At 60.8% G+C, this 453,264-nt stretch carries 413 protein-coding genes, 3 tRNA genes, 6 rRNA genes, 2 other RNA genes and 8 pseudogenes (2 of these 432 only partly in view); 226 read left to right on the top strand and 206 right to left on the bottom strand.

What is annotated here, in order from left to right; genetic code table 11:
- The 9 genes from AACH39_RS04905 to nagZ form a co-directional block, all read left to right on the top strand.
- Positions 1–806: the 3' portion of a DegQ family serine endoprotease gene (locus AACH39_RS04905; protein WP_215782162.1), read on the top strand. Its footprint begins 607 nt before the window's first position; only the last 806 of its 1,413 coding nucleotides appear in the window; its start codon lies off the left edge, out of view; it ends in the stop codon at positions 804–806.
- The gene (locus AACH39_RS04900; protein ID WP_215782163.1) at positions 803–1,042 is read left to right on the top strand and encodes a glutaredoxin family protein; all 240 of its coding nucleotides are present in this window, start codon (positions 803–805) and stop codon (positions 1,040–1,042) included. The genes AACH39_RS04905 and AACH39_RS04900 overlap by 4 nt, the downstream gene beginning before the upstream one ends.
- Positions 1,043–1,149: 107 nt before the next feature.
- Positions 1,150–2,943 (top strand): translation elongation factor 4, encoded by a 1,794-nt coding sequence (gene lepA, locus AACH39_RS04895; protein ID WP_215782164.1) that lies wholly within the window; start codon positions 1,150–1,152, stop codon positions 2,941–2,943.
- Positions 2,944–3,915, top strand: a complete 972-nt coding sequence (gene lepB / locus AACH39_RS04890; protein WP_305798424.1) for a signal peptidase I — start codon at positions 2,944–2,946, stop codon at positions 3,913–3,915.
- A gap of 113 nt (positions 3,916–4,028) precedes the next feature.
- Positions 4,029–4,742 (top strand): ribonuclease III, encoded by a 714-nt coding sequence (gene rnc, locus AACH39_RS04885; protein ID WP_215782165.1) that lies wholly within the window; start codon positions 4,029–4,031, stop codon positions 4,740–4,742.
- Positions 4,739–5,632 carry a GTPase Era gene (gene era / locus AACH39_RS04880; protein WP_215782166.1) on the top strand — a complete coding sequence of 298 codons (894 nt, stop codon included), beginning with the start codon at positions 4,739–4,741 and terminating at the stop codon, positions 5,630–5,632. The genes rnc and era overlap by 4 nt, the downstream gene beginning before the upstream one ends.
- Positions 5,633–5,635: 3 nt before the next feature.
- Positions 5,636–6,394, top strand: a complete 759-nt coding sequence (recO, locus tag AACH39_RS04875) for a DNA repair protein RecO (protein WP_215782167.1) — start codon at positions 5,636–5,638, stop codon at positions 6,392–6,394.
- A complete protein-coding gene (gene acpS, locus AACH39_RS04870; RefSeq protein ID WP_215782168.1) occupies positions 6,391–6,801 on the top strand; it encodes a holo-ACP synthase in 411 nt (136 codons plus the stop codon). Before recO ends, acpS begins: the two co-directional genes overlap by 4 nt.
- Positions 6,798–7,883 (top strand): beta-N-acetylhexosaminidase, encoded by a 1,086-nt coding sequence (nagZ, locus tag AACH39_RS04865; RefSeq protein ID WP_215782169.1) that lies wholly within the window; start codon positions 6,798–6,800, stop codon positions 7,881–7,883. Before acpS ends, nagZ begins: the two co-directional genes overlap by 4 nt.
- Before the next feature lie 3 nt (positions 7,884–7,886).
- Here the strand turns inward: nagZ and AACH39_RS04860 are convergent, their stop codons facing one another.
- The 5 genes from AACH39_RS04860 to pta all read right to left on the bottom strand — a co-directional run bounded on the left by AACH39_RS04860 (position 7,887) and on the right by pta (position 18,459).
- Positions 7,887–9,194, bottom strand: coding sequence for a S8 family serine peptidase (locus AACH39_RS04860; RefSeq protein WP_338621028.1), 1,308 nt, complete (start codon positions 9,192–9,194; stop codon positions 7,887–7,889).
- Between the two features lie 226 nt (positions 9,195–9,420).
- Positions 9,421–10,578: an HD domain-containing phosphohydrolase gene (locus AACH39_RS04855; protein ID WP_215782171.1), complete on the bottom strand. Its 1,158-nt coding sequence runs from the start codon at positions 10,576–10,578 to the stop codon at positions 9,421–9,423.
- Between the two features lie 79 nt (positions 10,579–10,657).
- Entirely contained in the window at positions 10,658–14,569 is a 3,912-nt protein-coding gene (hrpA, locus tag AACH39_RS04850; RefSeq protein ID WP_215782172.1) for an ATP-dependent RNA helicase HrpA, read from the bottom strand.
- Positions 14,570–14,720: 151 nt separating this feature from the next.
- Positions 14,721–16,202: a methyl-accepting chemotaxis protein gene (locus AACH39_RS04845; RefSeq protein ID WP_215782173.1), complete on the bottom strand. Its 1,482-nt coding sequence runs from the start codon at positions 16,200–16,202 to the stop codon at positions 14,721–14,723.
- Between the two features lie 172 nt (positions 16,203–16,374).
- Entirely contained in the window at positions 16,375–18,459 is a 2,085-nt protein-coding gene (pta, locus tag AACH39_RS04840) for a phosphate acetyltransferase (RefSeq protein WP_215782174.1), read from the bottom strand.
- Positions 18,460–19,181: 722 nt separating this feature from the next.
- Here pta and AACH39_RS04835 point away from each other — a divergent pair.
- The 7 genes from AACH39_RS04835 (at position 19,182) to rrf (AACH39_RS04805) (ending at position 28,877) form a co-directional block, all read left to right on the top strand.
- Positions 19,182–20,291, top strand: a complete 1,110-nt coding sequence (locus tag AACH39_RS04835) for an aromatic ring-hydroxylating dioxygenase subunit alpha (RefSeq protein ID WP_215782175.1) — start codon at positions 19,182–19,184, stop codon at positions 20,289–20,291.
- A gap of 95 nt (positions 20,292–20,386) precedes the next feature.
- The gene (locus tag AACH39_RS04830; protein WP_338621027.1) at positions 20,387–20,923 is read left to right on the top strand and encodes a hypothetical protein; all 537 of its coding nucleotides are present in this window, start codon (positions 20,387–20,389) and stop codon (positions 20,921–20,923) included.
- Positions 20,924–20,974: 51 nt separating this feature from the next.
- Positions 20,975–21,322 (top strand): STAS/SEC14 domain-containing protein, encoded by a 348-nt coding sequence (locus tag AACH39_RS04825; RefSeq protein ID WP_215782177.1) that lies wholly within the window; start codon positions 20,975–20,977, stop codon positions 21,320–21,322.
- Positions 21,323–21,448: 126 nt separating this feature from the next.
- On the top strand, positions 21,449–23,749 hold the full coding sequence (locus tag AACH39_RS04820) for a Tex family protein (RefSeq protein ID WP_338621026.1): 2,301 nt from the start codon (positions 21,449–21,451) through the stop codon (positions 23,747–23,749).
- A gap of 250 nt (positions 23,750–23,999) precedes the next feature.
- Positions 24,000–25,537, top strand: a 16S ribosomal RNA gene (locus AACH39_RS04815).
- A gap of 259 nt (positions 25,538–25,796) precedes the next feature.
- Positions 25,797–28,687, top strand: a 23S ribosomal RNA gene (locus AACH39_RS04810).
- Between the two features lie 75 nt (positions 28,688–28,762).
- Positions 28,763–28,877: ribosomal RNA gene (rrf, locus tag AACH39_RS04805) — 5S ribosomal RNA — on the top strand.
- The 16S, 23S and 5S rRNA genes sit together here, the layout of an rRNA operon.
- Positions 28,878–29,000: 123 nt before the next feature.
- Here rrf (AACH39_RS04805) and AACH39_RS04800 read toward each other — a convergent pair.
- Together AACH39_RS04800 and AACH39_RS04795 are read right to left on the bottom strand one after the other, a co-directional pair.
- Positions 29,001–29,945: a GlxA family transcriptional regulator gene (locus AACH39_RS04800; protein WP_252346204.1), complete on the bottom strand. Its 945-nt coding sequence runs from the start codon at positions 29,943–29,945 to the stop codon at positions 29,001–29,003.
- A 167-nt stretch (positions 29,946–30,112) separates the two neighbouring features.
- Positions 30,113–30,877 (bottom strand): transporter substrate-binding domain-containing protein, encoded by a 765-nt coding sequence (locus AACH39_RS04795; protein ID WP_252346205.1) that lies wholly within the window; start codon positions 30,875–30,877, stop codon positions 30,113–30,115.
- Between the two features lie 290 nt (positions 30,878–31,167).
- On the opposite strand from AACH39_RS04795, the gene AACH39_RS04790 reads away from it, so the two are divergent.
- The 5 genes from AACH39_RS04790 (at position 31,168) to AACH39_RS04770 (ending at position 40,533) form a co-directional block, all read left to right on the top strand.
- The gene (locus AACH39_RS04790; RefSeq protein ID WP_338621025.1) at positions 31,168–35,979 is read left to right on the top strand and encodes an NAD-glutamate dehydrogenase; all 4,812 of its coding nucleotides are present in this window, start codon (positions 31,168–31,170) and stop codon (positions 35,977–35,979) included.
- Between the two features lie 392 nt (positions 35,980–36,371).
- Positions 36,372–36,782 carry a biopolymer transporter ExbD gene (locus AACH39_RS04785; RefSeq protein ID WP_215782182.1) on the top strand — a complete coding sequence of 137 codons (411 nt, stop codon included), beginning with the start codon at positions 36,372–36,374 and terminating at the stop codon, positions 36,780–36,782.
- Positions 36,779–37,477, top strand: a complete 699-nt coding sequence (locus AACH39_RS04780; protein ID WP_338621024.1) for a TonB family protein — start codon at positions 36,779–36,781, stop codon at positions 37,475–37,477. Before AACH39_RS04785 ends, AACH39_RS04780 begins: the two co-directional genes overlap by 4 nt.
- Before the next feature lie 33 nt (positions 37,478–37,510).
- Positions 37,511–39,877 carry a TonB-dependent receptor gene (locus tag AACH39_RS04775; protein ID WP_338621023.1) on the top strand — a complete coding sequence of 789 codons (2,367 nt, stop codon included), beginning with the start codon at positions 37,511–37,513 and terminating at the stop codon, positions 39,875–39,877.
- Between the two features lie 50 nt (positions 39,878–39,927).
- Positions 39,928–40,533 carry a MotA/TolQ/ExbB proton channel family protein gene (locus AACH39_RS04770; RefSeq protein ID WP_215782185.1) on the top strand — a complete coding sequence of 202 codons (606 nt, stop codon included), beginning with the start codon at positions 39,928–39,930 and terminating at the stop codon, positions 40,531–40,533.
- Between the two features lie 236 nt (positions 40,534–40,769).
- Here AACH39_RS04770 and AACH39_RS04765 read toward each other — a convergent pair whose 3' ends face one another.
- From AACH39_RS04765 to coaBC, 3 genes are read right to left on the bottom strand one after another with little or no spacing between them, the layout of a single operon-like run.
- Positions 40,770–41,255 (bottom strand): prolyl-tRNA synthetase associated domain-containing protein, encoded by a 486-nt coding sequence (locus AACH39_RS04765; protein ID WP_215782186.1) that lies wholly within the window; start codon positions 41,253–41,255, stop codon positions 40,770–40,772.
- Position 41,256: 1 nt separating this feature from the next.
- Positions 41,257–41,709 (bottom strand): dUTP diphosphatase, encoded by a 453-nt coding sequence (dut, locus tag AACH39_RS04760; protein WP_215782187.1) that lies wholly within the window; start codon positions 41,707–41,709, stop codon positions 41,257–41,259.
- Positions 41,710–41,721: 12 nt separating this feature from the next.
- Positions 41,722–42,912, bottom strand: coding sequence for a bifunctional phosphopantothenoylcysteine decarboxylase/phosphopantothenate--cysteine ligase CoaBC (gene coaBC, locus AACH39_RS04755; protein ID WP_338621022.1), 1,191 nt, complete (start codon positions 42,910–42,912; stop codon positions 41,722–41,724).
- A gap of 138 nt (positions 42,913–43,050) precedes the next feature.
- Here coaBC and radC point away from each other — a divergent pair, with 138 nt between their 5' ends.
- Positions 43,051–43,725 (top strand): DNA repair protein RadC, encoded by a 675-nt coding sequence (radC, locus tag AACH39_RS04750; RefSeq protein WP_215782189.1) that lies wholly within the window; start codon positions 43,051–43,053, stop codon positions 43,723–43,725.
- A gap of 99 nt (positions 43,726–43,824) precedes the next feature.
- Positions 43,825–44,076, top strand: coding sequence for a hypothetical protein (locus AACH39_RS04745; protein ID WP_215782190.1), 252 nt, complete (start codon positions 43,825–43,827; stop codon positions 44,074–44,076).
- A 62-nt stretch (positions 44,077–44,138) separates the two neighbouring features.
- Here the strand turns inward: AACH39_RS04745 and rbsD are convergent, their stop codons facing one another.
- Genes rbsD through AACH39_RS04715 form a run of 6 tightly spaced genes read right to left on the bottom strand, consistent with a single transcriptional unit; the run spans position 44,139 to position 50,012 of the window.
- Positions 44,139–44,534 carry a D-ribose pyranase gene (gene rbsD / locus AACH39_RS04740; RefSeq protein WP_215782191.1) on the bottom strand — a complete coding sequence of 132 codons (396 nt, stop codon included), beginning with the start codon at positions 44,532–44,534 and terminating at the stop codon, positions 44,139–44,141.
- 14 nt (positions 44,535–44,548) lie between these two features.
- A complete protein-coding gene (gene rbsK, locus AACH39_RS04735) occupies positions 44,549–45,490 on the bottom strand; it encodes a ribokinase (protein WP_338621021.1) in 942 nt (313 codons plus the stop codon).
- Position 45,491: 1 nt separating this feature from the next.
- A complete protein-coding gene (locus tag AACH39_RS04730; protein WP_215782193.1) occupies positions 45,492–46,502 on the bottom strand; it encodes a LacI family DNA-binding transcriptional regulator in 1,011 nt (336 codons plus the stop codon).
- Positions 46,503–46,504: 2 nt separating this feature from the next.
- Complete coding sequence (locus tag AACH39_RS04725) at positions 46,505–47,482, bottom strand: ABC transporter permease (protein WP_215782194.1); 978 nt, start codon at positions 47,480–47,482, stop codon at positions 46,505–46,507.
- 2 nt (positions 47,483–47,484) lie between these two features.
- Positions 47,485–49,014, bottom strand: coding sequence for a sugar ABC transporter ATP-binding protein (locus AACH39_RS04720; RefSeq protein ID WP_338621020.1), 1,530 nt, complete (start codon positions 49,012–49,014; stop codon positions 47,485–47,487).
- A gap of 56 nt (positions 49,015–49,070) precedes the next feature.
- On the bottom strand, positions 49,071–50,012 hold the full coding sequence (locus AACH39_RS04715; protein WP_215782196.1) for a sugar ABC transporter substrate-binding protein: 942 nt from the start codon (positions 50,010–50,012) through the stop codon (positions 49,071–49,073).
- Between the two features lie 330 nt (positions 50,013–50,342).
- Here AACH39_RS04715 and AACH39_RS04710 point away from each other — a divergent pair, with 330 nt between their 5' ends.
- Positions 50,343–51,278, top strand: coding sequence for a substrate-binding domain-containing protein (locus tag AACH39_RS04710; protein WP_215782197.1), 936 nt, complete (start codon positions 50,343–50,345; stop codon positions 51,276–51,278).
- Between the two features lie 95 nt (positions 51,279–51,373).
- Positions 51,374–51,748, top strand: coding sequence for an oxidoreductase (locus AACH39_RS04705; RefSeq protein ID WP_215782198.1), 375 nt, complete (start codon positions 51,374–51,376; stop codon positions 51,746–51,748).
- Positions 51,749–51,824: 76 nt separating this feature from the next.
- Here AACH39_RS04705 and AACH39_RS04700 read toward each other — a convergent pair whose 3' ends face one another.
- Both AACH39_RS04700 and AACH39_RS04695 read right to left on the bottom strand, forming a co-directional pair.
- Positions 51,825–52,622, bottom strand: a complete 798-nt coding sequence (locus tag AACH39_RS04700; protein ID WP_215782199.1) for a class II glutamine amidotransferase — start codon at positions 52,620–52,622, stop codon at positions 51,825–51,827.
- Positions 52,623–52,664: 42 nt separating this feature from the next.
- Positions 52,665–53,597 carry a LysR family transcriptional regulator gene (locus tag AACH39_RS04695; RefSeq protein WP_215782200.1) on the bottom strand — a complete coding sequence of 311 codons (933 nt, stop codon included), beginning with the start codon at positions 53,595–53,597 and terminating at the stop codon, positions 52,665–52,667.
- 99 nt (positions 53,598–53,696) lie between these two features.
- Here AACH39_RS04695 and AACH39_RS04690 point away from each other — a divergent pair, with 99 nt between their 5' ends.
- From AACH39_RS04690 to hslO, 3 genes are all read left to right on the top strand, one after another.
- The gene (locus AACH39_RS04690; RefSeq protein ID WP_338621019.1) at positions 53,697–55,175 is read left to right on the top strand and encodes an MFS transporter; all 1,479 of its coding nucleotides are present in this window, start codon (positions 53,697–53,699) and stop codon (positions 55,173–55,175) included.
- Between the two features lie 88 nt (positions 55,176–55,263).
- The gene (locus AACH39_RS04685) at positions 55,264–55,860 is read left to right on the top strand and encodes an MFS transporter (protein ID WP_215782202.1); all 597 of its coding nucleotides are present in this window, start codon (positions 55,264–55,266) and stop codon (positions 55,858–55,860) included.
- Positions 55,847–56,725: an Hsp33 family molecular chaperone HslO gene (hslO, locus tag AACH39_RS04680; RefSeq protein WP_215782203.1), complete on the top strand. Its 879-nt coding sequence runs from the start codon at positions 55,847–55,849 to the stop codon at positions 56,723–56,725. The genes AACH39_RS04685 and hslO overlap by 14 nt, the downstream gene beginning before the upstream one ends.
- Here the strand turns inward: hslO and AACH39_RS04675 are convergent.
- Positions 56,719–57,804 carry a patatin-like phospholipase family protein gene (locus AACH39_RS04675; protein WP_338621018.1) on the bottom strand — a complete coding sequence of 362 codons (1,086 nt, stop codon included), beginning with the start codon at positions 57,802–57,804 and terminating at the stop codon, positions 56,719–56,721. The genes hslO and AACH39_RS04675 overlap by 7 nt on opposite strands.
- A gap of 85 nt (positions 57,805–57,889) precedes the next feature.
- Here AACH39_RS04675 and AACH39_RS04670 point away from each other — a divergent pair, with 85 nt between their 5' ends.
- Together AACH39_RS04670 and ribA are read left to right on the top strand one after the other, a co-directional pair.
- The gene (locus tag AACH39_RS04670) at positions 57,890–58,597 is read left to right on the top strand and encodes a hypothetical protein (RefSeq protein WP_215782205.1); all 708 of its coding nucleotides are present in this window, start codon (positions 57,890–57,892) and stop codon (positions 58,595–58,597) included.
- Positions 58,598–58,679: 82 nt separating this feature from the next.
- Positions 58,680–59,285 (top strand): GTP cyclohydrolase II, encoded by a 606-nt coding sequence (ribA, locus tag AACH39_RS04665; protein ID WP_215782206.1) that lies wholly within the window; start codon positions 58,680–58,682, stop codon positions 59,283–59,285.
- Positions 59,286–59,434: 149 nt separating this feature from the next.
- On the opposite strand, the gene AACH39_RS04660 is transcribed toward ribA, so the two are convergent.
- The 10 genes from AACH39_RS04660 to AACH39_RS04615 form a co-directional block, all read right to left on the bottom strand.
- A tRNA-Ala gene (locus AACH39_RS04660) sits at positions 59,435–59,510 on the bottom strand.
- A gap of 255 nt (positions 59,511–59,765) precedes the next feature.
- Complete coding sequence (locus tag AACH39_RS04655; RefSeq protein WP_338621017.1) at positions 59,766–60,470, bottom strand: glycine zipper 2TM domain-containing protein; 705 nt, start codon at positions 60,468–60,470, stop codon at positions 59,766–59,768.
- Positions 60,471–60,605: 135 nt separating this feature from the next.
- Positions 60,606–60,980, bottom strand: coding sequence for a VOC family protein (locus tag AACH39_RS04650; protein WP_338621016.1), 375 nt, complete (start codon positions 60,978–60,980; stop codon positions 60,606–60,608).
- 88 nt (positions 60,981–61,068) lie between these two features.
- Positions 61,069–61,761: a YafY family protein gene (locus AACH39_RS04645; RefSeq protein ID WP_215782209.1), complete on the bottom strand. Its 693-nt coding sequence runs from the start codon at positions 61,759–61,761 to the stop codon at positions 61,069–61,071.
- A gap of 81 nt (positions 61,762–61,842) precedes the next feature.
- On the bottom strand, positions 61,843–63,216 hold the full coding sequence (fliD, locus tag AACH39_RS04640; protein ID WP_215782210.1) for a flagellar filament capping protein FliD: 1,374 nt from the start codon (positions 63,214–63,216) through the stop codon (positions 61,843–61,845).
- Positions 63,217–63,438: 222 nt separating this feature from the next.
- On the bottom strand, positions 63,439–66,492 hold the full coding sequence (locus AACH39_RS04635) for an efflux RND transporter permease subunit (RefSeq protein ID WP_215782211.1): 3,054 nt from the start codon (positions 66,490–66,492) through the stop codon (positions 63,439–63,441).
- Between the two features lie 8 nt (positions 66,493–66,500).
- On the bottom strand, positions 66,501–67,622 hold the full coding sequence (locus tag AACH39_RS04630) for an efflux RND transporter periplasmic adaptor subunit (RefSeq protein ID WP_215782212.1): 1,122 nt from the start codon (positions 67,620–67,622) through the stop codon (positions 66,501–66,503).
- Positions 67,623–67,636: 14 nt separating this feature from the next.
- Positions 67,637–69,190 (bottom strand): efflux transporter outer membrane subunit, encoded by a 1,554-nt coding sequence (locus AACH39_RS04625; protein WP_338621015.1) that lies wholly within the window; start codon positions 69,188–69,190, stop codon positions 67,637–67,639.
- Positions 69,191–69,347: 157 nt separating this feature from the next.
- On the bottom strand, positions 69,348–69,848 hold the full coding sequence (locus tag AACH39_RS04620; protein ID WP_338621014.1) for a ferritin-like domain-containing protein: 501 nt from the start codon (positions 69,846–69,848) through the stop codon (positions 69,348–69,350).
- A 62-nt stretch (positions 69,849–69,910) separates the two neighbouring features.
- Positions 69,911–70,588, bottom strand: a complete 678-nt coding sequence (locus AACH39_RS04615) for a type 1 glutamine amidotransferase domain-containing protein (protein WP_252346206.1) — start codon at positions 70,586–70,588, stop codon at positions 69,911–69,913.
- A gap of 298 nt (positions 70,589–70,886) precedes the next feature.
- Between AACH39_RS04615 and AACH39_RS04610 the strand changes: the two genes are divergently transcribed.
- A complete protein-coding gene (locus tag AACH39_RS04610) occupies positions 70,887–71,678 on the top strand; it encodes an EAL domain-containing protein (protein WP_338621013.1) in 792 nt (263 codons plus the stop codon).
- A 117-nt stretch (positions 71,679–71,795) separates the two neighbouring features.
- Here the strand turns inward: AACH39_RS04610 and AACH39_RS04605 are convergent, their stop codons facing one another.
- Positions 71,796–72,788 (bottom strand): aldo/keto reductase, encoded by a 993-nt coding sequence (locus AACH39_RS04605; RefSeq protein WP_338621012.1) that lies wholly within the window; start codon positions 72,786–72,788, stop codon positions 71,796–71,798.
- 104 nt (positions 72,789–72,892) lie between these two features.
- On the opposite strand from AACH39_RS04605, the gene AACH39_RS04600 reads away from it, so the two are divergent.
- Positions 72,893–73,774, top strand: coding sequence for a LysR family transcriptional regulator (locus AACH39_RS04600; RefSeq protein ID WP_338621011.1), 882 nt, complete (start codon positions 72,893–72,895; stop codon positions 73,772–73,774).
- A gap of 270 nt (positions 73,775–74,044) precedes the next feature.
- Entirely contained in the window at positions 74,045–74,248 is a 204-nt protein-coding gene (locus tag AACH39_RS04595) for a cold-shock protein (protein ID WP_338621010.1), read from the top strand.
- A gap of 115 nt (positions 74,249–74,363) precedes the next feature.
- Here AACH39_RS04595 and infA read toward each other — a convergent pair whose 3' ends face one another.
- The 3 genes from infA to AACH39_RS04580 form a co-directional block, all read right to left on the bottom strand.
- Positions 74,364–74,624, bottom strand: a complete 261-nt coding sequence (gene infA / locus AACH39_RS04590) for a translation initiation factor IF-1 (RefSeq protein ID WP_215782219.1) — start codon at positions 74,622–74,624, stop codon at positions 74,364–74,366.
- 416 nt (positions 74,625–75,040) lie between these two features.
- Positions 75,041–76,759: an NAD-dependent malic enzyme gene (locus AACH39_RS04585; RefSeq protein WP_338621009.1), complete on the bottom strand. Its 1,719-nt coding sequence runs from the start codon at positions 76,757–76,759 to the stop codon at positions 75,041–75,043.
- 12 nt (positions 76,760–76,771) lie between these two features.
- Positions 76,772–76,999, bottom strand: a complete 228-nt coding sequence (locus tag AACH39_RS04580) for a hypothetical protein (protein ID WP_338621008.1) — start codon at positions 76,997–76,999, stop codon at positions 76,772–76,774.
- 567 nt (positions 77,000–77,566) lie between these two features.
- On the opposite strand from AACH39_RS04580, the gene hydE reads away from it, so the two are divergent.
- The 6 genes from hydE to hydF all read left to right on the top strand — a co-directional run bounded on the left by hydE (position 77,567) and on the right by hydF (position 86,797).
- The gene (gene hydE, locus AACH39_RS04575) at positions 77,567–78,751 is read left to right on the top strand and encodes a [FeFe] hydrogenase H-cluster radical SAM maturase HydE (protein WP_338621007.1); all 1,185 of its coding nucleotides are present in this window, start codon (positions 77,567–77,569) and stop codon (positions 78,749–78,751) included.
- Positions 78,752–78,833: 82 nt separating this feature from the next.
- Positions 78,834–80,831, top strand: coding sequence for an FAD-dependent oxidoreductase (locus tag AACH39_RS04570; protein ID WP_338621270.1), 1,998 nt, complete (start codon positions 78,834–78,836; stop codon positions 80,829–80,831).
- Between the two features lie 12 nt (positions 80,832–80,843).
- Positions 80,844–82,601, top strand: coding sequence for a 2Fe-2S iron-sulfur cluster binding domain-containing protein (locus AACH39_RS04565; RefSeq protein ID WP_215782224.1), 1,758 nt, complete (start codon positions 80,844–80,846; stop codon positions 82,599–82,601).
- A 120-nt stretch (positions 82,602–82,721) separates the two neighbouring features.
- The gene (hydG, locus tag AACH39_RS04560; protein ID WP_338621006.1) at positions 82,722–84,125 is read left to right on the top strand and encodes a [FeFe] hydrogenase H-cluster radical SAM maturase HydG; all 1,404 of its coding nucleotides are present in this window, start codon (positions 82,722–82,724) and stop codon (positions 84,123–84,125) included.
- Positions 84,126–84,132: 7 nt separating this feature from the next.
- Positions 84,133–85,554, top strand: coding sequence for an aspartate ammonia-lyase (locus AACH39_RS04555; protein ID WP_338621005.1), 1,422 nt, complete (start codon positions 84,133–84,135; stop codon positions 85,552–85,554).
- Position 85,555: 1 nt separating this feature from the next.
- Positions 85,556–86,797, top strand: coding sequence for a [FeFe] hydrogenase H-cluster maturation GTPase HydF (hydF, locus tag AACH39_RS04550; protein ID WP_338621004.1), 1,242 nt, complete (start codon positions 85,556–85,558; stop codon positions 86,795–86,797).
- Positions 86,798–86,862: 65 nt separating this feature from the next.
- Here hydF and AACH39_RS04545 read toward each other — a convergent pair whose 3' ends face one another.
- Together AACH39_RS04545 and nadB are read right to left on the bottom strand one after the other, a co-directional pair.
- On the bottom strand, positions 86,863–89,139 hold the full coding sequence (locus AACH39_RS04545) for an NADP-dependent malic enzyme (protein WP_215782228.1): 2,277 nt from the start codon (positions 89,137–89,139) through the stop codon (positions 86,863–86,865).
- Between the two features lie 119 nt (positions 89,140–89,258).
- The gene (gene nadB, locus AACH39_RS04540) at positions 89,259–90,872 is read right to left on the bottom strand and encodes an L-aspartate oxidase (protein ID WP_338621003.1); all 1,614 of its coding nucleotides are present in this window, start codon (positions 90,870–90,872) and stop codon (positions 89,259–89,261) included.
- A gap of 356 nt (positions 90,873–91,228) precedes the next feature.
- Between nadB and AACH39_RS04535 the strand changes: the two genes are divergently transcribed.
- The 6 genes from AACH39_RS04535 to cysN all read left to right on the top strand — a co-directional run bounded on the left by AACH39_RS04535 (position 91,229) and on the right by cysN (position 99,857).
- Positions 91,229–92,766, top strand: a 16S ribosomal RNA gene (locus AACH39_RS04535).
- A gap of 259 nt (positions 92,767–93,025) precedes the next feature.
- Positions 93,026–95,916, top strand: a 23S ribosomal RNA gene (locus AACH39_RS04530).
- 75 nt (positions 95,917–95,991) lie between these two features.
- Positions 95,992–96,106 (top strand): 5S ribosomal RNA (gene rrf / locus AACH39_RS04525).
- Positions 96,107–96,535: 429 nt separating this feature from the next.
- On the top strand, positions 96,536–97,339 hold the full coding sequence (locus tag AACH39_RS04520) for a helix-turn-helix transcriptional regulator (protein ID WP_215782229.1): 804 nt from the start codon (positions 96,536–96,538) through the stop codon (positions 97,337–97,339).
- A 124-nt stretch (positions 97,340–97,463) separates the two neighbouring features.
- Positions 97,464–98,375: a sulfate adenylyltransferase subunit CysD gene (cysD, locus tag AACH39_RS04515; protein ID WP_215782230.1), complete on the top strand. Its 912-nt coding sequence runs from the start codon at positions 97,464–97,466 to the stop codon at positions 98,373–98,375.
- A 27-nt stretch (positions 98,376–98,402) separates the two neighbouring features.
- Positions 98,403–99,857 (top strand): sulfate adenylyltransferase subunit CysN, encoded by a 1,455-nt coding sequence (gene cysN / locus AACH39_RS04510; RefSeq protein WP_338621002.1) that lies wholly within the window; start codon positions 98,403–98,405, stop codon positions 99,855–99,857.
- On the opposite strand, the gene rlmJ is transcribed toward cysN, so the two are convergent.
- Positions 99,845–100,690: a 23S rRNA (adenine(2030)-N(6))-methyltransferase RlmJ gene (gene rlmJ / locus AACH39_RS04505; protein ID WP_215782232.1), complete on the bottom strand. Its 846-nt coding sequence runs from the start codon at positions 100,688–100,690 to the stop codon at positions 99,845–99,847. The genes cysN and rlmJ overlap by 13 nt on opposite strands.
- Before the next feature lie 588 nt (positions 100,691–101,278).
- Here rlmJ and AACH39_RS04500 point away from each other — a divergent pair.
- From AACH39_RS04500 to AACH39_RS04460, 9 genes are all read left to right on the top strand, one after another.
- Positions 101,279–102,238, top strand: coding sequence for a BMP family ABC transporter substrate-binding protein (locus AACH39_RS04500; protein ID WP_338621001.1), 960 nt, complete (start codon positions 101,279–101,281; stop codon positions 102,236–102,238).
- Positions 102,239–102,360: 122 nt separating this feature from the next.
- Positions 102,361–103,890 (top strand): ABC transporter ATP-binding protein, encoded by a 1,530-nt coding sequence (locus AACH39_RS04495; protein ID WP_215782234.1) that lies wholly within the window; start codon positions 102,361–102,363, stop codon positions 103,888–103,890.
- Positions 103,887–104,987 carry an ABC transporter permease gene (locus AACH39_RS04490; RefSeq protein ID WP_215782235.1) on the top strand — a complete coding sequence of 367 codons (1,101 nt, stop codon included), beginning with the start codon at positions 103,887–103,889 and terminating at the stop codon, positions 104,985–104,987. The genes AACH39_RS04495 and AACH39_RS04490 overlap by 4 nt, the downstream gene beginning before the upstream one ends.
- Position 104,988: 1 nt before the next feature.
- Positions 104,989–105,954, top strand: a complete 966-nt coding sequence (locus tag AACH39_RS04485) for an ABC transporter permease (protein WP_215782236.1) — start codon at positions 104,989–104,991, stop codon at positions 105,952–105,954.
- 169 nt (positions 105,955–106,123) lie between these two features.
- Positions 106,124–107,356 carry an MFS transporter gene (locus AACH39_RS04480; RefSeq protein WP_215782237.1) on the top strand — a complete coding sequence of 411 codons (1,233 nt, stop codon included), beginning with the start codon at positions 106,124–106,126 and terminating at the stop codon, positions 107,354–107,356.
- A gap of 145 nt (positions 107,357–107,501) precedes the next feature.
- Complete coding sequence (locus AACH39_RS04475) at positions 107,502–107,717, top strand: hypothetical protein (protein ID WP_215782238.1); 216 nt, start codon at positions 107,502–107,504, stop codon at positions 107,715–107,717.
- A 215-nt stretch (positions 107,718–107,932) separates the two neighbouring features.
- A complete protein-coding gene (locus AACH39_RS04470) occupies positions 107,933–108,148 on the top strand; it encodes a hypothetical protein (RefSeq protein ID WP_338621000.1) in 216 nt (71 codons plus the stop codon).
- A 215-nt stretch (positions 108,149–108,363) separates the two neighbouring features.
- Positions 108,364–108,579, top strand: coding sequence for a hypothetical protein (locus tag AACH39_RS04465; RefSeq protein ID WP_215782240.1), 216 nt, complete (start codon positions 108,364–108,366; stop codon positions 108,577–108,579).
- A 357-nt stretch (positions 108,580–108,936) separates the two neighbouring features.
- A complete protein-coding gene (locus AACH39_RS04460; RefSeq protein ID WP_215782241.1) occupies positions 108,937–109,152 on the top strand; it encodes a hypothetical protein in 216 nt (71 codons plus the stop codon).
- A gap of 53 nt (positions 109,153–109,205) precedes the next feature.
- Here AACH39_RS04460 and AACH39_RS04455 read toward each other — a convergent pair whose 3' ends face one another.
- The 6 genes from AACH39_RS04455 to AACH39_RS04430 form a co-directional block, all read right to left on the bottom strand.
- Positions 109,206–110,123: a hypothetical protein gene (locus AACH39_RS04455; protein ID WP_338620999.1), complete on the bottom strand. Its 918-nt coding sequence runs from the start codon at positions 110,121–110,123 to the stop codon at positions 109,206–109,208.
- A 155-nt stretch (positions 110,124–110,278) separates the two neighbouring features.
- Entirely contained in the window at positions 110,279–110,527 is a 249-nt protein-coding gene (locus tag AACH39_RS04450; RefSeq protein WP_215782243.1) for a hypothetical protein, read from the bottom strand.
- Between the two features lie 149 nt (positions 110,528–110,676).
- Positions 110,677–111,087 (bottom strand): hypothetical protein, encoded by a 411-nt coding sequence (locus tag AACH39_RS04445; RefSeq protein WP_338620998.1) that lies wholly within the window; start codon positions 111,085–111,087, stop codon positions 110,677–110,679.
- Between the two features lie 49 nt (positions 111,088–111,136).
- On the bottom strand, positions 111,137–112,840 hold the full coding sequence (betA, locus tag AACH39_RS04440; RefSeq protein ID WP_338620997.1) for a choline dehydrogenase: 1,704 nt from the start codon (positions 112,838–112,840) through the stop codon (positions 111,137–111,139).
- 170 nt (positions 112,841–113,010) lie between these two features.
- Positions 113,011–113,817, bottom strand: coding sequence for a transporter substrate-binding domain-containing protein (locus AACH39_RS04435; RefSeq protein WP_215782246.1), 807 nt, complete (start codon positions 113,815–113,817; stop codon positions 113,011–113,013).
- A 77-nt stretch (positions 113,818–113,894) separates the two neighbouring features.
- On the bottom strand, positions 113,895–114,458 hold the full coding sequence (locus tag AACH39_RS04430; protein ID WP_215782247.1) for a flavin reductase family protein: 564 nt from the start codon (positions 114,456–114,458) through the stop codon (positions 113,895–113,897).
- Between the two features lie 227 nt (positions 114,459–114,685).
- Between AACH39_RS04430 and pepT the strand changes: the two genes are divergently transcribed.
- The gene (gene pepT, locus AACH39_RS04425; protein WP_215782248.1) at positions 114,686–115,915 is read left to right on the top strand and encodes a peptidase T; all 1,230 of its coding nucleotides are present in this window, start codon (positions 114,686–114,688) and stop codon (positions 115,913–115,915) included.
- 82 nt (positions 115,916–115,997) lie between these two features.
- Here pepT and AACH39_RS04420 read toward each other — a convergent pair whose 3' ends face one another.
- The 3 genes from AACH39_RS04420 to AACH39_RS04410 all read right to left on the bottom strand — a co-directional run bounded on the left by AACH39_RS04420 (position 115,998) and on the right by AACH39_RS04410 (position 117,688).
- Positions 115,998–116,600: a hypothetical protein gene (locus AACH39_RS04420; protein ID WP_215782249.1), complete on the bottom strand. Its 603-nt coding sequence runs from the start codon at positions 116,598–116,600 to the stop codon at positions 115,998–116,000.
- 65 nt (positions 116,601–116,665) lie between these two features.
- Complete coding sequence (locus AACH39_RS04415) at positions 116,666–116,902, bottom strand: hypothetical protein (RefSeq protein ID WP_215782250.1); 237 nt, start codon at positions 116,900–116,902, stop codon at positions 116,666–116,668.
- Between the two features lie 279 nt (positions 116,903–117,181).
- Complete coding sequence (locus AACH39_RS04410) at positions 117,182–117,688, bottom strand: VOC family protein (protein WP_338620996.1); 507 nt, start codon at positions 117,686–117,688, stop codon at positions 117,182–117,184.
- 127 nt (positions 117,689–117,815) lie between these two features.
- Between AACH39_RS04410 and AACH39_RS04405 the strand changes: the two genes are divergently transcribed.
- The gene (locus AACH39_RS04405) at positions 117,816–119,237 is read left to right on the top strand and encodes an amidase (protein WP_338620995.1); all 1,422 of its coding nucleotides are present in this window, start codon (positions 117,816–117,818) and stop codon (positions 119,235–119,237) included.
- Here AACH39_RS04405 and AACH39_RS04400 read toward each other — a convergent pair.
- Entirely contained in the window at positions 119,221–121,194 is a 1,974-nt protein-coding gene (locus AACH39_RS04400) for a U32 family peptidase (RefSeq protein ID WP_215782254.1), read from the bottom strand. The genes AACH39_RS04405 and AACH39_RS04400 overlap by 17 nt on opposite strands.
- An 86-nt stretch (positions 121,195–121,280) precedes the next feature.
- Entirely contained in the window at positions 121,281–121,553 is a 273-nt protein-coding gene (locus AACH39_RS04395) for a metal/formaldehyde-sensitive transcriptional repressor (protein WP_215782255.1), read from the bottom strand.
- A 118-nt stretch (positions 121,554–121,671) separates the two neighbouring features.
- Here AACH39_RS04395 and AACH39_RS04390 point away from each other — a divergent pair, with 118 nt between their 5' ends.
- Positions 121,672–122,562 carry a nickel/cobalt efflux transporter gene (locus AACH39_RS04390; protein ID WP_338620994.1) on the top strand — a complete coding sequence of 297 codons (891 nt, stop codon included), beginning with the start codon at positions 121,672–121,674 and terminating at the stop codon, positions 122,560–122,562.
- Position 122,563: 1 nt separating this feature from the next.
- Here the strand turns inward: AACH39_RS04390 and AACH39_RS04385 are convergent, their stop codons facing one another.
- On the bottom strand, positions 122,564–122,821 hold the full coding sequence (locus tag AACH39_RS04385; RefSeq protein ID WP_215782257.1) for a type II toxin-antitoxin system RelB/DinJ family antitoxin: 258 nt from the start codon (positions 122,819–122,821) through the stop codon (positions 122,564–122,566).
- A 168-nt stretch (positions 122,822–122,989) separates the two neighbouring features.
- Positions 122,990–123,154 (bottom strand): hypothetical protein, encoded by a 165-nt coding sequence (locus AACH39_RS04380; protein WP_215782258.1) that lies wholly within the window; start codon positions 123,152–123,154, stop codon positions 122,990–122,992.
- Positions 123,155–123,358: 204 nt separating this feature from the next.
- On the opposite strand from AACH39_RS04380, the gene ssrA reads away from it, so the two are divergent.
- The 4 genes and pseudogenes from ssrA to AACH39_RS04360 form a co-directional block, all read left to right on the top strand.
- Positions 123,359–123,716: a transfer-messenger RNA gene (ssrA, locus tag AACH39_RS04375) on the top strand.
- A gap of 232 nt (positions 123,717–123,948) precedes the next feature.
- A pseudogene (locus AACH39_RS04370) lies at positions 123,949–124,755 on the top strand (IS256 family transposase); the annotation flags it as partial.
- Positions 124,756–124,882: 127 nt separating this feature from the next.
- Entirely contained in the window at positions 124,883–125,317 is a 435-nt protein-coding gene (locus tag AACH39_RS04365) for a tetratricopeptide repeat protein (protein ID WP_338620993.1), read from the top strand.
- Positions 125,318–125,487: 170 nt separating this feature from the next.
- Positions 125,488–125,721: pseudogene (locus AACH39_RS04360) on the top strand (IS5/IS1182 family transposase); the annotation flags it as partial.
- A gap of 96 nt (positions 125,722–125,817) precedes the next feature.
- On the opposite strand, the gene AACH39_RS04355 reads toward AACH39_RS04360, so the two are convergent.
- Positions 125,818–126,252 carry a hypothetical protein gene (locus tag AACH39_RS04355; protein WP_338620992.1) on the bottom strand — a complete coding sequence of 145 codons (435 nt, stop codon included), beginning with the start codon at positions 126,250–126,252 and terminating at the stop codon, positions 125,818–125,820.
- Positions 126,253–126,418: 166 nt separating this feature from the next.
- On the opposite strand from AACH39_RS04355, the gene AACH39_RS04350 reads away from it, so the two are divergent.
- Together AACH39_RS04350 and AACH39_RS04345 are read left to right on the top strand one after the other, a co-directional pair.
- Entirely contained in the window at positions 126,419–126,799 is a 381-nt protein-coding gene (locus AACH39_RS04350; protein WP_338620991.1) for a hypothetical protein, read from the top strand.
- A 10-nt stretch (positions 126,800–126,809) separates the two neighbouring features.
- Positions 126,810–127,241 carry a hypothetical protein gene (locus tag AACH39_RS04345; protein WP_338620990.1) on the top strand — a complete coding sequence of 144 codons (432 nt, stop codon included), beginning with the start codon at positions 126,810–126,812 and terminating at the stop codon, positions 127,239–127,241.
- A gap of 87 nt (positions 127,242–127,328) precedes the next feature.
- Here the strand turns inward: AACH39_RS04345 and AACH39_RS04340 are convergent.
- From AACH39_RS04340 to AACH39_RS04320, 5 genes and pseudogenes are all read right to left on the bottom strand, one after another.
- Positions 127,329–127,671 (bottom strand): annotated as a pseudogene (locus AACH39_RS04340) (DDE-type integrase/transposase/recombinase); the annotation flags it as partial.
- A 770-nt stretch (positions 127,672–128,441) separates the two neighbouring features.
- Positions 128,442–128,702, bottom strand: coding sequence for a hypothetical protein (locus AACH39_RS04335; protein ID WP_338620989.1), 261 nt, complete (start codon positions 128,700–128,702; stop codon positions 128,442–128,444).
- 239 nt (positions 128,703–128,941) lie between these two features.
- Positions 128,942–129,658, bottom strand: a complete 717-nt coding sequence (locus AACH39_RS04330) for a dihydrofolate reductase family protein (RefSeq protein WP_338620988.1) — start codon at positions 129,656–129,658, stop codon at positions 128,942–128,944.
- 216 nt (positions 129,659–129,874) lie between these two features.
- The gene (locus AACH39_RS04325) at positions 129,875–130,618 is read right to left on the bottom strand and encodes an SDR family oxidoreductase (RefSeq protein ID WP_338620987.1); all 744 of its coding nucleotides are present in this window, start codon (positions 130,616–130,618) and stop codon (positions 129,875–129,877) included.
- Between the two features lie 27 nt (positions 130,619–130,645).
- Entirely contained in the window at positions 130,646–131,908 is a 1,263-nt protein-coding gene (locus AACH39_RS04320; protein ID WP_338620986.1) for an arabinose transporter, read from the bottom strand.
- 100 nt (positions 131,909–132,008) lie between these two features.
- Between AACH39_RS04320 and AACH39_RS04315 the strand changes: the two genes are divergently transcribed.
- Positions 132,009–132,908 carry a LysR family transcriptional regulator gene (locus AACH39_RS04315; RefSeq protein WP_338620985.1) on the top strand — a complete coding sequence of 300 codons (900 nt, stop codon included), beginning with the start codon at positions 132,009–132,011 and terminating at the stop codon, positions 132,906–132,908.
- Positions 132,909–133,653: 745 nt separating this feature from the next.
- On the opposite strand, the gene AACH39_RS04310 is transcribed toward AACH39_RS04315, so the two are convergent.
- The 8 genes from AACH39_RS04310 to AACH39_RS04275 all read right to left on the bottom strand — a co-directional run bounded on the left by AACH39_RS04310 (position 133,654) and on the right by AACH39_RS04275 (position 141,342).
- Positions 133,654–133,836, bottom strand: a complete 183-nt coding sequence (locus AACH39_RS04310) for an Rpn family recombination-promoting nuclease/putative transposase (RefSeq protein WP_215782259.1) — start codon at positions 133,834–133,836, stop codon at positions 133,654–133,656.
- A gap of 95 nt (positions 133,837–133,931) precedes the next feature.
- Entirely contained in the window at positions 133,932–134,195 is a 264-nt protein-coding gene (locus tag AACH39_RS04305) for a hypothetical protein (protein WP_215782260.1), read from the bottom strand.
- 818 nt (positions 134,196–135,013) lie between these two features.
- On the bottom strand, positions 135,014–135,847 hold the full coding sequence (locus tag AACH39_RS04300) for an alpha/beta hydrolase (protein ID WP_338620984.1): 834 nt from the start codon (positions 135,845–135,847) through the stop codon (positions 135,014–135,016).
- A gap of 195 nt (positions 135,848–136,042) precedes the next feature.
- Positions 136,043–136,840: a hypothetical protein gene (locus tag AACH39_RS04295; RefSeq protein WP_338620983.1), complete on the bottom strand. Its 798-nt coding sequence runs from the start codon at positions 136,838–136,840 to the stop codon at positions 136,043–136,045.
- Positions 136,841–136,987: 147 nt separating this feature from the next.
- Positions 136,988–138,289, bottom strand: a complete 1,302-nt coding sequence (locus AACH39_RS04290; protein WP_338620982.1) for an anion transporter — start codon at positions 138,287–138,289, stop codon at positions 136,988–136,990.
- A 78-nt stretch (positions 138,290–138,367) separates the two neighbouring features.
- Positions 138,368–138,949: a hypothetical protein gene (locus AACH39_RS04285; protein ID WP_215782266.1), complete on the bottom strand. Its 582-nt coding sequence runs from the start codon at positions 138,947–138,949 to the stop codon at positions 138,368–138,370.
- Positions 138,950–139,110: 161 nt separating this feature from the next.
- Positions 139,111–140,301 carry an NnrS family protein gene (locus tag AACH39_RS04280; protein WP_338620981.1) on the bottom strand — a complete coding sequence of 397 codons (1,191 nt, stop codon included), beginning with the start codon at positions 140,299–140,301 and terminating at the stop codon, positions 139,111–139,113.
- Between the two features lie 36 nt (positions 140,302–140,337).
- Positions 140,338–141,342 carry a 2Fe-2S iron-sulfur cluster-binding protein gene (locus AACH39_RS04275; RefSeq protein WP_338620979.1) on the bottom strand — a complete coding sequence of 335 codons (1,005 nt, stop codon included), beginning with the start codon at positions 141,340–141,342 and terminating at the stop codon, positions 140,338–140,340.
- A 312-nt stretch (positions 141,343–141,654) separates the two neighbouring features.
- On the opposite strand from AACH39_RS04275, the gene moaA reads away from it, so the two are divergent.
- The 10 genes from moaA (at position 141,655) to narI (ending at position 156,453) form a co-directional block, all read left to right on the top strand.
- A complete protein-coding gene (gene moaA / locus AACH39_RS04270; protein ID WP_338620978.1) occupies positions 141,655–142,650 on the top strand; it encodes a GTP 3',8-cyclase MoaA in 996 nt (331 codons plus the stop codon).
- 6 nt (positions 142,651–142,656) lie between these two features.
- Positions 142,657–144,594, top strand: coding sequence for a type IV pili methyl-accepting chemotaxis transducer N-terminal domain-containing protein (locus AACH39_RS04265; protein WP_338620977.1), 1,938 nt, complete (start codon positions 142,657–142,659; stop codon positions 144,592–144,594).
- Entirely contained in the window at positions 144,591–145,241 is a 651-nt protein-coding gene (locus AACH39_RS04260) for a response regulator transcription factor (protein ID WP_215782272.1), read from the top strand. The genes AACH39_RS04265 and AACH39_RS04260 overlap by 4 nt, the downstream gene beginning before the upstream one ends.
- Positions 145,242–145,376: 135 nt before the next feature.
- On the top strand, positions 145,377–146,765 hold the full coding sequence (locus AACH39_RS04255; RefSeq protein ID WP_215782273.1) for an MFS transporter: 1,389 nt from the start codon (positions 145,377–145,379) through the stop codon (positions 146,763–146,765).
- Between the two features lie 118 nt (positions 146,766–146,883).
- The gene (nirB, locus tag AACH39_RS04250; protein WP_338620976.1) at positions 146,884–149,418 is read left to right on the top strand and encodes a nitrite reductase large subunit NirB; all 2,535 of its coding nucleotides are present in this window, start codon (positions 146,884–146,886) and stop codon (positions 149,416–149,418) included.
- 2 nt (positions 149,419–149,420) lie between these two features.
- Complete coding sequence (gene nirD / locus AACH39_RS04245) at positions 149,421–149,753, top strand: nitrite reductase small subunit NirD (RefSeq protein ID WP_215782275.1); 333 nt, start codon at positions 149,421–149,423, stop codon at positions 149,751–149,753.
- 106 nt (positions 149,754–149,859) lie between these two features.
- On the top strand, positions 149,860–153,546 hold the full coding sequence (locus tag AACH39_RS04240; RefSeq protein ID WP_338620975.1) for a nitrate reductase subunit alpha: 3,687 nt from the start codon (positions 149,860–149,862) through the stop codon (positions 153,544–153,546).
- A gap of 8 nt (positions 153,547–153,554) precedes the next feature.
- Positions 153,555–155,102: a nitrate reductase subunit beta gene (gene narH / locus AACH39_RS04235; RefSeq protein WP_338620974.1), complete on the top strand. Its 1,548-nt coding sequence runs from the start codon at positions 153,555–153,557 to the stop codon at positions 155,100–155,102.
- An 11-nt stretch (positions 155,103–155,113) separates the two neighbouring features.
- Complete coding sequence (gene narJ, locus AACH39_RS04230; protein WP_215782278.1) at positions 155,114–155,767, top strand: nitrate reductase molybdenum cofactor assembly chaperone; 654 nt, start codon at positions 155,114–155,116, stop codon at positions 155,765–155,767.
- Positions 155,768–155,769: 2 nt separating this feature from the next.
- Positions 155,770–156,453: a respiratory nitrate reductase subunit gamma gene (narI, locus tag AACH39_RS04225; RefSeq protein WP_338620973.1), complete on the top strand. Its 684-nt coding sequence runs from the start codon at positions 155,770–155,772 to the stop codon at positions 156,451–156,453.
- Here narI and AACH39_RS04220 read toward each other — a convergent pair.
- Positions 156,450–156,818 (bottom strand): tautomerase family protein, encoded by a 369-nt coding sequence (locus AACH39_RS04220; RefSeq protein WP_338620972.1) that lies wholly within the window; start codon positions 156,816–156,818, stop codon positions 156,450–156,452. The two genes, narI and AACH39_RS04220, sit on opposite strands and share 4 nt — an antisense overlap.
- A gap of 9 nt (positions 156,819–156,827) precedes the next feature.
- Positions 156,828–157,145 carry a carboxymuconolactone decarboxylase family protein gene (locus AACH39_RS04215; RefSeq protein WP_215782281.1) on the bottom strand — a complete coding sequence of 106 codons (318 nt, stop codon included), beginning with the start codon at positions 157,143–157,145 and terminating at the stop codon, positions 156,828–156,830.
- A 105-nt stretch (positions 157,146–157,250) separates the two neighbouring features.
- On the opposite strand from AACH39_RS04215, the gene AACH39_RS04210 reads away from it, so the two are divergent.
- Complete coding sequence (locus AACH39_RS04210; protein ID WP_215782282.1) at positions 157,251–158,144, top strand: LysR substrate-binding domain-containing protein; 894 nt, start codon at positions 157,251–157,253, stop codon at positions 158,142–158,144.
- A gap of 34 nt (positions 158,145–158,178) precedes the next feature.
- Here AACH39_RS04210 and AACH39_RS04205 read toward each other — a convergent pair whose 3' ends face one another.
- The gene (locus tag AACH39_RS04205) at positions 158,179–158,475 is read right to left on the bottom strand and encodes a hypothetical protein (protein ID WP_215782283.1); all 297 of its coding nucleotides are present in this window, start codon (positions 158,473–158,475) and stop codon (positions 158,179–158,181) included.
- A gap of 901 nt (positions 158,476–159,376) precedes the next feature.
- Between AACH39_RS04205 and AACH39_RS04200 the strand changes: the two genes are divergently transcribed.
- Both AACH39_RS04200 and AACH39_RS04195 read left to right on the top strand, forming a co-directional pair.
- Positions 159,377–160,648, top strand: coding sequence for a Rid family detoxifying hydrolase (locus AACH39_RS04200; protein WP_215782284.1), 1,272 nt, complete (start codon positions 159,377–159,379; stop codon positions 160,646–160,648).
- A gap of 378 nt (positions 160,649–161,026) precedes the next feature.
- Positions 161,027–162,076 carry a 3-deoxy-7-phosphoheptulonate synthase gene (locus tag AACH39_RS04195; protein ID WP_338620970.1) on the top strand — a complete coding sequence of 350 codons (1,050 nt, stop codon included), beginning with the start codon at positions 161,027–161,029 and terminating at the stop codon, positions 162,074–162,076.
- A gap of 13 nt (positions 162,077–162,089) precedes the next feature.
- Here AACH39_RS04195 and AACH39_RS04190 read toward each other — a convergent pair whose 3' ends face one another.
- Positions 162,090–163,625 (bottom strand): diguanylate cyclase, encoded by a 1,536-nt coding sequence (locus AACH39_RS04190; protein WP_338620969.1) that lies wholly within the window; start codon positions 163,623–163,625, stop codon positions 162,090–162,092.
- 255 nt (positions 163,626–163,880) lie between these two features.
- Between AACH39_RS04190 and AACH39_RS04185 the strand changes: the two genes are divergently transcribed.
- Positions 163,881–164,534, top strand: coding sequence for a hypothetical protein (locus AACH39_RS04185; RefSeq protein WP_338620968.1), 654 nt, complete (start codon positions 163,881–163,883; stop codon positions 164,532–164,534).
- A gap of 56 nt (positions 164,535–164,590) precedes the next feature.
- Here AACH39_RS04185 and AACH39_RS04180 read toward each other — a convergent pair whose 3' ends face one another.
- The gene (locus AACH39_RS04180; RefSeq protein ID WP_215782290.1) at positions 164,591–164,842 is read right to left on the bottom strand and encodes a hypothetical protein; all 252 of its coding nucleotides are present in this window, start codon (positions 164,840–164,842) and stop codon (positions 164,591–164,593) included.
- A 304-nt stretch (positions 164,843–165,146) separates the two neighbouring features.
- Here AACH39_RS04180 and AACH39_RS04175 point away from each other — a divergent pair, with 304 nt between their 5' ends.
- On the top strand, positions 165,147–165,863 hold the full coding sequence (locus AACH39_RS04175) for a hypothetical protein (RefSeq protein WP_338620967.1): 717 nt from the start codon (positions 165,147–165,149) through the stop codon (positions 165,861–165,863).
- Positions 165,864–165,941: 78 nt separating this feature from the next.
- On the opposite strand, the gene AACH39_RS04170 is transcribed toward AACH39_RS04175, so the two are convergent.
- The 8 genes and pseudogenes from AACH39_RS04170 to ilvA all read right to left on the bottom strand — a co-directional run.
- Positions 165,942–166,271 carry a hypothetical protein gene (locus AACH39_RS04170; RefSeq protein WP_215782292.1) on the bottom strand — a complete coding sequence of 110 codons (330 nt, stop codon included), beginning with the start codon at positions 166,269–166,271 and terminating at the stop codon, positions 165,942–165,944.
- A 90-nt stretch (positions 166,272–166,361) separates the two neighbouring features.
- Positions 166,362–166,556, bottom strand: coding sequence for a hypothetical protein (locus tag AACH39_RS04165; protein WP_215782293.1), 195 nt, complete (start codon positions 166,554–166,556; stop codon positions 166,362–166,364).
- A 174-nt stretch (positions 166,557–166,730) separates the two neighbouring features.
- Positions 166,731–166,982, bottom strand: a complete 252-nt coding sequence (locus AACH39_RS04160; protein WP_215782294.1) for a hypothetical protein — start codon at positions 166,980–166,982, stop codon at positions 166,731–166,733.
- A gap of 113 nt (positions 166,983–167,095) precedes the next feature.
- Positions 167,096–168,805, bottom strand: coding sequence for a 30S ribosomal protein S12 methylthiotransferase accessory factor YcaO (gene ycaO, locus AACH39_RS04155; protein ID WP_338620966.1), 1,710 nt, complete (start codon positions 168,803–168,805; stop codon positions 167,096–167,098).
- A 22-nt stretch (positions 168,806–168,827) separates the two neighbouring features.
- A complete protein-coding gene (locus AACH39_RS04150; RefSeq protein ID WP_215782296.1) occupies positions 168,828–170,993 on the bottom strand; it encodes a YgiQ family radical SAM protein in 2,166 nt (721 codons plus the stop codon).
- 187 nt (positions 170,994–171,180) lie between these two features.
- Entirely contained in the window at positions 171,181–172,194 is a 1,014-nt protein-coding gene (locus tag AACH39_RS04145; RefSeq protein ID WP_215782297.1) for a hypothetical protein, read from the bottom strand.
- A gap of 77 nt (positions 172,195–172,271) precedes the next feature.
- Positions 172,272–172,919, bottom strand: coding sequence for an HAD-IA family hydrolase (locus AACH39_RS04140; protein WP_215782298.1), 648 nt, complete (start codon positions 172,917–172,919; stop codon positions 172,272–172,274).
- A 132-nt stretch (positions 172,920–173,051) separates the two neighbouring features.
- Positions 173,052–174,590: pseudogene (gene ilvA, locus AACH39_RS04135) on the bottom strand (threonine ammonia-lyase, biosynthetic); the annotation flags it as partial.
- A 198-nt stretch (positions 174,591–174,788) separates the two neighbouring features.
- On the opposite strand from ilvA, the gene AACH39_RS04130 reads away from it, so the two are divergent.
- The 11 genes from AACH39_RS04130 (at position 174,789) to AACH39_RS04080 (ending at position 187,091) form a co-directional block, all read left to right on the top strand.
- Positions 174,789–175,058 (top strand): DUF493 domain-containing protein, encoded by a 270-nt coding sequence (locus AACH39_RS04130; RefSeq protein WP_215782300.1) that lies wholly within the window; start codon positions 174,789–174,791, stop codon positions 175,056–175,058.
- A complete protein-coding gene (gene lipB / locus AACH39_RS04125) occupies positions 175,059–175,670 on the top strand; it encodes a lipoyl(octanoyl) transferase LipB (RefSeq protein WP_338620965.1) in 612 nt (203 codons plus the stop codon).
- A 13-nt stretch (positions 175,671–175,683) separates the two neighbouring features.
- On the top strand, positions 175,684–176,631 hold the full coding sequence (lipA, locus tag AACH39_RS04120; RefSeq protein WP_215782301.1) for a lipoyl synthase: 948 nt from the start codon (positions 175,684–175,686) through the stop codon (positions 176,629–176,631).
- A gap of 174 nt (positions 176,632–176,805) precedes the next feature.
- On the top strand, positions 176,806–177,291 hold the full coding sequence (locus AACH39_RS04115) for a hypothetical protein (protein ID WP_338620964.1): 486 nt from the start codon (positions 176,806–176,808) through the stop codon (positions 177,289–177,291).
- Positions 177,292–177,475: 184 nt separating this feature from the next.
- Positions 177,476–177,883 carry a hemerythrin family protein gene (locus tag AACH39_RS04110; protein WP_338620963.1) on the top strand — a complete coding sequence of 136 codons (408 nt, stop codon included), beginning with the start codon at positions 177,476–177,478 and terminating at the stop codon, positions 177,881–177,883.
- Between the two features lie 105 nt (positions 177,884–177,988).
- The gene (locus AACH39_RS04105; RefSeq protein WP_252346230.1) at positions 177,989–178,735 is read left to right on the top strand and encodes a response regulator; all 747 of its coding nucleotides are present in this window, start codon (positions 177,989–177,991) and stop codon (positions 178,733–178,735) included.
- An 11-nt stretch (positions 178,736–178,746) separates the two neighbouring features.
- Positions 178,747–182,952 carry an ATP-binding protein gene (locus AACH39_RS04100; protein WP_338620962.1) on the top strand — a complete coding sequence of 1,402 codons (4,206 nt, stop codon included), beginning with the start codon at positions 178,747–178,749 and terminating at the stop codon, positions 182,950–182,952.
- Positions 182,953–183,019: 67 nt separating this feature from the next.
- Positions 183,020–183,820, top strand: a complete 801-nt coding sequence (locus AACH39_RS04095) for a hypothetical protein (RefSeq protein WP_338620961.1) — start codon at positions 183,020–183,022, stop codon at positions 183,818–183,820.
- Positions 183,821–183,930: 110 nt separating this feature from the next.
- On the top strand, positions 183,931–184,665 hold the full coding sequence (locus AACH39_RS04090; RefSeq protein ID WP_338620960.1) for a transporter substrate-binding domain-containing protein: 735 nt from the start codon (positions 183,931–183,933) through the stop codon (positions 184,663–184,665).
- A 69-nt stretch (positions 184,666–184,734) separates the two neighbouring features.
- A complete protein-coding gene (locus AACH39_RS04085; protein ID WP_215782308.1) occupies positions 184,735–185,895 on the top strand; it encodes a response regulator in 1,161 nt (386 codons plus the stop codon).
- Between the two features lie 365 nt (positions 185,896–186,260).
- Positions 186,261–187,091: a hypothetical protein gene (locus tag AACH39_RS04080; protein WP_338620959.1), complete on the top strand. Its 831-nt coding sequence runs from the start codon at positions 186,261–186,263 to the stop codon at positions 187,089–187,091.
- Here the strand turns inward: AACH39_RS04080 and AACH39_RS04075 are convergent.
- The 4 genes from AACH39_RS04075 to AACH39_RS04060 all read right to left on the bottom strand — a co-directional run bounded on the left by AACH39_RS04075 (position 187,049) and on the right by AACH39_RS04060 (position 193,604).
- The gene (locus tag AACH39_RS04075; RefSeq protein ID WP_338620958.1) at positions 187,049–187,666 is read right to left on the bottom strand and encodes a biliverdin-producing heme oxygenase; all 618 of its coding nucleotides are present in this window, start codon (positions 187,664–187,666) and stop codon (positions 187,049–187,051) included. The genes AACH39_RS04080 and AACH39_RS04075 overlap by 43 nt on opposite strands.
- A gap of 11 nt (positions 187,667–187,677) precedes the next feature.
- Positions 187,678–191,145, bottom strand: coding sequence for a response regulator (locus AACH39_RS04070; RefSeq protein ID WP_338620957.1), 3,468 nt, complete (start codon positions 191,143–191,145; stop codon positions 187,678–187,680).
- A 181-nt stretch (positions 191,146–191,326) separates the two neighbouring features.
- A complete protein-coding gene (locus tag AACH39_RS04065; protein ID WP_338620956.1) occupies positions 191,327–192,352 on the bottom strand; it encodes a BMP family ABC transporter substrate-binding protein in 1,026 nt (341 codons plus the stop codon).
- A gap of 94 nt (positions 192,353–192,446) precedes the next feature.
- Positions 192,447–193,604, bottom strand: a complete 1,158-nt coding sequence (locus tag AACH39_RS04060) for a SpoIIE family protein phosphatase (RefSeq protein WP_215782313.1) — start codon at positions 193,602–193,604, stop codon at positions 192,447–192,449.
- 210 nt (positions 193,605–193,814) lie between these two features.
- On the opposite strand from AACH39_RS04060, the gene AACH39_RS04055 reads away from it, so the two are divergent.
- A complete protein-coding gene (locus tag AACH39_RS04055; RefSeq protein WP_338620955.1) occupies positions 193,815–195,134 on the top strand; it encodes a tetratricopeptide repeat protein in 1,320 nt (439 codons plus the stop codon).
- Between the two features lie 14 nt (positions 195,135–195,148).
- Here AACH39_RS04055 and AACH39_RS04050 read toward each other — a convergent pair whose 3' ends face one another.
- On the bottom strand, positions 195,149–197,848 hold the full coding sequence (locus AACH39_RS04050) for an EAL domain-containing protein (protein WP_338620954.1): 2,700 nt from the start codon (positions 197,846–197,848) through the stop codon (positions 195,149–195,151).
- 124 nt (positions 197,849–197,972) lie between these two features.
- Between AACH39_RS04050 and AACH39_RS04045 the strand changes: the two genes are divergently transcribed.
- A complete protein-coding gene (locus AACH39_RS04045; RefSeq protein ID WP_338620953.1) occupies positions 197,973–198,641 on the top strand; it encodes a cytochrome b/b6 domain-containing protein in 669 nt (222 codons plus the stop codon).
- An 80-nt stretch (positions 198,642–198,721) separates the two neighbouring features.
- Here AACH39_RS04045 and AACH39_RS04040 read toward each other — a convergent pair whose 3' ends face one another.
- Complete coding sequence (locus AACH39_RS04040) at positions 198,722–199,159, bottom strand: cytochrome c (RefSeq protein WP_215782317.1); 438 nt, start codon at positions 199,157–199,159, stop codon at positions 198,722–198,724.
- 134 nt (positions 199,160–199,293) lie between these two features.
- Here AACH39_RS04040 and AACH39_RS04035 point away from each other — a divergent pair, with 134 nt between their 5' ends.
- Together AACH39_RS04035 and AACH39_RS04030 are read left to right on the top strand one after the other, a co-directional pair.
- Positions 199,294–199,731, top strand: coding sequence for a Fur family transcriptional regulator (locus tag AACH39_RS04035; RefSeq protein WP_215782318.1), 438 nt, complete (start codon positions 199,294–199,296; stop codon positions 199,729–199,731).
- A complete protein-coding gene (locus AACH39_RS04030; RefSeq protein WP_338620952.1) occupies positions 199,719–200,648 on the top strand; it encodes a GTP-binding protein in 930 nt (309 codons plus the stop codon). The genes AACH39_RS04035 and AACH39_RS04030 overlap by 13 nt, the downstream gene beginning before the upstream one ends.
- A gap of 4 nt (positions 200,649–200,652) precedes the next feature.
- On the opposite strand, the gene AACH39_RS04025 is transcribed toward AACH39_RS04030, so the two are convergent.
- Complete coding sequence (locus tag AACH39_RS04025) at positions 200,653–201,315, bottom strand: sulfite exporter TauE/SafE family protein (RefSeq protein WP_338620951.1); 663 nt, start codon at positions 201,313–201,315, stop codon at positions 200,653–200,655.
- A 193-nt stretch (positions 201,316–201,508) separates the two neighbouring features.
- Between AACH39_RS04025 and AACH39_RS04020 the strand changes: the two genes are divergently transcribed.
- Entirely contained in the window at positions 201,509–202,294 is a 786-nt protein-coding gene (locus tag AACH39_RS04020; protein ID WP_338620950.1) for an enoyl-CoA hydratase-related protein, read from the top strand.
- A 26-nt stretch (positions 202,295–202,320) separates the two neighbouring features.
- Here AACH39_RS04020 and AACH39_RS04015 read toward each other — a convergent pair whose 3' ends face one another.
- Positions 202,321–202,704 (bottom strand): nuclear transport factor 2 family protein, encoded by a 384-nt coding sequence (locus AACH39_RS04015; protein ID WP_215782322.1) that lies wholly within the window; start codon positions 202,702–202,704, stop codon positions 202,321–202,323.
- A gap of 89 nt (positions 202,705–202,793) precedes the next feature.
- Here AACH39_RS04015 and AACH39_RS04010 point away from each other — a divergent pair, with 89 nt between their 5' ends.
- Entirely contained in the window at positions 202,794–203,525 is a 732-nt protein-coding gene (locus tag AACH39_RS04010; protein ID WP_338620949.1) for an AraC family transcriptional regulator, read from the top strand.
- Between the two features lie 48 nt (positions 203,526–203,573).
- Here the strand turns inward: AACH39_RS04010 and AACH39_RS04005 are convergent, their stop codons facing one another.
- The 8 genes from AACH39_RS04005 to AACH39_RS03970 form a co-directional block, all read right to left on the bottom strand.
- Positions 203,574–204,365 (bottom strand): peptidylprolyl isomerase, encoded by a 792-nt coding sequence (locus AACH39_RS04005; RefSeq protein ID WP_215782324.1) that lies wholly within the window; start codon positions 204,363–204,365, stop codon positions 203,574–203,576.
- Between the two features lie 24 nt (positions 204,366–204,389).
- Positions 204,390–205,178 (bottom strand): peptidyl-prolyl cis-trans isomerase, encoded by a 789-nt coding sequence (locus tag AACH39_RS04000; RefSeq protein ID WP_215782325.1) that lies wholly within the window; start codon positions 205,176–205,178, stop codon positions 204,390–204,392.
- Between the two features lie 21 nt (positions 205,179–205,199).
- Positions 205,200–205,466, bottom strand: coding sequence for a BolA family protein (locus tag AACH39_RS03995; RefSeq protein ID WP_215782326.1), 267 nt, complete (start codon positions 205,464–205,466; stop codon positions 205,200–205,202).
- Positions 205,463–205,765 carry a YciI family protein gene (locus tag AACH39_RS03990; protein WP_215782327.1) on the bottom strand — a complete coding sequence of 101 codons (303 nt, stop codon included), beginning with the start codon at positions 205,763–205,765 and terminating at the stop codon, positions 205,463–205,465. The genes AACH39_RS03995 and AACH39_RS03990 overlap by 4 nt, the downstream gene beginning before the upstream one ends.
- A 3-nt stretch (positions 205,766–205,768) precedes the next feature.
- Complete coding sequence (locus AACH39_RS03985) at positions 205,769–206,299, bottom strand: septation protein A (RefSeq protein WP_215782328.1); 531 nt, start codon at positions 206,297–206,299, stop codon at positions 205,769–205,771.
- A 79-nt stretch (positions 206,300–206,378) separates the two neighbouring features.
- Positions 206,379–207,287, bottom strand: coding sequence for a stomatin-like protein (locus tag AACH39_RS03980; RefSeq protein ID WP_215782329.1), 909 nt, complete (start codon positions 207,285–207,287; stop codon positions 206,379–206,381).
- Positions 207,288–207,291: 4 nt separating this feature from the next.
- On the bottom strand, positions 207,292–207,750 hold the full coding sequence (locus tag AACH39_RS03975; RefSeq protein ID WP_215782330.1) for an NfeD family protein: 459 nt from the start codon (positions 207,748–207,750) through the stop codon (positions 207,292–207,294).
- Positions 207,751–207,953: 203 nt separating this feature from the next.
- Positions 207,954–208,841: an HD-GYP domain-containing protein gene (locus AACH39_RS03970; protein ID WP_338620947.1), complete on the bottom strand. Its 888-nt coding sequence runs from the start codon at positions 208,839–208,841 to the stop codon at positions 207,954–207,956.
- Between the two features lie 204 nt (positions 208,842–209,045).
- Here AACH39_RS03970 and AACH39_RS03965 point away from each other — a divergent pair, with 204 nt between their 5' ends.
- Entirely contained in the window at positions 209,046–209,699 is a 654-nt protein-coding gene (locus AACH39_RS03965) for a ParA family protein (RefSeq protein ID WP_215782332.1), read from the top strand.
- 214 nt (positions 209,700–209,913) lie between these two features.
- On the top strand, positions 209,914–210,861 hold the full coding sequence (locus AACH39_RS03960; RefSeq protein WP_215782333.1) for a GMP reductase: 948 nt from the start codon (positions 209,914–209,916) through the stop codon (positions 210,859–210,861).
- Positions 210,862–210,925: 64 nt separating this feature from the next.
- On the opposite strand, the gene AACH39_RS03955 is transcribed toward AACH39_RS03960, so the two are convergent.
- Complete coding sequence (locus tag AACH39_RS03955) at positions 210,926–211,411, bottom strand: GAF domain-containing protein (RefSeq protein ID WP_215782334.1); 486 nt, start codon at positions 211,409–211,411, stop codon at positions 210,926–210,928.
- Between the two features lie 109 nt (positions 211,412–211,520).
- Between AACH39_RS03955 and AACH39_RS03950 the strand changes: the two genes are divergently transcribed.
- Entirely contained in the window at positions 211,521–212,063 is a 543-nt protein-coding gene (locus tag AACH39_RS03950; RefSeq protein WP_215782335.1) for a MarR family transcriptional regulator, read from the top strand.
- 60 nt (positions 212,064–212,123) lie between these two features.
- On the opposite strand, the gene phbB is transcribed toward AACH39_RS03950, so the two are convergent.
- From phbB to AACH39_RS03930, 4 genes are all read right to left on the bottom strand, one after another.
- Positions 212,124–212,861, bottom strand: coding sequence for an acetoacetyl-CoA reductase (gene phbB, locus AACH39_RS03945; protein ID WP_215782336.1), 738 nt, complete (start codon positions 212,859–212,861; stop codon positions 212,124–212,126).
- 143 nt (positions 212,862–213,004) lie between these two features.
- Positions 213,005–213,871, bottom strand: coding sequence for a ribosome small subunit-dependent GTPase A (rsgA, locus tag AACH39_RS03940; protein WP_338620946.1), 867 nt, complete (start codon positions 213,869–213,871; stop codon positions 213,005–213,007).
- Entirely contained in the window at positions 213,868–214,197 is a 330-nt protein-coding gene (locus AACH39_RS03935) for a 4a-hydroxytetrahydrobiopterin dehydratase (protein ID WP_215782338.1), read from the bottom strand. Before AACH39_RS03935 ends, rsgA begins: the two co-directional genes overlap by 4 nt.
- Entirely contained in the window at positions 214,194–215,441 is a 1,248-nt protein-coding gene (locus tag AACH39_RS03930) for a M48 family metallopeptidase (protein WP_215782339.1), read from the bottom strand. The genes AACH39_RS03935 and AACH39_RS03930 overlap by 4 nt, the downstream gene beginning before the upstream one ends.
- Before the next feature lie 78 nt (positions 215,442–215,519).
- On the opposite strand from AACH39_RS03930, the gene orn reads away from it, so the two are divergent.
- Genes orn through AACH39_RS03915 form a run of 3 tightly spaced genes read left to right on the top strand, consistent with a single transcriptional unit; the run spans position 215,520 to position 218,312 of the window.
- The gene (gene orn / locus AACH39_RS03925) at positions 215,520–216,065 is read left to right on the top strand and encodes an oligoribonuclease (RefSeq protein WP_338620945.1); all 546 of its coding nucleotides are present in this window, start codon (positions 215,520–215,522) and stop codon (positions 216,063–216,065) included.
- A 50-nt stretch (positions 216,066–216,115) separates the two neighbouring features.
- Complete coding sequence (pgi, locus tag AACH39_RS03920) at positions 216,116–217,765, top strand: glucose-6-phosphate isomerase (RefSeq protein ID WP_338620944.1); 1,650 nt, start codon at positions 216,116–216,118, stop codon at positions 217,763–217,765.
- Positions 217,766–217,790: 25 nt separating this feature from the next.
- Positions 217,791–218,312, top strand: a complete 522-nt coding sequence (locus tag AACH39_RS03915; RefSeq protein WP_215782342.1) for a CinA family protein — start codon at positions 217,791–217,793, stop codon at positions 218,310–218,312.
- On the opposite strand, the gene xerC is transcribed toward AACH39_RS03915, so the two are convergent.
- From xerC to AACH39_RS03900, 3 genes are read right to left on the bottom strand one after another with little or no spacing between them, the layout of a single operon-like run.
- On the bottom strand, positions 218,301–219,194 hold the full coding sequence (gene xerC / locus AACH39_RS03910) for a tyrosine recombinase XerC (protein WP_215782343.1): 894 nt from the start codon (positions 219,192–219,194) through the stop codon (positions 218,301–218,303). The two genes, AACH39_RS03915 and xerC, sit on opposite strands and share 12 nt — an antisense overlap.
- On the bottom strand, positions 219,181–219,639 hold the full coding sequence (locus AACH39_RS03905; protein WP_215782344.1) for a TerB family tellurite resistance protein: 459 nt from the start codon (positions 219,637–219,639) through the stop codon (positions 219,181–219,183). The genes xerC and AACH39_RS03905 overlap by 14 nt, the downstream gene beginning before the upstream one ends.
- Complete coding sequence (locus AACH39_RS03900; RefSeq protein ID WP_215782345.1) at positions 219,636–220,082, bottom strand: thioesterase family protein; 447 nt, start codon at positions 220,080–220,082, stop codon at positions 219,636–219,638. The genes AACH39_RS03905 and AACH39_RS03900 overlap by 4 nt, the downstream gene beginning before the upstream one ends.
- A gap of 124 nt (positions 220,083–220,206) precedes the next feature.
- On the opposite strand from AACH39_RS03900, the gene AACH39_RS03895 reads away from it, so the two are divergent.
- Positions 220,207–220,656 (top strand): universal stress protein, encoded by a 450-nt coding sequence (locus AACH39_RS03895; RefSeq protein WP_215782346.1) that lies wholly within the window; start codon positions 220,207–220,209, stop codon positions 220,654–220,656.
- A gap of 82 nt (positions 220,657–220,738) precedes the next feature.
- Here the strand turns inward: AACH39_RS03895 and AACH39_RS03890 are convergent, their stop codons facing one another.
- Complete coding sequence (locus AACH39_RS03890; protein ID WP_215782347.1) at positions 220,739–221,062, bottom strand: helix-turn-helix domain-containing protein; 324 nt, start codon at positions 221,060–221,062, stop codon at positions 220,739–220,741.
- A 249-nt stretch (positions 221,063–221,311) separates the two neighbouring features.
- Positions 221,312–221,410: signal recognition particle sRNA small type (ffs, locus tag AACH39_RS03885), an RNA gene on the bottom strand.
- Positions 221,411–221,558: 148 nt separating this feature from the next.
- Here ffs and argE point away from each other — a divergent pair.
- On the top strand, positions 221,559–222,740 hold the full coding sequence (argE, locus tag AACH39_RS03880) for an acetylornithine deacetylase (RefSeq protein ID WP_338620943.1): 1,182 nt from the start codon (positions 221,559–221,561) through the stop codon (positions 222,738–222,740).
- 119 nt (positions 222,741–222,859) lie between these two features.
- On the top strand, positions 222,860–224,236 hold the full coding sequence (locus AACH39_RS03875) for a sodium-dependent transporter (RefSeq protein ID WP_215782349.1): 1,377 nt from the start codon (positions 222,860–222,862) through the stop codon (positions 224,234–224,236).
- A gap of 60 nt (positions 224,237–224,296) precedes the next feature.
- Here the strand turns inward: AACH39_RS03875 and AACH39_RS03870 are convergent, their stop codons facing one another.
- From AACH39_RS03870 to AACH39_RS03855, 4 genes are all read right to left on the bottom strand, one after another.
- A complete protein-coding gene (locus tag AACH39_RS03870) occupies positions 224,297–224,581 on the bottom strand; it encodes a hypothetical protein (RefSeq protein ID WP_215782350.1) in 285 nt (94 codons plus the stop codon).
- 127 nt (positions 224,582–224,708) lie between these two features.
- Positions 224,709–225,902: a pyridoxal phosphate-dependent aminotransferase gene (locus AACH39_RS03865; RefSeq protein ID WP_215782351.1), complete on the bottom strand. Its 1,194-nt coding sequence runs from the start codon at positions 225,900–225,902 to the stop codon at positions 224,709–224,711.
- Between the two features lie 102 nt (positions 225,903–226,004).
- Entirely contained in the window at positions 226,005–226,520 is a 516-nt protein-coding gene (locus AACH39_RS03860) for a C40 family peptidase (protein ID WP_215782352.1), read from the bottom strand.
- Positions 226,517–228,430: an ATP-binding cassette domain-containing protein gene (locus tag AACH39_RS03855; RefSeq protein ID WP_215782353.1), complete on the bottom strand. Its 1,914-nt coding sequence runs from the start codon at positions 228,428–228,430 to the stop codon at positions 226,517–226,519. Before AACH39_RS03855 ends, AACH39_RS03860 begins: the two co-directional genes overlap by 4 nt.
- A gap of 154 nt (positions 228,431–228,584) precedes the next feature.
- Here AACH39_RS03855 and AACH39_RS03850 point away from each other — a divergent pair, with 154 nt between their 5' ends.
- From AACH39_RS03850 to AACH39_RS03775, 16 genes are all read left to right on the top strand, one after another.
- A complete protein-coding gene (locus AACH39_RS03850; RefSeq protein WP_215782354.1) occupies positions 228,585–228,941 on the top strand; it encodes a hypothetical protein in 357 nt (118 codons plus the stop codon).
- A complete protein-coding gene (locus AACH39_RS03845; protein ID WP_215782355.1) occupies positions 228,938–229,378 on the top strand; it encodes a protein YgfX in 441 nt (146 codons plus the stop codon). Before AACH39_RS03850 ends, AACH39_RS03845 begins: the two co-directional genes overlap by 4 nt.
- On the top strand, positions 229,375–230,640 hold the full coding sequence (gene folC / locus AACH39_RS03840) for a bifunctional tetrahydrofolate synthase/dihydrofolate synthase (protein WP_338620942.1): 1,266 nt from the start codon (positions 229,375–229,377) through the stop codon (positions 230,638–230,640). The genes AACH39_RS03845 and folC overlap by 4 nt, the downstream gene beginning before the upstream one ends.
- Positions 230,641–230,647: 7 nt before the next feature.
- Entirely contained in the window at positions 230,648–231,424 is a 777-nt protein-coding gene (locus AACH39_RS03835) for an SPOR domain-containing protein (protein ID WP_338620941.1), read from the top strand.
- 4 nt (positions 231,425–231,428) lie between these two features.
- The gene (locus AACH39_RS03830; RefSeq protein WP_338620940.1) at positions 231,429–231,929 is read left to right on the top strand and encodes a CvpA family protein; all 501 of its coding nucleotides are present in this window, start codon (positions 231,429–231,431) and stop codon (positions 231,927–231,929) included.
- Positions 231,930–232,012: 83 nt separating this feature from the next.
- On the top strand, positions 232,013–233,548 hold the full coding sequence (purF, locus tag AACH39_RS03825) for an amidophosphoribosyltransferase (RefSeq protein ID WP_215782359.1): 1,536 nt from the start codon (positions 232,013–232,015) through the stop codon (positions 233,546–233,548).
- A 112-nt stretch (positions 233,549–233,660) separates the two neighbouring features.
- A complete protein-coding gene (locus AACH39_RS03820) occupies positions 233,661–234,836 on the top strand; it encodes an O-succinylhomoserine sulfhydrylase (RefSeq protein WP_215782360.1) in 1,176 nt (391 codons plus the stop codon).
- Between the two features lie 220 nt (positions 234,837–235,056).
- Complete coding sequence (locus AACH39_RS03815; RefSeq protein ID WP_215782361.1) at positions 235,057–235,698, top strand: TetR/AcrR family transcriptional regulator; 642 nt, start codon at positions 235,057–235,059, stop codon at positions 235,696–235,698.
- A gap of 104 nt (positions 235,699–235,802) precedes the next feature.
- Positions 235,803–238,262: an acyl-CoA dehydrogenase gene (locus AACH39_RS03810; protein ID WP_252346208.1), complete on the top strand. Its 2,460-nt coding sequence runs from the start codon at positions 235,803–235,805 to the stop codon at positions 238,260–238,262.
- A gap of 64 nt (positions 238,263–238,326) precedes the next feature.
- Positions 238,327–238,698 (top strand): acyl-CoA thioesterase, encoded by a 372-nt coding sequence (locus AACH39_RS03805; protein WP_338620939.1) that lies wholly within the window; start codon positions 238,327–238,329, stop codon positions 238,696–238,698.
- Between the two features lie 186 nt (positions 238,699–238,884).
- Complete coding sequence (locus tag AACH39_RS03800) at positions 238,885–240,267, top strand: OmpP1/FadL family transporter (protein ID WP_338620938.1); 1,383 nt, start codon at positions 238,885–238,887, stop codon at positions 240,265–240,267.
- Between the two features lie 166 nt (positions 240,268–240,433).
- A complete protein-coding gene (locus AACH39_RS03795; RefSeq protein WP_338620937.1) occupies positions 240,434–242,812 on the top strand; it encodes a 3-hydroxyacyl-CoA dehydrogenase/enoyl-CoA hydratase family protein in 2,379 nt (792 codons plus the stop codon).
- A gap of 15 nt (positions 242,813–242,827) precedes the next feature.
- Positions 242,828–244,030: an acetyl-CoA C-acyltransferase gene (locus AACH39_RS03790; RefSeq protein WP_338620936.1), complete on the top strand. Its 1,203-nt coding sequence runs from the start codon at positions 242,828–242,830 to the stop codon at positions 244,028–244,030.
- A gap of 236 nt (positions 244,031–244,266) precedes the next feature.
- A complete protein-coding gene (locus AACH39_RS03785) occupies positions 244,267–245,700 on the top strand; it encodes a coniferyl aldehyde dehydrogenase (RefSeq protein ID WP_338620934.1) in 1,434 nt (477 codons plus the stop codon).
- Positions 245,700–246,215, top strand: coding sequence for a hypothetical protein (locus tag AACH39_RS03780; protein ID WP_215782367.1), 516 nt, complete (start codon positions 245,700–245,702; stop codon positions 246,213–246,215). The genes AACH39_RS03785 and AACH39_RS03780 overlap by 1 nt, the downstream gene beginning before the upstream one ends.
- Positions 246,212–247,825, top strand: a complete 1,614-nt coding sequence (locus AACH39_RS03775; RefSeq protein ID WP_215782368.1) for a GMC family oxidoreductase — start codon at positions 246,212–246,214, stop codon at positions 247,823–247,825. The genes AACH39_RS03780 and AACH39_RS03775 overlap by 4 nt, the downstream gene beginning before the upstream one ends.
- A gap of 52 nt (positions 247,826–247,877) precedes the next feature.
- Here AACH39_RS03775 and AACH39_RS03770 read toward each other — a convergent pair whose 3' ends face one another.
- The 4 genes from AACH39_RS03770 to rluD form a co-directional block, all read right to left on the bottom strand.
- On the bottom strand, positions 247,878–248,522 hold the full coding sequence (locus AACH39_RS03770) for a TetR/AcrR family transcriptional regulator (RefSeq protein WP_215782369.1): 645 nt from the start codon (positions 248,520–248,522) through the stop codon (positions 247,878–247,880).
- Positions 248,523–248,622: 100 nt separating this feature from the next.
- The gene (locus AACH39_RS03765; RefSeq protein ID WP_215782370.1) at positions 248,623–250,233 is read right to left on the bottom strand and encodes a peptide chain release factor 3; all 1,611 of its coding nucleotides are present in this window, start codon (positions 250,231–250,233) and stop codon (positions 248,623–248,625) included.
- Between the two features lie 128 nt (positions 250,234–250,361).
- Entirely contained in the window at positions 250,362–251,108 is a 747-nt protein-coding gene (pgeF, locus tag AACH39_RS03760; RefSeq protein WP_338620933.1) for a peptidoglycan editing factor PgeF, read from the bottom strand.
- Positions 251,095–252,183, bottom strand: coding sequence for a 23S rRNA pseudouridine(1911/1915/1917) synthase RluD (gene rluD / locus AACH39_RS03755; protein WP_215782372.1), 1,089 nt, complete (start codon positions 252,181–252,183; stop codon positions 251,095–251,097). Before rluD ends, pgeF begins: the two co-directional genes overlap by 14 nt.
- Between rluD and AACH39_RS03750 the strand changes: the two genes are divergently transcribed.
- Positions 252,182–252,973: an outer membrane protein assembly factor BamD gene (locus AACH39_RS03750; protein WP_215782373.1), complete on the top strand. Its 792-nt coding sequence runs from the start codon at positions 252,182–252,184 to the stop codon at positions 252,971–252,973. The two genes, rluD and AACH39_RS03750, sit on opposite strands and share 2 nt — an antisense overlap.
- Positions 252,974–253,092: 119 nt before the next feature.
- On the opposite strand, the gene AACH39_RS03745 is transcribed toward AACH39_RS03750, so the two are convergent.
- Complete coding sequence (locus tag AACH39_RS03745; RefSeq protein WP_215782374.1) at positions 253,093–253,431, bottom strand: P-II family nitrogen regulator; 339 nt, start codon at positions 253,429–253,431, stop codon at positions 253,093–253,095.
- Between the two features lie 140 nt (positions 253,432–253,571).
- Between AACH39_RS03745 and purL the strand changes: the two genes are divergently transcribed.
- Complete coding sequence (gene purL, locus AACH39_RS03740; RefSeq protein ID WP_215782375.1) at positions 253,572–257,528, top strand: phosphoribosylformylglycinamidine synthase; 3,957 nt, start codon at positions 253,572–253,574, stop codon at positions 257,526–257,528.
- Positions 257,529–257,600: 72 nt separating this feature from the next.
- Here purL and AACH39_RS03735 read toward each other — a convergent pair whose 3' ends face one another.
- Positions 257,601–258,059, bottom strand: coding sequence for a cytidine deaminase (locus tag AACH39_RS03735; RefSeq protein ID WP_338621269.1), 459 nt, complete (start codon positions 258,057–258,059; stop codon positions 257,601–257,603).
- A gap of 224 nt (positions 258,060–258,283) precedes the next feature.
- Between AACH39_RS03735 and AACH39_RS03730 the strand changes: the two genes are divergently transcribed.
- The gene (locus AACH39_RS03730) at positions 258,284–260,581 is read left to right on the top strand and encodes a GGDEF domain-containing protein (RefSeq protein WP_215782377.1); all 2,298 of its coding nucleotides are present in this window, start codon (positions 258,284–258,286) and stop codon (positions 260,579–260,581) included.
- Between the two features lie 57 nt (positions 260,582–260,638).
- On the opposite strand, the gene prmB is transcribed toward AACH39_RS03730, so the two are convergent.
- The 14 genes from prmB to moaC all read right to left on the bottom strand — a co-directional run bounded on the left by prmB (position 260,639) and on the right by moaC (position 273,745).
- Entirely contained in the window at positions 260,639–261,562 is a 924-nt protein-coding gene (prmB, locus tag AACH39_RS03725) for a 50S ribosomal protein L3 N(5)-glutamine methyltransferase (RefSeq protein WP_215782378.1), read from the bottom strand.
- Positions 261,563–261,564: 2 nt separating this feature from the next.
- Positions 261,565–262,938 carry a phosphomannomutase/phosphoglucomutase gene (locus AACH39_RS03720; protein WP_215782379.1) on the bottom strand — a complete coding sequence of 458 codons (1,374 nt, stop codon included), beginning with the start codon at positions 262,936–262,938 and terminating at the stop codon, positions 261,565–261,567.
- Positions 262,939–263,005: 67 nt separating this feature from the next.
- Positions 263,006–264,034, bottom strand: a complete 1,029-nt coding sequence (gene trpD, locus AACH39_RS03715; RefSeq protein WP_215782380.1) for an anthranilate phosphoribosyltransferase — start codon at positions 264,032–264,034, stop codon at positions 263,006–263,008.
- Positions 264,031–264,630 carry an aminodeoxychorismate/anthranilate synthase component II gene (gene pabA, locus AACH39_RS03710; RefSeq protein ID WP_215782381.1) on the bottom strand — a complete coding sequence of 200 codons (600 nt, stop codon included), beginning with the start codon at positions 264,628–264,630 and terminating at the stop codon, positions 264,031–264,033. The genes trpD and pabA overlap by 4 nt, the downstream gene beginning before the upstream one ends.
- 287 nt (positions 264,631–264,917) lie before the next feature.
- The gene (locus tag AACH39_RS03705) at positions 264,918–265,739 is read right to left on the bottom strand and encodes a transporter substrate-binding domain-containing protein (RefSeq protein WP_338620932.1); all 822 of its coding nucleotides are present in this window, start codon (positions 265,737–265,739) and stop codon (positions 264,918–264,920) included.
- On the bottom strand, positions 265,711–266,469 hold the full coding sequence (gene modA / locus AACH39_RS03700; RefSeq protein WP_338620931.1) for a molybdate ABC transporter substrate-binding protein: 759 nt from the start codon (positions 266,467–266,469) through the stop codon (positions 265,711–265,713). The genes AACH39_RS03705 and modA (AACH39_RS03700) overlap by 29 nt, the downstream gene beginning before the upstream one ends.
- 93 nt (positions 266,470–266,562) lie before the next feature.
- On the bottom strand, positions 266,563–267,429 hold the full coding sequence (locus AACH39_RS03695) for an ATP-binding cassette domain-containing protein (protein WP_338620930.1): 867 nt from the start codon (positions 267,427–267,429) through the stop codon (positions 266,563–266,565).
- A complete protein-coding gene (modB, locus tag AACH39_RS03690) occupies positions 267,429–268,106 on the bottom strand; it encodes a molybdate ABC transporter permease subunit (RefSeq protein WP_338620929.1) in 678 nt (225 codons plus the stop codon). Before modB ends, AACH39_RS03695 begins: the two co-directional genes overlap by 1 nt.
- The gene (locus tag AACH39_RS03685) at positions 268,106–268,513 is read right to left on the bottom strand and encodes a TOBE domain-containing protein (protein ID WP_338620928.1); all 408 of its coding nucleotides are present in this window, start codon (positions 268,511–268,513) and stop codon (positions 268,106–268,108) included. The genes modB and AACH39_RS03685 overlap by 1 nt, the downstream gene beginning before the upstream one ends.
- Complete coding sequence (modA, locus tag AACH39_RS03680) at positions 268,510–269,253, bottom strand: molybdate ABC transporter substrate-binding protein (RefSeq protein WP_215782387.1); 744 nt, start codon at positions 269,251–269,253, stop codon at positions 268,510–268,512. Before modA (AACH39_RS03680) ends, AACH39_RS03685 begins: the two co-directional genes overlap by 4 nt.
- Positions 269,254–269,270: 17 nt before the next feature.
- Complete coding sequence (locus tag AACH39_RS03675; RefSeq protein WP_215782388.1) at positions 269,271–270,032, bottom strand: TOBE domain-containing protein; 762 nt, start codon at positions 270,030–270,032, stop codon at positions 269,271–269,273.
- A 60-nt stretch (positions 270,033–270,092) separates the two neighbouring features.
- Entirely contained in the window at positions 270,093–271,322 is a 1,230-nt protein-coding gene (locus AACH39_RS03670; RefSeq protein ID WP_215782389.1) for an MFS transporter, read from the bottom strand.
- A gap of 107 nt (positions 271,323–271,429) precedes the next feature.
- Positions 271,430–273,046 carry a methyl-accepting chemotaxis protein gene (locus AACH39_RS03665; protein WP_215782390.1) on the bottom strand — a complete coding sequence of 539 codons (1,617 nt, stop codon included), beginning with the start codon at positions 273,044–273,046 and terminating at the stop codon, positions 271,430–271,432.
- Between the two features lie 204 nt (positions 273,047–273,250).
- A complete protein-coding gene (moaC, locus tag AACH39_RS03660) occupies positions 273,251–273,745 on the bottom strand; it encodes a cyclic pyranopterin monophosphate synthase MoaC (protein ID WP_215782391.1) in 495 nt (164 codons plus the stop codon).
- An 87-nt stretch (positions 273,746–273,832) separates the two neighbouring features.
- On the opposite strand from moaC, the gene mobB reads away from it, so the two are divergent.
- The 5 genes from mobB to glp are packed head-to-tail and all read left to right on the top strand — an operon-like array spanning position 273,833 to position 276,862.
- Positions 273,833–274,324 carry a molybdopterin-guanine dinucleotide biosynthesis protein B gene (gene mobB / locus AACH39_RS03655; RefSeq protein ID WP_338620927.1) on the top strand — a complete coding sequence of 164 codons (492 nt, stop codon included), beginning with the start codon at positions 273,833–273,835 and terminating at the stop codon, positions 274,322–274,324.
- A 2-nt stretch (positions 274,325–274,326) separates the two neighbouring features.
- Positions 274,327–274,575 carry a MoaD/ThiS family protein gene (locus AACH39_RS03650; protein WP_215782393.1) on the top strand — a complete coding sequence of 83 codons (249 nt, stop codon included), beginning with the start codon at positions 274,327–274,329 and terminating at the stop codon, positions 274,573–274,575.
- A 1-nt stretch (position 274,576) separates the two neighbouring features.
- Complete coding sequence (locus AACH39_RS03645; protein ID WP_215782394.1) at positions 274,577–275,035, top strand: molybdenum cofactor biosynthesis protein MoaE; 459 nt, start codon at positions 274,577–274,579, stop codon at positions 275,033–275,035.
- A complete protein-coding gene (gene mobA, locus AACH39_RS03640) occupies positions 275,007–275,669 on the top strand; it encodes a molybdenum cofactor guanylyltransferase MobA (RefSeq protein WP_338620926.1) in 663 nt (220 codons plus the stop codon). The genes AACH39_RS03645 and mobA overlap by 29 nt, the downstream gene beginning before the upstream one ends.
- Positions 275,666–276,862, top strand: a complete 1,197-nt coding sequence (gene glp / locus AACH39_RS03635) for a gephyrin-like molybdotransferase Glp (RefSeq protein ID WP_215782396.1) — start codon at positions 275,666–275,668, stop codon at positions 276,860–276,862. The genes mobA and glp overlap by 4 nt, the downstream gene beginning before the upstream one ends.
- Here the strand turns inward: glp and AACH39_RS03630 are convergent, their stop codons facing one another.
- The 4 genes from AACH39_RS03630 to AACH39_RS03615 all read right to left on the bottom strand — a co-directional run bounded on the left by AACH39_RS03630 (position 276,863) and on the right by AACH39_RS03615 (position 279,089).
- Positions 276,863–277,393, bottom strand: coding sequence for a hypothetical protein (locus AACH39_RS03630; RefSeq protein WP_215782397.1), 531 nt, complete (start codon positions 277,391–277,393; stop codon positions 276,863–276,865). It lies immediately after the preceding gene.
- A complete protein-coding gene (locus tag AACH39_RS03625; RefSeq protein WP_215782398.1) occupies positions 277,378–277,665 on the bottom strand; it encodes a DUF2325 domain-containing protein in 288 nt (95 codons plus the stop codon). Before AACH39_RS03625 ends, AACH39_RS03630 begins: the two co-directional genes overlap by 16 nt.
- 22 nt (positions 277,666–277,687) lie before the next feature.
- Positions 277,688–278,683, bottom strand: coding sequence for a sulfate ABC transporter substrate-binding protein (locus tag AACH39_RS03620; protein ID WP_215782399.1), 996 nt, complete (start codon positions 278,681–278,683; stop codon positions 277,688–277,690).
- Positions 278,684–278,783: 100 nt separating this feature from the next.
- On the bottom strand, positions 278,784–279,089 hold the full coding sequence (locus tag AACH39_RS03615) for a hypothetical protein (RefSeq protein ID WP_215782400.1): 306 nt from the start codon (positions 279,087–279,089) through the stop codon (positions 278,784–278,786).
- A gap of 365 nt (positions 279,090–279,454) precedes the next feature.
- Between AACH39_RS03615 and AACH39_RS03610 the strand changes: the two genes are divergently transcribed.
- Positions 279,455–280,474: a GAF domain-containing protein gene (locus AACH39_RS03610; RefSeq protein ID WP_338620925.1), complete on the top strand. Its 1,020-nt coding sequence runs from the start codon at positions 279,455–279,457 to the stop codon at positions 280,472–280,474.
- 6 nt (positions 280,475–280,480) lie between these two features.
- On the opposite strand, the gene trpE is transcribed toward AACH39_RS03610, so the two are convergent.
- The 5 genes from trpE to rpe form a co-directional block, all read right to left on the bottom strand.
- Positions 280,481–281,944, bottom strand: a complete 1,464-nt coding sequence (trpE, locus tag AACH39_RS03605) for an anthranilate synthase component I (RefSeq protein ID WP_338620924.1) — start codon at positions 281,942–281,944, stop codon at positions 280,481–280,483.
- Between the two features lie 160 nt (positions 281,945–282,104).
- A complete protein-coding gene (locus AACH39_RS03600) occupies positions 282,105–283,490 on the bottom strand; it encodes a hypothetical protein (RefSeq protein WP_338620923.1) in 1,386 nt (461 codons plus the stop codon).
- 223 nt (positions 283,491–283,713) lie between these two features.
- A complete protein-coding gene (locus AACH39_RS03595) occupies positions 283,714–284,394 on the bottom strand; it encodes a phosphoglycolate phosphatase (RefSeq protein WP_215782404.1) in 681 nt (226 codons plus the stop codon).
- Positions 284,391–285,146, bottom strand: coding sequence for an SDR family NAD(P)-dependent oxidoreductase (locus AACH39_RS03590; protein ID WP_215782405.1), 756 nt, complete (start codon positions 285,144–285,146; stop codon positions 284,391–284,393). Before AACH39_RS03590 ends, AACH39_RS03595 begins: the two co-directional genes overlap by 4 nt.
- On the bottom strand, positions 285,146–285,829 hold the full coding sequence (gene rpe / locus AACH39_RS03585; protein ID WP_215782406.1) for a ribulose-phosphate 3-epimerase: 684 nt from the start codon (positions 285,827–285,829) through the stop codon (positions 285,146–285,148). The genes AACH39_RS03590 and rpe overlap by 1 nt, the downstream gene beginning before the upstream one ends.
- A gap of 157 nt (positions 285,830–285,986) precedes the next feature.
- Between rpe and apaG the strand changes: the two genes are divergently transcribed.
- The 8 genes from apaG (at position 285,987) to AACH39_RS03545 (ending at position 293,972) form a co-directional block, all read left to right on the top strand.
- Positions 285,987–286,367, top strand: a complete 381-nt coding sequence (gene apaG, locus AACH39_RS03580) for a Co2+/Mg2+ efflux protein ApaG (protein WP_215782407.1) — start codon at positions 285,987–285,989, stop codon at positions 286,365–286,367.
- A 20-nt stretch (positions 286,368–286,387) separates the two neighbouring features.
- Positions 286,388–288,193 carry an ABC transporter ATP-binding protein/permease gene (locus AACH39_RS03575; protein ID WP_338620921.1) on the top strand — a complete coding sequence of 602 codons (1,806 nt, stop codon included), beginning with the start codon at positions 286,388–286,390 and terminating at the stop codon, positions 288,191–288,193.
- A 190-nt stretch (positions 288,194–288,383) separates the two neighbouring features.
- Entirely contained in the window at positions 288,384–289,835 is a 1,452-nt protein-coding gene (locus AACH39_RS03570; protein ID WP_215782409.1) for an aminoacyl-histidine dipeptidase, read from the top strand.
- 150 nt (positions 289,836–289,985) lie between these two features.
- Entirely contained in the window at positions 289,986–290,624 is a 639-nt protein-coding gene (locus AACH39_RS03565) for a hypothetical protein (protein WP_338620920.1), read from the top strand.
- 128 nt (positions 290,625–290,752) lie between these two features.
- Positions 290,753–291,247, top strand: coding sequence for a metal-dependent hydrolase (locus AACH39_RS03560; RefSeq protein WP_338620919.1), 495 nt, complete (start codon positions 290,753–290,755; stop codon positions 291,245–291,247).
- A gap of 31 nt (positions 291,248–291,278) precedes the next feature.
- Positions 291,279–291,848: a nucleotidyltransferase family protein gene (locus AACH39_RS03555; protein ID WP_338620918.1), complete on the top strand. Its 570-nt coding sequence runs from the start codon at positions 291,279–291,281 to the stop codon at positions 291,846–291,848.
- Between the two features lie 100 nt (positions 291,849–291,948).
- On the top strand, positions 291,949–293,046 hold the full coding sequence (locus AACH39_RS03550; RefSeq protein ID WP_215782413.1) for a PfkB family carbohydrate kinase: 1,098 nt from the start codon (positions 291,949–291,951) through the stop codon (positions 293,044–293,046).
- Between the two features lie 5 nt (positions 293,047–293,051).
- A complete protein-coding gene (locus AACH39_RS03545) occupies positions 293,052–293,972 on the top strand; it encodes a pseudouridine-5'-phosphate glycosidase (protein ID WP_215782414.1) in 921 nt (306 codons plus the stop codon).
- 87 nt (positions 293,973–294,059) lie between these two features.
- On the opposite strand, the gene AACH39_RS03540 is transcribed toward AACH39_RS03545, so the two are convergent.
- The 3 genes from AACH39_RS03540 to AACH39_RS03530 all read right to left on the bottom strand — a co-directional run bounded on the left by AACH39_RS03540 (position 294,060) and on the right by AACH39_RS03530 (position 296,181).
- Entirely contained in the window at positions 294,060–294,632 is a 573-nt protein-coding gene (locus AACH39_RS03540) for a DNA-3-methyladenine glycosylase I (protein ID WP_338620917.1), read from the bottom strand.
- 25 nt (positions 294,633–294,657) lie between these two features.
- On the bottom strand, positions 294,658–295,500 hold the full coding sequence (locus tag AACH39_RS03535; RefSeq protein WP_338620916.1) for a 2OG-Fe(II) oxygenase family protein: 843 nt from the start codon (positions 295,498–295,500) through the stop codon (positions 294,658–294,660).
- Between the two features lie 144 nt (positions 295,501–295,644).
- Positions 295,645–296,181: an NADPH-dependent FMN reductase gene (locus tag AACH39_RS03530; RefSeq protein WP_338620915.1), complete on the bottom strand. Its 537-nt coding sequence runs from the start codon at positions 296,179–296,181 to the stop codon at positions 295,645–295,647.
- 484 nt (positions 296,182–296,665) lie between these two features.
- Here AACH39_RS03530 and AACH39_RS03525 point away from each other — a divergent pair, with 484 nt between their 5' ends.
- The 3 genes from AACH39_RS03525 (at position 296,666) to AACH39_RS03515 (ending at position 299,061) form a co-directional block, all read left to right on the top strand.
- Positions 296,666–296,995: a hypothetical protein gene (locus AACH39_RS03525; RefSeq protein WP_338620914.1), complete on the top strand. Its 330-nt coding sequence runs from the start codon at positions 296,666–296,668 to the stop codon at positions 296,993–296,995.
- A 942-nt stretch (positions 296,996–297,937) separates the two neighbouring features.
- Positions 297,938–298,252, top strand: coding sequence for a DUF1153 domain-containing protein (locus AACH39_RS03520; protein ID WP_338620913.1), 315 nt, complete (start codon positions 297,938–297,940; stop codon positions 298,250–298,252).
- The gene (locus AACH39_RS03515; protein ID WP_338621268.1) at positions 298,219–299,061 is read left to right on the top strand and encodes an IS3 family transposase; all 843 of its coding nucleotides are present in this window, start codon (positions 298,219–298,221) and stop codon (positions 299,059–299,061) included. The genes AACH39_RS03520 and AACH39_RS03515 overlap by 34 nt, the downstream gene beginning before the upstream one ends.
- Before the next feature lie 27 nt (positions 299,062–299,088).
- Here the strand turns inward: AACH39_RS03515 and AACH39_RS03510 are convergent.
- Positions 299,089–299,703 (bottom strand): annotated as a pseudogene (locus tag AACH39_RS03510) (IS5 family transposase); the annotation flags it as partial.
- A gap of 420 nt (positions 299,704–300,123) precedes the next feature.
- Between AACH39_RS03510 and AACH39_RS03505 the strand changes: the two are divergent.
- The 6 genes and pseudogenes from AACH39_RS03505 to AACH39_RS03480 all read left to right on the top strand — a co-directional run bounded on the left by AACH39_RS03505 (position 300,124) and on the right by AACH39_RS03480 (position 304,484).
- Positions 300,124–300,723: a hypothetical protein gene (locus tag AACH39_RS03505; protein WP_338620912.1), complete on the top strand. Its 600-nt coding sequence runs from the start codon at positions 300,124–300,126 to the stop codon at positions 300,721–300,723.
- A gap of 337 nt (positions 300,724–301,060) precedes the next feature.
- Positions 301,061–301,402 carry a hypothetical protein gene (locus AACH39_RS03500; protein ID WP_338620911.1) on the top strand — a complete coding sequence of 114 codons (342 nt, stop codon included), beginning with the start codon at positions 301,061–301,063 and terminating at the stop codon, positions 301,400–301,402.
- Positions 301,403–301,638: 236 nt separating this feature from the next.
- Positions 301,639–301,824: pseudogene (locus AACH39_RS03495) on the top strand (integrase core domain-containing protein); the annotation flags it as partial.
- Between the two features lie 330 nt (positions 301,825–302,154).
- Positions 302,155–302,448, top strand: a pseudogene (locus AACH39_RS03490) (transposase); the annotation flags it as partial.
- Positions 302,449–302,638: 190 nt separating this feature from the next.
- Positions 302,639–303,436, top strand: a complete 798-nt coding sequence (locus tag AACH39_RS03485) for a VENN motif pre-toxin domain-containing protein (RefSeq protein ID WP_338620910.1) — start codon at positions 302,639–302,641, stop codon at positions 303,434–303,436.
- A gap of 790 nt (positions 303,437–304,226) precedes the next feature.
- Entirely contained in the window at positions 304,227–304,484 is a 258-nt protein-coding gene (locus tag AACH39_RS03480; protein ID WP_338620909.1) for a hypothetical protein, read from the top strand.
- Between the two features lie 126 nt (positions 304,485–304,610).
- Here the strand turns inward: AACH39_RS03480 and AACH39_RS03475 are convergent, their stop codons facing one another.
- On the bottom strand, positions 304,611–305,045 hold the full coding sequence (locus tag AACH39_RS03475) for an FAD-dependent oxidoreductase (RefSeq protein WP_338620908.1): 435 nt from the start codon (positions 305,043–305,045) through the stop codon (positions 304,611–304,613).
- On the opposite strand from AACH39_RS03475, the gene AACH39_RS03470 reads away from it, so the two are divergent.
- The 6 genes from AACH39_RS03470 to AACH39_RS03445 all read left to right on the top strand — a co-directional run bounded on the left by AACH39_RS03470 (position 305,037) and on the right by AACH39_RS03445 (position 309,995).
- Positions 305,037–306,644, top strand: a complete 1,608-nt coding sequence (locus tag AACH39_RS03470) for a VENN motif pre-toxin domain-containing protein (RefSeq protein WP_338620907.1) — start codon at positions 305,037–305,039, stop codon at positions 306,642–306,644. The genes AACH39_RS03475 and AACH39_RS03470 overlap by 9 nt on opposite strands.
- Positions 306,645–307,105: 461 nt before the next feature.
- Positions 307,106–307,441: a hypothetical protein gene (locus AACH39_RS03465; RefSeq protein WP_338620906.1), complete on the top strand. Its 336-nt coding sequence runs from the start codon at positions 307,106–307,108 to the stop codon at positions 307,439–307,441.
- A complete protein-coding gene (locus tag AACH39_RS03460) occupies positions 307,438–307,779 on the top strand; it encodes a hypothetical protein (RefSeq protein WP_338620905.1) in 342 nt (113 codons plus the stop codon). The genes AACH39_RS03465 and AACH39_RS03460 overlap by 4 nt, the downstream gene beginning before the upstream one ends.
- Entirely contained in the window at positions 307,779–308,210 is a 432-nt protein-coding gene (locus AACH39_RS03455) for a hypothetical protein (RefSeq protein ID WP_338620904.1), read from the top strand. The genes AACH39_RS03460 and AACH39_RS03455 overlap by 1 nt, the downstream gene beginning before the upstream one ends.
- Positions 308,211–308,421: 211 nt before the next feature.
- Positions 308,422–308,679: a helix-turn-helix transcriptional regulator gene (locus tag AACH39_RS03450; protein ID WP_338620903.1), complete on the top strand. Its 258-nt coding sequence runs from the start codon at positions 308,422–308,424 to the stop codon at positions 308,677–308,679.
- Positions 308,679–309,995: a type II toxin-antitoxin system HipA family toxin gene (locus tag AACH39_RS03445; protein ID WP_338620902.1), complete on the top strand. Its 1,317-nt coding sequence runs from the start codon at positions 308,679–308,681 to the stop codon at positions 309,993–309,995. Before AACH39_RS03450 ends, AACH39_RS03445 begins: the two co-directional genes overlap by 1 nt.
- Before the next feature lie 69 nt (positions 309,996–310,064).
- On the opposite strand, the gene AACH39_RS03440 is transcribed toward AACH39_RS03445, so the two are convergent.
- Positions 310,065–310,499, bottom strand: a complete 435-nt coding sequence (locus AACH39_RS03440) for an FAD-dependent oxidoreductase (protein WP_338620901.1) — start codon at positions 310,497–310,499, stop codon at positions 310,065–310,067.
- Between AACH39_RS03440 and AACH39_RS03435 the strand changes: the two genes are divergently transcribed.
- The 3 genes and pseudogenes from AACH39_RS03435 to AACH39_RS03425 all read left to right on the top strand — a co-directional run.
- Entirely contained in the window at positions 310,491–311,651 is a 1,161-nt protein-coding gene (locus AACH39_RS03435) for a VENN motif pre-toxin domain-containing protein (protein ID WP_338620900.1), read from the top strand. The two genes, AACH39_RS03440 and AACH39_RS03435, sit on opposite strands and share 9 nt — an antisense overlap.
- Complete coding sequence (locus AACH39_RS03430; RefSeq protein WP_338620899.1) at positions 311,652–311,981, top strand: DUF6572 domain-containing protein; 330 nt, start codon at positions 311,652–311,654, stop codon at positions 311,979–311,981.
- Positions 311,982–312,096: 115 nt separating this feature from the next.
- Positions 312,097–313,026, top strand: a pseudogene (locus AACH39_RS03425) (IS5 family transposase); the annotation flags it as partial.
- A 290-nt stretch (positions 313,027–313,316) separates the two neighbouring features.
- On the opposite strand, the gene ahpF reads toward AACH39_RS03425, so the two are convergent.
- From ahpF to AACH39_RS03410, 3 genes are all read right to left on the bottom strand, one after another.
- Positions 313,317–314,879 (bottom strand): alkyl hydroperoxide reductase subunit F, encoded by a 1,563-nt coding sequence (gene ahpF / locus AACH39_RS03420; RefSeq protein ID WP_338620898.1) that lies wholly within the window; start codon positions 314,877–314,879, stop codon positions 313,317–313,319.
- A gap of 106 nt (positions 314,880–314,985) precedes the next feature.
- Positions 314,986–315,555, bottom strand: a complete 570-nt coding sequence (gene ahpC / locus AACH39_RS03415) for an alkyl hydroperoxide reductase subunit C (RefSeq protein ID WP_215782425.1) — start codon at positions 315,553–315,555, stop codon at positions 314,986–314,988.
- Positions 315,556–315,805: 250 nt separating this feature from the next.
- The gene (locus AACH39_RS03410; protein ID WP_215782426.1) at positions 315,806–316,837 is read right to left on the bottom strand and encodes an FUSC family protein; all 1,032 of its coding nucleotides are present in this window, start codon (positions 316,835–316,837) and stop codon (positions 315,806–315,808) included.
- A gap of 299 nt (positions 316,838–317,136) precedes the next feature.
- Here AACH39_RS03410 and AACH39_RS03405 point away from each other — a divergent pair, with 299 nt between their 5' ends.
- Positions 317,137–319,128: an FAD-dependent oxidoreductase gene (locus AACH39_RS03405; RefSeq protein ID WP_338620897.1), complete on the top strand. Its 1,992-nt coding sequence runs from the start codon at positions 317,137–317,139 to the stop codon at positions 319,126–319,128.
- Positions 319,129–319,138: 10 nt separating this feature from the next.
- Entirely contained in the window at positions 319,139–320,938 is a 1,800-nt protein-coding gene (locus AACH39_RS03400; RefSeq protein WP_338620896.1) for a [FeFe] hydrogenase, group A, read from the top strand.
- A gap of 96 nt (positions 320,939–321,034) precedes the next feature.
- Here the strand turns inward: AACH39_RS03400 and AACH39_RS03395 are convergent, their stop codons facing one another.
- The 4 genes from AACH39_RS03395 to AACH39_RS03380 all read right to left on the bottom strand — a co-directional run bounded on the left by AACH39_RS03395 (position 321,035) and on the right by AACH39_RS03380 (position 326,293).
- The gene (locus tag AACH39_RS03395) at positions 321,035–321,214 is read right to left on the bottom strand and encodes a hypothetical protein (RefSeq protein WP_215782429.1); all 180 of its coding nucleotides are present in this window, start codon (positions 321,212–321,214) and stop codon (positions 321,035–321,037) included.
- 339 nt (positions 321,215–321,553) lie between these two features.
- Positions 321,554–323,485: a penicillin-binding protein 2 gene (gene mrdA, locus AACH39_RS03390; RefSeq protein WP_338620895.1), complete on the bottom strand. Its 1,932-nt coding sequence runs from the start codon at positions 323,483–323,485 to the stop codon at positions 321,554–321,556.
- Positions 323,482–325,194 (bottom strand): penicillin-binding transpeptidase domain-containing protein, encoded by a 1,713-nt coding sequence (locus tag AACH39_RS03385; protein WP_338620894.1) that lies wholly within the window; start codon positions 325,192–325,194, stop codon positions 323,482–323,484. The genes mrdA and AACH39_RS03385 overlap by 4 nt, the downstream gene beginning before the upstream one ends.
- Before the next feature lie 172 nt (positions 325,195–325,366).
- Positions 325,367–326,293 carry a patatin family protein gene (locus AACH39_RS03380; protein ID WP_338620893.1) on the bottom strand — a complete coding sequence of 309 codons (927 nt, stop codon included), beginning with the start codon at positions 326,291–326,293 and terminating at the stop codon, positions 325,367–325,369.
- 476 nt (positions 326,294–326,769) lie between these two features.
- On the opposite strand from AACH39_RS03380, the gene AACH39_RS03375 reads away from it, so the two are divergent.
- Positions 326,770–327,396 (top strand): protein phosphatase CheZ, encoded by a 627-nt coding sequence (locus AACH39_RS03375; RefSeq protein WP_215782433.1) that lies wholly within the window; start codon positions 326,770–326,772, stop codon positions 327,394–327,396.
- Positions 327,397–327,406: 10 nt separating this feature from the next.
- Here the strand turns inward: AACH39_RS03375 and AACH39_RS03370 are convergent, their stop codons facing one another.
- Together AACH39_RS03370 and AACH39_RS03365 are read right to left on the bottom strand one after the other, a co-directional pair.
- Positions 327,407–327,778 (bottom strand): hypothetical protein, encoded by a 372-nt coding sequence (locus tag AACH39_RS03370; RefSeq protein WP_215782434.1) that lies wholly within the window; start codon positions 327,776–327,778, stop codon positions 327,407–327,409.
- A 106-nt stretch (positions 327,779–327,884) separates the two neighbouring features.
- Positions 327,885–328,784, bottom strand: a complete 900-nt coding sequence (locus AACH39_RS03365; protein WP_215782435.1) for a LysR family transcriptional regulator — start codon at positions 328,782–328,784, stop codon at positions 327,885–327,887.
- 115 nt (positions 328,785–328,899) lie between these two features.
- Between AACH39_RS03365 and AACH39_RS03360 the strand changes: the two genes are divergently transcribed.
- Together AACH39_RS03360 and AACH39_RS03355 are read left to right on the top strand one after the other, a co-directional pair.
- Positions 328,900–329,778, top strand: coding sequence for an MBL fold metallo-hydrolase (locus AACH39_RS03360; protein WP_338620892.1), 879 nt, complete (start codon positions 328,900–328,902; stop codon positions 329,776–329,778).
- Between the two features lie 13 nt (positions 329,779–329,791).
- Complete coding sequence (locus AACH39_RS03355) at positions 329,792–330,469, top strand: DsbA family protein (protein WP_338620891.1); 678 nt, start codon at positions 329,792–329,794, stop codon at positions 330,467–330,469.
- On the opposite strand, the gene AACH39_RS03350 is transcribed toward AACH39_RS03355, so the two are convergent.
- Both AACH39_RS03350 and AACH39_RS03345 read right to left on the bottom strand, forming a co-directional pair.
- Positions 330,454–331,245: a transporter substrate-binding domain-containing protein gene (locus AACH39_RS03350; protein ID WP_215782438.1), complete on the bottom strand. Its 792-nt coding sequence runs from the start codon at positions 331,243–331,245 to the stop codon at positions 330,454–330,456. The genes AACH39_RS03355 and AACH39_RS03350 overlap by 16 nt on opposite strands.
- Positions 331,242–331,898 (bottom strand): hypothetical protein, encoded by a 657-nt coding sequence (locus tag AACH39_RS03345; RefSeq protein ID WP_215782439.1) that lies wholly within the window; start codon positions 331,896–331,898, stop codon positions 331,242–331,244. Before AACH39_RS03345 ends, AACH39_RS03350 begins: the two co-directional genes overlap by 4 nt.
- A gap of 199 nt (positions 331,899–332,097) precedes the next feature.
- Between AACH39_RS03345 and AACH39_RS03340 the strand changes: the two genes are divergently transcribed.
- Positions 332,098–333,963, top strand: coding sequence for a DUF3857 domain-containing protein (locus AACH39_RS03340; RefSeq protein WP_338620890.1), 1,866 nt, complete (start codon positions 332,098–332,100; stop codon positions 333,961–333,963).
- A 12-nt stretch (positions 333,964–333,975) separates the two neighbouring features.
- On the top strand, positions 333,976–335,862 hold the full coding sequence (locus AACH39_RS03335; protein ID WP_338620889.1) for a DUF3857 and transglutaminase domain-containing protein: 1,887 nt from the start codon (positions 333,976–333,978) through the stop codon (positions 335,860–335,862).
- Here the strand turns inward: AACH39_RS03335 and AACH39_RS03330 are convergent.
- Positions 335,855–336,517, bottom strand: coding sequence for a M15 family metallopeptidase (locus tag AACH39_RS03330; protein ID WP_215782442.1), 663 nt, complete (start codon positions 336,515–336,517; stop codon positions 335,855–335,857). The genes AACH39_RS03335 and AACH39_RS03330 overlap by 8 nt on opposite strands.
- A gap of 124 nt (positions 336,518–336,641) precedes the next feature.
- Here AACH39_RS03330 and fumC point away from each other — a divergent pair, with 124 nt between their 5' ends.
- Positions 336,642–338,048, top strand: coding sequence for a class II fumarate hydratase (gene fumC / locus AACH39_RS03325; protein WP_338621267.1), 1,407 nt, complete (start codon positions 336,642–336,644; stop codon positions 338,046–338,048).
- Between the two features lie 41 nt (positions 338,049–338,089).
- Here the strand turns inward: fumC and AACH39_RS03320 are convergent.
- Together AACH39_RS03320 and AACH39_RS03315 are read right to left on the bottom strand one after the other, a co-directional pair.
- Positions 338,090–338,165, bottom strand: a tRNA-Thr gene (locus AACH39_RS03320).
- Between the two features lie 49 nt (positions 338,166–338,214).
- Positions 338,215–338,778 (bottom strand): hypothetical protein, encoded by a 564-nt coding sequence (locus AACH39_RS03315; RefSeq protein WP_215782443.1) that lies wholly within the window; start codon positions 338,776–338,778, stop codon positions 338,215–338,217.
- 134 nt (positions 338,779–338,912) lie between these two features.
- Between AACH39_RS03315 and AACH39_RS03310 the strand changes: the two genes are divergently transcribed.
- The 12 genes from AACH39_RS03310 (at position 338,913) to AACH39_RS03255 (ending at position 350,236) form a co-directional block, all read left to right on the top strand.
- A complete protein-coding gene (locus AACH39_RS03310; protein ID WP_338620888.1) occupies positions 338,913–339,704 on the top strand; it encodes a basic amino acid ABC transporter substrate-binding protein in 792 nt (263 codons plus the stop codon).
- 125 nt (positions 339,705–339,829) lie between these two features.
- Positions 339,830–342,421, top strand: coding sequence for a DNA gyrase subunit A (gene gyrA, locus AACH39_RS03305; RefSeq protein ID WP_338620887.1), 2,592 nt, complete (start codon positions 339,830–339,832; stop codon positions 342,419–342,421).
- Positions 342,418–342,891 carry a PaaI family thioesterase gene (locus AACH39_RS03300; protein ID WP_338620886.1) on the top strand — a complete coding sequence of 158 codons (474 nt, stop codon included), beginning with the start codon at positions 342,418–342,420 and terminating at the stop codon, positions 342,889–342,891. The genes gyrA and AACH39_RS03300 overlap by 4 nt, the downstream gene beginning before the upstream one ends.
- Complete coding sequence (locus AACH39_RS03295) at positions 342,888–343,340, top strand: PaaI family thioesterase (RefSeq protein ID WP_215782447.1); 453 nt, start codon at positions 342,888–342,890, stop codon at positions 343,338–343,340. The genes AACH39_RS03300 and AACH39_RS03295 overlap by 4 nt, the downstream gene beginning before the upstream one ends.
- Before the next feature lie 53 nt (positions 343,341–343,393).
- Entirely contained in the window at positions 343,394–344,482 is a 1,089-nt protein-coding gene (gene serC, locus AACH39_RS03290; RefSeq protein ID WP_215782448.1) for a 3-phosphoserine/phosphohydroxythreonine transaminase, read from the top strand.
- Between the two features lie 93 nt (positions 344,483–344,575).
- A complete protein-coding gene (locus AACH39_RS03285) occupies positions 344,576–345,166 on the top strand; it encodes a class I SAM-dependent methyltransferase (protein ID WP_338620885.1) in 591 nt (196 codons plus the stop codon).
- 2 nt (positions 345,167–345,168) lie between these two features.
- Positions 345,169–346,242: a prephenate dehydratase gene (gene pheA / locus AACH39_RS03280; protein ID WP_215782450.1), complete on the top strand. Its 1,074-nt coding sequence runs from the start codon at positions 345,169–345,171 to the stop codon at positions 346,240–346,242.
- A 4-nt stretch (positions 346,243–346,246) separates the two neighbouring features.
- Complete coding sequence (locus tag AACH39_RS03275; RefSeq protein WP_338620884.1) at positions 346,247–346,834, top strand: TIGR00730 family Rossman fold protein; 588 nt, start codon at positions 346,247–346,249, stop codon at positions 346,832–346,834.
- Positions 346,835–346,841: 7 nt separating this feature from the next.
- Complete coding sequence (locus tag AACH39_RS03270) at positions 346,842–347,546, top strand: isoprenoid biosynthesis protein ElbB (protein WP_338620883.1); 705 nt, start codon at positions 346,842–346,844, stop codon at positions 347,544–347,546.
- A complete protein-coding gene (locus tag AACH39_RS03265; RefSeq protein WP_338620882.1) occupies positions 347,543–348,583 on the top strand; it encodes a 3-deoxy-7-phosphoheptulonate synthase in 1,041 nt (346 codons plus the stop codon). The genes AACH39_RS03270 and AACH39_RS03265 overlap by 4 nt, the downstream gene beginning before the upstream one ends.
- Positions 348,580–349,008 carry a TOBE domain-containing protein gene (locus AACH39_RS03260; protein ID WP_338620881.1) on the top strand — a complete coding sequence of 143 codons (429 nt, stop codon included), beginning with the start codon at positions 348,580–348,582 and terminating at the stop codon, positions 349,006–349,008. Before AACH39_RS03265 ends, AACH39_RS03260 begins: the two co-directional genes overlap by 4 nt.
- Positions 349,009–349,024: 16 nt before the next feature.
- Positions 349,025–350,236 carry a PrpF domain-containing protein gene (locus tag AACH39_RS03255; protein ID WP_338620880.1) on the top strand — a complete coding sequence of 404 codons (1,212 nt, stop codon included), beginning with the start codon at positions 349,025–349,027 and terminating at the stop codon, positions 350,234–350,236.
- Here AACH39_RS03255 and AACH39_RS03250 read toward each other — a convergent pair.
- From AACH39_RS03250 to dapF, 3 genes are read right to left on the bottom strand one after another with little or no spacing between them, the layout of a single operon-like run.
- Entirely contained in the window at positions 350,227–350,796 is a 570-nt protein-coding gene (locus tag AACH39_RS03250) for a hypothetical protein (protein WP_338620879.1), read from the bottom strand. The genes AACH39_RS03255 and AACH39_RS03250 overlap by 10 nt on opposite strands.
- On the bottom strand, positions 350,793–351,458 hold the full coding sequence (locus AACH39_RS03245; RefSeq protein WP_338620878.1) for a DUF484 family protein: 666 nt from the start codon (positions 351,456–351,458) through the stop codon (positions 350,793–350,795). The genes AACH39_RS03250 and AACH39_RS03245 overlap by 4 nt, the downstream gene beginning before the upstream one ends.
- Entirely contained in the window at positions 351,451–352,281 is an 831-nt protein-coding gene (gene dapF, locus AACH39_RS03240) for a diaminopimelate epimerase (RefSeq protein WP_338620877.1), read from the bottom strand. The genes AACH39_RS03245 and dapF overlap by 8 nt, the downstream gene beginning before the upstream one ends.
- Positions 352,282–352,395: 114 nt before the next feature.
- Here dapF and AACH39_RS03235 point away from each other — a divergent pair, with 114 nt between their 5' ends.
- The 4 genes from AACH39_RS03235 (at position 352,396) to AACH39_RS03220 (ending at position 354,931) form a co-directional block, all read left to right on the top strand.
- On the top strand, positions 352,396–352,971 hold the full coding sequence (locus tag AACH39_RS03235; protein ID WP_215782458.1) for a TetR/AcrR family transcriptional regulator: 576 nt from the start codon (positions 352,396–352,398) through the stop codon (positions 352,969–352,971).
- A gap of 32 nt (positions 352,972–353,003) precedes the next feature.
- Complete coding sequence (locus AACH39_RS03230; RefSeq protein ID WP_215782459.1) at positions 353,004–353,498, top strand: DUF4442 domain-containing protein; 495 nt, start codon at positions 353,004–353,006, stop codon at positions 353,496–353,498.
- Positions 353,499–353,508: 10 nt separating this feature from the next.
- Positions 353,509–354,321, top strand: coding sequence for a crotonase/enoyl-CoA hydratase family protein (locus AACH39_RS03225; protein ID WP_215782460.1), 813 nt, complete (start codon positions 353,509–353,511; stop codon positions 354,319–354,321).
- A gap of 172 nt (positions 354,322–354,493) precedes the next feature.
- On the top strand, positions 354,494–354,931 hold the full coding sequence (locus AACH39_RS03220) for a hypothetical protein (protein WP_338620876.1): 438 nt from the start codon (positions 354,494–354,496) through the stop codon (positions 354,929–354,931).
- A gap of 75 nt (positions 354,932–355,006) precedes the next feature.
- Here AACH39_RS03220 and AACH39_RS03215 read toward each other — a convergent pair whose 3' ends face one another.
- The 5 genes from AACH39_RS03215 to AACH39_RS03195 all read right to left on the bottom strand — a co-directional run bounded on the left by AACH39_RS03215 (position 355,007) and on the right by AACH39_RS03195 (position 361,999).
- Positions 355,007–356,227 (bottom strand): branched-chain amino acid ABC transporter substrate-binding protein, encoded by a 1,221-nt coding sequence (locus tag AACH39_RS03215; protein ID WP_338620875.1) that lies wholly within the window; start codon positions 356,225–356,227, stop codon positions 355,007–355,009.
- 158 nt (positions 356,228–356,385) lie between these two features.
- Entirely contained in the window at positions 356,386–357,465 is a 1,080-nt protein-coding gene (hemH, locus tag AACH39_RS03210) for a ferrochelatase (RefSeq protein ID WP_338620874.1), read from the bottom strand.
- A 16-nt stretch (positions 357,466–357,481) separates the two neighbouring features.
- Positions 357,482–359,779 carry a DNA translocase FtsK gene (locus tag AACH39_RS03205; RefSeq protein WP_252346211.1) on the bottom strand — a complete coding sequence of 766 codons (2,298 nt, stop codon included), beginning with the start codon at positions 359,777–359,779 and terminating at the stop codon, positions 357,482–357,484.
- A 158-nt stretch (positions 359,780–359,937) separates the two neighbouring features.
- A complete protein-coding gene (locus AACH39_RS03200) occupies positions 359,938–360,804 on the bottom strand; it encodes a bifunctional methylenetetrahydrofolate dehydrogenase/methenyltetrahydrofolate cyclohydrolase (protein ID WP_215782464.1) in 867 nt (288 codons plus the stop codon).
- A 94-nt stretch (positions 360,805–360,898) separates the two neighbouring features.
- The gene (locus tag AACH39_RS03195; protein ID WP_215782465.1) at positions 360,899–361,999 is read right to left on the bottom strand and encodes an anhydro-N-acetylmuramic acid kinase; all 1,101 of its coding nucleotides are present in this window, start codon (positions 361,997–361,999) and stop codon (positions 360,899–360,901) included.
- A 163-nt stretch (positions 362,000–362,162) separates the two neighbouring features.
- Here AACH39_RS03195 and AACH39_RS03190 point away from each other — a divergent pair, with 163 nt between their 5' ends.
- Genes AACH39_RS03190 through rmuC form a run of 3 tightly spaced genes read left to right on the top strand, consistent with a single transcriptional unit; the run spans position 362,163 to position 366,242 of the window.
- Positions 362,163–363,170 (top strand): hypothetical protein, encoded by a 1,008-nt coding sequence (locus AACH39_RS03190; protein WP_215782466.1) that lies wholly within the window; start codon positions 362,163–362,165, stop codon positions 363,168–363,170.
- 3 nt (positions 363,171–363,173) lie between these two features.
- A complete protein-coding gene (gene recJ / locus AACH39_RS03185; RefSeq protein WP_215782467.1) occupies positions 363,174–364,883 on the top strand; it encodes a single-stranded-DNA-specific exonuclease RecJ in 1,710 nt (569 codons plus the stop codon).
- On the top strand, positions 364,884–366,242 hold the full coding sequence (gene rmuC, locus AACH39_RS03180; protein ID WP_338620873.1) for a DNA recombination protein RmuC: 1,359 nt from the start codon (positions 364,884–364,886) through the stop codon (positions 366,240–366,242).
- Positions 366,243–366,299: 57 nt separating this feature from the next.
- Here the strand turns inward: rmuC and AACH39_RS03175 are convergent, their stop codons facing one another.
- The 3 genes from AACH39_RS03175 to AACH39_RS03165 form a co-directional block, all read right to left on the bottom strand.
- Positions 366,300–367,076: a hypothetical protein gene (locus tag AACH39_RS03175; RefSeq protein WP_338620872.1), complete on the bottom strand. Its 777-nt coding sequence runs from the start codon at positions 367,074–367,076 to the stop codon at positions 366,300–366,302.
- A 307-nt stretch (positions 367,077–367,383) separates the two neighbouring features.
- Complete coding sequence (locus AACH39_RS03170) at positions 367,384–368,745, bottom strand: ATP-binding protein (protein WP_338620871.1); 1,362 nt, start codon at positions 368,743–368,745, stop codon at positions 367,384–367,386.
- On the bottom strand, positions 368,742–369,449 hold the full coding sequence (locus AACH39_RS03165; RefSeq protein WP_215782473.1) for a response regulator transcription factor: 708 nt from the start codon (positions 369,447–369,449) through the stop codon (positions 368,742–368,744). The genes AACH39_RS03170 and AACH39_RS03165 overlap by 4 nt, the downstream gene beginning before the upstream one ends.
- A gap of 179 nt (positions 369,450–369,628) precedes the next feature.
- Between AACH39_RS03165 and AACH39_RS03160 the strand changes: the two genes are divergently transcribed.
- The 3 genes from AACH39_RS03160 (at position 369,629) to AACH39_RS03150 (ending at position 371,439) form a co-directional block, all read left to right on the top strand.
- Entirely contained in the window at positions 369,629–370,114 is a 486-nt protein-coding gene (locus AACH39_RS03160) for a Spy/CpxP family protein refolding chaperone (RefSeq protein ID WP_215782474.1), read from the top strand.
- Positions 370,115–370,182: 68 nt separating this feature from the next.
- On the top strand, positions 370,183–370,647 hold the full coding sequence (locus AACH39_RS03155; RefSeq protein ID WP_338620870.1) for a hypothetical protein: 465 nt from the start codon (positions 370,183–370,185) through the stop codon (positions 370,645–370,647).
- Between the two features lie 66 nt (positions 370,648–370,713).
- Positions 370,714–371,439: a pyridoxine 5'-phosphate synthase gene (locus tag AACH39_RS03150; RefSeq protein ID WP_215782476.1), complete on the top strand. Its 726-nt coding sequence runs from the start codon at positions 370,714–370,716 to the stop codon at positions 371,437–371,439.
- On the opposite strand, the gene AACH39_RS03145 is transcribed toward AACH39_RS03150, so the two are convergent.
- The 9 genes from AACH39_RS03145 to AACH39_RS03105 all read right to left on the bottom strand — a co-directional run bounded on the left by AACH39_RS03145 (position 371,440) and on the right by AACH39_RS03105 (position 384,204).
- Entirely contained in the window at positions 371,440–373,911 is a 2,472-nt protein-coding gene (locus AACH39_RS03145; RefSeq protein ID WP_338620869.1) for an EAL domain-containing protein, read from the bottom strand.
- 221 nt (positions 373,912–374,132) lie between these two features.
- Entirely contained in the window at positions 374,133–375,482 is a 1,350-nt protein-coding gene (locus AACH39_RS03140; protein WP_215782478.1) for a HipA domain-containing protein, read from the bottom strand.
- Between the two features lies 1 nt (position 375,483).
- A complete protein-coding gene (locus AACH39_RS03135) occupies positions 375,484–375,732 on the bottom strand; it encodes a helix-turn-helix domain-containing protein (RefSeq protein WP_215782479.1) in 249 nt (82 codons plus the stop codon).
- A gap of 186 nt (positions 375,733–375,918) precedes the next feature.
- Positions 375,919–377,496 carry a murein biosynthesis integral membrane protein MurJ gene (gene murJ, locus AACH39_RS03130; RefSeq protein ID WP_338620868.1) on the bottom strand — a complete coding sequence of 526 codons (1,578 nt, stop codon included), beginning with the start codon at positions 377,494–377,496 and terminating at the stop codon, positions 375,919–375,921.
- A gap of 96 nt (positions 377,497–377,592) precedes the next feature.
- Positions 377,593–377,967 carry a hypothetical protein gene (locus AACH39_RS03125; protein ID WP_338620867.1) on the bottom strand — a complete coding sequence of 125 codons (375 nt, stop codon included), beginning with the start codon at positions 377,965–377,967 and terminating at the stop codon, positions 377,593–377,595.
- 68 nt (positions 377,968–378,035) lie between these two features.
- Positions 378,036–378,302 carry a hypothetical protein gene (locus AACH39_RS03120; protein WP_215782482.1) on the bottom strand — a complete coding sequence of 89 codons (267 nt, stop codon included), beginning with the start codon at positions 378,300–378,302 and terminating at the stop codon, positions 378,036–378,038.
- Positions 378,303–378,389: 87 nt separating this feature from the next.
- Complete coding sequence (locus AACH39_RS03115) at positions 378,390–381,518, bottom strand: efflux RND transporter permease subunit (RefSeq protein WP_338620866.1); 3,129 nt, start codon at positions 381,516–381,518, stop codon at positions 378,390–378,392.
- Between the two features lie 26 nt (positions 381,519–381,544).
- Positions 381,545–382,648: an efflux RND transporter periplasmic adaptor subunit gene (locus AACH39_RS03110; RefSeq protein ID WP_215782484.1), complete on the bottom strand. Its 1,104-nt coding sequence runs from the start codon at positions 382,646–382,648 to the stop codon at positions 381,545–381,547.
- Positions 382,645–384,204: an efflux transporter outer membrane subunit gene (locus tag AACH39_RS03105; protein WP_215782485.1), complete on the bottom strand. Its 1,560-nt coding sequence runs from the start codon at positions 384,202–384,204 to the stop codon at positions 382,645–382,647. The genes AACH39_RS03110 and AACH39_RS03105 overlap by 4 nt, the downstream gene beginning before the upstream one ends.
- Before the next feature lie 133 nt (positions 384,205–384,337).
- Here AACH39_RS03105 and AACH39_RS03100 point away from each other — a divergent pair, with 133 nt between their 5' ends.
- Positions 384,338–384,982 (top strand): TetR/AcrR family transcriptional regulator, encoded by a 645-nt coding sequence (locus AACH39_RS03100; RefSeq protein ID WP_338620865.1) that lies wholly within the window; start codon positions 384,338–384,340, stop codon positions 384,980–384,982.
- A 2-nt stretch (positions 384,983–384,984) separates the two neighbouring features.
- On the opposite strand, the gene AACH39_RS03095 is transcribed toward AACH39_RS03100, so the two are convergent.
- The gene (locus tag AACH39_RS03095) at positions 384,985–385,377 is read right to left on the bottom strand and encodes a hypothetical protein (RefSeq protein ID WP_338620864.1); all 393 of its coding nucleotides are present in this window, start codon (positions 385,375–385,377) and stop codon (positions 384,985–384,987) included.
- Positions 385,378–385,397: 20 nt separating this feature from the next.
- Entirely contained in the window at positions 385,398–385,631 is a 234-nt protein-coding gene (locus tag AACH39_RS03090) for a hypothetical protein (protein WP_338620863.1), read from the bottom strand.
- Between the two features lie 585 nt (positions 385,632–386,216).
- Between AACH39_RS03090 and AACH39_RS03085 the strand changes: the two genes are divergently transcribed.
- Positions 386,217–386,378, top strand: a complete 162-nt coding sequence (locus tag AACH39_RS03085) for a hypothetical protein (protein ID WP_338620862.1) — start codon at positions 386,217–386,219, stop codon at positions 386,376–386,378.
- 43 nt (positions 386,379–386,421) lie between these two features.
- Here AACH39_RS03085 and AACH39_RS03080 read toward each other — a convergent pair whose 3' ends face one another.
- Positions 386,422–386,997 (bottom strand): GNAT family N-acetyltransferase, encoded by a 576-nt coding sequence (locus AACH39_RS03080; RefSeq protein WP_215782490.1) that lies wholly within the window; start codon positions 386,995–386,997, stop codon positions 386,422–386,424.
- 87 nt (positions 386,998–387,084) lie between these two features.
- Here AACH39_RS03080 and AACH39_RS03075 point away from each other — a divergent pair, with 87 nt between their 5' ends.
- Positions 387,085–389,391: an FdhF/YdeP family oxidoreductase gene (locus AACH39_RS03075; RefSeq protein WP_252346212.1), complete on the top strand. Its 2,307-nt coding sequence runs from the start codon at positions 387,085–387,087 to the stop codon at positions 389,389–389,391.
- Positions 389,392–389,420: 29 nt separating this feature from the next.
- Here the strand turns inward: AACH39_RS03075 and AACH39_RS03070 are convergent, their stop codons facing one another.
- Together AACH39_RS03070 and AACH39_RS03065 are read right to left on the bottom strand one after the other, a co-directional pair.
- The gene (locus AACH39_RS03070) at positions 389,421–390,386 is read right to left on the bottom strand and encodes an alpha/beta fold hydrolase (protein ID WP_338620861.1); all 966 of its coding nucleotides are present in this window, start codon (positions 390,384–390,386) and stop codon (positions 389,421–389,423) included.
- A gap of 70 nt (positions 390,387–390,456) precedes the next feature.
- Positions 390,457–391,392, bottom strand: a complete 936-nt coding sequence (locus AACH39_RS03065; protein ID WP_215782493.1) for an alpha/beta fold hydrolase — start codon at positions 391,390–391,392, stop codon at positions 390,457–390,459.
- 277 nt (positions 391,393–391,669) lie between these two features.
- Here AACH39_RS03065 and AACH39_RS03060 point away from each other — a divergent pair, with 277 nt between their 5' ends.
- The gene (locus tag AACH39_RS03060; RefSeq protein WP_215782494.1) at positions 391,670–392,917 is read left to right on the top strand and encodes a DUF1615 domain-containing protein; all 1,248 of its coding nucleotides are present in this window, start codon (positions 391,670–391,672) and stop codon (positions 392,915–392,917) included.
- A 57-nt stretch (positions 392,918–392,974) separates the two neighbouring features.
- The gene (locus tag AACH39_RS03055; RefSeq protein ID WP_338620860.1) at positions 392,975–394,249 is read left to right on the top strand and encodes a hypothetical protein; all 1,275 of its coding nucleotides are present in this window, start codon (positions 392,975–392,977) and stop codon (positions 394,247–394,249) included.
- Here the strand turns inward: AACH39_RS03055 and AACH39_RS03050 are convergent.
- Positions 394,234–394,833 carry a short chain dehydrogenase gene (locus tag AACH39_RS03050; RefSeq protein ID WP_338620858.1) on the bottom strand — a complete coding sequence of 200 codons (600 nt, stop codon included), beginning with the start codon at positions 394,831–394,833 and terminating at the stop codon, positions 394,234–394,236. The two genes, AACH39_RS03055 and AACH39_RS03050, sit on opposite strands and share 16 nt — an antisense overlap.
- A 129-nt stretch (positions 394,834–394,962) precedes the next feature.
- Between AACH39_RS03050 and AACH39_RS03045 the strand changes: the two genes are divergently transcribed.
- On the top strand, positions 394,963–395,838 hold the full coding sequence (locus AACH39_RS03045) for a LysR family transcriptional regulator (RefSeq protein ID WP_338620857.1): 876 nt from the start codon (positions 394,963–394,965) through the stop codon (positions 395,836–395,838).
- A 42-nt stretch (positions 395,839–395,880) separates the two neighbouring features.
- Here the strand turns inward: AACH39_RS03045 and typA are convergent, their stop codons facing one another.
- Positions 395,881–397,701 (bottom strand): translational GTPase TypA, encoded by a 1,821-nt coding sequence (gene typA / locus AACH39_RS03040; RefSeq protein ID WP_215782679.1) that lies wholly within the window; start codon positions 397,699–397,701, stop codon positions 395,881–395,883.
- A gap of 130 nt (positions 397,702–397,831) precedes the next feature.
- Between typA and AACH39_RS03035 the strand changes: the two genes are divergently transcribed.
- Positions 397,832–398,623 carry a hypothetical protein gene (locus AACH39_RS03035; protein ID WP_215782498.1) on the top strand — a complete coding sequence of 264 codons (792 nt, stop codon included), beginning with the start codon at positions 397,832–397,834 and terminating at the stop codon, positions 398,621–398,623.
- Positions 398,624–398,745: 122 nt separating this feature from the next.
- On the opposite strand, the gene AACH39_RS03030 is transcribed toward AACH39_RS03035, so the two are convergent.
- Entirely contained in the window at positions 398,746–399,723 is a 978-nt protein-coding gene (locus AACH39_RS03030) for an NAD(P)H-quinone oxidoreductase (protein WP_338620856.1), read from the bottom strand.
- A 71-nt stretch (positions 399,724–399,794) separates the two neighbouring features.
- Here AACH39_RS03030 and AACH39_RS03025 point away from each other — a divergent pair, with 71 nt between their 5' ends.
- From AACH39_RS03025 to AACH39_RS03015, 3 genes are read left to right on the top strand one after another with little or no spacing between them, the layout of a single operon-like run.
- On the top strand, positions 399,795–402,224 hold the full coding sequence (locus AACH39_RS03025; RefSeq protein WP_338620855.1) for a heavy metal translocating P-type ATPase: 2,430 nt from the start codon (positions 399,795–399,797) through the stop codon (positions 402,222–402,224).
- Positions 402,224–402,394, top strand: coding sequence for a cbb3-type cytochrome oxidase assembly protein CcoS (gene ccoS / locus AACH39_RS03020; RefSeq protein ID WP_338620854.1), 171 nt, complete (start codon positions 402,224–402,226; stop codon positions 402,392–402,394). The genes AACH39_RS03025 and ccoS overlap by 1 nt, the downstream gene beginning before the upstream one ends.
- A 31-nt stretch (positions 402,395–402,425) precedes the next feature.
- Positions 402,426–403,724 carry an MFS transporter gene (locus tag AACH39_RS03015; protein WP_338620853.1) on the top strand — a complete coding sequence of 433 codons (1,299 nt, stop codon included), beginning with the start codon at positions 402,426–402,428 and terminating at the stop codon, positions 403,722–403,724.
- A gap of 117 nt (positions 403,725–403,841) precedes the next feature.
- Here AACH39_RS03015 and AACH39_RS03010 read toward each other — a convergent pair whose 3' ends face one another.
- On the bottom strand, positions 403,842–404,798 hold the full coding sequence (locus AACH39_RS03010) for a tRNA-dihydrouridine synthase family protein (RefSeq protein ID WP_215782502.1): 957 nt from the start codon (positions 404,796–404,798) through the stop codon (positions 403,842–403,844).
- A 160-nt stretch (positions 404,799–404,958) separates the two neighbouring features.
- Here AACH39_RS03010 and AACH39_RS03005 point away from each other — a divergent pair, with 160 nt between their 5' ends.
- The 9 genes from AACH39_RS03005 to AACH39_RS02965 all read left to right on the top strand — a co-directional run bounded on the left by AACH39_RS03005 (position 404,959) and on the right by AACH39_RS02965 (position 413,469).
- Positions 404,959–405,981, top strand: a complete 1,023-nt coding sequence (locus tag AACH39_RS03005; RefSeq protein ID WP_215782503.1) for an HD domain-containing phosphohydrolase — start codon at positions 404,959–404,961, stop codon at positions 405,979–405,981.
- A 6-nt stretch (positions 405,982–405,987) separates the two neighbouring features.
- On the top strand, positions 405,988–406,203 hold the full coding sequence (locus AACH39_RS03000) for a DUF1653 domain-containing protein (RefSeq protein WP_215782504.1): 216 nt from the start codon (positions 405,988–405,990) through the stop codon (positions 406,201–406,203).
- A 9-nt stretch (positions 406,204–406,212) separates the two neighbouring features.
- Positions 406,213–406,743, top strand: a complete 531-nt coding sequence (gene msrA, locus AACH39_RS02995) for a peptide-methionine (S)-S-oxide reductase MsrA (RefSeq protein ID WP_215782505.1) — start codon at positions 406,213–406,215, stop codon at positions 406,741–406,743.
- 59 nt (positions 406,744–406,802) lie between these two features.
- Positions 406,803–407,765, top strand: coding sequence for a potassium channel family protein (locus tag AACH39_RS02990; RefSeq protein WP_215782506.1), 963 nt, complete (start codon positions 406,803–406,805; stop codon positions 407,763–407,765).
- A gap of 1 nt (position 407,766) precedes the next feature.
- Entirely contained in the window at positions 407,767–410,058 is a 2,292-nt protein-coding gene (locus AACH39_RS02985; RefSeq protein ID WP_338620852.1) for an ATP-binding protein, read from the top strand.
- Between the two features lie 10 nt (positions 410,059–410,068).
- Positions 410,069–410,716 (top strand): response regulator, encoded by a 648-nt coding sequence (locus AACH39_RS02980; protein ID WP_338620851.1) that lies wholly within the window; start codon positions 410,069–410,071, stop codon positions 410,714–410,716.
- A 9-nt stretch (positions 410,717–410,725) separates the two neighbouring features.
- The gene (locus tag AACH39_RS02975) at positions 410,726–411,601 is read left to right on the top strand and encodes an NAD kinase (RefSeq protein ID WP_338620850.1); all 876 of its coding nucleotides are present in this window, start codon (positions 410,726–410,728) and stop codon (positions 411,599–411,601) included.
- 18 nt (positions 411,602–411,619) lie between these two features.
- On the top strand, positions 411,620–413,302 hold the full coding sequence (recN, locus tag AACH39_RS02970) for a DNA repair protein RecN (protein WP_338620849.1): 1,683 nt from the start codon (positions 411,620–411,622) through the stop codon (positions 413,300–413,302).
- A gap of 77 nt (positions 413,303–413,379) precedes the next feature.
- Positions 413,380–413,469 (top strand) — tRNA-Ser (locus AACH39_RS02965).
- A 3-nt stretch (positions 413,470–413,472) separates the two neighbouring features.
- On the opposite strand, the gene AACH39_RS02960 is transcribed toward AACH39_RS02965, so the two are convergent.
- On the bottom strand, positions 413,473–413,640 hold the full coding sequence (locus AACH39_RS02960; protein ID WP_338620848.1) for a hypothetical protein: 168 nt from the start codon (positions 413,638–413,640) through the stop codon (positions 413,473–413,475).
- A 92-nt stretch (positions 413,641–413,732) separates the two neighbouring features.
- Here AACH39_RS02960 and AACH39_RS02955 point away from each other — a divergent pair, with 92 nt between their 5' ends.
- The 3 genes from AACH39_RS02955 to AACH39_RS02945 are packed head-to-tail and all read left to right on the top strand — an operon-like array spanning position 413,733 to position 415,548.
- Positions 413,733–414,476 carry a hypothetical protein gene (locus AACH39_RS02955; protein WP_215782512.1) on the top strand — a complete coding sequence of 248 codons (744 nt, stop codon included), beginning with the start codon at positions 413,733–413,735 and terminating at the stop codon, positions 414,474–414,476.
- Positions 414,473–414,925, top strand: a complete 453-nt coding sequence (locus tag AACH39_RS02950; protein WP_215782513.1) for a hypothetical protein — start codon at positions 414,473–414,475, stop codon at positions 414,923–414,925. Before AACH39_RS02955 ends, AACH39_RS02950 begins: the two co-directional genes overlap by 4 nt.
- A 32-nt stretch (positions 414,926–414,957) precedes the next feature.
- On the top strand, positions 414,958–415,548 hold the full coding sequence (locus AACH39_RS02945; RefSeq protein WP_215782514.1) for a TetR/AcrR family transcriptional regulator: 591 nt from the start codon (positions 414,958–414,960) through the stop codon (positions 415,546–415,548).
- Between the two features lies 1 nt (position 415,549).
- Here AACH39_RS02945 and AACH39_RS02940 read toward each other — a convergent pair whose 3' ends face one another.
- Complete coding sequence (locus tag AACH39_RS02940) at positions 415,550–415,903, bottom strand: tRNA-binding protein (RefSeq protein WP_215782515.1); 354 nt, start codon at positions 415,901–415,903, stop codon at positions 415,550–415,552.
- A gap of 116 nt (positions 415,904–416,019) precedes the next feature.
- Between AACH39_RS02940 and AACH39_RS02935 the strand changes: the two genes are divergently transcribed.
- The gene (locus tag AACH39_RS02935; protein ID WP_338620847.1) at positions 416,020–416,811 is read left to right on the top strand and encodes an enoyl-CoA hydratase-related protein; all 792 of its coding nucleotides are present in this window, start codon (positions 416,020–416,022) and stop codon (positions 416,809–416,811) included.
- A 126-nt stretch (positions 416,812–416,937) separates the two neighbouring features.
- On the top strand, positions 416,938–417,291 hold the full coding sequence (locus AACH39_RS02930) for an MliC family protein (protein ID WP_338620846.1): 354 nt from the start codon (positions 416,938–416,940) through the stop codon (positions 417,289–417,291).
- A 13-nt stretch (positions 417,292–417,304) separates the two neighbouring features.
- Here the strand turns inward: AACH39_RS02930 and AACH39_RS02925 are convergent, their stop codons facing one another.
- Genes AACH39_RS02925 through AACH39_RS02905 form a run of 5 tightly spaced genes read right to left on the bottom strand, consistent with a single transcriptional unit; the run spans position 417,305 to position 422,731 of the window.
- Entirely contained in the window at positions 417,305–418,078 is a 774-nt protein-coding gene (locus tag AACH39_RS02925; protein WP_338620845.1) for a ferredoxin--NADP reductase, read from the bottom strand.
- Positions 418,079–418,103: 25 nt separating this feature from the next.
- Complete coding sequence (locus AACH39_RS02920; RefSeq protein ID WP_215782519.1) at positions 418,104–418,655, bottom strand: cob(I)yrinic acid a,c-diamide adenosyltransferase; 552 nt, start codon at positions 418,653–418,655, stop codon at positions 418,104–418,106.
- A complete protein-coding gene (locus tag AACH39_RS02915; RefSeq protein WP_338620844.1) occupies positions 418,655–420,751 on the bottom strand; it encodes a hypothetical protein in 2,097 nt (698 codons plus the stop codon). Before AACH39_RS02915 ends, AACH39_RS02920 begins: the two co-directional genes overlap by 1 nt.
- Positions 420,752–420,753: 2 nt before the next feature.
- The gene (locus tag AACH39_RS02910) at positions 420,754–421,179 is read right to left on the bottom strand and encodes a DNA polymerase III subunit chi (RefSeq protein ID WP_215782521.1); all 426 of its coding nucleotides are present in this window, start codon (positions 421,177–421,179) and stop codon (positions 420,754–420,756) included.
- Complete coding sequence (locus AACH39_RS02905) at positions 421,166–422,731, bottom strand: leucyl aminopeptidase (RefSeq protein ID WP_215782522.1); 1,566 nt, start codon at positions 422,729–422,731, stop codon at positions 421,166–421,168. Before AACH39_RS02905 ends, AACH39_RS02910 begins: the two co-directional genes overlap by 14 nt.
- A gap of 179 nt (positions 422,732–422,910) precedes the next feature.
- Here AACH39_RS02905 and lptF point away from each other — a divergent pair, with 179 nt between their 5' ends.
- Genes lptF through AACH39_RS02885 form a run of 4 tightly spaced genes read left to right on the top strand, consistent with a single transcriptional unit; the run spans position 422,911 to position 428,283 of the window.
- Positions 422,911–424,020, top strand: a complete 1,110-nt coding sequence (gene lptF, locus AACH39_RS02900; protein ID WP_215782523.1) for an LPS export ABC transporter permease LptF — start codon at positions 422,911–422,913, stop codon at positions 424,018–424,020.
- Between the two features lie 3 nt (positions 424,021–424,023).
- A complete protein-coding gene (gene lptG, locus AACH39_RS02895; protein ID WP_215782524.1) occupies positions 424,024–425,100 on the top strand; it encodes an LPS export ABC transporter permease LptG in 1,077 nt (358 codons plus the stop codon).
- A gap of 1 nt (position 425,101) precedes the next feature.
- Entirely contained in the window at positions 425,102–427,669 is a 2,568-nt protein-coding gene (locus AACH39_RS02890; RefSeq protein WP_338620843.1) for a [protein-PII] uridylyltransferase, read from the top strand.
- A 2-nt stretch (positions 427,670–427,671) separates the two neighbouring features.
- On the top strand, positions 427,672–428,283 hold the full coding sequence (locus tag AACH39_RS02885) for a histidine phosphatase family protein (protein ID WP_215782526.1): 612 nt from the start codon (positions 427,672–427,674) through the stop codon (positions 428,281–428,283).
- Between the two features lies 1 nt (position 428,284).
- On the opposite strand, the gene AACH39_RS02880 is transcribed toward AACH39_RS02885, so the two are convergent.
- The 8 genes from AACH39_RS02880 to AACH39_RS02845 all read right to left on the bottom strand — a co-directional run bounded on the left by AACH39_RS02880 (position 428,285) and on the right by AACH39_RS02845 (position 434,802).
- The gene (locus tag AACH39_RS02880) at positions 428,285–428,593 is read right to left on the bottom strand and encodes a hypothetical protein (protein WP_215782527.1); all 309 of its coding nucleotides are present in this window, start codon (positions 428,591–428,593) and stop codon (positions 428,285–428,287) included.
- A gap of 93 nt (positions 428,594–428,686) precedes the next feature.
- Entirely contained in the window at positions 428,687–430,468 is a 1,782-nt protein-coding gene (locus AACH39_RS02875) for a GGDEF domain-containing protein (RefSeq protein ID WP_338620842.1), read from the bottom strand.
- An 83-nt stretch (positions 430,469–430,551) separates the two neighbouring features.
- Positions 430,552–431,052 carry a phosphatidylglycerophosphatase A gene (locus tag AACH39_RS02870; RefSeq protein ID WP_215782529.1) on the bottom strand — a complete coding sequence of 167 codons (501 nt, stop codon included), beginning with the start codon at positions 431,050–431,052 and terminating at the stop codon, positions 430,552–430,554.
- Positions 431,027–431,989, bottom strand: a complete 963-nt coding sequence (gene thiL / locus AACH39_RS02865) for a thiamine-phosphate kinase (protein WP_215782530.1) — start codon at positions 431,987–431,989, stop codon at positions 431,027–431,029. Before thiL ends, AACH39_RS02870 begins: the two co-directional genes overlap by 26 nt.
- A 61-nt stretch (positions 431,990–432,050) precedes the next feature.
- Positions 432,051–432,485 carry a transcription antitermination factor NusB gene (gene nusB, locus AACH39_RS02860; RefSeq protein ID WP_215782531.1) on the bottom strand — a complete coding sequence of 145 codons (435 nt, stop codon included), beginning with the start codon at positions 432,483–432,485 and terminating at the stop codon, positions 432,051–432,053.
- Positions 432,486–432,552: 67 nt separating this feature from the next.
- Positions 432,553–433,017 carry a 6,7-dimethyl-8-ribityllumazine synthase gene (ribH, locus tag AACH39_RS02855; RefSeq protein ID WP_215782532.1) on the bottom strand — a complete coding sequence of 155 codons (465 nt, stop codon included), beginning with the start codon at positions 433,015–433,017 and terminating at the stop codon, positions 432,553–432,555.
- A gap of 38 nt (positions 433,018–433,055) precedes the next feature.
- Positions 433,056–434,165 carry a bifunctional 3,4-dihydroxy-2-butanone-4-phosphate synthase/GTP cyclohydrolase II gene (ribBA, locus tag AACH39_RS02850; protein WP_338620841.1) on the bottom strand — a complete coding sequence of 370 codons (1,110 nt, stop codon included), beginning with the start codon at positions 434,163–434,165 and terminating at the stop codon, positions 433,056–433,058.
- A 31-nt stretch (positions 434,166–434,196) separates the two neighbouring features.
- On the bottom strand, positions 434,197–434,802 hold the full coding sequence (locus AACH39_RS02845) for a riboflavin synthase subunit alpha (protein ID WP_338620840.1): 606 nt from the start codon (positions 434,800–434,802) through the stop codon (positions 434,197–434,199).
- Positions 434,803–435,062: 260 nt separating this feature from the next.
- Between AACH39_RS02845 and nrdD the strand changes: the two genes are divergently transcribed.
- From nrdD to AACH39_RS02825, 4 genes are all read left to right on the top strand, one after another.
- Positions 435,063–437,210 (top strand): anaerobic ribonucleoside-triphosphate reductase, encoded by a 2,148-nt coding sequence (gene nrdD / locus AACH39_RS02840; RefSeq protein ID WP_215782535.1) that lies wholly within the window; start codon positions 435,063–435,065, stop codon positions 437,208–437,210.
- On the top strand, positions 437,200–437,673 hold the full coding sequence (gene nrdG, locus AACH39_RS02835) for an anaerobic ribonucleoside-triphosphate reductase activating protein (RefSeq protein WP_338620839.1): 474 nt from the start codon (positions 437,200–437,202) through the stop codon (positions 437,671–437,673). The genes nrdD and nrdG overlap by 11 nt, the downstream gene beginning before the upstream one ends.
- Positions 437,674–438,443: 770 nt before the next feature.
- Positions 438,444–440,081: an Nramp family divalent metal transporter gene (locus tag AACH39_RS02830; RefSeq protein ID WP_338620838.1), complete on the top strand. Its 1,638-nt coding sequence runs from the start codon at positions 438,444–438,446 to the stop codon at positions 440,079–440,081.
- A 59-nt stretch (positions 440,082–440,140) separates the two neighbouring features.
- On the top strand, positions 440,141–440,827 hold the full coding sequence (locus tag AACH39_RS02825; RefSeq protein ID WP_215782538.1) for a hypothetical protein: 687 nt from the start codon (positions 440,141–440,143) through the stop codon (positions 440,825–440,827).
- Between the two features lie 36 nt (positions 440,828–440,863).
- On the opposite strand, the gene AACH39_RS02820 is transcribed toward AACH39_RS02825, so the two are convergent.
- Positions 440,864–441,193 carry a DUF190 domain-containing protein gene (locus AACH39_RS02820; RefSeq protein ID WP_338620837.1) on the bottom strand — a complete coding sequence of 110 codons (330 nt, stop codon included), beginning with the start codon at positions 441,191–441,193 and terminating at the stop codon, positions 440,864–440,866.
- Between the two features lie 46 nt (positions 441,194–441,239).
- Positions 441,240–442,202 carry a helix-turn-helix domain-containing protein gene (locus AACH39_RS02815; RefSeq protein ID WP_338620836.1) on the bottom strand — a complete coding sequence of 321 codons (963 nt, stop codon included), beginning with the start codon at positions 442,200–442,202 and terminating at the stop codon, positions 441,240–441,242.
- A 118-nt stretch (positions 442,203–442,320) separates the two neighbouring features.
- On the opposite strand from AACH39_RS02815, the gene AACH39_RS02810 reads away from it, so the two are divergent.
- The 4 genes from AACH39_RS02810 to AACH39_RS02795 all read left to right on the top strand — a co-directional run bounded on the left by AACH39_RS02810 (position 442,321) and on the right by AACH39_RS02795 (position 445,239).
- The gene (locus tag AACH39_RS02810) at positions 442,321–442,854 is read left to right on the top strand and encodes a cysteine hydrolase family protein (RefSeq protein ID WP_215782541.1); all 534 of its coding nucleotides are present in this window, start codon (positions 442,321–442,323) and stop codon (positions 442,852–442,854) included.
- A 67-nt stretch (positions 442,855–442,921) separates the two neighbouring features.
- Positions 442,922–443,641: a 5'-methylthioadenosine/S-adenosylhomocysteine nucleosidase gene (locus AACH39_RS02805; protein WP_338620835.1), complete on the top strand. Its 720-nt coding sequence runs from the start codon at positions 442,922–442,924 to the stop codon at positions 443,639–443,641.
- 133 nt (positions 443,642–443,774) lie between these two features.
- Positions 443,775–444,704: a LysR family transcriptional regulator gene (locus AACH39_RS02800; protein WP_338620834.1), complete on the top strand. Its 930-nt coding sequence runs from the start codon at positions 443,775–443,777 to the stop codon at positions 444,702–444,704.
- A gap of 73 nt (positions 444,705–444,777) precedes the next feature.
- On the top strand, positions 444,778–445,239 hold the full coding sequence (locus AACH39_RS02795) for a BLUF domain-containing protein (protein WP_215782544.1): 462 nt from the start codon (positions 444,778–444,780) through the stop codon (positions 445,237–445,239).
- 3 nt (positions 445,240–445,242) lie between these two features.
- Here the strand turns inward: AACH39_RS02795 and AACH39_RS02790 are convergent, their stop codons facing one another.
- Positions 445,243–446,643 (bottom strand): CoA transferase, encoded by a 1,401-nt coding sequence (locus AACH39_RS02790; protein ID WP_338620833.1) that lies wholly within the window; start codon positions 446,641–446,643, stop codon positions 445,243–445,245.
- A 94-nt stretch (positions 446,644–446,737) separates the two neighbouring features.
- On the opposite strand from AACH39_RS02790, the gene AACH39_RS02785 reads away from it, so the two are divergent.
- A complete protein-coding gene (locus AACH39_RS02785) occupies positions 446,738–447,904 on the top strand; it encodes a citrate synthase family protein (protein ID WP_338620832.1) in 1,167 nt (388 codons plus the stop codon).
- Here AACH39_RS02785 and mscL read toward each other — a convergent pair.
- The 3 genes from mscL to AACH39_RS02770 all read right to left on the bottom strand — a co-directional run bounded on the left by mscL (position 447,892) and on the right by AACH39_RS02770 (position 449,501).
- Complete coding sequence (gene mscL, locus AACH39_RS02780; RefSeq protein ID WP_215782547.1) at positions 447,892–448,353, bottom strand: large-conductance mechanosensitive channel protein MscL; 462 nt, start codon at positions 448,351–448,353, stop codon at positions 447,892–447,894. The two genes, AACH39_RS02785 and mscL, sit on opposite strands and share 13 nt — an antisense overlap.
- A 63-nt stretch (positions 448,354–448,416) precedes the next feature.
- Entirely contained in the window at positions 448,417–449,166 is a 750-nt protein-coding gene (locus AACH39_RS02775) for a GGDEF domain-containing protein (protein ID WP_215782548.1), read from the bottom strand.
- A 143-nt stretch (positions 449,167–449,309) separates the two neighbouring features.
- Positions 449,310–449,501, bottom strand: a complete 192-nt coding sequence (locus AACH39_RS02770) for a DUF2892 domain-containing protein (protein ID WP_215782549.1) — start codon at positions 449,499–449,501, stop codon at positions 449,310–449,312.
- 92 nt (positions 449,502–449,593) lie between these two features.
- Here AACH39_RS02770 and AACH39_RS02765 point away from each other — a divergent pair, with 92 nt between their 5' ends.
- The 3 genes from AACH39_RS02765 to AACH39_RS02755 all read left to right on the top strand — a co-directional run bounded on the left by AACH39_RS02765 (position 449,594) and on the right by AACH39_RS02755 (position 452,715).
- A complete protein-coding gene (locus AACH39_RS02765) occupies positions 449,594–449,938 on the top strand; it encodes a metalloregulator ArsR/SmtB family transcription factor (RefSeq protein WP_215782550.1) in 345 nt (114 codons plus the stop codon).
- Positions 449,939–450,052: 114 nt separating this feature from the next.
- Positions 450,053–450,502 (top strand): universal stress protein, encoded by a 450-nt coding sequence (locus tag AACH39_RS02760; protein WP_215782551.1) that lies wholly within the window; start codon positions 450,053–450,055, stop codon positions 450,500–450,502.
- A 41-nt stretch (positions 450,503–450,543) separates the two neighbouring features.
- Positions 450,544–452,715 (top strand): FUSC family protein, encoded by a 2,172-nt coding sequence (locus AACH39_RS02755; RefSeq protein WP_338620831.1) that lies wholly within the window; start codon positions 450,544–450,546, stop codon positions 452,713–452,715.
- On the opposite strand, the gene cysK is transcribed toward AACH39_RS02755, so the two are convergent.
- On the bottom strand, positions 452,649–453,264 hold the 3' portion of the coding sequence (gene cysK / locus AACH39_RS02750) for a cysteine synthase A (RefSeq protein ID WP_215782553.1). The gene runs 371 nt beyond the window's last position; 616 of the gene's 987 nt are visible here — the last part of the coding sequence; its start codon lies beyond the right edge, outside the window; its stop codon occupies positions 452,649–452,651. The genes AACH39_RS02755 and cysK overlap by 67 nt on opposite strands.

Below are 453,264 nucleotides of genomic sequence, written 5' to 3'. Positions count from 1 at the left end.
TGAACCCGGGCAACTCCGGCGGTCCGCTGTTCAACATGAAGGGCGAGGTTGTCGGGATCAACTCGCAGATTCTCAGCCGCTCGGGTGGCTTCATGGGCATCTCGCTGGCCATTCCGATTGACGTGGCGCTGGAAGTGGCGGATCAGCTCAAGGCCAACGGCAAGGTGTCGCGTGGCCGCATCGGTGTTCAGCTGCAGCCGCTGAGCAAGGAACTGGCTCAGTCGTTTGGTCTGTCCCGCGCCGATGGCGTGCTGATTGCCCGTATCGAGCCGGACAGCCCGGCCGCGCGAGCCGGTCTGCGTGTCGGCGACATCATCACCGGGGTCAATCAGCAGGCGATCACCAATACCGGCGATCTGCAGCGCGTGATCGGCATGGCCAAGCCGGGCAGCCGCTTCAATCTGCAGGTGTGGCGTGACAAGGCGAGCCGGCAAATCACGGTGGTCAGCGAAGAGCTGAAGGACCAGCCGGATCAGGATGATCAGTCCGGCAACGACAACAATGCGAAACCGAATGGCAGCGACCGCAATCTGGGTCAGATCGGCCTGGTGGTCAGCCCGCTGAACGCCGCGCAGCGCCAGCAGCTGGGCGTCGGCTTTGCCGTGGTGGTGCGCGCCGTCAGCGCCGGCAGCGCCCGTGCCGGGCTGGTGCCGGGTGATGTGATCGTTGGTATCGGCGGCGAGAAACTGTCCTCGGTCAAGCAGCTCGAGGCGGCGATCAAGTCCGGCAAGGGCAGCATTGCCCTGCAGGTGCTGCGCGAGGGCAATCTGATGTTCATCGCCATTGCGCTTGGCAGCGGCGAATGACGCTGACCCTGTACTTTCGCGAGTACTGCAGCCTGTGCCATCAGATGCTGGCTGAACTCGCGCCCTGGCGCGCGCAATATGGCTTCGGGCTGGAGGTTGTCGATGTGGATGAGGATCCGCAGCTGACCGAACGCTTCGACGAGCTGGTGCCGGTATTGATGGATGGTGAGACGGAAATCTGTCATTACCACCTCGATACCGAGCGTCTGGCTGCACATCTGCGGGAAATCAGCTAAAATCCGCGCCAGTGTATGCTGTTTTCGTGGCCGGGCATGTCCCGGCCGCGTGTCGTTTTTGGCTGCTGGGGGCAGGCATTACCTGCTCTTATTTTTTCCGGACTCCGATGAAACATATTCGCAATTTCTCGATTATCGCCCACATTGACCATGGCAAGTCCACGCTCGCCGACCGCTTTATCCAGTATTGTGGCGGGCTGGACGCGCGTGAAATGAGCGCGCAGGTGCTCGACTCGATGGATATCGAGAAAGAGCGCGGCATCACCATCAAGGCTCAGACGGCCGCCCTGCATTACAAGGCGCGCGACGGGCAGGTCTACAATCTGAACCTGATCGACACCCCGGGGCACGTTGACTTCTCCTACGAAGTGAGCCGCTCACTGTCCGCCTGCGAGGGGGCACTGCTGGTGGTCGATGCCTCGCAGGGCGTCGAGGCCCAGACCGTGGCCAACTGCTACACCGCCATCGACCTGGGCGTCGAAGTCGTGCCGGTGCTGAACAAGATCGACCTGCCATCCGCCGAGCCGGAACGCGTCAGCCAGGAAATCGAGGACATCATCGGCATCGAGGCGATCGATGCGGTGCGCGCCTCTGCCAAGTCCGGCATCGGCATCGAAGACATTCTCGAAACCGTGGTCAGCAAGATTCCGGCCCCGGTAGGCGATCCCGATGCGCCGCTCAAGGCGCTGATCATCGATTCCTGGTTCGACAACTACGTCGGCGTCGTGATGCTGGTGCGCGTGGTCGATGGCACCCTGCGTCCGAAGGACAAGATCAAGTTCATGGCCACCGGTGCCGAGCACCTGTGCGAACAGGTCGGTGTCTTCACGCCGAAGTCGGTGCAGCGCGAGACGCTGTCGGCCGGCCAGGTGGGCTTCATCATCGCCGGCATCAAGGAACTCAAGTCGGCCAAGGTCGGCGATACCATCACGCATGTCTCGCGCCAGGCCGAAGCGGCCCTGCCGGGCTTCAAGGAAGTCAAGCCGCAGGTGTTTGCCGGTCTCTATCCGGTGGAAAGCCACGACTACGACTCGCTGCGCGATGCGCTGGAAAAACTGCAACTCAACGATGCCTCGCTGCAGTTCGAGCCGGAAGTGTCGCAGGCACTGGGCTTCGGCTTCCGCTGCGGCTTCCTCGGGCTGCTGCACCTGGAAATCGTGCAGGAACGTCTGGAGCGCGAATTCGACATGGATCTGATCACCACGGCACCGACCGTGGTCTATCAGGTGCTGATGAAGGATGGTGAGCTGATCGAGGTGGAAAACCCCTCGCGCCTGCCGGAATTGTCGAAAATTGAAGAAATTCGCGAGCCCATCATTACTTCCACCATCCTGGTGCCGCAAGATTATGTCGGCGCGGTGATGACGCTCTGCAACCAGAAGCGTGGCGTGCAGCGCAATATGCAATACATGGGTCGTCAGGTGATGCTCACCTACGACATGCCGATGAACGAAGTGGTGATGGACTTCTTTGACAAGCTCAAGTCGACCAGCCGTGGCTACGCCTCGCTCGATTATGAATTCAAGGAATTCCAGACCGCCGATCTGGTCAAGCTGGATATCCTGGTCAACAGCGAGAAGGTGGATGCCCTGTCGCTGATCGTGCATCGCTCGACCTCGATGTATCGTGGCCGCGAACTGGCGTCGAAGATGCGCGAGCTGATTCCGCGCCAGATGTTCGACATTGCCATCCAGGCCGCCATCGGCAGTCACATCATTGCCCGTGAAACCGTCAAGGCCCTGCGCAAGAACGTGCTGGCCAAGTGTTATGGCGGCGACATCACCCGCAAGAAAAAGCTGCTGGAAAAGCAAAAGGCCGGCAAGAAGCGCATGAAGCAGGTCGGCAACGTGGAAATTCCGCAGGCAGCATTCCTTGCCATCCTTCAAGTAGGGGACAAATAAGTGTCGGGTAACTATTTTTGGGTATTTGTCGCACTGGCCGTCATCGGCCTGATGCTGACCCTGTTCGGCGGCAAGAAGCAGCCGGGCGCCAAGGACTTTCCGCCTTCCGTGCAGTGGGGCGCGCTGTTTGTCGTCATCGGCATTTTCGGTGTGCTGTCCGAGTACATCAGCCTGACGGCCGTGCTGCTGCTGTTCGTGGTGATTACCGGTGTGGTCTGGGCGCTGGATAAATGGCTGCTGGCGAAAAAGCGTCAGGCCAGCCAGCAAGAGGCCTCCCTGGTGGTCGATTATGCCAGGGGCTTCTTTCCGGTCATTCTGGTGGTGTTCGTGCTGCGTTCCTTCCTGGTCGAGCCGTTCACCATTCCGTCCAGCTCCATGCGCCCCGGTCTGGTGGTCGGCGACTTTATCCTGGTCAACAAATTTATCTACGGCATTCGCGTGCCGGTGCTCAACAACGTGCTGATTCCGGTTGGCAAGGTCGAGCGCGGTGATGTCATGGTGTTCAACTTCCCGATGAACCCCAAGGTCAACTACATCAAGCGCGTCATCGGCCTGCCGGGCGATACCGTCGAATACCGCAACAAGCGCCTGACCATCAACGGTCAGCCGGTGGCGGACGTCAAGGACGGCACCTACGACTACCTGGAGCAGCGCGTGGCCATGATTCACAACGACCGCTTCCAGGAAGATCTGCTGGGCAAGAAGGTGGAAGTGCTGAACATTCCGGATGCACCGACGCTGGTGCCGGCGCAGGTGATGGATTTCCCCGATCGCGACCAGTGCCGCTACGACGACAACGGCTTTGTCTGCAAGGTGCCGGCCGGCAAGTACTTCATGATGGGCGACAACCGCGACAACAGTCTCGACGGTCGCTACTGGGGGTTTGTCGATGATCGTCTGGTGGTGGGCAAGGCCTTCTTCATCTGGATGAACTTCTCCCAGCCCGGACGTATCGGCAGCCGGGTCAACTAATCTCCAGCTTCATATCCCATGCCTGCATCGCACTGTATTATCATTGCGTATGCAGGCATGACTTTTTTCCGGCCCGAGCCCGGCTCGGGCCGGCAACCCATTGAACAGAATCCATGGTGACGTCCCCAGAATCCCGTTTCCGCCGCCTCAGCGAGGCGCTCCAATATGTGTTCCGCCAGCCGGCCCTGCTGCGACAGGCATTGACCCACCGCAGCTTCGGCTCGCCCAATAACGAGCGTTTCGAATTCATCGGCGACAGCATCCTCAACTACACCGTGGCGCGCATGCTGTATGACCATTTTCCGGCGCAGACCGAGGGCGAGCTGTCGCGCCTGCGCGCCAACCTGGTCAACCAGAACACCCTGGCCGAAATCGCTCATGAGCTGAAGCTGGGCGAGTATCTGTACCTCGGCGAAGGTGAGTTGAAGAGCGGCGGGTTCAACCGGCCGTCCATCCTGGCGGATGCGCTGGAGGCCACCTTTGCCGCCGTCAGCTTCGATGCCGACTTTGCGGCCGCCGAGCAGGTGGTACGCGGGCTGTACGCCGAGCGCATTCGCAGCATCGACCCGACCAAGCATGCCAAGGACGCCAAGACGCGCCTGCAGGAAGCTTTGCAGGCACAGAAGCTGGCCTTGCCGAAATACCGTATTCTCGAACAGAACGGCGAGGCCCACGAACAGTGGTTCCGCGTGGTCTGCGATCTGGGCGAGCTAGCCATAGAATCCACCGGCGAGGGCGGCAGCCGCCGCGCCGCCGAACAGCAGGCCGCCGAAGTGGCGCTCGACCTGCTGGCCCAGCACATTGCCAAAGGCAAGAAAACCCGATGACTGAAGAAATCCAATACCACTGTGGCTTTGTCGCCATCGTGGGCCGCCCCAATGTCGGCAAGTCGACGCTGATGAACCATCTCATCGGCCAGAAGATCAGCATCACCTCGAAAAAGGCCCAGACCACGCGCCATCGCGTCACCGGCATCCGCACCGAGGCCGATGCCCAGTTTGTCTTTGTCGACACCCCGGGCTTCCAGACGCACCATCGCAGCGCCCTCAATGACGTGCTCAACCAGAGCGTGCGCGACACCCTGTCCGACGTCGATTGCGTGCTGTTCCTGGTGGAAGCCATGCGCTGGACTGCGGCAGACCGCGAATTGTTGCCGCTGCTGCCGAAAAACACCCCTGTGATCCTGGTGGTCAACAAGCTGGACAAGGCCAAGGACAAACTGGCGCTGGCACAATTCATCGACACTGTGCAGCAGGACTTTGCCTTTGCCGCCGTCGAGGCCGTCAGTGCCAAACATGGCCAGCGCCTGGCCGAACTGCTGCTGCAAGTCCGTCCCTATCTGCCCGAATCGGTGCCGCTGTATCCGGAAGACATGGTCACCGACAAGAGCGAACGCTTCCTGGCTGCGGAGATCGTGCGCGAAAAGCTGTTCCGCTATCTGGGCGAAGAGCTGCCTTACTCGATGAATGTCGAAGTCGAGATGTTCGAGATGGATGGCAATCTGCGCCGCATTCATGTTGCCGTGCTGGTCGACCGTGAAAACCAGAAGAGCATCGTCATCGGCAAGGGAGGCGAAAAGCTGAAAAAGATTTCCACCGAAGCGCGGCTGGATATGGAAACCCTGTTCGACGGCAAGGTGTTCCTGCAAGTCTGGGTCAAGGTCAAGACCGGCTGGGCCGACGACGTGCGCTTCCTCAAGGAATTCGGTCTCGACTAAGCCATGGCTGCCTCGCAACCCGGCAAAATTGACCGCCAGCCGGCCTATATCCTGCATGCGCGGCCCTATCGCGAAACCAGCCTGCTGCTGGAGGTCCTGACGCCGGATCACGGCCGTCTGGGTCTGGTGGCGCGCGGTGCGCGCCGCCCGCGCGCCGAATTGCGGGGGCTGCTGCTGCCGTTTCAGCCGCTGACCCTGTCCTGGTTCGGCAAGAATGAAGTGCGCACCCTGCACAGTGCCGACTGGCAGGGCGGGGTACGACAGCTGTCAGGCCTGCCGCTGATCTGCGGGTTTTACCTCAACGAGCTGCTGATGCACCTGCTGGTGCGGGAAGACCCGCATGGCGAGACCTGGCGCATCTATGACCGCGCCGTGCGTGGCCTGGCGGCAGGAGAAAACCCCGGTGCCCTGCTGCGCCGCTTTGAACTGGCCCTCATCGGCTGCCTTGGCTATGCCCCCTTGCTGACCGAAGATGAAGAGGGGGCCGCGGTTCAGCCGGATCGTCTGTATGTGTGCAGCCCTGGCCAGGCACCGGCGCTGGATCGCGGGTTTGAGCCCCGCCACCACCAGGCCATGGTCTCCGGCGCCACCTTGCTCGCCATGGCGGCGGATGACTTCTCTGCCGAACTGACCCGGCGCGAAGCGCGCGGCCTGCTGCGCCTGATGCTGGAAGAGCTGATGGGGCCGGAGGCGCGCCTCACCACCAGAGAGCTGCTGCAGTCCCTGACGCTGCCAGCCGAACAGGAGCCTGAGCCATCATGATCGCGGGAATTGGCACCGACCTGGTCGACATCAGCCGTATGCAGGGGCTGATCGAACGTCATCACGACGGCGTGGTGCGGCGCATTCTGGCGCCGCAGGAGCTGGCAGACTGGCAGGCCAGCCGCGATCAGGCCCGTTTTCTTGCCAAGCGCTTCGCCGCCAAAGAGGCCCTGGCCAAGGCGCTGGGCACCGGCGTGCGCGCCCCGGTCCTGCTGACCGCCATCCATGTCGAACACGATGCCGCCGGCAAGCCACAGCTGGCCTTTGCCGCTGAACTGGCCGAGTACCTCCGCCAGCGCGGCATCACCGCCCACCATCTATCCATCAGTGACGAGCGCACCCACGCGCTTGCCTTTGTCGTGCTTGAGTGCGCCGATGCGGCGCCCACCCGTGAGAGGACATCATGACCCCAGCCCTCAACCTGCCACGCGGCCCCCTGACCGTCGGCATCGCCGGCCTGACCCTGACTGAGGAAGAGCGCCAGACCCTGCGCCAGCCGATGGTCGGTGCCGTGATCCTGTTCCGGCGCAACTTCAGTGATGTGGCCCAGTTGCGTGCCCTGACCGCCGAAATCCGCGCACTGCGCTCCCCCGCGCTGCTGATCGCCGTCGACCACGAAGGCGGCCGCGTCCAGCGCTTTCTGCCGGGCTTTACCCGCCTGCCGCCGATGCGCCGTCTGGGCGAGCTGTGGCAGCAAGACCCGGGCAAGGCGCGCCAGTTGGCGGAAACCGTCGGCTATGTGCTGGCCGCCGAGCTGCGCGCCTGCGATATCGACCTGTCATTCACCCCGGTGCTTGACCTTGACTGGTCGCGCTGTGCGGTCATCGGTGACCGCGCCTTCGCCGCAGACCCGGATGTGGTCAGCGAACTGGCCCTGGCCCTGCAACGCGGCCTGGCGCGCGGTGGCATGAACAGCTGTGGCAAACATTTCCCCGGCCACGGCTGGGTCGAGGGCGACTCGCACCATGTCATCCCGCACGACGAACGCAGCCTGGCCCAGATCCGTCAGGATGATCTGGTGCCCTTTGCCCGCATGACGGTCGCCGGCATGGGCTCGGTGATGCCGGCCCATGTGGTCTATCCGGCGGTGGATAGTCAGCCGGCCGGCTTCTCTCGCATCTGGCTGCAGGACATCCTGCGTGGTGAGCTGCAGTTCGACGGGGTGATTTTCTCCGACGACCTGTGCATGGAAGGGGCGGCCGGTGTCGGCGGCATCGTCGAACGCGCCCGTGCCGCATTTGATGCCGGCTGCGACATGGCGCTGGTCTGCAACCGCCCGGATCTGGCGGCTCAGCTGATGGCCGAATTGCCGATGCCGCAGATTGCCGGCCTGGCCGAGCGGTTGGCTCGCATGGAGGGTCGTGGCGCCGCCGAAGACTGGCGTGCGTTGATCGCCACGCCGGACTTTGCGGATTGCCAGCGTCAGGTTGCCGCCCTGGTCCCGTCCGAAACCACCCTCAAGGGTCCGGCCGTCGGCGAAGCCCACTGAGCCTCAGCGGCGTCCCGGGATGCCGGGGCGCTGTCCGCTGGCCTCGCGCACACCGCCGGGCAGCAAGGCGGCCTGCAGTACGGCATGGCCGGCATCCAGTACACCGCTGCCGCACAGATCCGTGCGGTGGTAACAAAAGGAAGACGGTGCATAAGGGCGTGCTGTACGCTGCAGGATCTGCCTGATGCCGCCGGATGTCAGCGAGGGATTGGCCGCCAGCATCAGCGCGATGGTGCCTGACACGATCGGGGCCGAGTAGCTGGTGCCGGCACCCGGCGTCATGACCCAGGGCGCCCCAGGGGCGGCTGGATCCGGGCAGTGCCGGGCGTCGCTGACAGGGTGTTGCAGGGCACAGTGGCTGGCGACCGGATAGTCGCTGTAGCCGCCATCCTGATCATCCAGCGCGCTGGCCGGCGCTGCCAGCGTGATCGCCCGCCCGTAATCGGCATAATCGGCCAGGTGACCATTTCGGGTCACGGCGGTCACCGTGATGACGCCGCGGCAATTGGCCGGTGCCCGCGCACCATCCAGCTTGCCGTCATTGCCGGCGCTGGCCACAATGGCGCGGGCCGAGCCCCGCTGCAGCGCTTCGTCGATGGCTTGCTGGATATCAGCCGGGCAAACCCTGCCAACATCCTCATCCTCTGCACTCAAACTTATGTTCAACACCTGTGCCGGAAAGCGATTGTGCGGTACCCCGGCGACCGGCAAGCCAGCTGCCCAGCGGATGCTGTCCACCAGATCCTGTCGGTTGTAGCCCCGCCCCCCGGCCCGTACCGGCAAAATGCGGCTGTGACGGCTAATCCCGCTCAGTCCCCAGCTGGCATGTCCCTGTGCCGCAATGATGCTGGCCACGCTCGTGCCATGCCAGCTGCTGTCGGACGCCTTGGTTTCCGGCTCCCCATAGGCACGGAGCAGTGCTACCGAATAGGCATCACCGGGGTCGCTGGCATCGCTGTCGCGGCCGTCGCCATCACCGGCATAAATGAATGGGCAGCCATACTGATGTGCGACCCGGTCGGGGGGGCAGGGCATCGGATCCTGAGACACCATGTCGTAGCCGGGCAGGATGCGCCCCTTGAGCAGGGGGTGGTCAAACAAGATACCGCTATCAATGACGGCGACGATCACGCGCGGTGATCCCTGGGTAATCTGCCAGGCCGGTCCGATATTGATGCCGCTGAGCGGCTCATCCAGATACCACTGGGTGGCGTGGTCATACAGTGGACTGCTGCGCTGCGGCTGAGCTGCAATCTGTGGCGCCAGCAGGCAGGCGCCGAACAATGGGAAAAAAAGCCGTTTCGAGAACATGACATGCTCCTGGTTGACGAGGGGCGCCATGCGCCAGGCCCGGACACCCGCCTGTTGCACATGGCATGGCATTGGGTTCGTATTGGCTTGACGTGTTTCCCGACTACCAGAAAAACAGTCCGTACTGACAGGGGGTGTTCAGCAGAACGCAGAACGGGGTCAGGTCTTTCATATCGCATCCAAATGCAATATGAAAGACCTGACCCCGTTCGTTAGCGCTTTCCGTTCAGCCAGTCTTCCACAAATTGCCGAGATAGCCTGGGCGCACGCCGCTGAGCGAGGCCGCGCAGGGTTCGACCACCTGGTAGGATGGATTACGGGTTTCGCGGATCAGCGGCTCGCCATAGGCCGGGCCGTCGGCCTTGCGCAGCGCCGCCACTTGCGGCGTGCTGGGCTTGGCGCCGCGGTAGGTGACCACGCCGATTTCATTGCTGGCCAGGCGCACGAAGCTGCCGGGCGGGTAGATGCCCAGTTCCTTGATCAGCAGGGTGGTGAAGGCCTCGTCGAATTCGGCGTCTTTCTTCTGGAAAATCTGACCCAGCGCGGTGGCCGGCAGCAGGGCCGAGCGGTAGCGGCGCGGGGTGAGTTTGGCGCAGACGATGTCGGCCAGGTGCAGGATGTGGGCCGGCGGCAGGATCTCGGTCTTTTGCAGCGCGAAGGGGTAGCCGCGACCGGTCCAGGATTCGTGATGGGTCTGTACCAGGGTGTGCCACAGCTCGTCCTGTACGCCGACTTCACGCAGGATGGCCGAGCTCATCAGCGGATGCGCCTTGATCTCGTGCTTTTGATCCGGCGTCAGGGCGTCTTGCTGCGAGAACAGTTCGTTCTGCAGCTCGACCTGGGAGATGTTCATGGTCAGCGCGGCGCACAGCAGGGTTTCACGGTGGTTGGCCGGCAGGGCCATGCGCCGCGTCAGCAGTGCCAGCAGCGCCGTGGTGTGCACGGCGTGCGCCGGGGCGTATTCGCGGAACGGGGCCAGCAGGATCGAGGCGATGACGGCATCCGGCTGCTCTTCACTCAGGCGCAGAATGCTCTGGGCCACGCCTTCGACCGATTGCTGGAAGCCGCGAATCTTGAAGGCCTGGCGCAGCAAGGCGCGGGTGCGCAGGTACAGGTGCGCCATTTCGTCAAACGGTCCGGGCTGCAGCCGCTTGTCTTCGATCTCGAAATCGACTTCGGCTGGTTCTTCGCGTTCTTCGGCCTTGCGCGGCGTGAAGCCGAGCGTTTCCAGTTTGGACTTCTGCTCATCGGTCAGGACGTAATAGCCCTTCTTCATCAGCAGAAAGCCGTTGTTGGCGAATACATCGAACGGCAACTCCTTGCCGACCTCAATCAGGTCAGCAGGCGGTTTGCCTTGGCGAGTCTTGGTCGAACCTGAAGTCATTCCCTGAACCTGAGATTTCATGCTAATCGTATAAACGATTTTAACGCTTTACTATAAAAACGCATAGTACAGCGGCGGGCTATTTGATGTCGCCCCAGATTTTCTGCAGGCGCTTGAGCGATACCGGGTAGGGGGTCTTCAGCTCCTGGGCAAACAGTGAGACGCGCAGTTCCTCGATTTGCCAGCGGAAATCGGCCAGGGCGGGTGAAACCTCGCCTTGCGCCATCTTTTCGTCAACGCGACTGCGCCACATCTCCCACATCTGTCGGATTTCCGCTGCACGCTGGCCATCGCGCTGCGGGTTGGCCGCCTGCTTGTCCATACGCAGGCCCATGGCCTTCATGTAGCGCGGCAAATGTTGTAGTTGCGGCCAGGGGGTGGCAGTCAGAAAACCGCGATAGACCAGGGCATCCAGTTGCGTGCGCAGTTCGTGGCCCAGGCGATGTTTGGCCAGCCGCAGCGACAGTGCCTGATACTCCTGGGCGATTTGCCCCAGATATTGCATGACGGCCTGTGTCACCGCCGGCAGGCGGGTGCGTGCACGCGATTTTTGCTCGTTGAACTGCTTTTCGCTGCGTGGCAGCGGGTCTTCACCGATGAAGGCCCGGTCGCAGATGGCGGCGATGGCATCGGCCAGCAGCTCGTCGGCATTGCATACCGCGCGCAGTTGCAGGGCGATCTGGGTCAGGCCGGGCAGACCCTTGCCCATTTGTTTCATCTGTTCTTTGAGTTGTAGCTGCAGCAGGCGAATCACCCCCTGGCGATGAGCCTGCTCGCTGGCGGCCTCGGTGTCGTACAGGCGCAGGGCGATCTGGTTTTGCTCCACGGTCAGTGCCGGGTAGCCGGTCAGTTGCTGCCGGCCGCGGGCAAACTGGATCGAGGCCGGCAGGTCGCCGAAGTCCCAGCTCAGCACATTGTCACGTTCGAATTCAGCCGAGGTGTCGCGGAAGGTCAGCTGGGCCGCCTGGCCAAACTGGCGCTGCAGGGCTGTCAGGTCGCGACCGCAGCCGATTTCCTGCTTGCCGTCGTCGATCACGCGGAAGTTGAACAGCAAATGCGCCGGCAGTTCGGCCTGGGCAAAAGCTTCGTCGCCCGGGTGCTGGCGGGTTTCCTTGCCGACAAAGGCGGCCAGCTGCGGGGCCAGGGCCTGTTGCTGGTCTGGCTGGCTGTCGAGGAAGCGGGTGACGAAGTCGGGCACCGGTACGCAGTTGCGGCGGATTTGCTTGGGCAGGGCCTTGATCATCATCTGCAGCTTTTCGCGGATCATGCCGGGCACCAGCCAGTCGAAATGGGCGGGCTGCAGACGGTTGAGGATGGCCAGCGGTACGTCGACGGTCACACCGTCGAGCGGGTGGTTGGGCTCGAAACGGTATTTCAGCCGCAGCTTGCCGTCGGCGGTCTCCAGCCATTCCGGGAACTGGTTTTCGGTGACGTGCTGGGCCGCATGGCGCATCAGCTCGTCACGCGTCAGGAACAGTTTTTTCGGTTCGTCGCGTTCGATTTCCTTGCGCCAGGCCTCGAAGCTGGCGGCATCGACCACGTCGGTGCCGATGCGCTCGCTGTAGAAGCTGAACAGCGCTTCTTCATCGACCAGCACGTCCTGGCGCCGGGATTTGTGCTCCAGCTGTTCCACTTCGCGGATCAGCCGCTGGTTGTGCTGGAAGAACGGGGCCTGGCTGGCATACTCCATCGCCACCAGGGCGCCGCGAATGAACAGCTCGCGCGCTTCCTGCGGCGCGATGCGGCCGTAGCTGACCGGGCGGCGTGCCACCAGGGTCAGGTTGAACAGGGTGACACGTTCGCTGGCCACCACCTCCCCGCGCGCTTTTTCCCAGTGCGGGTCGAAGTAGTGGTACTTGACCAGGTGCGGAGCCAGTTTCTCGATCCACTCCGGCTCGATCTTGGCTACCGAACGGGCGTAGAGGCGTGAGGTTTCGACCAGCTCGGCCGCCACCAGCCATTTCGGTTTGGCTTTTTTCAGGCCGGAGCCGGGGAAGATCAGAAAATGGCTGCCCCGGGCGCCGAGATAGTCGTCTCCCTCGGTGGATTTCATGCCGACATTGCCGATCAGGCCGGTCAGCAGCGCCTTGTGCAGGTTTTCGTAGGCGACGGCATCCAGTTTCTGTTTCGCCTTGTCCGATTGCGGCTGGTTGACCGGTACGGCTTCGGCGCGGAAGCCCAGCTCGGCGGCAATTTCGGCCAGCTGGCCGTGCAGTTCACGCCATTCGCGCATGCGCATCCACGACAGGAAGTGGTCGTGGCACAGGTTGATCAGCTGGCGGGTGGATTTCTTGTGCTTCTGTGCCTCGTCGTAGAACTCCCACAGGTGCAGGAAGGACAGGAAATCGGACTTGTCGTCGACGAAGCGCTGCTGAGCGCGTTCGGCGGCATCGCGGGCATCGAAGGGCCGTTCGCGCGGATCCTGGATCGACAGCGCCGAGGCGATGATCAGCATTTCGCGCACACAATGGAAGTCGCGCGCCGCCAGCAGCATGCGGCCCAGGCGCGGGTCGGTCGGGATGCGCGCCAGCTCCTCGCCGACCTTGGACAATTCCCCGCTGTCATTGAGGGCGCCCAGCTCGGTCAGCACCTGATAGCCGTCGGCAATCTGGCGCGAGGAGGGGGCTTCGATGAACGGGAAGGCATCGACCCGTCCCAGGCGCAACGAAGCCATGCGCAGGATCACCGCCGCCAGGTTGGCGCGCAGGATTTCCGGGTCGGTAAAGGCCGGGCGGGCATTGAAGTCGTCTTCGCCATACAGGCGGATGCAGACGCCGGCCTCGACCCGGCCGCAACGGCCGGCACGCTGCCGTGCCGCCGCCTGCGAGATCTTTTCCACCAGCAGTTGTTCGATCTTGGCGCGCGGGCTGTAGCGCTTGATGCGCGCCAGCCCGGTGTCGATCACGTAGCGGATCCCCGGAACGGTGAGCGAGGTTTCCGCCACGTTGGTGGCCAGTACGATGCGACGGCCACCGTTGGGCTTGAAAATGCGTTGTTGCTCTTCATTGCTCAGACGGGCGAACAGCGGCAGGATCTCCAGCCCGCGCAGGCCGGCCTTGCGCAGCTTCTCGGCGGTTTCGCGGATTTCGCGTTCGCCGGGCAGGAACACCAGAATGTCGCCGCTGCCCAGCCGCATCAGCTCCTGGGCGGCCTCCACCACGGCGTCTTCCATCTCCATTTCGCGTTCGTCTTCGTCGCGTTCCTTGAGCGGGCGATAGCGCATTTCCACCGGAAACAGCCGGCCGGAGACTTCGATCACCGGCGCGTTGTCGAAGTGGCGCGAGAAGCGGTCGGCGTCAATGGTGGCGGAGGTGATGATGATTTTCAGATCGGGGCGACGCGGCAGCAGTTGTCGGAGGTAACCCAGCATGAAGTCGATGTTCAGGCTGCGTTCGTGCGCTTCGTCGATAATGATGGTGTCGTAGGCTTCCAGCCAGCGGTCGGTCTGGGTTTCGGCCAGCAGGATACCGTCGGTCATCAGCTTGATGACGCTCTTTTCCGACAGTTGGTCGGTAAAGCGTACCTTGAAGCCGACGTGCTCGCCCAGCGGCGAGCCGAGCTCCTGGGCGATGCGGGTGGCGACCGAGCGCGCCGCCAGCCGGCGCGGCTGGGTGTGGCCGATCAGGCCATGCACCCCGCGTCCGAGTGTCAGGCAGATCTTCGGGATCTGAGTGGTTTTGCCTGAGCCGGTTTCACCGCAGATGATCACCACCTGGTGCTGCTCGATGGCGCTGCGGATGTCGTCCAGCTTCTGGTTGACCGGCAGACTGTCATCGAAGGTGGGGGTCGGCAGGTGGGCGCGCCGCGCCGCCACGCGGGCTTGCGAACGCGCCATCTGCGCCTCGATCTGCCCTTGCAGCTTGTCACCCGGTTGCCCCTTGCGCAGCCTGGCCTCCAGCTCGCGCAGCTTGCCCAGCAGCGGCCGCCGGTCACGAATCAGGCAATCGGCCAGAGCGGTTTTCAGGGCATGGGAGGGCATATCGGATTTCATGATGCAGCCGGTCAGAACAAAGGAAGGCTGCGATTATACCAAACCTGGGGTCAGGTCTTTCATTTTGCATTTGTACGGAGAAACAGCGGGGTCAGGTCTTGTATTTTGCATCAGGACGCAAAATACAAGACCTGACCCCGTCTTGGGGCCTTTAGGCGGGGTTGCCGGAGAACTGTCGCATGGATTGTCCCAGCTCGGCCATCAGGGCATCCAGTTTGTGGATGGCTTCGGCGATGGTGTGTACTTCCTGGGTCAGCGTGCGGGTCGATTCGCCGACGGCGGTGATGTCGCCGGCAAACTGGGTGAATCCCTGGTTCTGGCGTGCTTCGGCGGCCGAGACTTCGCTCAGGATGCTGGCCAGGTGGCGGGTGTCGCGGATGATGTCACCCAGTTGCTGCTGGGCCGAGGCACTGTTGCTCTGGCCGGCCTGCATTTGCTGGCTGCCGTTGCGCATGGCTTCGATGGCCTGGGTGGTACCGTCGACGATGACGCGGATTTTCTGCTCGACGCCTTCGGTGGCGTGCTGGGTTCGTTCGGCCAGCTTGCGTACCTCATCGGCCACGACGGCGAAGCCACGTCCGGTTTCGCCAGCGCGGGCAGCTTCGATGGCGGCGTTGAGCGCCAGCAGGTTGGTCTGATCGGCAATGTCGCGGATCAATTGCACGATGCCGCTGATTTCGGCGCTGCGCTGCCCGAGCTCTTCCAGCCGCATGGCGGCATCGCGGATGACGTGGTTGGCCTGGTTGAGCTGATCGACGGCCTGGTCCATGGCCTGGCCGCCTTTGCTGGCCTGGGCGCCGGCATTCTGTGCCATGCTGGTGGCGGAATGGGATTGCTCGGTGTTCTGGCTGGTGACCACGGCCATTTGCTGGGCGATCACCACCATGTCTTCAGCCCGTTCACGCTGTTCCGACATGGTCTGGGCCATCTTGCGCGTGGCCTGTGCGATGTCGCGGCTGGCGCTGGAGGCATCCTGAATCGAGCGGGTGACCTGCTCGAGCATGGCCTTGACCGCGCGGCTGGCTTCTTCCGCTTCGTTGCGGGCGATGTCCAGCTTGGCAAAGCTCTGTACCTTGGCTTTGTCGTAGGACATGGCCAGCACCAGTACCATCAGGGTCAGGCCGGACAGTGATTTGGCCTGCAGGGTGGGAATGACGTGGTGGTCGATCGGGACTGGCGGCAGCATGCCGGGTTCGCCGCTGAGCAAAAAGAAGCTGCCGATGGCCAGCAGGGCCAGCAGGGTCCAGACCACGCCGGAGGCGCGGCCGCTGACAAAGATGGCGGTGAAGGGGATGGCAGCAAACCAGACGATGCTGGTCGACATGATGCCGCCGTTGACATACACCATCCAGCAAACCATGCAGTACATGGCGGCGATGATGAATTCGGCGCTGAAGCGCAGGGCGCCGGTCAGTTTGAGGATCAGCGGGCCGGAGAGCAGGCCCAGGCCACCGCAGACAATGCCCCAGCCCATGGCCGGATGGTTGAGCTGGAAATACTCGATGGCGAAGAGTGGGGCGATGATGCCGGCCAGCAGAGCCACCCCCACCACGGTTCTTGCCTTGATCGATTGCTCGGGAGATAGCCGGATCGATTCCGGTATGAACCATGTCGTGAGATTGGCTGCTGCCATTGATCATTGCCTCCTGTTGCTGGCTGTGGGTTGCAAATATCCCGAATGAATATATTTTTTTTCGGACTTTAAAACAATTGTTTGCTTGAATCAATGGCACTGCCGGTGAGGAAAGAGAAAAACAAAAGCCCCTGCCGTTGCGGGCAGGGGCTGTGGGCCGGGGAGGGCAGGCTTATTTCTGGCCGGCTTGCAGCGCGGTCAGGGCGATGGTGTAGACGATGTCGTCCACCAGGGCGCCGCGCGACAGGTCGTTGACCGGCTTGCGCAGGCCTTGCAGCATCGGGCCGACACTGACGACGTTGGCCGAGCGCTGTACCGCCTTGTAGGTGGTGTTGCCGGTGTTCAGGTCCGGGAAGATGAACACGGTGGCGCGACCGGCGACGGCGCTGCCTGGGGCCTTTTGCTGGCCGACGCTTTCCACCGAGGCGGCGTCGTATTGCATCGGGCCGTCGATGATCAGGTCTGGACGCTTTTCGCGGGCGATGCGTGTGGCTTCGCGTACCTTCTCCACATCACTGCCGCTGCCGGAGCTGCCGGTGGAGTAGGAGATCATGGCGACACGCGGCTCGATGCCGAAGGCCTTGGCCGAATCGGCCGACTGGATGGCGATGTCGGCCAGTTCTTCCGGGTTCGGATCCGGGTTGACGGCGCAGTCGCCATAGACCAGGACCTGTTCCGGCATCAGCATGAAGAACACGCTGGACACCAGGCGGGCCTCCGGAGCGGTCTTGATCAGTTGCAGGGCCGGACGGATGGTGTTGGCGGTGGTGTGAACCGCACCGGATACCAGGCCGTCGACTTCGTCCAGTGCCAGCATCATGGTGCCGAGCACGACGTTGTCTTCCAGTTGCTGTTCGGCCAGGGTGGCGTTCAGGCCCTTGCCCTTGCGCAGTTCGACCATCGGCTCAATGTATTTGCCGCGAATCTTGTTCGGGTCGAGGATTTCCAGCGACGCCGGCAGGGTGACGCCCTGGTTGTCGGCAATGCGCTGGATTTCCAGCGGATCACCCAGCAGCACGCAGCGGGCGATGTTCTTTTCGTGGCAGATGGCGGCTGCCATGATGGTGCGCGGCTCGTTGCCTTCCGGCAGTACGATGCGCTTGTTGGCCTTGCGGGCCTTCTCGCGCAGCAGGTAGCGGAAGGCGGGCGGCGGCAGGCGCGGCTCGTGCGGTTCGCCGACAAATTGCTTGAGCTTGTCGGCATCCAGGTGTTCGGCGATGTGGTCGATGACCCGTTCCATGCGCTCGGTATCATCTTCCGGCACTTCCTTGCCCATCTGGGTCAGGATGCTGCTGGTCTCGAAGGTGTTCATGGCGCTGATCATCACCGGCAGGTTGCTGGTGAAGGCGTGGTGGCACAGCTGCTGGATGCGCGGATCCGGCTGGGAATCGCAGGTGAACAGCAGGCCGGCCAGCGGTACGCCGTTCATGCTGGCCATGGCGGTGGCCAGAATGACGTCTTCGCGGTCGCCGCTGGTGACGACCAGGGCGCCCGGCTTGAGCAGGTGAATGAAGTTCGGTGCGGTACGCAGCGTGACCACGATGGAGTTCACGCGGCGTTCGCGGATCTGACCGGGGTGCATGATGGTGGCGTCGAGGTGGCGCGCCACGTCCAGCGTGCGCGGTGCCAGCAGATCGGTCTGCTCCGGAATCAGGCCCAGCAGGGGCAGATTGACGTCCTGGGCCCATTTGCTTTCGGCCTGGATTTGCTGGCAGATGGTCTTGGCGTCGCGCTTGCTGTTCTCGCGGTTGAGAATGATGCCGGCGATCTGGCCGCTGTGACCACCGAAGGACTGGACGCTCAGGTCGATCTGTTCGGCCAGTTCGTGGTCGCTCAATTGGCCGACCGAGCCCACCAGAATGGTCTGGGCTTCCAGGTTGCGGGCAATCTTGGTGTTCAGGAAAGTCGAGAAGACATGCTTCTGATCCGGCACCAGGCCTTCCACCACGACTACGTCTACTTTCTGGTTGGCGACCTTGCGATACAGGCTGACGATTTCTTCCATCAGTTGGTCGACCTGGCCCTGACCCAGCAGTTTTTCCACGTGCTCCATCGGGATGGGCTGCGGGGCGTCCGCACGGCAGATGGCACGGGCGAAATGGGTGGACAGTTCGGTTTCCTGGGTGTTGTTGCCCTGGGCAATCGGTTTGACGAAGCCCACCGACAGACCGGCTTGTTCGAGCGAGCGGATCATGCCCAGGGAGACGGAGGTCAGGCCGACATCGAAGCCGATCGGCGCCAGAAAGAATGTATGCATTGTTCAATTCCTTGAAGCCGGCTCATCTTGACGTGAGCCGGTACGATCATCAACGCTTTGCCAACATGGGCAGACCTGGCTGACAAGGGGTGATTTTCTGATTGCCGGGTTGTCCGATGCCAATTCGTCAACTCCGGTTGTATCTCAAAAAACCATTCCGTTATCAAGGTCAATCACCAGCTTCGCCGGCGATGGCTTGAACGTGCGCTGCCGATCTTGTGTATAGCACGATGCTGCTGTGCAGCAAAAGATCCTTGCCGAGCGCGTCCGGCAGCAGGGTTTGGCTGCCTGTCATCGCTGAACGAGTGCACTATTTACGCTAAAGCGGGCCTGCTGTGCAGGGGGTTTGGCGGGTGTTTCTCCTGCGATTGACGCATATCAATAGCCTGCCTATGTTGTGTTGCACAAAAGTTTCAGCTCGAATTATTGCAGATTCACTAATATTGTGTGGATTTGTGTGTGTAATTGATCGCTAACACATTGATGCTGAAAGGGTTATTTCTGCCTGTTTGTCGGCTGATTTGCTTTTTTGCCGATTTTTTTACTGTGGGGGTGGGTTTTTCTTGTTTTTTGCATGAAAGCACTTGCCCTTTTGCGGGGGGCAGGCCAGAATTCAACCCCGGTCCCTATGCCGGGCCTTTTTTGTTTTATAGCGTTCCGTAAACTCGTTTTAGGGCGAGATTCGGCTGGTCTTATACTTCTAACCAGGAGGTGTGGGAATAATGTCTGATCTGGCTTCTTCGCAGCTGTTGCAACCGGCTGCTGTCCAGCTTCCCATCAATACTTACTTCGACTCCGCCATTTACCAGCTGGAGCAGGAGCGTCTGTTTGCCGATGCCCCGGTGTACTACGGGCATGAACTGATGGTGCCGAACGAGGGTGACTATCACACCATCGAATGGCTCCAGCACGGCAAGATGCTCAAGCGTGCCGGTGGCGAGGTCCTGCTGTTGTCCAATGTCTGTCGCCATCGCCAGGCGCGCATCTACGAAGGTCGCGGCAACGGCAATCATGTGGTGTGCAATCTGCACGGCTGGACCTATGACAATCATGGTCAGCTGATCGGCGCGCCCCTGTTTCCGGAGACGCCCTGCCTGAACCTGGGTCAGACACCGCTGGTGTCCTGGCACGGCATGCTGTTCGATGCCCGCCGCAACGTGCGCCAGGATCTGGAACGACTGGGTGTGGCCAGCTATATGGATTTCGAAGGCTTCGGCTATCACAGCACCCATGTCACCGAGTATGACTTCAACTGGAAAACCTTCATTGAAGTGTATTCGGAGGACTACCACGTTGATCCGTTCCACCCCGGGCTGGGCAATTTCGTCAATTGTGCCGATCTCAAGTGGGAGTGGGGCAGTCAGTACCATGTGCAGTCGGTGGGTATCAAGAATTCGCTGTCCCGTCCGGGCTCCAAGGTTTATGGCGAGTGGCACAAGGAAGTGCTGCGCCGCTATGCGGACAAGTGCCCGGAATTCGGCGCACTCTGGCTGACTTACTATCCGAACATTATGGTCGAATGGTATCCGCACTCGCTGGTGATCAGCGTGGTGATTCCGCGTGGCCCGGAAAAATGCACGGTTGTGACCGAGTTCTTCTATCCGGAAGAGGTGCTGTACTTCGAACCGGAGTTCATCGAAGCCGAGCAGGCCGCCTACTTCGAGACGGCCAAGGAAGACGACGAGATTTGCTATCGCATGCATCAGGGACGCCGTGCCCTGTGGCTGGATGGCAAGAACGAAACCGGTCCCTATCAGTCGCCGACCGAAGAGGGCATGCAGCATTTCCACGAGTTCTATCGCCGCACCATGGGCGACTTGCTGCTGGCCTGATTCCGCGATTGCGTGCACAATGAAAAGGCGTGGGTTTCCACGCCTTTTTTGTTGATCCAATGACCCGGTTTCTACGCTTTCTTCCTGTGCTGTTTTTGTCCGCAGCCCTGGCTGCGCCTCCCCTGACCCAGGCGGTACGGCCGGCGAATGTTGTCCAGGCTGTCACGACCTATACCGACCCTGTCAGTGCCATTCAGATGCAAGTTCCTGCTGGCTGGCGCGTCCGGGCCGAGACCTTCAACGGGGTGCGCCAGTTGCGTGTGGTGCCGCCCAAGGCCGACCAGCGGGAACGGGCGGCTATTGATGTGGTTGTGCGCCTGCGCCCCTGGCGACGTGGGGAGTCGCTCAGCGGCCTGGCTGCGTCATTCCGCAATCAGCGTGGCGACCGCGAGGCAGCACAGGTGGTGCGCTATCTGCCCAAGGCCGGCCGGCTGGTGCTGGACTACCGGGAAGGACGCTATGTGTCGGGCCGTTTGTGGATCGTCCGGCGCAATCTGCATTTGTTCCAGCGCAAGGACCGTACCCGGGTGCTGGAGGCGCGCTGCGCCGCCAATGCGTCTGAATATAAAACCTATCGCAAGAGTCTGGAGCTGATCTGTTATTCGGCTCAGCTGACGCACGGCAAGTCATGATAAATTGCGACTAAAATGTAATTGCCGGATTGATTTTTGAGGAGCTGACTGATGATCTCTATTCGTGAACAGTCTTACGGACTGGATGTGGCGTTGTTCAACGAGTTCACCCTGGCCGATTTCAAGCTGTTCGAGGACGCGCTGCTCAAGCGCGCGGCGGAAATCGGTCATCCGCATGTCTTGCTCGACCTGTCCGAGCTGAAGGATTTCACCCTGGACATGGCGCTGGAAGAACTGCGCTTCGTGCGTGCCCATGAAAAGGACTTCGGCAAGGTGGCCGTGGTGGTCAGTGACGTCTGGATCAAGCTGGCGGCCCATCTGGCCGGCCTGGTTACCCGTGGTCATTCCGAGTACTTCGACAGTATCGAAGTGGCGCAAGCCTGGCTGAATGCCGCCTGATTCTTCGTCCGCTCATCCTGTCAGGGCCGGTTGCACCGGCCCTTTTGCTTTCTGCTGCCCGGCGGCTTGATTTTGTGCCGGAACCGGCTACAGTAACGCCTTCCCGTCAAACACAAGATATTGCCGATGTTGCCAAGTATCGCCAGCCGGATCGCGGCTGAACTGCAGGTTCGTGAACAACAGGTGGCCGCTACGGTCGAGCTGCTCGACGGCGGGGCCACCGTGCCGTTTATTGCCCGTTACCGCAAGGAAGTGACCGGCGGGCTTGATGATACCCAGTTGCGCAAGCTCGACGAGCGGCTGACCTATCTGCGCGAACTGGATGAGCGGCGCGAGGCCATCCTGCGCTCGATCAGCGAGCAGGAAAAGCTCACCCCCGCGCTGCAGCAGGCCATCCTGGCTGCCGACAACAAGACCACACTGGAAGATTTGTATCTGCCCTACAAGCCGAAACGGCGAACCAAGGCGCAGATAGCGCGCGAGGCCGGGCTGCAGCCGCTGGCCGACGCTTTGCTGTCCGACCCCGGTCTGGTGCCGGAAGAGGTGGCGCAGTCCTATGTCGATGACGCCCGGGGCGTGGCAGATGGCAAGGCGGCGCTGGACGGTGCGCGCGCCATTCTGATTGAAACCTTCGCCGAGGATGCCGGCCTGCTGGGCTCCCTGCGTGAAAAGCTATGGCGTGAGGGGGAGCTGGCGGCCGTGGTGGTGCCCGGCAAGGAGAGCGAGGGCGCCAAGTTCTCGGATTACTTCAATCACCGCGAAGCCTTGCATGCCATGCCCTCGCATCGCGCCCTGGCGCTGCTGCGCGGTCGCAATGAGGGCGTTCTGCAATTGGCGCTCAAATATCAGCCGGACGATGTGCCGCTGACCGAGCGCAGTGCCTACGAACGCCAGATGGCTGAGCATTTCGGCATCGCCGACAAGGGGCGCCCTGCCGACAAGTGGCTGCTGGATTCGGTGCGGCTCTGCTGGCGTGCCAGAGTGTTGCTGTCGCTGGAGCTTGAGCTGATGGCACGTGTCAAGGAAGCGGCCGAGTCGGAGGCCATCAGGGTGTTTGCCGGCAATCTGCGCGATCTGTTGCTGGCGGCGCCGGCAGGACGGCGGACCACCATCGGGCTGGACCCCGGTTTGCGCACCGGTGTGAAGGTTGCCGTGGTCGACGATACCGGCAAGTTGCTCGAGACCGCGACAATTTATCCGCATGCGCCGCGCAATGACTGGGATCGTTCCGTTGCCACGCTGGCACAGCTGGCACAGCGACACCGGGCCGAGCTGGTTGCCATCGGCAACGGTACCGCCAGCCGGGAAACCGACAAGCTGGCGCAGGACCTGATTCGCCTGCATCCGCAACTGGGCCTTACCCGGGTGATGGTCTCCGAGGCGGGGGCGTCGGTGTATTCCGCCTCCGAGCTGGCAGCCAACGAATTTCCGGATCTTGACGTCAGTCTGCGTGGCGCGGTGTCGATTGCCCGTCGTCTGCAGGATCCGCTGGCCGAGCTGGTCAAGATTGATCCGAAGTCGATCGGGGTGGGGCAGTATCAGCACGACGTCCATCAGGGCCAGCTGGCGCGTTCGCTGGATGGTGTGGTGGAAGACTGCGTCAACGCCGTCGGCGTGGATGTGAACACCGCTTCGGTGCCGCTGCTGACCCGCGTGTCCGGTCTGAACCAGACGCTGGCCGGCAATATCGTCGCCTATCGCAACCAGTACGGTGCCTTCCGTTCGCGTAGCGAGTTGCGCAAGGTGCCCCGCCTGGGAGACAAGACCTTTGAACAGGCCGCCGGCTTCCTGCGCGTCATGGATGGCGATAATCCGCTGGATCGCTCTGCCGTTCACCCGGAGGCTTATCCGGTGGTCGAGAAAATCGTCGCGCGCTGCGGGCGTGAGGTGCGTGGCCTGATTGGCGACAGCGCCTTCCTGCGTTCCGTCCGGCCGATGGACTATGTGGACGAGCGTTTCGGTCTGCCGACGGTGGTGGATATTCTGAAGGAGCTGGACAAGCCGGGGCGCGATCCGCGTCCTGAGTTCCGCACTGCCACCTTCCAGGACGGCGTGGAGTCTCTGTCCGATCTGCTGCCGGGCATGCTGCTGGAAGGCGTGGTGACCAACGTCACCAATTTCGGTGCTTTTGTGGATATCGGTGTTCATCAGGACGGGCTGGTGCATATCTCGGCGCTGTCGTCGCGCTACGTTGAGGACCCGCGTACGGTGGTCAAGGCCGGCGATGTGGTCAAGGTGAAGGTGCTGGAGGTGGATGTGCCGCGCAAGCGCATCGCCCTGACCATGCGTCTGGATGATCCGGCCGGTGCCGGCCGCAGCGCTGGGCGCAGTACGGCAGAGCCGAAGGCCCGGTCGCGCCAGGCGCCGTCAGCCGCGGCAGCGGGTGATACCGCCATGGCGGCTGCGTTTGCACGTCTGAAGAAATAGCATTCACGCGACTGTACAGAGGCGGATTCTGAAAATAATGCGGGAAAGGGCTTGACCTGTGTTTCCCGTCTCTGTATAGTTCGCCTCCTCGCTGCAGCAACAACGCAGCACCGCTCTTTAACAAAACGAACAACCGATAGGTGTGAGTGCCGGGAGAGACCGACACTTGCACTGCAAGAGACAGAAAAAAAACCTTACGGGGTTCTTTTGAAGTCCTTGCGTGCCAGATAGTACGAAAAGCATAGAGATTGAACTGAAGAGTTTGATCCTGGCTCAGATTGAACGCTGGCGGCATGCTTTACACATGCAAGTCGAACGGCAGCACGGGAGCTTGCTCCTGGTGGCGAGTGGCGAACGGGTGAGTAATGCGTCGGAACGTGCCGAGTAATGGGGGATAACGCAGCGAAAGTTGTGCTAATACCGCATACGCTCTGAGGAGGAAAGCGGGGGACCTTTGGGCCTCGCGTTATTCGAGCGGCCGACGTCTGATTAGCTAGTTGGTGGGGTAAAGGCCCACCAAGGCGACGATCAGTAGCGGGTCTGAGAGGATGATCCGCCACACTGGGACTGAGACACGGCCCAGACTCCTACGGGAGGCAGCAGTGGGGAATTTTGGACAATGGGGGCAACCCTGATCCAGCCATGCCGCGTGTCTGAAGAAGGCCTTCGGGTTGTAAAGGACTTTTGTCAGGGAGCAAATCCTGCTTGTGAATAATGAGCGGGGATGAGAGTACCTGAAGAATAAGCACCGGCTAACTACGTGCCAGCAGCCGCGGTAATACGTAGGGTGCAAGCGTTAATCGGAATTACTGGGCGTAAAGCGTGCGCAGGCGGTTTTGCAAGTCTGATGTGAAAGCCCCGGGCTTAACCTGGGAACGGCATTGGAGACTGCAAGGCTAGAGTGCGTCAGAGGGGGGTAGAATTCCACGTGTAGCAGTGAAATGCGTAGAGATGTGGAGGAATACCGATGGCGAAGGCAGCCCCCTGGGATGACACTGACGCTCATGCACGAAAGCGTGGGGAGCAAACAGGATTAGATACCCTGGTAGTCCACGCCCTAAACGATGTCAACTAGCTGTTGGGGGTTTGAATCCTTGGTAGCGTAGCTAACGCGAGAAGTTGACCGCCTGGGGAGTACGGCCGCAAGGTTAAAACTCAAAGGAATTGACGGGGACCCGCACAAGCGGTGGATGATGTGGATTAATTCGATGCAACGCGAAAAACCTTACCTGCTCTTGACATGTACCGAAGCCCGAAGAGATTTGGGTGTGCCCGAAAGGGAGCGGTAACACAGGTGCTGCATGGCTGTCGTCAGCTCGTGTCGTGAGATGTTGGGTTAAGTCCCGCAACGAGCGCAACCCTTGTCATTAGTTGCCATCATTAAGTTGGGCACTCTAATGAGACTGCCGGTGACAAACCGGAGGAAGGTGGGGATGACGTCAAGTCCTCATGGCCCTTATGAGCAGGGCTTCACACGTCATACAATGGTCGGTACAGAGGGTCGCGAAGCCGCGAGGTGGAGCCAATCTCAAAAAACCGATCGTAGTCCGGATCGCACTCTGCAACTCGAGTGCGTGAAGTCGGAATCGCTAGTAATCGCAGATCAGCATGCTGCGGTGAATACGTTCCCGGGTCTTGTACACACCGCCCGTCACACCATGGGAGTGGGGGATACCAGAAGTGGGTAGGCTAACCGCAAGGAGGCCGCTTACCACGGTATGCTTCATGACTGGGGTGAAGTCGTAACAAGGTAGCCGTAGGGGAACCTGCGGCTGGATCACCTCCTTTCTAGAGAAAGTCGATCCTGGTACTCACAGCCTATCGGTTGTTCAGCGAGTGGAATGGTAATCAGAGGGCCTGAGGGGTCTTGTGATTAGCGTTTCAAACGCATTGATCTTTAACAAACTGAAGAAGCCGAATACAAAATTGATTCTGAGCCAGGATGGTTTCATCCTCGTTTGGATTCAACTTTGGGTAATTGTATGTATCGACGTTTTGCCGGTAGAGGTACCGGCAAGGCGAGTGCGCAAGGCCCTTGAAATGATAGGGTCAAGCGAGTAAGTGCATCTGGTGGATGCCTTGGCGATCATAGGCGATGAAGGACGTGTAAGCCTGCGAAAAGCGCGGGGGAGCTGGCAATAGAGCTTTGATCCCGCGATGTCCGAATGGGGAAACCCGGCCCTTAGGGGTCACTCCCACCTGAACACATAGGGTGGGTAGAGCGAACGCGGAGAACTGAAACATCTAAGTACCCGCAGGAAAAGAAATCAACCGAGATTCCGTGAGTAGTGGTGAGCGAAAATGGAAGAGCCTGTACGTTTTAGCCGTTGAGTTAGTGGAAGAGTCTGGAAAGGCTCGCCGTAGTGGGTGATAGCCCCGTACACGAAAACTGAATGGTGGCACTGAGCGTACGACAAGTAGGGCGGGACACGAGAAATCCTGTCTGAAGATGGGGGGACCATCCTCCAAGGCTAAATACTCATGATCGACCGATAGTGAACCAGTACCGTGAGGGAAAGGCGAAAAGAACCCCGGGAGGGGAGTGAAATAGAACCTGAAACCGGATGCATACAAACAGTGGGAGCCTCGCAAGGGGTGACTGCGTACCTTTTGTATAATGGGTCAGCGACTTACGTTCAGTAGCGAGCTTAACCGAATAGGGGAGGCGTAGCGAAAGCGAGTCCGAATAGGGCGCTTCAGTTGCTGGGCGTAGACCCGAAACCGAGTGATCTATCCATGGCCAGGATGAAGGTGCGGTAACACGCACTGGAGGTCCGAACCCACTAATGTTGCAAAATTAGGGGATGAGCTGTGGATAGGGGTGAAAGGCTAAACAAACTCGGAGATAGCTGGTTCTCCCCGAAAACTATTTAGGTAGTGCCTCATGTATCACTTCCGGGGGTAAAGCACTGTTATGGCTAGGGGGTCATTGCGACTTACCAACCCATGGCAAACTCTGAATACCGGAAAGTGCGAGCATGGGAGACAGACGGTGGGTGCTAACGTCCATCGTCAAGAGGGAAACAACCCAGACCGCCAGCTAAGGTCCCAAATGATCAGTTAAGTGGTAAACGAAGTGGGAAGGCCCAGACAGCCAGGATGTTGGCTTAGAAGCAGCCATCATTTAAAGAAAGCGTAATAGCTCACTGGTCGAGTCGTCCTGCGCGGAAGATGTAACGGGGCTCAAACTGATAACCGAAGCTGCGGATTTGCACGCGAGTGCAAGTGGTAGGGGAGCGTTCTGTAGGTCTGTGAAGGTGTGTCGAAAGGCATGCTGGAGATATCAGAAGTGCGAATGCTGACATGAGTAGCGATAAAGCGGGTGAAAAGCCCGCTCACCGAAAGCCCAAGGTTTCCTACGCAACGTTCATCGGCGTAGGGTGAGTCGGCCCCTAAGGCGAGGCAGAAATGCGTAGTCGATGGGAAACTGGTTAACATTCCAGTACTTTCATACAGTGCGATGGGGGGACGGAGAAGGTTAGGTCAGCCAACTGTTGGAATAGTTGGTTCAAGCTGGTAGGCGGGACACGCAGGCAAATCCACGTGTTCGTTAACGCCGAGAAGTGATAACGAGGGTCTACGGACCTGAAGTGACTGATACCCTGCTTCCAGGAAAAGCCTCTAAGCTTCAGCTGTATGAGAACCGTACCGCAAACCGACACAGGTGGGCAGGAAGAAAATTCTAAGGTGCTTGAGAGAACTCAGGAGAAGGAACTCGGCAAATTGATACCGTAACTTCGGGAGAAGGTATGCCTCTTAGGGTGTAGGACTTCGCGTCCGAAGCTTTGAGAGGTCGCAGAGAATCGGTGGCTGCGACTGTTTATCAAAAACACAGCACTGTGCCAACACGAAAGTGGACGTATACGGTGTGACGCCTGCCCGGTGCCGGAAGGTTAAGTGATGGGGTGCAAGCTCTTGATCGAAGCCCCGGTAAACGGCGGCCGTAACTATAACGGTCCTAAGGTAGCGAAATTCCTTGTCGGGTAAGTTCCGACCCGCACGAATGGCGTAACGATGGCCACACTGTCTCCTCCTGAGACTCAGCGAAGTTGAAATGTTTGTGAAGATGCAATCTACCCGCTGCTAGACGGAAAGACCCCGTGAACCTTTACTGTAGCTTTGCATGGGACTTTGAACAGACTTGTGTAGGATAGGTGGGAGGCTATGAAGCGTGAACGCTAGTTTGCGTGGAGCCGTCCTTGAAATACCACCCTGGTGTGTTTGAGGTTCTAACCTAGGTCCGTGATCCGGATCGGGGACAGTGCATGGTAGGCAGTTTGACTGGGGCGGTCTCCTCCCAAAGTGTAACGGAGGAGTTCGAAGGTCACCTAGGTACGGTCGGAAATCGTGCTGATAGTGCAATGGCAAAAGGTGGCTTAACTGCGAGACCGACAAGTCGAGCAGGTGCGAAAGCAGGACATAGTGATCCGGTGGTTCTGAATGGAAGGGCCATCGCTCAACGGATAAAAGGTACTCCGGGGATAACAGGCTGATTCCGCCCAAGAGTTCACATCGACGGCGGAGTTTGGCACCTCGATGTCGGCTCATCACATCCTGGGGCTGTAGCCGGTCCCAAGGGTATGGCTGTTCGCCATTTAAAGTGGTACGCGAGCTGGGTTCAAAACGTCGTGAGACAGTTTGGTCCCTATCTGCAGTGGGCGTTGGAAGTTTGACGGGGGCTGCTCCTAGTACGAGAGGACCGGAGTGGACGAACCTCTGGTGTACCGGTTGTCACGCCAGTGGCATCGCCGGGTAGCTAAGTTCGGAAGAGATAACCGCTGAAAGCATCTAAGCGGGAAACTCGCCTGAAGATGAGACTTCCCTGAGGGCTAGACCCTCCTGAAGAGTCGTTCGAGACCAGGACGTTGATAGGTCGGGTGTGGAAGCGCTGTGAGGCGTGAAGCTAACCGATACTAATGGCTCGTGAGGCTTGATCCTATCATTTGATGGGCTTTGTGCCCGATACATACGAATTCAAACCAAACGGCTTCTGCAGTTTGTAGACAGTTTATGTCTGGCGGCCATAGCGAGGTGGTCCCACGCCTTCCCATCCCGAACAGGACCGTGAAACGCCTTAGCGCCGATGATAGTGCGGCATTCGCCGTGTGAAAGTAGGACACTGCCAGACTCCCCATGCAAAGCCCAGACCTCAGGTCTGGGCTTTTTGCTTTGTGGTGCCGCAGGAGGCGCGATGAGCAAAAGCCCGGATCGATGATCCGGGCTTTGTGGTGTGTCGCTTCCCGCCGCGGCGTCAGGACTGGGCTTGCGGCTGAGTGCGCTGGGCGCGCTCTTCACGCGGCGTGATGCCGAAATGGTTGCGATAGGTGCTGGAGAAGTGCGGGCCGCTGGAGAAGCCGCAGGCCAGGCTGATCTGTACGATGGACTTGGAGGTCTGCTGCAACAATTGCCGCGCACGATTCAGCCGCAATTCCAGATAGTACTTGGACGGGACGGTGCTGAGGTACTGTTTGAACAGCCGCTCGAGCTGTCGGCGTGATACCCCGACGTAATAGGCGATGTCATCGGTGGACAGCGGCTCTTCGATATTCGCTTCCATCAGGCTGACCGCCTCGGTCAGCTTGGGCTGGCTGCCGCCGATGCGGGTGGCCAGCGGGATGCGCTGACGCTCGTTCCCTGGCCGGGTGCGCTCCATGATGAAGACTTCAGACAGGCGAGAGCCAAACTCGTGGCCTTGCTGGGCTTCGATCAGCGACAGGGTGAAATCCATGGTGGCTACCCCGCCCGCGCAGGTCATGACCGCGCCGTCTGCTTCGTAGAGGTTGGACGAGACCACGACCTCGGGGAAGTCTTCGGTGAACTGATTCACTTCCTGCCAGTGAATCGTGGCACGCTGCTGGTTCAGCATGCCGGCGCGGGCCAGCCAGTAACTGGCGCAACCGATGCCGGCCAGTTGCATCTTTTCCAGGTTCTGGGCGTGAATGCCGCGCGAGAGCTCGTCAACGTTGACGTCGCTGGAGATGTCGCCGCCGAAGATCAGCAGGCCATCCAGGCGCGGGCTGTAGCCAAGCGGCAGATCGACGGCGTATTGCAGTCCGTTGCTCAGGGCCACCGGCGTGCCGTCCAGTGACAAGGTCAGAAACTCGTAGATCTTCTTCTCTGCCAATTGATTGGCACGCGTCAGGACTTCGCAGGCCATGGCAAAGTCAGCCATCGAGGCATGTGGCAGCAGAAGCATGCCATATCTGAGTGGTTTAACTGCTTGCGGTTGGAGACCCATATCTTCCGTAAGTAAGTAAACGGCCCGCTGTCTCAATGACAAAAAGCTGGTATGCCGCATTAATAACGCTAGATGTGTATTGTACGATCATTTGACACTTTACGAGCAAGATTAGTACCGCCGCGTCAGCGCTCGTTGCCGTAAATGTCAAAGTGAAAGTATTTGCTGGCAATCCGCTGGTATTCCCCGCTGGCGCGCAGATCGGTGATGGCCTGATTCAGACGCTGCTGCAGCGGGACATCGCCCTTGCGCACCGCGATACCGGCCCCCTCGCCAAAGTAGCGCGGATCATCATACTGCGGCCCGGCAAAGGCAAAGCCGCGCCCTTGCGCGGTCGAGAGGAAAGACTGTTCGCCGACCACATTGTCGACGAAGACGGCCGCCAGTTTGCCGCGCACCAGATCATTGAAGGCCGCCGTAATCTTGTCATAGGCGGTGATGCGTGCACCGGCCTTGCCCCAGTAGTCCTGGGCGAAGGCGGCCTGGGTGGATCCGCGCAGCACCCCGATGGCCTGGCCCTGGAAGCTGTGCTGCGACACCTTGCTGCCCGCGCGCGTAATGATGCGGCTGGCAATGTGATAGTAGCGGCGGCTGAAGCTGAGGGACTGACGCCGTTCCGGCGTGATCTGCATCGACGACAGAATGGCATCGAATTTGCCGAGGTAGAGCGCCTTGGTCAGGCCGTCCCAGTCCTGTGGCACGATGCGGCAGTCCGTCTGCAGGTCGCGGCAAATGGCGCGTGCCATGTCGGCATCAAAGCCCTGTGGCTGACCATCGCTGTCCTGCCATGAGAAAGGCGGGTAATTGAGATCCATGCCGAAACGCAAGGTTTCTGCATGGAGCAGGGTGGGCAGGCTCAGGGTGATGAGCCACAAGACTTTCCATCGCATGTTCATGAGCCCTGGAGCGCCGCCTGGCAGCTATTGCAGGATGCCGACAGTTTATCAGCTTGCTCCACCCTTAGGAAAAGGTATTAAATGCGCAGGGCAACTGCTGTTTTTTCCAGACGAATGTTTCTGCATGGTTGTGTGTTTTTTCTGACGCAGCAGCAGCTATATTGGTCTGGTGACAAACGACAGTTCAGGTGATGCCTCCCTTTCCACCTGCGGTGACGACAGGACTCCGGCAGAGAGCCGTCGCATCGTTTCGGGCATCAGAGTGCTAACAACAAGAGAAACCTATGTCCCTGACCAATAAAACCGAATTGGCAAGTCTGATTGCGGATATTCAGTCCGTGGCCAAAAGCAAGTTGTCGGCCAAAGAAGCCGACCGGCATGTCTCCTTTTTCCCGGTCTATTTCGAAGGCGCCGAGCATGGCGACCTGAGTCGTTTTTCTTCGCTGGATCTGTTCGGCGCCGCGATGGCACATCACGATTTCGCCCGCAAGCGGGCGGTCGGCCAGCACAAGATCCGCATCTATAACCCGGAATTCGAGCGGGATGGCTGGCAGTCCACGCACTCGGTCATCGAGATGGTGACGGATGACATGCCGTTCCTGATTGATTCGCTGGCACTGTTTCTCGCCCGCAACAATCTGAACCTGCACCTGCTGGTTCACCCCGTGCTGGCCGTACGCCGCGATCAGGCGGGCAGCCTGCAGGAAGTGCAGCGCACCGGCGAGGGCGATGCCCTGCGTGAGTCCTATATTCATGTGCAGATCGACCGCGTGAGCGACCATGCGGTGATGCAGGCCTTGCAGGATGAGCTGTACCGGGTCATTGCCGATATTCGCCTGGTGGTCAGCGACGAGCCGAAAATGCGCGCCGCGCTGGCAGAAATCGGCAAGGACCTGGCCAAAATCAAGGGCGCCCGGGCCACCGAGGCGCGCGAAGCCATCGAATTCCTGCAGTGGACGGCCGACAATCACTTCCTGTTCATGGGGTACTGCGACTATGACCTGGTCAAGCGCGGCGGCAAGGACAGCCTGAAGATCGTCAAGGGCAGCGGGCTCGGTATCCTGCAGGATCAGGGGGACAAAGAGTATTCCGCCAGTTTCGAGCAATTGCCGCAGGAGTTGCGCGAGCTGGCACATTTGCCGCAGCTGATCATTCTCAACAAGTCCCAGACCCGCTCCATCATCCACCGCTCGGCCTATGTCGACTTCATCGGCATCAAGCGCTTTGACAGCAAGGGGGCGGTGATCGGCGAGCGGCGTTTCCTGGGGCTGTATACCGCGCGTGCCTACCAGGTGTCGCCGAAGAACATCCCCATCCTGCGGCAGAAGGTTGAGGCTGTGATCCGCAATTGCGATTACGTTGAGAATAGCTACAAGGCCAAGACGCTGAATTTCGTGCTGGAAAGCTATCCGCGAGACGAGCTGTTCGAAATTCCGGCCGAGACCCTGGCGCCGATTGCCGAGGGCATCGTCAATCTGCAGGAGCGGCCGCGGGTGCGCCTGTTCGTGCGAACCGATCGCTACCATCGCTACGTCAGCTGCCTGGTCTATGTGCCGCGCGACAGCTTCAGCACGGAAGTGCGTCTGAAGATCGAGCGGGTGCTGCTCAATGCCTTCCACGGCAATTCGACCGAATTCAGTGTGCAGATCGGTGATGCCATGCTGGCGCGGGTGCATTACATCATCCGTACCAATGCCGCGCATTTGCCGGCTTTCCGCGAGGCCGAGATCGAGGCCGAAATCGAGCGCCTGGTAAGAGGCTGGACTGAGGAGCTGCATCAGCAACTGATCGAGGCGCATGGCGAGGAAGAGGGCAATCGCCTGTTCAATGGCTACAAGCAGGCCTTCCCCCTGTCGTACCGCGAAGAGTTTGCCGTGCGCAATGCGGTGCTGGATATCCAGTACCTGGAAGGCGTTTCCGCGGAACAGCCTCTGGCCATGAAGCTATACCGGCCTTTCCATCGCAATGCCGAAGATTTCAACCTCAAGCTGTTCAGCTACGGAGAGGCGCTGGGGCTGTCCGCCAGCCTGCCGATTCTGGAAAACATGGGCGTGCGCGTGCGTGACGAGCACCCCTATGGCGTGCGCCGCGCCGATGGCACCACGGTCTGGATCAGTGACTTCGGCCTCGATCTGGGCGGGGCTTTTGAGCAACTGCTGCGTGAAGAGGTGCAGCAGGATTTTCAGGAGTTACTCAGCCAGGTGTTTGCCCGTCGCTGCGAAAACGACGGTTTCAATCGTCTGACCCTGGTGGCCGGGCTCAACTGGCGCGAAATTTCGCTGGTACGCGCGCTGGCCAAGTATCTGCGTCAGGCTGGTCTGACCTTCAGCCAGGCCTATATCGAGCAGTGTGTCACCAATTATCCGGAGATCAGCCGTGAGCTGGTGCAGCTGTTTGCCGCCCGTCTCGACCCGCAGCATGCCGATCTCAAGCGTGCCGCCGAGCTGGAGGAGCGCCTGCACGAGCGCCTGGACCTGGTGGCCAACCTGGATGAGGATCGTATTCTCAATGGTCTGCTGACCGTGGTGCTGGCGACGCGCCGGACCAATTTCTGGCAGCTCGACAGCGAGGGGCAGCCCAAGTCCTATATCTCGTTCAAGCTGCAGTCCGGTGCCATCGCTTTCCTGCCGCAACCCCGTCCGATGTTCGAGATCTGGGTCTACAGTCCGCGCGTAGAAGGCGTACACCTGCGTGGTTCGCGCGTCGCACGTGGCGGTCTGCGCTGGTCGGACCGCATGGAAGACTTCCGCACCGAGGTGCTGGGGCTGGTCAAGGCGCAGCAGGTGAAGAACTCGGTGATTGTGCCGATGGGCTCGAAGGGCGGTTTCGTCTGCAAGCAGCTTCCCCCGCCTTCCGACCGCGAGGCCTGGATGGCCGAGGGCATTGCCTGCTACCGCATCTTCATTTCGGCGTTGCTGGATCTGACAGACAATCTGGTCAATGGCGCCATCGTGCCGCCGCCTTCGGTACGACGTCTGGATGAAGATGATCCCTATCTGGTGGTCGCCGCCGACAAGGGCACGGCCACCTTCTCGGACATTGCCAACAGTGTTTCCCAGGCCTATGGCTTCTGGCTGGGCGATGCCTTTGCTTCCGGCGGCTCGGCCGGTTATGACCACAAGAAGATGGGCATTACCGCGCGGGGTGCCTGGGAGTCGGTCAAGCGACATTTCCGCCATCTCGGCCTGAATACTCAGGAGCAGGACTTTACCGTCATCGGGATCGGTGACATGGCGGGTGACGTCTTCGGCAACGGCATGCTGCTGTCGAAGCATATCCGGCTCAAGGCGGCATTCAACCACCTGCATATTTTCCTCGACCCCAATCCGGACGCCGCCAAGAGCTTTGCCGAGCGGCAGCGTCTGTTTGATCTGCCGCGTTCCAGCTGGGCCGATTACGATGCCAAGCTGATTTCCAGGGGAGGCGGCGTGTTCGAGCGCTCGGCCAAGTCCATCCCGCTGTCGCCGGAGGTGCGTGCCTGGCTGGGGGTGGAGGAGGAGCATCTGGCGCCCAACGAGCTGATCCGCGCCATCCTGACGGCAGAGGCCGATCTGCTCTATAACGGCGGCATTGGTACTTACTTCAAGGCGAGCAGTGAAAGCCATGCCGATGCGCATGACCGCGCCAACGACGGCCTGCGCGTCAACGCCTGCGACCTCAAGGTCAAGGTGCTGGCGGAGGGCGGTAATCTGGGCTGCACCCAGAAGGGGCGGATCGAGTTTGCCCTGAAGGGCGGGCTCAATTGCTCTGATGCCATCGACAACTCGGCCGGGGTGGACTGCTCGGACCATGAGGTGAACATCAAGATTCTGCTGGGCGCTGTCATGCAGGCCGGTGACATGACGCTCAAACAGCGCAATGCGCTGCTGGCCGAGATGACCGAGGAGGTCGGCGAGCTGGTGCTGCGCAACAACTATCTGCAGACCGAGCTGCTGGCCATTAAGCGTCAGGAAGCGGCCTCGATGCTGTCGACCCACGCCCGCCTGATCCACCATCTGGAAAAAACCGGTGAGCTCAATCGCGAGCTGGAGTTCCTGCCGAACGACACCCAGATCAATGAGCGCCGTCTGGCCCGTCAGGGGCTGACCATGCCGGAGGTTGGTGTGTTGCTGGCCTATAGCAAGATCTCGCTGGATCAGGCCTTGCTGGCCAGTGATCTGCCGGATGATCCTGACTTTCTGCCGGTGCTGGTGAATTACTTCCCCAAGGCGCTGCAGAAGAAATTCCGCACCCAGATGGAGCGTCATCACCTCAAGCGCGAGATCATTGCCAATCAATTGGCCAACCAGATCGTCAACCGCATGGGGACCACCTTCGTGTTCCGTCTGCAGGAAGAGTCACCGTTCTCTGCAGCCGAAATCGCCCGTGCCTGGTGGGTTGCCAGTCGGGTCTTCGATGCCGAGTCGCTGTGGCAGCGTATCGAGTCGCTGGATAACCGTGTGCCGGCCGATCGTCAGATGACGATGATGGTGCTGGTGCGTACGCTGGTCGAGCGGGTGACGCGCTGGGTGCTGCGCAATCTGCGCCCGGTCGGCTCGGTCGAAAAACAGGTGGCCCGCTATGCCGACAAGGTCGGTGCTCTGCTTGCCCTGCTGCCGGACTTGATCGGCTCCATGCAGTATCCGGTGGTGGCAGACTGGGAGGCGCGACTGAACCTGCCGAATGTGCCGCAGGATCTGGCGCGGGTGCTGGCTCGGCTCGAGTTCGCCGTGTCGCTGATGGATATCCTCGAGCTGGCAGAAACGGCCAAGGTGAGCCCGGAGGTGGTGGCACGCAATTACTATCGCCTGGCGGCCGATCTGCAGCTCGACTGGCTGCGTGATGCCATTACCGGCCTGCCGCGAGATAACCGCTGGCAGTCGCTGGCACGCTCGGCCTTGCGCGATGATCTGTATCGCATGCAGCGTTCTCTGACCAGCCAGGCACTGGCCGATGCCGGAGACAATCAGGCCTTTGCCGGGCAGTGGCTGGCCAAGCGGGCTCAGCACGTGGAGATCTGCCAGCAGATGTTTGCCGAACTGCAGGCCTTCGAGACGCTGGATCTGGCGATGTTGTCTGCCGGCATGCGGGAGTTGAGCAATCACATGTTGGCCTGAGTTTTTTGGTCCGTGGAAACGCGCACTTCGGTGCGCGTTTTTTTGCCACAACAGTGACAATGTCATTGAAAATTTGGAAATGCCCGCTTATTGAAATGAATTAAAGATGACGGTTTCTAGAAAAATTAACAAAGTAATGAGTTTGTGTGTGCCCATGACGCTGGCGTGCCGGTTGTTTGCGGGGGTGTGGCTTTCTGGAAAAGCCATGAATAATCAGTGACCTGATGCGCGGTGCTGTCAGGATGTACCTGGGCGCGCGGCTCTGGCGGCGGGCTTTTTTTCATTCTGACATCCATTGTGAATGGAAATGCCTTATTAATATATATTTCTCATAAGTGTAAGTTGCGGCATGTATCTTCGCCTCGAGCCAATATTGTTTGAGGTGAAAGTGCATGTACTTCCTCGATGAAGAGCCGCGCAAAAAGGCGCGGATCGAAATCATTCCCATGATCGATGTCATGATGTTCCTGCTGGTCTTTTTCGTCCTGATCAGCCTGAATGTCATTCCGTCGACCGGCCTGACGACCCAGTTGCCTTCTTCGCGCAATGCCGCCCAGTCCACGGCCATCAAGCCTGCTGTCGTCACCGTCTCCGCCACGGGCGCAGTACAGCTCAATGGCAAGGATATTGCGCCGGGGGCCCTGTCCGCCGGACTGAAGGCCCTGCAGCAGCCGGGTCAGTCCCTGTCCGTGGTCCTCAAGAGCGATGACGCCGCCCGTGTGCAGCAGATGGTCGATGTCATGGACCTGGTGCGTGACAGCGGTGTCAGCCAGATTTCCATCGCAGCAAAGAAAAAGTCATGAGCAGCCAGCTGGTCTACGACAGCGCGGCCGACCAGCGCCGTGAGGCGCTGGCCGCCCTGGTTGCGGCCCTGGTCATGGCGGGCCTGTATGGCCTGGCGCATCTGGCACCGCTGCCGCATTTCCATCAGGAAAAGCAGGCGATTGCCATTGAGCTGCAGCCTGCGCCGCCCGAGCCACAACCTGCGCCGCCGATTCCGCAAGCTCAGGCACCTGCGCCCGTTGCCCAGCCACAGCCTGTGCTGCGGCAGGCGGTCAGCAAGCCGCAGCCTGCACCCAGCCCGATCCCGCAACCCAGTGCCGTGCCCGCGGCACCCAGCCGCACTGTGACCACACCGAGCCCGGTACCGAGTCCGGTGCGGGCGGCCGAGCCGGCCCCCAAAGCCAATGTCAGCGCTGATCGTGAGTTCGAAGCCAAGGTGCGTGCCTATATCGAGCGGCAGAAGAGCTATCCGACTGGGCGTGAAGTGGCCATCGAGAAGCCCGAGGGCACCGTGCACGCCTGTGTCGAACTGGGGCGTGACGGGGGGGTACGCAATGTGTCCGTTCAGCAGGGATCCGGTTTTGCCTCGCTGGACAAGGCAGCGCAGCGTCTGCTCAACACGATTTCCTATCCGGCCTTTCCGGAAGGGACCTTCAGTGGCGATACCAGCCATGTGTTTTGTACCCGGCTCAAGTACGAGCCGCCAACCAACTGATCCACCGCTTGATTTGTGCAGAGACATAATCCAATGAAACAGACTAATTTGCGGCCCGTTGTGCTGGCCGTACTTGCTGCGCTGGCCAGCCCGCTGGCGCATGCCGACAATACGTCGGAACTGGGGACGGTCACCATCACCGGCGAAGGGGACAAGCTGGGAGCGGGTTATCTCCAGCAGGATGATGGCGTCAAGGCGCGCAGCAATGTCAGCCGTTCGTCGATCGAGAAGTCCAGCCCGACCGGCAACCTGTATCAAAACATCAACATGCTGGCCGGGGTGAATGCCTCCAGTTTCGACAGCACCGGCATGTTCGGTGGCGCGCTGACCATGCGTGGCTTCAACTCCGACCAGATCGGCGTGACCGTCAATGGTGTGCCGGTCAATGACTCGGGCAGCTTTGCGGTGTATCCGTCCGAATACATGGATAACGAGAACCTCTGTGATGCCTTCGTCACTCAGGGCTCGACCGATACCGATGCACCGCATGTCGGCGCCACCGGTGGCAACCTGGGGTTTAACTCCTGCTCGCCGGAGAAGCAGCGTCGTTTCCGCCTGGCGCAGACGCTCGGCAGCAATGCCCTGAGCCGTACCTATGGCCGTGTCGACAGTGGTGACTTTGCCGACGGCAAGGCACGTGCCTATTTGTCGATGTCGCACTCCCAAGTCGACAAGTGGAAGGGTGAGGGTGATGCCACCCGTGATCACGTGGATATGGGCGGGCGTTACGATCTGTCGCCGGGCAGCTATATCGACGCCTCGCTGCTCTACAATCGCATGTTCAACTACAACCTTTACCAGCCGAAGCTCTCTGAGCTGCAGCAGAACGGTTATAACGCCGACTATGCCGCCAGCTTCCAGCCCGGCGCGGCGCACACCAACCCCGGCCCGGGGGCCCAGGTCGAGACGGCTCAGAGCCCTGCCTATTACAAACAGTCGATCAATCCCTTCGAGAATGTCATTTTCTCGGCCAATGGCGTGTTCAAGCTGGATGACACGACCACGCTGAAGGTTCAGCCCTACTATTGGTATGGCTACGGCGCCGGTGGCACGGGGGCCAAGATCCAGAACGAAAACCGCTTCTACAACGCGGCGACGGGCACTCTGACCGGCACGGTCAACCTCAACGGCGGCAGCGGTGTCGACACCGATACCCTGGACAAGGTGCTGATTTTCAGCGAGTCGGTGACCAAGACCAATCGCCCGGGGATCACCCTGTCCTTGTCCAAGACATGGGGCATGCATCAATTGCTGGGCGGGGTGTGGTACGAGCGTGCGGAGCATCGCCAGACCTCGCCGATGTCGCTGGTCAACAATGACGGTACGCCCGTCAGTTCCTGGCTGAACGGTTCGCTGGTGACCCGTGCCGATGGCTCGCTGGCGCAGCTGCGTGACTGGGATACCATCAGTACCGCCTATCAGTTCTTCGCCCAGGATTCGATCAGCCTGCTGAAGGATGATCTGAATATCAATGCGGGGGTACGTGCACCGACCGTCAAACGCGACTTCACGCATCATGCCGATGACTACTATTCCACTGCGCCGAATGCCCAGGTTAACCAGACCAATTACAACATCACGCAGACCTATAGCGATGTTCTGCCGAGTCTGGGGTTCCGCTACAACCTGACACCATCGCAGCAGGTGTTCATGAATGTGGCGAAAAACTTCAAGGCGCCGCCGAACTTTGCCTATGCCCCCAGCAACAGCTATGTCCAGCTGGTGGGCGGGAAAGTGACGCTGAACGGCAATATTGCCCCGGAAACCTCCATCAACACCGATCTGGGGTATCGCTACCAGGGTAGCCTGCTGACCTTCAGCGGCTCGCTGTTCAACGTCGATTTCCGCAATCGCATGGCCAACTCCACCGATCCGGTGACCGGCAAGAGCACTTATATCAATGCCGGGGATGTGCATGTCTGGGGGGCCGAGATGGAGCTGGGTTCTGCGCCGGTCAATGGCTGGAGTGCCTACACCTCGCTGACGCTGAACCGCAGCCGGATTCTGAGCAATATTCCGGCGCAGGGCGGCACCCTGCCGACCTCGGGCAAGTATTTCCCGATGACACCGAACTGGATGGCGGCCCTGTCGCTGCAGTATGCACAAGGCCCGTTCTTCGCCCGGACCAATATCAAGCACACCGGCAAGCAATACGCCACGCTGGTCAATGATGAGGCAGTGCCGGAATACACCACGGTGGACTTTGATGCGGGCTACCGCTTCAACAGCGTCGGCCTGGTCAAGAACCCGACCATCAAGCTGAATCTGAGCAATGTGTTCAATACCAGCTACCGTGTGCCCTCGCTCAGCTCCGGCGTCAAGTCGCAGTCCAGCGATGGCGTGTATTACAACCTTGGCGCCCCGCGTGCCATTGCCGTCACCCTGTCGGCAGACCTGTAACCTGAAGGATCGCCGGGGCCTGGGGCCCCGGCAGATGGAGAAAAAGAATCATGCATATTGACTATACCAGCCTGCACACGGCGACTTTCTACCTGATGTATGTTTGCCTGGCGCTGGCCATTTTCGTCTGCGTCGAGCGGCTGGTTTATTACGTCCAGACCCAGCGACATGCCCGAGAACTGGAAGTGGCCGTGACCGGGCACGCCGGCGAACTGCATCTGCTGCCGAAATCGCTGATCGAGCGTGACAGCCTGCCGGCTCAGGCCCTGCGTACCATGATGGCCGACATGAAACAGGCGCGTTCGGCGGAAGATATCCAGCACTTGTCCAGTGCCGTGTTCCTGAGTACCAAGTCGCGCATGCAGAAAAACCTGTGGATCCTCGACACCATCGTGACCGCCGCACCGCTGCTCGGGCTGCTGGGCACCATTCTCGGCATCATTGAAACCTTCACCACCCTGGCCGAGCATGGCATTTCTGATCCGAAGGGGGTGTCTGCCGGAATTGGTACCGCCTTGCTGGCGACGGCCATGGGGATTACCGTGGCCCTGATCGGGCTGGTATTCCTGAATCATTTCCATGACCGTGTCGATCGTATCAGCGAGCACCTGAAAGTCTTGCTGCTGCGCAGCGCCGTGCGCCACGAGGTCGCCTGATCCGAGATAAAAAACAGCCCGGGAAACCGGGCTGTCAGCTTGCTGACAAACCCATGTCCGCGCAGCGGACGCCCCCTTGCAGGGCAAGGGTGAGGGGGTTGGGATTCGATGGACAGGCTGGAAAATCAGTCAGTTGGTGACAAGGCCCGGCTTTGCCGGGTCCTCCTGCCTGATCGCAGACCACCTTTGTCAACAGCCTGACAGCCCGGGAAACCGGGCTGTTTGCATTGGCAGATTCAGACCTGAACCTGTACCGGTTCGTGGCCGGTGTGGCGCAGGAAGCGCAAGAAGTCCGGCACGCTCAGGCAGATGGTCGAGTCGTTGCTCATCGGATGGAAACCGATCAGCTGATCCGGGTCGATGTCGCTGTCGAGCAGCAGCGTGATGCGGTGCTCGACATCGTTGGCCAGGCCGAACGGCGTCACCGAGCCGGCGGTGAGCTGCATCAGTTCCTGCAGGCGATCTTCCGAGGCAAAGGAGAGGCGGGCCTCGTCCACCTGGCTGGCGAGTGCCGCCAGGTCGGCGGTCTTCAGCTCATCCAGCACCAGCAGATAAAAGCGGTTGCCCTTGCGGTTCTTCAGGAACAGGTTTTTCACGCACTGACCGGGAAAGGTGATGCCGTCGCGGTGATAGTCCTCCACCGAGCCATAGGCAGGGTGGTCGACCTTGACGTACTGGATGCCCATCTCGGCCAGCAGGGCGAAGAGTTCCGCCTGTTGCATCTCAGGCGCGCCCGGTACTGCCGAAACCGCCGGCGCCACGCTCGGAGGCGGCGAAGTCGTCAACGATATTGAAGTCGACCTGGGCTACCGGTACCACGATCAGCTGGGCAATGCGTTCGAGCGGCGTCAGGCGGAAGGGCTCGCTGCCACGGTTCCATACCGAGACAAATAGCTGGCCCTGGTAGTCGGAGTCGATCAGCCCGACCAGATTGCCGAGCACGATGCCGTGTTTGTGCCCCAGCCCGGAGCGCGGCAGGATCATGGCGGCAAAGCCCGGATCGCCAATATGGATGGCCATGCCGGTCGGTACCAGATGGGTCTCGCCGGGGTTGATCTGGATGTCCTGCTCGATGGCGGCGCGCAGATCCAGGCCGGCAGAGCCCGGGGTGGCATAGCCAGGCAGGTTGTCGTGCAGTCGCTGGTCGAGAATTTTGACGTCGATAACGGGTTTCATGCGGTCCTCGCGCTATAGGGGTTGAGGGGCGGCCAGCAGGGTGGCCAGATGGTCGACGATGGCTTCGGCCACCGCCTGTTTGTTCATGGCCGGCAAGGCGTGACTGCCCTGATCGTCCAGAATCACGACCTGATTGTCGTCTGCGCCCATGGCAGTCTGCGCCAGATTGGCCACCAGCATCGGCAGGCGCTTGCTGCGCCGCTTCTGTTCGGCAAAGGTCAGCAGCTCGCGGCTTTCCGCGGCAAAGCCGACGCAGAAGGGGGCCGCAGGCAGGGCGGCCACACTGCGCAGGATGTCCGGGTTTTCCGCCAGCCGGATTTCCAGCGGCGCCTCGCCCTTCTTGTGCTTGTGCTCGGCGCGGTTGCTGACATGATAGTCGGCGACGGCGGCGACGCTGATGAAAATGTCGCTCTGACCGACGTGGGTCAGCACGGCCTGCTGCATGTCCCGGGCGCTGGCGACATCGATGCGCGGGACGGCAATCGGCGCGGCCAGGGCGGTGGGGCCGGAGATCAGCGTGACCTCGGCGCCGGCATCGCGGCAGGCGCGTGCCAGGGCATAGCCCATCTTGCCGGAGCTGATGTTGGTAATGCCGCGCACCGGGTCGATGGCTTCATAGGTCGGGCCGGCGGTCAGCAAAACACGCCTGCCGGCCAGCGACTTGGGCCGGAAGAAGCCATGCACCAGTTCCGCGATGGCTTCGGGCTCCATCATGCGTCCCTCGCCAACCTCGCCACAGGCCTGTTCGCCGCTGTCCGGACCAAACACGGTGACGCCGTCGGCGCGCAGGGTGGCCAGATTGCGCTGGTTGGCGGGGTTTTCCCACATCTGCCGGTTCATGGCCGGTGCCACGGCCAGCGGGCAGGTGCGCGCGGCGATCAGCGTGGACAGCAGGTCGTCGCACGCGCCATGGGCAATCTTGTACAGGGTGTTGGCCGTGGCCGGCGCGATCAGAAACAGGTCGGCGCGGCGCGACAGATCGATATGCGCCATGCCGTTGGTCGGACGGTCGTCCCACTGGCTGGTGTAGACCGGGTTGCCGGACAGTGCCTGGAAGGTCAGTGGCGCGATGAAGCGGGTGGCGTTCTCGGTCATGACGACTTCGACATGATGGCCGGCCTTGATCAGCAGACGGGTCAGTTCGGCGGCCTTGTAGGCGGCGATGCCGCCGGTCACGCCGAGAAGAATGCGTTTTGAGGACATGAGCTCGGTTACTTTGCCTGATGACATCCCGGCAGTGTAACGGATTTTGCCGAGGCTCGCGCGCTCGAACCGGGCTGACGGGTGTCTCTGGCGTTGCGGTGGTAAAAAGGGGCATTTCAACCTGACCGGAGGAACAAGATGGCGATCTCTCATTGGCCCGTGCTCGAGCGTCCGCGGGAAAAACTGTTGGCCAGAGGGCCTGCTGCGCTGAGTGATGCGGAATTGCTGGCTATTTTCCTGCGCAGCGGTGCGCGTGGCCGCAGCGCGGTGGATCTGGGTCGCGAGCTGCTCAACCGCTTCGGCTCCCTGTCCGGTCTGCTGTTTGCCCGGGTGAGCGAGGTGACGGCGCTGGGCGGCCTCGGCCCGGTCAAGGCCGCGGGGCTGCTGGCAGTGCGCGAGCTGGCGCAGCGGGCCTTGCGTGAGGAAATGGCGCAAGACGATGTGCTCGACACGCCGCAGCGGGTATCCGATTATCTGCGCCTGCGTCTTGGGGCGAGCGACATTGAAATTTTTATGGTTATTTTCCTCTCCGTGCGCAATCATGTAATAACGGCTCAGGAGTTGTTTCGTGGCTCGCTGACCGAAACCCGGGTCTATCCGCGCGAGGTGGTTCGTCTGGCCCTGCAACACAATGCCGCCGGGCTGATTCTGGCCCACAATCATCCGATGGGCGATCCGGAGCCGTCATTGCCGGATTATCTGGTGACCGACACGCTCAAGAAACTGCTGCGCGAGGTCGATATCAAGTTGCTCGACCATGTGGTGGTGACAAGGCAAAAGACGTTTTCCATGGCAGAGAGAGGGTATCTGTAAACAAGGCGTGCAGATGGGGTGCGTGTGAAGACAGGGCGCATCCACGACTGGTTGGACACTGTCGAGTTCGATTCTTTCATGCATCACAAGGAGCTCATCATGAACATCCTGCGCTTGCTCAACGAGTCGGAATATATTCAGGTCAATAACCAGTTCATTAAACCGGAGCGTCAGCCGGTGTCCGAAGAGTTTGCCGATGATGACGATGTGGCCCTGGAGGCCCGGGTGGATGGCCATGACCTGGTGCTGACGGTGGCCGAGCTGGAAGAGGCGACCCCGCTGGCCGATGGTGGTTTCTGGCTGGAGGGCTTGGGGTATTTGCGCTTTCTGTCGCGTGACAGCCTGCACTGACCCCGAATGGCATTGATTCTGTTGCACGCCAAGGCGCGGGAAACCCCCGCGCCTTGTTCATGTCAGAACGCCACGCCGGCGCGCAGAATGATATTGGCGTACGGAGTGCATTCGCCGGTGCGTACCATGGCGACGGCCCGGGCGGTGAGTTGCTTGAAATCCTCGTGGCTGAGCGTCTCGACCGGCGTCGGGCTGATCCGGCCCTGGATCGAGGCATGCATGGCCGGACTGACCTTGGCCAGTTCTTGCGCCACGATGGTCGATTCGACCTGCATTTCGCTCAGCACGGCATCCAGTACCGCAAGGAAATCCGGCACCCCCTGGCTGACCGCCAGATCGATGCGTTGAGGGCCGGGGGGGATGGGCAGGCCGGCATCACCGATCACCAGCAAGTCACCATGCCCCATGCGGGCGATCACTTCAGACAGTGCACTGTTCAACAGGAATGTTTTTTTCATGAGATTCGGAAGGCTTACACACCGGAAGCCGCTGTGTCTTGGCCTGAGAGTTCGTGACGGAAAGGGATGGAGGGCTGGGCGCCGGGGCGGCTGACGGTGATGGCCGCCGCCTGCATGCCCAGCTGTACGGCGCTGTCGATCGACATGCCTTCTTGCAGCCCGGCGACAACGCCGCCGATGAAGGTGTCGCCGGCAGCGGTCGTGTCCACGACCCTGGTCGGGCAGGCAGGGTAGTGACGAGTCCCGGCGGCGTCGACGATCAGGGCGCCATCGGCACCCAGGGTCAGCAGTACCGTGGCGGCGCCGGCCTGGCGCAATTCTTCTGCCGCGGCGATGGCCTGCGGGCGGTCATTGACCGGCAGACCGGCAATCAGGGCCGCCTCGGTTTCGTTGACCACCAGATAATCGACCGACAGCAGTTCCGGTGTCAGCGGCATGGCCGGCGCCGGGTTGAACAGAATCGGTACACCGGCCTGGCGGGCCACTTCAAAGGCGCTTTGCATGCATTCGGTCGGCACTTCGAGCTGGCAGACCAGCAGGGCGGCACCGGCAATCTCGCCGGCGGCATTCTGCACGTCTGCCGCGCTCAGGCTGCCGTTGGCGCCCGGCGCCAGCATGATGCGGTTTTGGCCGTTATCTTCGACCACAATCATGGCAATGCCACTCGGACCATTGGCCGTGCGGACGTGATCATGGTTGACCCCGGCGGCGCCCAGGGTTTCGCGCAGCTGGATGGCAAAGACATCGTCGCCCAGTTTGCCGATCATTTTGACCGTCGCGCCCAGGCGGGCACAGGCCACGGCCTGGTTGGCGCCCTTGCCGCCCGGGTGCAGTGCAAAGTCATGGCCCAGCAGGGTTTCGCCGGCCTGTGGGCTGCGTGGTACACGCAGCACCAGATCCATGTTCAGGCTGCCAACGACAGCCACATGGCGTGGAGAAAGCGGGGAATGGCTCATTTCAGTGTTTATCCTTGGCGCGGGGTGGTGCCGATGAGGCGCGCAGGCAAAGTGTCGGCTGCAGAGCGATCTTGCAGGGCTCCGTGCGGTCATGGTGCAGCCGTTCGAACAGCAGTTCGGTGGCGACCTCGCCGATGCGTTGCTTGGGCTGAGCCACCGTCGTCAGCGGGGGGCAGGTAAAAGCCGCCAGCTCGATGTCATCGAAGCCGACCACCGACAGATCATGCGGGACCACCAGGCCGGTTTCATGTGCGGCACACAGGGCACCAATGGCCATGAGGTCGTTGCAGGCAAAAATGGCCTGCGGCCGGTAGGGAGACTGCAACAGGCGTCGGGTGGCATCATAGCCGCCGTGGCTGGTGAAGTCGGCAAAGACCAGCGGCCCGGGCTCGAGACCGGCCTCGGCCAGCGCCTCGCGCCAGCCGGCGGTGCGCAGCTTGCTCGGCGCCAGATGCTCCGGACCGGCGATGCAGGCGATTTCCCGGTGTCCCAGTTCAATCAGATGCCGGGTGGCCAGGTAGGCCCCCATGCGATGGTCGCTGGTGACGGTGTCGCAGTCGAGCGAGGCCCACTGGCGATCAACCAGTACCAGCGGGACCTTCAGCCGGGAGAGCAGTTCCGGCAGGTCCGGCGAGTCGCCGGAAGACATGACAATCAGACCGTCGACCCGTTTTTCCATCAATACCCGCAGATACACGCTCTGCTTGACCGGGTCGTCGTCCGAGTTGCACAACACCACGTTGTAATCCGCCTTGTAGCAACGATCCTCAATGCTGTGGATCAGCTCGGCGAAATACGGGTTGCTGTTGTTGGGCAGCATGATGCCCAGCGTCCGCGTGACATTGTGCTTCAGGCTGCGTGCCACCGCGCTGGGCACATAAGACAGTGCCTGCATGGCGTCTTCGATGCGCCGTCTGACTTCATCGCTGACGTGACGCGTGCCGTTGAGCACATGCGATACGCTGCTGATGGAGACGCCGGCCCGCTCGGCAACCTGTTTCATTGTGGCCATGATTAACCTGCCTGGCGCCCCTGCTTGCGCCGATCGCGATATTTATCCAGCATCACCGCTGCGATGATGACCAGGCCGGTGATGATCCGTTTGGTGGGGTCCGAAGCCCCGATCTGCGCCATGCCTGCCTCGAGGACGGCGATGATCAGTACCCCGAAGAAGGTGCTGATGACCGATCCGCGGCCGCCCATCAGGCTGGTGCCGCCGATGACCACCGCCGCAATCACCTGCAGCTCCATGCCAATCCCGGTGTTGGGGTCGGCAGCTTCCAGGCGTGAAGTCTGCATCAGACCGGCCACGCTGGCCAGCAAACCCATCAGCGCAAACACGGCCACCTTGATGGGGCGCGGGTCGACGCCGGCCAGGCGCATGGCTTCTTCGTTGGTACCAATGCCAATCATATATCGTCCGAACACGCTGCGTGTCAGAACTGTCTGGCCGATCACGATGACCGCCAGGGCGATCAGGAAGGCTGGCGAGATCCCGCCGATCAGGTTGGAACTGAGCCAGTCGACATCACTGCCGATGTACTGGGTGCGCGAATCGGTCACCACATAGGCTGCGCCCCGGGCGACTTCCAGCATGCCGAGCGACACGATGAACGATGGCAATTGCCACTGTACCGAAACCAGTCCGTTGAGCGAGCCGCAGGCGGCGCCGCACAGCAGGCCGAGCAGCAGGGCAGGGGTCAGGCTCCAGCCCCAGCGCAGCATCGCCAGCGAGCACAGCGCACTGGACAGTGCCATCACCGAGCCGACCGACAGGTCGATACCGGCGATGATCAGCACATAGGTCATGCCGACGGCCATGACCGTCAGGGCGGGAATGTCATTGGCGATGGTGATGAAGGTATTGGCGCTGAGGAAGTATTCGCTCATTGCGCCGAAAAACAGCACCATGGCCAACAGGGCGATCGCCAGTCCGAGGTAGGTGCCGGCAACGCCGCTAAACCAGCGGCGGGTAGGGTTTTGCGTTGTCATGATTATCCTTGTCGTCCATCCTGGCTCAATGTGCTGTAGCCGCTGAAAGCCGCTTCCAGCAAAGTCTGCTGATCCCATTCGTCCCGGGCAAAGCTGCCTGCCCATTGCCCGGCGCTCATCACGCCGATACGGTCACAGATTTCCATCAATTCGCGCAGATCGCTGGAGACCACCAGCAGGGCCTTGCCCTCATCGGCCATCTTGCGCATCTGGGCATAAATGTCGGCACGGGCGCCGATATCCACGCCGCGGGTCGGCTCATCCAGCAGCAAGACCGGGCAGTCGCGCAAGATCCAGCGCGCAAACACCACCTTCTGCTGATTGCCGCCGGACAATTCGCCGGTTGCCTGCGCGTCCGAATGACAGCGGATGCCCAGCAACTTGACGAAATCGCGCGCCGAGCGCTGCTCGTCGCTCAGGTTCAGCCAGCCGCGCCGGGCAAAATGTCCAAGTCGGGCCAGCGAGGTATTGAGGGTGATTGATTTGTCCAGCAACAGCCCCTGCGACTTGCGGTCTTCCGGAATCAGACCGATCCCGTGGCGGACCGCGCTGACCGGCGAATCAATCTTGATGGGCTGTTCGGCGCCATGCAAAAAGATATCCCCCTTGTCCTTGCGGTCGGCACCGAAGATCAGGCGCAACAATTCGGTACGGCCGGAGCCGACCAGGCCGGCGATACCGTAGATCTGCCCCGGATACACGTCCAGACTGACGTCGCGCACGCGCTGACCGCGGGTCAGACCGCGCACGCTCAGCGCCGGCTTCACGGTCTTGACCGGCGCCCGCACCTCACTGGCGGCAACCTGATGGCCGACCATCAGGCTGACAATGGCTTCCTGATTGAGCGCAGACATCGGCTGGGTCGCGACATGACGTCCGTCGCGCAGGACGGTGACCCGGTCGGCAATCTGCTCGACCTCATCCAGACGATGCGAAATATAGATGATGCTGACGCCTTCGGACTTCAGACGTGCAATTTGCTGGAACAGGTGGTCGATCTCGTGACGGGTCAGCATGGCGCTGGGCTCGTCCAGGATCAGCAGTCTGCAGGGGCCCAGCAGACTGCGGGCGATCTCCACCATCTGCTGGTGGCCGATGCCCAGTTCGCCCACCAGCTGACGCGGATCGATACGCGTCAGGCCGATCGACTGCATATGGGCGGCCGCCTGCTCATACAGCGAGTGCTGGCGGATGAAACCGGCACGCTGCGGCAGTTGGCCAAGAAACAGGTTTTCCGCCACGGACAGTGTCGGGACCAGGCTGAGCTCCTGCATCACCATGCGGATGCCGAGTGCTTCTGCCTCGGTGCGAGACTGCGGCTGATAGGGCTTGTCACCCAGCAGCATTGTGCCGGCGGAGGCCGGAATCAATCCGGCAATAATCTTGCTGAGCGTACTCTTGCCTGCACCGTTCTCACCGGTCAGCGCCAGGGTTTCACCCGGGTAGAGCGCCAGATCGACATCGGCCAGCACAGGTGTGGCATAGGTCTTGCCGATGCCTTGCAGGCGCAGGATCGGGGCTGGTTCTGTCATGCGACATCTCCGATAAACCGCCGGCCGCAATGCGGCCGGCGTCGGGGGGAGGGTGATTAACGGGTGATCAGCGAAACCTTGGTTTCAAACACGGCCGGCAGGGCGCTTTGCGGCGTCTTGGCCTTGAGCGCCTTCAGCGCGGTTTCGATACCGAATACAGCTTGCTGAGCGGCATACTGGTCGGCGGTCGCCAGAACACGGCCATCGGCCAGCATCGGCTTGATGGCAGCAATATTGTCATAGCCAACGACCTTTACCTTGCCGGCCTTGCCTGCAGTCTTGACCGCAGCAACGGCACCCAGGGCCATATTGTCGTTACCACACAGCAGGGCCTTCAGGTCCGGATGTTCGCGCAGCATGGCCGAAGCGACGGTATTCCCCTTGTCGATTTCCCAGTCACCGGACTGAACACCGACCACATTGACACCCTTGGCCTTCATGGCGTCCTGGAAGCCGGCGGTACGTTGCTGGGCGTTGGTCGTGGTGGACACGCCTTCCAGAATGCCGACCTTGTCACCGCTCTTCAGTTGCTTGGCCAGGTAGTCACCGACCAGACGGGCACCCTTGCGGTTGTCCGGGCCGACGAACGGCACGTTGAGGCCCTTGCTCTTCAGCGTGGCCGGATCGAGACGGTTATCGATGTTCACCACCAGAATGCCGGCATCGACTGCCTTCTTGACGACCGGCACCAGCGCCTTGGAGTCAGCCGGTGCCAGGACGATGGCGTTGGCGTGCTCGACGATCATTTGTTCAACGATACGGATCTGGTTGGCGGTGTCGGTTTCATCCTTGATGCCGTTGGTCAGCAGGTCATACTGGGCGGCATGCTGCTTGTGATGGTCTTTGGCGCCGTCTTCCATGGTGCGGAAGAACTCATTGGCCAGTGATTTCATCACCAGCGCAACCTTCGGTTTTTCAGCGGCAGAAGCGTATTGCATCGGAATGGCGGCCATGACCAGCGCCAGGGTCAGGGATTTGAAAATACGACTGGTTTTCATCGTTGTTCTTCTCCATCGTTAACGAGGTTGGTTGCGCGGTGCGGCATCTAGAAAACGATTGCGCAATCGTTTGCGGCTATTTTTTTGCCCGAGTGGCAGGCGTGTCAAACATTTGTTGCAAAAAAATTACCTTCAAATGAAGCAAGTTGCTTGATGATGCTCCTGCATTAAGCGTAAAAGGCTGTCTGGCAGGGTATTTTCTTCACGTCGATGTAGTGCGCCAATTTCACGACACTCGAAAATGATCATAGGATATTTCGCCTAAAATCCATTCATTTGTTATGGACTATAAGTGTATAAATACCTACCAACATGGGGCGGAGAGGTGAGATGCGATTCTGTGCGGGATGGCTGCGTTTCGGTGTGGTGCTGACTCTGATCGGGCTGACGTCCTGCTCCGGAGGGGGCAGTGGCCAGGAAGCCAGTGCGCCGGCCCACAGCAGTACGGACATGCCGGTCATCGGCCTGGCGATCTCCAATGTCTCCAATCCATTTTTCAAGGCCCTGAAGCAGGGAGCCGAGCAAGCGGCGCGCGAAAGCGGGTTTCGTCTGATCGTGCTCGATGCACATGATGATACCGCCAGGCAGCAGGCCGATATCCAGTCGCTGATTGCCAGGAAAGTTCGGGTTCTGCTGCTCAATCCCACTGATTCTCAGCAAGTGGCTGCCAGTGTCGCCGCAGCCAACCGCGCCGGCATTCCGGTGGTCACGCTGGATCGTTCGGTCAGCGCCGGCAATGTCGTGGCGCATATCTCTTCCGACAATATGGCCGGTGGCCGGATGGCCGGGGAGTACATCAAGGATCGTCTGCGTGGCAAGGGGCGCGTTGTCGAGCTGCTTGGCCTGGCGGGGGCCTCGGCTTCCATTGAGCGTGACCAGGGCTTTAACCTGGTCTTGCATGAAGCCAAGGGCTTGCATCTGCTGGCGCGGGTGAGTGCAGATTTCGATCGGCAGAAAGCCGAGCAGCAGATGAAGGCCATCATTGAGCAGTACGGCAAGATTGATGCCGTGTTTGCCCTGAACGACGAAATGGCGCTCGGTGCACTGAAAGCCTTGCAGGCAGCCGGGCAGGACCGGGTGCTGGTGGTGGGGTTTGATGCCACTTCCGACGCGCTGGCGGCCATTCGTGCCGGCAAAATGGCGGCCACCATTGCCCAGCGACCGGACATGATAGGTCGGCAGGGCGTGCTGACGGCCAGGCAGTTGCTGGAGAAGGCACCGATCGAAAGCTACATCCCGATTCCGCTCGAATTGGTCAAGATTTGATATGTCAATCAGTTGATCTGGCTCAAATCCTGGCAAAGACCCTTCTTGTTACAGTGTTTTTGTCATAATTAATACACTGTAAAAGGAATAAGCCGATGGCATCATTCAAAATCGGTATTATCGGTGCCGGCGAAACCGGTACCCCATTGCTCAAGCAACTGTTGAATGCGCCGTTTGTTGAAGTGGTCGGCGTGGCCGATCTGAATACCGACACGCCCGGCATGAAGCTGGCCAAGGAGCGTGGCGTGCTGGTGACCCACAACGGGCTGGATATTGCCGAACTGGGCGGCGGTGTCGACATCATCATCGACATGACCGGTTCGCCCAAGGTGCGTGAAGATCTGCGTCGCTACATGCAGTTTTCCGGCAACCACCACACTGTGATCGTGCACGAAAGGGTGGCGCTGCTGATGCTGTCCCTGTGTACCGGCAGTCTGGTCGAACCGGTGCACGGCGAGCAGTCTTACTGAGAAGATTGTAATAGGTCGACAGGCAGCCGCCTGTCGTCAACGAGGATTCCGGGAAGCCCAGGCTTCCCGGTTTTTTTTATGTCTTGCAGTCGCCCGGGCCGCAGTGGGTCTGCAGCACCGGCGTGCCATCGCGGAACAGCATCAGCTGTCCGCTGGCGAACGCCGTCCAGCTTTCGTTGTCGGTCAGCGGCTGTGTGGCTATCACCGCCACACGGTCGTGCGGCGTGGTGACCTGGGCAAAATCGATGGTCAAGTCGTCGTCAACCAGATGGGCCTTGTTGAACGGCGATTGCCGCACGATGTAATGCAGATGGGTCGAGCAGTGGGCGACCAGAAACTCGCCGCAGGACAACATGAAATTGAATACCCCGTGCGTGGCCATCTCGCGGCTCAGTTCGGCCAGCGCCGAGAACAGCGCCTGCTCGTCCGGCATCTCGTCCCAGCGCTGGCGCAGGGCTTCCAGAATGGCGCAGAAAGCACGCTCGGAATCCGTACTGCCCACCGGCCGGTAGTACTGACCGGGCTCGGGGCGGAAGGATTTGAGATCCCCGTTGTGGGCGAAAATCCAGTAGCGGCCCCATAGCTCGCGCATGAAGGGGTGCGAGTTGGACAGCTTGACCTCGCCTTGCGTTGCCTTGCGGATGTGCGCAATCACATTGGTGGACTTGAGCGGGTAGTCGCGCACCAGTTTGGCCAGCGGCGAATCGACCGAGGGCCGGTCATCCAGAAACAGACGGCAACCACGTTCTTCGAAAAAGGCAATCCCCCAGCCATCGGCATGATGGTCGGTCAGGCCGCCACGGCGGTGGAAGCCTTCGAAGGAAAAAACGATGTCGGTCGGAACATTGCAGTTCATGCCCAATAACTGGCACATGGCGAGAATCCTGTAAAAATGTGCCGGACACCGGCATGAGAATCAGTTTGATTGTTCCATGGAATTTACTGATTGTGCCAGACCCTCTTGATCCCAGGGCGCCATGGCCTCGCTGAGCAGCTCCAGAAAGGCACGGACGCGTGCCGGCTTCAGGCGCCGGCCGGGCAGCAGCGCATAGACCCGGGTCGGTGCCACGCGGTACGCCGGCAGCAGGGGGACGATGTCTCCGTTTTGCAAGGCTGCCTGGCAAAAATGCGTGGACAGCAGGCTCATGCCCAGACCGGCGATGGTGCCATGCAGGCGCATGCCGACGTTGGGCGCGCGCAGCCGTCCCGCAGGACGCAAAACATGTTGAGTGCCATCCGGTGCACTGAGCGGCCATTCCGGATCCTCCGGGCTGATGATGGCCGGCCAGCCGGCCAGATCGTCAGGCGTTTGCGGCATGCCCATGCGTGCAATCAGTGCCGGTGCGGCATACAGACCGCGGGCCACACTATAGATACGGCGCGCCACCTGACCGGAGTCGGGCAGGCCGCTGCCCTGCAAGCGGAACACGATATCGTAATGCTGGTCGCGCGGATCGGGGCTGGCCGAGGTCAGATCGACTTCCGCTTCCAGTGTGGGGTGTGCCAGCAACAGCTCGGTCAGCACGTCCCCCAGACGGAAAATCCCCAATTCATAAGGTGCCGCAATGCGCAGGGTGCCGCGCGGACGATCATCATGCTCGGCGGCCTGTTGCAACAGGTCTTCCAGCCGATCGGTCAGCGGTGCCCCCTGGGCCACCAGCCGGGTACCGGTTTCCGTCAGTCGCAGTCTTCGGGTGCTGCGCTCCAACAGGCGTGTGCCCAGCATGTGTTCAAGGCGCGCCACCGCGCGGCTGACATTGGCTTTGGGCAGATTCAGCGCCTCGGCGGCCTGGGTGAAACTCAGGCGTTCGGCCACGGCGAAAAAGACCCTGAGGTCGTCGAGGTGCATGGATTGTTCCAATAATGAAATACTGAAAGCCAGTTTGACGGATTATTGTATCAATAATGATCTGTAAGATGGTGTTTTGTCTTGTATTGATGAATCGCCATGTCTTCTTTTGCGCGTTGGCGTCGCGAAGTGCTGGGCTGGATGGCCGGACTGATCGCCGGGGTCGACTACTTTGCCAATGGTACCGTGAGCTTTTCCAGCGCCCAGATTCGCGCCGGTATTGGCGTCACGCCGGACCAATTCCTCTGGGTGCTGACCGGTTATGCCGCTGCCGGCGCCCTGATGATTCTTTGCCTGGAACGGCTGTTGCGTCTGTATCACATCCGCACGCTGCTGCTGGCCGGTCTGACGCTGTTTGTGCTCGGGGCTGTGATGGCCGCCAGCAGCCAGACGCTGCCGCAGCTGATTGTTGCCCGGGTGGTGCAGGGACTCGGGGGTGGCCCGCTGATGACCTGCGCCCGGGTGATGTTGCAGCTGACGATCCCCGCCGAGCGTCGGCCAGGCCAGCTGCGCGGCTTCATCTACGGTATTTTTCTGGCGGCGGCGCCGGGACCCTGGCTGGCGGCCACCCTGATGCAGGCCGGTGACTGGCATGCCTTGTTCTGGCTGCAGGCCGTGCTGGGGGCTGTCGTGGCGCTGCTGGCCTGGCGCATGTTGCCGGGCGGGGTGCATGTGACCCGCCCGGTAGGACGGCTGGATGGCTGGGCGGTGCTGGCTCTGTGTCTGGGCGTGTTGCTGTCGCTGCATGCCCTGGAGGATCTGGCTTATCAGCGTGCCGATGCCGGCTGGTGGTTGCGCATCCTGCTGGCCGGGGCGCTGCTGCTCGTTTTGTTTTGGCGCATGTGGCAACACCCGGACCCCTGGCTGCAGCTGTCGACGCTGGCCAGCCGCCGCTTCGTGCTCGGTCTGCTGTTCTATGTTGCCTACTATCTGATCAACGGTGCCGTCTCCATCACGGTGCCCCAGTATCTGGCGCAGGGGCAGGGCATTAATCTCACCACCACCGGTGCGCTGATCAGTCTGGGCGGACTGGGGACGCTGCTGTGTCTGCCCGGTTATTTCCGCCTGTCCCCCTTTCTGCCCTCGCGCCGGCTGTTGATGGCGGCCGGCTGTGTGCTGCTGGCATGGATCCTGTGGGGGCTGGCCAGCGGGGCGGCACCCGATGTGTCATGGACCCGGCTGTGGCCATGGCTGCTGCTCAAGGGGCTGTTCCCGGTGTTGGTGGTGGTGCAGCTGGCGGGGCTGACTTTCCGCGAGTTTCGGCATCTGGACTTTGTGCATGCCTATGCCCTCAAAAACCTGTTGCGCCTGCTGGCCATGGCAGCTGGCTCCGGTCTGGCGGATGTCTGCTGGCAGAACGTCACGGCACGGGCGCGCACCGCCCTGGCCGCAGGCTACGACAGCCAGCTGGCAACCCAGCTCGGCCTGGTACCTGGCAATCCCGAGGGCTGGTCGCAACTGAGCCGGATGGTCGAGCAACAGGCCGCGCTGCTGGCCGCCTCGCAGACTTTTGCCATGGTGGCCTGTGCCTGCCTGCTGACCGCTGTGCTGCTTTTGCTGCAGAAGACCTTTGTCTGAACATGGGCTGGATATCGGTCTACCATATGAGTTGAGAATAGATAAACTGCCCCCATTTGCTTTTTTTGAATCAGACGGATGTCCGGCCATGACGACCATCGTGGTGGTTAAAAAAGACAATCAGATCGCCATTGCGGCGGACAGTCAGACAACTTTTGGCGATGACCACAAGTTGCTGGCTGCCTATGATTGTTATCACAACAAGATTTTCCAGCGTGGCGACAGCTATTTCGCCATTTCCGGCTCGGCAGCCCATGACCTGGTGTTGCAGTCCGCTCTGGACGGCCTGAAGAAAAAAGACTTTACCAGCCGTGCCGGGCTGTTCGACACCTTCCGCAAACTGCATCCCAAGTTGAAGGACCAGTTCTTCCTGCGCCCGGAAGAGGATGAGGAAGATCCCTACGAATCGAGCCAGATGATGGTGCTGGTTGCCAATGCGCACGGCATCTTCGGCGTTTATCCGATGCGTGAGGTCTATGAGTTTGCCCGCTTCTGGGCCATTGGCTCTGGTCGCAAGTTCGCCATGGGCGCCATGCAGGTGGCCTATGAACAAAACCTCGATGCCCGAGCCATCGCCGAGATCGGCGTGCGCGCAGGCTGCGAGTTCGATGTCAATTCGTCCATGCCGATGACGGTGTACACGCTGGACAGTATCAAGGATCAAAAAAAGCATGAGTCAGACTGATTGCCTGCAACGTTTTCTGTTTGATGGCGCGCCGGTGCGCGGCGCCGTGGTGTCGCTGGAAGATACCTGGCAGCAGGTGTTGTCGCGTCACAGCTACCCGCCGGCCGTACGCAAGGTGCTGGGTGAAATGATGGCTGCCGCTGCCCTGCTGGGTGCCAACCTGAAGTTCGACGGCACGCTGGTGTTGCAGATGCACGGCACCGGTGCCCTGCGCCTGGCCGTGGTCGAGTGCACCCATGAACGGACCCTGCGCGCGACCGCCAAGTGGGACGGCGAGCCGGATCAACTGCCGCTGCCGGCGTTGCTGGGGCAGGGCGGACGCTTTGTCATGACCCTGGAGCCGCGTACCGACAAGTCGCAGACCTGGCAGGGGATCGTGGCGCTGGAGGGCGACAGCGTCGGCGCCATGCTGGAAAACTACATGCTGCGCTCCGAACAGCTGGATACCCGTCTGATCCTGGCCGCCGATGCCGGGCGCGCCTCCGGCATGCTGCTGCAACGCCTGCCGGACGGCCATGGTGATGCCGATGGCTGGCCTCGTGCCCGTTCGCTGGCGGATACGCTGAAGAGTGAGGAGTTGCTGACCCTGCCGCCACTCGACATCCTGTACCGCCTTTATCACGAGGAAACCGTGCGGGTATTCGATGAGGAGCGCCTGTCTTTTGCCTGCACCTGCAGCCGTGAGCGGGTCGCCGACATGCTCAAGATGGTGGGCGGCCAGGAAGCCGCCTCCATTCTGCAGGAGCAGGGCAGTGTCGAAATCGGCTGTGACTTCTGCAATCAGCGCTATGTCTTCGACGAAGAAGAAGTCAACCAGCTGTTCCAGATGGATGTGATGGCCGCAGCGCGCGAAGCGCGTCACTGATCCGGAAACAGCGGCCGGGCGATGTCGGCGATGCGACCACTGTCGCACAGCGCCAGGAAGGCATCGCCCAGTTGCCGGCTCTGTGCGGCCGCCGTGCGCCATTGTTGCTGGCGCAGGGCATCCTGGCCGGCAAATCGTTTGAAATCACGGCGATCCGGCAACTTGCCGCCAGGCAGGCTGGCCAGATAGCGTGCCGAAGGGGCGATGAGGATGGTGTGCTGGTGGTGCGCGCTGTGCGCCTGGCGCCAGGGCAGAAACTTGTCGAACCAGCCCGGCACAATGCGGTCGGTAAAGTGCGGGTAGAGCGTTAATCCGCGGCTGCCGTCAAACGGCAGATCCAGGTGGTAGTCAATCAGGCCCCCGTCACGCAGCAGTCTTCCCGGCAAATCATCCAGACGAACCCCTTCTATGACCCCGGGAATGGCCGCACTGGCCAGCAACAGTGGCAGCAGGTTGCCGCGATCCAGTGCCCGCAGGCGGGTCGGGATGCCGTCTGCGGGCAGAAACGACAGCGAGCTGCGAACATCGTGGCAAACCATCCGGGTAAAGGCATAGCGCAGCAGCGGACGCGACAGCAGATTGAGTCCGGCGCTGAAGGCCAGACCGGCCAGCAGCGGCGTGCGCCCGCTGCGGTTGAGCAGGCCGTGAGATTGTGCCACCAGGATGCTGAGCCGGTGCTGCGGGTGGTTCAGGATTTGCTCGATGCCCTCGGCGTCAAACAGGGCGTGCAACATCTCGGCCGACTGGCGGGTAATGGTGTGCACCGTGGGGTCGGGATAGGTGGTGTCGATATAGCGTTCGCTCAGATGCGCGAGCTGGCTGACGGGGTCTGCCTGCAGGGCGCAGGCCAGACGCCAGCTGCCGATCGAGGCGCCGATGAACTCCCGCGGGCGGGGCGCCGCATTCAGCCAGGGAAAGACCGCCTGGTCGAGACCCAGCAGGCCGATGGCCTTGGGGCCGCCCGCAGCGCCGGGCACCACGGCGACGTCGGCTGCCTTCAGCCCGTGCGCTTGCAGGTGTTGCCGTGCCAGCTTGCCGGCACGAATGCTCAGTACATCCTCATCATTTAGTATTGTCATTTCTGAATCAGACCCAATATCAGATCATCAAGTGTAAAAGATTTTTGCCGTCGGGAGCGTCCCGACGTTTCAAGGAGTGTTGCCCATGATCGCTGCCCACACCCTGCGGGATTACCTCAGGGAGCAATCGCTCGATCTGGATCTGACCCAGGTGCAAGTTGCGGCGATCACGCTGGCGGCTGTGCTGGCCGTGCCGAAGGCACCGGTCGATCGAGATCTGTTCCGTTTCCCCGTTCCGCCGCTGGGAGAGAATGGCGCATGTTCCCTGGTGGATGAACTGGCCGATGAGCCTTACGATCTTTCGCCGTGGTTTGGCGGCGAAACGGAAGCGGCGCGTGCAGCCCTGACCGATCTGTCTGCCCTGATCGATTCGACCAATCGCCAGGTGGGAGCCGACTGGCTGGGGATTTATGCCGTACGCGGCGAGGGCGAGGAGGCACGTCTGGTCAAGATGGCCTATCACGGCCGTCCGAGCCGGGCCGAATTTCCCCTGACGGAATCCTTTGCCGAAATCAGCAATAACAGCCGGGTCGGTCTCAGCGGCTGGGGGGCAGTGATTGATGATGTGGCCGAATGGTCGCAAATGGGCGGGGGCTATTATCAGTGCGATGCCGCTGTGCAAAGCGAGGTCTGCCTGCCGGTGCTGGACCATGAAGGCCGCGTGCTGGGCATTATTGATGCCGAGGCTAGTGAGCGGGCATTTTTTGATCCGGCTCGCCAGGTCTGGCTGGCCGCGCTGGCCATCGTGCTGGCCAAGCCGCTGGCCGAGTTGCCGTTTGTCGCCGATGAGTAAATGATCTGTTGCCCGGGCAGGGCTGTTTCCTGGCCGGGCAATGGCGTACGCTGTGCGCCAGAAAAGAAAAGCGGGAGTTTGCATGTCTCAAGAGGTCGGGGAGGTCACGGTGAGTCTGGTGGCGTCCTGTCAATTACCCACGCAATGGGGGGTGTTCACCTTGCATGGCTTTGCCGGCGATGGTGACAAGGAGCATGTCATGCTCACCATGGGGACGTTCGGCGATGACGAACCGGTATTGATTCGTCTGCATTCTGAGTGCCTGACGGGGGATGCCCTGTTTTCCCTCAAGTGTGATTGCGGTTTTCAACTGGAAGCGGCGCTGGCGGCGATCGCCGAGGCCGGGCGCGGTGCCTTGCTGTACCTGCGACAGGAAGGTCGCGGCATCGGTCTGATCAACAAGATCCGGGCTTACCGCCTGCAGGATCAGGGGGCGGACACGGTCGAAGCGAATGAGCAGCTGGGGTTCCCGGCGGACATGCGTGACTTCAGCCTGGTACGCGACATGCTGGCCGCGCTGGATATCCGGCGGGTACGGGTCATGACCAACAACCCGCAGAAGGTCGAAACCCTGGAGGCCCTGGGCGTGGATGTGGTGGAGCGCGTGCCGCTGCTGGTCGGGCAGAACCCGCACAATGATCGCTACATGAAAACCAAGGCCGACAAGATGGGGCATCTGCTGCCCTGAGCGTCCGGCAAAGCCGGCCGGCAGAACGGGGTCAGGTCTTGTCTTTTGCATTGCACGCAAAAGACAAGACCTGACCCCGTTTTGATGGATTTTTCGCCAGGACGCAGAAATGATAAAGGCCGACTCGAAGAGTCGGCCTTTGAATTTTGTGGTGGAGATAAGCGGGATCGAACCGCTGACCTCTTGCATGCCATGCAAGCGCTCTCCCAGCTGAGCTATACCCCCACATGAGGTCCGGTGGCGTTGGTCACTGCCATCCGAGAACCGAACTATACCTATACGAAATTTCCGAGTCAAGCCTCAGACCGGGAAAAATGGAAAAAAATACGCGCCATGTCTGTCGTCTCAGTGTTTCCGCATGGCGATGTCCTGATCCGGGATATTCGCAGAAAGAATTGGCCGGAGAGAGGGTTTCGAAGGAAATATTTCAATGTCATTAAGTGATGCCGCGCCCGGAGGCGAGCGCGGCGAGGGCGCTGATCAATTGGCCGAACCTGGCAGCAGCAGTTCGCCATTGCGGGCCGGAATGCGCTTGCCGGGCTTGTGCGCCATGCGCACCGTGCCGGTTTTGCCGTCCAGCGAGTAACGAACCTGATAGCCCACTACCTTCTGTGTCGTCACCGGCACTTCCATGCAGCGGTTTTCAGTATCGGTGTAGGTGTCACGCTTCTGCATCTGGTCTTGCGCCTGATTGCCGGCGTAGCCACCTGCCAGGGCGCCGGCCACGGTGGCCAGTTTCTTGCCATTGCCGCCGCCCACCTGATTGCCCAGCAGGCCGCCGACCACGCTGCCCAGCAAGGTCCCGGTCACCCGGTGCTGATCCTGAACGGGCGCCTGACGCTCGACCTGCACCTGATGACACTCGGTTTTGGTGCTTTGCACTTCTTCCGTGATCGGGGTGCTACCCAAGACTCTGGCGAAGCTGGCATGTTTCGGCGCAGCCGGTTTGGCTGCCGCCACCGGTGCGGTGGCGGCGGCAACCGGTTTGCTGGCGGTTACCGCGGCCGGCGCGGCGGCCTGGGTTGCGGCCGCGGCGCTGGCCTGCGCCACCACCGCGACGGGCTGCGATGCCGCGACCTGTGCCGGCGCCGACTTGTGGCTCAAGGCCTGGATACCGGCGACGCCAATGGCCCCCAGGGCCACACCCCCGCCCAGTACACTGGCGATCAATAGCGATTGCTTCATCGTCTTCTCCCTGATGGCTGAGGTTATATCAGCTCTGAAAATGAATCAGACCGGCTGAAACGGGACTGGTTTCATGATAATCGGGTAAGAAGGTAAGCAAGCGTGAAATTGTGTAAGCAAGTGTACGTTGCTGTCTTACTGTCCGTTTGAGGCAAACACCCTCAGGCGATGCCCATCCGGATCCTGTGCCACGAAAGTCCTGCCAAAGTCCATCTCGCACGGTGCCTGCAGCATCGGCACGGCCATGGTCAGCCATTGCGCATGGCAGGCATCGACGGCGTCGTTGCTCTCCAGGCAAAAGGTCAGCTCGCTCATGCCGGCATGACCGGTCGGCGCCGGCTCGGCCGTGTGACGTGACCACAGTCCAAGCTTGAGCGTGTCACTCAGCAGGAACAGGGCAAAGGTGGGGGATTGTTCGACCGGTTGCAGACCCAGAAGCGGTTGATAGAAAGCGGCGCTGCGCTCCGGGCTGTCGACAAACAGCAAAACGTAATGGCTGAGGGTTTTCATCGTGATCATCCTGTATCGGGGTGAGTCGGAGATCACAGCATGGCATCGGGTGCTGACAGTTTTTGTCAGTAGTGTTTTGTGAGAGGGCTCAAGGTTGCTGGCGCAGACCTTCCCGTTGCTTCCACGCTTTCAGCAGGGCCTGACGCGGACGAGGATAGCGTTCGCCGGTCTGGCTGAGGGACAGGATGCGATCGGTGCGGAAGTGGCGGAAGTCCTGCCGTGTTTCACACCAGGCCGCCAGCATGCGCACATGCTCGAAGTAACCCAGCGCAAAAGGCCAGATACGGCGTTGCGAGGTTTGGCCATTCAGATCCCGGTAGTGGATGGCCAGTACCTGACCGCGGCGGATGGCCTGGCGCACCAGTGCCAGATCGACGGGCTGTACCGGCAGCCGGTCGGTCGCGGGGACCAGCAGGCCATGGCCATCCAGATCGCGGCGCAGGTCCGCCGGCAGTACGGCGGCAATTTTGGCCAGCGCCCCCCGCGCCGCCTGACTCAGTCGTTCGTCTCCGCGCTGCGCCACCCATTGGCTGCCCAGCATCAGAGCTTCCAGCTCCTCTTCATCCAGCATGAGCGGCGGCAGCATGAATCCCGGGCGCAACACATAGCCCAGCCCGGCCTCTCCCTCGATATGGGCCCCTTGAGCCTGCAAGGTGGCGATGTCGCGATAGAGCGTGCGCAGGCTGATGCCAAGCTGCTGTGCCAGGGTGGCACCACTGACGGGATAGCGGTATTGGCGCAATTGTTGCAGCAGATCCAGCAGACGTGCGGCGCGCGACATGGCGAAGTCTCCGGAAGAGGAAAAAACAATGCTGCCATAATTTGGCAGCATATGTCAGGAGAGCCGGGCCGGATCGCCGGCTTAACTCGAGCTGGAACTCAGCATCTTGGTCAGCGAAGAGCTGGTCTGCTCCATCTCCATCAGCGCCGAATTCAGATTGGAATACAGGGTCAGATAGCCCGCCTGGACGGTACTGAGGCGGTTCTGCTCCTGGGCAATCTGATCTTTCTGCGTGGCCACCATTTGATTGAGCGAGGTGATGCGGGTGGTAATCAGCCCCTGCGGCCCCAGCATATTGTTGATGCTGTTGTTGAAGCGCTGGGCGAAGCCATCATTGTTGTCGTTGCCGAACAGATTGGCCACCGCCTTCGGGTCCTTGCTGATGGCGGTATTCAGGGCTGCGGTGTCCAGACTCAGCGAGCCGTCCTTCTGGATGCTGATGCCGATCTGTGCCAGGTAGGCGACCTGGGAGGTGCCATCAGCACCGGAGATCGGGGTTTGCAGGATGCTGTCAAAGCTCTGCTGCAACTGAACCAGGTTGAAGTCGCCCTGCAGGTCTCCCTGATACAGGCTGGTGCTGTCTGACTGCACCTTGTTATAGGCGGTGACGAAACTCTGGAGCTGCTTCTGGATCGCCGCCGAGTCGCGCGCCACCGTCAGGACGGTGGTACCGGTCTGGGTCAGGTTCATGCTGACGCCGAGCACCGCATTGGTGACGGTGTTGCTGCTGCTGGTCATGGTCAGTCCGTTGACGGTCAGGCTGGCATCCTGTGCCTGGGCGGTCAGGCGGCTGTCGGTGATCTTGCCGCTGCTGTCGACAGCCGATGAGGCATCGAAATTGAGAAAGGACAGGGCGCTCTGGCCGCCTGTGGTGCTGGTGCTGAAGCTCTGGCCGGCGCCCACCGTATTGCCGGTCAGGACCAGGCGATAGGGGGTGGTGGTGCTGTCGGCCTTGACCACACTGGCCGCCACGCCGATGCCGGCCGAGTTGATGCTGGCGGCGATCTGATCCAGCGTGGCATCGGCCGCAATGCTCACCGACTGGGTCGAGCCATCACCGAAGGTGAACTTCATGGTGTCTGCGGTATTGCCCAGGCTGGTGCTTTCGCTCGCCTGTCCGGTCAGGGCCAGGTTCTGTGATGACGCCAGCGTGTTGACCGTGATGTTGTAGTTGCCGGCGTTGGCGGTGTTGTCTGCCGTGGCCGACAGGATGCTGGTGTTGCTGCTGGTGGCCTGCAGGGTATTGATGAAGGCCCCGGAGGCCAGGCCGGTCAGACTCGATTGCAGACTGGTCAGATCCGAGCTCAGATTGCCGTAATCCGAGATCTGGCTGTTTTCGGTCTGCATGGTGCTGTTCATGCGGTTAAGCGGTTGCTGCGCCACAGTCATCAGTTGCGATACCAGACCCTGGACATCCAGCGGGCCGGTGGAGGAAGAAATCGATGATGTGGACATGGCGCACTCCCGGCAGGTTGATGACAGATTTATCGTCGTTGGGGCGCAGCGACTTGAGCGTATCTTAGGGACGAATCAGTCCGTCCATCTGATCAGTCTGTTAAAGATTGTTTTAACCGTGACTGTCTGTGACCAAAGGGTAAAGTTGCGCAAAGAAGCAGCATGAAACGTAAAAAACCCGATGCCGGAGCATCGGGTTTCAGGGGAGGACATCGGGTGACGTCAGGCGATATCGCCGCCGTCGTTGACCGAGACCGGCTCGACCTTGTGGTTCGAGGCCAGCAGCATATACATCGCCGGCACCACGAACAGGGTGAACAGCGTGCCGATCGACAGGCCGGTGAAAATCACCAGACCGATGGCGTGGCGGCCACCGGCACCGGCGCCGGACGCGATCACCAGCGGGAAGACACCGAACACCATGGCGGCCGTGGTCATCAGAATCGGACGCAACCGGGTGGCGGCGGCACGCTGGATGGCCTCCAGCTTGCCAACGCCCTTGGCGCGCTCTTCATTGGCCACTTCGACGATCAGAATGCCGTGCTTGCTGATCAGACCCATCAGCGTCACCAGACCGACCTCGGTATAAATGTTGAGCGAAGCGAAGCCGAGGAAGATGAAGATCATCGCCCCGAACAGCGCCAGCGGCACCGATACCAGAATGATCAGCGGATCGCGGAAGCTTTCGAACAGCGCCGCCAGGGTCAGGAACACGATGATCACCGCAAACAGCATGGTCACCACAAATCCCCCCGACTCCTGCATGAACTGCCGCGACGGGCCGGCATAGTCGACGCTGTAACCGGTCGGGGCAATCTCCTGCACGGTATCGCGCAGGAATTGCAGCGCATCACCCTGCGCCACACCCGGCACGCCGGAAATGGTGGCCGAGTTCTGCTGCTGGAAGCGGGTGATCGACTCCGGCTCGACGGTGTACTTCAGGTGCGCGATGGTGCTGACCGGAATGACGCCGTTCGGGCTGCGGATGTAGAAGTCCAGCAGTTGATCCGGATTCAGGCGATCTTTCTGCTGCACCTGCGGGATGACCTTGTACGAGCGGCCGTCAATGGCGAAGTAATTGACATAGCCGCCGCCCATCGCCGCACTGAGGGCCGTGCCCACGTCCTGCTGGGTCATGCCCAGGGCCGCGACCTTGTCACGATCCACTACCACCGTGGCCTGCGGCTTGTCGACCTTCAGGTCGACGTCGGCAAAGTAGAACTTGCCGGAGCTGCGAGCCTTGTCGAGCACCTGTTGCGCCACCTGATTCAGGTTCTGGAACGGTTCGGTGGTCTTGATGACAAACTGCAGCGGCAGGCCGGAAGAGCCTGGCAGCGGCGGGAACTGGAAGGCGGCCACGCGGGCACCGGCAATCTTGTTCCACTTCTGCTGCAGATCCAGCTGGATCTGATGCGCACTGCGCGTGCGGTCGCCCCAGTCTTTCACCAGGACACCACCGATACCGGCATTGACCGTCGGCGTGCCGGTAATCTGGAACATCTGCTTGTATTCCGGCATTGCCTTGCTGGCCTGGAACATCAGGTTGGCATAGGTCTGCATCTGGTTGGCGGTGGCATTCGGCGCCCCGACCACCTGACCCAGCACGATGCCCTGATCTTCTTCCGGCGCCAGTTCGGACTGCGACATCTTGGCCATGCCCAGCAACAGCAGCATCAGGATGCCGCCCAGCACGACCAGTACCGGCCAGCTCGACAGCAGGTTGGCCAGCAGGCGCTTGTAGCCATTGAGCAGGCGTTCAAAGGTGTGGTCGATCCACTGGACGAAGCGACCGCTATCCTGGTCATGGTTGAAGAAGCGCGAGCACATCATCGGCGACAGGGTCAGCGCCACCACCCCCGAAACCGTGACGGAAGCCGCCAGGGTAAAGGCAAACTCCGTGAACAGTGCCCCGGTCAGGCCGCCCTGGAAGCCGATCGGCACGTAAACGGCCACCAGCACCACGGTCATGGCCAGAATCGGGCTGCCCAGCTGGCGCGCAGCATCGATGGCGGCATCCAGCGGTGACATGCCTTCCCGCATGTGCCGGTCGACGCTCTCGACCACGATAATCGCGTCGTCGACCACCAGGCCGATGGCCAGCACCAGGGCCAGCAGGGTCAGCAGATTGATCGAGTAGCCCAGCATCAGCATCATGAAGAAGGTGCCGATCAGCGACAGCGGCATGGCAATGACCGGCACCAGTACCGCGCGCAGACTGCCGAGGAACAGGAAGATCACCACCGTCACGATGACCAGTGCCTCGACCAGCGTCTTCACTACCTCGTCGATCGAGGTGTTGATGAAGTCGGTCGAGTCGTAAACGATCTTGCCAGTCAGGCCAGAGGGCAGCTGTTTCTGCAGTTCCGGGAAGGCGGTGCGTACCCGCTTGGCGACATCCAGAATATTGGCTTCCGGTGCCACCTTGATGCCGATGAATACCGAACGCTCGCCACTGAACGCCACGTTGAAGTCGTAGTTTTCCGAGCCCAGCGTCACGTTGGCCACATCTTCCAGCCGCACGATGGCATCACCGTTCTGCTTGACGGCCAGGTGCTTGAACTCGTCCACCGTATGCAGGTCGGTCGCCGCCGTCAGCGGGATCGAGACCATCTGACCCTTGGTGTTGCCCACCGCCGCCAGCGAGTTGTTGCTGCCCAGCGCGGCATACACATCGGCAGCGGTCACGCCATGGGCGGCCATCTTGTCGGCGTCCAGCCAGGCACGCAGGGCAAACAGGCGCGCCCCGAGGATTTCTGCCGTCTGAATCCCCTCGATGGCATCCAGCTTCGGTTTGATCACCCGGTTCAGATAGTCGGTGACGTTGTTGGTCGGCAGCGTGCTGCTATAGAAGCCGAGGTACATGGCGTCGGTGGTCTGGCCGCTCTGTACCGTCAGCACCGGTTGCTGTGCCTGCGACGGCAGCTGGTTCTTGACCGAGTTGACCTGGTTGTTGATCTCGGTCAGCGCCCGGTTGCCGTCATAGTTCAGGCGCAGGGTCGCGGTAATGGTCGAGACCCCGCTGCTGCTGGTGGACGACAGATAGTCGATCCCCTGAGCCTGGGAGATGGCCGCTTCCAGTGGCTGGGTGATGAAGCCCGCCACCGTCTTGGCATCGGCACCGTAATAGGTGGTGGAGATGGTCACCACCGCGTTTTGTGTCCGCGGGTATTGCTCGACCGGCAGACTGAACAGCGAGCGCAGGCCCAGCACCACCAGCAACAGGCTGATGGTGGTGGCCAGCACCGGCCGCCGGATGAAAATATCGGTAAATTTCATGGCCTGTCTCAGTGTTCCTGCGGCGTCGGCGCGGCATCATTGGCCGGCTGAACCGAGTTGTCGATCACCACCGGGGCACCATTCTTCAGCTTGAGCTGCCCGCTGGTCACCACTTCCTGACCTTCCTTCAGCCCGGACAGAACGGCAACCTGGTCGCCACGGGTTTCACCGGTGGTGACGAAGAGCTGATGGACAATGCGGTTGCTGCCGGCGACCGGCTTGTCGGTGGTTTCCACCACATACACGGTCGAGCCATAGGCGTTGTAGGTGATCGCGGTTTGTGGCAGGGTCAGGTAACGCTGCTTCTGACCGACCGACACATGGGCATTGGCAAACATGCCCGGCAACAGTTTGCGCTGCGGGTTGTCGATCAGTGCCTCGACCTGGACGTTGCGCGTGGTGTTATCCACCTTGGGGTTGATGGCATTGATGCGACCGCTGAAGGTCTGACCCGGGAAGGCGTCCGTCAGTGCGGTGACCGTCTGCCCCACGGCCAGGCGAGCCAGCCGGCTTTGCGGGATGTAGAAATCCAGGTGAATCGGGTTGATTTCCTGCAGGGTGACGATCTTGTCACCCGGGTTGACGTACTGACCCGGCACGAAGGCGCTGATACCCAGACGGCCGGCGAACGGCGCGCGGATCACCTTCTTGGCCACCAGGGCGGCCTGTTGTTCGACCTGAGCGGTTTTGGCGCGCAGATCGGCCGCATCGTTATCTACCTGTGCCTGGCTGACGCCCTGCACGGCCAGTTGCGCCTGGTCACGCTTCAGCGTGATGGCGGCCAGCTCGGCGCTGGCCTGCAGCGCGTGCAGCTGGGCGATGTCTGAGTCGGCGTTCAGCTCCAGCAGGACTTCGCCGGCCTTGACGTCCTGACCCGACTTGAAGTGGACGGCCTTGACCTTGCCGGCGACTTCACTGCTGATGTCGACGCCGCTGACGGCCGACAGCGTACCCACCGAATTGAGCTGCAGCTGCCATTCCTGCGATTTGACGACGGTCGAGGTGACGGTCTGCGGACTCGGTTTCGGGGCGTTGGCCATCAGGCTGCGGATATGCAGGAAGAAGCCGAAGCCCAGCAGAATGATCAGCAGCAGCACGCCACCCAGCATGATCAACATGCGTTTGGTCATGATTGCGATTCCTTTTATTGAATGTTGTTATCGTTGTGGGCAGCAGCCGTCTTTTGGCTGTTGCCTGCTTGTTCTTGTCCGGTGCGGTTCCACCAGCCACCACCCAGTGCCATATACAGCATGGCGCTGTCGCTGAAGCGTGCCGCCTGGGCCGTGGCCAGATTGGTGCGCGCCTGCTGGTAGCTGCGCTCGGCGTCCAGCACATTGAGGTAGCTCACCGCCCCCAGCCGATAGCGCTGCTGCATGATGTCGCGCAGCTGCCGGCTCTGCGCCGTCAGCGTAGCCTGGGCATCCAGCGTGCCGGCGTCGGCTTCGATGGTGCGCAGGGTGTTGGCGACATTCTGGAAGGCCCCGAGGACGGTTTGCTGATATTGCGCCGCCGCCTGGTCGTAGGCCGCGACAGCCGCACGGCGCTTGGCGCGCAAGGCACCGCCGTCGACGATCGGCAGTACCAGCCCGGCCCCCAGATTCCACAGCGAGGCATAGCTGTTCACACCACCCATCTCTGTGCGCTGACGGGTGTAGCTGCCGCTCAGCGTGATTTGCGGGTACAGATTGGCCGTGGCGACACCGACCTGGGCGCTGGCCTGATGCAGCAAGGCTTCGCTGGCCTGGATGTCGGGACGTTGCCGTACCAGGGCCGAGGGCAGGGACAGCGGCAGCGCCTGCGGCAGACGCAGGGTGTCGAGGTTGACCTGCGGCAGATCCGGATCATTGGGGTAGCGCCCCAGATAGAAGGCCAACTGATTGCGGGTCTGGGCCAGCGATTTTTCCAGCGCCGGCAGGGCCGCCTGACTTTGTGCCACCAGCTGTTGCTGACTCATCACCGCGGTGAGCGGCTGGGCACCCAGCTGATTCTGCTTGCCAATGATCTCCAGCTGCGCCAGCTGTGTGGCCAGTGCCGCGCGACTGGCATCCAGCTGCACCTGCAGTGCCGCAGCCTGGACGGCGGTGTTGACCACATTGAAGATCAGCGTCTGACGCGCGGCTTCCAGCTGGTAACGCTGATAGTCGACTTGTGCCGCCAGGGTTTCCAGCTCGCGCCGGCCGCCGCCGAATACGTCCAGAGTGTAGGAAACACTCAGACCTCCGCTGTAGACGGTGAAGTCCTTGGCCGGTGGTGTGCCCTGAACCTGGCGCTGGCGGCTGGCATTGCCAGTGGCATTGATGGTGGGAAATTCCAGCGTACCGGCTTCGGCATTGTAGTTCTCTTGCGCCTGACGCACGGCCGCCTGGGCAGCCGCCAGTGTCGGACTGTGCTGCAGGGCCTCGCTAATCATGGCGTTGAGTTCGGGCGAATGGAACAACGACCACCATTCGGCGGGCAGGTCTTTGTCACTGCTGACCGACTGGCTGGCACCAGCCTGGCCGGCATCAGGCGCTTTGGCGCCGCTGACCTGCAGGACAGTCTTGGCCTGTCCCGGCAGATAGCCGGTCGGCGTACTGACGGTGGGCGACTTGAAGTCGGGGCCGACTGCGCAGCCAAGCAGCAACATGCTGAGCGCCAGGCTGGTCAGGCACGACAAACGGCCCGGCATCAGGCCGGGCCGAGCGGGTTTTTCCTGCATTTCACGCTCCTCGTCGAGCTCGTGGCTCGGCGTTTATCACTCAAATATTTTAGAGCGTTACTTTACATGGTTATTGCATACATTTGTCTTGATAATTGTTGCTGTTTTCAAAGGCCCGTGACGTCAGCGTACCGCCCGTTCTCGGCTGCCCCGATACTCAGGCGGCAGCGCTGGCATTGACACGCACTGACAGATACAGCGCCTCGCCCATGCGATCGAGCAGGCTCATTTCGTTTCTCAGCCAGGAAAGATGGGCTTCTTCGCCTGCCAGCACGTCTTCGATCAAACGGCGTGTGGTGGCGTCACCCAGCTTGGCCAGCGTTTCGATGGCCTGATTGAGCACCGGCAGGCCGGCCTCCTGAATCTGCAGGTCCGCCTGCAGAATCTCCCTCAATGTCAGGCCAATGCGTGGCTGTGCCACGGTGAAATCCGGACTGCCGCCGATGTCCAGTAAGCGGTCTGTCAATGCTTTCAGGGTCAGGGGCTCGTCACTGATATGCCCCTGCATCTGGATGCTCAGGCTGGTCAGCCCCAGGGCGCTGATCTGTGCCAGATGGGTCTGGTGCTGCACGCTCGCCCCCCAGAATGCGCCAATCAACTGGTTTAGCAGTGCAGGGACCGGGCTGGGAGTGGGGCTTGCCGTCGGGATGTGGCTCATGGCTGTCTCTCTATCGATTCAATGGGGAAGGGGGCATTGTCGCCAGGCCCCCTGTTGTCTGGTCAGGCGAAGAAGGTCAGCAGTGCCCGGGCGACGCCTTCCGAGCTGGCCGGGTTCTGGCCGGTGATCAGCTTGCCGTCTTCGACGATGAACGGTGCCCAGTCCGGACCCTTCAGGTAGATGCCCTGTTGACGCTTGAATTCGTCTTCGATCAGGAACGGTACGACGTCGGTGAGTTCGACCGCGGCTTCTTCGCCATTGGTGAAACCGGTGACGCGACGGCCGGCGACCAGCGGGCGGCCGTCAGCGGCCTTGACGTGGCGCAGTACACCCGGTGCGTGGCAGACGAAGCCGATCGGTTTGCCGGCGCGTTCGAAGGCTTCGATCAGGTCGATGGAGGTCTGCGAGACGGTCAGATCCCACAGCGGGCCATGGCCGCCCGGGTAGAACACGGTATCGAAGTCCTGCTGCTGCACGCTGTCCAGGCGTACGGTGTTGGCCAGGGCTTGCTGGGCGGCCGGGTCGGCCTTGAAGCGATGGGTCAGTTCGGTCTGGAATTCGGCCAGGTCGCTTTTCGGGTCGAGCGGCGGCTGGCCGCCGAGCGGCGAGGCCAGCACGATGTCGGCGCCGGCATCCTTGAAGACGTAGTAGGGCGCGGCGAATTCTTCCAGCCAGAAGCCGGTTTTCTTGCCGGTGTTGCCCAGTTGGTCGTGCGAGGTGAGTACCATCAAGACTTTCATGATTGTTCCTTTGTTGTGCGGCCGCCGGCAGGCGGCCTGTGTCGTGTTGAAGCGTGCTTCAGCCATTGGTATCGGTGCGCTGAGTGGGGCACGAAGAGGATGGACACATGGTAGGCGTGATGGTCGGATGAACGCCAATAGGGGTATTTAGTCTGGGGTATAAATAAATTTATGGTGAGTGGTGGTGGGGGGCAGAAGGGCAATGGATGTTCTCATCTACCTATGATTGCCATCATTGATGGTTTATGATTTCTGCATTGTGCCGGACGGGCGTTGCATTGTCTGGAGAGGGGGAAAGATGAATCATGCCTGCCATCAGAATCCTGCTGCACACCAGGCCGATGAGGCGGTTTGTTCGATCTGCCGCGATGGCGATGCGCTGGATTTCTCGTTCAGCTTTGCCTTTCAGCCCATTATCGATATCCAGGCCAGGCGGGTGTTTGCCCATGAGGCTCTGGTCCGTGGCCCCCAGGGGGAGTCTGCGCTGTCGGTGCTGGAGCGGGTGAATGCGGCCAACCGCTATCAGTTCGATCAGGCCTGCCGGGTGCAGGCCATTCGCATGGCAGCGAGTCTGGGCATGCAGAGCAAGCTTTCCATCAACTTCCTGCCAAATGCCATCTATCGGCCGGAGGTGTGTATCAGTACCACCCTCAAGGCGGCTGAGACTTACCACTTTCCGGTGGAAAACATCATTTTTGAAACGGTCGAAGGCGAGCGCATCGAAGATGGCCGGTGGCTGGAGGAAGTGTTTCGCGCCTATCGGCGCATCGGCTTCCTGACCGCGATCGATGATTTTGGCGCGGGTTATGCCGGTCTGAACCTGCTGGCCGATTTCCAGCCGGACATTATCAAGCTGGACATGGGGCTGATCCGTGGCATTGACCAGCACAAGAATCGCCGAGTCATCGTCAGTGCCGTCGCCGGCCTCTGTGCCGAACTCGGTATCAAGCTGATCGCAGAGGGGGTGGAGACCCGGGGGGAGCTGGCCTGCCTGCGTGATCTGGGAATTGAACTGATTCAGGGCTATCTGTTGTCCCGGCCGATTTTCGAAGGCTTCCTGCCAGACGGCGCAATCGACTTGCCGGGGTGAAAGAGGCAAAACGGTTTGCCGATCCCGTTGAGCAGTGCTCCAGACGGGGTCAGGTCTTGTATTTTGCATTCCAATGCAAAATACAAGACCTGACCCCGTCTGATGCGTCTGATGGCGTTACAGTCCGGTCATTTTTTCCATTTCTGCCGGGTAGCGGGTGCCCTGGATGGTGATGCGGGACGCGGCCAGGGTGATTTGCGCCAACTCGCTATCAGTCAGCACCAGGTCGATGGCCGCCAGGTTTTCGTCCAGTCGGGTTAACTGGCGTGTTCCGGGAATCGGTACGATCCAGGGTTTTTGTGCCAGCAGCCAGGCCAGGGCGATCTGTGCCGGTGTGGCCCCTTTCTGTTGAGCTGTCGCTTGCAGCAACTGGATCATGGTCTGATTGGCCTGACGCGCTTCGGGGGTGAAGCGCGGGCTGCTTGCCCTGAAATCGTTGGCGGCGAACTGGGTGGTTTCGTCGATTTTGCCGCTGAGAAAGCCCCGGCCCAGCGGGCTGAACGGCACCAGGCCAATACCCAGTGCTTCCAGCGTCGGCAGAATCTCTGTCTCAATTTCCCGGGTCCACAGTGAGTACTCGCTTTGCAGTGCGGTTACCGGCTGAACGGCATGGGCGCGACGAATGGTCTGTGCGCCGGCCTCCGAAAGTCCGAAATGCTTGACCTTGCCTGCCTGAATCAGCTGCTGGACGGTACCGGCTACGTCTTCAATCGGCACCTGCGGATCTACCCGATGTTGGTAGAGCAGGTCGATGACCTCGGTATTCAGACGCTTGAGCGATTGTTCCACCACCTGGCGGATATGCTCGGGGCGACTGTTGACCTGTTGCAGTGAGGCGGATCCGGCCTGGATGTCGAAGCCGAATTTGGTGGCAATCACCACATGCTCGCGCACGGGGGCCAGGGCTTCGCCCAGCAGTTCCTCGTTGACGTAAGGGCCATACACTTCGGCGGTATCAAAGAAGTTGACCCCGCGATCGACGGCGCTGCGCAGCAGACTGATCATTTGCTGACGATCCGCCGCAGGGCCATAGGTCGAGCTCATGCCCATGCATCCCAGGCCCAGTGCGGACACCTTGAGACCACTGTTGCCTAATTGACGATATTGCATCTTTGACTCCTTTTGTTTGGCGGATGGACAGGAGGAGTCTAGGCATTGGTTGAATGTATAACTAGACTGAATAAATGGCATGAACTGGTGAGAATTAATCAACAATGAGCTATATGGATGATCTGGCCACGTTTGTGGCGGTGGTACAGGCAGGCAGTTTTACCCGTGCTGCGGCACGACTGGGCGTGTCCAAGTCGGCAATCAGTCATGCCATGCGGACGCTGGAAACCCGGCTGGGTATCAAGCTGTTGCAGCGGACCACGCGCAGTGTCTCGACCACCGAGGCCGGGCAGCGCCTGTATCTGGCGGTGGCGCCGCGTTTTGCCGACATCGAGCAAGAGCTGTCCGTTCTGAGCGAGCTGCGCGACAAGCCGGCCGGCACGGTGCGGATCACGGCCAGCGATCATGCGGTGGATGCCCTGATCTGGCCGCGCCTGGCGCACTGGTTGACGCAATATCCGGATATCTCGGTGGAAATCACCAGCGACAATCGTTTTACCGACATTGTCGCCAATCGCTACGATATTGGTGTGCGAATTGGAGAAGATCTCGCCAAGGACATGATTGCCGTGCGCATGTCACCGGATTTGCACATGGCCGTGGTGGGTAGCCCGGGATACTTCCAGTCGCGCACCCGTCCCCGGGCCCCGCAGGATCTGCTGGAGCACAACTGCATCAATCTGCGCCTGCCGACTCATGGCGGTCTGATGCCCTGGGAGTTCAAACAGCAGGGACAGCACATCAAGATCAATGTGCGCGGGCAGTTGGTCTTCAGCAATATGCTCATGACTTTGCAGGCAGCACTGGATGACGGGGGGCTGGCCTGGCTGCCCAGAGACAGAGTGGCACCGCATCTGGCCAGCGGCCGGCTGGAGATGGTGCTGGAAGATTGCGCGGCAAGTTTTAGCGGCTATCACCTGTATTACGCCAGTCGTCAGGTGTCACCTGCCGTCGCGCTGGTGTTGGCGCGTTTACGTTCGGCATGAGGTCATGGCCCTGATTTCAGGGGGGTATGCGCCGGGCGCCATGTCCTTCATGATGCGCACATCGAAGGGTGTCGAGCGTCCGGATTGGGGGCCTCATGCCAAAAAATAGATTGACCTGCGCGGCTTTGTCGCGTACAAAGGGCAAGCAGGATGTTCAAGCGTCATGTCTGTCGATACCTCGTAGCCCTCCAAGCAGGTCTTCTTCGTTTCCTTATCTGTCTCTTGATTATCATGTTTTTCTGCAATCCAAATTGATTCAAGGAGTAGGTTATGGAAACGGGTACCGTTAAGTTCTTCAATGATGCAAAAGGTTTTGGTTTCATCACGCCTGATAATGGCGGCGGTGATCTTTTCGCGCATTTTTCTGAAATTCGTGCAGATGGTTTTAAATCCCTGCAAGAAGGTCAGAAAGTCAGCTATTCCCGCGCAATGGGCCAGAAGGGCCCGGCAGCAACGGCCATTCAGCCGCTGTAAGCCTTGCTGAAAAAAAAGCCCCGTTCGGGGCTTTTTTTATTTGTGCTGCCAGAATGAAAAACCTGCCATAAGGCAGGTTTTTTTATTCATGAAACCGGTCTGGTTTGCCGAAACCTTAGTGTCTTGGCCTTGTTTGCGGTTGATGGGCCGGCCTGGCTGTCGGGTGACGAAAATTGATTCGCCCTTTGCTGAGGTCGTAGGGTGACATTTCGACAGTCACTCGGTCGCCCTGCAGTACGCGGATGCGGTGTAGTTTCATTTTCCCCGAGCCATACGCCAGAATTTCGACGTTATTATCGAGCCGAACACGAAAGCGTGATTCCGGCAGCATCTCGATGACAATACCTTCGAGTTCAATCATGTCTTCTTTGGGCATGGTATTTCCAATCTAAAAATTTACCTGTCGGGCAGGCAAGGTGCCTGGGCGACATCAGGATTGGCTTCGTGGACCTGGGCGGAAATTGCTGTAGCTAAACGGCAGCAGTTAAGGCAAGGCAGGTGATGAAGTTCATCACCTTAGGAAGAGTTGTTGAAATATTATTCCTATCTTGTTGATTTGTCAATGTTTGTTTAAATTTGGTGCTTCTGGTGGTGTGGGGCATTGCATCGGTGCATGGCATTGGTGCATTGCATTGGTGCATTGCCTCCGGCGAATGCACCCTACGCGAATGCACCCTACGTTAATGCGTTCTACGTGAATGCGTTATGTGCGGATGTGGTTTGCTTGTGTTAATGAAAAAACGCCCCGCCAATTCTGGCGGGGCGTTTTTGACTTGCTTTGCCGCTGGCGGCTTACTTGGCCAGGAAGACGTGCGGGTATACCGGTTCCCACATCTTGCAGTCGATCTTGGCGGCCATGTCGGCTTCGCTCATCGGAGCGATCTGTCCATCGGCGATGGCCTGTTTGCCGACGCCGAGGGCGACGGCACGGGCGGCCTTGCGCAGGTCGGCAACCGGCGGCAGCAGGTTGGCCTGCGGGTCCAGACGGGCCGGCGACAGCTCAGCCAGTGCCTTGGCAGCGGCCATGAACAACTGGTCGGTGATGCGCGGGATCTTCAGTGCCAGGGCGGCCACACCCACACCCGGGAAGATGTAGGAGTTGTTGGTCTGGTCGACCTTGAACTGGCGGCCATGGCGTTCGATCGGCGGGAAGGGGCTGCCGGTGCCGATGATGACGCGGCCTTCGGTCCAGGTCATCAGGTCCTCCGGACGGGCTTCGCTGTTGGCGGTCGGGTTGGACAGCGGGAAGATCACCGGACGCTCAACATGCTTGGCCATTTCGCGCACCATGGCTTCGGTGAACGAACCGGCCTGGCCGGAGACGCCGATCAGTACGGTCGGCTTGGCGTTGCGGATCACGTCCATCATCGACGGCTGTTCGTTGTCGCACACCCAGCCGGCGGTGGCGCTGGCTTTTTGCACATAACGGCGCTGGAACGGTTCCAGCTTGGCCATGTCGGTCTTGCCTTCGATCATCAGGCCGGCGCGACCGACCACATAGAAGTGACTGGCGGCTTCTTCGGCGCTCAGGCCGGCTTCCACCATGATGTTCTGGATCAGCGAGGCGATACCGCAACCGGCCGAGCCACCGCCGAGAATCACCACGCGCTGCTCGGTCACCGGGACGCCGGTGACGTTGATGGCGGCCAGCAAGGTACCGCTGGCGACGGCGGCGGTGCCCTGTACGTCATCATTGAAGGTGCACAGCTGGTCACGATACTTCTCCAGCAGGCGACTGGCGTTGTTCTTGGCAAAGTCTTCCCACTGCAGCAGTACGTGCGGCCAGCGTTCCTTGACGGCGGCGACGAATTCGTCGACGAACTCATCATATTCTTCGCCGCGAATGCGGGCGTGGCGCCAGCCAATATACAGCGGATCTGCCAGCAGCTCCTGGTTGTCGGTGCCGACGTCCAGGGTGATCGGCAGGGTGGTGGCAGGGTGCAGGCCGCCGCAGGCGGAGTACAGGGCCATCTTGCCGATCGGAATGCCCATGCCGCCCGCGCCCTGGTCGCCCAGGCCGAGGATGCGTTCGCCGTCGGTGACGACGATGGCTTCGATATTGTCGAAGCGCGGATTGGCCAGGATCTTGCGGATCAGGCCCTTGTGCGGGTAGCTGAGGAACAGACCGCGAGGCTTGCGGTAGATGTGGCTGAAGCGCTGGCAGCCGGCGCCGACGGTCGGGGTGTAGATGACCGGCAGCATTTCTTCGATGTGTTGGGTGATGACCGCGTAGTAGAGGGTTTCATTGCTGTCCTGCAGTTCGCGCAGCATCACGTAGCGATCGAAATCGGTCGGCAGGGCGCGCAGGGCTTCCATGCGGCGAGCCACCTGTTCCTCCAGCGTCATCACGTTCGGCGGCAGCAGGCCATGCAGGCCCAGTTCGTCGCGCTCGGCTTCGGTAAAGGCGGTGCCCTTGTTCAGCAGCGGGTCGGCCAGGACGTCCTGTTCGGTCAGACGTGTCTTGACTTGCGCATCGATCGGGATGTCGGCACAGGGGAATTTGGAACCCATTTCAATCTCCGGTTAATTGATGTGTGAATGCTTGTAGAGGTTGGCCACGTCAGGCAGCGGTCCGGCCTGGCGGGGTTCGCTTTTGCGGATGGCCGGTGCGGCGAACAGCAGCACCGGCGGGGTGTCGCTGTCCAGCAGGCTGGCGGTGTGCCAAAGCGGTTGTTGTTCTGGCCGGATCGCCGGCTGGTATTGCCGTGCCGGACGAGGGGTCCGGGCGGTCTGCTTGTCGGTCTGGATCATGATGGGTCGTTCGGTTGACTTGCCCAGGGCAAGGCACCAAACCATGACGTGTTTTCGATGGCAGTAGGCTACCCCAATTCAATTGCTGAGCTGATGCTTTGTATGCATGGATTCATGTTTTAGCCGGTGGTTATATTCCAATGGCAATATGGCCTGGAGGGCGGTTCGAATACGCTGCCATCAGGTATTGGGCCATTCCATTTCGGCATCAAATGTCATGAATTGCCATACAAGGGATGACGAGGATCAAAGAGTTGCCATAAGTGCTGTTCGATAATGAAGTCCAACAAGCCGGATTGTTCGTCAATGTTCGTTTGTGAACTTCCGGTGAGGGTCAGCGGCAGTCTTGCGTGTCTCGTCCTTCCTGTCATCGCCTGCTTCGGGCGCTCTGTCGGTTTCTGCGGGTGTCACGTCAGGGTTGGTTTTTGGCGGTCTGGCGCCGTGTTGCCTGCGGTGTTGGCCGCATCGGGCTGCATCTGATCATTGGTGTGCGAAAACGAACATGTCGCGCTTGTTGTGCGGGCATTTCCAATTTTCAGACAGGGAAGGGCGGTCAGGGTGGCAGCAATGAAGGATGACATCACGCGCATCATCGAGCACGGCGACTGGACCCGGGACAATCTGGTCCGGGTGCTCGGCATGCAGGACGACGCTGCGCTGGAGGTCTTGCGTGCTGCCGCCGAGGCGATGCTGCTGGACAAGGTGGGGGCCGGTGTCAGCCTGCGCGGCCTGATCGAGTTTTCCAATGTCTGCATTTCCGATTGCCTGTACTGCGGTATCCGCATGCATAACCGCCAGGTCGATCGCTATACGCTGAGTGACGACGAGATTGTCGAGTCGGCGCGCTGGTGTGCCGAGAAGGGCTATGGCTCGGTGGTGCTGCAGTCCGGTGAGCGGCGCGATGCGCGCTTTGTGGACCGCCTGGTGGCCAATGTGCGCGCCATCAAGCAGGCCACGCGTTCCGAACGCCAGCCGGAGGGCGTGGGCATTACCCTGTGTGTCGGCGAACAGTCGCGTGAAGACTATCAGCGCCTGTTCGAAGCCGGTGCGCACCGTTATCTGCTGCGTATGGAAACCTTCTCGCCCGCGCTGTTCGCGCGGATCCATCCGGCTCACCAACATTATGAAACGCGGCGTGCCTGTCTGAAGACGCTGCGCGAGGTCGGCTTTCAGGTCGGCACCGGGGTCATGATCGGCATTCCCGGGCAGACGCTGGAAGACCTGGCCGATGATCTGCTGGCTTTCCGGACGCTGGATATCGACATGATCGGCATGGGGCCTTACATCCCGCATGCCCAGGCGGCCATGCCGGCCGAGTGGCCGGTGGCGCCGGTCGAGGCGCGGCTGGATCTGGCCTTCAAGATGATCGGTCTGGCGCGACTGATGCTGGGCGATGTGAATATCGCCGCGACCACGGCGCTGCAGGCGCTGGATCCGGTCGGGCGCGAGCGTGGCCTGCGCTTTGGCGCCAATGTGATCATGCCGCAGGTCACGCCGCTCTCGGTACGCAAGCAATACACCCTTTATGACGGCAAGCCATGCCTGGAAGACAGTGCCGGCCAGTGTGCCACCTGTCTGGAAGGCCGCATTGCCTCGGTCAATCGTTTTATCCGCTACCACAGCTGGGGCGACTCGGTGCACTTTGCCCAGCGCAACGGTCTGGCCGTCGAGCCGGCCGAGCCGCCGTCCGGCCTGCGTCATCTGGCGCTGCGCGCCGACAAGATTATCAAGCTGCATCTGCAACAGGATTGATGCAGCCAGTACAGATTTTGGTCATTGAGAATCGCCCGCTGACGGGCAAAGCAATTCCGGGTTGGAGGAAAAATTGAAGACAATGCTGTATGGGGTATGGGATGGCAAGGTATACGACTTCCGCAAGCAGGCGGCGTCGGACGAGGCCGTCATTCCGGGGCTGAGTGGTCTGGAAGTCTTTGCGCCGGAGAATCCGGTCAAGGTGTTTGTCGCCGATCGCGGTTTCATGGTGTTCGATGCCTCGGCCAATCTGGCCGGTGCCTTCTGGCAATACCTGGCCCGCGCGGCGGACGAGTCCTGTGGCAAGTGCACGCCCTGTCGTGTCGGCACGGTGGAATTGCGTGATCAGCTGGATCTGCTGCGTCGCGGTGACGAGCCGGCCGGTGGTCTGCACAACCTGCGCATGTTGGCGCATTTGCTGGCGACGACCTCGCTGTGCGGCCTGGGGCAGTCTTCGGGCAAGGCGCTGATGGATGCGCTGACGCACTTCCCCAGCGAGTTCAGCGGCAAGGCGCCGGTGGCCGAGCAAAATGGCGTGATCTACACCACGGCCCCGTGTATCGAGGCTTGCCCGTCGCGTCTGGATGTGCCGCGCTATATCGATTCGATCCGCGAGGGGCGTAATACCCAGGCGATGGAAGTCATCCTCGACAAGTACCCGATGGCGGCCTCCTGTGGCCGGGTCTGTGTGCGTTTCTGCGAGTCGGCCTGTCGTCGTACCAAGGCCGAAGGGGCGCTGGCGATCAAGATGCTCAAGCGTTTTGCTTCCGACAAGGCCTACGCCAGCAGCAAGTCGTTCTTCAACAAGGAACGGGTGCGCCCGGTACTGCCTGCCCGGAAGAAGGTGGCGGTGGTGGGGGCCGGTCCGGCCGGTGTGACCTGTGCTTATCAGTTGCTCAAGCAGGGCATTGATGTCGATGTGATCGACATGCAGCACAAGGCGGGGGGCATGGCGTCGGTGGGGATTCCCAGTTATCGCCTGCCCAAGGACGTACTCAAGGCCGAGACCGAAGACGCGATTGTCAGTCTGGGCGGCAAGATGGTGTACGGCCGCAAGCTGGGCGAGGACTTTTCCGTCAATGATCTGTTCGCCGAGGGCTATGACAGCGTGTTCCTCGGTTATGGCGCCAGCCGTGGCACCCTGCTCGGGGTCAAGGATGAGGACCCGTCGCTCAAGGGCTATTTCTCGGGTATCGACTTTCTCAAGGCGGTGCATGACCGGGTAGAAGACGGTGTGCCGTTCGAGGTGAATGGCGAGGTCATCGTGGTCGGCGGCGGCAACGTGGCCATGGACTGCGTGCGTTCGGCGCTGCGCCTGGGGGCGCGCAAGGTGCATCTGGTGTATCGCCGTACTGTGGCCGACATGCCGGCAGATCACGAGGAGATCGAGGCTTCCGAGAAGGAGGGCATCGTGTTCCATTGCCTGACCAATCCGTCGCGGCTGATTGCCGATAACGGCCGGGTGGTCGGGGTGGAAGTGGTCGACATGCGCCAGACCGAGGTCGATGCCCGCGGTCGCCGCAATGTCGAGGCGGTGGAAGGTTCCGAGCATGTGCTCAAGTGCGATGTGGTGATTGCCGCCATCGGTCAGCAGGTGGATCGTGCCACGCTGGGCGAGGCTGACGGCATCGAGACCGATCGCTGGGGCTGCGTGGTGGCCGACAAGGACACCATGACCACCTCGCGCGAGGGGGTGTTTGCCGGCGGTGACTGTGTGCTGGGGCCGCAGACGCTGATTCAGGCCATGGCGCACGGCGAGCGTGCCGCACTGAGCATCGTGCAGTATCTGCAGGGGCAGCAGCCGAGCGTGTTGCCGGAACAGCGCATGCAGGCGCTGATTGCCGCCAACAAGCTGCTCAAGGGCGATTGCCTGCAGCGCGAGCCGATGCCGAAGCCGCGCCAGGCTGTCCCGGAACAGCCGGTCGAAGACCGGGTGGGTAACTTTACCGAGGTCGAGCTGGCGCTGACGCAGCGTGATGCCTACCTGGAGTCGGAACGTTGCCTGCGTTGCTACCGCCATTATCTGGTGGTGACCGAAAACCCGCTGGCGCACACTGCCCGCGCCGCTGAATTCGCATGATTGGGTTGGAAAATGAAAGCACAGATCAATAACAAGGAATGTTCGTTCGAGGCGCAGGAGTCGATTCTGCAAGTGGCGCGTCGTCATGGCGTGTTCATCCCGACCTTGTGCGAGTTGCACGATCAGGGGCATGCCCCGGGAACTTGCCGGGTCTGCCTGGTGGAAGTGAAGCGCGAGGGCGCGGCCAGTTCCGAGTTTGTCACGGCCTGTGATACGCCGATGCAGGAAGGGTTGCAGGTCATGACCCGTACCCAGGCGGTGCAGGATCTGCGTCGGGTGCAGGTCGAGCTGATCATGGCCGAGCACAATCAGGATTGTGCCGCCTGTTCGCGTCATGGCGATTGCGAACTGCTGGACGTGGCCGAAGCGGTCGGTGTGCGTCAGTCGTCCTGCAGTATCGCCCGTCCGGGCGTGAGCAAGGTGTGCGAAGGCACGGACAATGCCATTCGTTTTGATCCCAGCCGTTGTATCCGCTGCATGCGCTGCGTGGCGATGTGCCGCGACATTCAGGGGGTGGATGCCCTGAGTCTGGTGGGGCGTGGTGCCGAGTCGGCCATCGAGCTCAATGGGGGGGATGAGCGCCGTCAGTCTGACTGTGTGTCCTGTGGTCAGTGTGTGATGGTGTGCCCGACCGGTGCGCTGTCGGAGAACGATCAGACGCAGACGGTGATGAATTATCTGGTGGATCCGGAGATTGTCACGGTGTTCCAGATCGCCCCGGCAATCCGCGTCGGCTTCGGTCAGGAGTTCGGTCTGCCGGCCGGGACCAATGTCGAGGGTCAGGTGGTGGCGGCGCTGCGCCAGATCGGTGCCGACGTGATTCTGGATACCAATTTTGCCGCCGACCTGGTGATCATGGAGGAAGGGAACGAGGTGCTGGGCCGTGTCCTGGAGGGCCGCGGCACGACCTTTACCTCCTGTTGCCCGGGCTGGGTGGATTTTGCCGAGAAGCATTTCCCGGACATCCTGCCCATGGTGTCGTCGACGCGTTCGCCGCAGCAATGTCTGGGTTCGCTGGCCAAGACCTATCTGGCCAAAAAGATGGACATCGAGGCCGCGCATATCCGCGTGGTATCGATCATGCCGTGTACTGCCAAGAAGCAGGAAGCGGCGCGGCCTGAGCTGGCCAAGGACGGCATTCCGGATGTGGATGTGGTGCTGACCATCCGCGAGTTTGCCCGACTGCTGCGGCGCGAAGGGGTCGATCTGGCGGCGCTGGAACCGTCGGCTTTCGATAACCCGCTGATGAGTGAGTACACCGGTGCCGGGGTGATCTTCGGTACCACCGGCGGGGTGATGGAAGCGGCGATCCGTACGCTGTATTTCGTGGCCAACGGCAAGGAGCTGGAGGGCATTGAGGTGCATGAGGTGCGCGGTTTCGATCATGTGCGCGAGGCCAGCATCGAAGTGGGTGGTCAGGTCGGTACGCTGAATGTGGCCATGGTGCATGGTCTCAAGGGGGCGGCCCAGATGGCCCAGGCGGTGCTGGACGGTGCGGTGAAGTATGACTTCATCGAGGTGATGGCCTGCCCGGGGGGCTGTATCGATGGCGGCGGTCATCTGCGCAGCAAGAAGGGCTATCTCAAGCATGCCGAGGCGCGGCGCAAGGGGCTGTATGCCATTGACCGCAAGACCGGTGCGCGCCAGTCGCACCGTAACCAGCAGGTACAGAAGCTGTATCAGGATTTCCTCGGCGAACCGTTATCGCATGTGTCGCACGAGCTGCTGCATACGCATTACCACGCCAAGCCGCGCCAGGAAGAAGTCTGAGCGCGAGGGGTGCCGCCCGCGGCGCCCTGATGCAAGAAGCCTGCACCGCCGTCTTCCCGGCGGCGGTGCCGAAGGGCTCGGCAGGATAGGGATGAACGGATTTTTACATTGGAGAAAAGCATGAGTCACATTCACGATACCCAGGCCACCTGGCTGAACCCGGAAGTTGTCGAAACCGCGCTGGCCAATGCCAACAAGGATCCGGCACATATCCGCACCGTGCTGGCGAAGGCGCGCGAACTGAAGGGGCTGGATTTTGACGATGTGGCCGCCCTGGCCAGCATCGACAACGACGCGCTGCGTGACGAGCTGTTTGCCACGGCGCGCTACGTCAAGGAAGAAATCTACGGCAAGCGCATGGTGCTGTTTGCACCGCTGTACATTTCGAATGTGTGCGGCAATGAGTGTACTTATTGCGCATTCCGTGCCTCGAACAAGGAGATTCAGCGTCATGCGCTGAATATGGACGATATCAAGCAGGAAGCGCTGTGCCTGATCGATCAGGGGCAGAAGCGTGTACTGCTGGTGGCCGGTGAGGGCTACTCGGCGGCCAATGGCGGATTCAACTATGTGCTGGACGCGATCGATGCGGTGTACTCGGTCGAGCACAAGAACGGCAATATCCGCCGCCTGAATGTCAATGTGGCGCCGCTGAGCATTGAAGAGTTCCAGGCCCTGAAGGCCCGTGAAATCGGCACTTATCAGCTGTTCCAGGAAACGTATCATCGTCCGACTTATGCCGAGGTGCATGTGCGCGGCAAGAAGGCGGATTTCGACTGGCGTGCCAGTGCGATGGACCGGGCCATGCAGGCGGGCATCGACGATGTTGGTCTGGGCGCGCTGTTCGGTTTGTATGACTGGCGTTTCGAGCTGATGAGCGTGATGCAGCATATCGCCCATCTGGAGGCGCGTTTCGGGGTAGGCGCCCACACCATCAGCGTGCCGCGTATCGAACCGGCCGAAGGTTCCGATTACGCCAGCGCCCCGCCTTATGCCGTCAATGACGACGATTTCAAGAAGCTGATCGCCATTTTGCGTCTGGCGGTGCCGTATACCGGTCTGATTCTGTCGACGCGCGAATCGGCCGAGATGCGCCGTGAGGCGATTGCGCTGGGGATTTCGCAGATTTCCGCCGGCAGCCGGACCAATCCGGGTGGCTATGGCGCCGACGAAGGCTCGACCGAGCAGTTCCAGCTGGGTGATCACCGCTCGCTGGAAGAGGTGGTGCGCGAGTTGTCGCAGGCCGGCTTCGTGCCGTCGTTCTGCACGGCCTGCTACCGCATGGGGCGTACCGGCAAGGATTTCATGGATCTGGCCAAGCCGGGTCTGATCAAGCGCAAGTGCGATCCGAATGCGGTGACCACGCTGCAGGAGTACTTGTGTGATTATGCCGAGCCGGAAACGCAGGCTGCCGGCGAGACCGCCATCATGCAGTCGCTGGACAAGATGGATGCCAAGACCCGTCGCAACGCCGAGAAGATGTTGAACATGATCCGCTCGGGTCGCCGCGACATTTACTGCTGAGGCGATCATGGCCTTGCGTCTGGAAAGCGATTCGCTCGGTCAGGTCGAGCTGCCGCAGGATGCCTGGTACGGCGCGCACACCGCCCGGGCGCGCGACAACTTCCTGCTCAGCGGGCAGGGGGTGGCGCCCGAGCTGGTGTCGGCCTTTGCCCGGGTCAAGATTGCCTGCGCACGCACCAATGCGGCGTTGGGTTATCTGCCGGCCGAGCTGGCGGAGGCCATTGTGTGCGCCGCGCGCGAGATGGCGGCCGGCGAGTTTGCCAGCTCGATGGTGGTGGACGCGCTGCAGGGCGGGGCAGGGACCTCGCTCAATATGAATGTCAATGAGGTGCTGGCCAACCGGGCCGAGGAGCTGCTCGGCGGCCAGCGCGGCCAGTACCGGCTGGTGCATCCGATTGATCATGTCAATCTGCATCAGTCGACCAACGATACTTATCCGACGGCGTTGAAGGTGGCGGCCATCGGCCTGCTGCGGCAGTTGCATATCGATATCTCGGAACTGCAGATGGCCTTCCAGCGCAAGGAAGGTGAGTTTGCCCATGTGGTGAAGATCGGCCGCACGCAGCTGCAGGATGCCTGTCCGATGAGCATGGCGGCGAGTTTTTCGGCCTGGGCCGAGGGGCTGTCGCGTGACCGCTGGCGGGTGTCCAAGTGCGAGGAGCGGTTGCGGGTGGTCAATCTTGGCGGCACGGCGATCGGCACCGGCATCACGGCGCCGCGCGAGTATATCTTTGCCGTGACCGAGCGCCTGCGCGAAGAAACCGGCTTTGGGCTGGCGCGGGCAGAGAATCTGGTCGATGCCACGCAGAATGCGGATGTGTTTGTCGAAGTGTCCGGCATTCTCAAGGCGCATGCGGTCAATCTGCTGAAGTGTTCGTCGGATCTGCGTCTGCTGGCTTCGGGGCCGCGTGCCGGTCTGGGTGAGCTGCGTCTGCCGCCGATGCAGGTTGGCTCGAGTATCATGCCCGGCAAGGTGAATCCGGTGATCTGCGAGGCAGTGGCTCAGGCGGCGATGCAGGTGATTGCCAATGATGCCGCCATCACGATGGCGGCGCAGTCCGGCCAGCTGGAGCTGAATGCCTTCCTGCCGCTGGTGGCGCATGCGCTGCTTGGGTCGCTGACCTTGTTGTGTCGCGCCAACCGCATGTTCCGTCTGCGCTGCGTCGAGGGGATTGAGGTGAATGAGGCGGCCTGCCGCGAGCATGTCGCGCAGTCGCTGTCGACGGTGACGGCGCTGGTGCCGCTGATCGGTTATGAGGCGGCGGCCGGACTGGCCAAGCAGGCGCTGGCACAGGGTTGTACCATTGCCGAGCTGGTGCGCGCCGAGGGACGGTTGAGCGAGGCGGCACTGGCCGAGGCCCTGTCGCCGGCGGCGATGACGGCGCTGGGTTTCCGTGGTGGTCCGCGTCAGCCGAATGGAGGAAATTGACATGATGGATACCCCGAAGGGATTGCGGCTGCATATCGGCCTGTTTGGCCGGCGCAATGTCGGCAAGTCCTCCCTGATGAATGCGCTGGTTGGTCAGTCGGTGTCGATTGTGTCTGATCTGGCCGGGACGACCACCGACCCGGTGGAGAAGACGCTGGAAATGGCGCCGCTGGGGCCGATCGTGTTTGTCGATACCGCCGGTCTGGACGATGTCGGCGCGGTGGGCGAGATGCGCAAGCAGAAGTCGCTGCAGGTGCTGGATCGGGTCGATCTGGCTATTGTGGTGGCGACGCCGGAGGGACTGACTGACTTCGATCAGGAGGTCATGTCGCTGTTGCGCGAGCGCAAGACGCCGTTTGTGGTGGTGTTCAACAAGTGCGATCTGGGACAGCCGCCGGCCGGTGATCTGGCGCGGCTGGATCAGGACAGGATCATGTATGTGCTGGCCAGCGCCACGGCTGCGCAGTCGATGGATCAGGTCAAGGAGGCCTTGTTCCATCTGGCGCCGGAAAATCCGCTGGACGAGCCAAGGCTGATCGGAGACTTGCTGTCGCCGGGCGACCTGGTGTTGCTGGTGGTGCCGATTGATCTGGGCGCGCCCAAGGGGCGCCTGATTCTGCCGCAGGTGCAGACGATCCGCGATGTGCTGGACAGTGATGCCAGCTGTGTGGTGGTCAAGGAGCGCGAACTGGCGGATACCCTGGCCAAGCTGACCGTGCCGCCACGCATCGTGGTGTGTGACTCTCAGGTGGTGCTCAAGGCCTCGGCCGATACCCCGAACGAGATTCCCCTGACCACGTTCTCGATTCTGATGTCCCGTTTCAAGGGCGACATGATCCGTCTGGCGCATGGCGCCGGCGCCATCAATGCGCTCAAGCCGGGGGATCGGGTATTGATTACCGAATCCTGCTCGCATCATTCGCTGGCGGATGATATCGGTCGGGTGAAGATTCCGCGCTGGTTGCGGCAGTTTGCCGGTGGCGACTTGCAGACCGATGTGGTGGCCGGCAAGGACTTTCCGAGTGATCTGTCTCCGTATTCGCTGGTGGTGCAGTGTGGTGGCTGCATGGTGACGCGCAAGATGATTCTGCACCGGCAGTATCTGGCTGAGCGTCAGCAGGTGCCGATGACCAATTACGGCATGGCGATCTCGCAGGTGCAGGGGGTGCTGGAGCGCACTTTGCAGTGTTTCCCGGCGGCGCTGGAGGCCTTCCGCCAGGGGGCGCAGGGGCGCCCGCGATAACGCAGTCTGTCAGGAAAGCAAAAGGCCACCATGACGGTGGCCTTTTGCTTGTGCCGGGCGTCGGGTTAACCGGCGGTTTGTGCGTCCACGCACGCCAGCGCCACCATGTTGATGATGCGGCGTGCCGAGGAGATCGGCGTCAGGATGTGTGCCGGCTTGGCAATGCCCATCAGGATCGGACCGATGGTCACGCCGTCGGAGGCCGAGACGCGCAGCAGGTTGTAGGTGATGTTGGCCGCTTCGATGTTCGGCATGACCAGCAGATTGGCCGAGCCCTTGAGGGTGCTGTCCGGCATGGCTTGCTGACGGATGCTTTCCACCAGGGCGGCATCGCCCTGCATTTCCCCGTCGACTTCCAGCGTCGGCTGATTGCTCTGGATCAGAGCCAGTGCATCGCGCATTTTCTGCGCCGACGGGCAGTTGACCGAGCCAAAGCTGGAGTTGGACAGCAAGGCGACCTTGGGCACGATACCGAAGCGCTTCATCGACTTGGACGCCATCTCGGTAATGCCGGCCAGTTGCTCGGCATCCGGCGCCGGATTGACATAGGTGTCGGTGACGAAGATGTTGCCGTTGGGCAGCATCAGCGCGTTCATGGCGCAGGCCAGTTTTTGCGGGTTGTTGTAGCCCAGCACGTCCTGGATGATCTCGAAGTGGTGACGGTAGGCGCCGAAGGTGCCGCAGATCAGGGCGTCGGCATCACCGCGTCTGACCATCATGGCGCCGATCAGCGTGGTCTGGCCGATCATGCGGCGACGAGCCTGCTCCTGCGAGATGCCGCGGCGCTGCATCAGCTGGTAGTACTCTTTCCAGTAGTCGTTGAAGCGCGGGTCGGAGGCGTTGTCCACCAGCTGGAAGTCTTTGTCGATCTCCAGCTTCAGCCCCAGCTTCTCGATGCGCTTTTCCACTACGTTGCGGCGGCCGATCAGGATTGGCTTGGCCAGACCCTGGGCGACGATCTCCTGCGTGGCATGCAGCACCCGCTCGTCCTCCCCCTCGGCCAGCACCACGCGTTTCTGGTCTTTGCGCGCCTGGGTGAATACCGGCTTCATGAACAGGTTGGTCTTGTAGACGAACTGTGCCAGCTTGTCGATGTAGGCTTCCATGTCGGCGATCGGCCGGGTGGCCACACCGGACTCCATGGCGGCACGCGCCACCGCCGGCGCGATCTTGACGATCAGGCGCGGGTCGAAGGGCTTGGGAATCAGGTATTCCGGGCCGAAGGTCAGCTCCTGGTCGACATAGGCCGATGCCACGACATCGGACTGCTCGGCCATCGCCAGATCGGCAATGGCGCGCACGCAGGCCAGTTTCATCGGTTCGTTGATGGTGGTGGCGCCCACGTCCAGCGCCCCGCGGAAGATGAACGGGAAGCACAGGACGTTGTTGACCTGGTTGGGGAAGTCGGAGCGGCCGGTACAGATGATCGCATCCGGGCGAGCCTCCTTGGCCAGCGGCGGCAGGATTTCCGGCTCGGGGTTGGCCAGCGCCAGGATCAGCGGATGGGCTGCCATCGAGCGCACCATGTCCTGGCTGACCAGGTTCGGGCCGGACAGCCCGAGGAAGATGTCGGCGCCGACGATGGCGTCCTTCAGGGTGCGCAGGCCCTTGTCGTCGATGGCGTAGCGCTTCTTCGACTCGTCCATCTTCTCGTCACGGCCGTGGTAGATCACGCCCTTGGAGTCGCACACCACCACGTTTTTCTGCTGGATGCCCAGGGCCACCAGCAGGTCCAGGCAGGCAATGGCCGCCGCACCGGCTCCGGAAGTGACCAGGCGCACGTCGGCCATCTGCTTGCCGACCACGCGCAGGCCGTTGAGGACGGCGGCAGCGGTGATGATGGCGGTGCCGTGCTGGTCGTCGTGGAAGACCGGAATCTTCATCTTCTCGCGCAGCTTCTTTTCGATATAGAAGCACTCGGGCGCCTTGATGTCTTCCAGATTGATGCCGCCGAAAGTCGGCTCGAGGGCGGCAATGATGTCGACCAGCTTGTCCGGGTCGTTCTCGTCCACCTCGATGTCGAAGACGTCAATGCCGGCAAACTTCTTGAACAGTACGCCCTTGCCTTCCATCACCGGCTTGCCGGCCAGTGCCCCGATATTGCCCAGGCCGAGCACAGCCGTGCCGTTGGAGATGACCGCCACCAGGTTGCCGCGGGCAGTGTATTTGTAGGCGTTCAGCGGGTCTTCGACGATGGCGTCGCAGGCCGCGGCCACCCCGGGCGAGTAGGCCAGGGCCAGATCGCGCTGAGTGGCCAGCGGCTTGGTCGGCGCCACCTGAATCTTGCCCGGGTTGGGGTATTGGTGATACTCGAGTGCGCTTTGGCGCAGTTGCTCATCCATTTCTCTGTGCGCTCCTGTAGGTGAGGACGTCTTTAATTATTTTGGTGGGTCATTATAGGCAGCACGGCCGCATTCGAGCCATATGGCCGACTGCGAGCCGTGCGGCGAATGGTGTCATGTCAGGGTTGCTTCTCTGGCGTCGTACGCCGGATATGGTCGGGCTGCAGAATCGTGTCGCAAGGCTCGGTCAGCATCTCCGGGTAGTCGCGGCTGAAGTGCAGCCCTCGGCTTTCCTTGCGTGCCAGTGCCGAGCGGATGATCAACTCCGCTGTCTGCACCAGGTTGCGCAGTTCGATCAGGTCATTGCTGACATGGAAGTGGCTGTAGTACTCGTCGATTTCGCCTTCTAGCAGTCTGACCCGGTTCAGTGCCCGCTCCAGGCGCTTGCTGGTGCGCACGATGCCGACATAGTCCCACATGGCCCGGCGCAGCTCGTCCCAGTTATGCGAGATGACGACCGATTCATCGGCATCCGTGACACGGCTGTCATCCCAGTCCGGGATGGCGGGCAGGGCGAGCTTGCCCTGCGACAGGATGTCTTCGGCGGCTGCCTTGCCAATGACCAGACACTCGAGCAGCGAATTGCTGGCCAGACGGTTTGCGCCGTGCAGGCCGGTGCAGGCGGACTCGCCGACGGCATACAGTCCGTCGACATCCGTGCGCCCGCGCAGATCGGTCAGCAGGCCGCCGCAGGTGTAGTGAGCTGCCGGCACCACCGGAATCGGCTCCTTGGTAATGTCAATGCCCAATTCCAGGCAGTGGTTGTAAATGTTGGGAAAATGCTCGCGGACAAATTCCGCCGGTTTATAGGAAATATCCAGGTAAACGCAATCCAGACCGTGCCGCTTCATCTCGAAGTCGATGGCGCGTGCGACGATGTCGCGCGGCGCCAGTTCGGCGCGCGGATCGTGATCCGGCATGAAGCGTGTGCCGTCAGGCAGTCGCAAGATGCCGCCCTCACCACGAACCGCCTCGGAGATCAGGAAAGATTCGCTGTGCGAATGATAGAGGCAGGTCGGGTGAAACTGGATGAACTCCATGTTGCCAACCCGGCAGCCTGCCCGCCAGCCCATGGCAATCCCATCGCCCGTGGCGGTATAGGGGTTGGTGCTGTACAGGTAGACCTTGCCGGCGCCGCCGCAGGCCAGGATGGTGTGCTTGGCGGCGATGGTCTTGACCTCGTCGCCCTTCTTGTCCAGCACATAGGCGCCGTAGCAGCGATGCCCCTCCAGGCCGAGCTTGGCCGATGTGATCAGATCGATGGCAATGTGCTCTTCCAGCAGCGTGATGTTCGGGTGAGCCTTGATTTTCTGCCCCAGCGTGCTGGTGACGGCAGCACCGGTGGCATCGGCGGCATGGATGATGCGGCGGTGACTGTGGCCGCCTTCGCGTGTCAGGTGGTATCCCGTGCGATGGGTTTCATCCTTGGTGAAGGGCACGCCCAGCGAGATCAGCCAGCGGATGGCCTCTTCGGAATGCTCGACAATAAAACGCGTGGCATCGGCGTTGCACAGGCCCGCACCGGCAATCAGCGTGTCACGGATGTGCTCTTCGACCGAGTCTTCGGTATCCAGAACGGCAGCAATGCCGCCTTGTGCGTAACTGGAGCTGCCCTCCAGCAGGTCTTTCTTGGTGACCAGTGCCACCTTGCGGGTTTCGGCCAGATGCAGGGCCAGCGTCATGCCGGCCAGCCCGCTGCCAATAATCAGAATATCGTACTTGAGCATGGTCATTGGATGTCCGTTCCGCTTATCAGAGCGATGACATCAGAGTATGTCGAAAAGATTTAGACTACCAGATTCAGCGCGGCGATTGGGGGTGGCTTGTCTGTTGCCGGGCGAGGAGAGGCGTGTGCGTCGCCTGTCTTTGAAATGATTGTTGCGGGAGGGGTTGACGGGTGGCAGGGCGGGGCGTATAGTTCGGCTTCTTCGCTGCAGCAACAACGCAGCACTGCTCTTTAACAAAACGAACAACCGATAGGTGTGAGTGCCGGGAGAGACCGACACTTGCACTGCAAGAGACAGAAAAAAACCTTACGGGGTTCTTTTGAAGTCCTTGCGTGCCAGATAGTACGAAAAGCATAGAGATTGAACTGAAGAGTTTGATCCTGGCTCAGATTGAACGCTGGCGGCATGCTTTACACATGCAAGTCGAACGGCAGCACGGGAGCTTGCTCCTGGTGGCGAGTGGCGAACGGGTGAGTAATGCGTCGGAACGTGCCGAGTAATGGGGGATAACGCAGCGAAAGTTGTGCTAATACCGCATACGCTCTGAGGAGGAAAGCGGGGGACCTTTGGGCCTCGCGTTATTCGAGCGGCCGACGTCTGATTAGCTAGTTGGTGGGGTAAAGGCCCACCAAGGCGACGATCAGTAGCGGGTCTGAGAGGATGATCCGCCACACTGGGACTGAGACACGGCCCAGACTCCTACGGGAGGCAGCAGTGGGGAATTTTGGACAATGGGGGCAACCCTGATCCAGCCATGCCGCGTGTCTGAAGAAGGCCTTCGGGTTGTAAAGGACTTTTGTCAGGGAGCAAATCCTGCTTGTGAATAATGAGCGGGGATGAGAGTACCTGAAGAATAAGCACCGGCTAACTACGTGCCAGCAGCCGCGGTAATACGTAGGGTGCAAGCGTTAATCGGAATTACTGGGCGTAAAGCGTGCGCAGGCGGTTTTGCAAGTCTGATGTGAAAGCCCCGGGCTCAACCTGGGAACGGCATTGGAGACTGCAAGGCTAGAGTGCGTCAGAGGGGGGTAGAATTCCACGTGTAGCAGTGAAATGCGTAGAGATGTGGAGGAATACCGATGGCGAAGGCAGCCCCCTGGGATGACACTGACGCTCATGCACGAAAGCGTGGGGAGCAAACAGGATTAGATACCCTGGTAGTCCACGCCCTAAACGATGTCAACTAGCTGTTGGGGGTTTGAATCCTTGGTAGCGTAGCTAACGCGAGAAGTTGACCGCCTGGGGAGTACGGCCGCAAGGTTAAAACTCAAAGGAATTGACGGGGACCCGCACAAGCGGTGGATGATGTGGATTAATTCGATGCAACGCGAAAAACCTTACCTGCTCTTGACATGTACCGAAGCCCGAAGAGATTTGGGTGTGCCCGAAAGGGAGCGGTAACACAGGTGCTGCATGGCTGTCGTCAGCTCGTGTCGTGAGATGTTGGGTTAAGTCCCGCAACGAGCGCAACCCTTGTCATTAGTTGCCATCATTAAGTTGGGCACTCTAATGAGACTGCCGGTGACAAACCGGAGGAAGGTGGGGATGACGTCAAGTCCTCATGGCCCTTATGAGCAGGGCTTCACACGTCATACAATGGTCGGTACAGAGGGTCGCGAAGCCGCGAGGTGGAGCCAATCTCAAAAAACCGATCGTAGTCCGGATCGCACTCTGCAACTCGAGTGCGTGAAGTCGGAATCGCTAGTAATCGCAGATCAGCATGCTGCGGTGAATACGTTCCCGGGTCTTGTACACACCGCCCGTCACACCATGGGAGTGGGGGATACCAGAAGTGGGTAGGCTAACCGCAAGGAGGCCGCTTACCACGGTATGCTTCATGACTGGGGTGAAGTCGTAACAAGGTAGCCGTAGGGGAACCTGCGGCTGGATCACCTCCTTTCTAGAGAAAGTCGATCCTGGTACTCACAGCCTATCGGTTGTTCAGCGAGTGGAATGGTAATCAGAGGGCCTGAGGGGTCTTGTGATTAGCGTTTCAAACGCATTGATCTTTAACAAACTGAAGAAGCCGAATACAAAATTGATTCTGAGCCAGGATGGTTTCATCCTCGTTTGGATTCAACTTTGGGTAATTGTATGTATCGACGTTTTGCCGGTAGAGGTACCGGCAAGGCGAGTGCGCAAGGCCCTTGAAATGATAGGGTCAAGCGAGTAAGTGCATCTGGTGGATGCCTTGGCGATCATAGGCGATGAAGGACGTGTAAGCCTGCGAAAAGCGCGGGGGAGCTGGCAATAGAGCTTTGATCCCGCGATGTCCGAATGGGGAAACCCGGCCCTTAGGGGTCACTCCCACCTGAACACATAGGGTGGGTAGAGCGAACGCGGAGAACTGAAACATCTAAGTACCCGCAGGAAAAGAAATCAACCGAGATTCCGTGAGTAGTGGTGAGCGAAAATGGAAGAGCCTGTACGTTTTAGCCGTTGAGTTAGTGGAAGAGTCTGGAAAGGCTCGCCGTAGTGGGTGATAGCCCCGTACACGAAAACTGAATGGTGGCACTGAGCGTACGACAAGTAGGGCGGGACACGAGAAATCCTGTCTGAAGATGGGGGGACCATCCTCCAAGGCTAAATACTCATGATCGACCGATAGTGAACCAGTACCGTGAGGGAAAGGCGAAAAGAACCCCGGGAGGGGAGTGAAATAGAACCTGAAACCGGATGCATACAAACAGTGGGAGCCTCGCAAGGGGTGACTGCGTACCTTTTGTATAATGGGTCAGCGACTTACGTTCAGTAGCGAGCTTAACCGAATAGGGGAGGCGTAGCGAAAGCGAGTCCGAATAGGGCGCTTCAGTTGCTGGGCGTAGACCCGAAACCGAGTGATCTATCCATGGCCAGGATGAAGGTGCGGTAACACGCACTGGAGGTCCGAACCCACTAATGTTGCAAAATTAGGGGATGAGCTGTGGATAGGGGTGAAAGGCTAAACAAACTCGGAGATAGCTGGTTCTCCCCGAAAACTATTTAGGTAGTGCCTCATGTATCACTTCCGGGGGTAAAGCACTGTTATGGCTAGGGGGTCATTGCGACTTACCAACCCATGGCAAACTCTGAATACCGGAAAGTGCGAGCATGGGAGACAGACGGTGGGTGCTAACGTCCATCGTCAAGAGGGAAACAACCCAGACCGCCAGCTAAGGTCCCAAATGATCAGTTAAGTGGTAAACGAAGTGGGAAGGCCCAGACAGCCAGGATGTTGGCTTAGAAGCAGCCATCATTTAAAGAAAGCGTAATAGCTCACTGGTCGAGTCGTCCTGCGCGGAAGATGTAACGGGGCTCAAACTGATAACCGAAGCTGCGGATTTGCACGCGAGTGCAAGTGGTAGGGGAGCGTTCTGTAGGTCTGTGAAGGTGTGTCGAAAGGCATGCTGGAGATATCAGAAGTGCGAATGCTGACATGAGTAGCGATAAAGCGGGTGAAAAGCCCGCTCACCGAAAGCCCAAGGTTTCCTACGCAACGTTCATCGGCGTAGGGTGAGTCGGCCCCTAAGGCGAGGCAGAAATGCGTAGTCGATGGGAAACTGGTTAACATTCCAGTACTTTCATACAGTGCGATGGGGGGACGGAGAAGGTTAGGTCAGCCAACTGTTGGAATAGTTGGTTCAAGCTGGTAGGCGGGACACGCAGGCAAATCCACGTGTTCGTTAACGCCGAGAAGTGATAACGAGGGTCTACGGACCTGAAGTGACTGATACCCTGCTTCCAGGAAAAGCCTCTAAGCTTCAGCTGTATGAGAACCGTACCGCAAACCGACACAGGTGGGCAGGAAGAAAATTCTAAGGTGCTTGAGAGAACTCAGGAGAAGGAACTCGGCAAATTGATACCGTAACTTCGGGAGAAGGTATGCCTCTTAGGGTGTAGGACTTCGCGTCCGAAGCTTTGAGAGGTCGCAGAGAATCGGTGGCTGCGACTGTTTATCAAAAACACAGCACTGTGCCAACACGAAAGTGGACGTATACGGTGTGACGCCTGCCCGGTGCCGGAAGGTTAAGTGATGGGGTGCAAGCTCTTGATCGAAGCCCCGGTAAACGGCGGCCGTAACTATAACGGTCCTAAGGTAGCGAAATTCCTTGTCGGGTAAGTTCCGACCCGCACGAATGGCGTAACGATGGCCACACTGTCTCCTCCTGAGACTCAGCGAAGTTGAAATGTTTGTGAAGATGCAATCTACCCGCTGCTAGACGGAAAGACCCCGTGAACCTTTACTGTAGCTTTGCATGGGACTTTGAACAGACTTGTGTAGGATAGGTGGGAGGCTATGAAGCGTGAACGCTAGTTTGCGTGGAGCCGTCCTTGAAATACCACCCTGGTGTGTTTGAGGTTCTAACCTAGGTCCGTGATCCGGATCGGGGACAGTGCATGGTAGGCAGTTTGACTGGGGCGGTCTCCTCCCAAAGTGTAACGGAGGAGTTCGAAGGTCACCTAGGTACGGTCGGAAATCGTGCTGATAGTGCAATGGCAAAAGGTGGCTTAACTGCGAGACCGACAAGTCGAGCAGGTGCGAAAGCAGGACATAGTGATCCGGTGGTTCTGAATGGAAGGGCCATCGCTCAACGGATAAAAGGTACTCCGGGGATAACAGGCTGATTCCGCCCAAGAGTTCACATCGACGGCGGAGTTTGGCACCTCGATGTCGGCTCATCACATCCTGGGGCTGTAGCCGGTCCCAAGGGTATGGCTGTTCGCCATTTAAAGTGGTACGCGAGCTGGGTTCAAAACGTCGTGAGACAGTTTGGTCCCTATCTGCAGTGGGCGTTGGAAGTTTGACGGGGGCTGCTCCTAGTACGAGAGGACCGGAGTGGACGAACCTCTGGTGTACCGGTTGTCACGCCAGTGGCATCGCCGGGTAGCTAAGTTCGGAAGAGATAACCGCTGAAAGCATCTAAGCGGGAAACTCGCCTGAAGATGAGACTTCCCTGAGGGCTAGACCCTCCTGAAGAGTCGTTCGAGACCAGGACGTTGATAGGTCGGGTGTGGAAGCGCTGTGAGGCGTGAAGCTAACCGATACTAATGGCTCGTGAGGCTTGATCCTATCATTTGATGGGCTTTGTGCCCGATACATACGAATTCAAACCAAACGGCTTCTGCAGTTTGTAGACAGTTTATGTCTGGCGGCCATAGCGAGGTGGTCCCACGCCTTCCCATCCCGAACAGGACCGTGAAACGCCTTAGCGCCGATGATAGTGCGGCATTCGCCGTGTGAAAGTAGGACACTGCCAGACTCCCCATGCAAAGCCCAGACCTCAGGTCTGGGCTTTTTGCTTTGTGGTGCCGCAGGAGGCGCGATGAGCAAAAGCCCGGATCGATGATCCGGGCTTTGTGGTGTGTCGCTTCCCGCCGCGGCGTCAGGACTGGGCTTGCGGCTGAGTGCGCTGGGCGCGCTCTTCACGCGGCGTGATGCCGAAATGGTTGCGATAGGTGCTGGAGAAGTGCAGGCCAGGTGTTGAATATCGATGGCTTACAGGCTGATTGAGACAAGACAACGAAGGATTTCTGTTTTACCGCTATGGAGCCATGGCTACTTGCCTAGCTCATTGATTTAAAATGAAAAGGTAATTGCGTTTGGGTAGGTAAATGCTGACGTAATAATGGACAGGTGTATTATATTGGTGATGGTGCTACGATCATTTACCTTTTGACATCGATGCCTCATGAATCAAAACGACCTGATCGAACTCAGTCTGCCCGCTTTGGTGACCTTGCCCCGCCCGGTGCTGATGCGCATTGAGCATCGACCAGGCCACTCCTATGTCCGCCCCCATCGACACCCCTGGGCCCAGTTCATGTACTGCAGCAGTGGCGTGATGTCGGTGACCACCGAAATCGGCAGCTATGTCATGACACCGGACATGGGGCTGTGGATCCCCCCGAATATCGAACACTCGGTCGAAATGGTTCAGGCCATTGAGCAAGAGAGCTTGTACCTGGATGGGGAACTCGGCGCACGTCTGGCTGGTCAGGGAGGCGTCGTTCACATGAACGCGCTGGTCAGGGAGCTGATTCACGAAGCGGGTACCTATCCGGTCGAGTATGACGAGCAGGGAGAGCAGGGCAGGCTGATTGCCGTGCTGATCGACCAGCTGTCCCGGCTGAGCCTGCGCGATGTGCTCTTGCCATTCCCGCGCGATGGGCGGCTCCAGTCGATTTGTCGCCAGCTGATCGCCCAACCGGCGTGCGATCACAGTCTGGAGGACTGGGCCGGCCAGGCCGCCGCCTCCAGTCGTACCCTGAGCCGTCTGTTCGAGTCCGAGACCGGGATGGGGTTTCGTGCCTGGCGCCAGCGCCTGCGTCTGCAGCGTGCCATGCTCAGGCTGGGGGAAGGCGCTGCGGTATCCCGCGTGGCGGCAGAAGTTGGTTATACCTCCGCTTCGGCCTTCATTGTTGCCTTCAAGCGCTTCTTTGGCTTTCCGCCCGGGAGTGTCGGCAACCGCCACGAGACCACGAACCCGCGATAAGGTTTGGCACAACCGCTCTTCATATTCATATAGCAAAACGGTTTTGCGTTGATCTCCTGTCTGCTTTAGATTCCTTGCATGAAGCGCCTCTGACAGAAGGCCGGGAATCACAGACAGGTTACGCATGCTAGACGCACATCGACAGACACATCTCAAGCAGCTGGAAGCCGAATCGATTCATATCATTCGCGAAGTGGCTGCCGAATTCGACAATCCGGTCATGTTGTATTCGATCGGCAAAGACTCGGCGGTCATGTTGCATCTGGCACTCAAGGCCTTCTACCCTGGCAAGCTGCCTTTCCCCCTGCTGCACGTGGATACCACCTGGAAATTCCGCGAGATGATCACGTTTCGAGATCAGCTGGCGGCGCGGCTTGGCCTGAAACTGCTGGTGCATACCAATCCGGAAGGCCTGGCGGCCGGGATCAATCCCTTCCTCCATGGCAGTGCCCTGCATACCGATGTGATGAAGACCCAGGCCCTGAAACAGGCCCTGGACAAATACGGCTTCGATGCCGCCTTTGGCGGCGCCCGGCGTGACGAAGAAAAATCGCGCGCCAAGGAGCGCGTGTACTCCTTCCGTGATCGCCAGCACCGCTGGGATCCGAAGAACCAGCGTCCCGAGCTGTGGAATCTGTATAACGCCCGCATCAACAAAGGGGAGAGCATCCGCGTCTTCCCACTGTCCAACTGGACCGAACTGGATATCTGGCAATACATCTATCTGGAAAACATCGACATCGTGCCGCTGTACTTTGCCGCCGAGCGTCCTGTTGTCGAGCGTGACGGCATGCTGTTGATGGTGGACGACGAGCGTATGCCGCTGAGACCGGGCGAGGTGCCGCAAATGCGCAAGGTGCGCTTCCGTACGCTCGGCTGTTATCCGCTGACCGGCGCCGTCGAATCCGACGCCACCACCCTGCCGGAGATCATCCAGGAGATGCTGTTGACCAAGACCTCCGAGCGCCAGGGACGCCTCATCGACCACGATCAGTCCGGCTCGATGGAAAAGAAAAAAATAGCCGGCTATTTCTAGCCTGTCTGCGACAGAAGCGAGTAACCCATGTCACACCAATCCGGGCTGATTGCCGACAACATTCACGAATACCTGAAACAGCATGAACAGAAGGACCTGCTGCGTTTCATCACCTGTGGCAACGTTGATGACGGCAAATCCACGCTGATCGGCCGCCTGCTGCACGACTCAAAGCTGATTTTCGAGGACCAGCTGGCCGCCATCCAGCGCGATTCACAGCGCTACAACACCACCGATGACGATATCGATCTGGCGCTGCTGGTGGACGGACTGCAGGCCGAGCGCGAGCAGGGCATCACCATTGACGTGGCCTACCGCTACTTCTCCACCGACAAGCGCAAATTCATCATTGCCGATTGCCCGGGGCACGAGCAGTACACCCGCAATATGGCCACCGGCGCGTCAACCTGTGATCTGGCGGTGATTCTGGTGGACGCCCGTCACGGTATCCAGACGCAGACACGGCGCCATAGCTATATCGTCAGCCTGCTCGGCATTCGTCACGTGATCGTCGCCATCAACAAGATGGACCTGCGTGACTACGATCAGGCGGCGTTCGATGCCATCCGTGACCAGTACCTCAGCCTGGCCGTCGGCATGGGCTTCGAATCACTGCACTTCGTGCCGATCTCTGCCCTGCGTGGCGACAATGTGGTCGAGGCCAGTGCCCATATGCCCTGGTATCACGGTCAGACCCTGATGCAGTTGCTGGAGTCGGTAGAGCTGACGGCGGCGCAGGGCCTGGGCGCCTTCCGGCTGCCAGTGCAGTGGGTCAACCGGCCGCATGCTGATTTTCGCGGTTTCAGTGGCACGATCGCCGCCGGAGAGATCCATCCGGGAGATCGCATCGTGGCCTTGCCATCCGGGCGGGAAAGCCGCGTCAGGGCCATCGTCACGGCAGATGGTGATCTGGCCCGTGCCGGCGCCGGTCAGGCCATCACCCTGACCCTGGAGGATGAAATCGATATCTCGCGCGGCGACATGCTGGTACGGGCCGGCGAGGCTGCGCCTGCCGTGTCCGCGGCCTTTGAGGCACATATCGTCTGGATGGCTGAAGCACCGCTGCAGCCTGGGCGCGAGTATCTGTTCAAGCTGGCGGGGCGCCAGGTGCCGGGACGGGTGGTGCGCATTCTGCAGCGCATCGACGTCAATACCCATGCGGCGGAGCAGGCCGAGCAGCTGGCGCTGAACGAGATTGGCCTGTGCCGGGTACAACTCGATGCACCGGTCATCTTTGACCCCTACCGCCAATGCCGCCACACCGGCAATTTCATCGTCATCGATCGTTTCAACCATGCCACCGCCGCCGGCGGCATGATCCAGCAAGCGGTCGAATCGGCGGGGGTGGTGCTGGATGCCACGGCGCAACAGACGGCCTTCAAAGCCGAGCTGGAGGCCTTGCTGCACAAATACTATCCGCAACATCGACTGGCAGATCTGCCGCAGCTGCTGTCACGTCTTGGGATCGGTCAGGACGACTGATGTTGTAGCGAGAAGCAGGCGCCCTGGTCTTGAGCCAGGGTGCTGCACAGCCAGGGCATGATCTCCTGTAGCGTCGAGGCCAGCGTCCAGGGCGGATTGAGAATGAACATCCCGCTGCCATGCATGCCGAACCCATCGGCAGAAGGCGTTTGTACCGTCAGGGTGACATTCAGCCAGCTCTGGACCGGCAGCTTTTTCAGCGCGTCCGGCAATTCACGCATCTCGGCCCGCTGCAGCAGGGGATACCACACGGCATAGACACCGGTGGCAAAGCGCTTCAACCCCTCGCGCAGCGCCTGAGGCACGCGCTGATAATCCTTCTTGTCCTCGTACGGCGGGTCAATCAGTACCAGCGCCCGTCTGGGCGGCGGCGGCAGAATCGCCTTGATGCCTTCGAAACCATCGGCGCACTGAATCTGGCAGCGGCGGTGGCGACCGGCGAAATTCTCCTGCAGGATGCGGTGGTCGCTCGGGTGCAGCTCGAACAGACGCAGCTTGCCCTCGGCGGCCATGACCCGATCTGCCACCAGCGGTGAGCCCGGGTAAAACGCCAGCTTGCCATCGGGATTGCAGCCGCGGATCAGGGCCACATAATCCTGCACCGCCGGGGGCAGATCCTGGCGTTGCCACAGTCGCGCAATGCCGCTTTCATACTCGGCATTCTTGGCGGCAAAACCTTCCTCCAGCGCATACAGGCCTGCACCGGCATGCGTATCGACATACCAGAACGGCTTGTCCTTTTGCCCAAGGTGTTGCAAAAGCAGCACTTGAATCAGGTGTTTCAGGACATCGGCGTGATTTCCGGCATGAAAGGCGTGGCGATAGCTCAACATGAGGGTTTTTCTTCAATCTGGAGGGGGTAATTGTAGCGGAAATGCCGTCAAATTCCGATTGCCAGTCAAAATATCTTCATTAAAAGTGAAATGTGTCATTCGCATGTCATGGATTGGCTGATCCGCGTCAAATAAATCCCTCTTAGCCTAGTCAAAACATGTCAATCATGTTGCATAGATATCTTCATCGGAAGAGAATATTGCAACGGTAAGCGTTGGCCAGCCGTTCTCAGGACAGATGAAAGAACCGTGTGACAGTATTTACTGATAAGCTACTCGGTGTTTACAGGTTTGCATGGTGAATCTACAATCTGCGCCCTCAGAATGTGCTGATGTTTCGGCCAATTCGTCCCGGATTCCGCACAAATGCGGCGTTGTCTGGGGTCGATGTGGCGCCATGTTGCCAGCAAGGGCAACCTGAAACACAAGACCCTGGCTCGAGGCGCAACGCTGCTTCGGGCTTGCTCTTTTGAGAGTGTGTCATCCAGGCCGGCTGGCGGTCGGGAGCACATTTCCTATCACCAACGATGCGAGTTGATAAAGATGAAGATCGAACTGAAACGTGTGAGCCTTGCTGTTGCGGCTGCCATGATGGCTACCTCCGCCTTCGCTGCAACCTTTGCTCCCGCCGTGGTGTACGACCAGGCCGGTAAATTCGACAAGAGCTTCAACGAGGCCGCTTACAAGGGCGCCGAGAGCTTCAAGAAGGAAACCGGTGTCGCCTACCGCGATGCACAGATTTCTTCCGACGCACAAAAAGAGCAGGTTCTGCGCGATATGGCGCGCAAGAACATGGATCCGATCATCGCCGTAGGTTTCTCCTACACCCAGGCGATCGAATCCGTGGCCAAGGAATTCCCGAAGACCCGTTTCGTCATCATCGACTCCGTCGCCAAGGGCCCGAACATTGAAAGCATCCTGTTCAAGGAACAGGAAGGCTCCTTCCTGGTCGGCATGGCTGCTGCCATGAAGTCCAAGACCCACACCGTCGGCTTCATCGGCGGCATGGACGTTCCGCTGATCCGCGCCTTTGCCTGCGGTTACGTTCAGGGCGTCAAGTACGTTGACAAGAGCGGCAAGGTTATCCAGAACATGACCGGCACCACCCCGGCCGCCTTCAATGACCCGGCTCGTGGTACCGAGCTGGCCAAGAGCCAGTTTGACCGTGGCGTTGACGTCGTCTTCGCCGCTGCCGGCGGTACCGGCCTGGGCGTACTGCAATCGGCCAAGTCGGCCGGCAAGTACTCCATCGGCGTAGACAGCAACCAGAACTACCTGCACCCGGGTTCCGTGCTGACCTCCATGGTCAAGCGCGTTGACATCGCCGTGTACAACACCTTCAAGGAAGCTCAGAAGGGCACCTGGAAGCCGGGCGTCAAGATCCTGGGCCTGAAGGAAAACGGTATTGACTGGGCGCTGGACAGCAACAACCGCAGCCTGATCACCCCGGATATGGAAAAGCGCATCAACACCGCACGCTCTGCCATCATCGCCGGCAAGATCAAGGTCGCCGACTACCGCACCAACAACAGCTGCCCGGTGCAATAAGGCAGCAACGTCCTCATCAGGATCAGAGCAATCCCGTGACGGTCACGCCAGCCAGTGGCGGCGTGGCCGTTTGATTTGTGCGGGAAGGTCTCAGGGTAATCAGCATTCAGGGAAATACAAGAATGACCGACTTAGCCATCGAGTTGATCGGCATCTGCAAGAGTTTTGGCGCCGTCGCGGCCAACCGCGATATCGAAATGAAGGTTGCCAAGGGCTCCATCCACGGCATCATCGGCGAGAACGGGGCAGGCAAATCCACCCTGATGAGTATCCTGTACGGCTACTATCAGGCGGATGCCGGCACCATTCGCGTCAATGGCAAGGAAACGCAAATCCGCAATAGCCAGGAGGCGATTCGCCTCGGTATCGGCATGGTGCATCAGCACTTCATGCTGGTCGACACGTTCACCGTGCTGGAAAACATCATTCTGGGCGCCGAAGGCGGCCTCGTGCTCAAGCACGGTGTCAAGCAGGCGCGTGCCCACCTCAAGGAACTCAACAAGGAATACGGCCTCGAGGTCGATCCGGATGCCGTCGTCGGCAAGCTCGGCGTCGGCCTGCAACAGCGCGTCGAAATCCTCAAGGCGCTGTATCGCGGCGCCGACGTGCTGATTCTGGACGAACCGACCGCCGTACTGACCCCGCAGGAAGCCGACCATCTGTTCCGCATCCTGCGCACCCTGAAAGAGCAGGGCAAGACCGTCATCCTGATCACCCACAAGCTGCGCGAAGTGCTGGACATCACCGATGCCGTCAGCGTAATGCGTGGCGGCATGATGGTTGGCAACGTGCGCACCGCTGATGTCAGCAAGGCCGATCTTGCCGACCTGATGGTCGGTCGCAAGGTCAACCTGCAAGTCGACAAGGCCCAGCGCGAGCCGGGTGAAGTCGTGCTGTCGGTCAAGGGACTGAACCTGGTCGATACCCGTGGCGTCGGTCTGCTGAAAGACATCAACCTGCAGGTACGAGCCGGCGAAATCGTCGGCATCGCCGGGGTGGCCGGCAATGGCCAGTCCGAACTGCTGGAAGTGCTGGCAGGCATGCAGACCAGCACCTCGGGTGAAATCATCTACAAGGGCCAGAACCTCGGCACGCTCAAGTATCGCCAGCCCAAGGCTGCCGTGCTGCGTCAGCTCGGTATTGCCCACGTGCCGGAAGACCGTTCGCGCGAGGGGCTGGTCAAGGCCTTCCCGAATTACGAGAACGCCATCCTCGGCTACCAGTGCGACAAGTCGGTCTGCCGTGGCCCGCTCTACAGCCGCAAGGCGCTGATCGAGCGCATGAACCACCTGATCCAGCAATTCGACATCCGTCCGGACAATCCCATGCTGCGTGTTGGTCTGCTGTCCGGCGGCAACCAGCAGAAGGTGGTGCTGGCACGGGAGATCCATGCCAATCCGGATCTGCTGCTGATCGGTCAGCCGACCCGTGGCGTGGATATCGGTGCCATCGAATTCATCCACCGCCGGCTGGTCGAGCTGCGCGATGCCGGCAAGGCCATCCTGCTGGTCTCGGTGGAACTGGAAGAAATCATGTCGTTGTCTGACCGCATCCTGGTGATGGCTGGTGGACAGATTACTGGCGAAATGGCCGGCAAGGACGCAACCGCCCCGGCCCTTGGCCTGTTGATGGGCGGAGGAGACAAGCATTGAAGTTCGGTCAACCATCCACTTTGCCGCGTTGGGCACAGCTGACGATTCTGCCGGCGCTCAACCTGTTGGCGGCACTTCTGGTCACCGGTCTGGTGACCTGGGTCATCGGCGAAAGCCCGCTCGAATGCCTGAAAATCCTGGTGCATGGTGCGTTCGGCTATGGTGAAGGGCTGGGTTACACCCTGTTCTACACCACCGACTTCATCTTCACCGGCCTGGCGGTCGCGGCAGCGTTCCATGCCGGCCTGTTCAACATCGGTGGTGAAGGTCAGGCCTATCTGGCCGGCCTGGGGATCACCCTGACGGTATTTGCCTTCGACAAGGTCCTGCCGTTCTGGATCCTGATGCCGCTGTGCATGATCGCCGCGATGGCCTTCGGTGCCGCCTGGGCCTATATCCCGGCCTGGCTGCAAGCCAAGCGTGGCAGCCACATCGTGGTCACCACCATCATGTTCAACTTCATCTCCTACTCGCTGATGCTGTATCTGATCGGCCACCACCTGATCGAGCCGGGTTCGCAGAATCCGACCACCCGCGAATTCGGTCAGAACTCGTGGATGCCGTCGATGCAGAACATCCTGGGTGGCCTGGGTATCCATATTTCCAATACCCCGCTCAACGGCACCTTCTTCCTGGCCCTGATCGCCTCCGTGCTGTTCTATCTGGTGGTCTGGCACAGCCGCTGGGGCTACGAACTGCGGACCGTGGGGACCAATGAACATGCGGCACGCTATGCCGGCATGAACGTCACCAAGGTCATCATCCTGGCCATGTGCGCTTCCGGTGCCCTGTCCGGTCTGGCCTCGGTCAACGAGCTGCTGGGCTCGACCCACCGCATGAACGTCCTGTTCACCAACGGCATCGGCTTCGTCGGTGTGGCCGTGGCGCTGATGGGCCGCAACCACCCGGTCGGCATCATCCTGTCGGCACTGCTGTTCGGCGGCCTGACCCAGGGCGGGCTGGAACTGTCGTTTGCCAAGCCGCTGATCACCCGTGAAATGGTGCTGCTGATCGAAGGTCTGGTGATCCTGTTCTGCGGCGGTCTGGAAAATCTGTTCGAGCCGATTCTGGCTTCGTTCTTCAAGCGGGGGAAATGACATGGATCAGTACATCAGCCTGCTGGCGTCGACCATTCGCGTGGCCACGCCCCTGGTGCTGGCCGCACTGGCCGGCCTGTTCTCCGAACGCTCCGGTGTCGTCGACATCGGCCTGGAAGGCAAGATGCTCACCGCCGCCTTTGCCAGTGCCGCGGTCGCCTTCTACACCGGCAACCCCTGGCTGGGCCTGCTGGCCGGCATGATCGCCGCCACGCTGCTGTCCATGCTGCACGCACTGGTCTCCGTGACCTACAACGGCAACCAGCTGATTTCCGGCATGGCCGTCAACACCATTGCCTCCGGGATCACGCCGGTACTGGGACTCGCCATGTTCCAGCAGGGCGGCAACTCGCCGCAGCTGGACGACGTGGCGCGCTTCCACGAAATCACGCTGCCGTTCGCCGACTCGGTGGCCAATGTGCCGGTACTGGGGCCGATCTACAGTGGCCTGATTTCCGGGCATTGCATCCTGGTCTATCTGACCTTCCTGATCGTGCTGCCCCTGGTGACCTGGACCGTCTACCAGAGCCGCTTCGGCCTGCGTCTGCGCGCCGTGGGGGAAAACCCGCATGCGGCCGACACCGCCGGTATTTCCGTGGCACGCATCCGCTATCTGGCGCTGCTGTGCAACGGCATGCTGTGTGGCATGGCCGGTGCCTTCCTGTCGGTCTATCAGACAGGTTCCTTCATCAAGGAAATGACCGCCGGCAAGGGCTTCCTGGCACTGGCGGCACTGATCTTCGGCAAATGGCGTCCGACCTACGCCGTACTCGGCTGTCTGCTGTTCGCCTTTGCCGATGCGGTACAGATTCGTCTGGAAGGCGTGCCCCTGCCGATCATCGGCGAGATTCCGTCGCAGTTCATCCAGGTGATTCCGTACGTGCTGACGGTATTGCTGCTGGCCGGCTTCGTCGGTCGCGCCGTGGCCCCCAAGGCGATTGGCATTCCGTTCGTCAAGTCGCGCTAAGCCGCACTTCGACTCCCAGGACAAAACGCCGGCTGGATTCAGCCGGCGTTTTTTTATCTTCGCCAGCCGGAGAAGATTGGCAGATTGGCGATATTGCTTGTCAGGATTTGTTTTCCCTGCCGCTCTAGAATGAGAACGTGATTCATTTACCTGCAAGCGATTGATTTTCATGAAAACCCTGACACCTGCCCTGGATGGCCAGACTGCCGGCAAAGCCGCTGGTGGCCTGGCGGTGGCCGTACTGGCGGCCATCAGCTTCTCCCACTTGCTCAACGACATGATGCAGTCGCTGATCTTTGCGCTCTACCCGATGCTCAAGACCGCGCATCAACTGAGCTTTGCACAGATCGGCCTGATCACGCTGACCTACCAGATCACTGCCTCCCTGCTGCAGCCACTGGTCGGGCTCTATACCGACAAACACCCCCAGCCCTATTCACTGGCCATCGGCATGGGCAGCACCCTCTGCGGACTGATGCTGCTGTCGTCGGCGCAGAGCATGCCTTCGCTGCTGCTGGCCTCCGCCATGGTCGGCATGGGGTCGTCCATCTTCCACCCCGAGTCCTCGCGCGTGGCGCGCATGGCCTCCGGCGGCCGTCACGGCCTGGCGCAATCCGTGTTCCAGGTCGGCGGTAACCTGGGTTCTTCGCTTGGTCCCCTGCTGGCCGCCTGGATCATCCTGCCGCGCGGGCAGGGCAGCGTTGCCTGGTTCGGACTGGCCGCCCTGATCGGTATGGTGGTGCTCTCCGGCGTAGGCAACTGGTACCGCCATCATCAGCGCACCCAGGCCAAAAAGGCGGCCAGTGCCGCGCTGTATGGCGAAGGCCTGTCGCGCGGACGCGTACTGTTCTCGCTGTTCATTCTGGCGATGCTGATCTTCTCCAAGTACTTCTACCTGTCCAGTCTGACCAGCTATTACACCTTCTACCTGATCAGCAAGTTCCAGCTCAGCGTACAGTCGGCGCAGATGCATCTTTTCCTGTTCCTGTTTGCCGTTGCCGCCGGCACCCTGATCGGCGGACCGATCGGAGACCGCATCGGACGCAAACGCGTCATCTGGGTCTCCATCCTGGGCGTGGCCCCCTTCACCCTGTTGATGCCCTATGCCAACCTGTTCTGGACGGAAGTGCTGTCCGTGGTGATTGGCCTGGTACTGGCCTCGGCCTTCTCCGCCATCCTGATCTATGCCCAGGAACTGGTCCCAGGCAAGGTCGGGGCCATTTCCGGCCTGTTCTTCGGCTTTGCCTTTGGCATGGGCGGGCTCGGTGCCGCTGCACTGGGTATGCTGGCAGATCGCACCGATATTTTCTTCGTGTACCACGTCTGTGCCTTCTTGCCCCTGCTGGGTTTGCTGACCATGTTCCTGCCGGATTTGCATCGCATGCGCCAACAAAAGGCGTGATCAGCGTCGGTATTTTGTTTCTTTTTGGTAAACTATAAGGTTAATATATTGGTGTTTATTGTCTTTTCCGATGCATGTATAGTTTGACTCATGCCACACCGCACTGATGGTGCCGCAATCCAAACAACAGATAAGGAACAAGACCATGAAAACCCTGACCATGATGATCGCCACGATGACCCTCTCCGCCGCAGCCTTTGCCGGTGGCCAGGTGACCGAGTCTACTGTCCAGGTTCGCCTGGGCAAGCCGGTGCAAGACACCGTGCAAATGACCACGGTGTCGGGCAGCAATGACACCGCTGCCAGTGACAAGGCGCAAGACGTACGCGGCTGGCGCCAGGACTACAGCGGCCGTCATTAATATGCCGCTGATCCCAAAAAAACCCGGTGCGACCGGGTTTTTTTATGCCTGTTACGCCAGGGGGTCGTCAGCATGTCGAGAGTATTGTTTCGCATTGGTAAATAAGTAATAAAATAAAGTGATGTTTATTGCCTTAATTGATGCATGTATAGTTTGACTCATGCCACACCGCACTGATGGTGCCGCAATCCAAACAACAGATAAGGAACAAGACCATGAAAACCCTGACCATGATGATCGCCACGATGACCCTCTCCGCCGCAGCCTTTGCCGGTGGCCAGGTGACCGAGTCCACTGTCCAGGTCCGCCTGGGCAAGCCGGTGCAAGACACCGTGCAAATGACCTCGGTGTCGGGCAGCAATGACACCGCTGCCAGTGACAAGGCGCAAGACGTACGCGGCTGGCGCCAGGACTACAGCGGCCGTCATTAATATGCCGCTGATCCCAAAAAAACCCGGTGCGACCGGGTTTTTTTATGCCTGTTACGCCAGGGTGTCGTCAGCATGTCGAGATTATTGTTTCGCATTGGTAAACAAGTAATAAAATAAAGTGATGTTTATTGCCTTAATTGATGCATGTATAGTTTGACTCATGCCACACCGCACTGATGGTGCCGCAATCCAAACAATTGATAAGGAACAAAACCATGAAAACCCTGACCATGATGATCGCCACGATGACCCTCTCCGCCGCTGCGCTTGCCGGTGGCCTGGATAATGATTCCGCTGTTCACCAGCAAATGAGCAAATCGTCCCCGCATGCTGCACAGGCCTCGAACGATGTGAGTACCTTTGGCAACCCGGTCAGTGACCAAGCGGAAGCAGCGATGGCAGGCCATCCTGCACATAACAGCCGTCGCTAAGATGGCCCGCCTAAAAAAACCCGGTGCGACCGGGTTTTTTAATGCCTGCCAGTCTTGAAGGGGGTGAAGAGGATGTCGCGGGTCTGGTCTCCGGGCTCGGTAGCCTGAACAAGGTACATGGGGCAGATCCATGCTGTGCCATCAGGTTGATGCGGTTGTCATGGGGTGTGTTTGCTGCAGAGACCAGAAACAATGAGGGCAAGCAGCTGGCTTTTCAACCGTGATATTGTTTCTCTGAAAGAAATAAAGAAGTGAATAAATTGATATTTATTGCCATAAACACAGCATGTATAGTTTGACCCATGCCTCACCGCACTGATGGTGCCGCAATCCAAACAACTGATAAGGAACAAGACCATGAAAACCCTGACCCTGATGATCGCAACGTTGTCCCTCTCTGCCGCAGCCTTTGCCGGTGGCCAAGTGACCGAGTCCACTGTCCAGGTCCGCCTGGGCAAGCCGGTGCAAGATACCGTGCAAACCACGACGGTTTCCAGCAGCAAAGAAACCATGGCCAATGACAAGGCAGGCGATGTACGCGGCTGGCGCCAGGACTTCAGCGGCCGTCACTGAGACAAAGCAAAAAAAACCCGGGATTCCCGGGTTTTTTTTCGTCTGAAGAATCCTCAGGGGGTATTTTTGCCGGAGGTCGTGACGGTTGGCGTCAGCAGACACTGCCCGCTGACCTGGCCGGTACGCACCCCGGCAATCGACATATTGGCATTCAGCGTGCCGGCGGGCAGGTCGATCTGATAGTCATTGTTGGACTGATCCAGCGTCAGACTGAAGCGGACCAGCTGTGGATTGACTGTCACCTGATGCACCCGGATCGGCACCAGATCCGGACGGCGGATCGAGCCGTTATTTTCGTCAATGATGAAGACGATATCCGACATCTTCAGCGGGATATCGCTCGAATCATTCAGTCGCAGCGAGCGGGAGCACTTGGCGCTGATCAGGGGATGAATCACGTGCCCGGCACTGAGCGCGCTGAAACGCAGCGAGGCAGCGGCAAAAATGGTGCTGCCATCCTCACCGTTGTGCCCCTGGCACTCCTGGATGATGCGCGTGGTACCGAGATCCCATTGATAGTGCAGATCCGTATAGCTGTGCGCCCCCTTGCCGGCCGCGCTCGCCAGACGATAGCTGCCATCCACCGTGATGGTGGGCGGGCCGAAATGATGCATGGCCCAATTGAACAAATTGCCGCAATGATCCGCCTGACTGTCTTCGCCGGGTGAATAAATGGTGAGTTGCTGCGCGGGTTGGCCATCGACCTTGTTATCCAGTGTCGCCTGCCAGTCGATCCCGTCGAGCTTGAACGCCTGAATCCGGTCATGCGATGTGTTGCCGCTCTGCTTGCCCAGATAGCTGACCCAGCCACGATCCTGCCAGACCGCCGAAGACGGGGCCTGATACCAGTCGAGTTGTTGCCAAAACAGCGCATCGCCCAGCCACTCGGGCAAGGTGCGCCCGGCCGCCAGGCTGCTGCCTGTCCAGACGCTGATGACCAGCAGCGCCAGTGTTGTCCATTTATTCTTCATGTTTTCAAATGGTTGCGGTTCCGTCCTGACCCGTGACTGCCTCGCAGCCAGCGGACGGAGCGTTGAAAAGATCGTGAGTGTAGCAGGGCGTCAATCGCCTCACCATGACAAAAATCGACCCCGGTGTCCGGGGCCGATGGGGGGCGGTCAGTGGCTCAGCGTTCAGAGGGCGATGCCTGTACCTGCGCCTGACGCCGCTGCCAGGCGCAGTCGGCGATTTGATGCAGGATGGCGGAGGCGACGGCGGTCTTTTCATTACTGAGCGCCACCCGCATGGCCTGACCCAGTTGCCTGATCCTGGCCTCGGAACAGTCCGGTGTCGGGTGGCAATCAGACGCCAGTACCGGCGGGCTGGCGAAGACCAGCAGCCACAGGCTGGCAAGGGGGAAATGCAATCGGGACATGATCATCCTTTCATTGGGTTGTCGGCAACGTGTCCGTTCAGGGACGCGTGAAAGCATGGCATGGCGCCGGCCGACAGGATGTCAGTCAATGAGTGTATTGCTTGTAGGGGGAAACGAAGTTCAGGATGAGGATCTGGCCCGCGGTCGCATCAGGCCACGGTGTTGATCATGGCGGCGATGCGCGCGGCATCGGGGCGAGCCCCCAGGACCGTGACGTGATGATCGACAGGATCCACCTTCAGCATGAAGGCGGGTTGTTGCGGAATGCCGGCGGCACGCAGCTGAGCCATGAGTGCGGCATCCGGAAATTGCAGCTGCGTCGAACTGCTCGCCTGCGCATTGGCCGACTGAGCCACCGTGGCCTCTTGCTGCAACAGGGCACGCGCCTGTGGCGACAAGGTCACCCGTGTCGAGTCCGTGCCCGGCTCGGGCAGTGCTTCGTCCGGACTGAGCGACGCGCTACGGGCAGGGTTTGCCGCTGTCGCGGCAAATTCTGCCTGTCCGGCAAAAGTCGTCTGGCTGGCATAGGCGGTCTGAACGGTAGCAAGCGTCGCGCTCATGGCTGACTAGGGGTCCATTGGGTGGTCATTGTCCTGTCAGAAATAGCAATTAGCGTGCCAGTGACGTATCAAAGTGCGGCTGTATGACCGGGATCGTTCGCTCCTGAGCCACCGCGGCCCATTGTGGCGGGAGCGGCGGCAAACCGCGCACATGATCCGCGATCTTTTCCGCCAGCATGATGGTGGCGGCATTCAGATTGCCGCTGAGAATCCGCGGCATGATCGACGCATCAACTACCCGCAAGCCGGCGATGCCATGCACACGACCTTGGCCGTCCACCACGGCCATGGCATCGGCACTACTGCCCATCTTGCAACTGCCGCAGGGCTGCAGGGCCGACTCGGCATGGCGCAAGATGAAATAATCCAGATCACTGTCACGCCAGGCCGCGCTGCCGGGCTGCTGCTCCTCCAGCCGAAAACGCGCCAGGGCGCTTTGCGACATGATGTCACGCGTGATGCGGATCGCCTGGCGAAATTCGACCCAGTCATCCTCATGCGCCATATAGTTGAACTGAAGCCGGGGCGGGTCCAGCGGATGGCGTGTCCGCAGCCGGACCTGACCGCGACTGGGGGAGCGCATGGGACCGACATGGCATTGCAGACCATGCGCGGGCGGGGCGCCGTCGCCCTCATCGTGGCCGGCCAGCGGCTGAAAATGGAACTGCAGATTGGGATAGGCGCAATCCTGATGCGAGCGCAGGAACCCGCCCGCTTCAAACTGATTCGAAGCCCCCAGTCCGCCACCCGTCAGCAACCATTGCGCTCCGATTTGCCACTGCTTCCACCAGCGGGTCGCCGGCGTGAGCGAGACCGCGTCATGGCAGGTGAACTGGAGCGTGGCGGCCAGATGATCCTGCAGGTTGTGCCCGACCCCCGGCAGATGCGCGATGACCGCGATGCCCATGGCGGCCAGCTCGGCCGCCGGACCGATCCCGGAGCGCAGCAGCAATAGCGGGCTGCCGATGGCGCCGTTGCAGACAATCACCTCGCGACGCGCATACGCCGCCTCATGACCATCGCCACTGAGCACCCGGACACCGCGCACCTGACGACCCGTCAACAGCAGACAATCCGCCACACTGTGGGTGCGGATGGTCAGGTTGGGGCGCTTGCGAGCCCGGTCCAGATAGGCATAGGCACTGCTGCAGCGGCGCCCGCCGGTCGTGGTCGTCCGTGCCAGCGGACCAAAGCCCTCCTGGCGGAAACCATTCAGATCACTGCTGTGCATGTGCCCGGCCTGAATGGCTGCCTGAATAAAGGCCTGATAGAGCGGACTGTGCTGCCAGTCGGGCTGCGTGACCTGCAACGGACCGCTGCCGCCGTGATAGGCATTGATGCCGCCATGATGGCACTCCGCCTTGCGGAAATAGGGCAGACAATCCGCGTAACGCCAGTCGGCCAGGCCGGGCAGGCTGGCCCAATGCTCATAGTCCCGGGCATTGCCACGGCTGTAGACCATGCTGTTGATCAGCGAAGACCCGCCCAGGCCCTTGCCACGATGCTGGCGCATGCGGCGCATGCCAAGATGCGGTTCCGGCTCGGTCTGATAAGCCCAGTTGTAGCGAGTGCCGCGCAACGGCCATGACAGTGCAGCCGGCATTTGCGTGCGCCAGTCGGCCCGCCAGTCCGGCCCGCCGGCCTCCAGCAACAACACACTCACCGCCGCATCCTCGCTCAGGCGTGCGGCCATGACACATCCGGCTGAGCCGGCACCGACAATGATGTAATCAAACTCTTCGCAACGGGACATGCTTTGCCTCCGACGACTCACAGAATGGTCCTGTTCTAGCGTGCCGGATTGGTAATGACAAATGCATTGAGTATGTGATATGGAAGTACGAAACGGCTGCGAGCCCGACGCCATCTGCACCTGACCCGCTCGGCAAGCCCGCGCCGGGGCGGGCATGACTGACCGGAATGTCAGGGAGACAGCGCCTGATCCACCAGGTGCTTCATGGTATCGGACTGGTTGAAATGCTCAATTTGCTGATTCAGCTGGGGCAGCAGCCAGTCCGTATTCGGTCCGCGGCGTCCCAGCAGGAAATGCAGACTATTCGGCGCGACGTCATCCAGCTTGCCAATGATCACCCCGTTGATGTCCAGCTGGTTCGGGCCGGGCAGGGCATTGCCGAGAATGATTTCCTGCTCGCCGAGAAAGTAGTCGCACAAACCGCTGCGCAGCATGCGGACCAGCTCCTGATAACTGTTGGCGTGGGTGTTCAGCTTGCCGACAGGCAGGCCATAGCGCGCATAGGAATACCCGAACAGACCGCAGCCCTGATAAGGCAGCAGCTCCCGGGCATGTCTGACCGGCATGCCGTTGGGAAAACGACTGCGCAGATAAAAGAAAGTCGAAGCCGTCTGGTAATAGGCCTGACTGAGGCGGAAGTCCTGCAACCGCGCCGGATCATAGGTGACATCCGGCGCCATGTCATAACTCCCTTCCTTCAGATAGGCCTTGCAGCGTTGCCAGGGCATGATGGTGATGCGATAGCGCAGCCCGAGCCGGAGAAACATCTGGCGCATTAATTCCGCGGTCGCACCATGTGTCTCACCATTAATGGACATCAGGAAGGGGGCAAAATTATTGTCGTCACAGACACGGATGACGTCCCTGTCCGCGGCCAGACACGGACGAGCCAGTGCCAGCATGCCAATGAGCAGCAGAAACCCCAGGCTTGTCCTTCGCCTGGAGGAAGCAGGGCTGAAACCGCCGTAGCGAAGCATGGCTGGCTCTCCGGAACAATGCAGCTCTCATTATTCTAGCCCATGAGCCTGTCACCGGCAGCCCTTGTCCCGCATGCTCACACTTCGAAATAGTCACCCGAGGCAAAGAAGGCGCCGCCGGAAATGTAATGCAGTGTCTGGCTGTCGCTGTCCGGGAAATGCCAGCGTCCGTCGCTGTACAGTGCCGGGTCCGCCCAGGCGGCCGTCACTTCCCCCAGAAACAGATCATAGCGCTCGGCCATGGCCGGCTCCGGCAGGATCCGGCACTCCAGCCAGGCCGCACAGCCCTGAACCAGCGGCAGATCGCTCTGACCGAGAAAAGTCTCGATGCCCTGTTCGGCAAACTTGTCGCCATCGCGCCCGGAACGAGAGCCCACTGCGACCACTTGCGCCGCCAGCGCCCGGGTCGGAATGTTCAGCGCAAAGCGGCCGGATGCCTCAATCAATTCCCGGCTGCGGGTTTGCCGGTCGATCACGACCGCCACCTTGGGCGGGTCGAAATCCAGCGGCATGGCCCAGGCGGCCGCCATGATGTTGCGCTCACCCTGATGGGCGCTGGTGACCAGGGTCACCGGCCCATGGTTGAGCAGGCGGTAAGCCTTGGCCAGTTCGACGGCAACAAAAGAGGGAAGCTTGCTCATGGACAGTACCAATTCGGCATGAATAAAGCGCCGATGGTAACGCTGAATGCCCGGGGCAGCCAAGGCTTCACCGGCCAGCGCGCCCGCCCGGCGGGGCTCACTGCCGACCGTGGCCGGATCGTCGCATCGCGGCTATGCCGTGTGATTGCCGGCTTTATGATGTACCGCAAGATTTCTGCCTCATATTGCATGCACAATGACAAAAAACGCTCATCATTGAGGACAAAATGGATAATATTCTCGAACGGTTCTTCCGCTACGTCGCAGTCGATACCCAATCTGATCCCGAGGCCGATCGCGTGCCCAGCACCGATGGCCAGCTGAATCTGGCTCGTGCACTTTTCAAGGAACTGACCGAACTCGGTTTCGAAGAAGTGTCACTGAATGAAAAAGGCTGTGTCATGGCCACCCTGCCATCCAACGTCAACTGGCCCGTGCCGGTGATCGGCTTCATCGCGCACCTGGATACCGCGCCGGATTGCAGTGGCAAGAACGTCAAGCCGCAAATCGTGGAAAACTACCAGGGTGGCGAGATCAAACTCGGCACCAGCGGCGAAGTGCTGTCCCCGGCGCGTTTCCCGGTACTCAACCAGCTGATCGGCCAGACGCTGATCACCACCGACGGCACCACGCTGCTGGGTTCCGACGACAAGTCCGGTGTGACCGAGATCATCACCGCCATGCTGCGCCTGCGCGAACAGAACCGCCCGCACGGCTCCATCCGCTTTGCCTTCACCCCGGATGAAGAAATCGGCAAGGGCGCCCAACATTTCGATGTGCCGGCCTTTGGTGCCGAGTGGGCCTATACCGTGGATGGCGGCGGTGTCGGCGAACTGGAAGCGGAAAACTTCAATGCGGCTTCGGCCAACATCAAGATCTACGGCAACAATGTGCACCCCGGCAGCGCCAAGGATGTGATGGTCAACGCCATGACCCTGGCCACCCGGATTCACCAGATGCTGCCGGCAGAAGAAACCCCGGAACACACCGAGGGCTATCAGGGCTTCTTCCACCTGATCTCGCTCAACGGCACGGTGGAGAAGGCCGAGATGAACTACATCATCCGCGACTTCGACCGAGACAACTTTGCCGCCCGCAAAACCCGCATCCAGGACATTTGCGCCCAGGTGGCCCAGGGCCTGCCAAGCGACTGCCATATCGATGTCACGCTGAAAGACTCCTACGCCAATATGCGCGATGAAGTGGCCAAGTTCCCGCATGTGGTGGACATTGCCCGCCAGGCCATGATCGACCTCGCGATCGAACCGGAAATGTGCCCGATCCGCGGTGGTACCGACGGTGCCCAGCTGTCCTTCCGTGGCCTGCCGTGCCCCAATCTGTTCACCGGCGGCTACAACTTCCACGGCAAGCACGAGTTTGTCACCCTGCAAGGCATGGAGAAGGCAGTCGCCGTCATCATGCGCATTGCCGAGCTGACCGCCGACCGCGCGCGCTAAGCGGGCTGGTGTCGCGTGCAAAAAGGGTGCCTCGGGCACCCTTTTTTGTTGGGGAGGACCGCAGCGGCCTGCCCCCTGGACCTCAGTCGTCGTAGCAGCCCTTGCTGGCCAGCATGGAGCAGGTGAGGGGACGATCCGGGCTCAGCCACGGCTGCTTCTTTTCCTTGCGCAAGGCCGCCAGATCACGATCCTTGGCCACCCACTCCGCATTGGCACGCAGGTACTGCTGGCAGGCATGACGGTACTGATCGGCCTGCGACTGAACGTACTCATCCAGCGGCGTGGCAAAGTTGTAATTGTTCTTGCGATAGGTCTGCATGCTGTCGTTGATGGCGGCCAGATTGTCCTGCATGCGGCGCTTCCAGTTGTCGGCAGCGTACTGATCCTGATTGAAGTATTGCGCGGCAGACTGCCAGGAACCCTGCGTCTCGCGCCGTTTCAGCTCGACATACGATCGCGCCAGCGCCTGGCGTTTGACGTCATCCGCCCCGATATTGTGCAGCGGTGTAAAGGCACGCATGCCGGCAGGCAGCGGACAGGACAAGGATTGCAGGATGGCCTGCGCCTTGAAGTAGGTGGTGTCGGTCACGTCTTGCTGGTCGTGCTCGGAGGTGCCGCCCGATGCATTGCACCCCGTCAGCAGGATGGCTGGCAGCAGGGCCAGAACCATGCATATTTTTTTCATGAGAATGCCCGCCCTTTTTCCCGGATATCATAGCAGAGCGGGGCGTCTGCGGCACCAGGTCGGCGTCAGCGTCCGGTCGGCGGTGTATAGGGCGTCGGGTCGTGCAATTGCAGGCCATGGACATCCTCCGGATACAGCGAGCGCAGGCGATCGATCTCCTGCTCCAGAATATCGATATAGGCCAGCAGGATGCATGACACGATGCGATGCTGCTCGATGTCGACATCCGATGGCTCGAAGTCGGTCCAGAATCGGGTCAGCTCGATGGCTTCCTGCAAGTCCGGCATCAGTCGCGGTTTCATCGCTTCCTCTTTGAAATCACCAGCACAATGGATGGCCTGCCCGATCGTCGGGGGGATGAGCACGCCGATGACCGTCAGTCATTGTTGGTTATATCACAGCGTTTGTGACATGCAGGATAAGTATTGATTTAAAATAAGATCTGAAAGCGCCCGAACAGCAGCTTGCCGTTCAATGATTAACAATAATTGAAAGTGTTGTTAGTTGGCGCGGGCCTGGGTGGTTTTTTTACAACAACGTCATGGTGCTGACCGGCAGGGCAGTGCTGCCGGTCCCTGGCCTCAGTCCTGGCTGGCAAACCGGGCCAGCTCACGATCCCAGTCCAGTGTGCCATCGCTGTGCCGGTCCGCCTCGGTCAACCGGTCTGCCGGCACAAACCAGGTGACTTCGAACAGCAAACCATCCGGGTCATGGCCGTACACACTCTTGTGCACCCCATGGTCTTCTTCCAGGCCCAGCTTGCCGATGGCTGCCAGCTGGTCACGAATCCGCTTGAGTTCCTGCAGTGTGTCCACTTCCCAGGCCAGGTGATACAGACCCGCCGGCGGCTCGTGCGCGCCCGGCGTTTCGCCGCGCGGGCTGAACACCCCGGCACGCTGCTGGCCCAGATTGCGGGCAAACAGCGCCAGATCATGGTCATTATCCGAATCGGCTGCCTGGGCAAACACCGCCCGGTCCGGCTGGCCGCCCGGTTTGGCACGAAAGCCCAGCACCTCGCGGTAGAAATCACTGCTGCGGCTGACGTCACTGACGTAGAGCACCGCATGGTTGAGTCGCTTGATACCCATGGTTCACCTGATCTGACGAAAAAGGGCCTCAGTCTAGCGTGAGCGCGACATTTGTTCAGCCCTCTACTGGTTATGGTTATGCCAATGTGGTATCAGTGACGTGGAGAAACCTTGCCGAGAATCCGCCATGTCTACCCTCCAGCCCTATGCCTTGCCGGATGCCACCGCGTTGTTGCAGCAACGTCAGCAGGACGATTTTTGCCTCGAAAAACAGTTGAACCGCCACCTGGGTCTGCTGGACGACATCCAGCCCCGGCTCAATCCCGCCAGCCACGTCCTGCGCCAGGAGGCCATGGATCAGCTGGCAACGCTGCCCGACGGCGTACTGCACGGTTTGCCCTGTTCCGTGAAAGAAACCCTCGGCATCGCCGGGCAGGCGATCACCGCAGGTTCGAACTACATGCGGCCGATCGTGCCTGGCGAGGATTCGCCGGTGGTGGCGCGACTCAAGGCCGCCGGCGCCGTGATCATGGCGCGCGGTAATGTGCCGGAATTCGCCATGACCGCCGAAAGCAGCAATCCGCGCTATGGCCTGACCCGCAACCCGCTCGACCCGTCGCGGGTCGCCGGTGGCTCTTCGGGCGGCGATGCCGTGATGGTCGCCAGTGGCGCCGTGGCGTTTGGGGTGGGATCCGACATCCTGGGCTCGATCCGCATCCCGGCAGCCTTTTGTGGCGTGGTCGGCTTCAAGCCGGCCTCTGCGGCCGTGCCCAAGCAGGGCTGCTGGCCGACCATAGCCGGCTTTACCGACAGCTGGCTGGCCGTCGGCCCGATCACCCGCTCGGTCCGTGATGCCCGGCTGGTATATCAGGTGCTGAGTGGCCAGACCCTGCCCGAAGCGCCGCCGCTCAGGACACTGCGGCTGATTGACGCCGATGCCTTCCCCTGGCGTCCCGAGTCTGCCTGCATCGAACAGGCCCTGGCCGCGGCCCGCACGGCCTTGCTGGCGGACGGCATGCAGGCAGAGCAACAGCGCTTTGACGAAGTGGCGGCCCTGTATGACCTGATGGCCCCGATGTTGCTGCACGACTTGCAGGACGACTGGTACGGGCTGTTGCGCAGTGGCGGGCGCTCCTTCCATCTGCTGGCAGAGGCCTGGCGCCAGCTCACCGGACGACCGGGCATTGATCGCGGCATGTTCATGTGGCTGGTGTACGCCGCGACCAGCGGGCGACTGACCCGGCCGCGCAGCGCGGCCCAGGCCGAGCGGCTGATCGGTCGTTTCCAGACCGTGCGCGAACTCTACCGCAGCATTCTGGGAGAAGATGGCATCCTGCTGTTGCCGACCATGGGGCTGCTGGCGCCGCCGCACGGCGAAATGAATCGCCGCAGCCTGCGCCCTGGCCTGAATCGCCAGCTCAGCCCGCTGGCGCTGTGCAACTACGCCGATCTGCCGGCCATCGCCGTGCCGGGCTGGCGCTTTGCCGACCCGGCAACCGGCCTGCCGCCCAGCGTGATGCTGGTGTGCGCACCGGGTAACGAGTCAGCGCTGCTGGCAGCCGCCGAGCGGGTGCAGGCTGCCCTGACGCCGCTCAGGGGCGCTGCTTGAAGAAGGTGAGGGGAGCCACCGCCGGAATCTCGCTCGGCGGTGGTGACTTCAGGACATGCTTTTTCATCTTGCCCATCACGTGCATCTCGCACGGACGGCATTCAAACTTGAGGGTATAGGTCTCGCTGCCCGACTTCAGCACCAGCGGATCGGCGCGCACCTGACCCATCACCCCCTTGACGCCCTTGGCCTGCTTCGGACACAGATTGAAGCTGAAACGCAGGCAATGCTTGGTGATCATCAGGCTCACCTCGCCGGCTTCCTCGTGCGCCTCGTAGGCCGGCTCAATCACTTCAACACCATGCTTGCGGTAAAACTGCCAGGCCAGCTCGTTATAGACATTGGCCAGATAGCTCAGGGTGTTTTCCGGATAGACCGGGGCAGGCGAGGCCGCCGCCTTGCGCGGCGGACGCTGCCAGGCAGCCAGACGCGCCGCCTCCAGCGCGGCCACGGCATCCCGGCGCAGGCCGTTGATGACCGACGCCGGGACAAACCAGGGCTGAGACAACTCAAGCTGGATGTCATGAGCGATAAAGCAGCTGTTGCCCAGCTTGCCCAGACCATCCAGCAATGACTGGCGAGCACGCCCGGCATCCTTGGCGGGCTCCAGGGCGATGGCGACGCTGGCCTCGGCCATGCAGCCATCGGCATCGGTCAGGCTGAGCGTCAGCCCGTCGGCCTGCTCGCGCAGCCTTGCCCACAGTCCGATGCGGCGCTCGGCCGACGGCTTGAGCAGCGCCAGCTCCCAGGCATGATCACGGTTGCGGCTCAGCTCGATACCGGGGCGCAGGCCCGCCAGCAGGGCCGGGTCGTTCGGCTGGCAGCGCCACACCGGCACGCCCTCGCTGTCATGGCCAACCGCCTTGACGGTGTTGAGCTGCATGCCGATCACTTCGCGCTTGTGCAGATAACTGATGCCATCACCGTTGCTCATGGCCTCCTGCGTGGCGATCTCCAGCCAGTTCGGTCCGACCTGATGCACCGTGCCCAGCGCCACGCCGACAAACTTCGGCGAGTCAAACGCACCGATATCGATCTGCCGGCCGCTGGCAAAGTAATCCGTGCTGCCGCGGTGGAAGGTCTTGTCCGGGTCCGGGGTAAAAAAGATCTCGCTGCTGCCACTGGAGGCCGGCGCCAGTTCCGGGCGGCGCTCGAAAATTTCATCCAGCAACAGACGGTAATGCGCGGTGATGTTCTTGACGTAGCTGACGTCCTTGTAGCGGCCCTCGATCTTCAGCGAGCGCACACCGGCGTCCAGCAGGGCTTCCAGATTGCGACTCTGGTTATTGTCCTTCATCGACAGCAGATGCTTGTCGAAAGCGATCACCCCGCCTTTCTGGTCGGTCAGGGTATAGGGCAGGCGACAGGCCTGCGAACAATCGCCACGGTTGGCGCTGCGGCCGGTTTCGGCGTGGCTGATATAGCACTGACCGGAAAACGCCACACACAAGGCCCCGTGGATGAAGTATTCCAGCGTGGTTTCGCCGTCCAGCCGGGCGGCAATCTCGCGAATTTGCGCAATCGACAGCTCGCGCGCCAGCACCAGCTGCGAGAAACCCGCATCCGCCAGGAAGCGGGCCTTGGCTGCGTCACGAATATCGCACTGCGTCGAGGCATGCAGCTGGATCGGCGGCAGATCCATTTCCACAATCCCCATGTCCTGAATGATCAGGGCATCCACCCCGGCATCGTACAACTGCCAGATCAGCTTGCGTGCGGCCTCCAGCTCGGCGTCGTGCAGGATGGTATTGAGCGTGGCAAAAATGCGCGCATGGTACTGATGGGCAAAGCGGGTCAGCCCGGCAATGTCGCTCACGCTGTTGCAGGCATTGTGGCGCGCGCCAAAGCTCGGACCGCCGATATACACGGCGTCGGCGCCATGCAAAATGGCCTCGCGGCCGATTTCGACGGTTTTGGCCGGCGCGAGCAGCTCGACCTGATGCGACAACAGACTCATGGGACATTCCTGCAAAGACAAGCGAGGGGCGGAATTATAACGGAATCATGGGCTTGGGTGTGACAGGATTCTGCCGCACCCGGCCATTATTTCAGATAGGACTTGATGACCTGCAGCACCACATCGAGATCCTGCTCACGCTGAGTCTGATCCGGCTGATTGACCAGATGCTCGCTCAGATGACCCTCGATGACCGCCCCCATCAGACCGTTCACCGCGCCGCGAATCGCGGCAATCTGCTGCAACACCGCACCACACTCGGTGCCGTTGGTCAGCAACTTCTCCAGGGCGGCCGTCTGGCCATGCAGGCGGCGCACGCGCGCCAGCAACTTGGCCTGATCGCGGATGGTGTGCGACATACGACAATGCTCCAGTCTTAATGAGTATCAGAATTTAGCATAAAAATACAGGGGGGTAGTATTTTTATACTCAGGGGGAGTATGATGGGCCGCATGATTTTACTCATCGAGGCGTGTCATGCCGAGCTTCATTGCTTTACTGCAGCAGGGTAATGCCTGGCTGTTCGTCCCCAGCGCTATCTTGCTGGGCGCCCTGCATGGCCTGGAACCAGGCCACTCCAAAACCATGATGGCCGCGTTCATCGTGGCCATTCGCGGCACCGTGGCACAGGCCGTGCTGCTCGGCCTGTCCGCCACCCTGTCCCATACCGCCGTGGTCTGGGCCGTGGCCATGGCCGGCCTGTCCTTCGGCGGGCGCTGGAGCGCCGAAACCAGCGAGCCGTATTTTCAGCTGATCTCCGGCCTGTTGATCCTCGGTGTGGCGCTATGGATGCTGTGGCGCACCTGGCGCGACCAGCACGGCCATCACCATCATGACCATGAGCATCACCACCATGAGCATCACCACCATGATCATCACCACCATGACCACGCACCCCATGCCACACCCCGCGTGGCGGGTGCGGTCCGCTACCGTCCCGTCCCGGCGGCCGCGGTGGCCCAGCCCGGCCTGCTGCACATCACGCACGAGGCGCAGGACGCCCATGAGCGGGCGCATGCCGAGGAGATCCGGCGCCGCTTTGCTCACCGTCAGGTGACGACCGGGCAGATCGTGCTGTTCGGCCTGACCGGCGGGTTGATTCCCTGCCCGGCCTCCATCACGGTGCTGTTGCTGTGCCTGCAGCTCAAGCAACTGGCACTGGGGGCAGTCCTGGTATTGTGTTTCAGTGTCGGCCTGGCCCTGACCCTGGTGGCCTCAGGGGTGCTGGCCGCGTTGAGTCTCAAGCACCTTGCCGGGCGCTGGCAGGGCTTCGGGCAATTCGCCCGCAAGGCGCCCTATCTGTCGGGCAGCCTGATTGTGCTGGTGGGGTTCTATGTGGCGGGAAGCGGTCTGTGGCAGCTGGTCTGAGTCAGGGCTCGCCGGTAATGGCGCGCATCAGTTCGGCAAAACTGGCGTAGGTTTCGATCGGCCCTTCCTGGTCTTCGCCGACCGAGGGCAGGCTGTCCAGCCCGAAAAAGGGCAGCCCCTGCGGCAACTGACCTTCACGGGCAATATAGCCGAGCAGGGCACGGATGGCCTGCGACAAGGTCAGTCCTTCACGAGAGAGAATCGCGACGGCCTGTTCCTTGATGGCCGCGTCAATGGCGGCGCTGACGGTCGTTTGCATGAGGGTGCCCTTTGGCTGTAGATGGGCCATTATGCGTGGCCGGAATTTGATGGTGTGTTGATCTGCCTCTAGTTTCTGTCCGGTGTGGCAGGGTGGCGCGCAGCAGGGTTGCGACAAAACAAATGCCCGGCTTCAGCCGGGCATTGTGGTGGAGTCTGACGCTGAATATCAGCCGCGCAGCAACAACATGCACAGCGTGTAGAGCAGGGCCATCAGCGGCAGCGACAGCAGTGCCACCTTCATCTGTTGACGGCGCAGCTGCATCCCGCGGGCTGAAGACGATTGTGGCACATGGCCACGGGAGGATTGTCCGTTATGGAAGGTCTTCATCATGTGCCTCTCTTTCATGGGCAGGTGCGGGGTGATTTCAGTATAAGCAATTTTTTTATCTAATTGCATCATGTGAATTGCAAAATATTCGTTAAGTTGTTTGGCGGCAGGCATTCGTCATAAAAAATGCCGGAAACGGCCTGCGCTAATCCGTCTGGCCGGCCGATGGACGTGCGGCGCTGCAAGCGGTATACTGGCGGATCATCTGGGGGCGACCTGGTTTCGACGAGGGTTGCGAAGCGGATGAGGGCATACCGGGATTTCAGTTACCCCGTAAAACGCTGAAACTGTAATAACCGCAAACGACAACGTTTACGCTCTGGCCGCCTAAGGCCGGACTCTGCAGCGGCTCGCTGATGGGCCGTGGAGGCAACTCCCGCAGAGTCATTCCACATCAGCTCGCCTTGGTTCGGGTTACTTGATCCAGGGTTAAATTTAGGTGACTCGCCTCAAACCAGCCTGCCCGTCGGCGGGGGAGAGGTTAAATCCAAATGACACGGCTAAGTATGTAGAACTCACTGCAGAGGGCTTTCGGACGCGGGTTCGATTCCCGCCGCCTCCACCACATTCACTTCCCGGCAGTTTCGGGAAGTACCTGTGGCGTTAAGCATAATGTGTCGCAAATGACAGGTTATGCTTTATTTTCCGATGCGACACATTTTGCTTTATTGCTGAATTGTGTTACGGGCCACAACCATCCTTTGATGGCTTTAGTTACATTTGCCTTTTTAAGGCGCAAAAAAGCCGGCGAAAGCCGGCTTTTTCTTTTCGAGATGGCATCAACTCACGCCTAGCTCATCAGTTCCGTCACCGAAGAGGTGATGGCCGAGGTCATTGCCTGGCAATCACGTCCGCTCGATGCCCTCTATCCCGTCGTGTTCTTCGATGCGCTGCGGGTCAAGATTCGCGAAGATGCCGTTGTGCGCAACAAAGCCGTTTATTTGGCGCTGGGCGTACGGACCGATGGTTCCCGTGACATTCTCGGTCTCTGGATCGAAGGCACCGAGGGTGCCAAATTTTGGATGAAGGTCTTCAATGATCTCAGGACGCGCGGCGTCAACGACATCCTGATTGCCGTCACCGACGGTCTCAAGGGCATGCCGGAGGCGCTGGCCGCCGTGTTTCCCGCGACTACGCTGCAGACCTGCATCGTCCATCTAATCCGTAACAGTCTCGACTACGCGAGCTGGAAAGACCGGAAAGCCTTGGCCGCCGCCATTCGCCCGATCTACACCGCAGCGAGCGCGGAAGCGGCCGAGGCGGCGCTGGAGGCCTTCAGTGAAAGCGAGTGGGGGCAGAAATTTCCAACGGTCAGTCGCGCGTGGAGAACCGCGTGGGATCGTGTCATCCCGTTCTACGCGTTCCCGCCGGCAGTACGCAAGGTGATTTACACGACCAACGCAATCGAGAAAGTCAACTCGCAATTACGCAAGATCATCAAAACCCGGGGACACTTCCCGAACGATGATGCAGCCACGAAGCTCATCTGGCTGGCGCTGCGCAACATCACCGCCAACTGGAGTCGTGCAGCGCATGATTGGAAGACAGCCATGAATCAATTCGCTATTCTTTACGGCGACCGCTTCATTCAGCATCACGTGTGAAATTTAATTCGCCTTAAACACGGAAATGCTGACCCCCCTTCTGTGAATCGATCTGTGGGTGCGAAGCTCGGACAAACGTATCAACCGCCCGTACCAACATTCTCAACGTTGAAGTAACGGCAATTAAATGACAAATCAATTCGAACTTGATGTAAAAAAATATGAAACAATCAAGTCTCTATGTGCAGAAGGAGATCGATTGGCTGATCTCCGTCGCTATGAGGAGGCTGTCGCCGAGTACAACAAAGCATGGACACTTGTTCCGAGCCCACAAAATGATTGGGAAGCATCAACTTGGATTCTTGCTGCCATAGCGGATGCCTGTTTCCTTGGCGGTTACAGAACTTCGGCTCGCGAGGCTTTAGAGTATGCACTTACTTGTCCTGGAGGCTTGGGTAATCCGTTTCTTCATATGCGATATGGGCAGGTGCTTTATGACTCAGGGGAACATGACGGGGCCGCTGAAGAATTGATGTGTGCCTATATGGGGGCCGGAGACGAAATTTTTGCAGGAGAAGAACCTAAATACCTAGAGTTTTTGAAAATGAGAGCACATTTGTAAAAATTGGCGTTGTTGCACAAATCCGCCCTGGTTCAGGCCTGGTAGAATGATGGCATGACCAAGCCCGTCCCCACGAAATACAAAACCACCAATTGGTCAGCCTACAACCGCGCCCTGATCCAGCGCGGTTCCTTGTCTGTTTGGCTGGAGGGACATCACCGGGCGTGTTGGCGCGCAATGAGATTCTCCGAGCCACGAAACGGCTGGGCCGGGCGATCTGGAAGCGCTGGAGCGGCTACCACCGCCGCAGCCTGGTGGAAACCAAGATGCGCTGTTTCAAACGGCTGGGTGAACGAGTGATGGCCAGAGACTTCGACCGCCAGGTGGCGGAGCTGCAAGTGCGCGCCGCCATTCTGAACCGCTTCAGCGTGCTTGGCCGACCGCAAACGGTGGCTATGGCATAAATCCGCCTGGGGAAAGGGGAAGCTCAATCCTCGGCCGATTTATGCAACAAAGCCTGACACCCCCCACGCCGCCTTGCAAAAATCAAATTTCCATTGTTACGAAGGAAGTTTAAATGGCTTCATCTCACCTAGAAACATATCCCAATCACCATGCCTAAATGCATGGATAGCCTTTTGAGATTCGTCCCCATCATGAAATCCAGTAACTGCCAGTCCTAGCTTCAGAGACAGAACAAATCCGTAAACTTCTTTTAGATCACCATCCTCTAACGCAAGCCAGTTCAGGAATCCATCGAACCACTCAACTGAATAACCATTGACTTTAGCGTTGCAACCAGGAAGCAATGTGCACTCTCGCAAACCTCCGGAATTGGCATCAAATCTCAATATAAAATCGCGAAAATGAAATTTAACTTCTTTCTCCCGATTAATGCTCCTACAATCAGGCGCTCCAAACAAGGAAATTACATAAGTCTGCTCGCTATCAAAATCGATACAATTAATACTCTGATAGGACTTCACCTCAATCATCTTCCCCTCCCATGGCTCATAGGAAGCTGGCCGCTCAAGCGAGAATAATCCAATATTTCTCTAATTGCCTCATTGTACTTACGGTCGTAATATCATCGAACCAGAGAGGGTGAATATTGGTGCCTCCCTACTCTATGATACGGTCCAGACCGGTACCATTGATCTAATGAATACGACGATCCCATCACAAGTTCAGCAGACCTTGCATCTGACCGCGGCCAATGAATACAGAACGTTTTTCCCGCTGACGAGTGCGCTGAACTCTGCTGCTGACCGCAATGGCTCTGTCGTTGAATGGTCTCTTCCCGGTGCGCACACCAATCTTGGTGGAGGTAGCTATGACACGAACGGTATCGGTGCAGCCAATCTCGAAATCGGTTACACCTATTTGCAACGAGCTGGCGTGCCGTTGGAACCTCTTCCAGGCAATCGACTTCCGGACCCTTCGCAATTCACCATCTACGACTCTCGCTGGACGGATGGGGCCCCACTTGATCAACTGGTGAATAACCCGGACGTACATCGTGTTATCAAGTACCACCAGTAAGGGGGCACGAATGTCAATGAATTTGCGCAGAAGTATCGTGGGGCTGATAGGAGCAGGAATGATGTGTGCAATTATGGGGTGTGCAGCGGGGCCGAATGACAAGGTACGGCACGGTCTAGAAATTGAGGTGGATAAGAGCGTAGGCAAGGCGACTAACATCCGTTACACCTATGGTGACGAACTTGTTGATGAGACAAGGCCCGTGGCGATTGCGATTGGTTCATTCACGACTTACATCGCGAGGATGCACATCCCGGAAGAATTCCATATCAGTTGGGAAACCTCGGATGGAACAAAGCATGATGCGAAAGTGCCTGTCCGCAGTCGTCTATCGGGTTCAATAGAGAACAAGGATATCGTTTTCGTCATCATGGCTGATCACGTTGAAGGTTATGTTGGCGTTTGGACTCCCTACGGTCAGAAACGGGAGCGTTTTTACTAAGCAGAACAAATACCGGTAGAACCGCATGAGGGGGCCTGTTGTGTAGAAGTTCAGACTTGATCTGACAGTCAGTGAATCGCCCCGGCATCAGTAGACGGTTACCAGCCGGTTGAAATATCGCCGTTCAAACTCTAGCGGTGAAACACCGCCAGCATAACCATGCCGGTGCTTCGGGTCGTAAAACATCTCGATGTAATCGAACACATCGCGTCGGGCCTGCTCGCGATCCAGATAGAGTTTCCGCCACGGCATTGTCGTAGCAGTTGCCTCGTCGACTCATGCCCGGGATCAAGGTGTGTGCGGCCAAGAAAGCTTACCAGTCATGAATGCTGAACTGACTGCCCTGATCCGATCGCACCACGACCGGTTGCGATGGCTGCCGACGCCACAACGCCATCATCAGGGTGTTGATCGCCAGTTCGCGAGAAACAGATCTAGGATCTGCAGGAGCATGGCGACTCGGTCTCCGTTTAATGAGTTTATAAAGCGCACCATGCCGGGGTACAACTGGATTGAATCTTGAATGGGGTGGGGTGACTCATTAACAAGACAAGAATGGTTCTGTTGACTTGTTAATGAGTCAGCGACGCCCTTCGGTTTTGAGTAGCATAAAGGCATGATCGCCCGCTCCGGCCGACCACCGGTCACCTAGCGAATTATGGCTGTCAGTGGCGGCAGCTCGGCCTTTGCAGTCGTTGGCGTGGTGGACTCGGAGAGTCTGCTCGGATAACAAAACCGGACATTCACCCATCTGTTGGGCAAATGTCCGGTTTTATCTTTACCAACGACCGGAATCGACCCGGAGCGGCCTGGGGCATTATGACTTGGCGGATAGCGTAACCAGAAAAAAACAGGCATCTAGTTAAAGACGCCTGCTTAACTCGTGAGATAACCGTCCGTACGCTAAATGCTAGCGGGTCAATGCCGCGTACTGACTCATAAAGCGTAGACAATCCAGCCGAAAATCCAACTTCGATTTGGATTGAATCGAAGAACGCAAAACCTGTTTGCGCACAAGTATCTGTGAGAGCGACCAGCCTGCCGGGAGGTTCGTTATCCACCGGGTTTCGAAAAGGTACGGCGCCAGTCAGTCATCTTCACGAGTGAGATAGCAGTAACAGAGCACGACAAAGGCAACGACCAGGAAAACAGCAAGTGGTGAGAGTGTCATGACATTCCCTTATGCCCTTAATCACTCCTCTAAGACTCAAGTTGAGTCGGTTGAAATTCCGGCAAGAGTCGGTCAACAAGCTTGCTTCTTGATGCGATGTGATGATCCAACCGCCAGTCATTCAGAAGCTCGATGGCTGTTTCAAAATACTTCATGTCAATTTCATACAGTGCCTTGAGATCAAAGGGCAGGTTTAGCTCAAGGGAGGCAGCAAGCGCTTTTAGCACTTGAACTTGCTCAGGATTTTCACCTGATTCAATGAATAGTCGGATTTTCTTGGCAGCATTCATGACAGCTAGGTTAGCCTGAGGAGGTAAGTCAAAAGCTTACTCCTCCAGCCAGACATGAATTATGACTTTTTTGTTTCAGTGGTGGACCCGGCTGTCACATGTTGTCAGCGTCAGAACAGCAAAGCTAGTGTGCCAGCAAGATCGCCATAGACAGTAACCGCATCGTGACGCGCATAAACCATGTGGCATCTGTTCCTGAGTAACCGATGACGCCACATGGTGATGTCAGGAGCCTACAACTAGTCGAAGTAGTCCTCAAAGCGATAGCGCAACCAGACAACGCCATTGGCAAGCGTCTCGGTGGCAAAGTGACGTAAGGAACGGCCCGCTGCGGGCCTCTCATCCGCTGCACCCTGATACTCGAAAATACTGGATACGCCGGCCAAGCCATCGATCCCGGGATAAATGAGCAGACTGAGTTCGTCAATCAAGCCAGCCTTGAGGAAAGCGCCATTGGTCAGTCCTCCCCCTTCCAGCAGCAAGGTGTCAACTCCAAACTCGCTGCCAAGGCTCTCAAGAGCCTTGGTGAGATCGTGACCATCCTGGCCGGCGAACACATAGGACACGCCGTCTGCCCGCAGTTCCGCCAAGTAAGCATCTGACACCTGCTCGCCCAGGATAGCAACAAAGTGCTCGCTGCTTATACCGTCTGCTCCATAGTGCAACTTGCCATGGGGATCAATCGCTGCGGCAATGGTCCGGCCAGCGCGATTACCGATGTGGGTCGTGCGCGGAAAGGTCTCGGCAGTTGCTACCGGTTTATCGCCCCCCAGAGTCATCGGCTCCATACTCTTTCGACCGACGATCCATCCCTGGCCATTCAGGCGACCTGCTACCTCATCGTAGATCGGTGTCACAAAACCTGTGGCGAGGCCTTTCGCCGGGGGCGACCAACGCTCCACCTGTAATCGTCCATCGACAGAACTGATCATATGGCAAATTATTTTCGGGCGCATAATTCATTCCTTTCTTGCCACAGGGGCAATCAAATCTCCTACGGGCGCACCTTGATTATCCAGCCAGATAGACTGCAGCCCGATATTGAAAGAGCAAGGCTGCCTTGATTAGATTCGGCAATCTTCGTCTCGTACAGATTGTATTCAACACTTCAGATACATATCGGAGACCAGCACGCCCATCCTTTGGCGCATGGAGTGCTGGCTCGCGGGAACTCAGAACTCCTGGTTTGTCGGTCTGAACAGGATTTCGTTGATATCGACGTTCTCCGGCTGGTTCATGATGAACGCCACCATCTCGGCGAACGATTCGGCAGGCACCGCCCCCTGATAGGCCCGACGCATATTCTCGGCCACATCTGCCTCGGTGATGCTGTCCGTCAACTCTGTAGCCACCATGCCAGGGGAAATGATGGCGGTCCGGATGTTGTAGGGCTTCACTTCTTGACGCAGCCCCTCCGAGATCACACGAACGGCTGCTTTGGTCGCGGCATAGACGGCTCCGCCAGCACGGACTTTATGGCCTGCAACTGACGAGACGTTAATGATCAGCCCCCCCTTTTGCGCCTTCATATAAGGCAGGGCAGCCGCGATACCGTACAAGACACCTTTTACGTTCACATCGATCATGCGATCCCAGTCATCGATCTTGAGACGTTCCAGTGGCGAGCTGGGCATAAGGCCAGCATTATTCAGCATCACATCGATACGGCCATATGTTTGCACCGCGCTATCCACCAAATGCCGGACCTGATCACATTGCGTCACGTCCGTTGCCATGGCCAGCGCCTTGCCCCCGAGGGCGTTTAATTTGTCAGCCAAGGCCTGGATACGATCCTTCCGGCGGGCGCCCAGCACCACGACTGCCCCCTGAGCGGACAATAACCTTGCGGTGGCTTCCCCAAGACCGCTACTGGCACCGGTAAGCACCACCACTTTGCCCTGAATTCGGTTACTCATTTGACACCTCACTGTTCATCGATTGACCTACTGATTGGACTGATCCTCGATTCTTGGATCAAACCATTCAATCGTATTGCTCTCCACATACTCCTCCCAATCATTGACCTCGCTACCTAGAGATTGCCTGCCAAGGTGATAGGCGATGGGTGCGCCACAGACAACCAGAAGGGCACTGACCAGAAAAATCGAAGGCACCCCTGCCCACCCGCCGACCAGCCCCAGCAATGGTGAGGAAACCCCCAAAGCCACATCCAGGAAAGCCGTGAAGCCCCCCATGGCCATGCCGTGGTTTTCTGCAGGCACACTTCGCACTGCTTCCACCCCCAACCCTGGATAAACCAGCGAATACCCCAAGCCACAAACCACGACACCGGTTAAAGCAATGACCGACGAGGGCGCAAATCTGACCATGGTCAGGCCGGCGGCTTCGATCACGATGCTAATCAGGGCAACCCTGGCACCCCCGGCCTTGTCGGTAAGGTGGCCAAGAAACGTGCGCGGAGCCATGAATGCGATGGCGAAGGCAGTAAAAGGTAACCACAACGGCCCCCAACCATGATCAACAAATAGCAGCACAATGAAGGTCGTGATCGCAGCAAATCCGATACTGCTGAAAGCCAGTCCCAAACCAGGCAACCAGATAGACTTCATCACCTTCGCGACGGATGACGGCTTGCGAGGCTGAGGCTCGGACGCATGAAGAAATACCACCATGAGTATGGCTGCCAATGGAAACAGGATCGTGACACCGGCCACCGCTGCAAAACCCATTCGTTGATAGACCACCGTCCCCAGGGGAGCGCCTGCCGCGAATGCCGCATACATGGCCGTTCCCACCCAGGAAATCACTTTGCCGGCATGAGCTGCACCAACCCGAGCAAGGCCCCAGCCCAAAGCGCCGGTAATGATGAAACTCGCCGCCCCACCAAGTAGCCCACGCCCCAGAATCAGTATCACAGCAGACAAGATTGGCTGCGCGAGGAAATGCAGCGAGAGCAGATAAATCAGGCCAGAGACAACCGCGGCAATCAATCCCACCATGACAGCCTGTTTCGGCCCACGAGTATCGGAGTAATTCCCCGCCCAAACCCGAGTCAGGAGTGATGCGGCAAATTGGCTGCTGCTAACCAGACCAACGACAAAAGTACCGAAACCCAATTCATGATTGATAAAGATGGGCAGCACCGGGAGCGCGAGACCCACCACGAGGTAACCGACCAGGACGACCGTCATGATGGGCACGATGGCCATCAGCACTGACGACATTTTCGAGTGTTTGTTTTTCATAGTAGTGCTCGGGAAAACAATGAATGAACGCAATTTATCAAACTGACATTCATGAGAGTAGTAGCTATAATTTTTATTCTGATATGAATTGGAATCATGAATGGCCAGAGAGAACTTCAGTGAGTTGCTCGCCTTCTTGGCAGTTGCGCATGAGCGAAGCTTCACCCGTGCGGCGGCACAGCTTGGGGTATCCCAATCGGCATTGAGCCACACTATTCGGTCTTTTGAAGCCAAATTAGGTGTGCGATTACTGACGCGAACCACGCGGGGCGTTTCTCCAACGTCGGCAGGAGAGCAACTGTTTCAGGCAGTCAGCCCCCGGATTGAGGAGGTTCGGGCAGAAATCGCGGCGGTTGGCGAACTCCGGGACAAGCCCGCTGGCACCATTCGCATCACGGCAACCGACTACGCTATCCGAGGTATTTTGTGGCCCAAGCTCGTGCCTTTTCTGCAGCAGTACCCGGATATCAAGGTCGAGTGTGTCGCAGACTATGCTCTGGTCGATATCGTGGCGGAACGCTATGACCTTGGAGTTCGACCTGGAGACTCGGTCGCCAAGGACATGATCGCCGTGCGGATCGCCCCAGATCTGCGGATGGCCATTGTCGGGGCACCCGCCTATTTGGAAAGAAGTCCTCCACCGCTTGTCCCCCATGATTTGACTGCCCACGACTGCATCAATCTTCGGACACCAACCCATGGCGGGCTGTATGCCTGGGAGTTGCGCAAAGATGGGCAGGACGTTCAGGTGCGCGTCGAAGGGCAGCTCAATTTCAGTGGGATCTACGAAATATTGGACGCAGCACTGGCAGGGTTTGGCTTGGCCTATATGCCAGAGGATCTGGCGCGACCTCATGTTGAGCAAGGCCGTCTTGCATGGGTACTAGAAGACTGGTTCCCAACCTTTACCGGTTACCATATCTATTTCCCTAGTCGGCGCCAATCTTCGCGGGCCTTGCGGCTGTTGGTTGATGCACTTCGCTACAACTCCACTACGTAACAAACCCACACTGCTCGCCTAGTGGATACATCTATGGCCGCTTTGGCTAAATAAGCTGCAATGCTTTTATCCGCGCGCGGCGGTCTGCTACGGCCGACAACCGGTCACCTGGCGATTTGTTGCAGTCAGTGGCGAAATCTGGACCGGAGTGGCCTTTTGCCCGCGGAGTGGGAAACGACCGGTTTACACCTTATTTCAGACACGGCCAGGTCAAAACGGTCCTAAGAAAATCTGCAGGTCACCTTTGTTTAACAGAATGTTGGACTGTCGGTGAAGAGGCTGATTAACGTATCTGGTTTCTATGGCTTTCTGTAAGTTTTTGTAAAGCAAGTAATTTTTAATGCATGTAAAGTAACTTTTTTACGTGTAAACCAACTTGGTTTACACGTAAAAAAGTTACTTTACATGAGACATGAGATTGCGCGTCTCGAAACGGGCTGGCGATGTATAAAAATATCGGACTCCATTTCAGGTGTTTTGAATGTTGGTTTTGGTGTAAGTTCATGAATATAAATAGGAAATAGTTTTGACGGGTTATGCTTTGATTTTTGACGTTGCGTCATGATATGGTTCGCTTGCTCAAAAGAATGCCCTCGGATTCGTCCCCCTGGTGACAAGATATGGTTGAAATCAGGGCATGTTATGCTTAACGGTTAAGTACCAGAAAACCCAGACAGCTCAAGGCTCTCTGGGTTTTTTGTTGTCTGTGATCGGCTGTTGGTGCATTGCCGTTGGCGAATGCACCCTACGCGAATGCATCCCCGTGGTTCGGGGCGAGCCGCAGGCTGTCGAGATCGCGCAGCCGCTGCAGGTCGGGCGGCAGGTGAAAGCGCAGGCGGTTGCGGGCGGTATCCGGGTTGTGCCGGGCGGGGGAGGCCATGCGGTTGCGCCCCTGAGTGATGGCGGAGGCAGACAACGCTAAGGGCACGGCGGTGACATAGGGAAGAGGGCGTGGCAGAGGGCATGCAATCCATCCAGCAACCCCTCCGGGGAGCTTTCGCCCCCCGGCCTCCAGTTGAATGCCTACTCCGCCAGCAACACCGTGCAACCCGCCAATTGCCGCATCGGTACCGCACGCGGCAGATACAGCCAGCTCTGGCCATTGACCCTGGCCAGCGACCAGTCGAGCCGGCCATCGACGATCAGGCGGCACAAGCCGGGCTCGGCCAGTGCCTCACGCGGTGGACACAGCTCGGAAACCAGCTCAAACAGCGGTAACAAAGGGCGATGCGGTAGACGGCGATTTGTGAAGTGGGACAGGGGTGAATTACCATACTTGGCAGCCATACTGACTCCTCTCGAGAGTTGGTTTGGTTAGCGGGCTCGGGGGTGCTGATGACACCTCCGGGCCCGCGCCCGTTTCAGCGGCACCATGCCGCGCCACATACCCTAGCGAAAGCGATGACAGATCCGCAAGTTTGCGCGGTAGGACGCCATGTTTCATGGCGGCGGATTGTATTGGTGCATTGCCATTCGGCGAATGCATCATTGGCGCATTGCTGCGGTGCATTGCCTTCGGCGAATGCACCCTACGCGAATGCACCCTACGCGAATGTGTCCTCCGTCCACATTGCATCGGCGTATGAAGCCCCCATGTTCCCGTTGCATTCAGGCTCGGGAACGCGGTGTACCCGACTGAAACCCTTGCCAGACAAGGCTGTTCCCGTGATTCCCGTTGTTCCCGTCCTGTTTGAGCAAGTAAGTAGATAGGGATAGGAGAGGGTTGATTTGATCTGTGATGTAGGTAATCAGTATTTGTATTTATGCTCTTATATATTTATATGTATTTGTCATCCTTAAACATCTCTCCCGTAGCATTCCACGTGATCACGGTATCTATTCCCCTCTTTGCCATAAAAAGGACGGGAACAACGGGAATTACGGGAACACCTTTATTTTTCAATGGCTTGGATTGCATTGGTCGGTTCCCGCTCTTGTCGCAAACGGGAACCGGAGGGCGTGCTGCGTGTGATCGTGCCATTCAGGATGATATTGACGCCGATCCGGCCGCGTTTCAGTCTGATCCGCAGCGAGGCCGCCGCCATTTTTGGGGCGGAGGAGAATGACTGGGGCCTCGGGGCGTCGTGAACGAGGCGGGTGTCTGGCTACGGCGATGTCGCCGGATCCTGAGCCAGGTAGGCCTGCATGGCAGTGACCACCGCCTGTGGCGCGGTGACATGCGGCAAGTGGCCTTCGGCGTCGATGGCTGACAGCTGGCTTTGCGGCAGGTGCGCATGCAAGTAGTGGCTGACGGACTGCGGCACAAAAAAATCCTGTGAAGCGTGGATGATGAGCGAAGGCACGCTCACTCTGGCCAACAGCTGCCGCTGGTCCCCCTGCAAGACTGCGCACAGTACGGTCAGCATGATTTCCTGCGGGATACGCGCCAGCGATTTGGCAAAGGCTTCTACCAGCGCCGGTTTGCTGCGGTTGCCCATGGCTACCCGCGCCAGTTGTCGCGACCAGACGATCTGGTCCTGGGTCACGGCATCATAGACGCCATCGATGTCTTGTTTGGAAAAGCCCCCGTGGTAGTCGCGGTCGTTGGCATAACAGGGCGAAGCCCCCAGCAGGATGAGTTTGCTAAACCGTGCCGGCTGCTCGATGGCGGCCAGCATACCGACCATGGCCCCCAGGGAGTGGCCAACCAGAATCATCTCGCCAGGCAAGGCCAGCTCGGCGCAGATTTCCAGCAGGTCGGTGGCATAGCCGCTGATATTCAGATAGCGCGCCTGCTGGATGCGATATTGCTCCAGCGTCGCCGGTGTGGCGCCGACATGATCAAACAGGATCAGGCGGTAGTCCCGGGCAAAGGCTGGCGTGACTTGCTGCCAGAAGTGCTGGTCATAGCCGAGTCCATTGACGAACAGCATGGAGGTCGTTGCCGCCGTGTTGCCGGTGACGGTCACGTTGTTGCGTATCAGGGGGTTCGTCTGCATGGCGTCTCTCCAGGGGCGTGGTCTGCCGTGTGGCCAGTGCTGGCTGAGGGTGCCGTTGTATTATGCGATATGAGTTGCGGTGATGCCAGAAAGTTGCATGCGGGGTAGTGTGTGCCCAAAGAAACGGGGTCAGGTCTTTCATTTTGCACGGAAGGCGCAAAATGAAAGACCTGACCCCGGTTCTAGCGTCGTGGCTCAGGCGCTTGGCGCAGCAGAGGGGGTGTCCAATCCTTCTTCCACGAGGATGGCCTGGTAGAGCAAATCGAATGTGGCGCTGGAGACCTTGAACAAGCCCTGATAGGGGTGGGTCAGTTCCAGGATGAGAAAATCGGCGCTGGCAATGGCGATCGAGCCCAGGAACAAGAAAAAAATCTCGAATCCGCTGGCGCTGCCGAGTATGCCGTAGATAAAAAACAGCAGGCATGCCCAGCCAAACACAATGGCCAGCAGTAGTGACGGCACCTGATTGGAGATGTTTCTGATGATGTTGGTGTGGGTGGCCAGGTATTGATTGGTGTATTGCCGCATGGCATTGACGTCATCCTGGCTGACGCCTTCAAGTCGGTGGAAAGCACTGCCGATATTGATCATGGCCTCTGCATCTTCTTGCAGAATGTCGTAACTGATGTCTTTCGGGCCGGCCTGGCTGCGCTCCGGCCAGTAGGTTTTCAACACCCGGTCGATGGACGCCAATAATTGTTTGCGCAGGTGCCGGGTATCGTCCTGGTAGAGCTTCAGGATCAGATCCATATTGGCCACGGCCACGGCCATGCTGTTGAAGTCGGACTGCTGATTGTTGAATGTGGAATATGAAGATGAAATCAGCAGACCAAGCACAATGGCGAATAATGTCCCGATGAGAGAGGAGATCATCTTGATCAACTCTCCCGAGTGGCTGACATAAAACGGGTAGCTGTCATGGATGAACTCGCCGGCCATCGCCAGGGTGAACGTTAAGATGGCGATCAACCCGCAGTGGACAAATATTTTCATTTTCGTGATGGCCTTGCCATGGTGTGGATTCGGTCGCGTGCCGGTTCGGACAGGCCTGCCGGCGGAAGCGCTTACGATAGCCAGAATCTTTGCTGCATGCTAGTGGTATACCCATTGTCTTTGAGGCCTGGTCCGGCGCAAACCACCCTAGTCAATCCAGATCAGGTAGGCACCCGAGATGATCAGGGTGATCAGGGTGACCGGTATGCCGATGCGGGCATGGCGCTTCCAGTCGATGTCGATGCCACGTCGGGCGGCGGCATCGACGACGATGATGTTGGCGATGCTGCCGACAATCAGCAGATTGCCGGAGAGCGTGCTGACCAGGGCGAGCAGCAGGCCGGCTGTCTCATGGTGGGCAACGGGGAGCAGCAGCATCACGGCGGGCACGTTGGAAACGATATTGGACAGCAGGAAGGTGACGGCAAACAGGTGGGCGGGCAGGTCCAGCTGTACCCCGATGGCGGCGAGATGGGCGATGGCGCGCGAGGTGATGCCGGTGCTTTGCAGTGCATGATTGACCACGAAAAGGCTCATGAACAGGACGAGCAGCTCCCAGTCCACCAGGCCCAGCATCTTGCGTGAGTGCAGCTTGCGGCTCATCAGCAGCAGGCCCGCGCCGATGAGTGCCATGTGCTCCCGCGGGCCGGGCACAAACAGAAACGCCAGCAGCAGTGCGCCGGCCACCAGCAGTCCCTTGCCGGTCTGCCAGGCGCTGAATGGCGTGGCCTCGTCGGTGGTCGTCCGCGCGGCGGCGGGCTGTGTCTCGTGCCAGCGCCCGTGGGTTTGCCAGACGATCAGTCCCCAGCAGGCGAGCAGCCCCAGTGCGACCGGCATGATGGCGCCGAGGAAATACCCTGAGAAGGAAAGACGCAGTGTTTGGCCCACCAGCATGTTTTGCGGGTTGCCAATCAAGGTGGCGGAGGAGCCGATGTTGGCGGCACAGGCCAGCGCCAGCAGGAAGGGAATCGGTGCCAGCCGGCGTTTTCTGCAGGCGTCTATCAGGACCGGTGCGACGGCCAGGCAGACGATATCGTTGCTGAAGACGGCGGACAGGGCGGCGGTGACCACAATCAGCATGGCCAGCAGCCGCGGCGGGGAGAGTGACAGGCCCGCCAGCTTGTGCGGTATCCAGTCATAGAAGCCGCCCAGGCGCATCTGTGCCGAAATCACCATGAAGGAAAACAGCAAAATCATGGTGGGGAGGTGAATGGATTGCACCGCCTGCTCCGGGCTCAGCGCATCGACACCGATCAGCGCGACTGCCCCAAGCAGCGCCACCCCGGTTCGGTCGAGCTGCAAAAAGGGCAGGCCGCCCAGGATCATGCCGAGGTAGACGATAAAGAAAATGATGAGGATGGTGGTGGTCATGGTGGGCTGGCCGTTCGCGCCCTGCCTGTGGTGCGGCAAGCGGGGGCTGTCTCTGGCGCTGCAATGAAGTTGCGCCATTTTAACCAATCCGGACGGTCTCCGGGCCAGACATCGCCCTCAGAAAACAAAGCCCGCATTGGCGGGCTTTGTCGTGTCTCAGGCCGGGTTGGCGTTCATGCGTTCGCGCAGGCGCTTGCGGTGTTCCGGGTACCAGGTGCTCATCACCATGGCCAGTACCAGCAGGGTGTAGTTCAGGGTGGAGTAGGCCCAGGATGGCATCATCGGATGCACGCTCTGTTGCCATGACAACAAGGCGCACAGGGTAAAGACCACCCCCCACATGCTGCTGAGCAGGTAATTGATACGCAGGAACTGCGGGTTCTGCCACATTTCCGGGCTGGTGCCCTCGCGCGCATAGGCCAGGGTGAATGGGTTTTTGCAGGCAATGCCGATCCAGGTGCCCAGCGCCAGTGAGCCATTGGCCAGGGCGCCCATGTAGCGCACGCTCCAGAAGTCATTCAGGAACACCACAAACACCACGCAATAGCAGAAGAAGGCAATGCTCACCCACATGATCACCCCGCGGTTCAGGCGCAGCAGTGCCATGAGCACAGTCAGCACTGCCGCGACGATGATCCCGGCCTTCAGCCGGAACAGCGAGTCCTGGGCGATCAGCAGGAAGGCGATCCAGGGGGCAAAGCTGAACAACATTTTCAGAAAGGACTTGAGGGCTGTCATAGGGCGTTGATTTCCGTATGAAATATACGAAGATCATAAAATATATTTTTTACAAATACACGGCTGACAGTCTTTCTGCCGTGGCAGGACATGTCCTTGTTGTGAATATGGTCAAAACGGCGCAGATGGCGCAAGCCGTCTGGCCTGCGCCAGGCTGAGGGTTAGCCCGCTTTGCCATCCACGCGTGCGCTGCCGAGTATCGGGACGTATTTGATCAGGTAGAGCAAAAAGCCGCCGCTCCAGAACAGGCCCGCGAGCCAGATTTCTGCCTGATAGGCGCCAGGCAGGACAGGCAGGGTGGCCAGCAGGCGGCATGCTGCGGCGAGGAAAATGCACAGGTAGGCGAGGTGCTCCAGGGGGCCGGCGCGCAGGGGGCGTCCGGTATGGCCGAGTGCCGTGCGGGTCAGCATGGCGATGGTCAGTCCGCCGGTGGCGCCGATGGCCAGCAGGTGAAGGCCGGCCAGTCGGGGCAGGATGTCTGGCGGGGCCAGCGCCAGCAGCGCGATCCCGGCCGGGATGCACCAATACCCCCCGTGCAGTACCCACAGCAACGGCGACTTGCGGCAGGCCCAGCTGCCCCAGCCACTGACGCGGTAAGCATGCATCAGCGCCAGCAGCGCATCGGCCGACGTGATCAGCCATGCCGGCAAGGGCAACAGGTTGCCGAGCAGGATGGTGGCGGTGAACAGGGGCAGATGATGTTCGAGGGCGGGGGTATGGCGTTGTGTGATGCCCGGCAGGGCGTTCTTGGTAAAGGACGGAATGATGCGTCCGCCAATCACCACCTCCAGCGTGACAATCAGCATCAAGGCGGCTTCCATCGGGGTGAATTCGTTGAGTGGCAACCAGCCCAGGTGCGCCAGATAGAAGCCGAGGTTCAACAGCGCCAGTGCGCCCAGCAGCCGCGGGATGAATCGGTTGCGGGTGTTGTTGGCGGCGCGCAGGCGGGTGCGGATGACCCAGGCCAGGATGGGTAAAAACAGCAGGTCGGCCAGGGCGGTGAGCACGACCGGGGCGAACGGCAGCAGCAGGCGTGGTAACAGCCACAGCAGGCAAAGCCCGGCCAGCGCCCGGCCCGTGGGCGTCTCGGCCCCGGTCCAGTTGCGCACCGCGGTCAGCAGGAAGCCGGCGATCACGGCCACGACGTAGCCGAAGATCATTTCATGCGCATGCCAGGCCATGCCGTTCAGCCCCTGACCGGGGTAGGTGCCGGTAAAGCGTTGCCACAACCACCAGGGCATGGCGACGGCGGCGAAGAGCGCTGCCAGCAGATAAAAGGGGCGGAAGCCAAGCCGCAGCAGCGGCAGGCGGGTGTCCGGCGTACCGGGTTCGTCCAGGTGAATTAACATCATGCCTCGCAAATTGGGGGGTACGTGTCCGTCGGTGGCTTAAAGCAAGCTGATTTCCAGGTCGCCATCGACCGTGCAGCAGCAGGCCAGAAGCCAGCCCGCGTCGAGTTCTGCCTGACCCAGGGCGGTCTGGCTGCCCATCTGCCCCTTGCCTGACAGGGCCTTGACCTTGCAGCTGCCGCAATCGCCCTGACGGCAGGCGGCCATCAGGGGGATGCCGGCCGTTTCCAGTGCCGACATCAGGTTGCCCCCTTTGGGCGTGGTCACCAGGTCGCCCCAGGGTTGAATGCGGATCTGGCAGGTCTCTGCCGCCGCCTCGTTCGGGGCGGCGGCCTGCGGGACAAAAAAGGCTTCCTGATGGATTTGCCTGTCCGCGACGCCCAGTGTCCGCAGCAGGCTTCGGGCGGTGTCCATATAGCTTGTCGAGGCGCAGGTCATCACGGTGCGGCGTGTCAGGTCCGGCACCAGCGTTTGCAGCAGTTCGGTGCTGAGGGCGGTGCCGGCCCGGTTGTCCTCCCGGACCAGGATGTGCAGCGACAGCTGCGCCGGATAGCGCTCGGCCAGCGCCTGCCACTCTTCTCTGAAGATCACGTCACTGGCGCGCCGCACATGGTAGATCACCACCAGATGGCAGTCTGGTGAATGTTTCAGCAGCCAGCGCGTCATGGACATGATGGGGGTGACGCCGCTGCCGGCGGCGAGAAACAGATAGGCCTGGCCCTTGGCGTGTTGCGGGGTAAAGCGCCCTTGTGCGCCGGAAACAGAGAGTGCGTCCCCCGGGCGCAGTGACTGGGTCAGCCAGGTGGAGCCCCGCCCCTCAGGCAGGTGGCGGATGGTCAGTTGCAGGTGCGCCGAGATGCCGGGGGACGAGGAGAGGGTATAGGCTCTGAGTTGCTGGTGAGGTACCTCAACCAGTACGTATTGCCCGGGCAGGTAATCAAATGGGGTGCTGCTGTGGCAGTTCAGTGTCCAGACGTCCGGCGTTTCCTGGCGCAGGCTGTGCAGGGTGAGTTGATGCGCAAGTTGCTGGGTGGTGCTTGTCATGGTGAAGATCGGTCTGGTGGCGGCGCAACCGTGAGTCAGGCGCGCTTTGGGGTTGTCAGAACGCGCAAAGTGTACGAGGAATTACCCATTGAAAATCCGTCAGCGCCTGGTGTTTTTTAAATCCTTGACTGCCGTCAAGCCCCCCGGCGGCACACGGATATGGCGGCAAACCCGCACCTAGTTCTTTCGAACTATCTGTGTCTTCTCCTCTTGTCTGCGCCTTTGCTGCCGCAAAACACTTACACTAGCGCTAAAGAATGTATCGCGCCGGTGTTGTGCATGCTGGTCGCGTACCAGTATCAGGAGATGGGTATGTCCTCTACCGCGATCCCGTCGCTGCTCGATGCTCACGGGCGTCGCATCGACTATGTGCGGCTTTCCGTGACGGATCGGTGCGACTTGCGTTGCCAGTACTGCCTGCCTAAAGGCTTCGATGGCTATGCCGAACCAGCCGAATGGCTGAGCTTTGAGGAGATCGGCCGTCTGGTCGCCGCCTTTGCGGCGCTGGGGGTTCGTCGTTTCCGCCTGACAGGGGGCGAGCCGCTGATGCGGGCGCGGCTGGTGTCGCTGGTGTCACAGTTGTCGGTCATTCCCGGTGTGGATGATTTATCTTTGTCCACCAATGGCACGCGCCTGGCGGCGCAGGCCGCTGCCTTGCGTCAGGCCGGGCTGTCCCGCCTCAATGTCAGTCTGGATACGCTGGACAAGCAATGCATGGAACAAGTGACGGGCCGTGACTCGCTGGAGAGTGTCATGGCCGGTTTGCAGGCGGCCAGGCAGGCGGGTTTTGCGCTGATCAAGCTGAATATGGTGCTGATGCGTTCAGTCAATGCCCATGAAGTCGAGCGCATGGCGGCTTTTTGTTTTGAGCAGGGGTTTGTGCTGCGGGTGATCGAAACCATGCCGATGGGGGATACGGGGCGGCAGTCCGGTTATATGTCGGTCGAGGAGATTCTGCCGTCACTGGTGCAGCGCTTCGATCTGAAGCCTTCTGCCGTGACGCTGGGCGGCGGGCCGGCGCGTTACTGGCAAACGGCTGACGGCCGCGGGCAGATCGGCTTCATTACGCCCATCAGTCAGCATTTCTGTGCCACCTGTAACCGTGTGCGTCTCTCGGTCGATGGCCAGCTGCATCTTTGCCTTGGGCAGGAAGATCGGGTGGATTTGCGCCAGCCGCTGCGCGACGGCGCCAGTCAGGAGGCGTTGATGACGCTGATCCGCGAGGCCATGCAGCGCAAGCCGGAACGACATGTTTTCCGCGAGGCGCCGGAGCAGCTGGTGCGTTTCATGTCGCAGACCGGGGGCTAGCATCGCATGTCGGCCGATCTGCAACGATTTCCTGCCCGTCGTCTGAGTAGCCGCGTGGTTGGCGCTTTACTCGCTTCGCTGTTGCTGGGGCTGTTGGCTATTGGTGCCACGTTGTATCTCTCCTGGCAGCTGGAGGGCGGAGCGGCGGCCATCAATGCGGCCGGCAGTCTGCGTAAACAGACCTATCGCCTGGCTCTGTCTCTGGAGGAGTATGCCGCCAGTCCCTCTGCCGAGTTGGATGCACGGGTGAGGGGAGATCTGGCGGTGTTTGACCAGACCCTGACCGTGCTCCGTACGGGGGATCCGGCCAGACCGCTCTACCTGCCGCATGATGAGGCAGTCCGTGCCAGCTATCTGCGAGTGGTTGACGAGTACCGACAGACGATTCTGCCTCCTGCACAGAAGGTTCTGGCCGGGCTTCCTGTTAACCGGGGCGCCCTGCGCCAGGCTTCTGACGATTTTGTTGCGCGTCTGAATGATCTGGTGACGCTGGTGGAGCAATACAACGAGCAGCGTACGCTGTTGTTGCAGAGTTCCCAGGTCATCCTGATCGTCATGGCCGTCATGGGTTGTTCGGCCCAAATCATTTTGATGTTCTTGCTGGTGTTTCGTCCGCTGGAGCGTCTGCAGTTCGGCATGCAGCGTATGGCCACCCACGATCTGAGCGTACGTCTGCCGGTTGAAACACGGGACGAATTCGGCGCGCTGGCCGAAGGCTTTAATCATATGGCAGACAGGCTCTCCGAGTCGTATGCCACTCTGGAGGCGCGGGTCGAAGATAAAACGGCTTTGCTCAATGCACAAAATCGCGAGCTGTCCCTGCTGTATGGCACGACTGCCTGGCTAAATGAGAAGTTTTCGGCGCAAGAGCTCAGTCAGGGATTCGCCGAGCACTTGCGTGCCTGGTTCCAGGCGGATGCCTGCAGTGTCCGGGTGACGGATCCGAGCGGCAAGCAGGCGCATCTGATCGCAGCGGACGGGCTTCCTGCCGAATTGATGGAGGCAGAGGTTTGTCGCCAGCTGGCAGATTGCTACTGTGGCCAGACTGTCCGGCAGGCGTCTGTGGCCATGCAGGATTGCCGCTCTGGGATGCCGGAGCCAGTGCCTGCGCTCTGTGCCCGGCTGGGGTTTGCTCAGGTTTCCGCTTTCCCGGTTCGTTCGAGGCAGCAGCATGTCGGGCTGCTGACGCTGTTTTTTTCGACGCCTCATCAGTTCGGGCCTCAGGAAATGCAGTTGCTTGACAGTCTGGGCCATCACTTGGGCAATGCACTGGAAAATCAGCGCCTGGCAGCCAGTGAGCGTGAGCTGGCGGTCACCCAGGAGCGCAATCTGTTGGCTCAAGGTTTGCATGACAGCATTGCGCAGGGTTTGTCATTTCTGAATCTGCAGGTGCAAATGCTGGAGGATGCGCTGCGACGCGGACAGCTGGACGAGGCGCGCGAGGTGGTGCCTTTATTGCATGCTGGTGTTCAGGAAAGCTACGACGATGTCCGTGATTTGCTGCACAACTTTCGCTCCCGTCTGGGGGAGCAGGACCTGCGCAGTGCGCTGGGTGCCACCCTGGATAAGTTCCGTCGTCAGACGGGTATGGCGACCTCTTTTCGTGTGAGTGGTCACGGTATGCCCTTGCCGGCAGATCTGCAGATTCAGGTGTTGTTCATTTTGCAGGAGGCGCTCTCGAATGTTCGCAAACATGCACATGGCGCCGATCGGGTCGAGGTGAGTTTCTCAGAGGGTCCCGAGTTATCGCTGGTCGTGGCCGACAATGGCCCGGGGTTTGATCCCGATCAGCTGCAGCATCAGGGGGACGGGCATGTCGGCCTGCGCATCATGCGTGAGCGGGCCGGGCGGCTGGGGGCTCGACTGGAGTTTGAAACGCAGCGTGGGGTGATTGTGCGACTGGTCATGCCTGCACAGACTGCGCAGGCAGAGGAGACGACATGAGCAGTGATATCCGCGTTTTGCTGATTGATGACCATACGCTGTTTCGTAGCGGGGTTCGCATGCTGCTTTCCCGACAGGCAGACATTCAGGTGGTCGGCGAGGCCGCAGATGGCGCTGAGGGGGTCAAGCAGGTGCGTGCCCTGAGTCCGGACGTGGTGTTGCTGGATCTGAACATGCCCGGGCTGTCGGGGCTGGAGGTGCTGCAGTTGCTGCTGCAGGACATGCCGACACTGGCCGTGCTCATGCTCACGGTTTCCGAGGAAGCCGATGATCTGGGGGCGGCCCTGCGGGTCGGAGCGCGAGGCTATTTGCTGAAAAATATCGATGCGGATTATCTGGTCGCGGCAATCCGTCGTGCCCATGCCGGAGAGGCGGTCATTGCCGAGGGCATGACGGCCAAGCTGGTGCAGCAATTTCGCCAGGCGGGTCATGCACCGGTGGCCGAAGGGGAGAAGGCCAGGTTGACACCGCGCGAAACGGAAATTCTGACTTGTCTGGCGCATGGCGACAGTAACAAGGTGATTGCACGCAAGCTGGATGTGGCCGAGAGTACGGTCAAGATTCATGTGCAGAGTATTTTGAAAAAGCTGGGGCTGAGTAGCCGGGTTCAGGCGGCGGTCTATGCTGTCGAGCATGGCCTGAGCTGAGCATCGCCCAATCGGGCTAGTTCTCCTGCCGCCCCGGCACTGTGCTTGCGGCGAATAGTCTGTCTTCTCCCGACATCCTACTCTCTGTGTTGAATCCTGGCAGATCGCTGCCGGGCCATAACCAGGGAGCCTTTCATGTCTTCTTCCTCATCTGCGTTGAAACGCTGGGAGCCGGAAAACGCTGCATTCTGGCGTGATACGGGTCGCAGCGTCGCGATGCGAAACCTGTCTATTTCCATTCCCTGCCTGATGTTGGGTTTCATTGTGTCGGTGCTCTGGTCCATGGTGACACTGAACCTCAATAATGCCGGATTCTCCTTCAGCAAAGACGAGCTGTTCATGCTGACGGCGCTGCCGCAGCTTTCCGGCGCTACGCTGCGCATCTTTTATGCCTTCATGCCCGGCCGTTTCGGCGGTCGTCGCTGGACTACCTTTTCGACTGCCTTGCTTCTGATCCCTGCGTTGTGGCTGGGGTTTGCTGTTCAAGACCCGCACACCCCTTATTCGGTCATGCTGACCATTGCGCTGCTGTGTGGCCTGGGCAGTGGCAACTTTGCCAGCTCGATGGCGAATATCGCCCACTTTTTTCCGGCCGCAGAAAAGGGCAAGGCCAATGGCCTGAATGCCGGCTTTGGCAATCTGGGGGTGTCGGTGGCCCAGTTCCTGATCCCGCTGGCAGTGACGCTGCCGCTGTTCGGCGGGTTTGCCGGTGATGCCCAGCACTTCCTCAAGGATGGCGTGGAAAAGAGTCTGTGGTTGCAGAATGCCGGGTTTATGTGGGTACCGCTGATTGGGCTGGCGACATTGGCTGCCTGGTTCGGTATGAATGACATGGATGGGGCGCGATCGACCTTTGCCGAGCAGGCCTCCATTTTCCGCCGCCGTCACAACTGGCTGATGTGCTACCTCTATCTGGGGACCTTCGGCAGTTTTATCGGTTTTGCCGGCGCCTTTGCCCTGCTGACCAAGACGTTGTTCCCGCTGGTTCCTATCGCCAAAATCGCGTTTGTCGGGCCGCTGCTCGGCGCCCTGATCCGTCCGGTGGGTGGGATGATCGCCGACCGCATCGGTGGCGCCCGGGTCACGCTCGCAGTGTTCTTTGCCATGGGGCTGGCTGTGCTGGGCGTGCTGTCGGCCTTGCCTTCGGCGGGAGCCGCCGGCAACTGGCCGATGTTTTTTGGCAGCTTCCTGGCTTTGTTCCTGTTTGCCGGGGTGGGCAATGGCTCAACCTACAAGATGATACCGACCCTGTTCGTTTCGCATTGTTTGGCGGAAGCGGCGGCGAGTGGTGGTGAGCCGGGGGCTGCCCGACAGCGCGGGGTCAAGGAGTCGGCGGCTGCCGCCGGCTTTATCAGCGCCATCGGGGCCTATGGCGGGTATTTCATCCCGCAGACTTTCGGCCTGTCGATGAAACTGGCCGCTGGCCCGCAAGATGCGCTGTATTGCTTCCTGCTCTTTTATTGCACTTGCATGATGGTCACCTGGCTGTTTTTTGCCCGCAGAAACGCCCCCATGCCTTGCTGATCAGGTGTTGTAGTCAATAAGGACTAGTTCCACCGCAGGGGTAGTGTGAGCTGACAGGCTGGCTCAGACTACCCCTTTGTCGTAGCTGGCCGGCGCATTGTCCGGAATCGGGGTCAAAATGTCTGCATTGCATGTAGTGGTGGTCGGAAACGGGATGGTCGGGCAGCGCTTTCTGGAAGAGTTGGTCGATAAGCGCTGGCCGGGTGAGTTCAAAATCACCGTATTGGGGGCCGAACCGAGAGCGGCCTATGACCGGGTTCACCTGTCCTCGTATTTTGCGCACCACACGGATGAAGATCTGGCCTTGGCCAAACCGGATTTCTACCAGAAGCATGGCATCAGGCTTTGCCTGGGCGAAGCAGTCCGACGGATTGATCGGGCCGGCCAGTTTGTGGAAACCAACCTCGGGCAACACATCCCTTACGACAAGTTGATTCTGGCAACCGGTTCCTATCCCTGGGTACCGCCGATTGAAGGTGCAGGGCAGGCGGATTGTTTCGTTTATCGCACCATTGATGATCTTCAGGCGATCGAGCGTCGTGCACGGCAGGCACGACGCGGCGTGGTCATCGGCGGTGGGCTGCTCGGCCTGGAGGCTGCAGGAGCCCTCAAAGCGCTGGGACTGGAAACCCATGTGGTCGAATTTGCGCCGGTACTGATGGCTGAACAGCTGGATCGACGCGGTGGCGAGGTCCTGCGCGACAAGATTGTCCAGATGGGGGTCCACGTGCACACCGGGAAAAATACCCGTGAGATCGTGCGCAAAGGGACGGGGCTGAGCCTGCTGTTTGCCGGTGATGACTCGCTGGATACGGATCTGGTGGTGTTCTCTACCGGGATTCGCCCGCAGGACACGCTGGCCCGATACGGAGATCTGGCGGTTGCCGAGCGCGGCGGGATTGTGGTGAACGATCATTGCCAGACCGATGACCCGGCCATCTACGCGATTGGTGAGTGTGCCTCCTGGCAAGGTCAGTACTTCGGACTGGTCGCGCCGGGCTATCGCATGGCCCAGGTGGTGGCGGATCATCTGATGGGGGTCGAGAGCCAGTTTGCCGGCGCCGACATGAGCGCCAAACTTAAACTGCTCGGGGTGTCTGTGGGGAGTATCGGTGATGCTCACGGTCGCACGCCCGGCGCAAGAAGTTATGTTTATCAGGACGACCATCACGGCATTTACAAGAAACTGGTGGTGTCTGCCAATGGGCAGCACTTGCTGGGGGCGGTGCTGGTCGGTGATGTGGATGACTATGGTGAATTGCTGCAGCTGAAACAGAATGCCATCACGTTGCCCGAGCATCCGGATGTGCTGATTTTGCCCGCCTGGGCGGGCAAGAAGGATATGGGGGGCGCCCTGGCCCTCCCTGCTTCGGCGGTGATCTGCTCCTGCTTTGATGTCAGCAAGGCCCGCATTGCCGCGGCGGTTGCGGACGGCTGCCGCAGCGTCGAGGACATCAAGAAGCAGACCCGGGCCGGTACCGGTTGTGGCGGCTGTGTGCCGCTGATCCATCAAGTCTTGCAGGCGGAGTTGGCGACGCTTGGCATCCAGTCCAGTCGTCAGCTGTGCGAGCACTTTCCTCATTCGAGGCAGGATCTCTTTCATCTCATCAAGGCTCATCACGTTCGTCACTGGGCCGAAGCACTAAGCCGCTTCGGTCAGGGGTATGGTTGCGAAATCTGCAAACCTGCCGTGGCTTCGATTTTGGCGGGGGTTTGGAATGATCCTGTCCTACGTGCCGATCTGGCCCCTTTGCAGGACACGAATGACGCCTGGCTGGGCAATCTGCAGAAAGATGGTTCCTACTCGGTGATTCCGCGCATGCCGGGTGGCGAGGTCACGCCGGCTCAGTTGGCAGCGCTGGCCGTCGTGGCGGAGCGTTACCAGTTGTATACCAAGGTCACCGGAGCACAGCGTATTGGTTTGTTTGGTGCCAGGAAAGGCGATTTACCGGCGATTTGGGCGGTACTGATTGCCGCCGGATTCGAAAGCGGTCAGGCCTATGCAAAATCGCTGCGGATGGTCAAAACCTGTGTCGGCAGTACCTGGTGTCGTTTCGGTGTGCAGGACAGCGTTGGCCTGGGCGTGATGCTGGAACATCGCTACAAGGGCTTGCGTACCCCGCACAAACTGAAATTTGGGGTGTCTGGCTGTACGCGTGAGTGCGCCGAGGCGCAGGGCAAGGACGTCGGGGTGATTGCGACGGATCGCGGCTGGAATCTCTATGTCGGCGGCAATGGCGGGATGAAGCCGCGTCATGCTGAATTGCTGGCTGCAGACCTCGATCAGGCGACACTGATCCGCTATATCGACCGCTTCGTCATGTGGTATGTACAAAACGCTGACAAGCTGCAGCGTACCGCCAGCTGGATCGAGAGCCTGGATCATGGCATCGAGGATGTGAGGCGGGTGGTGGTGGCGGATGCGCTGGGCCTGGGCGAGCGGCTGGAGGCGGAACTGGCGGCGCTGCGAGCCGCCTATGCCTGCGAGTGGCAGCGAACCCTGCAGGACCCGGGTAGCGTCAGACGCTTTGCCGATTTTATTAATAGCGATCAGGCCGATCCGATGCTGCAGTATGTCGCTGTTCGCGATCAGCATCGTCCTGCGACGCCTGACGAACGGCGGATCATCCCGCTGGTTCCTGTGGAGTCATGAGCATGTCGTGGATCAATATCTGTCCTTTATCGATGATCTTGCCGGGTACCGGGGTGTGTGCTCTGGTGGGCAATCAACAGGTGGCCATTTTTCGTCCGGATGATTCAGCCGTCTTGTATGCGCTGGATAATCTGGATCCGTTCTCCGGCGCGAATGTGCTGTCAAGGGGGCTGATCGTCGAGCACGATCATTTGCTTTGGGTGGCGAGTCCTCTGAAAAAACAGCATTTTTGTCTGCAGGATGGGCGATGCATGGAGGACAGCGTTCGGTCTGTCCGTGCCTGGCCAGTCAAGGTCGAGCAGGACTGTGTCTGGCTGCCTGTACGAAATGACTAGGTGAACTAGTTCTTCTCGCCACCGCCTGCCATGCCAATGGCGAATGGGTGACCTCCCGGCAGGCGCGTAGGCTCATAACGTACACCATTGTTGCCGTGGAGACGTCATGAGTCATTTTCTGGATCGCCTGAAGTTCCTGACCCGAACCAGCAAGCCCTTTGCCGATGGCCATGGCGCTGTCGTACAAGAAGATCGTCAGTGGGAGAACGCCTATCGCAGTCGCTGGCAGCAGGATAAGGTCGTGCGCTCCACGCATGGCGTGAATTGCACCGGTTCCTGTAGCTGGCGGGTGTTTGTCAAAAACGGTCTGATTACCTGGGAACTGCAGCAGACCGATTATCCGCGCACCCGTCCCGATTTGCCCAATCATGAGCCGCGTGGCTGCCCGCGCGGTGCCTCCTACTCCTGGTATGTCTACTCAGCCCAGCGCGTGAAGTATCCGATGGTGCGGGCCGAACTGATGGCTCTGTGGCGCGAAGCGCGCCAGACGATGGCTCCGGTCGATGCCTGGGCCGCCATCACGAATGATCCGGAAAAGGCTCTCCGCTACAAGCAGGCACGTGGTCTGGGCGGCTTTGTGCGTGCAGACTGGGATACGGCCACCGAGATCATTGTGGCCGCCAATGCGCATACCATTCAGGCGTACGGGCCTGACCGCATTATCGGCTTTTCGCCGATTCCAGCCATGTCCATGGTGTCCTATGCCGCCGGCAGCCGCTATTTGAGCCTGATTGGCGGCGTCTGTATGTCCTTCTATGACTGGTATTGTGATTTGCCACCGGCTTCGCCGCAGGTCTGGGGTGAACAAACTGACGTACCCGAGTCGGCTGACTGGTACAACTCGACCTATTTAATGGTCTGGGGTTCCAATGTTCCGATGACCCGGACCCCTGACGCGCATTTCTATACCGAAGTCCGTTACAAGGGCACCAAGACAGTGGCGGTCTCCAGCGATTTTGGCGAAATGGCCAAGTTCGGTGATATCTGGCTGGCCCCAAAGCAGGGTACCGATGCGGCCCTGGCCCTGGCGATGGGGCATGTGGTGCTCAACGAATTTCACAAGACCGGGAAGAGCGACTATTTCCGCCAATATGGCAAGCAGTACACCGACTTCCCCATGCTGGTGACCTTGCGCGAGAGCGAGCAGGGCCTGGTAGCGGATCACTATCTGCGTGCTTCACAACTCAGCGACCATGCCGAGGTGAATAACCCTGACTGGAAGACCCTGCTGATTGACGGTCACAGCGGCGATCTGGTCGTACCGAACGGAACGATTGGTCTGCGCTGGGGAGAGCAGGGTGCGCAGGTCGGCAAATGGAATTTGTCGCTGCATGCCACCGATGGCCGGGAGATCGATCCGCTGCTGTCTCTGAAGGATCAGCATGACCACATTGTGCCGGTGAGCTTTCCGTATTTCGGGGCAGATCAGGATGCCGTGCTGGCGCGCCATGTTCCCGTCAGGCAGCTGACCCTCGGCAATGGCAAGACGGTGTATGTGGCCACTGTCTATGACCTGATGCTGGCCAATTATGGCGTGGATAACGGACTGGGCGGGCCGAATGTGGCTGCTGATTACCAGGATGATGTGGCCTACACCCCTGCCTGGCAGGAAAAGCATACCGGTGTGGCTGCCCTTGATGTGATCACCGTGGCCAGAGAGTTTGCCGACAATGCTCATCGAACCCAGGGCAAGAGCATGGTCATCGTCGGTGCCGCGCTGAATCACTGGTATCACATGGACATGACCTATCGCGCCATCATCAATCTGCTGATGATGTGCGGCTGTATCGGCCAAAGTGGCGGGGGCTGGGCTCACTACGTCGGGCAGGAAAAGCTGAGGCCTCAGCAGGGTTGGGCGCCGCTGGCGTTCGCCACCGACTGGCAGCGTCCGCCGCGCCAGATGAATTCCACCAGTTTCTTCTATGCGCATACCAGTCAGTGGCGTCATGAGAAGCTGGGCGTGGACGAAATTCTCAGCCCGACAGCCAGTCAGCGCTATGCCGGTTTGAGTCTGATCGACTTCAATGCCAGGGCCGAGCGCATGGGCTGGTTGCCTTCTGCACCGCAACTTGAGACTAACCCGCTGCAACTGACCCGCGATGCGGCAAAGGCCGGAAAGGACCCGGTGGCCTATACCGTGGAAGGTTTGCAGAACAGCAGTTTGCGCATGTCATGCGAAGACCCGGACAATCCGAAAAACTTCCCGCGCAATATGTTTGTCTGGCGCTCGAATATCCTCGGATCGAGCGGCAAGGGGCATGAATACTTCCTCAAGTATTTGCTGGGTACGCAGAATGCCTTGTTTGACGATGAAAGCCAGGGCATCAAGCCGACAGAAGTTCAGGTGCGCGAAGCCGCCGAGGGCAAGCTGGATCTGCTGACGGTACTGGATTTTCGTATGAGCACCACCTGTCTGTATGCCGACATTGTTCTGCCGACGGCAACCTGGTACGAAAAGGATGACCTGAATACCTCAGACATGCATCCATTCATCCACCCTTTGTCCGAAGCCGTCCAACCACTGTGGCAGTCCAAAACAGACTGGGAAATCTACAAGCTTCTGGCTGAGCGTCTGTCTGAAATCGGCGGGCCGGTTCTGGGGGTTCAGCAAGATCTGGTTATGACACCGCTGATGCACGATACCCCCGGTGAACTGGGGCAGCCGTTCGAACCGAAGGACTGGAAGAAGGGCGAGTGCGATCTGATTCCGGGTAAGACTGCGCCGCAGATGACGGTGATCGAGCGGGACTATCGCCTGATTGGCGAGAAGTTTGTCAGTGTTGGCCCGCTGCTGAGCAAGGTCGGCAATGGCGGCAAGGGGATTGCCTGGTCCACGGCCAGTGAGGTGAAGGAACTGGGGCAACTCAACGGGCTGGCTGCCAATGGTCAGCCGCGTATTGAAACAGCGATTGACGCCGCGGAAGTGGTGCTGACGCTGGCGCCCGAGACCAATGGTCATGTGGCGGTCAAGGCCTGGGCGGCACTGTCGAAAATCACCGGGCGTGATCACACGCATCTGGCCCTGGGGCGTGAACACGACAAAATTCGCTTCCGTGATATCCAGGCACAGCCGCGCAAAATCATTTCCAGCCCGACGTGGTCAGGACTGGAGAGCGAAGAGGTCAGTTACAACGCTGGCTATACCAATGTGCACGAGCTGATTCCCTGGCGCACCCTGACCGGCCGTCAGCAGTTTTATCAGGATCACCGATGGATGCTGGATTTTGGTGAGGGGTTGACGGTCTACAAGCCGCCGGTGGACCTGAAGACCACCGCCAGCATGCTGGGGCGCCATGCCAATGGTCAGCCGGAGATTGTGCTGAATTTCATTACGCCGCATCAGAAGTGGGGCATTCACTCGACCTATTCCGACAATCTGCGCCTGTTGACGCTTAGCCGCGGTGGACCGCATGTGTGGCTGTCCGAAGTCGATGCCGCCAAGGCCGGTATTGTCGACAACGACTGGATTGAGGTGTTCAACGTCAATGGCACGCTGACCGCCCGGGCAGTCGTCAGCCAGCGGGTGCCCGAAGGGATGACCCTGATGTACCACGCACAGGAAAAGATTGTGAATGTGCCGGGGGCGGAGACCAGTGGCAAGCGCGGCGGGATTCATAACTCGGTGACGCGTACTGTGACCAAACCGACGCACATGGTCGGTGGCTATGCTCAGCAGGCTTATGGCTTCAATTACTACGGTACGGTCGGCAGTAATCGGGACGAGTTCGTCATTGTGCGCAAGATGCAGCGGGTGGATTGGCTGGATCAGGCAGATGAACAAGGGAAGGTGTGAGGAAAATCATGAAGATTCGTGCACAAGTAGCCATGGTGTTGAACCTCGACAAATGCATTGGTTGTCATACCTGTTCCGTCACCTGCAAGAACGTCTGGACCAGCCGCGATGGTGTCGAATATGCCTGGTTCAATAATGTCGAGACCAAGCCAGGCACCGGTTACCCGACCGAGTGGGAGAATCAGGAAAAATGGCAGGGAGGCTGGCGTCTGCGCGCGGATGGGCAGCTGGAGCCGCGGCAGGGCAGCCGGATGAAAATTCTGGCCAATATCTTTGCCAACCCCAACCTGCCTGAGGTGGATGACTATTACGAGCCCTTCACCTACGACTATGATCATCTGCAGTCGGCGGGCCGCATGCAGACGCCGCCGACAGCACGGCCAGTCTCGATTCTGACTCGTCAAAAGATGGACAAAATCACTTCAGGACCGAACTGGGAGGACGACCTGGGCGGAGAGTTTGCCAAGCGCAGCCGGGACCAGTTGTTCAAGGATATCGAGAAAGAGGCATATGCCGAATTTGAAAACACCTTCATGATGTATCTGCCGCGCTTGTGCGAGCACTGTTTGAATCCGTCCTGCGTGGCATCCTGCCCGTCCGGTTCGGTGTACAAGCGTGAGGATGACGGCATTGTGCTGGTCGATCAGGACAAGTGCCGCGGCTGGCGCATGTGCATTTCGGGCTGCCCGTACAAGAAGATGTATTTCAACTGGGAGTCCGGCAAGGCGGAGAAATGCACCTTCTGCTATCCACGGCTGGAGGCTGGGCAACCCACCGTGTGCTCCGAATCCTGTGTTGGTCGTATTCGTTATCTTGGTGTCATGCTATATGACGCCGACAAGATCGCCGCTGCGGCCTCGATGCGCGATGAGCAGGATCTGTATCAAAGTCAGCTGGAAATCTTCCTCGATCCGCACGATCCCGAGGTGCAGGCAGAAGCTCGCCGCCAGGGCATCGCGGAAAGCTGGCTGGCGGCGGCAAGGCAGTCGCCGGTTTACAAGATGGCAGTGACCTGGAAAGTCGCTTTCCCGCTGCATCCTGAATACCGGACCTTGCCGATGGTGTGGTACATCCCGCCGCTCTCGCCGATCCAGAAGGCGGTTCAAAGCGGGGTGCTGGGCAAGCAGGGCATATTGCCGGATGTTAGCGAGATGCGTATTCCCCTGCGCTATCTGGCCAACCTGCTGACGGCTGGCAAGGAGGAGCCCGTGCGGCAGGCGCTGGAGCGGATGTTGGCGATGCGTGCTTTTATGCGCGGCCGCCATGTCGATCAGCAGGATGATGTCGCCGTACTCGATCAGGTCGGCCTGACGCTGGCCGAGGTTGAGGATATGTACCGCATTATGGCGATTGCCAATTACGAAGACCGCTTTGTGATCCCGTCCAGCCACAAGGAGATGGTCGAGGATAGCTTCAACGATAAGGGAAGCTGCGGTTTCAGCTTTGGAAATGGCTGTTCTGGTGGCGTATCGGATGGCACTTTGTTCGGCAAGAAAAAGCAGGGCTCGGTGTTTTTTGCTTCCATGCCCAAGTCGCGTAAGCGCGCTGCGGAATAAGGGAGGCCAAGATGCGAGTATTTGCGCTGATTTCAGTCTTGCTGCAATACCCCGAACCTGCCTTGCAGGCGGCGAGTGCCGAACTGTATCAGGCACTGGATGCGTTGCCCGCCGAGCAGCAGGGGCGGCTGCGGCCGCTGCTGGATTATCTGATGTCGCAGCCCTTGCTCGAACTGCAGGCTGATTATGTGGCGATGTTCGACCGGCAGCGCTCGCTCAGTCTGCATTTGTTCGAGCATGTCTATGGCGAAAGCCGCGATCGTGGTGGCGCGATGGTCAGCCTGATGGCGGCCTATGCCGAGCATGGGTTGGCCATGCAGGCTGATGAACTGCCGGATTATCTGCCCTTGTTTCTGGAGTGTCTCGGCCAGATCGAACCGGACGCTGCCCTGTGCATGCTGGGCGATGCTGTCCATGTGATTGAGCTGCTGGCCGGGCGTCTGCTGGCGCGCCAAAGTCCGTATGCTGGGGCGATGTCAGCGCTGGTGTCGCTCAGCCCTGTGGCGCCGTTGCCGATCAGTGAACCGCCGGTACGAGACATGGACGAGGCCATGGAACGGTTTGGCCCGGCTCCGGATGGCATCGAGCCGCTGCTGACCCCCGCCCCCGCCATGTCTGTTGAGCCCGTCCGTTTTTATCCGCGCCCGGCGCGGCAAGGAGCCTGATCATGTCTTACTTCCATCAATTTCTGTTTGGCATCTACCCTTATCTGGCTCTGGTGGTGTTTTTGTTGGGCAGCCTGGTGCGGTTCGAGCGCGAACAATATACCTGGCGGGCGGAGTCGACCCAGTTCTTGCATCGCGGCAATCTGCGCCTGGGGTCCAATCTGTTCCACATCGGCATCATCGGCGTGTTCCTGGGGCATCTGGGGGGGCTGTTGACGCCGCTTGCCGTCTGGGAGTGGCTGGGCGTCCCCCTGACCGCCAAGCAGCTGCTGGCCATGATGGCCGGCGGCACGCTGGGCGGTGTGGGGCTGATTGGCCTGGTGTTGCTGTTGTTGCGTCGTCTGGCTCATCGACGCCTGGCGGTTCAGACGCCGCTGCGCGACAAGGTGCTGCTGCTATGGTTGTTGCTGACACTGTGCCTGGGGCTGGCTACCATTCCGGAGTCTGCCGGTCATCTGGATGGTCAGACCATGTTGCGCTTCATGCTCTGGGCGCAACATATTCTAACCTTCCGTGGCGATGCCGCGCAGTTGGTGGCAGATGCGCCCATGGTGTTTCGTCTGCATATTTTCTGCGGTCTGACCTTTTTTATGCTGTTTCCATTTACTCGCATGGTGCATACCTGGAGCGGATTCGCCAGTGTGGGTTATCTGACGCGTGCCTGGCAGCTGGTCCGCCCGCGCTAACGTCCGCCGCCAAACGACCAGTCCTCCAGCCCGGTGGTGGTGATGACGACCATGATGTCTTCCACCGCAATGCCCGGGCTGGCCGCCAGACGTTCGGCCAGCCTGGCGTAGAAGGCTTTTTTGCACTCAGCGCTGCGCGGCCGGCCGGCTGTCAACTGGATCAGTAGGAAGTTGTCGCTGCGCGGACCGCCCAGGTAGTGGCGGTCGTATACCAGTTCGCCGGGTTGGCATGGCTGGAATATCTGGAAACAATCTCCTGGCGGGACCTCGAAACTTTCTTCCAGTGCCTGCTGCAGGCTGGTGGAAATGGCGTTTAGCCAGTGTGCCGGCTTGCCGGCGTTCAGGGCGATGCGTGCATAGGGCATGGATGGGTCTCACTTTGCTTCTGGAAGGGTTGCCAGGATATCGATCGCGGAGACCGCCGCCGGCCAGCCGGCATAAAACGCCAGATGGGTCATCAGTTCACCCAGTTCGCTGCGACTGACGCCGTGGTCGAGGGCTTTTTGCAGGTGGAACGGCAGTTGCTGTGGTCGGTAGAGCGCCAGCAGGGCGGAGACCGTAGCGATGCTACGTTCGCGCGGACTGAGTCCGGCGCGCTGCCAGATGTCGTCAAACAGCAGGCTTTGGCTCAGTTCGGCCAGTTTCGGCGCCAGTCGGCCCAGATTGTCGAGGCTGGAGGGGGTGGTCTGCATGATGGATTCCGTGGCAGGTTTTGACAGGGTTCAGCTTAGCGACCGATAATTGTTTTGAAAATTGAGATTTTTTAAACAAATCGTCCTTTTATTTGGAATGGTAGCATGGGCCGAGTCAGTCTGGATCTGGAGGTGTTGCGCAGCTTTGTGGCGGGTGTCGAGCTGGGCAGCTTTGCGCAGGCAGCAGAGCGAGTCAGTCGCTCCACGTCGGCTGTCAGTGCGCAATTGAAGAAGCTGGAAGAGCAGGCGGGGCAGCCGCTGTTGCGCAAGGCTGGCCGTGGCCTGGTGCTCACACCGGCGGGTGAGGTGATGCTTGCCTATGCGCGGCGGCTGCTGGCTTTGAATGACGAGGCGGTACAGGCGGTGCAGGGGAGTGGGGTGCAGGGGGGCTGGCTGCGTTTCGGGATGCAGGAAGATTTTGCCGAGACGCTGCTGCCGACGATTCTGGGGCGGTTTTCCCGTGCGCATCCGCAGTTTGGCCTGGACGTGAAGGTGGCGCGTAACCAGCCTTTGCTGGATGGTTTGACGCGCGGGGAGCTGGATCTGGCCCTGGTCTGGGATGGTGGTGAGTCCTGGCCGCACCGACAGGCAATGGGGACGCTGCCATTGCACTGGATCGACAGCCGGGAAAGTCCCTGTGCGTGGCCGGGCGCTGCGCCCGTGCCGCTGGTGTTGTTCGAGGCGCCCTGCCTGATACGTGCCGCGGCCTGTACGGCGCTGGAGCAGGCTGGTCATGCCTGGCGCCAGGCGTTTAGCAGTGGCAGTCTGAGTAGTCTCTGGGCGGCAGTGGCTGCCGGGCTGGGGGTGACAGTGCGCACCCCTGCGGGCTTGCCGGAGACGCTGATGATCCGTCACGATCTGCCGCCCTTGCCGGCGATTCGTTGTCTGCTTTGCCGCGCCGAGGACGTCCCGTCTCCCGGGGTCGGCCGTCTGGCTGACACCGTCACCCGGGCCTTGCAGGATTATCTGCGGCCCTTGCCGGGCGTGGCGCTGGCGTAGGGCCGGCCCGTCTGGCGCACGCCCGGCCCCGGGTTTACTGCCCGGAGAAGATCAGCTTGATCTTGGTGCCGACATCGGCCGGGTCGAATTGCAACAGTGCCTTGTTCTTGCCCAGTTTGAGCACTTTGACGTTGCCGCCGATCGGTTGCACCGAGGTGACGACGCACGGGAAGGTGGCCGGGAAGACGATTTCCTTTTCGATGCTGGTCACGGTGATCTGGATGGTCTGAACCAGCAGGCCGCTGGAGTACAAGGTATATCCATTGTGCTCGCCGCCACCCTGGTTGAGGATTTGCCTGGCTTTGGCCACTTCTTGGACTGAATCGCTCATCTTGTTTCCCGGTGCAGTGTGAGTGTGTGTGAGACCATTGTATCCAACTGTCACGTTTGTCGGAATAAAAGCATTCGCAAGGCGTATCACCGTAGGGCGCACAACCGTAGGACGCACAACCGTAGGGCGCACAACCGTAGGACGCACAACCGTAGGACGCACAACCGTAGGGCGCACTCTTCAAGTGCGCCATCCCATCCCATCCCCCCACACCCCTGTCGTATCGCTGGTCGCAAGCCCCTCCGTCAACGCGCGCTTCAGGCGCAATCCGGCGACAAATCTCCCGGTCGCCTCAGTCACACTTCATGATTTTTGCCCTGCGTCTGGTGCTGGAAAATGACCATCGTGCATCTTGGGGCGTGGCGTGTCAGGCGGGGGTATTTGTTCGGGTGGATGAGGGCATGAATTGAGTGGTCGTTCGCCGATTGGCCGGTGTTTGCGAAGGTGGAAAGGTGTTTTTCGGGTGGAATGTTCTTTGTGGCGCTGATTTTTTCATTACTCAATCTAAATATAAATCCGGAAATGCATTAAAAGTAAAATCAGTGCACTATTTTGAGAGGATATAAAAATGATGTGCGAATAAAGCGTTGGCGGATTTGAGCGGGGAGGGGGATTTAAATGAGCTGAATGGATTTTGATGAGATGCCGCAGCTTATTTGATTTGTGTGGCATTGCATCTCCGTATGCCGATGTATTGTCGCCAAAGCTACAAATACCGGCGTTCCCTTATATTGACCGTCTATTGGGCTTAACGTAGCCTCCACTCCTGCATTTACTGACATGCATCAACGCTGGTTCATGACCCTTTCCCCGGTCAAAAAACCGGGGCGGCCGATAAAAATAGTGGGGCTCGTGCAAGCCACGTAGCCCGCTGAATTCGAACTAATAAGTGAGTCTATTTATGAGTGGCTACAACGCAGTCCTGGCACGTAATACGGAAAACGCACACAAGGCAATCGGTCCTTATTCCCAGACCGTCGCTTTTTCGCATTACAACCATCTGGCGGCTCAACTGCCGATCGATCCGAAAACCGGCGCTTTTGTTGCTGGCGGTGTGAAAGAGCAGGCCGAGCAGTGCTTCAAGAATATCAAGGCCATCGTGGAAAGCATCGATCATTCGATGACTGATATCGTGCGCATCACGATTTTCCTCAAGAATATTGCTGACATCGATGCCGTTCACGCTGTTCACAAGTCTTTCTTCCAGAGCTATGTCCCGGCACTGACCACCGTGGCCGTGGCCGCACTGCCGATGAATGCACTGGTGCAAGTGGAAGCGCTGGTGTCCAATGGCGTGGGCACCATCCCGAATGCACCGCAAGCCGGCGACCTGATCAAGATCGCCAAGAATGTGGAAACCGCGCCGATCAGCGCGCTGTCGACGCAAACCGTGGCTTTCTCGCACTACAACAACCTGTCGGCACAGCTGCCGATCGACGTGAAGACCGGCAAGCTGGTGGCCGGTGGCGTCAAGGAGCAGGCTGCTCAGTGTCTGAAGAACGTCAAGGCGATTCTGGAAGGGATCGATGTGCCGTTTGACGATATCGTCAAGGTCAACATCTTCCTGAAGAATCTGTCGGATATCGACGCCGTCAACGAGGTGTACACCACCTTCTTCCCGGATTCGGCCATCGCCCGTGCCGTGGCTTACTTCCCGGCTCGTACCGTGGTTGCCGCTGCCGCGCTGCCGATGGATGCTCTGGTGCAAATCGAAGTCGTGGTTTCGCATGGCGACGGCACCCCGCCGCAAGCCGTTGAAGACCGTCACGGCATCGTGATCAAGGCCAACAATACCGACAATGCACCGAAGAGCCCGCTGCACACGCAAACCGTGGCCTTCTCGCATTACAACAACCTGTCGGCACAGCTGCCGATCGATGCCAAGACCGGCAAGCTCGTGGCTGGTGGTGTCAAGGAGCAGGTTGCTCAGTGCCTGAAGAACGTCAAGGCGATTGTCGAGAGCATCAACCACAGCATGGCTGACGTGGTGAAGGTGAATGTGTTCCTGAAGCAGATCGACGATATGGCTGCAGTGGACGAAGTGTATGGCGAGTTCTTCCCGGGTGGGGTACCGGCTCGTCGCACGGTGGGTGTTTCGGCACTGCCGCACGATGCCCTGGTGCAAATCGACGTCGTGGTTTCGAACGCCGAAGGCACGCCGCCGGCGCAGTAAGCGGGTCATGATGCGCTGACATGGCGCAGAGAAAAGGGAGCTGAGGTCAGCTCCCTTTTTTATTTGTTTCCGGCCGTGCCGGTGAAGGGCACGATCTTGCCTGGCTGAGTGCGTCAGTCTGGTTGTTGACGGCTGGGGAGGCGAAGGTGGTGCTGGTCAGCAGCAGTGTGGAGAGAAACAAGGGTGCAGAGCGAAACATGTTCAAGCTTCCTCTTGGTCAGTCGGCGGGTTGCCGACGGCTGCAGGGTAGGACGATGGGCGCTTGCGGTCTTGATGCGACTCTCGCTCAGAGATGAGTAAGCGTGTGCCGTAAGAAAGGATCATGGTCGCAGGGGGACTTCTGGTACACTGTACTGAAATAATTTCCCTAATATTCTTATGCTGCGAACAGAAAACCTCAATATTGAATCGTTCGATGCCATGCCGACACCGGACGATATTCACCAACGCTTGCCGCTCAGTGATGAGCTGGCCGCCCGGGTACTGGCCGGCCGTCAGACGCTGCAGGCCATTCTTGACCGGCAGGATGCGCGCAAGTTTGTCATTGTCGGGCCGTGCTCGATTCACGATCCGGTGGCGGGTCTTGACTATGCTCGCCGTTTGCGTGAGCTGGCGGATGAGTTGTCGGATGTGTTGTACCTGGTGATGCGCGTGTATTTCGAGAAGCCGCGCACGACAACCGGCTGGAAGGGGTTCATCAACGATCCGCATATGGATGACTCGTTCAAGATCGATGAAGGGGTGTTCCGGGCGCGTGAGTTTCTGCTGGAGATCAGCCGCCTCGGGCTGGCGACGGCCACCGAGGCGCTGGATCCGATTGCGCCGCAGTATATCGGGGATCTGATTGCCTGGACGGCGATCGGCGCCCGCACCTCCGAGTCGCAGACGCATCGCGAGATGTCCTCCGGGCTGTCGACGCCGGTCGGCTTCAAGAATGGTACGGATGGTTCGGTGGCCACGGCGGTGAATGCCATCATGTCGGCCTCGTATCCGCACAGCTTCCTCGGTATCAACGGTCAGGGGCGCTCGGCAATTATCCGCACGCGCGGTAATCGCTATGGTCATCTGGTGATGCGCGGCGGTGGCGGGCGGCCGAACTATGACAGCGTCAGTGTTTCCATGGCGGAGGCGGCGCTGCAAAAGGCCGGCCTGCCCAGCAATATTGTCATCGACTGTTCGCATGCCAACTGTGGCAAGCAGGCGTCGCTGCAGCCGCTGGTGGTGAAGGATGTGTTGCGGCAGATCGAACACGGCAATCAAAGCATTGTCGGTCTGATGCTGGAGAGCTTCATCGAGGCAGGTAACCAGCCGCTGACGGATGATCTGTCGTCCTTGCGCTATGGTTGTTCGGTCACGGATCCCTGTCTGGATTGGGAGACCACGGCGGCAACGCTGCGTGAGGCGGCGGCGGTATTGCGCCGGCGCTAGACCGCTTTTCTGCTCATTCGCTCAGGACGCGATTGCGTCCCTGAGTCTTGGCCTGGTACAGCGCCTGGTCTGCGCGTTGCATCAGGCTGGCGGTGCTGTCGCCCGGGCGCACCAGGCTGACGCCTGCGCTGAAGGTGATGTGCAGGGCGCCGGCGCTGCTGTCGAAGGTGTGGGCGCCGAGTGCCTGGCGGATCCGCTCCATGGCGCTCACGGCCTGTGGAATCGATGTCTCCGGTAAGAGCAGGCCAAACTCCTCCCCGCCGATGCGGGCGACCAGATCGCCCGGCCGGATCTGTGTTTGCAGCAGGCTGGCGACCTTGATCAGCACTTCGTCACCGATGGCATGTCCATGCTGGTCGTTGATGGCCTTGAAGTGATCGATATCCAGATACACCATGCAGAAAGTCTGGCCATCTCCGGCATATCGCCGCAGCCATTGCGCCAGTACATCCATAAAATGTCGCCGGTTATACAGCGAGGTCAGCGGGTCGGTCTGCGACAGGCGCTCCAGGGTGGATTTGGCCGATTCCAGCTGCGCGGCGTGGCGATCCAGGGCCGTGACATGTTCGATCTTGTCGACCAGTTCGGATTCCAGTCGTTGCTGGCGCTGGCGCAGTTTGCCCAGCAGTTGGTTGATCCAGCCGATCGCCGCAACTTCGGTCAGGATGAAGATGGTGACCGCCAGGATGATGCGCTGTCTTTCGTCGGCGATCGGTTCTTCTACCGCCTGTCTGGGGGTCGATACCGACAGGATCAGCGGATGGTTGGGGTCGTGCATGAAGCTGGTAAAGGTCTCGCCTTCGGTGTCTTCTAGGTTGCTGATCTGGCCTGCGCTTTGTTGACTGGCGGCTTGCATCAGCAGGCTGTTCTTGATGTTTTTGCCTATCAGGCCGGGTGAGGCCGGCCAGTGTGCCAGTACGGTGCCATCGGTTCCCGTGAGCTGTATGGCCATGTCGGGGCCGGGGCCGGTCAGGCCGAGGGCGTTGGTCATGCTGTTCATGTCAAAGGCGACGTAGACAATGTCGATGCCGTGACTCTGGTGTTGCAGGAGGCGGCCGGCAATGACGTTCCATTGCCGGGTCTCGCTGTTGAATACCGGGTTGCTGAACGACACGCTGCCTACTGGTTTTTTTCTCAGCCACTGGAAGAATGCTGTCGGTGGCCCCGGGTGCAGGGGGCCGTTGATTTTTTCGCGCGGGAAGGTGATCTGGTTTTGCCGGTCCAGCACGCGCAGCGTGATCATGCCGTTGGTTTCATCATGGAATTGTCTGGCCATGGACTGGATCAGCGGATCGGTGCGCGGGTCGTGGTCAGGGTGGTGTGCCATGATGCTGTCGGCCAGACCAAGTGCCAGTTTGACCTCGCGGGCCAGCTGGTTGACCTGCTGACTGGTTTTTTGCAGGATGCGCTGCTGATCGATGGCGTTGTCTTGTTCGCTGAAGGTGCGGAACTGATGGACCCATACCCAGCCGGCCAAAATGGCCGCGACCGCCAGGGTGATGGCCAGGAGGTGCAGCAGGCGTTCCGTCAGATGGCGTTTTGCGGCCATGGCAACCTTTGCGGCGGCGTAGTGATTCTGATCTTAACTTTAGTCTGATGAGGCCTTGCACGAAAAGACATTTCTGAGTCTTTCTGTCGTCCTTACCCACAGATATTGTGGATAAGGCTGTGGGAAAGTGCAGCAAGTGCTTGTCGCATCGTTGTGCGGATATGACGATCAAAAAATGCGCATTAAGCGCTGCGTCATTGATATACAGTATAAATTGTTTATACTGTTATGCACGTTCATGCACAAGGGTCCGCCATGAAAGATACCAAAGCTGTTGTCGCTGTTGCCAAACCTGTTGCCGCCAAGCCTGTTGCCGCCAAGCCTGCTGCCGCCAAGCCTGCCGTTGCCAAGCCTGCTGCCGCCAAGCCTGCCGTTGCCAAGCCTGCTGCCGCCAAGCCTGCTGCCGCCAAGCCTGCTGTTGCCAAGCCTGCCGTAGCCAAGCCTGCCGTTGCCAAGCCTGCCGTAGCCAAGCCTGCCGTTGCCAAGCCTGCCGTAGCCAAGCCTGCCGTTGCCAAGCCTGTTGTTGCCAAGCCTGCTGTTGCCAAGCCTGCTGTTGCCAAGCCTGCTGCCGCCAAGCCTGTTGCTGCCAAACCCGCTGTAGCCCAGCCAGTGAGCGCTCCGCAGGTGGTGGCTGCCAAGGTCGTGGCGCCGTTTGAGGACGCCGCTCGCGGCAAGAAGAAAGCCGGCGGCAAGAAGGCAAAGCTGGTGCGAGACAGCTTTACCATGCCGGAAGGCGAGTACCAGCAGATTCCGCAGTTGAAGCAGCGTGTCTTGTCGCTGGGTCAGGAAGTGAAGAAAAGCGAGTTGCTGCGTGCCGGGCTGGCAGCGTTGACGGCCTTGTCGGATGCGCAGCTGCTGCAGGCTTTGTCGCGGCTGGAAAAAATCAAGACGGGTCGTCCGGCCAAGTAGTCGGTGTCGGCCATGCCGGTGGCGGGCAGTGCCGCAAGGTGCTGCCCGTTTGTCTTTCAGACGGGGGTGTTGCCGGGGTTCATCAGGGACTTGAGGAGCTGGTCGGTGGCGGCCTGGGCGACGATCTCTTTGCTGCTGTGATCATAGAGCACCGAGCCGATGGCGATCATGCTGAACAGCTCTTCTTCACTCAGTTTGGGGGCGATCTGTGCCAGGGTGACTGCGTAGAGGGCAGGGATGGCGGCCCATTTGATTTGCTGGCCGGTTTTGGCCTGGATCATGAAGCTGAGGATCTGAGAGGCGTTCATGGCGTACTCGGGAAATCAGTCTGGCTAGACTATCATAATTTTGCCGATCAGTCGGCAGCATTGTGGCCGCCACGAAGCGATCGTCCTGAGGCAATATGTCGCAGCCAGACCGCCCGGCTTTGCTCTATGCTGTCCTCAGTAGGGGCCTCCCTGCGCCAAGGTTGTGACCCGTGAGCGTTCGCGGGTTTTTTTTTTGCCTGTCCAATTAGTTTAATGTCTTGCCGGTATCCTTTATCCGTTTGGAATATACTGACGCGATGTGATGATCCTCGGCGTCTGATGACAATTGGAATAGGGGCTTGATATGAAGTGCAGTATGTTTGCCGTGTCGCTGGGGGCGGTGCTGGCACTGAGCTCGGCGGTGGCTGTGGCGGAGGATGTGCCGTCCGGAGACGGGTTTGATTATTATCTGTTGTCCACGCAGTGGGTGCCGGGCTGGTGCCAGGCGGGGAGTGCGGGCAAGAGCAGTGCCACGCTGGATCAGGCCCAGGCCTGCCGGGCCGATGTGTCGCCCCTGATGTTCCATGGCTTGTGGCCTGAACGCATGGATGGCAGTTATCCGCATGATTGCCATGTCGTCCCGCCGCTCGATCCGCAACGTCTGACGTTTGCCAATCCGTTCAAGCCCTATCTGGCCAATGCGGTCGAGTTTGTCGATCACGAATGGGGCAAGCATGCGACCTGTACGCCGTTCTATCAGCCGGGGTCGGAGCAGCGCGATCCTGCCGGTTACTATCGCAAGGTGAATCAGTATTTTGGTGATGCGCTGGCGCGCTTCCGGCAGATTAAGGTGCCGCAGCTGGATACGGTCAGTGATATCGTGGCCATCAAGCAGAAGTTTGCCGAGCTGAATCCGCAGTATCCGGCGGCCAGTCAGTTTGCGACCTGCGATAAGGATGCGCAGCAGAATAAATATCTGAGTGGTGTCTGGCTGTGTGTCGACAAGGGGCTCAATGCCATGGCTTGTCCGGCCGGGTTGACCCGCTACGAGAATTGCCAGGGTGCGGTGATGACGCGCTGACCTGGCCGCGGTGGCGCAGTTCAGTGCGCACATGAAAAACGGCAGCCTGGGCTGCCGTTTTGTTTGTTGTGGGATGTGTCAGGACGTTCGCTCCAGGCCGAGAAAGCGCAGGCGTTCGTAGCCGGCGTCCGTCAGGACCAGGAAGCGGGCATTGTGGGTTTCGATCCAGCCCTTTTCGAACAGTGAGCTCATGGCTTGTTCCATGTGCTGAACCTGCGGGCTCAGGCGGCGCAGGCGCGGCGAGAACATGACGGCGCCGACCGGCTGCCAGGCTTTGGCGTTTTGCTGGGCAAAGATTTCGAACAGAAAGTGCTCGGCGGCGGCCAGTTCTTCCGGTGACAAAGTGGGCAGGGGTTCGGGGTCGGGACCGAAAATCCTGTCCGAAAGGCGTTTCAACAGAGCGCGCATGGGCTGCTATCCAGGGGGTAGTTCAGTATCGTCTCACTATGGCACAAAGCGCCTGCGGACGGTTTGATGCATCTCAGCCGGGGCCGCAACTCAGAACTGCAGTTTCTTGCAGGACGGGCAGCGAAACATCTGGCCGGCAATGGTGGTTTCGCCGCGCAGGCCACGGTGCGAGCAGTGGCTGCAGGTGCGCTGTTCGGCATCCAGGTGTTGCTGTCGCGGATCTTTTTTGCCCCACGAGGCCGGGGTGATCAGTCTTCTCTGGACGCTGCTGCGTTGGGTGCTCATGTTGTCTCCGATTGCCTGAGCCAGGAGGTCGACCGGCAGGTGGTCGGTCGGCGTGGCGGGAAGTGCGTCAAGTTAGCAGGGGCAGGCGGAATTGACAACGGGATATTGCGAATAAAATCGATTATTTTTAATGACAAATAAAAAGCCCGCCATGTCGGGCATGGCGGGCCGTATTCAGGCCTTCTGATGTTGCAGCAAGCCGATCTGGAGCAGGAAGGCTTCCGCCTGGCGGTAGGTCTCCATGTCCAGGTCTTCCAGAATCGTATGGGCCAGGCTCAGGTAGATGGCCTGGCGTTCAGCACTGCTTTTGCCGGCATAGTGGCTGGTCAGTTTGTCCATGGCCGTTCTGGCCAGGGCCAGGTCCTGCTGCAGCGTGGCTTTGCGGACTGTAGCCGGAAACTCGAGCAGCCAGCGTTCCATTTGCATGTTGCGGCCCTCCTCTTGTTGCGGTCGTGCGCCATCCATTCGTCATGGATCTGGATTCACTATAGCGCAAAGAGGCAGGGCCGGGTTCGTCACGCGCTCCCGGCCAGCGATTTTTACGGCCAGAGTTTGCGGTATTCGTTCAGCAAGCTCTGGTGCAGGCGGCTGTGTTCCACGTTGGCGCCCAGTTCCTGCAGGCCGAAGAAGCGGGTCTCGCCGTTCAGCAGTTGTTTCGCCTGCGCCACAGTGTCGTGGCCGTACAGCAGGGTCAGGCTGTGTTCGGCATCGCCCTGCAGGTCGAGCAGCGCCGCCAGGGCGCGGTAAACCTTGTGACGGGCCGGCGTCATGTGGCCGAGGTGGCGGATCCAGTCGCAGCCTTCGCGGATGCCGTCTTCGTCGCCCAGCGCCAGGGCCAGCAGGGTTTTCAGCTCGCCGACGCGCAGTTCCTTCCAGGGGCTGTCGGCATCGGCGGCCACGCCGATCAGCGCCGGCACGGGGCGCAGGTCGTCCAGGCCATGCTCTTCCAGCAGCTCGAGCAGTGTCCGGCATTCGTCATTGTCGAGCGACGGCAGGCGCAGCAGGTAGGGGCGCAGCTGGTTGCCGACGCTGTTGTTTTCCCATTCCAGCTCTTCCAGCGGGTAGATCTCGGACATGCCCGGCACCAGGATGCGGCAGGCGTAGACACCGAGATGCTCGAAATCGGCGACGTAGATGTCGAAGCCGGCCTGCTGGATGCAGTTGCAGATCCAGGCATAGTCGTCGGCGGTGGTCTGGCTGAAGTTCCAGTCGCAGAAGGTGAAGTCCGGCGTGTCACTGAAATAGCGCCAGGCGATCACGCCGCTGGAATCGACAAAGTGGATTTCCAGGTTTTGCGGGTCGGCGACTTCGTCCATGTCGAAGCCCGGCTCGGGGAAGCCGTCCAGTTGTGCCAGGGCACGTCCTTGCAGCAGTTCGGTCAGCGCCCGCTCCAGGGCGATCTCGAAGCGCGGGTGGGCGCCGAAGCTGGCGAAGACGCCCTGGTCGCGCGGGTTGAGCATGGTGACGCACATGACCGGGAATTCGCCGCCCAGCGAGGCATCCTTGACCAGGATGCCAAAGCCGGCATCACGCAGCCCCTGAATGCCGGCCGCGATCTTCGGGTAGCGGTCGATGACGGCCTGCGGCACGTCCGGCAGGCACAGGCCTTCGCGCAGGACCTTGAATTTGACATGGCGTTCGAGAATTTCCGACAGCGCCTGGGTGCGGGCTTCCGGCGCGGTGTTGCCGGCGGCCATGCCGTTGCTGACATACAGGTTGCCGATGATGTTGATCGGGAACCAGGTGGTTTCACCATCGCGCAGGCGCACATAGGGCAGGGTGCAGATGCCGCGCTCGTGGTTGCCGGAGTTCAGCTCCACCAGTGCGGAGGCCGGAATGCTGCCTTCCGGGTTGTACAGCGCCTGCAGGGTCTCGTTGAGCAACCCCTGCGGCCAGGTATCGCCGTCGTCGAGGGCAAACCAGCGTTCCTGCGGGAAGAAGACATGTGGCCGGTTGGCGATCTCCCTGCCCAGGTAGTAGTGCGACCAGAAGTAATTGTTGCTGACGCGCTCGAAGAACTCGCCCAGGGCGCTGGCTCGGGCGGCCAGTTCGCTGGCGCCCTTGCCGTTGACGTAGATCAGCGGGCAGTGCTTGTTGGCCAGATGCACCGACCAGACGTTTTCTACCGAGTTGAGCCAGAGTTGCTCTTCCACCTCCAGCCCGAGCGCTGCCAGCTGGCCTTGCAGGCGCGCGATCGTGGTTTCGAGTGCGGCGTCCTTGCCCGGGATGAAGTGTTCGCTTTGTGACATGTCAGGTTCTTTGCTGAGTAAGTTAACGACGGCCCTTGCCTTGCGGTTTGCGTGCCGGTACGCGCGGCTCGCCGCTGTGTTTGGTGTGCGCCGGATTGAAGCGCCCGTTGCGCTCGTTGCGGCCTTCGGCCGGCTGACGCGGCGGAATCAGGTGTTGCTTGCTGTAGCCGATCAGGTCTTCGCGCCCCATGTTGTACAGCGCCTCGCGCAGCATCGGCCAGTTGTTCGGGTCGTGATAGCGCAAGAAGGCCTTGTGCAGTTTGCGGCGGTAGGCGTCGCGCACCACGTCGACCTTTTCCGAGCTGCGGCCGAGTTTTTTCAGCGGATTGCGGCCGGTGTGCCACATGGTGGTGGCCAGCGCCATCGGCGTCGGCACGAAGGCCTGCACCTGGTCGAGGCGGAAGTTGTGCCGCTTGAGCCACAGCGCCAGGTTGACCATGTCTTCATCGGTGGTGCCCGGGTGGGCGGCGATGAAGTAGGGGATCAGGTACTGCTCCTTGCCTGCCTGACGCGAGAAGCGCTCGAACAGTTCCTTGAACTTCTCGTAGGCGCCCATGCCCGGCTTCATCATTTTCGACAGCGGGCCTTCCTCGGTGTGTTCCGGGGCAATCTTCAGGTAGCCGCCGACATGGTGGGTGACCAGTTCCTTGATGTACTCGGGCGAGCGGACCGCCAGGTCATAGCGCAGGCCGGAGCCGATGCTGATTTTCTTGACCCCGGGCAGGGCACGCGCCTTGCGGTAGAGCTCGATCAGCGAGCTGTGGTCGGTGTTGAGGTTGTCGCAGATGTCCGGATAGACGCAACTGAGCCGGCGACAGGAGGTCTCGATTTTCTTGTCCTTGCAGGCCAGCCGGTACATGTTGGCGGTCGGCCCGCCCAGGTCGGTGATATGGCCGGTAAAGCCGTCGGTCTTGTCGCGGATCTCCTCGATCTCGCGCAGGATCGATTCATGCGAGCGGCTCTGGATGATGCGGCCCTCGTGTTCGGTGATGGAGCAGAAGCTGCAACCGCCGAAACAGCCGCGCATGATGTTGACCGAGAAGCGGATCATCTCCCAGGCGGGAATGCGGGCGCCCTGATAAGCCGGATGCGGGTTGCGTGCATAGTGCAGCCCGTAGACGTAGTCCATTTCTTCGGTGGTGAGCGGAATCGGCGGCGGGTTGAGCCAGACGTCGCGTTCGCCATGCAACTGCACCAGGGCACGGGCGTTGCCGGGGTTGGACTCCAGGTGCAGGGTGCGGCTGGCGTGGGCATACAGTACCGGGTCATAGGCCACGGCCTCATAGGCAGGCAGGCGCACCACGGTACGGCTGCGGGCTTCGCGGCGCGCGGCGACCCGTTCCTGCAGATTCATGAAACGGACCGGCTGTACGCCGCTGGCGGCGGCTTCGCCGGCTTCCGGCTTGGCCGGTTCCATCTCGTACGGGTTCTTGTGGGCATCGATCACGCCGGGGACGTCGACGGTGGTGGAGTCGATCTCCTGCCACGCCTCGTCCGGACGCCAGCCGTGCGGCACCATGAAGGCAGTGCCACGGATATCCCGCATTTCCGACAGCTTTTCGCCACGTCCGGCACGGTGGGCGATCTCGACAATGGCGCGCTCGGCGTTGCCGTAGACCAGCAGGTCGGCCTTGGAGGTGACCAGCACCGACTGGCGCACCTTGTCGCTCCAGTAGTCGAAGTGGGCGATGCGGCGCAGGCTGGCTTCGATGCTGCCGATCAGCACGCCGATGCCGGGATAGGCTTCACGGCAGCGCTGGGCGTAGACGCTGACGGCCCGGTCCGGTCGCTTGTCCGGGGCGCCGTGCGGCGTGTAGGCATCGTCCGAGCGCGGTTTGCGGTCGGCGGTGTAGCGGTTGATCATCGAGTCCATATTGCCCGAGGTGACGCCGAAGAACAGGTTCGGCTTGCCGAGCTGGCGGAAATCGCTGGCGCTGTGCCAGTCCGGCTGGGCAATGATGCCGACACGGAAACCCTGGGCCTCCAGCAGGCGGCCAATCAGGGCGGCACCAAAGCTGGGGTGGTCGATATAGGCATCACCGGATACCAGGATGATGTCGCAACTGTCCCAGCCGAGCTGGTCCATTTCGGCACGGCTCATCGGCAGGAACGGGGCGGTGCCGAAGCGCTCGGCCCAGTATTTGCGATAGGAAAAAATCGGCTTGGGGGTGGCTTGTACTTGCGTCATGACAACTCGGGTTTTCAGGCAGACGCGCATTGTGCCAGAAATGACGTCTTGCGGTAAGCAATATAGTCTTTTTTTTCAATGTGCTAGCCGAGGAAAGTCCATGTTGTTCCTGTGGTTGTCGCCGGACGGGAGGCGCCGGCTGTTGCCTTTGACCTCCCGCAGGGCATGTCGCCGTCTGGTGCGCCGGCTAGTCGCTGCCCGTGCCTTGCAGCAGCTGGTCAAAGATCGTCAGCAACTGGGCGGTAGACGGATCGGCGTGGTGCTGCTGGCGAAATAGCTGCATGGTTCGGCGAGCCTGCTGGGCGTTGCTGACCGGGTTGTGAAACTGCAGCAGGCTCTCGCTCAGGGCCAGCTGCAGGCTGGCAGGCTGATCCTGGCGCAGCGGCTGCAGCCTGGACAGTGCCTGCTGGAAGATCTGCTGATTCTGTCGCGTGGTTTGCAGCAAATCTTCGATCAGGGGGAGGGCCGCATGGGGCGGGCGGTGTTGTGCCAGCCAGATCAGGCCGTGGCTCAGGGTGTTGCTGGCGATCAGTTGGTGGTAGTAGTGCGCCAGTGCGGTCACCAGTATGGCCGGTGAGGCCTGCTGCAGCGCCTGCCGCAGGGGCGACGGATCGACCGCGGGCGGTGCCTGACTGATCGGCCGGTCATGGGCCTGGCGGATGGCGATCAGGCCGCCGGGGTCAAAGCCACTGCCCCAGGCCGTGCGCAGTGCATCGATCAAATCGTCCTTGTTGTGTCGGGCGTCCGTCAGCAGCCTGGGCAAGGCCAGTTCGTAGAGGGCCAGCAGGTGTACCGACAGCAGGGGTTGTCCGGTGTCGGCCAGCATGCGCAGGGCAAAGGCTTCATTCAGGCGTGCCGACTGCGCCAGCGTGTCACTGACCAGGGCGGCGCCGCGTACCCATGCGGTCGGGTGGCGCTGGCTCAGGCGCTGTAAAAAGCGCGCCGCACGTTGTTGTTCGCCATGCTGCATGACGACGGTCAGGTAGCGCAGCCAGCTGTGGGTGAAGGCGCGCTCCTGATGGGCACTGTTGAGCATGAGTTGTTCGAGTTGTCGCAACAGTCTGGGGTTGGCGCTGTCCGGCGGGGTGCCGAGCAGTTGTGCCGGGGAGGCGGGTCGGGTGCTCTCCTGCATCGGCGCGGCGATGGCGGGAGGCAGCAGCAAGGTGAGTAGCAGGCAAAGGCGGCGCAGGGCAGGGAGCATGACAGGTCCTCCGGGTGAGTATGCCGGTTAGACAGAACCTGTCAGGCGGGATTCGGGCGTGGCCGCCGGTCGAAAGGTCAGAGGAATGGCAGCAATTCGAGGGGGGAGTCGATGACGATGTCCGCCCCCCACTCAAGTGGCCGGTCGCTGTCGGCGATGTAGCCCCAGCTGGCCAGTGCGGTGCGCATGCCGACATTGCGCCCGGCCTGTATGTCGCGTTCGGCATCCCCGACATACAGGCAGTGCTGCGGGTCGATGCGGATCTGTTGCGTCGCATGATGCATCGGGCGCGGATCCGGCTTGGCGACGCCCACCGTGTCGCCGCTGACGACCACCGCCGGCGGGACCGGGAATGGCAGGGAGGGCAGCAGGCGGTCGGTAAAGCGCATCGGTTTGTTGGTGATGATGCCCCACTTCAGCCCACGTTCATCCAGCGCCGCGACCAGCTCGACCACCCCGTCATACAGACGCGTGCGATCGGTCAGGTGGAGGTCGTAATGAGCCAGGAAACGCTGGCGCAGCGGCTCGAAAGCCGGGTCTTCCGGCTGCACGTCAAAACCGAGCCGGATCAGGGCACGGGCACCATGCGAGGCAATCGGCCGGATCTGTTCATCCGGCCGCGGCGGCAAGCCCTCTTCCGCAAGCAGATGGTTCAGGGCGGCGCCCAGGTCGAGTGCGGTATCGGCGAGCGTACCATCCAGGTCAAACAAAACGGCTTTGATCATGATGCGGTTTGAGACGGTGTTTCGAACGGTGTCAGACAGTCGGGGTCAGGTCTTTCTTTTTGCCTCTGGATGCAAAAAGAAAGACCTGACCCCGGGTTTGCTGATTCGGTTCTGTCCGTCATCTTCCTTGAGTTAGCGGGTTTGGCCGAGGAACAGCTTGTAGGCCGGGTTGTCGGTTTCGTCGACATACGGGTAGCCAAGCTGGTCCAGGAATTGCTGAAAGGCCACATTGTCGCTGACCGGCACCTGGATGCCAACCAGCACCCGGCCATAATCGGCACCATGGTTGCGGTAGTGGAACAGGCTGATGTTCCAGTCGGTGCGCATGGCCTCGAGGAAGCGCATCAGGGCGCCGGGGCGTTCGGGGAATTCGAAGTGCACCACGCGCTCGTCGCGCAGCGAGGGGGCATGCCCCCCGACCAGGTGGCGAATATGCAGCTTGGCCAGTTCATTGTCGGTCAGATCCAGCCCTTCGAGGCCGGCCGCGGACAGCTCCCCCAGCAGTTGCGTCACGTCTTCGCGCTTGCTGATCTGGATGCCGACAAACACATGCGCCAGCTGGGTATCGGCATAGCGGTAGTTGAACTCGGTGATGTTGCGCGTGCCAACCAGGCTGCAGAACTGTTTGAAGCTGCCGGGTTTTTCCGGGATGGCGACGGCCAGGATGGCTTCGCGTCGCTCGCCCAGTTCCGAGCGCTCGGAGACGTGGCGCAGCCGGTCGAAGTTCATGTTGGCGCCACAGTTGATGGCCACCAGCGTTTGATTGCTGACTCCCTCGCGTTCGATATAGGCCTTGGCACCGGCGACGGCCAGGGCGCCGGCCGGTTCGGCGATCGAGCGGGTGTCTTCGAAAATGTCCTTGATGGCGGCACAGATGGCATCGGTGTCGACCAGGATGATTTCATCCAGCAGCTCACGGCACAGGCGGAAGGTTTCCTGCCCCACCAGCTTGACGGCCACGCCATCGGCAAACAGGCCGACATCCTTGAGTTCGACGCGTTCGCCCTGGCGAATCGACTGATTCATGGCATCGGAATCGACCGGCTGCACCCCGATAACACGGATTTCCGGCTTGAGTCGCTTGATGTAGGACGCCACGCCGGCCGCCAGGCCGCCGCCGCCGATGGCGACAAAGACGGCATCAATGTGGCCGGGGTGCTGGCGCAGGATCTCCATGCCGACCGTGCCCTGACCGGCAATCACGTCCGGGTCGTCAAACGGCGGGATATAGGTGGCGCCGGTCTGTTTTTCCAGTTGTACCGCGTGCTGATAGGCGTCGGAGAAGGAGTCGCCGTGCAGCACTACCTGACCGCCGCGGCGCAGGACCGAGTCGATCTTGATCTGCGGTGTGGTGACCGGCATGACGATGGTGGCCTTGCAGCCCAGGCGCTGAGCCGACAGGGCGACGCCCTGGGCATGGTTGCCGGCCGAGGCGGTAATCACCCCGCGAGCCAGTTCTTCCGCTGTCAGGCGCGACATCTTGTTGTAGGCGCCGCGAATCTTGAAGGAGAACACGGGCTGCAGGTCTTCGCGCTTGAGCAGAATGCGGTTGCCGCAGCGACGCGACAGATTGGGGGCTTCTTCCAGCGGGGTCTCAACCGCCACGTCATAGACGCGGGCGGTAAGGATGCGCTCCAGATAGTCTTGCTTCATATCTCTTTGTCCTGATTGATTTCTTTGATTTGTCTGAGCAGATTATCAGCATCGTGCGCGGGCCGAAAGGCGCTTGTTGCGTTGCGTCATGTGTTGGCTGTCGGTCTGAGCGTACACGGGTGTATAATGCTTGCCGCATTAACGGTTGTACTGCGCAAAAATGCCCGCATCTGCTGGGGATTGACGCACGCTGCGCCTGAAGTGAAAGAACAAGCCATGACCCAGCCCAGCAAGGAACTCCTTGAATTCCCCTGCCGTTTTCCGCTCAAGATCATGGGCGAACGGCATGACGCCTTTGCCGCAACCATCTTCGAGGTGGTGCGGGTGCATGCTCCCGATCTGGCCGAGCATGATGTCGTGCTGCGCGAAAGCAGCAGCGGCCGCTACCTGTCGGCAACGGTGACGGTGACCGCCACCTCGCGCCAGCAGCTCGACACCATTTACCTGGCCCTGACCAGTCACCACATGGTGAAGGTGGTGCTGTAAGTGAGCCGCGCCATCCATTTCCTTGGCCAGGTCGAGTACGCGCCGACGCTGGAAGCCATGAAGGCCTTTACCGATGCGCGTGATGACCGTACCCCGGACGAGATCTGGGTGCTGGAGCATCCGCCGGTGTACACCCTCGGCCTGGCCGGCAAGACCGAGCACCTGCTGCGCAGTGATCTGCCGATTCCGGTCGTGCGCACTGATCGCGGCGGACAGGTCACCTATCACGGGCCGGGTCAGCTGGTGGTGTATCCGCTGATCGATTTCAAGCGCATGCACATTGGCGTGCGCGAACTGGTGCGCCGGCTGGAGCAGACCGTCATCGACACCCTGGCCGAATACGATATCCGTGCCAATGGCGACGTGGATGCCCCCGGGGTGTATGTGGCGGGTGCCAAGGTGGCCTCGCTGGGCCTGCGCATCAAAAACGGTGCGGTCTATCACGGCCTGTCACTGAATGTGGACATGGATCTGACGCCATTTGGCTGGATCAACCCCTGCGGTTATCCCAACCTGCGGGTGACGCAACTGAAAGACCTCGGTGTGAGCGATTCTGTGCAGCAGGTGGCCGACAGGCTGCTGCCGCATCTGGAACGCCAGCTGACGGTGTAACGAGGAGAGCAGTTTGAAGCCGGAAAACAGCACGGGCGTCAAGCACAAGGGCGCTGCCAAGACCGCACGCATTCCGATCAAGGTCGTGCCGCTGGAACAGAAACTGAAGAAGCCGGAATGGATTCGCGCCAAGCTGCCGACCGGCGAACGTTTCCACGAAATCAAGGCCATCCTGCGCTCGCAGAAGCTGCATACCGTCTGCGAGGAAGCGACCTGTCCGAATATTGGCGAGTGCTTCAGCAAGGGCACGGCAACCTTCATGATCATGGGCGATATCTGCACCCGTCGCTGCCCGTTCTGCGACGTGGGCCACGGCCGTCCTAATCCGCTGGACACCAATGAGCCGCTGCATCTGGCTGAGTCGGTGCTGGCGATGCGTCTGCGCTATGTGGTGGTGACCTCGGTCGATCGCGATGACCTGCGCGATGGCGGTGCCGAGCATTTTGCCGAATGCATCCGTGAAGTGCGTCGTTTGTCGCCCGATACCCAGATCGAAGTGCTGGTGCCGGATTTCCGCGGCCGGCTGGAGATTGCCATCGACATCCTGGGCCAGACGCCGCCGGATGTGATGAACCACAACCTGGAAACCGTGCCGCGTCTGTACAAGCAGGCCCGTCCGGGTGCCGATTACGCGCATTCGCTGCAACTGCTGCGCGACTACAAGGCCAAGCGCCCCGACGTGCTGACCAAGTCCGGCCTGATGGTCGGTCTGGGCGAGACGGACGAGGAAATTCTCGAGGTGATGCGTGATCTGCGCGCCCACAACGTCGACATGCTGACCATCGGCCAGTACCTGCAGCCGTCTGACGGCCATTTGCCGGTGTTGCGCTATGTGCACCCGGACACCTTCGCCATGTTCGAGCGCGAGGCCTATGCCATGGGCTTCAAGCATGCCGCGGTGGGTGCCATGGTGCGCTCCAGCTACCATGCCGATGTGCAGGCGCACGGGGCGGGAGCCTGAGCACGTCCCGCTCTCCGCGCTCAGTATTCGCCTGATCCGGTCCAGCCAGCCTTGGCTGGACTTTTTTATGCCGGATGCCGCTGCCTGCATTACCGCGCGAAAGGGGTTACACTCTGCGCTCCTGCATGCCAGTCTCCCTGTCTGGCAGCCATTGCCCCCGATGATGAGGATTCCATGTCTGAAGCCCTGGAACAGATTCAAGCAAGACTGATCTCGCTGGAAACGGAAATGGGTAGTCTGCGTGAGGGCTATCTGGTGGTGAATGCCCGCTATGGCGAGACCTTGCGCTCGCTGAGCGAACTGACTCAGCATGCCAGGGAGGCTGCCGAGCGTGCGGCGGTGGCAGCGGAGATGTCGGCGCTGGCGGCACGCTGGGCGGCCAATGCCGCGCGCGAGGCCTCGCTCAGTGCCGTCATTCCCATTGCCGAGGCGGCAGCCAGGGCGGCGCAGATGGCCGCCGAAGCGGCGGCCGAAGCCGCTGCATCGGCCTCTGCCGCGGCGGCGGCCGCGGCAGAGGCGGCCGCCCAGCAAGCCGAAGAAACCGCCCTGCAGGCCTCGGCCCTGGCGGCCAGTGCCTCGCAGCGCGCCGCCCAGGCGGTAGCCGAGGCGGTCAAGCTGGCCAATGAGGCCCAGGCTTGCGTGCAGCGGGTCAAACCCTGATCGCCCGTCCGTCCGGTGCCCGCCGTGGCCGGACATCCTTTCTCCCGCCTGACGTTCCCGCCAATTGCCCTGCCGGCTGATCTGCATCAGAGACTGTGCGGAAGGTGATTGCCTTGTCCGCCGCAGCGATTACAAATAGGAAGAAAACTGACGGCTTTCTCATGGCCGTGCGGAGGAACTTCCGATGCCCATCAGCTGGGATGCCCGTTTCGCCATCGGCCATCAAACCATCGACCTGCAGCACCAGGCGCTGTTTGCCATTCTCGATGATCTGCAGCGCTGGCGTGAGCAGGCCGGCGATCTGGCCGCGCTGAAGCTGATTGTCCGGCGGCTGGAGCACTACGTCCTTTTCCACTTCGAGACGGAAGAGTCGCTGATGCGCGTTGCCGCACTGGATCCAGACTATCTGGCACGGCATCTCGCGGCACATCGTGCCTTCAGCGAAAGGGTGCATCTCTATGCGGCGCAACTGGCCGCGCTGTCGCCCGCCGAGCTGGATGGCCTGCTGGCCTTTCTGACCGACTGGCTGCAGCAGCATATCCTCGTCACGGATGCCGAGTTGGCCAAGGTGTTGAACGCGCCGACCGGCTGAGTATCTTTATTGCATGGCAATAAAAAACAATTAATGACATATAGTATATGCATGGCCTGGCATGCTGCCTGAGGCATCAGGCGACACGAGGGGACGGCGATGAGTGTGGACTTGCCACACGCAAGAATTCTGGTGGTCGATGACCAGTTGCTGGTCCGTACACTGGTTGGCCAGGTTCTGCGCAGTTTCGGTGTCGTGCCGGACAATATTCTGCAAGCCACGGATGGCAACCATGCCTTGCATGTGCTGGCGGTGCGCAAGGCCGATCTGGTGCTGTGCGACATGCAGATGTCGCCGGTCAACGGCATGGATCTGCTGAAGATGCTGCGCTGTGCAGCGACCCCCCAGTCTCCCGATTTGCCTTTCGTGTTTCTGTCTGCGCATCCCGATCGCAGCAATATCCTGCTGGCTGCGAAGCTGCATGCCGACGGTTTCATTATCAAGCCGCCCAAACCCAACGATATTGAAAAGAATCTGCAGGCGGCGCTGTCGCGGCCGCGGCCTGCCATTGACCCGTTTTCCTACTTTGCGATCGCTACCGGCAGTGAATATGACAGCCTGACCTTCGAGCGGCCAATGGTGCCGAAGCAGAGTCAGGACCTGACTCAGTTGCTGGAGCGCTACCTGCGACCGTGTGCGCTGGCAGAGGCAAGGCCCGGCGACATGCTGGCGCGTCCCTTGCTGGACCAGGCCGGGCGCGAACTACTGGATCGCGGGGTGCGTTTGTCCGCCCAACATCTGGATGTGCTGCAACGGTTTCAGTCGGTGTATGGCATCGCCAGTCTGGCGATTGCCGATCTGCCGCAGGAACAGATGGCGCAGGTTCAGGCCCTGTTCGGCACCGCCCTTTGACGAGCCTGCACATGGACAAGCCGGTCCGCGACGAAAGTGCCATCCGCAAGATCAAGCGCAGTCTGTTGCTGATCATGCTGGTCATCACGCTGATTCAGCTGGTCGGCTACGGCCTGCTGATCTCCCGTGCCATCGAAGCCTATCGCCATGTGCAGCTGACGGATACGGTCGACCAGATCAATCGCCTGCTGATGCAGTCTGCCGATGGCGTCGCGCTCGAGTCGCAGCAGTACCAGGCCTGGCTGACCGGCCGTGTCCTGCCGGCGCCGGCACAACGATTGTCGTGGCAGCGCCAGGCCGCGCTAGCCGAGGCAGGCTATGGTCAGGCTTTGAGTTTGTGGCTGGCCCGGCCGGCACTGGCCGACCGGGCCAGGCTGTTGCGCCTGCAGACCAGTCTGGCGCATATGCAGAGCTTGCGTCTGACGATCTGGCAGCGGTTGGCGGGTGCGGCGCCGCTGCCGGATGAAACCCTGTCGTTCGAATTGATGCTGGCCTCCGAACGCCTGCTGTCTCCCTCCTGGCAAATCGCCAACCAGTTGCGGCGCAAGATGAGTGGTGATGTCGATGAGGAGACCGCCCGGCTGCAGTCGCTGCAATTGTCACTTTGGCAAATTCATCAGCGGGTGCAGTCCGATCAGACGGCGCGTCTGGCGCGTCATCAGCTGGGCCATCCCCTGAATGACACGATGGAGGCGGGACAGGAAATCAATCGTCAACTGGCCGCCAATGTGCTCAGTCAGTTGCAGGAGGATCTCCCGTCCTTGCCGCCGGTGGCCGGCGGCTGGCAGGGCGGTGAACTGGCGCAAGCGTTTCAGGTCTTCATGACGCGGAGTCATGACATGCCGCCCTCGGGGGTGGCCGATACCGGCTATGTGCAGTCGGTTGTCGCGCTAACCAACGTGTTGCAGCATCTTCGCCAGCAGGCCGATCGTCTGCTGCAACAGCATATTGCGCGTCAGTCGGCCGGCGCGGTGAATGCCCTGATGGGGCATCTGCTGATTCTGCTGCTGGCCATCTTGCTGAATGCGGTACTGTTTCTCTGGCTGCTGCGCCGGGTGCTGCGCCCTCTCGATTTGTTCAGTGCGGTTCAGGATGCGGCGCGCGAAGCCATCATGCTGGTCAATCCGGCCGGTCGGCTGTTCATGGCCAATCGGGGGGCACAAAGCCTGTTCGCCTTGAGTGAAGCGCAATTGACCGCCTGTTATCTGCAGGAGTTGATCTCCGAACCCGGGCTGGATCACCGGCGCTTGCTGCAACTGGCCGAGAGCGGGCAGGAGATCGAAACCCAGGCGAGAGGCGGGAATGCGCAGCCCTTGCACATCAGTCTGATTGCCAGCCGGATCCGTCTGGGGGGCTTGCTGCAGGGGGTGCTGGTCATTGTGCGCGATGACCAGCAGCGCTTTCATGCCGAGCAGGCACGGCAATACAGCCTGCGGCTGTTGTCTGATGTTTCGCGGCTGCAAAACCTGCTGTTTACCCCGATTTTGCGCGAAGCGATCTTCGATGAGTTGCTGGCGGTCTTGCAGCGCTATGCCGGCAGCGAAGGCGGGGTTTTGCTGGAAACCCGGGGACTGCATCAGGCCGTCATGTATCGATGCCGTGCCAGTGCCGGCCCGACGGGGGTGACGCGCGATCAGCGCGGGCCACTGAGTGAGCTGCAGGCCGGGTGGCGCGCGGATGCGCGCTGGCATGTCTATCCGGTCTCCCTGCAGCAGGGAACGGGGGGCATCATTGCCCTGTGGGGGCCTGACGTCAAAGCGCTGCATGGCAGCGATGATGCCCTGTTGGCCCTGTATGTCAGCCTGCTGGGCTTCGTGCTGGAGGAGGAGGCGCGCAAGCAGTCGAGCGAGCGCCTGGGGCAGGTTATGCGCGAACTCGACGGCATTTTCAAGGCGTCGCCGGCCGGGTTGATTTTGCTCGACGATCGCAACCGTCTCCTCAAGGTCAATCATCCGGTGTGCCAGATGCTGGGTGTGGAGGCGTCGGCGCTGGTGCTGGGGGATCTGGCGCTCTTGCTGGGCGAGAGCGAGCAATGGCCGGCACTGCAGCAGCAAATCGAGCATGTCCGGTCAGGGGTGCCGGCTCAGCGCTGTGAGCTGGCCTGCCGTGCCCGCTCGCACGATGAGGTCTGGCTGTTGTTCGAGTCGCGGCTGCTGCATGATGGCCATCCGGCCGATGGTGTGATTTTGTCTTGTACCGACATCACCACCATCAAGCGCAATGAGCTGGCCTTGCGCGAGGCGCGCGACAGCGCGGCTCAGGCCCGGCATCGCCTGGGCGCGGCCATCGAGGCCTTGCCGGAGGCCTTTGCCTTCTACGACGTCGAGGACTTGCTGATTATCTGTAATCAGCAATACACCGATCTGTTTTTCGACGGCATCGCGGCAGATCAGGTGGTGGGTGAAAGCTTTGAGTCGCTGGTGCGCCTGTCGATGATGCGGGCAGACGAGCAGACCGAGCCGGGCTATACCCCGGAGGGCTGGCTGGCCGAACGGGTCAGGCGCCACCGTTTGCCGGAAGCCTCCTTTGTGCTGCAGATCGGGACTCGTTGGTATATGGCCAATGACCGGCAGATTCCGGGGCTGGGCACGGTGTGCCTGCGTGCGGATATCACCGAGCTGAAGAGCCAGCAGCAGGCACTGGAAGTCGCGCGCGAGCAGGCGGATCAGGCCAATGCCGCCAAGAGTGCCTTTCTGGCGACCATCAGCCACGAGATCCGGACGCCGCTGAATGGCATTCTCGGGCTGCTGGAATTACTGCGGCTGGGCGAAAGCGATGCTCAGCGTCTCGATTCGCTGACGTCGGTCCAGACTTCGGCCCACACCTTGCTGCGGTTGATCGACGATATTCTCGATTTCTCCAAGATCGAGGCCGGACGCATGCAGCTGAGTCCGGAGGCGGTCGATCTCGTCGCCCTGTTGCGCAGCGTGCATGCGCTGTATCGCGAAACGGCTGAGCGCAAGTCGTTGCAGTACCGGCTTGAGCTGCCGGCTACCCTGGCACCGGCTTATGAGGTGGATCCACTGCGCCTGCGGCAGATTCTGCAGAATTTCCTCAGCAATGCGGTCAAGTTTACCGAGCAGGGGCAGGTGTTGTTGTGTCTGGAGGTGCTGGCAGGTGACGACCACAGCCAGACGCTGCGCTTCTCCTGCCGCGACAGCGGGATCGGCATCGCGCCGGAACAGCAGGCGCAGCTGTTTCAGCCCTTTACTCAGGCAGAAAGCAGTACTACCCGGCGTTTTGGCGGCACCGGGCTGGGCCTGGCGATCTGTCGTCGTCTGGCGGGGCTGATGGCGGGTGAAGTCGCCATGCAAAGCCGGCCGGGCGAGGGGACCGCGATCAGCCTGACCTTGCGTCTGCGGCTGGCCGATGCCGCCCGGATTCATTCGATGGCTGTCGCACCGGCCATCGATACCGCACTGGCTTTCGACCTCCCCGCACCGCTGCTGGTGGTGGAGGATAACCCGGTCAACCGCAAATTGATCGCCATGCAGCTCGAGCGCCTCGGCATTCCCTGCTTGCTGGCCGAGGACGGTCGCCAGGCGCTGGATTGCTGGCTGGCACAGCGCGTCTCGCTGATCCTCACCGATTGCCATATGCCGGTGATGGATGGATTGCAGCTGGCACGCGAGGTTCGTCAGGTGGAGGCGATGCGGGCGAGCCCGTCACGGATTCCGATTCTGGCCTGTACGGCGGATGTCGCCAGTGATGCCTTGCCGCAGGCGCTGGCCAGCGGCATTGATGAAGTATTGGGCAAGCCGCTCGGTTTGCAGGTGCTGCAGCAGGCACTGGCGCGCTGGTTGCCGACCCGGCAACTGGCGATGGCGGACGGCGTGGCAGCGTCTGTGGTGCCGCCGCCTGAAGGCGCTGCCGGCGGGGTGATCGATCGTCAGGTGCTGGCCATGTACAGCCAGGGGGATGCGGCGATCGAGGCCGACCTGATTCGGGATTTTCTCGACAGTGAAGCCGATGACTGGCAAGCCTTGCAGCAGGCCGTGCACGAGCAGCTGCCGGAGCGGGTCCGCTGGTATGCCCATCGGCTGAAGGGTGCTGCCCGCATGGTGGGTGCCATGGCGCTGGGGGAGGCGGCGCAGAGGCTGGAGCAGGAGAGCGAGCGGCCGGCGCAGCTGGCCGGGGCGCTGGTGCCGGTTGCCCAGGCCTGGCAGGCGGTGGCCGCCTGGCTGGGGGCGCAGGCACCCGCTCCCGAAGGCCGCTGATCCCTACGTTGACTGTGCGGTGGCAGCGCTTATACCTCAATCAGAACACTTAACATCGGAGTGGCTCATGCGCCTCAGGTCCTGTCTGTCTGGCATGTTGCTGTGGTTCAGTGCCATGAGTGTCCTGGCCTCCCCGCTGGTCTTGCATGTCTCGCCGCTCGGGGACTATCAGCGGGTGCTCGGGCCGTCGCTGAATGATCTGCGCGGTCTGACGCTGGAAATTGCCGCAGGGACATTGCGGCTGGCCAATCTGCCGGTGCAGCTGGCACGACCCGCTCCCTGGCTCCGAGCGCAGAAAGAGGCCGAGGAAAGCCCCGGCGCCCTGCTGGTCGGGCTGGCGCGCGTACCGGAACGTGAGGCGCACTGGCAGTGGGTGGGGGTGATGGTGGAAGACAGGGTGCTGGCCTTTACCTTGCAGGGCCGTCCGGTCTATCGCGACTGGGCGGCCATTCAGCGCGCCAGGGTCAAGGTCGTGACCCGGCTGGGCAGTGCCTCTGCCGCCATGGCGCGCGCCGCCGGTCTGCCGCTGCAGACGGCAGATGACATGAGCAGCAATTACCTGGCCCTGATCAATGGTCAGGCCGGGGTGTTGCTGACGCAGGAAATGGATGTCTATGCCAGCTGGCAGCAAATGATGCAAAGCCCCTATCGGCAACAATTTCGTACCGGTCTGCATGGCGTGCAGCGTACGGCCTTGCAGGCCATCTCGCTGTGGATGGTGGTGTCGCGCGGGACGCCCGCTGCGGAGGTCGAACGTCTGCGCCGTGCCTTGCAGGCGTTTCGTCAGACGGCGGACTATCACAATATCGTGGCGCAGTACCGGCAACGTGCAGCCATGATGGAACAGGGTAAGTTGCCTACGTCCTGAAATATCTATTGTGAGTTGCTAAATGTCATAATGAGCGGATGCCGCTGCGCTTATAGTCGATGCTGGATTAAACAGATAAAGGTGGTCAGCGTGTTTTTCAGGAGAACCGGATGAAACGTGGCTGCTTATGGCTGCTGGGCGCCTGGCTGGCGCCTGTGGCAGCGCATCCGCTGCTGCTCTGTGCCGAGCCCTGGTATCCCTTTGTGTATCAGGAAGAGGGTCAGGTGCGTGGTTTGTTGGCCAATGCGCTGCAACGTCTGCCGGATGTCTCGGTTCACTACCGTTTCATGTCTTTGTCCGGTTGTCAGAAACTGATGAAGCAGGACAAGGTGGACATGGTGGCTTTTGCCGCCGGCAAGCATGCGCCGGCCGGATGGCTGACCACGCGTCAGACGCTGGTGAGCTGGGTGTTGTATGCCTGGGTGCCCGCCACCAGTCAGGACTCGCATTTCGATGCGGCACAATTTGGCAACCGGCGCCTTGCCTGGGTCAATGCCTATGATTATCCCTTCAGTGTGCAAAACGATCATCGCTATCAGCGGGTCGAGGCGCTGGACGCGGACGAGGCGGTCAGCCTGCTGGCCCGCGGCCGGGTCGACCTGATCCTGGATGACCCTTTCCTGACCCAGGGCATTGACCCGGATCTGGCCAATGGCATCCGCCGCCTGCCGGAGGTGGTGGCCATGCGTCCCCAGCCCCTGGCCCTGCGCCCGGGGCTGGCGGCGCTGCGTGACCGGATTGATCGTGAAATACAGAAAATGCGCAGCGACGGCAGCCTCGATGCCTTCTACCAGTTTCATTTTGGCAGCAGCCTGACTACCCTCATGGGCAAATTGCCTTCCTAGCAGGTGCCTCACTATATTTCATATAGACGAGGTGATTTTTACATCGCTCAACCGCGACAGGAGGCGTGCATGACAGAACGGCCAACGATTCTCGTTGTGGACGATGAAGCCCTGCCGCGGGCCTTTGTCAGCGCCGCCTTGCAGCAGGACTACCAGGTGCTGGAGGCTGAAAACGGCGAGATGGCCCTGAGCATGGCCCAGCAGCATCTGCCGCAATTGGTGCTGCTGGATATCCTGATGCCGGGGCAGGATGGCTTCAGTGTCTGCCGCGCTCTGCGTGCCGATGGCCAGACCAGTGAAATCCCGGTGCTGTTCGTCTCGGCCGGCGTGTCGGAAGAAGATCGTCTGGCGGCCTATGAGGCCGGTGGTGATGATTTTGTCAGCAAGCCGGTCAACCCTGCCGAATTGCTGGCCAAGGTCGGGGTGGTGCTCAAGCATGCCAGCGAACGGGTGCGCCTGAGTGACAACTCGCGCGAAGCCTTCCAGACCGCCATGACCGCCATGTCATCGGTGGCCGAGCTTGGCGTGGTTTTGCAAAGCCTGCGTCAGGGATTTTCCTGCCATGGCCTGGCGGAACTGGCCGAGGTGCTGTTGCAGGCCTGCAGCGAATATCAGCTGGATGCCTGTGTCGCTCTGCGCAGCATGGATGACTGCCTGTTTCGCAGCCAGCGCGGTGCCGTGTCTGCCGTGGAAGAAGGGGTGTTGACCCATCTGGCCGGTACAGACCGTATTCGCAGCCTCGGTCGCCAGACCGTCTTCAACGATCATGGTATTACGCTGCTGATCAAGAACATGCCGGTGGAGGATGGTGAGCGTGCCGGACGCCTGCGCGACAATCTGGCCCTGATCGTTGAAGGTTGCCAGGCGCGGCTCGAGGCCCTGGGCGCCGAGGCACTGTTGCGTGAACGCGAACTGGCCGCCGGTCTGCAACAGGAAAAGGATGCCGCGGCCGCCAGACAGTCACAGCTGTTGCAGGCCGCGATGACCGCGCTGGCCGAGATTGATGCACGCCACCAGACCAATCGGGCACAGACCGAGCAGATTCTGGACAGCATGCTGATCGAGATGGAAAACACCTTTATCCGGCTGAGCCTGACGCAGCAACAGGAGGCGGCGGTGGCGCAGATGCTGCGTCAGACGGCCGAACAGATTTCCGGTCTGTATCTGAATGGTCTGGATGTGGCCGGGCATTTGCGTGCACTGCGGGCCTTGCAGGGCGGGCCTCGCTGAACAGGGAGTCGGCGCATGGGCAAGAAAATTTTGCTGGTGGATGACCATGATCTGATTGCCATTCAGCTGGAGGCCATTCTTGGCGAGGATTTCGTGCTTGCCCACGCGGCGACGGCCAGTGATGGGCTGGTGCAGGCACGCACGATGCAGCCGGATATGATTTTGCTCGACGTGCAACTGGCTGACCTGGATGGCTACAGCGTCTGCCGGCGCTTCAAGGCAGAAGAGGGCGTGGCCCACATTCCGGTAATCTTCGTGTCGGCCCGCACCGGGCTGGAAGATCGTCTCAGGGGCTATGAGGCCGGGGGCAGGACTATATCACCAAGCCGTTTTCCGCCGAAGAGCTGCGGGAAAAGCTCAAGGCCATGCAGCAATACATTCGTCAGCAGAGAGCCTTGCGGTCCCTGGCGCAGGCGGCGGCAAAGACCGCCAATGTGGCGCTGGAAAGTGCCGGCGATGCCGGCCGCATACTGGGTTTTCTGCGACGTGCCGCCACCTTGCACGCCTATCCCGCGCTGGCCGAGGCCGCGCTGTCGGCGCTGTCGGATGATCAGCTCACCGCCAGCATCCAGCTGCGCAGCCGAGAGGCCTCATGGTCCTTTAGCCATCATGGCCCCTGTTCGCCACTGGAAGTCTCCGTGCTGAGCAATATGGCCAATCAGGATCGCATCGTCGATCTTGGTTCCCGCTCGGCGTTCAACTACCCGGCCGTGACGCTGATCATCGACAATATGCCAACGGATGAGCCGGAACGTTACGCTCGCATCAAGGACGTGGCGGCCATGCTGGCGGAGTCGGTCGATATTCGCATGAGTACGCTGGGTCTGTATCTGGCCACGCGCGAGCGCAGCGAACGGCTGCTGCAGATCCTCGAGCACAATAGCCAGGTGATGACCGGGATCGAGCAGCACCATGGCCAGCAGCGCCATGCCAGCGAGCAGATTCTCGGCAAGCTGGTCAAGGATATCGAGGACGCCTTCCTGCATCTGGGGCTGAGTGAGCGACAGGAGTTCGAGTTGCAGCGCATGACGCGCGATGCGGTGCAGTCTGCCCAGGATCTGTATCAGGACAAGGTCGACACGGCGGCCATTCTGCATGACCTGCAGCAGGCCATTGCCCAGGTCAAGGCCGATCTGGCCAGTGATGTCCTGCCTCAGCCGGTGGCGCCCAAAGCCGACGACATCGAGTTGTTCTGAGTGTGTTGTCCGGTCAGCTGGTCGAGATGTGCGGCGAACAGCCGGAAGACCCTGTCGGCACCGCGCGCCGCTGCCGGGTATTGAGCGGGCGGGCAGGTCGCCTCGGCATAATGCAGGAAGTCCTGCCACAGCGCCTCGGTCTGTCTGCCGCGACCATGAAAAAACCTCAGGGGAATGGTCTCCCCCAGTGTTTCTCTCACCTTGCGGGCAATGAACTGCCCGCCCAGTGCCGAGCCTTCCAGGGTGTACAGATAACCGATCCATTCCGCCGTGTCGCCCGGCGTCTGAAGGGCTTGCCGCAGTGCCCAGGGTTGCCGCTGCAGTGCCTGCAGGTCTTGCTGCAGGGAGGGCAGCCGGCGTCGGGGCCGGTAGTCGAAACCGTTGGCCATGAGGGCCTGGCTGGCGAGAATCACGCGTTCGCTTTCGGCATAGAGGCCATGCAGGGCTGCCAGCGCATCGCCATAACTTTGCCGGCTCAGCGCCTTGTGCAGCAGGGGGCGCAGCAAGGCATGCTGGTCGAGATGCTGGTGTGCCGCCCGGGTGGCCTGCTGCAGGTACTGCTGCAAGGAAGACATGGACGTATCCCTCATGATTTGGGTGCCTGTTCGGCCAGGGTCTGGTCAATCTGCTGCAAGACCTGCTGCATTTCGACGCGCATGGTCTCCAGCTGGGCGCTGAAGCGCTCGTCCTGCGGCAGGGATTCCAGCGTGGCCGCCTGTTGAAACAGCTGCATGGCCCCGATGGTGCCGGCCGCCCCCTTCAGCTTGTGAATCAGCTGGCGCATGGCATCGATCTTGCGCTGGCGGATCGCCTCCTCGATGAGTGGGATGGCATTGCCATGCTGGATACGGAACACGGTCAGCATTTTGTGATAGGCGATGGTGTTGTTGCTGACATGTGCCAGACCCGCTTGCAGATCCAGTCCCGGGCTGCTTGCCTGTGCGGCGTCCTCTTGTGGCTTCGCCTTGACTGATGGGTGTTTGCCCGCACACAGGTACTGCAGCAGCATCTGCTGCAGCAGGGGCGGCGAGACGGGTTTGGTGATCAGATCGTTCATGCCGGCTGCCAGGCAGCGGGCATGTTCCTCCGGCATGGCATGCGCGGTCATGGCGATGACCGGCAGGGAGGCCAGGGCGGGCTGACCACGCAGGGCTCTTGTGGCCGTGATACCGTCCATATTCGGCATCTGGATGTCCATCAGCACCAGATCAACAGTCTGCTGTTGCAGGCGTTGCAGCGCTTCCACCCCGTCCGAGGCCAGCGTGACCACGATGCCGACCTCTTCCAGCAGGCCCTTGCCCACCAGGCGATTGACCTCGTTATCCTCGACCAGCAATACCCGCTTGCCGCGCAGCGCGCTGACAGGGGGTGCCTGGGGTGGCTTGTCGGCGCGCCGCAGCGGCGTGACCAGCAGGCGATCCAGTGCCTCGCACAGTGCGCTGCGCTCCAGCGGACGCGGCAAGATGCCCTGGATGTCTTTGGCAGCCACGGCTGATTGCAGGGCAGCGGGGTCGTCGCTCAGCAACAGAATGGGCTGTGACTGAAACCGGGCGTGCTGGCGCAGTTGACGGATCAGGGCCAGATCCTGATCGGGCTCGGCGCCATCGATCAGCAACAGCCGGTAGAGGTCGTCCTGCTGTTCAGGATCAATATGGCACTGATGTGCCTGGCGTTCGGCATAGCTGAAGGGGTAACTCAGTTCCTGCAGCAGGTGGGCCAGCATGGAGCGTGTAAAACCGGCGTCGGCCACCACCAGGATTTTCTCGTGGCGCAAGGCGGCTTTGCCGCGTGCGTTGGCGACCTTGCCGGGGGTCTGTTCGAACCACAGCTGCACGCTGAAGCGCGTGCCGGCGTCGGGCTGGCTGTCCAGTTGCAGGCTGCCGCCCAGCAGCGCGACCAGGCGGCGCACGATCGCCAGACCGAGCCCTGAGCCGCCATAGCGACGGGTTGTCGAGGTATCGGCCTGCTCGAACGCTTCGAAGATCCTGGCCTGCTGGGCCGGCGTCATGCCGATGCCGGTATCCTGGACCTCGAAGCGCAGCCGCAGCCGGCGCGCGACGGATTCCATGACCTTGATGCGCAGGGTGATCGAGCCCCGCTCGGTGAACTTCACTGCATTGCTCAGCAGGTTGAGCAGAATCTGCTGCAAGCGCAGCGGGTCACCGGACAGCTCGACTTCGCTGCCCTTGTCCGATTCGACCTGGAAAGCCAGCCCCTTGCCTTCGGCGGCCAGGCGGATCATCGGCTCAATCTTGTCCAGGGTGTCGCTCAGGCGGAAGGGGACCGTCTCGATCTTCAGCTTGCCGGCCTCGATGCGCGAGAAATCCAGAATGTCATTGATGACCTGCAGCAGGGTCTGCGAGGTATCCATCACTTTGCCCAGGTAATCTCGCTGGTGCGGGTCGAGTGGTGTTTGCAGGCAAAGATGGGTCAAGCCGATGATGCCGTTGAGCGGCGTGCGGATTTCATGGCTCATATTGGCCAGAAAATCACTTTTGGCCCGGCTGGCGGCTTCGGCCGCATCGCTGTGCTGGCGAGCCTGCTCGACCAGAAGCTGCATCAGGGACAGGGAGAACAGGCGCACGGCATCAATGGTGGCCTGGCGCCATGGCTCGGCGGTGCCCATGACGGTTTCAATCCAGACGGCAAAGGATCGTCGCGGCTCGACACGGGGCTGCCCGCCCTGGTCGGAGACCACCTTTGCATAGGGGTTGCCGGCCCAGGCAATGTCACGCACCACTTCCGGCCGATACCAGCAGATGAAGTTGCTGCGGGTGTTGTCCAGGTCGATGGCCAGCAGCCCGGCGGCCAGGTCAAACCAGTCACGGGCGGGCGGGTATCGTTCGCCCAGGCTGTCGCAACTGAACACGCCATCGACGAAAGACTGTTGCTGCAGCCAGGTTTCCAGTGCCGCGATTTCCTGCTCTGTCGGGGTGTTGCCGATGCGATGGCGTTTGCCGGCAAACAGGATGGAGCTGCCGCCGGCTTGCGCCAGGCTCAGGTAGTCCTCGGCATACATCTGCAAGACACGCTCCAGATTGTCGCTGTGGCGGATCAGGCGATAGAGCTTGCTCAGGCTCTGGCGGACCCGTTCCATCGAGCGGCTGTAAGCGCGCGATTGCAGAGACTCGATCTTGAGGCTGACCGCGGTGCCGATACACTCCAGGGCTTCCAGCTGCTGCATCGGCAAGGCTTTGGCCTGCTGGTGATGGCAGGCGATCAGGCCCCAGAGCTGCTGGTTGTACAGGATGGAGACGGTGACGGTGGCGCGGACGCCCATATTGCGCAGGTACTCGATATGGATCGGTGACATGGCGCGCAAGCGCGAGCGCCCCAGATCGAGTGCCTGCCCTTCGACCGGCGGATGCCGGGGCAGGATCGGGATGTTCTCGGCTTCGGCATCGACCAGTTCGCGCAGCATTTTTTTGCTGAACAGTGCGCGCGCCTGCGGGGGGATGTCGGAGGCCGGGAAATGGTGGTGCAGCAGGGAAGGAAACACCGGGCTGCGGCTTTCGCCGATGACGGCGCCGTTCCATTTGTCGTCGAAGCGATACAGCAGCACCCGGTCAAAACCACTGAGCTGGCGTACCTGTTCGCAGATGAACTGGCAGTAAGCTTCCAGTGAACCATCCTGCGCCGGCGGGGTCAGGGTCTGGCGCATCAGGCCGAGCAGCTGGTTCTGTTGCAGGGGGTCGGCGTCGGACTGGCGGGTCAGTTCGATCAGGGTCCATGCCTGACTGCGATGTGCCTGGGCCAGCCAGGATTGCACGCCAATGCGCAGTGGCAGGACGGCGCTGTCGCTCAGGGCCAGGCACTGTCGGGTATTGTCCGTCCCGAGCAGGGCCTCGGCCGGCTGGTCCAGCCAGTCTGCGGTGGCTTTGTCCTGCAGCAGGTGCAGATTGTTGCTGGCCATGCGGATGAGGCCTTGATCATCCAGCGCCAGCAGGATGCCATGCGGCTGAATGGTGCCGCAAAGATGAATCGGCTCCGAGGCGCAATGGGCCAGCGCCAGCGCCAACTGTGTCGGGTCCGCAACCGAAGGGGAATCCGCCATGTCCCTCCCTTTCCAAGTCAGACTGGCAAATTATGCTATTCGATTTAAATTGTTTTTTGTGAACCTGTTTAGAATTCAGTATAGGCGAGAATGGCGTGCCTGCCGCGCGCTGTCCACTGGGCTTAGGGACACGCCGGCTGTCCTGTTGTCCGGGCGCCCGTTTGCCTGAAGCCGGCAAAAGCTACGGGTGCAGGGTTGCCGGGATCGTCGGACATTGATGGGTGGTGCGGTAATCGATGACGGACAGGCGTCCGCTGACGATGTTCCGCCGGGCCTGTGCCAGTTTTTGTTGCATGTCGAGATCAATCAGCCCCTGGTTGTAACGATCCATGGCCAGCCCGAGCGCATCGTCACGCAGGCCGAGCACCCGGACACCGGCATGCCAGCGCCCCCTTTGGCCGTCCCGCAGGGTTTGATAGACCGCCAGGTCGATGCGTTTGACCATGGAACTGAGCATGACGCCGGGAAAGAGGGCGTTTTGATTGATATCTACCCCGATGGCGAATTTGCCGGCCTCGGCCACGGCTTGCAGCGAGCCCAGACCGGTATGGCCGGCGGCGGCGTAGATGACGTCGGCAGCGTGGCGCAATTGTGCCTGGGCCAGTTGCTTGCCGCGTGCCGGGTCATTGAAGGCGGCCGGGGTGTTGCCGGCCATGTCCTGCAATACCCGGATGCGCGGGTTGATGTAGCGCGCTCCCTGGGCGTAGCCGCAGCCAAATGCCCGAATCAGCGGGGTATCCATGCCTCCGACGAAGCCGATTGTGCCGCTGCGTGATTTGAGTGCGGCGGCCATGCCGGCCAGAAACGAGCCTTCGTGCTCCTTGAACAGAATGCTTTGCACGTTGCGCCCGGGGGCGGCGGCATCAATCAGCGTGAACCGGGTGTGCGGGTAGCGGGGCGCCACCTTTTCGATCGCCGGTGCGAAGAGGAAGCTGACTGCCACGATCATGCTCGGATGGCGGCGTGCCTGCTGCTCAAGCAGTGCTTCCGGTGTCATGCCATGACGCAGACTGACCTGGCGATAGGCGAGATGGGTCTCGTGCGCGAAGCGCTCCGCCCCCTGCCAGGCATTCTGGCCGTAGCCTTTGTCGAAACGCCCCGAGGTGCTGTCGTAGAGCAGGACCGGGGTAAAGGATTGACCTGAGGCGGCACAGGCCAGCAGCAGAGAGAGCACTGGCGGAAGAAAGCGCTTCAGGTCGGGGCGCATGGCCAATCCTTGCGGCAAGAATAGTTGCATAAGTATAACTACCTATTCTTGACGAAGGGAAGCAATATGACGATGCGGTGACGAGGGCGGGGGCTTAGTCGCTGGGGACGTGCAGCCGGACGACCAGCAGGGAGACATCATCCTTGGCATCGTCCCCATCCAGGTGGCGGCTGAGTGCTTCCAGGATGCTGTTGCCTACCGCATCCGGCCAGCCATGCTCAATGGCATGCTGAACACCGCTCAGCCCGAACTGGTCACCTTTCAGGTTGCTGGCTTCGGTGATGCCGTCGGAGGACAGTACCAGCAGATCACCGTCTTCCCAGTGGACTTGCTGCAAGGTGTTGTCGAAATCGGCTTCGTCCAGAATGCCCAGCGGCGGGTAGCGCGAGGGGAAGCCATGCTTGAGTTGCCCGCCGCGCCCGATCAGCAGGGCGCAGGGAATGCCCCCGTTCCAGATGGACAGGGTGCGGTGCAGGTAATCGATCGAGCACAGGGCGGCAGCGACAAAGCGGCCGGTGGGCAGCAGGCTGTGCAATTTTTTGTTGATGCCGCCAGCCAGCAAGCTGGTCGACAGGAACTGTTTCACCAGTTCGTAGAAGCCGTCGATGACCGGCAGGGCACTGATGGCGGCGGTCAGGCCGTGGCCGGTGCAGTCTGCCAGCAGGAAGTGCTCCAGACCCGGGGCGGAGTGGCTGCGGCAGATGATGTCACCGTTGAAGATGCCGGCCGGGTGCAGGGTGTGCCAGATGTGGGCCTGGCCGACAAAGGAGCGGTAGGTCAGGCGCTGGATCAGTTCCAGTGCCAGGGTCTGCTCGAATTCGTTCTCTTCGTAATAGCGTGCCAGCCGCACGGCATCGTCGGTCAGTTGGCGTTGCAGACGGGAGATCCGCAGGAAAACACGGATCTTCGCCAGCAGCATGTCGGGATTGGCCGGTTTGCAGAGGTAGTCGTCGCCCCCCACCGTCAGACCCGCCAGGATGTGGTCGGCGTCGTCGTCTGACGACAGGAAAATAATCGGCATCCATTCGTCGACAAACTGCTTGCGCAGCTGGTCGGTGAGCTGCAGACCATCCATGCCGGTCATCTGCAGGCTCATCACCACCAGATCCGGACGATGATTCTGGCAGAATGCCAGCGCCTCCTGGCCGCTGTGTACGCCGGTGCAGCGAAAGCCAGCCTGCTGGAGAAACAGCACCAGCGGACTGAGTGCGGCGACGTCATCATCGACCAGTAAAATCAATGGAAGCGGCATGTTTTCCTCAAGCCGTCAGCCTTGCGGCCATGTGCATCAGTGGTATTGAGTTGTCTTTGAATCGGGCTATTGGCTCCCAGATGTCATTATCGATAGCGTCGGCAGGAATGCAAGGAAAATAGAGCTATCACATTGGTTGTGATAAACAAATATAATGCCCCACTTTGTGAACTTGAACCCCGCTGTCGACACAGCGGACGGGAGTGTGACATGAGCTCTTCGGATTACCGGTCGATCTCGCCGGAAGCCCAGGCCGCCCTGGCGGCCGCCTGGCAGGCGCAGTGCGACGGTCGCCTGCAATGGGCGGGGGAGGGCTATCAGGGCTTGCTGGCGGACTGGCCATGCTGGCCCGAGTTGCACTATCGCTTTGGCTTGTGGCTGTATCAGACCGGGCAGGGCGATTATGCCGTGCAGGCGCTGCATCAGGCGGTCGCGCTGGCGCCGCATCAGACTGCGTGGCCGAACGATCTGGGCAATATGCTGGCAGCCCAGGGGCGTCACGATGAGGCGGCGGCCGCCTTCATTCTGGCGCTGGAGCGTGACGCCCGTCAGGTGCAGGTCTGGCGCAATCTGGGCAGTGTCCTGCTGGCCGCGGGCAAGGCCGCCGAGGCCAGAACGGCGTTTGAGCAGGCGCTGGCCCTGGACCCGGCTCAGGCCGAGAGCTGGAACAGTCTGGGTACGGTCTATGCCGCGCTGGGCGAGGTGCTGGAAGCCGCCCGGTGCCAGTGTCAGGCCTATGTGCTGCCGCCGCATGACGACAAGGCTCACCATATCCTGGCGATTGCCTTTTATGTTCTGGGACGGATCGATGAGGCCGCCGAGATCTATCGGCAGTGGCTGGCGCAGGAGCCGGAGAATCCGATTGCGGCCCATATGCTGGCGGCCTGTACGGTGGAAAATGTGCCGGCGCGGGCTTCGGATGCCTATCTGCAGATGTATTTCGATCAGGCCGCTGATGTGTTCGACAGCAAAATGATCGGCACGCTGGAGTACAGCATTCCGGCCCGTCTGGACGAGATGCTGACACGCCACGGGGTGGGCGAGGGGCTGGCGATTCTCGATGCCGGGTGTGGTACGGGCTTGTGTGGCCCTTATCTGGCGGCACGTGCCCGTCAGTTGGTCGGTGTGGACCTGTCGGCCAGGAGTCTGGCTCTGGCTGCCCGCAAGGGGTGCTATCACCAGCTGCAGCAGGTGGAAATGGTGGCTTACCTGCGCACGCTGCCTGCGGACAGTCTCGATCTGATCGCCAGTGCCGACACTTTCATCTATTTTGGCGCGCTGGATGAGTTGCTAAGGGAAATGGCGCGGGTATTGCGCCCCGGTGGCTACTTGCTGGCCTCGGCGGAAGAGCGCTTTGTGGAGGGCGATTTCGGCATTACGCCGAGCGGACGCTATCAACATGCGCAGGCTTATCTGCATCAGGGTCTTGAGTCCGCGGGGATGCAGCCGGTTGAGCTGACGCAGTTGGTGGTGCGAGAGGAGCTGGCCCTGCCGGTGGATGGTCTGCTGTTGCTGGCCGTGAAGCGCTGAACGGCGCGTTCCCCTCAGGGCAGCCCGATGTCCGGGTGCTGCAGGAAAGCTTCCATCTCGGCGGCCGGGAGCGGCTTGCTGAAGTAGTAGCCCTGGGCGTAATCACCGCCGATAGCGCGCAGGAAGCGCACTTGTTCCGCCTGTTCGACCCCCTCTCCGATCACGCTGGCCCCCATGGCATGTCCCATGGCCACAATCATTTTCACCAGATTGCTTTTCTGCAGGTCTTGCGGGACGGATTCGAAGAATTGCCGGTCAACTTTGAGACGGTTCACCGGGAAGCGGCGTAAATAGCTGAAGCTGGCATAGCCGGTACCGAAGTCGTCGATGGCCATTTCGACTTGCAGGGCTTGTAGTTCGCGCAGATTGGTTTCGACCTCGCTGGTATGGCTCATGGCAATGCTTTCGGTCAATTCCAGTTCGATGGCGCTGGGCGGCAGTGCGTGACGTGCCAGTATCTCGCGCACCAGCTGATGAAAGCCGGGAGACTCCATTTGTCTGGCCGAGACATTGACGGAGATGCGCAGGGTCGGCGCATGACTGAGGCGCCAGCGTGCCGCATGGGCACAGGCCTGATCCAGCACCCATTTGCCGATGGCGCAAATCAGTACTTCATCTTCTTCGGCCAGCGGGATGAACAGCGCGGGTGAGATCGCGCCGTGTTCGTGATGCTGCCAGCGCAGCAGGGCCTCGGCGCCGCTGACTTGCCCGCTGCGCAGGTCGATCAGCGGCTGGAAGTGAAGTGACAGCTGCCCCTTGTCCATTGCCTGGCGCAATTCCATGCGCAGCTGCTGGCTCTGTTTGCGCTGGTCGTTGAGGTGGCTGTCAAAGCGTGACCAGGGCTGGGGGCTTGGCCCGGGTGTCTGCTGCAGGGCCGCCTGAGCACGCTGTACCAGGGTTTCGGCATCCGGTCCGTCGTCGGGAAAGAAGCTGACCCCCAGCTGGAAGCGTGGGTGCAGTTCATGTGGCGGCAACAGATAGGGGGCGCGGATGCTTTGGTGCAAACCGGAGAGTCGGGCGTTCAGCTCCTCGTCATCCTGCCCTTCCAGCCAGACGGCAAAGCGGGTGTCGCTGAGCCGGGCGGCGATTTCGCCGACGCGGATCAGGTTTTGCAGCCGACGGGCGACTTCATTGGTCAGTGCGGCTCCGGTGGCCTTGTCGAATCCTTCGATAATCTGGGCCAGATCACTTAATTCGATGGCACAACAAATGCCCTGGCGGTCTTTGCCGGTCAGGGCCAGGTTGTCCAGGTGCAGCAGCAGGCGGTGCTGGTTGGGCAGGCCGGTCTGCGAGTCGAAGTAGAACAGGTTGGCCAGCTCGTTTTCCGCGGCCTGTCTGGCGCCGGTTTCGGTTTGCAGGGCGATGGCATTGGCTGCCGAGCAGATGAAGTTGATTTCATCCTGGTGCCAGCGCCGGGGTTGCTGGTGTTCGACGCTGATGATGCCGTGCATCTTGTGGCCGACACGGATGGTGGCGATCAGTGCGCTCTGCAGACGGTAGCGCCGGATGTAGCTGACGAAGCTCTCATGCAGCGGGCGGGTATCGATTTCGCGGATGGCCATGAAGCGCAGGCGATCTAGCCGTTCGATGCGTGCCGCGTCGGACATCAGGGTGATTTGTTCGTCCGCCAGATGGGTCTGGCTGTCGCTGCCGGCCACGCGGTGCAGTCGATGTGTATCCAGCGCGTGTTGCCAGATGACGACCCGGCTGGCTTCCAGGGTCTCTGCCAGTTTGCGGCACAGTGCCGACAGCCCGCCGCTGTGCTGCGACTGACTCTGCTCGACGATGTCACGCAAAGCCTGTCCTTGTCTTTCCAGTCGCTGCAGTGTGGCGGCCTGACGGCCCCGCAGCCGGTTGGCCTGGCGCCCGAGCAACCAGCCCAGTAGCAGCAGCAAACTGCACAGTGCCGTGGTCGCAGGCACCAGACGGTGCAGCATGTCTCTGCCCGGGGCGTGAAACTGCCAGCTCAGCCAGGCGAGCGGGCGGCCGTCGATCCCGTGAACCGGCTGTTGCAGGATGTCTGCCTGGCCCGAGGGGCGCAGGGCGATCCAGGCGTTGCTGATGGCGCTGTTGAACGAGATCTGGCGGGCCAGCACGCGATCGACGCGGCGGGCAAAAATCATGACCTTGCGGTGGTTCATCACGGTCGGGCCGTTTTCCTGCAGGACGGGCTGGGCGACCAGCAGCGACAGGTCCCCCTGCAGCAGCGGGCCGCCAGCATGGGTCAGGATGTAGCCGCTGGTCGGATGGCGCGCCTGCTGCAGCAGTACCGACTGCAGCCAGCGCCATGCGGTGTCGTCGAGCGCCAGCGGATCCTGGCCGTCGGCGACTTCGTGGCCATCCTGCAGGGCAAAGATCACCTTTCTGCTGGCCGGATCGACGATCAGGGCACTGTCAATGCGCAGGTTCAGATACACCGAGCGGGTGAGGGCCGAGCGAATCCAGACCATGTCCGGCTCGCTGCGGTTGATGCGACTGCTGGCTTCGTCCCAGATGGCGTAATCGGAGAGTTGGCGTTCCAGTCCCAGCCGCTGTTGCTGCATGCTGTTGGCCAGCTGTTGCTGCAGCAGGGTGCGATATTCGGTGTCCTCCTGCATGGCGCTGTTGAACTGAATGGCCTCGATGCCGCCGATGCCGAGGGTCAGCAGTGCGATCAGCAAGGCCATCTGGTTGGCAAGCAAGCCGCGCCACAGGCGTGACAGGGTGGAGGTCATAAGGCGCTTTTAATAAATATGTGTTTATCTTAGGATTCTATTTCAGAAAAATTTGATGTCACCCCGCTTTTTTGTGCATGAGCATGAAGTGCTTGATGGTGACAGGGCAGAAGGGATTGTCGCGATGAAGCAAATGGTATCGGTGTGGGATGTGCCGACACGGGTTTTTCACTGGACGCTGGTGTTGTTGTTTGCCGGCATGTGGTGGACTGGCACGCAGGGCGGTGACTGGCTGAGATATCACATCTGGTGCGGTGAAGGCGTGGCCGTGCTGCTGGTGTTCCGCCTGCTGTGGGGCTTTCTCGGCAGCCAGACCGCGCGCTTCAGCGACTTTCTCAAGGGACCCGGCGTCATTCGCCGTTATCTGCGTGGCCATTTGCCGGAGGCGCAGCAGCCCGGTCATAACCCGCTGGGCGGACTGATGGTGCTGGCGCTGATCCTGACGCTGCTGTTTCAGGTTGCCAGTGGCATGCTGTCTTCGGATGTGGACAGCTATCTGTTTGATGGTCCGCTGGCGCATCTGGTCAGCAGTTCGGTCTCGGAGAGCATTACTTCGGTGCACAAGCTGTTCTTTGATCTGATCATGGTGCTGGTGGTGCTGCATGTGGCTGCCGTGCTGGCGCACAAGGTGTTCAAAAAACAGAACCTGGTGCATGCCATGCTGTCCGGGCGCAAGGCCATTGAGGGTGAGGTTGCCCCGCTGTATTTCGCACCGTTGCGGCTGGCCTTGCTCAGTCTGGCACTGGCGGTGGGAGCGGTGGCCGCGCTGGTCTTGGTCGTCGGTGGCGCCTGACCGGCAGCTCGCAGCGGGTTGTCAGCAAGAAAAAAACCGCAAGTCGGCTGACTTGCGGTTTTTTTATGCCTGATGGCGGCTTATTCGACTTTCGGGCCGCGGAAGGTGTCGTGACAGGACTTGCAGCTCTGCGACACCAGGTCGTAGTTTTTCTTGATGCTGGCGAGGTCGCCACTGTGCGCGGCGACATTCAGGGCGTCGACCGCCTTGAAGAATTTGTCCTTTTCGCCCTGGAACTTGGCGGGCTGGCTCCAGATTTCCGGCTTGGCCCGGCTCTTGGCATCGATGCTGTTGGGGACAAACAGGGTAAAGGGCTGCTCGGCCGCCAGCTTGAAGGCATCGGCATGCTGAATGAAGGTGGCCTTGTTGTAGGGGTCTCGGCCACGAACGACCACCCCCATCGGCTCGAATTGCAGCAACATTTTCTTGAAGGCCTGCTGGCGTTCGGCGCCGCCCGGATTGGCCAGTACGGGGAGGGTAAAGGCGGTCAGCAGGGTCGTCAGAAGCAGTTTTTTCATGATGTCACGGTGTCAGGTTGAATGACGGCGATTTTATCACAATGGAATGTTGCTGCCGGTACGGGGTGTTAAAACTTGTAAAGAGGAAATGTTATAATATAACATGGGTTTTTTTCTGAAATGGATCGCCTCGAATGGATGTGCAAAGCTTTGTGGCCGAGGCCGAGCGTCACTGTCTGACGCGTGGCTGCAAGATGACCGCACTGCGCCGTCAGGTGCTTGAGCTGGTGCTGCGTCATGACGGGGTGGTCAAGGCGTATCAGGTGCTGGCCGATTTGCAGCAGGAGCGCGGGGGCCAGGCCGCGCCGCCGACCGTGTATCGTGCGCTGGATTTTCTGGTGGAGCAGGGCTTGTTGCACCGGGTCGAGGCGCTGAATGGTTATATCGTCTGCGACCATTTCGGCTGTGAGCATGAGTCGCTGTTTCTGGTCTGTCGCGATTGTGGTGCGATCTGTGAGCTGGATGCCGCTTCCAGTCTGTCCAGCCTGGCCTCGGCCACGGCGGAGGTCGGTTTTGAACTGCAGGCGCAAAATCTGGTGCTGACCGGCACCTGTCAACGGTGTCGTCCATGAAGAAAACCATTGTCAACCTGTTTACCGGCTTTCTCGGTGTGGGCAAGACCACGGCCCTGCGCCACCTGATTGCGCATCGTCCGGCCGAGGAAAGCTGGGCGCTGATTGTGAATGAGTTCGGCGAGATCGGGATTGATGGCGCCGTGCTTTCCGGCGGCGAGGTACCGGTGGCGGAGATCGCCGGTGGTTGCCTGTGCTGTGTGGCCGGGCCGCAGATGACGGCCACGGTGGCGACCCTGCTGCGCCGGGCCAGGCCGGACCGGTTGCTGATCGAGGCCAGCGGGCTGGCGCATGCCGCCGGCGTGATTGACGAACTGCGCCAGCAGCCGCTGGCCGAGGCGCTGGAGGTGGGAGCGGTACTGACGCTGGTGGATCCGCGTCAGTTTGTCGATCCGAACTATCAGCGCCAACCCATGTACCGTGACCAGATCACGCTGGCGGATGTGTTGGTGGCCAACAAGATTGATCTGGCTGATGTGCCGACCATGGCGGCCTTCCGTCGTCAGGCCGAGGCCCTGTTCCCGCCCAAGCGGCTGATTGCCGAGGTCCGTGACGGGGCGCTGGAGGCTGACTGGCTGACGCTGGCCAATGTGACGCAACAGCAGGCTTACCGGCCGCGCCTGAACCGTGAGATGCCTGCCGACTGGCAGTCGCATGGCTGGACGTTTGATGCCGGTCAGGCTTTTGATGCCGAGCGGCTGACGGCTTTTTTTGATGACTTGCCGCGGCGGGTCCCTGGCTTGCAGCGCGCCAAAGGGGTGTTTTCGGTGCTGGGAGACCGGGTCTGGCTCAACTGGGTGGATGGCCAGTGGGGCGCCACTCAGGTGGCATGGCGGCGCGACAGCCGTTTTGAACTGATTGCACCGCAGATCGATATTGCCGATGTCGAGCAGGCGCTGCGCGCCTGTTTCGCCTGAGCGCTCAGTGAGGAATCAGATGTAGCAGCTGCCAGATCCCCAGCAGACAGACCAGCAGGCCGGTGCCCAGTCGCACGGCCTGTTTTTGCATCTGCTGGCGCAGTGCATCGGCGAACAATCCCATGGCGAGCAGGTTGGGCAGGGTGCCCAGACCAAAGCAGAGCATGATGAGTGCGCCCTGCGCGGCATGGCCGCTGGCGAGGGCGGACAGGCTGGCGCTATACACCAGTCCACAGGGAACCCAGCCCCAGATCATGCCTGCCAGAAAGGCCTGGCCAGGGTGGCGCAACGGCAAAATGCGGCCCAGCAGCGGTTGCAGGCGGCGCCACAGCGGCTGCCCCAGGCGTTCGATGCGAGTCACCAGAGCAGACAGGCCTGCCAGGTAGAGGCCAATGGCGATGATCATCAGGTTGGCCAGCAGATAGAGCGCGATTTGCAGCGGTCTGGCATGCTGCATGGCGGCGCCGGCCAGACCGCCGAACAGGGCGCCGATCAGGCTGTAGCTGCCGAGCCGGCCAAGGTTGTAGCCCAGCAGCATGGGCAGCCGGCGCTGGCCGGCGGGCAGCTTGATACTCAGCGCGGTGACGATGCCGCCGCACATGCCGATGCAGTGGCCGCCGCCCAGCAGCCCGGCCAGAAACATGACCAACAGACTGGTTTCGATCATCGGGTATTCACCATGAAAAGCGCATTCTAGCAGCCTTGCGGTCTGGATTGATGCCCAACCTTTTGCTGTTTGTCATGAATGGGGCAGTTTGTGATTCTTGTTGCATTTGAGGGGCTGGCGGCTAGAAACAAAGCAGGGGTGGCCCGTTGCGGGGGCGCGGCGCCTTTCCCGCCAGATCGAGGCGAGGATTACCATGACTTCATTCCTGACGCTGGAGCAACTGGGGCGTACTGCGATTGTGACCATTCAGCAGCCGCCGGCCAATTTGCTGACGGTGGAGGTGCTGCAGGCCTTGTCGCAGCAGCTGTCGGTCTTGCAGGCCGACGATTCTCTGCACGCGCTGGTCCTGACCGGCGCCGGGGAGCGCTATTTTTCAGCGGGCCTGACGTTGCCGCCACTGGCTGGCGGCGACTGGGCCCAGGCCGAAGGGCTGATTGATGCGCTGCTGACGGTTTGTCAGCAGTTGCGTTCTTTTCATGGTTTGTCTGTGGCGGCCGTCAATGGCTTTGCGCTCGGGGCTGGGCTGGAGTGTGCGCTTTGCTGTGATGTCATCGTCGCTGAACGCGGGGCCATGCTGGGGATGTCGCAGGCCAGGGTGGGTCTGATTCCGGGGGCGGGAGGGCTGAAGTTTCTGACCGACAAGATCGGGCAGCCCTGGGCACGTCGCATGGCGCTGTGTGGTGAGGTGCTGGATGCCGGCAAGGCCTGGCAGATCGGCCTGGTGGAGGAGGTGGTGGACGCCGGCTTTGCCAAGATTGTGGCGGTCAGTCTGGCCGACCGGATTTCACGTCAGGGGCCGCAGGCGGTGCGTCTGGCGCAGGGGTTGATCGATACGGCGCCTGCGCAGTCTCTGGATGATCACCTGCAGCAGGCACGTCTGGCCTATATGCAGGTGATCGGCAGCGAGGAGCAGCGTGAGGGGGTGGCGGCTTTTCTCGACAAGCGGGCGCCATCCTGGTGTGAAGACGAGGACGACTGAGTATCCGGGCCTCGCTGCCGGGTGGCCTAGCGTGACCCCATGTCGCGATCAGCGCCCTGTCCTTGTTGCATGTAGGTCAATTCTTCGCAGCGTACGATGCGACTGTCCTGCAGGGTGAACAGTGCCATGACCCGGTAGTGGGCCTGGCCGCCGTCTGTTTTGTCTACCCTGACCTGATGTTGGCTGAAAACCAGCTTGTCTTCCGCAATCAAGTGATCAATCTGCAGCGTCATCTTGTCGGCGCGCTGATTCAGTGTGGCCAGATGTTGCAGGAAGGCGGGGTAGTCAAGCTGGTGGCCGTCGACCCATTGTTGGTAGGTCGGGGCGATGTATTGCTCGATTTCGCTGCGGCTGGCTTGCCCGCTCAGAATGGTTTCGAGGGCCTGGCGAACGATGTGCTGTGGGGACATGTGAGCTCCTTGGTGTGTGAGCCGGTATTGTCCGGTTTTTTTCTCTGGTAATATTTCGATATTATCTCTATTTATGTCTTGATCGGTTCATGATGCCAAATGCCACAGTGATGTCCTTGCAACATGGTGTGCGCGAGCGTACCGGCAGCCATGTGCATGCGACTGGTCAGCTTTTTGTGGTGCGCGAAGGGGCGATTCATCTGCGCAGCAGTGAAGGGCAGTGGCTGGTGCCTTCGGGGTGTCTGGGCTGGGTGCCGCCCATTTGTGCGCATGAAGCGCTGTTTCCCTGCGCGGTCAGCGGGCAGTCTGTCTATGTCGATGATGGTTGGAGCGGTCGCTATTTGCCGCTGGCACTCAAGGTCGTTCGCTTGTCGCCCTTGCTGATGGCGGTGCTGCCATTTTGTCTGGATGAGGGTTTGCCTGCGCGGCGACGTGCGTTGTACTGGCAGGTGCTGGCGGATGGGCTGTCGTATGCGCCTTCTCTGTCCAGCGGCATGGCTTTGCCGCAATCGAGTCGTCTGCTGGCTGTGGTGCAGCAGTTGCTGGCGGTCCCCGATGATGAGCGTGGGCTGGATGACTGGGCTTTGCACGCAGGCATGTCACGCAGTACCTTCATGCGCCATTTCCGGCGCGAGACCGGACTGGCCTTCGGGGTGTGGCGTCAACAGTTGCGAGTCTGGCATGCCATGCGCCTGCTGGCCGAGGGGCGCTCGGTCACCGAGGTGGCGCTGACGGTGGGCTATCAGAGTCCCAGTGCCTTTATTCAGGTGTTTCGTCGTCAACTCGGCATGACGCCTGCTGCCTTTGTCGCGCAGGCATAAAAAAACGCCACGGCATGCCGTGGCGTCGGGTGAGGCAGCGGTCGGCGCTTATTGCTGGATCTTGGCCTTGGCCTTCAGATCGGCAATGTACTTCTGGATGCGCTCGCCTTGCAGTTGCTGTTCGAGTTGCGGACGCAGGGCTTCCAGCTTCGGGAATTCCTCGGTGCGGACGTCGTCCAGCTTGATGATGTGCCAGCCGAACTGGGTCTTCACCGGCTTGGCCGTGATTTGACCCTTGGCCAGCTTGGCCATGGCCTGGCCGAATTCCGGCACGAAGGTTTCCGGCTCGTTCCAGCCCAGATCGCCACCATTGGCCTTGCTGCCCGGGTCGATGGACTTTTCCTTGGCCAGCTGAGCGAACGGCTTGCCCTTCTTGAGGGCGGCGATCACGGCATTGGCTTCGGCTTCGGTCTTCACCAGGATGTGCTGGGCATGGTAGCTCTTCTTCTCCGGCGTGGCCGCCTTGAGCTTGTCGTACTCGGCCTTCAGGTCGCTTTCCGATACCGGGTTGCTGGCAACGAATTGCTTGATCAGCTGGTTGGCCAGGGTCATGGCTTCGGCGTTGTCCAGCTCGGCGCGCACTTCCGGCAGCTTGTCGATGCCTTTGCGCACGGCTTCCTGGCGCAGGACTTCGGCGGTGATCAGTTGCTGCTTGATCATTTCCGGCAGGCGCGGATCAGCCTGCTGGCCCTGGGCCTGAGCCTGGGCATTCATCATCTTGGCGACTGCGTCAAAACGGGCCTGGGAGATGGTGGTGCCGTTGACTTGAATGTCGGCAGCCAGAACGGCACCGGCGGCAAGGGCGCAGGCAATGGTGCCGGCAATCAGGGTCTTTTTCATATGTGTTCCGTATGAGTGAATCGGTTACTGGATCTTGGCCTTGCTGCGCAGATCGCTCATGGCCTGCTCAATTTTCTCTTCCTGCAGCTGGCGCACGATTTGCGGTTTCAGCTGGTCCAGCGGCGCCGGTACGGCCGGGCGCGACTCAACCAGCTTGACGACGTGCCAGATATTGCCGGCAGAAATGGTGGTGACCTGGCCTGCCTTGAGGTTCTTCACGGCATCGGCCAGCACCGGCGGCATGCTGGCGGTGTTGAGGATGCCCATTTCACCGCCGGACTGCTTGGCATTCGGATCGATCGATTTTTCCTTGGCCAGCTGGGCAAATGCCTTGCCCTTCTTCAGGTCGGCAATGACCTTCTTGGCGTCGGCTTCGCTCGAAACGACGATCTGTTGCAGGTGCATGTCGGTCGAGCCCTTGAGCTTGGCGGCAAACTCGTCGTAGCGGCTCTTCACGGCGGCATCGTCGATCGGGCTTTGCTTGACGATGTCGGCTGCCAGCGCTTCCTGCAGGATGCCATCGGTGGCCTGCTTGATCTGTTCCTGTACCGCCGGGGCCTTGTCCAGGCCGCGACGCTTGGCTTCATCCAGTGCCAGTTGCTGGTTGATCAGGGAGTTCTTGATCTTTTCGCGCAGTGCCGGCGTGTCCTGGGCCTGGCCGTTGCTGTTGCCTACGATCTGGCTGACGATCTGGTCAACCTTGCTCTTGTCGATCGGCGTGCCATTGACGACGGCAACCGAGTCGGCAAAAGCCATGCTTGGCAGGGCGATGGAGGCGGCGAGCAGAAGACTGGCCAGTTTGTTGAGTTTCATAGTTACCCCTTGAAGTTGAAATCAGGATTCTTCGGGTGCCAGCGCAAGGATGGCCAGCGCATGAATCCGGTTTTGCATCAGATCGCCAAGCGTCTGGTAGACCAGGCGATGCCTTGCGAGGCGGTTGAGACCGCTGAATTGTTGACTGACGATGGTCAGCTGGTAGTGGCCGCCGCCGGCACGGGCACCGGCATGGCCGGCGTGCAGGTGGCTGTCGTCACGAACCAGCAGTTGTTGCGGCGACAATGCCGTCAGGCGTTGCTCGATGAGGCTGACCGTATCGCTCATGCCGGGAAGACCTTGCGCCAGGGTTTGACTTCGACCTCTGCATAGACGCCAGCCGCCACATAGGGGTCGGCGTCTGCCCAGGCCCGTGCTTCGTTCAGGTCGCTGAATTCGGCAACGATCAGGCTGCCGCTGAATCCGGCCGGACCCGGGTCGCTGGCGTCGATGGCCGGAAAGGGGCCGGCAAGCAGCAGCCGGCCTTGCTCCTGCAGGGCGGTCAGGCGCGCCAGGTGGTCCGGTCGGGCCGCGAGGCGACGAGACAGCGAATCGGGCACGTCACGCGCCATGATGGCGTACAGCATGTCTCAGTCTTCCTTGATGTACTTGGATACCAGCAGGCTCTGGCCGATGGCGAAGGCCAGCAGCAATCCCGTGGTACCGAACAGTTTGAATTTGACCCACATGGGCTCGTCGACAGAATAGGCCACGAGCAGGTTGACGCCCCCCAGCAGCAGGAAGAACACCGCCCAGGCCTGACACAGCCGGTCCCAGATCGTGTCGGGCAGCTGGATCTGCTTTTCCAGTAGTGCGCGTATGCCGTTTTTACCTACATGACGCCCGATTAGCAAGCCTGCTCCCATGATCCAGTAAAGGATGGTGGGTTTCCACATGATGAAATGGTGGTTCTTGGAGATCAGGGTGGCACCGCCAAACACGGTGATCAGGGCAAAACTCAGCCACAGCATTTTGTCGACCTTGCGGTGACGGATCCAGGACCAGGCCACTTGCAGTGCAGTCGCGGCAATGGCGATCTTGGTGGCAAGGAAGATGTCGTGGCTGAAGGAATAGGCTGCAAAGAACAGCAGTACCGGGAACAGATCGGATAAGAATTTCATTAGCGCAGCTGCGGTAGAGGTTGGGGTGATTATGGGGGTTGCCGGCCGGCAATTCAAGCATCCGGCCGGCCTGGTGCAATTAAGATTTTGCCGGCTTGACGATGCTCATGGCGCTGGCGATCAGTCCGCCCAGATCCGCCACGTTGGCCGGCATGATGACCGTGTTGCCCTCTTTGGCCAGCTGGCTGAAGGCGGCAACATACTGCTCGGCCACCTTGAGGTTGACCGCAGCCATGCCGCCTTCGTTGCCGATGGCGCTGCCGACACGGGTGAGGGCTTCTGCCGTGGCGTCCGCCACCAGGCGCATGGCTTCCGCCTGACCCTGGGCCTGGTTGATGGCGGCCTGACGACGACCTTCCGACTCCTGGATGGCTGCCTCGCGGGCGCCGGTGGCCAGGTTGATCTGTTCCATCTTGCGGCCTTCGGATTCGGCAATGCGCGCACGTTTGCCGCGTTCAGCCGTGATCTGCGCCTGCATGGCGTGCAGAATTTCCTGCGGCGGTACCAGGTCCTTGATCTCATAGCGCAGCACCTTGACCCCCCAGCTGAAGGCGGCTTCGTCCAGGGCGGCGACGACGGCGGCGTTGATTTCATCCCGTTCTTCGAAGGTCTTGTCGAGTTCCATCTTGCCGATGACCGAGCGCAGCGTGGTCTGGGCCAGCTGGGAAATGGCCAGGACGTAATCGCTGGAGCCGTAGGAAGCGCGCTGCGGATCGGTGACCTGGAAGTACAGGATGCCGTCCACCTTGAGCTGGGTGTTGTCGCGTGTGATGCAGATCTGACTCGGGACGTCGAGCGGGATTTCCTTCAGGTTGTGGCGATAGGCAATGCGATCCACGAAGGGCACGATGATGTTGAGGCCGGGGCCGAGTACGCCGTGAAAGCGGCCGAGCCGCTCCAGTACGAAGGCGGTCTGCTGCGGAACCACGCGCACGGATTGCAGCACGAACAGCAGGACAACGACGAACAGTGCAATGGCGAATTCCATGTTTTTATCGACTTTCTGCAGGTTGGAGGGAGACGTGCAGCAGGTTGCCGTCACGTCCGACAATAAAGGCCGTCTGTCCGGCGGCCGGGTAAGGGGCTAGCAGCAGGGCATCCCATTCGGCGCCGCGGTAAAGGACCCGTGCGCGCTGAGCATCCTCCGGGCGGAGGTGCAGGACGCGGACCGGCTGGCCGATGTCCGGGTCGTCGACCGGGCGGGGCGGGGCAGGCGGCTGGCGCCGCTTCCAGGCGCTCACGGCGAACAGGGCCAGCAGGCCGGCCACGCTGGCGATGAAGAATTGGGGAATCGGTTGCCAGGCGTACAGCGCGGCGATGCCGCCGCCGGTTAGGGCGATGGCAAAGACCAGCAAGTACAGCGTGCCGGTCATGAACTCGACGCCCAGGGCAATCAGGGCGCCGACCAGCCAGAACGTGGCATGAGTGTCGAGCAGGGTCTGGAGGGACATGGCAAGTCGGTCCGGGGTGAGTGCTTTATCTGGCGCGGCCTTGCTCTGCTGCGGGCGGCGCCCCGGGGTGTTCAATATCACAAACAGTCATGGCCGGCCAGGGGCTGCGAACGGCCGTGGCGTGTCTGCAGATGTCGGCCCTGGCGATGCTTAGTCGCTCAGCATGGGAAAAAGATCCTTCAGAACGTTGATTTATCTTGATTTCATGCATTAAACCAGCGACGCCACCATGAAGCCGGAGGCTGTCTGCTGCCGGGCAGGGTGATTTCAGCCTCTCGAATCAAGGTGTCGCACAGCTCGATGTTCAGCGCCGGGATCAGTTGATCCGGTGTGCCCTTGCGGCCGGTGGGTTCGATCCGGGCCCGGCCGTGCTCCAGGTGGAGGACGACCTCGCTGGTGCAGTTGGGACAGTACAGATGGTCGCCGGCATGGTGGTGGCGGGTGCGCAGAATGATCGGTCCGCAGGCGGGGCAGTGCTCCAGCGGGATGCCCGGTTCGCTGTGGCCAACGATATCGGCCAGCTGGTTGAGCTGGGCGAGCCGGAGGAAATGCTCGCCATACTGGCGGTCGAACTGGCTGCCCAGGTTGTCGCTGATGATGGCCAGGGCCTTGTCGATCGGCATGCCCTGGCGGTACGGCCGGCTGCTGGTCATGGCATCGAAGGCGTCGCAGATGCCGACGATGCGGGCATCGACCGGAATGCTGTCCAGGGGCAGGCCGGCCGGATAGCCTCGTCCGTCCGGCCGTTCGTGGTGCATGCGCACGGCGGCCTCCACCAGGTGTCGCAGCGGGTGATTGGCCAGGATGCGTTGCCCCACCTCCGGGTGGGTCTTGATGATGGCGTATTCCTCGTCGGTCAGTTTGTCCGGCTTGCGCAGAATGGCGTCGGGGACGCCGATCTTGCCCAGATCGTGCAGGAAACCGCCGAGCATGATGCGCATGACATCGACAGGCGGGAGGCCGGCAGCCTCTGCCGTTCGCCGGGCGAACTGCGAAACGCGCCATAAGTGCCCCCCTGTATAGGGGTCTCGTGCCTCCACCATCCAGGCCATGGCAAACAGGGTTTTGAGCAGGGAATCAAACGCATCCATGCGGAGGGTTCCGGTGTCTGACGATGTCATAGTATAGCCATTGCCCTGTCGTCTGTGAGGCGGGTTGTGACGAATGGATGGCAATCTGGCCGGAGAAGATGCATATGGTATAGTGACCGGCTGGAGAAAGCTCTGAACAGAGAGTTGCCGTTGGAGCGGTCTGTTCAGAGGGTTCTTGAGTCAGGGAATCCTTAGGGAGGATCAATGGTTCGATCAATTCTGGTGGCCAATCCGAAAGGCGGGAGTGGCAAATCGACGCTGGCAACCAATCTGGCCGGGTATTACGCCAATGCCGGGCGTCAGGTGATGTTGGGGGATGTGGACCGACAGCAGTCCTCCCTGCGCTGGCTGGCGGGACGTGATCCGGCGCTGCCGGCGATTCATGGCTGGGAAGTGGTGCCCGGCGAGCCTGCCCGGCCGCCGCGTGGTACTCAGGTGATGGTGCTGGACAGTGCGGCGGGTTTGCATGGCAAGAAGCTGACGGCGCTTTTGCGGCGGGTTGATCGAGTCCTGGTGCCTATCCAGCCGTCGCCGTTCGATATGTGGGCGACAGAAGATTTTTTTCAGCAGATTCTGGCCGAGAAGGCGCTGCGCAAGAGCAAGGTGTTTTTGGGGGTGGTGGGGATGCGCGTCGATCCGCGCACGCGCTCGGCACGCGAGCTGGAGCAGTTCCTCGCCGGCTATGAGGTGCCGGTGCTGGGCTGGTTGCGTGATACCCAGTTGTATGTGCAGGCTGCTGCCGGCGGTCTGAGTCTGTTCGATTTGCCGCCAGGACGCAGTGCGCGTGACCGGGAGGCCTGGGCGCCGATCCTGCGTTGGCTGGGGCAGGATCATGACGGTGACTGGTGTGACAAATAATTGCTTGTTGTTTTTTTGCTGGCTGGGGCTATGAATGGAGTGAGTGGCAAAAAAATCGCTTGACGTGAAGCGTTTGTGCGCTTAAATTCGCTTCGTAATTGCGTGTGCGACCGACGAACGGAAGCGCAGGGCAAGTTGCAACAAGGGAGCCATCACGGCTCCCTTTTTGTTTGGGGCCCTCTCTTTTTAATCCCGAACCTGGACGATCACGAACATGAACACCGAATTGAACTACGCCGATATCTATCTGGTGCCGAAGAAGACTGTGGTGGACAGCCGCAAGGAGTGCGATACCTCCGTGCAGCTGGGTAAACACCGTTTTGTCATGCCGGTTTACGCCTCGAACATGAAGAGCGTGGTCGATGCCGATACGTGTGAGTTTTTTGCGCGCCAGGGCTGGTTCTACACCATGCACCGCTTCAATGTTGATGTGGTGCGTTTCGTGGCCGACATGCAGGCCAAGGGGCTGTTTGCCTCCATCAGCGCCGGGGTGAATGAAGACACGCTGGTGCAGCTCAACGAGCTGAAGGCTGCCGGCCTGACGCCGGAGTACATCACCATGGATGTGGCCAATGCCTGGTGCGTCAAGGCGGAACGCATGATCAAGGTGATCAAGGACATGTTCCCGGACAGCTTCCTGATTGGCGGCAATATTGCCACCGCCGAAGCGGCCCGTGATCTGGAAAGCTGGGGCTGCGATGCCATCAAGGCCGGTATCGCCGGTGGCCGTGTCTGCATCACCAAGAACAAGACCGGTTTCCATCGTCCGATGGTGTCGACCACGCTGGATTGCGCCCATGCCGTGCGCGTTCCGGTGATTGCCGACGGCGGCATTGTCGAGCATGGCGATGTGGCCAAGGCCATGTCCTGCGGCGCTGCCATGGTGATGGCGGGCTCGCTGTTTGCCGGTTATGACGAGTCGGCAGGCAATATCGTCGAAATCAACGGCAAGCATTACAAGGAATACTTCGGCAGCGCTTCGCAGTACAACAAGGGTGCCTACGTCAACGTCGAGGGCAAGAAGATTCTGGTCGAGTACAAGGGCAGCATGCAGAAGCTGCTGGTCGAACTGATGGAAGACCTGCAGTCGTCGATCAGCTATGCCGGTGGCCGCGATCTGGCCGCGCTGCGCGATGTGGAGCGCATTGTCGTTCATCGCTGAGCGATGCCGATGAAAAAAGCCCGGACAGGTTCCGGGCTTTTTTGTTGTCAGCTGCCTCGGCTGCTCAGAACAGCGGGCTGAGCAGGGCGGCCAGTTTCTCCAACTGACGGGCATCTTCGTCGTCGAAGCTGCCAAGCTGGTCGCTGTCGATGTCCAGGACGCCAGCCACTTTGCCGGTCTGGTCGAACAGGGGAACGACGATCTCCGAACGGGCTGCCGAGGAGCAGGCGATATGTCCCGGGAAGGCGTCGACGTCGGCGACCACCTGTGTCCGGGCGCTGGCCCAGGCGGTACCGCAGACCCCTTTGCCGTGCGGGATGCGCGTGCAGGCCAGCGGTCCCTGGAACGGTCCCAGTACCAGCTGTTCGCCCTTGACCAGATAGAAGCCGGCCCACAGCCAGTCAAAACTCATTTTCAGCATGGCAGCCACGTTGGCCAGTCCGGCGATCAGGTCGGTTTCTCCGCTCAGCAGGGCCTCGGCTTGCGGCAACAGGGTCTGGTAGCGCTCACGCTTGTCGGTGGTGTCAGAGATGATCAGTGTTTCTGCCATGGTGTCATACTCAAATTTAACGGACTAAGATAATAGCGCGCGGCCGCGTCTGCGTCATGAGGCGTCGCGTGCTTCCACTTTTGTCAGGAATGTCAGGAATAACCGGAAAATGAATCAATTGTCCCCGATGGCCGAGCGGTTTGTGCTGCACTTTGGCGAGATGGGGCGCCATTGGGGCATGAGCCGCAGTGTGGCGCAGATCTTCGCCTTGCTGTTTGTGTCCGGCCGGGCACTCAATGCGGATGAGCTGGTGGAGATCCTTGGCATCTCGCGTTCCAATGTGGGGGCAGGCCTGAAGGATCTGGCGGGCTGGCGTCTGGTGCATCCGGTTCCGCTGGCCGGGGATCGTCGCGAGTTCTTCGCGGTGCCGGAGGATGCCTGGGAGGTGCTGCGGCGCCTGGCGCTGGAGAAGCGCCGCCGAGAGCTGCTGCCGACACTCGAGTTTCTCGGGGAGGCGCTGCGCCAGTCGGCGCAGGATGGGGCAGAGCGGCAGGATCAGGCCAGGCTGCGCGCCTTGTATGATCTGCTCGATTTGTTCTGTAGCTGGTTTGACGATGTGCAGAAGTTGTCACCGCAGACGCTGGAGCGGCTGATGCGCCTGGGCTCGCGCGTGTCGAGGGTGCTGGATGCCGGACCCGGGCGGCGCGAATGAGGAGGATTGAGGCAAAAAAACCGGCGGACAGGCAGTCCGCCGGTTTTTTTGGGGATGTGCTTACTTGGTGTGTTGCCCGCCGTTGATCGCCACATTGGCGCCGGTGATGAAGCCGGCGATGTCGGAGGCGAGGAAGGTCACCAGGGCGGCGATTTCTTCCGGCTTGCCCAGTCGGCCGACCGGAATCTGCGCCACAATCTTCTCGCGGACATCTTCCGGAATGGCCATCACCATGTCAGTGGCGATATAGCCCGGCGAGATGGTGTTGACCGTGATGCCCTTGCGGGCCACTTCCTGTGCCAGGGCCATGGTGAAACCATGCATGCCGGCCTTGGCTGCGGAATAGTTGGTCTGGCCGAACTGGCCCTTCTGGCCATTGATCGACGAGACATTGATGACGCGACCCCAGTTGCACTCGATCATGGTTTCGATCACCGGCCGGGTCATGTTGAATACTGAATCCAGATTGGTGCGCAGGACGGCATGCCAGTCGTCGAAGGTCATCTTGCGGAAGGTGCCGTCGCGGGTGATGCCGGCATTGTTGACCAGGATGCTGATCGGGCCGATCTCCTCGTGCACCTGATCGACCATGCGGCTGCACAGATCGGCATCCGTCACGTCGCACTGGTAGGCATGCGCCTCGATGCCGGCTTCTTTCATGTCGGCCAGCCAGGCGGCTTCCTTGCCCGGCTTGCTGTAGGTGGTCACCACAATGTGACCGGCCTGTCCGAGCGCCTTGCAGATGGACGTGCCGATGCCACCCATGCCGCCGGTGACCAGTGCAATTCGTTTTGTCATGATTTCTATCCTCCAAAGATTAACAGCGATCCTGCCGAATGCGTCTTTCTTCTTCTGTGACCAAGAATACAGGAGGGTAAAAAATTGTAAATGGGTCGTTCTACTTCGAAATTTATGACTTTAAGGTAGATTGTAAAGCTTTGTTAATCCAGTTCGTTGATCAGGCGTTGCAACAAAGCCAATCGATACGGGCGGATGCCGCCATTTTCAGCCGCCTGCTTGATGGCACAGCCGGGTTCGGCCCGATGGCTGCAATTATGAAATCTGCATTGACCGATCAGGGGGCGCATTTCCGGGAAGTAATGGATCAGCTCGGTGGCCTGCAGATGTTTCAGGCCGAATTCTTGCAGTCCGGGGGAATCGATCAAATGGCTTTGTGCGTCAAGGTGATAGAGCGTGGCATGTGTGGTGGTGTGGCGGCCGGAATCCAGTGCTTCGGAAATTTCCGCCGTCCGTGCCCGTGCGGCAGGCAGCAGCGCATTGGTCAGCGTGGATTTGCCCATGCCGGACTGGCCGATCATGACGCTGGTCTGGCCTTGCAGCCAGGGGAGCAGCAGGCTGACATCCTGCTTGGCCGACAGGGTGACCAAGGGGTAACCCAGCGCCTGATAGGGCGCCAGTGCCGTCAGATAGGCTGTACTTTCGGGCAGGTCAGCCTTGTTGACGACAATCACCGGCTCAATGTCGGCGGCCTCGGCGGCAATCAGGCAGCGGTTGAGCAGGTCTTCGCTCGGCGTCGGGACGGCAGCGGTCACGAACAGGATGCGGGTGACGTTGGCGGCAATGATCTTGGTGCGCCAGTCATCCTGACGGTAGAGCAGGCTGCGGCGCTCTTCGGCGCTTTCGATCACGGCCTGTTCACGGTTCTGTACCAGGATGTGTACCCGGTCGCCGCAGGCAAAATCCACCCGTTTGCCGCGGGTGGTGCAGTCGTATTCCTGGCCGCCGGCCTCGACGACGAAACGTCGGCCATGGCTGCGGATGATTTGTCCGTTCAGGGTGTCGCTCATGCGGTCTCCGCCTGCAGGGCCTGGCAGCGGGCGGCGCAAATGAAGTCGTTCATGGTCAGTCCGTTGGCATCATGGGTGTTCCAGGTCACATGTACCCGGTTGTAGTGCACCGACAGGTCGGGGTGATGGTCCTGCTGGTGGGCAATCCATGCCAGCGCGTTCACAAAGGCCATGGTGTGGTGGTAGTCGGCAAAATGGTAAGTCTTGCTGAGTGTCTGCCCCTCGATTTGCCAGCCGGGCAACTGAGCCATCAGGGCCGGCAGCTCGCTGGCCGCAGGGCGCTCGCGCACGGTGTGCGGGGTGCATTGCAGGGTGGCCAGGTTCATGCGTGCTCTCCTTTCAGGTGGGCGATACGCAGTGCCGCCGGGGGGTGCGAGTCGTAAAAGGCGGAATGCAGCGGATCGGGGGTCAGGGTCGATGCATTGTCACGATACATCTTTACCAGTGCACTGATCAGGTCGCGGGCATCGGTCTGGCTGGCCGCGAAGTCGTCCGCCTGGTATTCGTGGCGGCGCGACATGCGGTTCATCAGCGGGGTCAGCGGGAAGGTAAAGACCGGCAGTACCATGAAAAACAGCAGCAGGGCCTGAGCCGGCCCCTGGCTGGCCAGTCCCAGCCCCTGATAGAACCAGGCGGCATCGACCAGTTGTCCCAGCAGCCACAGGGAGACCAGGGAGAGCAGGAAGGTGGTGGTGATGCGCTTGATGACGTGGCGCAGTTTGAAGTGGCCCAGTTCATGGGCCAGTACGGCCTCGATTTCGGCTGGGCTGAGCTGTTCGATCAGGGTGTCGAAAAACACGATGCGTTTGGCGCTGCCAAAACCGGTGAAGTAGGCATTGCCATGGCTGGAGCGGCGCGAGCCGTCCATGACGAATACCCCCTGGCTGCGAAAGCCGGTGCGTTGCAGCAGTTGTTCGATACGCTGCTTGAGCGCCTCGTCCGCAAGGGGGGAGAAGCGGTTGAACAGCGGGGCGATCACGCTGGGGTAGATGACCAGCAAGGACAGGCTGAAGGTCATCCAGACTAACCAGAGCCAGAGCCACCAGTTCTGTCCTGCCGCCATCATCAGCCAGATGGCCAGTGCGATCAGCGGCAGGCCGACGATGGCGCCGACCAGCACACCCTTGAGGCCGTCCAGCAGGAACAGACCCAGGGTCATTTTGTTGAAACCGAAGCGTGCTTCGATGACGAAGGTGGCGTAGAGCGACAGCGGCAGGGAAATCAGGCTGGTCAGCATCAGGCTGATGGCGATGAAGGCCGTACCTTGCCAGATGGGGTGCTGGCTGAGGAGTCCGGCCAGCGACCACAGCAGATTGAAGCCGCCACCAAGGGTCAGCATCAGGGTCAGCAACAGATCGAGGCTGCCGGAGAAGATGTTCAGGCGGATTTTGGCGCGTGTGTAATCCGCGGCGCGCTGATGTTCCTCCAGCGGCATGTCGGCGGCAAAGGCCTGAGGGACGCTGTCGCGATGGGCCAGGATGTGGCGACTGTGACGCAGGGCCAGCCACAATCGCAGGAAAAACGTCAGCAGAACAACAGCGATAAACACCTTGGTAAAGACGGCAGCCATCAGATATCTTTTCTTTGAGGTTTGCCGGATAGGCGGCAATAGCGGAAAATGACCGGATACTAGCAAAGACGAGTAAGTATGGCACAAGATCAGAACAACCTCATCTGGCTCGACATGGAAATGACGGGCCTGAACCCGGATACCGACCGGATTATCGAACTGGCTGTCGTGATTACCGACAGCCAGTTGAATATTGTCGCCGAATCGCCGGTGTTCGCCGTGCATCAGCCGGACAGCGTGCTCGACGGCATGGATGACTGGAACAAGTCCACGCATGGCCGTTCCGGCCTGATTGACCGCGTGCGCGCATCGACGCTGAGCGAGGCCGAGGCCGAAGCGCAAATGCTGGCCTTCCTGCAGCAGTACACGCCGGCGCGCACGTCGCCGATGTGTGGCAACTCGATCTGCCAGGATCGCCGGTTCATGGCTCGCTGGATGCCGGCGCTGGAGGCCCACTTCCACTACCGCAATCTGGATGTGTCTACCCTGAAGGAACTCTGCAAGCGCTGGAAGCCTGAATTGGCCCGTGGCGTGGTCAAGAAGGGCAAGCACGAGGCGCTGGCCGACATTCTCGAATCGATCGAGGAAATGCGTTACTACCGCGACAATTTCATCAAACTGTAAGCTACTGGCACGCCCGTGCCGACGGTGCGGGCGTGCGCCGGAATCCCTGCATGCCTGTTTTTCGCCAGAACGATATCAATGCCTCTGCCGCCTGGGCGCGCCTGCACCAGCATCAGCGTGCCACGCGCCACATGCATATGCGCCAGCTGTTCGAGGCCGATGCTCACCGTTTTGAACGTTTCTCCATCGAGCTGGACGGCCTGTTGCTCGACTACTCCAAAAACCGCATCACCGAACGCACGCTCGAACTGCTGATCGACCTGACCGATGCGGCCGAGCTGTCGGGCTGGATGGCGCGTATGCGCAGCGGCGAGCGCATCAATGTCAGCGAGGACCGCGCCGTGCTGCATACGGCGCTGCGTCTGCCTCGGGATGCCCGGCTCGAGGTTGACGGGCAGGATGTGGTGGCGCCACTGCATGCCGTGCTGCAGCGCATGCGGGACTTCAGCGAGCGTGTCCGTGGCGGCCAGTGGCGCGGTGCCACCGGCAAGGCCATCACCGATGTTGTCAATCTGGGGATCGGTGGCTCGGATCTCGGCCCCCTGGTGGTGACCGAGGCGCTGGCGCCTTATGCCAGCGAGACGCTGCGCATTCACTATGTTTCCAATGTCGACGGTCAGCATATTGCCCGCACGCTCAAACCGCTTGATCCGCAGTCGACGCTGTTCATCGTGGCGTCCAAGTCGTTTACCACGCCGGAAACCCTGCTCAACGCCCAGGCGGCGCGTCGCTGGCTGGTCGGTCATCTGGGCGAGGCCGCAGTGGCACAGCATTTTGTGGCGGTGTCCAGCAACCGCGAGGCCGTCACTCAGTTCGGTATTGATGCGCAGCATATGTTCGAATTCTGGGACTGGGTCGGCGGGCGTTTCTCCGTCTGGTCGGCCATCGGTCTGCCGGTGATGCTGTCGGTCGGCTTCGAGCGTTTCAGTGAGTTTCTGGCCGGTGGTCATGCGATGGACCGGCATTTCTTCGAAGCCCCCTTCGTGCGCAATATCCCGGTCATCCTGGCTTTGCTCGGGATCTGGTACAACACGTTCTACCGTGCGCATACCCATGCCATCATGCCCTATGACCATGGCCTGCGCCGTTTGCCGGCGCATATCCAGCAGCTGGACATGGAGTCCAACGGCAAGCGGGTCGGCCGCTATGGCGAGCGGCTGGACTTCGATACCGGCCCGGTGATCTGGGGTGAGGAGGGGGTCAACAGCCAGCATGCCTTCTTCCAGTTGCTGCATCAGGGGACCCGGCTGGTGCCGTGCGATTTCATCGTGCCGATGAACAGCCATGATGGCTGTGACCAGCAGCATCGGGTGCTGGTGGCCAACTGTCTGGCTCAGACTCAGGCGCTGATGCATGGCAAGACGGAAGCGGAGGTCCTGGCGGAAATCGGTGATCTGCCGGGCGATGTGATCGACATGCTGATGCCGCAGAAATTATTTCCGGGCAATCAGCCGTCCAATACCATCGCCCTTGATCAGCTCACGCCCTATACCCTGGGGATGCTGATGGCGATGTATGAGCACAAGGTGTTTGTGCAGGGGGTGATCTGGGGGATCAACTCCTTCGATCAGTGGGGGGTGGAGTACGGCAAGCAACTTGCCCGGGTGATTCTGCCTCAGCTCGATGGCGGCGATGCCGATCCGCACCATGATTGTTCCACGCAGGGACTGATCCGGCATTTTCAGCAACGTCGCGGTTAAGGACGGCATCAAGAGGAGCAGGGCGATGCAGCATGGTGCAGCAGACTGGTTTGAGCAGGCCGCGGCCTTGGCGCAGCGTCTGGGGCTGCAACTTCAGGCGCGCGCGCAATGCGTGGCGACGGCAGAGTCCTGCACCGGCGGGCTGATCAGCGGGGCGCTGACGGCCGTGCCCGGTTCTTCGGCCTGGTTCGGTTTTGGGTTTGTGACGTATAGCAATGAAGCCAAACAGCAATTGCTGGGCGTGGACGGCGACACCTTGCGGTGCCACGGGGCGGTCAGTGAGGCGACGGTGCGCCAGATGGCGCGCGGGGCCTGCCGGGCAGCCAAAGCCGACTGGGCGGTGGCGGTGTCCGGTGTGGCCGGCCCCGGAGGCGGCTCGGCAGACAAGCCGGTCGGTACCGTGTGGTTTGGCCTGGCAGGGCCGGATGGTGATGAAGCTTTCGTCTGCCATTTCGATGGCGATCGCGATGAGGTGCGCGGGCAGACCGTGCTGATGGCGTTGCAACGTTTGCTGGCACGCTGCGCGGCCGCCACCTCAGTCGTCTGAGGTCTTCGGCTTGCGCGCCCTGGGGTGGGCGGCATCGTAGACCTGGGCAAGATGCTGGTAGTCCAGGCTGGTATAGATCTGGGTGGTCGACAGGTTGGCGTGGCCGAGCAGTTCCTGTACGGCGCGCAAGTCCCCGGAGGATTGCAGCAGGTGCGATGCAAAGGAATGACGCAGCATGTGCGGATGGACGTGCTGTGTGGCGCCGCTCTTGAGACTCCACTCGGCAAGTCGCTTTTCGATCTGGCGTGCACCGAGCCGCCGGCCGCTCTGGCCGGTGAACAGGGCACTTTCCCCCGGTTCGGCCTGACGCTGACCCAGCCAGTCCTGCAGGGCGGCCCTGGCCACGCTGCCGACCGGCACGATGCGGGTCTTGTTGCCTTTGCCGGTGACGCGTGCCAGCGACTGCTCGAAGTCGATATCTTCCAGGTCCAGTCCGGCCAGCTCGGCCAGTCGCAATCCCGAAGAGTACATCAGTTCAAACATGGCTTTGTCGCGCAGCGCCAGCGGGGTGTCCGGCGTGACCCCATCCAGCAGTGCTGCCGTGGCATCGACGGCCAGGGCATGGGGCAGTCGTTTGCCTTCTTTCGGCGGGCGCAGTCCCTGGCAGGGGTTGTGGCTGGCTCGTTGCTGCCCGATCAGCCAGCCAAACAGGCCGCGCCAGGCGGAGAGCATGCGACCGATGCTGCGGCCGGACAGGCCGCCGGCATGCAGCCGGACAATGTAGTGACGGATGTCGCTGACGCTCAGCTGCCCGGCCGGCTTGTCGCCGGCCAGCTCGGTCAGGGTGTGCAGGTCGCGCCGGTAGGCGCCGACGGTATGGCGACTCTTGCCTTCGCGTTGCAGCGCGGCAAGAAAGTCCGCGCAGTCTTCAGTCCAGGGCATTTTGCGGTTGCTGGCTGCCGGCTGACCGCGGTTTTCTGATGATGGCGGCCTCGATGTCGCTCAGGGTGATGTCCCAGCGTTGCATCAGGTAGCGCAGCAGGGCCATTTCCGGCGGGCTGATGTCGCCATCCGCCTTGGCCACGTCCATGGCCAGGGCGCAAGTCAGCAGACGCTTGCTGCGGTCGGTGACTTCTTCCAGCAGCGTGTCGATGCGCTGGCGGTCGATCAGATGGATGGTGCCGTCTTGCTCGGCCTCGTCGGAGATGTCATCGCAATAGTCGACCAGCACCTGGGTGAACTGCTTGCGGCTCAGGCCGAGCAGGTCGTAGGTCATGATCTTTTCCAGCGCATCGAGTTCACGCTCGTCCATTTCACCATCGGTGATCATGAACATGGCGATGAAGCGGGCCATCGCCTGTGGGGAGTTGACGCGGTAGGGTCTCATGCGGGTGTTCCTCCTGCTAGCTGCGGCAGTCTCGCCAGAAAAGCTGGCGGAATCGGCGCTATTTTTCTGTGGGCGTAATCGAAAAATACGATACCTGTTTTCAATCTTGCCACTTCTTTGCCTGAGTTGTCATCGACAGCTTGGTAAATCATGTCAAAGCCATGGTGGCTGACATCAGTAATGCCCAGCTTCAGGCGCAGGCGGTTGCCATGAAAGACCTCGGCCTTATAGCTGATGGCTGCGTCTGCCATGATGATCCCACTGCCGGCGACGTCCAGTTCGCTATAGCCGAGCGACTGCAGGAATCGCAGTCGCGCTTCATGTGCATATCTTAAAATTGCATCATTGGCCATGTGATTGCCATAATTGATGTCGCCGATGCGAACTTCGAGCAGGGTTTCGAAGAGCACGGGGTCGGGTAAACTGATCTGAATTCGGGCCATGGGCATCTCTCGGTAGCAAGCCGTCAGTCTAATGGACTGTTTTAATCTGCATCAACCGTTTGGCAACCCGCTTTGCTAGACTGGTACTGACAGGGGACACATTCCCCAATGAAGGAGGGGCATCATGTACCAACGGATATTTGTGCCGGTAGACGATAGTGAAACCTCGAATCTGGCGCTGACAGAGGCCTGCAAGCTGGCCAGCGAGTGTGGCGCACAGGTGCGTATGGTGCACGTGGTGGACCTGGCGCAGTTTGGCTGGGGAGGGACCGAGTTCCTCGACGCCTCCGAATTGCAGAAATCGGTCAAGGAGGCCGGCGAGCAGGTGCTGCGTCAGGCGCATGAAAAGGCCGAGTCGCTGGGCGTGAAGCCGGAGTGCAAAATTCTGGAAAGCTGGGGCGACAAGATTGCCTCGGTGTTGCAAGAGGATGCCAATAGCTGGGGGGCCGATCTGGTGGTCATGGGGACCCACGGCTGGACCGGGGTGATGCATCTGCTGATGGGCAGCGTGGCCGAGGGCCTGCTCAAGACCTGCGATGTGCCGGTGCTGCTGGTGCGCTATAACGGCGAGTAATGGGTGACCGGTCGGTCATGAAAAAGGGCGGAAGCGCCATGCGCTTCCGCCCTTTGTCTGTCTGTCTGACTGGCGTGCCTGCTTAGCCCAGCAGCGCTTCTGCGCCGCCTTCCTGGGTTTCCATCTTGGCACGTACGGCCTTGCGCAGGCTCTTGTAGAGGTCCGGGTGGGTTTCTTTCAGATATTCCACGATTTCGAAGTCTTCGCGACGAACCTTCGACAGGTCAATCTGTTCAACATGCACCAGGCGCAGCAGTTCGCGCACCGGCTTCGGCATGTTGCGGCCGCTTTCATAGCGCGAGCCACCGGATTGGGTGACGCCGATACGGCTCCAGAACTCTTGTTGGTTCAGGCCGAGTTTGCGACGGATTTCACGCGGGTTGGTGATCTTTTCGAATAGTTTCATTTTTGATGTCCTCTCATTGGCAATGCGAAATCGGCTGTCTAATAGTTGTTCGGCATGACCGACAATCTAACAGTAGCAAAATATCTAAATTGGGTATCCCAAAACTTTGTAAAAAAATAGTAAAGCCTTGGCGTAAGTAATTTTGCGTAATGTTAGCTGAATCTTATGGTTGAGAACAATGGGATTTTATGCCAATGTCGCAATGACATACGTGCATGACATGAATTTGCATGATAGGGAGAGGGGAGGGGTGGCGAGCCTGACCCCCGGCACTTGCACGATGTGATTTTGGCTGCTTCCTTCCGGACCTGACCAGGTGAACCACGATGCAATGCGGGGAGACCCGCCATAGAGAGGCAGAGTATAGCCACTCGGGCTTGAGGTGTCACGATCTTTTTCCGTTTTGCCGGGTCTACCATTTCATGTTCAGCGAAGTATGATGTCGGTATCGGAATCTGACTTACGCTGCGTTCCAGACTGCCTTCAGGAAAATGACATGTCCAACGAACCGGAATCCCTGCTCGCCACGCTGGTGGCCTTTGATACCACCAGTCGCCATTCCAATCTGAGCCTGATCGAATGGGTGCGGCAGCATCTGGCCGGGCTCGGCATCTCCAGCCAGCTGACTTATAACGATGATGGCAGCAAAGCCAATCTTTTTGCCCTGGTCGGCCCGGTCGCTCAGCCCGCGCTCATTTTGTCCGGTCACAGCGATGTCGTGCCGGTGGATGGGCAAAGCTGGACGAGCGACCCCTTCGTGCTCAGCGAGCGCGATGGTCGTCTGTACGGGCGCGGTGCCGCCGACATGAAGGGGTTCATTGCCTGTGTGCTGGCGTGGTTGCCTTCGGTACTGGCGGCGCATGCCGAAGGGCGACTGCAGCAGCAGATCGGTCTGGCGCTCTCGTATGATGAAGAGGTCGGGTGCCTGGGGGTGCCGCGGCTGATCGCCGATCTGCTTGCCCGTGGTGTACCGGTGTCCGGTTGCATCATCGGCGAGCCGACCCGGATGCAGCCGGTCGTCGCCCACAAGGGCATCGCCCACTTCCGCTGCCGGGTGACCGGGCGTTCGGCGCACTCCTCGCTGACACCGCAGGGTGTGAATGCCATCGAGTACGCGGCTCGACTGATCAGCCATATCCGCAAACTGGCGGATACCGAAGCGCATTTTGGCCGCGCCCGTCCTCTCTATGATGTGCCCTATGCCACGCTGCAGACGGGGACCATTCACGGCGGTACCGTGCCGAATATCGTGCCGCGTGAATGCGAGTTTGTCTTCGAGTGTCGCTGGCTGCCGGGCGAACCGCTGGCACGTTATATCGATACCGTGCGTGATTACGCCGCCACGCTGGTTGAAGAAATGCGTCGTACCGCGCCCGAAGCCGACATCACCTTTGAACAGTTGGTAGATTGTCAGCCCTTCGAGTCACCGCAGGGCAGTTCGTTGCTGGACTACATTCAAGAGCTGTGCCCGGGCAGGTCACATCAGGCTGTGGCCTATACCACCGAAGCCGGTTGTTTCAGCGCGGCCGGGTTCCCCAGTGTGGTACTCGGGCCAGGTTCGATCGAGCAGGCGCATCGCCCCGACGAGTATATTGAGCGGGCGCAGCTGCAGGAATGCATGGTCTGGCTCGATGGTCTGCGAGAAATCGTGTGCCGATCGGCCGGCGGCGGCAAATAGTCTCTTTGCCTCGGCGTGGATATCCTGCAAAATCACGCCTGCCCGACGGTTTTTTGGGCAAAGGGGCTTGCTGGTGGTTGAGCAGGCCATGTATTCGGGGTAAAGAGAGACAAAATTAAATGAAAAATGAAAAAAAGGCCGCATCAGTGGCCGCCCGGGACGGATTTACCTCCAGTTTCGGGGTGTTGGCAGCCACGCTGGGGTCGGCTGTCGGTCTGGGTAATATCTGGAAGTTTCCCTATCTGACCGGTACCAACGGGGGCGCCGGTTTCCTGGTGGTGTACATTCTGGCCACCCTGCTGGTGGGGCTGCCGGTGATGATTGCCGAAATCATGCTGGGCCGTAAGGTCAAGGCCAATGCCTACACCACCATGAAGACGCTGTCCCCTCCCGGTCAGCCTTGGTGGCTGATCAGCATCGCCGGGGTGCTGGCGGCCTTCCTGATCATGGCCTTCTACTCGGAAGTGGCTGCCTGGGTGTTTGCCTATGTGTTCAAGTCGCTGGGCAGTGGTCTGCTGACCAGTGATCCCAAGGTGACGGAAGGGGTTTTTGGCCAGCTGATTTCCGATCCCTGGCAGTCCTTGCTGTGGCAGTGGCTGGTGCTGGGCCTGATGGGCTGCATCCTGCTGCTGGGTGTCTCCAAGGGGATTGAGGCGGCAACCAAGAAGCTGATGCCGCTGCTGTTCGTGTTGCTGGTGGTGGTCGGGGTGCGCAGTCTGATGCTGCCTGGCGCTTCGGAAGGACTGAAGTTCCTGTTTCAGCCCGACTTCAGCAAGATTACCGGCGCCGTGGTGCTGACTGCGGTCGGTCTGGCGTTCTTCAAGCTGTCGATCGGCATGGGTACCATGATGACGTACGGCAGCTATTTTCGTGACGATCAAAACATTCCGGCTACCGCATTCCGGGTGATGTGTGCCGACTTGTTTGTTTCGATGCTGGCCGGCATTGCCATTTTTCCGGCGGTGTTTGCCTTCGGCTTCAAGCCTTCCGCCGGTCCTTCGCTGCTGTTTATCACTATCCCGGCGGTATTCCACAACATGCCTTTCGGCCATCTGTTCATGGTGGTGTTTTTCGTACTGACCGCCGTGGCCTCCATGGGCGCCATGCTGTCGATTCTCGAAGTGCCGATTGCCCTGCTGAGCGAGCATTTCAAGATGAAGCGCCCGGTGGCCACCTGGCTGTCGCTGGCCATGCTGGCGCTGGTCGGCTCAACCTGCGCCTTGTCCAACAGCAGCATGGCCGGGGTCAAGCTGTTCGGCATGACAACCTTCGATCTGTTCGACTTTGTCACCTCCAACGTCATGATGCCGCTTGGTGGCATTGGTCTGTGTCTGTTTGTCGGTTGGGTATGGGGCAAGCAACGCATGAGCGAGGCTTTGAGCAATCAGGGGCAACTGCAGAATCAGGGTTTGCTCAATGCGCTGTTTACCGTTCTGCGCTGGGTGTCGCCCGTGCTGATCCTGGTGGTGATGCTCAAGGGGCTGGGCCTGTTCTGAGCCGGTGATGTGCCGCATGAAAAAAGGCAGCTTCGGCTGCCTTTTTTATTGGATGGTCAGTCAGTTTGGCGCGTCCGGGTCGCCGACGCTGGCCTCCGGACGGGGTTGGGGGACAAAACCGTTCACTTCGCGGGCGTTTTTTTCCAGCAGGAAGACGACCGCCGTATTGAGTGCGCCAAAGGCCCAGGCCGCCAGCAGGAAGAAGGTATAGGCGGCCCGCTTGTCACTGAACAGCTGGGTGCCGTGGAGCTTCAGTTCGTACGGGTCGAACAGGGCAAAGAACGTGACCGAAGCCAGGCAGGCGATGATGAAGGAGGGCCAGAATAGCAGGATGGTCTTGCGCATGATGGTTCTCCTTGTCGTTGTGGTGTCTCAAGCTTAGACAAGGTGGCGGGTGCGGATCAATATTTATCTGGCATGGAATGTAAAACACCCCCTGAGGTCAGGGGGTGTACGCGGGCAGCAGAAGGGCTCAGGCCAGGGCTTTTTCGATACGGGCCAGCGCCTTTTCCAGATTGCCCATGCTGGTGGCAAAGCTGATGCGGAAATAACCCTCGGCACCAAAAGCCGAACCGGGTACGACGGCCACATCTTGTGTTTCCAGCAGATAGCTGCCCAGTGCCATATCGGTCGCTTCGGCAATCTTGCCTTCGGCATGCAGGTTGCGGATGGCGTCACGGGCATCGACGAAGGCATAGAACGCGCCGCCGGCCGGCAGGCACTTCAGGCCGCGGATGCGGTTGAAGTAGTCGACCACGAAGACGTGGCGCTGATTGAAGGCCTGCAGCATCGGGGTGATGCAGCCCTGATCGCCGGTGAGCGCCGCTTCGGCAGCGACCTGCGAAATCGAGGTCGGGTTGGAGGTGGACTGCGACTGAATGTTCTCCATGGCCTTGATCAGCCACTCCGGACCACCCGCATAGCCAATGCGCCAGCCGGTCATCGAATAGGCCTTGGACACGCCATTGAGCAGAATGGTGCGGTCCTTCAGCCCGGGGGCAGCGTTGAGGATGTTGCAGAAGCGGGTGTCTCCCAGCAGAACATGCTCGTACATGTCATCCGAGGCAATCATCACCTGCGGGTGGCGCTTGAGTACCTCGGCCAGTTGCTGCAGTTCTTCCAGCGTGTAGACCGCGCCAGTCGGATTGGACGGGCTGTTGAGTACCAGCAGCTTGCTGTGCGGGGTGATGGCCGCTTCCAGTTGTGCGGCGGTCAGCTTGAAGCCTTGCTCGATGCCGCATTCGACGATGACCGGCTTGCCTTCGGCCAGCAGCACGATATCCGGATAGGACACCCAGTAAGGCGCCGGGATGATGACTTCGTCGCCCCGGCCGATCAGTGCCTGGCACAGATTGAAGAAGCTCTGCTTGCCACCGACCGAGACCAGGATCTGCTTGGCGTTGTACTCGACCCCGTTGTCCCGCTTGAACTTGGCGATGATGGCCTGTTTCAGGCTGGGGATACCGGCGACCGGGGTGTATTTGGTGAAGCCTTTGTTGATGGCTTCGATGGCGGCAGCCTTGATGTGATCCGGGGTGTCGAAATCCGGTTCGCCCGCGGCCAGGGCGATCACGTCACGGCCTTCGGCCTTGAGTTTTTGCGCCTTGGCAGTGATGGCGAGCGTCGGGGATTCCTTGATGGCGAGTACGCGCTGGGACAGTTCCACTTTTGGTTTCCTATCGGTCTGATCTGGGAGTGAGAAATGAAGCCGCAATGATTCAGATCATACCGCCAAAGCCCGGGCGAGGCCAGTCTGCCGCCCGGGGGCTCAGCCTTGGCTGAACAGCGTGCGCGCGCCCTCGAAGCGGCTGGCGAAATAGCGGTTGTCGAGACGGTCGACCCGGATCACGCTGTTGCTGCGTGGTGCGTGGACGAATTTGCCGTCACCGATATAGATGCCCATGTGCGAGAACGGGCGGTTGAGCGTGTTGAAGAACACCAGATCGCCGACGCGCAGGTCGTTGATGTCGATCGGGCGGGCCAGGCCGGCGATCTGGGCCGCATTGTGCGGCAGCTTCACGCCGACGGCGTTGTAATAGATGTAGCTGACCATGCCGCTGCAATCGAGGCCGGCCGCCGGATTGCTGCCGCCGAACTGATAACCGACATCCAGCAGGCTGAGGGTGTACATCAGAATTTCGCGTCCGGCACCATCGGCCTGCAGGTGCGACAGGCCATACTGGCTGCCCGCAGGCGGGCGCGCATGCTGTTTCAGCGGTGGCGCACTGCTGCAGGCAGTCAGCAGGGCAATCAGCAAGCAGTAGTAGCCGCAACGACGCATCATTTCTGTTTGGCCTCCAGTTCCTCCCAGCGCGCCAGCTTTTCCAGCAGCAGCAATTCGATCTCTTCGATGCGAGCCTGCCAGGCGCGCGCCTCCAGCGGCGTGTCGCGATAACAGTTCGGGTCGAGCAGACGCTGGTTCAGGTCCTGCTGTTCGGTTTCCAGTTTTTCCAGTAAGTCCGGCAACTCGGCCAGTTCCCGGTTTTCATTGTAGGACAGCTTGCTCTTGCCGGTTTTCGGCTTGTCCTGGCGCGGCCTGGCGCTGTCCGGCTGGCTGGCTTTGACAGGGGTGGCCGGCTGCAGGGTGGCCATGCGGGCCTTGGTGTCGATCCAGTCCTGATAACCGCCCGGGGCTTCTTCCAGGCGACCGTTGCCCTCGAAGGCAATCACCTGGGTCACGACATTGTCGAGGAAGGCACGGTCGTGGCTGACCAGGAAGACTGTCCCGCTGTAGTTGGCCAGCAGCTCTTCCAGCAGTTCCAGCGTGTCGATATCCAGGTCGTTGGTCGGTTCGTCCAGCACCAGGACGTTGGCCGGACGCGTGAACAGCCGCGCCAGCAACAGGCGGTTGCGTTCTCCGCCGGACAGCGAGCGCACCGGGCTGCGGGCGCGGGCCGGCTCGAACAGGAAGTCTTCCAGATAGCTCATCACATGCTTGCGCTGGCCGCCGATGTCCAGAAATTCGTTGCCCTGGCTGATGATGTCGGCCACGCTGGCCTCTTCATCCAGCTGTTCGCGGAACTGGTCGAAATAGGCGATCTGCAGGTTGGTGCCGCGCCGAACCGTGCCGCGATCCGGCTCCAGTTCGCCCAGGATCAGCTTCAGCAGCGTGGTTTTGCCGATGCCATTGGGACCGATCAGGCCGATCTTGTCACCACGCAGGATGCGGGTGGTGAAGTCTCGGATCAGCTGCTTGTCGCCGAAGCCCTTGTCGACATGCTCCAGCTCGGCCACCAGTTTGCCGGAGCGCTCGCCGCTGGACAGCTGGAAGTTGACCTGACCCACCCGCTCACGGCGTGCGGCGCGCTGGCGCCGCAGTTCTTCCAGACGCCGCACCCGACCCATATTGCGCGTGCGTCGTGCCTCGATGCCCTTGCGGATCCAGACTTCTTCCTGGGCGTGAAATTTGTCAAACACGCGGTTCTGTTCCTCTTCCGCCGCCAGTTCTTCCTGTTTTTTGCTCAGATAGCTGGCGAACGAGCCCGGATAGCTGCGCAGCAGGCCGCGGTCGAGTTCGACGATGCGTGTGACGGTATTGTCGAGGAAACGTCGGTCATGGGTAATCAGCAGCACGCTGCCGCCATGGGACTTGAGCAGGTTTTCCAGCCAGACGATGGCCTCCACGTCCAGGTGGTTGGTCGGTTCGTCCAGCAACAGGACATCCGGCCGGGCGCACAGCGCGCGGGCCAGGGCCACGCGTTTTTTCCAGCCGCCGGACAGGGCGCTGACCAGGGTGTCGGCCGGCAATTGCAGGTGGCTGAGGGTGGTCTGGATCTGGGCATCGAATTGCCAGCCGTCCAGGGCCTCCAGCTTGTGCTGGATCGGCGTCATTTGCGCCAGCAGGGCATCGTGATCGGCATCGGGCTGCTCCAGGCCACTGGTCAGTCGATGGTATTCGGTCAGCAGCTGTTGCAGCTCGCCCAGCCCCTCGGCCACGGCTTCGAATACCGTGTGCTGGGGGTTGAGCGCCGGTTCCTGCGGTACATAGGCCAGCTGGATATCCCCCTTGATGTTGATGCGGCCGTCGTCGAGTCTGGCCGTACCGGCGATCGCCTTGAGCAGCGAGGACTTGCCGGCGCCGTTGCGGCCGATCAGGCCAACAATCTCGCCCGGTTCCAGGGCGAAATCGACGTGATCCAGGAGGGCGTGGTGGCCAAAGGCCAGGCAGGCCTTTTCGACGGTAATGAGTGCCATTGCAGAGTGAGTCCGGGGGAGAAAACCGGCTGGATTGTAGCACGGACCGGGCCTTCTGCCGCGTGCGCCGCCGCGGGAACCGAATAACTTGTTCAGGCCATGCGCCGTCGCTGCTACAATGCCGACCTGGTCAAAACAGTAGAAGGACGACCCCATGTATTTCGTCGATCGCTCCGTGGCAGTCATCAAGCCGAAGCAACCGTTCCATCAGTGGCTGCATGCCCTGCCGGACAATGATCTGGATCTGACGCTCGATACCCTGCGCAGCAATTGCAATGCCATCCTGCTGCCGGACTTCGAAGAGCCCGAGCAATGCGTGGCCTATCTGGACGAGATTTACGACCAGCTTTTCCGCATGGAGCTGGCAGGCTGGTGCGAAGACAGCGCCCTGTGGCCGCAGGATCTGTCGCTCAAGGCCTTCTGGGAGTGGTTTGATGTCGAGATCCATTCGCAGGTCTTTGACAGCGTCGAAGGTGACATCACCAACCGGGCTGCCGAAGGGGTGGAATGACCCCGTACACGGTGGCCTGCGCATCCGCCGCCGACTTCCGTGTCGCGCTGCGCCCCTCGCTGGCCTGGCGTGTCCTGCTGGCGCTGTGCGCCCTGATCTTGCTGTTCGCCTGGCCGGGGACGGTTTCCGTCTGGTGGCTGTTGCTGCTGCCGTGGCCACTGTGGCGGCTGTGGCAGCTGGGTGAGGGACCGGTTGCACTGGCCGTGCGCGATGGCCGCCAGCTGTCTGTCCGCCAGGGTGCCGACTGGGTGCCGGTGCAGCCGGGGGCGGACAGTGTGGTCTTGCCCTGGCTGATCATCCTGCACTATACCCTGGCCGGCCGGCGCTACCATTGCGTGCTGCTGGCCGACTCCGCCGCAGCCGATGCCCTGCGCCGACTGCGGGTTTTTCTTCGCTGGCACCCGGCGGTGCCGCTGCATCAGGTATCACGATCATGACCGTCCGTACCTTGCCCGAGTGGCTCTCTTATCTCGAAACCCTGCACACCAAGGTCATCGACCTGGGGCTGGCGCGGGTAGGGCGTGTGCGCGCCGCCATGAAGCTGACGCCGGCCTGTCCGGTGATCATGATCGGCGGCACCAATGGCAAGGGTTCGGTCAGTGCCATGCTCTCGACCATGCTGATGCGTGCCGGCTACCGGGTCGGTACCTATACCTCGCCACATATCCTGCGTTACAACGAGCGTGTCGCCATCGACATGCAGCCGGTGGACGATGCCCGTCTGGTCGATGCCTTTGCGGCGGTCGAGGCGGGGCGCGCCGAGGTGCCGCTCTCCTATTTCGAGTTCGGCACCCTGGCGGCCGTGCAGTGCTTCATGCAGGCCGAGGTCGATGTGATGGTGCTGGAGGTCGGGCTGGGTGGCCGGCTCGATGCCGTCAACGTCTTTGAGCCCGATGTTTCGGTGGTGGTCAGTGTGGACCTGGATCATCAGGATTATCTGGGCGATGACCGGGAAACCATCGGATTCGAAAAAGCCGGCATTTTTCGTGCCGGCAAGCCGGCCATTTGTGCCGATGCCCATCCGCCGCAAAAGTTGCTTGACCATGCTGCCGCCATCGGTGCGCCGCTGTTCCTGATCGGGCGTGACTTCGGTTTTACCCGCATGGAGCAGCAATGGTCGTTCAGCATGGGGGAGCGTCACTGGCATGCCTTGCCGTTCCCGGCGCTGCGAGGCAGCTATCAGCTGGCGAATGCCTCGGCGGCGCTGGCCGTGCTGGCGCAACTGCGCACGCAGTTGCCGGTCGATCTGGGCGCCATCAAGCGCGGGCTGCTGGAGGTCGACTGGCCCGGCCGTTTCCAGGTGCTGCCCGGCCGGCCGCAGGTGGTGCTGGATGTCGGTCACAATCCCCACGCCGTGCGGGCGCTGGTGGCCAATCTGCGCCAGCTGCCGTTTGCTGAAAACCGCTATGCCGTTTTCTCCATGCTGGCCGACAAGGACCTGGCTGCCGTCGCGGCGCTGGCCGCCGGCGAGTTCGACGGCTGGTTCGTTGGCGGGCTGCACATGCCGCGCGGTCAGCGTGCGGAAGAGATCGCTGCGATCCTCAAAACGGCCGGAGCGAAAAACCTGCGTCTGTTCGATACGGTTTCCGATGCCTGGAAGAGTGCCTTATCTGTTGCGGCAGAGAATGATAGAATCGTCGTTTTCGGGTCATTCCATACTGTTGCCGAGGTGATGTCTGCCCGGCAGTCACTACCCTGAGGATTGCATGGCCGGTCTGTCTGCTCAAGAAGAGCTGCTGCTGATGAAGAAGCGTGCACGCCGCCGCCTGGTGGGCGCCATTGTGCTGGTGCTGATCGCCACCGTGGTGCTGTGGAAGGTGCTGGGGCGCGTGCAGGATCAACCGATGCGTCCCGAGTCGGTGCTGGTCGTGGGTGTCGCCTCCGGCGGCACGCAGACGGCGCCTGGCGCCAAGGCCCCGGCAGCGCGTGCGGCCGCCTCGGCCCCGCAGGATGCCTCGCGTCCAGAAGCCACGGCGCTGCCCGAATCGCTCTCCACCCTGTCCGAACCGGTCAATCCGGCGGTTGCCGCCCGCAGCGACGGCTCCGCGCCGCACGTCACCGCTGCCGCCCGTGGCAAGGAAGCCTCGGCGGCGGTGCACAGGAAGCCGGCAGAGGCCTCTGCCGCCCACGGCAAACCTGCCCGTCCGAAAACCCCGGATGCCAAGCCGCACAAGGCGGTTGATCCTGCCGCCATTCTGGAAGGTCGCGCCGATGGTGCCGACTCGGTCGCGGCGGCCAAGCCGTCCGCCGACGGCAGCAAGTACGTCATTCAGCTCGCCGCCCTGTCCGACCCGGCCAAGGCCGATGCACTCAAGGCCAAGCTGGCCGGGCTCGGTGTCGATGCCCGCTTCAGCAAGGTGCAAACCAGCAAGGGGCCTGCCACCCGTGTGCGTGTCGGTCCGTTCGCCAGTCGTAGCGAGGCCAATGCCGTCCTGAGGAAGCTGGCCAACGCCGGTGTGTCCGGCATTGTGGTGGGGCAATAAGCGCATGACCGTTCTGGATTACATCGCCTTCGCCATCCTCGCCGGTTCCGTCGTGGTCGGGCTGGTGCGTGGCCTGGTGGTCGAGGTGCTGTCGCTGGGTGCGTGGATGATCGCCTTCTGGTGTGCCAAGCTACTGGCGCCGGTGGTGACCGATTTCGTGCCCAAGGCGCTGGCCGCGCAAGGCTTGCGCATGGTGCTGGCCTTCATGGCCGTCTTTTTTGTCGTCTGGCTGCTGTCCTGCCTGCTGCGGGTCGTGCTGACCGGCCTGCTGGATTCGGCCGGGCTCGGCGGGGTGAATCGCTTGCTCGGTGCCGGCTTTGGCCTGGCGCGCGGCTCCCTGGTGCTGGTGGTGCTGACACTGATTGCCGGACTGACCGATCTGCCCCGGGAGCCTGCCTGGCGCAATGCCCTGCTGGCCCCGCCGCTGGAATCCGGGGCGCTGGCATTAAGGCCCTGGCTGCCGCCCATATTGGCGGACAGTCTGCATTACCCGGATAACGGGTGATACAAGCGGAATATCTTGATATCTTCAACTCAAGATTTCCGCTTTTTTTTATGTTCATTTCGGTTTCGTGGAAGAGAGCGAGTATGTGTGGAATCCTCGGTGTGGTCGGCCAGTCGGCCGTCAACCAACTGCTGTATGACGGATTGCAGGTGCTGCAACATCGTGGCCAGGATGCCGCGGGCATCGTGACGGCCTCCGGCAAGACATTTCACATGCACAAGGGCAGCGGACTGGTGCGTGACGTCTTCCGTACGCGCAATATGCGCTCCCTGCAGGGAACGGCCGGCATCGCCCACGTGCGCTATCCGACCGCCGGTTCGGCTGCCAGTCTGGCCGAGGCGCAACCTTTCTATGTCAACTCGCCGTTTGGCATCGTGCTGGCGCACAACGGCAATCTGACCAATACCGATGAGCTCAAGGCAGACATGTTCCGGCATGACCTGCGGCACATCAACACGCGCTCCGATTCGGAAGTGCTGCTCAATGTGCTGGCGCACGAAATTGCCCAGCGTGTGGAAGGCTACGAGCTGTCGATTGACGCCGTGTTCGGCGCGGTCGAGGCCGTGCACCGCCGGGTCAAGGGGGCCTATGCCGTGGTGGCGATGATTGCCGGCTATGGTCTGGTGGCCTTTCGTGATCCAAGCGGCATTCGCCCGCTGGTCATGGGGGTGCATACCCATGAAAACGGCAAGACCGAAACCATGTTTGCCTCCGAGTCGGTCGCGCTGGATTGTTCGGGCTTCGAGTTGCTGCGCGATGTGCAGCCGGGTGAGGCGGTATTTGTCACTTTCGATGGCGATGTGCATGCCCGGCAATGCGCCGTCTCGACCCGCCTGGCGCCCTGCCTGTTCGAATATGTCTACTTTGCCCGCCCGGATTCGGTGATCGACGGCGCGTCGGTTTATCTGGCCCGCATCGCCATGGGCGCCATGCTGGCGGAGAAGGTCCGTCGCGTGCTGCCGGAAATCGATATCGATGTGGTCATGCCCATCCCCGATACCAGCCGTCCGAGTGCCCTGCAGCTGGCCAATACCCTGGGCTTGCCCTATCGCGAAGGTTTCATCAAAAACCGCTATATCGGCCGGACTTTCATCATGCCGGGACAGGCCGTGCGCAAGAAGTCGGTACGACAAAAGCTCAACCCGGTCGCCACCGAGTTCAAGGGGCGCAATGTGCTGCTGGTGGACGATTCCATCGTGCGGGGTACCACTTCCAAGGAGATCGTGCAGATGGCGCGCGATGCCGGTGCGAAAAAAGTCTATTTCGCTTCTGCGGCACCTGCGGTACGCTTTCCCAATGTCTATGGCATCGACATGCCGACTCGTGCCGAGCTGCTGGCCACCGGCCGCACCGAGGACGAGATTGCGCGGGAAATCGGTGCCGACGCCGTGATCTACCAGGACCTCTCGGCGCTGATGGCGGCAGTGCACAGTGTCAACCCGGCACTGAGCGAATTTGAAACCTCCTGCTTCGACGGCAACTACATTACCGGCGACATCTCGCAGGCCTATCTGGAGGCCGTCGAATGCTCGCGTCTGGCCGGCAAGGCCAGCGACGAGGAGGCCACGTCACAGTTCATCGACCTGAACCTCAACGTGGCTGAGCAGAATCTGATCTGAGTCGCACGGCGGCCCCCGGCCCCGTGACAGACCGGATCCCCCGGTATGATGTCGGCAGGCATCGTGCCGGGGGATTTGTTTTGCCATACCCCGAAAACAAGAAAGAGACATCATGAGCATCACCGAACCAAGTTACCATCCGGAAACCCTGGCGATTCGCAGTGGCAGCGAGCTGAGCGCGTTCGGCGAACACAGCCAGGCCTTGTATCTCTCCTCCAGTTTCACTTTTGGCAGTGCCGAAGAAGGTGCCCGTCTGTTTCTCGGCGAGCAGGAGGGCTATACCTATTCCCGCTTTACCAACCCGACGGTCAGTGCCTTCCAGTCGCGGCTGGCTGCGCTGGAAGGCGGCGAGCGCGCCATCGCCACCGCCAGCGGCATGGCGGCCATTCAGGCCGTGATGCTGACCAACCTGCAGGCCGGGGACCATCTGCTGTCGTCGCAAAGCCTGTTTGGCTCGACGCTGAACCTGTTTGCCGGCACCTTGTCGCGCTTCGGCATCGATACGACTTTTGTGGCCCCGACGGATCTGGGCGCCTGGCGTGCCGCCATGCGGCCGAATACCAAGATCCTGTTTGTGGAAACGCCGTCGAATCCGCTGACCGAGGTGGCGGACTTGCGTGCCCTGGCGGATCTGGCGCACGAACACGGCGCCCTGTTGGTGGTGGATAACTGCTTCTGCTCGCCGGCCCTGCAGCAGCCGCTCAGGCACGGGGCCGACCTGGTGGTGCATTCGGCCACCAAGTTCCTGGATGGCCATGGCCGGGTGTTGGGTGGTGCCGTGGTGGGCAGCGACAAACTGATCGAGCCCATCTATCTGCACGTCCGCACCGCCGGCCCGTCGCTTTCGGCTTTCAATGCCTGGGTTTTGCTTTCGGGGCTGGAGACCTTGTTCATTCGCATGGAACGTCAGTGTGCCACCGCAGGGCAACTGGCCGAATGGCTGCAGGGGCTGCCACAGGTCGAGCGCGTCTACTATCCGGGGCTGGCCAGCCACCCGCAGCATGAACTGGCCATGCGGCAACAAAGCCAGGGCGGGGCGGTGCTGTCCTTTGTGGTCAAAGGGGGCAGGGAAGCGGCCTGGCGTGTCGTGGACGGCGTGACGCTGATCTCGCGCACTGCCAATCTGGGGGATGTCAAAACCACCCTGACGCATCCGGCCTCGACGACCCACGCCCGGGTGACGCCGGAGGCCCGCGAGCGCGCCGGTATTGTTGAAGGCTTGCTGCGCGTGGCCGTCGGCCTGGAGCATGTCGAGGACCTGAAACACGACCTGCTGCGCGGCTTGTAGCGCGTCAATCGGGTATTTGCTCGGGCGTTTAAAACGGCAGCTTGTTAAGCTGCCGTTTTTCATTATATTGTCATCACAAGAGGGTCAAACGTTTGTCCCAGAGCGGGCCTCGAATGGCTGGCTATTGACATGGGTCAAATTAAAACGTAAGTTTCAAACACCTGTTCGAAACGCAGTGAACACAATCAAACAAAACAAAATGACAGGACCAGGAGATTCAATGGAAGTCGCAAGCAAACCCGATACGACGAGCCGGATACTGGATGTATCCGAGCGACTTTTTGTCGAGCATGGTTTCGAGGGCACCTCGCTGCGCATGATCACCCAGCAGGCGGGGGTCAATCTGGCCGCGGTGAATTATCACTTCGGCTCCAAGGACAAGTTGTTCGAGTCGGTTTTTCTGCGCCGCCTGGCGCCCCTGATCTCGGCCTGTCTGTCCGAGCTGGACCAGCTGGAAGCCCTGCCGGAACCCGGTGTGGAAGGCTTGGTGATGAGCTTCATTCGTCCCTGTCTGATGCTGTCCAAGGATCCGTCGCGGGGCGGTGCCATGTTTGTGCGCCTGCTGTCGCGGACCCTGGTGGAAAACCACCGCGTACTGCGCGATACCCTGTCGCAGCAGTACAGCGTGTTTGTTGAACGGTATAGCGCCGCCTTCAGTCGCGTCCTGCCGGAACTGCCGGCCGAAGAGCTGGCCTGGCGCATGCATTTCTCCTTCAGCGTGATGTTCAATGCCTTTGCCGGCAATGACGTGCTGAAGATCTTTACCCGCAGTCAGGTGGTCAGTGCCCGGGATCCGGACATGATCGTCAAGCACCTGCTGCCCTATGTGGTCAGTGCGCTGGTGGCGCCTGCCCGCAGCTGATTTTGCAGTCCCGGCCGGCTTGCCCGCCGGCCCACAATAATCCCGGCAGATCAGGGTGAGTACACCCGACAAGCCGGAAAAAGGCTCAACACGAGGAGAAGTCTATGTTGTTATCTGCTGTCATCCTGATTGCACTATTGGGCGCGCTGGCTTACTTCCGCGCGCCGGTGCTCGCCTGGAGTGTGGTGGTGGCCGGCTGGCTGGGCGCCTTGCCCTTCCTGGCGGCCGGTACGGTCGTTGCACCGTGGGTCTGGGGCGTGTTTGTCGCCATTGCCCTGATCCTCAATCTGACGCCGCTGCGTCGCGCGCTGTTTACCGGTCCGGTGTTCGCCATCTTCAAGAAGATCACCCCGGCCATGTCGCAGACCGAGCAGGAGGCCATCAACGCCGGTACTGTCTGGTGGGATCGTGACCTGTTCTCCGGCAAGCCGGACTGGAGCCGCCTCGAATCCTTCCCGGCACCCAAGCTGTCGGCTGAAGAGCAGGCCTTTGTCGATGGTCCGACTGAAGAACTGTGCAACATGATCGACGACTGGTCGATTACCCACGAGCAGAAAGATCTGCCGCCGCAAGTCTGGGACTTCATCAAGAAGAGCGGCTTCCTCGGCATGATCATCCAGAAGAAATACGGTGGTCTGGAGTTCTCCAACTACGGTCACGCCAAGGTGGTGACCAAGATCGCTACCCGCAGCGGCTCCGCTGCCGTTTCGGTCATGGTGCCCAACTCGCTCGGCCCGGGTGAGCTGCTGCAGCACTACGGTACCGAAGCGCAGAAGAACTTCTACCTGCCGCGTCTGGCCCGTGGTGAAGACATCCCCTGCTTTGCCCTCACCAGCCCTTATGCCGGCTCCGATGCAGGCAGCATTCCGGATTACGGCGTGGTTTGCCGTGGTTCTTACACCGACCCGCATACCGGCGAACACCACGACAACGTACTCGGTATCCGCGTGACATGGGAAAAGCGCTGGATCACCCTGGCACCGGTCGCGACCGTACTCGGCCTGGCCTTCAAACTGTTTGACCCGGACAAGTTGCTGGGTGACAAGCACGATATCGGTATCACCTGCGCGCTGGTGCCCACGGCGCACGCCGGTGTTGAAATCGGTCGTCGCCACTTCCCCGGTGGCGCGGTATTCATGAACGGCCCGACCTGGGGCAAGGATGTCTTCATCCCGATGGACTGGGTCATCGGCGGTCAGGAGTATGTCGGCCAGGGCTGGCGCATGCTGGTCGAGTGTCTGTCGGTGGGGCGCTGCATTTCGCTGCCGGCCATGTCGGTGGCTTCCGGCAAGCTGGCCAGCTTCGTCACGGGTGCCTTTGCCCGTATCCGCGATCAGTTTGGTCTGCCGGTCGGCAAATTCGAGGGCGTGGACGAAGCACTGGCGCGCGTTGCCGGCCATACCTATCAAATGGAGGCGGCGCAGGATCTGGCGCTGACCGGCCTGGATCTGGGCGAAAAGCCCTCGGTGCTGTCGGCGGTGCTGAAGTATCACAACACCGAGCGCATGCGCAAAGTGGTCAATGACGCCATGGACATTCATGGTGGCAAGACCGTGGTACTGGGGCCGCGCAACTATCTCGGCCGTGCCTATCAGGCCATCCCGATTGCCATCACGGTGGAAGGTGCCAACATCCTCACCCGTTCGATGATCATCTACGGCCAGGGCGCTATCCGCTGCCATCCGTTCGTGCTGCGTGAAATGCGTGCCGCCATGGACAACAACCTGGCAGAGTTCGACGACGCCTTTACCGGACACATTGGCTTCATTGCCAGCAACAAGGTCCGTGCCTTCTGGATGGGCCTGACCGGTGCCGCGCTGGTGCGCAGCCCGAAGGGCGGGGCGACGGCCGCTTACTACAAGCAAATCACTCGCTTCTCCAGTGCCTTTGCCCTGTTGTCGGATATGGCCATGTTCAGTCTCGGCGGCTCGCTCAAGTTCCGCGAAAAGCTGTCGGCCCGCCTCGGTGACATGCTGTCTGGCTTGTATATCGCGACCGCAGCACTGAAGCGCTTCGAACGCGATGGTGCCCACAAGGAAGATTTGCCGCTGGTGCAGTGGGCGGTCGAGTCGGCGCTGTACGACGTGCAGCAAGCCATGCACGGCTTCCTCAGCAATCTGCCGAGCCGTGGTCTGGCCTGGGTGCTGCGTCGCCTGATCTTCCCGTGGGGCCTGACCCTGACGCCGCCGTCCGACAAGCTGGGTACCCGCGTGGCACGCAGCATCATGGAGCCGGGTGCGGCACGTGCCCGTCTGACCCATGGCATCTTTGTTTCCAAGGATGAGCGCGATGCCGTCGGTGTGATGCCGATTGCCCTGCAAGCGATTCTGGATACCGAACCGCTGGAGCAAAAGCTGCGCAAGCTGGCACGCGAAGGCAAGTTCCATACCCTGACTGCGCGCGAACGTCTGGCCGAAGCCCTGCAGCAAGGGCTGATTACCCAGCAGGAGTTCGATGCCATCAGTCGTGCGCGCAAGCTCAAGCGTGATGTGATCATGGTCGATGACTTTGACATGAAACTTGAGCAACACGACGCTGGCTTGCTGGAACGTCTGATTTTCTAGTGCAGCGCAACATTCGTGTCCTTCGGGTGGCTGTCCGCCATCCGAAGGTACCGGGGGAGGGTGCATGATCACGGTGCCGCAAGGCGCACCTGCTTTGCGGGTGCCAGTGTTGCAGGACAGCCTGGACGATCGCGGCAGAGTCCGTGCCGGCTGGTTGTTCGGTCAGATGGATCTGGCGGCCATTCTGGCCGGTGAGCGTCTGGCGCACGGACCGGTGGCGGCGGTATCGGTCAATGCCTTTCAGCTGCAGGTGCCTTTGTATCTCGGCGATGTGTTGTCACTTTATGCAGATTGCCTGCGCAAGGGTAGTTCTTCGCTGGTTTTGAAGATTGTGGCCTCGGCCGAACGGGCGGATGGCGCCATTGTGCCGGTGACAGAAGTGATCATGACCTATGTGGCGGTCGATTTGCAGGGGAAATCCCGTGTTATCGCCTGATTTTGCGGCGAAAACAGGGGTTGTTGCTATGGTGTTGCAAAGCTGTAATATAAAACGCGCGTTTGGAACAAGTGCTCGGTTTTTTAGTGGACAGACTCTAATTCTCTGGTAGTATCCCAGCAGAAACGTTTTGCGTTTCTCATAAAAAATGTGAAATCAAATACTATATGCATCGAGAGGGATAACATGAGACTCAAGCTTCTTAGTTTGTCGGTAATGACCATCGGCGCCGCGGCACTGTCCGGCCAGGCGCTGGCATCCGGCTATAACTTTGGCTCGCAGAGCGTGTCCGCACAGGGAACGGCACATGCCAACGGCGCAGAAGCCGCCGATCCGTCAACCATCTATTACAACCCGGCCGGCCTGTCGAATCTCGATGGGACACAAATTCAGATTGGGTTGACCTCGGTGATGCCGAGTTCCAGCTATACCGATGGCGGCTCGACCCGGGCGGCAGCTTCCATTCCGATCTCTGGATCCAAGACTGCAAATAATTACGTACCGTCCCATGTGGAAGCGCCGACACTGTATCTGTCCAGCAAGCTCAATGATAAATGGACGGTTGGCCTGGGGATCTTTGTGCCCTACGGTGCGCAATTGAACTATGGCAGTAATTGGATTGGTCGTTATTCGGTTGAGAACATCAAGCTGGAAACACTCAACTTTAATCCGTCCATTGCGTTCAAACTGGATGAGCAAAACTCTTTTGGTTTTGGCGTATCCGCCCAGTATATGAAGGCTCACCTGACCAAGGCGGTCGACTCCCAGTCGCTTGCGGCTGCACTTAATGGCGGCCCATGGACGTTGACTTTGCCTCAGATTCTGGCTCTGGGCGACGGTCAGGCTGATATGACGGCGGACGGTTGGGGCTATGGATTTAACCTGGGCTATATGTTCAAGCTTGACGACCATACCCGATTTGGCCTCGCTTACCGTTCCCAGATCAAGCACACTTTAGATGGAAATGTGAAGTGGACCTATGATCAGGTTGGCAATGCTGCCGTCGCTGGCGTGATGAACAACTTGCACTCCTCATCTGGTGCTTCTACCGACGTGACCACGCCGGCGTCGGCATCGGCCAACTTCTACCATGATATCAATGACAAGTTGGCAGTCATGGGGAATGTGACCTGGACCGAGCATTCGGATATGGACAAGATTGCCATCCAGTTCCCGGGTACGGGTAAAGGGAATATGGTGATCAACCAGAATTGGAAAGACTCCTGGTTGTATGCGCTGGGCCTGAACTACAAGTATAACGACGCGCTGACGCTGCGTACCGGTGTGGCGCTGGATAAGTCCCCAGCCAACTCGCAATACATCAGTGCTGCGCTGCCGGATGGCGACCGTACGTGGTTGTCGCTCGGTGCCAACTACAAGTTCGACAAAAACCAGTCGATCGATTTCTCCTATAGCTATGTATGGGTGAAGGATGTTGACATGAACTACTACGATGTTTGCTACGGAAAGGGTACAGGCTGCACCCTGACTGGTAATGGTGAAAATACCGTAGGGAAGTACAAGACGACCTTCCAAATGATCGGTCTGGCGTACAACTATCGCTTCTAATCAGCAGTCCGTTTAGAGGCGTGGTGACAGGCGGCGTGCTTTCCGGCGCCGCCTGTCGGCAGTAACGGAAGGGTTGAGGGGCCCGTCCGAGAGGCGGTTGCACCGGTGTGCTGCAACACCGGCGACAAACCGCACTAAACATGTGTATTCAATAAACGAGGAAACCATGTCTCAAACCAAGTTTATCGTGCGTAAGGTAGCGGTACTCGGTGCCGGCGTGATGGGGGCCCAGATTGCCGCCCATCTGGCCAATGCCAAGGTACCGACCGTGCTGTTCGACCTGCCGGCCACGACCGGCGACAAGAATGCCATCGCGCTGAAGGCAATTGACGCGCTGAAGAAACAGAAACCGTCCCCGCTGGCCGGCAAGGATGCCATCAGTGCCATCACCGCCGCCAACTATGACGATCATCTGTCCCTGCTGAAAGACTGCGATCTGGTGATCGAAGCCATCGCAGAACGCATGGACTGGAAGACCGACCTGTACCGCAAGGTCGCGCCCCATCTGGGCGAAAACACGATCTTCGTGACCAATACTTCCGGCCTGTCGATCAATACCCTGGCCGACAGCCTGCCGGACAACCTCAAGCCGCATTTCTGCGGCGTGCACTTCTTCAATCCGCCGCGCTATATGCACCTGGTGGAAATCATCCCGTGCCGTGGCTCGGGTGCCGAGATGCTGGACAACCTGGAACGCTTCCTGGTGACCACGCTGGGCAAGGGCGTGATCCGCGCCAAAGATACCCCGAACTTCGTCGCCAACCGCATCGGCGTGTTCTCCATGCTGGCGACCATCGCCAATGCCGAAAAATTCGGCATCCGCTTCGATGTGGTCGACGATCTGACCGGCCCGCGCCTCGGCCGTCCGAAGTCGGCTACCTTCCGTACGGCGGATGTGGTCGGTCTGGACACCTTCTCGCATGTGGTCAAGACCATGCAGGACACCCTGCCGAACGACCCGTGGCATGGCCTGTTCAAGTCGCCGGAATGGCTGCAGAAGCTGATTGCTGCCGGTGCACTGGGTGCCAAGACCAAGGTCGGCATCTACAAGAAGGAAGGTAAGCAGATGTTCGTGCTCGACCCGGCCAGCGGCAATTATGTCGGCTCGGGCGAGAAGGGCGACGATGCGGTCAAGGAAATCCTCAAGAATCCGGATCCTGCCGCCAAGTTCAAGGCGCTGCGCGAAAGCAGCCACCCGCAGGCGCAGTTCCTCTGGGCCTGCTTCTGCGATGTGTTCCATTACATCGCTTTCCACCTGGCTGATATCGCTCACAGTGCGCGTGACGTCGACTTCGCCATTCGCTGGGGTTTTGGCTGGAACTTCGGTCCGTTCGAGACCTGGCAATCGGCAGGCTGGCAGCAAGTGGCCGGCTGGGTGAATGAAGACATCAAGGCCGGCAAGACTCTGTCTGCCGCCGCGCTGCCGGCCTGGGTGCTGGAAGCCGACCGTGCCGGCGTGCATTTCGCCGACGGTTCCTACGATGCTGCCGGCGGCAAGCTGGTGGGTCGCTCCACGCTGGATGTCTACAGCCGTCAGCTGGCACCGGCCAAGGTGCTGGGCGAGAAGAATGCGCCGCTGGGCGAAACCGTTTACGAGAACGATGGCGTGCGCGCCTTCACGACCGGTGACGATGTGCTGGTGGTGTCGTTCAAGAGCAAGGCACATGCCATTGGTCCGGATGTACTCGAAGGCGTCAATGCCGCGCTCGATATTGCCGAGGCCCGTTTCAAGGCCCTGGTGATCTGGCAGACGGAAGAGCCGTTCTCGGTGGGTGCCGATCTGCAGTCGATGATGCCGGCCTTCATGATGGGGGACTGGGACAGCATCGAGAATATGGTGCGTCGCTTCCAGGATACCTCGATGCGCCTGCGCTACAGCCAGATCCCGACCGTGGCCGCCACTCAGGGTTACGTCTTCGGTGGTGGCTGCGAGTTCACCATGCACGTCGACAAGGTGGTGGCCGCACTCGAATCCTACGTCGGTCTGGTTGAAGTGGGTGTCGGTCTGCTGCCGGGCGGTGGTGGTTGCAAGGAATTCGCACTGCGTGCCGCTCAGCAAGCCAAGGGTGGCGACATCCTGTCGGTGCTGAAGGATTACTTCCTGGCCGTGGCCATGGCCAAGGTGGGCACCAGCGCCATCGAAACGCAGGAAATCGGTTACTTCCGTCCGACCGATGTGGTGGTGTTCAACGCCTATGAGCTGTTGTACGTCGCCAAGCAGCAGGCACTGGCCATGGCCGAATCCGGCTATCGTCCGCCGCTCAAGGTCAAGTCTTTCCCGGTTGCGGGCCGCACCGGTGCAGCATCGATCAAGGGCCAACTGGTGAACATGCTCGAAGGGCGTTTCATCAGCCAGCACGACTTCTTCATCTCCGGTCTGATTGCAGATGTGATGACCGGTGGCGACGTCGAGGCCGGCACCGAGGTCGACGAGCAGTGGATTCTGGAGCTGGAACGCAAGGCCTTCATGACCTTGCTGAAGAACAGCAAGACCCAGGACCGCATTGCCAATATGCTGACCACCGGCAAGCCGCTGCGTAATTGAGGGAGAAAAACAATCATGGTTAAGCAAGTACAAGAAGCCTATATCGTTGCAGCGACGCGCAGTCCGGTTGGTAAAGCCCCGCGCGGCATGCTGCGTCACGTTCGTCCGGATGACCTGCTGGCGCATGTCATCAAGGGGGCGCTGGCCCAGGTGCCGTCGCTGGATACCAGTCTGATTTCCGATGCCGTGGTCGGTTGCGCCTTCCCGGAAGCCGAGCAGGGTCTGAACATGGCGCGTATCGGCGTGCTGCTGGCTGGCCTGCCGGATACGGTGGGTGGTGTCACCATCAACCGTTACTGCTCTTCCGGTATCAATGCCGTGCAAATGGCCGCCGACCGTATCCGTCTGGGTGAGGCCGATGTGGTGATTGCCGGTGGTGCCGAGTCGATGTCGATGGTGCCGATGATGGGTAACAAAATCGCCCTGAACCCGGAAATCTTCGCCAGGGATGAGAACTACGCCATTGCCTATGGCATGGGTCTGACCGCCGAGAAGGTGGCGCAGCAATGGGGCGTTTCGCGCGAAGATCAGGATGCCTTCGCCGTCGAATCGCATCGTCGCGCACTGGCGGCCATCGAGGCCGGTGCCTTCAAGTCGGAAATCACCCCGTTCGAAGCCACTTATCGTCGCCCGAATCTGGCGACCGGTGAAGTGCAGATCAGCAAGAAACTGCTCGACACCGACGAAGGCCCGCGTGCCGACACTTCGCTGGAAGGCCTGGCCAAGCTGAAGACAGTCTTTGATGCCAAGGGGACGGTCACTGCCGGTAACAGCTCGCAGATGTCCGATGGCGCCGGTGCCGTGGTTCTGGTGTCGGAGAAGATTCTCAAGCAGTTCAACCTGACCCCGCTGGCGCGCTACGTGACCTTCTCGGTCAAGGGTGTGCCGCCGGCCATCATGGGGATCGGTCCGAAGGAAGCCATTCCGCTGGCTTGCCGTCAGGCCGGCATCAGCCAGGCTGACCTGAAGTGGATCGAGCTGAACGAAGCGTTTGCCGCTCAGGCCCTGGCCGTGATTCGCGATCTGGAGCTGGATACCGGCCTGGTCAACCCGCATGGTGGTGCCATCGCGCTCGGTCACCCGCTGGGTGCGACCGGTGCCATCCGTACCGCCACCCTGGTGCACGGCATGCGTAACCGTGGCCAGAGCGGTTATGGCATGGTGACCATGTGTATCGGTACCGGCATGGGCGCGGCAGGCATTCTGGAAATCCTCTAAGCCATCCGCTTCCCGTTCGACAAAGCGGCATCCTCGACAGAGGGTGCCGTTTTTTTATCCCTTCTGCGGGATCATGCTGTCGCAAAAATAATACGACCATCGGTCATTTTATTTTGAGAACGGCTAGGACGCCTGGTTTGGCCATGACATGCCGGCGAGGGCGGTGCTATTCTGGTTAGAGTTACGGCTCCAAACGTCCGTTCGTGACGTGAGCCAGGCAAGTCTAAGGAGATAGGATGGGAAGCCCGACCCTGCTGCCGGAGCAGCAAGTATCAACCCTGGAGGCTGCCTTTGCCGCCATGCAGGCCGCCAGTCGGCGCGAGCCGTTTCCGGATCTGGCTTTGCGACGCCAGCGCCTGACCCGGCTGGCCGATGTGCTGTTTCAGCATCAGGACGCCATCGCTGCCGCCATCAGCGCCGATTTTGGTCATCGCAGTGCGGAAGAAACCCGGCTGGCCGAGCTGTTTCCCTCGCTGGAGGGAATTCGGCATGCGCGCCACCATCTGCGCCGCTGGATGCGGCCGCAGCGCCGCTCGGTGGCGTTCTGGTTCAAGCCGGCGCGCAACCAGGTGATGCCGCAGCCGCTGGGCGTGGTCGGCATTGTGGTGCCCTGGAACTATCCGCTGTTTCTGGCGATTGGTCCGCTGGTGGCCGCCCTGGCCGCCGGCAATCGCGCCATGATCAAGATGTCCGAGTTCACCCCGCACACGGGCGCCTTGCTGGCCGATCTCCTGGCGCAGGCGCTGGGGCCCGAGGTCGTGCAGGTGTTCAACGGTCCGGTTGAACTGGCGCAGCGCTTCGGCAGCCTGCCGTTCGATCATCTGCTGTTTACCGGCTCGACGGCCGTGGGGCGCGAGGTGATGCGCGCGGCGGCGGCGAATCTGACCCCGGTGACGCTCGAACTGGGCGGTAAATCGCCGGTATTGCTGGCCGCCGATGCCGATATGGCGCGTGCTGCCGAAGCGGTCGTTGCCGGCAAGATGCTCAATGCCGGGCAGACCTGCGTCGCGCCGGATTATGTGCTGCTGCCGCGCGGTCAGCGCGAACAGTGGGTCAGGGCGCTGTCTGCGGCTGCGCGCAAATTGTATCCGGCGCTGAAAGACAATCCTGATTACACCGCCATCATCAACCAGCGCCATTACCAGCGTCTGACCAGCTGGATCGAGGCGGCGCGGGCGGCCGGGGCCGTGGTTGAGCAGATCAATCCGCGTCAGGAGGACACGGCCTCTGTGCGCAAACTGCCGCTGACTCTGGTCTGGCAATGCCCGGAGGACGCCGTGTTGATGCAGGAAGAGATCTTCGGCCCGGTATTGCCGCTGGTCGAGTACGACGATCTGCCGCAGGCCATCGACTATATCAACCAGCGTCCGCGTCCGCTGGCGCTCTATCTGTTCAGCGACCAGCCTGCCGTGCAGCAACGCGTCTTGCAGCAGACGGTTTCCGGCGGGGTGGTGATCAATGAAACCATGCTGCATGTGATTCAGGAGGATATGCCGTTTGGCGGTGTCGGCCCCTCTGGCATGGGCCATTACCATGGCCGTGAGGGCTTCCTGACGATGTCCAAGCTCAAGCCGGTGATGCAGCAGCGGCGTCTGCAGACGCGCTGGATGCTGTTGCCTCCCTATGGTGCCCTGGCGCGGTGCTTGCTCAAGCTGATGGTGCGCAAGTGATGCTGACACGCCGACAACTGATCAAGGGGGGCGTGCTGGGTGGCGTGGTGCTGCTGGGGGCTGGCTGGCTGGCGCGGCCGGCGCCTGAAACGCCAACCGGCAGTTCGAAGGCCTTTCAGTTTCTGACGCCGCAGGATGCCGTGGTGGTGGGGGCCATCGCACCAGCCATGCTGGCGGTCGAGGCACTGCAGGTGGCGCGGGTCGTGCAGGGCGTGGATCAGGCCATTGCCGCCTTGCCCCTGGCCTTGCAGCGCGAATTGCGCCAGCTGTTCGACTTGCTGGGCAATCCCTGGGGGCGGCGTTATCTGGCCGGCCTGAGCACGCCTTGGTCGCGGGCGGATGCCATCGAAGTCGCGGCCTTTCTGCGTCGCTGGCAGCTGAGTCGTCTGGCCTTGCTGCGCACGGGGTATCAGGCCTTGCATGCCCTGATTGCGGCGGCCTGGTATGGCAATGAGGAAAGCTGGCCCGGCATCGGCTATCAAAGACCAGCACGCATCATGGGGGTGTTGCAATGAGTGGCAAGGCGACGATTCCGGACCCGTGGGAGCAGGGGCTGAGTCAGGGCTGGCGCGTGACCGATGGCGCGAGCGTACATCAGGATCAGACGCTGCAGGCGGATGTGGCGATTATCGGCACTGGCGCCGGTGGCGGCATGGCCGCCGAGGTGCTGGCCATGCAGGGGTATTCGGTGATCCTGATCGAAGAGGGCGGGCTGAAAAGCTCGCGCGATTTTCATCTGCTGGAGCGAGAGGCCTATCCGGCGCTGTATCAGGAGTCCGCTGCCCGCAAGACGGTGGATCGGGGGATCACCATTCTGCAGGGGCGGACGGTGGGGGGCAGTACGACGGTCAACTGGACCTCCTCATTCCGTACGCCGGAGCCGACCCTGGCGTGGTGGCGCGAGCGCTATGGCCTGACGGCGCTGACCACGGCAGAAATGGCGCCGTGGTTTGCCCGCGCGGAGGCCCGGCTGGGGGTGGCCGACTGGCTGGTGGAGCCCAATGCCAATAACCAGGCCCTGGGGCGTGGCTGTCGTGCGCTGGGGATTCCCTATGGCCAGATCCGGCGCAATGTGCGCGGCTGCTGGAATCTGGGCTATTGCGGCATGGGTTGTGCCACCAATGCCAAGCAATCCATGCTGGTGACCACCATTCCTTCGGCCTTGCGTCATGGTGCGCAGCTGCTGACGCGCATGCGGGTGGATGCCTTGAGCTTTGATGCGGCGGGTACGCGGGTTACGTCGGTGCGTTGCCTGCCGCTGGCCGCCGATGGCTTGCGCCCCACGGGCCGGGTCGTAACCATTCGGGCGCGTGAGGTGGTGCTGGCCGCCGGTGCCATTGGTACGCCGGCCATTTTGCTGCGCAGCCAGGCCCCCGATCCGCATGGTCTGCTGGGGCGTCGCACCTTCCTGCACCCGGTGGCTTTGTCGGGGGCGCGCTTTGCCGAGCGTATCGATGCCTTTGATGGTGCGCCGCAAACGCTGTACAGCGACCACTTCATGCATACCGAGCCACTGGATGGCCCGCTGGGCTACAAGCTGGAAGTGCCGCCGGTTCATCCGTTGATCATGGGGGCGACGATGAGCGGTTTTGGCGCCGGTCATGCTGCACTGATGCGCGATCTGCCGCATTTGCAGGTCATGCTGGCACTGGTGCGCGACGGCTTTCATCCGGACAGCCAGGGTGGGGTGGTGCAGTTGAATCGCGATGGTCTGCCGCAGCTGGATTATCCGATCAACGATGTGTTGTGGGAGGCCTTGCGCCGCAGCTGGCTGACCATGGCCGAGTTGCAGTTTGCCGCCGGAGCCAGCACGGTGTTGCCGGTGCATGAGTCAGCTCAGCCGGCACGCAGCTGGCCGGAGGCACGGCAGATGATTGCCGGGCTGCCGCTCAAGGTGGGCCTGGCCAGAGTGGTCAGCGCCCATGTCATGGGCGGTGCGCCGATGGCCGGGGATGTCCGCTCAGGCGTGGTGGATGGCCATGGGCGTCACTGGCAGCTGGCCAATCTGACCGTGATGGATGGCTCGGTTTTTCCGACCAGCATTGGGGCCAATCCGCAGCTGTCGGTCTATGCCTTCTCGCTGCGCGCCGCCGAGGCGCTGGCTAGCAGGATGCGTCAGGGTTAGAAACGACGATGGCGCCGCAAGCGGCGCCATCTTTGACGAGGTCCCTGATTGCTTAGCAGGGGTAGCGGTCAGCCAGCATCTGGTAGGCGCCGGCAAAGTCCGGGGCCACATAGGGCTTGAGCAGCGCCAGCACCTGACGCACGCCGCGATAACCGGACAGCTCGGTGATCGGCGCCTTGGGGCGCGAGGTTTGCTCGAAAGCGAACCAGAACTTCACCACCAGCCAGATATTGGTCCCCACCGGGCCGATGTCTTCCTTCTCCATTCGCAGCAGCCCCAGCCGGATGAACTCCTCGAAGTGTCGTGCCAGCAGCTCCTGCAGATCCGTGTTGACGAACTGGTGGTACTCCGTCTGCAGCTGCGGGTTGCGCGCCAGCAGGCCCGGCAGGTCGTAGAACATGAAGCGGAACTGCCACATGGCCTGGAAGGCTGTATCCAGATAGTTGACCAGATCGTCGACCGTCATGGTGCGGTTGTTCGGCGCGGCCAGTCGCTGGTTAATGAAGTCGCGATACTGCACGAAGATCTGGTAGACGATTTCTTCCTTGTTGCGGAAGTGGTAATACAGATTGCCCGGGCTGATGCCCAGATGGGCCGCGATGTGGTTGGTGGTGATGCTGCGCTCGCCCTGTTCGTTGAACAGCTTCAGGCTTTCCTGAATGATGCGGTCGTAGGTTTTGATGCGGGTTCGGCTCATGGCGTTCAGGCTTGTCTGATTTTGGTTATTGTCGCACGTTTGGAGCCCTTGCTCTAGATGGAAGCCGCCTGTTTTTGACGGCTTCCATCCTGACAGGCCGTCAGTCGTTCAGTTTGACGGCATGTTCGCGGGTTTCGTGGAAAACGATGTCCGGCCAGCGCTCCTGGGTCAGGTTGAGGTTGACCCGGCTGGTGGCCAGGAAGGCCAGATTGCCGCCGGCGTCGATCGACATCTGGTTGACCAGTGCCGATTCGAATTCTTCCAGCTTCTTGCGGTCCGGACAGCTGACCCAGCGGGCACTCCAGATGCTGGTCGACTCGAATACCGCATCCACGCTGTATTCGGCTGCCAGGCGTGCCGCCACCACGTCAAACTGCAGCACCCCCACGGCGCCGAGGATCAGGTCGCCGCCGTTGTGCGGCTTGAAGACCTGGACTGCCCCTTCCTCGCCCAGCTGCTGCAGGCCCTTGTGCAATTGCTTGAGCTTGAGCGGGTTCTTGATGCGGACGGTGCGGAACAGCTCCGGGGCAAAGAACGGGATGCCGGTATATTGCAGCGCCTCGCCTTCGGAGAAGCTGTCGCCGATCTGGATGTTGCCATGGTTGGGGATGCCGATAATGTCGCCGGCAAAGGCCTCTTCCACAGTTTCACGCGCATGGGCCATGAAGGTGACCACGCTGGAGGCGGCGATGTCACGATTCAGGCGCAGGTGCTTGATCTTCATGCCGCGCTCGAAGCGGCCGGAGCAGACGCGCAGGAAGGCAATGCGGTCGCGGTGCTTCGGGTCCATATTGGCCTGGATCTTGAACACGAAGCCCGAGAAGGGCTGTTCGTCCGGCTGCACGCTGCGCACGGTGGCGTCGCGTTCGCTCGGGGCGGGGGCCCAGTCGATCAGGGCGTTCAGAATCTCGCGTACGCCGAAGTTGTTGATGGCCGAGCCGAAGAACACTGGCGTCAGGCTGCCGTCCAGGAATGCCTGCAGGTCGAATTCGTTCGAGGCGCCCTTGACCAGCTCGATCTCCATGCGCAGCTGTTCCATTTCCAGCGGGAACAGTTCATCCAGACGCGGATTGTCGATGCCCTTGATGATTTCCACTTCGGTCAGCAGCTTCTCGCTGCCGGCTTCGAACAGGATGATTTCGTCGGACAGCAGGCTGTACACCCCGCGGAAGGTCTTGCCCATGCCGATTGGCCAGGTCACCGGCGCACAGCGGATTTTCAGGATGTTCTCGACTTCGTCGAGCAGCTCCAGCGAGTCGCGCACTTCACGGTCGTACTTGTTCATGAAGGTGACGATCGGCGTATTGCGCAGGCGGCAGACGTTCAGCAGCTTGATGGTCTGTTCTTCCACGCCCTTGGCGGCGTCGATCACCATCAGGGCCGAGTCGACAGCGGTCAGCACCCGATAGGTGTCTTCCGAGAAGTCCTGGTGACCGGGGGTGTCGAGCAGGTTGACGGTATGCTCGCGGTACTCGAACTGCATGACCGACGAGGCGACGGAAATGCCGCGCTGCTTTTCGATCTCCATCCAGTCGGAAGTGGCGAACTTGCCGGTTTTCTTGCCCTTGACCGTGCCGGCCTGCTGAATGGCACCTGAGAACAGCAGCAATTTTTCCGTCAGGGTCGTCTTGCCGGCGTCAGGGTGGGAGATGATGGCGAAGGTGCGGCGGCGCGCCACTTGTTCGGCGAGCTGGGTCAATTCTGTGGACATGTCGTCGGCGGATGCAGCGTAAAAGGCGGAATTTTACTCTATTTGCGCGGTGTAATGAATAGTTAAGCCCGCCCTGTGCAAGTTATTTCTTGCGCAGAGCAGGGCCAGGTACCGTAGGCTGTCCCGGTTTAGCCTGTTTGTTCGTCTGACAGCCAGATCAGGCTGGCCATGCGGCCGGTGCGGCCATCGCGGCGATAGGAGAAAAACCGTCCGCGTTCGATCACGGTGCAATGATCACCGCCGTAGATGGCTTGCACGCCGCATCGCTGCAGGCGTTGTCGTGCCAGATGGTAGATGTCGGCCAAAAACTTGTCGTCATCGATCTGATGAAAGGCCTCGGCGGCCTGCGGGTCAGCCGCCATGAAGGCGCGGCGGACTTCGCCGCCCACCTCGAAGGCATCCGGGCCGATGGCTGGTCCGAGCCAGGCCAGCAGGGAGGCGGTCTCGCATTGCATCCCGGCAACGGTGGCTTCAAGAATGCCGTTGCACAGCCCGCGCCAGCCGGCATGAGCGGCGGCAACCACACGGCCGCGCTGGTCGCACAACAAGACCGGCAGGCAGTCCGCGGTCATCACGCAGCACACGGTGTTGGCGCTATGGGCCACGCTGGCATCCCCTTCCTCCGGGGCGCCCAGCTGCTCTGCCTGGCGGACCAGGGTGCTGTGCGTCTGGACCAGCCAGGCCGGCTCGGCCGGCAGCTGTTGGCGCAGCAGTGCGCGATTGGCCTGTACATTTTCCGGCGCGTCGCCGACGTGATCGCCCAGGTTGAGGCTGTCAAACGGCGCCGGGCTGACACCTCCCCGGCGGGTGGTGATCAGCGTGCGCACCCGGGCAGGTGCCGGCCAGTCGGCCTGCAGCCACTCAGTCACGGACATACAGCACCTCGACACCGTCTTCGTCGTCGTCGTCCCACTCGTCATCTTCCAGCTCGTCGTCGCTGCCGGCATGGAAGGTGCCGGGACGCTCGGCGCGCAGGGTGGCCAGCAGGTGGCGCATGTCGTCCGGAATGCGTGCCGTCCAGCTCATTTCTTCGCCGGTCGCCGGGTGGATCAGCGACAGCTTGCAGGCGTGCAATGCCTGGCGGCCCAGCGCCTTGACCGCCAGTGCCACCTCTTCCGGCATGCTGTGGCGCGGGTTGCCATACAGCGGGTCGCCGGCCAGCGGGTGGCGTGCTTCGCGCATGTGGACGCGAATCTGGTGGGTGCGGCCGGTTTCCAGCTTGCACTCGATGTAGCTGTGGCTGGGGTAGCGCTCCAGGACACGGATATGGGTGACTGCCGGTTTTCCGCCGAATTTCACCACCGCCATGCGCTGGCGGTTGTGCGGGTCGCGGCCGATGGGGGCGTCAATCTTGCCGTCGCACGGCACCTGGCCGTCGGCAATGGCGCGATAGAGGCGGGTGACGGTTCTGGCCTGCAACTGGCGCACCAGCTCGGTCTGGGCCGGAATGGTGCGGGCGACGACCATCAGGCCGCTGGTTTCCTTGTCGAGGCGGTGCACGATGCCGGCGCGCGGCACGCGCGACAGGGCAGGATCGTGATGCAGCAGCCCGTTAAGCAGGGTGCCCGACCAGTTGCCGGCGGCCGGATGAACGACCATGCCGACCGGTTTGTTGATGACGATGATGTGCTCGTCCTGGTAAACAATCGGCAGATCCATGGCTTCGGGCTTGAAGGACAGGTCTTCTGCCGAAGGGCGGATTTCCACCCGGATCTGTTCTCCTCCTTGCACGCGCGTGCGCGGCGTGGCAGTCTTGCCGTCCAGCAGGACATCGCCGTCCTTGATCCATTGGGACAGACGGCTGCGGGAATAATCAGACAGCAGTTTTGCCAGGGCGGCATCAAGACGTTCGCCGGCCATGGCCTGGGGTACAACGAATTCTTGCGAGGTGGATACCTCGTTTTCCGAGTTATCGCTATAATCCTCGGAATCAAAATAAGGATCGGTCATGAAAAGATACGTTGCAGCTATGTTGGTTGTGCTGGGATTGTCCGCGTGTGCGACGCCAGATACCTATGACGAAACGCGTGGCTGGACTGTGGACAAGCTGTATACGGAGGCCCGTTCCGAGCTGGATTCCGGTAATTATACCCGTGCAGAGAAATTATACGAAACTTTGCAGGCGCGTTATCCGTATGGCCGATATGCGCAACAGGCACAAATCGACATTGCATACACTTATTACCGCGATCATGAGGCGGAATTGGCGCTGGCCGCTTGCGATCGCTTCATCAAGCTGCATCCTTCGCACCCGAATGTCGATTACGTTTATTACCTCAAGGGCCTGATCTACCTGAATAACGACGATGGCTGGTTCGCCAAGTGGGGCGGTCAGGACATGAGCGAGCGTGACCCGAAAGCCTCGGCCAATGCCTTTGCTGCTTTCAATGAAGTGGTGACCCGTTTCCCGAATGGCAAATATGCCGCCGACTCGCTGAAGAAAATGAACCAGCTGGTGGATGCGCTGGGCGGGTATCAAATGCACGTGGCGCGCTACTACATGAAGCGCGGTGCCTATGTGGCAGCCGTCAACCGGGCTCAGAGCGTCGTCAGCGAATACGGTAATACCCGCTATGTGGAAGAGGCGCTGGCCATTATGGTCGAGGGCTATGGCCGGCTGGGCATGACCACGCTGCAGGGTGATGCCAGGCGTGTTCTGGCGCTTAATTATCCCAAGAGTCAGTATTTGAGCCAGCCATGGCATGAGCAGCAAATGGCCTGGTGGAAGTTCTGGAACTGACACGGCAGGTAAAAAAAACAACGCACACCCTCGGGTGTGCGTTGTTTTTTGTCTATTAGCAAAAATTGATGTTGTTGCCATGGCTGGCCGGCGGGCGCATGCTTTCGCGCCAGAGGGCCTTAAATGGCGCTTTCGTTGGTTTCGCCGGTGCGAATGCGCACCACCTGCTCGACCGGGGTGACGAAAATCTTGCCATCGCCGATTTTGCCGGTGCGTGCCGTGGCGACAATGCTGTCGATGGCGCGGTCGACCAGATCATCCGGCAGAACCACTTCGATTTTTACCTTGGGCAGAAAATCCACGGCATACTCTGCGCCCCGGTAAAGCTCGGTATGGCCTTTTTGGCGGCCAAATCCCTTGACTTCGCTGACCGTCAGTCCGTTGACGCCCAGATCGGACAGTGCCTCACGCACCTCGTCCAGTTTGAATGGCTTGATGATGGCTTCAATTTTTTTCATGTGAAGGGACTCCAGGGCGAAATTTATAGAAATGCGGAGTGAATGTTTTAGTCTCGGACAGTGAATGGCAGATTGCTTAAACTGACCGCATATTTACTGGTATTATGACGCGCTTTCCTGAAACTTGTCGCGGGTGCTGAATGGCTCACATTATCAAGCTGCGGGGTGGAGTCGCCCTGTCACAGTTCCGTCTGGAAAAACTCATCGCCGCAGCGCAGGCTGCCGGTCTGCCTGAAATCAATCTTTCCGCCGAGTATTGGCATCTTGTCGAGAGCGATGTGCCACTCGACGCCACAGGCCAGGAATTGCTTGCCCGAGTCCTGACCTATGGCGAGCCTGCTCCGGCGGCGGAACCGGCCGGTGAGCTGTTTCTGGTGGTGCCACGTCTCGGCACGCTGTCGCCCTGGGCCTCCAAGGCCACGGACATCGTCCATCACTGCGGTCTGACCGGCCTGCGCCGCGTCGAGCGCGCCACCGCCTATCGGGCTGCGGCCGACCGTGCACTGACCGAGGACGAGCGCAGCCAGCTGGCCGCGCTGCTGCACGATCGCATGACCGAAACCGTTCTGGCCGATTTCGACGCCGTCGAGCGTCTGTTCCTGCATGTGCCGCCACAGCCGCTGACCAGTGTCGACATCCTGTCGGGCGGCCGTTCGGCGCTGGCGCAGGCCAATCTGACGCTGGGTCTGGCTCTGTCGGCCGACGAAATCGATTATCTGGTGGAAAACTTCCAGCGCCTGCAGCGCAATCCGACCGATGTGGAACTGATGATGTTTGCTCAGGCCAATTCGGAGCATTGCCGCCACAAGATTTTCAATGCCAGCTTCGTGATTGATGGCGAAGCGCGCGACAAATCGCTGTTCCGCATGATTCGCGACACCCATGAGGCGCACCCGCAAGGTACCCTGGTGGCTTACAGCGACAATGCCTCGGTCATCGAAGGCGCCACCGTGGGCCGTTTCTACCCGAATGCATCGGATGCCGGCTATGCCTATCACGAGGAGCCGACCCACATCCTGATGAAGGTGGAAACCCACAACCACCCGACAGCGATTTCCCCCTTTGCCGGTGCCGCCACCGGTTCGGGCGGGGAGATCCGTGACGAAGGTGCGACCGGACGCGGCTCGCGTCCCAAGGCCGGCCTGTGTGGTTTCTCGGTCTCCAATCTGAATATCCCGGGCTTTGTGCAGCCCTGGGAACACTATCTGAAGGACCAGCCGCAATACGGGCGTCCTTCGCGCATCGCCTCGGCGCTCGACATCATGATCGAAGGCCCGATCGGCGCGGCCGCCTTCAACAACGAATTCGGCCGGCCAAACCTGACCGGTTACTTCCGTACCTTCGAAGAGATGTACCACGGCGAAATGCGCGGCTATCACAAGCCGATCATGATTGCCGGCGGTCTGGGCAATATTCAGGGGCGCCAGATCCGCAAGGATCGCATCCCGGAAGGCGCTTTGCTGATCCAGCTGGGCGGTCCTGGCCTGCTCATTGGCCTGGGGGGCGGTGCGGCCTCCAGCATGGATACCGGGGCCAATCACGAAGACCTGGATTTCGATTCGGTGCAGCGTGGCAACCCGGAAATTCAGCGTCGCTGCCAGGAAGTGATTGACCGCTGCTGGCAGCTGGGCGAAGCCAATCCGATCGTGTCGATTCACGATGTCGGGGCGGGTGGCCTGTCAAACGCCTTCCCGGAACTGGTCAATGATGCCGGGCGTGGTGCCATTTTCAATCTGCGCGAGATTCAGCTCGAAGATGCCGGCATGACGCCGATGCAGATCTGGTCCAATGAGTCGCAGGAGCGCTATGTGCTGGCGATCCTGCCGCAGGATCTCGAGCGTTTCCGTGCCATGGCCGAGCGCGAACGCTGCCCGTTCGCCGTGGTGGGGACGGCGACCGACGACGGTCGTCTGCAGGTGCGCGATGATCATTTCAACAATCTCCCGGTCGACATGCCGATGGAGGTGTTGCTGGGCAAGCCGCCGCGCATGACGCGTGACGTCAGCAGCCGCGAGTTCGCCTTCGAAGTGTTCGATGCCGCGCAATATGACCTGCGCGAAACCGCCTACCGCGTGCTGCGCCACCCGACGGTGGCCGACAAGTCCTTCCTCATCACGATCGGTGACCGCACCGTCGGCGGCCTGACCGCGCGCGACCAGATGGTCGGACGCTGGCAGGTGCCGGTAGCCGACGTTGCCGTGACCGCCATGGGCTTCAACAGCTATCTGGGCGAAGCCATGGCCATGGGCGAGCGTGCGCCGTCGGCCCTGTTCAATGCGCCGGCTTCCGGTCGTCTGGCCGTGGGCGAAGCACTCACCAATATTGCCGCGGCTTATGTCGGCAGTCTGTCCAACGTCAAGCTGTCTGCCAACTGGATGGCGGCTGCCGGTCACCCGGGTGAAGATGCCAACCTTTACCAGACGGTGGAGGGCGTATCGAGTCTGGCCTGCGACATGGGGCTGTCGATTCCGGTAGGCAAGGACTCCCTGTCGATGAAGACCGTCTGGCAGGAGGGCGAGACGCAAAAATCGGTGACAGCACCGCTGTCGCTGGTCGTGTCGGCCTTCGCGCCGGTTCAGGATGTGCGCAAGACGGTCACGCCTGACCTGAAGGACGAGAAAGACACCGACCTGATCCTGATCGACCTCGGTTATGGCCGCTGCCGTCTTGGCGGCTCGATCTACGGCCAGGTCTGGAAGCACCTGCGTGGCCGTTCGCCGGATGTGGAGAGCCCGCAGCAACTGCAGTCGTTCTTTGACACGCTGCAAAGCCTGATTCGCGACGACATGTTGCTGGCCTATCACGACCGCTCGGATGGCGGCCTGTTCGCCACGCTGTCGGAAATGATGTTTGCCGGCCATGTCGGCCTGTCGATCGATTTGCAGGAGCTGGTGATCGAGCGCCGCAAGACCCAGCGCTATATTGATGACTTCGTGCAGCCGACGCCGGAAGCCGCCACCCGTGGCCGCGTCATGCGCGTGCTGTTCAATGAAGAGCTGGGCGCTGTGCTGCAGGTCAAGAAGGTGCATACCGCCGAAGTCATTTCGCGCTTCATGCAGGCGGGTATCGGTCGCGAGTTGTTTGTCCTTGGGCGCATCAACAACAAGGATCGCCTGATCATCAAGCATCGTGGTCAGGAACTGTTCAACGAGAGCCGCACCGATTTGCAGCGCGCCTGGTCGGAGACCAGCTACCGGCTGCAACGCCTGCGAGACAATCCGGCCTGCGCCGACAGCGAACACTTGCTGTTGTCCAACAGCAAGTCGCGCGGCCTGTTTGCCAACCTGTCCTTCGATGTTCAGCAAGACCCGGCGGCGCCGTACATCCAGAGCGGCCATCGTCCGCGCGTGGCAATCCTGCGCGAGCAGGGCGTCAATGGCCAGGTGGAAATGGCGGCTGCCTTTGACCGCGCCGGGTTTGCGGCCGTGGATGTGCACATGAGTGACATCCTCTCCGGGCGCCTCTCGCTGGCTGACTTCCATGGTCTGGCGGCGTGTGGCGGCTTCAGCTACGGAGACGTGCTGGGTGCCGGTGAAGGCTGGGCCAAGAGCATTCTGTTCAATGCCCGGGCACGGGAGCAGTTCCAGGCCTTCTTCGCCCGTCAGGATGTGTTCGCGCTGGGGGTGTGCAACGGTTGCCAGATGATGTCGCACCTCTCCGGCATGATCCCGGGTGCCGAACATTGGCCGGTGTTCCGTCGCAATGCTTCCGAGCAGTTCGAGGCGCGTTTTGCCATGGTCGAAGTTGCTGATTCGCCGTCGATCTTCCTTGGCGACATGGTGGGCAGTCAGTTGCCGGTCGTGGTGAGTCACGGTGAAGGCCGGGCGGTATTTGCCGCCGGGGCGCAGGGCAAGGCGCATGTCGCTCTGCGTTACATCGATCTCGATGGCCGCGCGACGGAAACCTACCCGCTCAACCCGAATGGCTCGCCGGCCGGTATTACCGGTCTGACCACCGAAGACGGACGCTTTACCATCATGATGCCGCACCCGGAGCGCGTGTTCCGTACCGTGCAGAACAGCTGGCACCCGGCGGACTGGGGCGAAAACGGTGCCTGGTACCGCATGTTTGCCTCTGCCCGCAAGTGGGTGGGCTGATCCGGCTGCCGCGGCAGGTGTAAAAAAAGGCCAGCGATGTTCGCTGGCCTTTTTCGTGTGTGACGATGTCGTTCAGTCGAGATTCTTCGGACCGAAGGCGCCGGGCAGCAGCTGATCCAGCGTGGTGCTGATCACATCCTTGCCATTGCAGATCAGGCGGACCTGCATGGTCGGTCCGAACTCGTTGAGTACCTGACGACATCCGCCGCACGGTGGTGTAGGCACATCGGTCGGGGTATAGACGCAGACTGCGATCACTTCTCGCATATTGGTCTGGGCGCGGGCAGCGAACACCGCTGTGCGTTCGGCGCAGTTGGTCAGCCCGAAAGAGGCATTTTCAACATTGCAGCCGGTGAACATGTGGCCGTCAGCCGTCAGGATGGCGGCACCGACGGCAAAGTGGCTGTAAGGCACATAGGCATTGGCGGCAACCTGGCGCGCGGCTGATTCCAGTTCCGACCAGTTAATTTGGCTGTTGGACATAAGGTCTCTCGTCTGCACTTGAGTGGGGAGAGGATAATCTCTCTTCATATCAAAACTGTCAATCATGATGATGATTGCAATGCTCATAACTGCCGCATTGCCAGCATCCGAGTTGTATGTAATTGAATATTTAAAATGTTTATTGCGTGTGGCAAAAATAATTATTCTCTGTTAGGCTTAAGCCCGTTGTTGGACGAAGCGCCAAAGCGTGCAGGCGCGGGGCTTCGAAGATTACATTGGAATATTCCATATCAATCATGGGCACATCAGGCATGGAGAAAAGCGCGGGGTCGATGCTCGAAGCGCTTGGCCGGATCGTCGGGCTGTCTGCCGAACATGTGGCCGTATTGACGGCCTACAGTCATGCGCTGTTTGCCCGGCGGGACGCGCTGGCCAAACAGCTGTTCTGGTATTTGCTCAAACATACGCAAGGGGCTCGGCCGGACGTGGTCCTGGCGCGCCAGGTCGATACACTGATCCAGGCCCTGGAGCGCATGCTGACCGGCTGCAGCGATCCGGATCAGTCCGCCAGCGTGATGGCTCAGGCCGTGAAGCAGGGGGTGCCCCTGGCGGCCCTGGGCGGGCTGGCGGAGTGCCTGACCGAACATCTGGCCAATGAGGCTGCCGCGCTGACCGAGCCATCACTGATTCGCGAGGCGCTGGAAGAAGCGTTGCGCAAACGCATGGCGCTGGACCTCATGGCGCAGTTGCAGATGGTGAGTGGCCGCGATGCCAACGCCTCTGCCGCACGTCTGTATGCCACCCTGAGCAGCGTCAGCCTGGCATTGATCAATGCCCAGAGTCGTGAACAACTATTCGAAGACATTTGCCGCCTGTGCGTCGAGCACGGCGGCTTTGCGCATGCCTGGATCGGGCAGGTCGAATTGACCGAACGGCACATTGTCCCGGTTGCCATGGCCGGCAGCGGCGCCGAATCCTTCATCCCGGCGATTCGCATCGACTTGTCCTGCCAGTCGCCATCCGCACGTGCCATCACCAGCGGTGAAGTGCAGTGTGTGGATGAGGTCTCGCGTGAAGAGAGTCTGAAGCCCTGGCGCGAAGCCATTCTCGCCAGCGGCGTGCGCAGCATGCTGTCCATCCCGCTGCATCTCTACGGTCAGCCCGTGGGGACCCTGGTGCTGTACGCAAGGCAAAGTCACTATTTCGATCAGGATACGGTCGGCCTGGTGCGCGCCATGGCGGGGGAAATCAGTCACGCACTGGAACGACTCGATGCCATGGCCCGCAGTCAGCAGGCCGAGCACGATCTGGCCTACCTGATTCAGCACGATCCGCTCACCGGTCTGCCCAACCGGCAACTGATGCTGGAACGCATCGGGCAGATGATTCAGCACGGCGTGCCCGACAAACAGATTGGTGTGGTGACGCTGGCCATTGACGGCTTCCACGAACTGAATGCCCGCATGGGGCACGCCTCGGGCGACATGGTGCTGCGCGAAGTGGCCCTGCGCATGAGTCAGCGTGCCTTGCCGCACGGTCTGGTCGGCCGGGTCGGGGCGGCGCGATTCGTGGCCGTCAGCGACATCAGTCAGCCGCTGGACCAGCTGGTGGCTGATTTGCAGGAGGCCATGCGCGCGCCGATCCAGTGTCAGGGCGAACAGGTCAGCCTGCGCTGCAGTATCGGCGTGGTACAGGAATATATTGCTTCGGCCGAAGCCTCGGCGCTGATGCGCTGCTCGGATCTCGCACTGATCCGTGCGCGTGAAGCGGGCGGCGGGCGTTGCCGCTTCTACGATGAGGGCATGGATGTCGAGATCCGCCGCATGCATGCCCTGCGCGGTGATTTTGCCCGTGCGCTGGCCGAAGATGAGCTCGAGCTGTTCTATCAGCCCAAGATTAATCTGGTCGACCACTCGGTCAGTGGTGTTGAGGCGCTGGTGCGCTGGCGCCGGCCGGAAGGCTATATGTCGCCCGGCGAGTTTTTCCCGGCCATTGAGCATACCGACCTGATGCGCGAGCTGGACTGGTGGGTGATGAGCGAGGCTTTGCGGCACTCCAGCGTCTGGATGGCCCAGGGCAAGCTGATCCCGGTCAGTGTCAACCTGTCTGCCATGACGCTGCGTCACGAAAGCTTCCTGCCGCGCATCCAGGCGCTGATCATGCGTCATCCGATTCCGGATGGACATCTCGAGCTGGAAGTGCTGGAAACGGTCTCGCAGAAAGAGGCTGAAGAAATCATCCACAAGCTGGAAAGCTGCCGCGATTACGGTATTTCCATTGCCCTGGATGATTTCGGTACCGGGGCGTCCTCGCTGGTGCATTTGCAGCAGCTGCCCTTCGATACCATCAAGATCGATCAGCGCTTCGTGCGAAAGCTGCTCAAGGCCCCGGGCAATGAGGCCATTATTCGCAGCATGATCTCCTTTGCCCACTATACCGGCCGCAAACTGGTGGTAGAGGGCGTAGAGAGTCAGCCAATCTGGGATCGGTTGCTGGAGATCGGCTGCACCTCGGGACAGGGCTTTGCCATATCGGCCCCCGTGTCGGCCAGTGGCCTGATGGCATGGATTGCCGAGCGCGAAGCCGGTGAGTCACTCAAATCGGCCTGAAACTGACCGAAAAAAATGCCCACCAGACAGGTGGGCATTTTTATTTGTCATGTCGGGTCATTGCAGGCCGGCGACCAGGTCCTCTCTGGTGAGCAGAAAGACGAAACCGTCGCCGCCGCTGGTTTCCAGCCAGACAAACGGCAGCTGCGGGAAAGCCGCTTCCAGGGCTTCACGGTTGTGGCCGATTTCGACCAGCAGCACGCCACGCTCATTGAGAAACTCCGGTGCGCGACGCAGGATTTCCCGGGTGGCATCCAGGCCATCCTGGCCCGAGCCCAGGGCCAGCTCCGGCTCGTGCAGATACTCGTCGGGCAGGGCATCGACCGATTCGGCATCCACATAGGGCGGATTGGAAACGATCAGGTCGTAACGGTCGGCCAGGCCCTCGAACAGGTCGGTATGAATCAGGTTGATCTGTTCACCCAGCCCGTACTGTTCGACGTTGATGGCGGCCACTTCCAGCGCGTCCAGCGAGATGTCCACGGCATCGATTTCGGCATCCGGATAATGATGTGCCATCTGGATCGCCAGGCAGCCGGAACCGGTACACAGATCAAGGGCGCGGTGCACCAGTTCCGGGTACTCGATCCAGGGGGCCAGGGGCTCGCCCAGCAGCTCGTAGACAAACGAGCGTGGCACGATCACCCGCTCATCGACATAGAAACTGAACTCACCCTGCCAGGCTTCGTGCGTCAGATAGGCCGTCGGAACACGCTCTTCGACTCGTCGCTCGATCAGCTCTACCACATCACGGATTTCATCCGGCAGCAGTCGTGCATCCAGGTAGGGGTCAAGCTGGTCCAGCGGCAGGTTCAGACTGGCCAGCACCAGATAGGCAGCTTCGTCGAAGGCGTTGGTCGTGCCGTGGCCATAAGCCAGCTCTGCCTGGTTGAAACGGGTGACGGCAAAGCGCAACAGATCGCGGACGGTGTGCAGCGTCTCTGCCGCCTGACGGTAAGGCGTGTTGTTATCCATGTTCATCCTCAGAACGGCAGCTTGGCGCTGGTGGCTTTGCCCAGTTCACGGCGGAAGTCCGCCATGATGCGCTCCAGTGCCGGCTGATTGTCGGCCTCGAAACGCAGCACGATCACCGGCGTGGTATTGGAGGCGCGCATCAGGCCGAAACCGTCGGCATACTCAACCCGCAGACCGTCCATGGTGATGACTTCTTCCGCGCCATCGAAGCGGGCGCTGGTCTGCAGCGCCTCGATCAGGCTGTGGTTTTCGCCTTCCTTGGTTTTCAGGTTCAGTTCGGGAGTCGAAACAGCGTTGGGCAGGGCGTTGAGCAGCTCGCTCGGATCTTCGACCCGCGCCAGGATTTCCAGCAGGCGGGCACCGGTATACATACCGTCGTCAAAGCCGTACCAGCGCTCCTTGAAGAACACATGGCCACTCATCTCGCCGGCCAGCAGGGCTCCGGTTTCCTTGATCTTGGCCTTGATGAAGCTGTGGCCGGTACGGCACATCACCGGCGTGCCCTTGTTTTCCTTGATCCAGGGCTTGAGCAGGCGCGTCGACTTGACGTCATAGATCACCTTGGCCTTGGGGTTGCGTTCCAGTACGTCGGCGGCATACAGCATCAACTGGCGATCCGGCCAGATGATGTTGCCGTCCTTGGTCACCACACCGAGACGATCGCCGTCGCCGTCGAAAGCCAGACCGATTTCCGCGTCCGTCTTTTCCAGGGCTTCGATCACGTCCTTCAGATTCTCCGGTTTGGCCGGATCGGGGTGGTGGTTGGGGAAAGTGCCATCAACATCGCAGAACAGCTCGCGTACCCGGCAGCCCAGGCGGCGGAACAGGATGGGGGCAAAGGCACCGGCCACCCCGTTACCGCAATCGACGACCACGCTGATCGGGCGGTCCAGCTTGATGTCACCGGTAATGCGGTCGAAGTAGGCTTCGCTGATGTCGGCGCTGGAGAGTTGCCCTTCGCCGCTGTCGAGATTGCCGTCGACGATGCGTTGGTACAGCGCCTGGATGTCTTCGCCCGACAGGGTGTCACCGGCCAGGACCATTTTCAGGCCGTTGTACTCCGGCGGGTTGTGGCTGCCGGTCACCATGACGCCGGACTGCGTGCCGAGATGGTGGGTGGCGAAATACAGCATCGGCGTGGCGACGCGACCGATATCGATGACATCGATCCCCGCCGCGCGCAGACCGTCAGCCAGCGCCTCGGACAGTGCCGGGCCGGACAGGCGGCCATCGCGGCCGATGACGACCTGGCTGACCTTGCGGGCGCGCGCTTCCGAGCCAATGGCCTGGCCGATCAGGCGGGTGGTTTCCACGGTCAGCGTCTTGTCGACGATGCCTCGAATATCGTAAGCCTTGAAGATGTCTTTGGAGAGTTTGTTCATGATTGTCGGGTAATTTCAATCAGGTAAATGGCATCGGCCGACCTCGTGGCCGGCCGACAGAATGTGTTTAGCCGGCCAGAGACTGGCTCGTGGTAATCAGCTCGTGCAGTTTCTGCTGCGCTCCGCCGCTGCGGACAGCTTCACGGGCGCGTTCGATGCCGTCTGCCAGGCTGTCGGCCACGCCGGCGGTGTAAATCGCCGCGCCGGCATTGATCAGCACAATGTCCAGCGCTGCCGATGCCTGTCCCGCCAGGACCTTTTCGATCATGGCGGCCGAGGCTTCGGCAGAGTCGGCGCGCAGGGCGCTCAGTTCACTGCGGGCAAAACCATAATCGCGCGGATCGAGAATCGATTCATGGATGGCGCCGTCTTTCAGTTCGGCCATCCAGGTGTTGTCGCTCAGGGTGATTTCATCCAGCCCGTCCATGCCGTGCACGATCAGCACGTGGCGGCTGCCCAGTTCCTTCAGTACCCGCGCCTGGATGCCGACCAGGTCGTGATGGAAGACCCCCATGACCTGGTTGTCGGCGCCGGCCGGATTGGTCAGTGGCCCCAGAATGTTGAAGACCGTGCGCACGCCCAGCTCACGCCGGATCGGGGCCACATGGCGCATGGCGCTGTGATGGTTGGGGGCAAACATGAAGCCGATGCCAATGCGGTCGATGCATTCGCCGACCGCTGCCGCATTCAGGTTGATGTTGACGCCGAGGATCTCCAGGACATCGGCACTGCCGGATTTGGAGGAGACCGAGCGTCCGCCGTGCTTGGCCACGCGCGCGCCGGCGGCAGCGGCCACAAAGGCGGCCGCCGTGGAAATGTTGAAGCTGTGTGTCTTGTCGCCACCCGTGCCGCAGGTGTCCACCAGATGTTCGCGCCGGCTGACCGGCACGCGCTCGGAGAATTCGCGCATCACCGTGGCGGCCGCGGCAATCTCCAGCACGCTTTCCACCTTGACACGCAGCCCGATCAGGATGGCGGCCGTCAGCGCCGGCGAGATCTCGCCACGCATGATCTGGCGCATCAGATCCAGCATTTCGTCGTAAAACAATTCGTTCTGGTCAATTAACCGGTTCAATGCTTCTTGCGGTGTGATCATGCCTGTGCCTCACGCGCACGGGGCCAGCCGGCGTGCGCTTGCAGAAAATTGTTCAGCATGGCGTGGCCATGCTCGGTCAGAATCGATTCCGGATGGAACTGCACGCCCTCGATGGGCAGGGTCTTGTGCCGTACGCCCATGATCTCGCCATCATCCGTCCAGGCGGTGATTTCCAGGCAGTCGGGCAGGGTGGCGCGTTCGATCACCAGCGAGTGATAACGCGTGCAGCTCACCGGCGAGGGCAGATCGGCAAATACCCCCTGGCCATGGTGCCGGACCGGAGAGACCTTGCCGTGCATCAGCGTCTGTGCATGGATGATGCGGCCGCCAAAGGCCTGCCCGATGCTCTGGTGGCCCAGGCACACGCCCAGAATCGGCAGCTTGCCCGCAAAATGACGGATGGCCTCGAGCGAGATGCCTGCTTCGTTCGGTGTGCACGGTCCGGGCGAGATAATCAGATAGTCCGGCTGCATGGCCTCGATCTGCGCCACACTGATTTCGTCATTGCGATGGACGCGCACGTCCTGACCCAGTTCGCCCAGGTATTGCACCAGGTTGAAGGTAAAGGAGTCGTAATTGTCGATCATCAGGAGCATGGTGCGGTGGCTGGCCTTTGCTGGATAGAGAGGCGGGTAGAACCCTTTGCAGACAAACGACATTGTCTTTGCATTTGCCCCTGGCGGCAACTTTTTCGGCACGCATGGATGCCGTGTTCGGGCCGGATGAAGAGGTTGTGGAGCAAAGACGGAGGTTTGCGCAGTTTTCTGTCAGCAGACAGTCGCGCGTGGCGCGGCTGGTTCTGTCAGCAATCATACCACAGGATGCCTGAGAGGGCGGCTGTCGGGCGCCGCGAAGTCTCGGCGACCCAGGGCGCTCCGTTCGGTTACTGGCTGGGGGTGGTGTTCAGCCGCAGGGAAAAATCCTTGCGGATTTGCTCCAGCTGACCGCTGGCCTTCAAGGCTGCAGCAGCGGCGCGCAGCCTGGCAATGACGGCCGGATCGGTGTTGGGGCTGGCGGCCAGATACATCGGTTCGTGCCGCGACGCCGGCAGCGGGGTGACGGCTTCAAACTTGCTGCGCAGCTTCCAGTCAAGACTCAGCTCCCAGGCCAGTGAATCCGGGGATTCCACCAGGTAGGGTACCGTGCCGCTTTCCACCAGGCGGATACAGTCTGCGTAGCTGTTGGTGCTGATATAACTGCGCCCCTCGACAAACCCTTCGCGGCGCAGATCATCTTCGGCAATGTCGTCATTCACGACGCAGACCATGCCCTGATGGCGGATCTGGGCCAGCGTGCGGATCGATCCCGGCACCGTGCCGCGCAAACGGTAGATCCAGCGTTCATGCGTCGCCAGCGGGGTGATCCAGATAAACGATTTCTCCCGCTCCCGGCTGCGATCCAGCCCGTAGATCAGGGTGTTCGGTCTGGTGCGCGACAGGGTCAGGCTGCGAGCCCATGGGTACAACATGAATTGTCCGCGCAAGCCGGCCTTCTCAAGAATGGCCCGGGTCATGCGTGTACCCATCCCGTCAATATTGCCCTGGCCGCTCATGAAGCTGTAGGGCGGCTGCTGCTCGGTCAGGACCAGCAGCAACTCCGGCGCAAGCTGCTCCGCCCAGGCGGGGTGGCCCAGGCGGGTCAGCAGCCATGCCAGCAGCAGCCAGCCGCCAAGCCGTTTAGTTGAGTACGGGAGGGGTATAGCCATAGCGTCGCAGTACCTCGCCTGCCGTCGGGCCGGTCAGATAATGAAATAAACGTTTGGCAGCCGGATCCGACTCGGCGCCGCGCAACAAGACCATGGTCAGAATGATGGGCGGATGACTGGCAGCGGGCATGATCACCCAGCGTCCGCGTCCCCGATTGGCTGGCGACATGACTTCCGCCAGCGAAACAAAGCCGGCATCAGCCACTTTCTGGTTCACCAGCAGGGCGGTTTGCGCCACGTTGGCACCGTTGATCTGCCGCTTCTTCAGGCCGTCGCGCAGATGATAGTAATCCAGGATCTGCAACACCATCTGACCGTAGGCGGTGAATTGCGGGCTGGGTATGGCGATGCTGCCGCTGGTGGTCTGCAGCCAGCGCTGCCAGTTGGCCGGGGTGAAATCCGGGCGCATGGACCAAAGGACAATCGTGCCGGTGGCATAGGGCTGCGGCGGGCCAATGGTCAGACCGTCAGCGTGCAGAATCTGCGGAAAAGTATCGTCCGAAGACAGAAACAGGCGGTAAGGATGGCCATTGATGATTTGCGCCGTCAGCTTGCCGGCCTGATCGTAGACCGCTTCGACCGGGGTACCGGTGATCCGGGTGAAGTCGCTCGCGATCTCGCGAAAGGCTGGCGCAATATTGCTGGCCACGGCCACCTTCAGTGGCTGCGCGGCCAGTGATCCGGCCAGCAAACACATCAGGAAAAAGCCGCCGAGTCGCTTCATGGCCATGACTTACCAGAGAAAAGGGTTATTGATATAAAGCTAGCGTAATCCATGCGACCTGGCTAGCGCTCCCTTGTCCTCTCGGGTATCCATTCGGGCTCAGCCCGGCAGCGCTTCCGGCCACAGGCTCAAGGCACCGGCCGACAGCACTACCCCGTCACCCACGGCCAGCTTGCCGGCTTCTTCGGCGCTGACCAGGACCACCACGATTTCCTGCCCCACCTGCACGCTGATGCGCCACAGCACATCTGCCGGCCGGATGGCCAACACCGTCCCGTGCAGCTGACAGCGGCTGCGATCATCGCTGTGGGGCAGAAACAGTGCCGCCGGGGTGCCATGAGCCAGCAATCGTCCCTGTGACAGGTGGAGGACATGATCGGCCAGACTGAAAACCTCGGCCAGATCGTGGCTGACCAGGACCATGGTGAAGCCCAGCTGCTGCTGCATGTCACGCAACATCTGGCGCAGCTCCAGTCGCAGTGTCTGATCCAGTGCCGAAAGTGGTTCGTCGAGCAACAGCAGTCGCGGGCGGCAGGCCAGCGCCCGCGCCAGTGCCACCCGTTGCCGCTGCCCGCCCGACAGGGCCTGCGGCCGCTGTCCGGCCAGGCTGCCCAGACCTGTCCAGTCCAGCAGCGAGTCCACCAGCGCCTTATCCTGGCGCCGGGCGCCAAATGTCAGGTTGTCGCGCACGCTCAGGTGCGGGAACAGGGCAAAATCCTGGAAAACCATGCCGATGCCGCGCCGCTGTACCGGCAGATGCTGACGCTGATCGAACCAGATTTCTTCGCCATGATGGAGGTAACTGTCAGCCAGCGGCGTTTCCAGCCCGGCCAGCAGACGCAGCAAGGTGGTCTTGCCCGCGCCGGATGGCCCGAAAATCGCCGTGGTCTTGCCCAGCGGACAATGCCCTTCGACATGCAGCGAAAAGCGCTTGTCCGGGCTGTGATGATGCAGGTCGAAGCGCATCAGACCGCCCCTCCCGTTCGCTCGGCATGCCGGCGCAGCAGATTGACGCAAAGCACCACACAGAACGCGAAGCCGCACAGGATGGCGGCATACAGATGGGCCGCCGGGTAGTTCATCTGTTCGACCTGCTGGTACACCGCAATCGAGGCTACCTGGGTCACGCCCGGAATGTTGCCGCCGATCATCAGCACCAGGCCAAACTCCCCCACGGTGTGGGCGAAGCTCATGACGGCGCCGACAGTCAGCGCCGCACGCACGCAGGGCAACTCCACGCAGAGAAAGGTGTTGAGCCGGGAACGACCCAGTGTCCAGGCTGCTTCGCGCAGGCTGGCGGGCTGCGCCGCCAGCGCTGCGGCAACCGGCTGCACCATGAAGGGCAGGCTGAACAGCACCGAGCCGAGCACCAGGCCGGGAAAGGAAAACACCAGCTGCAGGCCAAATTGCTCGCGCAGCCAGCCGCCGAAGTGACCGGTCGGGGACAGGATCAGCAAGAGATAAAAGCCCAGGACGGAGGGGGGCAGCACCAGCGGCATCGAGATCAGCGTCTCGATCAGCGCCTTGCGGCGCGAGCGCCGGTGCGCCAGCCAGCCAGCCAGCGGCACCCCGGTCAACAGCAGGATCAGCGTGGTGAGCGTGGCCAGTCTGGCAGACAGCCAGAGAGGGGCGAGATCGGGCATCACGTTTGGACTTCCAGGGCCAGTTGCATGTCGTTGGCCTTGATCAGCGCGAGCACTGCCATGCCGGGGGCCAGTGCCAGACGCTCGGCCGCGCTGCGGGTCACCACCGCCTGCAGCGATTGGCCGGCGAAATCCAGCAGGATGCTGCTCATCAACTGACCATGACTGACGGCGCGCACATCACAGGGCAAGCGGTTGCGGATGCTCAACTGGCCCGACAGGTCGCGGGCCAGTGCCACATCGATTTCACGAAACGCCAGGGTGACCGGCTGACCCGGCTGCCAACGGGCTGCCGTGCTGTCGCCCAGTACCAGGGCGGCGCAATGCTGTGAGCCGGTCATGGCCTCCAGCAGCAAAATGCCATCCGACTGATGCATGGCGGTGACCGTGGCGTTCAGACGGTTCATGGCAGACGGTAGCCGTAACGTTGCAGGATGGCGCGCGCCGCCGGGCTTTGCAGATAGTCGAACAGCTTGCGGGCATCCGGATTGGCCGCCGCCGGCTTGAGCAGCACCATGTCCTGAATGATCGGGTCATGGCTTTGTGCCGGCAGCTCTACCCAGCGTCCCTGACCCTGCATCTGGGCAGAAACGACCTGTGACTTGGCGACAAAGCCGGCCTGTGCGGCGCCACTGGAGACAAACTGCGCGGTCTGACCAATGCTGTCGCCGGTGACCAGACGCGGCTGCACGGCCTCGCTCAGGTGGTAGTAATTCAGTGCGTGGACGGCTTCCGTGCCATAAGGTGCTGTCTGCGGGTTGGCAATCGCCACCTTGCCGCCGGCGCTCTTGAGCCATTGCTGCCAGTGTTCGGCGTCAAACTGTTTGTCCAGCGACCACAGCACCAGGGTGCCGATGGCATAGGTTTTCGGTGCGTTCAGCGTGAAGCCGGCACCCTGCAGTTTTTGCGGAAAGGTATTGTCGGCGGACAGGAACAGCTCGAAGGGGGCGCCGGCCATGACCTGGGTGGCGAATTTGCCCGAGGAAGAGTAGGACGGCTGAACCGCCACACCGGTGTCGCGGGTAAAGGCGGTGGCGATATCGCTGAAGGCGTACTGCATGTTGGCAGCAACCGCCACCTTGACCGGCGCCGCCTGGGCGGCCAGCGGCAACAGAGCGATCAGCGTGCAGAGTAGGGTTTTTTTCATGGCGTATTTCCTTGAGGTCAGGCCAGCGTGGCCAGAATGATGTCGCCCGGGCTGATCAGGGCCGAGGCTTCTTGTCCGGTTTGAAGGGCCAGCTCGGCCAGCGTGCCGCTGTCGAGCATGGCGTGCAGCTCGACGCCCTGGGGGAGGGTCAGCGTCACTTCGCTGTTGACCGTGCCGGGCAGGATCTGGCTGACGCGGCCATCCAGCCGGTTGGGCAGGGCAATGCCGGCCGCATGCTGCGGCCGGGTCAGCAGCAGGGCGCCGGCCTTGAACAGCAGCAGCACCTCGCTGCCGGGATCAAGCGGCAGGTGCCGGCTGCTTTCCCGGGTAATGCTGACCTGCAGCTCATGGCGGTTGGGCAGGGTGACATGGACCAGATCATTGACCGCTCCGACATCCACCCGGGCTACGTGGCCAATCAATTGGTTGCGGGCCGAGGTCTGCAGACCGAGTCGTGCCAGCAGGGTGCCCTGGTGCTGGCCCTCGAGCGCGGCACCGAGGGTTTCGGCCATGCGTGTCAGCAAGTCGCCGGCCGCCAGCAACGCCTGACCGCGCGCCGTGAGGCGCGTGCCGCCGCCACCGCTGCCGCCACTGTTGCGGATCAGCAGCGGCTCGCTGCTGGCGTTGTTCATGCTCTCCAGGATTTGCCAGGCGCCCTTGTAGCTCAGACCGACCTGCCGGGCGGCAGCGCTGATCGAGCCGCAGGCCGCCAGGGCACGCAGCAGAGACAGGCGCATGGCCTGGTGACGATCAAAAACGGGCAGGGCAGAAGCAGACATGGCGTATCGTTATGTAGCAATGTACATAACGATACGCCGTCTGCATCCGGAATGCCAGCCTCATGCCTGGCGCGGGCGCAGGTTGCCGTAAAACAGAGGAAGCGGTCTGCCGATGCACTGCAGGCAGCACAGACTCAGCAGTGCCAGCAGGAAGGCCGCACCGAAGACGGTCCGATAGCCCATCGTTTGTGCCAGCACGCTGGTCAGGCCGCCGGCCACGATCCAGCCGCAGCGCATGGCATTGCTGTACAGCGTGGTGGCGCTGCCGGCGCGGCCGGGCATCATGTCCTGGAAATAGGGCATGCCGATGCCGGCGGTGATGCCGACGAACAAGGCGTTGAGCAATTGCAGTGCCAGCAATTGCCACAAATGCTGCGCCAGCAACAATGTCGGGTAGAACAGCAGTCCGGCCAGCAGCGCCGTCTGCACCAGGCGACGTTTGCCGACGCGGCGCGACCACAGTCCGGCCAGCAGCATGACGGGAATCTCCAGCCCGGCGGCACAGCCCATCAGCCAGCCGGCCCAGCGTGCCGGCTGGTGCAGGTCGTGAGCCAGATACAGGGGCATGTTGATCAGATACAGGCAGTTGCTGGTGCCCAGCAGGGCAAAGGTCAGGCTGAGCAGCAGGATGTCGCGCTGTGGTGCCCGACGCGGGGCCGTGACGGCTTCGCGCCGGGCAGGGTGAGCGCGCGGCGCTTTCTGCAGCCTGGGCAGGGCATGCCAGGTCAGTGTCCCGCACAGAATGAATACCAGTGCCGCGCAACCATACATCACCCTGAAACCGAACCCCAGGGCGAGCATGAAGGCCAGCGGCGGTCCCGCCACCCAGGCCAGCGAGATCTGCGCGCGCAGCAGCGCATTGAACAGGGCGGCCTCGCGGCCGGACTGGTCGGCATACTCGCGCGCCAGGGCAAAGATCTGCGAGTTGGCGGCTGAACCCATACTGAGCAGCATGGAGCCGGCAATCAGCAAGACCAAGTAGCTGCGCACCAGGGCATACATCAGACAGCCGCCGGCACCGATCAGGCAGCACTTGAGAATCAGGCTGTTGCGTTGGCTGATGCGGTCGGAATAAGCCGCCAGTCCCTGGCTGACGGCAATGCCGATCAGGGCGCTGAAGACATAGAACAGGCCGACCATGGCGGCGTCGGCATGCAGGGTGCCGGAGAGAAACAGACTCAGGGTCGGCGTTTGCAGTGCGCTGGCAATCCCGGTCAGGAAGGTCGCACAGATAAAAGCGGTCGCCGTCGCATCCGGGCGCGGCGGCAGCATTCGTCGCAAGTCAGGCATGAAAAGCTCAATACAATGGTATCAGTAACCATGACATCGTATTGAGCTGACAGGCGGATCAGAATCGGATCAATCTTAATCAGAATTGAATCATGATTGTGCGTGACTCAGAAGCGGTATTGCGCCAGCGTGGTCATCTGGTTCTGCGCCAACTGATCCAGCTCGCGCGCACTGTCCAGGGTGACGGCCGCCGCCGCATGGGCCGCTTCGGACATGCGGGCAGTCTGTTCCACCTGCTGGGCGATGACGTTGCTGGCCCCTCCTTGCTCCTGAATCGCTTCGGCAATGGCGCTCATGCTGCGCGTGGTCGTGCTGGCACTCTCGCCGATGCGGCGAATGGCCTGATCGGCCTGGTCGGCACGACTGACGCCGGACTCCACCAGTTCAGCCGCCGTTTGCATCTGCTCGGTGGCGTGGCGCGAGCTTTCCACCATGGTGGCAATGGTCTGCGAGATTTCCTGGGTGGAAATGGCGGTGCGTTCGGCCAGTTTGCGCACCTCGTCGGCCACCACGGCAAACCCGCGCCCCTGCTCGCCGGCGCGTGCGGCCTCGATGGCTGCATTCAGGGCCAGCAGATTGGTCTGATCCGCGACCTCCCGAATGACCTGAATCACCGAGCTGACCTGCGCGCTGTAGCCGACCATTTCTTCAATGCTGGCGGCCGAGGTCTTGACCGCCCTCGAGATACTGCGGATGTCGTCAATGGTGTGGCCAATGATGGAGGAACCCTCATCCACCAGTGAGGCGGCCGCCTTGACCTCCTCGCGTGCCAGACGGGCCTGTTCGGCAACATGGTTGACGCTGACGGTGACCTGTTCGACGGTGGCGGCCATGCTGGCGGCGGTTTCGCTCTGCGTTTGCGAGGTGCTTGAGACCTGGTCGGCGGTCTCGGCCAGGCGGCGGGCGGCCACGGTCACCTGCTGGGCGCCATCACTCAGGCTGCGCAGATTCTGCTGCAGCCGGTCCAGCAGTCCGTTGAAGGCCATGGCCGTCAGTCCGATTTCGTCGCGGCGCAGAACCTGTGCCCGCCGCGTGAAATCCAGGCTGTGACTGACATCGGCCAGTGTGGTTTCGATACTGCCCAGGCCGCGGCGGATGGTGCGGAACAGGTTGACGGCCAGCAGGCTCGACAGCACGAAGCCGGCAACGATCACCACCAGTCCCAGGCCCAGGCCGGTGGCATAGGCGACATTGTTTTGCGCGGCCAGTGCCTCGGCCTGGTCATAGTTGAACTTGGCGTGCTTGTCGAGGGTTTTCATCAGCTTGGCGATGCTGTCCGAGAAGGCGCCCATCAGCAGCGGGCGAGCCTCATCGCTGTGATAGGCGCGCGACTGGGTCAGGATTTTCTCGCGCAGCTCGCGCACATCCGCCATGGCGGCCTTGTCGGCCAGCAGCATCTTGCGGTCTTCCTCGTTGGCCACGTCATGCGCCAGGTAGTCCGCCATGGCCGCATCGAAAACTTTGTCATTGTCGCTGATGACCTGATCCTGCTCCGATTTGGTGCCGCCATCCTGGGCCATGACATGCTTGAGGGTGGCGCTGCGAATCTCGCTGGCGGCCCGCACGGCGGTGTTCATCACCTTGAGACTGGGGAAGGTATCGTTCTCGACATAGTTGAAGCGGGCTTGCGCCTGATGGATCTGCCAGACGCCATAGCCGCCGATCAGCAGCAGGGCGCTCAATGCTGTCAGCAGGGTCAGCGATAATTGGCGGATGATGGTCATGGCGCGCACTCCCTGTCCAACGGGGCGCGCCAGCCGGTGGTTGGCAGCCGCTCAGGCGGCCCGCGTCGTGCCGGACGGGCGCGACCAGAGCCGGCTCGTCCGCTTGTTATTGGTTTGAGTTGTCATGCAATTTGACTATTTATTTATACGTATCCTTGGCGAGACTGCAATAGTGGCCAGGGTCACTGGTTAAAAAAACACATGTCATGATGTCGGTGTCTGGGCCGCAGCACGCCAGTGCCCGCTTTTGCCGCCTTGTTTCTCCAGCAGCCGGACGCCATCGATCTGCATGCCGCGATCCACGGCCTTGAGCATGTCGTAGACCGTCAGCAGGCCGGCCATCACGGCGGTCAGTGCTTCCATCTCCACCCCGGTGCGCCCCAGGGTTTCGGTGGTCACGGTCAGTGTGACGCGGGACAGGGTCTCGTCGATCCCGAAGTCGGCACTGACATGGGTCAGGGCCAGCGGGTGGCACAGCGGAATCAGGTGGGCGGTGTGCTTGCTGCCCTGAATGGCTGCCAGTCGTGCCACGCCGATGACGTCCCCTTTGCCGGCCCGGCCATCCAGTACCAGGCGCAGGGTGTCCGGCTGCATGCGGATATGGCCAGTGGCGGTTGCGCTGCGGCGGGTTTCCGGCTTGTCGCCGACGTCGACCATATGCGCCTGGCCAGCTTGATCGAAATGGGTGAGAGAAGACATGAATGGGCCTGTTGAATATAAAATTGGGCTAACATAACGCCTGCGCGCCCGGCCAACAAGTGGCGCGGCGAAGGCGAAATGGACAAGATGCAAAAAACCCTTGGCGTGATCGGCTGGTCAGGCAGTGGCAAAACCACACTGATCAGGCAGCTGTTGCCGGCGCTGCAGCGGCGTGGCCTGCGCGTGTCGGTCATCAAGCATACCCATCATTCCCTGCAGCTCGATGAACCGGGCAAGGACAGCTATCAGCTGCGACAGGCCGGTGCTGCCGAGGTCATGGTGTTGTCTGCCGGCCGCTGGGCAGTGTTCGCCGATGTCTCTGTCGAGCCGACGCTCGAAGCCCAGCTGTCGCACCTGTCACCGGTTGACCTGGTGCTGCTGGAAGGGCAGAAGCAGCTGGCCTTGCCCAAGCTGGAAGTCTACCGGCCGGGCGTCGGCAAGCCGCCGCGTTATCCGGCAGACCCCCGCATCATTGCGGTGGCCAGCGATGCCGCTCTGGACGCGCCCATTCCCGTGCTGGATCTGAATGATATCGAGGCGGTGGCAGACTTTGTCGCCGACTGGAGCAGAAAGAACTGAACATGATCGTCATCCGCTATTTTGGCGTATTGAAAGAAACGCTGGGCCTGGAACAGGAACAGCTGGACTGGACGGGCGGCGACTGCCGGCAGTTGCTCAGCCAGCTGCGCGCGCGCGGCCTGGACTGGCAGGCGGCACTGGCGCCGGGCAAGGTGTTTCGTCTGGTGGTCAACCAGGTGATCGTGCGTGAGGACGGTGCCATTCCGGATGGTGCCGAGGTCGGTATCCTGCCGCCGGTCACCGGGGGCTGAGATGCAGCTGTCGATTCGCGTGGGCGAGGCGCCCTTTGACCTGGCGGCCGAAGAGGCGGCACTGACAGCACTGGCAGGCGATGCCGGGGCTGTCGTGGCTTTTGTCGGCAAGGTGCGGGGCCTGGATGGACCGCAGCCGCTGAGCTCGATGTTCCTTGAGCATTATCCCGGGGTCACGGAAAGCGAAATCACCCGGATCGCCGAGACGGCGGCGCAGCGCTGGCCGGTGCTGGCCTGCCGGGTGGTGCACCGGGTTGGCCATCTGGCCCCGGGGGAAAACATCGTGCTGGTGCTGATGGCCTCCAGTCATCGCCAGGCGGCCTTCAGTGCCGCCGAATTCCTCATGGACTACCTCAAGACCGAAGCCCCGTTCTGGAAGCGCGAATGCTTTGCCGACGGCAGCAGTCACTGGGTGGCCGCCAAGGTCAGTGATGACGACGCCTGTCAGCGCTGGCTTTGATCGCCCGCGGCTTGCCGGCGTGGTGCTGGCAGGCGGAGACGGCCGCCGCATGGGCGGATGCGACAAGGGCTGGCAGATGCTGGGCAGCCGGGCCTTGGTCGAGCATGTCTATGCCCGGCTGCATCCACAGGTCGATGCGGTCTGGATCAGTGCCAACCGCAGTCTTGAGCGCTATCGCCAGTTCGGCGCGCCGGTCTTCGGTGATGATCCGCAATGGACCGGCATGGGGCCACTGGCCGGCCTGGCCACGGTGGCAAGCCGTCTGCCCGGCACGATCCGGCTGATTCAGCTGGTGCCCTGTGATACCCCCTTGCTGCCCCTGGATCTGGTCCGGCGCCTGCTGCCGGCGCTGGACGAACCCGCCTGCCTGGCCAGCTATCCACAAACCGAACGCGGACCGGAACCGCTCATGCTGCTGCTGCGGCGCGAGGCGCTTGCCAGTCTGCCCGATTATCTGCGCGAGGGCGGTCGCAGCCTGCGTGGCTGGTTGACGCAATGTGCGGCACGGACGGTGTACTTCGCCGAGCAGGATGCCTTCGCCAACGCCAATGACCCGGCCAGCCTGCAGCAGTTGACGCAGGCCATCGGCCAACTGAACGGCGCGCAATCCGCCGGACAAGGAACGACATCATGATGGATTACTACCAGGCACTGGATGCCCTGGCACAAGCGTTGACCCCGATTGACGGTCAGGAGTCGGTGCCGCTGACCGAGGCCCGGGGCCGCCGGCTGGCCGAGCCCCTGCTGGCCCGGCTGGATACGCCGGCGTTTGACAATAGCGCCATGGATGGTTACGCCCTGGCCGACCCGCAAGGCACCTTGACCCGTTTTGTGCTGCGCGGGCGCACGGCAGCAGGCGATGCACCTGCCGCGGCCCTGCAGCCTGGCGAAGCCTGGCGCATCTTTACCGGGGCGCCGGTCCCCCCGGGGACCACCGCCGTGGTGGCGCAGGAGAATGCCCGTCTCGACGGGGAGCAATTGCATCTGTCTGCGCCGCTGCCAGCAGGGCGACACATTCGGCGTCGGGCCGAAGAATTTGCCGCCGGGGCCACACTGCTGCCGGCAGGAACCACGCTGGGTGCCGCCGCCATCGCGCTGGCAGCCAGTCAGGGCAATGCCCGGCTCTCGGTCAGTCGTCCGCTGCGCGTGGCGGTGTTTTCCAGTGGCAACGAGCTCTGCGAGCCCGGCGCGACGCTGACGGCCGGCAAGATTTATGACGCCAACCGCTACCAGTTGCTGGCCTGGCTGCGCGCCATGCCGGTGACGGTGGTCGATGGTGGCATCCTGCCCGACGATCTGGCGCAAACCCGGCTGCGGCTGGCGGCCGTGGCGCAGGAGGTGGATGTCATCCTGACCAGTGGTGGCGCTTCTGTCGGCGAAGAGGATCATCTCAAGGCGGCCCTGATGCAGATCGGGCGTCTGGATGCCTGGCGTCTGGCCATCAAGCCCGGCAAGCCCTTTGCCTGGGGACGGGTGGGTCAGGCCCATGTCTTTATGCTGCCGGGCAACCCGGTGGCGACCTTTGTCACCTTTCATCAACTGGTGGCGCCGGCCCTGGGTTATCTGTCCGGCCAGCCGGCCCTGCGCGCCGAATCCTCGCGGGCACGGGCACAGTTTGCCAGTCGGGGTGAGGAAGCGCGGCGCGAATTCCTGCGCGCCCGCCTGAGTCTGAATGCCGAGGGTGAGCCGCAAGTCAGCCTGCTGGATGGTCAGGGATCCGCCATGTTGCGGGCGTGCGCCGAGGCCGATTGTCTGGTGGAAGTGCCGCCGCAGACAGCGGTGGCGCAGGGCGACTGGCTGACTGTCTATCCGCTGCGCCAGGGGTGATCAGGCGGCCTGACGTTCGCTCGCCAGGGCGGTGACAAAACCGTTTTGTTCGTAGCTGGCGCTGATGGCAGCCAGTCTGTCCGGTTGCTGTCCCAGCTCGTCCGGCAGCAGGATGCCAATGCGGCAGGGCAGCCCCAGCCGGGTCAGAATGTCGCGGAAGACTGTGCCATGGCCGCTCTGGACGCCATCGATCAGTGCCATGCTGACCGGCAGGTAGACCAGTTGCCGGGCGTTGACCCGGCCGGACAGATTGAGCAGGTGAATCGAGCGCGCAAAGCGATCGAGCACCACTGCCGTCTCGCTGGCACGGCACAGGGCAATGACATCGGCTTCACGCACCGTCTGCCCGCCGGGGGCGCGATAGCGCGTGCGGGCCAGCCAGCTGTCCTCGCCCAGCGGCAGCATTTCACTTTCAATGCGGTGTTTCAGAAACAGGCCGGCGTAGCCGCCCTGGCCGTCCGCCACAATGGGGAAATGGCTGAAGTACTGCGCTTGTACCCGTTCGGCAAAATGCATCAGGCGTTCGTCCATGGCTCGGCTTTCTGCCACTGTGCCCCGGCCTTGCGGCCGCAGAACTCCAGCGGCCAGTCCTGCCGCTGAGCCTCCTGTCGTACGCGCTTGCACAGATTGTGATTCACATAACCCAGCATGATGACGATCAGGTCGACCTGACGGGGGAAACTGCGGCGGCAGTCCCCGGTCTTGCGCCCCTGCCAGTGTTCTACCTGATCATAGCCGCGGGCGGCCAACTGGCGCCTCACGGTTTCCACGGTATCGCCGCCGACAATCAGTGCTTTCATCATGCTGCTCCCGGTCATGTAGGCCTTACTGCGCCTGGATCTGGTCGAAGATGCCGCCGTCGTTGAAGTGTTTGGCCTGAGTGCTGCGCCAGTCACCGAAGGTGCTCTTGAAGGTGAACAGCTTCAGTTTGGGGAACTGGTTGGCGTAACGCGCGGCGATGGCTTTGTCCAGCGGACGGTAGTAGTGCGCGGCTACCAGGGTCTGGCCTTGCGGCGAGTACAGATAATTCAGATAGGCTTCCGCCACTTTGCGGGTACCGTGGGCGTCAACGTTCTTGTCTACCACCGCTACCGGTGGCTCCGCCAGGATACTTTCCGACGGGGTCACGATCTGAACCTTGTCCGGACCGAGTTCCTTGATGGACAGCAGTGCTTCGTTTTCCCAGGCCAGCAGTACATCGCCCTGACCGCGCTCGACGAAGGTAATGGTGGCACCACGGGCGCCGGTATCGAGGATCGGTACGTTCTTGTACAGCGCCTTGACGAAGTTGCGCGCGGCAGTCTCGTTGCCCTTGTTGTGATGCAGGGCATAGCCCCAGGCGGCCAGGTAGTTCCAGCGTGCGCCGCCGGAGGTCTTCGGATTTGGCGTGATGACCTGAACGCCAGGACGGATCAGGTCATTCCAGTCGCGGATGTTTTTCGGGTTGCCCTTGCGTACCAGGAAGACGATGGTCGAGGTGTAGGGCGAGCTGTTGTTCGGCAGACGGGCCTGCCAGTTTTTGGCCAGCAGGCCGTTGTCAGCCAGCGTGTCGATGTCGTAACCGAGGGCCAGGGTCGCCACGTCCGCGCCGATGCCATCCAGAATGGTGCGGGCCTGCTTGGCCGAGCCGCCGTGCGATTGCCGGACGGTGACATCCTGGCCGGTGGTCTTTTTCCAGTAGTCGGCAAAGGCCTTGTCGTAGCTTTGATAAAGCTCGCGGGTCGGGTCGTAGGAAACATTCAGCAGGGTGGTGGCGGCCTGTGCCGTCACCAGGCTGAAGGCCAGCAATACGCCGGCCAGAACAGGGGATTTGCGGGGCATGCGACTCTCCGGACAGTAGGGATGTCTGAGAGTCTAGCCAGATTTTATATTCCAAAGAAATGGTAAATTAATATTTTTACATTCCAATTGGAAATAAGGTTTATTGTGAGGCCGGTGTGGGGAAGCGCTTGACGCGTCGGATCGGAACAACCGTCTTGTTGCCGGAGGCATCCGTCTTGCGCTGAACCTGCTTCTTGCTGCTCTTCTTGCCGGAAGATTCGGCACGATGGATGTGGACGGGCGGCGCCGCCTCGTCATCATCCAGATCCATGATGTAGGTCGAATTTCCGCTGGCGCGGTTCTGTACCTGGGCACTGGCATTTTGCGCGCCACCAGGCTTGGGGACGGGCATGGCTTGCGCCGCACCCAGCACAATCAGCAATGCCGCCGTAATCAGTCTTTTCACGGTCGGGTCCTGTGTTGTTTCCGCCGCTGACGGCATGCGTCTGCGGGAGTATCTCTCTAGATTTGTGTTCCTTCGGAACACTTGTGCCAAAAATCGGCTTTGATTTGAATGAATTATCGGAAACAGGCTGTCAATCGTCTGTTGGCGGAATGTGTTGATATGTAATGGAATGTACATGCGGCGGGGCGCGGCTTCAGGACGAGCCAGCGGGCTTGCCGGGTGGCAATGCTTGCTTTCACTGCCGGAATCGCCGATACCGAATAAATGTCGCGAACATGTTGAGCCATGGCCATCAGGGGAGGTCATGCCGCCGGATCGCGTTCCGGAGTCGATTGCCGGCCAGCCCGGCTTTGAAACGGTACTTTATGCTGCCTGCCCCCATTCCTGATAACGAGTCTCTGCGCCTGGCGGCGCTGGATTCCTTTGACTTGCTCGATACCCCTGCCGAAGAGCGTTTCGACCGGCTGACGCGGGTGGCTGCCCACGCCCTGTCGATGCCGATGGCGCTGATCACCTTCGTGGCCAGTGACCGACAGTGGTTCAAGTCGCGTGTGGGGTTGACGCAGGCCCAAACCCCGCGTGACTGGTCATTCTGTGCCCATGCCATTCTGCTGGACGAGCCGCTGGTGGTGCCTGATACCCGGCTGGATGAGCGCTTCTATGACAATCCCATGGTGCGTGATGCGCCGGCCATTCGTTTCTATGCCGGTGTGCCCTTGAGGCTGGCCTATGGTGTCAAGATCGGTACGCTGTGCGTGATGGACACCCGCCCGCGAACCCTGAGCGAAGGGGAGCTGGCCATCCTGCTGGACCTGGCTCGCGTGGTGGAAGAAACCGTACAGCAGGACCGCATGACGCTGGCGCGGCCGAGTGAATTCGGTTTGCTGGCCAGCGCGCAGCGCGCGTCGCTACTCGATGCGGTCACCGGCTGCTGGAACCGGGCCGGCTTCGAGGCGCTGCTGCAAGCCGAAGTCGAGCATGCGCGCCAGCACGATCTGCCTTTTGCCATGCTGTTGCTCTCCGTCGAGCCAACCGGCATTCAGGATGAGCTGGTGATGGCGGAGGTCGCCAGCCGTTTGCGGCGGGTCGTACAGGGGGTGGGGACGGTGGCGCGTTTTGCGCCGGAGTGTTTCGTCCTGCTGGTGTCGCCTTGTGATCGTCCCATGCTGGGAAGGGTGCAGCGCCGGGTGCGCACGGCGGTGCAGGATCGGCACCTGACCATCGCCGGGCGTGAACATCTCAACGTCAGCACCGGCGCGGCGGTCGTCTCGCGGCCGGGCTTCGATGTGGCGCTGGCCCTGGTCGATGCCGACCGGCGTCTGCGTCAGGCACGACAGCGTGCCGCCAGCAGCCGGGCGAGCGAGGACCCGGCTCGGGAGGGGTGAGGCCCCTCAGGCATCCAGGCCGCTTTGCACCAGTTCCGCCGCCCGGATCAGGGCGCGCGCCTTGTTCTGGGTTTCCTGCCATTCCGATTCGGGGACCGAATCCGCCACGATCCCGGCGCCGGATTGCACATAAAGCATGTTGTCCTTGATGACACCAGTACGGATGGTAATGGCCAGATCCATGTCGCCACTGAAGGCCAGATAGCCGACCGCACCGCCATAGATGCCGCGCTTGGTCGGCTCCAGCTCGTCGATGATTTCCATGGCGCGGATCTTCGGTGCGCCCGACAGCGTGCCGGCCGGGAAGGTGGCTCGAATCACGTCAATGTTCGGTACCTGCGCACTGACGCGGCCTTCGACACTGGAAACAATGTGCATCACGTGAGAGTAGCGCTCGATCACCATCTTGTCGGTCACCTGTACCGAGCCGGTTTCCGCCACGCGCCCGATGTCATTGCGGCCCAGGTCGATCAGCATCACGTGCTCGGCAATTTCTTTCGGATCGGCCAGCAACTCGTCGGCCAGAGCCAGGTCCGCCTCGCGGGTCGCCCCCCGCGGACGGGTGCCGGCCAGCGGGCGGACCGTGGCCATGCCATCGCTGCGTCGTACCAGTATTTCCGGCGATGAACCGACCAGATGGAAATCGCCGAAATGGTAGAAAAACATATAGGGAGAGGGGTTGAGGCTGCGCAATGCACGATACAGCGTCAGGGGGGGCTCGCTGAATTGCATCTGCATGCGCTGGGCCAGCACCACCTGCATGATGTCGCCGTCCTGAATGTAATGCTTGCTCTGTTCGACCGCGCTCATGAACGCCTCGGCGCCAAACTCCGATACCGCGCGGCTGCCCTTGGCCGGCAGCGACAGCGGGATGTCGACCGGATTGCGCAGCCGTGCGCGCAACTGCCCAAGGCGCGACTGCGCCACCAGATAGGCATTCGGCTCTTCCGGGTCGGCATGCACCACCAGATACAGCTTACCCGACAGATTGTCGAAAACCGCCACCTCTTCCGACAGCAGCAACAGGATGTCCGGCGTCCCGACCGGGTCATGCTTCTGTTTGTCTGCCAGACGTTTTTCGATATAACGCACCGTGTCATAGCCGAAATAACCGACCAGACCCCCGGTGTTGCGCGGCAACCCCTGCGCCGGCGCGACGCGGAAGCGTGACTGATATTGGTGGATGAAGTCGAGCGGATTGCCCTGATGGCGTTCGATGACTTCGCCGTCACGTTCGACCTGGACGCTGCCGTTTTGAACCCGCAGGCAGGTGCGGCAGGGGAGGCCAATGAAGGAGTAGCGACCGAAACGCTCGCCGCCGACCACGGATTCCAGCAGATAGGAGAAAGGCTGATTGGCCAGCTTGAGATACACCGACAGCGGCGTGTCCAGATCGGCGAACAGCTCCAGCATCACCGGAATCCGGTTGTAGCCCTGTCGCGCCAGATCGTCGAATTCGCTCTGTTTCATGTTTGGCTGTGTCCCTGCTTGTTGTTGTCAGCCAGCGACTTGCGCACTGACCGCTGTGTTGTGCAGGTCATTCTTGCCGAATTTTCCGACTAAGTAAATTTTATCGCCAGAGAGCCGACCCGCAGGTCGGTTCTCTGGCGGTGATTTGATGACTGGTTGCTTAGGAATGGGTTGGCCAGTCGGCGTTATTGCTCACTGCACCCAGATGGCCGCTGTCGAAATCGGCGCTCGTGCCACCATAGATTTCCGGCAGATAGTCACCCAACTGAGTCGCATTGACCGGCTGTTGATCCCACGGCCAGCGGTAGCAGGTCGCATTCACCGGGTTGCCCTGCCAATTGGCGGCCGAAACCTTGTAACGCAGGATGATGCCGTAGTCCGGGCTGCCCAGCAGGAAGCCCTTGTACTTGCCCCAGGTCACTACCGGCGGCACTGAAGGGTCGGTGTGTTCGTAAGACGCCAGCAGCTGTGTCGTGCTGTCCGGAGCAAAGAACACATAGGCATAGCCATCCTTGTCCTTGTACTTATTCATCATTCTGGCGTTAACCGTCCAGTACTGCAGGGTCGGATTGGGGTTGTTGGTATGGGCGCCAACGCTGAAATACCGTGCCTGATAATTGCCGAATACGGTGTCGGGGTGATCGCTGTCAATGAAGGTGGTTGGCACCTTCATGCGCATGATCATCACCTGGTTGTTCGGGTTGACCGTATTGGTGAACGGATTCGCATTGGGATAGGCAATCAGATAGCTGGATGAGCAACCGTCCGGGGCGCGCTCATCCAGGAAGTTGCCGGCGCTGGAAGTGTCCTGGTCGGGACGGTAGACCGGGATGAATCCATCGGAATCATCACGTGTGGATTTTGCCGGTACGGGTACGGCAGGACGCGCTTCTGGCTGGTGTGCTGTTTCGGCGCTGGTTCGTGCGGCTGTCTGAGCGGTGTTGTTGCCCGTTGGTTCCGGATAGGCAAAGACCGATGCGGCGCCAGGCAGGTAGGGGTTGCAATCGCCCCCCAGATCCTTGTCATAAATTTCCGTTTGCTGGTCGTTCGACCAGGCATACATCACCAGACTGATCGAGGCCGTCTGGTCGTAGGGGCCGGCGATGGTGACCGGCGTGTTGGCGTACCCTGCAGGGAGCCTGACCATGTAGTACTGGGCAAACTGGTCGTAGCCCATCTGGTAGGCGCCATGATTGAAGTTGTAATAGTTGCCGTGATCCCAGCCCTTGGTGCCATACAGGCTCAATACGACCGGCTGGACGGTTTGGCCGGCGACGGTGACTGTTGGCAGCCTGGCGGGGGACTCCCAGCCTGTTTCGCTGCCATTCCCCCACTTTTGGTAGTAACGGAACACCAGGTCAACTTCGGAGGGATAGTACGAAGCCATCGGAATATTGAATGACTTGCTGAAGCTCGGCATGCTGCTCAGCTGACAGGTGGCGCTGGTTTCGACAACGTTCCCTGCCCAGCTGGGGGCACACTGGACCAATGCCAGCAGAGCCATGGCTCTGCCGGCATTCCGGATGGTAGCGAAAGATGATTGCATGGAATTTCCCGAATCGTTAGTGAGCTGTCGGGATGAGGCCGACAGGGTATCGTTCCTAGAACTGGCAGGCGTGAAAGGCTTGCCAGTCGGATAATCTAGCGACTCGGTGGAGGAAAAAACTGATCAAAAACTGCCGCAGAATGATGGTGCCGGGAGGGTATGAAAAAGCCCTCCGTCAGGGAGGGCCGGGTGATCGGATGTTCGAATCGTCGGTTACGGCATGTCAGATGGCCGGCACGGCCGGCTTGATCATGTCGTACAGCGCTTCCAGTGAGTCCACCACCACGTCGGCACCGAGCTTTTCGGCGTCGGCATAGCCGTAGCGCACCAGCGCCACCGGGCATCCGGCGTTGCGCGCCGCCAGGACGTCATTGGCCGAATCGCCCACCATGAGCAGTTCTGCCGGTGCAATGCCGAAAGACTGGCTGGTGTGCAGCAGCGGCAGGGCGGACGGTTTTTTCTCCGGCAGCGTATCACCGCCGATGATCAGGGCGAAGTCATCCGCCAGGCTGAGTTCCTGCAGCAGCGGCTGAGCCAGGCGCTCCGACTTGTTGGTGACCACGGCCAGCGGCAACTGCAGTGCCTTGAGCAGGCTCAGGCCGGTGGTGACGCCGGGATAGACGGTGGTGCCAACCGTCAGATGGGCGCGATAGTACTGGATAAAGAAGCGGAAGCCTTCTTCCCATTGTTCGTGCGGCGCCAGGGCATCGCGCTCGTCGGTGATGGCCCGATGCACCAGGCTGGCCAGACCATCGCCCACATGCTCGCGGATGCGGTCATGCTGCAGGGCCGGCATGCCCAGATGGGCGCGCATGGCATTGGCGGCGGCGATCAGATCGGGCAGGGAGTCGACCAGGGTGCCATCGAGATCGAAGGCAATGGCCTTGATGTGTTCAAGTTTCATGAGGCGTCAGCAGAGATAGAAAGGTTACGAATGTCGATGACCGGCTCGCGGCCGAAATCGGCATGATGCAGATAGTGCAGGATGCGGGCAGCAGCCTGCGCCGGCCCGCTCAGGCCACCCTCGGCCTTGAGGGCGTCAAAACGGTCGCGTTGCGGGAAATCCTGCGGGTCGCTGGCGCGGATGCGTGCCTGCATCTCGGTATCGATCACGCCGGGGTAGAGCGACACCACGCGTGCCCCGTTGGGCTGGGCCGCCTGTTCCAGTGCGGCATGGCGGCTGAAGTGATCGAGTCCCGCCTTGCTGGCACCGTAGATCCCCCAGCCCGGATAAGCGTGCGCAGCCGCTCCGGAGGAGATGTTCAGTACGCGCAGATCCTGGGTCAGGCGCGCGGCCGACGCCAGGAAGGCGTTGGTCAGCAACACCGCGGACAGCAGGTTGATGTTGAAGGCATCAATCACCGCCTGGGCCGGGTAGTGGCCGGCCAGGGCCATCGGGGTGACCACGCCGGCATTGTTGATCAGGCTGAGCGAGGAAAACGGGCCGTCGCCCAGCGCGGCCAGCAGTCGCGGCATCAGGCCGGCCACTTCGTCCGGCTGGCTCAGATCCGCCGCCACGAAGACAAAATGGCCGGGCAGGGGCTCGGCCGGGGCCTGCCGGGCGATGCCGACAACCGTCGCGCCCTCGGCCAGCAACTGGCGGGTCATCGCCAGTCCGAGGCCGCGCGAGCAGCCGGTGAGCAGATAGCCGCGCATCAGGCGACTCCGGCCAGTTCGCGACGCATGGCATCGATGGCGGCACGATAGTCGGGCGCATTATAGATGGCCGAACCGGCCACAAAGGTGTCTGCCCCGGCCTGGGCGATGCGGGCAATATTGTCGGCCTTGACGCCGCCATCCACTTCCAGCCAGATCTCGCCGCCGTGCTCGGCGGTCCAGGCATCGATGCGCGCACGCGCGGCACGGATCTTGTTCAGGCTCTCCGGAATGAAGGACTGACCGCCAAAGCCCGGGTTGACCGACATGATCAGCACCATGTCGATCTTGTCCATGACGTGATCCAGATAGTGCAGCGGGGTGGCCGGGTTGAATACCAGGCCGGCCTTGCAGCCCTGGTCACGGATCATGCCCAGCGTGCGGTCGATATGTTCGGAGGCTTCCGGATGGAAGGTGATCAGGTTGGCGCCGGCTTTGGCGAACATCGGCACCAGACTATCGACAGGCTTGACCATCAGGTGTACGTCGATCGGCGCTTCCGTGTGCGGTCGAATGGCCTCGCAGATCATCGGGCCCATGGTCAGGTTCGGGACGTAATGATTGTCCATCACGTCAAAATGAATGATGTCGGCGCCGGCGGCGATCACGTCACGGACTTCTTCGCCCAGACGGGCGAAATCGGCGGAGAGCAGGCTGGGTGCAAGGCGATAGGTCGGTTGCATGGCGTTCGGGCAGAAAGTGTTCGGGAAGGCGTTATTGTAACCCGCCGCATGCGCCTTGTTCGCATAATATAATGAGGAAATCCCTGTAAAGCCGATGCCGGTTGCCCCGGATAGCGGGTAAACTGGCGAAATGCCGCATCAGAAAATAGGAGAGACCATGTCGGACAAACAACTGGCATTTCAGGTGCAGCCCGAAGCCGTCTACGCAGAAGACCAGTCGGATGTGGCCACCGATGTCTATGTGTTCCGCTACCACATCCGCATCATCAATACCGGTAATGTCGCCGCCCAGCTGATCAGCCGCCACTGGATCATCACCGATGCCAACGAGCAGGTGCAGGAGGTGCGCGGCATGGGGGTGGTGGGCGAACAGCCGCGTATCGAACCAGGCCAGACCTACGAATACAGCAGCGGCACCACGCTCGGCACGCCCTATGGCAGCATGCGTGGCCGCTATCATCTGGTGAGTGACGATGGTCAGCGCCATGAGGTGGAAGTCCCGGAGATGCAACTGGTCGCCCATCGCGTCTTGCACTGATCCAGAAACAAAGGTTTTTCATGCGTTTCACACATAGCGGCCCGGCGCCGACCGACCGGCACGACTGGCAGACCCTGCGTACCCTGTTTCCCTATCTGCTGCAGTTCAAATGGCGCCTCGGGCTGGCACTGTCCTGCCTGATTCTGGCCAAGGTGGCCACCGTCACCACCCCGCTGTACCTCAAGCATGTCATCGATGCCCTGTCGGTGCCGGCCACCCTGCTGGCCGTGCCGGTGGCGGCGCTGGCCGGCTATGGTCTGGCCCGCCTGATGTCCAGCCTGCTGGCGGAACTGCGCGATGCCATCTTTGCCAAGGTCATCCAGGGGACGGTACGCACGGTCGCCCGCACTGTGTTTGAACACCTGTTCCGCCTGTCGCTGCGCTTTCATCTGTCGCGCCAGACCGGCGGCATGAGCCGCGACATCGAGCGCGGCACCCGGGGCATCGGCTTCCTGCTCAATTTCACGGTGTTCAACATCCTGCCGACCCTGCTGGAAATCGCCATGGTGACCGGCATTCTGCTCTCGCGTTATCAGGGCTGGTTTGCCGTCGCCACCCTCGGCACCATCGTCGTCTACATCGTCTTTACCCTGTCGGTGACCGAGTGGCGCACCGTTTTCCGCCGCAGCATGAACGACCTCGATTCGCGCGCCAATGCCAAGGCCATTGACGCGCTGATCAATTTCGAGACGGTGAAATACTTCAATAACGAAGGCTACGAATCGCGCCGCTACGACCGCAACCTGGCCGACTGGGAGGCTTCTGCCGTCAAAAACCAGGTGTCTCTGTCCCTGCTCAATGCCGGGCAGGGCGCCATCATCGCCATCGGTGTCACTCTGGTGATGAGCATGGCGGCCCGTGGCGTCGTGCAGCACACCATGAGCGTCGGCGACGTGGTGCTGGTAGCCACCTACATCACCCAGCTGTATGCGCCGCTGAATTTTCTCGGCTTCGTGTATCGCGAAATGAAGCACTCGCTGGCGGACATGGAACGCATGTTCACCATTCTGTCCTCCGAGGCCGAAGTGACCGACCGGCCCGATGCCCGGGTACTGACCTCGCGTGACATTACCGTGCGCTTCGAGGCGGTCGACTTCGGTTATGACGCCGACCGGCAGATCCTGCATCAACTCAGCTTCGAAATTCCCGCAGGCAACACGCTGGCGGTCGTCGGGGCCAGCGGCGCCGGCAAATCCACTCTGGCGCGTTTGCTGTTCCGCTTCTACGACCCGACTGCCGGACGCATCACCTTCAATGGTGTCGATACCCGCGATCTGACCCAGGATTCGCTGCGTGCCCACATCGGCATCGTGCCGCAAGACACCGTGCTGTTTAACGACAGCATCTACTACAACATCGCCTATGGCCGCCATGACGCCAGCCGCGAAGAAGTCATCGAGGCGGCGCGTTCGGCCCGCATCCACGAATTCGTCATGAGCCTGCCCAAGGGCTACGACACTCAGGTCGGTGAGCGCGGCCTCAAACTCTCCGGCGGGGAAAAACAGCGCGTCGCCATTGCGCGTACCCTGCTGAAAAACCCGCCCATCCTGATTTTCGACGAAGCCACCAGTGCGCTCGACTCGCATACCGAAAAGGCCATTCAGCAGGAGCTGACGGAAATTGCCGCCAATCGCACCACGCTGATGATCGCCCACCGACTGTCCACCATCGTCGATGCGGACCAGATTCTGGTGCTGGATGGCGGCAGAGTGATCGAGCAGGGCACCCATCGGGAACTGCTGGCCAAAGCAGGTCGCTACGCAGAAATGTGGCGCCTGCAGCAGGAACAGCGCAACGATTTGTCGCCGGTTGAGATGGGTCAATAAGCTTTATATTATTTTCTATTCCATCGTGGTAAAGTTCTGCCATTCCCCGACGAGAGTGGCGAGAGACCCGCTCCCTGGGAATGCGTCGCGTGCTGGCTGGTCCCTTACCGCCCGGCAGTGCTTCCACCGTACTGCTTGCAAGCATGGCGCCATTTGCAATCCGCTCAAATAGCTCATAGGAAGTAGTGCAATGGTTATTGCCGAACTCGAACCCAAAGCGGTCTGGGAACATTTCCAGACCTTGTGCGACATTCCGCGTCCTTCCAAGCACGAAGAACAACTGCGCGATTACCTCAAAGGCTGGGCTGACCTCAATGGCCTGGAATCGGTGATTGACGCTGCGGGTAACCTGATCATCCGCAAGCCGGCTACCCCGGGCATGGAAAACCGTGTCGGCGTGGTCATGCAGGGCCACCTGGACATGGTGTGTCAGGCCAATGCCGGCACCGAACACGATTTCTTCAAGGATCCGATCCGTCCGGTACTGAAGGATGGCTGGCTGATCGCTGAAAACACCACCCTGGGCGCCGACAACGGCATCGGCGTGGCACTGGCCATGGCGGCCCTGGTCAGCAAGGACATCAAGCACGGCCCGATCGAAGCCCTGTTCACCCTGGATGAAGAGCAAGGCATGGGCGGCGCCATTGGCCTGGAAACCGGCCTGCTCAAGGGCAAGTTCATGCTCAACCTCGATACCGAGGAATGGGGTGAGTTCTATATGGGGTGTGCCGGCGGCATCGACGTTAATGTCGAACGTCAGTACGCCACCCGCGCCGTTCCGGCCGGCTACCAGGTTGTGCGTCTGGCCGTGACCGGCTTGCGCGGCGGCCACTCCGGTGCCGACATTCACCTCGGCCGCGGCAATGCCAACAAGATCCTGCTGCGCGTGATGAACGACCTGGGTCGTGAAACCGACCTGTGCCTGGCCGGCTTCACCGGCGGTACCGCCCGCAACGCCCTGGCACGCGAAGCCTTCGCCGTCGTGGCCGTTCCCAAGGCCGACCTGGGCAAGGTTGCCGGCCTGCTGGATTCGATGCAGCAAGTACTGCGCGAAGAATATGCCGGCATCGACGACGGCGTGACCCTGGGTTGCAGCGACGACAAGGCCGACAGCGTGCTGGCCGCCGATGACCAGAAGGCCATCCTGTCCGCGCTGCATGCCTCGCCGCATGGCGTCAAGGCCATGAGCGCCCGCGTCACCGGCGTGGTGGAAACCTCCAACAACGTTGGCGTGATCCGCATCAATGACGGCAAGATGACCGCCAACTTCATGGTTCGCTCGCTGAACAACTCGGGCACCATGATGCTGGCCAACGAAATCATCAGCCTGTTCTCGCTGATCAACGCTGAAATCAGCACCGAAGGCGGCTATCCGGGCTGGGCGCCGAATCCGTCCTCCAAGCTGCTGGCGCTGTGCCGCGAAGTCTACAAACGTGACTTCAAGGCCGAGTCCAACGTCAAGGTGATTCACGCCGGTCTGGAATGCGGCATCATCGGTTCCAAGTACCCGCAAATGGACATGGTGTCTTTCGGCCCGAACATCCGTGGCGCTCACGCCCCGGGCGAACGCGTTGAAGTCGAGTCGGTCGGCTACTGCTGGGAACTGGTCAAGGCCATCCTGGCGGAAGTGCCGGTTGCCTGAGTCAGAACGACGCCGCTCGCGTCACACAAAAACGCCGATCAGCACTGATCGGCGTTTTTTTTCGATATCTTTCCGTTGTCTTGCCACAGCAAGTCATCCGGTTTGCCATCAGACTGATGGCTTCGATCAAGACTGTCTGAGCGATCTGCCATGCACATTGAATCGTCGCTGAAAAAATGGTTTTCCTGTCTTGCTCCGGCAGACCAGCCAAACAGCCAAGCCCTGCTGGATGGCCTCCAGCGACAAGGCATTCAAACGGCGCAAGACATTCCCAGGTATGTCTGCGCTCTGGCAGAACAACTGGGGCGACACAAGCCGGAAGTGGCCGCGCAACATCTGATCGCCTTCAAGCAGGCCATTCATAAATTCAAGTCGAATTTACCCAGTGACGGCAAGGAAGTCGCCGGCCCGGCCAAAGTGATGCAGGCTGTCCAGTCAGTGGATTTTGATGGCCTGGATTTGCAGGCGATGCGAGCGATCCGACAGTTTTGCCGCAGGAACGGAGCCCTGGAAACACCGTATCGTCAGGATGTGGCGTTACATACATTGTCCCAAAACGAGTTCAGTACGCTTGGCCTGTGTATGGCGCAGGCACTGGCGATCAAGCGGTATCAGGCATGCTGCGGCGGTGATGCTCAAAGCATCAAGGCCAGGCTGAACGAGCCGGGGCAACAGTCGACTGCGCTCTACCAGAGTATTAGCGCCGATACAACGGCGCTCGGGGAGTGGGTGGAAAACGCGAAAGACGTACTGCCGCATGGTTACGAGATATCTCCGTGTGCAAACTGAAATCGGCGCTGTTCGCCTGTCTGCTGTCGGGCCATGGGGAGCGGGAAAAATGATGTCGGGCGCGCTGACTTGCCCCGTGTCAGGGAGGCCACCCACAATCGGCCTTTTCCTGCTCAGGTTCCGCGCCGATGTTTATTGCCCACTTGCCTGCTGGCTATCTGCTGACTGTTCGACTGTATGCCCACCTCTGTCCTCAGCTTAACTGGCGACTGTTTTTGTGTGTCGGCCTGTTTGGTGCCATCGCCCCCGATCTGGATTTGCTGTACGGCTATCTGATCGATCAGGGCAGGGTCCACCATCACCGCTACCCCAGCCACTGGCCGGTGAGTTGGGGGCTGCTTTTACTCCTTGCCAGCCGCTGGCTGCACTGGCGCCGCTCGGTCGCCGCGATGCTGCTGCTGATTTTCAGCCTCAACGGCCTGCTGCACCTGCTGCTGGATTCCGTGGTGGGCGATATTTGGTGGCTGGCACCCTGGCTGGACCGGCCCTTTGCCCTGGCCACGGTGAGCGCGCGTTATCAGCCCTGGTGGCTCAACTTTCTGCTGCATTGGTCGTTTCTGCTCGAACTGTTATTGCTGGCGCTGGCCTGGCGCAGGCTGCGCCGGCGCCCGTCCGGCGTCTGATATGATTCAGTCATTTTTCAGAGAATCCGCCATGGAAGACTGCCAGCGACTGCGCGCGATCGTGCGCCAAAACGCCACCTTCATGCAGGCCCTGACCCTGCTGCGCCAGCAGGCGCTGCCCGATGGCTGGATCGGGGCCGGTGCCGTGCGCTCGCTGGTGTGGGATGCGCTGACCGGGCAGCCGGACTGGCGCGTGCCGGGCGACATGGATGTCTGCTATTTCGATGAGCGGGACCTGAGTGCCGACACTGAACGCGGCTATCAGGTCAGCCTGCACACACTCTGCCCGGACTTGCCCTGGGAAGTCTGCAATCAGGCGAGGGTGCATCTGTGGTATCCCCAAGCCTTCGGCAAGACCGTTCCGCCGCTGCGCAATATGCATGAGGCCGTGGCCAGCTGGCCGGAGTATGCCACCTGCGTCGCCGTGCGCCTCACTGCGCAGGATGATATCGAGCTGCTGGCCCCGCATGGCCTGGAGGATCTGTTTGCCCTGCGTATTCGCCACAATCCGGTCCGGGCCAGCCTGGCCGACTTCCGGCGCCGCCTGGCCAGCAAACGCTTTGATCAGCGCTGGCCAGGGGTGCACATCATCGAGCCCTGAGTATCACGTTTCTTGATCCAGCGCAGTGCCGGTACTTGACCGCAGGGGGCTGGCTGTTTAGTATGCAAACAAATGTTTGAGTAACGGACAATTGTTTGCCATGACCGAACGAGAGCAGGAAATTCTGGCGCTGCTGCGTCAAGACCCGCTGATCCCGCAACAGCAACTGGCGGACCAGCTGGGTATCAGTCGCTCCGCCGTGGCGGGGCACATCATGAACCTGATGCAGAAGGGCTATATCCTCGGCAAGGGATATATCCTGTCCAGCCAGCGCTACGTCGTTTTACTCGGCGGCGCCAATATGGACATCCGCGGCAGCACCCCCGCACCGCTGCGCCTGGCCGATTCCAATCCCGGCAAGGTCAGCTGCTCCCCGGGGGGCGTGGCGCGCAATATCGCCGAAAACCTGGCCCGTCTGGGCGCCGATTGCCGGCTGATCAGCTGCGTAGGGGACGACCTCTATGGCCGCTCCCTGCTGGAAACCACTCAGCGCGCCGGTGTTGACGTGCGCCCGTGCGTGGTGCTGCCCGATGCCGCCACCTCGACCTACCTGTCGATCCACGGCCCGGACGGCGACATGTCCATCGCCATCAACGATATGGACATCCTGCAGCGCCTCGATGCCGCCACCCTGGCGCCGCAGCGCGAACTGGTGCGCCATGCCGGGCTGATCGTCGCCGATACCAACCTCACCCCCGAGGCGCTGGCCTGGCTATTTGCCGAAGCGCGCGACATTCCGGTCTTCGTCGATACCGTCTCTGCCTTCAAGGCCGAGCGCATCCGCCCCTGGCTGAGCCAGATCCATACCCTCAAGCCCAACCGTCTGGAAGCCGCCACCCTGTCCGGCCTGCCGCTGGACAGCGCCACCGACGTAGCTGCTGTGGCGCACTGGTTCCATGACCAGGGGGTACGCCAGCTGATCCTCAGCATGGGCAGCGAGGGCGTGTACTACAGCAATGGCAGCCAGCAGGGCTGGAGCCCTGCGCCCAGCGTCGACATCGTCAACGCCACCGGCGCCGGGGATGCCCTGATGGCCGGTCTGGCCTGGGGCTGGCTGCAGGAACTGACACTGGCCGAGACCCTGCCACTGGCCCAGGCCTGCGCCGCACTGACCCTGAGCTGCGCCGCCACCAATAACCCGACCCTGTCGCTGGCCGCCGTCCAGCATCTGTCCCGAACCCTGACGCCTACGGAGTAAACACCATGCAACACACTTACCTGGACATCCACCCCGAAGTTGCCGCTGCCCTGGCCGCCAATCGCCCGGTGGTGGCGCTCGAGTCCACCATCATCTCGCACGGCATGCCGTACCCTCAGAACGTAGAAACCGCCTTGCGCGTCGAAGCTGAAGTGCGCGCCCACGGTGCAGTACCGGCGACCATCGCCATCATCGACGGCCGCCTCAAGGCCGGCCTGTCGCCGGAAGAAATCGAATACCTGGGCAAATCCGGCCGTGAAGTGGTCAAGGTCAGCCGCCGTGACATTCCGTTCATCGTCGCCGCGCGCCAGACCGGCGCCACCACCGTCGCCTCGACCATGATCGTCGCCGCCATGGCCGGCATCCGTGTCTTTGCCACCGGCGGCATCGGCGGCGTGCACCGCGGCGCCCAGCAGAGCTTCGACATCTCGGCCGACCTGCAGGAACTGGCGCAAACCCCGGTCACCGTCGTCTGCGCCGGAGCCAAGTCCATCCTCGACCTCGGCCTGACGCTGGAATATCTGGAAACCAATGGTGTGCCGGTGATCGGCTATCAGACCAACAAACTGCCGGCCTTCTTCACCCGTGAAAGCGCCTTCGGCGTCGACTATCGCCTGGATGCACCGGGTGACATCGCGGCTGCCATGAAGGCCAAGTGGGACATGCAGCTCAAGGGTGGCATGGTGGTCGCCAACCCGATTCCGCATGAATTTGCCATGCCGAGCGACAAGATCGACGCCGCCATCGAACAGGCGCTGGCCGAAGCACAGACGCAAGGCATCAGCGGCAAAGAATCCACACCGTTCCTGCTGGCACGCGTGTGCGAACTGACCGGCGGCAACAGCCTGGCCTCCAACATCCAGCTGGTACTGAACAACGCCCGCCTCGGCGCCGCCATCGCCCGCGAATACTGCATCCTGGGGTGATCTAAGCCGCAATAGGACGGGGTCAGGTCTTGTATTTTGCATTCCGCGCAAAATACAAGACCTGACCCCGTCCTTTATCCTTGTTTATCAGTCGGTGCGGTGAGGGTAGAGCTGACAGCCCGGGTCGTGGTCATTCACCACGCCGGTGGCCTGAAGGTAGGCATAGATGATGGTCGAGCCGACAAAGCGCATGCCGGCCCGTTTGAGTTCGCGGCTGATCTGGTCCGACAGCGGGCTGGTGGCCAGTGACTGAAACTGTCCGGCCGGCTGGATTTGCACCTGGCCGCCGACATGGCCCCACAACCAGGTGTCAAAGGAACCATGCTCGCGCTGCAGGGCCAGAAACACCCGTGCATTGTCACGCGTACTGCTGACCTTGGCCCGGTTGCGGATGATGCCCGGGTCCTGCAGCGCCAGGGCCAGCTCTTCATCGCTCATGGCCGCCACCCTGGCCGGGTCAAAGCCATGAAACACCCGCCGGTAGCCTTCGCGCCGCTTGAGAATGGTGAACCACGACAAGCCGGCCTGCGCGCCCTCCAGAATCAGCATCTCGAACAAATGACGGTCATCGTGTTGAGCACGACCCCACTCCTGATCGTGGTAGGCCTGATACAGCGGGTCGGTGCTGCACCAGCGGCAGCGTGCGGGTTGGGCATGCATGTTTGGCTCCAATGGGATACACCGCTCAGATTTTGACACCCAGTTCACGCAGCCGCTCGGCCAGATACGCCCGCGCCGTATAACGCGAAGACAGCACGACCTCCGGGCGCGGATGCAGAAACAGCGGCAGCGAGATGCGACTCTTGCGCGCGCCTTCCCCGGTCGGGTTCACCACCCGGTGCTGGGTGGAGGGGTAGTAGCCGGCAGAAGCCTCTTGCAGCATGTCGCCGATATTCACCACCAGCGTGCCGAAGTCGCATGGCACATCAATCCACGCGCCATCCTTGTCCTGCACCTGCAGGCCTGGCTCATTGGCCGCCGGCAGAATGGTCAGCAGATTGATATCGCCATGTGCCGCCGCACGCAGCGAGCCGGCGGGCTCCTGGCCGGTCAAAGGCGGATAGCGCAGCACCCGCAGCAGGGTCTGCTGGCTGTCAGCGATCATCTGCGACAGCGGTTCGGTGTAATGCGCGGCAATCTCAGCCGGTGTGTATTGCTCGACCCAGCCCAGCAGCTCCTGCGCCAGCCCGTTGGCAATGCGGTAGTACTCGTCGGCATCGGCCTTGAGGCCTGGCGGAATGCGACCCCAGGGGTAAATGTGGAAGTATTCCTTGATGTCCTTGACGCTGGCGCCTTTGGCGGTTTCCGAGACCTCGGGTGAGAACCAGCCATCCTGCTTTTCGACGGAAAAGGCGTAATCGTGTTTTTCGCTGCTGTTGAAGAACGCCAGCCAGTCGGCATAGATCTTCTCGACCAGGGCTTGCGGGATCGGGTGGTTGGTCAGTACGCCGAAGCCGGTTTCGTGCAGCGAACGGGTAAATTGCGCCGCTGCATCCGGGGCGCGGTAATCGACAACGCGGACATTCATCGGGGTGGATTTCCTGAGAGATAAGTCGCCGCCAGGCAAGATCGGGGCGGGCGCCTGCGGCGCATTGTAACGACAAAAGCATGAGTGGCCAAGCCGATGGCATATCCGGCCGGGGCGGGGAGATCGCCCCGGCGCGTACCACAATCAACCAAATTTGGCCGCGTGTTGCTGCAAGGCCTGCAGCAACAGCCGCACGTTTTCCTGAATCTTGCTGTCGGTCAGATTGCCCTCGGCATCGAACTGACCGGCAAAGGCGTTGGCAAATACCTCCGGCTTGTTGAGTAAGTGTAGATCGAGAAAAACGCATACCTGGCGCAGATGCAGCTGGGCACGCGAACTGCCCATGCCGCCTGCCGCTCCCATCATCGCCGCGGGTTTGCCGGCCAGCAGCTTGTTGCCCTCGGCCCGCGATGCCCAATCCAGTGCATTCTTCAGTGCCGGTGCCAGCGAGTAGTTGTATTCGGTACAGCCAAACAGCAAGGCATCGGCCGCATCGATCTGGGCCAGCAAGGTCTGTACCGCCGGCGGTTGGGCCGACAGATCGCTGTTATAGAACGGCACCTCATGCAGATCGGCGATGGTGATCTGCATACCTTGCGGTGCATTGGCCTGGGCGTAGCGCAGCAAACCCATATTGGTGGAATGGCGGCGCAGACTGCCGCAAATGGCGAGAACCTGCATGTGGGGCTCCTTGTCGTGTGGGAAACGGTGGGGTGGTCAGCTCAGCATAGTGCATGAGGGACGGGTGCGCGGGGTTGTGATTTACCCCTGGGCGGGAACTAAGCTGCGCATGGCTGAATGCGCGATCTGCTCAGGATCAGATATGTGACAGTATGTGGCAGAAGTGCTGCACAGCTCTTGCTGTGTCCGACTGATGGGGTGACTGGGTTTGTTGTGTAAGTGACTGAAATGGAAAGGTAAAGTAAGTAATGTCTGTGGCATTGAGCGTTTTTTATGAATAATTAAAAGGCATTCTTTAATTAAATGGAGTAGAAAGCCTAAGTCGTTTTCACTTAAAGTCACAATAGAATGACCTTTAGGGAAAACCTTGCAGCTTAAGAGTTTTAATTAAAAAGTGTAAGTGTTTTTGGTCGGATTGGGCGCAAAGAAATGTGCTTCGAAATCCCTGTGCACACTGGTTCATTGATTAGCCAAGCACTTGCATGTGGATCAAGATACTGAAGTGAGGAAATCGGTGAAATCATTTGGTTTGCTTGTTGTGATTGTTTTTGGCGCTGTGCTGCCAAGTTTTTCATCGGCATCTAGTATTGATGCATATTTTGGTGTTTATGATTCAAAATTCAAAGTTGAATATGAGAGTGAAAGTGGTCCTGTTTTCAATAATGGATTCCAAGAAGTTGAGATAAAGAGAGTGTCGCGATCACGAACAAGCTATGAAGTGGATAATAGGAGAATTCCGGCAATAATCTCAGTCAATTCAATTGGGGTTAATGGCCATACGTGCAGCTATGATGGTACGGGGTGGTTGGATTAATCAAGTGATCGTTTTGAATTTGTGGATGATCCAAAAGAAGTCGATGAGAAAATGATGTGTCGGTTGGTAGTTATTATTAAAAATAACTATGCCTACACTGTCACTCAGAGCAAAGGCTGTGAATCTGCTTGTGGAATAAGAAATTCCCTTGATGGTTATGTGCTCAAAAAAAGAGTGACAAAGAAATGATGCATGCATCTTTGATGCGTGGGGAAAGGTGGCAACGCAAATCGCTGGCGGTGTTGGTAAAAATGGCTTGTTTTCGCAAGTTTCTATCTGGGTAGGGGTAGGGTTTGGTGAGGTGTGAAAATTAGCCTGTTTTTGGAATGATTTTATTGGATTTAATTATTTATATAATGGATGGCTTTATAGTTGTTTAAATATTTAATTTAAAAAATAGCTTTGTTTTGCAATTCTGGTTCTGTGGCCTGCTGATAGGGCCAGTTGCCGAAATCCATCGACGGTACGGCTTATTTTGGGATTTCTGGTTATTAATTCAAATAGGTATTTATTGTATATGTGGCCTATATTTTCTTTGAAAAAGAGAAGAGGGTTGATTTTGAATGGTGTTTGGCTGTTGTCGTGGTCATGGTTTTTTTTGCTTAAAGCGCCAGAGCTAAGGGAACGTTATATTGCGAGAGGGACTTGGTATGATTATCATGCTTTGATTCATTTATGGGTGCTTGGTGCGATTGATTTGGTGCTGGGAGTCCTGTCTACGGCAGCTTATTTTGCTTCATTGTTGAGAGAAAGGGAGTATAGGGAGGACTGACATGTTTTGGGATGCTCAGGCTTTTTTATGCAACAAAGCCCACCTGGCCGCCGTGCCACCAATCCATCTGACCATTCCTCTCTGATTATTGCTTGAAAGTGATATTGTCCTACTATCTGTAATGACCTACTGAATTCCTGCTCAGGTCATAATTCACACAGGAGCATGTGATGAGTATGACCATGGAAGACGAAATCAAGCGTTGGACCGCCAAGCGTAAAGCCGCTCTGGTGATGGAAATCATTCAAGGCAAGACCACGGTCGCCGAGGCTTCTCGCGCCTTCGATCTGCCACCATCCGAAGTCGAGGAGTGGGTCGACGAGGCCAAGCGCGGCATGGAGAATGCACTGCGGGCCAAGCCGATGGAGATTCGCGAGCAGTACGAGAAACAGATCAAGGATCTCCAGGAAGCCTACGGCGAAGTCATGCTGGAGCTACGCGCCAGAAAACAATTACAGTCCCTGCTGGGCGAGGACGACAAGTAATCGAGTTCGTTCGGCAGGGACTGGCTGAAGATGGCATCCGGGTCTCGGTCAGCAAGTTGTGCCGCTGGTTTGATATCCCCCGGCGCACGGTGTATTACCGCACGCAGAAGGCGGAGCCCAAACTCCAGCGGCACTTGGTGGAGCCGATCAAGGCGATGATCGAAGAGAACCCCTCATTCGGCTATCGCACGGTCGCAAGCCTTCTGGGCTTTAACAAGAATACCGTGCAACGCATCTTCCAGCTCAAGGGCTGGCAGGTGAAGAAACGCCCGGTTGGCTTCCGCCCGCGTGTCCAGGCATTGCCTTCGGTGGCGCAGCGACCGAATGAACGCTGGGCCACCGATCTGTGCCGTATCTGGACGGGAAAGGATGGCTGGAGCCATCTGGCCTTGGTGATTGACTGCTGCACCCGGGAGTTGCTGGGCTGGCACCTGTCGCGCAGCGGCAAGTCGAAGACGGCTGAATCTGCACTCGAGCATGCCCTCATCAGCCGATTTGGCTGTCTGGGGCGTGTGCCGGAGAAGTTCTTGCTGAGAAGCGATAACGGCCTAGTCTTCACCAGCCGGAACTACACGGCACTGGTCAAGAGCTACGGTCTGCAGCAGGAATTCATCACGCCGTATACGCCAGAACAGAACGGGATGGTTGAACGTGTGATCCGGACCTTGAAGGAGCAGTGCGTACATCGACACCGCTTCGAAAGTTTGACGCACGCCAGCCGTGCCATTGCAGACTGGATCAGTTTCTATAACCACCGGCGCCCGCTCAGGCACTGCAGATGCGGACACCGGCAAAAACATATGAATTAGTAGCCTGACCTGAGCAAGAAGAGCTGGGTCATTACAGGTCTTGGTGTCGTAAGCGCCATCGCCGCTGACGCTGGCGACGGGTTCATTGGGCGGAATTTGTTGCAGTAGGGATGGCAGCATCTGTACATCCCCCTGTCGGTTGTCGGTGACCTCAATGGCCCGAATTTCCAAGGTTTCTGCGTCGATGCCCAGATGCACTTTGCGTCATTGGCGGCGGTATTCCGCGCCGTGCTTCTTGGTTTTCCATTCGCCTTCGCCCAGCATCTTGATGCCGGTGCTATCCACCAACAAATGCAAAGCGCCCTGGCTGTGGCGATAAGGGATGTTGACCCGTAGCGTTTTCTGGCGGCGGCATACCGTGCTGTAGTCTGGAGCTGTCCAGTCGAGGCCCGCGAGTTTGAACAGGCTTTGCACGAAGCCGATGGACTGCCTGAGCGCTAAGCCGAACAGGTATTTGATGGTCAGGCAGAACTGAATGGCAGCGTCACTGTAGGTTTGCGCCCGCCCGAGCTTGCCCTGGGGCTTGGCCTGCTAGGCCAGGTCTCGATCCAGCCAAACAGACAAGGAACCGCGCTGGATCAGGGCGCGGTTGTAGGCTGACCAATTGGTGGTTTTGTACTTCGTGGGGACGGGCTTGGTCATGCCATCATTCTACCAGGCCTGAACCAAGGCGGATTTGTGCAACAAAGCCTCTACGGGTGCAACTAGAATAGCCTCTCCTAATCCCGTATCAGGCATTGGTGCAACGGGGCAAGTTGGAGAAAATGCGCTCAAATCATTGGGTGGGCAATCTCAGGTTACATTCCAAACGTCGAAAGGTGCTCGCGTAGTAGATCAGTTGGCTCCGGGCGGTATAGCAAATGAAGCAAAGGTCGGTTATACAACGTTATACTCATTCACATCTCGTCAAGTAGCTAAAGATGTAGAACTGATACAAACTGGCGCTGTAAATGGTGTTACATGGAATTTTTTTACAAGCCCGATAACAGGTCAAGGTGGGCCGTCTGCATCGGTACTTAAAGCGCTGAATAGTGCAGGAATAAAGGTGATAATTCACTAATTATGGAAGCTGCTGACAATTTTATAATTCGCCCCGGAACTAGCTATTCTCCTAATTCTAGATATTTTATAGGAATGAATAAGATTGAGTTAAAAGATTTTTATCAATGGTTTATGGCAAGTTTGCCATATTGCATCGAAGAGTTAATGCAGCTTGTTATGAATGTTAATGGTTTCGAAAACTGGAATGCCGATGATAGCCCGGAATCGCTAGATGTGCTTGGCAGTTGGTTTGTTACGCAGGTTGCAAAACGCGATTTTAATCCGCAGGAGTTGAGTTCAATAGAGGACTCAGTGGGGAAGTCGGTTGATTTTTCTAAGTGGGAGCTGACGGAGAAAACTAAGTCTTTGGCGTTTTATGTTGGCATGTATTATGGTGAGGTTGCTGTAAAAAACCGACTTGGTGCCAAGTGGGGGCAATCTGTATCCAATAAAAGCAATGCTGATTATGGGCAGCCAATTATTTCAGGGGAAGGCATTCTTCCAATCAATCCAGTAAGAGTTGCGCATTCAATAGCGTGCAGAGTTGTTGATGGCAATGCTGATGGAACTTCACTGCGTAAAGCGTATGACTATTGGGCTGGCTTGAGCACCAAAAAGTAAAATTATCATTGGCAACATAATTTGAAAAAGCCCCACATCGCTGGTAATGCCGTTCACTTAGCGGATTGAACTTTTTTGATCAGGTAACGGGCCGGCAGCTTTTTCAGTTTTTGGTGGGGTTACACACACATTTGGCAGATACCCAGAAGGTATACAGTCCCAAGCAACATTAATGTATGGGGACGGGTATGCAATGCAGCTCACTGGCGGTGTTAGCAAAAATGGCTTGTTTTCGCAAGTTTCTTTCGGGCTAGGGTTAGGGTATGGTGAGGCAAAAAAAATTACCATGCCGGTTCAGGGACAATTTTCACTTCCCATATTTTGATGTGTAATTTATATGAAATATATATTTTCAATTAAAATGGTTTTTTTGCTTTTTGTGTTTGGTGTGTTTGTATATTTGAAAATTAAAATGGCAATGGAAGTGGTGAGAAAAGAGATGTATTTGAGAACTGGTCGTTATGAGTGGACAAAACACTCCTTCTCTGATGCGGTGGGTCATTTTCCAAATGTTATAACTGAATTTGCATTTAGTAATGATTTGGATAAAAACGATGGGCTTTATTTGTATGCTAAGTATTTGAAAAAATGGATTTCTATTTACAAAATTGTTTTGCTTTTAATTATTGTGGTGACTTTTGTTGGTGTTTCGATGGGATTTATTCCAAAGGGGTTTTAATTTTAGGCGGCTTTGTTTAATAAATCCCGATCCGAGTAGCCAGGGTTTAATGATGCTATGAGAAAGTCGCGCCCCGCAGAAGCACAAGGCCATGAACTGGCTCTCCCTCCACATAAAATAGCCACCCCGAAGGGTGGCCAGCGCAATACATGCGCCAACAAATGACTGGCGATGATCGGACCGATGCCGGGTAGCGTCATCAACCGCAGGGCGACATCGGGGCGTGTGCTTAACTTTGTGTAAACGGGCACTGGTTAACCAGTCTGCGCCATGCCCAGGTTGTTATCGAAGCCTGGCGCAGGGAGTGCAACGATGAAAGGCCCAAGAACGCCCCCGGTGGTTTGACGCCTGCAGCCTACGCCAAGTCACTCACCGAAAAATCAGGTAAATTACCCTTGGATTGTAAAGCCCTTGGCTACTGAAAGCGGGGGGCGTCGGACTTTTTCGGCATTGGTGCTAAGAAGAAATGAAATTAATAGTTAATGGCAAGGTGACACTGTTATTTTATGTTGTTGATATTTTGTTGGTGGTTTTGTGTTTCTATGTTTCGAGTTTTTTTTATGGTTTGTGGAGGTATGTGTTTTTTTTGATTGGCTTTTCTGTTTTGGTGGCAGGAAAGCTAATTTCCGATGCCATGTTGCAGAATGTTCCAGTTTTTAAAAATGGCTTAACATGGCCTCCTGATAAAAAATCATAAGCAATCGGCTTTGTTGCACAAATCACGGCTCGATCCGGCGGGGTAGAATGACGGCATGAGCAAGCCCTCCCCGCCAAAGTACAAAACCACCAACTTGAAATCCTACAACGCAGCGCTCAAAGCGCGCGGTTCATTGATGATCTGGCTGGACCGTGACATGAACTGGCAGGGCACTCCAGATGGCAAACGTGGGCGTACGCAGGACTTCAGCGATGCTGCCATTCAGTTCTGCCTTACGATCAAATGCCTGTTCAACCTGGCGTTGCGCCAAGCCGTAGGCATGGTGCAGTGCTTGCTCAGCCTGGCGGGGCTGGATTGGTCGACGCCGGACTACAGCACGGTATGCCGGTGTGTAATGACCCAGCGGTTTCTGCACAAGCCAGGCTGCTAATCATGCGTCTTGACCGGCGTCTTATTGGCGCAAGGTGCATCTCGCGCGTCTGCGCGCTCTTGATTACCGTGACATTGCCCAGGCTATTGAGCTTGGCCTGCAGCACCGCATCGGCGCGTAGGGTGTCGGCAAACTCCAGCAGGGTGACATGGCTCACAATGCCGGCCAGGTCTATGGCAGCTGCTATGCCCTGGTCGGCGGGGTGCTGGCCGGACTGAGCGGCAAGGACGTCGCATCCGGCGCGATTGGTGAGGGCAGTGCGCCACTGGTGGCGCGTGCCATTGCCAAGGAGATGTATGGCAGTGATAACCCTGAAACGCTGACTCAAGAGCAAAAAACCGAGTTGTCACAGCTGACGTCTGTGGCCGGTGGTTTGTTGGGGATGGTGGCAAGCAAGGGAGATGCTGCTGCTGCGCAGACGGCCGTCGAGGCGGCGAAGAATGAGGTGGAGAATAATTACTTGTCTCACAACAAGAATTCTGTGCCTGAACTTTCTGAAGTTGATCAGCTAAAAATGGCCGAGGCGGAATGCTCCCCGGCGCATAACGATGCATGCCAACGAGCGGAGAATTTGCGTAAATTGTCGGCAAGACGTAATTCTATATTAATGTCAGCATGTGCTAAGGATAGGTACTCTCCAGGGTGCCAGCAGCAAATAAGACTCGCAGAAAACCAAGGAGTGAAAGTCTATTTTGACAAAAAACTGGGTATATTCATTGATCGTAATCCGGCATCGCTGCCTGTGATTTCCGAGAGAAAAGATATAAATTTCTCTTCATTTGAAAGGATGCAAGGGCAGAACCTATTGGATTCCGCACCGGCAGTTCCTGCTCTCTTGGCTGGGGAGGGGGGGCTGCAGCATATACTCTGTGGAACGTTGCAAAAGGAGCTGGAGCTTCAGGTTTTGTTGACTTTACTTCGCAATATGTACATAAAAAGAAAATAAAAGATATAGATCTTGGTCAAACTGCCGTTGCCATGGTTTGGGGTGGATTGTTCGCTCCTGGAATGGGGAAGACTGCATGGCAAGATGCCGTGTTATCAGCTGGGGCAGGTGGCTATGGGACACAAACTCAGAACTTCTTGAATGGAACGAACGATAATCCATGGGTTAGTGCGTCAAAATCAGGTTTGTTTTCGTATTTGGGAAGCAAAGTATCAACAACTGTGCCGAACTACATTAGCAATCTCAATAAAGTTATGAAAGTTCAAAATGGTGATGTATCCGTGCCGAAAGTCGTGGGAGATGGATTGGGGTTTGTAATTTCTAATGCCCCTTCTCTTTGGAGTAACTAAAATATATGTTTCCTGTTTTTTCTACTAAAAAAAGAATAGGATTTATTTATAATGGAATATGGTTTTTTGTATGGTCCTGGTTTTTTTTGTTAAAGGCGCCTGACCTATTGACAAAATATTTTAGCAGCGGTGAGATGAGTGATGATCATGCAAGACTGCATCTATTAGTCTTTGGTGTGCTTGATTTGCTTTTGGGTGTTTTTTCGTTCGGGGTGTACTTTCTACGTCTGCTGATGGGTCTGAAATCTGGTGATTCAACCGACTAGGACTCACTGTTCGATCGCTACGACAACCCACTCCACCGACCGCGCTCCCTAGTGCATCTGTCGGGTGCTTGAGTAGTGTTCTGTCTGCGGCGATCAAGCCGTAACGGGTGCGGGTCCGGGGTGTTGGCGCACCCACGGATCCGCTAGCCAAACACACTCACGACAGGAGTCTGTATGGCTGCGATGGATGTTAATTCACCCCTTGTCTTTCCGACAAATTTCCCGCAACGCCACCTGCAGTTGATGCTGCTGGTTTCCCGGCTTTGCCCCCCGCGTGACAGCCTGCCCGAACCGGGCCTGTGCCGTCTGATTGTCGACAGCCGCCTGGACTGGGCGGTCGAGTCAATCGACGGCCAGTCGTCGTGGCTGTATCTGCCCAGTGCAGCGCGGCAAAGGCAGGTGGCAGGTTGCACGATATTGACGTTGGACTAGGCGGCTAACTGGAGGCCGGGGGCCGCAAGGCTCCCGGAAACAAGACAAGGGGGCCGGGGTCAGGTCTTGTCTTTTGCACCCCATGACGAAAAAAAAGCCACCCCGAAGGGTGGCCAAGGCAGTACATCAGCGGGTTTGCTGACGAATCAGGTAGTCAAAGGCGGCCAGGCTGGCTTTGGCGCCTTCGCCCATGGCGATGATGATCTGCTTGAACGGCACCGTGGTGGCGTCACCGGCGGCAAAGATGCCGGGGGCCGAGGTCTGGCCGCGCTCGTCCACCACAATCTCGCCGCGCGGGCTCAGTTCGATGCTGCCCTTGAGCCAGTCGTTGTTCGGCAGCAGGCCGATCTGCACAAAAATCCCTTCCAGCTCGACCGTGTGATCCTGCTCCGTGACGCGGTCGCGGTACACCAGTCCGGTGACTTTCTGACCATCGCCCAATACTTCGCGGGTCTGTGCGCTCTTGATGACCGTGACATTACCCAGGCTGTTGAGCTTGGGCTGCAGCACCGCATCGGCACGCAGGGTGTCGGCAAACTCCAGCAGGGTGACATGGCTCACAATACCGGCCAGGTCGATGGCGGCTGCAATGCCCTGGTCGGCGGAGTACTGGCCGGGCTGAGCGGCAAGGATGTGGCTTCTGGCGCGATTGGTGAGGGCAGTGCGCCACTGGTGGCGCGTGCCATTGCCAAGGAGATGTATGGTAGTGATAACCCGGAAACGCTGACTCAAGACCAGAAAACCGAGTTGTCACAGCTGAGCTCTGTGGCGGGTGGTTTGCTGGGGGCGCTGGCGAGTCAGGGAAATGCGGTCGATGCGCAGACGGCCGTCGAGGCGGCGAAGAATGAGGTGGAGAATAATTCTTTAGGCAAAAAAAGAGACGCGCAGCGGGAAAAAGCGCGGGCTGACGTAGCTAACAATCGCAGCGTGTCCTCTGTCCGTATCGTGGTTGCATCTGATAATGAAGACCAGCTAAGCGATAAATTGCTAAAGATGTATCGCTTACATCTAGCCAACCCAAGTGTTTACCCTCCGCTGACTGACGAACAGACCAGACAATTCGCAGGCTTCGTTGCTAGGTATCTGCAGGAAATGGGGCCGAAAGCAACACAGGATCTGCTTGCTGGCAAAGTGCGGGCTGACTACAGCTTTGCATACACGTTGTTCGATGACAGTACGATCAAGCAGGCCAATCAGATGCGAACAAAAGCGGCGGACAGTGCGCCCTATGGTTTGCAAACGTTGACTTATTTGACTTGGTCACGTCCCAAAGGGGTAGACGAACAAATCTACGACCAGTCACTTGGCTTATTGAGAGTCAATGGCGTGCATGAAGGGCAGGCGGCCATTGGCACTCCTGCCTTGACATTCATGTCAGGGCCAGTGGGGGCAGCGGTACGCTTCCTTGAGGTTGCAGCAGGTGGGTTACAGGTTGGTACCGGCACACGTCAGTTAGCGGATGGCAAGGTGGTAGATGGCGGGCTGAATATAGGCGCAGGTCTCTTGGGGGTATCGGGCGCAGCTGGAACCCAGTTGCAGTTAACCCGGTCATCTAAAACGATTACAGGCGGATATTCTGGCGTAAACTACGAACCTACCGTCTCTCGTGTAATACAACCAGAGGATGGGTTGCCCGTACGCGCGGTGACGGGTAGGGATGGCAGTGAGTTGTTTGGTTTTGTTCCAGACAAGCCGCTAACAATAGCCTCTAATCCAGCTGCAGGGAATCCAGCAGCGATTGCGCGAGGGATGGGTGATCTCAATGCCCGTCAAGCGGCAGCTCTTGAGGAGCTGCCAGGGTTTGGCTCACAGACAATTCTTCATAAGTCATTTGGCCAACGAGACTTGGCAGCTCTTTCGGCTGCCACAGGCGACGAATTTGCAATGTTCAGCGCAGGTGGTCGGCGTTTGGTCATGCGCGATGATTTTGAATCTGTTCCCATAACACCAGAAATTGCTACTGACTTGGCTAGTAAAGGTTGGCGCTGGTCTAGCCACGTCCATCCAGGATTCGATACCGGTGTGCTGAGGTCCTCACTTGGAGACCAAGTGGTATTGGGAGCCATGCAGGGAAATCAAAGTGCGATATTTAATTCTATGGGCCAACGTGCAATTTTCACGCCGGCCGGCGACAGTTTGAATGGGTGGATACCATGGTAAAACCAAGAGTTCTCCGCATTACTGATATGGAACCTATTGCGAAAGAGGTGATGCATAATGCATTGACAGGCTATATCCCCCCCACGGAAGAGCAGAAAAAGCACTTAACGCTAGGAAAAGTTCTTACAGATACCGAGGGCGTTTTCGAGCTATACGTTCCAGCAGATCGTCCACAGGATGCAACCGTTATTAGTCGCGTAACGATTGACAGGATGACTGGTGGGGTGAAGGTAGAGGTCTTTCTTACACCCCAAAATTGATGCTGCCCTAGTCATCTTCAATGTCGCCGCATCGGTGGCCATTGTGTAGCTAGCCCAAAGCCAGGGCGGGCAGGCCAGAGGCCTTGCTCGCGTGTTGAGTACGAACTCCTATCCGAAGTGGGGATATGGTGGCTATCGGCAATTTACAGGAACGACAAGCTCGTTCTCCCGTGACTGGATCGTGCCTGGATGGAGTAACTGATGAGTACTGCTGACGCACAATTCGTACAGGCCGTTGTCGCGGAAGCGAAGCAAAGTGGTCGTACATTCTCAAGGGACGTGCTTAAGGGCTGTTACTGCGCTGACCTTAAACTGCGTGGAGCGACGGAATTGCCAGCTGTTTCCGAAAAGTGGATTGACTTCTATATTGCTATCGACCTAAACAGCGTTAACTCAGCGCTTGCCGAAGTGTGGCAGACGGCCCCGCGAGTGAGCGGTGTAAATGGTCTTCCCTATCAACGTTCGATTTGGTCCCAAGAGGTTACGATTTATCAAACGATTCCTCATAAAGCAATTATTGGACCTGTAAAGCCATGAATGATACTGACAAAGATTTGCGTGACATTCAGGAAAGAGTGTCGGAGTTTTTGACGCCTCTTTGTGCCCGAAAAGTAATTGACAAAGTGGCATTTGAAAATCTAGAAAATTGTGTGCGTTGTTTCGCTCGGAAGATAAAGGGGTCTGAGCTTGTGCCTAGATCAGTACTGAATGAGATCAAGGTGACGATTGGCGTATTGCGCGCAGAGGCACACTGCTTGGGCGCTGAGGCGTCGATTACGATTGACATGGCCAACCGTCTGGAGATGATCCTCGATTTAATTTTGCGTGGTGAGTCGCCTGATGATCGCATTCCTGGCGTCCCAAGGATTATTTGATGATTGCGAAAAATTACGTTTCTTCGATTAATCCACAAGTGCAGATAGACGTTAATGGCTTTGAATGCTTAGATCCAAATTTGCACATGATTGAATGGTTGGGCAGGGGAAAAGAAATTCGTCAGCTTGTTGTTATGGATGTCGAGTCTGGGTTGTATGCTCAGGACAAAAATGCACAAGTACTCTCTGTTGACTGCATCGGAGAACCGGAATATGAGACAAAAATAAAGCGCCAAAATTTCGGCCCCGCAGGAATTCTCAGTCAATTTTCGCTTACGTTGCCGCTGCGCATTCGCGTGAGGGCAAGCGGCGGCGATGTATGGATTTTATTAGTTATGCAAAACTACAGTGCAGTCGATTTGGATGCGCCTGGGCAGCGAAAATTGACTCTAAATTTCAAAATTGTAGGACAGCCTAAAATTGAGACGTGAAAAGGGCCTTGTTGCATAAGTGTCGCGTCCCGTCGGCGATGTTGATGGTGCGTGGGGCACTTGGCTACCGTGCCACCAATCCGTCTGACCATTCCTCTCTGATTGTTGCTTGAAAGAGATATTGTCCTACTGTCACGCCTATGTGATTTTTGTTGTTTGAAATTATCTCTTCAGGGTGATATTGTGTAGATATCATTCTGGAGTGATATGCATGAGTTACCTGGTGCAAAATCCGTCGCAACTGTCCGACCACATAAAGGCGCTGCGCAAACATCGCAAGATGACCCAGGCGCAACTGGCTGCGCGGCTGGGGGTGGGGCAGAGTCGCATGGCGGCAATTGAAAAGAACCCGGCGCTGATCAGCGTCGAGCAGTTGATGGCGATTTTGTCCGTGCTGCAAACCCGGCTGGAACTGCGGCCTCAGGAGGCGGATGAGACCCGCCCGACCTCGGCGGGAGTGGACTGGTAATGGCACAGCATGCCCTGGCGGTCTGGATGAATGGGCTTCTTGTCGGGCATTGGCGTTGGGGGCGCCAGGGCGCTGATCATGTCTTTGAATACACCCCGGAATGGCTGGCCGAGCCAGCCTGTCGCCCTCTGTCCTTGTCCCTGCCGATTACCGCCGAGCGTGTGGTACGGGGCGAAAGGGTGCTGAATTACTTCGATAATCTACTGCCGGACAGTCAGCGCATCCGCGAGCGCATTCGCAAGCGATTCCGCCTGACCACGACATCCACCGCCGCCTTGCTGACCGAGATCGGTCGCGATTGTGTGGGGGCTGTCCAACTGCTGCCGACCGGCATGAGTCCGCCAGCGGTTCATGCCATCCAGGCCCGGCCGTTGACCGAGTTACAGATTGAGTCTTTGCTGGGCTCGGTCACGTCGGACGCCGTCCTGGGCCAGGATGGAGAGGCACGTGATGAATTCCGTATATCCATTGCCGGAGCCCAGGAGAAATCAGCACTGTTGTGCATGGACGGGCAATGGTATGAACCGACCGGCAGCACCCCTACCACGCATATCCTGAAATTGCCCCTGGGGTTGGTCGGAAACCGACAGGCAGACTTGTCCACCTCAGTGGAGAACGAATGGCTGTGTGCTCGCCTCATGAAGGCCTGGGGCTTCCCGGTCGCCGAAACCGGGATGGCGACCTTTGGTGCCAAAAAAGTGTTGGTGGTGGAGCGCTTTGACCGTCGCTGGTCAGAAGACCGGCGCTGGATCATGCGTTTGCCTCAGGAAGATTTTTGTCAGGCAGCCGGCCTGGCCAGCCATGAGAAATATGAAAGCGATGGCGGACCGGGGATGCGTGCCTGTTTGTCCGTGTTGTCAGGAAGCGAGCATGCCATGCAGGACCAGATTCGCTTCCTGTGCGTGCAGTTTGCCTTCTGGCTGTTGGCTGCGACCGATGGTCATGCCAAAAATTACTCGATCTTTCATTTGCCGGGTGGCCGGTATCGCATGACGCCGCTCTATGACATTCTCTCTGCGTGGCCGATCATTGGTGCGGCGGCAAATCAAGTGCCATGGCAGAAAGCACGGCTGGCCATGGCCATCCGTGGCGCAAATACCCATTACCTGCTGCGCGAAATGATTCCGCGTCGCTGGCAGGCATTGGCAGACAGTTGTCACTTGCCGCAGGCCTATCTGGCCATGCAGGACATGGTCGCCAGCGCCGAAGCGGTGCTGGCGACCGTGGAGGCCGAATTGCCGGCTGATTTTCCGCTGTCTGTCTGGTTGCCGGTTCGAGATGGTGTTCGTGCGCAATGCCAGCGGTTTTTGCGCTGAAAGTGGGCGCGAAGAGGAGCGTTTGCCCCATCAAAAAAAGCCACCCCGAAGGGTGGCCAGGGCAGTACATCAGCGGGTTTGCTGACGAATCAGGTAGTCAAAGGCGGCCAGGCTGGCTTTGGCGCCTTCGCCCATGGCGATGATGATCTGCTTGAACGGCACGGTGGTGGCGTCGCCGGCGGCAAAGATGCCGGGGGCCGAGGTCTGGCCGCGTTCGTCCACCACAATCTCGCCGCGCGGGCTCAGTTCGATGCTACCCTTGAGCCAGTCGGTGTTCGGCAGCAGGCCGATCTGCACAAAAATCCCTTCCAGCTCGACCGTGTGATCCTGCTCCGTGACGCGGTCGCGGTACACCAGTCCGGTGACTTTCTGACCATCGCCCAGCACTTCGCGGGTCTGTGCGCTCTTGATGACCGTGACATTGCCCAGGCTGTTGAGCTTGGCCTGCAGCACCGCATCGGCACGCAGGGTGTCGGCAAACTCCAGCAGGGTGACATGGCTCACAATACCGGCCAGGTCGATGGCGGCTGCAATGCTCTGGTCGGCGGAGTACTGGCCGGGCTGAGCGGCAAGGATGTGGCTTCTGGCGCGATTGGTGAGGGCAGTGCGCCACTGGTGGCGCGTGCCATTGCCAAGGAGATGTATGGTAGTGATAACCCGGAAGCGCTGACTCAAGAGCAGAAAGCCGAGTTGTCGCAGCTGACGTCTGTGGCGGGTGGTTTGCTGGGGATGGTTGCAAGCAAGGGAGATGCTGCTGCTGCGCAGACGGCCGTCGAGGCGGCGAAGAATGAGGTGGAGAATAACTCAGCAACGAGTAAAGAAGACTTTGAGATTGACAAGGGTCCGCAAAATAAGGGTAAGACAGCCCCCCCTGTGATCGACAAATTTGTTGCGGCCTTGAAGAAGATGGTATCCAATAGCTCTGAGAGAGCCTCTACCGTGCCTCAAAAGGCTAGTGGCTTAGTAGTGGATTCGCCAGGTAAGTCTTCATTCCAGATCGGTGTTGAGGATGGCTTAAGTGGTAAGGGTGAAGCTGATCTGGCTATGGCGTTCATGTATCAGGTTGCACATCCAGGTGAAATTCTGCGCTCAATAGCAAATCTTACGCCAGAAGACACTGCTTACATGTCTGGGGTGGGTTCAGCGGTTCCTCTATCAATCGCGCAAGGTGAAATGCTGGGGCAGGTTTTCTCGCGGTTAGGGTTCGTAACACAACCGGTATGGGGGAAGGTAAGGCAAGGTGTAGGGGATTATCTTGGAACGTCTGCAAACTCCGCTACGCAAACTGGGTCGGCATTAACGCAATTGCAAATTAATAACGCAAATGGTGCTGCATTTGAAAATAAGGTATTCAATGATGTTCAATCTAAAATGCCCGATGCAGTTCAGCAGGTGACAATCAAAACACAATCTGGGACTAAAACGCGGATTGATATTATGGGAACAGACTCATCTGGCCAAGTGGTTTGTGTCGAATGTAAAAGCTCTGCAACCGCTCCGCTCACAAAGAATCAAACCTCAGGCTTCCCGGAGATTCAGCAATCTGGTGGGGTTGTGGTCGGAAATGGCAAGCCAGGATTTCCCGGTGGTACTGTTATCCCTCCGACGACAGTCCAAATTATTAGGCCAGGTCAAACTCCAATCATAGGGCAGTAAATGACTATTTTAGATAAAAACATTATAGACTCTATCGGAACTCGGGATAGTGATGGAGCCGTGAATCTGGTTATCTCTGATCATTTGTCGTGGAGTGATGAGGTTGGTGAACACTTGCTTGCTCTGCAAGATAAATTAAATTCTTACATTGGTTTTATCGAAAGCTCAGAAATTTATTCAACTTTTCCTGCGGCTTCCGGCAAGAGGTTGGTAATAAATATTTACTTTAATTTCCCGCCTTCGGCTGAAGGCATTAGTTTTTTATCGCAAGTCGAGTCCATTTTAAATGGCATCGGAGTTGGTTTAGAGACTACTGTGCTGGATTCATAACCAAAGCCCCGAACTGTCGGGGCTTTTTGCTGCCTGCTCGGTTAAAGCCTATTGTGACTCTCCGGGGGCTTTGTTGCACAAATCCGCCCTGGTTCAGGCCTGGTAGAATGATGGCATGACCAAGCCCGTCCCCACGAAGTACAAAACCACCAATTGGTCAGCCTACAACCGCGCCCTGATCCAGCGCGGTTCCTTGTCTGTTTGGCTGGGTCGAGACCTGGCCTGGCAGGCCAAGCCCCAGGGCAAGCTCGGGCGGGCGCAAACCTACAGTGACGCTGCCATTCAGTTCTGCCTGACCATCAAATACCTGTTCGGCTTGGCGCTCAGGCAGTCCATCGGCTTCGTGCAAAGCCTGTTCAAACTCGCGGGCCTCGACTGGACGGCTCCAGACTACAGCACGGTATGCCGCCGCCAGAAAACGCTACAGGTCAACATCCCTTATCACCACAGCCAGGGCGCTTTGCATTTGTTGGTGGATAGCACCGGCATCAAGATGCTGGGCTACGGCGAATGGAAAACCAAGAAGCACGGCGCGGAATACCACCGCCAATGGCGCAAAGTGCATCTGGGCATCGACGCAGAAACCTTGGAAATTCGGGCCATTGAGGTCACCGACAACCGACAGGGGGATGCACAAATGCTGCCATCCCTACTGCAACAAATTCCGCCCCATGAACCCGTCGCCAGCGTCAGCGGCGATGGCGCTGACGACACCAAGACCTGCCATGAAGCCATTGCCGAACGCAGCGCCGATGCGCGCATCCCCTCCCGCAAGAATGGCAGACCATGGAAAGGGACATCACCGGGCGTGTTGGCGCGCAATGAGATTCTCCGAGCCACGAAACGGCTGGGCCGGACGATCCGGAAGCGCTGGAGCGGCTACCACCGCCGCAGCCTGGTGGAAACCAAGATGCGCTGTTTCAAACGGCTGGGTGAACGAGTGATGGCCAGAGACTTCGACCGCCAGGTGGCGGAGCTGCAAGTGCGCGCCGCCATTCTGAACCGCTTCAGCGTGCTTGGCCGACCGCAAACGGTGGCTATGGCATCAATCCGCCTGAGGAAAGGGGAAGCTCAATCCTCGGCCGATTTATGCAACAAAGCCAGTGCCATGGCAAAAAGCACGGCTGGCCATGCAGGACATGGTCGCCAGCGCCGAAGCGGTGCTGGCGACCGTGGAGGCCGAATTGCCGGCTGATTTTCCGCTGTCTGTCTGGTTGCCGGTTCGAGATGGTGTTCGTGCGCAATGCCAGCGGTTTTTGCGCTGAAAGGGGGCGTGAAGAGGAACGTTTGCCCCCATCAAAAAAAGCCACCCCGAAGGGTGGCCAAGGCAGTACATCAGCGGGTTTGCTGACGAATCAGGTAGTCAAAGGCGGCCAGGCTGGCTTTGGCGCCTTCGCCCATGGCGATGATGATCTGCTTGAACGGCACCGTGGTGGCGTCACCGGCGGCAAAGATGCCGGGGGCCGAGGTCTGGCCGCGTTCGTCCACCACAATCTCGCCGCGCGGGCTCAGTTCGATGCTGCCCTTGAGCCAGTCGGTGTTCGGCAGCAGGCCGATCTGCACAAAAATCCCTTCCAGCTCGACCGTGTGATCCTGCTCCGTGACGCGGTCGCGGTACACCAGTCCGGTGACTTTCTGACCATCGCCCAATACTTCGCGGGTCTGTGCGCTCTTGATGACCGTGACATTGCCCAGGCTGTTGAGCTTGGCCTGCAGCACCGCATCGGCGCGCAGGGTGTCGGCAAACTCCAGCAGGGTGACATGGCTCACAATGCCGGCCAGGTCGATGGCGGCTTCCACGCCCGAGTTACCGCCGCCAATCACCGCGACACGCTTGCCCTTGAACAGCGGGCCGTCGCAATGCGGGCAGAAGGCCACGCCCTTGTTGCGGTATTGCTGTTCGCCGGGCACGTTCATTTCACGCCAGCGCGCCCCGGTGGCCAGAATCACACTCTTACTCTTCAGCACCGCGCCGTTTTCCAGATGCACTTCGGCCAGCTGGCCGTCCTGCGCCGGCACCAGCTTGCTGGCGCGCTGCAGGTTGAGAATCTCGACCTCGTAGTCTTTGACATGCTGTTCCAGCGCCATGCCCAGCTTGGGGCCCTCGGTCTGGCTGACTGAAATGAAGTTCTCGATGGCCAGGGTGTCCAGCACCTGGCCGCCAAAGCGTTCGGCCACCACCCCGGTGCGAATGCCCTTGCGTGCGGCGTAGATTGCCGCCGCCGAGCCGGCCGGGCCGCCGCCCACCACCAGCACTTCAAACGGGGCGGTATCTTGCAGCTTGGCCAGGGCGCGTTCCGCGCTGGCTTCGCGGTCGACCTTGGCCAGAATCTCTTCCAGACTCATGCGGCCGCTGCCGAACAGCTCACCATTCAGGTAGACCGAGGGCACGCCCATGATCTGGCGCTGCTCGACTTCCTGCTGGAACAGCGCGCCATCGATCATCACGCTGCTGATGGCCGGGTTGGTCAGGGCCATCAGGTTCAGTGCCTGCACCACGTCCGGGCAGTTGTGGCAACTGAGCGAGATGAAGACTTCAAAATGAAGCGGGCCATTCAGCTGGCGGATTTGTGCCAGCAGCTCGGCTTCGACCTTGGCCGGATGGCCGCCGGTTTGCAGCAGGGCCAGTACCAGCGAGGTGAATTCATGGCCGAGCGGAATGCCGGCAAAGTGAATGCGACCGTCTTCGCCGGGTCGGCCGACACTGAAGGACGGGCGCCGCGCCTGCTGGCCGTCGCTGCGCAGTTGAATCAGCGTGGACAGGCTGGCAATTTCCTGCAGCAGCCCGTACATCTCCTGCGCCTTGGTGCTGTCGTCCAGCGAAGCCACCAGCTCGATCGGCTGTTGCAGGCGGGTCAGGTAGCTTTGCAGTTGAGTCTTGATGTTTTGTTCCAGCATGGTGTTCTCCTGAATGCATGAGGGTGGCCGTTGGCACGGGCAAGGGCGGTCCCTTGCTGCTGCCAGCGGGGCAGCAGGGGGGCGGGCTGGCCGACCCCCGGGGGCGTTAGATCTTGCCGACCAGGTCCAGCGACGGGGCCAGGGTGGCTTCGCCTTCTTTCCACTTGGCCGGGCACACTTCGCCCGGGTGGCTGGCGACGTACTGGGCAGCCTTGACCTTGCGCAGCAGTTCGCTGGCATCGCGGCCGATACCGCCGGCGTTGATTTCGATGATCTGGATCTTGCCTTCCGGGTCGATCACGAAGGTGCCGCGTTCGGCCATGCCTTCTTCTTCAATCATCACGCCGAAGTTGCGCGACAGGACGCCGGTCGGGTCACCCACCATCGGGTAGCTGATCTTGCGGATGGTGTCCGAGCTGTCATGCCAGGCCTTGTGGGTGAAGTGGGTGTCGGTCGAGACCGAGTAGATTTCCACGCCCAGTTTCTTGAATTCGGCGTAGTTGTCGGCCAGGTCGCCCAGTTCGGTCGGGCAGACGAAGGTGAAGTCGGCCGGGTAGAAGAAGACCACAGACCACTTGCCCTTCAGGTCGGCGTCGGATACCGGCACGAAGTTGCCGTTGTGGAATGCGGTGGCCTTGAACGGCTTGATTTCGGTGTTGATCAGGGAAGTCGACATGGTGTTTCTCCTATCAGGGGTTTGAGCAATCTCGGCTTGTGCCGTCGTGTTGCTATGCATGATATGGAGAAACTATCAATCAATCTACTTGATTATATTTATGCTATTAATTGGTGTTGGCTATGGGTATGGGCAGGCTAAACAGAGGGGTCAGGTCTTAAACAAAGGGGTCAGGTCTTGTTTTTTGCACCCGGGCGCAAAAAACAAGACCTGACCCCTTTGTCTGACCCCTTTGTCTGGCTGTGGATGGTCAGGCTTTGCGGCGTTCGCGCGGCAGCCAGGGGCGGATTTTCAGGTAGATCACTGCGCCCAGCCCGGCGACGGCGCAGCCGACCACGGTGTTTTCCATGCGGGCAATGGCCAGCAGGGTGGAGGCCTGCGGGTAGCCGAAGTCCAGCAGCACCATCACCAGGGCGGTGATCGGTACGACGGCCAGCCAGTAGCTGCGATTGAGCAGCAGGGCGGTGGCGGCGCCCAGCAGCATGGACAGCACGGCCAGCCAGGCTTCGTTGTGGCACCAGGTCAGGATGGCCCAGCCGATCAGGGCGCCGATCAGGGAGCCGGCCAGACGTTGTACCAGCTTGGCCAGGCTGTGCTGCGGGTCGTAGACGGTGACGATGGCGATGGTCAGCGGCACCCAGTAGGCACGGGTCAGGTCCAGGCCATAGGCGATGGCATAGCCGGCCAGAATCTTGCTGGCGAAATAGAAGGTGAAGTCGCCATTGCTGTGGCGGCGGCGCAGTAGCCGGTTCATGGCTTCAAACAGCATCGGGCCGAACTGTTTTTCCGGTTTGCCGCTCAGCAGTCGGTCCAGCAGCACCGACAGAATGCCGGTGAGGCCGCCCAGCAGCAGGTAGCTGCCGGCCAGCGGCGACAGGCGCGGGTCACTGTTGCCGAACAGAAAGGCAATCAGCCAGTACTTGCTCATCAGCTCCACCGAGGTGCCGGTGCCCTGCAGCCAGCCGGCCAGTAGCGAGAAGGCCAGCAGGAAGGCTAGCGGGGCGCCCGGCACCCAGCGTCCGACATAGCCGGCAATGCCGCACAACAGCATGCCGACGGTCATATAAACGATGGCGACGATGCGTTCGCTGGTCTGGCCGCCGTTATCGACAAACATCGAATATAGGCCCGCCACGCCGCCATACACCGCCGGCATGAACTCGCCGCGCCACAAGGCAATGAACAGCGGCAGGCCGATGGCGATGGCGCCGCGCATGGCGCGTCGCCAGTTGGCGGGCTGGCTGTTGTCAAAACTCAGTGCGGGGTGCAGGAAATGACGCATGGCAAGAGGGGCTAAGGGTGATGGAGCGGGAAATTAAAGCAAAAGTTGTCATATGAAAAGGGTTTTCTGATCACGGTGGGCCGGCGGGTCAAGCCATGGTCATATCGACCAGGCTCACTGCGTCAGATCAAGCCTTGCTGTAGCTGTCTCACTACACCTCACAACCCTTGTGGCATATCAAACAATGCGACTTGCCGCTGTCCTATGATGCGTGCGACGGCGCCATACCGGCGCAGCGACACGCGGCACAGGGAGTCGCAGTGTGGCGGGCAGGTTTCTTTTTCCCGAAAGGGTTTTCCATGACTTATCCGGTATACGGGATATGGGACGGCAAGCGTTATGACTACCGCCGCAAGGCACCGAAGGATCCGGTGACGGTGGTGAAAGGTCTGGAAACGCTGATCCCCGACAATCCCACCAGCGGTTTCATCGCTGATCGCGGTTTCCTGGTGTTTGATGGCAAGGCCAATCTGGCGCAGATGTTCCTGCAGCACATGACCCGTGCCGCGCAGGAGTCCTGTGGCCGCTGCACACCGTGCCGTGTCGGCACTCAGCGCCTGCGCGATCTGCTGCACCAGTTTGCCTATGACGAAACCCGTGGCGAGGTGCTGGCAGAGATCGAACTGCTGGCGCAGCAAGTCACCGAGACCTCGCTGTGCGGCATGGGCCAGACCTGTGCCAAGGCGCTGTGGCAGGCGCTGCGCGAATTCCGCGACGAATTCCGTCCGCTGACTGTGGCGCAGTGTGCCCAGACCCCGGGCAGCTTCAGCTATACCACCGCGCCCTGTATCGAGGTCTGCCCGTCCAAGGTGGATGTGCCGAAGTACATCGATGGCGTCAAGGGGGGCAAATTCGACTACGCCCTGGGCGTGGTGCTGGAAAAATATTCCATGGCGGCCACCTGCGGACGCGTTTGTGTGCGTTTCTGCGAAGACGCCTGTCGCCGCAAGGCGGTAGACGGTCCGGTCGGCATTCGCATGCTCAAGCGTTATGCGGCCGATGTGGCGCTGTCCGGCGGCAAGGCGCTGGACATTCCGGTGCCGACGCTGAAGCGTGAACAGCGCGTGGCGGTCATTGGCGCCGGTCCGGCCGGCATCACCTGTGCCTACAAGCTGCTGCTCGATGGCTTCCAGGTCGATCTCTACGATGCGCAGAAGTCTGCAGGCGGCATGGCCTCGGTCGGGATTCCGAGCTATCGCCTGCCCAAGGATGTGCTCAAGGCTGAAACCGAAACCCTGATTCGCCATCTCGGCGGCCGTTTCTTCTTCGACAAGGCGCTGGGACGGGATTTCACGCTGGACGATCTGACCGCTCAGGGCTATCAGGCCGTATTCCTCGGTTATGGTGCCAGCCAGGGCACGCTGCTGGGGGTCAAGAACGAAGATCCGACGCTGGAAGGTTATGAGTCCGGGGTCGACTTCCTGCTCAAGGTGCACAAATACGTCGAGTATGGCCTGCCTTACGAAGTGACTGGTGATGTGGTGGTGGTCGGTGGCGGCAACGTGGCCATGGACTGTGTGCGTTCGGCCAAACGCATGGGTGCTCGCTCGGTGCATCTGGTCTATCGCCGCACCGTGGATGACATGCCGGCCGATCGCGAAGAAATCGTCGCCAGCGGTCACGAGGCGATTCATTTCCATTGCCTGCAGAACCCGTCCTCGCTGGTGGTTCAGGATGGCCGTGTCACCGGGGTCGAGCTGGTGACCATGCGTCAGACCGAGCTGGATGCCCGTGGTCGTCGCAGTGTCGAGCCGGTGCCGGGCAGCGAGCACATCATGCATTGCGATCTGGTGATTGCCGCGATTGGCCAGCAGGTCGACAAGAGTGTGCTGCGTCCGGAAGACGGCATCACGCTCGACAAGTGGCACTGCATCACCGTCAATCCGGATACGCTGGAAACCTCCCGCAAGGGCGTGTTTGCCGGCGGCGACTGCGTGCTCGGGCCGTTGACCCTGGTCAACGCGCTGGATCACGGCGATCGTGCGGCCGCCAGCATTCGCGAATATCTGTTGACTGGCAGCATCACCATCAAGCCGGAGGCGCGCATGCAGCAACTGCTGGCCGCCAACAAGCTGCTAAGCGGTGAGGGCGTGGATGTGGCACCGATACCGCGTGAACGGGCACATGTGCCGGAGCAGGCCGCCGAAGTGCGGGTGCGCAATTTCAAGGAAGTGGATGGCTGTCTGAGCAAGGAGGCGGCGTACGAAGAAGCCAAGCGCTGCCTGCGTTGCTACCGGGTTTATTCGCTCTCGACCGCTCGCCCGCTGGCCTCGGCCCGGGCAGGACAGTGAGGAGGCCGCCATGCAAGCATTGATTAATGGACAAGCGTACGACTTCAAGGCCGGGCAGACCATTCTGCAAGTGGCGCGCGAGCACGATATTTTCATTCCCACCCTGTGCGAACTGAACGATATCGACCACGCGCCGGGCACCTGCCGGGTGTGTCTGGTGGAAGTGAATGATGGCCAGAGTGCCGAGCCACGCTTTCTGACCGCCTGTGATACGCCGATGCAGGAAGGCTGGCAGGTGCAGACCCGCACGGCCAAGGTGCAGGACATGCGCCGGGTGCAGGTGGAAATGACCATGGCTGATCACCATCAGTCCTGTTCGACCTGCAAGCGCAACGGCAATTGCGAGTTGCTCAGCGTGGCCAATTCGGTTGGCCTGACCACGGTCGATTTCCATTACACCCAGGGCTGGGAAAACGACGAACCGATGGATGAGGGCCAGGCGATCATCTATGACCGCAGCCGCTGCATCCGCTGTCAGCGTTGCGTGGCTGTCTGCCGCAATGTGCAGAACATCGACTCGCTGGAGCTGGCCGGCTGGGGCAGTACCGCCGGCATCCGTCTCAAGGGTGGTTCGGTCGAGCCCTCGCCCTGTGTGACTTGCGGTCAGTGCGTGATGGTGTGCCCGACCGGGGCGCTGTCCGAGCGGGATCAGACGCAGGAAGTGCTGGATTATCTGGCCGATCCGGGCATTACCACGGTGTTCCAGATGGCGCCGGCCATCCGTGTCGGCTTCGGTGAAGAGTTCGGTCTGCCGCCCGGCCACAATGTCGAGGGGCAGATTATCGCCGCGCTGCGCAAGCTGGGCGCCGACATCATTCTCGATACCAACTTTGCTGCTGATGTGGTGATCATGGAGGAAGGTACCGAACTGCTCGGTCGTCTGAGCCAGAAGAAGGGCCCGACCTTCACGTCCTGTTGTCCGGCCTGGATTACCTTTATCGAGAAGCACTATCCGGACATGCGGCCGATGCTGTCATCAACCCGCTCGCCGCAGCAGACGCTGGGGGTGATCGCCAAGACCTATCTGGCCGAGAAGCGCCAGATCGATCCGGCGCGCATGCGGGTGATTTCCATCATGCCGTGTACCGCCAAGAAGGAGGAGGCGCGCCGGCCGGAGCATGTCAAGAATGGTCAGCCGGATGTCGATGTGGTGCTGACCATCCGCGAGTTCGCCCATCTGCTGCGTCGCGAGGGGATCGACCTCAAGCACATGACGCCGTCGGCCTTTGATGACCCCTATATGAGCGAGTACTCCGGTGCCGGGGCGATTTTCGGTACGACCGGCGGGGTGATGGAAGCGGCCTTGCGCACCATGTATTTCGTGGTGAACGGCAAGGAGCTGGAGCACATCGAAATTGGCCAGTTGCGCGGCTTCGAGAGTGTGCGTACTGCGCATGTCAATCTGGGCGGGGATTTCGGCGAGATCAAGGTGGCGATGTGTCATGGCCTGAAGGGCGCGCGCGAGGTGGTGGAAGCCATTCGTGCCGGCTCGGTCGACTTTGATTTCATCGAGATCATGGCTTGCCCGGGGGGCTGCGTGGACGGTGGTGGTACGCTGCGTTCCAAGAAGGCCTATCTGCCGCATGCGCTCAAGCGCCGGGCGACGCTGTATGACATTGACCGCCATACCAAGGCGCGCCAGTCACACAACAATCAGCAGGTGCAGAAGCTGTATGCCGACTTCCTCGAGGCGCCGCATTCGGAGAAGGCGCATCATCTGTTGCATACCAGCTATCGCGACCGCAGTTGCGTGCGCGCCGCCGATATTCGCGCCGTCTGGGGCGAGCAGGCGGAAGAAGGCCAGCGCTGATCGCTGAGCGAGCTGGATGTCATGACGCCCTGCCATGGAGACATGGCAGGGCGTTGTTTATTGCTGGGCGCGCCTGGGCGGGCAGGCAGGCGGCACTTATTCGGCCGGCAAGGGGTCGGGCGTTTTGACCGTGCGACGCTTGTTGAGCTCGCGCTCGATCTGTTCTGCCAGATCGACCACGCGCCGGGCAATCACCGGGATGTTGTTGATGCCGTCTTCCGGGTCTTTCCAGGAAGCGACAATGGTCGCAGCAGCGAGCAGGCTCGATTCATTCATGATGGGTTTTCCGTATGGGTGATAGCTGAAGCATAGTTGCTGCGCGGGGCGGGTGTACGGCTGAATCGGCAGGGCAGGAAGGGATCAATGAAAACGGGCGAGCCGGTTGGCATCGCCCGTTTTACGAGGGGGACCTCGGTTTGTCGGATTTACCGGATTTATCGCACACAGCGGCGACCTTCACGGTGGAATTGTTGCCAGGCAAAACGAATGGCGCTCAACAGTCGCATCATGATGATTCTCCTTTGGATTGGTTTTTGGCTGATGACCGGACCTCTGTGGTGCCGGTTGACTTCAAGCTACCGTGGCGCGGTGCTTGCAGCAATGCCATTTTCATTATTAACCCTTATTTTTTGCTGAAAATTCATTATTTATCGGTGTTTGCCGGGCGCTGGGTAGTTGAATGTCATTATTGTTGCTGCTTTGCAGCAAGTAGCTGTCGAACAGTGCCCGGGCAATCGGCGCGGCACTGGCCGCGCCAAAACCGGCGTTTTCGACAATGATGGCGACGGCGATGCGTGGTTTTTCCACCGGCGCAAAGGCGATGAACCAGCTGTGGTCGCGATGTTGTTCCGGCAGTGCGGCCGCATTGTATTTTTCGCCCTGGCGGATCTGGACCACCTGAGCGGTGCCGGTTTTGCCGGCCATGCTGTAGGCCAGGTCGCGGCCCAGACGGGCACTGGTCCCATAGGCCATGGCACCCTGCATGCCCTGCTTGACGTAGGCAAAATGTTCGGCGGCATAGGGCAGGCGTGTCGCGTCGGCGCGCGGCAGGGTGGTGTCCTTGTCGGCCGGTTTGCCGCCCGGGGTGATGGCCCGCACCAGATGTGGCGGATGGATCAGGCCATCGCTGGCGAGGATGGCGGTGGCATGCGCCATTTGCAGGGGCGAGTAGGCATTGAAGCCCTGACCGATGCCGATGCTGACCACATCGGCAGGCAGCCAGCGTTGTGCGGCGGGCTGGGCGCGGGCAAAGCGGCGGGCCTTCCAGGCTTTGCTCGGCAGGGTGCCGCTGGCCTCGCCGTCGAGGTCGATGCCGGTCTGGCTGCCCAGCCCGAAGCTGCCGACCACTGGGTGGATGCGTTCGATGCCCATTTCCCAGGCCAGCTTGTAGAAGAAGGTGTCGCTGGAAACGGCGATGGCACGCTGCAGGTTGACCATGCCGTTACCCTGCTTGCGGCTGTCGCGGAACTGGTGGCTGGAGCCGGGCAAGGTGAAGTAACCCGGTGCCGGGCGGATGTCGTCCATGGCGATGGCGCCGGTTTCCAGCGCCGCCATGGCCATGAAAGGTTTGAAGGTTGAGCCGGGCGGGTAGGTGCCGCGCAGCGCACGATTGAACAGCGGGCGCTGCCAGTCTTCGTTGAGTGCCTGCCAGTTGTCCTGGTCGATGCCGTCGACAAACAGTGCCGGGTCGAAGCCCGGTTTGGACAGCATGGCCAGGACTTCGCCGTTTTGCGGGTCAATGGCGACCAGCGCGCCACGCCGCTCGCCGAATAACTGTTCTGCGCGTTGCTGCAGGCGGATGTCGAGCGTCAGGTGCAGGTCACGGCCGGGCTCGGCCGGGGTCTGGCGCAGGCTGCGCACGAAGCGGCCGCGTGAGTCGGTCTCCACCTGCTGGCTGCCGATCTGGCCGCGCAGCCTGTCTTCATAGACTTTTTCCAGACCGATCTTGCCCATGGACTGGGCACCGCGGTAGCGAGCCTCATCCTCTGCTTCTGTCAGCCGTTTGCGGTCGTCGGGGCTGATCCGGCCGACATAGCCCAGCACATGACTGGTCAGCGCACCGTAGGGGTAGTCGCGGAAGAAGCTGGCACGAATGTCGATGGCCGGCAGTTGCCAGGCATTGGCCGCCAGCCGGGCAGCTTCTTCATCACTCAGTTTTTCCTTGATCACCACACTGTCGGCCGCGCGCTCCTGTTGCAGTCGCTGGCGAAATTGCCGCTCTTCGCGTGCAGACAGGCGGATCCAGCGGCGCAGCTCGACCAGCAGGGCATCAATGTCGCCTGCCTCGGCAGGCTTGATGTGCAGGGTGTGGCTGGCCAGATTGTGCGCCAGCACCGCACCGTGGCGGTCGAGGATGCGACCGCGCGCCGGCTCGACCGGCAGCAGGGCAATGCGATTGCTGTCGGCCCGGGTGGCGAAGTGCTGGTAGCGCACCAGTTGCAGACAGGCAAGGCGGCCGAGCAGCAGCAGGAAGCCCAGCAATACCAGTGAGCCGGCAATCAGCAGGCGCAGGCGGAAGCGGCGGTCTTCGTCGTGATCGTATTTCATGGGGTGAGGTGTTCCTGTGGTGTGGCGTCGTCCGGCTGATCCGGTGCGATGCCGAGAATGTGCAGCGCACCGCGCGCCACGTCGGCAAACACCGGCGCGGCGACTTCCCCGCCGTAGTACCGGCCGGCCCCGGGCTCATCCAGGGTGACGGCGATGATGATGCGCGGTGCCGTCCCCGGGGCAAAGCCGACGAACATCGCACGGTGGCGATTGGCGACATAGCGGCCGTTCTCCAGCTTGCGTGCGGTGCCGCTCTTGAAGCCGCTGCTGTAGCCCGGCACGCGGCCAGCCGGGTGTTCGCGCGCATTGCTTTGCAATAGTTTGTGTACGGCCTGTGCGCTGCCGCTGCTCAGTACCTGCCGTCCGGGTAGCGGGGTGCTCAGCTTGTAGAGCGAGACCGGCAGCAGCACCCCGTCGCTGGTCAGGGCGGTGTAGGCGCGGGCCAGTTGCAGCAAGTTGACCGAGACGCCATAGCCGAAGGACATGGTGGCCTGGTCGATCGGGTGCCAGCGTTCCCACGGGCGCAGCTTGCCGCTGGTCTCGCCGGGGAAGCCGCTGCCGGCCGGCTGGCCAAAGCCAAGTAAGCGATAGAAACGCCAGAAACGTTGCGGACTGATTTGCAGCGCCAGCTTGCTGGTACCGACATTGGAGGATTTGTGCATGATGCCGGCGATGTCGAGCCTGGGCTGCGGGCTGACGTCGCGCACCTGGCTGGCCCCGATGTAGTAAGGATGGGTGTCCAGCACGGTGCTCAGGGTGGCGATCCGATCCTCCAGGGCCAGCGCGATGGCAAAGGGTTTCATCACCGAGCCGCTTTCGAACTGGTCCACGACGCCACGCAGCCGTCGCTGTTCGGGTTGGACGCCGGCATGGTTGTTGGGGTTGAACGAGGGGTAGCCGGCCGCCGCCAGCAGCTCGCCGCTACGGGCGTCGAGCACCAGCACGCTGCCGCTGCGGGCTTTGTGTTGTGTGACGGCCTGGCGGATGGCGCGAAAGGCGAGGTACTGGATGCGGTTGTCGATGGCCAGTTCGATTTTCTGCCCGTCGCGGGCCGGCTGTGGTCTGCCCAGGCTGGCAATGATGCTGCCGCGGCGGTCTTTCAGTACCACCTGCTGTCCGGCGGCACCGGCCAGTTTGTCGTTCATGGCCAGCTCGATGCCTTCCTGTCCCTGGCCGTCGATGCCGGTGAAGCCGATCAGCTGGGCGGCGACCTCGCCGGTCGGGTAGTAGCGCTTGAACTCGCGCTGGGCAGCGATGCCGGGAATGTGGAGGGCCATGATGCGTTCTGCCAGTTCGGGGTCGATTTGCCGGCGCAGGTAGACGAAGTCGCGTTGCCGATCAGAAAGTCTGGCTGACAGATCCTGTAAGGGAAGGTTCAACAGCCTCGCCAGGGTGCGTAATTTTTCCGGTTCGACCGGTGCCATGTCGGAAGGGCTGGCCCAGATGGTCTGGACCGGTGTGCTGATGGCCAGCGGCTCGCCGCGGCGGTCGGTGATGATGCCGCGATGTGCCGGCAGCTGCAGAGTGCGCCGATAACGTGCCTCGCCCTGTTGCTGCAGGAAGGGTTGTTGGCGCCATTGCAGGTAGAGGGCGCGGCCGATCAGGCTGCAGAACGCCAGCGCCAGCAGCAGCCACAGCAGCAGGCTGCGCCAGGGCGGCACCGGGCGCACGGGTGTGCTGGTGGGCGCGCGTTTGTGGTCGCGGCTCACGGTTGCTTCTTTGCCGGGGTCGGTCTGGGTAAGTGCATGGTGCGGGCGTGGCGGGATCAAAGCGTCTTATTGTCTTGATCTCGCTGGCCCGCGGGGGCTGGGTGTCGGAGAAAATAAGCCTTCGTAAGGAGATTTCCGGGGGTGTCCCGAGGGCGGGCCGTGCCCCGGCGTCTCAGGCGCGGCTGGCTGCCTGATGGCGACGCAAGCGCCAGGCGTGTTGTTCGAGAAACTGCAGCGCACAGGCCTGACCGAGCCGATAGTCGTGGCGCAGTGCCTCCGGCTTGCTGCCCAGCAACTGGCTTTTCAGCGGGGTGCGCGGGGCCAGTTCGATGATTTTGACGCCCTGAGGGGGGCGGCGGATGAAATCATGCGCCAGCAGGTAGCCATCAAGATGGCTTTGCAAAATGGCGGCCATATTGCTCAGGCGGCCACCATGAAGCAGGCGTGGCGGCAGTTTGAGCGGTTTGACCGCATAGCTGGCCGGCAGGGTGCGCACGACCACGATGCAATCGGCACCGAGTTGATGGGCGGCGCATACCGGCAGCGGTTCACTGACGCCGCCATCCCAGTAGTTGGCTTCACCCAGTGTCACGCCACCGCGGTAGAACAGGGGAATGGCACTGGAGGCCTTGATGGTGCTGGCCCAGTGCGTCTGGTCGAAGGGCAGGTAGTTGGCGGCCAGGGTGTCGCTGCGACAGGCCACCATATGCAGTTCGCGGCCACGCAGCCGGCGTGCTGCGCGTTCGGCGTCGAGCGGGAACTCCTGCGCCGTGGTGTCGAACAGCCAGTCCAGATCGATCAGGTGGCCGCCGCGGGCGAAGCGCAGCGGGTCGAAAAAGGCCTTGTGACTGCTGTAGCGCAGGATGATGTGCCGGGCGTAGCCGCGGGTGCCGGCGGCATAGGCGGCGAGGTTCTGGGCGCCGGCCGAGGTGCCGACCAGGATACGAAAGGGAAAGAAGTCGTGCTCGAGGAAGGTGTCGAGAATGCCGGCGGTGAAAATGCCGCGCTGACCGCCACCTTCGCAGGCCAGCCCGAGCCGGCTGTGCCACAGCCAGGCGCCGGGATCTTGCTGACCGGTAAAGCGGATACTGAAGTTCATGACCTGCTCGCGCGAAAGGGTCAGGTCAGCATAAAACCTTCTGTGCGGTCTGACAAACCTTTTTGTGCACTGCGTCAAAAAAACAAGGCAGGCCACGGCGTTGCCCGGTCGGCCTGCCTTGTCAGCTTGTCTTGTCAGCCAGGGATCAGGGCTGCCGGGCGGGCGTCGCTCAGGACCACCAGTCGGGCTTTTTTCGGCTTGCGGCGTGGCGGACGAAACAGGGTCAGCAGGGCAGTATTCTTTTGCATCGATCGCTCCTTTGCGCGGGCGCGGCCTGTGGTCGCGGCATTTGTGTTAAACGTCTAGCCTAAATTAATCGTATGAAGTAACTATGATTGCGGCACTGCAAAATAGTTCACTGTGGTGTGAATTGATCTTTGTTGAGGCGGATTTGCCCTGGCGCAAGGGCGGTGCTTATAGATTATCGATTTATAATGTAATGTAATAAATATCCTAACCTGGTCATGAGGGCGTGAATGAGTACTCAGAAAGAGCAAAGGCAGGAAGTCTTTCAGCAACTGGGGCAGATGGCGCGCACCTTGCACAAGACCTTGCAGGACGTCGGGGTGGACAGTGAGCTGGCGCGTGCGGTGGATTCGATTCCGGATGCCCGCGAGCGGCTGGCCTATGTGCTGACCATGACCGAGCAGGCGGTATCCCGGGTGTTGAATGCCGTGGATGCCATGACACCGGCGCTGGAACAGAGTCAGTCCGAGGCGCAGGCTTTGCTGGCGCAGTGGGATCAGGTGGCCGGGCAACGGCGCGATTCAGCGGCTTATCGTGCCGCCATGCAGCGTACGCGTGATTTTCTGCAGCAGAGCGTCAGTGAGGGCGAGGCGCACAAGGCGCGGCTGATGGAAATCGTCATGGCGCAGGAGTTTCAGGATCTGACCGGGCAGGTGATCAAGCGGGTGGTGGAGGTGGCCGGCAAGATGGAAGCCGAGTTGCTGACGCTGTTGCAGCGCACTCAGCCGGGCAGTGGTCACAAGAAGAAGACGGACAGTCTGCTGAACGGGCCGGCCATGCAGTCGGATCTGCAGGGCGACCATGCGCTGGGGTCGCAGGCCGAGGTCGACAAGTTTCTCGATGACCTCGGCTTTTGAGTCGCAGCGTCTAGAACCAGCGGGTTGGGCGCTCGATGGCCAGCCGGTCGTTGAATTTGAGAAAGCCGGCGATGACACGGTAGATGTGCCAGATCCACAGGGCGCCCAGCAGCAGGAAGCCGATGCCGATGAGGGCGGTCAGCATGCCCAGCAGGCCGAAGGCCAGGGTGATCCAGAAGGTGCGGATCAGCCAGGTGAAATGGCTGGCATACGCGGTGCCGTCAGCCTCTCGCCGCTTGATCAGGGCGACGATCAGCCCGATCAGGGTGCACAGCGGGACGAACAGGCCCAGTCCGAAAAGTATGTAGCAGGCCAGGGTGACGCCGTGCAGCGGCGATGCCGGGTTGATCTGCCCATCGTCAATGACCGTTTCGTAATACATGTTTGTTCCTTGTTTGTCTGAATCCGCCCGTCCGGGCATGGGTTTTTTTACCGTATGTCGCTCCTGGCGGCAAGCCATTGCTGCCTTGCTCCCGTCAGAAGAGGCGCTACTGGTCCCAGGCTGGTTCCTCGCCAAAATATTCTGCCAGAAAATCCACCAGTGCCCGCAGGGCACTCGACATCTGTCTGCGTGAGGCATAAACGGCATAAATGCGCATATCGCGTGGCCGGAAGTTGGCCAGTACGGGTAACAGACGCCCGGCGCGCAGCTCGCCGGCCGCCAGGTAGGTCGGTAGTTGGGCGATGCCGACGCCAGCCAGGGCGGCGGCCATCAGTGAGGTCACTTCGTTGGCGCTGAGGTTGCCGCTGACGGCGACGGAGAGGGGGCCGTCCGCCTGCTCGAAATGCCACAGGCTCTTGCCGGCATACACGTGGGTCAGACAGTTGTGCTGTGCGAGTTCTTCCGGTCGGCGCGGCGGCGCATGGCGCTGCAGGTAGTCGGGAGAGGCGCACAGGATGGAGCGGCACAGGCTGATCTGCCGGGCAATCAGGTTGGGGTCGAGCTCGTTGGTGATGCGGATGGCCAGGTCGATACGTTCTTCTACCAGGTTGACGGTGCGGTCGAGCAGTTGCATGTCGACCGTGACGGCAGGGTGATGACTGACAAAGGCGCCGAGGGCGGCTGCCAGCTGGGCCTGACCGAAGGAGGTGCTGCAGGTGACGCGCACCAGGCCGCGCGGGGCGTCGTCCGGCGCGCGCAGGTTGTGTTGCAGCTCGCTGGCCATGTCCAGCATTTGCCGGCAGCGCGGCAGGGTCTGTTCGCCGGCAGGGGTCAGGCTCAGTCGCCGGGTCGTCCTGTGCAGCAGGCGGGCGCCCGCCCATTGTTCCAGTTCGGCCAGATAGCGCGAGACAACAGGGCGTGAAAGATCAAGCTGTTCGGCGGCGGCGGACTGGCTGCCGCTGTCGACGACGGTGACGAAGACCCGCATGGCGGTCAGTCTGTCCATGATTTGACCGTTTTTTGCAATAAACTGTGTCGGATTATAGGCTTTTTTGCGCTGTTATTTGCAACTATTCTGCAGTCCTGTTTGATCCATACGGATCGTTTGACTGGAGATCATCATGTTGCGACGTTTTGCTGTTGGTTCTGTTTTGTCTGCTTCGCTGGCCCTGGGGCTGTCGGTGAGTGCTTCTGCGGCCCCGACACTGCATCTGCAGGTCTACAACCCGGGCGAGAAGGCCTTTTTCCCGGTGTCTTCGGTGCTGGTCAGCGGTGAGCGCGATGCGGTGCTGATCGATGCCCAGTTCGGCAAGTCGCAGGCAGCGCAGCTGGTGCAGCTGGTGCGTGCCAGCGGCAAGCATCTGACGACCATTTACATCAGCCATGGCGACCCGGATTACTATTTCGGTCTGGAAACCCTGCATGCCGCCTTCCCGGATGCCCGGATCGTGGCGACGGCGGCGACGGTGGCGCATATTCGTGAATCGGCGGCCGGCAAACTGGCCTTCTGGGGGCCGAAGCTGGGCGCAGACGCGCCGAAAGTCACGCTGACGCCCAGTGTGCTGGCGGGCACCCGGCTGATGCTGGAAGGCAAGACGCTGGAAGTGCAGGGGCTGAAGGGCGACTTGTCGCGCAGCTATGTCTGGATTCCGTCGCTGAAGGCCGTGGTGGGTGGCGTGGTGTTGTTCAATAACCAGCATGTCTGGATGGCAGATACCCAGACGCCGCAATCGCATGCCGACTGGCTGGCCACGCTGGACCAGATTCGCGCCCTCAAGCCGGCGGTCGTGGTGCCGGGGCATACGCTGCCGGGCGCTGTGGCCGATAAGGATGCGCCGGCCTATACCGCTGGTTATATCCGTGCTTTCGATGCCCAGACGGTCAGGGCCGCCAGTGGCGACGCTTTGATCGCGGCCATGCGCCAGCTGTATCCGCAGGCGGGTGAGCCCGCTTCGCTGGAAATCAGTGCCCGTGTCGCGAAGGGCGAAATGAAGTGGTAAGCGAGGGGACAGCATGAAACTGCACTATATCTATGATCCTTTGTGCGGCTGGTGCTATGCCGCGGCACCGCTGATTGCCGCGGCGCGGGAGATCCTGCCGGTCGAGGCGCACGCCGGCGGCATGATGTCGGATGAAAACCGCCAGCCCGTCACACCGCAGTTGCGTCAGTATGTCATGGGGCATGACCGGCGCATTGCCGCCATCAGTGGACAGCCGTTTGGCGATGCCTATTTTGATGGTCTGCTGACGGATGAGACTGCCTGGTTTGATTCGACGCCGCCGATTGCCGCGATCCTGGCGGCCGAGCAGGTCGCCGGGCGCGGGCTGGACATGCTGGCCCGTTTGCAGCGGGCGCATTACGTCGAAGGTCAGCGGATTGCCGACCTGCCTGTCCTGAGTGTGCTGGCGCAGGAGATCGGTCTGGATGTCCCTGCCTTCGAAGCAGCCCAGGGGACGGTGGATGTGAGCGGACATCTGGCCGCCAGTCGCCAACTACTGGCTCGTTCGGGCGGGCGCGGGTTTCCGACCTTGCTGCTGGAACAGGATGACCAGTGGTCGCTGATTGATTTGGGTGACTGGCTGGGGCAGGTGGCGGCCTGGCGAACCTGGCTGCAGTCGCAGCAGGGTGCGATGCCTGCCGGGGCCAAGGGAAGCGGCCCGGTTTGTGGCCCGGATCACTGCGAGATCTGATCGTTGCGATGGACGGCCTGCAGGCTGTCCATCAGCTCGCGCCGATAGGTGTCCAGCGTGCCGTCAGCCTGCATGCTGGCCAGTCCCTGGTTGAAGCGCTGCAGCAGCTGGCGCCCCAGTGGTGTGTCGCGGATCAGCAGGTAGGCGGGCAGGCTGGCAAAGGGAGCCGGGTCCCCCTCCAGCCGGATGTTGGGATTGATGCCGGGCAGGGGCTGGCTGCTCAGGTAAGCCAGGTTGACCGGGTCCATCGGGACAATGTCCACCAGACCGGCCTGTAGCTCATGCAGTGCGGTGGCGTCATCCTGAACGATGTCTGCCTTGAGGACGCCGCGACGGATCAAGTCCCAGAATTCGGTGGTATAGGTGTAGCCGCGAATCACCGCAAAGCGGTATTTCGCCAGATCGCTCAGTGTGCGCCACTTGCCCAGCGTCAGTTCGCTGCGGTGAAACAGCAGCCAGGGGTTATTGGTCAGCGGCGCGCTTTGCAGCAGGCGCTGGTCACGTTTGGCATCGTGGGCCCAGAACGAGCTGGCGATGACGTTGCCGTGCTGCAGGCTGGCCATGGCACGGGCCCAGGGCATGTAGCGCAGCTCGGTTTGCACACCCTGGCGGCGGAAGGCTTCTTGTACCACCCGGTTGATGAAGCCGCCATTGGGCAGCTTTTCTCCTGCCCAGGGCGGGAATTCGCCGGTGGAGATCTGGATGGTTTCCGCGTGGCTGAGCCCGAGGGCGCAGCCCAGCAACAGCGCGGTCAGCATCAGGCGCAAACGGCTCACCGGAAAGTCTCCGCCTGACAGTGAATGACGATGCCGTGGATGGGGCCAGGGCTGATCAGGTGGCGGTCTTTGCCATCATCGCGGTTGCGCGCCATGATCAGGCGGTTGATCAGCCAGGCATGCCACTGACCAAGCTGGCTGAGGTTTTCCTGCTCGTTGGCCTGCCAGCCGACAAAGTAGGCCTGGATGTCCTCGGCCCGTCCGGCCCGGCGCTCACGGTTGGAAAACAGGTGGCTGGCCATGCTGACCGTACCGGTCAGGTGCTGGGCATAGGCATAGCGCAGGATGGTGAAGACTTCGAGTTCCAGATAGTTGGTGTCCAGTTTGGCCATGCGCCGGGCCTGCAGAAAGGGGATCAGCGCCAGACGGATCTCCCAGCGGTTCTGTCCGCAGGGAATGAGGTTGAGCATGGATTTGCGAAAACCGATCAGGTCGGGGATCAGGCTCAGGATCAGGCACAGTCCCAGGAACACCAGCAGGCGATCCACCCAGGGGGCAAACAATTCATGGTCCAGTCCCGGCCACCAGTCGTCTGCCAGGGCCACGGCCAGGCAAGTCAGTCCGAACACCAGGCTGCGACGCAAGGTCAGGGTATTGCGCAGGCGCGAGAAATAGAAACGGTCGTAAGCGTTTTTCAATGTTGTTTTCAGCATCGCTCCCCCCTCATCTCTTTTTTTAGCATATTCACGCCATCTCACCATGACAGGATTCCTTGTCTGAAGGCCTGTTCCTTTGCCGCCGGTCAAAAAATTATCGATTGCTAATTCATCTTCGAGTAAATTGGAACGCAAACGTCATAAGTGACGTGCCGTGCCGCTCGGGTGCGGACAATCAAAACAAGATGGAAGCACGATGAAACGCTGTCTGTGGGTGTTGCTGTTACTGCCTGTCTTGGCGCAGGCGCAGGGCTATCAGCCGGATGTCACGATTGTGCGGGATGACCGGGTGGTGGTGTTTCAGGCGGATGGCCGCATGGTCGTTGATCAGGTCTATGTCAAGCGGATTGAAACGGCCAGGGCGGTGAGCGAAGACGGCCAGCAGAGCATCACGTTCTATGGCGATCAGGCGCAGTCGGTCAAGGTGCTGGAGGCCTATACCACCACGGCAGATGGCCGGCGCATGGCGGTGCCGGCCGACAAGATTTTCGATCAGTCCGGCCGGTTGAGCCGGTCGGCGCCGATGTATGTTGATCACCAGATCAAGACTGTGGTGTTCCCCGGGGTGGAGGTGGGCGCGGTGCTGACCATCCACTGGCAAAAGGTGTACGGCCAGCCACGCTGGCCGGGTGCCAGAATCAATCAAAGCGCATTCTGGTCGGTGCATGACCGCCTGTTGGGCGGCAGCTATACCATCAAGGCGCCGGCCGAGTGGTCGCTGAAGGTGTTTGCCCGTGATCTGCCCGCGCCTGACCGGCAGATCATCGGCGACCTGCAAGTCTGGCGCTGGACTGTGCCGCCGCATGAGGCCCTGGCCCCGGAGCCTGGTTCGGTGAGCGAGGAAGATGTCAGCCCGATGCTCAGCTACAGTAATTTCTCCGACTGGCAGGCGGCGGCAGAGGCCTATGGCCGTCGCGCCAATGCACAGGCTGCCGTCACGCCCGAAGTGCAGCGCCTGGCCGACAAGCTCACCCACGGCATCGCCTCGCCGCATGAACAGGCGCTGCTGCTGTATGACTGGGTGCGCAGCCAGATTCGTCACATCGATCTGTATGCATGGCGTACCAATATGGTGCCGCATCGCGCGGCCCAGGTGCTGAGTAACGGCTATGCCGATAGTCGGGATGCCGCCACGCTGCTGCAGTCCTTGCTGGCGGCACGGCAGATCCGCAGCAGCCAGGCATTGCTGGATTACAGCGATAACGGCACATTGCTGCCGGTCTCCGTGCCTTTCGCGGTTTTCGACCATGTCATGCTGTATCTGCCGGATGAGCATCGCTTTGTGGATCCTTCGCAAACCTTGCTGGCTTACGGGCAGATGGATGAGGGCTTGCTGGGGCAGACGGCGCTGGTGCTGGATGATGGCAGTGGCCATGCCGCGCTGTTGAAAACCCCGACGCTGAATTCGGCGCAGGATCGGACGGTCTCGGCGACGCGGATGGTGTTGCAGCCGGATGGTTCGGTTACGGGGGAAAGCACCAACCGCTATGCAGGTCAGGTGGAGAGCTATATGCGCTCTGTCTTTGCGGAGGTGCCCTCGGGGGGCGAGGAAAAGATGGCGGAGGATCTGCTGGATAAAACCGGCCAGCACGGTGCCGGTCGCTTTGATCTGCCCGATGCCTACGATCTGACCCGCCCCTATGTGCTGAATGCGCGCTATACCCTGACGGGGATCGCCCCCATGCCCGGACCGGGTGCGTTTGCCATTCCGCAAGGCCTGGGCGGATTGATGTGTCTGCGCGACGCTTTTCCCCAGGCGAAGCTGGCCGAGCGGCATTTGCCCTTCGTCGTCCTGTCCGGTCACTGCCGCGAGCAGACGCAATTCACGCTGCCTGCCGGTGTGAAAGTGTTTTCCCGACCCAAAGATGTCCGGATCGACAGCCCCTTCGGCCACTATCAGAGTCATTACGAGCTCGATGGCGGTGTCTTGCAGGTGACGCGGCAGTTGCAAATGGACTGGCCGGAAAACTGGGCGCCTGTTGCGATGTATCCTGCTTATAAAAAACTGGCGGATGCCGTGCAGAAGGATCTGCGCGCGCAAGTCCTGTATCAGATGCCATAAGGTGACATTTCGATGAGAACGAAGAGGGGCTTGCTCGTCTGCGTATTATTCGCTTCATCGCTGTCTTTTGCCGCGGGCCAGGCGGCTGCCGGCTATCAGCCGAATGTCACCGTGATGCAGGACGATACGCAGTTGACGATCCAGGCGAACGGCGCCAGTGACGAGGAGCGCTGGCTGGTCTTGCGCGTCAATAACGAGTCCGCGATTGCCGCCATGAGTCAGCGTCGTTTCGAGTACAACGCCGAGCTGGAAACCTTGCAGATTCTGGAGGCGTACACCCTGACGCCGGATGGAAAGCGACTGAATGTGGCGGCCGACAGGATCTATGACCAGCCAGGCCCTTACAGCAGTGAGCCGGTGTATGGCTCGGACAAGGAACGTGTGGTGGTGTTTCAGGGCTTGCAGCGCGGCGGCAGTGTGGCCGTGCACTGGCGTCGCAGTGCGTCGCGTGCCTTCTGGCCGGATGGCAAGGTGGACTATGTCTGGCGTCAGTCACGACATGACCAGGTGCTGTCTGCGCGCCTGACGGTGCTGATGCCCAAGTCCATGGGGGTGCGCTGGCAAGCCTCCGGCATGGCCGCCGTGGCGGCTTCCGGGTCGGGTGACAGCGTGCGCTGGACGTGGCAGTACAGCCAGCCACAGGCGCTGATGCCCGAGCCTTCGTCGGTGAGCGAGGACGACTACAGCCCCTGGGTGGCATTCAGCAATTTCAGCGACTATGCCGATCTGGCGCATGCCTATTGGTCTCGTGCGCAGGACAAGGCGGCGGTGACGCCGGGTGTTCAGCAGTTGGCTGACCAGCTGACCGCTGGTCTTGCCGACCGCCGTGCACAGGAACGGGCGCTGTACGATTGGGTCAGTCGCCATATCCGCTGGGTGGGTGTCTATTTCGGTTATGGCGGTGTCGTTCCTCATTCTGCCGATGAGGTGATCGCCAATCGTTACGGGGACTGCAAGGATCACGCCACCTTGCTGCAGGCCCTGTTGGCCGCCAAGGGCATCCGCTCTTCGCAGGCCTTGATTCAGGCCGGGGCGAGTTGGTGGGTTTCGGATACGGTGCCGGTACATTTTTCTGATCACGTGATCAATTACTTGCCGGATGAAGATCGCTTTGTGGACTCGACGATTGGTCTGGCGCCTTTTGGCCAGCTGGCCGACAGCGAGCAGGGCAAGCCGGTGCTGGTGATGGATGACGGTACCGGGCGACCACGCCTGATGCGTACGCCGGTGGATGGCAGCACCCTGAATCGCGCCGTGGGGCTGACGCATCTGCGTTTGCTGGCGGATGGGTCCATGCAGGGGGCGACCAACCTGCAGCTGGCTGGTGTGCCCGAGTTGTCGGCTCGACGCTTTTTCAATCAGTTGCCGCCGGGCAGTGAGACCCATGCGGCCGAGAGCTGGCTGGCCGAGACGCAGCAGACCGGCAGCGGGCGTTTGCTGCCGGGTTCGCCAACCGATTTGCACCATGCCTTTGCCTATCGTACGCAGTTCACCCTGAGTGAGGTGGCTGACCTGTCTCAGCCGGGCGGGATGGCGGTGCCGCTCGGCTTGCGTGGTCGAGCCACCATTGCCTCCCGCTTTGCAGATACCAATGCCGCAATCCGTCAGACGCCGCTCTGGATTGAGCCGGGGCTGTATCAGGAGGAGACCGTGATCGATTTGCCGGCAAAGCTGCAGGTACTGGCCTTGCCGCGTCCCCTGCGACTGAGCACGCCGTTTGGTGATTATCAGTCGAGTTATCAGCGTCAGGGCGGTCAGCTCAGGGTGACTCGTCGTTTGCGGCTGGATTGGCCGCAACCGTATCTGGCGCCGGCGGACTATGCCGCGTACAAGGCCATGGGCGAGCGGGTATTGCAGGATCTGCGCAGTCAGTTCCTGTTTCAGTCAGAACCTATGTGATCGGGAAGTCGAAGGCCTGTTCGGGGAAGGGTTCGTGACGCAGGGTGTAGTGCCACCATTCCTGCGGCAGGTTGACGAAGTCGTGTTCGAGCATCAGTTGCTTCAGCCACTGCCGGTTGGCACGAATAGGGGCAGGCAGGTCGGGGTAGTCGGTATGCGAGGCCTGACCGAACCAGTCGAACTCGGTGCCCATGTCCAGTTCGCCATTGTCACGCAAGGGGCCGGGCGCCTGGTGGTGCACACCGGCAATGGCGATGGTCAGGTCGACGGTGCTGCCCCGGCTGTGGCTGGAGTGCTCGACCAGGTAGCCCTCGGCAAACAGCTGCGCCTTGTCCAGTTGCGGGTAGAAGCGCGCCTTGTGACGGATGTCGTCGGGATCGAGGCTCCAGCGGATGAACTCGCGCACTGCGCGCTCGGGGCGGTAGGCATCGAACAGTTTGAGAGTGAGTCCAAGCGGTCGCAGTCTGGCTTGAATGCCTGCCAGTTGTTGTGCGGCGGGGCGCGTCAGCAGGGCTCTGGCACAGAGATAGCCATCGACCGGCCGGCCGATGAAGTTGTCGCTGCCGGCGTAGCTGAGTTCGAGCTGCAGATCCGGGATCAGGGTTTGCAGGTCGACGAACGGTTCTGGCCAGCGCGGGCGGTCTGGTGTTTGCATGGCACTTCCTGTTGGGCTGAGGCTGAAGATTAGCGACAGTTTGACTGCCCGTCATGATGATTGATTCATGGTATGGTCAAGATTCGTGATCGGTGGCGGCACAGGGCGTCGGGAGGGCGGGCTGATGGATCATCTGCGTCAGGAATCGGATTCGATGGGCACGGTCGATGTCGCGGCCGGCAAATACTGGGGGGCGCAAACCCAGCGCTCGGTGGCAATGTTTCAGATCGGCGTCGAGCGATTTCGCTTTACCGCGCCACTGATTCGGGCACTGGGTGTGCTCAAGCTGGCGGCCGCCCGGGCCAATGCCGAGCTGGGGGAGCTGCCGCAGGCGCTGCTTGCGCCGATTGAGCAGGCCGCACAGGAGGTGATCGACGGCAGGCTGGACGATCACTTTCCGCTGGTGGTATTCCAGACTGGCTCCGGCACGCAGTCGAACATGAATGCCAATGAGGTGATTGCCAATCGTGCCAATGAGTTGCTCGGCGCCGCACTGGGCAGCAAATCACCTGTTCACCCCAATGATCACGTCAATTGTGGCCAGTCCTCCAACGATACGTTTCCGACGGCAATGTATGTGGCGGTTGCCCTGGAGGTGGCGCACACGTTGCTGCCGGCGCTGCACACATTGCGCCAGACGCTGGATGACAAGGCCCGGGATTTTGCTGGTGTGGTCAAGACCGGTCGTACACATCTGCAGGATGCCACGCCGATTACCCTGGGGCAGGAAATCGGCAGCTGGGTGGCACAACTGGATTTTGCCATGCATGGCATCGGGCAACTGTCGGCCGGGCTGAACCAGCTGGCCATTGGCGGCACGGCGGTGGGGACCGGGCTGAATGCCCATCCGGCGTTTGGCGCGCGCTGCGCTGCGCACATTGCCGCGCTGACCGGCTTGCCCTTCTGCTCGGCCGACAACCGGTTTGCCGCCCTGTCTGCCCATGATGCCCTGGTGAATGTGTCGGCCAGTCTGCGCACACTGGCCGGCGCGTTGCTCAAGCTGGCCAATGATGTGCGCTGGCTGGCCAGCGGACCCCGCTGCGGTATTGGCGAAATTCGCCTCCCCGAGAATGAGCCGGGTTCGTCGATCATGCCGGGCAAGGTGAATCCGACTCAGTGTGAGGCCTTGTCCATGGTGTGTGTGCAAGTGTTCGGCAATGATGCTGCCGTGGCCTTTGCCGGCAGTCAGGGCAATTTTCAGCTGAATGTCTACAAGCCGGTGATGGTGCATAACGTGCTGGAGAGTCTGGCTTTGCTGGCGGATGCTGTGCGTTCCTTCGAGCAGCACTGTGCGCGGGGGATTGAGCCGGATCTCGCGGTCATTCAGCGACATCTGGGGGATAATCTGATGCTGGTGACGGCATTGAATCGCCATATCGGCTATGACCAGGCTGCCATGATCGCCAAACGAGCCCTGGCGGAAGGAGAAACGCTGAAGCAGGCGGCGCTGGCGCTGGGTCTGGTCAGCGCGGAGGATTTCGATGCCTGGGTGGATCCCTTGGCAATGACCGGACCGTCTGCCCGGACGTGAAATGAAAAAAAGCCTTGTGAAAACAAGGCTTTTTTTGAATCTGGTGCCGGTGAAAGGAGTCGAACCCTCGACCTTCTGATTACAAGTCAGCTGCTCTACCAACTGAGCTACACCGGCGAGAGGGCGCCATTATGCGTAAATTGGCGCCCCAAGACAAGCACTGCGCTTATTTTTTCTTGTGGCTGGCGGCCCGCTTTGCCGGGCGGGCTTTCTGCTTGCCGTGCTGGCTGGCTTTGGCCGGTTTGGCGGCAGCCTTCTTGCTGTGCGTGGCGTGGCGTGGCGGAGACTTGCGCGCGGCTGCCTTGTGTCGGGTCTTGGCGCTCGGCTGCTTGCTCGTCTTGCCTTGCGGCTTGGCGTTTTTCACCGCTTTGCCGGCAGCCGGTTTTTTGGCGCTCACCGGGGTTTTGCTGCTGTGCGCCTTCTTGGCGGTATGCGGCTTCTTGCTGCCAGGCGCTTTCTTGCTGCCATGGGCCTTTTTGCCGGCATGGGCTTTCTTGCCGGCGGTGGTCTTCTTGCCGCGGACGCCCTGGCTGTCGGCGGCCGGGGCCGTGACCAGGTTGCTGCTGCCTTGGACCTTGCGCGATTTGTGGTGGGCGGGGGCCGGTTGCGAGACCTGTACATCGCCCGGCAGGGGCATGTCGGTCGTCGCCGGGTCTTCGGCCAGTGCCAGACCGCTGGCGCACAGGAGCAGGGTGGCTGCCAGGGTCTTGAGAAGCGGGTTCAGTGCCATGTCAATCAGTTCTCGTTTCGTGAGTGATAACGGAGATAGTTTATTCATTGTGAATCGATGTGCCGGTCGATTAAGATATCCATTCGGCTCATCAAGAGGCCGATTATAGTGCACCTCAAGATTATTGGAGCAACGTGGGCATCAATCTTTTCTCCGGCTGGCGTGTCCTTGTCACACTGGCGTTCTGTTTTCTGCTGGCAGCGTGCGACCGCGGGGCCGGGCATCCGGATGCCGCGGCTGTTCCGGTTTATGTGGTTGGCAGCGATGCCAGCTATCCGCCTTTCGAATCCATGGACGAGCACCAGAATATGGTCGGCTTCGATGTGGATCTGCTGCGTGCCATTGCCCGTCGCGAGGGATTCCGGCTGCAGTTCGTGAATACCCCCTGGGAGGGGATTTTTGCCACGCTGGGCCAGCGCAAGCGCGATATCCTGGCATCGGCGATCAGCATCTCGCCGCAGCGAATGAAGCAGGTGGATTTCTCTGAGCCCTATTTTTCCGCGCGCCAGGTCATTGCGGTGCCGCGCGGTGCCAACGAGATCGGGTCGTTTGCCGATTTGCGCGGCATCAAGGTGGCCGTTCAGGTCGGAACCTCCGCCGATGAAGATCTGCAGCGTCTGCTGGGCAAGGAGAGTGGCGACGTCGTGCGCTATCAGACCATGACCGAGGCGTTTGCGGCCCTCAAGGCCGGCAAGGTCGGTGCGCTGGTGGGGGATAACGGTGTGGTGGCGGGTTTTGTACGTCAGTCTGACGGTGCGTTCTTTGTGGTGCAGGATACCGCCAGTTTTGCGCCGGAACATTACGGTTTTGCCGTGGCCAAGGGGCAGACGGCCTTGCGTGACAAGCTCAACGCCGGTCTGGCCGCAGTGCGTGCCGACGGTACTTATGACAGGCTTTACCGGCAGTATTTCGCAGCCGGCAAGTGATTTACCTGATTCCGGGCTGTCTGGCGGAACATGCTGTCGCCAAACATCTCGGCTGCCATGCGTGAAATTCGCGTCCGTGGTAGAATTGCCCTCGTTTGCCAACAATAAAAGACAAGCTCTCACCCATGACAGATCAGCTTTTCGCCAAGGAAACCATTCCGGTCAGCCTGGAAGAGGAAATGCGCCGCTCTTACCTCGATTACGCCATGAGCGTGATTGTGGGTCGGGCGCTGCCGGATGTGCGTGACGGTCTCAAGCCGGTTCACCGTCGCGTGCTTTTCGCCATGCACGAACTTTCCAACGACTGGAACCGGGCCTACAAGAAATCCGCCCGTATCGTTGGTGATGTCATCGGTAAGTACCACCCGCACGGCGACACTGCCGTCTACGACACCATCGTGCGCATGGCGCAGGATTTCAGCCTGCGCTACCCGCTGGTGGATGGTCAGGGTAACTTCGGCTCGGTGGATGGCGACAACGCCGCCGCGATGCGTTACACCGAAATCCGCATGGCGCGTATCGCGCACGAGCTGCTGGCGGATATCGACAAGGAAACCGTCGATTTCGGCGCCAACTACGATGGCTCCGAACACGAGCCGCTGATCCTGCCGGCCAAGATCCCCAATCTGCTGATCAACGGCAGCTCCGGTATCGCCGTCGGCATGGCGACCAATATCCCGCCGCACAATCTGTGCGAAGTGGTGGACGCCTGTCTGGCTCTCCTGGCCAACAGCGAGCTGACGATCGACGAACTGATCGACATCGTTCCGGCTCCGGACTTCCCGACGGCCGCCATCATCTATGGAACTGCCGGCGTCAAGGAAGCCTATCGCACCGGCCGTGGCCGGGTGATCATGCGCTCGCGCACCCACGTCGAAGATATCGGCCGCGGCGAACGCCAGGCGATCATCGTCGACGAGCTGCCGTATCAGGTGAACAAGGCCCGTCTGCTGGAGCGCATCAGTGAGCTGGTGCGCGACAAGCAGATCGAGGGCATTTCCGATCTACGCGACGAGTCGGACAAGTCCGGCATGCGCATGGTGATTGAGCTCAAGCGCGGCGAAATGCCCGAGGTGGTGCTCAATCACCTGTACAAGATGACCCAGCTGCAGGACAGCTTCGGCATCAACATGGTCGCCCTGGTCGACGGCCAGCCGCGCCTGCTGAACCTCAAGCAGGTGCTGGAAGAATTCCTGCGTCACCGCCGCGAAGTGGTGACGCGTCGTACCATTTTCGAACTGCGCAAGGCACGCGAGCGTGGCCACATCCTCGAAGGTCTGGCCGTGGCGCTGTCGAATGTCGACGAAATCATTGCCCTGATCAAGGCGTCGGAAAATCCGGCGGTGGCCAAGACGGCGCTGATGAGCCGCACCTGGCGTTCGCAGCTGGTCGAGGACATGCTGTCGCGCGTTGATCCGCTCAAGGCCCGCCCGGATGGCGTCGAGACCGGCCTGACGGCCAATGGTTACCAGCTGTCCGAAACGCAGGCCCAGGCGATCCTTGATCTGCGTCTGCAGCGCCTGACCGGCCTGGAGCAGGACAAGATCGTGGCCGAGTATCAGGAAATCATGGCCACCATCCTCGACCTGATCGACATTCTGGAAAAGCCGGAGCGCATCAACCAGATCATCGCCGACGAACTGACCGCCATCCGCACGCAGTTTGGCGACCCGCGCCGTTCGGAAATCGAACCGTTCGGCGGCGACATCAATATCGAAGACCTGATCACCCCGCAGGATCTGGTGGTGACGGTATCTCACTCGGGTTACATCAAGACCCAGCCGATGGACGACTACCGTGCCCAGCGTCGCGGCGGACGCGGCAAACAGGCGGCGGCGACCAAGGACGACGATTTCATCGAGACCCTGTTTGTCGCCAATACCCATGACTACGTGCTGTGCTTCTCGTCCTTCGGTCGTTGCTACTGGATCAAGGTGTACGAGCTGCCGCAGGGCGGTCGCGCCAGCCGCGGCAAGCCGATCGTCAACGTGCTGCCGCTGGTGGAAGGCGAAAAGATCAACGCCATGCTGCCGGTCAAGGCCTTTACCGACGACCACTACATCTTCATGTGTACCGCCAACGGCACGGTCAAGAAGACTGCGCTGTCGAGCTTCTCGCGTCCGCGTTCGGCCGGCATCATCGCCCTGGACCTGGATGATGGCGACAAGCTGATCGGCGTTGCGCTGACGGCGGGCGAGCATGAAGTGATGCTGTTCTCCAGTCATGGCAAGGCCGTGCGCTTTGCCGAGGCGGACGTGCGTCCGATGGGCCGCAATGCCCGCGGCGTACGCGGCATGGATTTGCCGGAAGGGGCGCAGGTGATTTCCCTGCTGGTTTCCGACAGCGACATGACCCAGGTGCTGACGGCTACCGAGAACGGGTATGGCAAGCGCACCCCGATCTCCGACTATCGCAAGAGCCATCGTGGCACCCAGGGCGTGATTGCCATCGACACCTCCGAGCGCAATGGTTCGCTGGTGGCCGCCACCCTGGTGGTCGAAAGCGATGAAGTGATGCTGATCACCACCGGCGGCGTGCTGATCCGCACCCGTGTGGCGGAAATCCGCGAAACCGGCCGTGCCGCCCAGGGCGTGCGTCTGATCAACCTCGATGAGGGCGAAAAGCTGATCGGCCTGGAAAAGGTGGCTGAGAGCGAGTCGGAAGACGAAGGGCTGGACGATGAGGCGGGTGATTTCACCACCGGAGAAGAGGCATGACCGAGTTGGCGACGCCAGCCAATGCCCAGGTGCTCGAAGTGCTGAGTGAGCTGTTCGTGTCGCTGCCGCACGCCCGTACGCTGGGCATGCGGCTGGTCGGCACGGTCGGCCGCAAGCCGACCCTGGCGATCGACTGGCGCGAGGACCTGGTCGGCAATCCGGCGACCGGCGTACTGCATGGCGGGGTGATTACCTCGCTGGTGGATACCTGCAGTGCGATCTCGGTAGCCGCTCAGCTGCCCGATTTCGAAACGATCGCCACGCTGGATCTGCGCATCGATTACCTCAAGGCGGCCACGCCTGGCAAACCGATCTTCTGTACGGCGGAGTGCTATCGCCTGGCCGGCCAGGTCGCCTTTACCCGTGCGGTGTGCTTCCATGACAGTATCGATGCGCCCATCGCCCATGGTGTGGCGACCTTCATGCGTGAGTCCAGTCCGATTCCGATGGTCAGCGAGGCGGTGAAATGAGCCAGTTCATCGAGCAGTTCAATCTGTTGCGCGATGAAAAGCGCTTCGACGATCTGATCGCGCTGATTCCCTACGCCAGGCTGATGGGGGTCAACCTGCGCGCCGAGGATGACGAGGGGGGGCTGCTGTTTTCCCTGCCGTTTGCCGAGCGCAATGTCGGCAATACCACTTTGCCGGCCCTGCATGGCGGTCTGATCGGTGGTTTCATGGAGAACGCCGCGCTGATCCATCTGATGTGGAATCGCGAGTCGCTCGACATCCCGAAAATTGTCGATTTTTCTCTGGATTATCTGCGTCCGGGCCGGCCGCAAACATTGTTTGCCCGCTGTGAAATCACCAAGCAGGGCAAGCGCGTTGCCCATGTGCTGATCGAGGCATGGCAAGACAGTCCCGACAAGCCGGTGGCGGTGGCGCGCGCGCATTTCCTGCTGCACAACAATACCAACTAGGTTGCCGACGGCAAGCAATCGCCCCGGAATGGCAATCACGACAAAGGATGGTCATGGCAAAGGTCTATAACTTTTCTTCCGGTCCGGCGATGCTGCCGCACTCCGTGCTTGCCGAAGCCCAGAGCGAATTGCTCGACTGGCACGGCAGCGGCATGAGCGTGATGGAGATGAGCCATCGCGGCAAGGAGTTCATGGAAATCATCCATGACGCCGAGCATGATCTGCGTGCCCTGATGGCGATTCCGGACACCCATCGCGTGTTGTTCCTGCAGGGCGGGGCATCGCAGCAGTTCTCCATGGTGCCGCTCAATCTGCTGGGCGAGAAGAAATCCATCGATTTCGTCAATACCGGACACTGGTCCAAGCTGGCGATGAAAGAAGCCAAGCGCTATGCCAAGGTCAAAGTGGTGGCCAGCAGCGAAGACCGTCATTTCTCTTATGTGCCGGCTGAAGACAGCTGGCAGTGCGATCCGCATGCGGCCTATCTGCATTACACCTCGAACGAAACCATTGGCGGTCTGCAGTTTCCGTTCATTCCGACCCCGCCCGAAGGCGTGCCGCTGGTTTGCGACATGTCGTCCGAATTCCTGTCCCACGAGATCGACGTCAGCCGTTTCGGCCTGATCTATGCCGGTGCGCAAAAGAATATCGGCCCGTCCGGGCTGACCCTGGTCATCGTGCGCGAGGATCTGCTGGATCGCGCCTTGCCGGTCACGCCGACCATGCTGAATTATCGTGTCCATGCCGATGCCGACTCGATGTACAACACCCCGGCCACCTTCCCGATCTATATTGCCGGCCTGGTGCTCAAGTGGATTCGCGAGCAGGGTGGCATCAAGGGCATGGCATCGCGCAACGAAGAAAAATCCGGCCTGCTGTATCACGCCATCGACAGCAGTGGCGGGTTTTACAGTTCGCACATCGAGACCCCGTTCCGCTCGAAAATGAATGTCACTTTCCGACTGCGCGACGAGGCCCTCAATGATACGTTTGTCAGCGAGGCCAAGAAAAACGGACTGGTGCAGATCAAGGGTCATCGCGTGGTCGGCGGGATGCGTGCTTCCATCTACAACGCCATGCCGATCGAAGGGGTCAAGGCGCTGGTCAATTTCATGCAGGACTTTGCCCGTCAGCACGGCTGATCGTGCACCCGGCCGCACCCGGCCGGGTGACGTGCATCTCCTGAGCGGCCACGGTCGTGGCCATTCCCTGCCTTGAGCAAAGGAGGAGAGACCATGTTGCAGCAGGAAACGCTTGAACAATTAAGAGCTATCTGGGCACAGGGAGAGGCCCATGATGCCAGTATCGATCAGGCACAGGCGCGCTGGCGCATGCTGTCACCCGATGCCGGCATGTTCCTCTATCAGATGGCGCGCGCCGCCGGCGCCCGTCGCATTGTCGAAATCGGTACGGCCAGTGGCTATTCGACACTCTGGCTCGCGCTGGCGGCACGGGAAAATCAGGGCAAGGTCACCAGCCTGGATAGTGCCAGCGACTTTCATCAGCTGGCGGCGTCGCGATTGCAGCAGCTGGGTCTGTCGCATCTGGTTCGCCTGGAGCAGGTGGAGGCCGGCGAGTGGCTGACCTCGCTGGAGGGCGGTCCGGTCGATTTCCTGTTTCTGGATGCGGATCGCTCGCACTATCCGACGCTCTGGCCGCAGATCTGCCGGGTCTTGCGGCCCGGCGGCCTGCTGGTGATGGACAACGCCCTGTCGCATGCCGATGAATGCGCGCCGTTTGTGCGCGAAGTGCTGGCGACAGAAGGCTATCTCGCAGAAACCTACCCGATTGGCAAAGGACAATTTGTCATCCTGAAAGACGAATAAACGTGACGGATCACTTACTGAAAACACATCGCGATGCCATCGATGACATCGATGCCCGCATCCTCGAGCTGCTGAACCAGCGAGCCAGCCACGCACGCGCCATCGGCGAGATCAAGGGCGGCGGCATCGTCTACCGCCCGGAGCGCGAGGCCCAGGTGCTGCGTCGCATCAAGTCGCTCAACCAGGGCCCGCTGTCGAGCGAGTCGGTGGCGCGCCTGTTCCGCGAAGTGATGTCCGAGTGCCTGGCGCTGGAGCGCCCGCTGTCGGTTGCCTATCTCGGCCCGGAAGGGACCTTTACCCAGCTGGCAGCCATGAAACATTTTGGCCACGCGGCCCATACCGTCGCCTGCGCCTCGGTCGACGAGGCTTTCCGGCTGGTGGAAGCCCGCACGCTGGATTACGTGGTGGCGCCGGTAGAGAACTCCACCGAGGGGGCTGTCGGCCGCACGCTGGACCTGATGGTGGCCAGTCCCCTGAAAATTTGCGGTGAAGTGGTGCTGCGCATTCATCACCACCTGCTGCGACGGCCGGGGGATGAGGCACCGGTGCGCCGGGTCTATGCCCATGCCCAGGCGCTGGCGCAATGCCATGAATGGCTGAACAAGAACCTGCCGCAGAATGTGGAACGCATCTCGGTGGCCAGCAATGCCGAGGCGGCACGACTGGCCGCAGCGGAGCCCGGTGCAGCGGCAATTGCCGGTCAGGCTGCCGCCGAACGCTACCAGCTGGAAAAAGTGGCAGAGAATATCGAGGACGAGCCGAACAACACCACCCGCTTCCTGGTCCTGGGGCATCAGGACGTGGGGGCGACCGGTCAGGACAAGACCTCGCTGATCGTGGCGGCGCCAAACCGTGCCGGTGCGCTTTATACGCTGTTGGCACCGATTGCCGCCAATGGCGTGTCGATGACCAAGCTGGAGTCCCGCCCGGCCCGCGCCGGCCTGTGGGAGTATGTCTACTTCATCGATATCGAGGGGCATCAGTCCGATGCCAATGTGGTGGCGGCGCTGCAGGCATTGCAGTCCACGGCGGCCTTCGTCAAGATTCTTGGCGCCTACCCCCTGGCGGTGATCTGAGCCCATGGCACTGAAATCGATCTGTCTGTTTTGTGGTGCGGCCACCGGCGCGTCGCCGGCCTATGCCGAGGCGGCACAGGCTTTGGGCCGTGCCGTGGCGCAGCAGGGACTGACCCTGGTGTTCGGCGGTGGCCGCGTCGGTCTGATGGGGCTGGCTGCGGATGCCGCGCTGGCGGCCGGCGGGCGCGTCGTCGGTGTCATTCCCGAGTTTCTCAAGGCGCGCGAAGTGGCCCACCTGGGCCTGAGCGAATTGCATGTCACGCAAAGCATGCACGAACGCAAGGCCCTGATGGCCGGACTGTCCGATGCCTTTGTCGCCTTGCCGGGGGGCTTCGGCACGCTGGACGAACTGTTCGAAATCCTGACCTGGGCGCAGCTCGGTGTGCATGGCAAGCCGATCGGTCTGCTGGACGTGGACGGTTTCTATCAGCCGCTGCTGCAGATGGTGCGCCACATGGCCGGGCAGGGCTTTGTCCGTGATGCGCAACTGAGCCTGCTGCACCATGCGCAACAGGTCGAGCCACTACTGGCGCACCTGACCGGCCTGCCGTCCTCGTCCGCTGCGTCGACCCTGCCCCTGAATCAGACCTGATGATTTCATGATGTCCAATACGCCCACCATTGCCCTCATCCTGGCCGGTTGCGGTAGCCGGGACGGCAGCGATCCGCTGGAGGCGAGCAGCTGCTTGGTTGCGCTGTCGCAGGCTGGTTATCGCGTGCGTTGCTTTGCACCGGACCGCCTGCAGCGCGAAGTCGTCGACCATGCCGGTGGCCGGCCAATGCAGGATGCCCGCAACATGATGATCGAAGCGGCGCGCCTGACGCGCGGCCAGATCGAGCCGCTCTCGGCAATGAGTCCGGAATGGCTGGACGGTGTGCTGATCCCTGGCGGCGCAGGCGTGATGCGCGGGCTGAGCAACTTTACCCCGCGCGGCAGTGACGCCACGCTGGCCCCCGAGCTGGCCGAGGCGCTGGCGGCCATGTGGTCAGCCGGCAAGCCCATGGTCGCCCTGTCTGCGGCCTCGATCTTGCTGGCCTTGCTGGCGCGCCACTACGAGCTGAAGGGCGTGCGGCTGACCTTTGGCACCGAGCAGGAGTCGAGCGAACTGGTACAGGCGCTGGAGGGGTGGGGCATGCGCCATGTCGAATGCGAAGCCGACGAAGCCTGCATTGATGGTCGTCACCGCTTTGCCAGTGTGCCGGCCCGGTTATATGCCAGGGCCAGTTCCGCCGATATTTTTGGCGCTTGCCAGGCCGGGGTTTCTGCCCTTGGCTGGTTGCTGGCGCAGCAGGAGCCAACATGATCATTATCATGACCCCGGGCGCCAGCCCGGCCCAGATCGAGCAGGTGGTGACGCGCATTCGTGCCGCCGGGCTGCGCGAACATGTCTCGCGCGGCACAGAGCGCACCCTGATCGGCGCCATCGGCGACGAGCGGGTGCTCGACCCGGCGCTGTTCGAACGCATGCCGGCCGTCGAGCGGGCCATGCGGGTGGTGCGTGAATATCGGCTGGTCGGGCGCGAGATTCACCCGGCAGCGTCGACGGTCAGCTTGCGCGGTCAGCAGTTCGGCGGCCATGCCCTGCAGATCATCGCCGGCCCGCCTGCCATCGAAGGGGCTGCGCAGATCGAGGCGGCAGCCCGCGCGGTGCAGCGTGCGGGCGCACGGGTGCTGCATGGCGGCGCCTTTGTACAGAGTGACAACCCCTACGCCTTCCAGGGGCTGGGGGTCGACGGTCTGGCCAGTCTGCAGCAGGCAGCCAGGCAGTGTGGTCTGCCCGTCGTTTCCGAACTGACCGACGTGCGTAACATCGAAGCGTTTCTCGAGCTCGAGATCGACGCCCTGGTCATCGGCCCGCGCCACATGGCCAACAGCGACCTGTTGCGCGAGGTCGGCCGGCTCAACAAGCCGGTCATCCTCAAGCGCGGTCAGGCGGCTACCCTGAGCGAATGGCTGATGGCGGCTGAAACCATTGCCGCCGGTGGTAATCACCACATCATTTTCTGCGAAAGCGGCATCCGGGGGCTGGCGCCGGATGAACGTGTCATGGCCGATATTGGTGCCATTGCCGCACTCAAAGCCGAGACCCATCTTCCGGTCATTGCCGCCCCGGCCGAAGCCTGCGGCCATGCCCGGATGGTGCCTTCGCTGGCCGCGGCTGCCATTGCAGCCGGAGCGGACGGTCTGTGGCTGGATGTCCATCCGCAGCCCGAGCAGGCCAGGGTGCATGCCGAGCAGGTGCTGACCGCGGATCAACTGAGCGAGCTGATGACCGTACTGCGCCCCCTGGCCACAGTACTGAATCGCAGTTTGCCCTCTCTCGCGGAGATCGCAGGATGAAAAGCAGTGCACGAAATCAGTTTGATGCCACCATCACCGGCTTGCGTGCCGGGGCGGTGAACGATGAGGTGGAGCTGTCGCTGGCCAGTGGCCGGAAGCTGGTGGCGGTTATCACGCGCGAGAGCGCTGCGGCACTGGACCTGAAGGCGGGTATGGCGGCAGTGGCACTCATCAAGTCTTCGGCCATCATTGTGGTCACGGACGACCAGGGCGTGCAGTTTTCTGCCCGCAATCACTTCGCCGGGACGGTGGTGGCACTGACCGAAGGGGCCGTCAACAGCGAGGTCACGATTGCCGTGCCGGATGTCGGCCAGTTCGTTGCCATGGTGACCAATGCCAGCCGTGACGGCCTGGCGCTGCAGCCTGGCCAGCCTGCCTCTGTCCTGTTCAAGGCTTCCAGCGTGATTGTCGGCGTGCGCCGCTAGTCTCCGGGCCATTGTCTTGCGTTCCCAGCCTGCAGTTCAGTGTGTCGACGGGGTGTGGCACTACCCGCTGCATCAAGTGCGGGGCGGCACATCGCTCGGCCTGGTCCTGCCGCAAAGTCAGCTGCCGGCTCAGTCCGTGCTGCGCGACGAACTGCTGCGACATCTTCTCGGTCTGCCCCTGCTGGGTCTGCAGCCGGACAACCGGCAACTGACCGGGCTGGGGCGCGGCACGCCGACCAGCAACAAAGTCTTTCTTGTCGGGACGGAAACAGCGGACGGTCAGCCGCGGCTGGTCAGCACGCTGGCGCAAGGGGCATCGCACACGGCCGAGCTGGACTGGCGCGTCAATTGCGGCAACCTGACCTCTGCCTTGCCCTTGTGGGCGCTGGATGTCGGCTTGCTGTCGCCGGTGGCCGACGGCGAGGTCCGGGTCTCCATCCGCAATACCAATACCGGCGTGATCTCCGATGCGCGACTGCGCTTTGAGGCTGACGGCCAGCTGCGATGTGCTGCCATTCCAGGGGTGCCCGGCCAGTGGCCGGCGGTCGATCTGTTTCTCAACCATCCGGCGGGTGCCAAAACCGGGCACTTGCTGCCGACTGGCCGGCCGCAGGAGCTGGTGGAAGGGGTGCCGGTCAGCTGCGTGGATGTTGCCGTGCCGATGGTGCTGATTCGGGCAGCGGATCTCGGTAAGCGCGGTGACGAGTCCCCGCTGGCCCTGCAGCAGGACGAGCCTTTCATGCAGGCTTTGCGACGGGTCTGTGTGGCGGCGGCGCTGCGCATGGGCTTGCGGGATGGCGAGGGGCAGCTGTTGTCGGCCGCCCGGATGGCTGTCAGCGAAACCCTGCCCAAGGTGGCGATCCTGGCTCCCGGCAGGCGGGGTGCGCAACTGAGTGTGCGTTACTTTACCCCGCAACAGGCGCACGCCTCGCTGGCCGTGTCCGGTGCCTGCTGCATTGCAGCCGCCTGCCTGGTGTCCGGTACGCTGGCGCACGAGATGGCTGTTATGGATGAGGCTGCTGACCAGGGAGATCTGGTCGACATTGCGCTGGATAATCCGGCCGGTCGGCTGCATGCCACGATTGAAAGTCAGGGGCGGGGAGAGGCGCTGCAGATCCTCCGGGTTGGTTGTCAGCGCAATGCCCAGATCCTGCTGCGCGGGCAGATGCCGCTGTACCGGCCATCAGCGGCCCTGTCGCAATGGCTGGCCGCACAGGCTCAGCCGTAGTTGAGCAGCGCAGGGACGGTGAGTGCGCACAGCTTGAACCAGCCCAACGGCACCAGCAGGGTCAGCAGAACCAGTGGCAGCCAGTCAATTCTCCCCTCAGCCTGCCGTCCCATCAGCCAGCACAGCGGAAAGTAAAGCAGCATGGTCAGCAGCACCATGGCGGGCGGCACCATCAGATAGAGCGACAGAATGCGCCCCTGGGACAGGGGCATGGCCAGCAAGACCCCGAGATGCAGTAACAGAGCCGCCAGATAGAGTGCGCCCATGCGGCGCGGGGTTTCACGGATCAGCAGTCCGTGACGTGTCAGCCTGATCTGGCTGGCCGCCCAGAATACGGCGGCCAGACCAACCCAGGCATAGGGGTAGAGAAAGGGCGCCCAGACCGGGGCCATCGCATCAAAGGTGCGGCCAAGCCGCACCACAATGGCCAGCGGGAAGTAACCGGCGACGAAACAGGCTTGTGCCACGCCATGATCGCTGGCCACTACACGCCACATGGCGAATAGCCAGAAGCCGGCCACCATGACGAGAAACAGGGTGGACAGTGACAGCAGACTCACGCCTGACCCAGCACCCGCAGGCAGGCTGCACTGATCAGTTCACCGATTTGCACCAGATAGTGGGTATGCATGTCATGGGTGAAGCGCTGGGCGTCGTCACTGGCCAGCACCAGCAGGCCGAACGGCTCGCCGCCGGCGTCGCGCAGGGCGACCTGGCTGAAGGACTGCAGCACGGGGACGGCCGGGAACCAGGACATCACCTCGTCGTTGACATAAGGGCCGCAGTACGGCGTGTTCAGATTGCGGGCCAGCATGGCGACATCGCTGCGGGCATTGAAGGCATCGCCGAAACTGGCGGCTGCCGGATGCCACAGGCGCAGGGCCATGCGGTCGAGGCCGAACTCGTCGGCGAAGCAGCGGGCGAGGGATTCGCTCAGCCGGGCAGGTGTTTCGGCCTGCAACAGGGTCAGGGCAAGACGGTGCATGCGCAGCTGAATCTGGTCATTGTTCTCGCCGTGGCGCACCAGTTGCTGCAGCCGGGCCTCCAGCTGGCGGCAGCGGTCTTTCAGCTCCAGCATCTGGCGATCGACCAGCGAGACCACGACGCGGTCATTTTGCTGTTTCAGACCGAAGCGGTCGGCGTGGTGCTGCAGGAAATCCGGATGGTTTTCCAGAAAGGCCAGTACATCGTCAGACTGCATCGTCACGTTTTGCTCAGACATCGATTTCTCCGCTGAAGACCGTGGTGGCCGGGCCGGTCATCCTGACTGGCTGGCCGTCGCCAGCCCATTCTACCGTCAAGTCTCCACCATGGGTATGTACCCGAACGCGATTGTTTAGCAAACCGCGCTGAATGCCGGCGACCACGGCGGCGCAGGCGCCAGTCCCGCAGGCCAGCGTCTCGCCGGCCCCGCGTTCATAAACACGCAGGCGGATCTCGTCGCGGCTCAGGATCTGCATGAAGCCGACATTGACGCTCTGCGGGAAGTAATGACTCTGCTGCAACGCCTGACCGATGGATTTGACCGGCGCCAGATCCGCCTCCGGCACCACCAGCACGGCATGCGGGTTGCCCATGGACAAGGCCGAGACTTCAAGGTCTTCGCCCGCGGCATTGAGCCGGTACAGTCTGGCCGGCTCGACATCCTTCATCGGCAGATCTGCCGGCGCGAAGCGCGGAACGCCCATGTCGACCTGCACCTCGCCGTTTTCCATGCGCTCCGGCATGATGACGCCGCGCGCGGTTTCCACCTTCAGCCGGGTTTGCTGGCTCAGGCCCTGTTCAAAGACGAAGCGGGCAAAGCAGCGCGCGCCATTGCCGCACTGTTCGACTTCGCCGCCATCGTTGTTGAAGATACGGTAACGAAAGTCATGACCGGCCTCCTGTGCCGGCTCGACCAGCAGCAACTGGTCGAAGCCGATGCCGAAGTGGCGGTGCCCCCACAGGCGGATCTGCTCCGGGGTCAGTCTGACCGTCTGGCGAACGCCATCGATCACCATGAAATCATTGCCCAGACCATGCATTTTGCTGAACTTCAGTTTCATTCTTCCTGACTCCGCGACGCGTGATTTGCCAGTCATCATACCCCAAGTAGATGGGCTGCCAAACCCCATGCCAGTCGCATTGACAGCTTACTGACCAGTAAGTAAAGTTGGCGCATGAAAACACCCGCAGACGCCAAGACCGATACCCGCAAACGCATTCTCGATATCGCCGAAGAATTATTGCTGACGCGGGGCTTCAATGCCTTCAGCTATCAGCTGGTCAGCAGCGAGCTTGGCATCCGCAATGCCGCCATTCATTACCATTTCCCGCACAAGACCGATCTGGGGGTCGCGCTGATCGAGCGCTATCGCCGCCGCTTGCACCGCTTCATCGAGGCGCAGGAGGCTCTGCCGCCAGCCGAACAGTTGCAGCGCTACTTCGAGCTGGCGCAAAGCTACTTTCTGCAGGATCGCCAGGTTTGCCCGAGCGGCATGCTCAGTACGGAGTTTCATACCTTGCCGGATGCAATGAAGCAGCAGGCGGCCGCCTTTATCGACGAGATGCGGCACTGGTCCATCGTGCTGGCGACACGAGGGCGGGAGCAGGGGGTGTTTGACTATCCTGGGACGCCGGAGGACATGGGGGTGCTGATGTTCTCGGCGCTGCAGGGTGGCCTGCAGCTTGCCCGGGTGGACGATGGCTGGCTGGAAACGGTCAAGCGACAAATCAGCCGGTTGCTCGGGCTGTAAAACAACAAAACACAACACGGGGATTCGCAGGGATGCAAAGCAAACAAAACAGCATGAGCCGTATGGTGGCCAAGGCCGACCGTCTGCCGCGCGGGTTACGCAACGTGGTGCTGTCACGGCTGTTCGGCCGTGTCGTGCCTTTCCTTGGTACGGCGGGCCTGCGCTTCGAGGAGGTCGGGCCGCAGCGTCTGGTAGTGTCGATCCGCAATCGTCGCAAGGTGCAAAACCACATCCGGGGCGTGCATGCCGCCGCCATGGCGCTGCTGGCGGAAACCGCATCGGGGTTCGTCATGGGCATGAATGTGCCGGATGACAAACTGATGCTGCTCAAGTCCATGAAGGTCGACTATCTGCAGCGCAGCCAGGGTGACATGCGCGCGGTGGCAACGCTGCAACCGGCGCAAATCGCCGCCCTGCAGCAGGAAGAAAAGGGCAATACCGTGGTCGAGGTGGTGGTGACCGACGAATCCGGTAATGCGCCGATTCAGTGCGAGATGACCTGGGCCTGGGTGCCGAAAAAACGCTGAGGAGAGACCGATGAATTTCACGACACTGACGTTGGAACTGCAGGGCGCCGTGGCGCTGGTGACGTTCAATCGCCCGGACAAGGCCAATGCACTGAACGCCGACATGTGGCGCGAGATGCGTCAGGCCTTCGAGTGGTGCGATGCCGAGGGCGCGGTACGCGCCGTGGTGCTCTCCGGGGCGGGCAAGCATTTCAGCTCCGGCATCGACTTGTCGCTGTTGATGGGGGTGCAGGGGCAGATCAATGACGAGTGCGAGGCACGCAAGCGTGAAAAGCTGCGTGGTCTGATCCTGGACCTGCAGGCCTGTGTCACCAGCCTGGAGAAGTGTCGCAAGCCCGTGATTGCCGCCATCAGCGGGTACTGTCTCGGGGGAGGACTGGATATCGCCCTGGCGGCGGATTTCCGTTACGCCAGTGTCGATGCCCAGTTTGGTGTGCGTGAGGTGGATATCGGCATGGTGGCCGACGTCGGCACCCTGCAACGCCTGCCGACCATCGTCGGCCAGGGGGTGGCACGCGAGATGGCGCTGACCGGGCGTGATATCGGCGCCGAACAGGCCGAGCGCTGGCAACTGGTCAACCGGGTGTTGCCGGATGCCGAGGCGGTGCGCGCGGCAGCGCTGGAAACGGCCGGTCTGATTGCCGCCAAGTCGCCGCTGGCGGTCCGCGGCAGCAAGCAGGTGCTCAATTACAGTCGCGATCACAGCGTGGCAGATGGCCTGGAGTATGTGGCCAACTGGAACGCCGCCATGCTGTTGTCCGAAGACATCGCCAAGGCCGGCATGGCCGCGATGATGAAGCAGCCGGCACAATTCCGCGACTGATCCCTCCGGCGCCGCCGTCCGGCGGCGCCATTTTCCCGCATGAGGCCGGCTGCACGCCGACATCTCTGTTCATGTTTGCCCTGAGGCTGTTTACAAAAGCCGGGTGTCCGTGCATCTGCCATTTACTTGCGGATGGTTCAATGGCGGTCTGATCAACAACAAGGACTTACCCATGACCCGATCGACCTTTTTGATCCGCTGGCTGAGTCGCGGCGCCCTGGCCGGGCTGCTGGCATGCAGCGGACTGGCGGCCAACGCGGCCGAGCCATCGACAGCACCGCGTTGTGAAATCCGCAATATGATGCATGCCCGCGTTCAGCAAATGGCCGCCATACGTTTGGACCAAATGGCCGATGCCCTGCAGCTGCAGCCGGCACAGCAGGATGCCTGGCAAGCCTACAAGCAGGCGCGCATGGCAGAAATCAACCAGGCGCCGCTTTGTCCGCCGCCTGGCGCCAGTCCGGTCGACGAGGCCAGGCTGGCGGCGAATGATGCCCGGAAGACGGCAGGTGTGCTGGCCGATCTCAGCAGCAAGACCAGCGCCCTCTGGGCGGTCCTGACGCCGAGTCAGCGACAGCTGTGGCAAAACGGCCCGCAGACGGCCAATTAAGCCGGCATCGTCCGGGAGGGCAAGAAAAAAGCGGAGCCCGGAGGCTCCGCTTGATCATGACGATTGACTGGTGACTTACTGCTTGGCAGCACCACCGACAACCGAAACCACTTCCCACTTGCCATTCTTCACCTGGTAAACGGTCACGCTGCCGTTCTTGACGTCGCCCTTGTCATCGAATTCGATGTGGCCGGTTACGCCATCGTAGGCAGTCTTGCCGACTTCCGGCAGATAGACCTTCGGGTCCGTGGAGTTGGCGCGCTTCATGGCGTCGACCAGGACACGAACTGCATCGTATTCGTACGGTGCGTAGATCTGGATGTCGGTATTGAATGCCTTCTTGAACTTGTCGTTGAAGGCGGCAAAACCCGGCATCTTGTCACGCGGCACACCGGCCATCGAGGCCAGTTGACCTTCGGATGCATCGCCCGCCAGCTTGATGAACTCCGGCGTTTGCACACCGTCACCGGCGATCAGGCGAGCCTTGATGCCCAGTTGCTTCATTTGCTTGGCCATCGGGCCCGCCTGGGCGTCCATGCCGCCGTAGAACACCATGTCCGGCTTCTTGGCCTTGACGGCGGTCAGAATGGCATTGAAGTCGGTGGCCGAGTTGGTGGTGAATTCACGGTCAACGATCTTGCCGCCCTTGGCCTTGACGGCATTGACGAACTGGTCGGCGAGACCCTGGCCGTACGCAGTGCGGTCATCGATGACGGCAATGTTCTTGGCCTTGGCGACGCTGACAGCGTAGTCACCCAGTGCCATGCCTTGCTGTACGTCGTTGGCAATGACGCGGAAGGTGGTCTTGTAGCCTTGCTTGGTGTAGTCCGGGTTGGTGGCGGACGGGGAAATCTGCGGAATGCCGGCATCCGAGTAGATCTTGGAGGCCGGGATGGTGGTGCCGGAGTTCAGGTGACCGACGACGCCGACGACGCCGGCATCAACCAGACGCTGTGCTACCTGGGTGCCGATCTTCGGGTCGCCCTGGTCATCTTCCGAAACCAGCTCGAAAGTCACCTTCTTGCCGCCAATGGTCACGCCTTCGGCGTTCAGATCGGCAATCGCCAGCTTGGCGCCATACTCGTTATCCTTGCCCAGATGGGAAATCGGGCCCGACATCGGCGAAACCTGACCGATCTTGACTACGTTGCCGCTGTCGGCAGCTGCCGGGGCAGAGGCGGCCGGGGCGGAGGCCGCAGCACCGGATGCGTCGGAAGACGAACCACCTTGTTTGCCGCAGGCTGCCAGAGCCAGTACTGCGGCTGCCATCAATGTCAGACGAGCAGTGTTTTTCATTCTGTTTCCCTTATTTCTTTGTAGATTTGGTGACCCTTTGTTGCTGGCTCGGGGAGGCAGATCCATGCTTCCCCACACCTGCGTCTGATTATGCTAATCAGTTGTTTCTAGTGTCAACGGATAAGAAATTCGGGATTAAACAACCTTGAAAAGTCGGCTCAGGCTGTGGCGCCAATGGCCTGTGCACGCGCCTGGCGCTGTGTGGTATCCGATTGATTTTGCAGGGACAAACCCTGAAGTTGTGACTGAATGATGTCGGTCAGGACCTGGATCCACTGGCTGTTGCTATTTAGGCAGGGAAGATAACGATACATGCCACCGCCATACTGATGGAACACCTCCCTGACCTCGACCGCGATTTCCTCCAGGGTCTCCAGGCAGTCGGCGACAAAGCCCGGGCACACCACATCCACCCGTGCCGTCCCTGCCTCGGCCAGTTCTCGCACGACCTCCACGGTATACGGCTTCAGCCATTCAGTGCGACCAAAACGGCTCTGAAAACTGATACGCCATGCCTCGGCTGGCAGGTGCAGGGCCTCGGCCAGCAGGCGGGCGGTTTTCTGGCATTCGCAGAAATAGGGATCGCCGCGCTCGAGGGTGAATTTGGGCATGCCATGAAAACTCATCACCAGCACATCCGGCCGGCCATGCTGCTGCCAGTCCTGTTCGATCTGGCCGGCCAGCGCGGCGATATAGCCCGGATGATCGTGAAAATGCCGCACGGTGCGTACCGCAGGCATATTGCGGTCTTTCATCAGCTCGGCAAAGACGCCGTCCAGCGCCGAGCCGGTCGAGGCGGCCGAGTATTGCGGGTAGAGCGGCACCACGACTAATTGATCGACATGCTGTCTGCGCATTTCCGCCAGGGCGGCAGGGATGGAGGGATTGCCATAGCGCATGGCACACATCACCAGCAGATTGTCCAGGCCGCGGGTCGCCAGGGCCTGACGCACTGCTTCGGTCTGCGCCTGTGTCTCCACCAGCAGGGGTGAACCCTGCTCGCGCCAGATGCTGGCATATTTGCGCGCCGACTGGCGCGGCCTGACGTTGAGAATCACCCCGTTGAGCAGAGGCCACCACAGCAGGCGCGGAATCTCGATTACCCGGCGATCGGAAAGGAATTCTTTCAGGTAGCGACGCAGCGCGGATGGCGTGGGGGCATCCGGCGTTCCCAGATTCAGCAGCAGGACCCCGGTGCGGGGCTGAAAATCGTGACGAAAGGCTTGCGGTGCGGTCATGCCGTCTCCTGATGGGTCATTCTTCGCGCGCCGGCGCCAGCACGGTGCGATTGCCGTTGGTTTCCATGGCGGAGACCAGTCCGGCGGCTTCCATTTGTTCGATCAGGCGTGCGGCACGGTTGTAGCCGATCCGCAGCTGACGCTGCACCGACGAAATGGATGCCCGTCGCGTCTTGAGGACCACGGCCACGGCCTCGTCATACAGCGGATCGGATTCGGCGTCCTCGGTGGCAAAGGGGGCGCCGGCATCGTCGTCACCCGCATTCTCGGCCGTGCCGCTCAGAATGCCCTCGATGTAATCCGGTTCGCCGGTGGTCTTCAGGTATTCGACGACGTGATGCACTTCGTCATCGGCGACAAAGGCGCCGTGGACCCGCAGCGGGTAACCGGTGCCGGGCGGCAGGTAGAGCATGTCGCCCTGGCCGAGCAGGGCTTCGGCACCCATCTGGTCCAGAATGGTGCGCGAGTCGATCTTGCTGGAAACCTGGAAGGCAATACGGGTCGGGATATTGGCCTTGATCAGGCCGGTAATCACATCCACCGAGGGACGCTGCGTGGCCAGAATCAGGTGAATGCCGGCAGCGCGCGCCTTCTGTGCCAGGCGGGCGATCAACTCTTCGATCTTCTTGCCGGCGACCATCATCAGGTCGGCCAGTTCGTCGATCACCACCACGATCATCGGCAGTGCTTCCAGCGGCTCCGGTGTTTCCGGCGTCAGCGAGAACGGATTGTCGACATGCTCGCCGGCTTTCTCTGCGTCGCGGATCTTCTGGTTGTAACCCGCCAGATTGCGCACCCCGAGCTTCGACATCAGCCGGTAGCGCCGTTCCATCTCGGCCACGCACCAGTCCAGCGCGTTGGCGGCGTGTTTCATGTCAGTGACTACCGGTGCCAGCAGGTGCGGGATGCCTTCGTAAATCGACAATTCCAGCATCTTGGGGTCGACCATGATCAGCCGGACTTCCTTGGGCGTCGACTTGTACAGCAGTGACAGGATCATGGCATTGATGGCGACCGACTTGCCCGAACCCGTGGTGCCGGCGACCAGGACGTGTGGCATCTTGGCCAGGTCGGCCGAAACTGGCTGGCCGGCGATGTCCTTGCCCAGCGCCATGGTCAGACGCGAAGCCTGGTTCTGGTAGCCATCTGAACCGATGATTTCCGACAGTCGTACGATCTGGCGTTTCGGATTGGGAAGCTCCAGACCCATATAGGTTTTGCCGGGAATGGTCTCGACCACGCGGATCGACACCAGCGACAGCGCACGGGCCAGGTCCTTCATCAGGTTGACGATCTGGGCGCCCTTGACGCCGACTGCCGGCTCGATTTCGTAACGGGTGATCACCGGTCCCGGGTAGGCGGCGACGACTTTGACTTCGACGCCGAAGTCGGCCAGCTTGCGCTCGATCAGGCGTGAGGTGTACTCCACCGTCTCGGCAGACACCGATTCCACGGTCTCCTTGGGTGGCTCAAGCAGGCTCAGGCCGGGCAGGGCGTTGTCGGCCGGATCGGCAAACAGCGACTGCTGTACCGGCTTGGGCGGACGGGGCGCCGCCGCCGGCTCGATGGCCGGGGTTTCGATGCGTACCGGCTGGTGATCTTCGTGCCGTTTTTTCTCGTTGCTGACCTTGGCTTCGCGCTTTTGCGCTTCCTTGCGACCGATCTCGCGGTCACGCCGCGCCTGCCAGGACTGGTAGACATACATCACCCCCTGTTCGACCCAGGTGCCGATGCGCTCCATGATGTCGAGCCAGGAGATGCCGGCGAACAGGGAAAAACCGATGGCCGCCAGCGTCGACAGCAGCAGACTGGCGCCGGACAGACCCAGGGCATGACGGGCTGCATGGCCGATGAAATGGCCGATGACACCACCGGAGGGGAGCTGGGCCGCGATCTGATCGCCGAGTACGATGGATTCCAGGCTGGCACTGGCGAGCAGCAGCAGCCAGAAACCGGTCAGGGTGACGGCATTGAAGGCCCCGGGTGTCAGTCCTTCCTGATCCATGCGCCGATAGCCCCAGACGATGGCCGCCAGGCAGAACACCACCAGCCACCAGGCGGAGGCGCCGAGGATGAATAACAGCATGTCCGACAACCAGGCACCAAAGGTGCCGCCATAGTTGCGCACGGTCGGATCGGAGGAACTGTGCGACCAGGACGGGTCGAGCGTCGAGTGACTGGCCAGGATCAGCACCAGATACACCGCGGCAACCGCCATCAACAGCCACCAGGCTTCACGCAGCAAGGCATTGAGCCGCGGGGGGAGTTGATTCTGGCGATTGCGGACAACCGCTTTTCGCTTGAAAAGTCGCATAGTCTTTTAAACGGTTGATGACAGCCGGGGATTATATAGTGGCAAGGCGCAATCGCAAGCCTGCGCCTTTTATGCACGCGTAAAGAATAACGCGAAATTGACATTCGCGAAGCATGAATTACTGCATCACGCGGGTGAACCCGCGTGATGCAGCCTGCTCAGGCGTGATAGTTGCGATACAGGCGGGTGGCGTTGCGCAGGCACATGGCCACGGTCAGCGGGCCGACGCGCGGAATATAGATCCGGGCCGCTTCGCGTGCCGCGTCTTCGAAGTTCTTCACGAAGGAGAAGTTGAGGCAGATGGCGCCGGGTTTGAGCTCCTCGGCACGAATCTTGTCGAATTGCCGCGACGGCACGCCGGTAATGACGATATCCGATTGCGCCAGGGCCGTGGCCCGGTCGATCGGATGGTCGTTGCCGATGACCACGCCGCCGTTGACATCGAACGAGTACACCGTGCCACCGTCGTTGGCGAGCATATGGGCCAGCGGTTTGCCGACCACGTCGGAGCGGTTGAAGACGGTGATGACCTGGTCACGGAACGGCAGGCCGCCCGGGCTGTAGGCATCGGTCGCTTCCAGTACCTTGAGGATGGCCAGCGGCGTGCAGGGCAGAATGGCGCGGTGTTGGCGTGCGGCATCATCGAAGCGCTCGTTGCGGTACAGCTTGTCCATCCAGTAGCTGGTCAGTCCTTCGACATCCTTGCGCGGATCGACCATATCCTTGATGGCGGCATCACGCTCATCCCCGAAAATCGGGTAATAGACGAAGATGCCATGGATTTCGGGGTTGGCATTGGCGGCGCGGATGGCGTCGGCAATGGCTTCGCGCGGCATGTGCTGCAGGTTGAAATGAATGCCGACATCACGGCAGCCATCTTCGGTGTAGCGCGCATAGGTCGCGGATGCCGGGTCGTCCGAAACCAGAAACCCTGCGACGTTCACCTGGGCCTGAAGGGAATCAATCTCCTCGCGGATCATGCTGCGGTAAACCGCGGCCATTCCCTCCGGATTAAAGTCGTGCATGCCACTCTCCAATTCAGCGATCATCCAAAAACCGGTCGGATTATATCAACTGCGCAAAGCCGCGTGGGGACTGGATTTCACGACATAAAGACTCTTAACGTGGATAGATTGCGCCGAGGATGCGCGGACCGCGTGCACCGGTGACCGCGGGCAGGTTGCCGGCCTGGCGCAGCAGCGCCTGACGCGCCAGCCAGGCAAAGGCCGTGGCCTCGACTTGCTGGGTTGGCAGCCCCAGCTGATCCGTGTCGGCCAGGCGGCGTTGCGGCATCTGTGCCGCCAGGGCGGCCACCAGGGCCGGGTTCTGCGCGCCGCCGCCGCACAGAAAAACGTCGCGGGCCTGGTCGGCATGCTGATGGATCGCATCGGCAATGGCCTGTGCCGCCTGGGCCAGCAGGGTGGCCTGAACGTCGGCAGGACGGATTGCGGGGAAACGGCCGAGGATGGCTTGCAGCCAGGGCAGGTCGAACAGGTCGCGGCCGGTGCTTTTGGGCGGTGGGGCAGCAAAAAATGGTTCGGCCAGCAGCGCCTGCAGCAGGCCGACATGGATCTCTCCCGAGGCGGCCCATTGTCCGTCGCGGTCGAAGGGTTCACCCAGGTGCAGCCGGCACCAGGCATCCATCAGCATATTGCCCGGGCCGCAATCAAAGCCGATGACCGGCTGCCCCGGCATCAGCAGGCTCAGATTGCTGATGCCGCCGATATTCACGATGACGCGGGCTTGTTGCGGATGAGCGAACAGGGCGTGATGGAAGGCCGGTACCAGCGGGGCTCCCTGACCGCCGGCCGCCACATCCCGGCTGCGGAAGTCGCCGACCACCTCCATGCCGGTCAGCTCGGCCAGGCGGGCCAGATTGCCGATCTGCAGGGTATAGCCATCCTGCGGGGCATGACGAATGGTCTGGCCGTGGCAGCCGATGGCGCGGATGCGCCCGCGCAGCATGCCGGTGCGGCGCATCAGGCCGTCCACAGCTTCGGCATAGAGCGCGGCCAGCTGGTTGGCCAGCAGGGCGCTGCGACGCAGCTCATCGTGGCCGCTCTGCTGCAGTGCCAGCACCTCGCTGCGCAGCGCGGGCGGGTAGGGCAGCGCATGATCACCGCGCAGAGAAAGCCGGCCCTCGGCATCAAAAGCCACCAGCACGGCATCCACGCCGTCCAGACTGGTCCCTGACATCATGCCGATATACAGCTCTTCCATCGCGTGCACCCCCAAGAAATTGTGATATTGCAACGGCCAAATGCATGAAATCGGCAACTCAGACCGGCAAAGACGGGTAAAATACGCAAGCCCGCGAGACAGGGCAAGTCTGTCGGCACCATTCCGGCCTGCCGCCCAGTATGAAGCAAAACGAGAGACCCGCATGCATCTGATTCTTTCTGTCCCCGGTCTGAGCTGGCTGGATACGCACGATGGTGGCGAAGTGGCGCGCGAACTGTCCCTGCCGGCACTGACGACCCTGCTGGGGCGCGGCACACTGGATCTGGCCGAGCGACCGCTGTCGGCGCTGATCGGGCAGCCGTTTGGCCTCGATGGCCTGCCGCTGGCCAGCGTCGCTGCCGCGCTGGACGGTCTGGATACCCGCGAGCGCCATTGCTTGCTGGCAGATCCGGTGACCTGGCGCATCGATCGCGACCGCGCGCTGCTGGCCGATGCCGGCGTGATGCGCCTCGACCAGGCGGAAGCCGATGCCCTGGTTGCCGCGCTGAATCAGCATTTCGCAGCCGATGATCTGCAATTTCATGCCCCCACGCCATCACGCTGGTATCTGTCGCTGCCTGAGCCTGTCCAGGCGCACTGCTACAGCCTGCCGGATGTGGTCGGCGAGAATGTGGATGATTTTCTGCCCCAGGGGCCGGATGCCTTGCGGCTTGGCCGTCTGCTCAATGAGGTGCAGATGCTGTTGTTTACGCATCCGGTCAATGAGGCACGCGAGGCGCGTGGCGAACCACGGGTCAACAGCCTGTGGCTGTGGGGCAGTGGCGCATTGCCCGCGCTGCATACCCCGCCGCTTCTGTATAGCGACGATCCCTGGCAGTGTCTGCTGGCGCGCCAGTGCCAGACAGAGAGCCAGAGCGTGCCCTGGACATTTGCGGCCTGGCTGGAGAGCGCGCCCCGGGACAACGAGGTCTGGGTGCAGCTCGACCGGTTGCAGGGGCCGGCACAGTATCGCGATGCCTGGGGGTGGCGCGAACAGGTGCAGCAGCTGGAGCAGGACTGGTTCGCCCCCTTGCTGCAGGCGCTGCGCACTGGTCAGCTCCGGCAACTGACCCTGTTGTCCTGTGGGGAGCGGTCCCTTCAGGTCCGAATCCGCCGTGTCGATTTATGGAAATTCTGGCGCCGCCCGCGAGCGCTGACCTCACTGTACTGAATCATGCAAAACATTCTGACACGTCCTGTTCCGCCCGATGCCTGTGCCCACCTGGTGCAAAACGGCTATTCCCCGCTGCTGGCCCGGCTGTATGCTGCGCGCGGCATCCATCAGGCGGATGAGCTGAATGATGGCCTCGGCGCCCTGCTGCCATGGCAGACCCTGAAAAACATCCGGCCGATGGCGGCGCGGCTGGCCGATGCCATTGCCCGCCGGCAGCGACTGCTGGTGATTGCCGACTATGATGCCGACGGCGCCACGGCCTGCAGCGTGGCGGTCAAGGGGCTGAGCGCCATGGGTGCCGTGGTGGATTTTCTGGTTCCCAACCGCTTTGAATATGGCTATGGCCTGACGCCACAGATTGTCGAACTGGCGGCTGAACGTCAGCCGGATATCATTTTGACGGTCGATAACGGCATCGCCAGCGTCGATGGCGTCGCTACCGCCAGTCGCCTGGGCATCGAAACCCTGATTACCGATCACCATCTGCCCGGCAGCCAGTTGCCGGACGCGCTGATCGTCAACCCCAATCAGCCGGGCTGTACCTTCGCCTCGCGCCACCTGGCCGGTGTGGGGGTGATGTTCTATGTGCTGATGGCGCTGCGTGCCGAGCTGCGTGAGCGTGGCCATTTTGCCGCCGGTGCCGAACCCAATCTGGCTGAATTGCTTGACCTGGTCGCGCTGGGGACGGTGGCGGATGTGGTCAGGCTGGATCAGAACAATCGTATTCTGGTAGGCAACGGCCTCAAGCGCATGCGAGCCGGACGCATGAGCCACGGTGTGGCCGCCCTGTTTCAGGTGGCTGGGCGTGCGCCGCACAAGGCGAATACCTTCGACCTCGGCTTTACCCTCGGTCCGCGCCTGAATGCCGCTGGCCGGCTGGATGACATGAGCCTCGGTATCGCCTGCCTGCTGGCCTCGTCGACCGACAGCGCCATGTCGCTGGCCCGGCAGCTGGATGACCTCAACCGCGAGCGCCGGACCATCGAGGCCGGCATGCGGGAAGCGGCGCTGGCCGACCTGTCCGGCATCGATCCGGCGGCACGCTATACCCTGACCCTGTTTCGCGAGGACTGGCACCAGGGGGTGGTCGGCATTGTTGCCGCCCGCCTGAAGGAGCGCTTTCATCGTCCTGCCATCGTTTTTGCCCCGGGGGACGGCGACGAGATCCGCGGCTCCGGACGTTCCATCCCGGGCTTCCATCTGCGCGATGCGCTGGACCTGGTCTACAAGCGGCAGCCCGAGTTGATCGTCAAGTTCGGCGGTCATGCCATGGCAGCGGGCCTGACCATTCGCCAGCAGGGCATGGCAGATTTTCGCGAAGCCTTCGAGCAGGTGGCGCGCGAATTGCTGGATGAAAAACAGCTCACGCGCACCATCGAAACCGATGGCGAGCTGCCCCCGCGCGACATTTCGCTGGCACTGGCCGAGTCGTTGAGCGCCGAGGTCTGGGGGCAGGGCTTTCCGGCGCCGACCTTTCATAATCGCTTCCAGGTGCTCAAGCAGCGCGTGGTGGGTGAAAAGCATCTCAAGCTGCGGCTGGGTAGTCGCGGTTGCGAGTTCGACGCCATGCTGTTCAATCATGCCGACTGGCTGCCCGACGAGATCGATGCGGTCTATCAGCTGGTGGCGAATGAATGGCAGGGGCGCAAGGAATTGCAAGTCTATATCGACCATTGGCGTGCCGTGGTCACTGAACCTCACGAGGCTTGAATGGAACTGCTACTGAGTCTGTTGTCCGGCGTATTGCTGGGTGGTGGTGCCTGTGTTCTGGTGCTGCGGGCACGTGCGCAGACGGCCTATCAGCAGGGGCGTGGTGAAATGGCGGTCGAGCTCGCGACCTTGCAGGGGGAAAAACATGCCCTGCAGGCTCGCGAGGCCGATCTGCGTCAACGTCTGACGGAATGTGACACGCTGTTGACACAGTTGCGCACTCAGCTTGGCCAGCGCGAACAGGATCTGGCCAGTCTGCAGACTGCCTTGCAACAGGAACGTCGTCAGCACGAAGAGAAACTGGCGCTGCTGAATGAAGCGAAAGACACGCTGAGCCTGCAGTTCAAGACACTGGCCAACGACATTCTGGAAGAAAAAACCCGGCGCTTTACCGAGCAGAACAAGGAAAATATCGGCAATCTGCTGACGCCGCTGGCTGAACGGATTCAGGCCTTCAGCAAACAGGTGCAGGATACCTATGACAAGGACTCTAAAGAGCGCCTGACCCTGGAAGTGGAGCTGAAGAACCTGCAGGCGCTCAATACCCGGCTGAATCAGGACGCGGTGGCCCTGACCAACGCCCTGACCGGCGCCAGCAGCAAGGCGCAGGGGAACTGGGGCGAGATGGTGCTGGAGCGGGTGCTGGAGACGTCGGGACTGCAAAAGGGGCGCGAATATCGCGTGCAGGTCTCCGATGTGGTCGTCGGCGAAGAGGGCAGCAGCCGCTTCCAGCCGGACGTGATTATCGACTTGCCGGAAAACAAGCAGCTGGTGGTGGACTCCAAGGTGTCGCTCAATGCGTACACCCGCTACACCCGGGCCGAGGACGAGGCCACGCGCGAGGCGGAGCTCAAGGCCCACATCCTGGCCCTGAAAACCCATATCAAGACGCTGTCGGAAAAGCGGTATCAGGACCTCTATAGCCTGAACACCCTTGATTTCGTCTTTATGTTCGTGCCGGTCGAGCCGGCCTATCTGCTGGCGGTGCAGCAGGATATGGGCCTGTTCAACGAAGCGTTCGAGAAACGCATCATGATTGTCGGACCCAGTACCCTGCTGGCGACCCTGCGTACCGTGGCCAGCATCTGGCGCTACGAATACCAGAACCAGAACGCTCAGGAGATTGCCCGCCAGAGCGGCGCGATGTTCGACAAGTTTGTCGGTTTTGTCGACAGCCTGGAGAAGCTGGGCAAACAGCTGGAGACATCTCGTGACACCTGGCAGGATGCCATGAAGAAGCTTAGCAGCGGGCGCGGCAACCTGGTCACCAGTGCCGAAAAACTGCGCAAGCTGGGCATCAAGGCCAACAAGCAGCTGCCGACGGCGCTGCTGGATGCGACGCCGGAAGAGGATGCCTGACTTGGCGCCAGCGACCGTCGCCGGCTGCTGGCACCTGCCCACCCGCCTGACGCTTGCTCAGTTCAGTGCACACTGCGTCAGCGCGACATTCAATTCGCCATCATCCGGGCTTTTCATGCCCAGCAGGGCAGGAATCTGCCAGCCGCCAATTTGCTGATACTGCAAGGTCGTATCGAGTGACTGCCTGGCAGCCCCTTTGCCAGCGCGTGCTGGCCAGTAGACCATCCGGCTCAGCATCCAGCCGTCCGGCGATTCCCGGAAACTCGGCAGGATGGCGTAATCCTTCTGCAGACCGGCATTGGGTGTATAGCGTGTAATCCGCCCCTGCGGGTCCAGCTGCAGCTCGTCTCGGGTCTTGCCGCTGCCAATACGGGCCTGGAAGCCATCGGCATTGCTGCGAATCTCGGCCTTGTTGGCGGCCGACGGAATAATGGCCCCACTGGTAAAACGTCCCCATAGCATCAGTGCCGTTTCGCTTGATTGCTGGATGCCGCTGACCACTTCGCGGACATCCTTGATGCTGTCTGCGCTTGCCTGTTTCGGGATGACCCCCACCGTTACCCTGACCTGATCAGGCAGGGTGAAACGCAGGGAGATCGGCATTTTGGCCATCGTCTGGGCAAAGGGGTCCTGCTGATACTCGGCCAGGCTGATGTTCAGCATCTGAGCGGTGGTCTTCGGATCGAGCTGCAACTGGCAATGAAAGCCCCTGGCCTTGGCCGCGGGCAATACATAGTACTTGCCGGCAAATTGGTCGGCGAGATCCGCCGCGCTGGCCGCCATGGCCGGAAGGGCCAGCAGGGGGAGGAGTCTGGCGAAGTGGCGTGTGCGCATGAATTTTCCCTGTTAGTTGTTTTGCATAAGGCAAGTCATCTTAGCAGGGTATTTACTCTAATTGCATCGACATGGCCGGTTAGCAGGTCAGCCGGCAAGGACTGGCTTGAGGGGTTCACCTGATGGTTTAGTCGAAGGCTTTCCCGCAATACCCCGAGCCTGTTTATGCCCAAGAATTCGATCACTTATCCTGTGATTTTATGCTTTGTGCATGGCCATTGAGCCCAAGAAGACCGTGCATTTGCTTTGCCGGAAAGTACCCGACGGGCGCACGAGTGTTTCCTGAGGTATGTTTGGGATGATGGGCTTAGTCCGCCGCCTTCAATGTCAGCACCACTCGCAGCCCGCCGCCCGGGCGGTCTTCCAGCCGGACATCGCCATGCTGGGCCCGGGCAATGGCACGGGCAATGGCCAGTCCAAGCCCGCTGCCGCCGGTGCTGCGCGCCCGCGAGGATTCCAGTCTGAAGTAAGGTTCAAACACCTGGTCGCGCAGCTCGGACGGGATGCCCGGGCCGCGGTCTTCAATCATCAGTGTCACCGTCTGACGGGTGCTTTCCACCGTCAGGTCGATGTCTTCCCCGGCGTAGCGCCGGGCGTTTTCTAGCAGGTTGCCAAGGCAGCGGCGCAGCGCCTGAGGCTGTGCCAGCACCGGACGGCCCGCTTGCCCATGCAGGGCAATGCGGGCGCCCAGTGCTTCAAAATCCTCCACCAGGCTTTCGAGCAGGATGTCGAGGTTCAGCTTGACGACTGGTTCGCTGCTCTGGCCCGCACGCAGGAAGTCGAGCGTGTGGCCGATCATGCTGTCCATTTCGGACAGATCCATTTCGATACGTTCCCGCAGTGTCGGGTCGGCAATCTGCTCAAGGCGCAGTCGCAATCGGGTGATGGGCAGGCGCAGGTCGTGCGAGACGCCGGCCAGCGCCTGCGACCGGGTTTCCAGGTAGCTCTTCAGCTCACGTTGCATGCGATTGAAGGCGGCGGCGGCTCGCACCACTTCGCGCGGACCGGTTTCTGGCAGCGGGGGCTGATCCAGGTTGCTGGCCAGGCCGGATGCCGCATCCGCCAGTGCGGCCAGCGGCCGGGTCAGACGGCGGACCAGCCAGCTGGCCAGGATGGCCACCGTCAATGCCAGTACCCAGAGGAGCAGCAGGGTGCGGGCGGGCCAGTTGCGTGGCGTCGGCGGAATGGCATGGCGCCAGCTCAGGACAGTGCCATCCTGCAGCCGTGCCTGCACCACCAGGAAAGGCGTCAGCATCGGGCCATGTTCCGGTGCCTGTGATAGCGGCGTGCCCGGTGGTGCCATGGGGCGCAGCTCGATCGGCAACACCTGGATGTCCAGCTTGCCGCTGGCGGCATCACGAAAGGTTTCTACCAGCAGATGGTCGCCGGTGGACGCTTCGCGTGCTTTGCCCCAAGGCTCTGCCAGGGTAAAGAAGTTGCCGGGTTCGTTCAGGATCAGCAGCAGGCGCTCGCGTTCGCCGGCCGGCGTGCGCGCCAGCATGTTGGCAATGCCGGCCAGTCGTTCGGCTGCACTTTCACCTCGCAGCTGCGCGCCAAAATGGTCACGGTCTTCCAGCAGCAGCCAGGCACCGAAACCTTGAGCCAGGATCAGGCTGATCACCACTGCAAGCAATAACTGACCGGTCAGGGTTCGCGGCAGCCGCTTCAAGTCAGCCGCTCCACCGTGGTGGCCAGCATGTAGCCGCCGTTGCGAACCGTCTTGATCAGTTGCGGATCTCGGGCGTCGTCACCCAGACGGCGACGAATGCGCGAGATCAGCACATCAACCGTACGGTCAAAGGGCGAGGCTTCGCGACCGGCCAGCCCGTCCAGCAGTTGATCCCGGGACAAGACATGATTGGGGTGCTCGGCCAGCAGACACAGCAAGGTAAATTCTGCGCCAGTGAGCGGAACGACTACGCCGTCGGCACCAATCAGGTGGCGTGCCCCCAGGTCCAGTGTTCGTCCGGCAAACAGCAGTTGCCTTGCCTTGCTGGCCAGCTCGCCGCTCTGGCTGCGTCGCAGAATGCTCTTGACGCGCGCCAGCAGCTCGCGCGGGTTGAACGGTTTGGGCAGATAGTCATCGGCGCCCATTTCCAGGCCGATGATACGGTCAATATCATCGCCACGGGCGGTGAGCATCAGGATGGGCAGGGTGGATTCGGCGCGCAGCGAGCGGCACAGCGACAAGCCGTCTTCTCCCGGCAGCATCAGGTCCAGAATGATCATGTCGGGCTTTTGCTCGGCACATTGCGCACGCATCTGCTCGCCATCGGCCGCAATGCTGACCAGATAACCTTGTTGCTTCAGGTAATCGCCCAGCAGTCGCGTCAGTTCGGGGTCGTCATCGACCAGCAGAATGCGCCGGGGCATGGTGTCGTTCCGTGTAGTCATGGGGCGTTAGCATAACGACTCTCACTCCTTTTGTGGCCGGGATTAATGCCCGATAGCAGAAGATTACAACTCATTTACAATGGGACATCCTCATTAAAAAATCTATTTACATAACTAGTTTTCAATAGGGGCTCCTCTCTCACAAAAAGGATGTTCCGATGAAAACCGCTCATACGCTGCGTGTCACGTTTGCTTCCGTCTTGTTGATGGCCGGTCTGGCCGCCCAGGCGGCCGATCTGCCTGCCAGTGCCCCCGTGCCGGCTTGCCCTCCGCGTCACAGCGACATGCGGCAAGCCATGCAGCAGCACCAGCAGAAGCGCCTCGATCAACTGGCCCAGGCCCTGAAGTTGCGCCCCGCCCAGCAGGCGGCATGGCAGGCCTATACACAGGCCGAGCTGGCACTGCCGCCCGCACCGGCCTGCCCGAGCGCAGCGCCTACTGCGCCTGACATGGCCCGTGCCCGGGCCGAGCATGCCCGTCTGATGGCCGAGCACTTTGCTGCCTCCAGCAAGGCCTTGTCGGCACTGTGGCAGCAACTGACCCCAGAACAACGCCAGACCTTCGACAAGCTGGCCCGTCAGCACATGCCGCGCCACGGCATGATGGATCATCCGCATGGCGAACCCGGCCCGATGCCGCAATAACCCGAATGCGGGCCGGAAGCGCGGCCGGCCCGGCTTTTCTGCTCTTCCGTTGCAAGGAGATCACTGATATGCGAACCCTGTTTGCCACACCGCTTCGCCTCATCCAGCTGGGGGCACTGGCCCTGACCTTGTCCGCCGCGGCCTATGCCGACCCGTCGCTTGGCCTCAATCGCAGTCCGTGCCTGGCGGCGATGGAACAAGTCAGTCGCGACATGTCACGGCAACTGGATCAGATCGAGACCGATCTGGCCCTGCAGCCCTGGCAACATCAGCCCTGGCGTCGTTTTGCCGCAGATGCCCTGACCGTGGCTCAGCCACTTGACGCCCCGGTAGCCGGTGCCAGCCCGGCGGTGCTGCAGCAATATCGCATTGACTGCGCGCGCAAGATGCAGCTGCGCCTTGATTTGTCCGGACAAAGTGCGCGCGCACTCTGGACGGTTTTGACGTCGGTGCAGCGTGCGCGCTTCGAGACCCTGATGCAGAAGGGCATGATGGATCAGGCTACGTCCGCCAGGTCCGCTCTGTCAGTTTGAGCGGCAAACCGGGTGTGCAGGCTGCGCGGGCAGGGTAGAATGGCGAAAAACTCCAGGAGCCCTGCCATGACTTGCAAACTGAGCGTCAACCTGAACAAGATTGCCCTGATCCGCAACGCACGCGGACGTGATTTCCCCTCCGTCGAACACTTTGCCCGCCTGGCCCTGCAATGCGGTGCGCATGGCGTCACCATTCATCCGCGTCCGGATCAGCGCCATGCGCGCTATGCCGATATTGCCCTGCTGCAGCAGGTGACTCGAGCCTTCCCGGGCACAGAGCTGAATGTCGAGGGCTATCCGGATGAAACCTTTCTGGAGCAGGTCATTGCGGTACGGCCGGATCAGTGCACGCTGGTGCCGGATGCGCCGGGCCAGCTGACCTCAGACCATGGCTGGGACCTGACCCGCCATCTGGATTTCGTCCGCGATGTCGTGTCACGCCTGCGCGCAGCCGGCATTCGCAGCAGTATTTTCATGGATCCGGACGCGGCCCAGATCGCCCTGGCGCCGGCGACCGGCGCGGATCGTATCGAGCTGTATACCGAGGGCTATGCCCATGCGCCGGGCAGCGAGAGCCTGGCACCCTATGCCGCCAGTGCGCGCCAGGCGGCAGCGCTGGGGCTGGGCGTCAATGCCGGTCATGACCTGAATCTCGATAATCTCGCGGCCTTTGTGGCGGCGGTCCCTGAAGTGGCTGAGGTGTCGATCGGTCATGCACTGACCGTGGAAGCCCTGCAGTTTGGCTTCGCCGAAACCGTTCGCCGCTATGTCGACATTCTGAAAACGCACTGATCACCTCACATGATGCGCGCCGCCATGGCGCGCATAGCCCCGCGTCAATGCGTTAAGCAAGCTCGTTTCCTCAATCGGTTGTGCGATGGTCGCCACGGTCTCCGGCAAGTGATCCTCGTGGTCGGGCGTTCCCAGCAAAATGCCGCTGGTCGAGGGGTACATGCTGGTGATGCGTGTCAGAAAGGCACTGCCGCGCATTTCCGGCAATCCCTTGCCGACCACCACCACGCCGATTTCATGCGTTGCCATCAGCTCGAAAGCCTGCTGGGCCGTTTCGGCGGCCAGAATCTGGTAATCCGCCGTGGCCAGCCAGGGGCGGGCCTGTTGCAGACTGTCGCCTGTCGGGTCATGCCACAGCAGATAATGCGGGTGATAGCGTCTGCTGGTCGGCGGCAGACGTTTGCCGCTGGCCAGCAGATCCCCGCAGGCTGCCGCAGAGACCGGACGGCTGAAATAGTAGCCCTGGATGATGTCGCAACCCGCCTCGGCCAGCAGCGTCAGCTGCCCCTCGGTTTCCACGCCTTCCGCCACGACCGACAGGTGCAGCAGGTGTCCCATCGCCACCACCAGCTGTGAAATCACCAGATCATCCGGCAGCGAGGTGATTTCACGAACAAAACTCTGGTCGATCTTCAGCTTGTCGACCGGGAAACGCTTCAGATAGCTCAGATTGCAAAAGCCGGTACCAAAGTCATCAATGGACATCTGCACCCCCATTTCGCGCAAGGCCTCCATGGTGGCCAGCGTCGCAACGGGGTTATGCATGGAGGCCGATTCGGTCAGCTCCAGCTCGAGCCACTGCGGGTCCAGCCCGCTTTGCGCCAGAGCCTGCCGGATGGTGTCTGCCAGCCCCGGCTGCGACCACTGTAAAGCAGACAGATTGACCGCCACCGGAACCGGCGGCAACCCGCTTTTTTGCCAGCGCACGGCCTGACTGCAGGCCAGGTCGAGTGCCTTGTCGCCCAGCGCGGCAATCAGACCGCAAGATTCGGCCAGCGGAATGAAGCGCATGGGGCCGAGCAGCCCCAGTCGCGGGTGTTGCCAGCGCATCAGTGCCTCCAGGCCGACGATGCGCCCGCTACGTATCTCGGCCTGGGGTTGATAGTCGAGGTAAAGCTGATTGTCAGCGGACAGGGCCTCATGCAGCTCGCCCTCCAGCTCCAGCCGCATCCGGGCCTCATCAGAGAGCAGGGGCTGATAAATATGGTAGCTTTCGGCCTGCTGCTGAATGGCGCGATGCAGTGCCATGGTCGCGGCCTGCAGGGTCTCTTCCGGATCGGTTTCGGTCTCGCAGAAGGCGACCCCCAAATGGGCCGTGAGGTAAAAACTGCGCTCGTTGAGTACATAAGGCTGATGTAGCCGGGTCAGCATTTCCTGCAGCGACAGATCGAGGTTTTCTTCCGAATTGGCGGCACACAGCAGGGCAAAGCCGTCATCGCCGACACGCGCCAGGCAATCACCGCCGAGTTGCCAGGTCAGCAGACGGCGCGAGACTTCGCGCAACAGGCGATTGGCGGCTTCATTGCCTAGGCTGTCGCGTACATCTTGCAGACGCGTCAGTCCGACCATGACCAGTGCCGTGCGGCCGTTGGTGCCGCTGGCCAGGCTGCGCATGCGCAGCAGCAATAATTCCCGATTGGGCAGGCCGCTGGCGCTGTCGAAGTGACGCAGGTAGTAGGCCTGTTGCTCGGCTTCTTCCTGGGCAGTGACATCCAGACCGGACACGACAGCAACGCCGGCACTGTCTGTCTGCACGGTCAGGCGGGCCGCCGACCACAGCACTACCCGGCCATTGACGGTGGCACGCCAGGAGAGCGGCTGGGCTTGCTCGGCCTGGCAGACCTGCTGGAGCAAGGTGTGGACATGCTGGCGTTCATCCTCGCGGGCAAAGACCGCGGCAAACGCCTGGCCCTCGACCTGAAACTCGCCCGCCAGCGGCAGGCAGGCTGCGGGGTTGGTGCGCACGATGGCGCCCTGCTCATCGACCAGAACGATCAGGGCGCCCGAGGTGTCGAGGACGGCGCTGAGTAGTTGCCGCTCGGTATGGAGCTGTTGCTGCATCGACGCACGGATCCGGGCATCATCGGCCTCGGCCAGGGCGCGCAGGACCGCAATCGGCAGACGTTGCAGATTGCCTTTGAGGACATAGTCAGAAGCCCCGACATGCAGCATTTCGACCGCCCGCTCTTCGCCGAGCGAGCCAGTGACAAAGATGAAGGGCAGGTCGGGCGCCAGCATGGCGCGCAGAATCAGCGCCGAGAGGCCGTCAAAATCGGGCAGTGAAAAATCCGACAGGATGATATCCAGCGAATCCGGCCGGCTGAGGTGCTCGCGGAATGACGACTCATCCTTCACCAGACTGACGTCAATAGTCAGCCCGGCCTGGCGCAGCACCCGGCAGGTTTCCTCCGCATCTTCGACCACATCTTCCAGGAGCAAGATGCGAATCGTGCGGTTATGAAACGCACTCATGGACATCCCCGTTGTGGATGAAACAACTGATCACGCACGACCCCGTGCCAACAAGCGCTGATCAGGCAGGTTAAAAATAGAACATGGAAAATGTTTATGCCAATCAACTAGGTGTTTGATTGACAAAAGCTGGGTGGCATCACCCAATTGAGGCAGGACACGGCGGTGAGTGGCAAAAAGGTCAGCAGACAGCGTTACGTGGCCCCGGGGCGTACAGAGGGTCAGCAGGCGGAGGCAGTCGGCAGTGATTCACGCAAGCGTCTTGCCGCATGAACCACCCCTTGCAGAATCGGTTCGGCCACCGCTACCGGGAACCCCGGCGGCAACTGTTTGCGCAAGCGGGCGGACACGGGCAGGGCCTGCGCCGTCAGGGACAGGATCAGCTGCTCGATTTCTTCACGCGGCAAAGCGCAGGCGCGGGCGTGGGTCAGCCATTGTTCGCCGTCAAGTGTACGCCAGCTCGGCGGGGGGCTTTGGTCGGACAAGCCCAGTGCAGGGCGGATCTGTTCAGCACTCAATTTTCCCGGGCCGTGTCCGAGCAGGGGGTGTGCCGAAAGGACTCCCAGCGGAGGCGCCAGGCGGAAGCGGCCTTCCGGCAGCAGGTCGACCGCAAAGCGGCGGGCATGGCCGTCGAAGGCGCACAGCATCCAGAAGACCAGCAAACTGCGTACCAGTGCCAGCCGGTCGGCCGATGCGTCGCTGCTGCCCAGCATGAGGCGTGCCATGGCCGAGGCGCTGGGCCCGCCATGGATCTGATATTTCATCTCGGCACTCATGCCTTGTGCCTGACACAAATCATTGCGTGGCACCCCCAGCCAGACGCCTTGATCCGCATGCCAGCGGCGATCTGCACGTTCGATGACCAGGGCGCGACGGGCGCCGAAATGCACCAGCTCGCAGGCGGGGACCGGGACGCCGAACGCTGTGGCGACCCGCTGGCAAAGCCAGGCATTTTCCAGTGAGCCAGACAGTAGCAAGCCACAGTCCTCGTGGCGGTCCAGCGGCAGTTTCAGGATGTGGGTACTCAGCAGTCCGGGCTGTGGCATGTGCCATTGGCCCTGATGCCACAGCAGGGCGGTTTTGTCATGCGAGCCGGGCAGGGTTACCGGTGCCAGGGGGCCGGCTTCGCCCGTCTGCATCGGGCTGAAGCGCAAAGCGGATAACAAACCTTCGATCTCGCGCGGCGTCAGTACGCGCGCCTGTGCCGGAGAGAGGGGGGTCGGTGCCGCTTCCTGGCGGGTGAGCTGGATAGCCCCTGGGCAGTCCTGTCCCACGTGGGGCAGCAAATCAAAGGCGGATGCCGAGTCGGCGGCGAAATACAGGCGCAGGCGCTGCCGCTGCAAGGGACTGTCCGGCAGAAGGCTGTCGAAAAAGCGACTGACCACCGGGCCTTGCCAGGCATCACGTGCCGGTCTTAGCGGCAAGGAAAGCGACAGCGGGCGGCAGAGCGGCGAATCCAGCCAGCTCTGGTCGTACTGAAAGCGGTGACCACTGGCCTCGGTGAAATGCCAGCGTCCGACCAGTACGCCATTCATCCAGACGTGCAGACAGCTCTGACCGCGGCGTGGCATGTCACCAGTCCTGAGTGCGATGCAGGCTGCCGTCCTGCTTGTCACGCAGCACCAGCTCCAGATCCAGTGCTGACAAGACTTGCAGCAGACGTTCGACGCTGGATTGGGCCGTGTGGTTTTCCAGTGCGGAAATGGCTTTCTGGGCAATGCCGATGCGCCGGGCGGCCATGGCCTGCGTCAAGGCACGGGCACGGCGCCAGTTGCGCAGTTCGGCCCCCAGATTTTGGGGTGAATGAATGTTTTGCGGCATGACATACCCCTCATAAAGGATATCTTCATCATAGTCATTACAAGGGATAAACCAAGGAAAATTCGCAGTGCTTGGCTTGTGGCAGATCAATGGCCGGGGCCTGGACGGTCAGCGGTGAGCAGGGGCGCAGGCAAGCCCTGCCCGAAGGGGCAGGCTTGCTGTCAGGGAAATCGGGGGGGGCGGGGCTTAGCGTTTGAAGCGGCGCAGCAGCCGGTCAAGCACTTTGCGGCATTCTTCGATGCCCAGTAGCCAGGTCAGCAGGAAATACAGTACGCCATAAGTGCCCAGCACCAGCAGCGCCAGCAGGATGGGTTTGTCGTGGTGGAATTGCAGCTTGACCACCCAGGCAAAAGCCGCGCTGGCCAGGGCTGCGCCCCAGAGGTTGACCATCAGGGAAAAGGGCAGGCCGGTATGGCCGATGCGGGCATTCAGCTTGCGCCGCAACAGCATGAACTCGACCCAGCCGGCGATGCCGGCGGAAGCGGTCAGGCCGGCAGCCCCCCAGCGCGGCGCCAGGCCGAGCACCGGCGTGGCAACCAGCACGCATGCCACACCAAACAGGGTGGTCAGGGCGAGGCGGACCAGGGCGAATCGCAAGGGAGAGCGCGTGTCACGCAAGGCATAGTAGGTGGACGAGTACAGTCGTCCCAGCGTGGTGGCCAGCAGGCCGACCCCGGAGCCTGCGATGATGCCCCAGACGTAAAGAGTGTGGGCATGCGTGAAATGGCCTGTCTGGTAAAGCGCCGCGGTAATCACGTCCCCGAGGGCGAAAAAGGCCATGGCCGAAGGCACGATGAAAAAGGCGATCTGACGCAGGCCGGCATTGACGCGCTTGACCAGGGCTGCATAGGTCTCGCTGTCATGCTGCATGCCGACAGCACTGGCCATGGCCGGTAATTCTGCCGCCGAGACAGCCATGCCGAACAGGCTGACCGGCAGCATGTTGATGGATGCCGCGGTGGTCATGGCCGCCATGGCGCCCTGGCCCAGCAAAGAGGACAGCGCCTGGTCGACATAGGCACTGATCTGTACCACCCCCCGGCTGATCGCCACAGAGCCGAAATTGCGCACCACTTCACGCACATGGTGCGAGGTGGTGTCCAGGTTGAGCCGCAGATGGCTAGTAAAGCGCAAGACCGGCGGAATCTGGATCAGGAACTGCAGCGCACAGCCGGCAACGGTGCCCCAGGCCAGATATACGGCCAGCTGCTCCTGTCCGGCACGGCGGAAAATCAGCAGCGAGGCAATCATGGCGGCATTCCACAGCACCGGTGCCGAATACGACAGAAAGAACTTGCGGTGGCTGTTGAGGATGCCCAGGCACCAGGCGGAACAGACCAGCAGACCCGTGCCGGGGAACAGGATGCGCACCAGCAGGATGGTCAACTCGCGCTTGGCGCCGCTATAGCCGGGCGCAATGGCCCACAGCAGCCAGGGGGTGACCAGAATGCCGATCAGCACGATGACCGAGATCACCAGACCGAGCAGGGCACCGATGGCACCGGCAACGTGATCGGCTTCTTCTTCCTTGCCTTCGGCCAGCAGGCGCGCGTAGACCGGGATGAACGAAGCCGACAGGACACCTTCGCCAAACAGGTTTTGCAGAAAATTGGGGACGCGCAGGGCGGAACTGAAGGCGTCGGCGGTGTCGGACAGGCCGAAATAGTGGGAGAACACCCGTTGCCGCACCAGCCCCATGATGCGACTCAACAGAATGCCAATGCCCACCAGTAAGGCGTGTCGACCGGTACTTTCCCTAGCCATGCTCATCGTTCCGAACAGAGAACGCGAGAGTGTAGCAGAGCCGGGGGGCGACCGGAACCGCTGTACGGTTGCCGCTGGTGTGCGCCATGGCGTGGCTCACGAAGGCTCATGGGGTACCTTGCGCTGTGAGTCCAGTTGCTGCAGGACAAAATCCAGGTGAGCAGCCGCGCTGCGCGCATCGCTGGCATAAAGTTGCAGCAACTCATCAAAACCTTGCGGATAGCGTTCGGGGTGCTGGCTGACACGTTGCGCCAGTTGCAGCATATTATTGATCACGCGATCAATAATTTTGCCGGCATCGCGCAGTGAGTACTGGGCTACTTTGCTTTCGGCACGCTGATTGTCGCGCCATACCCGGGTGGCCTGTCTGACCTGGGCGCGCCTGGCTGCCTGGCGCTCTTCCTGGCTGCGATACTTGGCAGGACGGCCGCGCGGTTTCTTGCCGTCGGCGGGAGGGAGGTCGGATGACATGCGCTCAGCCCGTTAAATGATCACGTGATCAATATAATTCAGGTCACTGCGCCTGTCATCCGGATGGTTTATTGGTCTTGCTGGTGCATCTCGACATAGGCTTCCAGCTGCTTCAGCGTGATGTAGCCTTTCTTGTCGGTATCGATCTGATCAAAAACAGTCGCCACCTTGGGCATGCCCGCCTGGGCCTCGTTTTTGGTCAGATGGCCATCATGGTTGGCATCTGCCGCCTTGAAGCGACGCTCGACCAGCGGATGACTGTCGGCCAGCGCCTGTGAGGTGGCAGAAGCCGCCAGGACGGCGAGCAGGATCAGTTTGAGTTGTTTCAAAGTCATAAAGGAATTCCAGCGTTGGTTTCAGTAACAGGAAAACAGCACTCCCGCCGCTGAAGCAGCGGGAGTCCTTGCCGAGGTCGGGGAGGGTCAGACGGCCTTGCTGCCGGTGCGGCGTTCGCGCCAGGAGACGATCACCACATACAGCACCGGCACGAAGGCAACGGCCAGCACAGTCGAAGCCAGCATGCCGCTGAAAACGGTCAGGCCGATGGAGACGCGTGCGGCGGCACCCGCGCCACTGGACAGGATCAGCGGCACGACGCCGAGAATGAAGGCAAACGAGGTCATCAAAATCGGGCGGAAGCGGCGGCGCGAACCTTCCAGTGCCGCATGCACCAGATCATGGCCCTCATGCCGCATCTCCTGCGCCACCTCCACGATCAGAATGGCATTCTTGGCCGATAGGGCGATCAGCAACACCAGACCAATCTGAACGTAGATGTTATTGGCCAGCCCTACCGCCCACAGCACAGTGACCGTGCCGACCAGTGACATCGGTACGGCCAGAATCACCGGCACCGGCAGCCACCAGCTTTCGTACTGGCCCGCCAGCACCAGATAGACCAGCAGAATAGCCAGACCGAAGACCAGTACCACCGAGCTGCCCACCAGCTTCTCCTGGTAGGACAGGGCGGTCCACTCATAGCTGACGCCCTGTGGCAGGACTTCGGCCGCCACTTCTTCCATGGCCGTCAGTGCCTGACCCGAGCTGTAGCCATTGGCGGCCGCGCCGTTGATGGTTGCCGTCGGGTACATCTGGTACTGCGAAATCAGTGCCGGGCCGCTGACCTGTTTCACCGACAGGAAGGCGCCGAGCGGTACCATATTGCCACTGCTGTTGCGTACGGTGAGCGCCGAGATCTGCTCGCTGCGCATGCGGAAGTCCTGATCGGCCTGCACATAAATGGTGTAGTTCTGGCCAAATTTGGAGAACTGACCAACATAGGACGAACCCAGATAGCTTTGCAGCACGTCATACACATCGTTGACCGCCACGCCAAGCATTTCGGCCCGGGCTCGGTTAATGGTCAGCGACAGCTGCGGCACCTGGGTGCGCAGCGGCGTGAAGGCTTGCTGGATTTCCGGACGCTGCTTGGCGGCAGCGATCAGGCGATCGGCAGCATCCGACAGCTTGTTCAGGTCGCCGCTGCCGTCGGTCAGCTCCAGTTGCATCTGGAAGCCTCCGGACATGCCCAGCCCGGGAATGGGCGGCGGCACCATGACCAGCGGACGGATGTCCGGCAGGGCATGCAAACGTTCGTTCAGTGTGAGGTAAATGTTCTTCAGACTCTGTTGCTTGTCCTTGCCGCGCTCAGCCCAGTCGGTCAGGGTCAGATAGACCAGACCGGCATTGGCCAGCGAGGCGTTGCCGTCCAGCGGCGACACGCCTCCGATGGTGATGGCGTGCTTGATGCCCGGAATGGCGCGCGCGATCTCTGACACCTGGCTCAGGGCCTTGTCGGTGCGCTGTATCGAGGCGGCATCCGGCAACTGCACCGCCACCAGCATATAGCCCTGATCTTCGGTCGGGATAAAGCCGGTCGGCAGCTTGGCCAGCCCGACGATGGCCACCACGATCAGCCCCAGCGCCACCAGGGTACTGGTCTTGCGCGCGCCGACCAGCCGCTCGATCAGACGGGCGTATTTGACCTCCAGCGGGTTATAGACGCGGTCAAAGGCGCGGAAGAAAGCATTCTTTGGCTTGCTGTGGTCATGCACGCGCACATACTTGGCCGACTGGGTCGGTTTGAGCGTAATGGCGTTAATGCCGCTGATCAGGGCGGTGGCCGCGATGACCAGGGCGAACTGGCGATACATCTGACCGGTAATGCCGGGAATGAAGGCCGCCGGCAGGAAGACCGACATCAGCACCAGCGTAATGCCGATGATCGGCCCCATCAGTTCCTTCATGGCGGTGATGGCAGCGTCATGAGGCGTTTTGCCGGCCTCGACATGCTTGGCCACGCCTTCCACCACCACGATGGCATCGTCCACCACAATCCCGATACAAAGCACCAGGGCGAACAGCGTCAGCAGATTGATGGAAAAGCCCATGGCGGCCATGGCGGCGAAAGCGCCGATGATGGTGATCGGCACGGTCGTGGCCGGTACCAGGGTGGCGCGCCAGTCCTGCAGGAAAATGATGATCACCAGCAAGACCAGAATGCCGGCCTCGTAGAGGGTCTTGTACACCTCGTCGATCGAAGCCTTGACGAACACCGTGGTGTCAAACGGCACATCGTACTGAATGCCGGGCGGGAAGCTCTTGCTCAGGCGGGTCATTTCATTTTTCACCGCTTCGGCGGTGGCCAGTGCATTGGCATCCGGCAACTGATAGATGGCAACGCCCCCCGCCGGCTTGCCGTCCAGCGTGAACGACTGGCCATAGCTCTGGCTGCCCAGTTCGATGCGTGCCACGTCACGCAGTCGCGTGACAGCACCGCTGCTGTCCGTCTTGAGGATGATGTCGCCGAAGTCGGCGGCGGAATTCGGCGCCCCCGCCAGGTTGACGGTCAATTGCTGCGCCTGGCCGGGTCTGGCCGGCGGTGCGCCGATCTGGCCGACACTGATAGGCTGGCTTTGCTTGTTGACCTGGGCAATGACATTAGCCGGCACCAGGCCGCGCTGTTTCATCTGTTGCGGGTCCAGCCAGATCCGCATGCTGTACTGGCCGACACCGAAAACGGTGACATCGGCCACGCCCGGCAGACGGCTCAGGCGGTCCTTGAGTTGCAGGCTGGCAAAGTTGCTGAGGAACAAGCCGTCCATTTCCGGCTTGTCGGAGGACAGGGTGATGATCTGCAGGATGCTGGTGGATTTCTTCTTGGTCACCACCCCCTGTTGCTGCACGGCATTCGGCAGCAGCGGCACGGCGGCATTGACCCGGTTCTGTACCGCCACCTGGGCCTGGTCGGCGTCAGTCCCGACGGCAAAACTCACCGTCAGGGTGTAGCGCCCGTCGTTGGAGGAGGTCGACTGCATGTAAATCATGCCTTCAACGCCATTGACCTGCTGTTCAATGGTGCGCGCCACCAGTTGCTGTACGGTCAGGGCGCTGGCCCCGGGGTAGGTGGTCGTCACCGAGATGGTCGGCGGGGTTAGCTGCGGGTATTGCGATACCGACAGGCCAAACACCGACACCGCACCGATCAGCACGGTGATCCAGGCGATCACGTTGGCCAGAATCGGTCGTTCAATAAAAAACTTGGCAATCATCAGATTGTGCTTTCTCGTTGCCGCATTTACTGGGCGGGTTTGCCGGAATCAGCCTGCGCAGCCACCTTCTGGCCGACGCCCACATTGCTCAGGCCCTGGGTGATAACACGGTCAGATGCCGAAATACCGTCGGTGATTTCACGCAATTGGTCGAAGTCTGCACCGGTTTTGACGTTGCGCCGTACGACCTTCGAGTCGGCATCCACCACATAGACGTAGTTGCCCAACTGGTCATTCAGGACCACGGATGACGGGACCAGCAGCGCCTGATGGGGCTTGCTGATGCCTATGAATACCTTGCTGTACAGGCCCGGAATCAGGTGCAAATCCTTGTTGTCGAATTTGGCGCGCAGCTGCAGGCTGCCGGTGGCGGCGGCCAGCGTATTGTCGATGAAATCCAGTTCGCCGGTTTCGGATGGCGTGGCCTCGCCCTGGAGGGCCGCGCCGACCTTGATCTTGCCGACGCCGGCTTTGGCGGTTCCTTCCTTGTCAACGCCCGCCTTGCGCAGGCGCAGCAGATCACGTTCATTGACCGAGAAGTTGACATAGGCGGGCCGCAGGCGCGTCAGGGTGGCCAGCACGGTCCCCCCGGCCCCGGCGCCGACATAGTTGCCGACATCCACGGTCCGTTTGCCGATCACCCCATCAAAGGGGGCGCGTACGGCGGTGTAATCAAGATTGATCTGTGCCAGACGCAAATTGGCTTCGGCCTGTTGCAGGTTTGACAGTGCCGATTCGACGCTGGATTGCGCCGTGGCGTTTTCCTTCATCAGCACCTGCTGGCGCTGGTACTCAGATCGCGCCTGATCCAGCTTGGCCTGGTTGAGCTTGACTTGCTGCTGATAGGGATCCGGTTCGATGACAAACAGCAGTTGCCCCTGTTTGACCTGGGCCCCTTCGGCAAACGGTGCGGATTGCAGATAGCCGCTGACGCGCGCCACCAGATTGACGGATTCGGAAGGTGCCACGGTGCCATCCAGCTGGATGGTGTCGGTCACTTCACGCTGAATCGGTTGCTGAAACACCACCTGCGGCAGCGGCGGTTCGGCGACCGGTTTCTTGTCGCTGCACGCCAGGCAGAGCAGGGCGGTGAAGGTCATCAGAAAGACAGAACGAGGGCTCGTATTCATTGTGCGGGTCTCTGGCTATTCGGAAGATCAAGCGCGTCACCCCAGTTGGTGCGCGCCCGCATGGTTTTGGTGATGTTGTCCGGCAGGGATGCCGTCAGCTTGCCGTCCCAGCCGCCGCCCAGTGCGCGGTAAACCGCGACAAAGGACTGCAGCAGATTGCCTTGTGCCTGGGCCAGGCCGTCCTCGACCTGTAGCTGGGCCTGATAGGCGGTGGTCACGGTGGTGAAGTCCGATTCGCCGGATTTGTAGCGTTCGAGTGCCAGTACGGTGCTGCGTCGGGCGGCTTCAGCCGCGGCATTCAGGCGCTGGCGCGATTCGCGGTTGCCGGCGATGGCAGACAGCGCGTCTTCCACCTCCTGCTGGGCACCGAGCACCTGGTTCTGATAATTCAGGATCGCCTGTTCGAAGGCGGCATCCTGTACCCGCACCTGATTGACCAGCTGGCCATGATTGAAAATCGGCATCAACAGGCCGGCCGTGGCGCTGCTGACCGGGTTATGCCATTTGAACAGGTCATCCAGATGATTGCTGCCGCTGTCCGAGGACTGAAAACCGAAGCTGCCGCCGAGGGAGAAGCTCGGGAACAGGGCGGCCTTGGCCTGACCGATGCGCGCCGACTGGGCGATTGCTGCATACTCGGCCTGCAGCACGTCCGGCCGCCGCTGCAGCAAGTCGCGCGGAATCCCCGATGGGACGCCGGTCGGCACACTGGGCATGGGGGCTGCGGCAGCAAACTGTCGCTGATAGTAATCCGGGGTCTGGCCAACCAGCACGCTCAGCGCGTGTTGCGCTTGCTGCAGGGCGGCACGCAGTGTCGGCAAATTGGCGCCGGTTTGCTCGTACAGGACCTGAGCCTGGCGCAGATCCTGCTCGCTGGAGGCGCCGGCACGGAAGCGGGCATTGGCAATGCGCAGGTTTTCTGCTTGTTGCTTCAGGTTGTCCTGCGCGACCTGCAGGCGTTGCTCCAGCGTGCGCAAATTGAAGTAGGTGGTGGCGATATTGGCTTCCAGCGCTACCATGGCCGCCTGGTAGGCGGCGACGGTCGACAGCCAGCTGGCTTCATTGCCCTCAACTTCGCGACGGGCTGCGCCCCACAGGTCTGGTTCCCAGGAGGCTTGCAGGCTGAGTTGCTGCGTGGTGCCGCCGCCGGTTTTGCCCTGTAGCTGGTTGGCCAGGTCCGGCTTGCTGTAGCTGCGGCTGAATGACAGTTGAACAACCGGCCATTCGGCACCTTGCGAGATGCCCAGTTGCGCTCGCGCCTGGGCGATACGAACGGCCGCACTTTGCAGGGTTGGACTGTTGTCGCGACCGAGTTGCAGCAGCTGGCTTAGTCTGGGGTCGGCAAACTGCTGCCACCAGACGGCAAGCTGGGCTTCATCGGCTTGATCGGTCGGGCTTTGCCAACTGGATTGCACCGAGACGTCCGGGCGCTGATAGTCCGGGCCGACGGCGCAGGCCGACAGTGTCAGACAGATCAGGGCGGACAGACAGCGCTTGGCGAAAGGTGCAGGGAGTCGCTCGAACCGGGCGGCGACATTGTTATATATCGTTGTCATAACGGCCCTTGATGTTTCTTGTCTATATAGACCATCCAGGTCAAAGATGCTTCGAGCATATGGTGTTTTTATTGCGTTTCATTATTATGAATTCCATTCAGTTTTCATACTCGCATTTACCAAGGCGTTGGACATGTCGGAAAAAAAAGATCAACCCATTGATTTAATGACAAAAAAACCGAAGCAGGCGCGTGCCAGGCTGACGGTGAAGCTGATTTTCGAGTCCACAGCTCAGATTATTTTGCGCGAAGGTGTCGACAAACTGACCACCAACCGCATCGCCGAAGTAGCGGGTTTTAGTGTCGGGACTTTGTATCAGTACTTCCGCAACAAGGAGGCCATTCTGCTGGCCATGGCCAGGCATGAGACCGAGCACATGATTGGTGAAATCGATGCCTTGTTCGACGAATATGCTGGTGCCGCGACGACGGGATTAGCCGGTGCCCTGGTCGGATTTCTGATGCAGACCTTTTATCATCGGCGCGCCATCCGCCGACAGATTGCCTGTGCCATTTTCCAGCGCCAGGTATTGCTCAACCTGTATCCGGTTATCGCTGCCGTCGAGAGCCATGTGGCGCAATGCCTGCTCGATCGGCAGGCTCCAGACATGCGTATGCTGAGCGAAGCCGAAGCCTATGTGGCATCCCGCAGTTTGATCGGCACGCTACGTGCCGGTGTATTGGAACATTCTGAATGGGCGGACCATCCCGCCTTCCAACAGGCGCTGGAGCGGCAACTGCTGGCCATGTTGCTGCCCACAGACGGGGGAGGGGGCTGACGTCAGTAAAACAGCCACTTGAGGATAAATGGCAGAATAATGACGAATAGCAGAACACTGTTTTCGAAGAAAAATCTTTTCAGCCGCTGATCGGGGGCGCCGAGTGCAGATCTTACGTCCCCGACGGATTTGCATGGCGATGCCCCGCAGGCCATCAGCGTGATGGCGCCGACGGCCATGGATAAAGCAAACCATGGCATGCCGGATTGATAGGCGGCCATCGCGACAAGCAGCATCAATATATAGAAATAGATGAATTTTATTCGGTGCGATTTCCTGCACGCATGGCGATACCCGTTATTTTGCTGCATAAAGCGCTCTCGAAATGATTTCCCGGCAATCAGATGATTGCCGGGAAATGCCGAATGATATGACTGCAGGTCATTATTTTGCATCAGCCCTGTGCTATTGCGGGTTACAGACTGCCGGCAATCGCGCCGGTTGCCGCCGCAATTCTGGGGGCATAGTAGGCGGCACGAGCGCCCACCGGACCGGCAATGGCACCCTGAACAGCGCCCCCTGCGGTATATACGCCGAGTTGTGCCCAACTGAACTGCCCGCTGGTTACCACCGATCCGAGATAGCCCGCTGCGCCAGAGACGCCGCCCACCACGGCGCCAGACGGACCCCAGGCACCATTGACTAACATGATTTCAGAATTGCTCATGTCGCGCATTGCCATTTACTCCTTGTGTGATTTGGTTTAAGTCCGACTGGCTTTTATTAAGCTGCCGTTGCAAGCAAAATCTAAAATCTGCGCGGATTTTTTGTCAAAGTGGTTTGGGTCCGGAAATAAGCAAAGGGCCACGACGATTTAAGCCATTTCTGGCGCGGTGGTTGGCGCGGTTGTTGGCGGTGGAAAGACTGTAGCGGCGTGGCCATCATGCAAGGAGGCACCCGGATGGCCGGCCAGTCCCGACAGACGCAAAGGGTATTTCACCGCGAGTGGGCAGCTGTGTCTGGCACACGATGCCAGAATGACTGACCGGACGGGGCATTCAGTCTTGCATCAGGCTCGGAACGCAGAGAACCTGAGGCGGATCTCAACCAGCATGTCATGGTTCGTATAATACATATTATGTCAAATACGGTTGATCCTGTCTGGCGCAAGGTCGGGCCTTTGCCAGTCCGCCCCAATGCGCGATGAGATCATCTCCTGGCCACCCCCCGGGCAATGACTGGACTGGCCGCCTGGTCTGACGTAGCATGCCGCTTCTCACTCACAGGAGTTGTCATGCGACAGAAAACGGCAAGAATCAATCCGGTCGCCAAGTTCGCCCGGGAGCTGCAACGCTGCAAGCCCTTCACCGATCGCAAGAAGCGACAGAAACAAGGTTACAGCAAGCACAAGAAAGTGGAGGTTTTTATGCCTCCACTTTTATTTTGCGCAATTTGAAAACGTACGTTTTCTATCAACCCCCGCCGTTATCTCTTCTCCTTCACCAAAATTGTCCGAGTGGCAGATCCAGATCCAGCTCTCCGCTTGCAAACCGCGCCATGGACTGATGAGCCTTGTCCGAGATGGGGCGCAGCAAGACCGTCTTGCCGCTGCTCAGGCTGTCCAGGGCGCCAGTCTGCCGCCCTCCCCGCAAAATCAGCCCCGGCATTGCTTGCCAGCCGGCTTGTTCGTAAAAGCGTTTTAGTGGCGGGTCACAGGTAAAAACACAGAAATCGGCGGAAGATCGCCGCAGTGATTGCCAGGCCTGCTGCAGCAGTTGCTGCCCGATGCCGGATTGTCGGTGTGCCGGGTGGACGCAAACACAACTCAGTCCGCTGGCCAGCCAGCGATGTTGCTGATCGTGAACCGGTTTGCTCAGGATGGCGGCATAGGCGATATAGTTCTCGTCCTGACAGCCCAGGATGCACCGTGGAGCCAGTGAGAGATCATGGGCGGGCTGCTCAACAGACGGGATGGCCGGCTCGGCCGGCCAGACCAGGTCGAGTAATTGATGGATCCGCTGGCGCTGCTGCGGATCGGTGTCGGCATATGCCAGGGTATGCCAGTGCAGGCTCATGCGGATTCCTTTTCTTCTGTAGGCAAATGCGTCGTACGGGACTATAGTCGCCAGCTACCCATTGATTCTTTCCAGATGGAGCAAGGCGTGAGCGAGCATAACAAACCGGGCAAGATTCTTCCTTATCCCAAAGCCGCCGGCGGTTGGGATGCCATCCGCTTTTCCGCCCTCAGCCTGCGCCAGGAAAAGGTTGACCTGAGCAACCTCAAAGCGTTTTTCAAGCAAAATCAGCCGAGCGGCTTTGATTGCCCGGGTTGCGCCTGGCCGGAGCGCAAGCACACCAATCGGCTGGAGTTCTGTGAGAACGGCGTCAAGGCGGTGGCAGCGGAAATCACCAGCAAGCTGGTGACGGCCGACTTTTTTGCCCGTCATACGGTCAGCGAGCTGATGCAGCAGTCCGACTATGAGCTGGAGCAGCATGGCAGGCTGGCCGAGCCGATGTGCTATGACCCGCAGAGCGACAAATATCTGCCGATCAGCTGGGATCAGGCGTTTGCGTTGATTGCCCGCCATTTGCAGGCCTTGCCGAGTCCGGATCAGGCGGCTTTTTATGCCTCTGGCCGGACCAGCAATGAAGCCGCCTTCCTGTTGCAGCTGTTTGCCCGCCGTTACGGTACCAATAATTTCCCGGATTGTTCGAATATGTGCCATGAGGCCACCAGCCGTGGCTTGCCGGGCACGGTCGGCATCGGCAAGGGGACGGTGACGCTGGAGGATTTTGAACTGGCCGACACCATCCTGATTTTCGGTCAGAATCCCGGGACCAATCATCCGCGCATGTTGGGCGAACTGCGGGAAGCCGCCCGGCGCGGGGCCACCCTTGTCTCGATTAATCCGTTGCGCGAACGCGGCCTGGAGCGCTTCACCAGTCCGCAGCACAGCGCGGAAATGCTGGCCGGCGGCAGTACCCCATTGTGCTCGCTGTTTATTCGTCCCCGCCTGGGCGGCGATTTTGCCTTGATCAAGGCGCTGGCCAAGCGGGTGGTCGAGCTGGATGATGATGCGCAGCGCCACGGCGCTCCGCGTGTGCTGGATGAGGCCTTCATTGCCGGGCATACCGTCGGCTTCGCCGAGTTTGCCGCTGACTTGCGCGGCGAAGACTGGGCGGCCCTGGTCGAGGAGTCCGGGGTCTGTCGTGAAGAGATCGAACAACTGAGCGCAATTTTCGTGCGTGGCCAGGCGGTGATCAGCACCTGGGGCATGGGCCTGACCCAGCACCAGCGCTCCGTGCCGACCATTCAGATGCTGTCCAATCTGATGATGATGCGCGGCATGATCGGCCGACCGGGTGCCGGGCTGTGTCCTGTGCGGGGTCACTCCAATGTGCAGGGCAATCGTACCGTCGGGATTGAGGAGCGCCCTGCCCCGGCATTTCTGGACCGGCTGGCCGCTGTGTATGGTTTTGAGCCGCCGCGTCATCACGGACTGGATGTTGTGGCGACGATTCAGGCCATGCTGGCCGGCGATCTGAAGGTGTTCTTGGCGCTGGGGGGCAATTTTGCCATGGCGGCACCAGACACCCCGCGTACTTTTGCTGCCCTGCGCCAGTGCGAGCTGACCGTACAGATCACCACCAAACTCAATCGCAGCCATCTGGTGCATGGCAAGGCGGCGCTGATTCTGCCGACGCTTGGCCGCAGCGAGATCGATCGGCAGCAAGGGGTGGCGCAGTGCGTGACGGTGGAGGATTCGATGAGCATGGTGCATGCATCACGCGGCTTCAAAGAGCCGGCGTCGGCGGCGCTGCGCTCCGAAGTGGCCATTCTGTGCGGCGTGGCGCAGGCCACCCTGGGCAAGGCGCCGCTGGACTGGGCACGCTTGTGTGGTGACTACAGCCTGATTCGTGACGAAATTGCCAGGGTGTTTGAGGATTTCGCGGATTACAATCAGCGTATCCTGGCGCCGGGGGGCTTCCATCTCGGCGTCGCCTCGCGGGACCGGGTCTGGCGTACCGAGTCGGGCAAAGCGCAGTTTCAGGTGCATGCGCTGGATCGGGATACGCCGATTCACCGGGCACGTCGTCAGCATGGCGATCGACTGCTGGTGCTGATGACGACCCGTTCGCATGATCAGTACAACACCACGATCTACGCGCTGGACGATCGTTATCGGGGTGTTTATGGCCAGCGCGACGTGGTGTTTGCCAATTCACAGGATATCGAGCGCCTCGGGTTGCGTGACGGGGATCGTGTCGATTTATCCACTGTATGGGATGACGGTGTGTCGCGCATGCTGTCCGGCTTTCTGCTGGTGGCTTATGACATTCCGCCCGGCTGTCTTGCGGCCTATTTCCCGGAGGCCAATCCGCTGGTCCCCCTGGATAGTGTCGGCATACAAAGCAATACCCCGACCTCCAAGTCGATCCCGGTGCTGATGCAGCGGCACCTGTCCTGATGCCCCCCCCGGGGGGGGGCTTCGTGCTGTCAGAATGCGCCGATTTGTGTGCCGAGTGGCAACATGAGGCCGGCGTGATTGACCGTTTGCCGAGGCGGTTGCCCGCTGCCCGGGCAGGGTGGAACCGGCGATGCTGCCGCCCGCTCGCCGATGAAGCGCCCTGCTTCGCTTGCCACCAGTCCCTTTTGATTGTCGACCGTGATGACATGGTAGCAATCCTCCAGAATCAGTTTTTCGACATGTGACGAGCCCAGCCGGCGAGCGAGATAGTGCGCATTGCGCGGACTGGCGACGTTGTCTTCGCGGGCGTGCAGGATCAGGGTGGGTGCGCTGATGTCGCGCAGCCGTCGTTTGGTTGACCGCATCAGGCTGCGCATTTCCCGAATGCTTTCTGCCGGCGTCCGGCTATAGGCGACACGGGATCGTTCCCCCATTTTTTCGGACATCCGCTTGCGCATGCCCTGATTTTTGATGCCATAGTTGCCCCCTTCCTTGTATGACCAGAAGCGTTTCAGCGGCGTGTAGAGCACCAGGGGCAGCAAAAAGCTGTACCAGGGGATGGCGGGACCGTCATAGGCCAGTGTGGTGGACATGGCGACCACCGATGCCACGCGCGTACTCTGGCGTGCCGCCAGCTGCAGCGACAACAGGGCACCGAGGCACAGGCCGGCGACTGACACGTGCGCATGGCCGGCACACAATGCCTCGAAATGATGCTCGGCGGCCTGGTACCAGTCTTGCCAGCGGGTTTGGGCGAGTTCGGCGACGCTTTGGCCGTGCCCCGGCAAGACCGGAATACGAACGGTGTAACCCTGCTGGTGGAGCGATCTGGCGACGTGCATGACTTCGAAAACATTCCCGGCCAGGCCGTGGATCAACAGTACGGCGTGCGGTCCGCCATCGAGCTGAATGAAGTGAATGGTTTTGCCCAGTTGCGTACTGTCGATATGTACGCCAGGCGGGGTTTCCGCGATGGCTCGGGTTTGTGGTGACATGATGGCGATCGATGGCCGCGGGAGACGCCTCCCGTGGCCATGTTTAGGGTGGGGTGAGCGAGGTGCGGGCTCAGGCGGCCATGCCGCAGGCCTGACCTCGTTGCGACAGGCGGTTGTCCAGTGACAGGGACTGGCGGGCCTGCAGGACGAGCGACTCGCATTTTGCGCGTTCGTCTTGCTGACTGAGGAACCTGGCGGCCTCTTCCGCCACCAGCGCGCGCTGATTGTCGACGGTGATCAGATGGTAGCAGTCATCCAGGATGACCTTGCGCGTATAGGACGAGCCCAGGTGGCGTTCGAGATAGTCGGCATTGCGTACGCTGGCGACTTCGTCTTCCTGTGCGTGCAGGATCAGTGCCGGTGCCGTGACCTTGCCCAGTCGCTGCTTGGTGGCGCGGATCATGCGTCGCATTTCCAGCACGCTGGTGGCCGGAGTCCGGTCGTAAAAGGTGGTGGACGTTTTGGCCATGGTGCTGGCTACCCGCTTGCGAATGGTCGGATTCTTGACGCCATAATTGCCGCCCTCTTTGTACGACCAGACGTGCTTGAGCGGCGTGTAGAGCACCAGGGGCAGCAAAAAGCTGTACCAGGGCATCGAGTAGCCGTCATAAGCCAGCGTGGTCGACATGGCGATCACCGAGGTGACGCGCTCGCGCTTCTGGGAAGCCAGATACAACGCCAGGACCGAACCCATGCACAGACCGGAAACCGACACCCGGGCGTAGTTCTCGGCCAGTGCCTCGAAATGGTTCTCCGCGGTCTGGTACCACGCTTGCCAGGTGGTGTTGGCCAGATCTCGCACTGAGGTCTGATGGCCGGGCAGGATCGGGATACGAACGGTGTAGCCGCGCCGGTTCAGCTGTTTGGCGACGTACATCACCTCGGTGGCCGAGCCCGACAGGCCGTGCAGCATGAGAATGGCATGACGCCCGCCTTCAAGATGAATGAAGTCTTCGGAATGCAATGTCTGGCAACCGGTGGATGAAGCGGCATCTGTGCTGTGCATGGCGCGGCTCATTGACGAGATGATTGATGTTGAGATGGAGTTTATGTGGGAAAATTTCACACGTCAATAGTCGGGTCAGAATTGGGTAAGAAAATGACCATGCATTCTACTGCGCAATAATGACAACGACATTGCAGTACAGCTTCAGACATGAGAAGACAAGGCGTGGAGAAGGCCGCCAGCCCTTGTTCTTGCTCAAGGAGCACCTCAAACACTCTGCAGGAATCATCGTGCCAACGTAAAATGATCACTTTGTCTCAAAAATGATGAGTTGATCATGCTGCTGCGACGCCTGCGCCCTCTGTTCTTGCCCCTGCTGCTGACTGCCTGTGCGGCGACACAGCCGCCCGCGCCGGTTTCCCCGGCCTCGTCACCGCTGCCGGAAACGGCCTCTGCGCCAGTGGTCTCGCCCCCCTTGCCCACCCCCGTTGTACCGGCGCCGCCCGCCGCCGTGCCGGCCAAGCCGGTGCCGGCGCCCAATTACAACAATCCCCAGGCCGGGCGTGCCCTGCTCGACCGATTGCTGCCGCGCGGCATCCCTGCCAGACAGGCCTGGTCGGAGAATATTTTTGCAGCCTTCACGCAGCTGAAAATTCCGTACGCGCCTCAGTATTTCTGTGCGGTGCTGGCCGTCGCCGAGCAAGAGTCCGGTTTCAGTCCGGATCCGGAGGTGCCCAATCTGTCGGCGATTGTCTGGAAGCAAATCGACGAGCATCGCAAGAAGTACATGATTCCGCAGCTCGTTATTGATGCCGCCATGCTCAAGACCTCACCGGATGGTCGCAGCTACAAGGAGCGGGTGAACGCATTGCGCACCAAGCGGCAGATGAATCAGCTCTACGAGGATATGGTGCGGGAAATGCCTTATGGCCAGGACTTGCTGCTGGCCAAGAATCCGATCCGTGACGGTGGGCCGATGCAGGTCAGCGTGGCGTTTGCTCAGACCCAGATCAAGGCATGGCCCTATCCCTACAGTTACGCCAATCTGCGTGATGAAGTTTTCAGCCTGCGTGGTAGTGTGTATTTCGGCACGGCGATTCTGTTGCAGTACGCTGCGCCGTACGACCGGATGATTTACCGTTTTGCTGATTACAATGCCGGTCGTTACAGCAGCCGCAATGCTGCCTTTCAGGCTGCGGTGGCGCGCCTGTCCGGGCAGAAACTGGCTCTGGATGGCGATTTGATGCTCTACAGCAACAAGATGAACCGGGTATTCTCCGGCCAGGCCAGTGCCACGCAAAAAGTGCTTTCCGGCATGGCCGATCGTCTGCAGATGAGTGTTGCCGACGTGGTACGCGACCTCAAACAGGAGAAATTGTCCAGTTTCGAGCAGACCACGCTTTATCAGCGGGTCTTTGCCGCGGCAGATCGTCAGGCCGGCCGCAAGGTCGCGCGCGAGATCATTCCGCAAATCGTGCTGATCAGTCCGAAATTTACCCGTCAGCTGAGTACAGAATGGTTTGCTACGCGCGTCAACGGACGCTATGAGCGCTGCATGGCACGAGGTGGATTCAAGGCAGACTAGGAACCAAGTACGGCGCGCATTGCCTGATGGTGTTCCGATGCTGCTCCCCTGAATGCCATGTCCCTGACGATTCGCCTGATGGTTCTGCTGTTTCCCGCGCTGGCCGCTGCCGCCAGCGACTATCAAATCTCACTCGAGCCCGCTCACCCGGAGCGGGCGCATGCCGTATTGACGCTGGGAGCGGATCAGTCAGCCGCCGGCTGGTTGTCGCTGCGAGGTCAGCGCTGGGGTCTGACGCCACAGATTGCCCAGGTGCGCTGTGGCGCGCGTCCCCTGCGTCGGCAGGGAGACCGCTGGCGCAAGCCTGCAGGCTGCCGGACGATCCGGTGGGAGGTGCATTTTGCGCGTGCTCAGGCTGGCGAGCTGGACCCTTCACGCCAGCAGAGTCTGTATTTTCCGGGCGAGGCTCGCTGGCTGTTTTCCGAAAGTGTCAGTCTGTTGCGGCCCGAGCGCGACCCGGATGCCGGTCTGCGCATTGCGGGCGTGCCGGCAGCGCAGGTGTTTGGCGGCGGGCAGGTGCAGGGTGATCGCTGGCCCTTGCCGGAGACCGGGCAAGCCCCGGCCTTTTTTGCCCTGGGCAGCTGGCCGGTGCTCTCCTCCTCTTCGTCGCTGACGGTGCTGGCCGACCAGCCGGCCCGCTTCGCCGCGCTGGGCCTGATGTCGTTACAGCAGCAGGCCTTGTCCTATCAGCAGTCCTTGCTGCAACTTCCCGTGACTGAGCCGTTGCTGCTGGTCTGGCTGCAGATGGCCGTGTCGCAGGGGCGTGTGGCCGGCGCCGCCGGCAAGGCCAGCCTGCTGGCCGGTTATCTGGTTCCTGAGGGAGAGATGCTGGTGCGACGTCAGGCACAAAGTCTGATGACCGTCGCGCACGAGCAGTTTCATTTGCTGGCAGCGCAAAAGGGACTGGCGGCGCATCCGGCCTGGTATGACGAGAGTCTGGCGCAGTATTACGCCTTGAAAACCCTGCAACACAGTGCCCTGCCCACTGCATTGACGACAGCGCTGAGTGCGCGCTTCGTGGATGAAAACCGACCCGTTGAGCGGGGGTTGTTGCAATGGCAGCAGGCGTATCAGGCAGGCGACCCGGCCGCCTATCCCTGGTTTTATACCCAGGGGGCGACTTTCTGGAGCGCTCTGGACCGGCTGCTGATGCAGGCCTCTGCCGGAAAACATGGTCTGGACCAGGATTTGCCGTCCTTGTTGCAGGTACCGACGGATGATGACGCGCCATTGCCGCCGGATCTGCTGCGGCAATGGCGCGCCCTGCTCGGGACGCGTCTCGATGCGCTGTTGCAGCGCTATCTGTCAACGACGGTTCAGCGTACCGGGTAGATCTGCCCGGTCTGGGCGCCTTCGACGCTTTTGCTGTAGGCCTGCGCCACCCTGGCAGCGGGTACCGGGACAAAGCCGCGGAAGAACGGACCGTAGCTGTCCATGGACTCCTCCAGCACCGTCGGGCTGATGGCATTGATGCGCAGACCGCGCGGCAGCTCGATGGCGGCCGCACGAACAAAGGACTCCACGGCGCCGTTGACCAGGGAGGCCACCGAACCGGCTACGATCGGGTCAATCGACAGAATGCCGCTGATCAGGGTGATCGAGCCGCCATCATTGAGCCAGTGCTGCCCCTGCAGTACCAGGTTGACCTGCCCCATCAGCTTGTCGTCCAGGCCCTGCTTTGTCGTGGCGGCATCCAGCTCGTCCAGTGGCGCAAAGGGGACCCCGCCCGCCGCAGAGACAATCGCATCCACTTTGCCAACCTGGCGAAACAGCGCTGCCAATGCCTGCGGGTCGCGAAAATCGACCTGCAGATCACCATGCTGCCGGCCAATGGCAATCACCTCGTGACGTTGCGAAAGCTCGGCACTCACCGCTTTGCCGATCGTGCCGTTTGCACCAAAAACCAGTACCTTCATTTGCATCTCCTGATTGACAATGTGTCGAAGTGTTTGCAGTGTACTGGCCACTCTGGCCCGGATAAATCGCCTGCGAGCGGATATAATGTCATCTATATGGAAACAATAACCCCAAAATTCGAGTGGTCCATGACCTTTCTGGCCGTGGCGCAATATGGCGGTTTCAGCGCGGCGGCTGCGCGTCTGGGACAGTCCAAGGCCTATGTCAGCAAGCAGGTCAGCCTGCTTGAGCAGGCGCTGGGGGTGTTGCTGTTGCATCGCACGACCCGCCGCGTGACGCTGACGCAGGCGGGGCAGCGCTATCTGTCCTATTGCCAGCAGCTGCGAGATACCTTTGACGAGGCTCAGCGTGCCGTTGGTGACCTGCAGAGTGATCTGTCAGGGCTGGTGCGGCTCAGCGTGCCCACCAGTCTGGGCGTGGTATTCGTGGCGGAACTGATGCGGCAATTCAGCCAACAATACCCCCGGCTGGAAATCGAGCTGGATCTGAGTCAGCAAGCGCGTGATTTGCTGGGTGACGGGTTTGATCTGGCCATCCGGGTGGGACCGGTGGTGGATGAGCGCCTGGTGGCGCATTCGCTCGGGCTGCTGGAAGAGTGGGTGGTGATTGCCCCGTCACGGCTGGCACAGTGCGGTTTGCCGCAGACGCCGAATGATCTGCTGGACGCCCCTTGTGTGCTGAATAGTCATTACCGTGCCGCCGGCGAGTGGTTGTTCAGTCATCGCTCGCAGTCCTACCGGATCCAGATGCATAGCCGCTATAGCGTCAACAGCTATATGGCTTTGCGCCAACTGGCCCTGTCGGGAGCCGGCTATGTCAAATTGCCGGATTATCTGGTGCGTGAGGAGGTGACCGCCGGGGCGCTCGTCAGGGTGCTGGCAGATTATGCCTTGCCCCGAGCCCCCATTTATCTGGTACATCCGCCGCTGCGGCCGATGCCAGCCAGGGTGCGGGTGCTGATCGACTATCTGCGCCAATGGTTTGCGCAGCAGACCGGGAAATAAAAAAAGCGGCCCCACCGGAGCCGCTCTTGTTCTTTCTCGCCATCAGCCGTTGCTGTTGTCGCTCTTGTAGGCCTTGCGACGTTCGTGTTCCTGCAGGTAGCGCTTGCGCAGACGGATGTTTTGCGGGGTGATTTCCACCAGTTCGTCATCGTCGATGAATTCAACGGCCGATTCCAGCGTCAGCTTGATCGGCGTGGTCAGACGAACGGCTTCGTCGGTGCCGGAGGCGCGCACGTTGGTCAGCTTCTTGCCCTTGAGGGGGTTGACGACCAGGTCGTTGTCACGCGAGTGGATGCCGATGATCATGCCTTCATAGAGCTTGTCGCCCGGGCTGACGAACATGCGGCCGCGGTCTTCCAGGTTCCACAGGGCGTAGGCCACGGCATCGCCGGTATCCTGCGAGATCAGTACGCCGTTATGACGGCCGGGCATGTCCGGCTTGACCGGTGCGTAGTCATCAAAGACGTGCGACATCAGGCCGGTGCCACGGGTCATGGTGAGGAAGTCGCCCTGGAAACCGATCAGGCCGCGGGCCGGGATGTGGTACTCCAGTCGGGTGCGGCCCTTGCCGTCAGACTCCATGTTCTGCAGTTCGCCACGGCGACGGCCCAGTTCTTCCATCACGCTGCCCTGGTGCGAATCTTCCAGGTCGATGGTCAGGTTTTCGTACGGCTCACACTTTTCGCCGTTGATGTCCTTGAAGACCACGCGCGGCTTGCCGACGGCCATTTCAAAGCCTTCGCGACGCATGTTTTCCAGCAGGATGGTCAGGTGCAGTTCACCACGGCCGGAAACGCGGAATACATCGGCGTCTTCGGTGTCCTCGACACGCAGTGCCACGTTGGTCAGCAGCTCCTTGGTCAGACGATCGCGGATCTGGCGGCTGGTGACGAACTTGCCTTCGGTACCGGCCAGCGGCGAGGTGTTGACCATCAGGTCCATGGTCAGGGTCGGTTCATCGACCGTCAGCATCGGCAGGCCGATGGGATTGTCGCGGTCGGCAATGGTCACGCCGATACCGATATCTTCCAGACCGGAGATGATGACGATGTCACCGGCGCCGGCTTCGTCGACCGGTACGCGTTCCAGACCCTTGAAGCCCAGCACCTGGTTGATGCGGCCCTGGCCCACCTGGGTTTCGTGGTTCATGACGGCAACCACCTGGCCCGGACGGATCTTGCCGTTAAGCACGCGACCCACACCCAGGCGACCGGTGTAGGTGGAATAGTCCAGCGCGGAAATCTGCAGTTGCAACGGGGCATTGATGTCGCCGGACGGCAGCGGCACGTTCTTCAGCACAACATCGAACAGCGGACGCATGTCCGGCGATTCGTTGGCCAGATCCAGGGTGGCAAAGCCGTTCAGGGCCGAGGCGTACACGACCGGGAAATCCAGTTGCTCATCGGTGGCGCCGAGCTTGTCGAACAGGTCGAACGTCTGGTCGACTACCCAGTCCGGACGGGCGCCGGGGCGGTCTACCTTGTTGACGACCACGATCGGGCGCAGGCCCAGGGCCAGCGCTTTCTTGGTGACGAAACGGGTCTGCGGCATCGGGCCTTCGACGGCATCGACCAGCAGCAGCACGCCATCCACCATGCCCAGTACGCGTTCGACTTCGCCGCCGAAGTCAGCGTGTCCGGGGGTGTCGACGATATTGATGTGAACACCTTCGTACTCGATGGAGGTGTTCTTTGCCAGAATGGTAATGCCCCGTTCTTTTTCGAGATCGTTGCTGTCCATGACGCGTTCGGCGACATGCTGGTTTTCGCGGAAGGTGCCGGCCTGGTGAAGAAGCTTGTCGACCAGGGTGGTTTTACCATGGTCAACGTGCGCGATAATTGCGATGTTGCGAATCTGACGGATCATTGAACTCTGCCGAAAATAATAAGAGCGGGGAAAACGTAATATTTTAGCACATGGAATGTTGCAACCGCACTATGACTTCCATGTGAAATGCGGATAAACTGCGCGCGATCTATATCAGGAGTTGACGATGTACGACTGGAATGCTCTCTGGCACTGCCATCAAGGCTACCGCACCGGCTACGACAGCCCGCAGCAAGACATCAATCAACTGGCCGCCGAATTGGGCGCCCAGCTGGTCAAACCGGCCAGCCACCCCGGCGATGTGGCCGTTTATGATCAGGGCGAGCAGTTTTTGCTGGTCGGACATGAGCAGGGGCTGCAATTGCTGCACCTGGCGAAACATGCACTGTTCGACATTCAGGTCCGTTTCGTGCCCGACCTGGCACCCGCCCCCTGCGTCGAGGTCTATGTGCGCAACCAGGCAACCGGCGAGGAAGACAGCTGGCGCACCGAGGTGCGCCGCGAAGCTGACGGCCAGATCTGGCTCGGCAAGCGCCTGCTGTCCGAAGGCAGCATGCCGGCCATGCCATTTGATGCGCTGTCGTTTACCGACAACGCCCGATTCCGCGACCTGCTCTACAACGCATGGCAGCAGGCTTTGCCGCGCCTGCAGCAAGAGATTGGCAACTGGCGCCCGCAGGCCGATCTGGAAGCACGTCAGCTGGCACGCTACCGCGCCCTGCTGCAGGTCGAACAGGCTCGCATGAAGCATCGCTTCGACCAGCAGGCCTGCGACCGTTTGCGTCTGGCTCTGGCCGGCCATCACTTCGATCAGCCACAAGACTGTCGGGGGCTGTGGCTCATCGTCGAGCATTACTGGGTCAGTCAGGCGGCGGAACAGGATTGGCGCCCGCTGCTGGACACGCTGCGATCGCTGGATTTTGCCGCGGAAATTGCCCTGATCGAGTGGCTGCAATAAAAAACGGGCGACTGTCAGCCAGCCGCCCCATCTCATCCGAACCAGGTCATTCAGAGGGTCTCGACGACCCTCTGCATGGGAATGTACCGCAAAGCGAATACAATGTCATCAGTTGTTGCAGGTCATTCCACGTGAAGCATTATTTTGCCGAGGTTGCGATTACTTTCCATGTGTAAATGGGCTTCTGCCACCTCGGAAAGCGGATAAACCGCATCAACCGTCATTTGCACCCGGCCGGCAGCCTGGGCCGGCAGGACATGTTGTGCCAGCGCCGATGCCAGGCGCGCCTTGACGGCAAGGGGTTGCGGCCGGAGCGTCGAACCCCGCAGGCTCAGACGTTTAACCAGCACCTGAGCCAGATTCAGCGAGGCCTGAGCCCCTCCCATGACCCCGATAAAAATCAGCCGGCCGTCAGGGTTCATGCAGGCGATGTTTTCTGCCAGGTAGGAGCCACCCACCGGATCCAGAACCAGATCGGCGCCCCCCCATTGCCTGACCATCGGCGCAAAGTGTTCCAGATCACGCCAGTTGTAAACATGCTCGGCCCCGAGACGGCTGCAGAAGGCCATTTTGTCTGCCGATCCGGCGCTTGCCAGCGCAGAGGCGCCCAGCATGCGCGCCAGTTGGATGGCTGCGGCGCCGACACCACTGGCGCCGGCATGAATCAAGGCGCGCTCACCCTCTGCCAGATGGCCGATTTCGACCAGGTTGAACCAGGCGGTCATCCAGGCCTCCGGCAAACTGGCTGCCTCCACCCAACTCAGCCGCTCCGGCTTGGCAATGGCCAGCGCGCTGTCGAGTACCGCATATTCGGCATAACCGCCGCCGGGCACCAGCCCAAAGACCGCATCCCCCACCTTGAATGCCGAGGGACCACGCACCTCGACCACCTCGCCGGCAACCTCCAGCCCCATGATCGCCGAAGCGCCGGGCGGCGCCGGATAATGCCCTTCGCGCTGGACGATGTCGGCCCGGTTGACCCCGGCGGCATGCACGCGGATCAACAGCTGGCCTTCTTGCGGAATGGGGCGTTCAATGGTGGATAGCGTCAGTGTGCCCACGCCGCCTGGCGCGGACTGGACGATGGCTTTCATAGACATGAGATTCCCGAAGAGTGACTGGCGATGCGCAGACCTGCTTTACATCGCATATTCCATTACAATAGCACGCTATGACAGAGCAATGTTTCCACTGCGGCCTGCCCGTGCCGCCCGACAGCCATTTCCGCATCCATCAAGGTAAGCAAGAACGGCCGGCCTGTTGTGCCGGCTGCCAGGCCGTGGCGCAAACCATTATCGATGCCGGGCTGGATGAGTATTATCGCCATCGTGAAGCCAGTGGTCAGCCAGCCGAAGCCCTGCCGGCCGAGTTGCTGCAGCAGATTGCCCTCTACGATCAGACTGATCTGCAGCGCGCTTTCGTCCGCGATGAAGGCAACGACGTTCACGAGGCGGCGCTGATGCTGGAGGGCGTGACCTGTGCCGCCTGTGTCTGGCTGATCGAGCAGCAATTGCTGCGCATGGACGGCGTGATGTCGGTTGACATCAATTACACCAGTCACCGGGCCCGGGTACGCTGGGACCGTGGCCGTCTGCCATTGTCCCGCCTGCTTGAAGCCATCGGTCGCATCGGATACCGGGCCCATCCCTACGACAGCGCCCGCCAGGAAGCCCTGATGCAGAAGGAGCGCAAACAGGCGATCAACCGGCTGTGGGTGGCCGGTCTGTCGATGATGCAGGTCATGATGTACGCCGTGCCGATCTATGTCGCCCAGAGCAACGAGATCGAACCCCGCTTTCTGTGGATTTTGCACTGGGCCAGCTTCCTGCTGACCCTGCCTGTGATGCTCTACTCCGCCCTGCCGTTCTATCGCGGCGCCTGGCGCGACCTCCAGGCGCGCCGGGTCGGCATGGACACGCCGGTCACCATTGGCATTCTGACGGCATTCGGTGCCAGTACCTGGGCCCTGATCGAACATATTGCCCAGGGGGTCTATTTCGACTCGGTATCCATGTTCGTTTTCCTGCTGCTGGGCGGGCGTTATCTGGAAGGCATGGCGCGCCGCAAGGCCGGCGAGGCGCTGGAAAGTCTGGTCAAGCTGATCCCCGCCTTTGCCCACCAACTGATCGACTGGCCGGGCTCGCGCCAGACGGTGGAGGTGGCGGTCAGCATGCTCAACCCCGGCGCCCGTCTGCTGGTCCGGCCGGGCGAGACCATTCCGGTGGATGGCTGCGTTCTGGAGGGTCACAGCAGCAGCAATGAGTCGCTGCTGACCGGTGAGAGCCGTCCGATCGACAAGGCGCCGGGCAGTCCGGTGATTGCCGGCAGCGTCAACCTGACCAGCCCGCTGGTTGTCGAGGTAGCCGAGGCCGGACAAAACACCCGTCTGGCAGCCATTACGCGCCTGCTGGATCAGGCGCTGGCACAGAAACCGCGCATGGCAGTGCTGGCCGACCGCTTTGCCAGTCTGTTTGTCGCCCTGCTGTTATTGACGGCGTTGGGCAGCTTTATCGCCTGGGAGTTCATCGATCCCTCGCGGTCATTGTGGATCATGGTGGCGGTGCTGGTCATTTCCTGCCCTTGCGCCCTGTCCCTGGCCACGCCGACGGCACTGACGGCGGCCGGCGGGCGTCTGGCGCGTACAGGTGTGCTGGTGACACAGGGGCATGCGCTGGAGACACTGGTCAGCACCACCGACGTGGTATTCGACAAGACCGGCACCCTGACCGACGGCAAGATGCGCCTGCTGGCCTGGCAGTCTTTGTCACCGTCGTTCGACGAGCTCACCGTGCTGTCCCTGGCCCGTCAGCTGGAGTCCGGCAGCGAGCACCCGCTGGCCCGGGCCATTCTGGCCGATGCGCCGGACTGTCCGGCGGCCCAGGCGCTGCAAAACCACCCCGGGCGGGGGGTCGAAGGCCAGATTGCAGGCCGCACCTGGCGGCTGGGCAACGCCGCCTTTGTCGCCGAGTTGTCCGGTCAGCACCTGCAGGAAGATGACTGGCAGGCGGGCAGCAGCCTGATCTGGCTGGGCAACAGCGAGCAGGTCGTGGCTCGACTGGCCATTGGCGACCAGCCGCGCGAAGAAGCCGCGGCCAGCATCGCCTCGCTGCGGCAGCGAGGCCTGCGGGTTCATCTGCTTAGTGGCGATGGCGAGGCCACGGTGGCAAGACTGGCAGACAAGCTGGCGATTGATGCCTGGCGCGCCACGGCGACGCCGCGGGACAAGCTGGACTATGTCAGTGACCTGCAGGCCCAGGGGCGGCATGTGCTGATGGTGGGCGATGGCATCAATGATGCGCCGGTGCTGGCCCGTGCCGATGTGTCGATTGCCATGGGCGGCGGAACGGATGTCGCCCGCGCCAGTGGCGACATGGTCCTGATCGATGACAGCCTGTCGCTGATTCCGGAGGCGCTGGACATTGCCGCCAGAACGCGGCGCATTATCAGTCAGAATCTGTGGTGGGCGGCGGGTTATAATCTGATCGCCCTGCCCCTGGCCGTCAGCGGGCATGTCACGCCCTGGCTGGCCAGTCTCGGCATGGCAAGCAGCTCGCTGCTGGTGGTATCCAACGCCCTGCGTCTGATCAAAAGGAAGACCTGATGGAAAGTCTGTATCTGCTGATTCCGCTGAGTATCGTCCTGACCTTCGTCATCGGCGTGGTGTTCTGGTGGGCGACGCGCAGCGGACAGTTTGACGATATGGAAGGCCCGGCGCACCGCATCCTGATGGATGATGACCGCACCGAGGCCAGCAAGGACGACGATCATTAATCCCGCGACCCCCTCCCAGGAGCCCGCTCACGTGACATCCGGTTTCAGTTTCTTTGCCACCCGACGCTTTTTGCCCCTGTTCGGCACGCAGTTCATGGGGGCATTCAATGACAATTTGCTGCGCACCGCGGTGGTGGTGCTGATCAGCTACTACGGACTGTCGACGGCGGGCCTGCCGGCAGAGCAACTGGTCAATCTGGCCGCCGGGGTGTTCATCCTGCCGTTTTTCCTGTTTTCCGCCACCGCCGGCAAGCTGGCCGAGAGCTTCGACAAAGCCGCCATTGCCCGCGTCGTCAAACTGGCCGAGATCGGCATCATGCTGCTGACCGGGGCCGGTTTGTTCCTGCACTCTGCCGGTCTGCTGATGACCGCCCTGTTTCTGATGGGGACGCATTCGACATTTTTTGGCCCGCTGAAGTATTCGGTGCTGCCGCAATATCTGCAAGGGCACGAGCTGGTGGCCGGCAATGGCCTGATCGAGATGGGCACCTTCCTGGCCATTCTGTTTGGCCAGATCATTGGCAGCCTGATGATGCACCACGGACCGCTGGTGGCCTCTTCGGTCATTCTGGCCACAGCGCTGTGCGGCTACGCCTTCAGCCGGGCCATGCCTTCGGCGCCGCCGACCGCGCAACATCTCAAACTGTCGTTCAATGTGCTGGCTGACAGCACGCACCTGGTCGGACAAGCCTGGCAAATGCGCGAGGTGCGCTCGGCGATTCTGGGCATTTCCTGGTTCTGGCTCATGGGCGCGGTCTATACCACCCAGCTGCCGACCTTTACCCGCCTGCACCTCGGCGGCAATGCCGACGTCTACACCCTGATGCTGGCGATTTTTTCCCTTGGCATCGGTGCCGGCTCGCTGCTGTGCGCCAAACTGTCGCACGGCAAGCTGCAGCTGGGGCTGGTGCTGGTGGGCAGTCTCGGCATGTCGGTGGCTGGATGTGACCTGGCACTCAATGCCCTGCCACGTTATCAGGGCGCCTTGCTGGATATTGCCGGCTTTCTGCAGCAAGCCGGACATTGGCGCCACATGATCGACCTGGCCATGCTGGGCTTTTTTGGCGGCTTCTTTACCGTACCGCTGTACACCTGGCTGCAGACGGCCAGCCCCGAGGCTTTTCGTTCACAAGCCATTGCCGCCAACAACATCATCAACGGGTTTTACATGGTGGCGGCGGCATTGGCCAGTGCGCTGATCCTGGGCTGGCTGCACAGTATCGCTCTGCTGTTCCTGCTGGTTTCGCTGGCCAACTTGCTGGCCATCGGCTTGCTGGTGCGTGGCGCACCGGTGATCTGGCGGACTCGCCTGGCCTGGCTGGGGCGTTGAGGGCCTGTTTGAGAATCGTCTTATATGTCTGACAGGCAATGTATCCGATGATGACGACTCAGAGCGTTTTAGTCGTCAGTTCATTCCAGCCGCCCATCGGGGCGGCTTTTTTTTATCCTAACTACCGGCCGCTTGCTGCAATACCTCGGCCAGTTCACGCCCCTCACGCAGGGGGCGCAACTGCTCAAACAGCCCTTCTGCTTCGGGGAAGCCGCGCTTGAGCTGCCCCAGCCACTGTTTGAGCCGCGCAGCCGGATAGGTCGAACCCTCGCCGCGTTCTCGGCATTGCTGCAGAAAGTCCTGCAGCCAGGGCAAAAACGCCTGCCAGCTCATCGGCACGACAGACTCGCCGCGAGCCTGCGCGGCGATCTGCAGGGCCAGATCCGGGCGAGCGATCAGGCCGCGACCGATCATGACGCGATCACAGCCACTGACGCGACGGATGGCGTTGTAATCCTCCACGCTCCAGACTTCGCCATTGGCCACCACCTCAATGCTGACCGCTTCGCGAATGCGGGCGATCCAGTCCCAGTGCGCAGGCGGACGATAGCCCTCGACCTTGGTGCGGGCATGAACAGTCAGCCGGCTGGCGCCGCCCGCCTGCAGGGCCAGGGCACAGTCCAGTGCCCGAGACTTGTCGGCAAACCCCAGGCGCATTTTGGCGCTGAGCGGGATGACCGGCGGCAGTGCGGCGCGGACGGCACACACAATGTCATGGAGCAGCGCCGGTTCATCCAGCAACACGGCGCCACCACGATGCCGATTGACGCTTTTGGCGGGGCAGCCGAAGTTCAGGTCGATTGCCGGGGCGCCGAGCTCGGCGGCACGGGCCGCATTCTCGGCCAGGCAGGCCGGGTCGCTCCCCAGTAGCTGAACGTGTACCGGCGTACCGGCCCGGGTGCGTGCCTGGCGTGCCAGTTCCGGGGCCAGGCGCAACCAGGTGCGTTCGGGCAGCAAGGCACTGGTGACGCGGACAAATTCGGTCACGCACAGGTCGATGCCGCCGATGCGGGTCAGCACATCGCGCATGACCTCGTCCACCAGCCCTTCCATCGGCGCCAAAACCACTTCCATGACCATCACTTCCCACGCATTGACAGGACGTGGATTGTACCTGCATCCCTCGTATTGGCAGAAACAAATATCTGATTCCCATTGCGGGGTGCATTCCGTCATCCATCTGGGCTATATACAAAGCAGCCACCATTCAGGGGAGAGGCAATTGGGCTTTACCTTGCCATCCAATCTTTTCACCTCACACCGGTTGATCGAAGAGGCGGAGTTCACCTACCGCCTGAATGATCGCTACCGTGCCGCGCTATTGGCAGGCAGTGACGCGCCGTTGCCGACCAATCTGCCCGAGGAAAAGATCTCCCCCATTCAGGCGACCGCCATGCTGGCGCGCTACCTCACCGGGCTGCAAGGTCATTTCATCCGCCTGGATGACTCCCCCCGGCTGACCGCCAGTCTGGCAGGCTATATCAGCCGCATGGCCGCCAACTCACCGGATGGCTGTGTGGCGGCCATTCTGCTGAGTCCCTACACCCACTACACGGCGCACCACGCCATCAATTGCGCCATGCTCGCCAGCCGGATGGCGGACAATCTTTCCTTGCCGGAGGAAGAAAAAACGGCGCTGATCAGCGCGACCCTGACCATGAATCTCGGGTCAGCGGAAGTCCAGAATCAGCTGGCCAGCCAGGATGGCCCGCCAAGTACCATGCAGCGGCAAATCCTGGATATTCATCCCCTGATCAGCTCGGCCATGCTGCGCGAAGCCGGCATCAGCGACATGCTCTGGCACAGCACGGTCATCATGCATCATGAACGCAAGGATGGCCGCGGTTATGCTTTTGGTGCTGACGAGGAAGAGATTCCGCCGCTGGCGCATTTGCTGCACCTGATCGACGTGGTGACCGCCAAGATGATGCCGCGAGCCTATCGTGGCAGCATTGCGCCCAAAGCGGCACTGGCCAGCCTTTACAGTGGCAGCATGGATGCGTTTGAACCCACCTATATTGCGCAGCTGGTCAAGATTCTCGGCATCTACCCTCCGGGCAGTTTTGTCGAGCTGGAAAATGGCGATCGCGCCCTGGTGGTCAAGAGCGGGCGTAGTGCGGCCACGCCGCTGGCGGTGCCGATCAAGTCCCCCAATGAGTCGATCGATACTTCATTACCGGGTTATCATGTGAAATCCAGCGTGAGCATGCGAATTGACGCACGCCACCTGCCCCTGTTCACCCAGTACTGGAGTTGAGACGGTATGCATCCGGTTCCCGGCATTTATCGGCATTACAAGGGTCAGTTGTACGAGGTCATTGGCATTGCCTGTCATTCTGAAACCGAAGAGGCGCTGGTCATGTACCGTGCCCTGTACGGCGACTACGGCCTGTGGGCGCGCCCGCTGGCCATGTTCAATGAACGCGTGGATGTCCCCGAGGGCCAGCTGCCGCGCTTTGCCCTCATCCGGGCCTTCTGAGGAGATTTCATGGAAGAGGCGCTGCTGGCGGGTGGGTGTTTCTGGTGCCTGGAGGCGATATTTGCCAGCATCAACGGTGTACGTCAGGTGACCAGCGGCTATTGCGGCGGGACCTTGCCCAACCCGGATTATCGCGCGGTGTGTCGTGGCGACAGTGGCCATGCGGAGGCCGTGCGCATCGAATTTGATCCCGCCGTCGTGTCTTATGCCACGCTGCTGCAGGTGTTTTTCAGTATTCACGACCCGACAACCCTGAATCGTCAGGGGCATGACATCGGTACCCAGTACCGCTCGGCCATCTTCTATCTGTCTGATGCACAACGGGAAACCGCCGAGCAGATCATTCGCGCCCTCAACGATGAGCGAATTTACGATTCGCCTGTCGTGACCGAGCTCTCCCCCGCCGGAACATTTTATTCGGCAGAAGATCATCATCAGCGATATTATTGGCAAAATCGCCAGGCGCCCTACTGTCAGGTCGTCATTGCACCAAAAATTGCAGCGTTTCGCCGCCAACACCCGTCACTGTTCGATGACTGAGCAAAGGGACGGGCGATCTTGCTGAACCGGACGGGATGCCTGTTGCACTGTTGCTTGGTATGAGAAAAATATTTACCCGCAAGTTACTGTTTCTGCTCGGGCTCATCCTGGCCACCCTGCTGGCCGGCACCCTTGGCTATGTGTACATCGAAGGCTGGCCATGGCTGGACAGCCTGTTCATGACGGTCATTACCCTGTCGACCATCGGGTATGGTGAATCACATCCGCTGGATACAGCCGGGCGTGTGTTTACCATTGCCCTGATCGTGCTGGGTACCGGCGTACTCGGTTATGGCTTGTCGTCTCTGACCCTGTTGCTGTTTCAGGGTGATCTTCCCCTCTATTTCAAGCGCAAGAAAATGGAAAAGGTCATTGCCCGGTTTTCGGGACACGTCATCCTGTGCGGTTTGAGCCGTACGGGCCTGTATACCCTGGAAGAAATGGTTCGCAGCGGCCAGCAGGTGGTGGTCATCGAGCGCAGTGATGCGACGGCGGCCCAGCTGGAGGCGCGCGGCATTCCCTATATCGTCGGCGACGCCACTCAGGATGCCAATTTGCTGGCAGCCGGGGTCGGTCAGGCGCATGGCCTGATTACCTGCCTGACCTCCGATGCCGAGAACGCCTTTGTGATTGTGACGGCCAAGAGTCTCAACCCCGGCATCGTGACGATTTCCAAGGCGGAAAACGAGAGCACCCGCAAGAAACTGATTTCCATCGGTGCCGACAAGGTGGTGGTGCCCTCGATGCTGGGCGGGCTCAGTATGGCCAACAGCGTATTGCGGCCGGAGACGCAGCGCTTCTTCGAGACCCTGCACCACCGCTACCCGGATACGTTCAGCGCAGAAATCGTGACGGCCGGCCCGCAGTGGGACGATCAGCCGTTGCATGATTATATGGCGGCACAGGACAGCCGCCTGCTGGTCGTCGCGCTGGAGCACCCGGGCGAAGAAGTGCAGTTTGGCCCGAGTCCGGATACCTTGCTCAAGACTGACACGGCCATCATGGTCATCCGCAACCGCTGATATGCCAAAACGAGATCCCCAGCTGGCTTTTCATGGCGGCTTCTGGCAGGTGCAGCGCAATCTGCTGGCCGAAGCCCCGCGCAAGGCCTGGCTGGCCTTCGCCCTGACCTGGCTGCTGCTGTTTGTCCTGATTGGCTGCAGCATGGTGGCCGTCGACCTGCAGCGACAGAAACAGCACTTTGAGCGCGTGTCCTATTACATGACACGCGGCCTTGAGTCACGACTGAAAAGCTGCGAGCTGGTGCTGTACGGCTTTGAGGACCTGATCAACACGGATCCCGATATTCACGAAAGTGAATTGCGCCATTACGCCCAAATGGCCGCCCGTCGCTATGGATTCATTTACACGCTGGGCTTTCAGCAACGGATCGAACACTATCGCCGAGCCGAGTTTGAGCATCAGCAGCGCCTGGTGTTTGGCCCGGATTTTGCCATCCGCGATTACCGGCATGGTGCCGGACCGGCCTGGCGCAAAGCCTCCGGCTGGCGAGTCGCGCCACGGCGTGAGTCCTACATTCCGCTCATCATGACCGAGCCGCCGCTGGGACAGGCGGCGCGACCGGCCATGGGGCTGGATCTGATGGCCGATTCGGTGGTGGGGCCGACGGTGGAGCGCGCCTTGCGCAGCGCCGAAATCGAGGTGACGCCGATGTTGCGTCTGGGGCCCAGCCAGTCGGCCATTGCGTATATCCATGCCTTGTATTCGCCCTCGCCGCCTTCCAGCAGTCCGATCATGCGGCCGGAAGAAAGCATCGGCATCATCACCCTGCTGGTGCATACGGACTCCCTGATCAATCTGCGTGACGAGCAACAGGAACTGCTGGATGTGACGTTGTCACGCCAGGAGGGGGCCGCCAGCCAGTACGACAGTGCCGTATTTCGCAGTCAGGCGAAGGAGGCAGCCACCCGCTTCGACCGCCTGCTGCCGGTACTGGAGCACCGCGAGCAGGTTTCCACCCCCTACTTCCCTTACGAGCTGAAAGTCTCGATGCAGTTGCGGCTGCGCATGATTCCGGGCATCAGCTTGCTGCTGGCCGCGCTGGCCGCAGCACTGCCGGGTTATCTGGTCTTGCTGATCGTGGCCATCCGGCACCATGCGCGCAAAGACCGGGAATATGCCGATGACAGTCTGTATCGCACCCGTGAGCATGCCAGTGTCACCCTGCAGGCCATCAGCGACGCAGTGATTACCATTGATAATCAGCGCATGGTGCAGTACCTCAATCCAGCTGCGCTGCGCCACCTGGATACGACGGAAAAATACGCCATCGGCCGGCCACTGACTGAAGTGTTCAAATTGCGCTATGAGTTTGCCCGCCGGGCCGTGGCCGACCCGTTCATGGCCTGCCTGGACACGCAGCAGATGCGTGAACTGGAGGAGAATAGTTACCTCCTGCGCCCGAATGGCGAGAAATTATTGATTGAAGGCGTCGTTTCACCGCTGTTCGACCGTGCCGGCGGGCTGATCGGCGCCGTGGTGACTTTCCGTGACACGGCACCGCTGCGCCGGCGCATGCTGGAGGCACTGGAAAATAGTGAAACCCGCCTGAAACAACACGAATACGAGCTGGCGCGCGTCACCCGCATTACCTCCATGGGGGAGATGGCCTCCGGGATTGCACACGAGATCAATCAACCGTTGTCGGCCATCATGAGCTACTGCCAGGCCAGTCTGAGCCTGTTGGAGGAAGATGAACCGGATCTGGCGCTCATCGTTCAGGCCATTCAATCTGCGGTTAATCAGGCGGATCGCGCCGGCAAGATCGTGCGCCGGCTGCGTGAGTTCGTCTCCAAAAAATCGCGTCAGCACACCCCGGTGGACGTCAATCACGCCATCAACAATGTGCTGACCCTGGCGGATTACGATCTGCGCCAGGCCGGCATTACCGTGGACTACCATCCGGGCAACCGGCTGCCACTGGTTTATGCCGACACCATTCAGCTGGAACAAGTGGTGCTGAATCTGGTGCGCAATGCGCTGGATGCCATGCAGGGACAGGCACAGCCCGGCTGCCTGTTTGTCGAAACCAGCTACAGTGCCAAACGTGTCTGCATCAAGGTGGGCGACAACGGCCCCGGCATCAGCGAAGATAAGATCGACAGCGTCTTTGCGCCATTCTTCAGCACCAAGAGCACGGGCATGGGGCTGGGCCTGACCATCTGCCAGACGATTATTGAAAGCTTTGGCGGGCAGATCAGCGCGCATAATCGCACTACCGGCGGCGCCGAATTTACCGTCGAGCTGCCGCCGCTGGATAGCAGTACCGTCCCTTACACCGATACGAGAGCATGAAATGCACACCATGACGCCTACCGTCTATATCGTGGACGACGACCCGGCCGTCCTTGATGCCCTGGCCTTGCTGATTACCGCCCAGGGCATGCGCGCCCTGACCTTCGGCAGCGCCCAGGCCTTTCTCGATCATTGCGCGCCGGGCGAAATCGGCTGCGCCATCCTCGATATTCGCATGCCTCACATTACCGGCCTGGCGCTGCAGGACATGATGGCGGAGCGCAACCTTCACATTCCTCTGGTTTTTATTACCGGGCACGGTGATGTCGAGCAATGTCGACGCGCCTTCAAGAATGGCGCCATTGATTTTCTGACCAAGCCGGTGGATCAGATGCGCCTGGTCGACAGTTTGCGCCGCGCGATTCGCCTGAGCATTCGTCAGCACAGCCAGGAGGTGGAAACGCAGGAAGTGCTGGCTCGCCTGTCGCGCATCAGTGGTCGCGAACGTGAGGTGCTGGAGGGGGTGGCGGCCGGGTTGTCCAGCAAGGAAATCGCCCGCGAGCTAGACCTGTCGCCGCGCACGGTCGAAGTGCACCGCGCCAATCTGTTCAGCAAGCTGGATGTCACCTCGCTGGCAGATCTGATTCGCTTCTACCTGAAAGCGCTCGAGGCCACCGGCATGAAGCATGATGCAGACGACATGAGCAACAACCGGTAAACTACCCGAATGCAAAGTCTGTTCAAACATATCGGCCTGGTTGCCCGCCACAGCAAACCCAACATTGTCGCCTCGTTGCGCCAGTTGGCCGATCATCTGGTCCAGCAAGGGTTCCAGGTCCATATCGACGGCGAAAGCGCGACCGACCTGGAGGCCGGCCCGCACCCGCTGATCGACCGGATGGACATGGGCAAAGCGGTGGATCTGGCCATTGTGCTCGGCGGGGATGGCACCATGCTGTCGGTGGCGCGCCTGCTGGCGCCCTATCGCGTGCCGATGGTGGGCATCAACCAGGGGCGGCTTGGCTTCATGACCGATATTCCGCTGCACGAGATGCTCGACTCGGTCGATGCCATCCTGCGCGGCGAGTTCATCCCGGAAGATCGCATTCTGTTGCAGACTTCGGTGCTGCGCGAAGATGCCGAAGTGGCCAATGCCCTGGCCTTCAATGATGTGGTGTTCAACCGCGGCGCGGTAGGCACCATGATCGAATTTGAAGTCTTTATCGACAATCAGTTTGTCTACAGCCTGCGTTCGGATGGTCTGATCGTTTCCACACCAACCGGCTCGACCGCCTATGCCCTGGCATCCGGCGGCCCGATCCTGCAACCGACACTCCAGGCCATCGCCCTGGTGCCGATTTGTCCGCAGTCGCTCAATAACCGACCGATTGCCGTCAATGACTCGTGCGAAGTCGAGTTCATGCTGACGCGCGGACTCGATGCCCGGGTGCATTTCGATGGCCAGTCCAACTGCGACCTGATGGAAATGGATCGCGTCCTGATTCGCCGCTACCGCAACCCGCTGCGCATCCTGCACCCGCTGGGTTACAACTACTACGACATGCTGCGCCACAAGCTGCATTGGGGCGAACGACTACTCTGACACCGGATGCCGACTGCCATGCTGTTATCGCTTAGCATCAAAGACTTTGTCATCGTTGACGAGCTGGCGCTTGATTTCGCCAGTGGCTTCACCGTCCTGACCGGCGAGACCGGCGCGGGGAAATCCATCATTCTTGACGCCCTCGGCCTGGCGCTGGGGGATCGCTCGGAAGGCGCCCAGGTTGTGCGCGAAGGCTGTGACCGTGCGGATATCAGCGCCCGGTTCGCCATCGGGCAACGACCGGAGCTGGTGCAGTGGCTCAGCGACAATGAGCTGAGCGGCGATGACGGCGAGCTGCTGCTGCGCCGCATTGTCGACAAAAATGGCCGCTCCAAGAGCCTGATCAACGGCCAGCAGGCCACGCTGGCGCAGCTCAAGCTGCTGGGCGATGCCCTGCTGGATATCCATGGCCAGCATGCCCATCAGTCGCTGGCGCGCGGCGAGACCCAGCGCACGCTGCTGGATGCTTATGCCAAGGCCGACACACTGGCGCGCGAGGTTGAGTCTGCCTGGCAGGAGTGGCAACAAGCGCGTCGCGCCCGGTTGTCCGCCGAGAAAAATGCCCAGCAGACCCAAAGCGAACGCGAACGTCTCGACTGGCAAATCGGCGAAGTCGCCTCGCTGGATACCCGACCAGAAGAATGGGAAACGCTCAACCAGCAACACGACCGTCTGGCCAACGCCAGCGAGCTGCTGCAAAGCAGCCAGCTAGCCATCGATGCCCTGTCGGAGATGGACGGCAATTGCCTGTCAGTGCTGGCCGGCGTGCAAAATCGCCTTGGCAAGCTGGCGCACCTGGATACGCGCCTGGCTGAGGTGCTGTCTCTGCTGGAGTCGGTCGATGCCGAACTGCATGAAGCGGTGCATGGCCTGCGTGACTACGCCGGACGCATCGATGAGGATCCGCAGCAGCTGGAAAACATGACGCGTCGCCTGGACGCCCTGATGACCATGGCACGCAAATATCGCTGCCAGCCGCAAGAGCTGCCGGAACGGCTGGCACAGTGGCAGCGGCAACTGAGCGAACTGGATGCCGCCGCCGACCTGGAAGCCCTGAGCGCAGCGGAACATGAGGCCGAGCTGGCGTATCGCGCACTGGCCGACAAATTAACCCTGGCGCGCCGGAAGGCGGCGGGCCTGCTGGGACGCCGTGTGGCCGATGAAATGCAGACACTGGCCATGAGTGGCGCCCGCTTCGAGATTGCCCTGCTGCCCCTGGAAACGCCGGGCGCGCATGGGCAGGAAGACGTCGAATATCAGGTGGCCACCAACGCCGGCACACGTCTGCAGCCGCTGGGCAAGATCGCTTCGGGCGGCGAATTGTCGCGCATCAGTCTGGCGCTGCAGGTGGCCATCAGTCAGGTGGCGCGTGTGCCGACGCTGATCTTCGACGAAGTGGACGTCGGCATCGGCGGCCGGGTGGCCGAAGTGGTCGGGCGCAAGCTCAAGGCACTCGGGCAGCACTATCAGGTACTCAGTGTCACCCACCTGCCGCAAGTCGCCTCCTGCGGCGACCAGCACTGGCAAGTCAGCAAGGAGACCCGCAAGGGCCAGACCCTGTCGCGCATTCGCGTGCTGGACGAGACCGAGCGTGTGCAGGAGATCGCCCGCATGCTGGGTGGTGTGGCCATTACCGAGGCCACGCGACAGCATGCTGCGGAAATGCTGGCGCTGAACGCCGGACGGGAGACGGTCGCCTAGACGGGCCCTGGCGGCCGGTTTTTGCCACCCTCCCCCTAGTCAAATGACCATTGAGCCGGTAATATGACGACCTCTTCGGAAGCGTGGCAGAGTGGTTTAATGCACCGGTCTTGAAAACCGACGAGGGTTCACGCCCTCCGTGAGTTCGAATCTCACCGCTTCCGCCAAATTCAAACAAAAAGGCCCTGAATATTCAGGGCTTTTTTGTTTTCCCTTTCGGTTCTCTCCCCCCACGCCAGTTTGGCCATTAATACAGCATAGACCCGGTTTCGTGATGGGTTGCGAGGGTGATAGCCATGCGGACCACGGCCTTTCTCGCGCAGGCCGGCAATGACCATGTCAATCACATTAGGTATAATCTTGATAACGGAATAAAATCCTCGCATTCATCACGGCGCAATCCGCGCCTTTCCCGGGAAGCCCGATTTGCATGTATTTCCTCATTGAAGACGGACAGGTGATTTTTGACGCCAGGGAAGACTGTCTGATCTTCGCGGATGGGCGCCAGCACCGACTGTCGCACCCGGAGGGGCTATTGTTGCGCTGTCTGTTGACGGCCCAGCATGACAAGCGTCAGATCATAGAGACGGTCTGGCCTGGCTCGGTCGTGACAGACAGCAGCTACCACAAGCTGATCCATGATTTGCGCAAGCAGTTTTCCCAGCAGGGGCTGGCGCCGGAGAATATCAAGACCATTCCGCGGCGCGGCTGCCGCTACCTGGGGACGCAGGCCGAATACCCGACCTTGCCGGCAGCCCTGGCAGCCAGGCGTGGCCAGAGCCCGGCTCAGGCATTGCCGCCTGAATCTGCACGGCAGGAAGCCTTGGCACCGGCTCCGCCACGGCCTGCACCCCCCTCCGCAGTCCGGCGTGCGCAACGCTGGCAGCAGGGACGGGTCGCCAGGGGGCTCAGTGTATTTCTGCTGGCCGCCCTGTTGGGCTATGCCGCCAGTGCCACGCTGGATGAGCGCCTGGCTATCGGACGAATGGGCGATGCGCCGAGGGTGCAACTCGGCGCTCGCTCGCCCTCCCTGCCCGCCAGTGCGCCGGCGGGTCAATTTCTGTATTTCAGTGCCAGCAAAAGCTCGGAAAGTTATCTCGCATGCAAGCAAAGCGATTCACAAGCCTTACCGCAAGACTGCCACGGCACGGTCTGGTTATCGCCGGGGCATTGATTGCACTGGCGGGGCTGTACGCCGGCAGTGTGTGCTACTTCCTGCAGCGGGACCGTGCCATCGAGTGCGAGGCCCCCATTGATCGCCTGCTGGTGACCCAGGGTGGAGAGTCACTGGCCTTTTCCGGCAAACTGCGGCTCGATCTGCCGGACAGCACGATGATGTTGTCCCTGACCAGGGAGGGTCAGGGGAAATTGATTCGCAGCCTGCAGGTTCAGCCTGAGTATGACTGGCTGGGGAGGATGGATGCCTTGCTGATCCGCAGTCTGCACTACGGCTACACCGACCTGCCCTGGCTGTCGGCGGACAAAAGGCTGCATTTGCTGGCCGCCGGTGACCGGCTGCGATTTGCCGCAGTGCCGGTCGGCCAGCACCTGTGGTTACTGCAGGTAAACGATGTCAGGCTTTTTTGCCTCAAGCCGGGCACGGACGCTGACAGACATAACTAGACGACCGGTCTAATTAGCGCTATCATATTGTTATGACTACTGAATCCCCCAGCGTGCGTCAGCACATCATCGACACCGCCAAGCCCATTATTCTCGGCAAGGGTTATGCGGCTGTCGGTCTGAGCGAGATCCTGGCTGCGGCCGAGGTGCCCAAGGGCTCGTTTTATCACTATTTCAAGTCGAAGGATGCGTTTGGCGAAGCCATGCTGACGCATTATTTCGAGGATTATCTGGCGCGGCTGGATGCGCTGCTGGCCGCGGACGGCTCGCCGGCAGCTCAGCGTCTGATGCGTTACTGGCAAGGCTGGTGCGATCGTCATGCCTGTGACGGCCCGGAAAGCAAGTGCCTGGTGGTCAAGCTGGGTGGCGAGGTGTCCGACCTGTCCGAAGCGATGCGCGAAACCCTGAACCGCGGCACCGATGAGGTGATCCGCCGCCTGGGCGCCTGCATCGAGGAAGGACGAGCGGACGGCTCGATGGCCGGGATTGGTGACGCGCACGCGGCGGCCGAATCGCTCTACCAGATGTGGCTGGGCGCCATGCTGCTGTCGAAAATCCGCCGCGACGGCAGCCCGCTGCAGGTGGCCCTCAAGGCCACCCGCCAGTTGCTACAGCTGGACTGAGTTAACCCGCCCGGACCCCGCTGGGAACGGCAAACTCCGGCTGCGCCAGTGCCGACGGGATAATCCCGTCGGCGTAGCCGATATCAAACAGCATTCCCTCCGAGACGACACCCGAAATCTTCTTTGGCGCCAGATTGACGACAAACAACGCCTGTTTGCCAACCAGCCCCGCCAGGTCGCTGCGCTCCTGCTTGATGCCGCACAGGATGGAGCGTTCGAAATCGCCAAAATCGACCATCAACTGCACCACCTTGTCGGAACGCGGGACATCATTGACCTGGCGGATGGTGCCGCAACGAATATCGATCTTGTCCAGATCCTCAAAACTGATCACCGGCTTGACGGGGGCGCTCATGGCAAACTCCTGCTGAAAAAGCTTCATTAGACCCGCTTTGCGCAGGCGCGGCAATCACGGCGCTTACGCCTCTACCCATTTGGGATATACTTTCGCTTTCCACTGCGAGTGACGTCATGACCGAATCGATGATCGACTTTTCTTGCCAGGACGGCATTGCCCGTCTCACCCTGCATCGCCCTGCCGCATTCAATGCGCTCAATACCGAGGGCATTGTCCGCCTGGCAGAGATTGCCAGTCAGCTGGCACAGGACCCTCACTTGCGGGTGGTGGTGATTCGCGGTGCCGGCGACAAGGCTTTCTGTGCCGGAGGTGATGTCACGACCTTTGTCGAGCAGAGCGAACAGGTTGGGCGTTTGCTGCAGGAGATGACCGACCCGCTGCACCAGGCGGTGGCGCGGCTGATGCAACTGGATGCCCCGGTGATTGCGGCGGTGAATGGCGTGGCGGCGGGTGTCGGGCTGAGCCTGGTGGCCGCTGCCGATCTGGCGATCGCCGTCGACTCGGCGCGCTTCAATACGGCCTACACCCAGATTGGTTATACGCCGGATGGTGGCTCCAGCTGGCTGCTGCCGCGCCTGATTGGCCAGCGGCGGGCCATGGAGCTGTACCTGACCGGTCGGACCTTATCGGCCGCCGAGGCGCTGGAGTGGGGGCTGATCAACCGGGTCGTGGCGAACGGGCAACTGGATGAAACCATCGAACAGCTGGTGACACAGCTGGCGAATGGCCCGACTGGCAGCTTTGGCGGTGTCAAGCGCCTGATGCTGTCTTCCAGCACCAACGCGCTGGAGGCACAGCTGGCCCAGGAAGCACGCACCATCATTGCACAAAGCCAGACCGACGAAGGGCGCGAAGGCGTGCGTGCCTTTGTCGAGAAACGCCCTGCCCGTTTCCCGCGCCGATAAAATCATCTCGCAGCAAGCGGAAAGCGACGCCGGCATGAGTGCCGTCGTCGCTTTTCATTTGGCATCTAGGCAAGGTCGGCAGCAGCGACTAGACTGAACGCCAATCCGCATGACGAGATCCATCCGATGAAAATCCTGCTGTCCCTGCTGCTGGCGCTGAGCGCCGGCGTCGCCGGTGCCCGCGCCCTGGTGCCGGACATTGCCATTACCGAAACCCAGACCGTCCATTACCAGTGCGACGGCAACAAGACCCTGAAGGTACGCTATCTCAACGGCCATAACGGGCAGAGCTTTGCCTTGTTGTCCGTGGCCGGCAAGCCACTGCTGTTTGTGCAGACCCTGGCCGCATCAGGCGTGAAATATCAGGCAGATCACTATGTCTGGTGGAGCAAGGGCGTACAGGGCAATCTCTTTGACGATATGCGCGGGCCGAATGCGGCCCCGATACTGGCCAACTGCCACACGGGCGAGCTGCACTGAGCCGGCGACGGCCTTACCAGAACTGTTCCAGCGCCAGCTGTGCCGGCGCACTGAGACGGGACAGCGCCAGACCGCGCGACTGCAGAATCTGACGCATTTCCAGCGTCATCTGCGGATTGCCGCAAATCATCACGCGCGACCGCCCGGGGTCGATGTCGAGCCCGGCAGCCGCTTCCAGTCCGCCATGGCGCAGCAGATCGGTCATGCGCTGCGACAACATCCCGGGCACCTGCTCTCTTGTCACGATAGGCAGCCATGACAGCCGGGCCACTGGCCCGTCCACCACGGGCGGAGGCTGATTCAGCCAGGCTTCGATTTGGCTGCGGTAGGCCAGCTCGGCAGCCTCCCGCACACTGTAGACCAGAAGGATGCGTTCGAATCGCTGCCAGATCTCTGCCTCGGCCAGCATGGAAAGGAACGGCGCCACACCGGTACCGGTTGCCAGCAACCACAAATCGCGACCATCGACAAAGCGATCCAGTGTCAGGTAACCAAACGCCGCGCGGCCGACCTGAAGGGTGTCGCCAGCCTGCAGTCTGGCCAGGCGCGAGGTAAACGCCCCGTCGGGCACCTGAATGGAGAAGAATTCCAGAAAGTCATCGTGCGGGGCCGACACCATGGTGTAAGCGCGGGCGATGAGTTCCTCGCCACTTTGCAAACCAAGGCGGGCAAATTGTCCGGCACGGAAGCGAAAGCCCGGCGCACGGGTCAGGCGGAAGCTGAACAGCTTGGGTGTCCAGCGCCGGATCTCGGTCAGGGTTTCGACGGTCATGCTGGCGTCTGTCATCCTGCCTCCTTCCGGCGCGAGGGCCTCAGTCGCTGCGGCGCGGACGCCAGAGAATGTCCGGCTGTTCGGCCAGACGGTTGAGGTGACGGGCCAGCACAAACAACAGGTCGGACAGCCGGTTGAGATATTGCCGGGCCGGCACGGAGACGTCCGACTCTTGCGACAGGCTCACCAGGGTACGCTCGGCCCGGCGGCAGACGGCACGCGCCTGATGCGCCAGGGCGGCGGCACGGCAGCCGCCCGGCAGGATGAACTCCTTGAGCATCGGCAAGGCACGGTTCATGTCCTCCACCCAGGTTTCCAGTGCCAGCACCCGCTTCTCAGCCAGGGCGGAAAATCCGGGCACGGCGATCTCGGAGCCCAGATCAAACAGATCGTGCTGGATTTCTGTCAGCCAGCCCGCCTCATCGGCAGGCAACGGCTCGGTCATCAGCACGCCAATCAGGCAGTTGAGCTCATCCACCTCGCCCAGCGCATGAATGCGCAGGGCATCTTTGGCGACGCGACTGCCATCCCCCAGGCCCGTAGTGCCCCCGTCTCCGGTTCGGGTCACGATGCGTGACAGGCGGTGCCCCATCAGTAGCGCTCCCCGCGATCTTCGCGCCCCATCTCGGCGATGGCTTGTCGCAGACTCTCGCGCAAGGTTTCACTGAACAGCATCTCGTAATCCTCTTTCAATTGATGCATGACGCCGGACAGCATCTGCTTGGCCTGGTGGTCGAGCGCATCCTGCAGCCACAAGGACAGTTCAACCTTCATGCGCGGCATGATCTTGTCGTAAAGCGAGTCGATCAGCATGGCTTCGTCCACCAGGGTCACATAGGACTTGCGCACCGGCGGCAGGTTGAATGGCTGCGGCGTGGGCGACGAGGCCAGCCCGGCCACATTGATGATTTCGACCGGACGACCGGTGTCGGCCAGTTGCGGAACATAGTCAGTGGCCGCAACGCGCGGAGCGGGCTCTGCTTCTGGCTCGGCCACAGCCGGCTGCCAGCTTTGCATGGCCTCTTCTCGTGCCTGGGCCATGGCCTGGCGCAGGCGCTCCTGCGCCAGCGTCCGCTCCGCGGCACGAATTTTGTCCTGCAGACTGAGTTCGCTCTCAGCTTCCGTGGCTTCAGGCTCTGCAGAAGGTCCCTTGCCGCCACCCAGTACGCCATGCGGCAGACTGTCCAGCGGGATGGAACGGAAGGCAGCCGGCTCGCCGGTCGCACTGTCGATGGCAGCCGCATCTTGCGTCAGTTCGTCTTGAGCCTCGCTCAATGCCTCCTGAACCGCTTCGGCCTGTTCAGCCTCTGCCGCCATGTCCATCGGCAAGGCGGCAGCGACCAGCGCATCCACCGCCTGATCCTCGGCCGCCGGACCGGGGGTGTCTTCAGCCAGGGGTTCATCTGCGCCGGACTGCTCGTCGGGCGACAGCAGGGCCGGTTCTGCCCCGGTCTCGCCCTCTTCAACCCGCTGCGGTGCCATCACGTCTTCCGTGACGGACTCGGTGACCTCGTCAGCGCCCGCGATGTCCGGCAAAGGCGTGTCGACGACGTCGGCAACGACTTCAGGCTCAGGCATGGCGTCCGCAGACGCCACCTCCGGCATGTCGGCTGCGGGCAAATCGAGCGCCGGTGCCGCAACGGTTGCCTCTGCCATGAGCGCCTCGGCAACGGGCTCCGTCACATTGTCCTCGCCCGTCGCGACCGGGTCGGAAGCCGGCAACACATCGTCGATGGACAATTCGGGAATCGCGTCCACATCCGATTCCGCTGGTGCGGCCTGCGTCGCCTCGACGGCCAGCACATCGTCCAGCGACAGGTCTGGAATCGCTGCGGCATCGACTGGCGCTGCGGCCTCGTTCTGCTCCCCGGTCAGTGCGGCCTCCAGTGTCAGCTCAGGAATGGCCGATGCGTCCGGCGCAGGGGGCTCGCGCAGGACGGGCTCCTCGGCCAGAACGTCGTCCAGCGTGAGTTCGGGGATGTCGTCGACTTCCGGGACGGGTGCCGGATCCGACCCCTCGGCCAGCGCCGCTTCGAGCGTCAGTTCGGGGATGTCCGCTGCTGCGGTCTGTGGTGCGGCGGACGGGGCTTCCAGCACTTCGTCCAGCGTTAATTCGGGGATGGCGCCGTCGTCCTCGGCCATTTCGCCCTGATCGAACATGGCGTCGACCAGCGTCGGCGCACCGACGGTTGGCGACGTGCCCAGCGTGTCGCTGGAGGAGGGTTCTGGCAGGACATCGTCCAGTGTAAGTTCGGGAATTTGTACACCCAGATCGTCGGCGGGCTGAACGGCTGCGGGCTGACCGGGCTCATCGAACTGGGCGCGCGCCATCAGGGCATCCAGTCCGCTGTCTGCCGGCGCTGCGGCCTGCAGAGGCTCCAGTTCGAACTCGAACTCGTGGTCGGTCTGCTTTGTCGCGTCTGGCGCCGCCTCATCGCCCAGGTCGAGCGAAGGCAGGTCCTGCAGATTGATCGGGGCATCTCCCGGCTGGGCTGCGCGGTCTTCTTCCAGCAGCTCGGGCGGGAACTCCAGCGGCATTTCGGGGGTGGACAGCGAACTGGACATCTGGTCCAGTTCGCTCGAGAAATCGAAGTCAGGTATGTCGACCTGACCATCATCGACCTCGGTCAGGATCGGCAGGTCGATCCCGGCAAGGTTATTCGGATCCGGCTTCTTGGGCTCTGTCATGCTTATCGGGCGCTCATGTCGTGATGTTCGATGGTAAACCCGTGCTCGCGGTAAAACTTGAACCGTTGTCGCGCTCTGGCCAGCGAGTCTTCGTCGTTGCCGACGATTTCCAGAATGCGGGCAAAGCGTGTCGGCGCTTCGGGCAGCCCATCGGACAGGTTGAGCAATACGGCAGGGTGATGCTCGCCCATGGGCGCCCCTGCAGTCAACCAGATCGGCGTGACGCCGGCCTCGGCCGCATCATGACGGCAATGAGGCACGAACGCCACGTCGTCGAAACTCCACAGGCGGGTGCTGAAGGCGCCGAGCATGTCGTCATCCTCCAGCCGGACCAGCAGCCGTTCCCCCCTGTTGTACACCGTCTGGGTCAAACGGCAAGCAAATTGTGCCGGCTCGCTGACCCGGGTGTAAAAATCAATCCGCGTCATCTTCAACCGTTTCGGTGACTTCACGACGCGGACGTCCACGGCGAACGACATTGCCCAGGGCGATATCGGCACGATCCTGCAGGAATTGCACCAGCAGGGGAACCGGACGACCGGTGGCGCCCTTGTCCTTGCCGCTGCGCGAGGCGGTACCGGCGATATCCAGGTGCGCCCAGTCATAACTCTTGGCAAAGCGCGACAGGAAGCAGGCGGCAGTGATGCTGCCACCCGGTCGGCCACCGATATTGGCCATGTCGGCAAACGGGCTCTTGAGCATTTCCTGGTATTCATCCCACAGCGGCATGTGCCATGCACGGTCACCCACTTCTTCGCCTGCCGCGCACAGTTCGCGCGCCAGCGCATCCTGATTGCTGTACAGGCCGGTGGCGATATAACCCAGCGCCACCACGCAGGCACCGGTCAGGGTGGCAACATCGACGACGCATGCCGGGTTGAAGCGTTCGACATAGGTCAGGGCATCGCAGAGAATCAGCCGGCCTTCGGCGTCGGTATTCAGGATTTCGATGGTCTGACCGGACATCGAGGTCACGATGTCACCCGGTTTGACGGCATCGCCCGACGGCATGTTTTCGCAAGTCGGTACCACCGTGATCAGATTGATCGGCAGTTTCATGTCGACAGCCGCCTTGAAGGCCCCCAGGACCGAAGCGGCACCGCACATGTCGAACTTCATCTCGTCCATGGCCTCGCCGGGCTTGAGCGAGATGCCGCCGGAATCGAAGGTGATGCCCTTGCCCACCAGGACAACCGGCGCATCATTGCGATCCTTGGCCCCCCAGTGCTTGAGCACGATCAGGCGAGGATCCTGCACGCTGCCCTTGGCCACGGACAGGAAGGAGCCCATGCCCAGCGCCTCGATGGCGTCACGATCCAGAATCTCGGCTTCGGCGCCGACGGCCTGGGCCATGTTGCGGGCCTCTTCAGCCAGATAGCTGGGCGTGCAGACATTGCCCGGCAGGTTGCCGAGGTCCTTGGCCAGCGTCATGCCGGCGCCAATGGCCAGACCGCGCGCCAGACCTTTTTCGCCATCGGCGAGGTCGCTGCGGCGCGGTACGGCGAGGGTGAGTTTGCGCGGACCGCGCAGCGGATCGTCAACCTTGCTCTTGAAGCGGTCGAAGCGATAAAGCGTATCCAGCGTCACGACGGTGGCCTGCTCGACCATCCATTCGACGTCATGTTTCTTGACCGGCAGCTCGGTCAGATAGCTGACCGCCTCGTTGGCGGACGTCTGCGCCAGGGCACGAATGGATGCGCGGATGGCCTCGCGGTATTCCTTGGCGCGGAATTCACGCTCCTTGCCCAGGCCAACGAGCATGACCCGGTCGCACAGGGCATGTGGCACAGAGTGCAGCACCAGGGTGCTGCCCAGCTTGCCCTCCATGTCGCCGCGACGGATGACGTCGCTGACAAAGCCATTGGAAATGCGGTCGAGCAGGTCGGCCGCCAGCGTCAGCTTGCGAGATTCGTAAACACCGACGATCACGCAGGCCACGCGCTGTTTTTCCGGGCTTCCGCTTTTTATGTTAAATTCCATTGTGTACTCCCGTTGTTATCGCGTGTCAGCCACTCTGCGCGGCCGCGTCGATAACGTCGGCCATCTCGAGTGAAGGCGGGTATTTCGGTTTCCCGATATGCCCAAAAAATGCATATCAGTATTTTCGATTTGAATTATCACTACGCAAGTCACAAAAAGTCAAAAAAGGCACAACATCCATGGTTTTTTTCAAAAGCCTGACTCGCGAACTGACTTTGAACGCAGTCGGGGTTTTTGTCGTCCTGTTGGCGATTCTGGTTTCCACGCAGGCAATCAATCTGCTCGGCCGCGCAGCCGAAGGGCAGATCGCCAACGACGCAGTGGCCGCCCTGATTGGCTTCTGGGCCATCGGGCTGTTTCCGGTGCCGCTGATTTTAACGGTCTTCATCAGCACGCTGGTCGTTCTGACCCGGCTGTGGCGCGACCAGGAAATGCAGGTATGGCTGGCCGCGGGCCTGTCGCAAAAAAGTCTGCTGGGTCCGGTGCTGCGCTTTGCCGTACCCCTGTCGGCCATGGTGGCCATTGTGGCGCTGGGAATCGCCCCCTGGGCGGATCAGCGCAGCCAGGTGTATGCCGATCAGCTGAAACAGCGCGAAGATATCTCGGCAATCTCCCCGGGGGTATTCAAAGAATCTTCCGACGCAAACCGCGTTTATTTCATTGAGAGCTATGGCGGCGAAAACGGTAACGCAAAAAACATATTTTTCCAGGACCTGACGGACGGAAAAATATCCACCATTTTTGCCAAGAGCGGGCATTTGACCACCGATGACACGCGCCAGCGTCTGGTCACGCTGGAAGATGGCATTCGTTATGTCGGCACCCCGGGCCGGGCCGACTTCGATGTCACCTCTTTCAGCCGCTATTCGGTCGCCATCGGCAAGGATCACGATCTGGTCACGGCGCCGCGCTCGCGGCAATCGCTGCCGACGGCCTTGCTGCTGTCACAGTACGACGACCCGGCAGCGCGCGCCGAGCTCGCCTGGCGCCTGTCCCTGCCGTTCAGCTGCCTGATCCTGGCCATTCTTGCCATTCCGCTGGCTTACACCAATCCGCGTTCCGGCGGTCAGGCATTCAACCTGATTGCCGCCCTGCTTTGTTATTTTGCCTATCAGAACGGCCTGACCGTGGTGCGCAACAGCATCCTGCACGACACCCTGCCGATCTGGAGCATCGCCTTTGTCCATCTCGGCTTCCTGTTGCTGGGGCTGTTCGGTCTGTATTACCGCGACCGGCCCGTTCAATCGGTTTACAAGACCATGAAATCCCTGTTCGGAATGAAAGCCTGACCGATGCGACTGATTTCCCGCTACATCCTGTCGCAGCTGATCAGCTCGACGATCTACACCCTGACGGCCCTGCTGGCGCTGTACGCCTTCTTCGACATCATCCAGGAGATGCCGCGTGTCGGTCAGAACAGTTATGGCATGCAGACCATGCTGACCTATGTGGCCCTGCTGGTTCCGGGACATGCCTATGAGCTGCTGCCGCTGGCGGTCCTGATCGGCGTGCTGGTCGGCATGACCCAGCTGGTGACCCACAGCGAATACACGGTCATTCGCACCAGTGGCATCACGCTGCTGCAGATCGGCCGACTGCTGTTCGGCTTTGGTCTGGCCTGCGCCATCCTGACCCTGTTTCTCGGCGAGCTGGGTGCCCCGCTGGCTCAGCAGAAGGCCGAACAGCTCAAACTCTCGGCCACGCGCTCACTGGTAGCGCAGGAGTTTCACTCCGGCCTCTGGGTCAAGGACAACACCAATTTCATCAACATCCGCGAAATGCTGCCGGATCAGACCCTGCTGGGCATTCACGTCTACACCTACAACGGCAACTACCGGCTGGAGAGCACCAGCGAGGCGGAGCGCGGCGTCTATGATGCAGCCAGCAAGTCCTGGCGACTGAGCAATATCAAGATCACCCGCTTTGCCGCGGACCACATCAGCACCGAGCACCTCGACCACACGGCATGGCAATCGGTCATCGAGCCGGGCATCCTCAACGTGCTGCTGGTGGTCCCCGAGCAGATGTCGGCCAGCAACCTGCTGACCTACATCCGCCATTTGCGTGACAACAACCAGAAAACCCAGCGTTACGAGATCGCCATGTGGGGCAAGCTGTTCTATCCGCTGGCCTGCGTATCGATGGCGCTGGTGGCCCTGGCGTTCACCCCCAAGCAGCGCCGGCACGGCCAGCTCGGTCTGCGCCTGTTTGCCGGTATCTGCATCGGGGTTGCCTTCCACTTCACCAACCGTCTGTTTGGCTATCTCGGCCTGCTGCACGACTGGAATCCGGCGCTTTCCGCCACCCTGCCCACCTTGTTGTTCCTGATGGCAGGTCTGACGATGATTTACCGACAGGAAACCCGCTGACATGAGTGATGACCTGGCCCTGGCGCGCCAATGGCGCAATGACCTGAAAGCGCGCCGCCAGGTACTGGCGGACGAGTACTGCCAACACCATGATCCGCAGATCTATCTGTCGCGCCATGCCGACGAGGTCGACGCGGCCATCCGCCAACTCTGGCACAGTCTCTCGCTGGGTGAAGAGGCCGCCCTGATCGCCGTCGGGGGTTATGGCCGGGGCCAGCTCTTCCCCTGTTCCGATATCGATGTCCTGATCCTGCTGCCGGACGATGCCCGGCCTGAACTGACCGAGACGGTCACCAGGCTGATCGGTCTGATGTGGGACATCGGCCTGGAGGTGGGGCACAGTGTTCGCACCCATGCCGAATGCCTGCGCGAATCTGCCGCCGACATCACCATCGAAACCAATCTGCTGGAGCAACGCCTGATCTCCGGTAACCGGCAGGCTTTCGACGCACTGAGCCTGGCACTGGAAAACCAGCGCGACCCGCTGGCCTTCTACGAAGGCAAGACACTGGAGCAACAGCAGCGCCACAATCGTTTCTTTGGCGTCACCAACAATCTGGAGCCCAACCTCAAGGAAAGTCCTGGCGGGCTGCGCGACCTGCAAACGCTGATCTGGATCAGCAAGGCCACCGGACTGGGCAGCCACTGGGATGATCTGGTGAAGCGCGGCATTCTCACGCCGGCAGAGGCCCGGCTGATCAAGCATGGCGAACGACAGCTGGAGCGCTTGCGCATTTTCCTGCACCTGCTGGCGCGTCGTCGCGAAGACCGGCTGATCTTTGACCTGCAGCAACAGCTCGGGCTGGCGCTCGGCCTGCCCGACAGCAGCATCCTGCGCGCCAGCGAGCAAGTCATGCAGCTCTACTACCGGGCAGCGCGTACCGTCTCGCAGCTCAACGGCATCCTGCTGCCCAATCTGCGTGGCCGCATCTATTCCCAGGTTCCTCGCATCACCGAGGTGCTGAATGAGCACTTCTACTCGGTGAACGGCATGCTGGGCATCCGCCATCCGGAAGTCTTCACCCGCGACCCGTCAGCCATCCTGCAGGCCTTCCTGATGCTGCAGCAGCACCCCGAGCTCACCGGTTTTGCCCCGCGCATGCTGCGGGCCCTGTGGCACGCACGTTCCAAGATCAACGAACGCTTCCGCCAGGATCCGGTCAACCGGCAACTATTCCTGCAGATTCTCAGCACACCGGGCCTGACGCGCAGCCTGCGCCGCATGAACCTGTACGGCGTGCTCGGCAAATACCTGCCGGCATTTGGCAAGATCGTCGGCCAGATGCAGCATGATCTGTTTCACGTCTATACCGTCGATGAACACATCCTGATGGTGGTGCGCAACCTGCGCCGCTTTGCCATCAGCGCCTTCAATCACGAATACCCCTTCCTGTCCCGGCTGATCAACGACTTTGAACGCCCGCATGTGCTGTATATTGCCGGCCTGTTTCACGACATCGCCAAGGGCCGGGGCGGCGATCACTCGCAACTGGGCATGGCCGATGCGCGCGACTTCTGCGACAAGCACGGACTGAGCGCCGAGGACACCGAGCTGGTGGCATGGCTCACCGGCCAACATTTGACCATGTCGCACATTGCGCAGAAGCAGGACATCTACGATCCGGAGACGGTGCAGCGCTTCGCCGAACTGGTAGAAACACCGCGACGCCTGTGTGCCCTCTATCTGCTGACGGTGGCCGACATTCGCGGCACCAGCCCCAAAGTGTGGAATGCCTGGAAGGCCAAGCTGCTGGAAGACCTGTATCTGGCCACCCTGCGGCATCTGACCCGTGGCGGGGCCGTCGACATGCATTCCGAGCTGGAGGCGCGCAAGCAGCAGGCCCGCGCCCTGCTGCGACTGTATGCCGTGCCGGATGGAGCCGAAGAAAAGTTGTGGTCACAGCTGGACATCGTTTACTTCCTGCGACACGAGGCGCGCGAAATCGCCTGGCATGCACGGGTCTTGAACCGCTTTACCGACAGCGGCGAACCCATCGTCCGTGCCCGGTTGTCCGATGACAAGGAAGGCATTCAGGTGCTGGTCTATACCCCTGACCAGTCGGCGCTTTTTGCCCGCATCTGCGCTTTCTTTGGACGCACGCATTACAGCATTGCCGACGCCAAGGTTTACACCACCGCACATGGCTATGCACTCGATACGTTCCACGTCTTCATCCCCGAGCATCATGAGGACGACTATCGGGACATGATCAACTTCATCGAATTCGAGCTGGCGGGCAGCCTGCGGCGCCAGGATCCGTTGACCCTGCCGGGGGACGGCCGGATCAGCCGGATGCTGAAGCACTTCCCGATTACCCCGCAGGTGCTGATTCGCCCGGATGACAAGGCCAATTACTTCGTGCTGTCGATCGTTGCCGGAGATCGTCCCGGCCTGCTGGCACGCATTGCCGCCGTCCTGACTGATCATGATCTCGCCGTTCACTCTGCTAAAATCATGACACTTGGCAGTCGTGCCGAGGACTCCTTCCTGATCACCGGCCCGGGACTTAACGACGACAAGACGGTCGTGGCCCTGGAGAGTGAACTGTTCAACGCCCTGAGGATATGACCATGCGCCTGTCCCATTTGTTTTCCGCCCTGATGCTGTGCTGCCTGAGTACGGTCACGCTGGCCGAGAGCCAGACCGAAACGCTGGTTTTTATCCGTCACGCCGAAAAGCAACCCGACGATCTTGGGCAGCTGACCTGCCAGGGTCTCAATCGGGCGCTGGCCCTGCCTACGCGGCTCAAGAGCCTGTTCGGCAAGCCGGACTACCTGTTTGCCCCCGATCCCGCAGTCCTGAATCACGGCTTCAGTTACGTGCGCCCCCTGGCTACCCTGGAGCCGACGGCCATCCAGCTGGCGATGCCGGTCAACACGCACTTTGGCTACGATGATATCGACGGCCTGCTCAAGGAGCTGGATCAGCCGCGTTACGCCGGGTCGATGGTGTGGATTGCCTGGGAGCACAACATGATCGAGAAACTGCTGCATACCGTCGCCAAGCGCTACAAGGCGGACGACCTGGGGATCAGCAAATGGTCGGGCAAGGATTTTGACCGTATTGCGGTCCTGACGCTGACGCGCGACGGCAAGCAGGTGAAGGTCGCCTACCGGCAGCTACAGCAGGAACTGAACGGCCAGTCGACCCGCTGCCCGCTGCCGGCCGCACAAGGGGGCTGAATCAGTCCCACTCATCGAACAGCCGGCCGGTACGGCCGGTCTGTGACTGACAGGCGATCTGCAGGGCACGGTTGATCGCCTCTTTCTTGCTTACCCCCCACCACTCGATCATTTTCTCCAGCGCGCGCTGGGCGTCACGCGTCAGCTCTACCGTCACGGAGAGCTCCTGCAGGCGATTGCGCCGCAGTTCGCGACTGCGCCGCTTGCGCTCCGCCACGGTCATGGCGCGCGCACCCAGCGGCTTGCGCCCGGGTTTCTTGCGCACGCCGCCGATCAGATCAAAAGTGTAGTGGTCGCAGGGATCTTTCATACACGAAATCAGGTCGACGGAAAGGGGCGCAAGCATAGCATAGACCGCGGTTTCCGTCATATGAAAACCGGGCTGAAAGCCCGGTTTGACTGACTAGGTTGAACGACCGCGCCGCCCGCCCTGTTGCAGGGGGTTAGGCAGACCGCGACGCGACTCCTTCACGATATACATGTCGTTGTCTGCCTTGCGGATCAGATCCTGTGGCAGCGTTGCCTCCGCCGGATAGAAACTGACGCCGATGCTGGCCGAAATGAACAGTTCGTCACGGCCAAACAGGATGGGAGTCTCCAGCCGGCGCAGGATCTTCTTTTTCAGCAGCGCTGCCGCCTCGCGGGTATTCAGTCCCGGGATGATGGCAATGAATTCGTCACCGCCAAAACGCCCGACCGTATCCGATTTGCGCAGCGCGGAGGCCAGACGCTTGGCTACCTGCACCAGCACGCGATCCCCCGCCTCATGGCCATAGCGGTCATTAATCTGCTTGAAGTAGTCCAGATCGATGAACAGTACGGCAAAATGCCCGTCGTTACGCTGACAGCGCCGGATTTCCTGCCCCAGCCGGTCAAACAGCAGCACGCGATTGATCAGGCCGGTCAGAGAGTCGTGGCTGGCCTGGAACAAAATGGTTTCCTGCGCCTGCCGGGTATCGGTAATGTCCAGCATCACACCGAACAACTGATGCTGTTGCTGCTGCTCCAGGCGCATGCCGCGCAGCGAGAGCCAGCGGGTATAGCCATCGGCATTGATCATGCGCAGCTCGAGACCGATCTGAGCGCCCTCCTCCAGACAGGCGTTGATCTGATCGCGCCAGCTGCCGCGGTCATCGGCAGCAATCAGGGCCTCGAATTCGCCCAGCCCCCACTCCGGCCGCGATGGCAGGCCCAGGAAACTCTGCGCCTCATCGGAGAGCAGCATGGTCCTCAGCTGCATGTCGAGCCGCCAGTGGCCCAGTCGGGCCACTTTTTCGGCCATGGCCAGCAGTTCGACCTGCTCTTCCAGTTCGCCATGCGATTCGCGCAGACGGCCCTCGACATTCATGCGTTCGATCACCCCGCCCACCCAGCGGGCGAGCAGTTTGACGAAAATGCGGTCATTGTGATCAAAACCACCCGGGCGCAACACCCGCGAACAGAAGGACACCGTGCCATACATCTGCCCATGCACCCACAGCGGGGCACCGATGTATGACTGATAGCCGAAGTGGGAGAAGCAGGGATGATCGGCCCAGGGAGAGTCCAGGAAGGGCGACAGCGCCTGCACCTCGTGCGACGCGGCCGTGATGCTGCAGTAGGTCTGCGCCAGCGGCCAGGTCTGGCCATGCTGCAAGATACCCGGCGCATTGTGCGCCAGCAGATGGAACACGCCGTCCTGAATGTGGCTGACCATACCCAGCTCGAGGCCCAGCGTGCGGGCGCCTAGCTCCATGGACTCGTCCAGCCAGCGCTGCCGGTCCGATTCGGCCAGCGTCATGATGTCGGCCAGCGCGGTCAGGCGATCCAGCTTGCGGATGCGATTGCTCTCGACCTCGATCAGTTCACTGACATCGGTCAGGCGCAACAGACGACCACGCCAGTCAGGCAAGGGACAGGGAATTTCTTCAACCGCCAGAATGGCACCACTGCGTGTCCCCGGCAGCAGGGAGAACAGGGTGCCGCGAAAAATGGCATTGCTGCGCGAGATCATGGCGTCGACCCGCCTGAGCATGCCGGACAGCTTCTTGCCGATCAGCTCGGTCTGGGACAGGCCCAGCACCCGCGGGACCATGGCATTGAATTGCTGAATCTGGCCGTCCACAGACAGCGTCAACCAGGCATCTTTCGAGCGGCCATAATGCAGCGCCCAATCGGCAATGCTGCTGTAGTCGGTTTTTTTCACGCCAGTCTCTTGGTATGCAGCTTACGTTTCAGTCTCAGTATTAATTCAAATGGGCGTGTTTGTCACTGGTTTTGAAGGCATCGCTAGATCAGATGCGTCAGTTGCAGGCCCCACAATATCGCCATGCAAGGCACGGCAGCCACAATATCATCCAGCATCACGCCCAGACCACCGTGGACGTGCTCGTCAAACCAGCGAATCGGCCAGGGCTTGAGAATATCGAACAGTCTGAACAGGGCGAAGGCCACCAGCCAGGCCAGCCAATGCGCTGGCGTCATGGACAGAATCAGCAGCATGGCCACGACTTCGTCGAAGTTGGCACCGCCATGATCGTGCACGCCCAGTGCCTGATCCGTTTTTTCACTGACATACACGCCAAGGAAAAACAGTGGCAGGCACAGCAGGGCCAGCCAGAGACCGTCGACACCGGCCAGCCGAAGCAGCCAGTAGCACGGGAACGCCGCCAGGGTACCAAAGGTGCCCGGCGCCCAGGGCGCCAGACCGCTGCCAAAGCCAAAAGCAATGAAAAAAATCGGATGACTGAAAACAAGCTTCAGGTCAGGCTTGATTTTGAAAGTGGTCATAACCTTCTCTCTCCAGGACAAGCAATTGGCCGTTGCCATCGATCAGACGTGCCGGCCCCGCGCCAGCCAGAACACGACCGATGCGACTCACGGCGCCCTTGCCAGCGAGTGCGCTGATCGCTGCACGGGCCGATACCGGCGCCGTGAAACACAATTCATAGTCATCGCCGCCGGCGGCCAGCGCCCAGGCCAGCGACTGGCGGCGCTCGAGCAGCCAGGGGTGGCTGGGCAAGGCATCCAGCCAGACTTCGGCCGTCACTCCCGAGCGCTGCAGAATATGACCAAGATCGGCCATCAAGCCATCAGACACATCAATGCAGGCATGGGCCAGCGGCAGCAGTGCCTGCCCGAGCGCCAGCCTGGGGGTCGGACGCTCCAGCTTGAGACGACAGGCGGCCAGCACGTCATCCGGCGGCGCATCGCTGCCCGGCACATGGTGGTGCAAGGCCAGTGCCGCCATGCCCAGCTCGCCACTGACCCAGATATCATCCCCTTCACGGGCTGCATGGCGACACAGTGCCTGCCCATGCGGCGTTTCACCGAGAATAGTCACTGACAGTGTCAACGGGCCGCGCGTGGTGTCGCCGCCGATCAGTGCCACATCATGCGCCCGGGCCAGATCCAGCAAGCCGGCGGCAAAACCCGCCAGCCAGTCCGGCGTCACCTCGGGCAAGGCCAGCGACAGCAGGGCCCAGCGCGGCCGTGCCCCCATCGCCGCCATGTCGGACAGATTGACCGCCAGCGTCTTGTGCCCCAGTGCAGCGGCATCGACATCCGGAAAGAAATGCCGGCCACTGACCAGGGTGTCGACCGAGATATGCAGATCACACCCCGGACTCGGCCGGATGATGGCGGCGTCGTCGCCAATCCCCAGCGTCGTCTGGCTGCCGGTGGCGCTCGGCGCAAAAAAGTGCTGAATCAGTTCGAATTCGTTCATGGATCCGGATGTGAAAACACCCGCCGACAACTGCGGGCGGGTGTGACAGGGCATCAACCGCTTATTGCGGCCGGCGGGCGACTTCTTCTTCGCGCACCTGGGCGGCCAGCTTGTCCAGCACGCCATTGACGAATTTGTGACCGTCGGTACCACCAAACGTCTTGGTGATCTCGATCGCCTCGTTGATGATGACCGGGTACGGCGTCTCCGGGTGCTGGGTCAGCTCCAGTGCCGCCATCAGCAGAACGGCACGCTCGATCGGGCTGACATCCTCCGCCGAACGTTCGTAGTAACGGGCAACCAGCGCAGACAGCTGGGCGGCATCCTTCAGCACGCCGAACAGCAACGTACGAAACAACGTTTCGTCGGCCTTGGCAAAATACTCGTTCTCGCGCAGGTGTTTCTCGATGGTGGTAGCGGTTCGATCCGGATTCAGCGTCCATTCATACAGACCCTGAACCACAAACTCGCGCGCACGACGACGGGCAGTTTTCATTGAAGCAATTCCTTGTAAAGAACGAAGCCGCCCGGCAAGGCACAGGCGGCCTGTCAACACTACCAGCTCAGCGCAGCGCCTGCTGCAACCGAACCATTTCCACCGCGACACGTGCTGCATCGCGGCCTTTTTCCAGCATGCGGACTTCCGCCTGCTCATCGTTTTCGGTGGTCAGTACGGCATTGGCCACCGGGATGCCCGCATCCAGACCGATGCGGGTCAGGCCGCTGCCCGACTCATTGGAAACCAGCTCGAAATGATAGGTTTCACCACGAATGACCGCGCCCAGGGCAATCAGGGCATCAAAACGGCCGCTCTTCGCCATGGTTTGCATGGTCAGCGGGATTTCCAGCGCGCCCGGCACCGTGGCCAGGGTGACATCCGCGGCCGCCACCCCGAGACGGGCCAGTTCGTCCAGGCAGGCATCGCGCAGCCCGTGGCAGACATTCTCGTTGAAGCGGCTCATGACGATACCGAATTTCAGGCCATGGCCATCCAGATTCGGGGCGATACGATGGATGCTATCCAGCATGTTCAATCTCTTTTGCAATTAGCGCAGAACTGTTTATTTTAATCCATTTCCACGCTGCCGTGTTGCGGCTGGCAAAATCCGCTGACTTCGAGGCTGAAGCCGGCCATGCTCGGCAGCGTTCGCGGCGAGGACATCAGGCGCATCTTGCCCACCCCGAGCGTCTTGAGGATCTGGGCCCCGATACCGAAGGTCTTGTTGTCCCACACCGCCTGTACCGGCTCGCTGGACGGCAGCGCACGGGCCAGCAGATCGTCGCCGTTTTCCGGGCGGTGCAGCAGAATCACCACGCCACAGCCCTGCTCTTCGATGTACTCCAGCGCATTGGGCACGGTCCAGGAGTGCGGCCCGGAGACCGGGTCCAGCAAATCCATCACCGACAGCGGCTCATGCACCCGCACCGGGGTTTCCCGCTCGCAAACCGGGGTACCCTTGACCAGCGCCAGATGCGTGGCACGGGTCAGCACATCACGGAAAACATGCAGATCGAAACTACCGAACGGCGTATCCACCGGACGCTGGCCGACGCGCTCCACCACGCTTTCGGTACGGCTGCGGTAGTGAATCAGATCGGCAATCGTGCCGATGCGGATGCCGTGCTCGTCGGCAAACTTCAGCAACTCCGGCAGGCGGGCCATGGTGCCGTCGTCGTTCATGATTTCACAGATCACCGAGGCAGGCGTCAGACCGGCCAGCTGCGCCAGATCACAGCCGGCTTCCGTATGGCCGGCACGCACCAGTACACCGCCCGGCTGGGCCATCAGCGGGAAAATATGCCCCGGCTGAACCAGATCCTCCGGCCGGGCCTGAGGCGCGACGGCAGCCAGAATGGTTCTGGCGCGATCGGCGGCGGAAATGCCGGTGGTCACGCCACTGGCCGCCTCGATCGAGACCGTGAAATTGGTGCCATGCGAAGTCCCGTTGCGACTCACCATCAGCGGCAGGTTCAGCTGATGGCAACGATCCTCGCTCAGGGTCAGGCAAATCAGGCCGCGACCGAATTTGGCCATGAAGTTGATGGCTTCCGGCGTCACGAACTCAGCCGCCATCACCAGATCACCCTCGTTCTCCCGGTCTTCTGCATCGACCAGAATCACCATCTTGCCCGCCTTGATATCGGCCACGATGTCCTGCACCGGAGAAATCGCCATGCTCACTATCCTTTATCGTTGTTCTGTCTGATCACTGCTTGGCCAGTACCCGCTCGACCGTATCCACGATCGCCTGGGTCTGGGGATCAATCTCGATATTGACCAGATCCCCGACCTCGCGCACGCCCAGAATGGTGCGCTGCAAGGTTTCAGGAATCAGGTGTACGCAGAAACGGTGTTCCTGCACGGCGCCGATGGTCAGACTGGCCCCATCCACGCCGATATAGCCTTTGGTCAGCACATACTTCATGGCACCGGCGGGCATGTCGAACCACAGCGTACGGTTGTCCGGGGTGCGAATCACCTCGCTGACACGTGCCTGGCAATAGATATGCCCCGACATGGCATGACCGCCGATCTCGTCGCCAAAACGCGCAGCGCGCTCGACATTGACGCGATCTCCGGGTTGCAAGCCCCCCAGATTGGTCACCCGCAAGGTTTCCTGCATCAGATCGAAAGCCACCTGATCGCCGTCAATGGCACTGACGGTCAGGCAACAGCCGTTATGCGCCACCGACGCCCCCGGCGTCAGTCCCGCCAGCATGTCCTGCGGCAGACGGACGACATGACGACGAAAATCCTGTTTTTGTTCCACGGCGACCAGCTCGCCCATGCCCTGCACAATCCCGGTAAACATACCCGCTCCTGTCGCAACACCCGCACTCACGGCGGGCGAATAATCTGGTTGGCTATGATACCCAAATCCACTGCTGGCCGCCGGAGCTTATTGCTTCACATAAAGACAAAAGCCCGGCTCAGGCAGCGCAAAACACAATATCTTGATGAAACTCAAATTCAGTCGCTACATTTTGCAAATTCTCTTTCCCGCCTGCCGGAAAATTCCCCTAGAGTACCGCCTGTCAGCAGCCCCCTTCCGTACAGACGAGAGAATTACCCATGCTTCAGGTCAAAAAACGCGATGGCGCGATTGTGCCCTACGATGCCAGCAAAATTGCCGATGCCTGCCTGCGTGCCGCACAAGCCGCCGGCTATCCGGCACCGCGCGCCCTGGCCGGTCATATTGCCGATGAAATCGAGCAGGCATGCCGAGCACAGCCGCAGGATCTGATCGACATTCCCACCCTGCAGCAAAGCGTCGAAGACGCCCTGATGCACCACTATCCGGATGTGGCCCGGGTGTACATCGAATACCGCCATGAGCGCGACACCATTCGCGCCCAGGGCTCGGCCCTGCATGCCAAGCTGATGGGGCTGGTGCACAAGACCGATGAAGAGGCCACCACCGAGAACGCCAACAAGGATGCCAACGTCTTTCCGGTAATGCGTGACCTGATGGCCGGCATCGTTTCGCGCCAGTTCGCCAGCACCTTCCTGCCCAAGGACATCCTGCAGGCACACCAGCAGGGCGATATTCACTATCACGACCTGGATTACTCGCCCTTCCTGCCATTCACCAACTGCTGCCTGGTGGACCTGCAGGGCATGCTGAAAAACGGCTTCCGCCTCGGCAACGCCAAGATCGAGAGCCCGAAATCGGTCGGCGTGGCCTGCGCGGTCACGGCGCAGATCATCGCCCAGGTCGCCAGCCACCAGTATGGTGGCACCACCATTCCGAATATCGACCTGACACTGGCCCCCTACGTCGAGAAAAGTTACGAGAAAAACCTGCTCATTGCCCGTGAATACGGCATCAGCGAGCCGGAGCGGTATGCCCGCGAGCGCACCGAGAAAGAAACCTACGACGGCATTCAGGCCTGCGAGTATGAAATCAACACACTGTTCAGCTCCAATGGCCAACAACCCTTCGTCACCTTCTCTTTCGGCATGGGTACCAGCTGGCAGGCACGCGCCATTCAGCAAGCCATCCTGCGCGTGCGCATCCGCGGACTCGGCAAGGAAGGCGTGACGCCAGTCTTTCCCAAACTGGTCATGTTCCTCGATGAAGGCATCAACCTGCGTCCGCAAGACCCGAATTACGATCTGAAACAACTGGCACTGGAGTGCGCCTCCAAACGCATGTACCCAGACATCATCTCGGCCAGACTCAACCGGCAGATTACCGGCTCCAGCGTGCCGGTCTCGCCGATGGGCTGCCGCAGCTTCCTGTCGGTCTGGCACGATGCCGAGGGCAAGGAAGTGCTCGATGGCCGCAATAACCTGGGGGTTGTCAGCCTGAACCTGCCCCGGATCGCCCTGGAGGCCAAAGGAGACCGCAGCCGCTTCACCAGCCTGCTCGACGAGCGTCTCGAGATCTGCCGCCGCGCCCTGATGACACGCATTCACCGCCTGGAAGGCGTCAAGGCCAACATCGCGCCCATCCTCTACACCGAAGGGGCGTTTGGTACGCGTCTGGCACCGGACGACGACATCATGACGCTGTTCCGCGATGGCCGTGCCTCGATCTCGCTGGGCTATATCGGCCTGCACGAAGTGGGCCGGCTGCTGTTTGGCGTTCATCCGGCGGACAGTACGGCGGCGCAGGATTTCCTGCATGGCATCGTGCGACACATGAGCCAGGCCACCAAGCAATGGCGCGAAGAGACAGGCATTGGCTTCTCGCTCTACTCCACCCCCAGCGAGTCGCTGTGCCATCGATTCTGCAAACTCGACCAGCAGCGCTTTGGCGACCTGCCGGACATTACCGACAAGGGCTATTACACCAATTCCTTCCACCTCGACGTGCAGCGCAAGGTCAGTCCGTTCGAGAAAATCGCCTTTGAAAGCGGCTATGCCGAGCTGGCCAGCGGCGGACACATCAGCTATGTCGAACTGCCCAATATGCAGCACAACCTGAAGGCTCTGGAGCGCATCTGGGACCATGCTGTCGAACATGTGCCCTATTTCGGCACCAACACCCCGGTCGACTCCTGCGGTGCCTGCGGCTTCATGGGCGAAGCCCTGGCAACATCAGAGGGCTTCACCTGCCCGCAGTGCGGCAATCGCGACAGCGCCTCGCTGTCCGTCACCCGCCGTGTCTGCGGCTATCTGGGCAGCCCCAATGCGCGACCATTCAATGCCGGCAAACAAAAAGAAGTCATGCGGCGCGTCAAGCACCTGGGAAGTGCACAAGCCCATGAACTATGATCGTTTTTACACTGACGACCTGGTGAACGGCGAAGGCATCCGGCTGACGCTGTTCGTCACCGGCTGCCAGCATGCCTGCCCGGGCTGCTACAACCAGAGCACCTGGGATCGCAAGGCCGGCCACCCCTTCACCGCCGAGGTGCGCGACCGTCTGCTGCAGCTGGCGGCGCGCCATGACGGCCTCAGTCTGTCCGGCGGCGACCCCCTGCACCCGGCCAACCGCGAGGCCATCCAGGATCTGTGCCAGCGCTTCAAGCAACGCTATCCGGACAAGGACATCTGGCTGTGGACCGGCTACCGTCATGAAGAAATTGCCGAGCTGCCTTTACTGCAATGGGTCGACGTGCTGATCGACGGACGCTACCTGCAGGCCCAGCCCACCACCCTGCCTTGGCGCGGTTCCGCCAACCAGCGGCTGATCCGCCTGGCGCGCCACCACGCCGTTGCTGCATCGCAAAATTGATTGGTCATACCCTGTTGACACCTTTAAATCCCGAAGCGTATATTTCACGCTCCTCAATGATATAGGGGGCTCCGGCCTTGGAAAGCAGTCCTAGTCGATCTTGCATCGACCACATCTAAGCCCGGCAAGACCACCGCTGTTCATCAGCCACCGTCTTGTCGCAGGCAAGGCGGTGCGCCTTCGTTTTTCGCGCATCCCACACTGAAATGATCGTTCTGCAGCGCCGCTGGCGAGGCAGACACCCCATAACGGCCCCTGGCACGTCCGCCCACCCTGTCGTGGCGGATCGGCACTGGCCGTGAACGACCATGGCACCGCCATCTGCGGCGCCATGGCTTTGACATTGGCATTTTACTGGAGCGCATCATGAACTACGGATCCCTTCTGGCGGCAGACATTCGCCGCGACCGGCAAGCCTCGCGTGTCGGCCTCACCCATTTCTTTCAACAACTGATTCGTCGCCTTGCCGGCCTGGCGAGTCACTGACCCCGGGAGCCAGCCATGGAAGAACCCAGTTGTAGTCGATCGGTCACGCTGACCGGCAACGGACCGCCAGGCAAGTGCAGTATCTGACCCTGCCCCGCCTGCCCCCCCTTCAGCGTGACCCGATCCCGCGCCACCGGCGCACAGTTCCCCCCCACTGTTTGTCCAGACTTTCAGGACGGCTTGATGTTGCCGCCGCAGTACGCGACGGTCAGCAAACATCAAGACGCCTTGTCCGGTCGACATGTCGGGTATCCCCACGCATTCGAATCGAAGAGAAGTAGACAATGAGCGAAAAAAACACACAAAGCGCCGTCCTGGACAGCGCCCACCTCGGTGACATCCGCGGCGCATTCGGCACCATCCGGCAGGGCGATCACGCCAAGCGCACCGGCTGGTGGCATCGCCTGCGCACCCTGCTGGCCATTCTCGGTCCGGGCCTGATCGTCATGGTCGGCGACAACGATGCCGGCGGCTTCAGCACCTACGCCCAGGCCGGACAGAACTACGGCACCAGCCTGTTGTGGACGCTGGCACTGCTGATCCCGGTCCTGTACGTCAATCAGGAAATGGTGCTGCGTCTGGGGGCCGTCACTGGCGTCGGCCACGCCAGACTGATTCTGGAGCGGTTCGGCAAATTCTGGGGCGCTTTCAGCGCCATTGACCTGTTCCTGCTCAACGCCCTGACCATCGTCACTGAATTCATCGGCATCACGCTGGCCATGCAATTCCTCGGGCTGCCCAAGGAATGGGGGGTGATCGCCTCGGCGGTGCTGATCATGATGGCGGTCAGTACCGGCGACTTCCGCCGCTTTGAACGTTTCTCCATGGTACTGGTGCTGCTCAGCCTGTTGCTGGTGCCGCTGTTCTTCATGATTCACCCGCCCATGGGCCAGATCGCCCGCGACCTGTTCGTTCCCGGCCTGCCCGCCGGCGGCAAGCTGTCGGACGTGATGCTGCTGATCATTGCCATCGTCGGCACCACCATCGCTCCCTGGCAGCTGTTTTTCCAGCAAAGCTACGTCATCGACAAGCGCATCACCCCGCGTTTCATCAAATATGAGCGTGCCGACCTGTGGCTCGGCATCATCCTGGTCCTCATCGGCGCCATCGCCATTATCAGCTTTACCGCCGGTATCTTTGCCGGCAAGCCGGAGTTCGGCAACTTCCAGGACACGGGGGCCGTTGCTGCCGGCCTTGCCCACTACCACAGCCCGCTGGCAGGCATCCTGTTCGCCATCGCCCTGATTGACGCCAGCCTGATCGGGGCCAGTGCCGTGTCACTGTCAACCGCCTACGCCCTGGCAGACGTGATGAGCATGAAACACTCGCTGCACCGCAAACCCGGTGATGCCAAGGCCTTCTATGCCGTGTACTTCCTGCTGATTGCCGCGGCGGCCGCCCTGGTACTGATCCCCGGCGTCCCGCTGGGCCTGCTGACCAATGCGGTACAGACGCTGGCCGGCGTCCTGCTGCCTTCGGCAACCGTATTCCTGCTGATTCTGTGTAACGACAAGGATGTACTCGGCCCGTGGGTCAACAGCAACCGGACCAACCTCTTTACCGCCCTGATCGTTGCGGCGCTGGTCATTCTGTCCATCATCCTGACAGCCTCGGTCCTGTGGCCGACGATCAGCGGCGAAACCATCACCGAGATTCTGGTTGGCGGCGGGGTCATGGCCCTGCTGGTCGTCGTGGCGTCACAGGTGCTGCGCCTGCGCAAGGAGGCCGAGCATGGCGCCGGCCGCCTCACGGCAGCCGGCCGGCAAGACCCCGGCAACTGGCGCATGCCGCCGCTGCACAAATTGCCGGCCATGCGCCTGTCCAGAAGCAACAAGCTGTGGATGGCCGTGCTGCGCGGTTATCTGGTGCTGGCCGTGCTGATGGTGATCTACAAAGTGTTTGAAGTCGCCATGGGTGGCTGAGGTCGCAAACGGCCGGTCGAGCCGAACTCGACCGGCCCTGACAAGGAAAGGAGTGTGTCATGTGGACCAATCAACCGCAGGCACCTTGTGATACGCATTTGCAGGCACGCCTCCGGCAACAGCTGGCGCATTGGTTGCAGAGCGGCCGGGGCAGCCACCCGATGGCGCTGGAGCGTGACCGGCTGGTGGCCCGCTTTCTCAAATACCGCATCGAGAGCCGGCTGATTCCCTTGCGCGATATGCAGGGACGCGCTGCCGGCACCCTGGCCCGCAGCTGGATCGGCACCCCCGATGGCCGCTCGCTGGACGGACAGACGCTGCGCCTTATCCTGCGTCACGATGCCGCGGCACAACGCGCGCTTCAGGCGCTGTGGCAGCAACTGCATGCCTGCAACTACTTTTTGCTGGCAGAGCGGCAAGGTCCGCTGCACCTGCCTCTGCAGCCTGGCGAGCAGGCCCTGGAAGCCACCACCACCCTGCAGCAGCTCGGCTTGAGTGCGCGTCATGTGGCGGTGGTGATTGAACCGCAATGCGAGCCAGCCGCCAGCTTTCAGCGCCAGGGGCTGCATGTGGGCATCAGTCTGGCGCGTGAAACCTGGGGCAGTGAACTGCCACAGGATCTGCATGCCGGTTTTGTGCATCTTCAGCCCCAGCGCTGGGCGGCGCAACAGCTGAACAGCCTGCAGCGCTGGGCACAGCAGCATGCTGCCCGCATCATTCGCCACGGGGCACTGCTCTGTGCCTGAGTCTGGACGCGTGGTGGCGTTGCGCTGGCAGCGCCATTACTCGCCCGGCACCCTGTCTGCCGACAGACCGTATTCGATCGGCGTCAATACATAAAAAACATTGACCTGATGACTGGCCAGCAAGGCGAACATGGCATCGACCTCCGCCTCAGTCACCGCCATGGTGATTTCCTGCGGCTGACCGGACAATTCAAAGAAGTGACTGGCCTGGATATGACCACTGCGACCGAAGCCTTCGCTGGCGGTTTGCAGGGTGGCGCCTTTCAGCCCAAGCTGGCGCGCCTGCTGCAGCAGCCATTGCGCCAGAGGCAAACCGTGCTGCAAGCGGTCTTGTTGGGTATAGAACGTCAGTTGATAGCCACGCATGACAAGCCCTCCGTTTGATCCATCCATTCTAGCCACAGCGGATGCCTCATGGGGCGTTCTGTCCCGGCACAGCAGCGAATGCCTGACGCCATTGCTGTGGCGACACACCAAATCGCTGGCGAAAGTGCTGCCGCAGTGAGGCCGCGCCGGCAAAGCCGACCTGCTGGGCCACGGCCTCAACACTGAGGGTGCGCCGCTCAAGCAGGCGTTGCGCCTGCCCCAGGCGCTCATTCAGCAACCACGCCCCGACCGTGGTACCCGTCAAGCGACGAAAATGACGGGTAAAGGTACGGCGGCTCATCAACACCCGCGACGCCAGGCTGTCGAGCGTATGCGGTTCGGCAAGGTGTGCCCGCACCCAGTCGATCAGCCCGCTGAGCCGCATATCCCCTTCGGCACGCGGCAAGGGCTGTTCGATGAACTGCGCCTGCCCGCCCTGGCGCTGCGGGGATAACACCAGGCGCCGGGCAACGCTATTGGCTCGTTCGGCGCCGATCATTTGCCGCAGCAGATGCAGGCAGCAATCCAGCCCGGCGGCGGTGCCGGCGGAGGTCACCACCTGACCTTCATCGACATACAACACCCGCTCATCCAGTACCACTTGCGGAAATCGCCGGGCAAACTCCTCGGCGCAGGCCCAGTGCGTACTGGCGCGCAGACCATCCAGCACGCCGGCATGCGCCAGCACAAAGGCCCCCAGGCACAGGCCAACCAGTCGTGCACCACGCCCGTGCGCCTGGCGCAGGGCTGCCAGCAGGCTGGCCGAAGGCAGGACCTCAGGGTCCCAGCTGGGCACAATGATCATGTCGGCCTGCACCAGCACCGACAGGTCATGCTCGACACCCAGCGCCAGACCGACCGAAGTATCAAGCAAGCCCGGGCTCTCGGCGCACACCTGCAGCACCCAGTCATCCGCCTGGGTGCGCATGTCACCGAACACCACGCAGGGCACAGAAAGGTGGAACGGGCTGATCCCGGGGAAAGCCAGCACGGCAATACGCATCGTCATCCAGACACCAGAAAGTGAATTGGCCCGATTATATCGTTTATTGTCATTCGGGCCACTCTCTGATCGATTGCAAGCCGGGCACAATCAGCACACCACCACCTCATCGAAAGGAAACAACATGCCCACCTGCCAACGCGCCCTGCTGGTCATCGACATTCAGAACGACTACTTCCCGGGCGGTGCTTTCGAGCTGGCCAATGCCGAGGCGACACTGCAGCAGATCGAACAGGCCGCCGCCAGTGCGCGGTCGCAGCAGATCCCGGTCATTCTGGTGCAGCATATTGCCGATCCGGCCAAGGGCCTTTCCCCCTTCTTCAACCAGGATACCCATGGCGTGGCCCTGCACCCGCGCATCACGGCGGCAGCACCGGATGCGGCGATCGTGGTCAAGCGCTTTGCCGACAGCTTTCACCAGACCGGGCTCGGCGAGCTGCTGCAGCAATGGCAGGTCAAGGAACTACTGGTCTGCGGCATGATGACGCAGAACTGCGTCACCCATACGGCACTGTCCCAGGCGGCCGCCCCCTACGAGGTCAGCATCCTGACCGATTGCTGCACGACGGTCAGCCCCATGCTGCATGCCATCGCGCTGAATGCGCTCACCTCCCGCAGCGACATTCGCCTGCAGTCATGGCAGCAAGCCCTGGCCTGAAAGCCGCCGGCATGGTTTTCCTTTTACAATGTCCCCCGATACAGAGACAGGACACCAGGGAAAGACCATGAAAATTCTGATCATGGCCGCCTTTGCGGCCGAGGCGGCATCACTGCACCAGCATTTGGCGAAGCAAGGGGCATGGCAGACCGCAGCCATCCCCGGCCTGGCATCGGCGCGCACCATGTCTTGCCTCGACCATGAAATCTGCCTGGCCTGCACAGGTGTCGGCACCGAGGAAGCCGCCATCTCCACCACGGTGGCCCTGCGTGCCTGGCAACCCGAGTGCGTGCTGATGTGCGGCACCGCCGGCGGTGTCGGGCCTGGCTGGCGAGTCGGGGACGTGGTCGCCGGGTCCCGCATCCTCAACATGGATCTGCTGACCTTGCCCGCCATCCTGCAGGGCACACCGTTCGAACACTGCCTGCACAATGACAACACGCAGCGTCAGCTGGAAACCGAGTGGCCGTGCGATCCCGTACTGCTGCGTCTGGCCTGCCAGCTGCCGGAAGTCCATGCCGGCACCATTTTCTGCAGCAATAGTTTTCCGGTACCAGCGACCCACTTCCCGCGCATGCAGGCCGAGGGGTCAGGGGTCATTGAAATGGAAAGTGCCGGCGTTGCGCGTGCCTTGCACCGCTTTGGCCAGACCCCCATGCTCACGCTGCGCGCCATCAGCAACCTGATCAATGAACGCGGTGAAGACCAGGGAACGGCAGAAGGCAGCATTGAGCGCTGTGCACGGCATTTGTCGACAACGGTACAGGGTCTGCTGGCCGCGCTGTAGCCCGTCACGCCGCACTCGCGGGGCCTATTGCCGCACACGGGCCACTGGCTCGGGAACCTTCCACGCGCCACTCATTCCAAAAGCTTTAAATAATTTACATAAATTATCACCAAAGCATATTCGAGGAATGAGCATGGATCGTATCGATGCGATGAGGGTCTTCGTGCAGGTGGCCGAAACAGGCAGCTTTACGCGCACCGCCGACACACTGGCCATGCCGCGAACCAGCATTTCCGCCGCCATTCAGCAGCTGGAAAGAGAGTGGTCAACCCGTCTGTTTCACCGTACCCCCCGCCGGGTCGCCTTGTCGCGTGACGGAGTCCGGGCCTTGCGCCATTGCCGGCAGATTCTGGCCGAGCTGGCGGCGCTGCCCGGCCAGCTGAACACCGAGCCACCGCCCCTGCAAGGTGTGTTGCGCATCGAGGCTCCCGCTCACTTTGCCCGCAGCATGCTGCTGCCGGCCCTGCCGACTTTCCTGGCCCGTCATCCGGCCCTGAGCCTGAACCTGCTCAGCAACGAGCAGCCATCGGCCAGCCAGGCCGATGCACTGGATGGCCGCATTGAGCTTGAGCCAACGACATCATCCGACTGGAGGCACGAACCACTGGGCGCACTGCTCATGATCCATTGCGCCAGCCCGGACTATCTGGCCCGCTTCGGCACACCGCAAACCCCTCAGGATCTGGTGCAGCATCAGTTCGTACCCTGCCGCGAGCACCCCACCGGTCAGTCGGTGCCTTGGCGCTGGCCACGACAGGGGCAAGACTGGCCGATCCCACGGTCGGCACGCCTCTGCGTCGACAGGCGCGATCACCTGCTGGCCTGCGCCCTGGCCGGCATGGGCCTGATCCAGGCACCGCTGGCCGAGGTGGCTGAGCCGCTGGCACGCGGTCAGCTGGTCAGTGTCCTGACGGCATGGAGCCCGGCGCCCGTGCCGGTATGGATGAGCTATCCGCGACATGCGGGTGTCAACCCGGGGGTGCCCGCGCTGGCCGAGTGGCTGAAAACGGTGCTGGAGAACCACAGGTTATTTGCCAAAGACATCGGCTATCCCATTGATTGAGATATGTAATTAATCCATTTTCGATTAATTAGTCTAAACTCAGACCAAGGGCCCCATGCCCCGGGAGATCATCATGAAACTGGTGCACATGATCTATTGCAGCGCGGCCAAGACCAAGGTGCAGCCTGCCGAGTTGATGTCGCTGCTGAAAACCTGCCGCGAGAATAACAGCCAGCACGACATCACCGGCCTGCTGTTGTATCGCGAGGGCTCCTTCTTCCAGATTCTGGAAGGTGACGAGAGCGAAGTCGAAGCCCTGTATGACAAAATCAGCCATGATCAGCGCCATATGCTGGTGTCGAAGATTATCTGCGAGCCGATCAGCAAGCGCGATTTCGGGCGCTGGTCGATGGGTTTTGCCATGATGGATGCCGACGAATTGTCCGCCATCCCCGAGCTGCGCGAGTTCTTCAATGCCGATGGCGCCTTCGAGGACCTGGGAGAGGGTCGCGCCAGAACCCTGCTTGCTGCTTTCAATCAGGGCCTGTGGCGCGCCAAGCTGGAAGATGGCGTGCAGATTCACCAGCACGCCTGAGCATCATCCGTTCCGGGCGTGCCACACGGGCGTATCACTGCCCAGCGCGCCAGCCGGGCTGACGATCGGCCAGGCAAAACCATCGATCTGCGCCGGCATTCTCAGGCGCCGTGCGGCGCCCCACGCCGTTTGTTCTGTGTAATCAGCCCAATCCGCCCCGGTTTCTGTCCATCCCGCCGCGCCCATTCCCTGCACACTGGTCCCCGCCTGCTGCAGACAGCAGGCCACCCTGGCCAGCGAGCTGTTCGCCCGCCATACCTGCCCGTCCAGTCGGCGCTGGCTCAGCCCCCTCAGGGCCGCACAGGCCAGTAAATAGCCCGTGGCATGGTCCAGTGCCTGTACCGGCAGTGGTGTCGGGCGCGACTTGCCCCCCAGACGCATACCGGCTTCGGCAATCCCGCAGCTCATCTGCACCAGACTGTCAAAGCCTCGCCGTAACGCCCACGGTCCGGACCAGCCATAAGCATCCAGTGCCACCTCGATCAGAGCGGGCTGCAGTACGCGACGGCGCGCAGCATCCAGCCCCAGTGCCGCCAGGGCATCGGCCCGGTAGCCATGCACCAGGATATCGGCCCCCGACAACAGGGCGCAGAGCTGCTCAAGCCCGTCGCGTGACTTGAGATCCAGTCGCGCAGTGCGCTTACCCGGCGTCAGCTCCTGCTCCGCCCAGGGTTCGTGCCAGCCGGGCGGGTCGATGCGCAGCACCTCGGCCCCGGCGGCGGCCAGAAACCGGGTCGCCACCGGCCCGGCGATCACCCGGGTCAGGTCCAGCACCCGCACCCCGGCCAGTGGTCGCTGCGGATCGACGGGCAAGTCGCGCGCACTGCCTGCGTGAAAAGACTCAATGGCCAACAGGGGCTCACGGGCCAGCGCCCGCCCCTGAGGATGGCGTTCCCAGTCTTGCTGACTGCGCATTACGGCGGCGCAGCCACCGGCCGCGACCACTGCCGCCTCGAGCGACTCGGCGGCCCAGCCGGACACCGCCGCCTCCACGGCGGCACGATCGGCAGTCACTGCCAGTACCTGCAAGGCAGCCTGACGATGATGTGGCGCATTGGTATGCAAGCGGATCCAGCCATCGCGCGTCGCATAATCCCCCGCCAAGGCATCCCAGCTGGGCGGCAAGGCCCAGCCCTGAGGCCGGATGGAGCTGGCAAACCACAGCGAGGCCAGCCGCCGATCGACCTCTACCCGACCGCTCAGACCCTGACTCAGCTGGCGCCACTCTGCCAGCGCCAGCGTCGCCGAAGCGACGGCGGCGGCAGCCAGATCGGTGACCGGGTAACAAGAAGGCAACTGGCCTTCGGCGACAAAATCGACCTGGTCGCACCAGGCTGGATCGCCCTGTGCCGCAAGCCAGAACTGTTGCAGCATGTGGCGGGCATTAGAGAACTGAGTAGACATGGCAAGGCTCCATACGAGTCAGAGCTACCACTGTAAGGGCTGCCAATATATAGTCAATCTTGATTGATTCGATCAACCTATGAGGGCGATGACCATGCAAACCCTGACGGCCCGCGAAGCCGCCGACTGCCTCGGCATCACTTTGTCCACCCTGTATGCCTATGTCAGCCGTGGCTTGCTGCATACGCTGCCTGGCGATACGCCCCGTGCCAGACGGTATCTGCTGCATGAAGTCCAGACCCTGCAGCAACAGCGTCGGCGCGGGCGCAAATCGCGTGATGTCGCGCGCACCGCGCTGGACTGGGGTTTGCCGGTACTGCCCTCGGCCATCACGCTGATCGATCAGGGACGTTTGTTCTTCCGTGGCCACGATGCCGCCCTGCTGGCGCAACAGGTCACGCTGGAACAACTGGCCGCCCTGCTGTGGCAGACCCCCTCCCTGCCACTGCCGACAGATCGGGCATGGCAAGCTGCCGGTACCTCAGCCAGACTGGCCGACCCGGAATGGTTGCTGACGCGTTTTGTTACCCTGAGTGCCGATCTGCCGGCAGACTGCGGCACGGCAACGCCTGCCCGGCAGGCGGGTAATCATGTCCAGTTGATGGCCACGCTGGCAGCGGCGCTATGTGATGTCTGGTTACCGGGACTGCCATTGCATCAATGGTGTGCACAGGCCTGGGGACTGGATAAGCGGGACGCCGAGCGGGTCCGCATGGCGCTGGTGCTGTGCGCCGATCACGAGCTCAACCCGTCCAGCTTTGCCGCACGCTGTGCAGCTGCCAGCGGTGCCAGCACCCGCTCGGCACTGATTGCCGCCCTGGCCACGCTGTCCGGCGGGCGTCATGGAGGTGCCACCGCCCGCGTCATGGCGCTGCTGAAGGAAATCGGGACAGGCGATGTGGCGCACACCGTGACGGCACGCCAGTTGCGCGGCGAAGACATCCCGGGGTTTGGTCACCCGCTCTACCCGCAGGGCGATCCGCGCGCCCGACAGATCCTGTCAGGGTTGACGCTGGATCATGTCAGCGAGCAGCTGCAGCGCCATATGGCCGAAAGCACGGGCTTGCTGCCCTCGCTGGATTTTGCCCTGGTCGCACTGTGTCGCTCGCTGGCGCTGCCCGAGGGGGCGGCTTTCGGCCTGTTTGCCCTCGGCCGCAGCGTCGGGTGGCTGGCCCATATCGACGAGCAGCGCACCAGTCGGCAGCCGATCCGGCCAAGGGCGCAGTACAGCGGGCCGATGCCGCCGGTTCAGTCCAGCTGAGAGGTGCAGTGCGGGCAGCGACTGGCTTCGGCATGGACCTCGCTGCGGCAGAACGGGCAGGTTTTGCCGGCAGGGGCAGCCACTTGTCCGGCGGCCTCTTCCCGTTTGAGACGGTTGATCAGCTTGAGCAGCATGAAAATGGCAAAGGCAACGATGGTAAAGCTGACCAGCGCATTGACGAACAGGCCAATATTCAGCGTGACCGCCCCGGCACTCTTTGCCGCCGCCAGCGACACATAGGGACCGGCCTGCTTGCCACCCTCGCGCAAAACAATGAACAGATTGCTGAAATCGACGTTGCCGATCAGCAGCCCGATGGGCGGCATGATGACATCGTCGACCAGTGACTTGACGATCGTGCCGAACGCCCCGCCGATGACCACGCCGACCGCCAGGTCGATGACATTGCCCTTGACTGCAAACGCCTTGAATTCTTCCAGCAGTTTCATCGTCTCGCCCTTGTTTGAATAGGCCACCATTTTGCCGTATGCAGACGCAAAGGCAAATGCTTCTCAACTGGGCAAGGTGTCATGGTCTGAACTGGGCAAGCCGCGCGACTCGGCTTCATTGGCCACGGCATAGCCATCACGACCGCCTTTTTTCACCCGGTACATGGCCAGATCGGCCGCCGTCAGCAATTGGGCCGCCTCTTCACCATGATCAGGGAAAAACGCCACCCCGATACTGAGCGAGATATTCAAGCGCTGGCCGGCCAGTTCGAAGGGCTGCTGAAATGCCTTGAGCAGGCGTTTGGCCAGGATTTCACAACCTTCCTGCTTGTCGGGCTCGACCAACACCACAAACTCGTCTCCGCCGACACGGGCAACCAGGTCGCCCTTGCGCACGGTTTCGGTCAGGCGCCGGGCAACGGCAATCAGCAACACATCCCCGGCCCCATGCCCGTAGATGTCGTTCACCATCTTGAAGCCATCCAGATCAATGAAGGCCAGGCCAAGCCGGGTGTGATGGCGCCGTGAGCGATGAATCGCCGACTCAAGGTTGCTGAGGAAGGCACGACGATTGGTCAGCTGGGTCAGGGCATCATGAATGGCATCGTTGATCAGCCTGGCCTGGTGAGCTTCGAAGTAGCGATGCTCACGCCGCAGCAGCCACCACCAGCCGAGAGACGACAACACCACATAGCCCCAGCCAAACAGCAACATGCCTTCACGTGTCTGTTCATTCCAGCCCAGCGTGAAGCACAGCACAAACAGTGCTGTCAGGGCGCAATACAGCATCGCGAGGCGCACGGGATAGAGCATGGACGTTTCCTGGCTGATCATCCGCCATGGGGCGGGAAGCGTTCCGCAGAACGAGGCGAGAACCCGTGGCTGGCCGCGGGTTCTTCCTTCTTTTTAAGCCAGATTACAGAAAAAGTGAGCCTATCCTGCTGGCAACGGCACGCCTAGGGTTGTTTTTGGCAGGTCTGGCAGCCAATCAGGCGATACAGCGGGCAGAAACGAATCAGACCGGTCGCGAGCGGTACCACGCCCAGCCAGCCCCAGGGGCCGATCACGCCAGCCAGCACCAGCGCGATCAGCACCACCCCCAGAAGGATACGTAACAGACGATCAATACTGCCGACATTGGTTTGCATGGCTGCTCCTTGACGAGGGGACATTGCTCTATTTCATTATTTGACCAATAATTTGAATACTCAAGTTTACTTTGGCATGTCCGGAGCATCGCATGGCGCAATTACCCGATCAGGCACTGGTTCAGGTCGCCCAGTACTTTCAGGCCCTGGCCGAACCGACCCGCCTGAAAATCCTCAACGAACTGCGCAACGGCGAGCGCAACGTCGGCGAACTGGCGCAGGTCTGCCAATGCACGCTGGCCAACGTTTCCAAACACCTGTCCTTGCTGGCCAAGCATGGCCTGGTATCGCGCCAGGGGCGCGGCACCAGTGTCTACTATGGTATCAGCGACCCGAATATCTACGCCCTGTGCGACCTGGTCTGTGACAACCTGCTGCGCCAGCTGGACAAGCAGCACGAGTTTGCCAACCTGATCCGTCAGGCCGGCGGGCAGTAAGACCGGCAGGACATTTGTCCCGCCTCCGGGGGAGTGATATGTTATGGCCATGGTCGGCTGACGGTGCGCGCAAACAGAGGCAGCGGCAGCGGGCTCATTTCTCGGGAGAGACAAATGTATCAACGCATTTTTGTTCCTGTAGACAACAGTGAAGCTTCTTTTCAGGCGCTGACCGAGGCATGCAAGCTGGCCCAGGTCAGCGGCGGCACCCTGCGCATCGTTCATGTGGCCAATATGAGCGAACCGGGCTGGGGCAATACCGACTTCGTGCCGGCTGCCGACATGCAACAAGTCGCAGATGGCCAGAGTGAAATTCTGCTGCAGGCCAAGCAACTGGCCCAGTCGTTCAATGTGCCGTCGGAGTGCAAGGTCCTGAAAAACTGGGTCGACAAGATTCCGCACGTGCTGGCAGAAGATGCCAGGGCCTGGGACGCCGACCTGATCGTCATGAACACCCATGGCTGGACCGGACTGAAGCGCCTGCTGCTGGGCAGCGTGGCCGAAGGCGTGCTGCGCGCCGCGTCCATTCCCACTCTGCTGATCCGTACCTCGAACGACCGTTGATGTCCGACGGCCCATCGTCACATGGCTCACCACGGTGAGCCATGTCTCAGCCGGATACCTCCTTGTTGCCTCCCCGCTTCGCCCGCCTGCTGCATGCCAGCCGCAAATTTGTTTACGGCCAGTCACTGTTCTGGTCGCTGCGTGTCGCCCTCGGTACATTTCTGCCCTGCCTGCTGCTGCTTGTCTGGCTGGACCGACCGGTCAGCGGCCTCGCCGCCGCCACCAGCGCCCTGTATGTCGGCCTGATCGACCTGCCCGGTCCGTTATCCGGCAAGCGCAGGGAAATGCTGTGGTGCGCCCTGGCCGTCATCGCCAGCGCCAGCCTGATCACGCTGGCCATGCACAGCGAGCCGGGGCTGTGGCTGGCAGCGTTGCTGATCAGTGCCGCCGGGGCCTACGCCATGCAGTTTGGCCTCAAAAGCGGGATTATCGGTCTGAATGCCGTCATGACGATGGCGGTGGCCCTGAGCCTGCGTGGCAAGCAACTGGATTACGAACTGGCCTATCTGGAGGGCGTCGTCATCGGGGCGCTCTGGTATGTGGCCTTTGCCCTGACGATCTGCCGGCTGTTTCGGCATCAGATGCATCGCCGTGCGCTGGCCGATGAGTTGTTTGCCACGGCCGAGCAGTTCCGCGCCCGCGCCTTGTGCTACGACCCTGCCATCTCCCCAAGGCAAGGCAGCATGGCTTTGCTGGCTTCGCAGAATCGGCAGCAGCAGCGTCACTTGCTGACACGCGAGTTGATTCTGGGGGAGCTGAGCCGGCAGCCCCCCGAATCGCTCTCCCCCGCGCAGTGGCAGCTTTACAATCTGATGGCCGATTGTGTCGCGCTGTTTGACCTGGTGGTCGCCGCACACACCGACTTTGCTGCGTTGCGCCAGCCTCCGGCCAGCCACCCGCTACTGCGTCAGTTGCGCGATGTGTTGAATCATGGCGCGGGCTTGCTGGATGAAATCGCCATGGCATTGTCGACACACCGGCAACTGCACCGCTTTGGCCTGGAGCCGGCGCGACTGCAGCAGCTGGAACAAAACCTGCAGTCCGTCGCGCCCACGCTGCCGTCACCGGTGCTCGCCAATCTGCAAGAAAGCGTGCAACGGATTCGCGAAATGCGCCGCCTGATCGCCAAACTGGCGCGTGACCTGCGTTCGACCAGCAACACCAGCGGCTTTGACATCCACCAGGTGATGCATTTCTATCGCGCGCCGGCCCCGTTGCTGAGCAAGCCGGCCAACTGGCTGGCCCGGCCGGCCACTTCCTATGCAGCCAGACTCAGCCTGGCCGTGTTGCTGGCACTCTGGCTGGCGGCCTGGCGCCACGGCACCCACGACAACTGGATCGTCCTGACCGTCGTGGTTGCACTGCGCCCCGGCTTCGGTCAGAGCTGGCAGCGCAGCATCCAGCGCGTCAAAGGCACCGTCCTGGGCTGTGCCCTGGCCGTCGGCGTGCTGGCGCTCAGTCATGATCCCTGGCTATTGCTCGGGCTGACCTTCCTCAGCCTGATGCTCGGGCTGGGGCTGGCTGCGCTGGACTATCTGCTGGCGGCGACGTTTTTCTCGATGATGCTGGTGTGGATGTACTACCTGCTGGTGCCGGAGGCGCGGGTGATTGAGGCCCGGCTGCTGGATACCGCGCTGGGCGCGGTCATTGCCCTGCTGGTCTGTCACCTGAGTCCGGACTGGGAGTCCGCACAGATCCGGCGTCGCAGCGAAGGGTTGATGTCGGCACTGATTGCCTGGCTGGGCGGGCTGGCGACGCTGAACGGGGAGCAACTGATTGCCTGGCGTGCAGCCCAGCGTGATGCACTGACGGCACTGATGCAGTTGGCGACGACCCGGGACAATATGCTGCTGGAACCGGAGGAAACACATCTCGGCGAACAGGATACACAGGATCTGCTATTGCTCGGCCACTTGCTGCTGACACTCGGTGCGCCCCTGGCTCGCCAGCAACTGGCCCAGGGGCTGACGGCAAGGCAAAGGCAGGATATTGAGCAGGCGCTGCAGATCTTGCAGCAACAACGGGTGCCGGACAGCTATCAGCCGGCCATGGAGGTCAATCTGAGTGAATGTACCGTACTCATGATTCAGGCACTGGCCAGGCTGCAAACTGCCAGCCAGACCAGTGCTCATCGGCGCCGTGCCGCTCAGGCGGTCTCGACCGGCAGGCCGGCCGCATCGAAGACACCTTCGAACAAGACCGAGCTCAGGTAGCGTTCGCCGGAGTCCGGTAGGACCACCACGATCGTCTTGCCGGCATTTTCCGGCCGCTTGGCCAGACGCACGGCCACCGCCACGGCGGCACCGCAGGAGATACCCGACAGCAGACCTTCCTCGCGCGCCAGGCGGCGAGCAAATTCGATCGCTTCTTCATTGCTCACCTGCTCGATATCGTCGATCAGCGACAGATCCAGCACCCCCGGGACAAATCCGGCACCAATCCCCTGGATTTTGTGCGGGCCGGGCTTGAGTGGCTCTCCGGCACGGGTCTGGGTCAGAATCGGGCTGGCAGCCGGCTCGACCGCCACCGAGCGCACGGCCTTGCCGCGGGTTTGCTTCAGGTAGCGGGTGACGCCGGTGATGGTACCGCCGGTCCCGACACCCGACACGAAGATATCAATCTGACCATCGGTGGCGTTCCACAGCTCCGGACCGGTGGTGGCTTCGTGAATGGCCGGATTGGCCGGGTTCTTGAACTGTTGCAGCAGGACGTAGCGATCCGGATCAGAAGCGGCAATTTCTTCTGCCTTGGCGACGGCGCCA

This window comes from Paludibacterium flexuosum (assembly GCF_037076605.1).
Classification (GTDB): domain Bacteria; phylum Pseudomonadota; class Gammaproteobacteria; order Burkholderiales; family Chromobacteriaceae; genus Paludibacterium.
The sequence above is the reverse complement of the archived record's forward strand: the minus strand, read 5'-3'. Positions and strand labels throughout refer to the sequence as shown.

Bases quoted from the DNA above. Each gene is read 5' to 3' on its own strand.
- AACH39_RS04900 (WP_215782163.1), top strand. From the start codon at position 803: ATGACGCTGACCCTGTACTTTCGCGAGTACTGCAGCCTGTGCCATCAG.
- lepA (WP_215782164.1), top strand. From the start codon at position 1,150: ATGAAACATATTCGCAATTTCTCGATTATCGCCCACATTGACCATGGC.
- rnc (WP_215782165.1), top strand. From the start codon at position 4,029: ATGGTGACGTCCCCAGAATCCCGTTTCCGCCGCCTCAGCGAGGCGCTC.
- era (WP_215782166.1), top strand. From the start codon at position 4,739: ATGACTGAAGAAATCCAATACCACTGTGGCTTTGTCGCCATCGTGGGC.
- recO (WP_215782167.1), top strand. From the start codon at position 5,636: ATGGCTGCCTCGCAACCCGGCAAAATTGACCGCCAGCCGGCCTATATC.
- acpS (WP_215782168.1), top strand. From the start codon at position 6,391: ATGATCGCGGGAATTGGCACCGACCTGGTCGACATCAGCCGTATGCAG.
- nagZ (WP_215782169.1), top strand. From the start codon at position 6,798: ATGACCCCAGCCCTCAACCTGCCACGCGGCCCCCTGACCGTCGGCATC.
- AACH39_RS04860 (WP_338621028.1), bottom strand. From the start codon at position 9,194: ATGTTCTCGAAACGGCTTTTTTTCCCATTGTTCGGCGCCTGCCTGCTG.
- AACH39_RS04855 (WP_215782171.1), bottom strand. From the start codon at position 10,578: ATGACTTCAGGTTCGACCAAGACTCGCCAAGGCAAACCGCCTGCTGAC.
- hrpA (WP_215782172.1), bottom strand. From the start codon at position 14,569: ATGAAATCCGATATGCCCTCCCATGCCCTGAAAACCGCTCTGGCCGAT.
- AACH39_RS04845 (WP_215782173.1), bottom strand. From the start codon at position 16,202: ATGGCAGCAGCCAATCTCACGACATGGTTCATACCGGAATCGATCCGG.
- pta (WP_215782174.1), bottom strand. From the start codon at position 18,459: ATGCATACATTCTTTCTGGCGCCGATCGGCTTCGATGTCGGCCTGACC.
- AACH39_RS04835 (WP_215782175.1), top strand. From the start codon at position 19,182: ATGTCTGATCTGGCTTCTTCGCAGCTGTTGCAACCGGCTGCTGTCCAG.
- AACH39_RS04825 (WP_215782177.1), top strand. From the start codon at position 20,975: ATGATCTCTATTCGTGAACAGTCTTACGGACTGGATGTGGCGTTGTTC.
- AACH39_RS04820 (WP_338621026.1), top strand. From the start codon at position 21,449: ATGTTGCCAAGTATCGCCAGCCGGATCGCGGCTGAACTGCAGGTTCGT.
- AACH39_RS04800 (WP_252346204.1), bottom strand. From the start codon at position 29,945: ATGCTTCTGCTGCCACATGCCTCGATGGCTGACTTTGCCATGGCCTGC.
- AACH39_RS04795 (WP_252346205.1), bottom strand. From the start codon at position 30,877: ATGCGATGGAAAGTCTTGTGGCTCATCACCCTGAGCCTGCCCACCCTG.
- AACH39_RS04790 (WP_338621025.1), top strand. From the start codon at position 31,168: ATGTCCCTGACCAATAAAACCGAATTGGCAAGTCTGATTGCGGATATT.
- AACH39_RS04785 (WP_215782182.1), top strand. From the start codon at position 36,372: ATGTACTTCCTCGATGAAGAGCCGCGCAAAAAGGCGCGGATCGAAATC.
- AACH39_RS04780 (WP_338621024.1), top strand. From the start codon at position 36,779: ATGAGCAGCCAGCTGGTCTACGACAGCGCGGCCGACCAGCGCCGTGAG.
- AACH39_RS04775 (WP_338621023.1), top strand. From the start codon at position 37,511: ATGAAACAGACTAATTTGCGGCCCGTTGTGCTGGCCGTACTTGCTGCG.
- AACH39_RS04770 (WP_215782185.1), top strand. From the start codon at position 39,928: ATGCATATTGACTATACCAGCCTGCACACGGCGACTTTCTACCTGATG.
- AACH39_RS04765 (WP_215782186.1), bottom strand. From the start codon at position 41,255: ATGCAACAGGCGGAACTCTTCGCCCTGCTGGCCGAGATGGGCATCCAG.
- dut (WP_215782187.1), bottom strand. From the start codon at position 41,709: ATGAAACCCGTTATCGACGTCAAAATTCTCGACCAGCGACTGCACGAC.
- coaBC (WP_338621022.1), bottom strand. From the start codon at position 42,912: ATGTCCTCAAAACGCATTCTTCTCGGCGTGACCGGCGGCATCGCCGCC.
- radC (WP_215782189.1), top strand. From the start codon at position 43,051: ATGGCGATCTCTCATTGGCCCGTGCTCGAGCGTCCGCGGGAAAAACTG.
- AACH39_RS04745 (WP_215782190.1), top strand. From the start codon at position 43,825: ATGAACATCCTGCGCTTGCTCAACGAGTCGGAATATATTCAGGTCAAT.
- rbsD (WP_215782191.1), bottom strand. From the start codon at position 44,534: ATGAAAAAAACATTCCTGTTGAACAGTGCACTGTCTGAAGTGATCGCC.
- rbsK (WP_338621021.1), bottom strand. From the start codon at position 45,490: ATGAGCCATTCCCCGCTTTCTCCACGCCATGTGGCTGTCGTTGGCAGC.
- AACH39_RS04730 (WP_215782193.1), bottom strand. From the start codon at position 46,502: ATGGCCACAATGAAACAGGTTGCCGAGCGGGCCGGCGTCTCCATCAGC.
- AACH39_RS04725 (WP_215782194.1), bottom strand. From the start codon at position 47,482: ATGACAACGCAAAACCCTACCCGCCGCTGGTTTAGCGGCGTTGCCGGC.
- AACH39_RS04720 (WP_338621020.1), bottom strand. From the start codon at position 49,014: ATGACAGAACCAGCCCCGATCCTGCGCCTGCAAGGCATCGGCAAGACC.
- AACH39_RS04715 (WP_215782196.1), bottom strand. From the start codon at position 50,012: ATGAAAACCAGTCGTATTTTCAAATCCCTGACCCTGGCGCTGGTCATG.
- AACH39_RS04710 (WP_215782197.1), top strand. From the start codon at position 50,343: ATGCGATTCTGTGCGGGATGGCTGCGTTTCGGTGTGGTGCTGACTCTG.
- AACH39_RS04705 (WP_215782198.1), top strand. From the start codon at position 51,374: ATGGCATCATTCAAAATCGGTATTATCGGTGCCGGCGAAACCGGTACC.
- AACH39_RS04700 (WP_215782199.1), bottom strand. From the start codon at position 52,622: ATGTGCCAGTTATTGGGCATGAACTGCAATGTTCCGACCGACATCGTT.
- AACH39_RS04695 (WP_215782200.1), bottom strand. From the start codon at position 53,597: ATGCACCTCGACGACCTCAGGGTCTTTTTCGCCGTGGCCGAACGCCTG.
- AACH39_RS04690 (WP_338621019.1), top strand. From the start codon at position 53,697: ATGTCTTCTTTTGCGCGTTGGCGTCGCGAAGTGCTGGGCTGGATGGCC.
- AACH39_RS04685 (WP_215782202.1), top strand. From the start codon at position 55,264: ATGACGACCATCGTGGTGGTTAAAAAAGACAATCAGATCGCCATTGCG.
- hslO (WP_215782203.1), top strand. From the start codon at position 55,847: ATGAGTCAGACTGATTGCCTGCAACGTTTTCTGTTTGATGGCGCGCCG.
- AACH39_RS04675 (WP_338621018.1), bottom strand. From the start codon at position 57,804: ATGACAATACTAAATGATGAGGATGTACTGAGCATTCGTGCCGGCAAG.
- AACH39_RS04670 (WP_215782205.1), top strand. From the start codon at position 57,890: ATGATCGCTGCCCACACCCTGCGGGATTACCTCAGGGAGCAATCGCTC.
- ribA (WP_215782206.1), top strand. From the start codon at position 58,680: ATGTCTCAAGAGGTCGGGGAGGTCACGGTGAGTCTGGTGGCGTCCTGT.
- AACH39_RS04655 (WP_338621017.1), bottom strand. From the start codon at position 60,470: ATGAAGCAATCGCTATTGATCGCCAGTGTACTGGGCGGGGGTGTGGCC.
- AACH39_RS04650 (WP_338621016.1), bottom strand. From the start codon at position 60,980: ATGAAAACCCTCAGCCATTACGTTTTGCTGTTTGTCGACAGCCCGGAG.
- AACH39_RS04645 (WP_215782209.1), bottom strand. From the start codon at position 61,761: ATGTCGCGCGCCGCACGTCTGCTGGATCTGCTGCAACAATTGCGCCAA.
- fliD (WP_215782210.1), bottom strand. From the start codon at position 63,216: ATGTCCACATCATCGATTTCTTCCTCCACCGGCCCGCTGGATGTCCAG.
- AACH39_RS04635 (WP_215782211.1), bottom strand. From the start codon at position 66,492: ATGAAATTTACCGATATTTTCATCCGGCGGCCGGTGCTGGCCACCACC.
- AACH39_RS04630 (WP_215782212.1), bottom strand. From the start codon at position 67,622: ATGACCAAACGCATGTTGATCATGCTGGGTGGCGTGCTGCTGCTGATC.
- AACH39_RS04625 (WP_338621015.1), bottom strand. From the start codon at position 69,190: ATGCAGGAAAAACCCGCTCGGCCCGGCCTGATGCCGGGCCGTTTGTCG.
- AACH39_RS04620 (WP_338621014.1), bottom strand. From the start codon at position 69,848: ATGAGCCACATCCCGACGGCAAGCCCCACTCCCAGCCCGGTCCCTGCA.
- AACH39_RS04615 (WP_252346206.1), bottom strand. From the start codon at position 70,588: ATGAAAGTCTTGATGGTACTCACCTCGCACGACCAACTGGGCAACACC.
- AACH39_RS04610 (WP_338621013.1), top strand. From the start codon at position 70,887: ATGAATCATGCCTGCCATCAGAATCCTGCTGCACACCAGGCCGATGAG.
- AACH39_RS04605 (WP_338621012.1), bottom strand. From the start codon at position 72,788: ATGCAATATCGTCAATTAGGCAACAGTGGTCTCAAGGTGTCCGCACTG.
- AACH39_RS04600 (WP_338621011.1), top strand. From the start codon at position 72,893: ATGAGCTATATGGATGATCTGGCCACGTTTGTGGCGGTGGTACAGGCA.
- AACH39_RS04595 (WP_338621010.1), top strand. From the start codon at position 74,045: ATGGAAACGGGTACCGTTAAGTTCTTCAATGATGCAAAAGGTTTTGGT.
- infA (WP_215782219.1), bottom strand. From the start codon at position 74,624: ATGCCCAAAGAAGACATGATTGAACTCGAAGGTATTGTCATCGAGATG.
- AACH39_RS04585 (WP_338621009.1), bottom strand. From the start codon at position 76,759: ATGGGTTCCAAATTCCCCTGTGCCGACATCCCGATCGATGCGCAAGTC.
- AACH39_RS04580 (WP_338621008.1), bottom strand. From the start codon at position 76,999: ATGATCCAGACCGACAAGCAGACCGCCCGGACCCCTCGTCCGGCACGG.
- hydE (WP_338621007.1), top strand. From the start codon at position 77,567: ATGAAGGATGACATCACGCGCATCATCGAGCACGGCGACTGGACCCGG.
- AACH39_RS04570 (WP_338621270.1), top strand. From the start codon at position 78,834: ATGCTGTATGGGGTATGGGATGGCAAGGTATACGACTTCCGCAAGCAG.
- AACH39_RS04565 (WP_215782224.1), top strand. From the start codon at position 80,844: ATGAAAGCACAGATCAATAACAAGGAATGTTCGTTCGAGGCGCAGGAG.
- hydG (WP_338621006.1), top strand. From the start codon at position 82,722: ATGAGTCACATTCACGATACCCAGGCCACCTGGCTGAACCCGGAAGTT.
- AACH39_RS04555 (WP_338621005.1), top strand. From the start codon at position 84,133: ATGGCCTTGCGTCTGGAAAGCGATTCGCTCGGTCAGGTCGAGCTGCCG.
- hydF (WP_338621004.1), top strand. From the start codon at position 85,556: ATGATGGATACCCCGAAGGGATTGCGGCTGCATATCGGCCTGTTTGGC.
- AACH39_RS04545 (WP_215782228.1), bottom strand. From the start codon at position 89,139: ATGGATGAGCAACTGCGCCAAAGCGCACTCGAGTATCACCAATACCCC.
- nadB (WP_338621003.1), bottom strand. From the start codon at position 90,872: ATGACCATGCTCAAGTACGATATTCTGATTATTGGCAGCGGGCTGGCC.
- AACH39_RS04520 (WP_215782229.1), top strand. From the start codon at position 96,536: ATGAATCAAAACGACCTGATCGAACTCAGTCTGCCCGCTTTGGTGACC.
- cysD (WP_215782230.1), top strand. From the start codon at position 97,464: ATGCTAGACGCACATCGACAGACACATCTCAAGCAGCTGGAAGCCGAA.
- cysN (WP_338621002.1), top strand. From the start codon at position 98,403: ATGTCACACCAATCCGGGCTGATTGCCGACAACATTCACGAATACCTG.
- rlmJ (WP_215782232.1), bottom strand. From the start codon at position 100,690: ATGTTGAGCTATCGCCACGCCTTTCATGCCGGAAATCACGCCGATGTC.
- AACH39_RS04500 (WP_338621001.1), top strand. From the start codon at position 101,279: ATGATGGCTACCTCCGCCTTCGCTGCAACCTTTGCTCCCGCCGTGGTG.
- AACH39_RS04495 (WP_215782234.1), top strand. From the start codon at position 102,361: ATGACCGACTTAGCCATCGAGTTGATCGGCATCTGCAAGAGTTTTGGC.
- AACH39_RS04485 (WP_215782236.1), top strand. From the start codon at position 104,989: ATGGATCAGTACATCAGCCTGCTGGCGTCGACCATTCGCGTGGCCACG.
- AACH39_RS04480 (WP_215782237.1), top strand. From the start codon at position 106,124: ATGAAAACCCTGACACCTGCCCTGGATGGCCAGACTGCCGGCAAAGCC.
- AACH39_RS04475 (WP_215782238.1), top strand. From the start codon at position 107,502: ATGAAAACCCTGACCATGATGATCGCCACGATGACCCTCTCCGCCGCA.
- AACH39_RS04470 (WP_338621000.1), top strand. From the start codon at position 107,933: ATGAAAACCCTGACCATGATGATCGCCACGATGACCCTCTCCGCCGCA.
- AACH39_RS04465 (WP_215782240.1), top strand. From the start codon at position 108,364: ATGAAAACCCTGACCATGATGATCGCCACGATGACCCTCTCCGCCGCT.
- AACH39_RS04460 (WP_215782241.1), top strand. From the start codon at position 108,937: ATGAAAACCCTGACCCTGATGATCGCAACGTTGTCCCTCTCTGCCGCA.
- AACH39_RS04455 (WP_338620999.1), bottom strand. From the start codon at position 110,123: ATGAAGAATAAATGGACAACACTGGCGCTGCTGGTCATCAGCGTCTGG.
- AACH39_RS04450 (WP_215782243.1), bottom strand. From the start codon at position 110,527: ATGTCCCGATTGCATTTCCCCCTTGCCAGCCTGTGGCTGCTGGTCTTC.
- AACH39_RS04445 (WP_338620998.1), bottom strand. From the start codon at position 111,087: ATGAGCGCGACGCTTGCTACCGTTCAGACCGCCTATGCCAGCCAGACG.
- betA (WP_338620997.1), bottom strand. From the start codon at position 112,840: ATGTCCCGTTGCGAAGAGTTTGATTACATCATTGTCGGTGCCGGCTCA.
- AACH39_RS04435 (WP_215782246.1), bottom strand. From the start codon at position 113,817: ATGCTTCGCTACGGCGGTTTCAGCCCTGCTTCCTCCAGGCGAAGGACA.
- AACH39_RS04430 (WP_215782247.1), bottom strand. From the start codon at position 114,458: ATGAGCAAGCTTCCCTCTTTTGTTGCCGTCGAACTGGCCAAGGCTTAC.
- pepT (WP_215782248.1), top strand. From the start codon at position 114,686: ATGGATAATATTCTCGAACGGTTCTTCCGCTACGTCGCAGTCGATACC.
- AACH39_RS04420 (WP_215782249.1), bottom strand. From the start codon at position 116,600: ATGAAAAAAATATGCATGGTTCTGGCCCTGCTGCCAGCCATCCTGCTG.
- AACH39_RS04415 (WP_215782250.1), bottom strand. From the start codon at position 116,902: ATGAAACCGCGACTGATGCCGGACTTGCAGGAAGCCATCGAGCTGACC.
- AACH39_RS04410 (WP_338620996.1), bottom strand. From the start codon at position 117,688: ATGGGTATCAAGCGACTCAACCATGCGGTGCTCTACGTCAGTGACGTC.
- AACH39_RS04405 (WP_338620995.1), top strand. From the start codon at position 117,816: ATGTCTACCCTCCAGCCCTATGCCTTGCCGGATGCCACCGCGTTGTTG.
- AACH39_RS04400 (WP_215782254.1), bottom strand. From the start codon at position 121,194: ATGAGTCTGTTGTCGCATCAGGTCGAGCTGCTCGCGCCGGCCAAAACC.
- AACH39_RS04395 (WP_215782255.1), bottom strand. From the start codon at position 121,553: ATGTCGCACACCATCCGCGATCAGGCCAAGTTGCTGGCGCGCGTGCGC.
- AACH39_RS04390 (WP_338620994.1), top strand. From the start codon at position 121,672: ATGCCGAGCTTCATTGCTTTACTGCAGCAGGGTAATGCCTGGCTGTTC.
- AACH39_RS04385 (WP_215782257.1), bottom strand. From the start codon at position 122,821: ATGCAAACGACCGTCAGCGCCGCCATTGACGCGGCCATCAAGGAACAG.
- AACH39_RS04380 (WP_215782258.1), bottom strand. From the start codon at position 123,154: ATGATGAAGACCTTCCATAACGGACAATCCTCCCGTGGCCATGTGCCA.
- AACH39_RS04365 (WP_338620993.1), top strand. From the start codon at position 124,883: ATGACAAATCAATTCGAACTTGATGTAAAAAAATATGAAACAATCAAG.
- AACH39_RS04355 (WP_338620992.1), bottom strand. From the start codon at position 126,252: ATGATTGAGGTGAAGTCCTATCAGAGTATTAATTGTATCGATTTTGAT.
- AACH39_RS04350 (WP_338620991.1), top strand. From the start codon at position 126,419: ATGAATACGACGATCCCATCACAAGTTCAGCAGACCTTGCATCTGACC.
- AACH39_RS04345 (WP_338620990.1), top strand. From the start codon at position 126,810: ATGTCAATGAATTTGCGCAGAAGTATCGTGGGGCTGATAGGAGCAGGA.
- AACH39_RS04335 (WP_338620989.1), bottom strand. From the start codon at position 128,702: ATGAATGCTGCCAAGAAAATCCGACTATTCATTGAATCAGGTGAAAAT.
- AACH39_RS04330 (WP_338620988.1), bottom strand. From the start codon at position 129,658: ATGCGCCCGAAAATAATTTGCCATATGATCAGTTCTGTCGATGGACGA.
- AACH39_RS04325 (WP_338620987.1), bottom strand. From the start codon at position 130,618: ATGAGTAACCGAATTCAGGGCAAAGTGGTGGTGCTTACCGGTGCCAGT.
- AACH39_RS04320 (WP_338620986.1), bottom strand. From the start codon at position 131,908: ATGAAAAACAAACACTCGAAAATGTCGTCAGTGCTGATGGCCATCGTG.
- AACH39_RS04315 (WP_338620985.1), top strand. From the start codon at position 132,009: ATGGCCAGAGAGAACTTCAGTGAGTTGCTCGCCTTCTTGGCAGTTGCG.
- AACH39_RS04305 (WP_215782260.1), bottom strand. From the start codon at position 134,195: ATGGCTGCCAAGTATGGTAATTCACCCCTGTCCCACTTCACAAATCGC.
- AACH39_RS04300 (WP_338620984.1), bottom strand. From the start codon at position 135,847: ATGCAGACGAACCCCCTGATACGCAACAACGTGACCGTCACCGGCAAC.
- AACH39_RS04295 (WP_338620983.1), bottom strand. From the start codon at position 136,840: ATGAAAATATTTGTCCACTGCGGGTTGATCGCCATCTTAACGTTCACC.
- AACH39_RS04290 (WP_338620982.1), bottom strand. From the start codon at position 138,289: ATGGCGCAACTTCATTGCAGCGCCAGAGACAGCCCCCGCTTGCCGCAC.
- AACH39_RS04285 (WP_215782266.1), bottom strand. From the start codon at position 138,949: ATGACAGCCCTCAAGTCCTTTCTGAAAATGTTGTTCAGCTTTGCCCCC.
- AACH39_RS04280 (WP_338620981.1), bottom strand. From the start codon at position 140,301: ATGATGTTAATTCACCTGGACGAACCCGGTACGCCGGACACCCGCCTG.
- AACH39_RS04275 (WP_338620979.1), bottom strand. From the start codon at position 141,342: ATGACAAGCACCACCCAGCAACTTGCGCATCAACTCACCCTGCACAGC.
- moaA (WP_338620978.1), top strand. From the start codon at position 141,655: ATGTCCTCTACCGCGATCCCGTCGCTGCTCGATGCTCACGGGCGTCGC.
- AACH39_RS04265 (WP_338620977.1), top strand. From the start codon at position 142,657: ATGTCGGCCGATCTGCAACGATTTCCTGCCCGTCGTCTGAGTAGCCGC.
- AACH39_RS04260 (WP_215782272.1), top strand. From the start codon at position 144,591: ATGAGCAGTGATATCCGCGTTTTGCTGATTGATGACCATACGCTGTTT.
- AACH39_RS04255 (WP_215782273.1), top strand. From the start codon at position 145,377: ATGTCTTCTTCCTCATCTGCGTTGAAACGCTGGGAGCCGGAAAACGCT.
- nirB (WP_338620976.1), top strand. From the start codon at position 146,884: ATGTCTGCATTGCATGTAGTGGTGGTCGGAAACGGGATGGTCGGGCAG.
- nirD (WP_215782275.1), top strand. From the start codon at position 149,421: ATGTCGTGGATCAATATCTGTCCTTTATCGATGATCTTGCCGGGTACC.
- AACH39_RS04240 (WP_338620975.1), top strand. From the start codon at position 149,860: ATGAGTCATTTTCTGGATCGCCTGAAGTTCCTGACCCGAACCAGCAAG.
- narH (WP_338620974.1), top strand. From the start codon at position 153,555: ATGAAGATTCGTGCACAAGTAGCCATGGTGTTGAACCTCGACAAATGC.
- narJ (WP_215782278.1), top strand. From the start codon at position 155,114: ATGCGAGTATTTGCGCTGATTTCAGTCTTGCTGCAATACCCCGAACCT.
- narI (WP_338620973.1), top strand. From the start codon at position 155,770: ATGTCTTACTTCCATCAATTTCTGTTTGGCATCTACCCTTATCTGGCT.
- AACH39_RS04220 (WP_338620972.1), bottom strand. From the start codon at position 156,818: ATGCCCTATGCACGCATCGCCCTGAACGCCGGCAAGCCGGCACACTGG.
- AACH39_RS04215 (WP_215782281.1), bottom strand. From the start codon at position 157,145: ATGCAGACCACCCCCTCCAGCCTCGACAATCTGGGCCGACTGGCGCCG.
- AACH39_RS04210 (WP_215782282.1), top strand. From the start codon at position 157,251: ATGGGCCGAGTCAGTCTGGATCTGGAGGTGTTGCGCAGCTTTGTGGCG.
- AACH39_RS04205 (WP_215782283.1), bottom strand. From the start codon at position 158,475: ATGAGCGATTCAGTCCAAGAAGTGGCCAAAGCCAGGCAAATCCTCAAC.
- AACH39_RS04200 (WP_215782284.1), top strand. From the start codon at position 159,377: ATGAGTGGCTACAACGCAGTCCTGGCACGTAATACGGAAAACGCACAC.
- AACH39_RS04195 (WP_338620970.1), top strand. From the start codon at position 161,027: ATGCTGCGAACAGAAAACCTCAATATTGAATCGTTCGATGCCATGCCG.
- AACH39_RS04190 (WP_338620969.1), bottom strand. From the start codon at position 163,625: ATGGCCGCAAAACGCCATCTGACGGAACGCCTGCTGCACCTCCTGGCC.
- AACH39_RS04185 (WP_338620968.1), top strand. From the start codon at position 163,881: ATGAAAGATACCAAAGCTGTTGTCGCTGTTGCCAAACCTGTTGCCGCC.
- AACH39_RS04180 (WP_215782290.1), bottom strand. From the start codon at position 164,842: ATGAACGCCTCTCAGATCCTCAGCTTCATGATCCAGGCCAAAACCGGC.
- AACH39_RS04175 (WP_338620967.1), top strand. From the start codon at position 165,147: ATGAAGTGCAGTATGTTTGCCGTGTCGCTGGGGGCGGTGCTGGCACTG.
- AACH39_RS04170 (WP_215782292.1), bottom strand. From the start codon at position 166,271: ATGCGCGCTCTGTTGAAACGCCTTTCGGACAGGATTTTCGGTCCCGAC.
- AACH39_RS04165 (WP_215782293.1), bottom strand. From the start codon at position 166,556: ATGAGCACCCAACGCAGCAGCGTCCAGAGAAGACTGATCACCCCGGCC.
- AACH39_RS04160 (WP_215782294.1), bottom strand. From the start codon at position 166,982: ATGCAAATGGAACGCTGGCTGCTCGAGTTTCCGGCTACAGTCCGCAAA.
- ycaO (WP_338620966.1), bottom strand. From the start codon at position 168,805: ATGTCACAAAGCGAACACTTCATCCCGGGCAAGGACGCCGCACTCGAA.
- AACH39_RS04150 (WP_215782296.1), bottom strand. From the start codon at position 170,993: ATGACGCAAGTACAAGCCACCCCCAAGCCGATTTTTTCCTATCGCAAA.
- AACH39_RS04145 (WP_215782297.1), bottom strand. From the start codon at position 172,194: ATGCTCCCTGCCCTGCGCCGCCTTTGCCTGCTACTCACCTTGCTGCTG.
- AACH39_RS04140 (WP_215782298.1), bottom strand. From the start codon at position 172,919: ATGATCAAAGCCGTTTTGTTTGACCTGGATGGTACGCTCGCCGATACC.
- AACH39_RS04130 (WP_215782300.1), top strand. From the start codon at position 174,789: ATGACCCAGCCCAGCAAGGAACTCCTTGAATTCCCCTGCCGTTTTCCG.
- AACH39_RS04115 (WP_338620964.1), top strand. From the start codon at position 176,806: ATGTCTGAAGCCCTGGAACAGATTCAAGCAAGACTGATCTCGCTGGAA.
- AACH39_RS04110 (WP_338620963.1), top strand. From the start codon at position 177,476: ATGCCCATCAGCTGGGATGCCCGTTTCGCCATCGGCCATCAAACCATC.
- AACH39_RS04100 (WP_338620962.1), top strand. From the start codon at position 178,747: ATGGACAAGCCGGTCCGCGACGAAAGTGCCATCCGCAAGATCAAGCGC.
- AACH39_RS04095 (WP_338620961.1), top strand. From the start codon at position 183,020: ATGCGCCTCAGGTCCTGTCTGTCTGGCATGTTGCTGTGGTTCAGTGCC.
- AACH39_RS04090 (WP_338620960.1), top strand. From the start codon at position 183,931: ATGAAACGTGGCTGCTTATGGCTGCTGGGCGCCTGGCTGGCGCCTGTG.
- AACH39_RS04085 (WP_215782308.1), top strand. From the start codon at position 184,735: ATGACAGAACGGCCAACGATTCTCGTTGTGGACGATGAAGCCCTGCCG.
- AACH39_RS04080 (WP_338620959.1), top strand. From the start codon at position 186,261: ATGCAGCAATACATTCGTCAGCAGAGAGCCTTGCGGTCCCTGGCGCAG.
- AACH39_RS04075 (WP_338620958.1), bottom strand. From the start codon at position 187,666: ATGTCTTCCTTGCAGCAGTACCTGCAGCAGGCCACCCGGGCGGCACAC.
- AACH39_RS04070 (WP_338620957.1), bottom strand. From the start codon at position 191,145: ATGGCGGATTCCCCTTCGGTTGCGGACCCGACACAGTTGGCGCTGGCG.
- AACH39_RS04065 (WP_338620956.1), bottom strand. From the start codon at position 192,352: ATGCGCCCCGACCTGAAGCGCTTTCTTCCGCCAGTGCTCTCTCTGCTG.
- AACH39_RS04060 (WP_215782313.1), bottom strand. From the start codon at position 193,604: ATGCCGCTTCCATTGATTTTACTGGTCGATGATGACGTCGCCGCACTC.
- AACH39_RS04055 (WP_338620955.1), top strand. From the start codon at position 193,815: ATGAGCTCTTCGGATTACCGGTCGATCTCGCCGGAAGCCCAGGCCGCC.
- AACH39_RS04050 (WP_338620954.1), bottom strand. From the start codon at position 197,848: ATGACCTCCACCCTGTCACGCCTGTGGCGCGGCTTGCTTGCCAACCAG.
- AACH39_RS04045 (WP_338620953.1), top strand. From the start codon at position 197,973: ATGAAGCAAATGGTATCGGTGTGGGATGTGCCGACACGGGTTTTTCAC.
- AACH39_RS04040 (WP_215782317.1), bottom strand. From the start codon at position 199,159: ATGAAAAAACTGCTTCTGACGACCCTGCTGACCGCCTTTACCCTCCCC.
- AACH39_RS04035 (WP_215782318.1), top strand. From the start codon at position 199,294: ATGGATGTGCAAAGCTTTGTGGCCGAGGCCGAGCGTCACTGTCTGACG.
- AACH39_RS04025 (WP_338620951.1), bottom strand. From the start codon at position 201,315: ATGATCGAAACCAGTCTGTTGGTCATGTTTCTGGCCGGGCTGCTGGGC.
- AACH39_RS04020 (WP_338620950.1), top strand. From the start codon at position 201,509: ATGACTTCATTCCTGACGCTGGAGCAACTGGGGCGTACTGCGATTGTG.
- AACH39_RS04015 (WP_215782322.1), bottom strand. From the start codon at position 202,704: ATGTCCCCACAGCACATCGTTCGCCAGGCCCTCGAAACCATTCTGAGC.
- AACH39_RS04010 (WP_338620949.1), top strand. From the start codon at position 202,794: ATGATGCCAAATGCCACAGTGATGTCCTTGCAACATGGTGTGCGCGAG.
- AACH39_RS04005 (WP_215782324.1), bottom strand. From the start codon at position 204,365: ATGAAAAAGACCCTGATTGCCGGCACCATTGCCTGCGCCCTTGCCGCC.
- AACH39_RS04000 (WP_215782325.1), bottom strand. From the start codon at position 205,178: ATGAAACTCAACAAACTGGCCAGTCTTCTGCTCGCCGCCTCCATCGCC.
- AACH39_RS03995 (WP_215782326.1), bottom strand. From the start codon at position 205,466: ATGAGCGATACGGTCAGCCTCATCGAGCAACGCCTGACGGCATTGTCG.
- AACH39_RS03990 (WP_215782327.1), bottom strand. From the start codon at position 205,765: ATGCTGTACGCCATCATGGCGCGTGACGTGCCCGATTCGCTGTCTCGT.
- AACH39_RS03985 (WP_215782328.1), bottom strand. From the start codon at position 206,299: ATGAAATTCTTATCCGATCTGTTCCCGGTACTGCTGTTCTTTGCAGCC.
- AACH39_RS03980 (WP_215782329.1), bottom strand. From the start codon at position 207,287: ATGGAATTCGCCATTGCACTGTTCGTCGTTGTCCTGCTGTTCGTGCTG.
- AACH39_RS03975 (WP_215782330.1), bottom strand. From the start codon at position 207,750: ATGTCCCTCCAGACCCTGCTCGACACTCATGCCACGTTCTGGCTGGTC.
- AACH39_RS03970 (WP_338620947.1), bottom strand. From the start codon at position 208,841: ATGGATGCGTTTGATTCCCTGCTCAAAACCCTGTTTGCCATGGCCTGG.
- AACH39_RS03965 (WP_215782332.1), top strand. From the start codon at position 209,046: ATGGTTCGATCAATTCTGGTGGCCAATCCGAAAGGCGGGAGTGGCAAA.
- AACH39_RS03960 (WP_215782333.1), top strand. From the start codon at position 209,914: ATGAACACCGAATTGAACTACGCCGATATCTATCTGGTGCCGAAGAAG.
- AACH39_RS03955 (WP_215782334.1), bottom strand. From the start codon at position 211,411: ATGGCAGAAACACTGATCATCTCTGACACCACCGACAAGCGTGAGCGC.
- AACH39_RS03950 (WP_215782335.1), top strand. From the start codon at position 211,521: ATGAATCAATTGTCCCCGATGGCCGAGCGGTTTGTGCTGCACTTTGGC.
- phbB (WP_215782336.1), bottom strand. From the start codon at position 212,861: ATGACAAAACGAATTGCACTGGTCACCGGCGGCATGGGTGGCATCGGC.
- rsgA (WP_338620946.1), bottom strand. From the start codon at position 213,871: ATGAGCGACACCCTGAACGGACAAATCATCCGCAGCCATGGCCGACGT.
- AACH39_RS03935 (WP_215782338.1), bottom strand. From the start codon at position 214,197: ATGAACCTGGCCACCCTGCAATGCACCCCGCACACCGTGCGCGAGCGC.
- AACH39_RS03930 (WP_215782339.1), bottom strand. From the start codon at position 215,441: ATGGCTGCCGTCTTTACCAAGGTGTTTATCGCTGTTGTTCTGCTGACG.
- orn (WP_338620945.1), top strand. From the start codon at position 215,520: ATGGCACAAGATCAGAACAACCTCATCTGGCTCGACATGGAAATGACG.
- pgi (WP_338620944.1), top strand. From the start codon at position 216,116: ATGCCTGTTTTTCGCCAGAACGATATCAATGCCTCTGCCGCCTGGGCG.
- AACH39_RS03915 (WP_215782342.1), top strand. From the start codon at position 217,791: ATGCAGCATGGTGCAGCAGACTGGTTTGAGCAGGCCGCGGCCTTGGCG.
- xerC (WP_215782343.1), bottom strand. From the start codon at position 219,194: ATGCCCTGGACTGAAGACTGCGCGGACTTTCTTGCCGCGCTGCAACGC.
- AACH39_RS03905 (WP_215782344.1), bottom strand. From the start codon at position 219,639: ATGAGACCCTACCGCGTCAACTCCCCACAGGCGATGGCCCGCTTCATC.
- AACH39_RS03900 (WP_215782345.1), bottom strand. From the start codon at position 220,082: ATGGCCCGAATTCAGATCAGTTTACCCGACCCCGTGCTCTTCGAAACC.
- AACH39_RS03895 (WP_215782346.1), top strand. From the start codon at position 220,207: ATGTACCAACGGATATTTGTGCCGGTAGACGATAGTGAAACCTCGAAT.
- AACH39_RS03890 (WP_215782347.1), bottom strand. From the start codon at position 221,062: ATGAAACTATTCGAAAAGATCACCAACCCGCGTGAAATCCGTCGCAAA.
- argE (WP_338620943.1), top strand. From the start codon at position 221,559: ATGTCCAACGAACCGGAATCCCTGCTCGCCACGCTGGTGGCCTTTGAT.
- AACH39_RS03875 (WP_215782349.1), top strand. From the start codon at position 222,860: ATGAAAAATGAAAAAAAGGCCGCATCAGTGGCCGCCCGGGACGGATTT.
- AACH39_RS03870 (WP_215782350.1), bottom strand. From the start codon at position 224,581: ATGCGCAAGACCATCCTGCTATTCTGGCCCTCCTTCATCATCGCCTGC.
- AACH39_RS03860 (WP_215782352.1), bottom strand. From the start codon at position 226,520: ATGATGCGTCGTTGCGGCTACTACTGCTTGCTGATTGCCCTGCTGACT.
- AACH39_RS03855 (WP_215782353.1), bottom strand. From the start codon at position 228,430: ATGGCACTCATTACCGTCGAAAAGGCCTGCCTGGCCTTTGGCCACCAC.
- AACH39_RS03850 (WP_215782354.1), top strand. From the start codon at position 228,585: ATGTATTTCGTCGATCGCTCCGTGGCAGTCATCAAGCCGAAGCAACCG.
- AACH39_RS03845 (WP_215782355.1), top strand. From the start codon at position 228,938: ATGACCCCGTACACGGTGGCCTGCGCATCCGCCGCCGACTTCCGTGTC.
- folC (WP_338620942.1), top strand. From the start codon at position 229,375: ATGACCGTCCGTACCTTGCCCGAGTGGCTCTCTTATCTCGAAACCCTG.
- AACH39_RS03835 (WP_338620941.1), top strand. From the start codon at position 230,648: ATGGCCGGTCTGTCTGCTCAAGAAGAGCTGCTGCTGATGAAGAAGCGT.
- AACH39_RS03830 (WP_338620940.1), top strand. From the start codon at position 231,429: ATGACCGTTCTGGATTACATCGCCTTCGCCATCCTCGCCGGTTCCGTC.
- purF (WP_215782359.1), top strand. From the start codon at position 232,013: ATGTGTGGAATCCTCGGTGTGGTCGGCCAGTCGGCCGTCAACCAACTG.
- AACH39_RS03820 (WP_215782360.1), top strand. From the start codon at position 233,661: ATGAGCATCACCGAACCAAGTTACCATCCGGAAACCCTGGCGATTCGC.
- AACH39_RS03815 (WP_215782361.1), top strand. From the start codon at position 235,057: ATGGAAGTCGCAAGCAAACCCGATACGACGAGCCGGATACTGGATGTA.
- AACH39_RS03810 (WP_252346208.1), top strand. From the start codon at position 235,803: ATGTTGTTATCTGCTGTCATCCTGATTGCACTATTGGGCGCGCTGGCT.
- AACH39_RS03805 (WP_338620939.1), top strand. From the start codon at position 238,327: ATGATCACGGTGCCGCAAGGCGCACCTGCTTTGCGGGTGCCAGTGTTG.
- AACH39_RS03800 (WP_338620938.1), top strand. From the start codon at position 238,885: ATGAGACTCAAGCTTCTTAGTTTGTCGGTAATGACCATCGGCGCCGCG.
- AACH39_RS03795 (WP_338620937.1), top strand. From the start codon at position 240,434: ATGTCTCAAACCAAGTTTATCGTGCGTAAGGTAGCGGTACTCGGTGCC.
- AACH39_RS03790 (WP_338620936.1), top strand. From the start codon at position 242,828: ATGGTTAAGCAAGTACAAGAAGCCTATATCGTTGCAGCGACGCGCAGT.
- AACH39_RS03785 (WP_338620934.1), top strand. From the start codon at position 244,267: ATGGGAAGCCCGACCCTGCTGCCGGAGCAGCAAGTATCAACCCTGGAG.
- AACH39_RS03780 (WP_215782367.1), top strand. From the start codon at position 245,700: ATGCTGACACGCCGACAACTGATCAAGGGGGGCGTGCTGGGTGGCGTG.
- AACH39_RS03775 (WP_215782368.1), top strand. From the start codon at position 246,212: ATGAGTGGCAAGGCGACGATTCCGGACCCGTGGGAGCAGGGGCTGAGT.
- AACH39_RS03770 (WP_215782369.1), bottom strand. From the start codon at position 248,522: ATGAGCCGAACCCGCATCAAAACCTACGACCGCATCATTCAGGAAAGC.
- AACH39_RS03765 (WP_215782370.1), bottom strand. From the start codon at position 250,233: ATGTCCACAGAATTGACCCAGCTCGCCGAACAAGTGGCGCGCCGCCGC.
- pgeF (WP_338620933.1), bottom strand. From the start codon at position 251,108: ATGTCCGTGACTGAGTGGCTGCAGGCCGACTGGCCGGCACCTGCCCGG.
- AACH39_RS03750 (WP_215782373.1), top strand. From the start codon at position 252,182: ATGAAAAGATACGTTGCAGCTATGTTGGTTGTGCTGGGATTGTCCGCG.
- rluD (WP_215782372.1), bottom strand. From the start codon at position 252,183: ATGACCGATCCTTATTTTGATTCCGAGGATTATAGCGATAACTCGGAA.
- AACH39_RS03745 (WP_215782374.1), bottom strand. From the start codon at position 253,431: ATGAAAAAAATTGAAGCCATCATCAAGCCATTCAAACTGGACGAGGTG.
- purL (WP_215782375.1), top strand. From the start codon at position 253,572: ATGGCTCACATTATCAAGCTGCGGGGTGGAGTCGCCCTGTCACAGTTC.
- AACH39_RS03735 (WP_338621269.1), bottom strand. From the start codon at position 258,059: ATGAAGAGAGATTATCCTCTCCCCACTCAAGTGCAGACGAGAGACCTT.
- AACH39_RS03730 (WP_215782377.1), top strand. From the start codon at position 258,284: ATGGAGAAAAGCGCGGGGTCGATGCTCGAAGCGCTTGGCCGGATCGTC.
- prmB (WP_215782378.1), bottom strand. From the start codon at position 261,562: ATGAACATGGATAACAACACGCCTTACCGTCAGGCGGCAGAGACGCTG.
- AACH39_RS03720 (WP_215782379.1), bottom strand. From the start codon at position 262,938: ATGAACAAACTCTCCAAAGACATCTTCAAGGCTTACGATATTCGAGGC.
- trpD (WP_215782380.1), bottom strand. From the start codon at position 264,034: ATGATCACACCGCAAGAAGCATTGAACCGGTTAATTGACCAGAACGAA.
- pabA (WP_215782381.1), bottom strand. From the start codon at position 264,630: ATGCTCCTGATGATCGACAATTACGACTCCTTTACCTTCAACCTGGTG.
- AACH39_RS03705 (WP_338620932.1), bottom strand. From the start codon at position 265,739: ATGGCTATACCCCTCCCGTACTCAACTAAACGGCTTGGCGGCTGGCTG.
- modA (WP_338620931.1), bottom strand. From the start codon at position 266,469: ATGGCCATGAAGCGACTCGGCGGCTTTTTCCTGATGTGTTTGCTGGCC.
- AACH39_RS03695 (WP_338620930.1), bottom strand. From the start codon at position 267,429: ATGCGCTTCGACCTGCATCATCACAGCCCGGACAAGCGCTTTTCGCTG.
- modB (WP_338620929.1), bottom strand. From the start codon at position 268,106: ATGCCCGATCTCGCCCCTCTCTGGCTGTCTGCCAGACTGGCCACGCTC.
- AACH39_RS03685 (WP_338620928.1), bottom strand. From the start codon at position 268,513: ATGAACCGTCTGAACGCCACGGTCACCGCCATGCATCAGTCGGATGGC.
- modA (WP_215782387.1), bottom strand. From the start codon at position 269,253: ATGAAAAAAACCCTACTCTGCACGCTGATCGCTCTGTTGCCGCTGGCC.
- AACH39_RS03675 (WP_215782388.1), bottom strand. From the start codon at position 270,032: ATGTCTGCTTCTGCCCTGCCCGTTTTTGATCGTCACCAGGCCATGCGC.
- AACH39_RS03670 (WP_215782389.1), bottom strand. From the start codon at position 271,322: ATGCCTGACTTGCGACGAATGCTGCCGCCGCGCCCGGATGCGACGGCG.
- AACH39_RS03665 (WP_215782390.1), bottom strand. From the start codon at position 273,046: ATGACCATCATCCGCCAATTATCGCTGACCCTGCTGACAGCATTGAGC.
- moaC (WP_215782391.1), bottom strand. From the start codon at position 273,745: ATGTCTTCTCTCACCCATTTCGATCAAGCTGGCCAGGCGCATATGGTC.
- mobB (WP_338620927.1), top strand. From the start codon at position 273,833: ATGCAAAAAACCCTTGGCGTGATCGGCTGGTCAGGCAGTGGCAAAACC.
- AACH39_RS03650 (WP_215782393.1), top strand. From the start codon at position 274,327: ATGATCGTCATCCGCTATTTTGGCGTATTGAAAGAAACGCTGGGCCTG.
- AACH39_RS03645 (WP_215782394.1), top strand. From the start codon at position 274,577: ATGCAGCTGTCGATTCGCGTGGGCGAGGCGCCCTTTGACCTGGCGGCC.
- mobA (WP_338620926.1), top strand. From the start codon at position 275,007: ATGACGACGCCTGTCAGCGCTGGCTTTGATCGCCCGCGGCTTGCCGGC.
- glp (WP_215782396.1), top strand. From the start codon at position 275,666: ATGATGGATTACTACCAGGCACTGGATGCCCTGGCACAAGCGTTGACC.
- AACH39_RS03630 (WP_215782397.1), bottom strand. From the start codon at position 277,393: ATGGACGAACGCCTGATGCATTTTGCCGAACGGGTACAAGCGCAGTAC.
- AACH39_RS03625 (WP_215782398.1), bottom strand. From the start codon at position 277,665: ATGATGAAAGCACTGATTGTCGGCGGCGATACCGTGGAAACCGTGAGG.
- AACH39_RS03620 (WP_215782399.1), bottom strand. From the start codon at position 278,683: ATGCCCCGCAAATCCCCTGTTCTGGCCGGCGTATTGCTGGCCTTCAGC.
- AACH39_RS03610 (WP_338620925.1), top strand. From the start codon at position 279,455: ATGCTGCCTGCCCCCATTCCTGATAACGAGTCTCTGCGCCTGGCGGCG.
- trpE (WP_338620924.1), bottom strand. From the start codon at position 281,944: ATGAAACAGAGCGAATTCGACGATCTGGCGCGACAGGGCTACAACCGG.
- AACH39_RS03600 (WP_338620923.1), bottom strand. From the start codon at position 283,490: ATGCAATCATCTTTCGCTACCATCCGGAATGCCGGCAGAGCCATGGCT.
- AACH39_RS03595 (WP_215782404.1), bottom strand. From the start codon at position 284,394: ATGAAACTTGAACACATCAAGGCCATTGCCTTCGATCTCGATGGCACC.
- AACH39_RS03590 (WP_215782405.1), bottom strand. From the start codon at position 285,146: ATGCGCGGCTATCTGCTCACCGGCTGCTCGCGCGGCCTCGGACTGGCG.
- rpe (WP_215782406.1), bottom strand. From the start codon at position 285,829: ATGCAACCGACCTATCGCCTTGCACCCAGCCTGCTCTCCGCCGATTTC.
- apaG (WP_215782407.1), top strand. From the start codon at position 285,987: ATGTCGGACAAACAACTGGCATTTCAGGTGCAGCCCGAAGCCGTCTAC.
- AACH39_RS03575 (WP_338620921.1), top strand. From the start codon at position 286,388: ATGCGTTTCACACATAGCGGCCCGGCGCCGACCGACCGGCACGACTGG.
- AACH39_RS03570 (WP_215782409.1), top strand. From the start codon at position 288,384: ATGGTTATTGCCGAACTCGAACCCAAAGCGGTCTGGGAACATTTCCAG.
- AACH39_RS03565 (WP_338620920.1), top strand. From the start codon at position 289,986: ATGCACATTGAATCGTCGCTGAAAAAATGGTTTTCCTGTCTTGCTCCG.
- AACH39_RS03560 (WP_338620919.1), top strand. From the start codon at position 290,753: ATGTTTATTGCCCACTTGCCTGCTGGCTATCTGCTGACTGTTCGACTG.
- AACH39_RS03555 (WP_338620918.1), top strand. From the start codon at position 291,279: ATGGAAGACTGCCAGCGACTGCGCGCGATCGTGCGCCAAAACGCCACC.
- AACH39_RS03550 (WP_215782413.1), top strand. From the start codon at position 291,949: ATGACCGAACGAGAGCAGGAAATTCTGGCGCTGCTGCGTCAAGACCCG.
- AACH39_RS03545 (WP_215782414.1), top strand. From the start codon at position 293,052: ATGCAACACACTTACCTGGACATCCACCCCGAAGTTGCCGCTGCCCTG.
- AACH39_RS03540 (WP_338620917.1), bottom strand. From the start codon at position 294,632: ATGCATGCCCAACCCGCACGCTGCCGCTGGTGCAGCACCGACCCGCTG.
- AACH39_RS03535 (WP_338620916.1), bottom strand. From the start codon at position 295,500: ATGAATGTCCGCGTTGTCGATTACCGCGCCCCGGATGCAGCGGCGCAA.
- AACH39_RS03530 (WP_338620915.1), bottom strand. From the start codon at position 296,181: ATGCAGGTTCTCGCCATTTGCGGCAGTCTGCGCCGCCATTCCACCAAT.
- AACH39_RS03520 (WP_338620913.1), top strand. From the start codon at position 297,938: ATGAGTATGACCATGGAAGACGAAATCAAGCGTTGGACCGCCAAGCGT.
- AACH39_RS03505 (WP_338620912.1), top strand. From the start codon at position 300,124: ATGGAAGCTGCTGACAATTTTATAATTCGCCCCGGAACTAGCTATTCT.
- AACH39_RS03500 (WP_338620911.1), top strand. From the start codon at position 301,061: ATGAAATATATATTTTCAATTAAAATGGTTTTTTTGCTTTTTGTGTTT.
- AACH39_RS03485 (WP_338620910.1), top strand. From the start codon at position 302,639: ATGGCTCACAATGCCGGCCAGGTCTATGGCAGCTGCTATGCCCTGGTC.
- AACH39_RS03480 (WP_338620909.1), top strand. From the start codon at position 304,227: ATGGCTGCGATGGATGTTAATTCACCCCTTGTCTTTCCGACAAATTTC.
- AACH39_RS03470 (WP_338620907.1), top strand. From the start codon at position 305,037: ATGGCTCACAATACCGGCCAGGTCGATGGCGGCTGCAATGCCCTGGTC.
- AACH39_RS03465 (WP_338620906.1), top strand. From the start codon at position 307,106: ATGAGTACTGCTGACGCACAATTCGTACAGGCCGTTGTCGCGGAAGCG.
- AACH39_RS03460 (WP_338620905.1), top strand. From the start codon at position 307,438: ATGAATGATACTGACAAAGATTTGCGTGACATTCAGGAAAGAGTGTCG.
- AACH39_RS03455 (WP_338620904.1), top strand. From the start codon at position 307,779: ATGATTGCGAAAAATTACGTTTCTTCGATTAATCCACAAGTGCAGATA.
- AACH39_RS03450 (WP_338620903.1), top strand. From the start codon at position 308,422: ATGAGTTACCTGGTGCAAAATCCGTCGCAACTGTCCGACCACATAAAG.
- AACH39_RS03445 (WP_338620902.1), top strand. From the start codon at position 308,679: ATGGCACAGCATGCCCTGGCGGTCTGGATGAATGGGCTTCTTGTCGGG.
- AACH39_RS03435 (WP_338620900.1), top strand. From the start codon at position 310,491: ATGGCTCACAATACCGGCCAGGTCGATGGCGGCTGCAATGCTCTGGTC.
- AACH39_RS03430 (WP_338620899.1), top strand. From the start codon at position 311,652: ATGACTATTTTAGATAAAAACATTATAGACTCTATCGGAACTCGGGAT.
- ahpF (WP_338620898.1), bottom strand. From the start codon at position 314,879: ATGCTGGAACAAAACATCAAGACTCAACTGCAAAGCTACCTGACCCGC.
- ahpC (WP_215782425.1), bottom strand. From the start codon at position 315,555: ATGTCGACTTCCCTGATCAACACCGAAATCAAGCCGTTCAAGGCCACC.
- AACH39_RS03410 (WP_215782426.1), bottom strand. From the start codon at position 316,837: ATGCGTCATTTCCTGCACCCCGCACTGAGTTTTGACAACAGCCAGCCC.
- AACH39_RS03405 (WP_338620897.1), top strand. From the start codon at position 317,137: ATGACTTATCCGGTATACGGGATATGGGACGGCAAGCGTTATGACTAC.
- AACH39_RS03400 (WP_338620896.1), top strand. From the start codon at position 319,139: ATGCAAGCATTGATTAATGGACAAGCGTACGACTTCAAGGCCGGGCAG.
- AACH39_RS03395 (WP_215782429.1), bottom strand. From the start codon at position 321,214: ATGAATGAATCGAGCCTGCTCGCTGCTGCGACCATTGTCGCTTCCTGG.
- mrdA (WP_338620895.1), bottom strand. From the start codon at position 323,485: ATGAAATACGATCACGACGAAGACCGCCGCTTCCGCCTGCGCCTGCTG.
- AACH39_RS03380 (WP_338620893.1), bottom strand. From the start codon at position 326,293: ATGAACTTCAGTATCCGCTTTACCGGTCAGCAAGATCCCGGCGCCTGG.
- AACH39_RS03375 (WP_215782433.1), top strand. From the start codon at position 326,770: ATGAGTACTCAGAAAGAGCAAAGGCAGGAAGTCTTTCAGCAACTGGGG.
- AACH39_RS03370 (WP_215782434.1), bottom strand. From the start codon at position 327,778: ATGTATTACGAAACGGTCATTGACGATGGGCAGATCAACCCGGCATCG.
- AACH39_RS03365 (WP_215782435.1), bottom strand. From the start codon at position 328,784: ATGGACAGACTGACCGCCATGCGGGTCTTCGTCACCGTCGTCGACAGC.
- AACH39_RS03360 (WP_338620892.1), top strand. From the start codon at position 328,900: ATGTTGCGACGTTTTGCTGTTGGTTCTGTTTTGTCTGCTTCGCTGGCC.
- AACH39_RS03355 (WP_338620891.1), top strand. From the start codon at position 329,792: ATGAAACTGCACTATATCTATGATCCTTTGTGCGGCTGGTGCTATGCC.
- AACH39_RS03345 (WP_215782439.1), bottom strand. From the start codon at position 331,898: ATGCTGAAAACAACATTGAAAAACGCTTACGACCGTTTCTATTTCTCG.
- AACH39_RS03340 (WP_338620890.1), top strand. From the start codon at position 332,098: ATGAAACGCTGTCTGTGGGTGTTGCTGTTACTGCCTGTCTTGGCGCAG.
- AACH39_RS03335 (WP_338620889.1), top strand. From the start codon at position 333,976: ATGAGAACGAAGAGGGGCTTGCTCGTCTGCGTATTATTCGCTTCATCG.
- AACH39_RS03330 (WP_215782442.1), bottom strand. From the start codon at position 336,517: ATGCAAACACCAGACCGCCCGCGCTGGCCAGAACCGTTCGTCGACCTG.
- fumC (WP_338621267.1), top strand. From the start codon at position 336,642: ATGGATCATCTGCGTCAGGAATCGGATTCGATGGGCACGGTCGATGTC.
- AACH39_RS03315 (WP_215782443.1), bottom strand. From the start codon at position 338,778: ATGGCACTGAACCCGCTTCTCAAGACCCTGGCAGCCACCCTGCTCCTG.
- gyrA (WP_338620887.1), top strand. From the start codon at position 339,830: ATGACAGATCAGCTTTTCGCCAAGGAAACCATTCCGGTCAGCCTGGAA.
- AACH39_RS03300 (WP_338620886.1), top strand. From the start codon at position 342,418: ATGACCGAGTTGGCGACGCCAGCCAATGCCCAGGTGCTCGAAGTGCTG.
- AACH39_RS03295 (WP_215782447.1), top strand. From the start codon at position 342,888: ATGAGCCAGTTCATCGAGCAGTTCAATCTGTTGCGCGATGAAAAGCGC.
- serC (WP_215782448.1), top strand. From the start codon at position 343,394: ATGGCAAAGGTCTATAACTTTTCTTCCGGTCCGGCGATGCTGCCGCAC.
- AACH39_RS03285 (WP_338620885.1), top strand. From the start codon at position 344,576: ATGTTGCAGCAGGAAACGCTTGAACAATTAAGAGCTATCTGGGCACAG.
- AACH39_RS03275 (WP_338620884.1), top strand. From the start codon at position 346,247: ATGGCACTGAAATCGATCTGTCTGTTTTGTGGTGCGGCCACCGGCGCG.
- AACH39_RS03270 (WP_338620883.1), top strand. From the start codon at position 346,842: ATGATGTCCAATACGCCCACCATTGCCCTCATCCTGGCCGGTTGCGGT.
- AACH39_RS03265 (WP_338620882.1), top strand. From the start codon at position 347,543: ATGATCATTATCATGACCCCGGGCGCCAGCCCGGCCCAGATCGAGCAG.
- AACH39_RS03260 (WP_338620881.1), top strand. From the start codon at position 348,580: ATGAAAAGCAGTGCACGAAATCAGTTTGATGCCACCATCACCGGCTTG.
- AACH39_RS03245 (WP_338620878.1), bottom strand. From the start codon at position 351,458: ATGTCTGAGCAAAACGTGACGATGCAGTCTGACGATGTACTGGCCTTT.
- dapF (WP_338620877.1), bottom strand. From the start codon at position 352,281: ATGAAACTGAAGTTCAGCAAAATGCATGGTCTGGGCAATGATTTCATG.
- AACH39_RS03235 (WP_215782458.1), top strand. From the start codon at position 352,396: ATGAAAACACCCGCAGACGCCAAGACCGATACCCGCAAACGCATTCTC.
- AACH39_RS03230 (WP_215782459.1), top strand. From the start codon at position 353,004: ATGCAAAGCAAACAAAACAGCATGAGCCGTATGGTGGCCAAGGCCGAC.
- AACH39_RS03225 (WP_215782460.1), top strand. From the start codon at position 353,509: ATGAATTTCACGACACTGACGTTGGAACTGCAGGGCGCCGTGGCGCTG.
- AACH39_RS03220 (WP_338620876.1), top strand. From the start codon at position 354,494: ATGACCCGATCGACCTTTTTGATCCGCTGGCTGAGTCGCGGCGCCCTG.
- AACH39_RS03215 (WP_338620875.1), bottom strand. From the start codon at position 356,227: ATGAAAAACACTGCTCGTCTGACATTGATGGCAGCCGCAGTACTGGCT.
- hemH (WP_338620874.1), bottom strand. From the start codon at position 357,465: ATGACCGCACCGCAAGCCTTTCGTCACGATTTTCAGCCCCGCACCGGG.
- AACH39_RS03205 (WP_252346211.1), bottom strand. From the start codon at position 359,779: ATGCGACTTTTCAAGCGAAAAGCGGTTGTCCGCAATCGCCAGAATCAA.
- AACH39_RS03200 (WP_215782464.1), bottom strand. From the start codon at position 360,804: ATGCACGACTTTAATCCGGAGGGAATGGCCGCGGTTTACCGCAGCATG.
- AACH39_RS03195 (WP_215782465.1), bottom strand. From the start codon at position 361,999: ATGGAAGAGCTGTATATCGGCATGATGTCAGGGACCAGTCTGGACGGC.
- AACH39_RS03190 (WP_215782466.1), top strand. From the start codon at position 362,163: ATGCATCTGATTCTTTCTGTCCCCGGTCTGAGCTGGCTGGATACGCAC.
- recJ (WP_215782467.1), top strand. From the start codon at position 363,174: ATGCAAAACATTCTGACACGTCCTGTTCCGCCCGATGCCTGTGCCCAC.
- rmuC (WP_338620873.1), top strand. From the start codon at position 364,884: ATGGAACTGCTACTGAGTCTGTTGTCCGGCGTATTGCTGGGTGGTGGT.
- AACH39_RS03175 (WP_338620872.1), bottom strand. From the start codon at position 367,076: ATGCGCACACGCCACTTCGCCAGACTCCTCCCCCTGCTGGCCCTTCCG.
- AACH39_RS03165 (WP_215782473.1), bottom strand. From the start codon at position 369,449: ATGCCCCGGCGCATTCTGCTGGTCGATGACGACCCCGAACTGACGCGA.
- AACH39_RS03160 (WP_215782474.1), top strand. From the start codon at position 369,629: ATGAAAACCGCTCATACGCTGCGTGTCACGTTTGCTTCCGTCTTGTTG.
- AACH39_RS03155 (WP_338620870.1), top strand. From the start codon at position 370,183: ATGCGAACCCTGTTTGCCACACCGCTTCGCCTCATCCAGCTGGGGGCA.
- AACH39_RS03150 (WP_215782476.1), top strand. From the start codon at position 370,714: ATGACTTGCAAACTGAGCGTCAACCTGAACAAGATTGCCCTGATCCGC.
- AACH39_RS03145 (WP_338620869.1), bottom strand. From the start codon at position 373,911: ATGAGTGCGTTTCATAACCGCACGATTCGCATCTTGCTCCTGGAAGAT.
- AACH39_RS03140 (WP_215782478.1), bottom strand. From the start codon at position 375,482: ATGCCACGCCGCGGTCAGAGCTGTCTGCACGTCTGGATGAATGGCGTA.
- AACH39_RS03135 (WP_215782479.1), bottom strand. From the start codon at position 375,732: ATGCCGCAAAACATTCATTCACCCCAAAATCTGGGGGCCGAACTGCGC.
- murJ (WP_338620868.1), bottom strand. From the start codon at position 377,496: ATGGCTAGGGAAAGTACCGGTCGACACGCCTTACTGGTGGGCATTGGC.
- AACH39_RS03125 (WP_338620867.1), bottom strand. From the start codon at position 377,967: ATGTCATCCGACCTCCCTCCCGCCGACGGCAAGAAACCGCGCGGCCGT.
- AACH39_RS03120 (WP_215782482.1), bottom strand. From the start codon at position 378,302: ATGACTTTGAAACAACTCAAACTGATCCTGCTCGCCGTCCTGGCGGCT.
- AACH39_RS03115 (WP_338620866.1), bottom strand. From the start codon at position 381,518: ATGATTGCCAAGTTTTTTATTGAACGACCGATTCTGGCCAACGTGATC.
- AACH39_RS03110 (WP_215782484.1), bottom strand. From the start codon at position 382,648: ATGAATACGAGCCCTCGTTCTGTCTTTCTGATGACCTTCACCGCCCTG.
- AACH39_RS03105 (WP_215782485.1), bottom strand. From the start codon at position 384,204: ATGACAACGATATATAACAATGTCGCCGCCCGGTTCGAGCGACTCCCT.
- AACH39_RS03100 (WP_338620865.1), top strand. From the start codon at position 384,338: ATGTCGGAAAAAAAAGATCAACCCATTGATTTAATGACAAAAAAACCG.
- AACH39_RS03095 (WP_338620864.1), bottom strand. From the start codon at position 385,377: ATGCAAAATAATGACCTGCAGTCATATCATTCGGCATTTCCCGGCAAT.
- AACH39_RS03090 (WP_338620863.1), bottom strand. From the start codon at position 385,631: ATGTTAGTCAATGGTGCCTGGGGTCCGTCTGGCGCCGTGGTGGGCGGC.
- AACH39_RS03085 (WP_338620862.1), top strand. From the start codon at position 386,217: ATGCGACAGAAAACGGCAAGAATCAATCCGGTCGCCAAGTTCGCCCGG.
- AACH39_RS03080 (WP_215782490.1), bottom strand. From the start codon at position 386,997: ATGAGCCTGCACTGGCATACCCTGGCATATGCCGACACCGATCCGCAG.
- AACH39_RS03070 (WP_338620861.1), bottom strand. From the start codon at position 390,386: ATGTCACCACAAACCCGAGCCATCGCGGAAACCCCGCCTGGCGTACAT.
- AACH39_RS03065 (WP_215782493.1), bottom strand. From the start codon at position 391,392: ATGCACAGCACAGATGCCGCTTCATCCACCGGTTGCCAGACATTGCAT.
- AACH39_RS03060 (WP_215782494.1), top strand. From the start codon at position 391,670: ATGCTGCTGCGACGCCTGCGCCCTCTGTTCTTGCCCCTGCTGCTGACT.
- AACH39_RS03055 (WP_338620860.1), top strand. From the start codon at position 392,975: ATGTCCCTGACGATTCGCCTGATGGTTCTGCTGTTTCCCGCGCTGGCC.
- AACH39_RS03050 (WP_338620858.1), bottom strand. From the start codon at position 394,833: ATGAAGGTACTGGTTTTTGGTGCAAACGGCACGATCGGCAAAGCGGTG.
- AACH39_RS03045 (WP_338620857.1), top strand. From the start codon at position 394,963: ATGACCTTTCTGGCCGTGGCGCAATATGGCGGTTTCAGCGCGGCGGCT.
- AACH39_RS03035 (WP_215782498.1), top strand. From the start codon at position 397,832: ATGTACGACTGGAATGCTCTCTGGCACTGCCATCAAGGCTACCGCACC.
- AACH39_RS03030 (WP_338620856.1), bottom strand. From the start codon at position 399,723: ATGTCTATGAAAGCCATCGTCCAGTCCGCGCCAGGCGGCGTGGGCACA.
- AACH39_RS03025 (WP_338620855.1), top strand. From the start codon at position 399,795: ATGACAGAGCAATGTTTCCACTGCGGCCTGCCCGTGCCGCCCGACAGC.
- ccoS (WP_338620854.1), top strand. From the start codon at position 402,224: ATGGAAAGTCTGTATCTGCTGATTCCGCTGAGTATCGTCCTGACCTTC.
- AACH39_RS03010 (WP_215782502.1), bottom strand. From the start codon at position 404,798: ATGGAAGTGGTTTTGGCGCCGATGGAAGGGCTGGTGGACGAGGTCATG.
- AACH39_RS03000 (WP_215782504.1), top strand. From the start codon at position 405,988: ATGCATCCGGTTCCCGGCATTTATCGGCATTACAAGGGTCAGTTGTAC.
- msrA (WP_215782505.1), top strand. From the start codon at position 406,213: ATGGAAGAGGCGCTGCTGGCGGGTGGGTGTTTCTGGTGCCTGGAGGCG.
- AACH39_RS02990 (WP_215782506.1), top strand. From the start codon at position 406,803: ATGAGAAAAATATTTACCCGCAAGTTACTGTTTCTGCTCGGGCTCATC.
- AACH39_RS02985 (WP_338620852.1), top strand. From the start codon at position 407,767: ATGCCAAAACGAGATCCCCAGCTGGCTTTTCATGGCGGCTTCTGGCAG.
- AACH39_RS02980 (WP_338620851.1), top strand. From the start codon at position 410,069: ATGACGCCTACCGTCTATATCGTGGACGACGACCCGGCCGTCCTTGAT.
- AACH39_RS02975 (WP_338620850.1), top strand. From the start codon at position 410,726: ATGCAAAGTCTGTTCAAACATATCGGCCTGGTTGCCCGCCACAGCAAA.
- recN (WP_338620849.1), top strand. From the start codon at position 411,620: ATGCTGTTATCGCTTAGCATCAAAGACTTTGTCATCGTTGACGAGCTG.
- AACH39_RS02960 (WP_338620848.1), bottom strand. From the start codon at position 413,640: ATGGTCATTGCCGGCCTGCGCGAGAAAGGCCGTGGTCCGCATGGCTAT.
- AACH39_RS02955 (WP_215782512.1), top strand. From the start codon at position 413,733: ATGTATTTCCTCATTGAAGACGGACAGGTGATTTTTGACGCCAGGGAA.
- AACH39_RS02945 (WP_215782514.1), top strand. From the start codon at position 414,958: ATGACTACTGAATCCCCCAGCGTGCGTCAGCACATCATCGACACCGCC.
- AACH39_RS02940 (WP_215782515.1), bottom strand. From the start codon at position 415,903: ATGAGCGCCCCCGTCAAGCCGGTGATCAGTTTTGAGGATCTGGACAAG.
- AACH39_RS02935 (WP_338620847.1), top strand. From the start codon at position 416,020: ATGACCGAATCGATGATCGACTTTTCTTGCCAGGACGGCATTGCCCGT.
- AACH39_RS02930 (WP_338620846.1), top strand. From the start codon at position 416,938: ATGAAAATCCTGCTGTCCCTGCTGCTGGCGCTGAGCGCCGGCGTCGCC.
- AACH39_RS02925 (WP_338620845.1), bottom strand. From the start codon at position 418,078: ATGACAGACGCCAGCATGACCGTCGAAACCCTGACCGAGATCCGGCGC.
- AACH39_RS02920 (WP_215782519.1), bottom strand. From the start codon at position 418,655: ATGGGGCACCGCCTGTCACGCATCGTGACCCGAACCGGAGACGGGGGC.
- AACH39_RS02915 (WP_338620844.1), bottom strand. From the start codon at position 420,751: ATGACAGAGCCCAAGAAGCCGGATCCGAATAACCTTGCCGGGATCGAC.
- AACH39_RS02910 (WP_215782521.1), bottom strand. From the start codon at position 421,179: ATGACGCGGATTGATTTTTACACCCGGGTCAGCGAGCCGGCACAATTT.
- AACH39_RS02905 (WP_215782522.1), bottom strand. From the start codon at position 422,731: ATGGAATTTAACATAAAAAGCGGAAGCCCGGAAAAACAGCGCGTGGCC.
- lptF (WP_215782523.1), top strand. From the start codon at position 422,911: ATGGTTTTTTTCAAAAGCCTGACTCGCGAACTGACTTTGAACGCAGTC.
- lptG (WP_215782524.1), top strand. From the start codon at position 424,024: ATGCGACTGATTTCCCGCTACATCCTGTCGCAGCTGATCAGCTCGACG.
- AACH39_RS02890 (WP_338620843.1), top strand. From the start codon at position 425,102: ATGAGTGATGACCTGGCCCTGGCGCGCCAATGGCGCAATGACCTGAAA.
- AACH39_RS02885 (WP_215782526.1), top strand. From the start codon at position 427,672: ATGCGCCTGTCCCATTTGTTTTCCGCCCTGATGCTGTGCTGCCTGAGT.
- AACH39_RS02880 (WP_215782527.1), bottom strand. From the start codon at position 428,593: ATGAAAGATCCCTGCGACCACTACACTTTTGATCTGATCGGCGGCGTG.
- AACH39_RS02870 (WP_215782529.1), bottom strand. From the start codon at position 431,052: ATGACCACTTTCAAAATCAAGCCTGACCTGAAGCTTGTTTTCAGTCAT.
- thiL (WP_215782530.1), bottom strand. From the start codon at position 431,989: ATGAACGAATTCGAACTGATTCAGCACTTTTTTGCGCCGAGCGCCACC.
- nusB (WP_215782531.1), bottom strand. From the start codon at position 432,485: ATGAAAACTGCCCGTCGTCGTGCGCGCGAGTTTGTGGTTCAGGGTCTG.
- ribH (WP_215782532.1), bottom strand. From the start codon at position 433,017: ATGCTGGATAGCATCCATCGTATCGCCCCGAATCTGGATGGCCATGGC.
- ribBA (WP_338620841.1), bottom strand. From the start codon at position 434,165: ATGGCGATTTCTCCGGTGCAGGACATCGTGGCCGATATCAAGGCGGGC.
- AACH39_RS02845 (WP_338620840.1), bottom strand. From the start codon at position 434,802: ATGTTTACCGGGATTGTGCAGGGCATGGGCGAGCTGGTCGCCGTGGAA.
- nrdD (WP_215782535.1), top strand. From the start codon at position 435,063: ATGCTTCAGGTCAAAAAACGCGATGGCGCGATTGTGCCCTACGATGCC.
- nrdG (WP_338620839.1), top strand. From the start codon at position 437,200: ATGAACTATGATCGTTTTTACACTGACGACCTGGTGAACGGCGAAGGC.
- AACH39_RS02830 (WP_338620838.1), top strand. From the start codon at position 438,444: ATGAGCGAAAAAAACACACAAAGCGCCGTCCTGGACAGCGCCCACCTC.
- AACH39_RS02825 (WP_215782538.1), top strand. From the start codon at position 440,141: ATGTGGACCAATCAACCGCAGGCACCTTGTGATACGCATTTGCAGGCA.
- AACH39_RS02820 (WP_338620837.1), bottom strand. From the start codon at position 441,193: ATGCGTGGCTATCAACTGACGTTCTATACCCAACAAGACCGCTTGCAG.
- AACH39_RS02815 (WP_338620836.1), bottom strand. From the start codon at position 442,202: ATGACGATGCGTATTGCCGTGCTGGCTTTCCCCGGGATCAGCCCGTTC.
- AACH39_RS02810 (WP_215782541.1), top strand. From the start codon at position 442,321: ATGCCCACCTGCCAACGCGCCCTGCTGGTCATCGACATTCAGAACGAC.
- AACH39_RS02805 (WP_338620835.1), top strand. From the start codon at position 442,922: ATGAAAATTCTGATCATGGCCGCCTTTGCGGCCGAGGCGGCATCACTG.
- AACH39_RS02800 (WP_338620834.1), top strand. From the start codon at position 443,775: ATGGATCGTATCGATGCGATGAGGGTCTTCGTGCAGGTGGCCGAAACA.
- AACH39_RS02795 (WP_215782544.1), top strand. From the start codon at position 444,778: ATGAAACTGGTGCACATGATCTATTGCAGCGCGGCCAAGACCAAGGTG.
- AACH39_RS02790 (WP_338620833.1), bottom strand. From the start codon at position 446,643: ATGTCTACTCAGTTCTCTAATGCCCGCCACATGCTGCAACAGTTCTGG.
- AACH39_RS02785 (WP_338620832.1), top strand. From the start codon at position 446,738: ATGCAAACCCTGACGGCCCGCGAAGCCGCCGACTGCCTCGGCATCACT.
- mscL (WP_215782547.1), bottom strand. From the start codon at position 448,353: ATGAAACTGCTGGAAGAATTCAAGGCGTTTGCAGTCAAGGGCAATGTC.
- AACH39_RS02775 (WP_215782548.1), bottom strand. From the start codon at position 449,166: ATGCTCTATCCCGTGCGCCTCGCGATGCTGTATTGCGCCCTGACAGCA.
- AACH39_RS02770 (WP_215782549.1), bottom strand. From the start codon at position 449,501: ATGCAAACCAATGTCGGCAGTATTGATCGTCTGTTACGTATCCTTCTG.
- AACH39_RS02765 (WP_215782550.1), top strand. From the start codon at position 449,594: ATGGCGCAATTACCCGATCAGGCACTGGTTCAGGTCGCCCAGTACTTT.
- AACH39_RS02760 (WP_215782551.1), top strand. From the start codon at position 450,053: ATGTATCAACGCATTTTTGTTCCTGTAGACAACAGTGAAGCTTCTTTT.
- AACH39_RS02755 (WP_338620831.1), top strand. From the start codon at position 450,544: ATGTCTCAGCCGGATACCTCCTTGTTGCCTCCCCGCTTCGCCCGCCTG.